Origin of the sequence: Micromonospora inositola, from assembly GCF_900090285.1 — a bacterium.
Lineage (GTDB): Bacteria > Actinomycetota > Actinomycetes > Mycobacteriales > Micromonosporaceae > Micromonospora > Micromonospora inositola.
In genome coordinates this window covers 5,103,974-5,555,257 of sequence record NZ_LT607754.1, presented here as the reverse complement: position 1 = coordinate 5,555,257, position 451,284 = coordinate 5,103,974, and the positions used below count along the sequence as shown (strand labels likewise).

Genomic DNA, 451,284 nt, shown 5'->3' with positions numbered 1-451,284 from the left:
CGCGGTCGTCCTGCGGATGTACTCGGAGACCGAGGAGAACCGCTTCCTCGAGGTCACCTACGCCAACGGCGACAAGGAAGTCCTCTACTTCAAGGACTTCAACTCCGGCGCGATGATCCAGAACATCGTCGACCGCGGCAAGAAGATGGCCATCAAGGAGTTCCTCACCTCCGGGCGCAAGGGGCTGCGGCTGCAGCACCTGCTCGACGCCTGCGTCGACGAGTTCCGGGAGAACGAGGACCTGCCCAACACCACCAACCCCGACGACTGGGCCCGCATCTCAGGCAAGAAGGGCGAGCGGATCGTCTACATCCGTACGCTCGTCTCCGGCGGCAAGGGCGCGGAGGCCGGCAGGTCGATAGAGACCGCCAGCAACACCGGCCAGTACCTGTAGGCCCGACCAGCACGACGGAGGCCCGTGGCGCGCCGCGCCGCGGGCCTCCGCGCGTCCACGACCGGCCGCCCACGCGCCGCCACACCGTACGCCGGCACCGCGCCGCGCCCCCTTACCGCATACCGGCGACTACGCTCGACGTGACGGGGGACCGGGACGGGCGAGCGGGAGCGGGCAGTCGATGAGCGTAAGACGGATCATGGGCACCGAGGTCGAGTACGGCATCTCCGTGCCCGGCCAGGCCGGGGCCAACCCGATGGTCACCTCCTCACAGGTGGTGAACGCCTACGGGGCGCGCCCGGAACTCAACCGCGGTGGCCGGGCCCGCTGGGACTACGAGGAGGAGTCGCCGCTGCGCGACGCGCGCGGCTTCACCTACTCCGGCGCGGCCTACGACCCCGCCGAGGCGCTCGCCGACGAGGACCTCGGGCTGGCCAACGTCATACTCACCAACGGTGCCCGGCTGTATGTCGACCACGCCCACCCGGAATACTCCACGCCCGAGGTGACCAACCCGCTCGACGTGGTGCGCTGGGACAAGGCCGGGGAGCGGGTGATGGCCGAGGCGGCCCGCCGCGCCGCCACCATCCCGGGCACCCAGCCCATCCACCTCTACAAGAACAACACCGACAACAAGGGCGCCAGCTACGGCTCCCACGAGAACTACCTGATGCGGCGGCAGACCCCGTTCGCCGACATCGTGGCGTACCTGACGCCGTTCTTCGTCACCCGGCAGATCGTCTGCGGCGCCGGCCGGGTCGGCATCGGCCAGGACGGCGGCCAGAACGGCTTCCAGATCTCCCAGCGTGCCGACTTCTTCGAGGTCGAGGTCGGGCTGGAGACCACCCTTAAGCGGCCGATCATCAACACCCGCGACGAGCCGCACGCCGATGCCGACAAGTACCGCAGGCTGCACGTCATCATCGGCGACGCCAACCTGTCGGAGATCTCCACCTACCTGAAGGTCGGCACCACCGCGCTGATCCTCACCATGATCGAAGAGAAGGCGCTCGGCCCGGACCTGGGCATCGCCGACCCGGTCAGCGAGCTGCGCGCGGTCAGCCACGACCCGTCGCTCAAGCACCTGATGCGGCTGCGCGACGGCCGCAAGCTGACCGCCCTGGACGTGCAGTGGGCGTACCTGGAGCGGGTCCGGTCCTTCGTGGACGATCGGTACGGCAGCGACGTCGACGAGCAGACCGCGGACGTCCTCGCGCGCTGGGAGAACGTGCTGGACCGGCTCGGCCGCGACGCCTTCCTCTGCGCCGACGAGCTGGACTGGGTGGCCAAGTTGCGGCTGCTGGAGGGGTACCGGGAGCGGGAGAAGCTCGCCTGGGGCTCGCACAAGCTCCAGCTGGTCGACCTGCAGTACTCCGACGTCCGGCCGGAGAAGGGGCTCTACCACCGGCTGGTCTCGCGCGGGTCGATGAAGACGCTGCTGACCGACGAGCAGACCCGGACCGCGATGACCCAGCCCCCGGAGGACACCCGGGCCTACTTCCGGGGCCGCTGCCTGGCCCAGTACGCCTCCGAGGTGGTCGCGGCGAGCTGGGACTCCGTCATCTTCGACGTGGGCCGGGAGTCGCTGGTCCGGGTGCCGATGATGGAGCCGGAGCGGGGCACCCGCAAGCACGTCGGCGCGCTCTTCGACCGGTGCGCCAGCGCCAAGGATCTGCTGGAGACGCTGACCGGGGGCTGACCGCCGCCGGACGCAGGCCCGTCGTACGCCGGAAGCCGGCGCGCGGCGGGCTTTTCGTCGCTCCCGCGAGGTAAGTTCATCGCAGGCGATCGTGGAGGAGGCACCTGATGGCTACGCAAGAAGGCGGCCAGACCCAGTCCGGCAAGTCGACCCAGGGCGAGGAGATCGAGGACGTCACCGCGCAGGCCAACCCCGAGGTTGCCGAGCGCCACGCCGAGATCACCGAGGACGTCGACGACCTGCTCGACGAGATCGACTCCGTCCTCGAGGAGAACGCAGAAGAATTTGTCAGGGGCTATGTCCAGAAAGGCGGGGAGTGATGTAGAATGTCCGACTTGCCCAGCGAATCGGACAAGGCTTGCCCGCAATCGGCGAGCAGAAGAAGCCGTCTGCTCCGGTACCCGACGGGCTGAAGTGGCGCCCGGACTGCGACCGGATCAAGCCGCTCGACGACTTTCCCCGTACCAGGAAGGCCAGCGGGCGGCACACTTACTGCAAGCCCTGCCACAACGCCCGCGGCAGGGAGACCGCGCAGCGGCTCTATGGCGGCACTCGTGAGTACCACCTGCGACGGCGGTTTGGGATCGGGGAGAAGGAGTTCCGGGAGCTTCTCGCCGAGCAGGGCGGGGTCTGCGCGGTGTGCGGCGACCCCGATCCGGAACATGTGGACCACGATCATCGCACCGGGTGGGTGCGCGGGATACTCTGCTTCAACTGCAACGGTGGTCTTGGCCAGTTCCGTGACAGTCCCGCGAGGCTGGCCAGGGCGATCACGTACCTGAGAGGAACCACGTGGCAGCGGGTTTTGATCCATCCGGGCGTCTTCCAGATGTGTTCACCAACGCGGGGACGTCCTCCTTCACAGCGTTCCTGAGCAAGGTGGCCCCCGAGATGCTGCCCGGCCGACGGCCGCTGCCGCCCGGCATGGCCGCCGACATGGCGCCGCACGCGACCACCATCGTGGCCATCGCGGCCGCCGGCGGCGTGGTGATGGCCGGCGACCGGCGCGCCACGATGGGCAACCTGATCGCCCAGCGGGACATCGAGAAGGTGCATCCGGCCGACGCGTACTCGCTGGTCGGCATCGCGGGCACCGCGGGCATCGGCATCGAGCTGATGCGACTGTTCCAGGTGGAGCTGGAGCACTACGAGAAGATCGAGGGCGCGATGCTCTCGCTCGACGGCAAGGCCAACCGGCTGGCCTCGATGATCCGCGGCAACCTGGGCGCGGCGATGCAGGGCCTCGCGGTGATCCCGCTCTTCGCCGGCTTCGACCTGGCGGCCAGCGATCCCACGAAGGCGGGTCGGATCTTCAGCTTCGACGTGACCGGCGGCCCGTACGAGGAGACCGGCTACGACGCGATCGGCTCCGGCTCGCTCTTCGCCAAGTCCGCCTTGAAGAAGCGCTTCCGGGCCGGCCTGTCGATCGACGTCGCGATGCGGCTGGCGGTCGAGGCGCTCTACGACGCGGCCGACGATGACACGGCGACCGGCGGTCCGGATCTGACCCGCCGGATCTACCCGGTGGTGATGACGGCGACGGCGGAGGGCACCCACCGGCTCACCGACGCCGAGACGGCGACGATCGCGGAAGGCGTCGTCTCCGGCCGGATGGAGAACCCGGGCGGCTGACCCCGCTCCCACCTGACCAGTCAGCAGTCCGCAGCACAGCGCCCGAAGGAGAACCGCCGCCGTGGCCATGCAGTTCTACGCCTCGCCCGAGCAGATCATGCGCGACCGCTCCGAGCTCGCCCGCAAGGGCATCGCCCGGGGTCGCAGCGCGCTGGTCCTGAGTTACGAGGGCGGGGTGCTCTTCGTCGCGGAGAACCTCTCCAGCACCCTGCACAAGGTCAGCGAGATCTATGACCGGATCGGCTTCGCCGCGGTGGGCCGGTACAACGAGTTCGAGAACCTGCGCCGCGCCGGCGTGCGGATGGCGGACCTGAACGGCCTGAGCTACGACCGGCGGGACGTCAACGGCCTGGCCCTGGCGAACGCGTACGCGCAGACCCTCGGTGCGATCTTCACCGAGCAGTCGAAGCCGTTCGAGGTGGAGATCTGCGTGGCCGAGGTGGGCGCGACTCCGGAGGACGACGCGCTCTACCGGCTGACCTATGACGGCTCGGTCAACGACGAGCCGGGCCGGATGGCGATGGGCGGCCAGGCCGAGTCGATCTCCGGGGTGCTCAAGTCGCAGCACCGGCCGGACATGTCGCTCAGCGAGGCGGTCCGGGTGGCCGTGCAGGCGCTGAGCAGCGTCGGCGGGGAGGGCGGGGCGTCGCGGACGATCGCCGCCAACCAGCTGGAGGTGGCGGTCCTGGACCGGCGCCGGGTGGGGCGGAGTTTCCGTCGGATCACCGGGGCGGCGCTGACCGCGCTGCTGGACGGCGACGCCGACGCGGAGAGCGCGCCCGCTCCCGGGCGGGCGAAGACGCCGACGGTGCCGACGGAGGAGGCGAACAAGCCGACCACCTCGGCGGGCTCGGCCGACCTGGAGGGCCAGCAGACCGAGACCGACCAGCCGGAGGCGTAGCCGAACCGCGGGTCGTTATCGCGTCCGCATCGCCGACCTGGCGGTATCCGACCGCGTTGGATACCGCCAGGTCGCCGAACAGCAGTGGCTCCGGCGGCCGATGCACGGCCGTCAGCGGTGCGGCTTGAGCGGCTCCCACCAGGCCCGGTTCTGCCGGTACCAGTCGACGGTGGCGGCCAGGCCCCGGTCCAGGTCGACGGTGGGGGACCAGCCCAGCTCGCGGTTGCTGGTGGTGCTGTCCAGCGAGTAGCGCCGGTCGTGGCCCTTGCGGTCGGCGACCGGCCGCACCCGCTCCCAGCCGGCGCCGCAGGCGGCCAGTAGTCGTCCGGTGAGCTCCCGGTTGGTCAGCTCGGCCGAGCCGCCGAGGTGGTGGACGCCACCGGCGCGCCCCCGGGTCTGGGCCAGTGCGATGCCGTGGCAGTGGTCGTCGACGTGCAGCCACTCCCGGACGTTGCCACCGTCGCCGTAGAGCGGCGCGTCGTGCCCGTCGAGCAGGTTGGTGACGAAGAGCGGCGCGATCTTCTCGGGGTACTGGTATGGGCCGTAGGTGTTGGCGCCCCGGGTGACGACGACGTCCAGGCCGTGGGTGCGGTGGTAGGCGAGGGCGAGCAGGTCGGCGCCGGCCTTGGAGGCCGAGTACGGCGAGCTCGGGTCCAGCGGCGCCCGCTCGGTCGACGACCCGGTGGTCACGGAGCCGTAGACCTCGTCGGTGGAGACCTGCACGAAGCGGCGTACGCCGTGCCGCAGCGCGGCGTCGAGCAGGGTCTGGGTGCCCACGACGTTGGTGGTGACGAAGGCCGCGGCGTCGGTGACGGACCGGTCCACGTGGGACTCGGCGGCGAAGTGGACGACGACGTGGTGGCCGGCGACGGTGGCGTCGACCAGCGGCGCGTCGCGGATGTCGCCGCGGACGACCCGCACCCGGGGATCGGCGCGGACGGGGTTGAGGCTGCCCTCGGTGCCGGCGTAGGTGAACGCGTCGAGCACGGTTACCGCGTCGACGTCCACGGCCGGCTCGGCGCCGCCCAGCAGCCGCCGTACGTACGCCGATCCGATGAAGCCGGCGCCGCCGGTGACGAGGATCCTCACGGCTGGGAACGTACCGGCTCGCCGGTCGGGGCGCGGCGGGACCGCCGGCGCGGCAGGGGGCGCGTGGCGGCCGCCGGTGAGACGGCTGGGTCGAGCGCTGCCCATCTGGGGCCCCGGGCGGCTAATGTCACATCATGGAGCGGCGAATCTTCGGCCTCGAGACCGAGTACGGCGTCACCTGCACCTACCGCGGGCAGCGCCGGTTGTCCCCCGACGAGGTCGCGCGGTACCTGTTCCGGCGGGTGGTGTCGTGGGGCCGGTCGAGCAACGTGTTCCTGCGCAACGGGGCCCGCCTCTACCTGGACGTGGGCTCGCACCCGGAGTACGCGACGCCGGAGTGCGATTCGGTCACCGATCTGGTCGCCCACGACCGGGCCGGTGAGCGGATCCTGGAGGGGCTGCTCGTCGACGCGGAGAAGCGGCTGCACGACGAGGGCATCGCGGGTGAGATCTACCTGTTCAAGAACAACACCGACTCGGCCGGCAACTCGTACGGCTGCCACGAGAACTACCTGGTCTCCCGGCACGGCGAGTTCGGCCGGCTCGCCGACGTGCTGATCCCGTTCCTGGTCACCCGGCAGTTGATCTGCGGGGCGGGGAAGGTGCTGCAGACCCCGCGCGGCGCGGTCTACTGCCTGTCGCAGCGGGCCGAGCACATCTGGGAGGGCGTCTCCTCGGCGACCACCCGGAGCCGGCCGATCATCAACACCCGGGACGAGCCGCACGCCGACGCGGAGCGGTACCGGCGGCTGCACGTGATCGTGGGCGACTCGAACATGAACGAGGTGACCACGCTGCTGAAGGTGGGCACCGCCGACATCGTGCTGCGGATGATCGAGGCCGGGGTGGTGATGCGGGACCTGTCGCTGGAGAACCCGATCCGGGCGATCCGCGAGGTGTCGCACGACATCACCGGCCGGCGCAAGGTGCGGCTGGCCTCCGGCAAGGAGGTCAGCGCGCTGGACATCCAGCAGGAATACCTGGCCAAGGCGACCGAGTTCGTGGAGCGGCGCGGCGGTGACCAGACCGCGAAGCGGGTGGTGGAGCTCTGGGGCCGGGTGCTGCGGGCGGTGGAGACCGGCGACCTGGACCCGGTGGCCCGGGAGATCGACTGGGTGACCAAGCTGCGGCTGATCGAGCGGTACCAGCGCAAGCACGACCTGCCGCTGTCGCACCCGCGGGTGGCGCAGATGGACCTGGCGTACCACGACCTGCGGCGCGGTCGCGGCCTGTACGGGCTGCTGGAGCGGCGCGGCGAGGTGGACCGGGTGGCCACCGACCCGGAGATCTTCGAGGCGAAGGAGACCCCGCCGCAGACCACCCGGGCCCGGCTGCGCGGCGAGTTCATCCGGCACGCGCAGGAGAAGCGGCGGGACTTCACCGTCGACTGGGTGCACCTGAAGCTCAACGACCAGGCGCAGCGGACCGTGCTCTGCAAGGACCCGTTCCGGGCGTACGACGAGCGGGTGGAGCGGCTGATCGCCAGCATGTGACGGCGGGGCGGCCGGTGCTGCGGGCGCCGGCCGCCACCCCACCGGTACGCTGGCGACGCGATGAACACTTCCGAACCCTCCGGCCGCGACAGCGGCACCGAGAAGCTGAACTGGATCGACCGGCGCCGGGAGAAGATCCGCGCCGAGATCGAGCGCAACCGCCGCGGCGAGTACAAGGTGCCGACCTGGGTGTTGGCGGCTGTGCTGGTCCTGATCGTGGGGGCCTGGCTGGCCCTGATCCTCTTCGCCGGCTGACCGTCGCCCCGCTGACCGCGGGGCCGTCCGCGCCGAGCCTCGCGCGTTTCGAGCGGGCGGGTTGCGTGGCGTCGGACCGGTCGGGGGTTGAGCCGGACGGCCGGGGGTGGGAGGGTCTGCCCTGTCGGCGGCCGCCCGCACGGTCGGGGGCCCGAACAGGGACGGTGACGCCATCGCACACATCGATCTCGGCCTCGACGAGGCACGACACCCGGGCATCCAGGGCCTGCTGCGGTTCCGCCCGGAGACCGCCGGGCCGCTCAACGCCCTGGCGGAGACGCTGCTGCGGGCGCCGCACCCGACGCTGACGCCGGGGGAGCGGGAGCTGATCGCCGCGTACGTGTCCGGCCTGAACGACTGCGGGTTCTGCCGCGCGTCCCACTCGGCGACCGCGGCGGCACAGCTGCCGGCGGGGATGTCCCTCGTCGAGCAGGTGCGCGCCGACGTGGCGGCCGCGCCGGTCGGGGAGAAGCTGCGGGCGCTGCTGCGGATCGCCGCCGCCGTCCAGCGCGGCGGCCGGGAGGTGACCGGCGAGCTGGTCGACGCCGCCCGGGCCGCGGGCGCCACCGACCTGGAGCTGCACGACACGGTGCTGATCGCGGCGGCGTTCTGCATGTACAACCGCTACGTCGACGGGCTGGCCGCGTTCACGCCGGAGGATCCGCGGGCGTACGAGATGGGGGCCCGGCACCTCGTGGCGCACGGCTACGCGGCGGGCTGACCCCGCCGGTCAGCGGGTGAGCCGGGCGGCGTGCCGCCCGGCCGCCGCGGCGGCCAGGAAGTAGGCGTGGTCGGCGTCCAGGCCGCGTCCCATGGTGGACAGCGCCACCGGCGTGGCGCGCAGCGCGGTGTCGAGGCCATCGGTGGGCACCCGGACGATCCGGTGCCGCGCCGCGAGGGGGGCGAGGGCCGCGTCCACCTGCGCGGCCAGCGGCGGCGCCAGGCTGTCGGGCACGACCAGGTCCGCCGGGGCGAGCGCGACCCGGCCGTACGCGGTGAGGCTGTGGTGGGAGACGCCGCGGTGCCGGGGGCGGGGGTCGGCGTCGGAGATCCGCAGCGAGCCGACCGGGCGGCCGCCGAGGGTGGCGACGGCGTTCACCGCCTCGCCGACGGCGACCCCGGAGAAGCCCCAGCGGGTGCCGGTGCCCAGGTTGCCGGGTCCCTGGGCGACGACGGCGACGTCGGCGCGGAGCACGTGCCGGGCGGCGAGCAGCCCGCTGTGCAGGGTGCTGGCCTCCAGGTCGCCGCCGAAGGCCTGGCCGACGCTGACCGTGCCGACGAGGCGGTCGGCGAGCCCGGCGAGGGTGCGGGAGAACCAGGCGGGCAGCGCCCCGCCGTCGGTGAGCAGGTACGCCACCCGGGCGTCCGGGGCGTCGGCGTGGACCCCGGCGAGGATCGCCGGCAGGGCGGAGTGCAGGTCGGCGCTGACCACCGGCATCCCGTCCAGGCTCTCCGCGGCGGCGAGCAGTTCGTGGTGCGGGGAGGCCTCCTCGTCCACGCCGAGCAGGATGGGTTGCAGCGGGGTGTAGCGGGCCTTCACCAGGTGGCCGGCGTCGCGGGTGTCGAGGGCCTGCGGCGGGTCCGGCGGCAGCCGGTCGGGCAGCGCGACGACCAGGGCGTACCCGCCGGTGCCGAGGCCCATCAGCAGGGCGCCGGCGTTCAGCAGCACCCGGTCACCGGGCTCCGGGTCGCCGACCAGCGCCGGGTAGGCCAGGGCGCGCATCGCGGCGCCGTCGGGCAGGTCGACGTCGAGTTCGATGGCGCCGGCCCACCGCCGCCGCACCGCCGTGACCGTTCCGGACCGCCATCGCACCATGCCCGGCACGCTATCCGCGTCCGCCGGGCCGGTCGTGCCCGGGTCAGGACTGGCGGCCGGGGCCGGCCTCCCGGTCCGGCGGACGGTCGTCCTCGTCCTGGGTCTGGCGGGCGCGGCGGCCCCCGGCGCCCGGCATCGACCGGGTCGGGTCGAGGAAGACGTACCCGATCTCCGGGAAGCGCTCGGTGAGCCGGCGCTCGGCCTCGTCCGCGGCGGCCTCGATGTCGGCGCCGGTGGCGTCGTCGTGGAAGTCGACCTTGGCGGCGACCAGGATGTCCTCCGGGCCGAGCAGCATGGTCATCAGCGTGTCGACCCGGTCCACCGTCGGCAGGCCGGCCAGCTCGCGTTCGATCTGCCGGTGCACCCGTTCCGAGACGGCGCGGCCCACCAGCAGCGAGATGTTGCTCCGGGCCAGGATGGTGGCGACCGCCAGCAGCAGCACGCCGATGAGGATCGAGGCGACGCCGTCGTAGAGCTCGTCGCCGGTGAGGTGGGAGAGCCCGAGGCCGACGCCGGCGATCAGCAGGCCGATCAGCGCGGCGCTGTCCTCCAGGAACACCGCCTTGACGGTGGTGTCGGCGGTCAGGCGGAGGTAGCGGCGCGGGCTGGCCCGCCAGCGGCGGGACTCCCGGCGGACCTGCCTGACCGCCCGGGCCAGGGAGACCGACTCGATCGCGAAGGAGAGCGCCAGCACGATGTACGAGGCCAGGTAGGCGCCGGTGTGCTCGTGCACGAGGATCGTGGTCACGCCGTGGGTGATGGCGAAGCCGGCGCCGACGACGAACGTGAACAGCGCGGCGAGGAAGGCCCAGACGTAGCTCTCCTTGCCGTACCCGAAGGGGTGGCGGGTGTCGGCGGGCCGTGCGCCCCGGCGCAGCGCCAGGTAGAGCAGCACCTCGGTGGTGGTGTCGGCGACGGAGTGGGCGGCCTCGGAGAGCATCGCGGCCGAGCCGGAGATCAGCCCGGCGACCAGCTTGGCTACGGCGATGGCGAGGTTCGCCGTGCCGGCGACGACGACCGTGCCGACGCTCTCGGTCTTGACTTCCGCTTCCGACATGCGCCAACCCTATTGCCGGTTTCGGCCGCCCGCCCGCAGAGTGGAGCCCGGCCCGGAGGGTGTGGCGTGGCTCGCCCCGGCCCCGACCATCCGCGCGCCGCGCCCGCGCGGGTGCGCGCCCACGCCGCGCGGGCTGCTAGCGTTCAGCTCGTGTCGCGGACCCGCACCGAACGCCTGGTCAACCTGGTGATCTGCCTGCTGTCCACGCGACGGTTCCTGACCGCCGCGCAGATCGCCGCGACCGTGCCCGGTTACGAGCACGATCCGGACGACGCCAAGGACCACGAGGCGTTCCAGCGCAAGTTCGAACGGGACAAGGCGGAGCTGCGCGAGCTGGGTGTCCCGCTGGAGACCGGCACGGCGAGCGTCTTCGACGCCGAGCCGGGCTACCGGATCGCCCACCGCGAGTACGCGCTGCCCGACATCCCGCTGGAGCCGGACGAGGCCGCCGCCGTGGGCATCGCGGCCCGGCTGTGGCAGCACGCCGGCCTGGCCGCGGCCGCCTCCTCCGGGCTGGCCAAGCTGCGCGCCGCCGGGGTGGACGTGGACCCGCAGGCCACCCTGGGCATGGAGCCGATGGTCACGGTCGACCCGGCGTTCGCGCCGCTGACCGCCGCCGCCCGGGACCGGCGGGAGGTCAACTTCGACTATCGGGTGCCGGACCGGGACGCGTCGAGCCGCCGTCGGTTGCAGCCGTGGGGCGTGGTCTGCTGGCGCGGTCGGTGGTACGTGGTCGGCCACGACCTGGACCGGGACGCCACCCGCTGCTTCCGCCTCTCCCGGGTGGTCGGCGCGGTCCGGGTGACCGGCCAGCCGGGGGCGTACGAGCCGCCCGCCGGGGTGGACCTGATCAGTCACGTCGCCCGCTGGTCGGGGCCGGTGGAGCGGACCGGGCGGGCCAACGTGCTGGTCGTCCCGGGCCGGGCCGCCGGGTTGCGCCGCTGGGCGGTGGAGAGCACCACCGGGCCGGACGGCGACCGGCTGGTCCTGCCGTACGCCGATCCGGATTCCCTGGCCGGCCAGCTCGTCGGGTACGGCGCGGACGTGCGGGTGCTGGACCCGCCGGAGGTGCGCGAGGCGGTCATCCAGCGGCTGAAGGAGATCGCCGCCCGGCACGACGAGCTGGCGGTGGCCGGGGGTGCCCGGTGACCCGGCCGGCGGCCCGTGCTGGCCGGGCCTCGGCGGACCGGCTGGCCCGGCTGCTCAACCTGGTGCCCTACCTGCTGGCCCGGCCCGGCATCGAGATCGCCGAGGCGGCCGGTGACCTGGGGGTGACCGAGCGGCAGCTGCGGGAGGACCTGGAGCTGCTCTGGGTGTGCGGGCTGCCCGGTTACGGCCCGGGTGACCTGATCGACATGGCGTTCGACGGTGACCGGGTGACCATCACCTACGACGCGGGGATCGACCGGCCGCTGCGGCTCACCCCGGACGAGGCTCTCGCCCTGGTGGTGGCGCTGCGGATGCTCGCGGAGACCCCGGGCGTGGCCAACCGGGAGGCCGTCGAGCGGGCCCTCGCCAAGATCGAGAACGCGGCCGGCGACCTCGTGGGCGCGCCGGTGGAGGTCCGGCTGCCCGGCGAGACCCGGCGGGTGCAGGAGCTGCGCGCGGCGGTGGAGCGCCGCCGGGCGCTGCGGATCACCTACTACACCGCCGCCCGGGACGAGAGCACCGAGCGGATCATCGATCCGTTGCGGATGCTGATGGTGGACGGCCGGGCGTACGTGGAGGCGTGGTGCCGCCGCGCCGAGGCGGTCCGGCTGTTCCGGGCCGACCGGATCGACGCGGTCACCGAGCTGGACGAGCCGGCGGTGGTGCCGCCGCAGGCCCGCCCGCACGACCTGTCCGACGGGGTGTTCCGCCCCTCGCCGGACCTGCCGCTGATCACCCTGCGGATCGGGCGGGGCGAGCGGTGGATCACCGAGTACTACCCGTGCGAGCGGGTGGCCGCCGACGGCGAGCACTGGCTGGTGTCGCTGCGGGTCACCGACCTGGGCTGGGCCCGCCGCTTCGTGCTCGGGCTGGGCCCGGACGTCACGGTGGTCGCCCCGGTGGAACTGGCCGAACAGGTCCGCGCCCAGGCGGTCGCCGCGCTCGACGGATACGCGACGCCGCCGCGGCCCGCCGATCCGGCGGGGGTCACCGTCACCCAGTAGGCTGACCGCCGTGGTGACGTGGAGCGTGCTCGCGGTCGTGCTGTTCGCGCTCGTCGTGCTGGCCCTGGCGGTGCGGCCGGTGCTGGCGCGGCTGCCCCGGCTGCGCCGGGCGGCGGTGGCGCTGCAGGGGCGCCAGGCCGAGGCGGAGGCGCTGCGGTCCGCCGCCGAGGCGCTTCAGGAGCGGGCCGAGGCGTTGCAGGCCCGGGCCGCCACAGCCCAGGAGCGGATGGCGTTGATCAAGGCCAAGCGGGGCAAGTGATCGATCGGTGTCGGTCCCGGGCGCGTTAGCTGCGCGTTCGTGTCGGGTTGCGCGCAGAAACGCGCCCCGCAGACGGTTGACGGGACACTCCGGGTTGGTCGAGACTTCACCGGCCGGGCCCGCACCGACAGGCCCGGTGGGGTGGCAACCGCTCTCGGCGCACGTACGATGGGCTGCGACCGCCCCTCAACGACACAGAGCGACTGGAGCTTCCCATGGGTGCCCTCCGACCGTGGCACATCGCCGTACTCGTGGTCGTGCTGATCCTGCTCTTCGGCGCGAAGCGGCTCCCCGACGCGGCCCGCTCGCTGGGCCGCTCGCTGCGGATCATCAAGGCCGAGACCAAGAGCCTGCAGGATGACGACCGTGACCTGGCCGAGAAGGCGGACGCGCAGGCCGGCTACCAGCCGCTCCCGCCGTACGCCGGTCAGCAGCAGCCGCAGCAGCAGTACGCCCAGCCGCAGCAGCCGCAGTACGCCCCGCAGCCGCAGCAGCCGGTCGCCCCGCCGGTTGACCCGGTGCAGCGCGTCCGCGAGAACTGACGCGAAGGGCCCATCACCGTGGCCTTCGCGCTGAAGAAGCGCGGCCCGAGCACCTTCGAGCGGGCCGCCGACGGCTCGATGACGCTCATGGAGCACGTCCGTGAGCTGCGCAACCGCCTGTTCCGCGCCTCGCTGGCGATCGTGGTCGGCTTCGGCTTCGGCCTCTGGCTCTCCGGTCCGGTGCTGCACCTGCTGCAGAAGCCGTACTGCGACCTGCCGAAGTCGAGGCTCCCCGACGGCACGTGCAACTTCGTCCAACTCGGGCCGGCCGACCTGTTCCTGCTGCAGATGAAGGTGGCCCTCTGGGTCGGGTTGATCGTCGCGGCGCCGATCTGGCTGTACCAGCTCTGGGCGTTCATCGCGCCGGGCCTGCACCGGCACGAGCGGCGGTACGCGTACTTCTTCACCGCCCTGGCGGCGCCGCTGTTCGCCGGCGGCGCGGTGCTGGCCTACTTCGTCACCTCCAAGGGGCTCGAGTTCCTGCTCAACGTCTCCGGCGGCGGCGACATCCACACGACGCTGGATATCACCCGGTACATCTCGTTCGTCACGAACCTGATCCTGCTGTTCGGGGTGGCGTTCGAGTTCCCGCTGATCGTGCTGATGCTCAACTTCGTCGGCCTGGCGAGCGCGAAGCGGCTGTTCGGCTGGTGGCGGGTGGCCATCTTCGTCTTCTTCGCCTTCTCCGCGGTGGTCACGCCGACGCCCGATCCGTTCGGCATGACCGCGTTGGCGATCTGCCTCTCCGCGCTCTACTTCGGCGCGGTCGCGGTGGCGTTCTTCAACGACAAGCGGCGTGGCCGGGGTCGGGAGATCTACGCGGACCTCAGCGACGACGAGGTGTCGCCGCTGGACCTGACGCCCGAGCCGGTCGAGGCGGGGCAGCGGGTCGACTCGGTCGCCCCGATCGGCCGTCCGGAGCCGGTCGCCGCGCCCGCGCCGATCGAGCGCCGCTACGACGACATGACCTGACCGGGTTGCCGGTCACCGACGCGAACGCCGCCCCGGTCGGGGCGGCGTTCGGCGTATGCGGGTGGACCGGTCACAGGTGCGCCAGGAGCCGGTCGAGCGCCGGCGGCACGCGGGCGGGAGGGAGCGCGTCGGAGAGCAGGTCCGCGTACTGCGCCTTCCGTCCGGACCGGGTGCCGATGAACCGGTGGAGCTGGGCTGCGAGTGGGCGCTCCCGCTGGGCGGGTTGGCGTTGGAAGCGGCGGAACGACGGCAGGTCCCCGGCCGCCTCGACGACCTGCTCGACCGCCGCCACACCGAGCGCGCGGATCAGCTCGTCCTCCAGGTCCGCCACGCACACCTGGAAGCCGAGGGCGGCCAGCTGCTCGCGGGACAGCGCCGGGCCGAGTCCGGCCCGCTCCAGGCCACGCCGGACGTACCCCTCCTCGGCGACGTCATAGAGGCCGGCGAGGCTGCGGCCAAGGCCGCGCGGGCCGAACAGGTCGAGGAAGTGCCCGATGTTCGTGATCCCGCCCATCGGCACGACCGCCACCCCGTCCAGGGATCGTCCACCTCGCCGCGCCACCGCCTCCAGCGCGCGACGGTCGCTGCCGCCCTCGACCAGCACCACCGTGCGCGCCTGCAGACCGGCCGCCCGGTGCAGGCTGGTCCGCAGATCCACGCCACACCTCCCGCCGACGCCGATACTCTGCCCGCGCCCGCCCTGACCGGCAACTGGTATCCGGCTCAGGTGCCCCGGAACGACGTGATCAGCCCCGGCATACTGGCCCGGTGATCGACAATGGATCGCCGGGCCGACCGGACCTCTCCTCCGCGCTGCGGTTCCTCAGCGAGCTGATCGCCTGGGTGGCCACGCCGTGGGCGCTCGCGCCGCACTCGGTGCCGCTGGCGGTCGGCTCGGTGATCGTTCTCGTGGGGCTGCCGACCGTCTTCGCCACCCCTGGCGACAAGAACCAGGTCCTGGTGCCCGTGCCCGGGCCGGTCACCATCGCGCTGGTGGGGCTGCAACTGGTCGCCGCGGCGGTGTCGGCCTGGCTGGCGTGGCCTCAGCCGGCCGCCCTGGCGGTTACCGCGTTGGCACTGGCCACCGTGGTCACCGAGCTGCCCCGCTGGCGTCGGCTCGCCCCGGTCGGCCGCGACGGCCGGCCGGCACGCCGACCTGCCTGACGCCATTCTCCGCGGCGACCGGGCGGCGACCCGACCGGGGACCGGGGCCCCGGCAGGCGCGCATCAGGCCACCCGGCGGATGCTTCCCGCCGGCGGGGTCGGGACGGCCTCCGGGTGCAGGATCGCCGCGATCGCCTCGACCCCGTCGACCAGCCGGGGCCCGGCCCGCACGATCAGCCCGTCCGCGTCGACGGCCCAGACCTCCGCGTCCGGGAAGTGCGGGGCCACCGCCGAGGCCTGGTTGGCCGCCCCGTCGAGGTGGAAGCCGCACGGGGCGACCAGCACGACCTCCGGCGCTGCGGCTCGCAGCGCGTCCCAGGTGGTGGACGTCGAGCTGGCGCCGGGGTGGCTGGCCACCGGTTCGCCGCCGGCGGCCCGGACCTGGTCTGGGATCCAGTGACCGGCGCCGAACGGCGGGTCCACCCACTCCACGACCGCGACCCGGCGCCGCGGCCGGTCGGCCACCGCCGCGGTGACCCCCGCAAGTCGCGCCCGGAGGCCGTCCACCAGGGCCTCGGCCCGATCTGGTACGCGGGCCGCCGCCCCCACCGCCAGGATGGAGCCGAACACCTCCTCCAGGGTGTACGGGTCCAGCGACAGCACGTCGGCCTGGCAGCCGAGGTGGTCGACGGCGTCGGCCACCCGCCCGGCGGGCAGGGCGCAGACCCGGCACAGGTCCTGGGTGAGGATCAGGTCGGGGTCCAGCCCGGCCAGCGCGCCCGCGTGCAGGGTGTAGAGGTCGGCGCCCGCGGCGAGCTGCCCCTTGACGTACGCGTCGATCTCGCCGGGGCTCATGCCCCGGGTGTCCCGGCCGCCCACGACGACGGTCCTGCCGGCCCGGTCGGCCGCCGGCAGCTCGCACTCGAAGGTCACCCCTACCAGGTCCTCCGCGAGGCCCAGGGCGTAGACGATCTCGGTGGCGGACGGCAGCAGGGAGACCAGACGCATCCCGCCATCCTGCCTGCCCCGGGCAGGGGTCCCGCAGCGCCCCCGCGGGTTGCCAGATCCGGGCTTTCGCGCCCGGTGCCGGCGATACGCTGAGCCGGGCCGGGAGCAGGCACGCGTCGGTCGTCGCCGCCGAACGGGTCGCCACGGTCCACCTCGGGGCCGCCCGCCCCGACGGCGATCTTGCGGGAGGCGGTGCGGTGTCGGATCCCATCGGAGCGTTCTTCGACCGACTCGCCGGCGGCGGGTACGAGCGTCTGCTGCGCAAGACCCGCGGTACCGTCCGGTTCGAGCTGACCGGAGACGACGGGGTCGACCTCTGGCACCTGACCATCGCCGACGGGCGGGTCGCGGTGTCCCGGGAGCCGCTTGACGCGGACGCGCTGATCTGCACCGACCGGGCCTCCTTCGCGCGGATGACCCGGGGCGAGGCAAAGCCGCTGGCGGCTTGGCTGCGCAATGACCTCACCATCGATGGGCAGTTCGGCTTCGTCGTCCTGCTGGAGCGGCTCGTCGCCGCGCCGCCGGGGGCCCGGCACCCGCGCGCCATGGCTGGCGACCGGCAGGAGTCGGCGTGAACCCGAATGTGGCCCGGGTGCTGGACGGCAACATCTTCGTGCTCAGCGGAGACAACGGCGACATCGAGGCGAACGTCGCCAACGTGTGCGGCTTCTTCGACTTCGACACCCGCTTCCTGTCGCTGTGGCGCCTCCGGCTGAACGGCGAACGGCTGAACCCGCTCTCCATCGCCGAACGGGACTACTTCGCACTGCGCTTCTTCCTGGTGCCGGGCGAGCCCACCCATTACGTGGACGCGAAGGCCTCGGTGATCCGGGAGCGGTCCATCACCGGCGGCATCTTCGAGGAGCGGCTGACCGTGCTCAATCACGACCGGGAGCCGGTGGAGTTCAACGTACGGCTGGAGGCGGCGAGCGACTTCGCCCCGATCCAAGCGGTCAGCGAGGAGCGTGAGCCGGTGGGACGGCTCTATCGGCGCGTCGAGGAGGGCTGTCTGCGGCTCGGCTACCGCCGGGAGAAGTTCCACCGGGAGACGGTGATCTCGGCCGACGAGCCGGCGGCCGTCGACGAGAACGGGCTGACGTACACCGTGTGGGTGGACGCGAACGGGGAGTGGACGACGACCCTTCGGGTCCGGGCGCTGGTGCTGCGGCCGGACGGCCGGGACGTTCGGGAGCAGCTGGACCGGCCCCCCCGGCGGACCACCGCGGAGCAGCAGGACGACCTGGCGGGCTGGCTGGCCCGGGCGCCGCAGCTGAGCTGCGACTGGGACGCCGTGACCACCACCTACCGCCGGAGCCTGGTCGACCTGGCCGCGCTGCGGTACTCCCCGCTGACCCTCCCGGACCAGGCGATGCCCGCCGCCGGCCTGCCCTGGGTCGCCACCATCACCGGGCGGGACAGTATCCTGACCAGCTTCCAGGCGCTGCCGGTCGCCCCGGAGTTGGCGGTGGCCACCCTGCGGATGCTCGGCATCGACCAGGGCTCGGTGCTCGACGACTTCCGCGACGAGGAGCCGGGCAAGATCCTGCGCGAGTTCCGCTACGGCGAGCAGGCGGCCTTCGAGGAGCGACCCGAGTCGCCGTACTACGGCAGCGCCGACGCCACCCCGCTCTACGTGGTGCTGCTCGACGAGTACGAGCGGTGGACCGGCGACGCCGCCCTGGTGCGGGACCTCGAGGACGAGGCCCGGGCGGCGCTGAACTGGATTGACGAGTACGGCGACCTCCTCGGCGACGGCTACGTCCGCTACCAGCGGCGCAACGCGCGGACCGGGCTGGAGAACCAGGGCTGGAAGGACTCGCCGGAGGCGATCTGCTACGCCGACGGCCAGCTGCCGCAACCGCCCCGGGCCACCTGCGAGCTGCAGGGGTACGCGTACGACGCGAAGCTGCGCGGGGCCCGGCTGGCCCGCGAGTTCTGGGGCGATCCGGCGTACGCGGACCGGCTGGAGCGGGAGGCGGCGGCGCTGCGGGAGCGCTTCGAGCGGGACTTCTGGATCGCCGACCGGGGTTACTACGCGCTCGCGCTGGACGCCGACGGCCGGCAGGTCGACGCGCTCGCCTCCAACATGGGGCATCTGTTGTGGAGCGGCATCGTCGAGGAGTCCCGGGCCGCGCAGGTCGCCACGCACCTGCTCGGCCCGCGGCTCTTCTCCGGCTGGGGGGTGCGGACGCTGGCCGAGGAGCAGGCGCGGTACAACCCGCTGGGCTACCACGTCGGCGCGATCTGGCCGTTCGACAACGCACTGATCGCCTGGGGGCTGCGCCGGTACGGCTTCGCGGAGGAGGCGGGACGGATCGCCGAGGGGATCATCGACGCGGCGGGCCACTTCCAGGGCCGGCTGCCCGAGGCGTTCGCCGGCTATCCCCGCGAGCTGACCCGCTACCCGGTGCGCTACCCGACGGCGAACAGCCCGTACGCGCTGGCCACCGGCGCCACGTTCCTGCTGGTGCGGGCCCTGCTCGGGCTCGAGCCGGCCGGGAAGCACCTGTTGATGGCGCCGCGGGTGCCGGCCCGGTTCGGCCGGGTGGAGTTGCTGGACATCCCCGGGCGGTGGGGCCGGATCGACGTGATCGGCAGCGGGCTGGCTCACGTGGACGCCGGCTGACCGGGGACGGGTTTGACGGTGTGTGCGGAACTGCTCTAGCTTGCACCAGCAAGGTTAGACTTACCTAACTTGCCGGTCGTCCGGTCTGCCGGATCCGTCCATCATGACCAGCCCCGCTGGGATGCCCTCCGGAGAGTCGATGAACAGCCGTACCGTCGCCGTCGCCGTCGCCGCGCTCTGCGCCACCGCCAGCCTCACCGCCTGCGGCGAGGATTCCCCCACGAAGGCCGGCGGGGTGGCGATCACCGCCACCGACAGCGGCTGCGAAGTCGCCACCACCAGCTTCGCGCCCGGCGAGGTCACCTTCACCGTCACCAACAAGGGCAAGCAGACCACCGAGGTGTACGTCTACGGTCAGCAGGGCGCCGGGTTCACCAAGGTCGTCGCCGAGGTGGAGAACATCGCTCCGGGTCTGACCCGGGACCTGAAGGCGACCCTGGGCGGCGGCGCGTACGAGATCGCCTGCAAGCCGGGTCAGAGCGGCGCCGGCATCCGTACCGCGATCACCGTCTCCGGCGGATCGGCCGCCGCCACCGCCGAGGCGGAGGCCGCGTACGACCGGGAGATCGAGCTGGAGGTCACCGCGACCGGCGTCGCCGGCGCCGACGGGCTGACTGCCAAGGTCGGTGAGAAAATCGAGTTCAAGCTGGAGAACAAGGCTGCCGCGGCCCGCGCCCTGGAGATCCTGGACCCGTCCGGGAAGGTGGTCGCAGAGATCGAGGCGGACGCCAACGGTGCCGCCGAGACGATCGTGCCGCTCACCGGCGCGGGCGCCTGGACGCTGAAGGTCGAGGGGCAGGGCATGGCCGAGGTGGAGAAGCCGCTCACCGTCGGCTGACCCGCCGCACCCGGTCCGGCCGACTCCGCGGCGGCCGGTCGGGTGCCCGCCGGCGGTGAGCCCGGCCACCCTCGGGGCACGGCGGGTGGCGGTCGTTGCCGGCCCGGTCTAGCGTTCGCCGGGCGCTCCGCCCGCGCCCGACAGCCACCACGCCCACCCGGAGGACATCCCCTCATGCGCGCCACCGTGATCCACGGCCCGAACGACATCCGGGTCGAGGAGGTGCCGGACGCCGCCGTCCGCACCCCCAGCGACGCCGTCGTACGCGTCGTGCTCGCCTGCATCTGCGGCAGCGACCTGTGGGCGTACCGGGGGGTGGCCAAGCGTCAGCCCGGGCAGCGGATCGGCCACGAGTTCCTCGGCGTGGTCGAGGCCGTCGGCGCCGAGGTGACCTCGGTCCGGGCGGGTGATCTGGTGGTGTCGCCGTTCGTCTGGTCCGACGGGGTCTGCGACTTCTGCCGGGAGGGCTTGCAGACCTCCTGTCCGCACGGCGGCTTCTGGGGCGAGCCCGGCTCCGACGGCGGTCAGGGGGAGGCCGTCCGCGTCCCGTACGCCGACGGCACCCTGGTCAAGCTCCCCGCCGAGGCGGCCGGCGACGAGCGACTGCTCACCGCGATGCTGGCCCTGTCCGACGTGATGTCCACCGGCCACCACGCCGCCCTGGCCGCCCGGGTCCGCCCCGGCGCCACCGTCGCCGTGGTCGGCGACGGCGCGGTCGGCCTGTGCGGGGTGCTCGCCGCAAGGCGGCTCGGCGCCGAGCAGATCATCGCGCTGGGCCGGCACACCGCCCGCACCGACATCGCCCGTTCCTTCGGCGCCACCGACGTGGTCGCCGAGCGGGGCGACGCCGCGATCGCCGCGGTCAAGGAGCTGACCAAGGGGCAGGGCGCGCACGCCGTGCTGGAGGCCGTCGGCACCGAGGAGTCGATGCGCACCGCGATCTCCATCGCCCGCGACGGCGGCGCGGTTGGTTATGTCGGGGTGCCGCACGGCGGCAGCGCCGGCGTGGACATCGGCCAGCTGTTCGGCCGCAACGTCGCGCTCGGCGGCGGCGTCGCGCCGGCCCGGGCGTACCTCCCGGAGCTGCTCGCCGACGTGCTGGACGGCGCCATCGACCCGTCGCCGGTCTTCGACCGGTCGGTGACCCTCGACCAGGTCCCGGACGGCTACCGGGCGATGGACGAGCGCACCGCGCTCAAGGTCCGCATCACCTTCTGACCGCGAAAGCACGCGCCGCCGCTCCGCGTCGGGACGCCGGGACCCGCCGGGCGGCCCTAGGAGCGTCTTCCCCTGGTGGACGGCGCGGGTCGTACCGTACGGTGCTCGCCGTGACCGCGCACCATCATGTTCCGCCCGGCCCCGTCGCCGTGCTCGCCAACCCCACCGCCGGCCGGGGCCGGCACCGTGGCCTGCTGCCCCGGCTGCTGGAGCGGCTGGACGCCGGCGGCCGGCCGCTGCGGCTGTTGACGGCGGGTACCCCGGCGGAGGCGGAGGCGGCGTGCCACGCCGCGGTCGCGGACGGCGCCGGCGCGTTGGTCGCGGTGGGTGGCGACGGCACGGTGCATCGGGCGTTGCAGGCGGTCGCCGGTACGGCCGTCCCGTTCGGTCCCGTCCCCGCCGGTACCGGCAACGACTTCGCGGCCGACACCGGCTTCCCGGCCGACCCGCTCGCCGCGGTCGACGTGATCGCCGCCGCGCTGCGCGACGGCCGGACCCGCCCGGTCGACCTGGCCCGAATGAGCGCCCCGGACGGCGGGCACCGCTGGTACGGGGCGGTGCTGGCCGCCGGCTTCGACGCGATCGTCAACGAGCGGGCCAACCGGATGCGCTGGCCGCGTGGCCCGCGCCGCTACGACCTGGCGATCCTGGTGGAGCTGGCCCGGCTGCGCCCGCGCCGGTACACCCTGCGCCTCGACGGCGAGGAGCTGAACCTCGACGCCGTGCTGGTGGCGGTGGGCAACTGCGCCAGCTACGGCGGGGGCATGCGGATCTGCCCGGACGCCGACCCGACCGACGGGCTGCTGGACGTGGTGGTCGGCGGGCGGTTCGACCGGCGCACCCTGATGCGGGTGAAGCCGCGCATCTACCAGGGCACGCACGTCGACCACCCGCTGGTGCGCAGCTACCGGGCGCGGACCGTGGAACTGGCCGCCGAGGGCATCACCACGTACGCCGACGGGGAGCGGGCCCTTGACCTGCCGGTGCGGATCAGCGCAGTGCCGCAGGCGGTGCGGCTGCTGCGCTGAGCCGCCCGTCGGGCGCCGCGCCGGCCTGTTCGGCGTCGGGCACGCCGACCGGCTCGGGCGCCGGGGCGCCGGCCCGGACCGCGCCGATGCTGGCGGCGATCACCAGGCCGATCGCGAGGACCTCCGTCACACGCAGCTCCTGGTCCAGGACCAGCCAGCCGGCGAGCGCGGCGATGGCCGGGCCGAGGCTCATCAGCACGGCGAAGGTCGCGGTGGGCAGCCGGCGCAGCGCCAGCAGTTCCAGGGTGTACGGCAGCACCGAAGCCAGCACGGCGAGCCCGGCGCCGAGCCCGAGCACGACCGGATGACCCAGCCGGGTGCCGGCCCCGACCAGCCCGATCGGCAGCGTGACCAGGGCGGCCACCGCGAGCGCCAGGGCCAGCCCGTCGGCCCGCGGGAACCGGCCGCCGACCCGGGCCGAGCAGACGATGTACGCGGCCCACATCGTCCCCGCGCCCAGGGCGAGCGCGGCGCCGACCGGGTTGAGCCGGTCGAAGCCGCCCTGGCCGAGCAGGGCCACCCCGGCCAGGGCCAGCCCGGCCCAGCACCAGGCGGCCCGCCGGCGGGCGGTGCAAACCGACAGCGCGAGTGGTCCGAGCACCTCCAGGGTGACCGCCGGACCGAGCGGGATCCGGTCGATGGCCTGATAGAAGATCGAGTTCATGCCGGCCAGGGCCAGCCCGAAGGCCACCACCGACGCCCAGTCGGCGCGGTCGTGGCCGCGCAGCCGCGGCCGGCACACCGCGAGCATCAGCAGCGCGCCGATGGTCAGCCGCAGGGTCACCGCCCCGGCCACCCCGGTACGCGGGAAGAGCAGGGCGGCGACCGCCGACCCGAACTGCACCGACAGCGCCCCGCCGAGCACCAGCCCGACCGCCCCGAGCTGACCGCCGCGCGGGGTGTGGTTCGTCGACGGGTGCGGCCTGGTCGTCATGCCGGTGACGCTAGACGGGCAACGGGGAACCGGCCTCGCCGGGCCGGCTGCTCCGCGGGCGGGTCACGTCGCGCCCGCCGCTCAGTCTGGCCCCACGGTCGTCGGCCCCGCACCGGCCCGGTAGTCCCGCGCCGGGATTCCGTACGCGGCGCGGAAGGCGCGGCTGAAGTGGGCGGGGTCCGGGAACCCCCATCGCGCCGCGATGACGTGGATGGGCTGGTCCCGCAACAGCGGGTCGCGCAGGTCGCGCCGGCAGCGTTCCAGGCGACGCCGGCGGATGAGCCCGGCGACCGTCTCCTCCTCGCGGGCGAAGAGCCGGTGCAGGGTGCGCAGCGAGACGTGGTGGGCCCGGGCCACGGCGCCGGGGTCGAGGTCCGGGCGGGCGAGGTGCCGCTCGATGAACTCGACGACCTGCAGTCTGGTGACCTGGTCACGCGTCTCCGGCGACAGGGACTCCTCGGTGTCCGCGTGCCGCGCCAGGGTCGCGCACACCAGGTCGAGAGCCACGCCGCCGAGCCGCGGCGCCTCGGTCGGCTCGTACTGCTCGGGGTGCGCCACCACCTGCCGGAGGAACTGCGCCAGCAGGCCGCCCGTCCCCCGCTCGGCGGGCATGGCCGCCGCGAGCAGCGGGTTCACCCGGCCGGGGGACAGCGGCAGCCGGGCGTGCGGGATGTGCACGCAGATCGTCGAGGTGTACGTCTCCTCGTCCATCCGGTGCTCCGCCTCGTACGGCCGGGAGCTGTCGAAGAAGGTGAACCCGGTCCGGTCGATGGTCGACTCGTTGCGGGCCTGGCTGATGGCGCTGAACCCGGCGATGGGCAGGGCCAGCTGGAACGTCTCCGCGTCGGCCTGCCGGATCTGCCGGGCGGTCCGCCGGGTGCGCAGGGTCGGGTAGCGGAACGAGGTCAGGTGCACGCCGTCCAGGTCGATCAGTTGCGCGAAGGCGTCGAACGGGACCGACCGGTCGGTCCAGATGCTGGCCGGCGTGGCGCCGACGACGAAGTCCGCCCAGCGGTCGAAACGATCGGCCTCCGGCACCAGCTGGGTGTCGAGCACCTGACGTGGCAGGATCGCTTCCTCCCGAGGGCAGTTGACGATCGAGGCGCCATCGTACGGCAGCTAGCGCGCGCCCACGGGGCATAGGTTGCCGAATTGTCAGGACCCCAACGCCAGGTCGAGCACCGCGCCGAGCCCGGTGGCCCGGCCGGCGTCGGCGGCCGGCAGCACCAGCACCGCGCAGCCCGCGGCCACCGCGCCCGCGTCGGCCGGCGTGTCGCCGACCATCAACGCGCGCTCCGGGTCGACGCCGAGCATCCCGCAGGCCCGCAGGAAGATCCCCGGGTCGGGCTTGCAGCGCCCCACCTCGTAGGAGAGCGCGTACGCGTCGACCAGGCCGTCGAGGCCCCAGGCGGCGAAGAGCGGCCGGATGTCGAAGCCGATGTTGCTGACCACGCCCACCTTCACCCCGGCGCGCCGCAGCTCCTTGAGGACCGCCTCGGTGTCCGGGCACGGCACCCAGCCCTCCGGGACCCGCACCCGCTCGTAGAGCGCCTCGGCGAACCCGTCGATGCCCGCGTCCACCGTCTCCGCCAGCCCGGTGTACGCGCCCCGGTGGGCGTGCTCGTACAGATCCCGATCGGCCCAGAGCTCGGCCAGCCGGGGCGGAACCCGCGCCGGCGGCGGCCCGCCGGCCCGCCCGGCGGTGAGCAGCCGGTCGGCAAGCGAGGTGGCCTTTACCCGGTCCAGCTCCACCCCGCATGCCGCGGCGGCCGCCAGCACCCACTCGCGCGGCTCCTCCACCTGGGCGAGGGTGCCGTGGAAGTCGAAGAGCACCGCCTCCACGGGCCGGCGGGACGTGCTCGGGCGGACGGTGTCGTCGGCGCCGCTCGAGGCATGGGGCGGTTCGGCATGGTCCGGCACGTCGTGCACCCTACCGACCCCCTCCGACCGTCCTGCCGGACGGCCTTGTCAGGTGGGGGTCGGTCCTACCGATTAATCTTGGAGGCATGTCGAGCCCCGCTGAGCGGTACGCCGCGGCGCGCCGCCGGGCCGCGCAGGCCTCCGCCTTCCCGGCCCTGGACGAGTTCGCCCGAGACCTCGGGTTCGACCTCGACGACTTCCAGCGGGAGGCGTGCCAGTCCCTGGAGCGGGGCAGCGGCGTGCTGGTGTGCGCTCCCACCGGCGCGGGCAAGACGGTGGTCGGCGAGTTCGCCGTACACCTGGCCCTGCGCGGCACGCCCGGGCAGCCGGCGGCGGCCGACGCGGCCGAGGGGCCGACCACCCGGCGCAAGTGCTTCTACACCACGCCGATCAAGGCGCTGTCCAACCAGAAGTACCACGACCTGGTGGACCGCTACGGCGCCGAGCAGGTCGGCCTGCTCACCGGCGACAACGCGATCAACGGCGACGCCCCGGTGGTGGTGATGACCACCGAGGTGCTGCGCAACATGCTCTACGCCGGCTCGGCCACCCTCGAGGGCCTGGCGTACGTGGTGATGGACGAGGTGCACTACCTCGCCGACCGGTTCCGGGGCGGGGTGTGGGAAGAGGTGATCATCCACCTGCCCGCCTCGGTCACCCTGGTCTCCCTGTCCGCGACGGTCTCCAACGCCGAGGAGTTCGCCGACTGGCTGGTCACCGTGCGCGGCGAGACCGCGGTGGTGGTCAGTGAGCACCGGCCGGTGCCGCTCTGGCAGCACATGCTGGTCGGCAAGCGGATGTTCGACCTGTTCCACGACGCCGACGCCGCCCGCAAGCACGACGTGCATCCGGAGCTGCTGCGCTACACCCGCGACACCGTGCGCCGCCTGGAGCTGGGCGAGGGGCGCAGCGCCGGTCCCGGCGCCGGCCGCCGTGGCCCCCGGTGGCGCGGCCCGATGCGCCCCGACATCGTCGACCGGCTCGACCGGGAGGGCCTGCTCCCGGCGATCCTGTTCATCTTCAGCCGGGCCGGTTGCGCCGCGGCCGTGCAGCAGTGCCTCGCCGCCGGGCTCCGGCTGACCTCGCCGGATGAGCGCGCCGAGATCCGCCGCGTGGTCGAGTCCCGGGTCACCGCCATCCCCGGCGAGGACCTGTCGGTGCTCGGCTACTGGGAGTGGCTCGACGGGCTGGAGCGCGGCCTGGCCGCCCACCACGCCGGCATGCTGCCGGTGTTCAAGGAGGTCGTCGAGGAGCTCTTCGTCCGCGGCCTGGTCAAGGCGGTCTTCGCCACCGAGACCCTGGCGCTGGGCATCAACATGCCCGCCCGGTGCGTCGTCCTCGAACGCCTCGTCAAGTTCAACGGCGAGGCGCACGTCGACCTCACCCCGGGGGAGTACACGCAGCTCACCGGGCGGGCCGGCCGGCGCGGGATCGACGTCGAGGGGCACGCCGTGGTGGTCTGGTCGCCGGAGACCGACCCCCGGCACGTCGCCGGGCTCGCCTCCACCCGCACCTACCCGTTGCGGTCCAGCTTCCGGCCGTCGTACAACATGGCGGTCAACCTGGTCGGCACCGTCGGCGCCGAGCCGGCCCGGGCGCTGCTGGAGTCGTCCTTCGCGCAGTTCCAGGCGGACCGCTCGGTGGTCGGCCTGGCCCGGCAGGTGCAGCGCAACACCGAGACCATCGAGGCGTACGGCGTCGAGGCGGCCTGCCACCACGGCGACTTCGACGAGTACTTCGCGCTGCGGGTGGCCATCGCCGACCGGGAACGGGCCATCGCCCGGCAGGGCCAGACCCAGCGCAAGGCGGCGGCCGTCGCGTCGCTGGAGCGGCTGCGGGTCGGTGACGTGATCCGGGTGCCGTCCGGGCGGCGGGCCGGACTGGCCGTCGTCCTCGACCCCGCCACCGGCGGCTTCGGCGAGCCGCGCCCGCTGGTGCTCACCCAGGACCGCTGGGCCGGCCGGGTCAGCCCCGGCGACTTCACCACCCCGGCCGAGGTGCTCGCCCGGATCCGGGTGCCGAAGCACTTCAACCACCGGTCCCCGGCCGCCCGGCGGGACCTGGCCGCCGAGGTCAGCGGCACCGGCCTGGACCGGCACGGCGGTCGCCGTGGCGGCCGGTCCCGGGAGGCCGCCGGCGAGGACCACCGGCTCAGCCAGCTCCGCACCGAGCTGCGTCGGCACCCCTGCCACGCCTGCCCGGAGCGGGAGGAGCACGCCCGCTGGGCCGAGCGGCGCCGCCGCCTCGAACGCGACACCGAGGAGCTGCGGCAGCGGGTCTCCGGCCGGACCGGCTCGCTGGCGCGGACCTTCGACCGGATCGTCGCGCTGCTCACCGCCCGCGGCTACCTTTCCGCCGACGGCGGGGTCACCGACGCGGGCCGGATGCTGGGCCGGATCTGGACCGAGGCCGACCTGCTGGTCGCCGAGTGCCTGCGCCGGGGCGTCTGGGACGGGCTCTCCCCGGCCGAACTCGCCGCCGCCGTCTCCGTGGTGGTCTTCGAGGCCCGCCGCGAGGTCGACGAGCGGGCCGGGCTGCCGCGTGGCCCGGTCGCCGACGCGGTCGACGAGACGCTCAAGCTGTGGAGCGACATCGAGGCGGACGAGGCCGGCCGGGGCCTCGCCGTCACCCGCGAGCCCGACCTGGGCTTCGCCTGGCCGATCTACCGCTGGGCCCGCGGTGAGGCGCTCGCCAAGGTGCTCGCCAGCGGCCACGAGATCGACGGCGAGATGCCCGCGGGCGACTTCGTGCGCTGGGCCCGGCAGGTCGTCGACCTGCTCGGCCAGCTTGCCGACTCCGGCGGTGCGTCGGCGGAGCTGCGCTCCACCGCCCGGCAGGCCATCGCGGCCGTCAACCGGGGCGTGTTGGCCTACCACACCTCCGCCTGATCTTCCGGCCACCGCTGGCCGGATATCGACGCATCGCAGCGTCACCGCGACGGGTGTCCCGGATTCGACCGGGGGTACGATTGCGCCTGCTCATCCACCTCCCCGATCATGGCTTGGGCGCCTTGCTGCGCGACGGTAATCAACGGGGGGACGACTGCGATGGCGCAGATCCATCACGTCGAGTACGGGTGGATCACGCCCGCGCTCAGTTACGCCCTGTCCGTGCTGGGCTCGGCCCTCGGGCTGGTCTGCGCCCGGCGGATCCGCACCGCGCGCAGCGCCGGCCAGCGGGCCTGGTGGGGGCTGCTCGCCGCCTTGGCCATCGGCGGCACGGCAATCTGGGCCATGCACTTCATGGCGATGCTCGGCTTCGGCGTCGAAGGGACGAGGATCCGCTACGACGTACCGATCACCGCGGCCAGCACCGTGATCGCCGTCGTGGCGGTCGGCATCGGGCTGGCCATCATCGGCACCGGCCGCCTCAACGCGCTGCGGCTCCTCGCGGGCGGCCTCTTCACGGGCCTCGGCGTGGCCGCGATGCACTACACCGGCATGGCGGCGATGCGGCTGGACGGCACCTTCAGCTACGACCGCATCCGGGTCGCCCTGTCGGTGCTCATCGCGGTGGTGGCTGCCACGGTGGCGCTCTGGCTGTCGATGACCGTCCGGCGCGGACTGGCCATCGCCGCCTCGGCGCTGGTCATGGGCATCGCCGTCAACGGGATGCACTTCACCGGGATGAGCGCGCTCTCGGTGCACCTGCACGAACGTCGGGGCGACCTGGCCGGCGCCGAGGTCAGCGGCCTGCTGGTGCCGATCGTGCTCGCGGTGATCTTCGTGGTGGTCGGGCTGGTCTACGCGCTGCTGGCCGCGCCCACCGATGACGACCGGGCGGGGTCGGCGTACCTGGACGCGCGGCGGGACGGGGTGCAGCCGGCCGCCGCGACGCCCGGGCCGGGGCCGGAGCCGGTAGGGCTGCGCGCCCGCTCCACCCTGGGCCAGCCGGGCACGCCCTTCCCGTCCCGCCGGGACACCTTGCGCCGCTGACGCGGCCCGGCCCGGGGGCCGCGGTCGGCCGACTGCGGCCCTGGGCCGTCTGATCATCCCGCTCGTCTGATCACCCGCCCCGTCTGATCACTATCGGGCGGCGAGCGCGTCCACGAGCCGCCGGCACGAGCCGGCGAGGTTCCACCGCTGCGCGAGCTCCAGCAGCCCGTCCGGGTCCGCGGGCGCCGTCGGCAGCGCGGTGGGCAGCTCCGGCAGCGGTACGTCCCGCGCCACCTCCACGACCTTCGGCGCGACCGCCAGGTAGTCCCGGGCCGCCGCCAGCTTGCTCCGCAGCCCCGGCGCGAAACCGGCGTCCCCGTCGTCCAACGCGCCGAGGATGCCCGGCAGGCCGCCGTACCGCTCGATCAGCCGGGCGGCCGTCTTCTCGCCCACGCCGGGCACCCCGGGCAGCCCGTCGCTCGGGTCACCCCGCAGCGCCGCGAAGTCCGCGTACCGGTCGGCGGGGACCCCGTACCGGGCGCGGACCGCCGCGTCGTCGCAGTCGTCCAGCTTGGCCACCCCGCGCCCGACGTAGAGCAGCCGGACCTGGCGGGCGTCGTCCACGAGCTGGAACAGGTCCCGGTCGCCGGAGACCACCTCCACCGGGCCGGGCTGGGTCACCGAGAGGGTGCCGAGCACGTCGTCGGCCTCGTAGCCGGTGGCGCCGATGTACGGAATGCCGAACGCGGCCAGCACCTCCAGGATCATCGGCACCTGCGGGGAGAGCGTGTCCGGCACCACTTCGCCGCCCTCCGGCGCCAGCCGGTGCGCCTTGTACGACGGCAGCAGCTCCACCCGCCACGCCGGCCGCCAGTCGTAGTCCAGCGCGCAGACCATCCGGTCCGGGCGGCGGGTGCGGACGAGCTGGGCGAGCATGTCGAGGAAGCCGCGCACGGCGTTGACCGGCTGGCCGTCCTCGGTCTTCGCGGCCGACTCCGGGATGCCGAAGTAGGCCCGGAAGTAGAGGCTGGGGGAGTCGATCAGCAGGATCGGGGGTCGCTGTGCCACCCGGACAGCCTGGCACAGCCGTACGACGAGGTGGGGGAGGGCCAGATCGTCCGGGGCGTCCGCGGTTGGCCGACGGGCGAGTCAGGGGCGTGTCCGGCGGGGAGACTGGCGGCATGACGTTCGTACCCGGGCTGGTGCTCGCCCGGCGGTTCCACGACGAGGTGGTGGCGCCGCTGCTGGACCGCCGGCTGCCGGGGCTGCGCTACGCCGCCGGCCTGCTCGACGGTGGGTCGGAGCTGCTCGGCCTGGACACCCTGCGCTCCACCGACCACGACTGGGGTCCGCGGGCCCAGCTCTTCGTCGCCGGCCCGGATGACGTGGAACCCGTCCGGGCGGTCCTCGACGCCGAGCTGCCGGCGGAGTTTCTCGGCTGGCCGACCCGCTTCGTCGGCGGCCCCGACGTCGGCCTCGGCGTCGTCGACGCCGACGGGGACCGGCACGGGGTGAGCGTGGACGAGCTGGGCAGCTGGCTGCTCGGCCGCCTCGGCTTCGATCCGCGGGCCGGCGTCGCCGTGGACGACTGGCTCGCCACGCCCACCCAGCGGCTGGCCGAGCTGACCGGTGGCGCGGTCTTCCACGACGGCCTCGGCGGGGCGCTCACCGCCGCCCGGGCCCGGCTGGCCTGGTATCCGGACGACGTGTGGCGGCACGTGCTGGCGGCCGCCTGGACCCGGATCGGCCATGCCGAGCACCTGGCCGGCCGCTGCGCCGAGGTCGGCGACGAACTGGGCAGCCGGGTGGTGACCGCCGGGCTGGCCCGGGACCTGATGCGGCTCGGTCTGCTGTTGCACCGCCGGTGGCCCCCGTACGCGAAGTGGCTCGGCACCGTTTTCTCCCGGCTGCCGGCGGCGGCCCCGGTGGTCGACGGGCTGACCCGCGCCCTCGGCCCCGACGGCTGGTCCGACCGGCAGGCCGGGCTGGTCGGCGCGCTGGAGACGGTGGCCGGCTGGACCAACGACCTGGGGCTGGCCGCGCCGCTCGACCCGATGGCCCGGCAGTTCCACGGGCGGCCGTTCCTGGTGCTCGACGCCGGCCGGTTCGCCGCCGCGCTGCACGCCGCGGTCGGCGACCCGGCGCTGCGCGAGCGGCCCCCGGTGGGCGCCGTCGACCAGTACCTGGACAACGTCGACGTCCTCGCCCACCCGCAGCGGCTACGCCGGGTCGCGGCGGCGGTCCCGGACTGACCGGACCGAGATCACGGACTCGCCCAGCGCGATGACCAGGATCAGGTCGTACCGCTCCGTCCAAATAGCCCTGGCGGTGTAGGTATCTTTCCTTGACCAGCCATCGGTGTGTAGCTAAGTTTCGATAAGCTGAGCTGCTTGGAGGCACGCGATGGAGCGCAGAACCTTCCTCACCGGCACCGGGGCGGTCACCGCCGGCGCCCTTGTCCCGACCTTGACCGCCTCACCCGGGAGCGCCGATCCGGGGATCCGCCGGGTCGAGACCGGCCTGGACGCGCTGGTGCGGTCCGACTTCGCCGAGCTGCGGGGGCAGCGGGTGGGAGTGATCTCCAACCCGACCGGCGTCGACTCCGCCTACCGGCACCTGGTCGATCTGATGCACGATTCAGGCCAGGTCAACGTGGTCGCGGCGTTCGGTCCCGAGCACGGCTTCCGCGGCTCGGCCCAGGCCGGCGGCAGCGAGGGCACCGGCACGGACGCGCGGACCGGCATCACCGTCTACGACGCCTACGGTGCCTCACAGGCCAAGTGGGAGGCCATGTTCACCCAGTCCGGAACGGACACCGTGGTCTTCGACATCCAGGATGTGGGGGCGCGCTTCTACACGTACATCTGGACGATGTACACCTCGATGGCCGCCGCGGCCCGGGTCGGCAAGCGGTACGTCGTGCTCGATCGGCCGAACCCGGTCGGCGGCCGGGCGTACGGCCCGATGATGACCGCCGGCTACACCTCCGGGGTGGGTCTCAAGGAGATAGTTCAGCAGCACGGCATGACCGTCGGCGAACTGGCTCGCTTCTTCAACGCGGAATTCCTGCCGGTCGAGGCGGGACGGTCGGTCGAGCTGGACGTGGTGCGGTGCCAGCACTGGAAGCGGGACAGGCTCGCCGCCGACACCGATCTGCCCTGGGTGCTGCCCAGCCCGAACATGCCCACCACGGACACCGCGCTCGTCTACCCGGGCACCTGTCTGTTCGAGGGGGTCGCGTCGATCACCGAGGGGCGGGGCACCTGCCGTCCGTTCGAGCTGATCGGTGGCCTGGCGACGGATTTCGACTACCACTGGGGTGACCGGCTCAACGCCCGGAACCTGCCGGGGGTGCAGTTCCGGGAGGCGTACTTCTCGCCGACCGCGGCCGGGCAGAAGCCGGCGCTGCTCAACAAGCCCTGCGCGGGCGTCGAAGTCAAGATCGTGGACCGGGGCGCGTACGACCCGATCCGGACCGGGGTCGCGATGCTGGTGGAGGCGCGGAAGTACCCGGCGTTCGCCTGGCGGCAGGACGCCTGGGACCAACTGCGGCCGTACTGGATCGACAAGCTCACCGGGTCGCCCCGGCTCCGCACGATGATCGACGCGGGCGCCGACGTGGCCGACGTGGTCGGCGCCTGGGCCGACGAGCTGGCCGCGTTCGACCGGCAGCGCCACCCCTACCTGCTCTACTGACCGGCAGGGCCGGGCGGCGCGACGAAGGCGCCGCCCCGCCGCGGCGCCGATCCTCGTACGGGTTCGCTGAGCTCCCCGGCCGACCCCCCTGGCCGTTGACTGCCCGTGCACAGGCCGACGGGGTCCGAGCGGCTGGGCAGCAGGCCGGGGCTTTCTTTCAGCGGCGGGTCGGCGGCGAAGCGGTGTTCCTGTTTCATGCGGTACAGGCGCTGGTCAGCCACCTGCATCAGGGTCTCGAGCGTATCGCCGTCGTGCGGAGCGGTGGCCGAGCCGATGCTGATGCTGGCATGTGGGCGCACCGCCGCGTCGATCCGGGTCAGCACCGTCCGTACGGTGACGTCGTCCGCGTCGACCAGCACGACGACGAACTCGTCACCGCCGATGCGCGCGATGGCGTCGCCGACGCGCAGCACGTCTCGAGTCGCCGCCACCGTCAGCTGCAGCAGCCGGTCGCCGGCGGAATGTCCGAGGCGGTCGTTGACCAGCTTGAAGTCGTCGAGGTCCAGGCAGAGCAGGGACGGGCCGGGGCGACAGCCGTTCCGGAACAGGTGCTTGGTGAACTCGGCCAGGCCGCGCCGGTTGAGGGCGCCGGTGAGCGGGTCGAGCTCCGCGAGAGAACGGAGCTGGGATCGCTGCCGCGCCAGTATCCGTGCCTGCGCGGAACACACCGAGATCAGCACCACCATGGCCGCGACGTAGAGGAAGACGTGACCGGGGGGCGCCGGTCGTCCGGTGGCGGCGACCGCGAGGTAGGACCCGACGGTGAGCGCCGCAAGCCCCATCATCAGCCGCAGGTGCGGGGTGTGACCGGCCACGAACACGGCCGTGGTCACGAAACCCACGGCGGCCGGCGAGGCGGCACCGCCGTCCCAGTACGCGCCGAGCGCCGCCACGACGAGCGTGATCATCAGAATCGTGAACGAGACGCGGTACACCGAGGCCTTCGTGGTCACCGTCCGCGCTGCCCACAGGCCCACGATTCCGGACGCCAATCCACAGCCGTAGCCGGCCAGCATGAGGGACCGATGTGGCTGATGCAACGTCATGAGGCAGTAGGTGACGGCGATCCCGTGCGAGACGACGTGCAACGCCGAGGTGAGCAGCATCCTTCGCCGGCGCTCGTTCACCCGACTGTCCACCGCAGCCACGGCAACCTGACGATGGCACCTGATGACGTGGCAGCGGAATCAATCGAGGTGGCCGTGGCCGTGGTCCCGGTCGAGGCCGCTCCGACGCATCCCACCACTCCGACATTGAACGATGTGCATCAGGTCACGTCAACAATTCGGCATGGACGCGTCTGCGCTGCGTACGCCCACGATGGCTCACCGCGACGTCGCGGTCCGCGCCGTGGCCGTACGCAACCGGCGAGCTACGCACCGCGGGCCCGGCCGGAGTCGTGCCCTGCGCGCTACGGAAGGCCGAGGTGCTCCGGCGACGAGGCGAGCGAACGGAACCGGTCCGCCGGATTGGCCACCAGGCGTCGCGTCTGCAGGTCCAGCATTCCGCCGACCCCGGTCAGCTGGGCGACCGCGGTGCCGTCCACCCGTACGTACTCCTGCTCGAGCCGGAATGTCTTGCCCCCGCCCCAGACGAAGCCGCAACTCACGTCGACCACGTCGCCCGCCCGCAGTTCGCGAAGGTAGCGGATGGTGCACTCGAGCTGGACCGGCCCGACGCCGGCCTCACGCAGCGCCTCCGGGTGCAGGCCTGCGGCGCGCAGGCATTCCCACCGGGCGTGCTCCGCGTACTGCAGGTAGACGGCCTGGTTGACGTGCCCCTGGACATCCAGCTCGTACCCCCGGACGGCGATGCGCACACGAAACGGCTGACTCATGAACAGATCTTGGCACGGGCGTCGCCGGGGAGCGGGTGCGTGCGGGTCAGAGGCGGCCGCCGGCAGCGGTGTCGGAGACGCGCTGGGCGAGGTAGATCGGCACGATCGAGAGCACGATCAGCACCGCCGCGACGACGTTGATGACCGGCGCCTGGTTGGGCCGGAAGAGGTTGTTGAAGATCCAGATGGGCAGGGTCTGGACGCCCGGCCCGGCCGTGAAGGTCGTCACGATGATCTCGTCGAAGGAGAGCGCGAAGGCCAGCAGCCCGCCGGCGAACAGCGCCGAGCGCAGCAGCGGGAACGTCACGTAGCGGAACGTCTGGAAGGTGTCCGCGCCGAGGTCCGCGCTCGCCTCCTCCAGGTTGCCCCCCAGCCGGCGCAGCCGGGCCAGCACGTTGTTGTAGACCACCACGACGCAGAACGTCGCGTGTCCGACGATCACCGAGAACAGCCCCTTGCCGACCCCGAGCGGCTCGATCAGCGAGCGGAAGGCGGTGTCCAGCGCGATCCCCGTGACGATGCCGGGCAGCGCGATCGGCAGCACCACGAGCAGCGAGACGGCGTCCCGCCCGAAGAACCGGTAGCGCTGCACCGCGAACGCGACCAGCGTGCCGAGCAGGAGCGCGACGGCCGTCGCGCCGAGGCCGGCCTTCACCGAGGCCCACAGCGCCTCGCGGGCCCCGGCGTTCTCCCACGCCCGCACCCACCAGTCGGTGGTCCAGCGCGGCGGCGGCCAGGCGAAGGTACGATCGGCGTTGAACGAGTTGACCAGCACGATGGCCAGCGGCACGTAGACGAAGGCCAGGCCCACCGCCATGGCCCCGCGCAGCAGCCAGCGCGCTCCGCGCGACAGCGTCACAGCTCCTCCAACGCGCCGGACCGGCGCACCGCCACCAGATACACGACCATGATGAGTACGGGGATCGTGGCGAGCGCCGCCGAGAACGGCAGGTTGTTCGCCGCGCCGATGTTGGCGTACACCAGGTTGCCGATGAGCTGCGTCTTGCCGCCCACGATCTGCACGGTGATGTAGTCGCCGAGGGACAGGGAGAACGTGAAGATCGAGCCGGCGATCACCGACGGCACGATCATCGGCAGCACCACCGCGCGGACCGTGCGCCCGCCCCGGGCACCGAGGTCCGCCGAGGCCTCCAGCAGCGAGTCCGGCAGCCGCTCCAGCCCCGCGTAGATGGGCAGGATCATGTACGGCAGCCACAGGTAGCTCAGCACGAGCACGGTCGCGAGCAGCCCGTACCCGGGGCCGTTGCCGGCGCCCCCGAAGAGCCAGTCCACCGGCCCGCCGTTGGCGAGCATCACCCGCCAGGCGTACGCCTTGACCAGGTAGCTCGCCCACAGCGGGGTGAGGATCGCGATGACCAGCAACCTGCGGCTGCGCGGGGAGGCGACCTTCGCCATGAAGAACGCCATCGGCAGCGCGATGAGCACGTCGATGACGGTGACCGCGGCCGCGACGCCGAGGCTGCGCAGGGTGACGGTGCGGTAGACCGCTTCGGTCAGGATGGTGCGGAAGTTCGCGAACGTCGGCTCCCGGACCAGGTCGCCGGTGAAGCTGTTGACCGTCCACAGTGCCGAGACGAAGAGCACGGCCAGCGAGCCGAGGTACGCCACGAGCAGCCAGAGCAGCGGCGCCGAGAGCAGCCCGGCGAGGCGTGCCCCGCGGTGTCGGTGCAGCCAGGAGGAGAACCGGCGGACCGGCCCGCGGGCGGCGATCGTGTCGTCGCCCGCCGGCCGGTCCACCGTGGAGAGAGCCGTCACGTGTCTCAGCCCTTGATCGTGGTCCAGGCCTGGGTCCAGGCCGCGTAGTCCTTGCACTTGACGTCGGTACGGCCGTCGAGGCACTGCTCCACCGGGGTGCTCCAGAACCAGACCTGGTCGAAGTACGCTTCGTCGGCGGCGTGGAACGTGGTGCAGTGGTTCTTGTCGGCGGTCTTGTCGCAGGAGAGCTTGTTCGCCGGGGCCTCGCCGAACCACTCCGCCACGGCGGCGTTCGCCACCGGGTCGATGATGTGGTTCATCCAGAGGTAGCCGCAGTTCGGGTGCTTGGCCTTGGCGGAGATCATCCAGGTGTCGGACCAGCCGGTCGCGCCCTCGGAGGGCAGGACCGCCTCGACGGGGGCGCCGTCGGCCTTGGCCAGGTTGACGATGACCTGCCACGCGGTGCCGACCACCGAGTTGCCGGACTTGAAGGCCTGCACCTCCTTGGTGTAGTCCGACCAGTACTCACCGATCTGCTCGTTCTGCTTCTTGAGCAGGTCCACGGCGGCGGCGAACTGCTTGTCGTCCAGCGCGTACGGGTTCTTGATGCCCAGCTCCGGCTGGTGCTTCATCAGGTACAGCGCCGCGTCGGCGAGGTAGATCGGCGAGTCGTACGCCGTCACCTTGCCCTTGTACGGCGAGTTGGGGTCGAACACCGCGCTCCAGGACGTCGGCGCCGGGGTCACCTTGTCGGTGCGGTACATCAGCACGTTCGCGCCGCGGCCGTGCGGGATGCCGTAGGCCACCCCGTCGACCGAGTTCCACTGCTTGAGCTTCAGGCCGTCGAAGACGTCCTTGTAGTTGGCCACCAGGTCGGTGTTGACCGGGGCGACCTCGCCGCCGTAGATCAGTCGCAGCGAGGCGTCGCCGGAGGCCGAGACCACGTCGTAGTCCCCGGTCTTCATCAGCGTCACCATCTCGTCGGAGGTGCCGGCGACCTTCACGTTGACCTTGCAGCCCGTCTCCTTCTCGAAGCCGGTGACCCAGTCGACCTTCGGGTCCGTGGAGCCGTTCTCCACGTACCCGGCCCAGGCGACGATGTTGACCTGGCCCTCGCCGGCGCCGAGCGACGCCAGCTTGTCGATCTTGGGCGGTTTGATGCCGCCGGGGCCGGGGCCGCCGGCGCTGCCGCCGCCGTCGCCGCACCCGGCGAGCGCGAGCAGGCCGGCCGCAGCGAGCGCGGTGAAGACTCGGGTGGTGCGCATCTGCGCCCTCCTTCTTGGGGGTGTCGACAGGGGTCTCAACGGGAGCTCACGGGAACCGGGACGACGTGCTCGGCCCGCCAGGTCAGCCGGATCGGCTTGCCGCGCAGGGCCGCCACGTCGGCGGGGGAGGTCTGCTGGTTCTGCTGCATTGCGACGACGCGCGCCCCGGCGTCGAGGTCGACCACGAAACGGGTCGCCGCTCCCGCGTAGATCACCTCGACGACCTGACCCGCCGCGCTGATCTCCTCGGCGGACGCGGGCGCGCCGCCGAGTCGGATCTTCTCCGGGCGTACGGAGAACACGCCGTCGCGGCCGAGCACCGTGCGGGCGGTCTCCCCCTCGAACAGGTTGGAGGTGCCCACGAAGCCGGCGACGAACGGGGTGCCCGGGCGCTCGTACACCTCGGCCGGCGTGTCGACCTGCTCGATCCGGCCCTGGTTGAACACCGCCACCCGGTCGCTCATCGTCAGCGCCTCCTGCTGGTCGTGCGTGACGAAGACGAAGGTGATGCCGACCTCGCGCTGGATCGCCTTCAGCTCGACCTGCATCTCCTCGCGCAGCTTCAGGTCCAGCGCGCCGAACGGTTCGTCGAGCAGCAACACGGCCGGGCGGTTGACCAGGGCGCGGGCCAGCGCGACGCGCTGGCGCTGCCCACCGGACAGCGCGTTGGGCCGGCGCTCGCCGTACCCGTCGAGGCGGACCGTCCGCAGCGCCGCCGCCGCCCGCTCCCGCCGCTCGGCGCGCGCCACCTTAAGCACCCGCAGGCCGTACTCCACGTTCTGCTGGACGGTCATGTGCGGGAAGAGGGCGTAGTCCTGGAAGACGGTGTTGACGTCCCGGTCGAACGGGGCGAGCCGGGTGACGTCGCGACCGGCGAGCGTGACGGTGCCGGCGGTCGGCAGCTCGAATCCGGCGATCATCCGCAGCACCGTCGTCTTGCCGGACCCGGACGGCCCGAGCATGGAGAAGAACTCGCCGTCGGCGATCTCCAGGTCGATGCCGGCGACGGCCTCCACGGCATCGAACGACTTGCGCAGCCCGGTCAGGCGGATCGCGGGTTCCGACACGGCGGCAGGCTCCAGTTCTTCCACGGATCATGGGGACCCAAGTAGCCAGTGGCTTCGGATTCTTCTGCCGGAGGATAGGACCGCAACGGATACCGTAGTCAAGGGTTGTTGCCGGATCGTTGAGTTGCCGGCCGGTTTCGGGGAGGGCAGGGACATCTGAAGCAAACCGTAAGCGCGGATCGGCAGGGTACAGGGCGTAACCAACGAGCAGACGTTCCAGGAGGAAGCCATGCGCAAGGTCATCGCCTCGACCTACATCACCCTCGACGGTGTCATCGAGAACCCGGTGTGGACCACGCCGTACTTCGACGACGAAGCCGTCGCGTACGCCGGCGCGCAGCTGCGGGCCGCGGACGCGCTGCTGATGGGGCGCCGCACCTACGACGGTTTCGCCGCGGCGTGGCCGCAGATGCCGGAGACCGAGGACAGCGGCGCCGCCGAGATGAACGGCATCCGCAAGTACGTCGCCTCGACCACCCTGACCGATCCGAAGTGGAACAACACCACGGTCCTGCAGGGCGACCTGGTCGAGGAGGTCACGAAGCTCAAGGCCCAGGACGGCAAGGACATCCTGATGTACGGCTACGGTCCGGTCGCGCACACCCTGCTCAAGGCCGGCCTGCTGGACGAGGCCCGGTTCTGGATCCACCCGGTGTTCGTCGGCGGCGGCACGGTGACCACGCCGCTGGCCGACGCGACGGCGACGCTGGAGCTGGCCGACACCACGGTGATGAAGAGCGGCGTGATCATCGCCTCGTACCGCCCGGCGCGGTAGATCCGATCAGACCAGGGCCCGGGCCTCGCCCGGGCTCAGGTCGTGCCCGGCGGCGACCAGCGTGTCGAACCGCTCCCGGCTGAGCGCGGCGACCAGGCGCCCGGTGATGCGGTCCAGTTCGTCCCGCTCAGCGGGCGCCGCGGCGAACTCGGCGGCCCGCCGGGCGGCGGCCGCGGCGCCGAGCACCCGGGCGGCGACCTCCGGCACGGACCAGGCGGCGGCCGATGCGATGCCTTCGAGGGCGCCGATCGCGTCGCGCGGGGCGCCCATCGCCCGCGCCGCGTCGAACGCCTCGACGTGCCGGGCCAACCCGGTCGCCGGGTCGCCGTCCTGCTCGGCCGCGTACCCCAGCTCGACCAGCACCATCGGCAGGAACAGCGCTGGCTGCGCGTCCCGGCGGGCCAGCTCCACCAGGTGCTCGAGGTGAGTGGTGGCGACGTCCAGTTTGCCGTCCCGGCGGGCGGCGAAGCCGAGGCTCAGCTCGGCGAACACCACGGCACCCGCCGAGTCCTGCTCGGCCGCCAGCTTGTACGCCCGCTCCGCCAGTTCCCGGGCCTGCACGTAGTCGCGGGTCTGCACGGCGAGCCAGGCCAGCCAGGACAGCTTGCTGCTCACCGCGGGCCACAGCGACAACTCCTCGGCCCAGCCCAGGCCCTCGCGGTGCAGGGCGGCGGCCCGGTCGTACTCCCCGGTCAGCTCGGCCAGGCCGGCCACCCAGTCGCTGGCCTGCAGCCGGCCCCACCGGTCACCCAGCTCGGCGAAGATCTCCGCGCAGCGGGTGCCGTCCCGCTCCAGGGCGGCCAGGTCACCGGCCGCGTGCGCGAGTTTCGCCCGGCTGCTCAGCACGGCCGCCGCCGTCCACTGGTCGCCGGATTCTCCCGCGCCGGACAGCAGCTCGGCCGCCAGGGTCAGTTCGCTGCGGTCGATCAGCGCGGCGGCCACGAACCAGGCGGCCCGACTGTCGTCGTACGTCGAGATGTCGCCGGTTTCCACCAGGTCGCCCTGCAGCAGCGCGAACCCCACCCGCCAGGCCGCGGCCCGGGCCTGCGCGGACCGGTCGCCGTCGAGGGCCAGCCCGCGGCGGGCCTCGGTGAACCGGCCGCGCAGGAACCAGTACCAGGTCAGCGCGTTGGCCAGGCGCAGCCCGCCGCCATGCGCGAGCGCCGAGCGCAGGTTGGCGTTCTCGGTGTCCAGTGTGGTCAGCCACTCGGCCTGGCCGGGGCCGCGCAGCTCGGGGTCGGCGCGCTCGGCCAGGTCGGTGAAGTACGCGGCGTGCCGGGCCCGGACCGTGGCCGCATCCCCTGGGCGGTCGGTCTCGAGGCGGTCGACGCAGAACGCGGCGACCGACTCGAGCAGCCGGTAGCGCGGGCCGGCCCAGGTGTCGTCCATGCCCACCAGGGACCGGTCGACCAGCCGGGCCAGCACATCGACATCGGCGTCGCAGACCGCCTCGGCGGCGTCCAGGGTGCAGCCGTCGCTGAACACCGCGAGCCGGGCCAGGACCTCACGGTCCGAGTCGTCGAGCAGGTCCCAGCTCCAGCCGATCACCGCGGCCAGGGTGCGCTGCCGGGCCGGCACGTCCCGCTGCTGGGTGGCGAGCAGCCTGAACCGGTCGTCGAGGCGCTCCACCACGCCGGTGACGCCGAGCGCGCGGACCCGGGTCGCGGCCAGTTCCAGGGCCAGCGGCAAGCCGTCCAGGCGGCGGCAGAGCTGCGCGACGGCCGGCGCGGTGCGGTCGTCCAGCCGGAAGCCGCGCTGTTGAGCCGCGGCGCGGGCGGCGAACAGCCGGGCTGCGGCGGATCGGCGGACCGCGTCCGGGTCGTGCTCGTCATCCGGCACGGCCAGCGGCGGCACCTCCCACACCAGTTCGCCGGTGAGGCCGAGTGGTTCCCGGCTGGTCGCCAGCACGGTGACGCCGGGGGTGTCCCGCAGCAGCCGGGCCACCAGGCCGGCGGCCGGCTCGATGACGTGTTCGCAGTTGTCCAGCACGAGCAGCAGCCGCCGCTGCCGGACCGCGGCGAGCAGCCGGTCGGTGGCCGGGACGCGGACGCCGGCCGCCTCGTGGACGTCCAGGGTGGCGAGGATCCGGTCGGCGACGCCGGAATCGCCGGGCGGGAGCGCGGCGAGTTCGACCAGGTGGACGCCGTCCGGGTACGCCTGTTCGCGGGCCGCCTCGGTGGCCAGCCGGGTCTTGCCGACGCCGCCTGGGCCGGTGAGCGTGATCAGGCGTCGCTCCGGGATCAGCGTGCGCAGTTCGGTGAGCGCCTCGGCCCGGCCGACCAGCTCGTTCAGGCGGGCCGGGATGCTGTTGCGGATCAGGGCCGCCCGGGGTGGTCCGGTCAGGTCGGGGTCCTGCGCCAGGATCCGCCGGTGCAGGGCGACCAGTTCCGGGTTGGGGTCGAGGCCGAGTTCGTCGGCGAGGCGGTCGCGCAGGTCGGCGTAACTTTCCAGGGCCTCGGTCTGGCGGCCGGCCGCGTACAGGGCGCGCAGGTGCAGGGCGCGCAGGCCCTCGCGGAGCGGGTGCCGGGCGACCAGGTCGGCCAGGTCGGCGGCGACCAGGTCGTGTTCGCCGCGGGCCAGGCGGGCGTCGGCGAGGCGTTCGAGCACGGCGAGGCGCTGCTCGGCCAGTCGGAGGGCCTCGGCGCGGACGTACTCGGAGTCGGCGAAGTCCGCGTACGGCTCCCCGCGCCACAGCCCGAGCGCCTCGGTCAGCTGGCCCACGTCCGCCGCGGCCGCCAGTTCGCCGAAGCGGTCCGCGTCGGTGGTCGCTCGCAGCAGGTAACCGGGCGGGCGGGACTCGACCAGGTCACGGGCGCCGGATTCGGCGTCGTTGAGCGCCTTGCGGAGCTGGGAGACCCGAACCTGCAGGGCGCCGGCCGCGTTCGCCGGTGAGTCGTCGCCCCAGAGGTCGTCGATCAGCCGGTCCGCCGAGACGACCTGGTTGCGGTTCGCGAGCAGGTCGGCGAGGAGCGCGCGCACCTTGACGCCGGGCACGGTTACCGGCTCGCCGGCCTCGGTGGTGACGGCGAGCGGGCCCAGGACCCCGAACCGCATGCGGGCCACCCTACAAGCCGTAAGCCGGCGGGAAGTCGACCGTAAGCGGGGCGGCGCACGGTGTGGGTGTCAGCGAGTTCGAGAAGGGATCACGGTCATGAGCTACGCACCCGTCAACGGCCTGGACATGTACTACGAGGAGCACGGCACCGGCGCCGGCCGGCCGGTCGTCCTGATCCACGGGGCGCTGTCCGGGATCGGCACGTCGTTCGGCACGATCCTGCCGTTCCTCACGAAGACGCGGCGGGTGATCGCGGTGGAGCTGCAGGCGCACGGGCACACCGCGGACATCGACCGCGATCTGACCGTGGAGGACTTCGCCGCCGACGTGGTGGCGCTGCTCGACCACCTCGGTATCGATCGGGCGGACGTGTTCGGCTGGAGCATGGGCGCGGCGACCGCGCTGCGGCTGGGCACCGACCACGCCGACCGGGTCGGCCGGCTCGTCCTGGCGTCGGTGTGCTTCACCCTGGACGGCATGTACCCGGGCCTGCTGGACGGCATCCAGGAGCTGCGGCCGGAGCACCTGCACGGCTCGGAGTTCCACGAGGAGTACCTGCGTACCGCCCCGGACCCGGCCGGTTTCGCCACCCTCGTGGCCAAGGTGAAGCGGCTCGACAGTGACCTGCCGGAGTGGTCCGCCGACCAGATCCGGGCGATCGCCGCGCCGGTGATGCTCGTGCTGGGCGACTCGGACATCATCCGGCCGGAGCACGCGGTGGAGATGTTCAAGCTGCTGGGCGGCGGGGTGCCGGGCGACCTGACCGGGCTGCCGAAGTGCAAGCTGGCGATCCTGCCGGGCACCACGCACACCTCGATCCCGCAGCGGGCCGAGTGGCTCGCCCCGATGATCGACGAGTTCCTCGACGTCTAGGGGAGACTGGCTGGCCGAGGACGGAAGCATTGAGGGCCGCGGCGGTCGGGTTCCCGTCCAGGCCGCCGTGGCCGCGCCTCGCACCTGACGCTGGCCGGGCAGCCCCGGCTCCGACAACGTCTGAGCCCCAGCTCGGAAGGAACGTCCTGAGCTGGGGCTTCTCCCTGGTGTCGCGGCAACCTAAGGCGCGGGAAATCCCGCCCGCGACGCTGCTCATGTCAGACCGGTAACCAGGGCCGCCGTGACGGGTGGATGGCTCGCCGGGCTGGTCGAGTCGGCTGCGGGTGCTGGGCGGGCGGTTGCACCGCACGGGTTGGCGGTTGGTGGATGAGGGTTGGGCGACGCAGACGAAGTGGCTCAGGGAGCGGCCGGCGGACACCGGAGCCGCTCCGGTAGTGGTAGCGGCCGGGGGCCCACACAGACGTTGACCCATGAGGGCTCGGGCGACGGCGGCGCGGTGGTCGGAGCCGGCCCGGTCGGGGGCGGTGTCGTGGTCGGGGCCGGACCGGTGGTCGGCGCAGGACCGGTGGTCGGGGCCAGCCCCGTGGTCGGGGCCGGATGGGCAGCCGGAGCCGTGGCCGCGGCCGTTGATGCGGCCGGGGTAGGCCGACTCGTCGTCGTCCGCTGGCGCACGTTCGATCTGTCTGCTGCTGGCGCGCCACCAGTGGCCGGAGTTGCGGACGCGCCGGTCAGCGACGTGGCCGTACCGATGTCCGGCGTTACCGGCTTGGCGGGGATGCTCGGGGCGATGACGCCGACGGCGTGCGACGCGTCGGTGGTGGTGGCGACGCGTCCTGCGCCTGCGTCCGCCCGGTACGGCAGGCCAGCGCGCTCCGCCGCGAACGTGTCGGCAGGCAGCGCCGCGAAGATCAACGTGACGACCGCGGCGGCTGCCGCCGCCAGGCGATCCGAAGGCAGCAGGGGCGGCGGGGCCTGGTCCGGCGTCACCTGCGGCGGTGGCAGTGGCCGGGAGTCCCGCTGGGCGCCGAGCAGGGCGTCGATCTGCGCGGCCAATGCGGCGCGTTGCCCGGTGGCGGCGGCGAAAGCGAGGGTGAGGTAGAAGCGGAAGTTCACGGTGGCGGCGGTCGGCACCTGCAGCCCGGCGAGTCGAGTCCCATCGGTGGTGTGCAGCAGGGTGAGTGGAACGTGGGGGTGGTGCGCGGGCCCCACCATGTCCGCGTATGTCCACTCCCGCCGGCCGTCGCGCCCAGCGAAGGCCACCCTGTGGTTGGTCACGACGGCCATGCCGGCGTCGACCACCCGCAGCCCTCGTGGCAGGGTGCGGCCGGGTGCGTCGACGCTGGCCGCGGCGACGGTCAGCCCCGGCGTGGGTAGTCCGGGGACGTGCCGTGCCTCGGCCTCGACCAGTTCCGCGGCCGGCAATACCCGGTAGACGACCTCGTCGTCGTCGAGGTCCACCGGCAGGCCGGTACGCGGCTGCGCGTACCCGACGAACGCGGCGGCCTCGATCTGCAGCCGGATCAGGTGGTCGTGGCGTCGGCGCCAGGCCTCGACCTCGGTGTGGTGCGCGCGGCGTCGCCGGTCGTTCTCGCGCTCCGCCCAGGTGACACGCCATCGGGGCTGCGCCGCCGACGAGATCGTGTCGATGGCGCGTAATTTCGCCGTCACATCCGGTACAACCGATCGGGGGCAAGCCGGGAAACGCACGGTGATCGATACTTCCCAATGTTTGCGATAGGAGAAGATTGAGCCCGTGCAGGGCGTCGGCCGAGACGGTGAGCGTCGCTCGTGGACTCGCCGGCATGGTCGCCGCACTGGAGGCCCTGAGAGGGACGGCCGCCCGGTGTGCGTCGGTGGCGCGCTGCGCCAGGTCATCGTGCAGATGTCGCGGCGTTCCTGTTCGTCGCCACCACCCGGACCGGGGTGATTCTCGCCGTCTGGATCAGCGGTGACGCCGGTCGGAGACATGGCGTACGAGGTGGCGTTCTTCGTGGCGCGGGCCGAACGGCACCTGCCGGTGTACCTCGAGCCGAGGCCTTGCTGCTGCTGGCGCTCGCCGGTTACCTGGCCCGGCGCCGGCGCCCCGTGGCCGGCGCCGGCGGGGTGCTACGGCGGCGGACACGGATGCGGCCGATGAGGGCGGGCGGCGCCGTGGCGTCAGCGGGCAGCCGTGACGGACTCCCGCGCGGTCGGTCCGTCGAGATCCGGGTCGTCCAGGTCGCGCAGCCGGCGGACGGGGGAGAAGAGCAGGGCCAGCGGCGCCAGGACGGCCGCCCCGGCGAAGGCGAAGAGGGTGCCCCGGGCGTCGACCAGCTCGGCGAGGGCGCCGGCGACCAGCCCGCCGACCGGGATGGCGCCCCAGGAGACGAAGCGGACGGTCGCCATCACCCGGGAGAGCAGGTCGGCCGGGCTGGCGGTCTGGCGGTACGTCCGGGTGGTCACGCTGAGCACCACCACGCCGCCGGCGAAGACGACGTTGCCCGCCGCGAACGCCAGGTAGGCCGGCCAGCCGACGCCTACCGGGACGAGGAACGCGCCGCCGACGGCGATCAGGCTGGCGACCAGGAGGGACCGGGCCGTGCCCCAGCGGCCGGTGATCCACGGGGTCAGCGTGGCGCCCACCAGTGACCCGACGCCCTCCACGGCGAGCAGCACGCCGACCAGGGCGGCCGGCGCGTGCAGCTCCCGGACCAGGTAGAGCGGGTAGACCGCGAGTTGGGCGCCGCAGACGAAGTTCACCGCGGTGGCCGTCCACATGGTCGGACCCATGACGGGGTGCCGGGTGACGTAGCGCCAGCCCTCCCCGATCATCTCGCGAACCGGGGGCCATCGGTCCGGGGCGTCGACCCGCCGGGCCGGTAGCGAGCGCAGCAGTGCCGCCGAGACCAGATAGCTGGCGGCGTCCACCAGCACCGTCGGCACCGCGCCGAGCGCCTGGACCGCGAGCCCGCCCAGGGACGGGCCGCTGAGCTGGGTGGCGGCGTGCGTGGCCGAGGTGAGGCTGTTGCGCGCGTGCAACTGCTCCCGGCCGACGATCGCCGGCAGGAAGGTGGCGTTGGCGACGTCGAAGAGCACGTTGGCGAAGCTGACGACCAGCGCCGCGACGACCAGGTGGGCGACGGTCAGCCAGCCCCACCACCAGGCGACGGGAATGGACGACACCGCCACGGCGCGGGCCAGGTCGGCACCGACCTGGGCGCCGCGCAGCGGCAGCCGCTGCACGATGACACCGGCGGGCAGCCCGACCACCAGCCAGGCGACGTAGCTCGCGGCGGCGATCAGGCCCATCTCGAACGCGGACGCGTCCAGGACGGTCAGGGCGGTCAGCGGCAGCGCCACCGCGCCGACCGCCGACCCGACGGAACTGGTCGTGCCGGCGGTCCACCAGCGCCAGAACGCTCCGGCCCCCTGCCTGACGGTCATGCCGTCAACCCCCGTTCGCGAGCCAGTGGGTTCCAATTTGAAACGGACTATAGTCGACGAGGTCGGTCGAGCGGGAGGTGGGATGTGAAGCGGACGGACGTCGGCGACGCCGACTGCGGCATCGCGCAGGCCCTCGGCGTGCTCGGCGACTGGTGGACCTTCCTGATCATCCGCGACATCGCCGGCGGCACCACCCGCTTCGACGCGTTGCAGCGCGAACTCGGGGTCAGCCGGCGGGCCCTCACCGAACGCCTCGGCGCGTTGGTCCAGCACGGGGTGCTACGCCGTCAGCAGTACTCCGCCCACCCGCCGCGCTCCGACTACCTGCTCACGTCCAAGGGGGAGGGCCTGCTGCCGGTGCTGGTCGCCCTGCAGGACTGGGGAACCCGGCACGTCATGGGCGACGGTGATCTCACCGCCACCGCCGGTGCCGGCTCCGCCGAGGCGCGCCGCGTGCACCATCTGATCGGCCGGCGGGTGCCGGGGATGACCCTGACCCGACACGACGGTGGCGAGGAAACCCCGGCCGTGCCCGGCAGTTGGACCGTGCTCTACCTCTTCCCGGGGGCCTTCGCCCCCGGCGCCCAGGGCCTGCCACCGGGCTGGGAGGCCATCCCCGGCGCCGTCGGCTGCACCCTCGAGTCCCGCACGTACGCCGACCGCCACGATCTCTTCCGCGCCACGGGCGCCGAGGTACGCGGGGTGAGCACCCAGCGCCCCGACCAGCTGCGCGCGTTCGCGGAGCACGCCCGGCTTCCGTACCCGCTGCTGTCCGACCAGGACGGCCGGCTCGCCGCCGGTCTGCTCCTGCCGACGTTCCGCGCCGGCGGGGTCGACCGGTTCAAGCGGCTCACTCTGCTGCTCGACCCGGACGCCGTGGTGCGCGCGGTGCAGTTCCCGGTCACCGACCCGGCCGGCTCGGTCGACGAGATGCTGGACCTCGTCGGGCGGCAGCGCACCCCCTGAGCGCACAGCCGAGGGGAGACCCCGGGTGCGGCCGGGTTCGGGTCGCCGCGAAATGCGCGGCGCGCCCCGGGCGCGGGTTAGCGGGCGCAATCGGTGACCGTCGCCACAAAGGTACTTGCTCGGTCAAGGAATCTGCTCCGCGTGCCCCGGGTTGCTGATGAGCGTCAGGTACGACCGGTACGAGCGAGGCAGGCGGCTGAGATGCAGTTCGGAATCTTTGGCGTGGGGGACGTGGTGCGCGACCCGGTGACCGGGCGGACGCCGTCGGAGCATGAGCGGATCAAGGCCGTGGTGGAGTACGCGACGCTGGCCGAGGAGGTCGGGCTGGACGTCTTCGCCATCGGCGAGCACCACAACCCACCGTTCTTCCCCTCCTCGCCCACCACCCTGCTCGGTCACGTCGCGGCCCGGACGGAGAAGATCATTCTGTCCACCTCCACCACGCTGATCACCACCAACGACCCGGTGAAGATCGCCGAGGACTACGCGATGCTCCAGCACCTGGCAGACGGCCGGGTCGACCTGATGATGGGGCGCGGCAACACCGGACCGGTCTACCCGTGGTTCGGCCAGGACATCCGCAACGGCATTCCGCTCGCCGTCGAGAACTACGACCTGCTGCGCCGGCTCTGGCGCGAGGACGTGGTCGACTGGCAGGGCAGGTTCCGTACCCCGCTGCAGTCGTTCACCTCGACGCCGCGGCCGCTCGACGGCGTGCCGCCGTTCGTCTGGCACGGCTCGATCCGCAGCCCCGAGATCGCCGAACAGGCCGCGTACTACGGCGACGGGTTCCTGCACAACAACCTCCTCTGGCCCAAGGAGCACGTCCAGCGGATGGTCGGCCTCTACCGCCGGCGGTTCGAGCACTACGGGCACGGCCCGGCGGACCAGGCGATCGTGGGCCTGGGCGCGCAGGTGTTCATGCGGAAGAACTCGCAGGACGCGGTCCGGGAGTTCCACCCGTACTTCGACAACTCGGCGGCGTACGGGCACGGGCCGTCCCTGGAGGAGACGATGAAGCAGACGGCCCTCCTGGTCGGCAGCCCGCAGGAGGTGATCGACCGGACCCTGGCCTTCCGGGAGTACGCCGGCGGCGACTACCAGCGCCAGCTCTTCAACGTCGACGGGATCGGGGTCCCACGGAAGACCGTGCTCGAACAGATCGAGATGCTGGGCGAAGTCGTGCAGGTACTGCGGAAGGAGTTCGCGGTGGGCCGCCCCGCCCACGTCCCGGACGCCCCGACCCACGCCTCGCTGAAGGCCGCGGCGCTGGCCGGTGCCGTGGAGGAGGTTCGATGAAGCGCACCATCGCCGTCGTGTCGGCCGGCCTGCGGCAGCCGTCGTCGACCCGGATGCTCGCCGACCGGTTGGCCGACGCGGTCCGCCGTGAGCTGGAACGGCTCGGCGCGGAGGTCGACGTCGAGCTGATCGAGCTGCGCGACCACGCGCACGACCTGGTCAACAACCTGCTGGCCGGGTACCCGTCGGAGGAGCTCGAGCGGGTGCACGACATCGTCCGGCGCGCTGACGCGCTGGTCGCGGTGACGCCGACGTTCTCCGCGTCGTACAACGGGATCTTCAAGATGTTCGTCGACGTCCTCGACGACACCGCCCTGGTCGACAAGCCGGTGCTGGTCGCCGCCACCGGAGGGACGGGGCGGCACTCGCTGGTGCTGGAGCACGCGCTGCGGCCGCTCTTCACCTACCTGCGCGCGGTCGTGGTGCCCACCGCGGTGTTCGCGGCGCCCGAGGACTGGGGAGCCGGCGACGCGGCCCAGGGTTCGCTGGCGCACCGGATCGACCGGGCGGCCGGCGAGCTGGCCCGCGAGGTGGACCGGCGTGATCCGCCCGCTCCCGCCGACGTCTTCGCCGACCCGACGCCGTTCGAGCGGTTGCTCGGCGGCCAGTGACCACGGCCTGGCTCAGTCGGCCGTCCCGATCCGCTGAAACGCGCGGGCCAACTGGACGAGATCGAGGCCCTCGAAGTGGTCCAGGAACCGCCGCCGCACGGCGGCCAGGTGGCTCGGCCAGGACTCCTCCAGGCGGGCGAAGCCGGCGTCGGTGAGGACGGCGTTCCAGCCGCGCGCGTCCTCCTCGCTCCGGACGCGCTCGACCAGGCCCTGGGACTCCAGGCGGTTGACGGTACGAGTCATCCCACTCAGTGAGAGTTGGCAGGCCCCGGCGAGTTCGCTCATCCGCATCTGCCGGCCCGGCGCCTCGGAGAGGTTCATCAGGGCGGTGTACTCGGTGAGGGGCAGCTGGTGTTCGCCGACCATGTCGGCGTCGATCGTCCGGGGCAGGACATACATCACCCGGCCCAGGGAGCGGACGAGCGCCTCCTCTTCGGGGTTGAGGGGTCGCAGGGGGGCTGCGGAGTTTCCGGACATGTCATCCATCCTAGTTGCTTGACCGAGCAATTCTTCGGCTCCGATGTGACGGCAACCATAGAGCAGGCATTTGCTTGACCAAGCAATCATTAGCTAGCGTTCACGTCGCCAGGCAAGCACTTCTGAAAGGCGCCAACCATGTCCAGGATCGGGATCATCCTCGGGAGCACCCGCCCGGGGCGTAACGGAGAAGCCGTCGCCCGCTGGGTCCTCGAGGTCGCCAAGCAGCGCTCCGACGCGGAGTTCGAGCTCATCGACCTGCTCGACTACCAGCTGCCGCACCTCGACGAGGCGTACCCGCCGTCGATGGGCCAGTACACCCAGCCGCACACGCTGCGCTGGGCCAACACCATCGCATCGTTCGACGGGTTCGTGATGGTCACCCCCGAGTACAACCACTCCACCTCGGGCGCCCTGAAGAACGCCATCGACTTCCTCTACGCCGAGTGGAACAACAAGGCCGTCGGCTTTGTCAGCTACGGCTCGGTCGGCGGCGCGCGGGCGGTGGAGCACCTGCGTCTGATCGCCGGTGAGCTCCAGATGGCCGACGTCCGGTCCCAGGTCGCGCTGTCGCTCTTCACCGACTTCGAGAACTTCAGCGTCTTCAAGCCGAACCAGTTCCAGCAGGACGCGCTCAACGTCACCCTCGACCAGGTCGTGGCCTGGAGCACCGCGCTCGCTCCGCTGCGCCAGCGCTGAACACGTTCCGAACCGGTCCGGAGACGGCCGCGGGAAGGATCCCGCGGCCGTCTCCGTGTGCTCATGGGCGTACTGAAAGGTTCACCGGCGGCGACCACCGCGCCGTCGCGCATGGCCACCAGATGGGTTGCGTAGCGGGCGGCCTGGTTGAGGTCGTGCAGCACCGCAACCAGGGTGCGGCCCTGCTCCTCGTGGAGCCGGGCACACAGGTCCAGGACCTCGACCTGGTGGGCGATGTCCAGGTACGTGACCTTCGCGGGTATCGGCGCAGGGGTCCATCCGAAGAGGACCTGCGGGCCGTCGCCGGCTGAAATGTCGACCCTTAGCTGCCGCCACCCGGCGTGCCCGGGGGACGCTCGATGGCCAGGGGGAGCAGCACGCGGAAGACCGTCATCCCCGGCGCGGACTCCACCACCGGGTTGCGACGGGCGTCCCGGCTCTGGCCCTTCGCGCACGGGCCGTGACCTGGGTCGGCCCTACGGTGGCCCAGGCGGAAAAGAGGCATAGCATCGGCAGTCGAGCCACAACAGCGCCACCCGTTGAGAGGTTACCCATGAGCACCGATGCCGGTAGCTACGAGGTGCAGCAGTACGACGACATCGAGGACGACGGCGTTCTCGACGGTTCCGACACCCTCGAGGACGGTGTCGAGGACCCGCTCGACGTCGGGATCGTGGCGACCGATCACTGGTCGGGCGCCAACCGCTTCGGGACCACCGCCGCGGAGGAGCACGCGGGCGAGTCGCTCGCGCAGCGGCTCGCCGAGGAGGAGCCCGACATCTCGTCCGCTGACGATCCCGCGCCCTACGGCGACGAGGACGAACTGACCCGCCGGGGATTCGACCGCGACCTGCGTGCGGGGCGGCTCGTCGACACCAACGACGGGTTCGGCGAGGATGTCGAGGCGGATTCCGTCGGGAGGGACGTCGGTGTCGACGGCGGTGGTGCCAGTGCCGAGGAAGCCGCGGTGCACGTGATCGATCAGCCCTATGCCGAGTCGGAGACACCGCTGTGGTGAACGACAGGTAGCCGGCCGGTCGCCGCTTCCGGCCGGTCACCCCGTCCAGGGCCCAGGGCCCGGACAGGGTGACCGACCGGTCGTCGACTCACCAGGGCGCCGGCGCCGGCGGCGGTACGACTGCCGGACGGTCGTTGCAGGTGATGGTGTTCGGCAGCAGCCACGGCGCCAGCCAGCCACCGTCGTTGCCGCCGAGGTCGGTCAGGCTGAACTCGGAGCCGGCCGGGGTGAAGTGGAACGACCCGCAGTTGTTGACCCCGACCGCCCCGACGTTGCGGGCGTCGATGTTGGCGAACGAGGCGGAGCCGGCCGTGCGGGCGCTGACCACCGAAGTGCCGGTGCCGTCGACCCGGATGTCCCGGAATGCGACGCCGGTGATCGCCACCTGGTCCTTCACCGGCCAGTCGCTGACCAGCATGATCGCGTTGTAGGTGTTGTCGAGGAACGCGTCCCCGACGACCTGGATGTCGGCGTCGATGCTGCGGTCCAGCGCGTAGAACCAGATCGCGCCGAGGCCGATGTTCCAGTTCAGTTCGTAGGTGCCCGCGCGCACGGTGGTGTTGTCGGTGATCCAGAGGTGCCCGGTGAACGCCTCGGCGCCGAACCGGGAGCCGACCTGGATGGCGCTGCCCTCGCGGACCGGATCGGCGACGAGGTTGTGCGACACGGTGTTGTCCGTGCCGCCGTAGAGCGCGATGCCGTTGGCCAGGACCGGGGACTGCACGGTGTTGTGGTCGAAGGTGTTGTGGGCGTTGCCGGTCCGCTCCGACCACATGGCCAGGCCGTCGTCGCCGGTGTTGCGGATGAAGCTGTTCGAGATCGACGATTCGGTGACGCCGGTGTGGAAGTTGAGGCCGTCGGCGATCTGGTCGGCGATGACGGTGTCGGTGACCCGCAGGTCGGTCATCGGTCCGTCGAACCACATGCCCACCTTGGTGTGGTGCAGGTACAGGCCGTCGATGGTGGAGTGGTTGAGCGCCCCGCCGATCGCGTTGACCTGGTCGGTGTCGATCCGCTCGCGGACGTCACCCTCGATGGCGAAGCCGGAGAGGTGCACGTCGCTGCTGCCGCCGACCGCCGGGTCCCGGCCGTAGAGACCGACCCCGGTGTGCACCGAGCCGTCGGGGGCCGGGGTGTCCAGGGTGACCTCGCGGCCGCGCAGGGTGGTGTACCAGCTGCCGGCGCCCTCGATGGTCACGTCGTCGACGATGACGTGCCGGTTGACCTGGTAGGTGCCCGGCGGGAGGTAGACCGTCCGGTGGGTGCGGCGGGCCAGGGAGACGGCCCGGTCCAGCGCGTCGGCCGAGTCGCGTCGGCCGGACGGGTCGGCGCCCAGCGCCACGGCGTTCACCGCGTGCGGCGCCACGTGCGGCGGGCTGACGAGCTCCGAGTCCAGCAGGTCGATGACCGTCCAGGCGGCGGCGCTGCCGGGCGGCGAGGTCAGCCGGACGACCTCGCCGGCGCGGTGGGTGCCGCCCAGCAGCAGCCGCTGCTCGTCGTAGAAGTGGTGGGGCCGGAACGGCTTGTTGATGGTCGGCGCGGGCGTGGTGGCCGCCGGGACGCACGAGCACTCGGTGATCCACCAGTCGGGGTGCAGGAGCCCGGCGTCGGGGTCGTTGCTGAACGGGTACTGGTTGTAGAGCCAGGCGTACTGGGAGGTGAGGGTCATCGTGCGGCCACGGCCGGGGCCGACGGTTACGTCGAGGGGAGCGGTGCTGCCGCCGCCGTCGGGGGAGTCCGGGATGCTGTACCGGACGGTGATCGCGTTCGCGGCAGCCGGCAGGGTGAACTCGACGTACTGCCCGGGGGTCAGCCGGACCGCCCGGCGGCCGGAGGCCTCGCTGGGCAGGGTGTACGCCGACCGGTCCGGGCCGATGACCGTGCCGTTGGTCCGGGCGTGCTCGGCCTCCTGCTCGACGAAGTCGACGGCGGCGCCGCGGCCGGCGACGAGCGACGGATCGAGCCCGGCCCGGGTGACCACCGGGGCCGGGCCGGCGGGCCGGGGCCCGGCCACGGCGGGGCCCCCGGGGAGCACGCTCAGCGCCACCGCCGCCGTGAGTGCGGCGGCCCGGGCGCGGCGGCGCCGGCGCCCCGGCGCCGCGTCCTGGTCGAAGCTTCCGTACATCGGATGACCCACTCTCTCGGGTTGGTCTGACGGATGCCGCAGCCCCGACGTCGCGGTGATGCCGAACCGCGCAGGGACGGGCGGGGGCCGCCACGGGCTGGGCGCGCTCATGTTATTGCTATCAGTTGTAAATATTCAAGCATTGCTTTGTCCATTATTTGCGAGGCAGAGCCTTCCGCTGGAGGGTCGGGGCGCGGCCGTGCGGAGCGCCCCGTCAGGAGGAATCCGGGGTCGAGGCGGCGCAGCCAGGCGAGTCCGAACCCCGGCTCGGGCCCCGGGCCTCGCGTCCGTGCGACTGAAATTGGCGGGCATCCGGCGGTTCATTTCTTGAAAGAATCCGACGTAGGATTGCGGCCGTGACGAAGCGGTTGACTGAGGTGGCCCGTAAGGCGGGCGTCAGCGAGGCCACCGTGAGCCGGGTGCTCAACGGGCGCGGCGGCGTCTCCGAGGCCACCCGGACCGCGGTGCTGACCGCCCTGGACGTGCTCGGCTACGAGCGCCCCACCAAGTTGCGTGGTGAGCGCGCCCGGCTGGTCGGGCTGGTCCTGCCCGAGCTGCAGAACCCGATCTTTCCGGCGTTGGCCGAGGTGGTGACCGGCTCGCTCGCCCAGCGGGGTTTCACCCCCGCGCTCTGCGCCCGCACCATCGGCGGGGTATCCGAGTCGGACTACGTGGAGATGCTGCTGGACCACCAGGTCTCCGGCGTCATCTTCGCCGGCGGGTCGTACGCGCTCGCCGACGCCACCCACGAGCACTACCGGCGGCTGACCGACCGGGGGCTGCCGGTGGTGCTGGTCAACGCGGGCGTGGACGAGCTGGGGTTCCCGCGGGTGTCCACCGACGACGCGGTCGCCGTGGAGCAGGCGTACGGGCACCTGCGCTCCCTCGGGCACGAGCGGATCGGCATGGTGCTCGGCCCCGAGGACCACGTCCCGTCGCGGCGCAAGCTCGCGGCGATGCAGCGGATCGCCGGCTGGAGCGACCCGGGGGAGTGTGTGGAGCGGTCGAGCTTCTCCATGGAGGGCGCCCGGGTGGCCGCCACCAAGCTGGTGAACCGGGGGATCACCGGCATCATCTGTGCCAGCGACGTGCTCGCGCTGGGGGCGATCCGCGCGGTGCGCCGGCTGGGCCGCGCGGTGCCGGCGGACGTGTCGGTGGTCGGCTTCGACGACTCGGCGTTCATGACCTGCACGGATCCGCCGCTGACCACCGTCCGTCAGCCGATCGAGACGATGGGTCAGGCGGCCGTCGACCTGCTGGTGACGCAGATCGAGGGCGCGGGCGTGCTCGCCGACGAGCTGCTCTTCGAACCGGAGCTGGTGGTTCGCGGTTCGACCGGGCCGGCGCGGCTGACGACCGGGTAGCGCTGGCGGAGCACAAAAGGACGGACCCTCCCGGGTCCGTCCTTTTTTGCGTCCGGAACGGTCCTAGTCCTTGTCTTTCATAGTCTGGTTCAGTTCTTGCGCGAGATGGTTCGACTTTGTATCGTCATCGCCACGAAAGATGCCGGGCAAGAGAGCTAGGTCAGTTGGCCCGACGCAGATCCAGGCGGCAGGCCACATGGCGGAGACAGATCAGCAGCAGGGTTTGGCCGCGGTGACGATCACCGCAGATCAGCGAAGGTCATGGAGACTCCCGTTCCCGAAGGGATGGACAGATGTCCGTACCGCAGTACCGGAAGGCTGCGGCGTTAGCGCTCGTGGCCGGCCTGGGGCTCAGCCTTGCGGCTTGCTCCACGAAGAGTGACGACGCAAAGACCGATGCAGGTGGCAAGGTCACCATCACCGTCGACTGTCAGCCGGTCGGCTCCCAGAAAGAGCTGTTGAAGAACTGGAACGACGATGTCGTCGAGTTCCAGCGGCAGAACCCAAATATCGTCATCAAGAGCGTCAGCGTCGGCGAGCAGTGCAACAACCCGCCGGACTTCACCGCTCGCCTCGCCGGCGGCACCGTGACCGACGTGTTCTACGGGTACATGACCGATCTCCAGCAGGTGCTCGACTCCGGTCAGGCGATGGACATCACCCAGTTCGCCAACAAGGACACGGTCCCGACCTGGGACAGCGTCGACCCGGCGATCAAGGAGGTCTTCACCGACGGCGGCAAGCTCTACGCCGTCCCGGTGAAGAACTACTCGATGGGCCTGGTCTACAACAAGGTCCTGTTCCAGCGGGCGGGGCTCGACGTCAACAACCCGCCCAAGACGTGGGCCGAGGTCCGGGCCGCCGCCAAGAAGATCTCCGCGCTCGGTAACGGCATCGCCGGCTACTCGGAGTACAGCGCCGGCAACACCGGAGGCTGGCACTTCACCTCCTTGCTCTACTCGCAGGGCGGCCAGGTGCTGACCCCGGACGGCAAGAAGGCCGACTTCAACAACGCCATGGGCAAGCAGGTCCTGCAGAACCTCAAGGACATGCGGTACGGCGACAACAGCATGGGCGCCCGTCAACTGCTGCAGTGGGCCGACCTGCTGACCAACGCCGGCGCGGGCAAGGTCGGCATGTTCGTCGGCGCGCCGGACGCAACCCAGGCGATCGTCAGCCAGTTCCAGGGCAAGTTCCAGGACTGGGCGATGGCCCCGCTGCCCGGCCAGGACGGTGCGGCGAAGGGGACGCTCGGTGGTGGCGAGGGTTACTTCTTCAAGAAGGGCCTCACGCCCGAGCAGGTCAAGGCCGGTCTGAAGTGGATCGCTTACCAGAAGCTGACGCCGGGCAAGGGCCAGTTCGACTACGTCCGGGCCAAGCCGCAGAACTACCCGGTAGGCCTGCCCCAGCCGCTGCTCTTCGCCAACGGCAGCGACGCGCAGAAGCAGGAACTCGAGCTGCGCAAGGCGAACGCGAACGTCGACACCGCGAACTTCGCGATCTTCGAGGCGAACCCGGTCCCGATCAAGGGTGAGCCGCGCAACGCGCAGGCGATCTACGCGGTGCTCGACGCCGCGATGTCCGGTGTGCTGACGAACCCGAACGCGAACATCGACGCGCTGCTCAAGACGGCCGAAGACAAGGTCAACCAGCTCCTGGCCGCCGAAAAGTGATCCGAAGGTGTGGGGGCTGGCCCGCCGCCGGCCCTCACACCGTCCGCGCCGCACCGTCGGTGTACTGACCCACGCAGGAGTTGCCTTGGCGATCACCACCGTCCCGGGGACCAGGAGAGAACCGGGTCGCCCCGCGTCGCCGTACCCGGCAGGGCATCAGCGTACGAGCCTCGGCCGCAAGGTACGCGACAATCTCACCGGGCACGCGTTCCTGATCGGCGCGGTGCTCTGCTTCGCGTTCTTCTCCTGGTATCCGATGATCCGCGGCGTGGTCATGAGCTTCCAGCGCACCCGGCGCGGCGTCACGACCTGGGTCGGCTGGGACAACTACCACCGCATCATCGCCGACCCCAGCTTCTGGACGGCCTGGAGGAACACGTTCTACTTTACGATTCTCGCGCTGGTACTCGGGTACGCGGTGCCGTTCTTCGTGGCGATCCTGCTCAACGAGTTTCGCCACGCGAAGGGGTACCTGCGGATCCTGGTCTACCTGCCGGTCATGCTGCCGCCGGCCTCGGCGCTCTTTCTCTTCAAGTTCTACGCGTACGACCCCAGCGACGCGGGACTCTTCAACTCGATCCTCAAGGCGCTGCACCTGCCGACATCGCAGTGGATGCAGTCCCCCGAGACGACGATGCCGGCGATGGTGATCGCGTCGACCTGGATGAACATGGGCGGCGCGGTATTGATCTATCTGGCGGCACTGCAGAACATCCCCGGCGAACTCTACGAAGCGGCCGAGCTCGACGGCGCCGGGATCTGGCGGCGGATCCGCCACGTCACAATCCCGCAGACCCGGCTGATCCTCGCGCTCCTGGCGATGCTGCAGATCGTCGCCACGATGCAGTTCTTCATCGAGCCGCTGATCCTCGCAAACGGTACGGGCGCGGAGGACTCCGCGACGTCGGTGGCGTACCTGATCTACCAGCACGGGTTCTTCCAGAACGACCTCAACGGCGCCGCGGCGCTCGGCGTGATCATGCTCGTGGTGCTGGCCGGCTTCTCCGCCGTCTACGTGCGGCTCAGCTCGAAACAGGACTAGGACGGGACGACCCATGGCACAGGACTCCGGGACCCGGACCCTCATCTCCCACGCTCAGCTTCGGCGGGGACGCGGCAGGGTCATCTACTGGACGCTGCTCGCCGTCGTCGTCGTGGGCTTCACGCTCGTCTTCCTCGGGCCGCTCTACTGGATGGTCACCGGCGCGCTGAAGTCCGGCCAGGAGATCGCGCAGACCCCGCCATCGCTGTTCCCGAAGGATCCCGAGTCGCAGAACTACGCCGATGCGTGGAACAACCTGAACCTCGCCAAGCTGCTGTTCAACACGTTCTACTATGCGGCTGGCGCGCTGCTGTTCCAGCTCGTCCTCGACACCGCCGCGGCGTACGCCTTGTCGAAGCTTCGCCCGGCGTTCGGCAACGTGATCCTCGGCCTGATGCTGGCAACGCTGATGATCCCGGCGATGGTCCTCATCGTTCCGCAGTACGTGACCGTGATCGACCTGCCGATCCTGCACCTCAACCTGCTCGATTCGCCGTTTGCGATCTGGCTGCCCGCGGTCGCGAACGCGTTCAACATCTTCCTGCTGAAACGGTTCTTCGACTCGATCCCGGAGGAGCTGATGGCGGCGGCCCTCATGGACGGGGCGACGCCGCTGCGCACGCTGTGGTCGATCATCCTGCCGATGTCGCGCCCCATCCTCGGCGTCGTCTCGATCTTCGCCGTGACGGCGGTCTGGAAGGACTTTCTCTGGCCGAAGCTGGTCATGCCGTCGCCCGAGACCCGGACGGTCAGCGTCGGCATCTACGCCTTCTCGGGTGGTACGCCCATGAACGTGGTGATCGCCGCGTCGGTCATCGCCGCGATCCCGACCGTCATTGTCTTTCTGATCTTCCAGCGGAACATCATGTCCGGTCTGACCACAGGCAGCCTCAAAGGCTGACCGCACCGGCGCACCACCAGCGCAACCTCCCGCAGCGAACAACGACCGTTCGCCCGATACACCTTCAGGTCCGGCGACCCCGCCGACGTACTGACGCAGAAAGCAGGTGCCGGTGTCCACAGCAGACAATGGTCCGTGGTGGCGTGGAGCGGTGATCTACCAGGTGTACCCACGTAGCTTCGCCGACGGCAATGGCGACGGCATCGGCGACATCGCCGGCATCCGGTCCCGGCTGAACCACCTGTCCGCGCTTGGCGTCGATGCGATCTGGTACAGCCCCTGGTACCCCTCCCCGATGGCCGACGCCGGCTACGACGTGGCCGACTACCGCGACATCGACCCGATCTTCGGCACCCTGGCCGAGGCGGAGGCGCTGATCGCGGAGGCACACGCGCTCGGCATCCGGACCATCGTCGACGTGGTGCCGAACCACTGCTCCGACGTGCACCCCTGGTTCCAGGCGGCACTCGCCGGCGGCCCGGAGGCGCCCGAGCGCGAGCTGTTCTGGTTCCGCCCGGGTCGCGGCCCGGACGGCTCGCAGAAGCCCACCGACTGGCTCTCGCCGTTCGCCGGGGACACCTGGACCAGGACCACCAACCCGGACGGCACGGCGGGCGACTGGTACCTGCACCTCTTCGCCCCGCAGCAGCCCGACTTCAACTGGGAGCACCCCCGGGTGCGCGCCGAGTTCGAGGACATCCTGCGGTTCTGGCTCGACCGGGGCGTGGACGGTATCCGGATCGACTCGGCGGCGATGCTGGCCAAGGACCCGACGCTGCCCGAAGCCACCCCGGACGGCCCGAACCCGTTCGTCGACGTGGACGCGGTGCACGAGATCTACCGCAGCTGGCGGCGGATCGCCGACAGCTATCCCGGCGAGCGGGCGCTGATCGGCGAGGTGTGGCTGCCCGACTATGAGCGGTTCGCCAACTACCTGCGCCCCGACGAGCTGCACGCGGCCTTCAACTTCGACTTTCTCGGCTGTGCCTGGGAGCCGGCCGCGCTGCGGGCCTGCATCGACGCGACGCTGGCCGCGCATGCCCCGGTCGGCGCCCCGGCCACCTGGGTGCTCTCCAACCACGACGTCACCCGGCACGTCAGCCGGTACGGCCGGGCGGACACCACCTTCAGCTTCGCCACCAGGCGCGAGGGCGTTCCCACCGACCTGGAGCTGGGCACCCGGCGGGCCCGGGCCGCCGCGCTGCTGTCCCTCTCGCTGCCCGGCGCGGCCTACGTCTACCAGGGCGAGGAGCTGGGCCTCTGGGAGGTCGAGGACATCCCCTACGAGCTGCGCCAGGACCCGATGTTCGCCCGGTCCGGCCGGGTCGACCCCGGCCGGGACGGCTGTCGGGTGCCGCTGCCGTGGACCGGCGAGGCACCACCTTTCGGGTTCAGCCCGGACGGCGCGGCGGCGGCGCCCTGGCTGCCGCAGCCGGCGGACTGGAAGGACCGCACGGTCCGCGCGCAGACCGGCGACCCGCACTCGATGCTGGAGCTGTACCGGGCCGCCATCGCCATCCGCCGGACCGATCCGGCGCTCGGTGACGGCGAGCTGACCTGGCTGCCCGCGCCCGCGGGCGTGCTCGCGTACCGCCGGGGCGGCGGCTTCTGCTGCCTGGTCAACCTCTCCGACGCGGCGGTGCCGCTGCCGCCGCACCAGCGGCTGCTGCTGGCCAGCGGGCCGCTCGACGACGACCTGCTGCCACCGGACACCGCCGTCTGGCTGCGTACGCCCTCCGAGCCCGGCGGGCCGGCTGTCCCGGCCTGACCCGCGCGCCGCGGCGCCGGCGTTCCGTCCCGACCGCCGGCGCTGCACCCCACCAGCGAAAGGAGGTACGAGGGAGCACCCGCCACGCCGCACGTACACGGCGACCTGGCCCGCCTGACGAAAGGGGAGACCCTCGCTCATGGCCCACCACCCATTCGGCGGCAATCGCGGGCGGGACGATCGCCCCGGGTGGCCCCTGCCCGTCCGGGCGGTCGCGGCCGGACTCAGCCGTTGCGTGCCCGCCACCGGCGGACCGCGTACAGGACAGCGCTGGCCAGGAAGAGCGCGGCGGTGACGAGCAACCAGCGGGCGAGGAACGGCCCCTGGTCCTGCCCGGTCGCGGCCCGGTAGGTCTCCCGGCCCTGCCGGAGGATCCCGGGCAGGTAGACCAGGAACAGCAGCGCCGCGGCCAGCGCCGGCACGCGGAGGTGGTTCAGCAGCGACGGCCCGGACGCCGGCCGGGCCCGTCGCTCGCCCACCGCCGCCCGCAGCGCCCGATCGGCCGAGGCGTAGATCGGGAACAGGACGAAATCGTGGGCGATCGCGGCGCCGACGAACCAGAGCAGCATCCGCCCGGCGGTCGCCTCCCCGGCCAGCCGCAGGGCCACCCAGCCGGCGACGGCGAAGCAGCCGACGAGCAGCAGCAGGTGCCGCCCCGGCGCCCCGTACGCCGCCCGGAAGCGCGCCGCGACGTCACGCATCGGTACGCCCCCGGAACTCGATCTCCGCCACCCACTTGGTGCAGTGCACACCGGGCAGCGCCGGGACGATGACCCGCGCCGGATAGCCGTGGTCCGGGGTGAGGTCCACCCCGTTGACCCGCAGCGCGAGCAGCGAGTCGGGGTCGAGGACCTGGTTGGTCTGCAGGGTCGCCTGGCCGAACAGCCCCGCCTTCTCCAGGGAACGGACGTGGGCGGCGCCGGGCTGACCCGCACCGACCAGCGCGGCGAGGTCGCGCAGCCGTACCCCGGTCCAGGTCTGCAGGGTCGACCAGCCCTCCACGCAGGCGATCGGCTGCCGGGCGGTGTGCTGGGGCAGGGCCAGCAGGGCGGCCCGGTCCAGGCTGGCCTGCCGCCCGGCGGCCCGCAACGTCAGCCGCCAGCCGGCCCGGGTGTCGGCGCTCCCGATGCCGGCGGCCGCGGCCGTGCGGTTCACCGGGAACCCGGTCGGGCCGGCGCCGGGCTGCCGGCCCCGGGGCAGCAGCAGCGCGGTGCGGCGCCACCGGCCGTCGAAGCTCTGCCCGACGGTCAGACCGGCCAGCAGCAGCGACAGGCCGCCGACCAGGGCGAGGGCGCCGCGCCGGCTCACCGTGGCCGGCCCGGGCCGGGCTGCCACCAGCCCGTCGGGGTCCGGTGGCTCGGGCCGGGTGGCGTCGGGCGGGACGGTCAGCTCGGCGAGCACCGGCCGGGACCGCAGCGCGGTGAGCATCCGCCGCAGCTTGAGCGCCACGTGCGTGACGAGCGCGGCGACGAACACCCACGCGCCGAAGTAGTGCGCGGTGTAGAAGTCGAACCCGAACAGGTACGCGTACTGGATGTTCAGCAGGCCGGTGGCGATCTCGAAGAGGATCCCGCCGACCAGCAGCACCAGGGAGAGCCGTTCCAGCACCTGCGCCACCGATCGGGCCGGCGGCCAGTCGAACAGCTTAGGGATGACCGACCAGAGCTTGCCCAGCACGACCGGGATCAGCGTGATCCCAAGGGCCACGTGCAGGCCCTGGGTGACCCGGAACAGCCAGGACGGGCGGGTCGGCCAGTCGAACGGCGGCAACCGCAGCCAACCGACGTCGTGCGGGAAGGCCTGACCGAACTGCGGGCCGTAGGCCAGGTAGTCGAGCAGGCCGGTGAGGAACACCAGCGGCAGGCCGATGAGCAGCACGAGGCCGTACATCGACGTGAGCCACGGTCCGCGCATTGGGCTGCGCCACCGTCCGCCGATGCTCCGGGCGCCGGGCGGGGGATGTTCCGCCAGGAACGCCCACCCCCGCCGGGGGAAGCCGTAGGCCGGGCGGCCGGGCGGCTCGGTCCGCAAAAGAGGACCCGGGTGGTCCCCGGCGGGGGACGTACGGTCGGCGCTCACCGGCCCTCCTCCTGGCTGCTCGACGTGCCGGTCCACCGGCGCTGGCGGGGAGCGGCGCCACCGGCGGCCGGCGCGGGCCTTCCCTGTCGGCAGGCTACGGGCGGTGTCGGCGGCCCGGCGGGACTTGCCCGATTACGGAAGGCTTACCGGCGCCGGTGGCGCTGCCGGTCGCCAGATGTTGTGGAATCAATACGGCTGTCGCAACGCGGCCCGCCGCGCCGGCCCGCCGACCTAGGCTGACCGGCATGCGGGTACTGGTCACCGGCGCGGCCGGCTTCATCGGATCACAGGTCGCCGACCTGCTGGTCGCCGAGGGGCACGAGGTGGTGGCGATGGACGCGCTGCTTCCCCAGGCGCACGGCGGGGAGCTGCCGGAGTGGTCGCGGCGGCACGCCCCGGTGCTTGGCGACGTCCGCGACCCCGAGCTGCTCGACCGGCTCCTGCCCGGGGTCGACGCGGTGTGCCACCAGGCCGCGATGGTCGGGCATGGGCTGGACCCGTCGGACGCGCCGGCGTACGCCAGCCACAACGACTACGGCACCGCCGTGCTGCTCGCCGCGATGCACCGGGCCGGCGTGACCCGGCTGGTGCTGGCCAGCTCGATGGTCGTGTACGGCGAGGGGCGCTACGAGTGCGCCCGGCACGGCCCCGTCCGCCCCGCCCCGCGCCGGCCGGCCGACCTGGCGGCCGGCCGGTACGACCCGACCTGCCCGCACTGCGCGTCGACGCTGGCCCCCGCCCTGGTGCCCGAGGACGCCCCGCTGGAGCCGCGCAGCACGTACGCCGCCAGCAAGGTGGCCCAGGAGCACCTGGCCGCCGCCTGGGCGCGGCAGACCGGCGGTGGGGTCTGGGCGCTGCGCTACCACAACGTCTACGGCCCCCGGATGCCCCGCGACACCCCGTACGCCGGGGTGGCCTCCATCTTCCGGTCCGCGCTGGCCGCCGGCCGGCCGCCGCGGGTGCTGGAGGACGGCCGGCAGCGGCGGGACTTTGTGCACGTCAACGACGTGGCGCGGGCGAACCTGCTGGCGCTGGCCACGCCGCCGCCGCAGCCCCTGACGCCGGTCAACGTCTGCTCCGGCGAGCCGCACACCGTTGGCGAGCTCGCCGCCACCCTGGCCACCGCCATGGCCGGGCCGGCGCCGCTGGTCGTCGGCGGCGCCCGCGCCGCCGACGTGCGGCACGTCGTCGCCGATCCGCGCCGGGCGACCGACCTGCTCGGGTTCACCGCCCGGGTCGGGTTCGCCGACGGGGTCACCGCCTTCGCCACCGACCCGCTGCGCGAGCCGGCGGCCCTGCCGGCCTGACCGGGGACCGTCCCCGCGCGTGTCCCTGTCAGGAGACGGTCCACAGCAGGTGGTTGACGGCGAGAGCGGTGCCGGCCTGCCCGAGGAGCCACCAGCGGCGCGTGGACGTCGGCAGGTGGGCGGTGGCGACCAGCAGCCACGCGGCGAACGGCAGCCAGATCCGCTCCACCTCGGCCTTGCTCAGCCCCGACAGGTCACCGGCCAGCACCGCCACCGCCGCCGCCGCCGGCAGCAGCACGGTCGGCCCGGCGGCGAGCGTCCGCCGGGCGGGACCGCGCCGGCCCTCGCGGTGCCGGCTCCCGAGCCGGAGCGTCCGGGCGCCGGCCGCCACCGCCCGGCGCAGCGCCGGGCCGAGCACAGGGCCGGTGGAGAGCAGCAGCGCCGCCAGGTTCGCCCACACCCAGTAGCCGTACGGGCGGTCGGCCGCCCAGCCCTGGTAGTAGCGTTCCACCACCAGTCGGTAGCCGTCCCACCAGTGGAAGCCGCCCGCGGTGAACGCGACCGCCACCGCCGCGACGCCGGCCGTCCCGGCGAGCAGCGCGGCGATCCGGGCCGCCGGCCGCAGCGCCAGCACCGCCAGCGCCAGCACCCCGACCAGGACGAAGCCGTACGACAGGTACAGCGCGAAGCCCAGCAACAGCCCGCCGGCGGCGGGCGCCACCCGCCCGCGTACCGCCAGCAGGGCCAGGCCCGCCGCGACCACCCCGGTGAAGAGCCCGTCGGCGGAGGCCCCAACCCAGACCGCCCCCGGCAGCAGCACCAGGAACGGCAGGACGGCGCGGGCGGCGTCGGCCGTGCCGAGCGCCCGCAACGCCACCGGTACGGAGATCGTGACGCTCGCCCCGACCAGGACGCACACCAGCGCGGCGGCGATCCCGCCGCCCAGCCCCACCCGGTCCAACCCCACGAAGACCAGCAGCGCCCCCGGCGGGTGGCCCGCGGTGTGGGTGGACCACGAGTCCGGTCCGAAGTCCAGGATCCGATCGGTGAAGCCGGCCAGCATCGCCGGAACGTCGGTGACCCGGGGCACCTCGTGCAGGTACTCCGCCTGCGGGGTGAGCCGCTCGACGAATCCGTCCGACCAGCCGTCGACCAGGGCCAGCGACAGCGTCCACGCCACGGACGCCAGGTAGGCCGCGCCGAGCAGCGCATTCCAGCCGGCGGTGCGGACCCAGCGCGTACCGGCGCCGATCACCGTGCCCGCGACCAGCACCGCGGCCGGGGTGCCCCAGCCCAGGTGTGGCCGCCAGGTCGCGTAGAGCGGGGCGGCGTCGGCGTGCAGGCCGACCCCGCGGGCGTTGAGGACCGCGCCGACCACCGCGGCGCAAGCGACCAGCGCCGCCTCGACGCCCAGCACGAGCAGGTCGGCTCGGGACCGGCGGACCGGCGCCCGGACGGCGGCGGCGGGCAGCGTGGTCGCTCTCATGTCGACCGGACGGTACGGCCCGCGCCGTGCCGGCCGCGGCCGAACGGCGCAACGTCACCGTTCCGTGGGAAGGGGCCAGGGGGTAAGCGCTGATCGGTCCCCGGTCGGGCGGATCGGGTCCTAGCGTCGGCGGTATGCCGACCCAGATCGACGTGGTGCTCCCGTGCCTGGACGAGGCCGCCGCGCTGCCCGGGGTGCTTGCCGCGTTCCCGCCCGGATACCGGGCGATCGTGGTGGACAACGGCTCCCGGGACGGCTCGCCCGAGGTCGCCGCCCGGCACGGCGCCCTGGTGGTGCACGAGCCGCGCCGGGGCTACGGCGCGGCCGTACACACCGGGCTCGAGGCCGCCGACGCGGAGCTGGTCGCGGTGCTCGACGCCGACGGCTCCTTCGACCCGACCGAGCTGCCCGCCCTGGTCGCCCCGGTGGCCGGCGGCGCCGCCGACCTGACCGTGGGGCGGCGTCGACCCGTCCGCGCCGGGGTCTGGCCGTGGCACGCCCGCGCCGGCACCGCCCTCGTCGCGGCGCTGCTGCGGCACCGGGGCGTACCGCTGCGTGACCTCAGTCCGATCCGGGTGGCCCGCCGCGATGCCCTGCTCGCCCTGGGGGTCGCCGACCGGGCCTTCGGCTACCCGCTCGAACTGCTGATCCGCGCCGCCGCCGCCGGCTGGCGGATCCGCGAGCTGGATGTCCGTTACGCCCCCCGGACCGCCGGCACCCGGTCCAAGGTCTCCGGCTCGGTCCGCGGCACCCTGCGCGCCACCCGCGACTTCGCCGGCGTCCTGCGCAGCGTCCGATGACCGTCCTGCTCGTGCTGGCCAAGGCGCCGGTGGCGGGGACCGTGAAGACCCGACTGTGCCCGCCGGCCACCCCGGTCCGGGCCGCTCGGATCGCCGCCGGGGCGCTGCGGGACACCCTCGACGCCGTGCGCGCCACGCCGGGGGTGACACCCGTGCTCGCCCTGCGGGGACGGTTCGCCGACGCGGAGGAGGGCGGGGCGCTGACAGCTGCCCTCACCGGCTGGACCGTCCTGCCGCAGCGCGGCGACGGGCTCGGCGACCGGCTGGCCAACGCCCACGCCGACGTGGCGGCGGCCTGGCCGGGCCGCCCGGTCCTGCAGATCGGCATGGACACCCCGCAGGTGACCCCGGAGCGGCTGGGCTTCGCGGTCCGGCGGCTGCTCGCGGTCGATGCCGTGCTCGGCCGAGCCCTCGACGGCGGCTGGTGGGCCCTCGGGCTGAGGGACGCCCGGCACGCCGCCGCGCTGCGCGAGGTGCCGATGTCCACCGCGCAGACCGGGCGACGCACCTTGGCGGCGCTCGGGAACCGGGGACTGCGCACCGCCTCGCTGGCCGTGCTGCGCGACGTCGACGAATGGCCCGACGCGCTGGCCGTCGCCGCCGAGGTCCCGGACAGCCGGTTCGCCCGGGCGGTGGCGCCGCTGCACCGCGCCCTCCTGCGCGGCGGCCGTCCATGACCCTCGGAACCCGAGCCGCCGGGCCGCTGCCGGCGCCCGTGGCGGGTGAGATCGAGACCCGCGAGGACGGCTTCGCCGCCGCCCTCGACCGCCGGCCGGCCCGGCACTGGCTGCTGCACAGCGACGGCCGGCGCAGTCCGCTGCCGGTCGGGCGCTGGCACGGCCCGCCCGAGCCGGCGAGCGCGGCGGTCGTCGCCCGGTGTACCGGCCCCACCCTGGACGTCGGGTGCGGTCCCGGCCGGCTCACCCTCGCGCTCACCCGGGCGGGTCACACCGCCGTCGGCGTCGACGTCTCCGCCCAGGCCGTGCGCCTCACCCGCCGCCGGGGGGCGGTCGCCATCCATCGGGACGTCTTCTCCCCGCTGCCCGGTGAGGGACGCTGGGCCCACGTCCTGCTGATGGACGGCAACATCGGCATCGGCGGCGACCCGGTCGCGCTGCTCGGCCGGTGCCGTGAGCTGATCCGTCCGGAGGGCACCGTCATCGTGGAGCTGGAGCCGCCCGGGCTCGGTCTCTGGCGCGGCCGGAGCAGGCTGGTCAGCCTCTCCGCGGACGGCGAACTACGCCGGAGTGGGACGTTCAGCTGGGCCCGACTGGACGCGGTCGCGGTGCACGACGTGGCCGCCGCTTCGGGAATGGTCGTGCCGGAGGTGTTCCGGGCTGGTCGGCGCTGGTTCGGTGCACTCGTCGTTCCTCCGGGAAGGGGGCACCAGGCCGGGAGTCGCGCTCCCTCGGCAGGCCGGTGCCATCCGGGCGTCCGGGGTGAGCCCGAAGGTATCGCCCACCGTCTGGTCGGCCCGGCACTGATCAGTTCCGGGCCGACCAGCATCGTCCTCACGGAGATCACTGACCGCAGGTCCTGAGCACGACCTTCACACAGTGTCTGTCAAGAAGGTTTCCAGTGACCTCCGTCGGCGCCGCCCCGTGACCAGCGGTCCCGCCAGGTCGGCGCACCCGAGCCGCCGGGATCGGCGGGCCCGGGCCGACGGGGCCCGCCGCGCCCCGGTCGGCTCGCCCTGCGGCGGGACCGCGACCTGTGCATACTTGCGCGGTTGATGTTGGTCCGCCGGCCCCGCCGGCCGCTGAGCACGGGTGGTTGTGGTGGGCGAGACGACGACGGCGAGGCGACGGCCCTCGGGGAGCGGCGCGGGCGCGCCCATGACCGATCCGGGCCTGCGGCAGTTGCTGGCCGGCCTGACGGCGGTGCGCGACGGCGACTTCGGCACCCGGTTGCCGGAGGACGCCGACGGGCTGCTCGGCGAGATCGCCACCGTCTTCAACGGCATGGTCGACCAGTTGTCGCTGTTCACCTCCGAGGTCACCCGGGTCGCCCGGGAGGTCGGTACGGAGGGGCAGCTCGGCGGTCAGGCCGAGGTGCCCGGGGTGTCAGGCACCTGGAAGGACCTCACCGACTCGGTGAACGCCATGGCCGGCAACCTCACCGACCAGGTCCGCGACATCGCCGAGGTGGCCACGGCGGTGGCCCGGGGCGACCTGTCGCAGAAGATCACCGTCGATGTGCGGGGCGAGATCCTCGAACTGAAGATCACCATCAACACGATGGTGGACCAGCTGTCGTCGTTCGCCGACGAGGTGACCCGGGTGGCCCGGGAGGTGGGCAGCGAGGGCCGCCTCGGCGGTCAGGCCGAGGTGCCCGGAGTCGCCGGCACCTGGCGCGACCTCACCGACTCGGTGAACTTCATGGCCGGCAACCTGACCAGCCAGGTCCGTAACATCGCCCAGGTCACCACGGCCGTGGCCCGGGGTGACCTGTCGCAGAAGATCACCGTCGACGCGCGCGGCGAGATCCTGGAGCTGAAGAGCACCATCAACACGATGGTGGACCAGCTGTCGTCGTTCGCCGACGAGGTGACCCGGGTGGCCCGGGAGGTGGGCACCGACGGGCGGCTCGGCGGTCAGGCCCAGGTCAGCGGCGTCGCCGGCACCTGGCGCGACCTCACCGACTCGGTCAACTCGATGGCCGGCAACCTCACCGACCAGGTGCGCAGCATCGCCCAGGTGGCCACCGCGGTGGCCCGGGGTGACCTCTCGCAGAAGATCACCGTCACCGCGCACGGGGAGATCCTGGAGCTGAAGAGCACCATCAACACGATGGTGGACCAGCTGTCGTCGTTCGCCGACGAGGTGACCCGGGTCGCGCGGGAGGTCGGCACCGAGGGCCGCCTCGGCGGCCAGGCCGACGTCAAGGGCGTCTCCGGCACCTGGAAGGACCTCACCGAGTCGGTGAACGTCATGGCCGACAACCTCACGGCCCAGGTGCGCAGCATCGCCGAGGTCACGACCGCGGTGGCCAAGGGCGACCTGACCCAGAAGATCCGGGTGGACGCCCGTGGCGAGATCCTGGCGCTCAAGGAGACCATCAACACGATGGTCGACCAGCTCTCCGCCTTCGCCGACGAGGTGACCCGGGTGGCGCGCGAGGTGGGCACCGAGGGCCGGCTCGGCGGCCAGGCCCGGGTGTCCAACGTGGGCGGCACCTGGAAGGACCTGACCGACAACGTCAACGAGATGGCCAACAACCTCACCAACCAGGTGCGTTCGATCGCGCTGGTGGCCACCGCCGTAGCCCAGGGTGACCTGAGCCGGCAGATCACTGTCGAGGCCAAGGGCGAGGTCGCCGTGCTCGCCCAGACCATCAACACGATGGTCGGCACGCTCGGCGCCTTCGCCGACGAGGTCACCCGGGTGGCGCGCGAGGTGGGCACCGAGGGCCGCCTCGGCGGCCAGGCCCGGGTGCCGAACGTCGCGGGCACCTGGAAGGACCTCACCGACAACGTCAACTCGATGGCGAACAACCTGACCGGCCAGGTCCGCAACATCGCCCAGGTCACCACCGCCGTGGCCCAGGGCGACCTGACCAGGAAGATCGACGTCGACGCGCGCGGCGAGATCCTCGAGCTGAAGACCACCATCAACACGATGGTGGATCAGCTCTCCAGCTTCGCCGCCGAGGTCACCCGAGTGGCCCGGGAGGTGGGCAGCGAGGGCCGCCTCGGCGGCCAGGCCGAGGTCGAGGGCGTCTCCGGTACGTGGAAGCGCCTCACCGAGAACGTCAACGAGCTGGCCGGCAACCTCACCCGGCAGGTCCGCGCCATCGCCGAGGTGACCAGCGCCGTGGCCACCGGCGACCTCACCCGCTCCATCACCGTCGACGCCCCCGGCGAGGTCGGCGAGCTGAAGGACAACATCAACTCCATGGTGGAGTCGCTGCGCGAGACCACCCGCACCAACCAGGAACAGGACTGGCTCAAGACCAACCTCGCCCGCATCTCCGGACTGATGCAGGGCCACCGCGACCTCGACATCGTCGCCGGCCTGGTGATGAACGAGCTGGCCCCGCTGGTCGCCGCGCAGCTGGGCACGTTCCTGCTCGTCGAGGAGACCCCCGATGGGACCGTTCTGCGGGTGGTCGGCGGCTACGGGCACGACGCCAGCCGCCGCCGGTACGCCCTCGGCGACTCCCTGGTCGGCCAGGCCGCGCTGAGCAAGCGGGCGATCGTGCTGGACGCCGTACCCGCCGACTACGTCACCGTCTCCTCCAGCCTCGGCGCCGCCGCGCCGCTGCACCTGGTGGTGCTGCCCGTGCTCTTCGAGGACCAGGTTCTCGGGGTCATCGAGCTGGCCAGCATGAGCCGCTTCACCGAGGTCCAGCGCGACTTCCTCGACCAGCTAACCGAGACCATCGGCGTCAACGTCAACACCATCGTCGCCAACGCCCGGACCGACGTCCTGCTCACCGAGTCCCAGCGGCTCGCCGCCGAGCTGCGGGCCCGCTCGGAGGAGCTGCAGGCCCGCTCCGAGGAGCTGCAGCGGTCCAACGCCGAGCTGGAGGACAAGGCCGCCCTGCTGGTACGGCAGAACCACGACATCGAGACGAAGAACTCCGAGATCGAGCAGGCCCGCCAGGAGCTGGAGGCCCGCGCCCAGCAGCTCGCGCTCGCCTCGAAGTACAAGTCCGAGTTCCTGGCGAACATGAGCCACGAGCTGCGTACCCCGCTGAACTCGCTGCTCATCCTGGCCCAACTGCTGGCCCAGAACCCGAACCGGAACCTGACCGGCAAGCAGGTGGAGTACGCCACCGTCATCCACTCCGCCGGCACCGACCTGCTCCAGCTCATCAACGACATCCTCGACCTGTCCAAGGTCGAGGCCGGCAAGATGGACATCAACCCGGAGACGTTCGACCTGTCGGTGCTGCGCGACTACGTCGACGCCACCTTCCGTCCGTTGACCACCCCGCGCGGGCTGGAGCTGGACATCGTCACCGGCCCGGACGTCCCCACCCAGCTGCACACCGACGAGCAGCGGCTGCGGCAGGTGCTGCGCAACCTGGTCTCCAACGCGGTCAAGTTCACCGAGCAGGGCCGGGTGCAGCTGCGCATCGAGCGGGCCCGCCCGGACGAGCTGCCCGGCGGCATCGAGCTGGAGGAGGAGCCGATCGTCGCCTTCCGGGTCATCGACACCGGCATCGGCATCGCCCAGCAGCACCTGACGGCGATCTTCGACGCCTTCCAGCAGGCCGACGGCACCACCAGCCGACGGTACGGCGGCACGGGCCTAGGGCTGTCCATCAGCCGAGAGATCGCCCAGCTGCTCGGCGGCCAGATCACCGCGCAGAGCGTCCTCGGTCAGGGCAGCACCTTCACCCTCTACCTGCCGGTCACCGCCACCGGCCCGCTCGCGCCCGACACCGCCTCCGTCGCGGTCGGCGACCACCCGGCCGGCTCACCGGAGCCGGACCCCCACCGGCGGGCGGAGTCCCGGCTGCTGGTGCTCGAGCCCCGAGACAAGGGGCTGCTCACCCTGCTGGCCCAGGGTGTCGCCGCGGAGACCGGCAGCCCGGTCGAGGTGTCCACGACGGTGGACGCCGCCTCGGCGGTGGAGGCGCTCACCGCCCACCGCCACCGCCTGCTGGTCCTCCGCCTCGACGCGTCGGACGACAGCGGCACAGCCCTGCTCAAGGCGCTGAACGACAACTCGGACCTGCGTGGCGTGCCCGTGCTGGCCTACCACGGGCATCCGCTGACGCCGGGCCAGGAGACCCTGCTGCTCGCGCTGGCCCAGGACCGGCCGATGGAGATCCTGCGCAGCCTCGACGAGCTGCGCGAGCGGATGGCGCTGCACCTGACGGCGGACACCCCGGAACGCGTCGTGCCGTTCACACCTCCGGCCGCCGACCGGCTGCCCGTCAGCGACCCGCTCGCCACGGCGCTGACCGGCCGCAAGGTCCTCGTCGTCGACGACGACGCCCGTAACGTCTTCGCCCTGACCAACATCCTGGAGTTGCACGGCATCGACGTCGTCTACGCCGAGAACGGCCGCAAGGGCATCGAGACGCTGATGCGCCACGACGACATCGACCTCGTCCTGATGGACGTGATGATGCCGGAGATGGACGGGTACGCCGCCACCGCCGCGATCCGCGCGATGCCCCGCTACGCCGACCTGCCGATCATCGCCGTCACCGCGAAGGCCATGTACGGCGACCGCGAGAAGAGCATCTCCTCCGGTGCCAGCGACTACGTCACCAAGCCGGTCGACGCCGACGATCTGCTGCACTGCATCCACCGGTGGCTCACCAACTAGAGCCGACCGCCGTCCGCCTCGGGACCGGGCGGCCCGGAGGCGGGCGGCGACGCTCACGTGGCGGTGCCGGCCCGTGGTCCGTCGGTGTGGTCAGGGTTTGCGGGCCACCGCCGCGTACATCGAGGCCTGCGCCGCGGGGGTGCGCCGCTCCGGCGGGTCGTCCGGTCGCCACTCGGTGACCGGGCTGACGCCCGGCGGGATCAGGTCGAGCCCGTCGAAGAACGACGCGAACTCGTCCCGGGTGCGGAACGCCATGTCGATCATGCTGGTGGCGGCGGACGGCGCGGCGGCGGCCGCGATGTGCCGTGGCACCAGATCCGTGGTGGCGTGGGAGACCACCAGGTAGCTGCCGGAGGGGAGGGCCTCGACCAGCCGGCGGGTCACCCCGTACGGGTCGTCGCCGTCGGGGAGGAAGTGCAGGATGGCGACCAGCATCAGCGCGACCGGACGGGTGAGGTCGAGCGTCGCCCGCAGGTCGGGATGCCGCAGGATCCGCTCGGGGTCGCGCAGGTCCGCGTCGACGTAGGCGGTGGCGCCATCGGGCGCGCTGGTCAGCAGGGCGCGGGCGTGCGCCAGCACAATGGGGTCGTTGTCGACGTAGACGACCCGCGATTCCGACCCGACGCCCTGGGCGACCTCGTGCATGTTCGGGCTGGTCGGGATGCCGGTGCCGATGTCGAGGAACTGCCGGATACCGACCTGTTCGGCGAGGTGGCGGGTGGCCCGCTGCATGAACCGCCGGTTCTCGATCACGGTGGTGCGGATCGCCGGGTAAGCGGCGGCCACCGCGTCACCCGACTCCCGGTCTGCGGCGAAGTTGTCCTTGCCGCCGAGCCAGTAGTCGTAGCGGCGGGCGGCGTGCGGCACCGTCGGGTCGATCCGCGCCGAGGGCGAGGCGTCTTCCACCAGGGGCCGCCCGCCCGATCCGGGCGACTGGGTGTCGGCCACCGCGACCTCCAAGGGCTGTGGGGAACGGCACGGCGATCGTACCGACCGGACGGCCGCCCGGTGGTCCCGCCGCATTCGTGACGGTGGATATCGGCGGGTGGAGCGCACGACCCGACCGCCAGCACCTGCTACTCGAAGTGGCTGACCCCCGACTCGCGCCGCATCTGCGTGTCGAGCGCGGCCGGCAGCCTGACCAGCAGGCTGATCAGGGCGAGCCACGTCTGGGGTCGGTTTACTCCTTCACCTCCTGACGCCGGGACGACCGCGGCTGTCGCTTCTTAGAATCGCCGCCATGCCGCAGATCGTGCAGTTGCTGGCCTCGCCCGTGCACCGTTACGTGGGCCGGCCCGCGGACGGTCCGACGCCGGCGCCGCCCGGTGAGCTGGTGGCGGAGATCCACGTCCGCGCCGGCCTCGGCATCGTCGGCGACCGGTACTTCGGCAAGCCGGCGCACCGCGAAGCGAGCGTGACCGTGATCGCGCAGGAGTCGCTGCCGCCCGACGTCGATCTGGTGCAGGTCCGACGCAACGTGCTCACCACCGGCATCGCCGTCGACGAGCTGGTCGGGTCCGTGCTGATCCTGGACTCGGGACAGGGCCCGGTCAGCCTTCGGGTCCGCCGGCCGGCAAACCCCTGCGCCTGGATGGACGCCACCATCGGCCCCGGGGCCTGGCGGGCGCTGCGCGGCCGGGGCGGGATCCGCTGCAGCCCACTGAACGACGGCACCCTGCGCGTCGGCCCGGTCGAGGTCAGGATCGTCAGCTGACCCGGCCGGAGCCGTATTCGTACGCGCCGTGAGCTGCGATGGTTGTCTTTTGGCAAAGGTCGCGAAGTTTGCGATGATGTGTAGCCTCCTAGCCGTGACCGAGGATCCCAGGGCATCCGACGTGAGCCACCCGACTCCCGGTCCAGCCACGAGCGTGGCGCTGATGTCGCAGGACTTCACCGCCTCCACCGTCACCGCCCTGCGCCACGGCCTGGCGGCCGCGGTGACCGGCGCGGGGCTGGCCGGCGACGCCGGCTACGACTTCGTCCTGGCGGTGCACGAGCTGGTCACCAACGCCGTACGCCACGGCGGCGGCCACGGCCACCTCGCCCTGCGGCGCCAGGACGACGTGCTGATCTGCGAGGTCAGCGATGGGGGCGCCACCCTGGGAAGACTGCCCGTGCGGCTGCCCGCGGTCGATGTCGCCGGCGGACGCGGGCTCTGGCTGGCAAGCCAGCTGGCCGAGGGACTCATCTTCGCCCGGGGGGTGCACGGACTCACCGCCACCGTCACCGCCTGGCTGTCCCCGGACGGCGTACCCGCCATCGCACGACACCACGACAAGCCCGACGGGTCCGTGGAGGACGACGAGCAATGACGCCTCAGCTCAGGTGGCAGCACCGGACCCGCGTGGAGCCGGACGCCACCGTCATCGACTCCACGGTCATCAGCGCGCTCATCACCGCCCGGCACACCGCCACCGGCGCCGGCAAGCGCTTCGGCATCATCAATCCCACCGGTCTCGACGGTGCCGAACTGGAACAGGGTCTGCACGATCAGCCGGCAGTTGCCGTCCGCGGTGCCGTCCAGGGTCACGGTCGGCACGGTGATGGCCGGCTGCCCGGCGAGCCGCGCCTCGATCTCTGCGCATCGCGGGTCGTCGCCGGCGAGGCCGAGCCGGTGCCGGTAGCCGTGGACGACCACGTCGACGAAGTCCGGATTGTCGAAGGCTGCGGCGGCCCGGTCCAGGGTGGCGTCGTCGAAGGGCCATTTGGGATCAGACGGTTGCCTGGACGCCGGGCGTCTCACCGCTCCCTCGCGCCGGCGAGGAGGTCCCGGACGAGCTGCGTCGCCGCGTCCGCCGCCCCGGCCGACTCCGAACGGGCGGCGCTCGCGTAGAGGCCCTCCACGATCAGCCAGACGCGGTCGGCGAGCTGGCCGGGGTCGGTGACGCCGAGGCGGGCCACCAGCCGGTCGATCTCGGCGCGGCTGTCGCGCAGGTAGTCGCGGGCCAACCGGGCGGGCTCGCTCTGGTCGTCCGGGAACTCGGTCAGGTAGATGCGGAACGCGCAACCCCGGAACTCCGGTCGGCCGACCGTGGTGACGATCTCTCCGACGAGTGCGAGCAGTTGCGCGGCCGGGTCATCGCCGGGCACCTCGCCGGCCGCCGCGGCGGCGGACCGGGCCCGTTCCCGCCGGCACTCCCGAAGGTAGGCCGCCACCAGGTCGTTCTTGCTGGGGAAGTGCGTGTAGAGCAGGTTCTTGCCGCACCCCGCGGCGTCGATGACCTGCTTCATGCCCACAGCCCGGACGCCGTACCGGTAGAACAGGCCCGCGGCCGTGTCGAGGATCCGTTCCCGGCTTCCCGGGGCCGCCGTGCGCGCCATGGTCCCCTCCCTGTCGCTCCGTTGTGTCGAGGATAACGGACCGGTCGGTCCGGAAACGGTTGACCGCCCTGTGTCGTGCGGCGCAGTATCGGGCTGTTCAGTCCCGGACCGATCGGTCCGGATCGGGTCGGCAGTCAGGAGACAGCGATGCGTGACGCGGTCATCGTCGAGGCGGTTCGGACACCGGTGGCCAGGGGCAAGCGGGGCGGTGCCTACAGCGGGGTCCATCCGGTGGACCTGCACGCGCACGCCCTGCGCAGTCTGATCGCCCGGATGCCGGGGCTCGATCCGGCGGAGATCGACGACGTGATCGGCGGCGCCGTCGCCCAGGTGGGCGAGCAGAGCACCAACACGACGCGGCTCGCCGCCCTCGCCGCCGGGCTGCCCGAGTCGGTGCCGGGTGTGACCGTCGACCGGCAGTGCGGCAGCAGCCAGCAGGCGCTGAGCTTCGCCGCCCAGGGACTCGTCGCCGGTGCCTACGACATCGTCATCGCATCGGGCGTCGAGTCGATGAGCCGGGTGCCGATCGGCAGCGCAGCGGTCGTCGACGGCGTCCGGACCGACTTCGCCGGTCCCACGGTCGCCGAGCGCTACCCGGGCGGCCTCATCCCGCAGGGCGTCAGCGCCGAGCTGATCTCCCGCAAGTGGGCGCTGTCCCGGACCCAGCTCGACGAGTTCGCCGCGACCAGCCACCGCCGCGCCGCCGAGGCGTGGCGAGAGGGCCGGTTCGTCACCCAGGTCGCGCCACTGCCCGGGGCCGAGCTCACCATCGACGAGACGATCCGTCCGGGCACGACCGTGGACCGGCTGGCCGGGCTGCCGGTGGCCTTCGCCGACCAGCGCTGGACCCGCCGGTTCGGTGCGCTCGACTGGAAGGTGACGGCGGGCAACTCCAGCCCGCTCAACGACGGTTCAGCGGCGCTCCTGCTGACCACGAGCGAGATCGCCCGGCAGCGGGGCTGGCGTCCGCGGGCCCGCGTGCACACCGCCACGGTGGTCGGTGACGACCCAATCCTCATGCTGGCCGGCATCATCCCGGCCACCGCCAGGGTGCTCGCCCGCGCCGGCCTGACCATCGCCGACATCGACGCCTTCGAGGTCAACGAGGCCTTCTCGTCGGTCGTGCTGGCATGGCTGGCCGAGACCGGCGCCGATCCGGCGAAGGTCAACGTCGACGGCGGCGCCATCGCCATCGGACACCCGCTCGGGGCCAGCGGAGCCCGACTCGCCACCACCCTCCTGCACGTGCTCGAACGCACGGGCGGCCGGTACGGCCTGCAGACGATGTGCGAGGCCGGCGGCACCGCCAACGCGACGATCATCGAACGAATCGACGCCTGAGCCGCCCGGTGCGCAGCCGACGACCTTGTCCGTGCCTGTGTGGCCCACCGATGATCCAGGTCATGTTCCTGCCGGGAGGCCGAGCGGGGACGACACCGGCGGGGGATCCCCTCCGGCCGGGCCGGCCAGCGGGACCGTAGAGTCTCGCCGTGATTGAGATCGACACCGCGGTCGACCTGACCCATCCCGCCGACCTGGTCTGGCGCGCGTTGACCGACCGGGAGTTGGTCGCCCGCTGGTTCACCGAGGTCGAGGCGGTGGCCGGGGCGCGGGGGCGGCTGCTGGTGTGCACGGCCGGGCTGGCCGGCTTCGACGCCGCCGTCGACGCGGAGGTGACCGAGCGGCGGGAGCCGGAGCTGCTCGCGCTGCGGTGCGACGAGGCGGGCCGGCGTACCCGGCTGACCTGCACCCTCACCTCCACAACCGAGGGCTGCCGGCTGGTGGTGCGCGAGGTCCTGGAACACGGCACGTGGCCGGCGGACCAGCGCGACCGCCGCGAGCAGTACTACGACCAGGCGCTGACCGGACGGCTGCCGGCCATCCTGGACTGGTTGGCGTTCCAGCAGGTCGACCTGCGGCGCGGTGATCCGGCGGTGACCGCCCAGTTGCCGGTCACCGAGCTGATCGACGACGAGCCGGCGCCGGCCGGCCGCAGCCGTGGACCGCTGCTCATCGCGGTGCTGGCCGGCGCTGTGCTGGCCGCCGGCCTGGCAGTGTGGGCCGTGCTGCCGGCCGAGCCGGACCCCGCCGCCGGCACGGACCCGGCACCGCTGCCGGCGCCGACCGCCGCGACGGCCACGACGCGCCTACCCCGGGCGGCCCTCCCCGTGCGTCCCAAGCCGAGCGCCGGCAGCGGTAGCGCCCGCCCCAGCCGGACGCCCACGGCCAAGCCGTCGGGCGCGACCGCCTCGCTCCCGCCAGCGGCCGGCGTCCTGACCGCCCGCTACGCCACCGTGTCCACCCGAATCTTCGGCTACACCGGTGAGGTGGTGGTCGACAACGCGGGTAGCGCGGCGGCGAATGACTGGAGCGTCGTCGTCACGCTGTCAGAGGGCGGCACGATCGCCGGTGCCAGCGGGGCTGACTGGCGGCAGGACGGGCAGACCGTCACCTTCACCGGAGCACCCGTACCGGCCGGAGGGTCGGAGACGTTCACCTTCGACGTCCGCGACGGCGACCCGCTCACCAAGGCGCCCGAGAGCTGCACGCTGGGCGCCGCCCCCTGCGCGGCCCCTTAGGATCACCCCGCCGGGTCGGCAGCGGTCTCCGTAGCGGCTTTGGACCGGGCGGCGCGGCGGATGTCCAGCAGGTGGTGCTCGCCCTCGTGGACGGTGTGCTGACCGAGCCAGAGCAGCGTCCGGACCTGCGGTTGTGGCCAGGGGTACGCACCGGTGCGGGCGAGCTCCGCGCGGCCGAGCACGGCGAACCGGGCGGCCAGGTGGTCGCCGGCCGCGGTCAGTTCGGCCAGCACCACCGCCGGGTCCTGCGCGTTGTACGCGTCGGCGACGGCCCGCTCGTCGCGACCCATCGGGGTGAACTCCGGTTCGTCGACGGCCAGGGCCAGCGCGAGTCGCTCGCCCTGGACGCGGAGGACGTCTCGGACGTGGCAGGTGTACTCCAGCGGCGACCACACGCCCTCGGCCGGGCGCCGGCGTAGGTCCGGCACCTCGGCCAGCGCGGCCGCGTACCGGTCACCCAGCTCGCGCAGCAGCTGCGGCAGCGCCTCCGCGGGCGCGCTGGCATAGACGAAGGCGCACTCGTCGCAACGATCCACGGGGTCAGGGTAGCGCCGCCGCCACCGGGAGTCGTCCACGCCGCAGTGGCCGCTGCGGTGGCGGGATGGCCCGCTCAGGTGCGAGCCCGAGCGCCGCCACCGTACCGACGAGCTGCGAAAGAGCCGGCGGCGGACGGCCGCCGCCGCCCTCCGCCCGGTTCCGGGCCGAGAGGTGCCAGTGGTGCGGTGCTCGTCGGCCGGCCGGCGCGGGTATGCCGGTTCGCGTGCCGGGTATGCGACACCTGCGGCGCTCGGCCGGCCGACGGTGCTGCGCCGCTGCCGGGCGAGGTTCATGCCACCGGCGACGTCGATCGGTGGGCGCCGCACACCGACGCTCGGGAAGGATGACGCGCGATGAAGGTGCGAAGCTCCCTGCGAGGACTGAAGCGGAAGGTGAACTCGATCGTGGTGCGCCGCCGCGGCAAGGTGTTCGTGATCAACAAGGCGGATCCGCGGCAGAAGGCCCGGCAGGGCTGACACCGGACACGACCGCTGGGCGCGGGCCATCACGGATGACCCGCGCCCCGGTGGGCGCCAGGGTGGGGTCAGCCACGCGCGCCGGAGCCGCTGGTCGCGTGTTCCGCGAGCTGGCGGTCGCCCCCTGCCGGGCGTCTTGCTTGCGGCGGGTGTGTCTTCGTCAGTGCGAGGTCATTGGCCCGCTGCCCGAGGACGTGGCTGTCCCCTCGGGAATCTTCTCGCTCTACGGGCCGAATGTGAAAGCGAACGCGCGGAGGCCGGGTTGGCTGGCGACCAGGGTCAGTAGGTGATCGTCCCGGGACGCGCCGTCGACCAGCCGAGTCATTGCCGCCCGGTTGAGGTGCGCCACGGCGTCCGGACCGACGTCGGCGCCGCGCTCGTCGCCGATCGGTTTCCCATCGAGCAGCACCCGGACCGCCGCCTCCCCGGACGGTCCCGGGTCCACGACGAGGTTCACCTCGCCGGCGTTGAAGGCAAGGGCGATCTCGCCGGTGCCGCCCGCGAGTTCGACGTACTCGCCGCTGCTGTGCCAGTCGCCGACCAGGTCGAAAGTGCCGGGCAGGCGTTGGTCAGTGCCGACATACGTCTCGGCTGTGACGCCGGCGTAGGAGGGTAGCCCGGTCGCGGCGAACGTCATCACCTCGGGGCTGACCGGAGGCAGCTCGGTTGCAGGCACCGCCGCGACGAGAAGCCGGCGGATCTCCGCCTCCACGCGGTCGTAGCTACCCTCCCCGACCCACCGATCGACGGGTCTTCCCTCCGCATCGAACAGATACTTCGCCGGCCAGGCGTTGTTGCCGAGGGCCCGCCAGACCACGAAGTCGTTGTCGAGCGCGATCGGGTAGGTGAGCCCGTGGTCGCGGATCCCCCGGCCGATGTTCTCGGCACGCTTGCCGAACTCGAACTCGGGCGCATGCACGCCAATGACGACCAGGCCCAGATCGGCATAGTCCCGGTGCCATGCCTTCACATAGGGCGACGTGCGGATCCAGTTGATGCAGGTGTACTCCCAGAAATCAACCAGGACCACCTTACCGTGGAGCGCATCACCGGTCAGCGGTGCAGAGTTCACCCATCGCTCAGCAGCGAGCTCAGGGATTCGAAGGGTCAACTCGTCAAGACCGGAGTCACGTCGTGAGAAGAAGAGCGGCATGTCGGCCGGTCAGCGTAGCGGCCGGAACGCCGCGCGAACCTCGCTCGCGAACAGTTCCGGCTGTTCCCAGGCCGCGAAATGACCGCCCATGTCGACCTCGTTGAAGTAGATGAGCTGCCGTCGGCGGAGTTCGACGAGATCCTCCTCCGGAATTTCGACGCGGAACGGGCGGACCCGTACTGCAGTTGCTGTCGCCATCACGGATCCTCATCCCTCCGAATGCGATGCGTGGTGCGGCCTGGCCCGGGCGGAAGTCTGGAAGGTGGCTCAGCCGGGGAAGCGTCGCACCGCCGAGCGCGGGCGGTCCCGGTCGTCGGTGGGACGCCCACCGGCTCCGACCAGGGCTTCCGCCTCGTCGGATCCAGGGTAGAGCGAACGGGATTGGGGTGTGCCGAAACCGTCCGGTTGACCTCCGTGGGCGCGTACCCCGACGAGGTGGCGGCGGGCGCGGGCTCGGCGCCGTACAAGCCGGGACGGCGAGACCGCCCCGGGTCGCGGTCGGCGATGGTATGAAGGCGGGGGAGCGCCGGGGGGAGCCGCGATGTCGAGCAGGCCGGACGCGCTGCTGCGACGCCGTGGCGAGCCCTTGCGGGCGTCGTTCCTGGAACTCTTCTTCGACCTGGCCTTCGTCCTCGCACTGCAGGAGCTGTCGCTCGTCCTGCTCGCCGACGTGAGCGTCGCCGGGGCGGCGCGTACCGCCCTGCTCCTGCTGCCGCTGTGGTGGGTCTGGGTGGTGACGGCCTGGTTCACCGACTGGTTCGACCGCGCCAACCGCTGGGTGCAGGCCCTGCTCGTCGGCGCCGCGCTCGGGATGCTCCTGATGAGCGTCGCTCTCCCGGAGGCGACCGGCGGTCGGGCCGGGCTCTTCGCCGGGGCGTACGTCGCGATCCACGTCGGCCGCACCGTCGTCACGGCGGTGGCGCTCCGGGGGCATCCGTTGCGCCGCCGTACGCTGCGGATCCTGGCCTGGTTCGGCACGACCGGCATCCTCTGGTTGGTCGGGGCGGGCTGGCCGGCGGCCCGGGTGCCGGTCTGGGTGGCGGCCCTGGTACTGGACTACACGGCGCCGCGGATGGGTTGGCGGACGCCGGGGCTGGGCCGCGCCCGGCCCGGTGAGCTGCGGCTGCGGGGCGGGCATCTCACCGAGCGGTTCCAGCAGGTCTTCATCATCGCGCTCGGCGAGCTGATCATCACCGCGGGCGTGGCGTACTCGGCGACCGGCCTGGCGGCGGCGCAGTCGGTCGCGTTCCTGTTGGCCTTCGCCACCGCGGTGCTCATCGGCCTGCTGTACGTCACGCCGGCCGGCCGGAACCTGGGCACCGCCTTCGACGAACGGGACCCGTCCCGGTTCGGCACCGTCACCGCCTACCTGCACCTGGTGCTGATCGCGGGCGTGGTGGCCACCTCGGTGGCCACCGACCTGGTGATCACGCATCCCACCGAACGGGGAACCGGCGCGGTCGTCGCCCTCACCGTCGCCGGTCCCGCGCTCTTCCTCGCCGGCCGGGTCGCCCTGTCCGCCGTCATCTTCCGCCGGTTGTCCTGGCCCCAGCTGCTCGGCCTGCCCACCCTGCTCCTCACCGCGCTCGCCGGGACCGCGTTGCCGCTGCTCGGCAGCGCGGCGGCGACGGTCGTCGTCCTCCTCGTCGTGGCGCTGCTGGACCGCCGGCTCGCGTCTACCGAGCTGGAATCCCGGCCGGGGCGGTGAGCGCGGCGGACTGCTCCCGTGCGGTGGGGAACCGCCGGACGCCGCCGGCGAAATTTCCGCCGACCGCGCGGCCCGCGAGTCGTCCACCGGCCGGGGTCCGGGCGTAAGCTGCTCGCGTGGATCAGGAAGATCGAATTGCGCTGTTCCTCGACTACGAGAACCTGGCGTTGGGGGCGCGCGACCATCGTGGCGGGATGGCCTTCGACTTCCGGCCGGTCGCCGACGCCCTTGCCGAGCGGGGGCGGGTGGTGGTGCGTCGGGCGTACGCGGACTGGTCGTACTTCGACGAGGATCGCCGGATGCTCACCCGGTCGCACGTGGAACTCATCGAGATACCCCAGCGCATGGGCGCGTCGCGGAAGAACGCCGCCGACATCAAGATGGCCGTCGACGCCGTGGAGTTGGCCTTCGAGCGTGACTACATCTCGACGTTCGTGATCTGCACCGGTGACAGCGACTTCACCCCGCTGGTGCACAAGCTCCGCGAGCTCAACAAGCGCGTCATCGGCGTCGGCGTCGAGAAGTCCACCTCGGCGCTGCTCCCGCCGGCATGCGACGAGTTCCTCTTCTACGACCGGCTCGAAGGGGTCGAGGTCCCGGAGGCCCGTGGCCGGCGCGCTCGTCCGGCCCGGGTGCCCGAGCCGCAGCCGGTGGGGCAGGAGCCCGAGCCGCAGCCAGCCGAGGAGGAGGCGCCCCGGGACGTCGACACCCTCGCGGTCCTGGTCGCCCAGACCGTCGCCGGTCTGCAGGGCAGTTCCAGCGGCGCGGTGACCGCCTCGACGTTGAAGCGCACCCTGTTGCGCAAGGACCCGACCTTCAGCGAGTCCGACTACGGCTTCCGGACCTTCGGCGAGCTCCTGCGACACCTCGCCGCGCACAACGTGATCGAGCTGGCGGAGGGCCCCGCCAAGGGCGACCCCGAGGTGTCGCTGCCCGAACACGGTGATCGGGAGGTGGCGTTCGGGCTGCTGCGCACCGTGGTCCAGGAACTGGCGGGCAGCGACGGCACGGTGGCGCTCTCCGGGCTCAAGAACCAGCTTCGCCGGGCGCGCCCGGACTTCAGCGAGAAGAAGCTCGGGTACCGCAGCTTCCTCCAGTTCTGCAAGGCGGCCGCAACCAGCGGCGTCGTCGAGCTGCGGTGGAGCCCCGAGGACGACGACTACCTCCTCACCGCGAAGGCGCCCTGACTGCGGTGAGGCCGTTTCAGTCGCCCAGTCGCTGCCGGGCGAGGAACTTCGGCACCACCATCCGCCACGCCTCCGTCACCAGCTCGGTCATCTGGGCGTGGTCGAGCCGGGACAGGTGACAGCACACCCAGTTGAACCGCAGGTCGGATGCCCGGGGGAGGAAGAACAGATCCGGCTCGGCGGCGACGAGGCCGTTCCGCTGCTCCTTCGGGTAGCCGAAACCCATGGTCTGCTCGTCTCGGGAGAACGCCACGTACACGATGGCGCCGACGCGGAACTTCACGCGGTCGTGGATGAGGTGCTCGGTGGTGCGCGGCAACGTCCGGGCCAGCGCGCGGACATCGGCGACGGTTATCACGGTAGGGACCGTACGGGCGACCCCCGACAATCCGCCGCAGGAGCGCCCGGACGCCTTCACGCGCCACGGAAGTCGGGTGCCGGCCCGGCTCAACCGGCCGGGCCGGCATTCGCGGGCAAGGACGGGACGCGGGGCTGGCCGGGCGGTCCGTCGACGGGCTGGGTTAACCACCCGCGCCGCGGTCTGCCGATCTAGAGTTGCCGCTGCTGCGGGCGTTAGCGGTGCATGTGAAGGCGGATCGTGGTGGCACCGGGCCTGGTGTGGACGCGCACGAGATCGCAGAGCTGGTTGACCAGAACGAGCCCTCGGCTGCCGGGCTGCTGCGGTGGCACCGGAATCCGGCCGGCGAGCGGATTTGTGATGTGCCCAGTGTCGGTGAGCTGGCAGATCAGCCGGGTGCGGTCCGTCCAGACCGCCAGGGTCCCGCCGGCGGCGGTGTGTCTGACCGTGTTCGCAGCCAGTTCGTTGACTGCCAGCGTCAGGTCGGAGGCCCGGTCCGGAGTCAGGCCGGCCGTGATGGCCTCGGCGGTTACCATCCGGCGGAGGGCCGGGAGGGCACGTAGGTCGATGCTCATGGTGGTCGCATTGGCGGGTGGGTCCGGCAGCGGCAGGTTGAACCCGGCGGCGACCGCGACTGGATCGGCGTAATGCGGGCTTTTCCGCACCGCGCTGCCGGTCTGCAGGATCGGATGGGTGCGGTAGGCGTCGTCGAGCCAGCTCTGGCTCAGGCGACTGGTGTCATAGGGGCAGAGGATGGTGGCCCGCCGGCCGGCGAACGCCGCGTTGATCAGGGCCTCGTGCTGCGCGCAAGCGGGGTATTCAGTAGCGGTACGGCCGGCCCAGATGGGTTCGCCGATGATGCGTACCCGCTTGCCGGGGTGGGCAGCGGCGAAGGCGAGCAGCACGCCTGGAATGATGCGCCCGGGGTTGCGCCCGGCCACGCTCATGTCGTGTAGCTGGACCCTGTCCGCGTCGCTGCCGAGCGCGGTGCGGATGTGATCGAGGTTGTCCCCGGGGACGGCGACCATGACCGGCTCATCGGCGGCAAGGCCGGCTTGCATGAACGGCACTGTCCCGGCCAGGTACTCCTCGCGATTGGCGTAGAAGAGGGCGGGGTGCACGAAACTCTCGGTACTGGTGGCGACGGAGATACTCATGCGGCGGCCTCCGAGGGCGTGGTCCGGTCGCCTCGTCGGGCCACAGCAGTGTCAGTCCGGGGACCTGATTGGCGCCGGTCAGGTGCAGTGTACGGGCGACGGCCTGGGAGCAGCCGGTCGGAGTGAACCCGACCGGCGCTGCCGCTGCGGCCTTGGCAAACGACTGCCAGTCCGGTCCGGTTCACCCCTCCTAGTGGCGGGGTGGGCACGGGCGACCTGCCAGCGCCCGGCCTAAGGGTGACTCTGGTGGGCTGCGTAAATGGCCAGTAGGGCGATGTCGTCGGTGGTCTGTTCGGCGGCGAGTGTTGTCATGATGTGGGCGCAGACCGCCTCGGCGGGACCTGGCTCGACGGCTGAGCGGAGTCGTTCGATGCCGACGTCGATGATTTCGCCGCGCCGTTCGACGAGCCCGTCGGTGTAGCAGACCATTACCGCCCCCGGAGGGAACGCGACCTCGGTCTGCCGGCGGACCGGTTGATGCATACCCGTGCCCAACGGAAGATCAACTGGAATGTTCAGGGTGTCGGCCGGCCGTCCTGGTGATGCCAGGATGGGTTGCAGGTGCCCGGCGAGGGACATCTGGATGGTGGCGCGGTCCGGAGAGATCATGGCGTAGAGGACCGTGGCGAGGTTCCCGGCCTCGAAATGGTGGATCTTGCGGTCGAGCAGGGTCAGCGCGTCGGCCGGGTCGTCGGAGACCAGGGCGTAGGCACGCAGCGCGCTGCGGATGCGTCCCATCACGACTGCGGAGCGCAGGCCGTGTCCAGACACGTCGCCGATGACCACGCCAAGCCAGCCCGAGGGGAGGGGGAACACGTCATACCAGTCGCCGCCGACGCCGGCGTCGTGGCCGGGCACGTAACGGGCGGCCATGTCCACAGCCGGCGCGTCGGGTAGGTGGGTGGGTAGCAGGCTGCGTTGCAGGGCGAGGGCGGCGGTGCGGTCGATGCTGCTGGCCCGGGTCCGGCTGGCCAGGCTTGCCCGGTCGGCGGCGAGCTGGAGTAACTGCACGTCGCCGTCGGTGAATCGGTGCGGCCGCAGGCAGCCGACGTACAATATGCCGATCACCTCGCCACCGGCGAACATGGGCACACCCAACAACGAGCGGACCCCCCTGTGGAACAGGATCGGATCGTCGGGGGCGGTGACAGAGTCCAGTCGGACGGGCTGCTTTACCCGAGCGATCCGGCCAGGGAAGCCGCGGCCGACCGGGATCCGAGAGCCGTGCCGGACCTCGTCCAGCCCCTTCGTCGCAGTGGCCACCAACTGCTGGGCGTGCACGTCCAGCAGCAGGATGGCGGCAGTGTCAACCCGCAGCACCTCTCGGACACGGTCGAGGAGCTCATCGAGAAGGTCGCTGACGTCAAGCTGGGACAGCGTCGCGTCTGTGACCGCCTCGATACGACGCAGCCGCTCGTCGCTCCCGCTGCCCTGCACGCCAATCACGGCAGAATCCTAGCCCCTCGCAGGCCCAGGGCAGCCCCTCAGGAGCGCCCTGTTCATCGCGAGGTCCGAGACGGCGGCCCTGGCTTCTCCACCGCGGACTACGGCAACCTCCAGGATCGCCCGCCGCCATCCGCGGCCGGCGGGATGGGCCTATGGATCGCGCAGCAGATGACCGACGACCTGCAGATCGAGAGCAGCCCGGGCGGCGCCGTCGTGCGGATCAGCACCACCGTGCATGATGCGGTCGGCCGTCCCCGCCGCGCGGGGCTGCGGCGTCCCCTGGCCAACGCCCTGTCCGGCTTGCGGGGCATCGTGCGGCTGGCCTGCGTCTTCCCTTCCAGCGTCAGCCTCTCCCGATGCCCCCTCGGCTCCCCGACCACCGCTGGCCGAGGCAGCCACGTGTCGACACCCCCCGCGACAGACCTAGCCCGCCGAACGGGCCACGCCCAGTGATGCCGCGGCGTCACTCTGACCGGCGGCTGCTCCGCTGACCGGCGGCGCAAGCATGCCCGCTCCGGCGACGTCGCCCTCCCCCCGAACAGGCAGCCCGCCGGCCGTGTCCTTGGCGGGGCGACGGCGCCCGGCTCGGACGACCGCTACGGCCGTCACCACCGCCGCCAGCGACATCGCCGCGGCCTGCACCAGCGGCCGCCTCCTGCTCCGTCGACGCCTCATGGCGTTGCCTCCTCACTGTCGCGTCGAAATCTCCTTGTCATGGTGGAGGCGCGACAGTGGCAGTGTGAGAAGTTTCAGCCCATTGGACACGGTCGGGTCTCATCTGCGACCACCCACGCAGCAATAGCCGCGACACACGGTGACGGGCCACGATGCCTCGCCCACCCGCTGCGAGCTGCTGTTGCAGCTCCGCCTGTCACCGCCGGCGACCGTCCTACTACACCCGCCACGACCTGGGCCGGCTGACCCGCTGGTGGATCTTGGCAGCGACCGGCCCGGCGTGCCTGGGATCGCGGCCAACGCCAGGACTGTCGGCCCGGCCGTCCTCGAACGGGTGGACGTCGCCGACTGCCGGGAGTGCTGACCGCCAGACCGCGTGGCCGGCGTCGGCTGTCCGGGACCACCAACTGGCCGCCCTGAGCAGGAACCAGTTACCGGCGCCATCCCTCGCCCGTCCGCCTGGGCGGCCGGGGCGGCTGTGTGCTCAACCGCCCCGGCCTCGGTCGCGCCGGAACCCGGGTACCGGCGGGCACCTCTGCCCAGAATGGGCCATGTCGCGGCGCCGGCCAAGCCGCGGCCGGGAACGTTGCGTGCGCCGCACCTGGAGCCGAGGACTACCGGGTCACCGGCCAGCTGGCAGCTGCCCTGGTCAGAGGTGTTGGCGGGGCACCGCGAACCCGGGAGCCGGCTGCGGGGACTCGCCGCTGACCTGTTTGATGATCTCCGCGGCCACGTCACGCAGTTTGCGGTTTCGGTGCTGCGACGCCTGCCGGAGCAGGGAGAAAGCCTCGGTGGCGGTGCACCGCTGCTGGCCCATCAGCACCCCGAGGGCCTGGTCGATGACGCTGCGGGAGGTCATCGCGTCGGTGAGTTGCTGATGCAGGAGGGCGTGGTCGGCCTGGCGGAGGATCACGGTCAGCGCTGCCGCCCCCTGGTCGGTGAACGCCACGGCGTGCCGGCGTGCCGTGTCGGTGAAGGCGGCGGGCTGGGTGGCGTAGAGGTTCAACGCGCCGACGGTCTCGCCGTCGACCGTCATCGGCAGCGACAGCGAGCTGACGACGCCGAGCCGGAGCGCGTGTTCCCGGTACCGGCACCAGCGGGTGTCCTCACGCAGGTCGACGACCTCAACGACGCGTCCACGGCGCAGGGCCTCGAGGCAGGGCCCCTCGTCGGCGCCGTACTGGATCTCGTCACCCCGGGCGGCGAGGTCGCCACTGCTGGCGACGGTGAAGGCACCGCCGTCCCGCCGCACGGTCAGTCCGCAGGCCACCGCGGGGGTGACGACCTCCGCCGCGACCCGGACGACCTGGTCGAGGAACACATCGACGTGGGGTGAGTCAGCGACCAGGGTCAACAGCCGGCCGTACGCCGAGGCCAGGTGCGACTCAGCAGCATCGGACACCACCGCTACCTCCTGAAAACATGTGCCCGTTCGGTTCGACCGCAGGTGACGCCACCGTCCTGGCTTGCTCCCGGGGGGAGCCGCCGGCCGGTGCATTTTATCGCCAACGAGCCCACGCTTCCCGGTGAGCGGGGTGCGGATCGGGCGGGACGCGGCTAGGGTCAACGTGGGTTCGGACATGAGCCCAGGACCAGTGCCGCCCGCCGACCGCGGGCCGAGCGCCGACCCGGTCCCGACATCCTCACCGAGGAGCAGCTCATGTCCGTGCATCAGGCGTCACACCGAGCGACGCCGGAAACCACCCGCCAGCCGATCCTGTCCCTCGCGGTCGCTCGGGAAGGCCCGGCGGCGGTGGTGGAGGTCCGAGGCCCGCTCGAGATGGGCACCGTCGACCTGCTCATCGACCTCGTGGACAGGGTGATGGCCGGCCAACCGCCCCCGGTGCTGGTACTCGACCTGAGCGGGGTGAATTTCTTCTGCGCCGCCGGGATCACCGCGCTGCTGGCGGTGCGCCAGCGGATCGCTTCGGGCGGCTGCGCGCTGGTGGTGCGCAAGCCGTCTCGGATCATCGTCACTGTCCTCGACATGGTCGGTCTGGGGGACGACTTCACCACCGAGTGACCTGCCTTTCCCACCATGTCGCTGGGTCGTACGCCGCTTTGTTCCGGTCCGCCACATGGGTCATGTCGGACGTCACCTGCCGACTCGGGGACTTAACCCAAAGTCGATCAACCTAAACCCGCGGAACTACCCCGCGAACCGTGGGCTCACTTGCTGGGTGGTCGCCGTGTGGGAGACGCCCCGATTGCCGACCACGGGCTCTTGGCCGATGGCCGCAGCGCGGTCCTGGTGGATCGTGGCGGCTTCGGTGGGTGGACAACGGTCTCGTACGGTGCCTCACGGTTGACCTGCCTGCGTCGGCGCGGTTGCGTGAGGGGGTGTTGCCCCGCCTCGATCTGGCCTGGATGGATGAGGTCGATTCCCGCAACCCCGTCCTGGTCACGGCGTAGGGACTGCTCGTGTACTTTCCGCCCGACGACGTGCACTGATTGCTGCGGGCCTGTGCCGAGCGGTTCCCCGCAGGCGTTGGTTCGCCTCCGGTTCGGACCGGGATCGGTAATGCGCTGATTCATTCGTTGGCGGCCCGGGCCGCCGCAACAGTGTTCGACAATGTCGACCGGGTTCGTTGACCCGCTCCCGAGGGTTTTCTACGGTTCACCCCACGGTGACGTCCGACCTCACGGCGTGACCGACCGGCCCTCGTTTTCCCCCGGACGGGAGGGCCGCCACCCCCACCCTTGGAGGCACCATGGCGCAACGGTGGAAAGTGCCCGGGCTCGTCGGCGAGTTGGCTGCCGAGTTCGCCGGCACCGCGATTCTCATCCTGTTCGGCGTGGGCGTGGTCGCCCAGGTGGTCGCGGCGGGAACCGGCGAGTTCGACAGCATCGCCTGGGCCTGGGGCCTCGGCGTCACGCTCGGCGTGTACGTGGCGGGCCGCATCAGCGGCGCGCACCTCAACCCCGCGGTCACCGTCGCACTGGCGGTCTTCAAGGGCTTCTCCTGGCGCAAGGTGCTGCCGTACGCGCTGGCCCAGACCGCCGGCGCGTTCGTCGCGGCCCTGATCATCCGCTGGAACCACAGCGAGGCGCTGTCCCGGTTCGACCCGGGCCTCACCAGCAAGAGCCAGGGCGTCTTCTCCATCCTGCCCGGCGCCGGCGTGACCGAGTGGGGCGCGCTGCGCGACCAGATCATCGGAACGGCCTTCCAGGACGCCAGTGGATACCCGTACTTCTGGGTGCCGCTCGTCGGGCCGCTCGTCGGGCCGCTCGTCGGCGGCGTCATCGGCGCGGGCCTCTACGAGCTGATCGGCGGCCGCTTCCTGCCCAGCGAGGACGAGCCGGAGCCGGGCACCCTGGCCACCGAGACCGCCCCGGCCGGGGCCGAGTTCGCCCGGGTCTGACATCCGCCGACCCGAATCCTCTCGACGAACACAAAGGAGACCCCGGATGGCTGACTTCGTCGGCGCGGTAGACCAGGGCACCACCAGCACCCGCTTCATGATCTTCGACCACGGCGGCAACGAGGTCGGCCGCCACCAGCTCGAACACGAGCAGATCCTGCCGCAGGCCGGCTGGGTGGAGCACAACCCGCTGGAGATCTGGGAGCGGACCCAGACGGTCATTCAGACCGCGATGAACGCCCGCGGCCTGACCGCCTCCGACCTGGCCGCGCTCGGCATCACCAACCAGCGCGAGACCACCGTGGTGTGGAACCGCCGGACCGGCCGGCCCTATTACAACGCCATCGTCTGGCAGGACACCCGTACCGACCGCATCGCCTCGGCGCTGGAACGCGAGGGCAAGGGCGACGTCATCCGGCGCAAGGCCGGCCTGCCGCCGGCGACGTACTTCTCCGGCGGGAAGATCCGGTGGATCCTCGAGAACGTCGACGGGGTCCGGGAGGCCGCCGAGCGCGGCGAGGCCGTCTTCGGCAACACCGACACCTGGCTGCTGTGGAACCTCACCGGCGGGGTCGAGGGCGGGGTGCACGTCACCGACCCCACCAACGCCAGCCGGACCATGCTGATGAACCTGGAGACGCTGGACTGGGACGACGAGCTGCTGTCGTTCTTCGACATCCCCCGCGCCATGCTGCCGCGGATCCGGCCGTCGTCCGACCCGCGCTCGTACGGCAGCACCGTGCAGCACGGCCCGTTCACCGGCCCGGTCCCGCTGACCGGCGACCTGGGCGACCAGCAGGCCGCCACGGTCGGCCAGGTCTGCTTCGCACCGGGCGAAGGCAAGAACACCTACGGTACGGGCAATTTCATGCTCCTCAACACCGGCACGGAGATCGTGCGGTCGAAGGCCGGGCTGCTCACCACGGTGTGCTACCAGTTCGGCGACGAGGCGGCGGTGTACGCGCTCGAAGGCTCGATCGCGGTCACCGGCTCGGCCGTGCAGTGGCTGCGCGACCAGCTCAAGATCATCACTAGCGCGGCGCAGAGCGAGATCCTGGCCAGCCAGGTGGAGGACAACGGCGGGGTGTACTTCGTGCCCGCGTTCTCCGGCCTGTTCGCCCCGTACTGGCGCTCCGACGCCCGCGGCGCGATCGTCGGCCTCTCCCGGTTCAACACCGACGCCCACATCGCCCGGGCCACCCTCGAGTCCATCTGCTACCAGAGCCGGGACGTGGCCGAGGCCATGGAGCAGGACTCCGGGGTGCACCTGGAGTGCCTCAAGGTCGACGGCGGGGTCACCGTCAACGACCTGTGCATGCAGCTGCAGGCGGACATCCTGGGCGTGCCGGTCAGCCGGCCGGTGGTGGCCGAGACCACCGCGCTCGGCGCGGCGTACGCCGCCGGCCTCGCCGTCGGCTTCTGGAAGAACACCGACGAGCTGCGCCAGAACTGGAACGAGAGCCGCCGCTGGCAGCCGGGCTGGTCGGCGGAGCAGCGCGAGAACGGCTACGCCCGGTGGAAGAAGGCGGTCCAGCGCACCCTCGACTGGGTCGACGTCGGCTGACGTCGCCTCCCACGCCCCTCAAGGGTCTGGGCGGCCGGCGTCCGTCGCCGGCCGCCCGCGAGCGGTCCCTGGCCGCCCTCGGCAGCGGCCAGGAACTGGACGTCCTGGTGATCGGCGGCGGCGTCACCGGCGCCGGCTGCGCTCTCGCGCCGTCACCCGCGGCCTGTCGGTCGGGCTCATCGAGGCCCGCGACTGGGCGAGCGGGACGTCGAGCCGGTCCAGCAAGCTCATTCACGGCGGCCTGCGGTACCTGGAGATGCTCGACTTCGGGCTGGTCCGCGAGGCCCCCCACCGGCACCTGAGCCGCCGCGGGGCGCTGCGCGCCTGCCCGTCGCTGCGGCCCGAGTCGCTGGTCGGCGCCCTGCAGTACTACGACGCCCAGGTCGACGACGCCCGGCTGGTGACCTTCCTCCTCCACACCGCCGCCGCGCACGGGGCGCACCCGCTGTCGCGGGCCCGCGTCGTGGGTTTCCTGCGGCACGGCGCCCGGATCACCGGCGCCCGGGTGCACGACCGGGAGACCGACCGGGTGTTCGAGGTGCGCGCCCGGCAGGTCATCAACGGCGCCGGAGCCGGTCGCCGAGGGGTGACAGTCGCCCGGCGGCATGCCACCATACCGACCAGTCGGTCTCCAACCGGAAGGGGCCCGCGATGCCGGGAACGACCGCGACGCGCACGGCGTACCGCACCTGTCCACTGTGCGAGGCCACCTGCGGCCTGACGCTGACCATCGCCGACGACCGGGTGACGCACGCCCGCGGCGACCGCGAGCACGTCTTCAGCCACGGCTTCGTCTGCCCGAAGGGGGCCGCGTTCCCGCAGCTCCTCGCCGACCCGGACCGCCTGCGCCGGCCGCTGCTGCGGGTCGACGGCACGCTGCGCGAGGTCGGCTGGGACGAGGCGTTCGCCGCCGTCGAGGCCGGGCTGACCGCCGCCCGGTCCGGCGGCCGCGATGCGGTCGCCGCCTACCTCGGCAATCCCAACGTGCACACGATGGCCGGCGGGCTCCACGTGGGACCCCTCGTCCGGGCGCTCGGCACCCGCAACGTCTATTCCGCCAGCACCGTCGACCAGATGCCCAAGCACGTCTCCTCGGGCTACCTGTACGGCGACCCGAACGCCATCCCGGTGCCCGACCTCGACCGCACCGACCTTCTCGTGCTGCTCGGCGCCAACCCCTGGGAGTCCAACGGCAGCCTCTGCACCGCGCCCGACTTCCCCGGTCGGCTGCGGGCGCTGCAGGCGCGCGGCGGGCGGTTCCTGGTCGTCGACCCTCGGCGCACCCGCACCGCCGCCGCCGCCGACGAGCACCTGCCCATCCGGCCCGGCGCCGACGCGCTGCTGCTCTTCGCCGTCGTGCACACTCTCTTCGACGAGGGCCTCGTACGGCTCGGCCGGCTGGCGGAGCACGTCACCGGCCTCGACGGCGTCCGGGACCTGGCCGCGGCGTTCGCCCCCGAGCGGGTGACCGACCGGTGCGCGGTGCCCGCGCCGCGCATCCGCCAGCTCGCCCGCGAGCTGGCAGCCTCCCCGACGGCCGCCGTGTACGGGCGTATCGGCACCTGTACGGTCACCTTCGGCACGCTGACGAGTTGGCTCGTCGACGTGGTCAACGTGCTGACCGGCAACCTCGACCGGCCGGGCGGGGCGATGTTCCCCCTCGCCGCCCACCAGCGGACCCGCGCCGCCGGCCCCGGCAAGGGCTTCCGCACCGGACGCTGGGCGAGCCGGGTGCGGGGCCTGCCGGAGGTCAAGGGCGAGCTGCCGGTCGCCACGCTGGCCGACGAGATCTCCACGCCGGGGGAGGGCCAGGTCCGCGCACTGATCACCATCGCCGGCAACCCCGTGCTGTCCACCGCCAACAGCGAGCGGTTGGACCGCGCGCTCGCCTCGCTCGACTTCATGGTCAGCGTCGACCCGTACCTGAACGAGACCACCCGGCACGCGGACGTGGTGCTGCCGCCGCCCGACCCCGCTCGCGCGGGACACTACGACTTCGCGTTCCTCACCCTCGCCGTGCGTAACGTGGCGAGCTACTCGCCGCCCGCCCTGCCGCCGGATCCCGACGGCCTCGACGAGTGCGACATCCTCGCCCGGCTCACCCTGATCGCCGCCGGGCAGGGCGCAGCGGCAGACCCGGCGGTGCTGCACGAGCACCTGCTCGATCAGGTGCTCGCCCAGGCGGTCGAGGGACTGGGCCGACCGGCGACCGAGCTGCGGGCGCTGATCTTCGGGGACCGGCCGGCCGAACGCCTGCTCGACGCGCGGCTGCGGCTCGGCGCGTACGGCGACCTGTTCGGACAGCGACCGGATGGCCTGTCCCTGACCCGGCTGCTCGACCATCCCCACGGCGTCGACCTGGGGCCGCTGCGACCGCGGCTGCCGGAGGTGCTGCGCACGCCGAGCGGGACGGTCGAGCTGTGCCCGCCGTCGATCGCGGCCGACGTGGCCCGGCTGCGCGAGGCCCGCGACGCGCCGCCGGACGGCTTCGTCCTCGTCGGCCGCCGGCACCTGCGGTCGAACAACAGCTGGATGCACAACGTGCCGGCGCTGGTGAAGGGCCGGGACCGCTGCACGCTGCAGGTGCATCCCGAGGACGCGGCGAAGCTCGGACTGGCCGCCGGGGACGCCGCACGCGTCTCCTCGCGGGTGGGGTCTGTCGTCGTCCCCGTGGAGCTGACCGCCGACACCATGCCGGGCGTGGTCAGCCTGCCGCACGGTTGGGGGCACGACGTGCCCGGCACCCGCCAGTCGGTGGCGCGCGCGCACGCCGGCGTCAACAGCAATGTGCTCACCGATGAGACGGCCGTCGACCCGCTCTCCGGCAACGTCGTGCTCAACGGCATCCCGGTGCGCGTCGAGCCCGCCTGACCGGCGGCGCCCCGCGTACGCTGGCGCATCGCGCCGGCGGGCGGGCCGGGAGGGGAAGGGGCACGGTGGGTCGAACGGGCGACGAGGCGCTGCCGCAGCGGCTGCTGGCGGTCGCCACCAGGCTGTTCGCGGAGAAGGGCTTCGAGAAGACCTCGGTCCAGGAGATCGTCGAGGCGGCCGGGGTCACCAAGGGCGCGATGTACCACTACTTCGCGGGCAAGGACGACCTCCTCCAGGAGATCTACGAGCGACTGCTGCGCACGCAGCGCGAGCGCCTGGAGGCCACCATGGCCGAGGCGCAGCCGGTGGCGCGGCGGCTGCACGGCGCCGCCGGCCTCTCCGAGGACTTCTCACTGGCGGGCGCCTACGCCCGCCTCCGCACCGTGCGCTTCGCCGATGGGCCCGAAGAGGTGCACAAGAACGCCCTGGCGCGCCACGAACTGCGTTGGCAGGCTTCCGCGAGGCAGGACATCCGCGCCTGACCACATCACTGTCCGTGCGGAACCGCGCCTACCTGGCGCGCTCTCGGCCGGCGGTCACTGCTCGCCTCCGACGTTCAGGTCTTCCGCGCGGTCGCCGAGCACGGCTCCATCACGGCTGCCGCCCGGACCCTGCGTTACACCCAGTCCGCGGTGTCCCGGCAGATCGCCGCGCTGGAGGCCGAGACCGGATCCCCCTGTTCGACCGGCTGCCGCGCGGCGTAGCCCTGACCGAACAGGGTCGCTGCCTGCTCGACCATGCCGTGGCGGTGCTCGACCGCCTCGACGCCGCCCGCCGGGACCTGGCCGCGCTCCGCGACCTCACCGCCGGCCGTCTGCGGGTCGGCGCCTTCCCGACGGCGGTCGCCGCGCTCGTCCCGCGCGCCCTGGCCACGTTCCGGTCCGCCCATCCCCGAGGTGGCGCTCTCCCTGGTCGAGGGGCTGACGCCCGGGCTGCTGGAACGCCTCCTCGACGGCGACGCCGACGTCGCCGTGGTGAGCGCCGCACCCGACCAGCCGCTCGACGGCCACCGCCTCGACCTGCACCACCTCCTGGACGAGGTGCTGCTGGTGGCGGCGCCCAGGACGCACCGGCTGGCCCACCGGCGGACGGTCCGGCTGCGCGAACTGGCCGATGATGCCTTCATCGCGGGCTCGGCCACCGTCGAGGAGACCCTGCTGCGGGCCACCCTGCCGGCCGGCTTCCGACCTCGGACGGACATCGTGGCCGCGGAGTGGACCGGCAAGCTGGGCTGTGTCGCGGCCGGGCTGGGCGTCGCACTGGTGCCCGCCCTGGCCGTCCGGGCCATCCCGCCCGACCTCGCCCTGCTCCGACTGCATTCCGACAACGCCTCCGGTTCTGGCTCTTCCAGGGCATCGAGACCGGCATCTTCGTCGTCCTCGTCCTGCTCCTGCTCTATCTCGCCATTCGTAGGATCCGCCGCATCGCGTAACTGGACCAGCGGTGATCGCCGGTTCCTCCGGGATCCGGCGATCACGACGCCTATGGCCGATCGCGGTCGGGCGCCGGCTGGATCGCCGCGACGGCAGCGGCCAGGACGGTGCCGAGGCTCCCCAGCTGCACCAGAGGCGCCCACACCGGCGCGCGTACCGCGAGCAAACCGCCGAGCGCCGCGCCCGCGATCAGCCCCAGCAGGGTGCGGACGCTCGGCGTGACGTCGCGCAGTCGGTGCCCGGAGGTGAGTCGCGCGATCACGGTGGTGAGCGTCCCGGTGAGGTAGGTGGTCGACAGTCCCGCCACGCCGAACCGCTGTACCGTGCTGCTCTGGATGCCGAGCGCGAGCGCGTTGAGCACCAGCAACGACAGTTGCAGCTGTCCCGACGGGTGTCCGCCGCTCAACCACCAGCCCACGGCGTAGCCGGTGAGCACCACGCCCTCGACGGCCAGCGCCCTGGTCACCGCGGGTGGCCAGACCGGGTCGTCGGGTCTGGGGGTGCCGGCGATGCGCGTGCCGAGCGAGCAGCCAAGGATGAAGCAGGCGATCGCCGCCCCGGCGTGTACGGCCAGCGCGCCGTCGGCCCCAGCAACGGCGACCCCGAGCAGGACCATGTTCCCGGTCATCACGCTGGTGAAGGCGCCGCCCAGCGCCAGGAACCCGATCGCGTCGGTGGCGCCGCTGTTCACCGCCAGCACGACGGCCATCAACTCCCGCCCCCGACGCTGCCGGTCGCTGCTGCGCGGCGGCCCTGTCGTCGTCCACCTGAATCGGCGCGGATACGCGCTGTTGATCGTCGGCATCGGCCCACGATGGCAAATTGGCCGACGGAAACGCCGTGGACTGTGTGCACAGAAGACGACGTCGAAGGATGTGCATCTTGACCGTGGGGCGCTGGTCGTCGGCTCCCTAGCGTTGGTGACACCCCAGAGACTCCCCGTGGCGCCACGCCGAGCTGCCGGGACCGCACCGACGCACTACAGAGAGAGGCGACAAGATGACCGAGCTGCTCTCCCGCGACGACTTCCGCACTGCCCTCCAGGACGCGATCAAGGGCAGGGAGGCCAAGAACGCGTCGTTCAGCCAGGCATGGGCCGACGGCAAGCTGCAGCGGCACCACTTCGCACGCTGGGCGGAGAACCACTACCACTACGTGGGCCCGTTCGCCGACTACCTGAGCTACGTCTACGCCAACACCCCGGACACCTGCACGGACGCCAAGGACTTCCTCCTGCAGAACATGTACGAGGAGGAACTGGCCGACATCCGCCACACGGACCTGCTGATCCGCTTCGCCGAGGCGTGCGGGACGACGCGCGAGCGGATCGAGGACCCGAACAACATGAACGCGGTGACCCGCGGCCTTCAGGCGTGGTGCTACGCCACGGCCATGCGCGAGCACTTCGCGGTGGCGACCGCGGCACTGGTCGTGGGCCTCGAGTCCCAGGTGCCGAGCATCTACAAGAAGCAGATCGTCCCGCTGCGCGAGGCGTACGGCTTCACCGAGGACGAGATCGAGTTCTTCGAGCTGCACATCACCTCCGACGAGGTGCACGGCGAGCGCGGCTACCAGATCGTCCTGGACCACGCCAACACGCCCGAACTGCAGCAGCGATCGCTGCAGTTCGTCCGCTGGGGCGCGGAGATGCGTTTCGCCTACACCAAGGCGCTCTACGACACCTACGTGGCGACGGACCTGGTCAGCGCCTGACCGAAGCCGCCGGACGGGTGGGTCCACTGGTTGACCCACCCTGCCGGCATCTGCGGCCGGAGTTCCGCGACCGCTTCAGATACGGAGGGAGTCGGGAGTGAGCGAGCCTAACCCCGTCGAGTGGGTGCCCGTCGCCGAGCTGTCCGAGCTCGCGCGCCGCAAGAGGAAGCAGGTGGTCGTCGGCGGCACGCCGATCGCGCTGTTCTACGTCGACGCCCAGGTCTTCGCGTTGCACGACGTATGCGTCCACAAGCAGCGCTCCCTGAGCAAGGGGACAATCCTGCACGGGCGGATCATCTGCCCCGGTCACCAGTGGTCCTTTGACCCGGCCACCGGCGAGGCGGCGGACCAGGCCGAGTGCCAGCCGACGTACGACGTCCGGGTGGCGAACGGCAAGATCTACGTCAACCCGCGACAGCGCACCGGGCGCGCGGCGAGCGATGCCGCAGCACACCCGGCCGCGGCTGCGGGGTGAGCTGCCGATGACCAGGACCATCGTCACCGTCGGCGCCGGTCAGGCCGCCGCCGTCGCCGCCCGTGCGCTGCGCCGACGCGGTTTCGACGGCCGGATCGAGCTGCTCGGTGCCGAACCGGAGGCACCGTACCAGCGGCCGCCGCTGTCGAAGGAGTACCTCGCCGGCGACGACGACTGCGGCCTGCACCTGCTGTCGGAGCACTGGTGCGCGGCGAACGACGTGCGCCTGCGGCTCGGCCAGCCGGCCGTCCGGATCCGGCCCGAGCGGGGGCTCGTCGAGTTGGCCGACGGCACGGAGGTCGCCGCGGACGCGGTTCTGCTGGCCACCGGTGGGAGCCCCCGCCGTCTGCCGAACGTCGCGGGCGAGCGTATCCACTACCTCCGCACCCGGCGGGACGCCGACCGTCTCCGCGCCCAGCTGCGTCCGGGCGTACAGGTGATCGTCATCGGCGCCGGCTTCATCGGCGCCGAGGTCGCCGCCACCAGCCGCGGCAAGGGCGCCGACGTCACGGTGGTGGAGGCGCTCGGCGTGCCGCTGCAGCGCGTACTCGGCCGCGAGATCGGGGCCACCTGCGCGGCGATCCACCGCCGGCAGGGCGTCACGCTGCGGCTGGGCGAGTCCGTCGAGTCCGTCGTCGAGACACCGACCGGCGTCGTCGTCACCACCAGCGGCTGCCGCATCGAGGGCGACCTGGTGGTGGTGGGCATCGGCATCACGCCGAACACCAGCGTGGCCGAGCGGTCCGGCCTCGCCGTCGACAACGGCATCCTCGTCGACGAGTACTGCCAGACCGGGGTGCCGAACGTGTACGCCGCCGGCGACGTGGCCAACCATTGGCATCCGCTCTTCGGGGAGCGGATCCGGGTCGAGCATTTCGACAACGCGAGCCGGCAGGCCACCGCCGCCGCCAACAACATGATCGGCCGGACCACCGTGTACGCCGAACCGCACTGGTTCTGGTCGGACCAGTACGACCACAACCTGCAGTACACCGGCCACGCGCCGGTCTGGGACGAGCTGGTCGTGCGCGGCTCGGTCGAGGAGTGCGACTTCTCGGCGTTCTACCTGCGCGACGGCCTGGTCCGGGCGGCGTTCGCCGTCGACCGCGGCGCGGACGTCCTCGTCGCCAAGGAGCTGATCGCCGGACAGGTCAGCGTCGATCCGCGGATCCTCGCCGACGAGGACGTCGACCTGACCGAACTGACGGCGTTGGAGGAGCAACCGTGAAGGGCAACTTCATCGGTGGTGCGTGGGTGGGCTCGGCCAGCGGGCGTACCCGCGAGCGGCGGAACCCCGCTGACGAGCGCGAGGTCGTCGCGGTCTTCCCGGATTCGGACGCGAAGGACGCGCACGACGCGGTGACCGCGGTCGCGGCCGGCTACCGGGACTGGGCGGAGCGCGGTCCGGAGGCGCGGGCGGCGGTCCTGCACCGCGCCGCGGACATCCTCGCCGCCCGCGCCGACCACCTCGCCCGGGACCTGGTCCGTGAGGAAGGCAAGACGCTCGCCGAGGCGCTCACCGAGACCCGCCGGACCCCGTCGAACCTCCGGTTCTACGCGGGTGAGGCGCTGCGCGTCGCCGGCAGCACGTACGCCACGGGAGACGGCAGCCTCGTCTACACCTCCCGGGAACCGGTCGGCGTCGTCGTGGCCATCACTCCGTGGAACTTCCCGCTGAACATCCCGTCGCGCAAGCTCGGTCCGGCGTTGGCGGCGGGCAACGGGGTGGTGTTCAAACCGAGCGAGGTGACCCCGCTGATGGGGCAGCGGCTGGTCGAGGCGCTGCTCGACGCGGGCGTCCCGGCCGGTGCGCTCGCCCTCGTGCAGGGTGGCGGGGAGGCCGGGGCGGCGCTGGTCGCGGATCCGCGGGTGGGTGCGGTGACCTTCACCGGCTCCTCTGACGTCGGGGCGGCCATCCACCGCGCGGTCGGACCCAGCCAGCGCTGCCAACTGGAGATGGGCGGCAAGAACCCGGTGATCGTGCTGGAGGACGCCGACCTGGACCGGGCGGCCGACATCGTGGTCCGCGGGGCGTTCGGCCTCAGCGGCCAGGCGTGCACCGGCACCAGCCGGCTGATCGTCCACGACGCGGTGCACGACGCGCTCGTCGAGCGGGTGGTCGCACTCGCCCGCGCTCGCCGGGTGGGCGACGGGCTCTCCGACGGCGTGCAGATGGGCCCCCTCGCGACCCGCGCCCAACTGGACAAGACCCGGCACTACCTCAACCTCGCGGCGGCCGCCAACGCCCGCCTCCGCGCCGGTGACGAGCCACTCGGTCCGGGCCTGGAACACGGCAACTTCGTCCGCCCGGCGGTCTTCACCGACGTCGACCCGTCGTCGCCGCTGGCGCAGGAGGAGATCTTCGGACCGGTTCTGGGCGTGCTGCGCGTCGGATCCTTCGACGACGCGATCAGCGTCGCCAACGACACGGCGTACGGTCTGTCGGCCGGGATCGTCACCCGCGACCTGGGCCGCGCGCTCGATTTCGCCCGGCGGGTCGACAGCGGCCTTGTCAAGATCAACCAGCCGACCACCGGCATGGCGATGAACGCCCCCTTCGGTGGGCTGAAGAACTCCAGCACCCAGACGTTCAAGGAACAGGCAGGGGAGACGATGATGCACTTCTACACCGTCGACAAGACCGTGTACGTGGGCTCATGAGCACGCCCGAGGCCACCGGCACCCCGCACGCGGGAGCGGAGCCGGGCGCCGCCAGATTCGTTTGCGTCGCCCGCTCCGGTCAGGTGCCCGACGGGTACGTCCGCCGGTTCTACGCCGACAGCCTGGAGCTGTGTGTTGCCCGCTTCCAGGGCAAGGCGTACGCGACGTCGAACTACTGCACGCACCTGGACTGCCTGCTCTCGTCGGGCAAGCTCGTCGACGACGGCATCGGCTGCTCCTGCCACGGCAGCGTCTTCGATCTCGAGACGGGCGAGCCGGTCTGCCCGCCCGCCACCGAACCGATCAAGACGTTCCCGGTGCGGGAGGAGGACGGGCAGATCTACGTGGGCGTGACGCCGGAGGACATCGCGACCGGTGGCCCGCGCCGACGCAAACCGGTGAGGTGACGGGAGTGAGCGTGGACTGGCCGGCACCGACCCGTAACCCGGTTCTCGCCGGCGAGCACATGGCGATCTCGAGCCACCCGGGAGTCACCGCCGTCGGCCACCGCGTGCTCGCCGACGGCGGCACCGCGATCGATGCGACGGTGGCGATGGCCGCGATGTCCTGGTTGGCGCTGCCGGGCCAGTGCGGCGTCGGCGGCGACGCCTTCGCCGTGGTCCGGGAGCCGGACGGGTCGGTGTGGACCATCAACGGCAGCGGGTACGGGCCGGACGGCGGCGACCTGGAGTTCTACCGCGCGCGGGGCCTGTCCGCGATTCCACTCACCGGGGCGCTGGCCGTGGCGGCTCCGGGTGCGGTGACCGCGATCGCCGCGCTGCACGCCCGCGGGGCGACGCGCAGCCTCCCCGAGTTGTGGGCGCCGGCGATCGCCGCCGCCCAACGTGGTCTGCCCTGCACCCGGAAGACCCGCGCGGACATCGTCGAACACGAGGCGCAGCTGCGCACCGACGACGGGGCCCGACGGACGTTCCTGCGCAACGGTCGGGCCCCGCAGGTCGGCGAACGGCTCCCACAGCCGGAACTCGCCGCCTCGCTGCGGCTGCTGGCGGCCGATCCCGGCGCCCTCTACACCGGCGAACTGGCCGATCGCGCGGTGGCCGCACTGGCGGCGGCCGGCGCTCCGTTCAACGGCGACGAGTGGGCGGCCTCCGGCGTCCCCCTCGAGGGCGAGGCGATCGCCGGCCGGTACGGCGACCTGGTCATGCACACGTCACCGCCGCCCACACCGGGCTGGATGGTCCTGCAGCAGGCGGCCGTCTGCGACGGGATGCTCTCCGGCCTGCCGTGGCTGAGCGTCGACGCGGTCGGCTGGCTCGCCGGAGCCGCCCGCCAGGGCTTCCGGGACCGTTGGGACCGGTGCGGCGCCGACACGGACGCCTGGCGGGCGCTGCTGCGGCCCGAGGCGGTCGCGGACGTGCGGGCGAAGCTGGCCGCCGGACGGCATCCACTCGCGACGGCCGGGTTGACGCCGGACGGGGACACCACGACGACAGTCGCGGTCGACGGCGACGGCCGTGCGGTCAGCTTCATCCACTCGCTCGCCTTCACCTTCGGCGCCCGGATCACCATCCCGGGCACCGGCATCATGCTCAACAATCGGCTGGGGCGCGGCGCGTACCTGGTCGAGGGACACCCGAACCAGGTGCGACCGCGGCGCCGTCCGCTGCACACCTGCCTTGCGTGGTTGGTGACCGACGCCGGTGGAGCCCTGCGGCACGTCGGCAACACGCCCGGCGGTGACGGACAGGTGCAGTGGAACATGCAGGTGCTGTCGCACCTGATCGACCACGGCCTGGATCCGCAGGAGGCGGTGTCGGCGCCGCGGTTCACGGTGTTCCCGGGCAGCGACTCGGACGTGGTGGGGGCCCCCGACGAGCTGATCTGCGAGTCGCGGCTGGGCGAGCGGACCCTCGCGGGGCTGCGCGCCGCCGGACACCCGGTCCGGGTGGTGGGGCCGTGGGACGCGGGCGGGAGTGCCCTGGTGGTCTCGGTGGACGAGCGGCTCGGCTGCCTCGCCGGTGGCGCCGACCCCCGGCAGGACGGGGTGGTGCTCGGTGGCTGAGCCGGCCGGCCGGGGACGGCTGCCGGCGCCCCCGGCCCCGCAGGGCCACTACGTGCCGGTGGTGGTGCACGAGGGTGTCGCGTACACGGCGGGGATGACCCCGCGGGTGGACGGCCGGCTCGCCGTGCGCGGCCTGGTGGGCGCGGAGCTGACCGTGGCCGAGGCGCGCGCCGCAGCCGGCATCGCGGCCAGCAACGCCGTCGCCGCGGTGGCCCAGGCGGTGGGGGGACTGGACCGGGTGCGGCGATGCCTGCGGATGACCGTGTACGTCGCCTGCCGTCCCGACTTCACGCAGCACTCTCTGGTTGCCGACGGCGCATCCGAGGTGCTGCGGGACTGGCTGGGCGACCGCGGTGCCGTCGCGCGTTCAGCCGTCGGGGTGGCGAGCCTGCCGTCCGGCGCGCCGGTCGAGGTGGAGCTCACCGCCGCCGTGACCGCCGACTGAGCCCCGGGCGGATCTCCGCCGTCCGGCTGCGCCCTCGGCGGACGGCGAGCGGCTGGAGGGAAGTCCCCGGTTCAGAGCCCGGTTGTGCGGTGCCGGCACGGCGGAGGCGGCGGGCATGGCTGCTCCGCCGCCTCCGCACTTCGTGTTGCCGACACTACGGGAAGAAGACCACCGCGAAGATGGTCCCCACGACGAGCCCGCTGACGACCGGAATGAAACACCTGCGCGCCAGGGCGATCACCGGCACCCGGGCGAAACCGGCGACGGCGATGAGTGAGGACCAGGCGACCAGGGTGCCGCCGCCGGACCAGATGTTGCCCATCTGGCCGACGGCGGCGAGCGTCCCGGCGCTGATCCCGGCGGCCGGGCCGAGACTGCCCGCCAGCGACCCGGTCAGCGGCAGTCCGGAGAAGCCCGACCCCTCCAGGCCCGCGATCATGCCGATTAGCAGGATGCCGAAGGCCGCGATGAAGCCGCTGTGGGGGATGTGGCTCTGCGCCGCCGTGACCAGGTCGTACAGGAACGCCGGCCCCTTCGCCGGATCGGCGGTGCCGAGGATCTGGCCGGAGAAGTCGCCGTTGCCGATGAAGAAGAAGCCGGCGATCGGCAGGACGACCCCCATGGCCTTGAACGCGAACACCAGTCCGTTGACCACGTGCTCGGCGGAGCTCTCCAGGAAGCTCTTGCCGTCACCGGCGAGCGCCGCCAGGAAGACGATGAGGGCCGCGATGCCGCCGACCAGGGCGGCGGCGTCGCCGCCGCGCAGGTCGGGCACGCTGTCGGAGAACTTCGCGACCACCATGTACACGATCAGCGCCAGGTAGGCCACCGGCACGAAGATGGCGAAGAAGGTCGGTACGAGGGGGTTGCCGCGGTAGCTGCCGGCTGACTCTTCGGGGCCGTCCCGCAGCTCCTCGTCGTACTCCTCCCGTAGCGCGACGCCGTGCCCGGTCGTCGGCGGTCCGCCCCGCAGGGACGGGACGTCCCCGCCACCGGCCGGCCGTTCGCCCGCGCCGACCAGCTCGCGCTCCCGCTCGGTGACCGCCAGGTCCCTCGCGCGTTCACCGCTGCCGTCTGCCGTCGACTCCCACTCGACGAGCAGGGCCGGGTCTGGTTGGCGCATCGTGCGGAACTCCATCAGGTAGGCGACCGCGAGAGCGACCCCACCGACGACGAGTGACAGCACCATGGCGCGGTCGGCGACCACGTTCGCGTCCGCTCCCGCCGCCTTCGCCGACAGCCCGGGGGCGACCCGGATGACGTAGTCGGAGGAGAGGGCCATGCCCTGGCCCGCGATCGCCACGACCAGGCCGACGGCCATCGGCCGCAGACCCGCGCGGATCGCCACCGGGATGAGCACCGCGCCGATCAGCGGCACCGCCGGGGTCGGCCAGAAGAACAGCGAGATGAAGTACGTGACGACCACCAGCGTCCAGAAGGCGAGGTGGCCGTTGCGCATCACGCCTCGGAACGGGACGACCATCTTCCGATCGGCGCCGATCGCCTGCAACGAGTGCAGCATCGCGGTCACGAGCGCGATGATCAGGAAGATGTTGAACAGGTTCGTTGCCGCCACGAGGCTGGCGTTGAACACCGCGGAGAGCCCGCGGATGACGCTGTGCGAGAAGACGAGCGCGGTCGCGAGGGTCGCGACCACGGCCGGGACTACGATGTTCTTTCTGGCGATCATCGTCGCGATGATGACGACAACGCCGGCTAGATAGACCCAGTGGGCCGCCGTTAGCTGCATCTGCTACCTCACTGCCTCTTGCAGGGAGTTGATTGCACGTCAGACTCCGCGTGTGCAAGGTCAGCGTCTATCAGCCATGTGCACAGGCCGGCGGTCAAAGATTGTGCAGGGTGCCGTAGCGTCATCCGACGGTCACGGCGCAGTCTCGAACGGTATGTGATCTGCGCAGACGACGGGAAGGACGGGACGTGCGGGACACCCGGCTGCGGGTTGGAGGCGCCCCGTCGTTGGCTACGCCGGCCCTCGAGGCTCCGCCGCAGCGAAAGCGGGCGGGACCCGCCGTACTGCTGACCCTGCTCGGTGCCACGCTGCTCGGCACCGTCATCAACAATGTGCTGAATGTGCCGTTGCGCGACATCACCGCCGATCTCGGCGTCTCGCTGTCCTCCGGCGTGCTCGTGGTGAGCAGCTTCGTCCTGGTCCTCGCCACGGGCATGGCGTTGAGCGGCTGGGTGGGCGACCGGTTCGGACGACGCCGTACCGTCATCGCGTCCCTGGCCCTCATGGCGGTCGCCATGGTGGGGGCGGCGCTGGCCCCGTCGCTGCCTGTCCTCGTCGCGATGCGCGCCCTGCAGGGCATGGCATGTGCGGCCTACCCGCCGGCGGTCATGGGCATGCTCGGCAGCATCTACGGGCCGAGCCAGCGGACCCGCACGATGAGCGCCTGGGCGGCCGCCAACGGGATCGGACAGGCCATCGGCCCGCCGCTGGGCGGTCTGCTGGCTGACCTCGCCGGCTGGCGGGCGATCTTCTGGTGCCTCGCGCCGGTGGCGGTGATCCTGCTCGTCGCCACCGTCCTGGTGGTGCCGGACGACCGCGGGCACGCCACCGCGCTGCACTGGCCCGGCGCGGTGTCGTTGACGCTCGGTGCCGCGTTGGTGATGACGGCCGCCACCGCCGTCCCGCAGCACGTGGTGCCGACCTGGCTCACCGTCACGCTCGCGGTGGCGGGCGTCGGCCTGCTGGCGATCTTCGTCATCTCCTCCGCCAACGCGGCGGCGCCCATCATCCGGCCGCGTCTCATCGTCGAGTCACGATTCCTGCGTAGCACGGTCGCCGCGGCCGCCCAGATGTTCTGCCTCGCCGCCACGCTCGTCGCGGTTCCGCTGTATGTCACCGGGACCCTCGGGTGGGCCACCGCCGTCACCGGTCTGCTGGTACTCGCCCTGCCCGCCGCCATGGCCGTGTTGGCCCCCGTCGTCGGCCTGCTCAGCGAACGCGGCCGGCCGCGCTGGATCCTGCGCACCGGTCTGGTCCTGCTCGGCACGGCGGAACTGCTGCTGGGGCTGTACGCGGGCAACGCCGGCCGGAGCACCGCGCTGCTCGTCGCGCTGCTTCTCGCGGTGGGTGTGGGGGTGGCCCTCGTCCAGACACCCTCCGCCGCCGGGGCGACCCGGTCACCCGCAGGCAGATCGGGCGCGGCCCTCGGACTGTTCAACATGATGCGCTTCGGCGGGTCGGCGCTGGGCGCGGCCTGGGTGGCGGTCGTCTACCCGCACGGCAATCTGCTGCTGCTCTTCGCCGGATGCACGGTGATCGCCGCCGTCGGGCTGGTGGTCAGCTTCGCCGGCCCTGACCCGTCCCCGCTCGACACCGACCGGACGTCGCCGGCCACTACGTCGGGCTGAGATCGCGGTCGACGGCCGTCACCGTCTCGGCGAGCAGGTTGAGCTTGTGCGCCAGCCACACCGCGAACTGGTGCTCGGCCTCCCGCAGATCCAGTTGCAGCAGCCGTGACGCGCGGTCGAGCTTGTAGAGCATCGTGTTGCGGTGGATGTGCAGTTCCCGCGCGGCGGCGTTGAGGTTGCCGCCGGATGCGACGTAGGCGATGACCGCCTGCTCCAAGCCGCTCCCGCCGGCGCGGGAGTCGCGGAGCGGGGCCAGCATGTCCCGGGCGAAGGCACGCCCCTGCGGGCTCTCCGCGAGCTCCACCAGGGCGGCGAACACCCTCAGGTCCTGGAAGCCGCAGACCTGGTCCATGCCAAGACGGTTCCGGATCCCGAGCGCGATGCGCGCCTCCCGGTAGCTGTCGAAGATGCGGCCGGCGCCGCCGACGCAGCGCCCGTGTGCCACGGCCACCGGGCGCTGGGTTCTCCGTTCCAACTCCGCCTGCAGGGTGCGGGCGAAGTCCGCCAGCGCCCGGTCCTGCGCGTCCGGCGAGTCCCGGCGGCCCGTCGGGTTGACCTGCCGGACCACCGCGAGCACGTCGCCGACGACCGTCGCCAGCGTGTGCCCGTTCGGCCGGGCGTCGAGGCGGGCCGCGTGCCGGGCCAGTTGGAACAGGGCGGTCGGGGAGTCGGGGCTGCCGACCGAGCCGAGTCCGTTCGCGACGACCACGCCGTAGGTCGCCCCGACCGGGAAGTCGTAGTGTGCCGCCCGGGCTTCCAACTCGTGCTGGTTCGAGAAACGGCCGTGCAGCAGCGCGTGGACGAAGTCGCCCCGCGCCCGCTCCTCAGCCTGCTCCACGCTGCGCAGGCGCAGCATCTCGGTGCCTACGATGGTGGCGGCCTGCTCGACGACCACGCGGTGCTGCGCGACCTCGTGCGGGCTGGGCGGGTCGGCCGACTCCACGATGACCACCCAGCCGTCGTGGCGACCGCTGAGCAGGATCGGATTGAGCACGCACGTCGCGCTGATCCCGTCGATCAGCAGCGTCCGAACCTGGGGCCCGGCGGGCGGCTGCTCGGTAGCGGCCGGCCTTGGTCCCGCCGCGGCGTCACGACCCGGTGACGCGCTGTCCGCCGTCACGCCGGACGCGTCCTCGCGCAGCGCGTCCGCGACCGCCGCCGCCTCGAACACGCGGTCGCGGCTGGGTTCGAACGCCAGGACGCGGTACTGCGGGTCGAGGATGGCCGCCGTGCACCCGGACAGCCGGGCCATCTGGTGCCCGAGCGCGGCCAACCCGGCCCCGCGGTACAGCAACTCCACCAGCGAGCGGTGCACCCTCAGGCCGTAGCGGAGGACGTGGGTGTCCCGGGCCAGGACGAGTTCCGCCACCAGCTGACTGAGCTGACGGAACCCGACGTGCGCACCGACGTGGATCACCGGCAGCCCGCAGGCCGGGTCGGGAAGATCGCCGGCGCCGCCGGCGACGACGATCGCCGCGGCGCTGCGCCGGCCGAGACCGGCAAGCAGTGCCGGTCGGACCTGCTCGGCCCGGGCATGGACGACAACTCCGGGCAGGGGGTCGACGCTGGTCTGGACCTCGTCCCACGGCAGGCACCAGGTGACGGCGGCGTCGAGCAGCTGGGCGGACGCCGTCGTACGGGCCGGGCGGAGCAACCGTTCCTGCAGCAGCCGGCCCACCGTCAGGTGCTGCGGGTCCACGTCGCCAGGCGGGCCGTGAAGTGCCTCTGCCGATGGGTCGGTCATGACAACTCCTTGGACAGGTTGCACAAGCTTCCCCCGCCGCATCGCGGCAGTCTAGCCATTGTTCGCGCCCTCCGCGTACCGGCAGGCTGGTCGCACGGACGGCCCGGTAGTGGGCAGAGGAGGCAAGGTGCACAGGATCTACCGAATCACGCTCGACGACGCGCTTCCCATGCTCGCCGCAGCGCGAGCGAAGGCGGAGGAGATCGGAGTCCGGCAGACGATCTGCGTCTGCGACGACGGCGGCCATGTGCTCGCGCTGCATCGGCTGCCCGGTGCCCGCCTCACCGGAGTCGAGATCGCGATGGCGAAGGCGTTCACCGCGGCCGGGCACGAGCGGGCGACCCACAAGTTCAACGAGCCGCCGAACGGCCCCGCGCTGCCGGGCAACGAGGCGTTCGGGATCAGCCACATGTACCCCGGGAAGTTCGCCATCTTCGTCGGCGGGTTCCCCATCGAGTACGAGGGCCAGATCGTCGGCGCCGTCGGGGTCAGCGGCGGCAACGGCGAGCAGGACAAGGCGGTCGGCGCGGCGGCGTTGGAAGCGTTCGCGAAGCACGTCGCGGAACTGGGGCTCAGCGGGTAGCCCTCGCGAACGGCCTCGTCGCTGATGTGCGTCGACCAACGGCACGTCAGCGACGATGTCGGATCGACCCGGTGCCGGCAATCACTGGTGGCGCCGGGACTCGGTGAGGGACAACGGGGCGTCGAGAACCACGACCGTCGCGGCGATCTCCGTGTTCGGGTCGTAGTCCTTGAGGACGACGCGTACCGGAAGCCCGATCCTGTCCTTGAGCTCCTGGGCCAGCCGCCGCTTGCCCTCGTCCAGCAGAGCCACGTCCACCTCGCGGGTGATGTCGCGGCGGGCGGGATCCAGCGTCGCGAGCGCCTTGACGCGCTGGTGCTGGGCGAGGATGAGGATGCGGTCATCCATGAGGTCGACCCGCTGCCGACTCACACCGACGCCCGCGATCGCCTGGTTCACGGCGTTGTAAACGCGCAGAATCTCCTGCTTGAGCTCTCCGGGCGTCCGCGGTGGTGTGCTGCCTGAGGGATCCATGGCGCGACTGTAATGAGGGTCGGACGGGTCGGTCGAGACCTTGACACCCTCCGGCGAGCGCCGTTATATATCACAAACCTCTGAGGCGCTGTTCCTGCAGGTACGGGCCGACGAGGACGTCGTGATTCAGAGCCGACGAACGGTCGAGGGAGCTTCCGTCCCGAAGAGCCCGACAGCTGTCGCCGATGGCGGTTGGCGGTCTGCGCGTGTTCGCGCATGCCGCCGAGTCCGAGCGGTGGCAGCTCTTTTTGCTTCCGCCGCACCAGGTTCAGTGCGTGTCGCACTGACGTCAATGGAAAGGCGGACGAAACGCGTGACGAACGAGGCGGTGTCGCAGACCTGTCCGACCGTGGCCGACGTGGTCGCGGCCCTCGACGGGTTGACCGGCGGCCGGGTCACGAGCTCCGAGGGGGGCCGCAACCCGTGGGTGATCAGCAAGGACTCGGGAATTCCCGGCAAGGCGGTGACCGAGCGGCCCGGCCTGGTCTGGGGGGCCTCCGACAGACCGGTGCGGCGGCTCGCGGTCGCCATGACCATCACCGAACACCACATCGAACTCGCCTACGCCAGTGGCGTGGACGCGATCGTGGCACACCACCCGATCGCGGACGCGGCGAGTTCCGGCGGGGTCGCGCTCGCCGACTACCTCTCGCTCTACGGGGTCGCGGTGCTGGAGTGCCACGAAGCCTTCCACGGACTGCACCCCGGCATGGCGCACCTGCACGGGCACCGGCCCTTCTACGTCAACCCCGCGTACGACGGCGTGCATGGGCTGGTGGTCATGGTCGGCCGGCCGCTGCCGGGAGTCACCACGGTCGGCGACGTGCTCGCCCGGCTCAACGCGGGCCTGGAGCGGTCCCTGGACCTGCGCATCCTCGCCGGTGAACGCGCCGTCCGCCAGTGCGCCGAGCTGGTGGACAGCGTCACGGCCCCGGGCATGCGGGTGCTCGCGGGCGCCCCGGACGATCCCCTCGGCGAGGTCGTCCTGCACGCCTTCCCGCACACCGGGTTCGGTGAGAAGCAGCTCGCCCAGTTGCTCGCCGAGTACCCGGCCATCTCCACGGTCATCTTCAGCATCAGCGCTGCCGCACCGGATTCGGCCGTGGTGGCGAGTGCGGCAGCGCGCGGCCTCAACGTACTGGTGGGCAGCACCCACGCCTCGGAGGTCTTCGAGAACGGACTTCCGTTGGCGTTCGGACTGTCCGCACTACTGCCGAACGTCGACGTCGTCCTGTTCCGGGACCGGGTCGTCTCGATCCCGATCAACAGCGTGGGCACGGGCCCACTGCGTGAGTACGGACGGACGATGGCGCAGGAACACCTGCTGCCACTCGCCGAGGCCGCACGCGTTCGCGCCGCTGCGACGACGGTCGCGGCCACACCCCTCAGTCACTCCGAGCAAGCAAGCTAGGAGACAACAATGGAAATGACGCCAGCGCACTGGGTGTACCTGGCAGGTCTGGCTTCACTGATCGTCGTCATGGTCGCCCGGAAGAACGTCGTCGTCCCCGCCATCGCCGCGACCTTCCTCACCGCCGTTACCTTCACCGGCAGCGTGCCCGGGGGAGTGGCGTCGGTGTTCCGCGCCAGTCTGGTGGCCGCCTCGGAGCTGTTCAACATCTTCCTCATCATCGCGCTCGTCACCGCGATGCTCGCTGCGCTGCGAGCCATCGGGGCCGAACACCGGATGGTGGCGCCGTTCCGTCGGCTGATGGTGAACGGGCCGATCGCCTACCTCGTCCTGTTCGTCGTCACCTACGTCTTCGCGCTGTTCTTCTGGCCCACGCCGACCCTCGCGTTGATCGCGGCGATCCTGCTCCCGGCCGCCATCCGAGCGGGCCTGTCCCCGATGGCCGGCGCGATCGCGATCGCCATCGCCGGACAGGGCATGGCACTGGCCTCCGACTACGTCATCGGTGTCGCGCCCGCCCTGTCGGCGAGCGGCGCCAACGTGTCGGCGGACCTGATCGCCGATCGGGCCCTGGTTCTGTCGTGGGTCGTCGGGATCGTCGCATTGGCGATGAGCTACCTGATGACGGTGCGTCGCCGCCGGCCGAGCCTGGCGGCGACCGAGCCCAGCCCCGCGATGTCGACGAGTGTGGCGCCTCGCGCCGAACTCGCCCCCGCGGCGGTGGTCGCGGGTAGCGGTTCGGGCGGGACCTCCGAGCAGCTCGGCCACGCCCTGGCGACGAAGCAGCCGCCGCGGGAGGCGCTGGAGGACGGGGAAGCGACAACCACCGACGCCGTGCTCGACGATGATCCTTCCGACCAGCGCGGACAGAACTGGCGGGCCAAGCTGTTCGCCGTCCTGGTACCCGTCTCCTTCGGCGCGCTGCTCGTGTACATGCTGCTCGGTCGATTCACCGACCTGGTGTCGGTCGACGACGGCGCCGGGGCTCCGCTGGTCGGCGGCCTGGCCGCGCTGCTGCTCCTCGCCGTGGCAGTGACCAGCGACGGAGTCCGGTCCCTGGAGAGTTGTGCCGAGCACGTCGTCGACGGCCTCTCGTTCGCGTTCAAGGCGATGGGCGTCGTCATCCCCATCGCCGGGTTCGTCTTCATCGGCATCTCGGACTTCTCAGGCCGCATCATGGGGCTGGCAGAGGGCACGACGGCGCCAGGATTCCTGTTCGACGCGATCCGCAGCGTCGAGGACCACATCCCGAACAACCCGTTCGTCATCATGCTCGCCGTCCTGCTGGCCGGCATGACGGTCGGCCTCGACGGATCAGGTTGGGCCGGGCTGCCGCTCACCGGCTCCCTTTCGGAGGCGCTCAGCCCCCACGCCGGAGTCGACACCGCCACGCTCGCCGCCATCGCGCAGAACGGCGCGTCGTGGACCGGGGGCGGCACGCTGGTCATCTGGTCGTCGCTGATCGCCGTTGCCACCTTCTGCGGGGTGTCCGTGGTCGACCTCGCCCGCAAGCTGTTCCTGCCCGTGGTCACGGGACTGGTCGTCAGTACGGTGGTCGCCGCGATCATCTGGTGAGGCATCGGGTCATCCGAGCGGAACGACGCCGGCGCTGCTGTCACGGGCGCACCGTGCGGCAGCGCCGGCATCGCGAGGAGCCCGGAGCCTCAGGGGAAACCGGGGTGCGAACAGGGGGCCGGTCGGCCCGTCCCGGTTCAGGTAGGTCGACTCGGCGAACGTCGTGCGGCACGCCCGCTCACCGGGGGTCGATGAGGCACATTCCGCCGGGAGCCGGCCGGTCCATCGCGGCCAACGCGGTGGGGACGTCGGCGAGGCCGACGGTGCGGGTGATCAGCTCGGCGGGGCGCAGTACGCCGGCGGTGACCAGCCGGAGCAGCTCCGGATAGGCGTGCGCGGCCATGCCGTGACTACCCCGCAGCTCCAGCTCGAACGCGATCACGAGCTCCATCGGCAGGGCCGGTCGGCCCTGCGTGGCGGGGAGGAGTCCGACCTGGACGTGCCGTCCACGTCGCCGCAGGCTTTCGATCGAGGCGGTGCAGGTGGCGTGACTGCCCAACGCGTCGAGCGACAGGTGGGCGCCGCCGCCGGTCGCCTCCCGGACCGCCGTGGCCACCGCGCCGGGTCCGGTCAGGGCACTGCCGTCCAGGCAGACCGTGGCCCCGCAGCTCCTGGCCAGCTCGAGCGCGCCGGGGGCGACGTCGACCGCCACCACCTGCGCGCCGCACGCAGCCGCGATCATCACCGCGGACAGCCCCACCCCGCCGCAGCCGTGCACCGCCACCCACTCGCCCGCGGCGACCCGCCCCTGGCTGACCACGGCCCGGAACGCCGTGGCGAAGCGGCAGCCGAGCGCCGCGGCGGCGGGGTAGTCCAGGTCGTCGGGGAGCCGGACCAGGTTGACGTCGGCGTTGTGCACCGCCACGTACTCGGCGAACGAGCCCCAGTGGGTGAAGCCGGGCTGCGTCTGCCGCTCGCAGACCTGCTGGTCGCCCGCGAGGCAGGCCGGGCACCGCCCACACGCGCAGACGAAGGGCGCGGTGACCCGGTCGCCGGGCCGCCAGCCGCGTACGTCAGCGCCGACCGCCGTGACGACGCCGGCGAACTCGTGGCCGGGGACGTGTGGCGGGCGGATGTCGGGATCGTGTCCCTGCCACCCGTGCCAGTCGCTGCGGCACAACCCGGTCGCCTCGACGCGGATGACCGCGCCTCCGGACGGCGGCACCGGGTCCGGGACGTCGCGGACCTCGGGTCGGGCACCGAACTCGTCGAAGATCACGGCGCGCATGCGCCGCATCCTCACATGCCACGGACCGGCCGGCGCGCCCACCCCCGCCGGTCACGGGCTGTCAAGGGTCGAGGCCGGGCCCGGCTCGACATGCCCGACGGCACCATCGCCACCGACTCCACATACGGCATCCGAGCCGGCGCTGTCCTGCGCCCGGCGGGACAGACGTGGAGCGCCCCACCGTTGGCCGGTTCCTCGCCGCGCACTTTTGCGCCGCCACGGAGCCGCCCAGATCAGGACGGCCAGTACGAGGGCAGCGCCGATGCCGAGCCCGGTGGGCAACGAGAACGATGACGACTCCCCGGCCCGACCAGGGCGCTCGCCTTTGACCGGGACTACGGGACGGTCATACTTCTTCTCTTCGGGTGTGACCAGGCGGCCGACGGACGCGTCGGGAGGAAGGGCGAAGCCCCAGTCGAGCAGGGCCGCGGCCTCTCCAAAGCTACCCAGCGGCGCGGTTTCCGCTCCCAGCAAGGTCACCGCGAGCCGACGGCCGTTGCGTTCGGCCACGCCGACGTACGTCTGCCGAGCCAGGTCGGTGAAACCCGTCTTCCCCCCCAGCGTTCCGGGGTAGCGGCCCAGCAGCGTGGCGTCGTGGGTGATCTCGAATGCCGGGTTTCCCGGCTGTGCCGGTATCTGCGCCACGGTAGTTGCCGCGTATCGCCGAAAGTCTTTGCGGGCGAAGGTGGCTCGCGCGATCAGCGCGAGGTCGTATGCGCTGGTGTATTGACCGGGGCCGTCCAGGCCCGAGGGCGTTGCGGCGTGGGTCTGGTACGCGCGCAGCCGGCGCGCTTCGTCGTTCATTGCCTGCACTCCGCCCTGCCTACCGGCGGCGCCGCCGCCCACGCGAGCCAGCACGTTGGCCGCGTCGTTCCCCGATCTGAGCAGGAGTCCCAGCCACAGGCTCTCGACCGAGTACCGGCCGCCCTCCACCACCCCCATCAGCGAACTGGCCGGATCGAGATCGCGCAGATCCGCCCGGTTCACCTCCACCATCTGGGCCGGATCGAGGCGGGGCATCAGGGTCGCGGCCAGCAGCAGCTTCTGCACGCTGGCTGGGGTTCGGTGCTCGTGGGGGCCGCACCCACCCAGGACCTCGCCACTGTTGAGGTCCGCCACGAGCCACGAGGTGGCGGTAACTGCTGGCGCCATCGGCGCACCCGCGGGAATGGCCAGTCCCGCAGTCGCCAGCGCCTGCCCCCCGACTGCCCGGTGGGTGGGGTCAACCGGTGGCGGCGACGGCGCGGTGGGCGGAGGTGCCGGCGGCTTGACGGCCGGGCATGGCACGTACGGCGCGGCTGCCGCTCGCGTTGGTGGCATGATCGCGACAGCGGGCAGACCCAGGATGGCGCTGAGCGTCGCGGCGGTAACCCGAGAGTTGGTCACGTTAACGTACGGTAGCCGTAAGCAAGGCTGGCGCGGCCCGATTGACGGAATGCACGCGTGCACGCTCCGTACCTGCTTGGAGAGGCAGGTGCCGGGCGGTGAGAATCGGTCAGCGCCAATATAATCGGGTGTCACCTGTAACGCCCGCCTGCGGGGCATCCGCGCGGGCGTAAGCCGGCGCGAAGGGGAGCGCGAGGGTGAGTCCACGTCATGGATCCGGTCTTGAGGGCATCTGGCGGATTGGACCGGTCCGCCTGCTGACGGTCGTGGGAGTCGGCTACCTGACCGTCGTGCTGACGCTGGCGGCGGTCAGTTCGGATCTCGACGGCGGGCAGCCGACCGCGGCGGGTGGCCCTCCCTCGACCGGCGCGGTGAGGGCGGACGAGGGTTACCACGCCACCACCGCCCCGACCCCGTCCACGCCTGTCGACGCCCCCGGGGATGTGCGCGTCGGATCCGCGGAGACCCGGTCCGCGGCGCCACCCGCGGCTCCGCCGCCCGCCCCACCGGCGCACACCACCCCGCCCGCACCGCTGGTCGTGACGTCGTACGAGGCCGAGTCGGCGGCGAACGGGCTGGCGAACATCCGGATCTACACCTGCCCCGGCTGCTCCGGCAACAAGAAGGTGGGCAACATCGGCCGCGGTATGGGGACGCTGCAATTCAATGGTGTGACCGCCCGGACGGGCGGCTCGGCCACCGTGACGATCGCCTACGTCAACGGTGAGTCCCCGCGAGTGGGGCAGGTCAGCGTGAACGGCGGGCCTCCGATGACGCTGACCTTCCCGGGCACGGGCGGGTGGAGCAGTGTCGGCACGATGGTCGTGACGGTGCCTCTCCGGCCCGGGCCCAACACGCTGAAGATGTTCAACCCGAACTCGGCGGCACCCGACTTCGACAAGATCAAAGTCAGCGTTCGTTGATGCCCAGGCAGCCCCAGGGCGGTTCGATCGGGCTCGTTCGGACCGGCTGGCTGATCTTCAAGAAACGATGGTCTGTTGACGGCCCGGTGTGCCCGGAAAGCGCGGCGCTTCGGCGGCGCGAGGTGCTTGCGGATGGAGGGCGAGGAGGGCGACGAGCAGCGGGATGGTGATCAGGAAGGCGGTGCGTAGGCCGACGTTGCTGCTCAGGGCCGCCAGGGCGGCAGGGGCAGTGAGGATGGCGACGCCAGAGGCGAGGGCGCCCAGGGACGCGGCGTGGTGTGGTGCCAGGTCGGGGGTGGCCACGAGGGTGGCGAGAGTGACCGGATAAAGGGTTGCGACGCCGATGCCGGCGAGGGTGAGCGCCCCCGTGACCACGGCGGCGTGGTGGGTCGCGGCGATGGCCAGGGTGCTGGCGGCGACGAGGGCGCCGCCGACCGGAATGACGGGCAGGCGGGTGAGCAGCGGGGGTCCGAGGAGGCGTCCGACGGCCATGCCGGCGGGGAAGGAGCTGCCGAGCAGGGCCGCCGTGGCGGTGGAGACTCCGGTGTCGTGCAGGCGAGCGACCGCCCAGATGGTGAAGCAGAATTCGACAGCCACGGCGAGCACCACGCTGCTCCAGTGCCGCGCGATCTGCCCCAGGGCGGGACGCGCGGTGGTCGTGGAAGTTTGCGCCTCGGTGGCGGCCGGGCGGATGGTGGCCAGCATGAGCAGGGGCGCGACGGTGGCCAGCAGCGCGAGCCGGCCGTTGGCGCCAATGATCTCGACCGCGCCGATGGCGGCGGGAGCGATGACCGCAGCGGTGCTGGAGGCGGCGTTGACGCGGGTGAGGCGCACCGCGGTGTCCGGGCCTGCCAGCAGCGCCGGGGTGACCAGCACGATGGCGGCGCCGCCGATGCCGAGCAGCAACGCGCCGCCGATGGCGATCAGCAGCGTCGGCGCGACGGCGAGCAGGGCGCTGCCGGTGGCGGTCAACAGGGCGCCGCCGCGCAGCGTGAGGTGCGGTCCGCGGCGCAGCAGGCTCGGTCCGGCCGCGGCGACGACCACCAGGCCGACGCCGAAGGTGGCGGACAGGCCCGCGACTCGCTCCGCCGGCATGTGCAAGTCGCGGGCGAGCAGGGCGATACAGGCGCCCAGGCTGGTGAGGACGAACCCCAGAGCCGCCTGCGCGGTGCCAGCCTGCAGGCCGGCGTCGCACCGCAGCGGCGTGGCCGTCTCGCTTGCCGAGGTCCGGCGTCTCATGACGCCATCGGCGGCTGCCCGGCCAGCAGCTGCGCCAGCTGCGCCAGATCATCGATACGCAGGTCCGCGTCCACGCCCTTGAGCCCGGCCGTCATCGCGCCCGCGCCGCGTCCGGCCTGCACACCCACGTCGGCGTCCTCGACGACCAGACACCGAGCCGGCGGTACGCCCACCAGTTCGGCGGCGCGCAGGTAGCCCTGCGGGTCGGGCTTTCCGGCGGTGAGGTCGTCGACGGTGACGAGCACCGGCGGGTCGATACCTGCCGCGGTCAGGCGTGCCTTGGCCAGCTGGGTGTCCGCGCTGGTCACCACCGCCCACGGCAACCGGAGCCGGGCCAGCGTCGCCAGCAGCTCGAGTGCGCCACGGGTGGCGGTCACGTCGGACAGGTCGTCGTACTGCAACGCCAACTGTCGCGCCGCCGCGGCGGCCACCGCCGCGTCGTCGGCGTGCGGCAGCAGCAGGCGTACGGTGCCATCGGCCGGGCGGCCGTGCGCGACTGCGAGCGCCGCCCCGGGGTCTGCGTCGTACTCGGCCGCCCATGCCCGCCAGGCTCGCTCGACAGCGGCGTCGGAGTCCACCAGGGTGCCGTCCATGTCCAGCAGCACCGCACCGACCGTTGACAGGTCCATGACCACGCTCCTCTAATATTCTCGTGGGACGAGGATAAGGTGGTATGGCCCTCTCATGGCAAGCTCTACTCGGCAGCGCGCCGACGCGGCCCGGTGGCACACCGCGTCGCAGGTGCTGGCCGTCGTGCGCCGTCGGCCCGGGATCACCCGAGCGGCGATGGCCCGCGAGCTGCACCTGGCCAGCGGGTTCGCCACCGAGATCACCGCCCGCATGCGCCAGCTGCGACTGCTCACCGAGGCGCCGGCCCCGATCAGTGGGCGCGGTCGGCCCACCACCGTGCTGCAACCGCACCACGACGGGCCGGTAGTGCTCGCCGTCGACCTGCGACAGGAGGACTGGCGCCACGCCGTGGCGACCGTCGACGGGATGCTGCACGAGGCGCAGCGGCACACGCACCGCCGCCGGCAGCCGACGGCGGTGCTGCGCGAGATACGGCACGCCGTTGATCGCGCCCGCGCCCGGTACGGCGAGCGGCTGCGGGCGGTTTCCCTCGCGGTCGCCGCCACACTCCACGACCAGCATCTCGTGCAGGCGTCAACTCTCGGCTGGGGGCCGGTCGACCTGAGCAGCATCACCGGTGACGCCATCGTGCCGCTGCTGGTGGGCAACGACGCCACCCTCGCCGGCGTCGCCGAAGCCCGCACCGGCGCCGCCACCACCGCCGGCACCGCCCTGCACCTGATCGTCGAAGTCGGCATCGGCGGCACCCTCACCATCGACGGACAACCCGTACTGGGGGCTCACGGCGCGGCCGGTGAATATGGCCACCTTCCGTTCGGCGACCGCCGCCTACGCTGCCCCTGTGGCGCCCGGGGATGCTGGGACCTCGACGTGGATGGCCGCGCTCTCGCCCGCCACCTCGGCGAACCGGCCCCCGCCGACCCGCGCAGCTATGCCCGCCACGTCCTTCACCGCACCGCCAACGACCCCCGCGCACGACAGGCCGTCAGCACCGTGGCGCAGTCCCTCGCCGCCGGCATCGCCGGGCTCGCCAACATCCACGACCCCGACCTGATCACCCTTGGCGGGCTCGGTCCCGCCATCCGCAACACCGCTTCCGCCGCCTTCGACGCGGCCTACACCGACGGCCTCATGACCTTCCACCGCGCCCAATCCCCACCCGTCGTCGACGCCGCACACGGAGACCAGGGGCCGCTGCACGGCGCCGCTCTCCTCGGCCTCGACCACTGCACCAGCGAAACCGCCCTCGCCGAGTGGGCCGCCCACCTGTGACACCACCAGACGTAGCCGGTCGGCCGGGCCGTCATCGCCGCCGGCCGTGGGTCGGGCCGCCCCGCGTGGCCCAAGGTCGCCCCGTTGATCGTCACGTGGCGGAGCAACATCGCGCGGCCCAGCACCGGGTCACGTAACAGCACAGGGATTCACGTCGCCTGTTCTTGACGTAGGGATGAAGGTCGGCCGCGCGGTCAACGGGCAGCTGGGCGGGCCTGCGCCGGACCGCAACGTTGCGGCGGTGGACCTGCGCGCTGACGGGCCGGTGTCCCACCAGCTCGGACTGGAGGGTGCGATAGTGACCGCCGATCTCACCGCCACCGCGCGGGAGCGGGCAATGCTGGCGACCGTCGCTGACGCGATCATCGCGGTGGCGGCCGGCAAGGGGTTGTGTGTCGCGGTGGCCTGCCCCGATTCGCAGGTCGCCTTCGTGGGCCACCTGACGCGTGCTCTGCACGCTCGGGGGCGCGCCTGCCGCTGCTTGGCCTCCAATCCGAGCCAACCGAACGCCACCCGCCTCACGTCATCCGATCACGAAGCCGGCGGTTCGACCGTCATGGTGATCACCAGCGGGACGCTCGCACCGAGCGACGAAGAGGTGTGCCAGGTCAGTATTCGCGTGACCACGGGAGGCCCGATCACCCCCGAGAGCGGGCAGACCAGCGGCGGTCATGCGGACCCGGACCACGGACCCGACATTGTTCTTGACTATCACGGCCCGAGCGGGCCGAAGATTCGGCACATCGCGCCCAAGCTGGCGCTGCCTTGACCCCCTGCGCGGAATGGTCCGCGTCGAGCCGACCGGTGGCGGCCCGTCGGTGGTGGCCACCACGAACGACGCGAAGGGCGCCGGGGTGATGTCCATGGCAGAGGGTGACACCGAAGAAGGGGATCACCCATCCGGCGGCGACGGTCATGGGCACGCCCAGCCATCCCGGCCGGGTAAAGATTGTTAGGTAGCTTGCCTTACGAAAAAATGCCGACTACGTTGACCCTAACGATGAAGGTCGATGCGCGGCTGGAAGTCGCAGTCCGCTTTCTGCGGCATCGGTAGGCTCCGGAGGCAGCCATGACCATCGGCGGCGTACGTTGTTTCCTCACCACCGTAATGCTCGTGGTCTCCACCGGCGGCGTCTGGGGGAGTCCCGCCGTTGCCACCGTCGCCCGGGCCGGGACTACGGCCGTTTCGCCGGCATCGGTCGTGCCGGCACCGGTCATCGCGACCCCGACAGGCGGTGTGACCTACCGGATCACAGCGACGACGACGATCTACACCGAGCCCGGTTCGACAGCGGCGGCGGACATCGCCGGCCAGCTCGCCGCCATCGTGCGCCGCTCGACCGGCTATCCGATGCCGGTCGTCGACGCACCGAGCGCCACCCCGACCGACGGCATCGCGCTGCTGCTGTCCGGCGCGCCGACGGCTGTCGGTGGGGAGGGCTACCAGCTGGACGTCACCGACGCGTCGATCGCCGTGCGCGCCAACGAGCCGGCCGGCCTGTTCGCCGGCGTCCAGACCCTGCGCCAATTGCTACCCGCTGCCGTGGAAAGCCCGACGGTGCAGCCCGGGCCGTGGGACGTGGCCGGCGGGCGCATCGTCGACTACCCCCGGTTCGCTCACCGGGGCGCGATGCTCGACGTCGCACGGCATTTCCTCCCGATGTCGGTGGTCAAGCGATACATCGACGAGATCGCGCTCTACAAGGTGAACCGGCTGCACCTGCATCTTTCCGACGACCAGGGGTGGCGCATCGCCGTCAACAGCTGGCCCAACCTTGCGATCTACGGTGGGAGCACCGAGGTCGGCGGTGGCACCAGCGGGTACTACACCCAGGACGAATACCGGCAGATCATCGCGTACGCCGCCGCCCGGTACATCATGATCATCCCCGAGATCGACATGCCCGGCCACACCAACGCGGCGCTCGCCTCGTACGCGGAACTCAACTGCGACGGCGTGGCGCCGAAGCTCTACACCGGCACCAAGGTCGGGTTCAGCTCGCTCTGCGTGGGCAAAGAGATCACTTACACGTTCCTCGACCAGGTGCTGGGCGAGATCGCCGCGCTCACACCCGGGCCCTACCTGCACATCGGCGGCGACGAGGCGAGCTCCACCACCGCCGCCGACTACGCCACCTTCATGAACCGCGCGCAGCAGATCGTCGCGGCGCACGGCAAGAGCGTCGTCGGCTGGCACGACATCGTCAACGCCCCGGTCCTATCGTCGACCGTCGCCCAGTTCTGGGGGACCACGACGTCCAACGCCGCGGTGGCGACGGCCGCCCAGAACGGCACCAAGGTCATCATGTCGCCGGCCAACCACGTCTACCTGGACATGAAGTACAACTCCCGCACCCGGCTCGGCCTGCGCTGGGCTGGCTACATCGACGTCCAGGACGCGTACGGCTGGGACCCGGGGGCGTATCTGGCGGGCGTCGGCGCAACGTCGGTGCTCGGGATCGAGGCGCCACTGTGGACCGAGACGATCGAGACGCTGGCCGACGTCGAATACCTGGCCTTCCCGCGCCTGCCGGCGATCGCCGAGCTGGGTTGGTCGCCGATGAGCACCCACGACTGGACCTCGTTCAACCAGCGGCTCGGCGCCCAGGGCCCGCGCTGGCGTGCCATGGGGATCAACTACTACCACTCCACGCAGGTGTCCTGGCCCACCGGCTCCTAGGCGTCGCACCGAGCGGCGCACCGCTTCCCTCCAACTGGATCGAGGAGGCCAACCATGCCACCGCCCCCTGCCATCCACCCTGTCCGGCGTAGACGTCGACTGCTCCCGACGCTGCTCGTGGCGTTGACCCTCGTGGCCGGCGTCGGCGCGGTCCACCTGCCGAGCGCGAGCGCCGCCGCCGTCGGATCGACCGAGCTGTCAGCCGGTTGGGCGTTGAGATCAGCCAACAACGTCACGGACCCGGGAACGACCATCTCCCAGGTCGGCTACAGCACCGCGGGCTGGAATCCGGTCTCGCTCCCGTCGACCGTCCTGGCCGGGCTGGTCGCGAACAACGTCTACCAGAACATCTACGTCGGTACGAACCTGCGGTCGGTGCCCGACCTGACCGGGCAGAACTGGTGGTTCCGGGGGCAGTTCACCGCCTCGGCCGCGACCGCCGACCAGGCGTACTGGCTGCGCTTCAAGGGGATCAGCTACCGGGCCCAGATCTGGCTGAACGGCACCCAGCTCGACGCCAACGCGGTCGGCACCATGGTGGTGCACGAGTACAACGTGACGAACCTGATCAGGCCCGGCGCGCTCAACGCGCTGGCGATCCTGGTGACCCCGCCCGCCCACGACTGCAAGGACCTCTCCTTCTGCACGGTGGACTGGAATCCCGAGGCCCCTGACATGAACGCGGGCCTCTGGGGCAGGACGTTGCTGGAAACGACAGGGCCCGTGGCGCTGCGGGATCCGTACGTCAAGTCGGTCCTGCCGCTCCCGGCGACGAACGCGGCGGATCTGACCGTCTACGTCGATGCCGTCAACGCGACCAACGCCCCGGTCACGACGACGGTCAGCGGGACGATCACCAAGGCGGGCTATCCGACCATCTCGGTCAGCCAGACCGTCACCCTGGCCGCCAACGAGCGCCGTGAAGTCGCCTTCGACCCGGCGAGCTATCCACAGCTGCACGTCACCAACCCTGCGCTGTGGTGGCCCTACCAGTTCGGCAGCCCGGAGCTTTACCAGCTCTCGACATCGGCCACGGCGGCCGGCGCCACCTCCGACACCAAGTCGATCAACTTTGGGGTACGCCAGTTCACCGACTACCGGAGCACCGTCAACGGCACCTCGTTCGTCGGCTACAAGGTCAACGGGCAGAACATCTTCTTCCGGGGCGGCGGCTACATGTGGGACATGCTGCAGCGTTGGGACACGAAGACCAACGCCACCCACGTCCAGTACGTCAAGGACATGGGGCTCAACACCATTCGCCTGGAAGGGACCCTGGGCAACGAGGAGCTCTACGACCTGGCCGACAAGGCCGGCGTCATGATCATGCCGGGCTTCGTCTGCTGCAGCGCCTGGGAGAACGACAACACCTGGACGGCCGAGCAGGAGCAGGTGGCCAACGCGTCGCTGGAGAGCCAGCTGCGGGCGCTGCGCGCCCACGCCAGCCCGTTCATGTGGAACTACGGCAGCGACCAGCCGCCGACTGCCACCCACTTGACCATGTACAAGAACACGGCTGCGAAGCTGCACTGGCAGAACCCGACGGTGGACAACGTGGCGACCTGGTCGAACGCCAACGCGGGCATGAAGATGGACGGTCCGTACAAGTGGGAGCCGCCGGTGCTGTGGTGGGACAGCCCCAGCCAGTCGGGCAGCGCGTTCGGCACCAATGCCGAGGAGGGCACCGAAGCGCCGCCGCCGCTGGAGAGCCTGCGGAAGTTCATCCCCGCAGCCGACCTGTGGCCCATCGGCGCCACCTGGAACTACCACGCCGGCAAGCCGCGCAGCGTGTTCGACAACATCCAGGTCTTCACCGACGGCGTGAACAAGCGGTACGGCAGCACCGCGAGCGCCGAGGACTACTCCCGCAAGTCGGAGCTGCAGAACTACGAGAACACCAAGTCGTTCTTCGAGGCCTGGAACTCGCACGAGTACACCCAGTCGTTCGGGGTCATCTTCTGGATGCTGAACAACGCCTGGCCCTCGGTGCACTGGAACCTGTACGACTACTACTTCAAGCCCGGGGGCGGATACTTCGGCAGCAAGAAGGCCAACGAGCCGGTCCATGTCGCCTACGACTACAAGACCAGGAACGTGTACGCCGTCAACTCCACCCTGAGCGGGCGAACTGGTCTGACCGCCACGGCGACGGTGTACAACATCCCGAGCCTGACCCAGGCCTACACGACCTCGGTTCCGGTCAACGCGGCGGCGAACGCCTCCACCCAGGTGCTCACGCTGCCGGCGCTGACCGGTCTGTCCGCGACGTACTTCATCCGACTGCAGCTCAAGGACGCCGCCGGCGCGGTCGTGAGCAACAACCTCTACTGGTACTCCACCCAGCCCGACGTGCTGGCGAACAAGAAGAACTGGTACATGACGGCGGTCAAGACCTACGCCAACCTCACCGGACTCAACAGCCTGCCGTCGAACCCCAACCTGGCGACCGGCGTGACCCGGACGGTCTCCGGTGGGCAGGAGACCGCCACCATCACGATGACCAACAACAGCCCGACGAACGTCGCGTTCTTCCTGCGACCGGAGATCACGGCCGGCAACGGGGGCGACGAGGTGCTGCCGGTGAGCTACACCGACAACTACGTCTCGCTGTGGCCGGGGGAGTCGGCCACCATCACGGCGACCTACCAGACCAGCGATCTGGCCGGCCAGGCTCCATACCTGCGCATGCGGGGCTACAACATTCCGACGGCATCGACCCCGGTGCCGTAACCGCGGCCGGGGGCGGCGGCGAAGCCGCCCCCGCTCCGGCTCATCCTGGCGGCAGCTTGGTGTCGGCCGGCATGTGTCGAAGCTCGATCGGCCGGCCGGCGCGCTCCGCCAGGGCCTGCGCGGCGAGCTGTACGGGAAGGATGTCGAGTACACAGCCGCCGAGGCCGGCAACGCCCGGAAGCCGGACGACCCGCAGGTTGTCATGCGTGGGCTCGCCGGCTTCGGCGTCGGTGACCAGGACGACACGCGCGCCGTATCCGGCGAGGTCGGCAGCGAGGGAGACCTCGCGGCCCGCGCCGAACAGCAGCACTGCGTGGCCCGGTCCCGCAGTCTCCAACGGCCCGTGCAGGTATTCGTGGGTGGCGAAGCTGGCGGTGGGCAGGTGGGCGGCCTCACGCAGGAGCAGGGCCGCGGCGCCCGCCGTCGCCAGCCGTACCCCGGAAGCGACGGCGTCGACGCAGCCGGCGCCGGTGAGGGCCTCCGCTAGCGGCTCGACGTCATCCTCGAGCACCTCGGCCGCCAGGTCGGGCAGCAGGTCCCAGTCCGTCTGGGGGCGACCGCTGATCCGCTCGGCGAGCAGGCCGAGCGCCTGCAGCGTGGCGGTGTAGCTCAGCGTGGACACCGGGGTGTCCAGGGCGCAGCCCAGCGTCACGACGGTGTCGGCCGCCGCGCCGAGCGGGCTGTCCGGGTGGTTGGTCAGGGCGAGCCGGGCGGCCGGTCCGGCCGGCACGCCGGCCAGTGTGTCAACTGTGTCCCGGCTGCGGCCTGACTGGCTGATGCCCAAGAATGCGGCGGCGAGTCCCGGTGGTACCCCGTCGTGCAGGTCGGCGGCGCTCGCCGAGATCGCGGGCAAGCCGCCGGCGCGCAGGACGGCGGCGAAGCCGGCGGCGGCGTGGCTGCTGGCACCCATGCCGAAGGCCAACAGGCTGCCCCATCGTGACGCCGCGGCGGCCTGGGCGCCGGCCGGCCCGGCCAGCGCCGCCCGCACCGTCTCGGCCGAGCGCCGCAAATTGTCCGGCTGCGCCCGCACCCCGGCGAGGTAAGCGACGGTCATCCCTTCACCGCCCCGGACGCGAGGCCACTGATGAGGTAGCGCTGGAACATCACCGCCAGCGCCACGGGCGGCAGCGCGGCGAGGACCCCGCCGGCGGCGATGAGGCCGAAGTCGACGGCGTTGCGCCCGGTGAACTCGGCGATCGCGACCGGAACCGTCTTGGCCTGTGCGGTGGACGTGAAGATCAGCGAGTAGAGGAACTCGTCCCAGCACAACAGGAACGCATAGAGGGCGGTGGCCAGGATGCCGGGCTTGGACAGCGGCAGCATCACTCGTACGAGGGCGCCGAGTCGGGTACATCCGTCTACTCGGGCGGCCTCCTCGAGCTCCACCGGCAGGGATGCGAAGAAGGTGCTCATGTTCCACAGGGCGAACGGCGTGGCCAGCGAGCAGTACACGATGATGAGACCGGTCCTGGTGTCGAGCAGCCCGAAGCGCGACATGAGCAGATAGAGCGGGATGATCAGGGCGATCGGTGGCAGCATGTAGGTGACCAGGAACGACAGCAGCGTCACCCGCCTGAGGGGAAACCGCAGCCGGGCCAGCGCGTAACCGCCCAGCACCCCGACGGTGAGCGCAATGATCACCGTCCCGCCCGCCACCAGGAAGCTGTTGACCATCGCGCTGCGGAACGCGGCGCCGGCGCTGGTGCCGCCGCCGGCGAAGATCTCGCGGTAACGGTCCAGCGTGACGTGCTCGGGCAGCCAGCGCATCGGCCGGGAGACGAGGTCGGTCTGCCCCACGAACGACGAGTAGAGCAGCCAGGCGAACGGCGCGAGGATCACCGCGGACGTGGCGAGCGCGGCCAGGTGGATGAAGAGGCGATAGCCCAGGCTTGCTCTCATGGCGACCTCAGCTCGCTCTGCCGCAGCAGCCGAAGGTAGATCAGGGCCAGCACGAGGATGGCGACCACCGTCAGATAGGCCAACGACGCCCCCGAGCTGAACCGTTGGGCCGAAAACGCCTGGAGGTAGGTGAAGAAGGTGACCGTCTGGGTGCCGCTCGCGGGACCACCGCCGGTCATGACGTAGACGATGTCGAACACCTTGAACGCCTCGATGGTGCGCAGCACCAGCACCAGCGCGATATTGGGCACCAGCAGTGGGAGCGTGATGCGGAAGAACGAGCGGATCGGCCCCGCCCCGTCCACCCGCGCCGCCTCGTAGAGCCCTTGCGGGATCGTCTGTAGGCCGGCCAGCAGGAAGAACGCGACCAGTGACGTGTTCTTCCAGACGTCGGCCACGATCACCATGTTCAGGGCGAGGAAGGGGTCGCTGCCCAGCCACGACCGATAGCCGCCCTGCAGGTGCAGTTCGGTGAGCAGCGCGTTGGCCACGCCGTACTGGGCGTTGAGGATCCACCGCCACATCGCTGCGTTGACGATCGTCGGCAGCGCCCACGGCAGGATCACGATCGCGCGGAAGAGCCACCGCAGCCGCAACGGCGCGGCGAGCAGTTGAGCCAGCCCCAGACCGAGGACGAGCTCGAGCGCGGTGGAGACGGCGGTGAAGTAGGCGGTGTGCCCGACCGCCGTCCACAACCGGTGGTCGGCAAGGATCTCGGTGTAGTTGCGTAGGCCGACGAGCGGGTAGCGACCGGGGAACGGGCTGTCGACGTCGTAGAACGAGATGACGAGAGCGCGCCCGGCCGGGTACAGCACCACGCCGAACACGACGATCGCCGCGGGCAGGAGCAGCAGCAGCGCCAGCCGGACCTGACCGCCCCCGGCGCGCCTGGTAAACGGCCACCGGCGCGCCGGCGGGACACGCCGAGTCGCCGGTGGCGCGGGTGCCGGGCGCGCCGGGGGCGCCGCCGTCATGACAGCAGGCTACGGGCTTGTTCGGCGGCGTCGTCCAGAGCCTTCTTCGCCGGTTTCCTGCCGAGCAACGCGTTCTGCACCTCGGCCTGCAGGATCTGGCTGATCTCGTTGTAGCGGGGCACCTGCGGCCGGGCGATGAGGTTGGCGAGCTGTTTCCGGGCCACCGGCACCACCTGCGGCAGCGCGGACACGACCGCACTGTCGTCGTACGACTTCGTCCAGCACGGCAGCGAACTCTTGGCGTACTTGTTCTGCACGTCAGCGCTGGTGATGTAGCTGACGTATGTCCAGGCGGCCTTCTGGTTCTTACTGCCGGAGCTGACCGACAGGGCCATCGAGCCGTTGACGCCCGGGGCGCTGGCCGGTCCCGCTGGCGTGGCCGCCACGCCGACCTTGCCGACGACTTTCGACTGCTGCGGGTCGTTGGCGGCGTTGAACATGTAGGTCCAGTTGAGCGCCATGGCCGCCTGGCCGTCGGAGAAGATCTTGCGAACGTCCTCTTCCAGGGACTCGACCGAGTTGGGGTTGGTGAGCTTGGTGTCGAGGGTCATCTTCATGAACTCCAGCGCCTGCAGGCCCCCGCCGGTGTTGAAGGCCACGGATCCGCCGTCGTCCGACAGGAACTTGCCGCCGAAGGCGCCCACGAGCTGCGTGTAGTCGCAGATGAGCGCCTCAGCCTGCTTCCAGCTCCAGATCAGCGGATAGTCGACGACCTTCTTCGCCTTGAGCGTCCGGGCGGCTGCGAGGACGCCCTCCCAGGTGGACAGGCTCGCCGGAGCGACGCCCGCCCTGCTCAGCATGTCCGTGTTGTAGAAGAAGTACTTCGTGTCGAGAATCCACGGGACGCCGAAGTAGCGGTCACGGTAGGCGGCGGTCGCCAGCGCCCCACCGAGCATGTCGCTCTTCCACGCCGCGGGGAACTGGTCGGTCACGTCGGTGACGATGCGTTTGCTGCCGAACTCGGCCGGCCAGATCACGTCGATCAGCACCACGTCGAAGGTGCTGGCCGGGGCCGCCGCCACGATCTTGTCGTGCAGCGCCTCGTAGGCGACGAAGGACGGCTCGATGGTGATCTTCGGATACTTCTTCTGGAACTCGTCGGTCATCGCGCGGATGTCGTCCTCGGAATAGCCGGCCTGCTTCATGAACAGCGCCTTGATCTGGCCTTCACCGGTGCCTGCCGCGCCCCGGTCACCGCTCGCGCCACTGTCGTTGCCTCCGCCGACGTCGCAGGCCGCGAGAAGGAGGCCCGCGCCACTGACAGCCGACAATTGAAGGAGTCTTCGCCTGGACAGCTCGCTCATGCTCTCCGACATGATCGCCCTCCTGGGCATTAGGTAGGCTGCTTAACAAAAACTTGTACTCGGTTCGCGATCACGGGTCAAGGCCGTCATCGCAGCCTTCCGGATCCAACAGGCGAAGGAGTGGAAGCCTTGGTCTCCGTCGACTCGTCCGGTCGGTTGGTGCTGGCCGCACTGCTCGACAGCGTGCCCATGACCCGGCCGGAGCTTGCCAACCGGACGAGTTTGTCGCGGCCCACCATCTCCGAGGTGGTACGCCGGCTCGTCGACACCGGCCTGATCGTCGACGCCGGTGTGCGACGCGGTCGTCCGGGTCGGGTGCCCACCTACTACCGGCTTGCCCCAACCGCGGGGTACGTGGTCGCGGTCGACGTCGGTGGCGACAACCTCCGGGTCGCGGCGGCGGACATGAGCGGCGCTCTCTGTTTCGAGCAGCGGCAGGCCACCAGAGCAACCGGCGCGATCCGTGTCGCCGTGCAGGTTGCCCGGATGATCACGGCCGCGACGAAGGCGGTGGGGGATCAGCTCGGGCCACTTCGTAGGGTCGGCGTGTCGGCGCCCGGTGCCGTCCATGCCGACGGTCGCACCATGTCGGTCGCCCGCAACCTCGGTGAGGAGGGCTCGTTCGACCTGATCACCCCGCTCGAGGCGCGCGTCGACGCTCCGATCGTGCTGGAGAACAACGTCAACCTCGCGGCGCTGGGCGAGCGCTGGCGGGGGCACGCCCGGGAGGTCGGGACGTTCGCGTTCCTGGCCGTCGGTGCCGGCATCGGCATGGGTCTGGTTCACGACGGCGAGCTCGTACGCGGCGCGCACGGTGCCGCCGGAGAGGTGGCCTACCTCCCGCTGCCGGGTTCGGTGCCGCCGGGACAGCGGGTCGGTCGCGGCAGGGAGCAGCTGGCCGACGAGGCCGGGGCGTACGGCGTTCTCGCGGCTCTCGACGCCCGCAGGTCCTGGCCCGGCACGCGGCCGTCTTCGGTGGAGGAGTTGTTCGCCCAGGCCGCCACGGGCGTGCCCGCCGCGCGTGATCTGGTGGAGGCGGAGGCTCGGCAACTCGGCCTCACGATCGCCAGCGCGTGTGCGATCTTCGACCCCGAGCTCGTCGTCCTCGGCGGGGGCGTCGGCCGCAACCCGCTGCTGCTGCCGACGGTCCGGGAGACCGTCAACGCGTACGCGCCGTTTCCGCCACGGATCGAGACCAGCGCGCTGGGCGAGGCGGCATCCCTCACGGGAGCATTGTTCGTCGCCCTGCAGGCCGCACGCGCTGAGCTCCTGCGAGTCGTCAGCGGCTCCGACGGCGGTTGACCGGCTTCGGCAAGGACAGCGCGAGCGGGCGGGGAGAAGGTCCGAGGTGCGCGCCCTGCCCGTCGCTGCAGGGCTCGAGGTGGACGGCAGTGACATTCTGGACCGGGCGGTACGGGGCATACTCGGGTCGACGACGGGCTGGCGCTGACCTGCCGCCGAGGGCGGTGGCTGCTAATCCGAGCGCAAGTGTCGGTGCGGGTCTTTAGTCTGCGTGTGGACCTCGCTTTCCGTACGTGACACCTCGCGCTCGACAGGCGCGGTGCCGCCCACCGTCCGGCGGCCGAACCGAACTCAGGAGACTTTTTGTGACCCAGCAATCTGTCGCGACACCGGACAAGCTCGACGCCGCGGTTCTCAAGGTGGCGGGAGTCGTCGTTCTCGGTGCGATCATGTCGATCCTCGATGTGACGGTCGTCAGCGTCGCGCTACCGACGTTCCAGAGCGAGTTCGACGCGTCCTACGCCCGAGTCGCGTGGACGATGACCGGCTACACGCTCGCGCTGGCCACGGTGATCCCGCTCAGCGGTTGGGCCGCAGACCGTTTCGGCACCAAGCGCCTCTACATGGTCGCGCTGGGGCTGTTCACGATCGGGTCCGGGCTGTGCGCCACTGCCGACACGATCGGACAGCTGATCGGCTACCGCGTCCTGCAGGGCCTCGGCGGCGGCATGCTCATGCCGCTGGGCATGACGATCATGACTCGGGCGGCCGGGCCGAACCGGATCGGTCGGTTGATGGCTGTCCTCGGCATCCCGATGCTGCTCGGGCCGATCGGCGGCCCGATCCTCGGCGGGTGGCTGATCGACACGGCGAGTTGGCGCTGGATCTTCCTGATCAACCTGCCGATCGGCGCCGTCGCGCTCGTCTACGCTCTGCTGGCGCTGCCGAAGGACAACCCCGAGCCGTCGGAGTCGTTCGACTTCCTCGGCATGCTGATGCTCTCGCCGGGGCTCGCCCTGTTTCTCTACGGCGTCTCCTCGCTGCCCGAGGCCGGCACGTTCGCCGACGCTGAGGTGTGGGTGCCCATGCTGATCGGCGCCGCGCTCGTGGTGGGGTTCGTCATGTACTCGTTCAAGCCTCGGCACCCCCTGCTCGACCTGCGGCTGTTTGCCAACCGCAACCTGACCGTCGCGGCGGCGACCCTGTTCGTGTTCATCATCGCGTTCATGGGCGCCGGGCTGCTGTTCCCGAGCTACTTCCTGCAGGTCCGCGGCGAGTCGACGCTGGCCGCCGGCCTGCTGATCGCACCACAGGGCATCGGCGCGATGATCACGATGCCGGTCGCCGGGATCTTGGCCGACCGGGTGCCCGTCGGCCGGACGGTGCCCTTCGCGCTGGGGCTCATCGTCCTCGGGTTCTTCACCTTCACCCAGGTCGACCCGCACACCTCGTACTGGCTGCTCTGCGGGTCGCTGTTCGTCATGGGCCTGGGCATGGGGGGCACCATGATGCCGATCATGACCTCGGCGCTGAAGACCCTGCACGCCCAGGAGGTGGCCCGCGGCTCCACCCTGGTCAACATCCTTCAGCAGATCGGCGGCTCGGTAGGCGCCGCGGTGATGTCGGTGATCCTCACCAACGAGCTGAACGGCTCCCGGCCGATCCCCGGCGTGACGGATCCGAGCGGCAAGCCGATCACTGAGGCCGGGCTGGCCATCGCCAGCCAGCAGCGGCCGGAGCTGACCCAGCAGTTCCCGGTCGATCCGTCGATCATCGAGCGCGGCCTCGACTTCGCGGCCAACTCCTTCGCCACCACGTTCTGGGTCGGATTCGCGCTCGTGCTGGCCACGTTCATCCCGGTCGCGTTCCTGCCCCGTCGACGCGAGCCGTCGCACCTGCTCGGCGACCAGGGGGAGCAGTCCACGACACCAGTCGCCATCCACTGAGCCACCGTTGGGCCGTCAGGCACGTCCTGGCGGCCCACCTGTGCGGTGGGCGGCCTCGGCCGCTCATCGCACCGCCGGGTCCGGTGGTCGGCCCCGGGGTGGCTCAGGGCACCGCTGGGTCCGCGGCGGCCCCGGGCCTCGGTGCTCCGCGGGCCTGGTCGTTCAGCCCTCGGGTGTGCCTCGCGATCGCCGGAATCTCCATCGCCGCAGTCGTGGCCGTCCTCGCCTTCGCGCTCCTCCTCTCGCCAGTGATGACGCGGCTGGACGCCCACCCGGCGGTGCTTCGCCCGCTGGCGTACGCGGTGCCGACGACGTATGTGGCCGACGCGTTCCGAGACATCTTCGGCTCTGGTCCGATGTATCTACCCTTCGCGGTGGACGTGGCCGTGCTGGGTGGGCTCCTCGTGGGCTGACCGTCCTGGTGCCTCGGTTGCCGGACTGGCGTCGGCGATAGGCGGCATTCCGGTCAGATCCTCTCGAACGTGACCGCGAACTGCTCAACGGTGCCGAGAGGACCTCGGCCGTTCGTTGTCCTGCATTCCGTACTCGCTCAACGGGGCACGTCTCACGCCAGGATCAGGTCGGCGGCCCGCCAGGCCAGTGCCATCACCGGGGCGTTGAGGTAGCCGGAGACCAGTACCGGCAGCACGGAGGCGTCGACGATCCGCAGGCCGTCGACGCCGCGGACCCGGAGCCGCGGGTCGACCACGAACTCGTCGTCCGGGCCCATCGCGCAGGTCCCTACCGCGTGGTACCCGCAGTAGCCGTGCGCCAGCGCCGCGTTGATGATTTCGCCGTCGTCCTGTACCGCCGGACCGGGCAGTGTCTCCGCGGAGATCCGCTTCGCGATCGGCCCGGTGGCGAACAGCTCCCGCATCCGCCGGAAGGCGCCCACCGCGACGCGACGGTCATGTGGGGTCCGGAAATAGTTGGCGACGATCCGCGGTGACACCGCCGGATCCGCCGAGGTGATTGCCAGACTGCCCTCGCTGTCCGGCCGGGTCACGGTCGCCAGGCCCATCAGCCCCGGCTCGGTCTCCAACTCCAGCGCGCGCCCCGGGCGCCGCGGCGCCGCCGAGAAGGGCGCGATCAGCAGCTGCGCGTCGGGACGGTCCGCCTCCGGGCCGGAGCGGATGTACGCCCCGACGTCGTACACCGGCAGGGCGAGCGGGCCCTGGCGGGTCAGCAGGTACCGCAGCATGGCCCGCCCCTGGCCGAGCCGGCCGCTGAGCATCGGGTTGTAGCCGCCCGCGGTGTTCAGCCGGAACTGCAACGGCATCGACCGGTGCTCCCGCATGCCGGCCCCCACCCGGGCCCGGTCGAGCAGCACGTCGACACCGGCGCGGCGCAGCGTGTCGGCCGGACCGATGCCGGAAACCTGCAACAACTGCGGGGTGGCGATGGCGCCGGCGGCGAGGATCACCTCAGCGGAGGCGGCATAGTCAATCGTCTGCGCGTGCCGGCGGGCGCGCACCCCGATCGCTCGGCCGTCCTGCACGAGGACCCGGAGCACGACCGTCCCCACCGCCACGGTCAGGTTGGGCCGGTCGCGTACCGGGTGCAGGAAAGCATCGGCGGCACTGGTCCGGCGACCGTCGCGAATGGTCGCCATGAGGTAGCCGATCCGCTCGTCGTCGTGGGCGTTCAGATCGTCCGCCCGGTGCCAGCCCAACTCCACCCCGGCGGCGATCGTCTCCTCGCAGAGCTCGTCGGTACCGGTCGCGCTGGACAGCCGCAGCGGCCCACCGGCTCCGCGTACGTCAGAGGCGCCGAACGGGTTGTCCTCCAGCCGCTTGAAAATCGGCAGCATGGTGTCCCATCCCCACCCGGGGTTACCCAGGCGTTCCAGCCCGTCGTAGTCGAGCCGGTCGCCGCGGCCGTACACCATTCCATTGATCGAGCTGGACCCGCCGATCATGCGACCGCGCTGCCAGACCTCGCGGTGCGCCGGCCCCGCCGCAGCCGGGTAGTGCCAGGCGGTGCGCCGGTCGTCCATCAGCCGGCTGAAGCCCTTGGGGATGCGGACGAACGGACTGCTATCCCAACCACCCGCCTCGATCAGCAGCACCCGGGTGCCCCGATCCTCGGTCAACCGATTGGCCAGCACGCACCCGGCCGAGCCCGCACCGACCACGACGTAGTCGAACTCCTCCACGCGGGGCACCCCCGTTCGCCGGCACTAGTGTCGCGCCTACCGTAGTTCGTTGATCACAGAACGGAAAGGGGTCGCGCGAGCGACGCCTGGTGTGGGCCTCCCCGGGCCGCGCCACGTCATCGAATGCCGGGCCGCTACCCGTTTCCCACCACACGTCACCCGCAGGTTCGGGCGTGACAAGGGTGCTCGTGCGCCGGTGACGGCGACCCCTCGCTGTCCGCTGCCGCACTGCGCCGTTTGTTGGAGGGCCGCGGGCAGCCCGAGTACGCCCGCCGGGACAGCACCGACCGCGGCCACATCCATCTGTCCGGCCCGACCGGTTTCGAGAGCAGCACCATCGGTGTCGACCATGACCCGGTTGCCAGGCTGCGGCGGGAGGCCAGGCAGCTGGCCCGTCCGGGCGACGCGGCGCGCGGATGCGCTGGTTGGGCCCTGGCGGGGCTTCCGCTAATTCAGCGAGTTGGCGATCTCAATAGCCTCCATCTTGGTGAGGTCGCCCTCAAGCCGATAGCTCACGCCAGCCTCCTGCCAGATCAGGGTCGAGGCGGCGAGCCGCGCGGTCTCCACGCGGACCGCGCCGATGCGATCGACGTAGGTCAGTGCATGTGGGCCGCCGATCCACACGGCGAAGTCGTCGTTGACCTGGACCCAGTCCGCGCCCGGCCCGCTGGCCTGTTTCTGGAAGACCGGGTCGAGACGACCGTCGAAGGCATCGATGCGCAGCGCGCCCCCGCGATAGAGCAGAGTCGCGACTCGATAGGTGCCCGTGTCATCGAGGTCGGCGACCAGTACCTGCTCGGGCGGGCCCAGCTTCGCCGGTAGGCGGATCGGGAAGCGCACCCTCCGCTGCGCCTCCGCCAAGGCGGCGGCCCGCTGCGACGGCAACGGTGACGGTGTGCCGGTGGGCATCGCCGGTGCGGGCGACGTCGCGATGCTGATCCCCGCGAAGCGCAGCAGCCCCGCCACGGCGTCGGCGAGGGCGGCCCGCCCCGGCGGCAGCAACGCGACGAGCAGGGCGACGAGCGCCGCGGCGACGTAGTAGCGCCACCGGCGTCGCCTCGGCACGGGTGCGGCGAGCTGTGCGTGCACGCGGGCGGTCACGTCGGGCGCGTCGGGTGCCTCCAGCCAGGCGGAGAGGTCGCGCAGCTCCCTTTCGAGGTCATCCACGATGGACCTCCTCAAGGTCGAGCAGGCCGCGCAGCTTCGCCAGTGCCCGAGATGTCCGCGACTTCACCGTGCCTCGGGGCCATCCCAACATCGCCACGGTCTCGTCCTCGCTGAGATCGAGGAAGAATCGGCAGACGATCACCTCACGGTCCCTCTCCGGCAGCAGGCGCAGGGCCTGTACCAGCCTGGCGCGGCGTTCCCGGGCGAGGACGGCGCCGACCGCGACATCCTCGGCGATCTCCGATTCCGGATTCGCCGCCGCGGCCCGCAGGACGAGTCCGTCCCGCCGGTTGCGCGACCGGTGCAGGTTGCGGGTCTCGTTGGCGACGATCGCCAGGAGCCATGAGCGGAAGGCCGACTCTCCCCGATAGCGGGAGAGCTTGCGATACCCCTTCACAAACGCCTCCTGGATGACGTCCTCCGCCTCCGAGCCCGCGCCGAGCAGCACCGCCGTCCGGTACGCGGACGCGGTGTGCCGAGCGACCAGGAGGTCATACGCCTCCAGGTCACCTACCCGAGCGCGGGTGACGAGTTCTTCGTCGTCCAGTGGAAACCTCCGGTTGGATCACACTCATGACACCGCCCGCGCCGTGCGGGTTCCACGCGTCGGGTGGAACCGCGGCGGGTGCGGTGGTGTCACCCGGGCATGATGGCAACGACACCGATCTCGCGTCGCACCATTCTGACGGTGCTCGCCGGTACCGGCGCCGCAGCGCTGGTCGGCTGCGATCCAGCTCGAAGCCCGAACTCGACCACCGCCGTCACGATCCCCGACGCACTGCTCGTCGAGGTCGACGACGGGCTTGGCGTACTGCGTGGTGCGGACCGGCAGACGATCCCGCATTCCCTCGCCACCGCCGACGGGCTGGCGATCTACGCGACCGCACCCGAGGGCGCCGACACCGCCTTCTGGCGGATCGACACCGCCACGGGCCGCACCTCCACTCGCCTCAAGCTGCCCGGACGCTGGGTGCCTCAGGCCGTGTCGGTCAGCGGTACGAAGGTGGCGCTCACGTCGAACGAGGTGAATGTCACCAAGGGGCGCCCGGAGGGGCGGGACGTGACCCCGGTGCTGATCGCCGACGTCACCGGGGTCCAGCACCGGCTGGAGTTGCGGGGCAACTTCGTACCGGAAACGTTCACCGAGGATCTCGCCGGACTGTTCGTCCTCGAGTGGCTCCCGGCGAAGGCGCCGGATCGCTACCGGGTCCGCGTCGTCGATCTCGCCACCAGGGCGCCCGGTCCTCTCTACACCCGCACCAAGGCGCCGATCCCGCCCGGCGCCGAGGAGGAGATGCGTGGCGACGGGCGCCAGGCCGTGCTCGCGCCGGATCGCACGACCCTCTACACGCTCTACACCCATCAGCCCGACCACCAGCACACCCGCAACCTGATCAGCGGGCGGCCGGGCAACGCGCACGCGTTCGTGCACACGCTGAACCTCGCGGCGCGATGGGCGTACTGCATTGACCTGCCGCACCCGTTCGGGGTGGCGTCCGCGAGCGGTCACGCCATGGCGATCAGCCCCGACGGAGGCCAGCTCTTCGTCGCCGACGTCACGTCGGGCAGCGTCGCGGAGATCTCCACGGAGGAGCTGACGGTACGGCGCACTGCCACGCTGGCCAAGGACACCGGCGCCGGACACGCCGCCGCCGACCCCGACCGGCTCTTCATCGGGGCCGGCACCGCGGTGCGCACGGTGGGTCTCGCGCGCCTCCGCCTCGCCGCCGATTGGCAGGTCCGCGAGCGCGTCGCCGGTCTTGTACTGAGCCCCGACAGCAAACGCCTCTACGTGGGCCAGACCGACGCCGTGAGCTGGCACGATTCCGCCACCGGCGCTGAACTCGGCCGCGTCGCCGTGCCCGGTCTGGTAGTCCTACATGGCCTGGCCGGACACGCCTGACGCAGCGATCGGATTACCTTGGTGGTCGCGAAACGGGGATGCGCCGTCGATCAGGACTCGGCACCCTCAACGGATGCAGCCGACCGATGACCTCGCCGCTCTGCGCTATGTGCGGATGCGCTGGAATACGCCGTTGTCGGAGGAGCATGCCGAGCTGCTGCTGGGGCGGCTTGATGTCCGCCCTGGCGCACGCGTGCTCGACCTCGGCTGTGGGTGGGGTGAGCTGCTGCTGAGGGCAGTTGCCGCCGGCGGCGTGGGCGGCGCGGCTGCGACGACGGGCATCGGCGTCGACACGGACGATGCTGCTCTCGCGAGGGGGCGGGCGCTGGCCGAGGGCCGGTCGTTGGACAAGCACGTCACCTTCGTGAAGGGGGAAGCGGCGGCCTGGCGGGAGCCAGCCGACCGTGTCCTGTGCGTTGGCGCCGCGCATGCCTTTGGCGGGACGGCGGTTGCCCTCAAGGCGCTCGCCGGGCTCGTCCGGCCCGGTGGTCGGCTCCTGTTCGGTGACGGGTACTGGGAGCGTCCACCGACGGCCGAGGCTGCGGAGATCTTCGGGGACGAGACCATGCCGCTCGCGGACCTCATCGAGCACGCACGTGGGCTGGGTTGGCGGGTCCTGCACCTCAGCACTGCCGACCAGCGAGAATGGGATGACTTCGAGTCCACCTGGCGCGCGGGCCGGCAGGAGTGGCTGCTGGAGCATCCGGAGGACCCCCGCGCGACAGAGGTCCGCGAGGAACTCGATGCCCGGCTGCGCGAGTACGTCGGCATCTATCGCGGCGTTCTAGGTCTTGGGTACTTCGTGCTCGGTCGCTGACGCCATGGCAGCTCACCACGGGCCCGTTGGCCTGGTAGACGGCCTGGGCTTTGACCTCGCAACGCCCCCACATCGGCAGATCGCTGTAGCTCAGCAGCCGCCGACCCGCAGCCGGGTCATCAGGTGGCGGACGGCAGCCTGGTAGTCCTCGTCAGGGTCGAACCGGTGACCCTGGATCGGTGGTGGCACGGTGTCCTCCGGCGGGGTCAGCAGGCCATGCGGGTCGCGTAGCCGCCGGTCCACCCCGGTCGTCGGATCAGCCGCACCATTCGGACCCGTGCCCTCCGCTGCCGAGCGGCCCGGGTCCGGGGAGAAGACCCACCCGCCGATCGAGTCGGTGTCCCGCCACAGATTCAGCCAGCGCCAACCCACTCGGTCGCCGACGTCGCGCAGCGTCGCGGGACCCAGATGCGCGGGAAAGACCCTGCTGTAGAGGCGGCGCACCGGATTGGCATGGGTCAGCAGCGCGACCCGGTCGAGGCAGGCGGGCGGCAGTTGTAGCACCGTCGCCGCCACCAGCACCGCGCCATGACTGTGTCCGCAAAGCACCACGGTGCCGTCGTGACTGGTCAGGTACCTGATCCGTCGGGTGAGCTCGGGCACTGCGCGTTCGGAGTAGCAGGGCGGGGCGAGCGGGTGGGCGGTGCGCGGCCAGAACGTGGCCAGATCCCACAACACCCCGACCAGGCGGATGCCCCTCGACCGGTGGGCCAGCAGGGCGGCGACCGCCATCGCGATGGCGAAGAGCCCGGTCAGGTTGGTGCCCAGGTGGCTGATGAACACCACTGACCGGGCCAGCGATTCACCGCCGATGCGCAGGCCCAGATCTCTCGGCCCGATACCGGCGAGCGACAGTCCGGCGGAGCCGAGGATCAGCACGAAGACGACGGCGTACGCGGCGGGCAACGGCCAGCTCCGGTCGGTCAGCTGCGCTCGGGCGATGGCGTCGCGCACCGAGCGGACCCGCGGCTGCGGTTCCGGCGGGGCGTCCGGGAAGTCGCGGCGCGCGATCTCCATCGCGGTCCGGCGCCGCTGCCGCAACGTCAACTGGCTGCGCAGGAGGGTGGCGAGTGCCGTCACCAGGAGGGCCACGAAGAAGCCCAGCGCGGCCCACCGGTACGCCAAAGGGGGCAGCAGTGGCGGGATCCCGGCGGGCAGCACGCGGCGTGGCCTGGGATCGAGGCTCCTGTCGAGGTAGTAGGAGGCGGCGTAGAGCAGGGCGGACGAGAACGCCACCCCGAATCCGATGGCGAAGGAGACAACGACGGGGGCGCCCAGGCCGCCGAGGATCGCGGGGCTTCTGGTCCTGCTTCGCTGCCGCACGACGATCGCGCCGAGGACCAGCATCAGCACAGCCTGACTCACGTAGAGCCAGGCAACCAGGGCGTCGTAGCCGGGCAACTCGGTCCCCGGCGCCCATTCGGAACGGGGCAGGGCGGCGTAGCCGAGCGTCAGCGCGGTGACTGCCAGCATGGCCGCCCGCACGGCGAGGATGGCTGCTGCGATCCGCCGGTCTGCGGGGTGGCCGGGGCGTGCCGGGCGGCAGAGCAGCGCCAAGGCGGCGACGATGACGGTGACGGTGAGGGCGAGCAGGCCGTAGCCGATGGTCCGGTCGTCGTGCGGGGCGACCACACTGAGCAGGACGACGTCGACGGCGCCCAGGGCGATCGCCACGTGCAGCGACCGCAGCCGGCGCAGGAAGGCTCGGTTGTCCCAGAAATCGCGGGCGTCGAGGCGGAGGGCGCCGAGGCCGCCCGGCACCGCTTCGGCCGAGGCGTCTTCGGGCAGCCGCCACGACCGCGCCCCGAGCCACCAGGCCATTCCGATGGCGGCGATCGGCACCAGGGCGGACATCGCGATGCGCTGGCCCGGCTGCACGCCGACCAGCCAGGAGATCATCGGGCGGTCCGCGCTGCAATGGTGGTAGGCGGCGCACTGCCAGGCGACGAGGTCGATCGCCACTCCGGCCACCGACAGCACGTACATCGCGGTCAGGGTCGCGGCCAGCAGGCGGCAGATCGCCCGGGCGGCCGCCGCGGACCCCGCCGGCCCCGGCGGCAGCATCCAGATCGCGATGTTGCTCAGCATGAACGGCAGCAACAGCACCAGGGACAGGGTCCGGCTGGCATGGCCGCCGGTCAGGTTGCCCCAGCGGTACGCCTCGATCAGGGCCCCACCGGGCCCTCTCGGGTCGCCCAGGGTGGCCTCCGGGCGGAAGAATCCGGCGTTCTGGTCGCCGGCCACCTTGGTCACGCTCGGCCGGTCGAGGATCCCTTCCGCACTCGCGCCGCCGACGCCCGGTACCCGCAACTCGGTCGTGTCCACCGGTACCCGCCGTTCCGTCACCTCTTCGCCGCCGCCGGTTACCCGCCGCGCCGCTTCCTACGCCCGTCGCACGTGCAGCTACGGCGGTGGCGCCCCGGCGTCAGAGGCGCAGCACCGCCTTGATCAGCCCGTGCTCGCGGCGGTCGAAGTGCCGGTACAGCGCGGGGGCGTCGGCGAGCGCGCCGTGGTGGGTGACGATGACGCCCGGCCGGGCCTGGCCGGAGACCACCAGGTCGCGGAGCAGTCGGGTGTACCGGCGGTCGTGGGTACGCCCGAACCGCACGCCGACCCCCTTGGCGAACAGCGTTCCCCACGGCGCGTTCAGGTGCCCGTCGGCGCTGCCGCCGGTGCGGGGGTCGGTGTCCTTCTCCGGGTACACGCCCGCGACGGCGACCGCACCGCCCGGGTTGACCAGCCGGGCGGCGTCCGCCAGCACCTGGTCGGGACGCTCCCGGTCGGGGTGGGCGCGGTCGTGGGCCTGGAAGCCCACCGCGTCGATGACCTTGTCCACCCCGGGCAGCTTCTCCTCGCCGATCGGCAACCCGCGGCGGGCCCGGTCCGCGTGGATCTGCGCCACCGGGTCGGCGCGGCGGAAGTCGACGGGGACCGCGCCCAGCTCGCCGGCCTTGTCCAGCCGGGCGTCCACCCCGTCCACGCAGTACACGACCCGGGCGCCGAGCAGGCGGGCGGAGTAGGCGCTGAGCAGTCCGATGGTGCCCGCGCCGAGGACCGCGACGGTGTCCCCGGCATGTACGTCGGCGAGGGTGGCCGCGGAGTGCCAGCCGGTGACGAACGCGTCGGCGAGAAGTACGAAGTCGTCCTCGTGCCCGTCGCCCGGTTCGCCCGGCAGGGGCAGGCAGTTCGCGTCGGCCCAGGGCACCCGGAGCAGCTCGGCCTGCGCGCCCCGGTAGGGACCCATCCCGGCGTAGCCGTACGCGGCGCCGGGCCCCTCCGGCCGGGCCCGCAGGCAGAGCGCGGACAAGCCCCGGGCGCACATGGCGCAGGTGCCGCAGAACAGGTGCGTGGGGACCACCACCCGGGTCCCGGGCCGGAGGGTCTGCACCGCGGAGCCCACCCGCTCGACCACGCCCAGCGGCTCGTGGCCGAACACCAGGCCGGGTTCGGCCCCGGTCCGCCCGTCGTACATGTGCAGGTCGGTGCCGCACAGCGCGGTCGAGGTGATCCGTACCAGCGCGTCGGTCTCCGCCTGCAGCGTCGCGTCGGGCACCTCCCGCACCTCGACGTTCCGCACCCCCTGGTAGACGACGGCCCTCATCACCGCGCCCTCCGGACGTCGATGCCATCCGTGTTCCGCGCCGTGCGGGCGGCCGCGACGAGGACCCCCACCGCCAGCGCCGCCGCGAGGGCCGGCGCCCATTCCGGTGCCAGGCGGAGCAGCACGGCACCGAGCACCGCGCCAGCGAGCAGCCCGGACAGCCCGGCTCAGCCCGCGGCGTCCCGGGTCACGTCGTGGCGGCCCGGACGGCACCCGCCCGGCCCGGGAGGTGCCTCATGCCGCCCCGCCCAGTCGTGACAGGGCTCGGGTGACCACCGTCAGGTCCTCGGGACCGAGCCCCTGGTTCACCACCCATTGCCACTCGGCGGCCAGGCCTTCGGCGGCCGGGAAGCGGCCGGCCTCCACCTCGCGCAGCGCCAGGTTGACGTCCTTGAGCGCCAGGGCCAGGGGATACTGGGTCGGGTAGTCGTCCCGGCCGATCCGCTCCAGCTTCTCCGCGGCCCAGGGCGACACCAGCGGGCTGCCGTGCAGGGCGCCGAGGACCGCCGCGCGGTCCAGGCCGAGCGCGTCACCGAACGCGACCGCCGTGGCGAGCCCCTCGGCGACGAAGGCGAGCAGCAGGTTGTTGACCAGCTTCAACCGGGAGCCGGCCCCGGCCGGCCCGACCCAGACCGTACGCTGCCCCACCGCGTCGAAGACCGGCGTGACTCGGTCCCGGGCCTGCTCCGGCCCGGACGCGAGGACGACGAGCCGGCCCTGCTCGGCCGGGCCCCGGCTGCCCGCCACCGGGGCGTCCACCAGGGCCACGTCGGGGCGCTCCCCGGCGATCAGCCGGGCGAGGCGTTCCGTCTCGGTCACGCCGATGGTGCTCATCTGGGCCCACACCGCGCCCTCGGCCATGGCGGCCAGCATCCCCTGGTCGGTGGCGATGGACCTGACCGCGTCCGCGTCGGTCACCATGGTGACCACCACGTCGGCGCGGCGTACCGCGTCGGCCGGGGCGGCGGCCACCTCCGCGCCCTGGTCGCCGAGCCGGCGGGCGGGCTCCGGGTGGCGGTTCCAGACGGCCGTCGGCAGACCCGCGCGGAGGATGTTCGCGGCCATCGGCGCACCCATGCCGCCGAGCCCGAGTACCGCCACGCGTGCCTGCGTCATCCGTCCCCCCGGATTCACCTACCGCGAAGCGTAGCCAGCGCGGACCGCCGGCGGACCGATCCGGCCGAAGCCGGAGCGGGGGCAGGTGCCGCGTGCCACCATCTGCGGGGCGGCCCGTCCGGCGGTCGGCGTCCCCGGCCCGCGCCGTCCTCCGCCGCGCCGGCCTCGGGGCGCTCTGCCGCGCCGCTCACTGCCGGATCGTCCCCGCCAGCAGCGCCAGCCCGGTCTCCCGGTCGATTCGCTTGGCGAGGCTCGCCCCGACCTCGGAGATGATCACCTCCAGTGTCGGCCACACCTCACCCCGCAGGAGATGACCGCCGACGGTGGTGCCGTCCCGGCGGCCGAGCACCGCGTGCACGTGCAGCGCCGGCTGCCCCTCGTGCTCGGCGATGTCGCCCAGCAGCGATAGGACCTCGACCTGTTCCCCGACCGGGATGCGCAGGTAGTCGCGCTTCTCGCGGTCGAAGTAGCCCAGCTCGGCGGAGGCGAAGCCGCCGACGGCGGTCACCCGGGCACCGCGAATGCCGTACCGCACCGCCGCCTCGTTGACGGCGGCCACCGCGTCCTCGCCCTTGTCGACCGCGACCACGACCACGCGCCGGTCACCGTCGCTCAGTTCGACATCGCTCATGATCCGCCTCATCCTCACCGGTCGCGCCGCGGCCCCTGCCCACCATCTTCGGCGCAGCGGGACGTGCGACGACGCCGAACGCGGCAGGCGACGGGAGGGAGACCGGACCACAGCTTGGTGCCGCGCCGTTCGGCCGCCCAGCCCTGCACGATGGTGCGCCGCTGCCCCGGAACGGGACAGCGGCGCCGTTCGTGGGGCGGGCCGCAGGCGATCGACGGCGGGGTTCAGCCCTTCGTGAGCTGGGCGACGTGGTCCACCAGCGCGGCCCGGAAGCCCTGATGGTCCCGAAGGTCCGCGCCGAAGATCTCGTCGACGTGCAGCAGAGCGTCGACGAGCCGCTGCGGGTCGCCGCCCGCGGCCGCCCCGGCCGTGCCAAGACGCTCCGCCATCGGGTCGTCGAGTGGGAGATCCCGCCCACGGACGTCCCGGCCCTGCGCGACGTACACCATCCAGGCCGCGACCGCGAGCGCCGCGTGCCGGGGCACCGCGCCGGCGGCCAGGCGGTCCCGGACGGTGCCGAGCAGCCGCACCGGCAGCTTCTGCGATCCGTCCATCGCCACCTGTACGGTTCGGTGCCGCAGCGCCGGGTTGGCGAAGCGGGTCAACACCTGGCCACGGTAGTGGTCGAGATCCAGCCCGTCCGGCACCCGCAGGGTGGGTGCCACGTCCTCGACCATCAGCGACTCCGCGGCCGCCGCGAGCCGGTCTTCGGTCAGCGCGGCCGCGATCGTGTCGTATCCCCGCAGGGCGCCCAGGTACGCGAGCAGCGAGTGGCTCGCGTTGAGCATTCGGAGCTTCACCGCCTCCCATGCGGCGACGTCCCTGGTCAACACCGCGCCGGCCCGCTCCCAGGCGGGCCGGCCGGCCGCGAAGTCGTCCTCGATGACCCACTGGCTGAACGGCTCGGCGACCACGACGCCCCGGTCCTCGAGGCCGAGCACCGCGAGGGCGTCGGCACGGTCCTCGGCGGTGGTGGCCGGCACGATCCGGTCGACCATGCAGGACGGGAAACGTACCGAGGTGGTGATCCAGTCGGCGAGGCCGCCGGCCTCGGACGACGGCAGCGCGTCCACGATGTCCTGCACGAGCCCGCGCAGGACATCGCCGTTCCCGACGAGGTTGTCGCAGGAGAGCAGGGTGATCGGCTCCGCGCTCTCCGCCAGGCGACGCTGCAGCCCCCGCACGAGCTGGCCGACCACGGTCCGGGGCGGTCGGCCGGCCAGGTCGGCCACCACCTCCGGGTCGGACCGGTCCAGCCGGCCGGCACCGTCGCGCCGGTAACCCTTTTCGGTGACGGTCAGCGTGACAAGGCGTACGGCCGGGTCGGCTATCCGGTCGACGACCGCCGCCGGATCGCCGGCCCCGAAGACGACGTCCCGGACGCTGCCGACCACCCGCAGCGGTGCCGCGTCAGCACCTCGTTCGAGCACCGAGTAGAGGCCGTCCTGCGGCATCAACTGGTCGCGCACGGAGGCCGACCGCTGCGTGACGCCGGTGATGCCCCAGTCCTCGCGCCCGGTCGCCGCCGCGGCCAGCTCGGTGAAGATCGCCTGGTGTGCCCGGTGGAAGGCCCCGATCCCGAGGTGCACGACCCCGACCCGTAGCGCGCGCGGATCGACCGCCGGGCCGACCCAGCCACGGCCCTGCCCGGAGAGCCGGTCCAGCGTATCGAGGCGAAGGCGCTGCGCCACCCGCACCGTGTCGTTCACAGCACCGCCCCGAGCTGCCACGGCACGATCTCCTCCCCGCCCAGGGCCAGCTCCTCGCTCGCGCTGCGCCGCCCCGATGCGACCTCGAGCAACAGGTCGTAGACCTGGCGTCCCATCTCCTCGTCGTGGCCGTGCAGCGTCACGACCGCGGTTTCGCCGGCTCCCAGAGTGATCTGGAGGTGGCCGGCGTGGATCTCGCCCACGGTGGACCGGAACCCGGGCCAGCTGCCGTCCGCGTTGACGGTTCGGCCGTCGATGGGGATGCCGGGCGCGTCGAGGTTGCGGCCCCCGTCGCTCGGATCATCCGGGGTCATCCGGTCGATCTCGTACCTGGCACCGGGTGCCGCCACGTCGACCGACACCCGCTGGTCGCCCTTGTTGACGAGGAACAGCCGTCGCTCCGACGCCGCGCCGTCGACGCGCCAGGCCTTGACCTGCCCGCCCTGCGGGGCGCTGACCGTCACGGGCACCGGTCGGAGCCCGGCCGGACGGACAGGTGACCTCACCGAGCCGCACGATCTCCGCCCCGGTCGCGCAGTCTACGGCCAACGTCGCCCGCCATCGCACGACAGAGGGAGGCGATTGTGCCGATCTTCCGGGCGCCACGAGTCCCTGCGCCTGGATGGACATCGCCGTCGGCCCCGGCGCTTGCGGTCAGCCCACCTTGGGCGCGGCGCGGGAGATGATCGTGGCGAAGTCGACACCGGTCGGCAGTGTGCCGAACGCCTGCCCGTGGTCGCCGCCGAGCCGGGAGGCGCAGAAGGCGTCGGCGATGGCGGGGTGGCCGTGCCGCACCAACAGCGAGCCCTGCAGGACCAGTGCGAGCCGTTCGACGACGCGGCGGGCCCGCAGTTCGAGGTCGGCTTGGTCGGACAGGTCGGCCTGAACCTGGCGTACCGCGACGTCGAGCCGCGCGTCGGCGCCGGCGGCGGCGGTCACCTCGGCCCGGAACGCCTCCATGACCTGGGGGTCCTTGGCGAGTGCGCGCAGCACGTCCAGCGCGGCGACGTTGCCGGAACCCTCCCAGATCGAGTTCAGTGGGGACTCGCGGAACAGCCGCGGCATGCCTGACTCCTCGACATAGCCGTTGCCGCCCAGGCATTCGAGGGCCTCGGCGGCGTGTGCCGGCCAGCGCTTGCAGACCCAGTACTTGCCGACGGCGAGGGCGAGCCGTTTGAACGCGGTCTCGCTGGCGTCGCCGCGCGCGGATCGGTCGGTCGCTCCGGCGAGCCGCATCATGAGGACGGTGGCGGCCTCGGACTCGACCGCGAGGTCGGCGAGCACGTTGCGCATCAGCGGCTGGTCGACGAGGTACCGGCCGAAGGTCCGCCGGTGGGTGGCGTGGTGGGCGGCGGTGATGACGCCTTGGCGCATCCCGGCCGCCGCGCCGATGACGCAGTCGAGGCGGGTCAGGTTGACCATGTCGATGATGGTGGGCACGCCACGGCCCTCGTCTCCGACGCGCCAGGCGACCGCGTGCTCGTACTCGACCTCCGCGGAGGCGTTGGACCGGTTGCCGAGCTTGTCCTTCAGGCGCATCAGCCGCATCGGATTGCGCGTGCCGTCCGGAAGGACGCGCGGCACGAGGAAGCAGGTGAGTCCGCCCGGTGCCTGGGCGAGGGTGAGGAAGAGGTCGCACATGGGCGCCGACGTGAACCACTTGTGCCCGAGGAGCCGGTAGGTGCCGTCCGGCTCGGGATGGGCGGTGGTGGTGTTCGCGCGCACATCCGAGCCGCCCTGCTTCTCCGTCATTGACATGCCGGCCAGCAGCCCCTGCTTGGCCAGCGGCGGACGCAGCCCGAAGTCGTACGTCGCGGCGGTGAGCAGCGGCTCGTACTGCGCGGCCAGTTCCGGGTTGTGCCGTAGCGCCGGCACGGCTGCGTAGGTCATCGAGATCGGGCAGCCGTGCCCGGCGTCGGGGCGCCATGTGTGGAACTTGGCCGCCCGGGCCACGTGTGCGCCCGGCCGGTCGTCCGCCCACGGCGTGGCGTGCAGGCCGTGCGTGACGGCGGTACGCATCAGCTCGTGCCAGGCCGGGTGGAACTCCACCTCGTCGATCCGGTGGCCGTACCGGTCGTGGGTGCGCAGGACCGGCGGGTGTTCGTTCGCCAGCCGCCCGTACTCGATCGCCTGCTCGCTACCGCCGAGCCGGCCGAGCTCGTGCAACTCTGCGGCGGCCCAGCCGGCGCCCTCCCGCTGGAGGCCGTCGAGCAGTGCCGGGTCGTCCGCCGCGTCGTAGCCGACCAGCGGGGGAACCTGGTTGAAGACCTCGTGTGTCGTCACGGCGATACTCCAAGCGCGCGGTGGATGAACGTGATCAGGCTGGGGATGGTGCTCGGGCCGGCGACCCCGGCGGCCAGCGGGCCGACCATGGCCTCGGCCAGGGCGCCGACCAGAGCGGTCGCGGTCAGCTCCGGATCCTGCGGGGGTAGTTCACCGCTCGCCACACCCGCCGCGACGTAACCGGCGATCAGTTCGGCGTACGCACGGCGGAAGACGAGCCGCTCGGCGTCGACCGCCGGGTCGACCGGCTCGGCGAGCAGGGCGTACGCCAACCGTGGGGACTGCAGCGCGCGACCGGAGAACGTCTCGATGACGGCTGACACCCGCTCGGCGATGGTGGTCTTCAGCGCTGCGGCGCGCGCGACGGCGTCCACCTCGCGCTGGGAGGCTGTGCGAAACACCTCGGCGAACAGATCGGCCTTGGTGGGGAAGTGGCGGTAGACGCTGCCGGTGGCCACGCCGGCCCGCTCGGCGACCGCGGCGACCGAGCAGCCGGCGTATCCGTGCCGGGCCATGATCTCCAGTGCGGCGGCAATGATCCGCTCCCGGGAGGCGCTCAGCCGAGCTTTCACACGCTCGGTGCTCCGGTAGGCCACACAAGGATTGAACCACCATTCAATCCTTGGTTGCAAGGTGGCGACCCCCCGGGCTGCGTCGCCTCGATGTACGGCAGCCGGGTCTTCGCCGCCCAGCCCTCCTCGTTCCGGTCGAAGCGCTCTGGACGGGGGCGCGACGGTGACGAGCCTGCGGCCGCCCGATCGCCGACGCCGGCGTCCCACCGGGGGCGCGGCCGGTCCGCCGCCGGGCCCGCCCGTCGTCCTCGGACGTAGGTTCGCTCGCGGGCGTCAGGGGCCGCTGGACAGCAGCCGGCCGATCTCCGGGGCGGCTGGATGCTCCGGGGCGACGGCCAGGAAGCGGCGCAGCGTCCGGGGTGCTTCCGACGAATGGTCGCCGAGCTGTGCCAGCCCGAGCACGAGCAGGCCGTCCGGGGAGTCCGGGGCGTGGTCGAGCACCTCCCGCGCCGCCTGCTGCGCGCCCGCGGTGTCGCCGGACCGGAGCAGGGCGAAGGCGAGCCGCAGCCGGACGGCGTCGTCCGGTCGGTCCCGTAGCGCCTCCCGGTACAGCTGCGCGGCGGCGTCGTAGCGGTCCTGCGCCTCCAGGTCGCGGCCGAGCTGCACGGCCACGGCCACCGGGTCGGCCGGTGCCGGCGGTGCCGGCGGTGCCGGCGGTGCCGGCCCGTCGAGCCGACCGCCGACGACCGCGACCGACGCCACGAGAGCTACCAGCCCGACCGAGCCGACCCACCATGCCCGGCGGGCGACCCGGCCGGCCGGTGTGGGCCGCACCGCGACGGTCGGCGGGGCCGACGGTTCGCGGGGGCGCAGCGTGCGCAGCGCGGCGTAGCCAGCGGTCAGCAGCGTGAGTGCCGGTACGGCCCACAGCAGCAGCTCCACGCCATGGGCGGGCGGATCGACCAGCACCTCCGGCCCGTATCGCTGGACGAACCAGCGACGGATCTCATCGCGGTCCCGCCCCTGGGCGAGCTGGTCCGCCACCGCCTGCCGCATCGCCGCCGCGATCGGCGACCGCGAGTCGGCCACCGACTCGCCCTGGCAGGCCGGGCAGCGCAGGCCGGCGGCCACGGCGCGTACCCGGTCCTCCCGGCCGGCGTCCCCGGTGGAGCGGAACAATCCCGCCCCGGCACCGGCGATCAGCGCGGTGAGCACGAGGACTCCCAGCGCTGCCCGCCACCTCATCCGGTCAGCAGCGGTGCGACCCGCTGCTCCAGCCACGCCCGGGTGACGACGCCGCGCTGCCGGTCGACGATCCGGCCGTCCCGGTCCACCACGAAAGTCTCTGGCACGCCTCGTACGCCCCAGTCGACCGAACGGGTGCCGTCCGGGTCCGGCAGCACGGTCAGTCTGGTCGCGCCGGTCTCGTCGAGCAGCGCCCGGACCGCCTCGGTGCCGTCCCGGACGTTCAGCCCGACCAGGCGCAGCCCGCGCGGGGACCACCGTCGTCCGGCGTCGACCAGCAGCGGCAGCTCGTCTCGGCAGGGGCCGCACCAGGAGGCGAAGACGTTCACCAGCACCACCTGGCCCCTGGCGGCGGCCAGGTCGAAGCGGCCGCCGTCCAGGGTGACGCCGGACAGTGCCGGCGCGGACGCCGGTATCACGGGGCCGTTGTCGGCGGGCCCCGGCGTGACGGGTGACCGCAGGCTGAGGGCGGTCAGCGTGCCGACGGCGAGGGTGACCGCGAGCACCACCGCCGGTCTTGCACGCAGCCAGCCCGGTCGGTGCAGGGCGGCGCGGCTCACGGGACGGCTCCCGGGCCGACGGCGACGGGCGTCGGCCGCTGGTCGTCCGGCCGCTCGGGTGACCGCCGCCGCCGGGCGGCGCCGACCGCCGCAAGGAGGCCGCCCAGGGCGGTCAGGGCGCCACCGGCCCAGAGCAGTCCGACGAGCGGGTTCACCGCGAGCCGAAGCGTGGCGCTGCCGCTGTCCGCGGCGACCGCGATCAGTGTGACGTACGTGTCCCGCGTCAGCCCGGTGTCGATCACCGGCACGGTGACCGCCGCGTCCCGTGCCGGGTGGTAGCGCAGGGCCGGCGTGACGGTCCGCTCCGCGCCGTCCGCCTCGATGAGCCGCAGCCGGGCGCGTACCGTCATCCCGTCCTGGCCGCCGGCCCGGTCCACCCCGTCCAGACGGACGGTCACGTCGGCCACCCGCAGGACCTCCTCGGTGCGGAGGGTCCCCTCGGTGTCCCGGCCGTAGGCCGAGGAACCCGCGACGCCCACCGCGACGAGGGCGATTCCCGCATGCGCGACGAGTCCGGCGAGGCCGACGGCGCCGCGACCCCGCCTCCGCACCCGGTTGGTCAGTTCTCCGGCCAGGCCGGTGAGCACGAACGCCGCCGCGCCGAACGCGGTGAGCGCGGGCAGGCCGGGCCGGGTGAGCAGGCCCACCACGGCGACGGTGGCCAGTGCCGCGCCGCCCGGCACGACGAGTCGACGTAGCGCCCCCGCCCGGTCGCGCAGCGCCGGCGTCACCCCTGCCAGCAGCAGCACCACGATCGCCAGCGGTATCGCGGTGCGCTGGTAGTAGCCCTGGCCGACGGAGGCGCGTGTCCCGCTCAGCGGCCCGGAGAGCAGCGGGAAGATCGTGCCGATCAGGACCACCGCCGCGATGGTCACCAGGAGCACGCCGTTGACCAGCACGGCCGTCGCCCGGGACAGCAGCGGGGCGTCGCGCCGGGGCGGTACGGCCGTGCGCCGTCCGGTGAGCACGGTCGACGCGACGACCGCCAGCAGGACGAAGCCGAGCAGCATCGGCCCCAGGGGTGAGTCGGTGAAGGCGTGCACGCTGGTCACCGCGCCGGATCTGGTGAGGAAGGTGCCGAGCAGTACCAGGACGAAGCTGGCGCAGGCCAGCGCGGTGCTCCAGCCGGCCCGGCCGGCGGCGCGGCCGACGGCGGTGTGCAGGAACGCGGTGGCGGTCAGCCAGGGCAGTAGGGAGGCGTTCTCCACCGGGTCCCACGCCCAGTAGCCGCCCCAGCCCAGCACGGCGTACGACCACCAGGCCCCCAGCCCGATGCCGGCGGTGAGCGCCGCCCAGGCCACCAGGGCCCAGGGGCGGGCCACCCGCAGCCAGCCCCGTCCCTCCGGCCCGGTCAGGGGCGCGGCCAGCGCGAGGGCGAACGGCACCACCAGGCCGACGTAGCCGGCGTAGAGCAGCGGCGGGTGCACGCCCATCGCCGGGTGCTGTTGGAGAAGCGGGTTCGGTCCCGGGCCGTCGGCCGGTACCGGGATCACCTCGCGGAACGGGTTCGCCGCGAAACGGGACAGCGCGAAGAAGAACATGGTGACGGTGCTGACGACCATCATCGCGTACCCGTGCAGGCGGGCCGGGTACGGCCGCCGGGCCAGCACCGCCGCGTAGCCGGCGAGGACCAGCAGCCACAGCAGGAGGGAGCCGTCGAGGCCGGACCAGAGACTGGTCACCGTGTAGTAGATCGGCACCCGGCGCCCGCCGTTCTCTGCCACGAACCGGACGCTGAAGTCGTGCCGGAGCAGGGCCGCCTCCAGCATGCCGCAGGCGATGGCGGCGGTCGCCAGGGTCGCGGCGGTGCCGAGGCGGGCCGGCCGGGCGGGCGCGGCGAACAGGGCCACCCGCAGCCAGAGCAGGGCGGTCAGGGTGGCGCAGGCCAGGCCGACCGCGAGGCTCGCGGTGCCGAGGTCACCGAGCATCGACCGGTCCCGCCGGGGCGGTGGACGGGCGGTACTCGTTGCCGTGCCGGACCATGACGTGGTCGGCGCGGAACACCCCGTCCGCCGACAGGCTGCCCTCGACGACCGCCCCCTCGCCCTCCCGGAAGGTCTCCGGCGGCACGCCGCGCTGCTCGACGGTGATCTCGTGCCCGTCCTCGGCTAGGCGGAACACCACCAGGTCGCCGCGGTGGCGCAGCGAGCCGGGCACCACGTCGCCGCCGAGGCGGACCCGCTGCCCGGTGGCGGCCGGGTCGTCGAGCACCTCGCTCGGAGTGCGGTAGTAGGTGAGGGTGTTCCGCAACGCGCCGGTGACCAGCAGTCCGCCTGCGGCGAGCAGCACGGCGACCAGCGCGGCCCGGCCCGCGCGGCGACGCGTCATCCGACCGGGACCCCGACCCGGTCGGTGGCGGGGGACGGGTCCGGGGCCAGCCGTCGTTCCAGCCGGACCACCCGGTGCAGCAGGACGGCGAGCGCGGCGAGCGTTGCGGCGGCCACGGCGAGCAGCAGCGCCGCGCCCATCCGCGGGTCGATCGGCGGGCGCTGCGGGGCGAGCACGGTCGCCTGCTGGTGCAGCGACCGCCACCAGACGACGGAGAAGTGCACCACCGGGACGAGCAGGAAGCCGGCCGCGCCAACGACCGCGGCCGGGCGGGCCACCCGGTGGTCCCCGCCGTCGCGGGCCCCGGTCCGCTCGGCCACGGCCCGGCGTAGGGCCAGGTAACCGGCGTACGCGAGCAGCAGCAGGGCGGTGCTGACCAGCCGGGGGTCCCACGCCCACCAGGTGCCCCAGACCAGGTGTCCCCAGAGCGATCCGGTGCCGATGGCGACGGCGGTGAGGACCACGCCGATCTCCGCGCAGGCCCGGGCGAACCGGTCCCAGCGCAGGTCGCCCCCGATCACGTACGCCCCGCTGGCGGTCAGCACGACGGCGAACGCGGCGTACGCCACCCAGGCCGCGGGGACGTGCACGTACATCAGGCGCTGCGCTTGGCCCTGCACCTCGTCCGGGGGCGCCAGCCATCCACCGGCCGCCCCCGCCGCCGTGCCGAGGCCACCGGCGAGCCAGGCGATCGTCCGGCGTCCGGCGGCCGCTCTGGCGGTGTCCGCGACGAGGTCCACGGTGGAGGCGCGCATGATCTCCCTGTCCACGCCCGGGGGCGCTTGCGGATGGAGTGGTCTGCGGCTCCACCATAAATGGCACTCCGACGACAGATCCCAATATTCGTCATAAACCGGCTGATAGGCACCTGAAGCTCCTAGGGTCGCTCCTGGTGGACACGACAGCGGAGACGACCTCGAGCACGGCCGGGCGGCACTGGCGGCCGCGCCCGGTGCTCACGGCGCTGTACGGCCTGCTCCTGCTCGCCGGATGCGCCGGCGACACTCCCTCGGCGCTCAATCCCGCAGGGACCGGGGCGACCCGGGTCGCCGGCCTCTGGTGGCTGTTGTTCTGGATCTCCATGGCGGTGTTCGTCGAGGTCATGGTGCTGTTGTCCTGGGCACTGGTGTTCCGGCGGGGCAACGTCCGGGTGCGCCACGGTCAGCCGCTGCGCTTCGTCACGATCGCCGGCGCCGGCCTGCCCTTCGTCATCCTCGTCGCCGTGTACGGAGTGGGCCTGCGCGACCTCGCCGCACTCGGTCACGGTCCCGGTCCGGACGCCCCGGCCGTCGAGGTGACCGGTCACAAGTGGTGGTGGGAGGTGCGCTACGCGGGGGCGTCCGGGGCCACCGCCAACGAGATCCACATCCCGGTGGGGGAGCGGGTGCGGGTGCGCCTGCGGACTGACGACGTGCTGCACAGCTTCTGGGTACCGCAGCTCATGCCGAAGACGGACCTGATCGCCGGCGAGACCCGGGAGACCTGGCTGCGGGCGGAGCGGGCCGGCAGCTACCGCGGCCAGTGCGCCGAGTACTGCGGCACCCAGCACGCCCACATGGCCTTCCTGGTCGTGGCGCAACCCCGCGCCGACTTCGACGCGTGGTTGGCCCGACTGAACGCCCCGGCCCGTCAGCCGAGGACCGACGCCGAGCGGCGGGGCCAGCAGGCGTTCGTGCAGGGCACCTGCGCGGCCTGCCACGCGGTGCGGGGCACCGACGCGCAGGGGCGGGTAGGGCCCGACCTGTCGAACATGGGCTCGCGGTGGAGCATCGGCGCCGGCGCCGTGCCCAACGACGCCGGGCACCTGGGCGGCTGGATCGCGAACTCGCAGACGGTCAAGCCCGGCAACGCCATGCCCCCTCAGCCGGTCGACGCCGCGCAGTTGCCCGATCTCATCGCGTACCTGCGGTCGCTGGAGTAGGCCGGGGAGGCGAGATGTCGACCACCATCACACCGCCGCCCGGCCCCACCCGGGAGGACCTGGCGCGGCTGACCGAGCACTGGGCCGAGCGTGCCTCGCTGCGGGCCTGGTTCAGCACCGTCGACCACAAGAGGATCGGCCGTCGCTACCTGGTCACCGCCGGGCTCTTCTTCGTCCTCGCCGGGCTCAGCGCCCTGGTGATGCGTACCCAGCTCGCCCGACCGGAGGCGGGCGTGGTGTCGCCGCAGGAGTACAACCAGCTTTTCTCCATGCACGGCACTGCGATGATCTTCCTGTTCGCCACACCGATGCTCTTCGGCTTCGGCAACTTCCTCGTCCCCCTGATGATCGGCTCCCGGGACATGGCATTCCCGAGGCTGAACGCGTTCGGCTACTGGGTCTTCCTGTTCGCCGGGCTGTTCATGTGGACGAGCCTGCCGTTCGGCGCGGCGCCGAACAACGGTTGGTTCGCCTACGTGCCGCTCAGCGGGGAGCAGCACAACCCCGGCCTGCACATGGACGTCTACGCGCTCGGGCTGCTCTTCCTCGGCATCTCCACCACCTCCGGGGCGATCAACTTCATCGTCACCGCGCTCAAGCTGCGCGCTCCCGGAATGTCGCTCAACCGGGTGCCGCTGTTCGTCTGGGCGATCGTGGCCACCGCGTTCATGGTGATCTTCGCGTTGCCGGCGCTGAACGCGGACAACGCCATGCTCTTCCTCGACCGGCGGTTCGACACCCACTTCTTCGACCCGTCCGGCGGCGGCAACGTGCTGCTCTGGCAGCACCTGTTCTGGATCTTCGGTCACCCCGACGTCTACATCATCGTGATGCCGGCGCTGGGCATCGTCTCCGCCGTGCTGCCCGCGTTCACCCGACGGGGGGTGGTCGGCTACCCGCTGATCGTGCTGTCCATCGTGGCGATCGCGATCATCTCGTTCGGCGTCTGGGTGCACCACATGTTCGCCACCGGACTGCCGCAGCTGTCCTACAGCTTCTTCAGCGCGGCCAGCACGATCATCACCATCCCGTCCGGGATCCAGATCTTCGCCTGGCTGGCCACCATGCTGCTCGGCCGGTTGGTGATCCGGGTACCGCTGCTGTTCGTCATCGGATTCGTGGTGACATTCGTGCTGGGCGGCTTCACCGGCGCGATGTTCGCGATCACCGCGTTCGACCAGCAGGTCACCGACTCCTACTTCGTGGTGGCGCACTTCCACTACGTGCTGATCGGTGGGGCGGTCTTCCCGATGCTCGCCGGCATCTACTACTGGCTGCCCAAGATCACCGGGCGGATGTACCACGAGCGGTTGGGCCGCTGGGCGTTCTGGCTGGTCTTCGCCGGCATGCACGTCACGTTCTTCCCGATGCACCTCTACGGCCTGTTCGGCATGCCACGGCGGGTCTACACCTACCGCAGCGAGCCCGGCTGGGACGGCTGGAACCTGGTCAGCACCGCCGGGTCGTACCTGCTCGCCGTCGGACTGCTGCTCGTGCTCGTCGGCGTGGTGCACGCGGTACGCCGGGGCCGGCCGGCCCCGGCCGACCCGTGGGACGGCGACAGCCTGGAGTGGTCGACCGCGTCGCCGCCCGAGCCGTACAACTTCCCGGTGGTGCCCCGGGTGCACAGCCTGCACCCGACCTGGGACGAGCGGACCGCCGAGTCGACCGGTGCCGGGGCGACGGCGGACCGTATCCTCAGCGAGGGCCGCCGGACCCTGTTCACCAGCGAGCTGGACGCCCACACCGAGCGGGCGGTGCGGATGCCCGAGCCGACGCTCAAGCCGCTCCTGCTCGCCGGCGCGCTGCTGGTCTTCTTCACCGCCATGCTCCTGGCCTGGTACCCGGTGGCGGCCGTCGCCATGGTCGTGGTGGTGGCGACGATCGCGGTCTGGCTCTGGCCGCCCCGCCACCCGGACGAGGAACTCGGGGTGGCGGCATGACGGACCGGGGCGGAGTCGTGGCGGCGGCCACCGGCGCTGAGGCGCTGAGCACCGAGCTGCCGGTCGGTCGGTCGACCGGCTGGTGGGGCATGGTCCTGCTCGTGGTCACCGAGGCCACCCTCTTCGCCTGCCTGCTCGGCAGCTACTTCTACCTCCGCTTCCAGTACGGTCCACAGTGGCCGCCGGGTGGCAACGGGAACCCCAAGCTCCTCACGCCGCTGGTGATGACCGCCGTGCTGGTTCCCAGCAGCCTTCCGGTGATCTGGGCGGAGCACGGCATCCGCCGCGGCCAGCGCTGGCGGCTGCGCTGCGGCCTGGCCGCCACGCTGGTACTCGGGGTGACCTTCCTGGTCCTGCTGGCCACCGAGTACGCCGAGAACCTGAAGCGGTTCACCATGACCACCGACGTGTACGGCTCGCTGTTCTACCTGATCACCGGCTTCCACGGGCTGCACGTCCTGGTCGGACTGACCATGATCAGCTGGCTGTTCGCCGCCTCCCTGCGCGGCGACAGCTTCGGCGCCCACCGGCACGAGCGGGTCCGCATCACCGCGATCTACTGGCACTTCGTCGACGCGGTGTGGGTCGCCATCCTGTTCACCATCTACCTCTCCCCGCGACTGTGATGACCACCCGGCCCGGCGCCCGGGCTCGCCTGGCCGGCGGGCTGCTGCTCTGGTACGGAGTGCTCGGTGGCGCCGTCGCCTGGGCGATACACCTGCTGGCCGCCTGGAGCGTCGACGAGCTCACCTGCGCCGCCGGCTCCGAGCGGGTCGCCGCCGTATCGCTCTGGCAGGCCGTCGGCCTTGCGGTGGTGATCCCGGGCCTGGTCACCGTCGGGTCGCTGCTGGTGGCCGCGCTGGTCTGGCGGCGCACCGTGCGGGCGCAGTCCGGCGGCGCCGAGGACCGGGCGTTCGGCCGGTCCCGAATGCTCGCCGTGGTGGGCGTCTGGGCCAACCTGCTGTTCCTGGCCATCATCGTGCTCGGTGGGGTCGCCGTCCTGGTGCTGCCGCCATGCCAGCGCTGAGCGTCGACCGGGCCCACGGGCCCGGCCCGAGCCCGCTGGCCGAGGGCCTGCTGACCATGCTGGCGGTCGTCACCGCCTGCCTGCTGATGGCCGGGTACGGCCGGGGCGTCCAGGAGCTGTGGACGCGCCGGGGCGCCGGCCAGGTCGTACCGGGCTGGCGGGTGGGCGCGTTCGGCGCCGGGGTGCTGGTGGTCCTCGCGGCGGACCAGGGCCCGGTGCACGAGTTCGCCGAGTCCTCCTTCACCGGACACATGGCCCAGCACATGCTGCTCCTGCTGGTGGCGGGGCCACTGCTCGCGGCCGGCGCGGCGGGGCTGCCGCTGAGCCTGGCCGCGCCGGCGCCGCTGCGTCGGCTGCTGGCCCGCTGGCGGGTGGCGCCGCCGGTACGCCGGTTGCGCCGGCCGGCCGCGTACGCCCTGCTGGCCGGCGCGGGCCAGACCGTCGTCCTGTGGTTCTGGCACCTGCCCGGGCCGTACGTCGCGGCGGTGGACCGTCCCGCGGTGCACGCCGCCGAGCATCTGTGTTTCCTGGTGACGGCCTGGCTGTTCTGGGCGCCGGTGCTCGGCTCGTCACGGCATCGGGCGCCCGCGCCGGTGACGGTGCTGCTGCTGGTCGGCACCATGCTGCCCGCGTCAGCCCTCGGCGCGGTGCTCACCTTCGCCCCGGAGCCGGTCTACCCGGCCCGGGTGTTCGACGCCGAACCGCTCACCGACCAGCAACTCGCGGGGCTGCTGATGTGGGCGCCGATGGACCTGGTCGTGCTGGTCGTGGCGCTGAGCGTGTTCCTGCGCTGGCTGCTGCGAATGGACCGCGACCGCCCCGACGGCCTGGACGGCGACCAGGCACGCCGAGCGGCCGACCCGGTGGCGGTCGAAGCCGGAACGGAAGGGATGCTGCGATGAAGCTGCCCCGTCAGCTCTGGGCGCTCGGTGCGGCCCTCGCGAGCCTGCCGGTCGCCTCGGTCACCGGCTGCGCCTCGACGCCACCACCGCCACCACCGGAGTCGCGCAACGGGCGGCCCGACCGGGGCGCGGAGCTGATAGCCCAGTACGGCTGCGGATCGTGCCACACCATCCCCGGCGTCAACCGCGCCGACGGCCTGGTCGGTCCGCCGCTGACCCGCTTCGGCGCCCGCTCCTACATCGCCGGTCAGCTGCCCAACAATGCCGACAACCTGCGGCGCTGGATCTCCGACCCGCAGGCGGTCGAGCCGGGCACGGCCATGCCGAAGCTGGGCGTCAACGCGATCGACGCGCAGGACATCGCCGCCTACCTCTACACGCTGGACTGACCGGTGCTCCGGTCACGAGCGGTGGCGAGCCCGCCCGCCCTGCACGCGCGCCGGGCCCTCGTGGTCGCGGCCGTGCTGGTGCTCGCCGCGGGCCCGGTGGTGTTGACCCCCGGGCCGGCCCCCGGGGAGCCGGCGGCGCCGGCCGCTCCCACGCCCCCGTCCGGCACCGCGGACCGGGGCGCCGAGCTCTACCTGGGGCAGTGCGCGAGCTGCCACGGCAAGCAGGGACAGGGCACGCAGCGGGGACCGTCCCTGGTCGGCGTCGGTCCCGCCTCGGTGGACTTTCAGGTCTCCACCGGTCGGATGCCGGTGTCGCAGGAGGTGCCGCAGTCCGTACGCCGCGAACCGGTCTTCTCGGCTGGCGACATCGCGGCACTGGTGGACCACGTCGGCCGCTTCGGCGGTGGCGGTCCGGGGATTCCCCAGCTGGCCCGGGGTGACCTGGTCCCCGGTCGGGAGATCTTCGCCGCGAACTGTGCACCCTGTCACGGGGCGACCGGCGGGGGCGCCGTGCTGACCAACGGCTGGGTCGCGCCCCCGCTGTACCAGTCGACGGCGACGCAGGTGGCCGAGGCGGTCCGGGTCGGCCCCGGGCTGATGCCGGTCTTCCCCAGCCAGGTCCTCGACGACCAGCAGGTCAACGACCTGACCGCCTACGTGCAGCGGCTGCACAGCGAGCGGCTGGACCGGGGCGGCAACCCGCTCGGCCGCCTCGGCCCCCTGGTCGAGGGGCTGGTCGCCTGGGTGGCCGTCCTGGGCCTGCTGGTGGCCGCCGTCCGGTGGCTGGGCCGGAGGGCTGGGGAGTGAGCGGACCACGTCCCTCGGCGACCGAGCGAGCGGTGAGCCGCCGGATCGTCGCCGCGTTCGGAGTCAGCGCCGCCGGAGGGGCGGGCTTCGCCGTCACGTACGGGCTGGGCGACGACACCCGGTGGGAGGGGGTCTGCCTCGCGGTCGCCTTCGCCGGACTGGCCGTGGGCCTCGCAGTCTGGGGCCGGCGACTGGTGCCGGTCGGCGGGTACGTCGAGGAGCACGAGGGCTTCACCCCGCCCCCGGCGGAGCAGGCGATGACCGCGGCGGTGCTCACCGCGCCGGACAGCCCGCTGCGGCGGCGGGGCCTGCTCGCTGCCCTCGGTCTGGCGCTGACCGCGCTCGGCGTCGCCGCGCTGTTTCCGCTGCGGTCCCTGCTGCCGTGGGACCGGGCCCGTCCGGTGGGGGCGCGCAAGGACACCCCGTGGGGGCCCGGCGTGCGGCTGGTGACCGCCGACGGACGGCCGGTGCGGCCGGCGGACGTACTCGCGAACACCATGGTCGCGGTGTTCCCCGAGGGTCACGTCGACGCCGGGGACGGCCCCGCCTTCGCGGTCCGCCTGGAGCCGCAGCGCTTCTCCCGACCGCCCTCCGGGGGACACCTGGACGGGCTGGTCGTCTGGTCGCTGCTCTGCACGCACGCCGGCTGCCCGGTCCGGATCTACCTCAAGGGTGCCGGACGGGTGCTCTGCCCCTGCCACCAGTCGTCGTTCGACCTGCTGGCGAACGCCCGGCCGGTGGGCGGACCGGCCGCGCGGGCGCTGCCCGGCCTGCCGATCGAGGTCGGCCCGGACAGCTTTCTGCGCGCCACCGGTGACTTCACCGCGCCACCCGGCGCCGGATTCTGGGACACGCCGTGATCACCGACCGGCTGGCCCGGGCGCTGGACGACCGGCTGCGGCTGTCCCCGATCACCCGCCGGGCGCTGGCGAAGGTCTTCCCCGACCACTGGTCGTTCATGCTCGGCGAGATCGCGCTCTACTCGTTCGTCGCGCTGATCCTCACCGGCGTCTACCTGACCTTCTTCTTCGACGCCAGCTCCGCCCACCGGGTCTACCACGGTGCCTACGCCCCGCTGGACGGTGCCACCACCTCCGCCGCGTACGCGTCGACGGTCCGGCTGAGCTGGGACGTCCGGGCCGGCCTGCTGATCCGGCAGACCCACCACTGGGCCGCGCTGGTCTTCGTTGCCGCGATCCTGCTGCACCTGACCCGGATCTTCTTCACCGGGGCGTTCCGTAAGCCGCGCGAGCTCAACTGGCTGATCGGCGTGACCATGCTGACCCTGGCCCTGGCCAACGGCTTCACCGGCTACTCCATGCCGGACGACCTGGTCTCCGGGCTGGGCCTGCGGATCATCACCTCGGTGGTCGAGTCGATCCCGCTGGTCGGCACGTGGCTGGCCTCGCTGGCCCTCGGCGGGGAGTTCCCCTCCGACACGATGATCCCCCGGCTGTTCGTCAGCCACGTCCTGCTGGTGCCGGCCGTCCTGGTCGCCCTCGTGTCCCTGCACCTGGGCATCCTGGTCCGGCAGAAGCACAGCCAGTTCCCGGGCCCGGGGCGGACCGAGCACAACGTGGTCGGGTCGCGGCTGTGGCCGAGCTATGCGCTGCGTTCGCTCGCCCTGTTCGCCTGGGTGCTGGCGGTGCTGTTCGCCCTCGGTGGCCTGGTGCAGATCAACCCCGTCTGGCTCTACGGCCCGTTCGAACCCGCCCAGTCCACCTCGCCGGCCCAGCCCGACTGGTACGTCGCCTGGGGCGACGGGGCCCTGCGGCTGTTCCCGCCGTGGGAGTTCAGCGTCGCCGGGCATCTCGTCCCCGCGCCGTTCTTCCCCGGTGTGGTGCTCGGCGGGATCACCTTCCTCGCCCTCTACGCGTGGCCGTTCGCCGAGCGGCTACGCACGAAGGACCGTCGGCCGCACCACCTCCTCGACCGGCCCCGCGACCACCCCGTCCGGCTCGGCGTCGGCATCGCCGCGCTCACCTTCTACGCGGTGCTCGTGGTCGCCGCGGGAGACGACATCATCGCCCGGCTGCTGCGGGTACCCGTCTACGACCTGCTGGCGCTGTTCCGGGTGCTGGCGCTCGTCCTGCCGCTGCTGGCCGGTGCGGTCGCATTCCTCACGGCGCGGGCGCTGCGCCGCGGCAAGTCCGGCGGGCTCGGTGAACTCACCCTTGCCGACCTTCGGCGGGCCGTGCGGCGGCCGGCGGGGGAGCCCGCCGGGGACGGCGCCGGCGCGCCGGCGACCCCGGCGCAGGACCGACCAGGCGAGCGGATCGAGTTGTGGCCGGACGGCGACGTGTGGCGTTGGCGCTACCGCGACGAGACGGCGCCCGTGGTCCTCTCGGGAAATCGGGCCGCGCGGTCGGAGGAGGAGGCGATCGAGGCTTCCCGGCTCGCGTACCCCGGGGTCGACCGGGTGGTGGTGCCCGGGCCGCCCCCGCCCTCGCCGCCCGGCCCGGTTCGCGCCGCCCTGCGCCGGTGGGGCCGCGCCGCGGCGGCGGGATCGCTGCTGGTCGCCGCCCTCGTGGACCGGCGGCGTGACCGCCGGCGCCACGAGCAGGCGGGACGCGATCCGTCGCCGTCGCAACAAGACCGAAAGCCGGCCGAAGCCGGGCCGCCGGCCGAGGCCGCGGACCAGCCGTCGGCCCCGGGTGGGCGGACATGAGACATCTGGTCGGCCAACCAACGGAGCTGGCCCGTTCCGTCCGGGCGAAGCGTCTGGCCCGACGGCGTGGCGGAGGACGAGGCGTACGAGGGGCCTTGGGATGATCTTAGGTCCGGCTGCGCGCTTGGTTAGCATGCCCGGCGATGATGATTATTTTTCGCTCTCTGCGGCTACGCCGCGCCGCCCGTCGGCACTTCGGCTGGCAGCGGCTGCGCGCCACGCAGCTGCGCGCCATGCGCGCGCTGCTGGCGGGCCGTGACGCGCTGGTCGTGCTGCCCACCGGGGGCGGGAAGTCGGCTGTGTACCAGGTTCCCGCCACGCTCCTGCGCGGCCCGACGGTGGTGATCTCACCTTTGCTGGCATTGCAGCAGGACCAGATCGGCAACCTGAACGAGCGGGGCGATCCGGCGTTACGTGCGGTTCGGATCAGTTCTGCGGAGAGTCCGAGCAAGCAGGCGGCCGCGCTGGACGAGTTGCGCTCGGGTGCCGCGACGTTCCTGTTCATCACGCCGGAGCAGCTCAGTTCGCCGGAGCGGCTGGCCGAGGTCCGCGCGCTGCGTCCGGCGCTGGTGGCGGTTGACGAGGCGCACTGCATCTCGTCGTGGGGCCACGATTTCCGCCCCGACTACCTCACGCTCGGCCACCTGATCCGCGACCTGGGACGCCCGCCGGTCGTGGCGCTGACCGCCACGGCGTCGCCGCCGGTGCGCGATGACATCATCGCGCGGCTCGGCATGCGCAAGCCGCGACTGATTCTGTCCGGATTGGACCGTCCGAACCTTTTCGTGGCGGCCACGCACTGCCCCAGCGAGGACTACCGCTGGCGCAGGCTGCTCACCCTGCTCAAGGAGGCCGACCCGCCCGGCATCGTGTATGTGCCGACCCGGCGTGCCGCCGAGGACCTCGCCGAACGGCTGTCCGATGCGGGTTTCCCCGCACAGGCCTACCACGGCGGCATGGCAGCCGGGCTACGTCGGCGCAGCCACGAAGACTTCCTCGCCGACCGGGTGCCGATCATGGTCGCCACGTCGGCGTTCGGCATGGGCATCGACAAGCAGAACATCCGCTGGGTGGCACATGTGGCGCTGCCCGATTCACCGGACAGCTACCTGCAGGAGATCGGGCGGGCGGGGCGCGACGGTGAGCCGGCCCGGGCGCTGCTGCTCTACCGAGCCGAGGACATTGCCCTGCAACGCTTCTTCAACGGCGGCGCTCCTGAGCTGGATGAGCTGCGAGCGGTCGCAGCCGTCCTGCACCGCGGCCCGGTGACGCGCACCGCGCTGGCAAAGGCCACCGGCCTGGGCCAGCGTAAGGTCGCCAGCCACATCAGCCTGCTTGAGCAGGTCGGCGCGGTGGCGACGGGACCCAGGGGTGAACTCAGCGTCGCCCGGTACGCGCCCCTGCCCGATCAGGCGGCTCGGGAGGCGCTGGCCGAGTACGCCCGCCATCAGGCAGGGCAGCGTTCCCGCACCGACATGATGCGCCGCTTCGCCGAGAGCCGGGGCTGCCGTATGCAGGCGCTGCTGGGCTACTTCGGCGAGCAGTTGAGCCGCCCCTGCGGGCACTGCGACAACTGCCACGGCGGCACCTCCGAGGTGCTCCCGGACGCCGGGCCGTACCCACTCCACAGCACGGTGCGGCACGCCAAGTGGGGATCAGGCATGGTCCTCGGGTACGAGAAGGACCAGATGACGGTGCTCTTCGACGATGTCGGCTACAAGACCCTGTCGGTCTCTATCGTGCAGGCCCAGGGGCTGCTGGCGCTCGAGACGAATCGCCGCTGAGGGCACCCCGGCCGGCGGCGGCTCTTCGGGATACGGTGACAGGCGTGGCAGAGGCGGTGTGGGTGTCGATGTGGTCCAGCTGACCTGGTACGGGCACAGCACCGTGTGGATCGAGGACTCCGGAACCCGGCTGCTGACCGACCCGCTGCTGCGTGACCGGCTCGCCCACCTGCGCCGTCGCCGCGGCGCCACCCCGCAGCTGCCGTGCGCCCCGGACGCCGTACTCGTGTCGCACCTGCACGCCGACCACCTGGACTTCGCGTCGCTGCGCCGGCTGCCCGAGCACACCGCGCTGGTGGTGCCGGCGGGTGCGGCGCGCCTGGTCCGCCAGGCGCTGGGCGCGGCGGCCGCCCGCCGTTGCACGGAGCTTGCGGTCGGCGACCGGACCACGATCGGCCGGGTCACGGTTGCTGCCGTCCCTGCGGCCCACCACGCCGGCCGCGGTCCGTGGTCCCGGCACCGGGCACCGGCCCTCGGCTACCTGGTCCACGGTCAGGCGCTTACCTGGTTCGCGGGGGACACCGGCCTCTTCGACGAGATGGCCAGGATGGGGCCGCTCGATCTGGCGTTGATCCCGGTCGGTGGCTGGGGACCCACGCTCGGCGCCGGCCACCTCGACCCGGCGGGTGCCGCCGAGGCGGTACGGCGTGCGGCGGCGGCGTGGGCCGTACCCATTCACTTCGGCACCTTCTGGCCGGTCGGCTGCGATCGGATCCGGCCGGACCGGTTCTTCCGACCGGGGGCTGACTTCGCCCGCCAGGTCGAAGCGGTCTCGCCGGGCACCCGGGTCCGCGTTCTGCGGCCGGGCGAGTCGTTCACGGTGCGCCGACCGTGACGGCGACGCTCGGCGGGCTGGGCTCGCTGATCCTGCTGGTGCTGTTCGGCTCCGTGGTCCCGGTGGTGCCGACCGGCGCGGCGGTCAGCGGTGCCGCCGCGCTCGCCGCCCACCAGCATCCGGTGACCGTGGTCCTCGTGGTGATCGCCGGCGCGATCGGGGCGTACGCGGGCGACCTGGCGACCTACGGCATGCTCGGCTGGGGTGGCGAGCGGATCGCCCGGCGGCTGCACTGGCTGCGCGGAGCACAGCGGGTCGGCCGGGTGTCGACGCGGGTGCGCGAGGGGCATGTCTCGACCCTCCTGGTGTCCCGGCTCATCCCTGGCGGCCGGGTCCCGGTGCTGCTGGCGGCGGCCGTGGCCGGGCTGGCCTGGCGGCGCTTCGCCGTTGCCAATGCGCCGGCCAGCCTGCTGTGGTCGGTGCTCTACGCCGCGATCGGCGTCCTCGGGCGAGCGATCTTTCCCGAGCCGTGGCAGAGCGTCGTTGCCGCCATACTGCTCGTCGTGCTGGTGAGCCAGGGGCTGAGCTGGCTTAGCCGGCGCCGGGCGCTGCCGGACAATCCGGCGGCGACGCCGTAGCCGGCACCGGCGTGCCTGGTCGCTCGCGCTACGCGCGCGGACAGTGGCCCGCGTCGTGGTCCAGCTTCCGGCCTGCGCGGTCCTACCGCGCGTCGGCGTGGTCGTCGGGCTGGCGAAGGCCGAGCTGGCGCATCCAGGCGAGCAACTGGCGGTGTACGGCGTCCGGGCCGACCAGCTCGCCCTGTTGCGGCCAGTCGGCGGGGTGGATGAGCAGGGCCTCCGTCTGCCAGCCGCCGAGTCCTCCGTGGCAGCCGATCAGTTCCTCGAAGGCCGCCACCTCCTCCAGGCCTGGGTCCACCGCGCTGATCACGACGAGGTCGCCCACGTGGTCCATCGCCTGGTGGCGCAGCAGGTCCTGACGCGCTCGCCGGCCGTACGGCCCCAGCGGATCGTCGCCGTCGACCTGCCCGTCCCGTAAGCGGTGGCAGCCATGCGCCCCGATCGCCAGCGGCCCGGCGGCGGAGTCGACGACAACCAGCCCGATGCCGGGGTGCGCGGCCAGGCCGTCGATCAGCCCCGGGACGACGGCGTCGATGCGCTCGCGGGTCAGGCGCCCCGGATGGCGGGGCAGGTAGATCATCGCCAGGTTGCCCGACGCCACCACCACGGTCTCCGGATCGGTACGGGTGGCCGCGTCCTCCCGTCCGGCGGGCCCCAGGGTGACCTCGCCCCCATCCGTACGCGACCGTACGGCCACCCGGGTCGCCGTGCCGGTCGCCCCGCCCCGGCCAGCCACCTCGGTGAGCAGCGTGTTGACCCGTCCCCACTCCTCGACCGGGCCGGCGGCCTCTGCGGTGGTCGCGGCCCGGACCGGGGTGGGGGGCGCCAGCCGGCCGTCGGGAGCAACCGGGCGGACCTTCGGCGCGGCAAGCCGGGCAACCACCTGTGCCAGTGACTCGCCGTACCGCTGGCGGAACGTGGCGCCCTGGCTCTGCCCATGGTCGCTCAGCACGACGAGGTGGTAGCGCCGCGGCGCCTCGGCCGCCAGACGCTGCAGGATGCCGAGGGTCTGATCGAGCGCCTCGAGGACCGCCAGCGCCTGCGGACGGGCGGGTCCGGCATGGTGGGCCACCTCGTCATAGTCGAGGAAGTCGCAGAAGATCACCGGTGTCCCGCTGGCCATCTGCTCGGCGATGAGCGACACGTTGAGGTCGCTGAGCAGGCTTGCCATTGGACGCAGCGCGAGGTAGGAGCCGCTGCGGCGCCCCCTGGGCTGCACGCCGCGCAGCCGCTGCCGCCGCGCCTCGTAGAGCTCGCGAAGCACCTGCCCGGCGCCGCGCACGACGGCTCGGGCGAAACCGTACGGGCTGGCCATGAACGCCGCGTAGCCCCGAGTGAACGGTCCGGGCAGCCCGGCGCGGCTCACCGTGAGCAGGCTGGTGGGGGCGTCGCCGGAGAAGGCGGTGCTGATGCTGACCCCGCCGTCCCGCAGCAGACCGCGCCCGGTGGACAGGCGCCGCTCGATCTCGGCGGCATCGCGGGGTCGGCTGGTCACCATGAGACGGCCGGTGGAGCGCGCGCCGTTGCCGCTCGGTGTCGCCTTCTCGTACCAACGATAGGCCGGCACCCGCCGGACCTCGCCGTGCAGCAGGCCCGCCTGTGCCGCGGGCGTGGTGGCCGGAAGGCCGGTGTGCCAGCGGGTCATCCGGTGACTGCGCGAGCGCAGCCACCGGCCGACCGTGGGGAGGTTGCCCGCCCGGATGGCCCACTGCACCAGCGGCGCGGCCACGCCGTCGAGCTGGATGATGAGCAAGGCGTCGGCCGCCTGCCGGTCGGGTGGCAGCACAGCGGCCACCGGCTGCCGCCGTCGTGGCCGCCACGCCGGGCGCCGGTGAGGCTCCGACCTGCGCCGTACCCGGGTCATCACCCACAGCATCTCGCTGACGAACGCGTCATCAGTGCCGGCGTCGGCCAGCCAGTTCACGATCGCGGCGAGCGCCACGGCGAGCCACGCAGCGGCGAAGGCATCGGCGAATCCGGCGACGTGCGCTCCCGGGTCCAGGCGCAAGGCGACGTACATGACGACGGCCTGCACGCACACGCCGATGGCGAGAGCGCCGAGCCCGCCGAGCGCGGTGGCCAGGGCGAACAGCAGCGGGCGCAGTACCGCGCCGATCACGGCGATCAGCCCGACCAGCCACAGCAGCGGGACCAACCCGCTGGCGGTGACCCCCGGTAGGAGCCACAGCGTCGTGCTGAGCACCACGAACGAGGTCACCGTGCTCCGTAGCAGCGCGCGGGCCCGCGCGACCGTGGGTCGATAGTCGCGCAGCACCCGCAGGCCGACGCGGACGGGCTCGGGCAGGGCCGGGCGCGCCTCGGCGTCTCCATCCGGCTCCATTTCAGTCACGATGCCACACCTGACCTGTCAAGATCGGCGCCGGGGGATGGGCAATCCAGGCGCGGCTTCGTCGGGTCGGTCGCCGTGGTCGCCTTCTTGGACCCGGAGTCCTACGCCGATGAGGATTGGCGAGGCGTCGGCCAGGAAGTCTCGCTCGGCCGCGGCATACGCCTCCTGCACGCACTCCTCGGCCAGGTCCAGCTCCCGCGCGACGCGCGCCGCCGCCCAGCTGGGCGGCGGGGTTGCGCCGGGCGATCTTCAGAGCGCCGTCGAGGTCGGGCGCCTCGATCACGTAGAAGCCCGCGACGACCTCCTTGGCGTCCAGGAAGGGGCCGTCGGTCACGACATCACCGCGGATGGACGTCGCCGTCGCGATCGGTTGCAGCGCGAACGCCGCGGCCATGCAGCCGGACTCCTCCAGCTCCGTGGCGGGCCGGTCGTGTACCTCAAGCTCCTCCGGCGTGCCGTCTGCGCTGTGGGCCGAGTCCGTCGCGTAGATCAGGATTGCGTAACTTAGCCATGGCGCTCTCCATTCAGGTGCCAGTCGTCGCCTTACACCCCTACGTCGAACGGCCGGCGCGGATTCGACAGCACCCGCCCAGGTTAGGTGGTCTTCGGGGGTGTGCAGGGACAGGTCTGGCCGCGGCTCACGGTCGCGATCTGAGATCGTGGTTAGTCACCCCGAGGCGGGGTACGCGGCGTTCGAGGCAGGGGTGCGGGGAACGTCGGGGGTCGAGCTGCCGATGGCGAAGGATCGCGGTGCAACGCGGAGATATCGCGCGTGCGCCCTCGAGTTTGCCTGCTGTGTGTGGTCGACCGCGCGCAGTTCAGTGCAGACGAGCGGATGATGCGCTGCGCGGAGGGGTGCCGCCGGTGCGCTGAGCCGGACGACCTGATCCGAGAGGAACGACTGTGTCACGCGAGTATCGCAAGGACCCCGAGGCGATTTCTCGGCTGTCGAAGGAGCAGTACCAGGTCACCCAGGAAGCTGGGACAGAGCCGGCCTTCAACAACGTCTACTGGGACAACGAGGAGCCGGGCATCTACGTCGACATCGTATCCGGTGAACCGCTGTTCGCGTCGGTCAACAAGTACGACAGCGGTACCGGCTGGCCGACCTTCACCAGGCCGATCGAACCGGAGAACGTCGTCGAAGTCCGAGACTCGAGCCTCGGGACGATTCGCACCGAGGTGCGGTCGGCGCGCGGGGACAGTCACCTTGGTCACGTGTTTGATGATGGTCCCGTGGACGCCGGCGGGTTGCGCTACTGCATGAATTCGGCGGCACTTCGGTTCATCCGGCGTGACGACCTTGAGCGTGAAGGTTACGGCGAGTACCGCAAGATGTTCGAGCCGCCAGGCGGGGGAGGGCAGCGATGACTGAAACGACCGAGAAGGCGATCCTGGCCGGCGGGTGCTTCTGGGGAATGCAGGACCTCATCCGCAAACGCGCCGGCGTGCTTGCCACCAGGGTCGGATACACCGGCGGGGACGTGCCGAACGCGACCTACCAGAACCATGGTTCTCACGCCGAGGCGATCGAGATCGCTTTCGATCCCAGGGAGGTGTCCTACCGAGAGCTCCTCGAGTTCTTCTTCCAGGTACACGACCCGACAACGAAGAATCGTCAGGGCAACGACGTGGGAACCAGCTACCGCTCAGCCATCTTCTACATGAACGACGAGCAGCGACACGTCGCGGAAGAGACGATTGCCGACGTCGACGCCTCTGGCCTGTGGCCAGGCAAGGTGGTCACCGAGGTCAGCCCTGCAGGGCCTTTCTGGGAGGCTGAGCCTGAACACCAGGACTACCTGGAGCGGTATCCAGCAGGCTACACGTGCCACTACATCCGGCCGAACTGGAAACTGCCACGCCGCAGCGAGAACGCCAGTTAGGACTCCAGGCAGTGCGGTGCCACAACTGGGGACGCCCTGGGTCCGTTCGAAGCCCCTCAGACGGGGTAACCGCCGACGGCTCCCGAGCCCTTCGGGACGCGGAAGGAAAGGGCGGCAATGACCAGAATCGGCATCATCATCGGCAGCACCCGTCCCGGCCGTAACGGGGAGACGGTGGCCCGCTGGGTGCACGACATCGCCACCAAGCGCGTCGACGCCGAGTACGAACTCGTCGACATCAAGGACTTCAACCTGCCGCACCTCGACGAGATGGCGCCCCCGTCGCTCGGGCAGTACACCCAGCCACACACCCTGCGATGGGCCGAAAAGATCGCCTCGTTCGACGGGTACGTCTTCGTGACGCCGGAGTACAACCACTCCACGTCCGGGGCGCTGAAGAACGCGATCGACTTCCTCTACGCCGAGTGGAACAACAAGGCGACCGGGTTCGTCAGCTACGGCAGCGTCGGCGGCACCCGCGCGGTGGAGCACCTGCGCCTGGTGGTGGCCGAGTTGCAGATGGCGGACGTACGGGCGCAGGTGGCACTCTCGCTCTTCACCGACTTCGAGAACTTCAGCGTCTTCAAGCCCGGCCCTCATCAGGTGGATGCGGTGAACACGATGCTCGACCAGTTGGTGGCCTGGAGCGGCGCGTTGGCAACCCTGCGGGCCGGCACCACGATGGCGACGTCCCAGTCCGGTACGTAGCCGGGCGCAGCGCTGCCGACGGCGGGATCGGCGCCGGACGCGGTCTGGACCCCGCCGGCCGCGTCCCGGTCCCGCTGTCGGGGCGTACCTGCGGCGGGACCGGGCCCCGTCAGCTCAGCAACTCCCGGACGCGCGGGATGACCCGGGTGCCGTAGAGCTCGATGGCGGTCATGAGGGCCTCGTGCGAGAGGCCGCCCATGCCGTACTTCATCTCGAAGCGGTTCGCGCCGAGCACGGTGAGGTTCGCGGCGATCTTCTGCGCGACGGTCTCGGGCGACCCGACGTAGAGCGCCCCGTGCGGCCCGATCTCGTTCAGGAAGGACTCCCGGGTCGGGACGGCGAACCCGCGGGTCCGGGCGACCCGGCGGATGACCTGCTGGTAGCGCGGAAAGAACTCCTGGCGGGCCTGCTCGTCGGTGGCGGCGATGTGCCCGGGCGAGTGCGCGCCGATCGGCAGGGGATCCTTGCCGAGCTGCTTCAGTGCCTGGTGGAAGAGCCGGGAGAAGGGCGCGAAGCGTGCCGATGACCCCCCGATGATCGCGAGCATCAGGGAGTAGCCGTACCGGGCGGCGCGGACGACCGACTGGGGGTTGCCGCCGACGCCGATCCACGCAGGGAAGGGTCCCGACTCGGTGTGCGGTACGACGTCCTGCTCGTGCAGCGGCGCCCGCATGGTCCCCTTCCAGGTGACCGGCCCGCCCTTGAGCAGCTCGGCGAAGAGCTGCGCCTTCTCTTCGAAGAGCTGCTCGTAGTCGCCGAGGTCGTAGCCGAACAGCGGGAACGAGTCGATGCTGGACCCGCGGCCGAGGATGACCTCGGCCCGGCCGCCGGAGACCGCGTTGAGGGTGGAGTAGCGCTGGAACACCCGCACCGGGTCGTCGGAGCTGAGCACCGTGACCGCCGACCCGAGGCGGATGCGGGTGGTGCGGGCGGCGATCGCGCCGAGCACCACGTCGGCGGCGGAGAGCGGGAAGTCGTCGGTGTGGTGTTCGCCGATGCCGAAGAAGTCCACCCCGACCTGCTCGGCGAGGACGCCCTGCTCGACGAGGTTCCGGATTGTCTGGGCGTGGGAGAGCGGGCGGTCGTCGGCGTCGTGGGTGACGTCGCCGAAGGTGTCGAGGCCGAGCACGAGGGGCAAGGTCGTCGGTTCGACGGCTCGGTCTGCGGGTGCTGTGGTCACGGTGTTCTCTCGCTCTCGGGTTGCGGGAACGGGGTCGGTCAGGCGGTCTCGGCGGCGAGTGCCGCCTCGAAGTCGGTCCGGCGCAGCGGTGCGCCGAAGACCGGGCCGCCGGGTTGAAGGAGGCGGCCGGCGCGCAGGCTGTCGAGCCGGACGGCGTCGTAGCCGATGCCCTCGATCAGGTCCGCCACGATCTTCACCGCGCCCAGGTCGTCCCCGGCGATGCCCAGCGCCCGGCGGCCCGGCGCGGCGGCCGGGCGGCGGTCGTCCTCCAACTCGTGGTAGCCGATGTGGTTCAGCGTCTTGACGACCGTCGACCGGGCGAGCCGGTGCTGGACGATCTCGCTGCTGCCGTACCGGGGATCGTCGAACATCTTCTGGACGCCGTCGACGGGCGGCCAGTAGTTCATCGTGTCGACCACGAGCCGGTTGGCGACCAGGGCGGGGTCGAGGGTCGGGAACCGGTGCAGCGGTATGGCCAGCACCACGATCTCGGCGTCCGCGACGGCGTCGGCGGCCCAGCGCGGCTCGGCGCCGGGGGCCAGGATCTCGGTGATCAGGGCGATGTTGGCGGGGTCACCGGAGGCCGCGATCGACACCGGATACCCGGCGGCCATCGCGACCCGGGCGATCACCGGACCGGTGTGCCCCGCGCCGAGCACGGCGATCCGCGGCGGCGGTGGCGGGGCGGGCAGACCGGCCGGCACGGCCGGGTCGCCGCCTGACCTGGCGAGATCGTCGTCACCCATGGCTGCCACCTCATTTCCTTGATCGGTCAACAATATCTCCTATGCTTGACCGGTCAAGGATGTCTCGATCACACCTTGGGGGTCGTGGTGACGGTGGATACACGAGGTGGGCACCCGATCGTGCTCGGGATCGACAGCTTCGGAGAGATGACGCTCGGCAGTGACGGGCGGCTGCTGGGCCAGCCACAGAACATCCGCGAGCTGGTCGCGGAGGGGGTCCTCGCGGAAGAGTCGGGGCTCGACTTCTTCGGACTGGGCGAGCACCACATCGAGGAGATACCGCTGCCCGCGCCCGACCTGGTGCTGGCCGCGGTCGCCGCGCGGACCTCCCGGATCCGGCTGGGGTCCGCGGTGACGGTGCTGAGCTCGGACGACCCGGTCCGGGTCTTCCAGCGGTACGCGACCCTGGACGCCCTCTCCGCCGGCCGGGCCGAGGTGATCCTCGGCCGTGGCTCCAGCAAAGAGTCGTTTCCGCTGTTCGGGTTCGACCTCGCCGACTACGACCGCCTGTTCGAGGAGAAGCTGGAGCTGTTCGCCCGGCTGCGCGCGGAGGAACCGGTCACCTGGTCCGGAACCACCCGGGCGGCCGTGCCGGGGTTGCAGGTCTACCCGCGTACCGCCGGCGGCGCGCTGCCGACCTGGGTGGGCGTCGGCGGGAACCCGGCGTCGGTCGTCCGTGCCGCCCGGTACGGGTTCTCGCTGATGCTCGCCATCATCGGCGGCAATCCGGCCCGCTTCGCCCGGCTCTCCACGCTCTACCGGGCAGCCACGGACCAGGCGGGCTTCGCGCCCCTGCCGATCGGGGTGCACTCGCCCGGGCACGTCGCGGCCACCGACGAGCAGGCGCGGGAGGAGTACTGGCCCACCTACGAGACGTTCATGCTGGAGGCCCGCTGGCAGCGCGGCTTCCCGGAGATCACCCGGGAGTACTTCGAGCACGAGGTCGAGTACGGCTCGCTCTACGTCGGCTCACCCGACACCGTCGCCCGGCGCATCGTCCGGACCGTGACCACGCTCGACGCCAGCCGCTTCGACCTGAAGTACGGCATGGGGCCGATGCCGCACGCCGTCCTCATGGAGAACATCCGCCTGTTCGGCACCGAGGTCGCACCGCGGGTGCGCGAGCAGCTCAAGGAGGGGTGATCAACGGGCGGCGCCGGGTCGGTCACCGCCGTCCCGCGAGGAGTACAGCGGCCTCGTCGGCGCGCAATTCGTGACGACGGAACTCCCGTTCGGCGTGACGCGGGGGATACCTCGGCGGGTTTCATGGGTGTTCTGGGGTTTTGGGCGCTGCCCGGTCCAGCGGCCGATCGGGCAGGACGGGGTGCGATCTCGGCCGCGCTGGCGCGTTCCCACGTGCCACCTCGATCATCATGAACCCGAGGCAGACTGCGGCCAGTGAGGCGAGCGAGGTCAGCGCCGGAAGCCGGGCGGTGGCCGGTACCATCGCCGTCACCACCAAGGTCTGGGCTATCCGTTGCCGGTTGGCGCGGCGGGACACCCGCCAACGGAAGCCGTGGTCGGCGAGCAGGTAGACGATAACGCCGCCGAAGAGAGCGAGGTGGGCGAGCCCGTGAACCGGCACCCGAGTTCGAACAGGCCCGGGCTGCCCAGCACCGACATCGTCTTGCCGAGTCCGAGGGAGACCAGAACGATGCCGGCGACCATCGGCAGATGCAGGAAGGTGTAGGCGTCTCGGGCGATCGCCGTACGCGTGGCTCTGCCGCTCGCTGCGAGGGCCCGCTCGCCGACGGTGGCTGCCGCACCGAAGTAGATCCACCACAGCGCGGCCAGCAGAGCCGTGCCGAGCGCGGCGGCGATGATGATCCGGGCGGAGATCGGTGTGTAAGCCACGGCCGTGCCCATCGAGATGACCGCTTGGCCGAGCGCGATGATGATGATCAAACTGTGCCGATCTGCCCAGTGCTCCGCGGACCATACCCCCCAGTGACGGAGCCCGCTCAGGGCGTTGCCGACCAGGTCCACGGCGATGGCGGCGATCCAGAGCCCCGCGCGCACCGGGGTCAACAGCCGGATGTCGCCGACGGGGTGCGGTATCAACGCGGCAGCCGACAGCATGGCGAGCGCTAGAAGGGTCGGCACCGCGCTGTGCGCCACTGCGGGCCGCTGCGTCGGGTCTTGCCGGTTGACGAGCCAGAACGCGCCGAGGTGCAGGAGCCGAATCAGCCCGTAACAGGCCACGAAGACCACTGGCCCGGAGAGACCACCGCGGGCATCGTTGAATGCCTGCGGGCTGGCCAGCGTGATCACCGCAGTCAACGCGACCACCACCACCATCACCAGACGCACCACCGGGCTCTCCGAGCGGACCGCGACGGCCAGCCAGGTGTACATGGACCAGGCGAACCAGAGCACCACGAGCACCAGCAACCCGCGCACCACGCCGTGCCAGGTGGGATCGTCGGACATCAGGGCGGCGACCTGCAGGAACGCGTACACGAAGACCAGGTCGAAGAAGAGTTCCTTCGGCGTCACCCCGGATTGCGCGGCCATCGGTTGGATCGCCGCGTGCAGCTGGCGGTGGCGGCGCCGGAAGATTGTGGCGTCGGCCAGTCCCATTGCACCCACCGCTGCGGTCAACAGCGCCAGCTGGGCCAGCACGGGCAACCGGGGCCCGATCATCGCCAGGCAGCTCACCAGGAGGATCCCGAGGAGCGGTGACCGGCCGAGCAGGCGCAGCGTCCGCACCTCGAACAGAATCAGGCCGACGAGATAGAGGATCACACCGCCGTAGAGCACCACCAGCCCTATCCAGACCGATGCGTCCGACGGAACCCGCAGCTCGGCGAGTGCGTGCTTGATGCCGAGGGCGACCAGTACGAGCCCGGCCGTCATCGGCAGGTGCAAGAAGATGTACGCATCCCGCCCCAAGAGGGCTCGGCGGGCCTCCGACTTTCGTTGCAGCGCTAGCTCCGCCGCGAACCGGGCCACGTCGAAGTAGCTCCACCACAGCGCCCCGGCAAGCACGACGCCGAGCAGCGCGCCGGCCAGCACGGTCAGGGTGAGCGGTTGGGCCACTGCGGCGCCCTGGCTCAACCCTACCGAGATGATGGCCTCACCGAAGCCGATCAGAATGATCAAGCTGTGCCGTTCGGCCCAGTACGGGATGGATCTAATTCGCCAGGCTCCGGTGCCGAGCAGCAACGTGCCGGTGTACCCGGCGACGATCGCGCAGGCCACCAGGGAAAACCTGGTCCATTCGCGGGCCACCGCGCCGTTCACGTACTCGGGGACGATGGCAGCAGCCAGCAGCGCTATCGTTCCCGCCCCCAGCGGCGGCAGGGCTCTCAAATACTGCCGCCGCGTCCCCGGCTCGGTCAGGCCGGCGGCGGAAGCGAGGACAAGAGCGCTGCCGCGGGCGATCAGGTAGCACACCGCGAATACGACCGGTCCCGATAGCCCGCCGGGACGGTCGAAGAACGCCTCGCGGACCGTCAGGCCCATCACGAGGAGCGTCGCGCTGAGTCCGAACATGAAGACCGGCATGACGCCTCGGTCGAGCCGGACCATGTTGCCGAGCCAGGCATACGGGGCCCAGCAACCCCACAGCAGGACGAGCAGCACAGACCGCGGGGAAGGCCGGCCGGATTGAGCTGCTCGGCGGTGACCCCGGTGATGTTCAGGAACGCGAACACGAAGATCAGGTCCAGGAACAGCTCTAGCCGGCTGACTCCGCCCTCCTCGCGGGCCCACGCAGTTCGACCGAAGCCCCGCACGATCTCACTCTGTCAACCAGCCAAGCCGACGACAGTTGATCGCCTCAACCCGGCCCTCAGGGAGAGGAGTGTGGTACCAACCTCGAGGCTGCCTACTTACCCGGGTCGCCTGATCGTGCGAACCCTCTGCGAGCCCGACATCGCCGTGACCGTGTACGACCACGGGTAACGGTACGGAGGGCGGCGGCCGACTTGCCCGGCCAGGGAAAGCTCCACCGTGTGGGACACGACATCCTGCGCTTTGGCCACGAATCCGAGCGCCCAGAGCCCCGCTCGGCGCAGCTCGGGCGTGTCACCGGTGGCGAGCTCGAGTGCCGTGCACCGGCCGGCCGCCCGGCCCGCGTGCAGCAGCTCGATGATCTCGCTGCGGCGAACATGCCCCGCGCGAGGTGCAGGCCGAGCACCAGGAGGGTGCTGGCGGCGAGTTGGCTTCCGACCTGCTCTTCATCTCGTACGTCGGGGGTTGAGGCGGCGTCGGCCTGGGACGGTGCCGGGCCCGCACAGTGAGACGACGCCTGCGCTCGGGCCCGGCGGGGACGGTCAGCGTAGCGCCGGCATGATCAATCGAGGCGAGCAGCGTGGACCAGAGAAGAACTGAGCCGGGCTCACGTCGAGCGGGACGCCACCCGGTCGGCACGCGACGGCACGGCGTTGTCGACGTTGAGCAGTCCGGCGTCGACCACTGCCCGGCTCATTGGCCGGGTCAGCTCGGCGAGGCGGGCGCACCCGTCGGCGCCGAGCACCGCGTACGCGGGCGTGGCGAGCCGGTCGGTGGCCGCCTCGATCCACGCGCGCTGCGCCCGTCCGCTGTCGCTCAACGCCGGCTCGTCGCCCTCGATCAACCCGCGCCCGCGCAGCCGCTCGATCGCGTCAGCCCACTGCTCGCCGTTCCAGCCGCGGGTGCGGCGCAGGAAGCGGACCGGCACCTCACCGGACGCGGCGTGCAGGACCAGTGCCTCCAACCCGGTCAGGCCGGCGAGCACCAGGGCGGCCACGTGCCCGTCGCCGCGGAACTCCCGCAGGACCGTCTGGGCCTGCCAGAGAATCAGATGCGGCTGCTCCGGCCAGGGCAGCGCGGCGTGGGCGGCGAACAGTGGCCGCCCCTCGGGGTAGGCGGTGGCGGACTCGGCGGCGCAACGGGCCAGCTCAGCGGCCTCGACCATCTCCGGGCCGTGCACCGCGTCGCCGAGCGCGCGGGACAGGGCCGCGCCGGCAGCCTGCAGCCGGGCGGCCAGCACGGCCGCCGGCGTCGCCCGCTCCCAGGCGGCCGGCAGCACCCGGGCGACCAGGTCCGGGTTGAAGTTGAAGAAGCTGGCAACGACCGGGCCGGGGCCGACCGGCCCCAGGGCAGCCGCCCGGGAGGCGAAGTAGCCGGCCGGCTCGGCGATGCCGAGGGCGGCGTACCGCTCGTGCGCCTCGGGCGCGAAGTAGATCATCCCATGCAGGGGCTCGGTCACCCGCCAGGCGTGGCGCACGACGGCCGGGTCGAGTGTTGCCGGCGTCTGCCAGCTGGGAGCCGCCACGTCCGTCATGTCGCTGCCTTCCGTCGACGACGTTACCGGCCGGTAGCTTCCCATGCCGGCGGCGGCCCTGTCACGCCCCAGTCCCTGGGGGCACCGGTGCAGCGCAATGGACGCGAGGCCACGGACGGCGACGAGATAACCCGGCTCGTCGCCGCCACGCATGCCCGCTGACGGGTCTGCCCAGCAGCGTGGCCGACCCCGGGCCGGAGGCCCATCATCCGGCACGAGGGTGATCGGTGCATCCGGCTCCGCCGGTAGGTGCCACCATTAGCCGTGTGAAGATCCTGTCCATCCAATCCTCGGTCGCCTACGGTCACGTCGGCAACTCCGCTGCCGTCTTCCCCCTGCAGCGGCTGGGCCACGAGGTCTGGCCGGTGCTTACCGTTCATTTCTCCAACCACACCGGGTACGGCGCGTGGCGCGGGCCGCTTCTGGCGCCGGCCGATGTTGCCGAGGTGATCGCGGGCATCGAGGATCGTGGGGTCCTCGGGGACGCCGACGCGGTGCTGTCTGGCTACCAGGGCGACCCGGCGATGGGCGCGGTGATCCTCGACGCGGTGGAGAAGGTGAAGGCGGCCAACCCGGATGCGGTGTACTGCTGCGACCCGGTGATGGGCGACGTCGGCCGCGGCATGTTCGTACGGCCGGGAATCCCCGAGTACATGCGGGACACGGTGGTGCCGCGCGCCGACATCGTCACTCCGAATCAGTTCGAGTTGGAGTTCCTCGCGGGTCGTGCGACGGACTCGCCGAGGGAGCTGCTGGAGGCGGTCGACGTCGTGCGCGGGATGGGGCCGCGGCACGTTCTGGTCACCAGTGTGCTGCACGGTGACGTCCCTGACGGGTCGCTGGAGATGGTGGCCGTGTCGGACGAGGGCGCTTGGGCGGTGACCACGCCGCTGCTGCCGATCAGCCCGAATGGCGCCGGCGACGTCACGGCGGCGTTGTATCTCGCGCACCTGTTGACGACCGGCTCGCCCGCCACGGCGCTGGAGCATACCGCCGCCGCTATCTTCACCGTTCTTGAGGCGACCCTCGCGGCAGGCACCCGCGAGATCCAGCTGATCGCCGCCCAGGACGCGATCGCTGACCCGCCCAAGAGGTTCGCCGCCAAGCCGTACGCCACGTAGTGGCTGCGTCGGGCGGCGTTGTCGGCCTCGGTGGTGGTAGAAGGCGATCATCGGAAGACGTCGCGGCTGGCCTTGCCTCGGATGCCCGTACCGCCGCGCGTGGTCCTCGGCCACGGCCTACCGGCCCGCCGCCGGCCGAGGAATCGGTCGGCGGCGGGCGGTGGGGTTTGCTGGGTGGGCCGGTAGGAGCGCTACGAGGGCCGCGAGGTACGGCTACGGCGTCGCAAGTCCGAGGCTGATCGTCTTGGTCAACGTGGCGTTGTCGTCGTCGCCGTCCAGCGACCAGACCATTGCTCCGGCCAGGCCGGCCCGCCGGATGTACAGCGTCTTCTGCAGCACCACCGCCGGATCATCGTATGTCCAGAACGTCGTGCCGTCGAACAACCAGGCGTGCCCGGCACGAAGGTCGCGGTGAACGGTGAAGCCATTGCCGGCCAGGGTCTTGAGCCGCCGGTAGTCCTCGTATCCGGCCTCGAAGGTGGCCGGCGCGGGCCCGGCCGCGGGCTGGAACAGGCCGTTCCCACCCCCGGTGACGTCCGTCCAGCCCCGACCGTAGTACGGGATTCCCAGGACCAGTTTCTCGCGCGGCGCACCGCGGGCGATCCAGCCGTCGATCGCCACCTCGGCGGAGAAGTCCGGGCTGTCCGGCGCTCCCGCCGGCACACGCAGCGCCGACTGCTGGTTTGTCACCGCGTCCCAGGCGCCGTGGAAGTCGTACCCCTGCACCGTTGCGAAGTCCAGGTACGGGAAGATCTCGCGCCCCTCATACCCGGCGTCCATCGTCGCCGGATTGGCCGGCAGAAAGGCGGTCAGCGGGTAGTGCTTGCGGGTTTTCCGGCCGTACGCGTCGAGTTGCCGGCGGAACTCGGCGAGCAGCTTGGTGAAGTTCTGCCGGTCCTCCGGGCGGATCACGTTGCCCGGCTCACCCGGCCAGTTCGGCCACTCCCAGTCCAGATCGATGCCGTCGAAGACGCCGGCGGCCGCGGCCGGGCCGCCACTGCCACCGTCCAGGACTGGGAGGTTGCCCTTGAGGTAGAGGTCGATGCAGGAGGCGACGAACGCCCTGCGGGAGGCGTCGGTGCGGGCGGCGTTGGAGAAGTACGTCGACCAGCTCCAGCCGCCCAGCGAGATCAGCACCTTCAGATCGGGGTGCTTGGCCTTGAGCTTGGCCAGTTGGCCGAAGTTGCCGTTGAGCGGTTCGCCCCAGGCGTCGGCAACTCCGTCGACGCTCTCCTCCGCCGGGACGGGACGCTGGTAGTCGGCCCAGGCGTCACCCTCGCCCGCCCCACCGTCCACATAGCAGCGCCCGTCCTCGCTGACGTTGCCGAAGGCGTAGTTGACGTGGGTGAGGCGGCTCGCCGCCCCGGAGGTGTCGAGCTTCTTGACTGGGAAGGCCCGGCCGTAGATGCCCCACTGGGTGAAGTAGCCGACCCGGTGGTAACCGGCCCGGCGGTTCGGGCTGTCATCCGCGCTCGCGGCGGTCGGCGGGGTGGCGGTGACCAGCACGGTCGCCAGGGCGACGAGGGCGGTGAGGTGGCGGTGGTGGAATGGTCGCATCGGCACTCCCACGGAGGGACGGAGCGAGATTAGTAAAGAGACCTTTCTTATCGAAGAAGCTAAGCCGATCACATTCGGCGGTCAAGAGCAGGTCAGGGCCGTAAGGCGTTTGCGGCTGCACTGGGCGTGAGCTCCCAGAGAAGACCGAAGTCGTCAAGCTGCCGACGTTACGGATCGAACCCGCTTCGATGGCCAGCTCGACCGTCACGGCGACCCAGCGCCGGAGCCGCCAGATTGATGCAGATCCTGGCGCAGCGGTGCGTCGTCCCCGAAGCAACCAGCTGTACGTGGGAGTGGAGCAGGTCGATCGCCGTGCGGGCACTGCTTCGGGCGGCGCCCGCGAGGTTTCCCGGGCGGCTTCTACGATCACACCTCAAGACGTGATGGGGTCGGTGCTGGTGCTGGTGCTGGTGCTGGTGCTGGTGCTGGTGGTCTTGGTCTTGGTCGACTGGTGATTGTCGCTGATCGACCGTCCCGAAGTGGCGCAGCAGCAGCTCTCATCCGGGCTCGGCGGACACGTCGGTGGCCGTGGCGCTGACGATGGCCTTGTCACCGTCGTTCTGCACGTAGCCGACCACCGAGGCTTGTCGAGGATCAAGATCTGGCGGCACGTCCAGTTCCACCCGCCCACGCTCCGCGTCCAGATCCACGGACGTGAAGGCGCGCACCACGTTGTCCTGGCGCAACGTCCGCCCGGCGTTCTCACCTCGGGCGACCTCGCTTTCCAGGCCACGTTCCACGATCGCCACGTTCAACACCGCCCGCTGCGGGGGCCGCTCAGTTTGATAGCCCACCACCACCCGACGTCCGCCGCCGGTGCTCCTGGCAGCGTCCTCGACCGACAGTGCGAGCGGCGTGGTGGCTACCGCCGTCAGGGCGGACGCGATCGCCGTCGCCGCCCGCCGACGGTCGGAACCGACGAACTCGACGGTGCCGTTGATGACCATCTGCGGCGTGTACAACTGCCCGGAGCCGAAGGCGCGCGCGTACGCCTGCTGCCGGGCGGTGTACGCCTCGTCCGCGAACCGGTCGGGCCAGCCCAGGTCGTCCCAGTAGTCGACGTGGAAGCCGAGGGCGTAGATGGGTTGTTCCCGCTTCCGGGCGTCGCGCTCGATCTCGGTCAGCACCTCCTCCGCGGGAGGACAGCTCGAGCAGCCCTGGGAGGTGAACATCTCCACGACGGCGAAGCCGCCACCGGCCCGCGCGACGTCCCGCGCCTGCAGCGGCGAATCAGGCGGGCGGGCACGATCCGACCCTGTGCGCGACGGGTCCGCCATGGGGCGTCCTCCCTTCGTCGGTCCGGCTGGTGGCTCTCCGGTTCCCGCTACGGCCGCGACCATGCCTGATCACCCTCGCCGCGCGGCGACGGGTGGGCCCGCAGTTGATCTCCCAATCCGCGAGCCGAACTGCCCGCCGGACGACTGCTGGCTGCGCTGGTTCGGCGCGCTCCTGACCAGCCACACGCTGGAAGGCGTCGGCTACATCATCGCCGGGACGTTCCTGGCCGCTGCGATCGACCAAACCGCGCCGGGCTGGGTCGGCAGGGGCGCCTGGGTCCTCGTCGGCCTCGCCGCCCTGCCATCCTCGGCGCTGTGGGCATTTCCGCAGTCCAAAGGCAGTGGATCGTCCCGCTTCACACACCTGCGCTCAACGGAGTGAACAGCCGTCAACGATGGCATCCATGGCGGTCGCTCCGTGAGCAGGGTGGGCCGGAGCTGGTGGCGGTATACCGCTTCGGTAACGGTCGCCCCAAAGGGCCGAGTGCTTCTCCCTCCTCGGCCAGGCGGGCGTCCCAGCCGGCGGCGGAGGCGATGCCGGGAACGAGGCACCCCGTAAATGCGGAAGCAGTACCGTCGTAACCGAGACCCTGCCTCACCGGCGGCCTCAGTCGGAGCGATGGCCCGCCTGATCGTCTGGGGAGTCCCGGCCGTTGGCGCAGCACGGAGGCCAGGAAACCGACGGGGGTGTCCCACTCTGGTAAGACGCCGCAGGGGAAGCGCATGATGCCCTGACTCAGCCCAGGGAGGCCGCGATGAGCACGAACGTCGACATGAAGCTCGAGGTGGTCGTCATCCCGGTCTCGGATGTCGACCGCGCGAAGGAGTTCTACGGGCGCCTCGGGTGGAGGCTGGACCAGACACCGCCTGGCGTGATCCAGTTCACGCCGCACGGCTCCGGGTGCTCAGTCCAATTCGGTACGAATCTCACGTCGGCCGCGCCCGGTTCAGCCAAGGAATACCTGATCGTGTCCGACATCGAGGCGGCCCGGAACGCGCTGGTCGCCGCCGGTATCGAGGTGAGCGAGGTTTTCCACATCGGCCCGGACGGCCCGGTCAGCGGTCTGGATCCCGAGCGCCGCAGCTACTTCTCGCGCGCCTCGTTCCGCGATCCCGATGGCAACGACTGGCTGCTGCAGGAGATCACGACCCGGCTTCCCGGGCGCATCGAGGCTGCCGCGACTTCGTTCGGCTCCGCAAGCGACCTGGCGAGCGCGCTTCGGCGTGCGGCGGCCGCCCACGGCGAGCACGAGAAGCGCATCGGCGAGGCGGACGCGAACTGGCCCGACTGGTACGCGGAGTACATGGTGAGCGAGCAGACAGGCGCCGAACTGCCCAAGTAAGTCACTACGCTGCGATCGTCATCGGCGCTGGCGCGCCGGGAGGGCACTGCGCGGGCGAGCCGGCCGGCGGCGGTCTGCTCGACGAACGGCGAGACAACATGAGAAGGTCACCGTCTTTCTCAAGCGTTGCCGATCAGATGTCGGGTGCTCGCGCCGGTCAGGGGAGATCCGCCTCGGCCCAGCAGCAGGCCGACATGCGGCCGACCCGGGCATGATCAGCTCGAGCGTCCGACATCATCGCCGGCGCGACGCCCGGGCGGGTCCACTGCGCTACAGGGCGGCCGTTGAGACGCCACGGGTGGCCGCTGACCTGGGGCCACCCTTCGGGTGAGTTCTCCCAGTTCTCTTGCCGGCCGTACACGGTGAGGTCCAGGGCGTGGTAGCTGGTCATCAACGCCTCCACGCCCCGCCCTGTGGTCCAGTAGGTCTCGTAGACCCGGTTGTCGTCGCGCAGGTAGCACGCGATGAACCCGAATCCGCGACCGTCCGCCAGAGCCGGGTCGGAGTGTTTCGCCGAGTACCAGGGGAACGTGTAGCCCATGAACTCCGCGAACGCGGCACTGTCGTCGTAGGGGCCCTGGCAGAACACGGCGTAGGTGACGTCCCGGGCATGCAGGTAGTCCAACATCTGCACGTGACACGTCGAGAAAGTGCACCCCTCACACTGATCCTCGAACGGTCTGCCGTCGTGCCACATGTGGAAGTAGGCGATGAGCATCCGGCGGCCCTCGAACACCTCCACCAACGGGGTGTCCCCGCCGGGGCCCTGCACCGTCACTGTCGGCACCAAGGTCATCGGCAGCTGACGACGAGCGGCTGCAATCGCGTCTCCTTCGCGGGTATGGTCCTTCTCCCGGACCAGCAGTTCGTTGCGCTCGCGCAGCCAGGTCTCCCGGTCGACGACCGGCGGCGTGGCGGCGCTGTACGCAGGGGTTGCCGTCATGGCTGTATCCCTTCGTGGAGTCGGGGGTCGATCACCGGTATGGACGAGCGAGTCGGCGATCGTCATCGGTCACCGATGACGGATGAGGTCGGCGGTCGTCAGTACGGTCGTGACGACGATTCAGCCCATTGGGAGATCACATGTCTGACTCGCCTGGCGAGCAGGCGGTTTGGCTGCAGCGCGCATTCGACGAGCACCGGCGTGAGCTACACGTGCACTGCTACCGCCTCGCAGGCAACGTCACCGACGCGGACGACCTGGTGCAGGAGACCTTCCTACGCGCCTGGCGCGCCCGAGGCCGCTTCGAGGGGCGGGCGTCCGCGCGCACCTGGTTCTACCGGATCGCCACGAACGTCTTCCTCGACAGCCGCAAGGCGGCTGGTCACCGGACGGTACCGTCGGGTGACCCGCTGGAGTGGTCCACCGAGCTCGGTCCCTATCCCGACGCCCTCCTGGCCGACGACCTCCAGGCCGGTCTCGCCGCCCGGGAGACCGTCGAGCTGGCCCTGATCGCAGCGCTCATGTACCTGCCTGCGCGGCAGCGGGCGGCCTTCGTGCTGCGCGACGTCTACGGCTGGACGCCGCAGGAGATCGCCGGCGCGCTCGACACCGCCGTAGCGGCCGTCAACAGCCTCCTCCAGCGGGCCCGCCACACCCTGCGGCGGCATGCTCCGGCGGACCCGCTGGACTGGCGCCGCCCGCAGCTCACCGGCGAGGACGAAGAGATCCTGCGTCGCTACGCCAACGCGAGGGACCCCGAGACGTTCCGGGCACTGCTCGCCGAGGACGTACGGATCACGATGCCGCCCGAGCCGCCGGTCGTTGGGATCGACGCGGCCGCGAGGTTCCTCGGCCGACCGCTGGACTGGCGTACGTTCCCCGCCTCGGCCAACGGGCGCCCGGCACTGATCAACTATCTCCGCCGGCCCGGCAGCCCGCACTACGAGGCGCTGGTCGTCGACGTACTCCGGATCGAGGACGGGAAGATCGTGGAGAGCAACGCCTTCGTCGGTGCCCGTCACGTCGCCGCCTTCGGCATGCCCGCCACGCTCGTGCCCTGGACGAGTAAGTCCTGAGCTCAGGCCCTGCGCTCGCTTTCAGCCCATTGGTGGATGCCTTGCGACGAGGAACCCGGGCACTGACGGTTGGAAACGAGCGGGCGCAGGCTTGAGCAGCGAGCGGATTATGCTGCTACAGCAGCGCCGTCAACGGGCTTCGTCAGGGGGTGGTCGTCGCGGCACCGGTCTGACGGGCTGGTTGGAACAGTTCGATGAGGTTGCCGGCGGGGTCGGCCAGCAGGATCTGACGCCCGCCGGGGCCGGAAACCACGTCACTGCGGAACGACAGTCCAGCGCCCCGGTGCCGGTCGATCTCGGCGTCCAGATCGTCGACGGTGAGGTGGATGCGGTTGCGGCCGGGAGTCGTGGCGTCCTTGGGCGTGGCTCGGGCGCCTGAGCTGGCGGGCCCGGACAGCAGCAGCCGCAGCGGGCCGCGGACCACGTCAGCGAAGGCGGGTCCGGCCGTGGTCCTGAGTTGGAAGCCGAGGTGAGTGGTGTAGAAGTCGACGGCTCCCTGGACGTCGTCAACCAGGTAGCGGACGCTGGCGTACTCGTCGGGTCCGGTCATGGCTCAAACCTCCTTGACTCATAGCTGGGCGGGTAGCGAGGACGGGTAGCAGATGGCGGATGCGGGTATCGATGTCGGCGGCGTTGCGGGCAAAGGCCTGGTAGCTGGCCTGGTCGCTGTCGCCGGCCAAGGCGGGGTCAGGGATGCTCCAGTGAATGCGGCGAGGGTGATCGTCGAACTCGGGGCAGACCTCGCGGGCCTTGTCGCACAGGGTGATCACGTAATCGAACCGACGGCCGGCAAGGGTGTCCAGGTGGCGGGGGCGCTGACCGGCGATGTCGATGCCGTACTGGTCGCGCAGCGCCCGCACGCTGTTGGGATGCAGTAGCGGCCGGGGGCGGCTGCCGGCGCTGTTGACCTCCACCTGTCCGGCGGTGTGGTGGCGTAGCAGGCCTTCGGCGGTCGGTGAGCGGGCGCTGTTACCCGTGCATACGAACAGCACGGCGAGGTGGGGCAACCGCCGCTGGTGGACCGGTGGGGCCACCGTGGCGCCATCCAAGCGTAGGGCCGGGTGCAGGGCGGCGCCGGTGCTGGCCAGCGCTTGGGTGCAGCGGTCCAGATCCAGGTGGTAGTAGCTGTCGCGGCCGTCGAAGCTGCTTTGCGTGGCGGTGACCAGGCCGCCGTCACGCAGCAGCCGCAGGTGGTAGGAGACCAGGTTCTGCGGCTGGCCGATCAGCGTGACCAGCTCGCGGACCCGCAGGTCGCTGTCGGCGAGTTCGGTCAGTAGCCGCCACCGCAGCGGGTGGGCGGCCAAGCGCATGAACGCTGGGGCGGCTTGACTCGACGCAGCCATGAACCAGAGGGTACATCAAACTGACTTGATTGACTGTCTTCGTGCCGCCGGCCGGGTCAGGGAGCTTTCCACCTCGTTCGCAAGGCCGGCGAATGCTTCGCCGGCCTCCTTGCGGCGTCAGCTGCACACTGCTGTTGCGGAAACCGCGTCGAGCAACATGTGTACGCCTTTGCAGCACTCGTCATCGTGCGCGGCCTCGTTGGGGCGGACCGACCAGGCCGCCCCAACCAGAGGTCCGTCAGGTGACGGTGATCGTGTAGCTGATGGTCAGTGCGTTGCCCGCGATGTCGTGTGCTGTCGTGACGAGGCTGTGCACGCCCCAGGGTAAGGGCTTGACGACGACAAGGTAGCCATCGGCGACGGCCGACTGTGCGGTTCCGGTGACACAAGGATCGATCGCGTGCATGGTTCGATCGCCGGTGAAGGTGAACAGATGCGTCGCTGTGCGGTATTCGAAGAGCCCCGTTACCTCGACACCGTCAATGGTCAGTGTCAGTTCGTCGATACCGTCAGCGGCGCGCCCACGGCCGTTTCAAGATTATGAGCTTGAGCGGGGGCCGCTCGTCGCCGAGTGGATCGCGACCTGATCAACGTCGGCGTGTCGCTCCATATAGGAGACGAAGCTCCGGGTAGCAAGGGTCTTCCTACAGATCCTCTGCGCCGGAGCTTCGTCGTGACCCACCTCGACAACCGCCCGTTCGAACCCTGCCTGTCGATGCAATACCCTGGTCAAACGCACGCCATGTTTCGATCTTCGGTATCCTGTTCTTCGCAGCTCAGAAACTAGACGGGGCACGGCGTGCCTTGTTGATCAGGGCCTCAACTCACCCACGAGAACGTCAGAAGAGCCTCTTTGGCCGGTTCTGTGCTTCCAGCACTGGATCCGCGACACCCTTTACCGCGAAGACCACTCCCGCGTCCGCACCCGCAACGGCCCCCGCGTCATGGCCTCCCTGCGCAACCTCGCTATCGGCGCGCTACGTCTGGCCGGACGCGCAGACATCACGAGGCCACCCGCTGGGCCTGCCGCAACATGACCCGACCCTTCGCCATCCTCGGGCTCACATCATGATCTTGAAACTGCCGTGGCGGCGCGCCTGGCTCCGTCGGCTCGGCGAGCCTCAAGACGCCGCTTGGTCCTTGCCAACTGGCGCCTTCGACCGCGCAACCCGCGAATACCTAAAGCGCGCCAGCGAGACTCTCAAGAGACTGGGCGTACCCCGACAAGATCCAGGAGACACACCCTAGTCGTTCGGCGGGATGCGATAGACGGACACGTGGGAACGCGATTCGGCGGTGAAGTCGCCTCCGGTCCAGTCCGCATGCCTGGTTTCCAGCTCGAACCCGGCCAATTGAGCCATGAGGTCGAGCTCGGCCGGCCAGATGTAGCGGTGCGGGCTGCGGGTCAGCCGAGCCTGTCTGCTCTCATCGAACGTGAAATGGTGCGATACAACGTGCTGGCGTAGAACATCGTAGGTGTCCAAGCCGATGTACCCGGGCTCGGAACGCCACACCATGGCCTGCTGACCAGGTGGGAGCTTGCGCAGCTCCGGCACCCAGAGCTCGATCACGAACCGGCCACCGGGCATGAGGTGGCCGGCAGCGTTGCGGAAGCACGCAACCTGCTCGGCCTGAGTGAGCAAATTGGAAATCGTGTTGTAGACGAGGTAGACGAGCGTGTACTTCCCTGGGGCGACGGCAGTCGCCATATCGCCGACGACCACGGGGATCGTCGCTTCTTCCACCTTCGTTCGCAGTTGGTCGATCATCGGATGCGACAGCTCGATGCCAGTGACCCGTACCCCTCGCTCGGCGAGCGGGACGGCCACGCGGCCGGTTCCGATGGCGAACTCGAGCGCCTTTCCACCGCCTGCAAGTTCGGCCAGGCGGTCCACGGTCGGCCCCAAGACCTCCGGGGCGAACATGCCATTGTCCGGCGTGTCATAGCGCTGGGCGGCGTCGACGTCCCAGATCTCCTCCTGTTGCATGGCGCCAACGATCGTCATGGGTTGGACGCATGTCCAATGATTTTGGGACCCCGCGGGTAGCAAACGCAGTCATGCGGCCTTGCCCGCTCTGTCGTGAACCGTGAGGGCCGCTACGCGCATCTTGAGGATCATGGCAAGCGTCTGGTGGCAGGGAGGTGTCCCTATGGCGTTGTCAACGGTTCGATGGCTTGTTCGTAGGCTGGGTCGATGGCACGTCGTGGTCCTCGGTGGCTGGTGGTTGGCTCGAAGCGGTTCGCATGGTCGGTTGGCCATGCTCATGAGGTTGAGGGCGATGAGCAGGTCGGACGGCGCTGGCTGGGCTGCCGCGAGGTCGTGAGGCTTCGTCGTGAGGGTGCGCGAGGGCAGCTCGTGGTGGTTTTCAGGGCCGGTGATGGGTCACATCGCCACGGACGGGCTGATGCACGCGGGCGCGGTGCTGCGTGCCGATAGACAAGGGTTGAACCTGAACGAGCCTGGTGTCGTCCGGGCGTTGCTTTCGTGGGTCGCGAGTCCGATCGAGCGATGCGGTTGAAGCGTAGCCGTGATCCGCAGGCCGCCGAGGATGCCTTTGTCCTGCTTCAAGAGCGCGCCGGTGAGCACGTCGACGAGCTGATCGACGAGTTCGGCCGTGAGCGCGACCATGGTGTGCGGTGTTGACTGCTGGAGCTGATCGGCGAGACTCGCGCACCTCAGGGTTTCGATACGTCTGGCTCTCGCAGATTCGTCCGCCGGATCGCCACATCATCGCTCAGGCTGCCCCCCGATCCACTGTGGGGGGTCGGAACGAAGGTCCGTTCGGGGCCACGAGGCGACCTCGACAGGCTGAGTCGGCGCGGGGCGGCGCAGCAACGGATTGCTCAGCCGCTCGGCGGTTCCGACCATCCGCGTCGGGGACCCCGACCGATGTGGTACGACTGCTTCAACACTGACGCGAAGCGGACGGAAACGGGCAAAATATGACGACCGCTCGCTGGCCTGAGCTGCTGCGGGGCCGCGAGGGGGAACTCCTCCTCGACCTGGTTTATGTCTTCGCGCTCACCCGGCTCTCGCAGCGCCTCATCGAGGACTTCACCACCGACCGGCGCATCGTCCTGCCTGAAGCCGGTCAGACGGCACTGCTGCTGCTGGCCCTGTGGTTGGTCTGGATCCACGCGGCATGGGTGACCAGCTGCTTCGATCCGCGACAACCGGCGATCCAGCTGATGGTCGTCTGGGTCATGTTCGGCAGCATGATCATGGCGGTCGCGCTGCCCCATGCGTTCGGCCCGCGGGGTTTGGTCTTCGCGGTCACCTACGTCGCCATCCAATGCGGCAAGCCCCTCTTCCTCCTGCTCGCCTCGCCCCACGAGCGGCACAACCCCGCCCGGACCCTCTCCTGGGCCGCGGTGTCCGCCGTGCCCTGGCTCGCCGGGGCCGCGCTATTCCCGCAGAGTCCCGCGCGCGGGGTGCTGTGGACGCTTGCGATAGCACTGGACTACACGGGACTCGCCCTCGGCTGGCCCATACCGGGGCTTGGTCGCACCCGGATGAAGGAGTGGATGATCGCGGGCGAGCACCTCGCTGAGCGCTACCAGCAGTTCATCATCATCACGCTCGGCGAGACAATCCTGCTCACGGGATTGACCTTCGCCACAGAGTTTACGCCCGACCGGGTGCTGCCGACCGTAGTGTCCTTCGCCAGCACGGTCCTGCTGTGGCGAATCTACTTCCACCGCGCCGGAATCGTGCTGCCCGCCGTCCTCGAGGCCGCCCCCCGCCCGGCCCGCCTCGGTCAGTCCGGGACCTACACCCACCTGGTCATGGTGACCGGCATCCTCACCACCGGCGTGGGCCACGCCCTCGTCATCGACCAGCCCCTCGAACGGGACCCGACGTGGCTCGCGGTCATCTTCGGCGGGCCTGCGCTGTTCCTGGCTGGGCGATCCCGCCTCGAGTACGACGTGTTCGCCCGGGTGTCCGCGTCCCGGGTGGTCGGACTGCTCGCGCTCGCCGCCCTGACGCCGGCGATGCTCCGCCTGCCTCCGACGATCCCCGCCAGCACCGCAGCCATCGTCCTCGCCGGGGTTGCGGTGCGGGACGCGATACGCGAGTGGAAACACCCACGGGAGGAGCCCTCGCCACCTCCCTAGAGGATTAGACCCCCTGCTCCTCCACGACTTGGCGCAGCGCATTCACTGGGCGAGGGGACATGGTGACCGGTACCCTGCCGCGACGCCCCTTCAGACCACCTCACGGCTCTGCCTACAGCCATCCGCACGGCCAAGACCGCCCTCAAACCCCCGGCGCTGCCCGACAACCGCGGACGGCGATCGGACATGCTCGCTACCACGCGGGTCGCCGCGGTTCACCTGATCGGGGTGGTTCCCGCGCGGTCAGCCAGTGCCCGACAACTCCTCGTCGGGGTGGTAACCGTAGGCCGCTTCCCGGACGCGCGGGATCCGGCGCCCACACTGACGAAGCAATTGGCGGGCGTACGGGTGCCGTGGCCGCTGGATGTTGTCAGCGGACGAGGAAGTCGAGCACGCGCTGGGTCAGCAGCTTGGCGGCGTCCGCGTCGTAGGACGGCAGGCTGGAGTCGGCGAACAGGTGCCGATCGCCGGGGTAGACGAACAGTTCGGCGTCCTCGGCCGACTCGACGAGAGCGCGGGCGGCGTCGAGGTCGCCCTCGCCGGCGAAGAACGGATCGGCGTCCATGCCGTGGATCTGTACCGGCACGCCCGCCGGCCAGGCGGTCCCGAACTCCGAGACGGGGAAGCAGGACTCGAACAGCATCGCCCCGCGCGCGCCGGCCCGGGTCTGCGCGAGCTTCTGCGCCGGCATCACGCCGAGCGAGAAGCCCGCGTAGACGAGCTCCTCGGGCAGCCCGTCCGCCGCACCCACGCCCCGATCGAGCAGGTTGTCGAAGCCCACTTCCCGGGCGTACGCCAGGCCGTCGTCCAGCGTCGCGAAGGTGCGGCCGTCGTACAGGTCCGGCGTGTGCACGGTGTGCCCGGCTCGGCGGAGCTCGTCGGCGAAGGCGAGGACGCCCGCCGTCTGACCCTGCGCGTGATGGAACAACAACACCTCAGCCATGGGGTCTCCCTGGTCTCGGTAGGATCTTGCCGCGAACACTCCAACACCTTAGATTGTTCAACAAATGTCGAGCAATACCCGAATCCCGGACTACGACCTGCCCGACGCCGTCGACGTGTCCACACCCACGCAGCTGCGCGCGATCGCCGACCCGCTTCGGGCCACGATCCTCGACCTGGTGCTCGAGCGGGCCGCCACCGTGGCCGAGCTGGCCACGGCAGTCGACCGTCCAAAGAGTTCGGTCGCCTACCACGTCAACGTGCTGCTCGAGGCCGGGATGCTGCGCGTCGTCCGCACCCGGCGTGTGCGCGCCATCGACGAGCGGTACTACGGACGCACGGGCCGCACCATCCACGTGGGCGTGGTCCGGCGCTCGGGCGACACGACGACGCCGGTGTGCATCAACGGCCTGTCCGTCGCGGCGGCGGAGTCGGTGCCGGCCCACGAGGCGGACACGCTCTACACCACGATGCGCCACGCCCGCATCCCCAAGGAGAGCGCGGCGCAGTTCTGGCGGCGCGTCGAGGCGCTCATCCGGGAGTTCACCGAGCTGCCGCGCTCCGGCGACACGGTCTACGGCTTCGTTGCCGGCCTCTACCCGACCGACCACCCTGTCCTGCCCGACCCGGACCACGCGCCCGCCGAGGACTCGGACTGAGGCCGTCCGCCGTGATCCGGCTCGTCAGCGCCATCCTGGCCGAACTGCCCGATCAACCGGACCATCACGCGCCGGCACCGCGGGCGCGACAGTAACGGTGATAGCAACCGGCGCGTACAGCAGCGGATCCACCACCGGAGGGCTGCCCGAGGCTGGGCGCCGGCACGAACACGGACAACCAGGGTGCGCAGAGCTCGCAAGCGAGATGTCAGACCGACCAACAGCCAAGGGAAGTCGGGCAGCAGCGCACCCAGGATGAAACAACTGACCATCGACACCCTCGCACCGCTTGGACCAGCAGTCGCTCGGACCGCCCGGCCCGGGTGTCCATGAGGACGACTCCGTTGCTGATCACCTCGTAATGTCCCGCGTTGGCCCGCAGGGCAAGCTCGCCGCGTTCGGTGACCCTTCGTTCGACGGTGACGGCCACGGAGTCCACCGCGCCAACCTATGTCACCGCGACCGGTCCGGTCCGCCGCTCGTCAGGCCAGGGCGGCGGGGTTCGCCGCGGTGTCTGGCCTTACGGGACTTCGACAGACCGCACTCTGAGGAGACAGTGGAGTGGCCCGGTCGCACGGTGCGGGACAGCGCGCCGGTGGTCTCCAGGATGAGCGATGCGACCAGGTCCGGGTCGTCGCTCATCGGCACATGGCCGCATCCGGGCAGCGTCACCACCCGGACTGCCGGCAGGTCGGCCCGGGCGCGCTCGGCCTGGTGGACGCGGAAGATGCGGTCGCAGTCACCCCAGCCGATGGTCACCGGCACCGTCGTCCCGGACAGTCGGGCACCATCGAAGCGGTAGTCGCGGGCGGCTCGGGCCACGCTGGTGAAGCCGAGCCCTCGACGCAGGGCGAGTGCGTCGCCGAGCGCGCGCTCGGCGTCCAGCAGCGCCGGGCGTGTCATCAACGGGGCGAAGCACATCGCCCGCAGGTACGCCGAGCGCAGCGCGACCCGCATGATCGGGGTGGGTAGGTAGGCGTTGGCCCGCAACATCCTGAGTATGGCCAGTGCTCGGCGGCGTTCGGCTGGGGTGAAGAAGCCGGCGGGGGAGAAGGCGGTGGCCGACGCGACCGTCCCGGCGGCGGCGAGCTCCAGGCTGATCGCCCCGCCGAGGCTGTAGCCGGCCACATGCGGACGCTCCAGTCGCCACTCGGTCAGGACCGGCAGGATCGCGGCGACGGTGGCGGCCATGTCGGCGGGCATGCCCGCGTCGGGCACCGGCGACTGTCCGAAACCGGGCAGGTCGAGCGCGATCACCTCGTGGTGGGCGGCGAGCCGGTCGAACACCGGATCCCACGCCTGGTGGCGGTGCCCGATGCCGTGGATGAGCACGAGCGGCTCACCGCCGCCCGCGCGACGGAAGTGGATCCCCATGACTACCCTCCCACCGAGGTCTTGCCGAAGGAGCGCCCGAGCTGGCGTACCTCGTCTTCCATCTGGTTGACCAGGGTCCGGCCGCCGAACCGGGTGACCAGCGCGTCCGAGAGCCCGCTCAACACGACCGGCCGCAGCGCCTGCACCACGGCGAGCGAGCGTGGCACGTAGACCTTGCGCTTGCGGCGTTCGATGCCACGCAGCAGGGCAGCGGCGCACTGCCCGACCGGTACGACGGTGGACAGCGGCCACGGCAACCGGCGCAGCGCGCTGCGGAACGATGCCAGGTCGTCGTGGATGTCGCGGACCAGGTCGGTGTCGATCCAGATCGGGTGGGCGGTGCCGACGGTGACGCCGCGCTGGCGGGTCTCCAGCCGCAGCACGTTGGCGAACTGCTCGACGCCCGCCTTGGACGCGCTGTAGGCAGCCATTCCGGGCATCGCCGTGAAGGCGGCGGCTGACGAGACGATCAGCACGTGGCCGCGGGCGGCGGCGACGTGGGGCAGCGCCGCGCTGACCGTGCGGATCGCACCGCAGAGGTTCACCTCGACGGTACGGATCAGCGCGTCGACCGGTCCCAGCGCGACGGTGCCGAGGTTGGCGATGCCGGCGTTGGCGACGAGCACGTCGATCCCACCGAAGCGGTCCACCGTGGATGCCACGGCGGCGTCGAGGGCTGCCTGGTCGGTGACGTCGCACTCGTACCAGTGCGCGTCGAGGTCGGTGCTGAGCTGCTTGAGCAGCTCGGGCTCCAGGCCGACGAGGGCAACCTGGGCGCCGCGTGCGACGGCCTCGCGGGCCAGTTGCGCCCCGATGCCGCGCGCCGCGCCGGTGATGAGGATGGTCTTGCCCGCCAGGTCATACCGCATCGGCGTGCTCCCGTTCCGGTTCGTTGGGGGTGCTCCCGGCGCCGACGACCTGGTGGTCGGCCGGGCGGAATCGGCGCAGCCGCAGCCGGAAGCTGCTGGCGAAGCCCGGCCAGATGGTGGCGTTACGGCCGGTGGCGTCGAGGTACCAGCTCGAACAGCCGGTCTTCCAGACGGTGCCGGTCATCTTCTGGTCGACCCGTTCCGTCCAGCGCCGTTGGGCGTCGGCGGTGGGCTCGATCGCCTGGATGCCCTTGGCCCGCATGTGTCGCAGGGCCGCGAGCACCAGCTGCAGCTGCGCCTCGATCATCAGCACGACGGAGGTGTGCCCGAGCCCGGTGTTCGGGCCGAGCAGGAAGAACAGGTTCGGGAAGCCGGCGACCATGGTGCCCCGGTACGCGTGCATGCTCGGGGTCCAGGCCTCGCCCAGGCTGCGCCCGCCACGGCCGCGGATGCGCCGCACCACGGGGGAGTCGGTGACGTGGAAGCCGGTGCCGAGGATGATGGTGTCCGCCCGGTGGTGCACCTCGTCGGCGGCGACCAGGCCGTCCGGCACGATCCGTGCGATGCCGGCGGTGACCACGTCCACGTTCGGCCGGGTGAGCGAGGGCCAGTAGTCGTTGGAGATCAACACCCGCTTGCAGCCCATCGCGTAGCGCGGGGTGAGCTTGTCCCGCAGCTGCGGGTCGGCGACCTGGCGCCGCAGCGTGCGCAGCGACAGCCGCGAGGCAAAACGGTTGACCGCCGGGTGCAGGAAGCCCACGCCCATGGTGTCGCGCGCCAGATAGAGCCCCGTCCGGACGGCCCGCTGCGCACCGGGCACGGTGCGGAACACGGCCTGCTCGACCCGGCTGATCCGGCGCGACAGCCGTGGCATGATCCACGCGGGGGTGCGCTGGAACAGCGTCAACTTGTCGACCGTCGGCTGGATCCGCGGCACGAACTGGATCGCCGAGGCACCGGTGCCGATGACCGCGACGTGCCGGCCGGTCAGGTCGTGGTCGTGCTGCCAGCGGGCGGAGTGGAAGATCGTGCCGGCGAAGTCGTCGATCCCCGGGATGTCCGGGGTGGCGGGGTCGCTGAGCGGGCCGGCCGCGCAGATCAGGACCCGGGCGGTGTGGTCGCCGCCGGAGGTACGCAGCCGCCAGCGCTGGCGCAGGTCGTCCCAGCTCGCCCCCTGCACCTCGTGGCGCAACCGCAGCCTCGGGCGTACCCCGAAGCGGTCGACGCAGTCGCGCAGGTAGTCCCAGATCTCCTGCTGTCCCGAGAAGGTGTTCGACCAGCGGGGGTTGCGGGCGAAGGAGAAGGAGTACAGGTGCGACGGGACGTCGCAGGCGCAACCGGGGTAGCTGTTGTCCCGCCAGGTGCCGCCGACGTCGTCGCCCCGGTCGAAGACGAGGTAGTCGGTGAAGCCGGCCCGCTGCAGCCGGATGGCCGCGCCCAGGCCGCCGAAGCCGGCGCCGATGATGGCGATGTCGGTGTCCATCACTCCTCCACGGGCTCGGGTGCGACAACCGGCTCGGCCGCCGGGGGCCAGGGCGGATCGCCCACGCCGGTGATCCGTACGCCGCCCCACGGGTCGACCTCGGCCAGCCGGGCCGGGCTGACCCGGTCAGCGATGCGCAGCTCGACGTCCCGCCGGCCGGACCGGAGCAGCCGGACCACCTGCGGCTCGGGCTCGATCCGCCCACCCCAGTGGTAGCGGCCGTCAACCGGCTCCCACCGCCCACTCAGGTGCACCTGGACCGCGTTGCCCGCGACGCCCGCCGGGCCGTGGTAGCTCATGGCGCGATCCGCTCGTGGGCGCGGGTGAGCTGGTGCGGCAGGTCCGCGCTGCGCCGTATCCCCTCGATCCCGCTCCACAGCAGCGTGGTCAGGTAGTCGGTGAGCGCCGCTCGGGGGATCGGCTGGCCGCGTGTGGTCCACCAGTCGCCGACCGCCTGTACGAACCCCACCAGGCCGTACGCCCACGGCTCCGCCGGACCGGCGTCGAGGCCCAGTGAGCGCAGCCGGTCACCGATCACCCGGGCCAGGCCGGCGGCCACCTGCCGGCTGGTGCCGGCGACCACCTGGTGGATTCCGGGGTGGCTGGACTGGTGCATCAGGAAGCGGTAGAGCTTCGGCTCCGACTCGATCACCCCGAGGTACGCGTCGATGGTCGCCTCGACCAGGCCGCGTTCCTCGCGGACCTGCTCGACCGCGGGTGCGACGGTGTCGATCACCCGGGCCGCCACCACCTCGCTCACGGCGAGCCAGAGCTGCGACTTGTCGGCGAAGTAGCGGTAGAGGACCGGCTTGCTGACGCCTGCCGTGGCAGCCACCTGGTCCATGTCGACCTCCGGCCCGTGCCGCAGCAACGCCTGCACGGCGGCCCCGATGAGTTCGTGCCGCCGCTGCTCACGATGGTCCGCCCAGCGGTCCTTGCGGCCGCTGGCCTTCGCGGGGGGAGTGCCGCCGGAGGCCGGGCCCGAGGGATCGGATCCATTGACATCCTTGAGGGGCGATTGCATGCTACTACTCGTAACAGTTACCGGGCGTCACGTCAATATGGAGGCGTCATGGAGACGACACCGGCCGGGCTCGAACGCGAGGCCCTCGCCACGCGGCTGCTCACGGCCTCGCTGCATACCAGTTACGAACCCACCGTGGAGATCGACTGGGACGCGCCCCACACGCCGGGCGCCTACTGGCTCCCGCCGCGCCGCAGCAGCCTCTATGGCACCCCGCTGTGGGAGCAGCTCGGCGAGGAGCGGCGCGTCGAGCTCACCAAGCACGAGGTGGCCAGCGCAGCCAGCGCCGGGCTGTGGTTCGAGACAATCCTCATGCAGATGCTGATCCGGCACTACTACGACGCCGACCCGACCAGTCGGCACGCCCAGTACGCGTTGACCGAGGTCGCCGACGAGTGTCGACACTCCATCATGTTCGGACGGCTCATCGAGGCGATGGGCTGCCCGGTCTACCGGGCGAACCGGGTGGACCACCTGCTCGGGCGGTTCCTCAAGGCGACCGCGACCGGCCCGCAGATGTTCGCCGCGATCCTCATAGCGGAGGAGGTCCTCGACGCGTTCCAACGCGAGATCATGGCCGACGAGTCGCTCCAGCCGCTCATCCGGATGGTGTCGCGCATCCATGTCGTCGAGGAGGCGCGCCACGTACGGTTCGCGCGCGAGGAACTTGCCCGCCAGGTCGAGGCCGCCGGTCCGCTGGGCTTGACGTACGCCCGGCTGCTGATCGGCCGCGCCGCCTACTCGATCGCCAACCGCCTGGTCCATCCCGACGCGTACGCCGCAGTGGGCATCCCCCCGGCGGTCGGCCGTGCCACCGCCCGCGCCAACCCGCACTGGCGCGCCACCCTGCGCTGGTCGGCCGCGCGGGTGTACGACCACCTGACGAGCCTCGATCTGGTAACCGGGCCGGGCCGCCTGCTGTGGACCCGAGCGGCTCTGGTCTGATCGGCCCAGGCATCTCGAGCGGTGGTGCGCGCCGGCCGGCGTCCACCACCGCCGCGTTGAGCCGCTGAGCAGGTGACGCGGCTCCCCTTGGCGGATTGTCGAGGGGAGCTGGTTACTCCCCGACGGGTGCCCGTTGGTCCACGAGGGTCGCCGCGGGAGTGGCTGCCGCCAGCGCAGTCCGGACAACGTCGAGCAGCGGACGATCCGGCTGGTCGAACCACTGTTGGACGGCCACCCGCACCGTGGCCAGGAACGTCGCCGCCAGGACCCGCGACCGCAGGGGCGCGTCGGCCCCGGTGAGTCGGAGCGCGATCTCCGCGGCCAGCTCGCGCTCGATCGCCACGTACGCCGCGACCTGGTGGGCCGCCAGGCCGGGGTGGCCGCGCAGCTGCCGGCGTCGGGTCAACCAGGAGGGGTCGGCGTACAGGTACGCCTCCTCGGTGAGGCGCGTCGCTGCCCGGCTCAGCACCGTCCAGGGCCGCTCGTCGCTCGGCTGCTCGCGGATCAGCTGGAGCAGCCGGCGCAGCCGCTCGGTGTCGCCGTGAAAGAGCGCCTCCTCCTTGCTGGAGAAGTAGTTGGAGAAGGTCCGTCGGGAGACGTTGGCGGCGTCGGCGATCGCCTCGACGGTCACCCGGTCCAGCCCCTGTTCGGTGGCGAGGCGCAGGGCCGCCTGGTGCAGAGCCAGGCGGGTGGCCGCCTTCTTGCGCTCCCGTAGGCCGGTGGTCTCCTCCATGACCCTCAGGGTACGTGGCGGTGATGTACTTCTCAATGAGAAAAGTTGCCTAATGGGCAAGATCCGTTGATGCTTGTATGTGGCAACCAATCCAACGCGGGGAGGAAAGGGTGGACAGCACCGTTCGTGACCTGGGTCTGCGGCTGCGCGACCTGGTCACCAGTGTCCGGCTGCTCAGGCAGCGGCGGGCCGACGAGCGGCCGACCGTGCCGTCCGGCCTGGTCGGCATCCTCATGGAGATCGACCGGCTCTCCACCGGATGCCACGCCCGGGAGCTGGCGGCCCGCACCCGGCTGGACCCGTCGACCGTCAGCCGCGCCGTCGCCGCGCTCGTCGCGCACAAGCTGGTCGAACGGCGCCCCGACCCGACCGACCGGCGGGCCAGCCTGCTGGCCGTCACGCCGGCCGGTCGAGCCGCCCTGGCCGACACCAACGACTGGTACGGCGAGGTGCTCGATCGGACGTTCGCCGACTGGACCCCCGGCGACGTGACGGCGCTGAGCGCCGCGCTCGGCCGGTTCACCCGCGACCTCGAGGTCGCCCTCGCACACCACGACAACCTGGAGGCCGCGCGATGAGCGCACCCACCACCACGACGACCGGCGCCGCGCCGATGAGCCATCGGCGGACGCTCGAGGCGCTCAGCGGCCTGCTGCTGGTGCTCTTCGTCGCGATGCTCAGCAGCACCGTCGTCTCGACGGCACTGCCGAAGATCATCGGCGCGCTGAACGGGTCGCAGACCCAGTACACCTGGGTCGTCACGGCGACCCTGTTGACGGCGACGGCGACCACGCCGATCTGGGGCAAGCTGGCCGACCTGTTCAACAAGAAGGTCCTGGTGCAGGTCGCCATCGTCGTCTTCCTGCTGGGCTCGGTGATCGCCGGCTTCGCGCACAGCGCCGGCCAGCTCATCGCCGCCCGCGCCTTCCAGGGCATCGGGGTCGGCGGCCTGCAGGCCCTCGTCCAGGTGGCGATCGCGGCGATGATCCCGCCGCGGGAGCGTGGCCGGTACAACGGCTACCTGGGCGGCGTCATGGCCCTCGCGACGGTCGGTGGCCCGCTGCTGGGTGGGCTCATCGTCGACACGTCCTGGCTCGGCTGGCGGTGGTGCTTCTTCGTGGGCGTGCCCGTCGCCGTCGTCGCGCTGATCCTGCTGCAGCTCACCCTGCACCTGCCCACGGCCCGCCGCGAGAACGTCAAGATCGACTACCTGGGCGCGACCCTGATCGCCGCCGGCGTCAGCGTGCTGCTCATCTGGATCTCGTTCGTCGACGACTCCTTCGCCTGGGCCTCCTGGCAGACCGCGGCCATGGTGGGCGGCGCTGCCGTCCTGCTCGCCCTGGCGACCTGGGTCGAGTCGCGCGCCGCCGAACCGGTCGTCCCGCTCAGCATCGTCCGCGACCACACCACCGCCCTGGCCATCCTCGGCAGCCTCGCCGTCGGCATGGCCATGTTCGGCGGGGCCGTCTTCCTCGGCCAGTACTTCCAGATCGGCCGTGGCTACAGCCCGACCGAGGCCGGCCTGCTCACCATCCCGATGATGGCCGGCGTCCTCGGGTCCTCGATCGTCGCCGGCCGGCTGATCACCCGAAGCGGCAAGGTCAAGCCGTACATCGTGGTCGGCGCGATCGTCCTGGTCGCCGGGTTCGCCCTGCTCGGCACCATCGACCACGAGACCTCGCTGGTCCTGGTCGGCGCGGCGATGTTCATCGTCGGCACGGGCGTCGGCATGACGATGCAGAACCTCGTCCTCGCGGTGCAGAACACCGTGGCGCTCAAGGACATCGGCGCGGCCAGCTCCACCGTGGCCTTCTTCCGCTCGCTCGGTGGCACCATCGGCGTCTCGGTGCTCGGCGCCGTCCTCGCCCGCCAGGTCACCGACCGGATCACCCACGACCTCGCCGCCGCGGGGATTCCCACCTCCGGCAGCGCGGGTGGGACCAGCACGCTCAACCTCACCGCACTGCCCCCGGCCGTGCAGCACATCGTCCGTGCCGCGTACGGCGACGCCACCGGACACATCTTCCTCATCTCCGCCGCGATCGCGGTGGTCGGCGTCATCGCCGCGCTCCTGCTCAAGCCGGTCACCCTGCGCACCAGCCTCGACCTGCCCGACCCCGCCAGGTCGGCGGCCGTCGCCGCGGACGCCGTCGACGGCGCTCCCGCCTTCGACCAGGTGGCCGTCGACGGTGGGCCCGACGGGGCACCCGTCCGCCGTTGACCGCCTCCACCGGAAACCGGGGCCGCCGCCGTCCGAGGATGGCGGCGGCCCCGCGTCCAGCCGTCCGGCAGGGCCGTCACCCACGACCGTGAGGCGAATCGAGGAGCTCGTGGAGACAGGGGAGGCCGCTCCGGCGGCGACGCCCGCCCGACGCACCGCTCCGGTGCGCCGGGCGCTGCGCGAGCTGGCGCTCGTCGGCGCGCTCTTCCTCGCGTACAAGCTGGGTCGCCTCGCCGTGGCCGGCCGGGTCTCCACCGCGGTGGCGAACGGGGAGGCCGTCTGGCACCTGGAGCGGCTGATCCACCTGCCCGGTGAGGCCGCCGTCCAGCACCCCCTGCTCGCCCACGACCTGCTGGTGCACCTGGCCAACAGCTACTACGCGTACGTGCACTTCCCGGCCACCGCCGTGTGCCTGGTGTGGCTGTATCTGCGACACCCGGTCCACTACCAGTGGACCCGCCGGATGCTCGCCACGCTCACCGCCGGGGCACTGGCGCTCCACTTTCTCGTCCCGCTGGCGCCGCCCCGGTTGACCGCCCTGACCGGTCTGCTGGACACCGGCAGACGCTACGGACCCGCCGTCTACGGCCCGCCCGACACCGATGCGTTGAGCAACCAGTACGCCGCGATGCCGTCCCTGCACGTCGGTTGGGCACTCGCCGTCGCCATCGCGCTCATCGCGGTGACCGGTGGACGCCTGTGGTGGCTGTGGCTGGCGCATCCCCTCATCACGCTGCTGGTGGTCGTGGGCACCGGAAACCACTACTGGCTCGACGGGGTCGTCGCGGCGGCGATGCTCATCCTGGTCCTCCTGGTGCTGCCCCGGCCCGTCACCGCCGCTCGACGGGTCGACGTACCGGGCCCGCGCCCGGCCGGTTGGCCGGATCCCGAGCCGCCGGGTCAGCAGGTGGCCCACCGGCCGGTACCGACCGTCGACGCCGGCGGCGTGCGATGAGGGCCGGATCGGACCGCTCGCTGGCCGGTGGACCGGTGCGTCGCGCGGCACGGCGTACGTAGATGCGCGGCCGCGGCGTTCGCGGCCGCGAACAGGACCATGGAACGCCCAGCAGCCGGCGGTGGGGGATCCGGTGGGTCAGCCGGGTCAGCGGCACGGACGCCAGCACGACCACGACGGCGTACCCGCTGACCAGCAGGCCCCCCCCTGCGAGCGCGAGCGGTCCAGGTCCGGTGCGATGAGGGTGAGCAGGCCGATCTACGAGGTGGAGGTCTACGGCAACTGACGTGCGCCATCCTGCTCCCCGATCCCGGTGCAGCAGAGGCCGATCCCGGACTGCCGCGCGCCGGTCGCGACGAGGTTCCGCGCGTCGCCGCGGTCGCAATGTCATTGGCGTTCCCGCCCGATCGGCCTATGGTGTGGCCATGTTCCCGGCCCGGCAGCTGGTCGCCACCGCCGTTCCCACGGCGGTGCCGGCTGCTGCCCGCGACCAGCGGTCCGCGGTCGCCGCCATCCGCCCGGTGGACGCGCGGCAGGCCGCGCCCATCCACGGCCTGCCCAGCCCGGTTCCCACCGGCCGTGGCCCTCCGGAGAAACCACCCCCCGCGAGTACGGCCACCAGGGCGAAGCCATCCGGCTTCGGCCCTTTTCTTTTCCCGGGAAGGAACCCCAGATGAGTACCGACCTTCGAGGCACCCGCGACCCGCAATGGCGCGCCCGGCTGCGCGCCACCCTGAGCACCGAGTTCGAGGCGCAGACCGTGCGGCTGACCGAACTCACCGCGGACACCGGCGACCCCGGCGAGGCGCACACCCGTGCCGCGTTGATCGCCGCCACCCGACAGAGCCTGGCGCAGATCGGTGACGCGCTACGGCGCATGGCCGACGGTGGCTACGGGACCTGTGAGCGGTGTGCGGCGCCGATCCCGGCGGAACGCCTGGAGGCGGTGCCGCACGCTCGGTTCTGCGTGCCGTGCCAGCAGAAGCACGGCTGACCCGACCTGTGGCGCCGGACCGATCCGTCGGTCCGGCGCCAGGCCGGATGAACCCGCGGTGACCATGCAGGGTCGACGGCCCTGGAGGGCCTTGACGTCGTCGCCGAAGGTCCAGCCCTTCGACCCGTCCCAGTTGATCGACCAGGTCATCAGGCCCTTCAGGCCGCCCTGGTACGTGTTCCACGCCTGCGCCACCGAGGACGGCGCCAAGTACCCGCCGCCGGCCCCGGACTGCGCCGGCAGGCCGGGGACCTGCCGGTCGTACGGGACGCGGATGGTGGTGCCCTGCACGACCAGGCCGGGGTTGAGGCAGTTGGTCTGCGCGACGAACCCCTGCACGGTGCCGGCGGCGTACGAGTCGCCGGAGCAGCCGTACATGCTGCCGTTGTAGTACTGCACGTTCAGCCACCAGAGCCGGCCGTTGTCGACGTACCGCTTGATGATTGGCAGGTAGGCGCCCCAGATGGACCCGTAGGTGACGCTGCCGCCGGTGACGTACGCGGTCTCCGGCGCCATGGTCGGCCCGAAGCCGGCGGGCATCTGGGCGAGCACCCCGTCGATGATGCGGACCAGGTTGGCCTGTGCGGTGGAGAGCCGGGTGATGTCGCCGCTGCCGGTGAGGCCGGTCCCGATGTCGATGTCGATGCCGTCGAAGTTGTACCTCTTGCGCATGGATCGCCGAATGGCTGCGCGCGAAGCGGGCCGGCGACGACGCCGCACTCCAGCGGGCCGGCGACGCGTTGCGCAGCAGCCACAAGTGGCGGGTGCTGCACCAGATGAAGGACCAAGGTGGCTGGTCGGAGGTGTTCTGGGAGATCGCCGACAAGGTCGCCGCCGGACACCCACCGGCGGGGTACGCCCAAGGGTTGGGCTGCGACTGACTTTCTTGACCATGACGCCTACCCAGGCAACGCCGGCACTCACGCAGCGTGCGTGCCGGCGTCGCCCCCCGGTCCGGCCCGGCATCGGGCCGTGATCCCAAGGTGGCGCCGGTTCTCACGAATATCCGCAAGTCACGGGGGCGCCGGCACGGCGCCCCCGCGCTGCCATCTGACGAACTCCACGGCCGCGACGCCCAGCACGACGAGCGCGGCGACGACGCTCAGGACCAGGTTCGGCAGGTGCGGGGCAGCCGGCACCAGGGCGACGGCGGCGAGGACACCGATGACGTGCGAGAGCGGGATGCGTCCGAGGACCTCGTGGTCCAGGGTGGCCCGGCCGATCAGGAACAGCGCGACGCCACCCAGGGTGAGCGCGGTCAGGGTTGCCTCCGGGCGTTCCGCGGGATGCTCGATGATCCGTTCGAAGCCCGCGGCGAGGCCGACCACGCCGACCACCATGAGCCAGTGGGCGTACGGGTTGGTCTGGACCAGTCGGGACCGATGCGGGGACCTCTCGATCGCGCTCCTCAGTCTCGCCCCGGCCCCGCGCGTGTAGCTCCACCACAGTAGAACGGCCGCGACGAACGCGACGGCGAACGCGCTGAGCCGGCCGATGTTGAACGGCATGTCGCTCAGGGTGAGGACCGTGACGAGAATGAGTTCACCCAGGGTGAGGACATAGATCTGCTGGTAGCGCTCGGCCAGGTGCTCCGGCACCACGTCGTACTGCAGCAGTCGCGGCCGGCCGGGTATCGGGAACCGGAGGCCGAAGGCGAGGTAGTCCACGGCGAGCGCGGCCAGCCACACCGCGAGACGCGTGCCGGGATCGGGGACCAGGCCGCCGACGATCCAGAGGGTGCCGGAAACGGTGTTCCACGCCAGGACGCGGAGCGGCCGCTCCCGCTCCCTCCGGCCGCGCAGCGACGCGAGGAGCACCAGGCCCCGACCCCAGTTGATTGCGGCCCAGGTGGCGCCGAAGGCCAGGCCATGGCTGCTGAACGCGGTCGGCAGGGCGGCGGACATCAGCATGCCGCCGAACATGATCCCCAGGATCACGAGCTGGACGGGTCGCTCCTGCGGGCTGTAGAGGTCCGTGAACGACGTGGTGGTGACCCAGACCGCCCACAGCGTCGAGAGCGCGAGCAGCGCCTGAGCCAGTCCCGTCCAGGTGTCCTCGTTCGCCATCTTCTGCGACGTCAGGGTCAGACTGGCGATGAGCGCAAGATCGAAGAACAGCTCCAGCAGATCCGTCGGCTGTCCACGCCTCATCGTGCGCGTTATCGGCCGACGTCCGCCATTCATCACAGCAGGCCTTCTTGGTCTCGCGGCGCCCGGTCAGCCAGCCCGGCGACCGCGTCCGGCCCTGGTCGGCTTGGCGCTGGATCTCGGCCAAAGCTAGCCGACGGCCACTCCGGTCACCGATGAATTCCGGACTCTGCCACCCGGTGGCGGTCAGGTGGCGGTCGCCGAACGGGAACGTCAGCTCGACCTCCTCGGTCGCGGTGACCGTGACGCGGGCCTGTCCCGAGGACGGATATCAGGCGGCGCAGTCGGCCGCTTCGGCGTCGGCACCGGCAGGTGCGCTTCCGTCCTACTCGAGGCCGCGGAGGATGTGCTGCTCGTCCATCGGATCGTCCTCGTCAGCGCCTGCCCGGCCGAGCTGTGCGGCACGAGCCCAGACCGACAGGGACGGCGTGGTCACCGTCGTGCCGCTGATCTGTTCGCCCTCACTGTGCCGGCCCAACTCGGTCCGGAGTTCTGTGTCGGGATCCGTCATGGTGCTGCCTCCTCGTCACGCATCCGGCCGGCCGGAACCGATCGCCTCTACGGCACCACTGGGAACCATCCACGCCACCGTGCGCCGGGATCCTCAAGTCGTCGTAGAGCGCCGGTGAAAGGCTGCCGACCCGAGCGGGACGGGATGCCGGCCAGACCCGGAATCGCTCTGCAATGACGCCATCGTCCCTCGCGCCGGTGTCCAACGCACCAGCAGGCCGGCGGTCAGTCATGGTCGATCCGACTGGAGCCCTCAACGAACGGCGAGGAGAATCTGTTCGATTCCATGCCCGACCCGCTGCCGCAACTCCGCCAGGTCGGCTACGGCGACGGGATCGCCGGCCGCGGCTGCCGGCCCGAGAACACCTGGGTCGCCCTTCGGGCCGGCCGCGTGATCGGCCGGGCGGCCTGGGTCCGTCCGCCGGGTGCCGTCGGCGCTTCCTGGCTGGGCGTGTGCTGCTGCGCGCCGCCGACGAGGCGTTCGGCGGTCCCCGGTTGTACTACGCCTCAATACCGGCGAACTGGCGGCACCGGCGGGCACAGCCGAACGTGGAGTGACAGCCGCCGGATGGTGGAAGGTCTTCGCGCGCACCGCCACCGTCCGGCCGCACCAGGGCGACCACCCACCGCTCTGGCCTCCCTCACCCCTCGCCCCTGACCCAACTGGGTGAACGGCGCCCGGGCAGCGATCCCCGACGCCATGGGCACGACATGCTACGAGCGCCGGTGCGTGCCGATGCGCGCCCGGACGCGGGTTCACCGGATGCGGGCGCAGCGGGGCGGAGAGGAATCGCACATGGCAGCGGGGGATGTGCCCGAGCGGATGCAGGCGGCGGCCTTCGACGAGTTCGGGGGCCCGGAGGTGATCACCGCGCGTATCCTGCCGGTACCGCAGATCGCCGACGACGAGATCCTGCTCAAGGTGTGGAGCGCCGGCGTGGGGGTGTGGGACGCCCTCACGCGGGAGGGCACGCTGGTGCCCGAGGGCGCCGCGTTCCCGATGGTGCCCGGCGCCGAGGCTGCGGGGACGGTCGCCGCGGTGGGACGGCGGGTGACCAACGTCGCGGTGGGCGACCTGGTCTACGTGTACGGCTACACCCGGCCGAAGGGTGGCTTCTACGCCGAGTACGCGGCGACGAAGGCGCAGTACGTCGCGAAGCTGCCGGCGGGTGTGCCGGCGGAGCACGCCGGGGCCATGCCCACCGACGCACTGACCGCGCTGTCCGGACTGGACGTCCTGGGCCTCTCGGCCGGCGCATGGGTGCTGATCTTCGGCGCGAGCGGCGGCCAGGGGCATCTGGCCGTGCAGTTGGCCAAGCGGCAGGGACTCAACGTCATCGCCGTGGCGTCCGGGGCGGAGGGCGTGGCGCTGGTGACCCGGCTCGGCGCAGACCTGTCCCTTGACGGCCACGGCGACCTCACTGAGGCGCTCGCCCGCATCCGCGACGTGGCACCGGACGGCGTCGACGGCGTCCTGGCGATGGCGGGTGGCGCAACCCTGGACCGACTCGCCGAAGCGCTCCGTGACGGTGGCATGCTCGCCTACCCCCACGGGGTGCAACAGGCGCCGCGCGAACGACCCGGCGTGACGGTTCAGGCGTACGACGGCGAGACGGGGCCCGAACGGTTGCAGCGCCTCAACGAGCTCATCGAGGCGGGACCGTTCCAGGTGCACGTCGCCGAGACGTTCCCGCTGGGGCGGGCGGCGGATGCGCACCGACGCCTGCAGACCTCCTTCCCCGGCAGGTTGCTGCTCACGGTCCGGTAGCAGACCCTGCGTCGGACCCTGTCCGGCCGCCCGAAGCGGGCCGACGAGGTCCGGGCTGCGGCGTGTCGATGTCGCGGCGATGAGGGCCCCCGGACTGGAAGCCTCGGGGCGCAGGACCTCGACGGCGGCACCGAGGCTGAGCAGGGCGGAGCACGCCCACGACTCGTTCTCGAACGGGACCGTCAGCTCGACCTCCCCGGTTGCGGTGAGCGGGACCAGGGCCTGGCCGTGGACGGGGACCAGCCGGCGCAGCCGCGGCAGGGCCCGGGCCGCGACGCGTACCGTGACCTCGACGCCGGGCTGCTCGTCCTCCAGTTCCCGGCGCGCCTCGGCCCAGCAGCGGGCCAGGTCGAACCCGGCCGGGCGCGCCACCGGCTCCTCGAGCAGCTCCACCTTGCGGACCCGGGAGGCCCGGTAGGTGCGGCGCTCGCCGTCGCGCAGGGCGACCAGATACCAGTCACCGGCAGCGAGGACGAGCCCGAGGGGGGCGATCTCCCGGGTGCTCGCCCGCCCGTCCCGGACGTACCGCAGGCGCACCCAACGATCACGCCAGACCGCGCCGGCGAGCTGGGTCAGGCACGGCACCGGCTCGGGCGTGCCGTACCAGCGGACCGGGTCCAGGTGGAACCGATCCGCGGTCCGGCCGGCGCGCTCCCGGGCCTCGCCGGTGAGGCTGGCCCAGACCTTGATCCGGGCGCCCTCCAGCATCTCGCCCAGGCCGAGCTGCTCGGCCGGGCCGGCGAGGCCGAGGAACGCCAGCGCCCCGGCCTCGTCGAGGCCGACGCCCGTCAGCCGGGTGCGGTAGCCGCGGTCCAGGCGGTATCCGCCCGCCGGCCCACGGGTCGATCGCACCGGTATCCCGGCCGCCACCAGCGCCTCGACGTCCCGCTGCACGGTCCGCTCGCTGACCTCCAGCTGCCGGGCCAGCTCGCGGGCGCTGGCCAGGCCGCGGACCTGGAGCTGGAGCAGGAGGGCCATCATCCGCGAGGCACGCACCCCCCAATCCTGACCCAGATATACGACAGAAGGTGTCGGGAACTCGGGTGACACTGGGCCGGCGGCGCCGCCCCGGCGCCCGGCGGCGAGAGGAGTGACATGGCTGAGGTGTCGACGGACCTGACCGAGCGGCTCACCCCGCGGCAGTTCCACGAGGCCGACGGGGTCGGGGACTGGCGGGTGCTGGGCGAGGGAGCGTCCGCGTACTTCCGCACCGGGTCGTTTGCGGCCGGCGCCCGGCTGGTCCAGGCGATCGGCGAGCTGGCCGGCTTGGACGACCACCACCCGGACGTCGACGTGCGGCACGCGGGCGTGACCGTACGGCTGATCACGCTCATCCCCGGCTTCTACGGGCTGACCGAGGGCGACGTGGAGCTGGCCCGGCGGATCTCGGCGGTGGCGCGCGACCTGGGCCTGCCGGCCGACCCGTCCGGCCTGCAGAACGTCCAGGTCAGCATCGACGCGCTGGTCGGTCCCGAGGTGCTGCCGTTCTGGCGGGCCGTGCTCGGCTACGTCGACCGCGGCGACGGCGACCAGGACCTGATCGATCCGCGTGGGCGCGGGCCGCTGCTCTGGTTCCAGCAGATGGACGCGCCGCGCCCGCAGCGCAACCGGATGCACCTCGACGTCTGGGTGCCGTACGACCGGGCCGAGGCGCGGGTGGCGGCGGCGGTCGCGGCCGGCGGCCGCCTGCTGACCGACGAGTACGCGCCGACGTACTGGGTGCTGGCCGACGCCGAGGGCAACGAGGCCTGCGTCGGCACGGCCGGCTGGACGGGGCCGGAGCCGGGCGCTCGGTGAGCGGTACCGTGGCCGTCCGGGTGCGCAGGGGTGGAGGGGTGCGGAGAACGGCCGGACGACCGGCATTCTTCGGTGCTTGGTTCATGGCGTTAATCTGGGTGACGCATCCCGGGTGAGCCGCCACGGGTGGTGACAGGGAAAGGTGGGCGGACATGGACGCCAGACGCACCACCGTGCGCGACATGCGCCGCGCCAACCGCTCGGTGCTGCTCACCCGGATCTGGCTCGACGGCCCGCTCAGCCGCCACGAGCTGGGGCAGAGCACCGCGCTGAGCCTGGCCAGCGTGAGCAACCTGGTCGGCGAGATGATCGGCGAAGGTATCGTCGAGGAGGCCGGCTCGGTCGAGTCCGACGGGGGCCGCCCCCGGGTGCTCCTGCGCGTCGCCCCCGGCTACGGCTACCTGGTCGGCGCCGACGTGGGCGAGACCCGGGTCCAGGTCGAGCTCTTCGACCTGGCGATGACCGCGCTGGCCAAGGCCGAGTACCCGATCGCCGCCGCCGAGCCGGATCCGCACGCCGTGGCCACCCATCTGCTGCACGGGCTGGCCGCGGTCGTCGAGCAGGCCGGCGTCGACCCCGCCGCGGTGCTCGGCTTCGGCGTGGCGGTCTCCGGAACGGTGGAGCGGACCGCCGACGCGGTGGTGCACGCGCAGACCCTCGGCTGGGACGGGGTGCCGCTCGGGGCGATGCTGCGCGCCGGCACCGACATCCCGGTGCACATCGACAACGGCGCGAAGACCCTCGGCCAGGCCGAGATGTGGTTCGGCGCCGGCCGCGGCGCCCGGCACGCCGTCATCGCCCTGGTCGGCTCCGGGATCGGGGCCAGCGTGGTGGCAGACGGGGTGGGCTACCGGGGTGCGCACAGCAGCGCCGGCGAGTGGGGCCACACCACGATCGTGTACGGCGGTCGCCGCTGCCGCTGCGGCAACCTCGGCTGCCTGGAGGCGTACGTCGGGGCGGAGGGGGTCCTCGACCGGTTCCGGCAGGCCAACCGGGGTCGCCCCGCGGCCGGCGGCGACGAGGAGAGCGCGTTCGGCGAGCTGCTGCGCTCCTCCAGCCGAACGGCCGCGAAGGTGCTCGACGAGACGGTCGGCTACCTCGGCGCGGGCGTGGCGACGCTGGTCAACCTCTTCAACCCGGAGCGGGTGGTGCTCGGTGGCTGGGCCGGCCTGGCGCTGGGGGAGCGGTACCTGCCGCAGATCCGCCAGGCGACCGCGCGGCACGCGCTGCGCCAGCCGTACGCACAGACCTCGATCGAGCTGTGCCAGCTCGGACCGGACGCGGTCGCGATGGGCGCGGCCACCCTGCCGATGGCCCGGCTGCTGCGCGAGGGCGGCGTGCCCCGCGACCCGGTCGCCCGGGTGACCACGACGCCACCGCGCCCGACCCGCCGCCCCCGCTCGCGCGCCCGCTGAGCCGCCGGGCCGACGCGGGGCGCCGGCCCGGCGTCGCTCATGCGGGCAGGTTCCACTTCTGGTTGGCGGCGCCCGTGCAGGACCAGATCTGCACCTTCGTGCCGTCGGCGGAGGTGTTGCCGGTGACGTCGAGGCACTTGTTCGCCTGCGGGTTGACCAGGTCCCGTCCGGCGGTCCACGTCCACTGCTGCGCGGCGGTGCCGTTGCAGGTCCACAGCTGCACCTTGGTGCCGTGGCCGCTCCGCTGCTGGCGGCGAAGCTGAGCGGGTTCTGCCGTTGCAGGCCCCGGGTGACGGTCCGGCCGCCGGCGTCGGAGGTGGTGGTGAGCCAGACGTCGACGCTCTCCCCGGCGGCCTGGGCCGCCGGTGGGGCGAGGGCGACGGTGCCGGCGACGAGGCAGAGCGCCAGGGCGGCGCGACGGCTCGGTGGCCGCCCGGGAGCTGTTCCGGGCGGCCACCGAGCGGCCGGTCACCGGTCCCCGCGCACCCGCCGGACGGTGTCGCGGTACCAGAGCGCGCTGCGCTTCGGGGTGCGCCGCTGGGTGTCGTAGTCGACCCGCACGATCCCGAACCGCTTGTCGTACCCGTACGCCCACTCGAAGTTGTCCAGTAGCGACCAGGCGAAGTAGCCGCGCACGTCCGCCCCGGTCAGCCGGGCCCGGGCCACCGCCCGCAGGTGCTCGGCCAGGTACGCCACCCGGTCGTCGTCGGCGACGAACCCGTCGGCGTCGGGCCGGTCGTCGAACGCCGCACCGTTCTCGGTGATCACCATCGGCACGCCCGGGTAGTCCTGGCTGAGCCGGACCAGCAGCTCGGTGAAGGACTCCGGGACGATCTCCCAGTCCATCGCGGTGCGGGGCAGGTCCCGCCGGACCACCCGCTGCACCGGCAGGCCGGCCTCGTCCCGATCCCGCCCCTGCTCGTCCACCCCGGAGAAGAGCTGCCCGAAGTAGAAGTTCACGCCCAGCACGTCGAACGGGGTGGAGATGACCGCCAGGTCCCCCTCCTCGACCGGGATGTGCACCCCCTGGCGTGCCAGGTCGGCCATCACGTCCTCCGGGTAGCGGCCGTGGACCAGCGCGTCCAGGTAGAGACGGTTGCCCAGCCCGTCGGCCGCCCGGGCGGCGTCCCGGTCCGCCGGGCTGTCGGTGGCCGGGTCGGCGGTGGCCAGGTTGACGGTAATGCCCAGGTCCACCGGCCCCTGCGCGGCCGAGCGCAGCCGCTGGACGGCCAGGCCGTGGCCGAGCAGCAGGTGGTGCGCGGCGGCGATGGCGTCGCCCAGGTCGCGGCGGCCCGGAGCGTGCGCGCCGTAGGCGTAGCCGAGCATCGCCGAGCACCACGGCTCGTTCAGGGTGGTCCAGGTCTTCACCCGGTCGCCGAGGGCGTCGAAGACCAGCTCGGCGTAGTCGGCGAAACGGTACGCGGTGTCCCGGACCGGCCAGCCGCCGGCGTCCTCCAGCTCCTGCGGCAGGTCCCAGTGGTAGAGGGTCACCCACGGGTCGACCCCGCGGCCGAGCAGCTCATCCACGAGGCGGTCGTAGAAGGCCAGCCCGGCCGGGTTGGCCGGCCCGCGCCCGCCGGGCTGCACCCGCGGCCAGGCCACCGAGAAGCGGTACGTGTCCAGGCCCAGGTCCGCGATGAGCGCGACGTCCTGCGGCATCCGGTGGTAGTGGTCGCAGGCCACGTCGCCGTTGTCGCCGTTGGCCACCGCCCCGGGCATCCGGCAGAACGTGTCCCAGATGGACGGCGCGCGCCCGTCCTCGGCGACCGCGCCCTCGATCTGGTACGACGAGGTCGCCACGCCCCAGCGAAAGGTCGGCGGGAGGGTGTCGATCGGGTCGGCCTGCCCCGTGCTGGCCGAGGCGGTGCGGTCGCTGTCCATGGTTCTCCTCGCGGTTGCAAGTGGTTCGGAACGGGCGTGGTCGGGCCGGGTCACCGGGGCAGCGCCGCGGCCGTGGGGTGCAGCCAGCAGGCGACGGCCCGCCCCGGGTCGTCATCACCGGGCGGCCCGAGCGGCGGCAGGTCGGCGTCGCAGGGGGTGAAGGCCCGGGGGCAGCGCGGGTGGAACGCGCACCCGGTCGGCATGGCCCGCAGGTCCGGTGGAGAGCCCGGGATGCCGGTCAGCTCGCGGCGCGGGCCGCGCAGCGCCGGGAAGGAGTGCAGCAGCCCGTCGGTGTACGGGTGCAGTGCCCGCCGGTACAGCTCGGCGGCGGGCGCCTCCTCGACGATCCGGCCGCCGTACATGATGGCGATCCGGTCGGAGAACTCGACCAGCAGCGACAGGTCGTGGGTGATGAACAGCACCGCGAAGCCGAGCCGCTCGCGCAGTTCGGCGAGCTGGCCGAGGATCTGCCGCTGCATCACCACGTCCAGGGCGGTGGTGGGTTCGTCCATGATGACGACCTGCGGTTCCAGCGCCAGCGCCATGGCGATCATCACCCGCTGCCGCATCCCGCCGGAGAGTTGGTGCGGGTAGCTGTCCAGCCGGTCGGCGGCGATGCCGACCAGCCGCAGCAGGTCCCGGGCCCGGGCCAGCCGGCCGGCGGCGGTGCTCCGCGGGTCGTGCGCCTTGATCACGTCGAGCAGCTGGGTGGAGACCTTGTGCACCGGGTTGAGCGAGTTCATCGCGCCCTGGAACACGATCGAGGTCTCCGCCCAGCGGAACTGCCGCAGCTGCGCCGGGCTGAGGGTCAGCACGTCCACCGGCGGGCCGCCGACCGGGTGGTAGATCACCTCGCCGCCGCTGACCACGCCGGGCGGGGGGAGCAGCCGGGTCAGTCCGTACGCCAGGGTGGACTTGCCGCTGCCGCTCTCCCCGGCCAGCCCCAGCACCTCGCCGCGGTGCAGGGTCAGGTCGACGTCGCGGACGGCGTGCACCGCGGCGTCGCCGAGTCCGTAGTCGACGCGGAGCCCGCGGATCTCCAGCACCGGCTCGCTCATGGCGCGACCTCCTTTCGGGGGGCTGGCACCGGACGGGCCGGCGCCAGCACGGGGGTGAAGCCGACCCGCATCCGCACGGTGCGGCCGTCGGCGGTGCGGATCCGGGTCTTGCCGGCGCTGCGCAGTCGGGGGCTGACGAACTCGTCGATGCCGAAGTTGATCAGGGCGAGGGCGGTGCCGAGCAGCGCGATGGCCAGCCCGGCCGGGACGAACCACCACCAGGCGCCCTGGGCCAGGGCCTGCTGGCCCTGGGCCCAGAACAGGATGGTGCCCCAGTTCCAGGACGAGATCGACGAGATGCCGATGAAGGCCAGGGTGATCTCCGACATGACCGCGAAGATGACGGTGCCGACGAAGCCGGACGCGATGATCGCGGTGAGGTTGGGCAGGATCTCGAACAGGATGATGCGCCAGGTCCGCTCGCCGGTGGCCCGCGCCGCCTCCACGTAGTCGCGGCGCCGCAGCGACAACGTCTGTGCGCGCAGCACGCGGGCGCCCCACGCCCACGAGGTGAACCCGATGATGAGCGCGACCAGCGTGTCGCTGGCCCGCTCGATCATCGACGTCACGATGATGATCAGCGGCAGTGCGGGAATGACCAGGAACACGTTGGACAGGGCCGACAGGCCCTCGTCGGCCGCCCCGCCGATGTAGCCGGCTGTCACGCCGATGAGGATGGACAGGATCGTCGCCAGCACGCCGGCGATCAGGCCCACGACCATGACGCTGCGCGCGCCGACCAGGATCTGGCTGAAGATGTCCTGACCGAGATGGGTGGTGCCGAACCAGTGCGCGGTCGACGGCGGCTGGAGGACGTCGCCGCTGCGTGCGTCCGGGTTGTACGGCGCCACCCACGGCCCGATGACCGCGAAGAGGCAGTAGAAGGCCAGGATGACCAGGCCGGTCGCGGCCTTGGCGTTGGCCACGAACCGGAACCGGCGCCGCTTTGCCCGGCCCGGCGCGGCCGACGGCTGGGCCATCGCCCCCTGGCCGGGGATGACCTGCTCGATGCTCGACGGTGAGATTGTCATCGCTCAGCTCTTTCGGGTCCGCGGGTCGAGAAGCAGGTACGCGACATCGGCGAGCAGGTTCGCCACCAGCACGGAGATCGTGATGATCAGGAAGATCCCCTGCATCAGCGGGTAGTCCTTGGCGCCGACCGCCTGGAAGAGCTGGTACCCGAGACCCGGGTAGGAGAAGACGATCTCCACCAGCAGCGTGCCGCCGACGATGAACCCGAGCGACAGGGCGAAGCCCGAGACGTTGGGCAGCAGCGCGTTGCGGGCGGCGTAGCTGAGGGCCACCCGGCGCTCCGACAGCCCCTTCGCGTGGGCGACCGTGATGTAGTCCTCCGACGAGACGGTGACCATCATGTTGCGCATGCTGAGGATCCACCCGCTCATCGAGGAGACCAGGATGGTGGCGGCGGGCAGGATGCTGTGCTGGATCGCGCTCGGGATGAAGTACTGGTCGAACGCGGGCACGAGGCCCGGCTCGTAGCCGCCGGAGGACGGGAAGAAGCTCCCGGGGCCGGCGAACAGGGCGATGGCGACGAGGCCCAACCAGAAGTACGGGATCGAGGACAGAAACGTCGTGGCCGGCAGCAGCCCGTCGACCCACGAGCCGCGCCGCCAGCCGGCGCCGACGCCGAGCGCGGTGCCGAGGAAGAAACTGATGATCGTGGTGATGCCGACCAGGCCGACCGTCCACGGCAGGCTGTCGCCGATCACCGTCGACACCGGCGCCGGGAAGAAGGTGAACGACAGCCCAAGGTCACCGTGGAGCAGCTGGTTCCAGTAGTCGACGTACTGCTCCCAGACGTTCTGGTTCTTGTCCAGCCCGAAGAGCACACGCAGCGACTCGATGGCGTCGGCGCTGATCCGGCCCTGGTTGCGGGAGATGAGGGACTGGACCGGGTCGCCCGGGACCATCCGCGGGATGAAGAAGTTGAGCGTGATCGCCGCCCACGCCGTGAACAGGTAGAAGGCCACGCGCTGCAGGAGGAATCTCATCGTGCCTCCCCCAGGGTGGCGGTGTCTTCCCGCTCGACCAGCGCCGGAGGTGGCGGTACGGCCGGGTCGGCGTCAGGGGCGGCGGAGCCGGGGGCGTCGGCGGCGACGGTGGCCGGATCGTAGAGCCAGCACGCCGTCCAGTGGCCGGGTCGGTCGCCGACGGTCAGCCGCGGCGGCAGCTCTGCGGTGCAGCGCCGCATGGCGTGCGGGCACCTGGGGTGGAACCGGCAGCCGGCGGGCGGACTGATCAGGCTCGGCGGCTCACCCTGACCGCGGTCCTTCCCGGCGGCCTCGTCGATGCCGGCACCGTCGCCGGTGATCCGCTCGGGATCCGGTGCCGACTCGGTGAGCAGCCGGGTGTACGGGTGGGCCGGGTTCTGGGTGACGGTCTCACTGTCGCCGCCCTCGACCATGCGGCCGGCGTACATCACGATCGTCTCGTCGGCGAAGTAGCGGGCCGAGGCGATGTCGTGCGTGATGTAGAGGATCGCGAGGTTGAGCCGTTCCTTGAGGTCCTGGAGCAGGTTGAGCACGCCGAGGCGGATCGAGACGTCGAGCATGGAGACCGGCTCGTCGGCGAGGAGCACCTCCGGGTCGGCGCCGAGCGCCCGGGCGATGGCGACGCGCTGCCGCTGGCCGCCGGAGAGCTCGTGCGGGAACACGTCCAGGAAGCGCTCGGGCGGGGTGAGGCGGACCCGGGTGAGCAGATCGGCGAGGGCCCGGTCCAGGTCCTCGGCGGTCCGTCCCGCGTTCCCGTGGATCCGCAGCGATCGGGTGAGGTGGTAGCGGACCGTGTGCACCGGGTTCAACGACGCGAACGGGTCCTGCAGGATCAGCTGGACCCGCCGCACGTACGCCCGGAACGCGCGGCCGCCCCGCACCCTGGTCGACCTGCCGTGCAGCCGGATGTCGCCGGCGGTGCGGGGGTAGAGCTGGGCCAGCAGCCGGGCCACGGTGGACTTGCCGGAGCCGGATTCCCCGACCAGCGCGGTCACCTGGCCGCGACGCAGCGCGAACGACACGTCGTCGACGGCGTGCACGACTGCCGGCGTCCGGGAGAAGAAGTCACGCAGCCGTTTGCGGACGGGGAAATGCTTGGTCAGGCCGGCGGCCTCCAGCACCACCTCGTTGACCGGCGCCGCCGCGCTCTCGCTCAACGTCATGCCGAGTTCCTGTCTGGGGTTGCCGTGTCACCCGAAGGCGACGGGTACCGATTTGAGGGGTGAGTTCCGCCTCCCCGGTCGGCCGCGGCCGACCGGGGAGGCGGGGCCGGGTGTCAGCTACCAGCCGGCTTCAGGTGCAGGACCACGTCCAGCGCGTTGGGCTGGGTGGGCTGCATGGCGCCGTACGGGTTCGAGTCGTCGGGCCAGCCGGTCCAGTTCTTCGTGCTGTACGCGCCACCGATGTTGTCCGCGCCGACCGGGATCATCGGCATCTGGTCGACGAAGACCTTCTGCAGCGTGTTCATCGCGGCGGTGCGGGCGGCCTCGTCGGTCGCGTTGGCGTAGGCGACCAGGGCGTCGGTCGCCTGCTTGTTGTTGAAGCGGCCGAAGTTGCCGGCGGGGGAGGCGGTGCCGATCGGCTTGAGCTGCCGGCCGTCCATCACGGTCCGGTAGATGTCGTACGGCGTGGCGCCGCCCTCGGTCCACCGGAAGGTGGCCTCGAAGTTGCCCTGCTCGACGTTGCGGAACCAGGCGTCCTGGTTGGCCTTGTCGACCGTCGCGGCGATGCCGATCTTCGACAGGTTGTCCTTCACGATCTCGAGGCTGGTCTGGTAGTCGGACCACCCGGCCGGGTCGGTCAGCTTCACCGTGACGGCCTTGCCGGTCTTGTCCTTGAGGGTGTTGCCGTCGAGCTTGTAGCCGGCGCCGGTGAGCAGCGCCTTGGCGCCCTCGACGTCGACCTTGTGCTCCTGGCCCTTGAAGTCGGGCGCGACGAACGAGTCACCGGCGGGGCTGGGCAGACCGGTCACGCTCTTCACCAGCGGGTGGAAGTACCCGGCCTCGGCGGTGGTGAAGATGTCCTCGCGGTCGATGACCATGTTCATCGCGCGGCGCAGCGTCGGGTCGTCGAACGGCTTCTTCGTGGTGTTGAGGTAGAGGCCGTGGATGCCCAGGACCGGCGGCGCCCACACCTTGTGGTGCGCCTGGTCCTTCGCGACGAAGACGGCTTGGACGTTCGGGATGAAGACGAAGCTCCACTCCGACTCCCCGTTGGCGAGGGCGGTGGTCTGCGCGCTGTTGTCCGTGTACGAGGTGAAGCGCAGCTCCTTGACCTTCGGCAGGTCCTGCCAGTAGCCCTTGTCACGGACCGTCAGGGTGGTGGTGGCTGGTGTGAACGACTTCAGCGTGTAGGGGCCGCTGCCGACCGGCTGCTTGACCGGGTCGGTCGTCGGGTCGCTGATCTTCTCCCAGAGGTGCTTGGGCACGATCGGCACCCGCCACAGCACCTTCTGCTGGTTGACGAACTGCGGGCTTTCCATCTTGATCGTGACTTCGTTGCCGCTGGCGGTCGCGTCGGTGTAGGGCACGCCCTGGTCGTTGAGCGCCGGGTACTTCTTGACCAGGTTGTAGGTGAACGCGACGTCCTCGGCCGTGACCTTCTGCCCGTCCGACCAGGTCGCGTTGTCGCGGATGGTGACCTTGACCGAGGTGTAGTCCGGCGACCACTCGGCCTTGGTCGCCAGCCACGGCTTGAACGGGTCGGCCGGCTTGACCGGATTCCACATCATCAGCGGCTCGAAGATCTGCCAGCGGTAGCCCAGTGAGGCCCCAGCGGACGTGGTGAGGAACGGGTTGTTGTTCTCGGCCTGCGGGCCGTTCGGCATGCCGACGTTCAGCACGGTGGCCGTCTGGTCGTTCTTCTTGTTGGCGTTCGGGCTGTCGCCACACGCCGCGAGCGCGGTGGCCATCGCGCCGGCCAGCGCGACGGCGAGGAACTGCCTTCTTCTCATGGAGGTCTCCCTCGGTGCTCCCGCATGTCCTCGAGCGGGATGTGGTGGATGGAGGGTGTGCGGTGTTGCCGCCGGTGGGCGCGTGCCCGCCGGTATGGGTGGTGGATACAGCGGTGGAGGGGTCAGGTGGTGCCGGTCGAGGCGCGGACGGTGAAGCTGGTGGGGATGATGGTCGGCGTGTCGGGCAGCGGCGTGCCGGCGAGGTGGGAGATGAGGGTGCGGGCGGCGGCCGCTCCCATCTCCCGCAACGGCTGGCGTACGGAGGTCAGCGGCGGGTGGGTGTGCCCGGCCAGGGGTAGGTCGTCGAAGCCGACGACCGCCACGTCGTCCGGGACGCGCAGTCCGGCGTCGCGCAGTGCCTGCAGCGCCCCGGCGGCGGAGAGGTCGTTGTGGGCGAAGACGGCGTCGAACGGCACGCCGTCGGCGAGCAGGCGTTCCACCGCGGCACGCCCGCACTCGAAGGTGAAGTCGCCCTCCACGACGAGGGCGGGCTCGATGGGCAGGCCGGCGTCGGCGTAGCCGCCCGCGAAGCCGGCGAGCCGCTCCTGGGTGCAGCCGAAGCGGCGCAGGCCGGTCACCACCAGGGGGCGGTGTCGGCCGAGCGCGAGCAGGTGCGCCGCGGCGGCGCGCGCGCCGGCCTCGTTGGTGGTGCGCACCGAGGGGAAGCGCGGTTGGTGAGCGCGGTCGTCGATGAGGATGACCGGCAGGCCCCGCTCGTGCAGGTCGCTGATGTAGTCGAAGGTGCCCTCCGGCTCGACCACCAGCAGGCCGTCGAAGGACTTCGCGGAGACCTGGGAGGCGAACCGCCGCATCGACTCGTCGCCCCGGTTGCAGGTGAAAAGCAGGAGGCCGTACCCCTCCGACTCGACCGCGTCGACCGCCCCCTGGAGCACCTCGCCCATCCAGGGCCAGGTGAGCGCCGGCACCAGCATGCCGACCACCCGGGTCCGGCCGCGGGCCAGCCCGACGGCCCGGGCGCTCGGCACGTACCCCAGGTCGGTGATGACCGCCCGCACCCGGTCCGCGGTCCGACCGTCCACTTCGCCCTTGCCGTTGAGCACCCGGGAGACGGTCGTCTTGCTCACGCCCGCCCGGGTGGCGACGTCGGCGATGGTGATCGGCACGTGACGCTCCCGGGTCGCAGGGATTGAGGACGTGTTGCGGAACCGGTTGCGGAAGCGGTTCCGTCGCAGTCAACCGAAGTGACAGTGGTCACGTCAATAACGCCGAGATAACGAAACATGCCTTACTTCAAGACTTCAAAGAAGTCGGTGGTGTGGGGCTTGCGCCACCGGTCGAAGGCGTACGGGAGACCGCGCGGACTCCGGGGCGCTGAGCAGCGTCCATCCGGCGCTGCCGAGGACCAGAATGTGGGCGGCTCGTCCTCCGCCATCGCCGCGAGGATCGCGCGGACGCCGCGGGCCGGATCCCCGGGCTGCCGGCCGTTCTGCTTCACCATCGTGGCGCGGACCGCCTCCAGCATCGGGGCGTAGTCCGCGACTGACCCCTGCACGGGCTCGTCGGCGAACCCGGCGTAGGCGCGGATGCCGAAGGCGCCCGGCTCCACTGCCGTAACCCGGATGCCGAGGGACCCCACCTCCTGCCGGAGCACCGCCGTCATGCCGTCGGTGCTCCGGCAGAAGCGGTGCTGTCACGATTCCTGTCGTCGCCTCCGGTCACAACCAGTAGGTGCCGTGCTCGACGAAGAACCGGGCGCGTTCCTCGTCGGTCAGGCCGTTTGGCGGGGCGCTCGGGGCGGACCCCGCCGAAGTTGCGCGGCCTCAGACCGGGGCGCCGAAGTCCACCGCCTTGGTCTCGACCGTCCCGGCCGTCCGCCCCGGTGCCGTCTGGTCCGTCCAGTACAGGTTCGTGTGTGCGATGACCTGGTCGGGCGGCGGGGCCCCCCACGACGTCTGGTCCTCCGTCGTGTGGGCGTCGCTGACCAGGGTCGTGTCGTACCCCCGGACGAGCGCGCCGTGCAGCGTCGAGCGGATGCAGGCGTCGGTCTGCGCGCCGACCACCATGAGGCGCCCGACGCCGAGGCCCGACAGCACGGTCTCGAGGGTGGTGTCCTCGAAGGAGTCGCCGTAGTGCTTCTCGACGATCGGCTCGCCGTCGCCGGGGGGCAGTTCGGGGACGATCTGCCACTCGTCGCTGCCCCGTACCGTCTGCTCGTCGGAGTGCTGGACCCAGACCACGGGTACCCGTTCCCGTCGGGCCTTCTCGACCAGGCTGCCGATGTTCGCGACGACGGCATCGCGCTCGTGGGCCCCCGCGACGACGCCGCTCTGCACGTCGACGATGAGAAGTGCGGTCTTCGACCGGTTCTCGAGTGTGGTCATGATCTCCCCTTGCTCGGGCTGGGCTCCACCCAAGGTAGGCCCGCCCTCCGACAATCAACCGGATCACACTGTCGGTCAAGGCCCGGGTCCGGTCTGCCCTCCCCTCGCCGCTCCGGGTTTCCCCGGCCCGGCCGGCCGGCTCACGGCGTCTCGACGACCTCCTGGCCGAGCGGCCAGAGCGCCGCGGGCACCAGCTTCAGATTCGCCACGCCGAACGGGATCCCGAGGATCGTGACGCAGAGGGCGAGGCCGGCGAGGAGGTGGGACAGCGCGAGCCACCAGCCCGCCAGCAGCAGCCACAGCACGTTGGCGATGCCGGAGGGCATCCCGGCGCCCCGCCTTGGCACGAGGGTGCGGCCGAACGGCCACAGCGAGTACGAGGCAAGGCGGAGCGAGGCCACGCCGAAGGGGATGGTGACGACCAGGGCGAAGCAGATCAGCGCCGCCACCCCGTAGCCGAGGGCGAGGACGATCCCCCCGCCGAAGACGAGCCACAACACGTTCAACACGAAGCGGATCACTACCCCATCGTGACCACCGGCCGCCAGCGTCAGCTGACGGTCGGCGTCGGTCGTCGGGTCGACCCGGCCTGGCAGACTCAGGCCCGCGGCGCGGCCGGCGCGCCGCGGTGGGGGGGAGACCGGATGGAGCAGGACCGGGACGGTGTCGTGCTGTACTGGCGGCCGATGTGCACGTACTGCCTGAAGCTCTGGGTGAAGCTGCGCTTCGCCCGGCTGCCGTACCGGGCGGTCAACATCTGGCGGCACCCGGAGGCCGCCGCGTTCGTCCGCTCGGTGGCCGACGGCAACGAGACGGTCCCGACGGTGACCGTCGCCGGGCACCCGCTGGTCAACCCGTTGCTGCGTCAACTGCGGGCGGCGGTCCGGGAGCACGCCCCGCACCTGCTGGCCTGAGATGGGCCGCCGCCCAAACGACCGTTAAGCTGGGCGGGTGGGAACCGACGAGCTGTACCCGGCCGACCGGGTGGCCGCCGCGCAGCGTGCCACCGCCGCCGCGGGGCTGGACGCGCTGCTGCTCACCCCCGGCTCGGACCTGCGCTACCTGACCGGGTACGACGCCCACGCGGGGGAGCGGCTGACCTGCCTGGTGCTGCCCGCCGAGGGTGAGCCGACGCTGATCGTGCCGGTCCTGGAACGCCCGGCCGCCGAGGCGTCCCCCGCGCCGGGCATCGGGCTGCGCATCGTCGACCACGCCGACGGCACCGACCCGTACCCGCTGGTCCGCGCGGCGCTGCCCGGCCCGGCGACGGCCGTCGGCCTGGCCGACCGGATGTGGGCCGAGCAGGTCCTCGCGCTGCAGGCCACGCTGCCCGACGCCGCCCAACGGCTCGCCGGCGAGGTGCTGCGCGAGCTGCGGATCCGCAAGTCCCCCGCCGAGGTGGCGGCCCTGGCCGAGGCCGGCGCGGCGATCGACGCGGTGCACGACCGGATGGGGGAGTGGCTGCGCCCCGGCCGGACCGAGGCCGAGGCGGCCACGGACATCGCCGCCGCGATCCGCGCGGCCGGCCACGTGACCGTCGACTTCGTCATCGTCGCCGCCGGACCGAACGGCGCCAGCCCGCACCACGGCACCTCCGACCGGCCGATCGGCGCCGGCGAGCCGGTGGTGGTCGACATCGGCGGCAAAATGCCGTCGGGCTACCGCTCCGACTGCACCCGCACCTACGTCGCCGGCGGCCCCGCCCCGGCCGAGTTCACCGACTACTACGCCGTCCTGCACGAGGCGCAGCGCGCGGCGGTCGACGCCGTCCGGCCCGGGATGACCGCCGCGGCGGTCGACGCGGTGGCCCGCGACATCATCGCCGCCGCCGGCTACGGCGACGCCTTCCTGCACCGCACCGGCCACGGCATCGGCCTGGACGGCCACGAGGAGCCGTACGTCGTGGCCGGCAATCCCCGTCCGTTGGAGGCCGGCATGGCGTTCTCCATCGAACCCGGCATCTACCTGGCCGGGCGGCACGGCGCCCGGATCGAGGACATCGTCGTCTGCACAACGGACGGCGTGCAGCGGCTCAACACCACCCCCACGGAGCTCATCGCGCTATGACTGTCGACCGGATCCTCCCCACCGACGAGGCCCACGACCTGCTGGACCTCGCCACCGAACTCGCCGACCGGGAGCTCGCGCCGAGGGCCGCCGGCTTCGAGGAGCGGGGCGAGTTCCCCCGTGAGGTGCTGCGCACGCTGGGCCGGGCCGGCCTGCTCGGCCTGCCGTACCCCGAGGAGCACGGCGGCGCCGCCCAGCCGTACGAGGTCTACCTGCAGGTGCTGGAGGTCCTGGCCAGCCGCTGGCTCGCGGTCGCGGAGGCGGTCAGCGTGCACACCCTCTCCTGCTACCCGGTGGCCCAGTTCGGCACGGACGAGCAGCGCAAGCTGCTGCCGGACATGATCGGCGGGGAGCTGCTCGGGGCGTACTGCCTCTCCGAGCCGCAGGGCGGCTCCGACGCCGCTGCCCTGACCACCAGGGCGGTCCGCGACGGCGACGCGTACGTGGTCTCCGGCACCAAGGCGTGGATCACCCACGCTCGGGTCGCCGACTTCTACAACATCTTCTGCCGCACCGGCGGCCCCGGCCCGAAGGGCATCTCCTGTCTCCTCGCGGACCGGAACACCCCGGGCATCCACCCGCAGGCCGCCGAGCGGACGATGGGGCTGCACGCCTCACCGGTCGCGCAGATCGCCTTCGACGACGCCCGGGTGCCCGCCGACCGGCTGATCGGCGGCGAGGGGATGGGGTTCACCATCGCCATGTCCGCCCTGGACTCCGGCCGCCTCGGCATCGCCGCCTGCGCGGTCGGGCTGGCCCAGGCCGCCCTCGACTACGCCGTCGGGTACGCGAAGGAACGGCAGCAGTTCGGCCGGGCGATCATCGACTTCCAGGGGCTCGGCTTCACCCTCGCCGACGCGGCCACCCAGATCTCCGCCGCCCGGGCGCTGACCCTCGCGGCCGCGCGGCTGCGCGACGCCGGGCGGCCGTACTCCATCGAGGCGGCGAAGGCGAAGCTCTTCGCCACCGACGTGGCGATGCGGGTGACCACCGACGCGGTGCAGGTGCTCGGCGGCGCCGGCTACGTCGCCGACCACCCGGTCGAGCGCTACATGCGGGAGGCCAAGGTGCTGCAGATCGTCGAGGGCACCAACCAGATCCAGCGCCTGGTCATCTCCCGCGCCCTGGCCAAGGGCCACTAACCTGTGCCGATGGCCTTCCCGCGGATCACCATCGACCCCGACGTCATGGGAGGTGCGCCCTGCGTGCGGCAGTCCCGCATCCCGGTCGCCACCCTGCTGGCGATGATGGCCGAGGGGATGTCCGTCACCGACATCCTCACCGACCTGCCGTTCCTCGACGAGGCGGACATGGCGGAGGTGCTGAACTACGCCGCGGACGCGGTACGCGACCGGACGGCGCGTTGATCGTGACGGTCGGTGGACCGGGGGAGGCGCGGGTGCCATTTTCCCGGTAGGTTGCACGCCGTGGAGGAGATCGACCGCGCAATCGTCGCCGCGCTGACCGGGGACGGTCGGCTGTCGTACACGGACCTGGCCGAGAAGGTGGGTCTGTCGGTGTCCGCGGTGCACCAGCGGGTCCGCCGGCTTGAGCAGCGCGGCGTCATCAAGGGGTACGCCGCCCGCGTCTCCTTCGAGGCGCTGGACCTGCCGCTGACCGCGTTCGTGGCGATCCGGCCGTTCGACCCGTCGCAGCCGGACGACGCGCCGGAGCGGCTGGCCCACCTGCCGGAGATCGACTCGTGCTACTCGGTGGCGGGGGAGGACTTCTACCTGCTGCTGGTGCGGGTGGCCAGCCCGACGGACCTGGAGCGGGTGCTGCAGGAGATCCGCACGGCCGCGAACGTCACCACCCGCACCACCGTGGTGCTGTCCACGCCGTACGAGAACCGGCCGCCGAAGATCAGTGCCGAGTTCCCGGGGCGGGGTCGGTCCCGGGCGGCGGCGGAGCCGGCTGGTTCCAACGCTGGATGACCTGCCGTCCGTGCTCGTGACCGAGCACGCTGACGGTGGTGGTGTCCAGCCGCAGCAGACCACCGGCGGACGGGGGCAGGCCGATCCAGCGGGCGCCGAGCACCCGCAGGCTGTGCCCGTGGCCGACCAGGGCGACGTTGCCCTGGTCGAGCAGGGGAGCGACCCGGGCGAGCACTCGGTCCAGCCGCTCGCCGACCTCCGCGGGTGACTCCCCGGCTGGGGAGCCGTCGGTCCAGAGATTCCAATCCGGATTCTCCTCGTGGACGTCGGCGGTGGTGCGTCCCTCGTACTCGCCGTAGTTCCACTCAGCCAGGTCGGGGTCGGTTGCGTCGACGTTGAGACCGGCGAGGTGGGCGGTGCACACGGCCCGCTGTCGAGGGCTGGACAGCACCCGGACGAAGCGCCGGCCGGCGAGCATCACGCCCAGCGCGCGGGCCTGTCGCTCGCCGTCGGGGGTCAGCTCCAGGTCCGTGTACGAGGTGTGCCGGTGGCTGGCGCTCCAGGTGGTTTCGCCATGCCGGATAAGCAGGATCTCTCCCATTCGTCCAGTTAACCAGCCGCAGCGTCCTCCCGTTCACCTAGTATCCTAGGACGCCTTGGCGGCGGTGCCGGCCGCCACCGGAAGAGCATGCGTTTCAGCGGGGAACACCTGGGGACGCGGTGGGGGAGCGGGCGACGGCCCGCAGCACCGCGGCAGCGGAGGAGAGCCCCATGAGCTTCACCGACAAGGCGAAGAGCAAGGCCCAGGAGATGAGCGGCCTCGCCAAGGAGCGGATCGGCGACGCCACCGACAACGAGCGGTTGCGGGCGGAGGGCGCCAGGGAGCAGAGCGCGGCCCGGGCCCAGCAGGCAGGCGAGAACGTCAAGGAGGCCGGCCGCGACGTGCGGACCTCGTTCGAGAAGTGACCCGTACGGGCGGCGGGCTTCCGGTCTCCGGGGGCCCGCCATCGCGTGTCCATACTGGCGTTCTGAGACTCGGCACCGCCACGTTCCGGGCTTGCGTTCGGTACCCGGGTACGGGATTACCGTCGAGGCATGAGCCGCGATGACGAGGGTTGGGTGCCCGAGGCGTGCACCCTGCCGACGGTGCGACGGCCACTGCGGGTGGCCGAATTCGACGAGCTGTTCCGCACGGCGCTGCGCGGCCAGCGGCGGTTGTCCCCTTGGGAACTGGCGGGAGGCGCCGAGGCTGCGACGCGGGACCTGACTGCGCGGGAATCCGCGTGCTGCTCGTTCTTCAGCTTCACAGTCGCCCATGCGGCAGGCGGAGTCCGGGTGGACGTGCGGGTGCCGCCGGCGTACGTTGCGGTGCTGGACGCACTGGCCGATCGGGCGGCGGCTGCGAGGAGCGCGTCGTGACCGGGTTGCGCAGCGGTGAGGTGGCCGCGGCGGCGGGGTTCAACCCGCAGACTTTGCGCTACTACGAGCGCCGGGGGCTGCTGGCCGTGCCGAGCCGCAGCCCGGGCGGGCACCGCGTCTACCCGCCGGAGACGGTCGCCCTGTTGCGCGTGGTGAAGGCGGCGCAGCGGTTGGGTTTCACCTTGGACGAGGTGGCCGGGCTGCTCGAGGTGGGCGGCGGCGTGGGGCGCCCGACGTGCGGTCCCGGGCGGAGGCGAAGCTGGCCGAGGTGGACGCGCGGATCGCCGATCTGCGGGTGGTTGCCGGGACGTTGCGGGCGGCCGTCGAGGACGGTTGCGCGGATCTGGTGGAGTGCGCGGGCACGCCGCGCTGCCCGCTCCCGTTCGATGTGCCGGGGGAGCGGCGCGTCGGGGGTCGGCGAGGCGTGCCGGCCGGGTGTGGGCCCAGCGCTGGGTAGGGTCACGGCGTGATGGTCGCCCGGTCCCTGCTGCTGTTCGTGCTGGCCGCGTTGGCGGAGATCGGGGGAGCCTGGCTGGTCTGGCAGGGCTGGCGGGAGCACCGGGGGCTGTGGTGGGTCGCGGCGGGCGTGCTGGCGCTGGGGGCGTACGGCTTCGTTGCGACGTTCCAGCCGGACCCGAACTTCGGTCGCATCCTGGCCGCGTACGGGGGTGTGTTCGTGGCCGGGTCGCTGGCGTGGGGAGTGGTGGTGGACGGGTTCCGCCCGGACCGCTGGGACGTTGTCGGCGCGGCGATCTGCCTGCTCGGCGTGGCGGTCATCATGTACGCGCCGAGGGAGAGCTGAACGCCCGTCCCCGCGCAAGCGACGGGCGGCGAGAGTCGGGCCGGGCGACTGACCTCTACGCCACGGCCGCTGTGCCCGGTGCGCGCCGTCGGGCGTCGGCCAGCAGCATGGCGGTGAGCATGACGGTGGTGTCGCGGTGGGGAAGACGCGTCACCCGGCACCTCAGGGGTGCCGGGCGACGGTGGGTCGGGTCAGTCGTCGCGGTGCTCGGCCCACCACTGCTGGCCAGCCTCCGGCAGGGTGTCGATCGGGTCGTAGTAGGCGTAGCGCTTGTTGAGCGCCTCCAGGTCGGCGGACTCGATCGAGGTGCGGTAGTTCTTGGTCCAGTAGGAGATGCCGCGTTCGCGGTCGTACTCGGTGAGCATGTGCACCCAGCGCTTGCCGACGAAGGGGACGTCGCAGACGATGCGCGGGGTGGCGTAGCCGGGCAGGTAGCCCATGATGTCGTGCTGGAGCTGCTGGGCGTGCCAGACCGGGACCCGCCAGTGTTCGGCGTTGGGGATCATGTCGCACATGTAGAAGTAGTACGGCAGGATGCCGGCTTCGCCTTGGAGGGCGAAGCAGAGGTCGAGCAGGTCCGGGGTGGTGGCGTTGACGCCGCGCATGAGCACGCCCTGGTTGCGGACGTCGCGGACGCCGACGTCGAGGGCGGTCTGGGCGGCCTTGGCGACCAGCGGGGTGAGCGACTGGGCGTGGTTGACGTGGGTGTGGATGGCGAGGTTGACGCCGCGGCGGGCGGCGGTGCGGGCGACCCGTTCCAGGCCCTCGACGACGTCGGGCTGGAGCCAGTGCTGGGGCAGGCCCATGAGGGCCTTGGTGGCGAGCCGGATGTCGCGGACGGTTTCCAGTTCCAGTAGCCGCATCAGGTACGACTCGAGGTTGCGCCACGGCACGTTGGCCACGTCACCGCCGGAGACGACGACGTCGCGGACGCCGGGGTGGGCCTTGAGGTAGGCGATGTGGGCGTCGTAGCGGTCGACGGGCTTGAGGGTGAGCTTGAGCTTGTCGACGGCGGGGGTGGAGTTGCCGACGAGGTCCATCCGGGTGCAGTGCCCGCAGTACTGCGGGCAGGTGGAGAGCAGCTCGGCGAGGACCTTGGTGGGGTAGCGGTGGGTGAGGCCCTCGGCGACCCACATGTCGTGTTCGTGCAGCGAGTCGCGGCTGGCGTAGGGGTGGGACGGCCAGTCGGTGCGCCGGTCGGAGGCGACGGGGATCATGTAGCGCCGGATGGGGTCGGCGAGGAACGCCTCGGTGGTCATCGGCGCGAACGGCACCATCGTGTTGATCATCTGCGGCGGCACCAGCATCGACATGGTGGCCAGGGCCTTCTGGTCGGCCTCGAGGTCGTCGTAGAACGACTCGTCGACGAGGTCGCCGAGGACGGTGCGCAGCTGCTTGATGTTCTTGACGCAGTTGACCCGCTGCCACTGGGCGTTCTCCCACTGCTCGCGGGTGACGTGGCGCCAGCCGGGGAAGCGGGTCCAGTCGGGTTCGACCAAGGGGCTGCGGCGGTATTCGTACGGCTGCCCGGCGGTCGGTACGGCGACCGGGGCGTGACGGGGTTGAGGGATGGTCTCAACCGGTTGGGTCTGGGTCACGGCCCCTCCTCGGTGCGTGGCGCGGGTTGATCAGCGGTCCCGAAGGCTACTGGAAAATATCCGGTGAAGAAACTATTCTGCCGGAAGTTTTCCCGCGACGCGAGTCCTGGCCAGGGCTTCGGGCGGGCTGGACGGAGGAGGGTCGGCGTGACGTCACCGGTGGGTCTGCACCGCGTCGTGGAACCGGCGGGGGTGCTGCCGCAGGCGGCCTGGCGGCTGGACGCCGACCCGCGGATCGCGTCGAACGAGGTCCGCATCCGGGTGGAGCGGCTGAACCTGGACGCGGCGAGCTTCCGGCAACTGTCGGAGAAGCACGGCGGCGACGGGGAGAAGGTCCGCGCCGAGGTGCTGGAGATCATCTCCAGCCGGGGGAAGATGCAGAACCCGGTGACCGGGTCGGGCGGCATGCTGATCGGCACGGTCGAGGAGGCCGGGCGGCGGTCCCCGCTGGGACTGACCGCGGGCGACCGGGTGGCGACCCTGGTGTCGCTGACGCTGACCCCGCTGATGATCCTCGACGGTCTGGCCCGCTGGGACGGGCGCAGCGAGCAGGTGCCCTGCGACGGGTACGCGATCCTGTTCGCCCGGTCGATCGCGGCGGTGCTGCCGGCCGACCTGCACCCGGAGCTGTCCCTGGCGGTCCTCGACGTGTGCGGGGCGCCGGCGCTGACCGCCCGGGTGGTGGCCGAGCACGTGGCGCGTCGGCAGCGTGAGGGTGACCCGCGGCCGGTGAGCGTGGCGGTGATCGGCGGCGCCGGCAAGAGCGGGTCGCTGTCCCTCGCCGCGGCGCGGCGGGCGGGCGCGGCTCGTACCGTCGGGGTGGTGCCGGTGGCGGCGGAGCGGGACGCGCTGACGGCGGCCGGGCTGGCAGACAGCGTCGCGTTGGCCGACGCCCGCGACCCGGTGGGCCTGTCCACGGCGGTGACCACCGCGCTGGGCGCGCCCGCGGACGTGACGGTGGTCTGCGTGGATGTGCCGGGCTGCGAGCACGGGGCGGTCCTGGCCACCGAGGACGGCGGCACGGTGATCTTCTTCTCGATGGCGACGAGTTTCGCGGCGGCGGCGCTGGGCGCGGAGGGCCTGGCGGCCGACGTGACGATGCTGGTGGGCAACGGGTACGTGCCGGGTCACGCGGAGGTGGCGCTGGAGCTGCTGCGCTCCGAGCCGGGGGTGCGTCGTCTCTTCGAGTCCCGGTTGGCGGCAGACTGAACCCCATGACGAACCCCTCGACCTTGTACCGCGGCGGCGTGCTGCACTGCCCTGCCGAGCCGAGCGCGACCGCGCTGCTGGTGCGTGACGGCAGGATCGCCTGGCTGGGCGCGGCCGCGGACGCGCCGGCCGCCGACCGGGTGGTGGACCTCGACGGCGCGCTGGTGACACCGGCGTTCGTGGACGCCCACGTGCACGCCACCGACACCGGGCTGGCCATGTCGGGCCTGGACCTGTCGGCGGTGCGCTCGGCCGGTGAGCTGCTGGACGCGGTGTCGGCGTTCGCGGCGGGCCTGCCGGGCGACGCGGTGGTGCTGGGGCACGGCTGGGACGAGTCGAACTGGCCGGAGAAGACCCTGCCGGACGCGGCGACGCTGGACCGGGCGGCCGGCGGCCGGCGGGTGTACCTGTCGCAGGCGTCGATCCACTCGGCGCTGGTGTCCGCGGCGCTGCTGGCGGCCTGCCCGGAGGCGGCGGCCGCGCCCGGCTACGACCCGTCGGGCTGGCTGCGGCGCGACGCCCACCACGTGGTGCGGGCGGCGGCGCTGGGCTCGGTGTCGGCGGCGCAGCGGGTGGCGGTGCAGGGGACCGCGCTGCGGCACGCGGCGTCGCTGGGCATCGCCGCGGTGCACGAGTGCGGCGGGCCGGGCACGTCGGACGAGTCGGACTTCACTGGCCTGTTGGCGATCTCCGGCGACCGCGTGCCGGAGGTGTACGGGTACTGGGGTGAGTTGCTCGGCGCGGCGAAGGCCCGGGAACTGGGCGCGGTCGGGGCGGGCGGTGACTTGTACGCTGACGGCGCGTTGGGGTCGCGCACGGCGCACGTGTCGGCGGCGTACCTCGACGGTGAGCCGGGCGGCTGCGGGCACGGTTACGTCACCGCCGAGCAGGTGCGTGACCATCTGCTGGACTGCACGGCGCACGGGCTGCAGGGCGGGTTCCACGCGATCGGCGACGCGGCGATCTCCACGGTTCTGGAGGGGTTCGCGGCGGCGGCGCAGAAGGTGGGCACCGACCGGCTGCGGGCGGCCCGGCACCGGGTCGAGCACGCGGAGATCATGAACAAGCGGCTGATCGCCGGGTTCGTGGAATACGGGATCGTCGCGAGCATGCAGCCGGCGTTCGACCGGCTGTGGGGCGGCGCGGGTCGGATGTACGAGTCGCGGCTGGGCCTTTCCCGGTCGTTGGAGTCGAACCCGGTGGGGGCGATGCACTCCGTCGGCGTGGCGTTGGCGTTCGGGTCGGACTCGCCGGTGACGCCGCTGGACCCGTGGGGTTCGGTGCGGGCCGCGGCGGCGCACCACAACCCGGCGCAGCGGATGAGCGTGCGGGCGGCGTTCGCCGCGCACACCCGCGGCGGGTGGCGGGCGGTGCACCTGGACAACGAGGGTGTGCTCGCGTTGGGCGCGCCGGCGACGTTCGCGGTGTGGTCCACCCCGGCCGGGGTGGACCGGGGACTGCCGGTGCTGCTGGCCGAGGACCCGGAGCTGCGGGGTCCGGAGGACCCGACGCCGCTGCCGGCGTGCCGGGCCACGGTGCTGCGGGGTGACGTGATCTATGAGGAAGGGCTTTCGTGAGGGGCAAGCTTGAGCTGGATCCGGCGCTGGTGGCGCGGGCGCGGGAGTTGGCGCGCCGCGCCGGGCAGCCGGTGGTGGATCTGGCGCGCAGCCACACCACCGTGTCGGTGGAGCGGGCGGTGCTGCGGCTGGCCGGGGTGACCGGCGCCGACCCGGACGGCATCCCGTGGGTGAACCGCCTGGTCGACGCGGTGGTCGCCGACACGGGTCTGGGGCACGGGGTGGCGGCGTCGGTGTTCGACGCCCTGGCCCGGGAGGACATCACCGACGTGACGCTGCTGGCGCAGAAGGCCGCCGCCGGGTCAGTGCGGTTCCAGCAGCCCACCGGCAAGGCCGCCACCGCGGCGCGCAAGGCCGCCCGCAGGGCGGTCGCCGCCGGGATCCGGCAGATCGATCGGCGCCGGGCCGAGCGGGACCGCCTGGTGAAGCGGTACGGGGATCCGAAGCAGCGGCCGTGGATCTACCTGATCGTGGCCACCGGCGACATCTACGAGGACATTCCCCAGGCGCAGGCCGCCGCCCGCGCTGGCGCGGACATCATCGCCGTGATCCGGTCAACGGGGCAGTCGCTGCTGGACTACGTGCCGGAGGGGGCGACCCGGGAGGGTTTCGCCGGCACCTACGCCACGCAGGAGAACTTCCGGCTGATGCGGGCGGCACTCGACGAGTCGTCGAAGGAGCTGGGCCGGTACGTGCGGCTGACGAACTACGCGTCGGGGCTGTGCATGCCGGAGATGGCGACGTTGGCCGGCCTGGAGCGGCTGGACATGATGCTCAACGACTCGATGTACGGGATCCTGTTCCGCGACATCAATCCGATCCGCACGTTCGTCGACCAGCGGTTCTCCCGGCAGGTCCACGCCCGGGCCGGGATCATCATCAACACCGGTGAGGACAACTACCTCACCACCGCCGACGCCGTCGACGAGGCGCACACGGTGACCGTGTCGCAGCTGCTCAACGAGTACTTCGCGCACGAGGCTGGGCTGGCCGACTGGCAGTTGGGGCTGGGGCACGCGTTCGAGATCAACCCGGATGTGCCGGAGTCGTTCCGCCTGGAGCTGGCGCACGCGCTGCTGGCCCGGGAGCTGTTCCCCGACGCGCCGCTGAAGTGGATGCCGCCGACGAAGCACATGACCGGCGACGTGTTCCGCGGCAACCTGCTCGACGGGTTCTTCAACCTGGTCGGCACCATGACCGGGCAGGGCATCCTGCTGGTCGGCATGATGACCGAGGCGGTGGTGACGCCGTGGCTGTCCGACCGGGACATCGCCCTGCAGAACGTCCGGTACGTGCTCGGCGCGGCCGGTGGGCTGCACGAGGACTTCGTGCCCGCGCCGGGCGGGTTCATCCAGCAGCGCGCCCACCGGGTGCTGGGCGAGGCCGTCGATCTGCTGGAGCGCATCGGCGAGCAGTCGCTGCTGACCGCGATCGCCGAGGGCACCTTCGGGATCATGAAGCGGCCCGCGGACCGGGGCAAGGGCCTCGACGGCGTCGCCAGGCACGAAGCCGACTACTTCAACCCGGCCACCGAGATCCTGGAAGGGGACGCCACGTGAGCGCCGTGCAGGCCGACCCGGCGGCGCCGGGCGGCGCCGAGAAGAAGATCGTCCGGCCGTACGGGGACACCACCGGCGACGGCATGGTGCAGGTGTCGTTCACCCTGCCGGTGCCGCACGACAAGCGGGCCGAGGGCGCGGCCGTCCAGCTCGCGAACAGGATGGGCATCGACCCGGCGATGCTGGTGCACGCCAAGCCCATCGGCGACGGGTTCACCTTCTTCGTCGTGTACGGGCGGGTGAACCACCTGGTGGACCTGGCCACGGTGCAGGTGGTCGAGCGGGACTTCCCGCTGCTGTCGGCCAAGGAGGTCAACGCGGTGGTGAAGCAGAGGTTGCGGCGCAAGCTGTCCGTGGTCGGGGCGTGCATCGGCACCGACGCGCACACCGTGGGCATCGACGCGATCCTCAACGTCAAAGGCATCGCCGGCGAGAAGGGCCTGGAGTACTACCGGGAGTTGAAGGTCACCAACCTGGGCGCGCAGGTCAGCGTGCCGGAGCTGGTGGAGGCCGCCCGGGCCGAGAAGGCCGACGCCGTGCTGGTGTCGCAGGTCGTCACCCAGCGCGACGCGCACCTGCACAACACCCGGGAGATGTCCGCGGCGTTCCGCGAGGCGATGCCGGCCGGGAAGCGGCCGCTGCTGATCGTCGGCGGCCCCCGGTTCGACGAGACGATGACCGACGAGCTGGGCGTGGACCGGATCTTCGGCCGGGGCACCACCCCCGGCGAGGTCGCCAGCTACCTGGTGCACGCGCTGATCACGAACAAGAAGGCGAAGGCATGAGCGACGCACGGCTGGGCTTGACGGTGACGCACCGGCGGTACGTGCCGTACTCGCACGCCCACTACGCGGGGAACCTGGTCGACGGGGCGTATGCGCTGGGGCTGTTCGGGGACGTCGCCACCGAGGTGTGCATCCGCACCGACGGCGACGAGGGGCTGTTCGCCTCCTACTCCGACGTCCAGTTCCGGGCGCCGATGAAGGCCGGGGACGTCCTCGAGGTGACCGCGACGGTGACCCGGGTGGGCACCCGCAGCCGCACCATCGACTTCGCGGCCCGCGTGGTGTGCCGGGGCCGCCCCGACAAGGGCGAGTCGGCCGCCGAGGTCCTCGCCGCGCCGATCGTGGCGGTCACCGCGACCGGCACGGTGGTCGTACCCCCGGCGGCGTGAACGTCGCCGTCTGCGCCGACGTCGGGTCCACGTACACCAAGGCGGCGGTGGTCGACCTCGACGGCGGCGCGCTGGTCGCGGCCGCGTCGGCGCCCACCACCGTCGGCACGGACGTGCTGCACGGCCTGGACGCCGCCGTCGGCGCGGCCACCGCCCGGCTCGGCGTGGCCGACCTGCCCTGGTACGTCTGCTCGTCCGCCGGCGGCGGCCTGCGGCTCGCGGTCATCGGCTACGAGCCCCTGGTGACCGCGCAGGCCGGCCGGCGGGTCGGCCTGTCCGCCGGGGCGAACGTGGTGCACGTGGCCGCCGGCAGGCTCGGCGCCGCCGAGCTGACCGCGCTGCGCGCCGCCCGCCCCGACGTGGTGCTGCTGGTCGGCGGCACCGACGGCGGCGACGCCGACACGCTCACCCACAACGCCACGCGGCTGGCCAGGGCCCGCTGGCGGGTGCCCGTGGTGCTCGCCGGCAACGTCGACGTCCGCGACGACGTGCACGACCTGCTCGCCGCCGCGAAGGTGCCGGTGACCGTCGCCGACAACGTGCTGCCCCGCATCGGCGTGCTCGCCCCCGCGTCGGCGCGGGCGGCGATCCGCGAGGTGTTCCTGCGCCACGTCATCGGCGGCAAACGGCTCTCCCGCGGCACCCGCTTCGCCCGGCTGGTGCGGGCCGCCACCCCCGACGCGGTGCTCACCGGGGTGGAACTGCTCGCCGACGCCCTCGGCGGGGACCTCGCCGTCGTCGACGTCGGCGGCGCCACCACCGACGTGTACTCGGCGCTCACCCCCGACGAGCGCGACAGCGGGCCCGGGCGGGAGGTTGCCGGCACCCTGTGGCGGGCCCGTACCGTCGAGGGGGACCTGGGCATGCGGTGGAGCGCCCCCGGCGTGGTGCGCGCGGCCGCCGAGGAACGTCTGCTCACCCCGGCCGAGCAGGACGACCTGGCCGCCGCGGCGGCGGTGCGGGCCGGCGAACCCGGCTTCCTGCCCGCCGACGACACCGACCGGGCGGTGGACGCCCGGATCGCCGCCCTCGCGGCCACCGTGGCGCTGCGCCGGCACGCCCGTGGCGCGGCGACCGGGGAACGGGCCGGCCGGGACCTGCGCGACGTGCGGCTGCTCGTCGGCTCCGGCGGGGTACTGCGCCACGCGACGCCCACCGACGCCGCCGGCGTACTCGGCGCGGTGCTGACCGATTACGCCGGCGGCTGGCCGCTGCCCCGCGCGGCCCGGCCGGTCGTCGACGTCGACTACGTCCTCGCCGCCGGCGGGCTGCTCGCCGAGGAACATCCCCGGGCGGCGCGGGCGCTGCTGCGCCGCCACCTCGACCGGTGACCCGCCGCCGTCCCCGCGTCGACGCGAACGCCGAGGTGGGGACGGGTGAAGGCCGAAGCAGCGGCGACCGCGCACGGCGGAGACTCCCCACCGTCGATCGAGACTCGCCGACGCGACACGCCGTGGCGCAACACACGACAGGCCCGGACGGGTTGACAGCGGGCGGGGTCCAGCACGTACCGTCTTTGAGTCCTACCACGGGAAGCGGCTGTTGTTCGCTTCGTCCCTTCGTCCGCTGGCCGAGTGACCCACAGGTCGCGGCGGCCAGGTCCAGCGGACGGGGGTCGGCGGGGCGGCGCGAACCGGCCGCGGTTACCGGTGTACGGGCAGGGTGAAAGGCACGGCCAGTAGACAACGGCCAGGCGGGGGCAGCCAGTCCACGTCCGGTCGGTCCGAAGGTCGGCGCCGTTCATCCTCGCCCCACCGGCCGGGAAGGGCCTGGGAGCATCGGGGCGCGGCGCGAGCCGCGCCCCGATTTCGTTCCCGCCTCAGACCTCCCGCCGGTACGTCTCCAAGCGGTCGGCGAGCAGCACCGGTTGGCTCAGCGCCAGCAGGTGCCCGCCGGGCAGTTCGTCGGGCTGCACGCCCAGCCGCTCACGCGCCAGCCGGCGCTGGAAGTCGACCGGGAAGAACCGGTCGTCGCGGCCGGACACCACCCGGGTCGGCACGTCGGGCCAGCGGCGCAGCGGATTCGGTCGGGTGAACACCGCCGGCGACTCCTGCGGCCCGCCCGCGGACATCATCCGCGCGGTCACCTCGTCGGGCACGTCATGGAAGAAGTCCGTCGCCAGGTCCACGCCGGCGTCCGGGTCGCGGCCCTGCGCGGCGGCGTACGCGGCGCGGGCGGCCGGGTGACCCGTCGCCGCCCACCAGTCGCCCGCGGTCTCCCCGGGCGCCGGGATCATCGGGTTCACCAGCACCAGCAGCCGCACCGCCGGATGGTCGGCGACCAGCGGGGCGATGAACGCCCCCAACGACTGGGCCACCAGTACCACGTCGGGGCGGTCGGGCACCGCGGCGCGGACGACGGCGGCGTACTCGGTCAGGGCGGCGTGCTCGTCGGCGGCCGGCAGGTCCACTGCGATCGCCTCCCGACCCCGGCGGCGCAGCTCGCCGCCGAGCAGCCGCCAGTAGTCGGCGCTGCCGCCGGCGCCCGGGATGAGCACGTACGTCATCGTCGCCCCCCGCAGCTGCCCCGTGGTCGCATGGCGCACAGGATGCCAGGCGGGTCCGACAGGTGCGTGTCGGAACACCCCAGGGTCAACGGGCGGTGGGGCGGGCGCGGACGTGCAGCCGCTCACCCTGCGGGCCGAAGAGGGTGAGCAGCTCCGCCGGCTGCGGGTCGGGGTTGGCGACCGCGTGCGGTACGCGAGTGTCGAACTCGGCGACCTCGCCCGGGGTGAGCAGGAGGTCGTGCTCGGCCAGCAGCAGGCGGACCCGACCCGACAGCACGTACAACCACTCGAAGCCCTCGTGGACCTGCTGTTCCGGCTCGGCGGGGGTGTGCGGCGGGAGGATCTGCTTGAACGCCTGCAGGCCACCCGGGCGGCGGGTCAGCGGCAGGAAGGTGATGCCGTGGCGGACGATCGGGCGCGGGTGCACCCGCGGGTCGCCGGTGGCGGGCGCGCCGACCAGCTCATCGAGGGGCACCTGGTGGGCCCGCGCGAGGGGCAGCAGCAGCTCCAGGGTGGGCCGGCGGCCACCGGACTCCAGGCGGGACAGGGTGCTGACTGAGACGCCGGTGGTCTCGGCGAGCTGGGCGAGGGTGACGCCGCGCCGGGTGCGCAGGGCCCGCAGCCGGGGACCCACCGCGGCCAGCACCGCCGCCTCCTCGTTTGCCATACCGGCAACGGTACTTGTCGGCGACCGCGGGCCGGCGAGCGCCGTTCCCGATCCTGACCGGGGAGCGGCGGTACGGGGACGGAGACCTGCCCGTCATCCGGATGCCCGACTCAGGCGGGCCGGGACACCGACGTCGGCATGTCCTTCGGCAGACGGCTCACCGATCGACCGTCCAGCTGAGGGAACCGCCAGCTGATTCGTTTGCCATACCGGCAACAATCCTTGCGATCGGTCGCGGTCCGGCGGAGCGTGGCACCGACGACCCGCGACGAAGGGATTCCCCGTGGACGACAGGTACGACGTGGTGGTGATCGGTGGGGGTGCGGCCGGGCTCAGCGGGGCGCTGACCCTGGCGCGGGCCCGACGGTCCGTGCTGGTGGTGGACGCGGAGCAGCCCCGCAACGCGCCCGCCGGGCAGGTGCACAACTACCTGGGCCGCGACGGCACGCCGCCGGCCGACCTGCTCGCCGCCGGCCGCGGCGAGGTCACCGGGTACGGCGGCGAGATCGTCGCCGCGACGGCCGAGGACGTGCGCAGGGACGGCGGCGACTTCCTGGTCCGGCTGGGCGACGGGCGCGGGGTGCGGGCCCGGCGGCTGCTGGTGACCACCGGCCTGGTCGACGAACTGCCCGACGTGCCCGGGCTGGCCGGGCGGTGGGGACACGACGTGCTGCACTGCCCGTACTGCCACGGCTGGGAGGTCCGCGACCGGCGGATCGGCGTACTGGCCACCGGGCCGCTCGCCGCGCACCAGGCGCAGCTGTGGCGGCAGTGGAGCCCGCACGTGACGCTGCTGCTGCACGACGCCCCGAAGCTGGACGGGGAGGAGGCCGAGCGGCTGGCCGCGCGCGGCATCACCGTCGTCGACGGCCCGGTCGCCGGGCTGGAGGTGACCGCGGACGCGCTCACCGGGGTACGGCTGGCCTCCGGCGAGGTCATCGCGCTCGACGCGGTGGTCGTGGGCGCCCGGATGACCGCCCGGGCGGGCCTCCTGCGGTCGTTGGGGCTGACGCCGGTCGACGTGGAGATGGGCGGGCATGTCGTCGGCGCGCAGATCCCCGCCGACCCGACCGGGGCCACCACCGTGCCCGGGGTGTGGGTGGCGGGCAACGTCGCCGACCTGCGCGCGCAGGTGATCACGTCCGCGGCGGCCGGCCTGAACGCCGCCGCCGCGATCAACGCCGACCTGGTCGCCGAGGACACCGCGGACGCGGTCGACCGGTACCGGCACGACCTGCGCACCATGTTCGAACGGTCCGGGTGGGAGGAGCGCTACCAGGCCCGGCCGCAGTGTGGAGCGGACGGCCGAATCCGCAGCTGGTGGCCGAGGCCGCCGAGCTGGCGCCGGGCCGGGCGCTGGACGTCGGCTGCGGCGAGGGCGCGGACGCCGTCTGGCTCGCCCAGCGGGGCTGGCAGGTGACGGCGGTCGACATCGCCGACACCGCGCTGCGGCGGGCCGCCGGCCACGCCGCGGAGGCCGGCGCGGACGTCGCCGACCGGATCACCTGGACGCGGGCGGACCTGCGCGAGCAGCCGCCCGCCGAAGGCCGGTACGACCTGGTGTCCGCGCAGTTCATGCACCTGCCGGGCGACACGCGGCGGCCGTTGTTCGCCCGGTTGGCCGCCGCGGTGACTCCCGGCGGCACCCTGCTGATCGTCGGGCACCATCCGTCCGACCTGCGCACCAGCGCGCACCGGATGCACTTCCCGGACATGATGTTCACCGCCGAGGAGGTGGCGTCCTCGCTCGACCCGGGGCAGTGGCAGGTGTGCGCGGCCGAGTCCCGGCCCCGGGCCGCGGTGGACCCGGACGGGCGGGAGATCACCATCCACGACGCCGTCCTGGTGGCCCGCCGCCGCTGAGGGCCGGCCATTGGGGGAACTCCCATGCCCCGGTAGGGGCACGGGCGGGGCCGCCGGCGCCCTGGCGGCCCCGCCCGTGCCGGGCCGGCGCGGGCGCCGCCGGGTAGCCTTCGGCGCGTGATCGTGGTGAGGTGCCGGTGACGACGCTCGACCGGGAAGAGACGCGTGCCACCAACGGGGCACGCGAGGGCGGGAGCGGGCGTCCGCTGCCGCTGAAGGTGGCCGTGCCGCTGGCGATCGCGGCCGGGCTGGCGCTGCTGGCCGCGTTCCCCCCGTACGGGGTGTGGCCGCTGGCGCCGGTCGGCGTGGCGATGCTGGCCGCGGCCGCGCACCGGCGGCGGCTGCGCGCCGGCGCCGGACTGGGCTTCCTGACCGGGGTGGCCCTGTTCGCGCCGCTGCTGGAATGGACGAACCTGCACACCGGCTACCTGCCGTGGGTGCTGCTGTCCCTGCTGCAGGCCGGCTACCTGGCGCTGCTCGGCGCGGCCACCGCGTGGGTGACCCCGCTGGTCGACCGGTGGCGCTGGGCGTGGCCGGCGCTGACCGGGCTGCTGTGGGTGGGGCAGGAGGCGCTGCGGGACCGCACCCCCTTCGGCGGGTTCCCGTGGGGGCGGCTGGCGTTCAGCCAGGACTCCTCCCCGCTGCTGCCGCTGGCCGCGCTCGGCGGGGCGCCGCTGGTCACCTTCGCGGCCGCGCTGGCCGGTGGGCTGCTGGTCGCCCTCGCCTGGCGCAACTGGCGCCACCAGGCCGGGCAGTGGCGGCCGGTGGCCGGGCTGCTCGCCGCACTGGCCGTCGTCCTCGGCGCCGGGTCGGCGGTGCCCGTCGGCGTACGCGGCGGGGGAGAGAGCCTGACCGTGGCCATCGTGCAGGGCAACGTGCCCCGGCTCGGGCTGGACTTCAACGCCCAACGCCAGGCCGTGCTCAACAACCATGTCGACGCCACGCTGACCCTCGCCGCGCAGGTCGCCGCCGGGGCACAGCGCCGTCCCGACCTGGTGGTCTGGCCGGAGAACTCCAGCGATATCGACCCGCTGCGCAACCCCGGCGCCGGGGACCGGATCTCCCAGGCCGCCGACGCGATCGGGGCGCCGATCCTGGTCGGGGCGGTGTTGCTCGGCCCGGGCGCCGGGCAGGTCCGCAACGCCGGCCTGCTGTGGCGCCCCGGCAGCGGGGCGGACCTCGGGCAGCTCTACACCAAGCGGCACCCGGTGCCGTTCGCCGAGTACGTGCCGCTGCGCTCCATCGCCCGCAAGGTCAGCTCCGAGGTCGACCGGGTCCGCTCCGACTTCGTCGCCGGCACCAACCCCGGCGTGCTCGACGCCGGGCCGGCGGTGCTCGGGGACGTGATCTGCTTCGAGATCGCCTACGACGGCATCGTCCGGGACACCGTCACCGGCGGCGCGCAGCTGCTGGTCGTGCAGACCAACAACGCCACCTTCGATGTGGCCGAGGCCCGCCAGCAGCTGGCGATGGTGCGGCTGCGGGCGGTCGAGCACGGCCGTGCCGCGCTGATGGCCTCCACGGTCGGAGTGTCCGGGTTCGTTACCCCGGACGGGCGGGTAGACGGTGCCACCGGATTCAACACTGCGGCGGTGGTGGTCCGGCAGATGCAGCTCGGGGACGGTCGCACGCCGGCAACCCGGGCGGGGGTGTGGCCCGAGGTGGCCCTCGCGGCGCTCGCCGTCGCGGCCCTGGCCGGCGCCGCGGTGCTGCGCCGCCGCCGGGAGGTCGCCCCCGGGTAGGACGACGGGTGCCGGTACGCCGGCGGAAGGCGGTAACGCGGTGGTCGAGGCAGTCGACAGACGGACGGTCGGCCATCCGGGGGTGGGACGGGTCCTCGTGGTGATCCCCACCTACAACGAGGCCGACAACGTCACCCGGATCGTCGCCCGGGTGCGGGAGGCCGCCCCCGCGGTGGAGATCCTCGTCGCCGACGACAACAGCCCCGACGGCACCGGCGCGATCGCCGACGCCCTCGCCCGTACCGACCCGCACGTGCACGTGCTGCACCGGGAGGGCAAGAAAGGGCTCGGCGCGGCCTACCTGGCCGGGTTCGCCTGGGCCCGCGACCGCGGGTACGACGCGGTGGTGGAGATGGACGCCGACGGCTCGCACGCCCCGGAGGACCTGCCGGCGCTGCTGGACGCCGCCCGCGACGCCGACCTGGTGATCGGCTCCCGGTGGACGCGCGGGGCGCAGGTGGTGAACTGGCCGCTGCGGCGGCTGCTGCTGTCGCGCTGCGGCAACATGTACGCGCGCCTGGCGCTGGGCATGCCGGTGGCCGATGCCACCGGCGGCTACCGGGTTTACCGGTCGACGGCGCTGGCGGCGATCGACCTGGAGTCGGTCCGCTCCCAGGGGTACGCGTTCCAGGTGGAGCTGTCCCGGCTGGCGCACCGCGCCGGGGTGCGGATCGTGGAGGTGCCGATCACCTTCGCCGAGCGGGAGCACGGTGACAGCAAGATGAGCCCGCTGATCGTGGCCGAGGCGCTGTGGCGGATCACCGGGTGGGCGGTGCAGGACCGGCGCACGGCGGTGCGGCGGGGCGTGCACCGCACCCCCGACGGTCAGGTCCGGTGGCCCTGAGCGGCGCCGTGTCATGCTGGAGAGGGCGGATGTCCGGCCGCCCCAGGCAAGATGAGGTGACATGCGCCGAGGACTGAGGTTCGTACCGCCGGCCCTGCTGCTGATCGCGGTGCTGGAGCTGACGGTGTTCGTCCTGGTGGGCCGGGGGATCGGGTTCGGTTCCGCGGTGCTGCTGGTATTCGTGGCGTCCCTGCTCGGGCTGGTGCTGCTGCGCCGGGAGGGGATGCGCGCGTGGCGGGGCTTCCGGAGCGCCGTCGAGTCCCGTCAGCCTCCGGGACCGCAGGTGACCGACGGGCTGGTGGGGCTGCTGGGGGCGTTGCTGTTGGCGACGCCCGGGCTGGTCAGCGGCGTGGTCGGGCTGTTGCTGCTGGTGCCGCCGGTGCGTCGGCTCGCCCAGGTCGGCGTGCAACGTGCCGCCGAGCGCCGGGTGTCGTCGATGGTCGCCGGTGACCTGTTCGGCCCGCGCCGGGTCCGGGTGCGTCCCGGCGCCCCGCAGCCGCAGCCGGAGCCGGCGCCTGCACCCCAGCAGCCGATCACCGACCCGGGGCGGGCCATCGAGGGCGAGATCATCGAGCCCGGCCGGCCCTGAGCGACACACGACACGAAGCGCCCCCGGGAAGAACCTTCCCGGGGGCGCTTCGGTCGTTCGTGGTGCGCTCAGGCGCGGCCGCGGCGGGTGCGGACCTCCTGGAGCCGCTCGGCCAGGATGTCCTCCAGCTCGGCGATGGAGCGGCGCTCCAGCAGCATGTCCCAGTGGGTACGCGGCGGCTTGGCCTTCTTCTGCTCCGGCTCGCTGCCGTCGACCAGCCGGGCGACGCTGCCGTCGAACTTGCACTCCCAGGTCGCCGGGACCTCGGCGTCGACGGCGAACGGCACCTCGAACTGGTGGCCCTTGGCGCAGAGGTACTCGCGGGTCTGACGCGGCGCGAGCTCGGTGTTGCGGTCGGATTCATAGCTCACCGCGCCCAGGCGGCTTCCGCGCAGCATACGCTCGCCCATGATCGACTTCCCCTCGTTGGTGGTGCTGGTCTGTTCGGTGTAACGGTCCGTCGCCGCCGGGGCATTCCCGCCCGGGTGGGTGATCCGGCCCCGCGACCCCCGCAAGGGTAACCGGCCATGACCTGAACCCGGCGGGGTCGTCCCCGGCCGGGTCGAAACGGTGGAGTGTTTTCGGTGTCACCGGGGATGTTAGCCGCCCCAGGTGTGCGGGAGGTGACGATGACCAGTGACGCGCCGGTCGACGCCCGACCGCCCGGCGGGAAGACCTTCTTCGGTCACCCGCGGGCGCTGTCGACCCTGTTCCTCACCGAGATGTGGGAGCGGTTCAGCTTCTACGGCATGCGCGCGATCCTGGTGCTCTACCTGACCGCCACGGTCGCCGACGACGGGCTGGCGATCCGGGAGTCCACCGCCAACGCCGTCTACGGCACCTACAACGCCATGGTCTACCTGATGGCGCTGCCCGGCGGCTGGGTCGCCGACCGCCTCATCGGGGCCCGGCGCAGCGTGCTGTGGGGCGGCGTGGTCATCGCGGCCGGCCACTACGTGATGGCGATCCCCGCCCGGTGGAGCGTGTTCGCCGGCATGAGCCTGATCGTGCTCGGCACCGGACTGCTCAAGCCCAACATCTCGACCATGGTCGGCGACCTGTACGACCGGGACTCCCCGCGCCGCGACGCCGGGTTCTCCATCTTCTACATGGGCATCAACCTGGGCGCGTTCATCGCACCACTGATCACCGGCTTCCTCGGCGAGAAGATCAACTGGCACCTGGGCTTCGGTGCCGCCGCGATCGGCATGACCTTCGGCGTGCTGCAGTACGTGCTGGGCCGGCGCAACCTCGGCGAGGCCGGCGCCCGGCCCGCCGACCCGCTGCTGGGCGCCGACCGCCGCCGGGCGCTGACCCGCATCGGCCTCGTCACCCTGGCGGTGCTGCTGGTGCTCGCCGTCCTCGCCCTGGCCGGGCTCTTCACCGTCAACACCGTGGTGAACCTGCTCACCATCGTCACCGTGCTCGTGACCGTCGGCTACTTCGCCCGGATCCTCACCGACCGGGAGATCAGCGGGACCGAACGCAGCCGGATGAAGGCGTACCTGTGGCTGTTCGTCTTCGCCGCGGCGTTCTGGCTGATCTACGACCAGGCCGGGTCGGTGCTGAACATCTTCGCCGCCGACAAGACCGACCGGGACGTGCTCGGGTTCACCTTTCCCGCCTCCTGGCTCCAGTCGGTCAACCCGATCCTGATCATCATCGGCGCGCCGCTGGCCGCCTGGCTGTGGCTGCGCCTGGGGCACCGAGTCGCCACGCCGATGAAGTTCGCCGTCGGTCTGGTCCTCAACGGCCTGTCGTTCGTGCTGATGGCCGCGGCCGCCAAGGCCGCCGTCGGCGGCGACCTGGTCTCCCCGTGGTGGCTGGTGGCCGTGTACGCCATCCAGGTCGCCGGTGAGCTGGCGCTGAGCCCGGTGGGTCTGTCGGCCACCACCAAGCTCGCCCCGGTGAAGTACGCCAGCCAGATGATGGGCCTGTGGTTCCTCGCCACCGCCGTCGGCGACGCGATCGGTGGCCAGGTGGCCCGGCTGGCCGAGACGTGGCCGGAGCCGACGTACTTCCTCACCTTCGGGCTGGCGTCGGTGGTGCTGGGGCTCGGCGCGGTGATGTTCGCCCGGCACATCCGGCAGCTGATGGCCGGCATCCACTGACCGGCCCGGCGGTCACACCGTCGGGGTCGGCGGCAGCGGCAGCGGTAGGCCGGGCAGCCCGTCGATGCTGGTGGCGACGTGCTCCTTCGTGGCGAAGTACGCGCTCAGCGAGGCGTCGTCCTCGCGGGCGAAGCGCTTGCCGTGCAGGTCCCGGTCGGCGTCGTAGGTCATCAGCGGCACCGCGTAGCCGCAGGTGTCGCGGATCAGCTCGGCACGTACCAGGATGATCGCGCGCAGGCCGTGCGCGCCGGCGTCGATGTCGGGGAAGAGCCGGACCAGGGCGGCCCAGCGGGGATCGTCGCGGAACACCGGCTCGCCGCGGCCGTGCACCCGCACGATGTTCGGCGGGCCGGAGAACGCGCACCACATCAGCGTGATCCGGCCGTTCTCCCGCAGGTGGGCGATCGTCTCGGCGTTGGAGCCGGCGAAGTCCAGGTAGGCGACCGTCCGGTCGTCGACGACCGCGAAGGAGCCGCGCAACCCCTTGGGGGAGAGGTTGACCGTGCCGTCGCCGGACAGCGGCGCGGTGGCGGTGAAGAACATCGGCTGCTCCTCGATGAAGGTGCGCAGCCGGCCGTCGATGCGTTCGTACGTCTTTCCCACCTGGGCATCATCGCCGCCGACGGGCGCTGCCCGCTGTCCCGTCCCGGCCCTCGGCGATGTGCGGGCGCTCACTCAGGCGGGCAGTGCGAGCTGTTCACGCAGCCAGTCGGCCACGGTCGCCAGCGCCGGGGCGGCGATGCCGTGCCCGACCGGGTCGCGGCGGGCGACCGTTCCGGCGCCAGAGTCGTCGAGCAGGTAGGTCCAGGTGCGGTCCAGCAGCTCGCGGGGAATGACGGTGTCGTGGTCGCCCTGCGCCACGACGACGGACGCGCCGGTCAGCCGGCCGGGCGTGGTGGGGACGCCGGCGTCGAACGGCAGGGTCCCGTACAGGATCGCGGCACCGGCGTACCGGTGCGGGTCGTCGAGGAGGAGCCCGCCGGCGAACGCGGCACCGCCGCTGAACCCGATCAGCACCACCGGGCGGCCTGCGGGAGCCACCGCGTCGAGCCACCCGCGGAACCAGTCCATCGTCGCGCGCAGCGACTCGGCCACCGGGCGGCCGATGCCGCGGTTGGCGAACCAGGCATACCCGCCGCCCTCGGCGATCGGCGCGCGCACCGCCGCGTACGTGGGGCCGGCCGGCAGGTGGTCGGCGAGGGCGAGGATCTCCCGCTCGTGCGAGCCGCGGCCGTGCAGCAGCACCACCAGCGGTGCGGCCGGGTCGGCGCTGCCCGCGGTGACCACGACGGCCGGCGGGAAGGTCTGCGCGGTGGTCACTGCCCTGCCCGCTTCGCGCGGAGGATCGCGATACGCATGCGGCGTCCCAATCTCAGATAGTTGCTTACTCAACAAAACTAGGTCGCAAAAGTTGAGCAGTCAACATCCCCGGGTCAGGCGCTCTCGGGGCGGCGGGAGCTGAGCCGGGCCAGGGCGCCTGCCAGGTCGCTGACCTGGTCGGCGAGCTGCGCCGCCCGCCGCTGGGCCAGGTCCCGGTCGGCCTCGGCAGCCCGCAGCCGTACCGTCAGCTCCGCCAGCCGGGCCTCGACGGACGCGGCGGCGGCGCGGGCGGCGCCCAGGTCGGCCGCCACGCTGTCCCGCTCGTCGGCCCGGGCCGCCAGCTCCTGGCGCGCCGCCACCGCCGCCACCACCGCCTCCTGCCGCGCGGCCTCGGCCCGGCCCCGCGCGTCGGACGCCTGCTGACGGGCCCGGTCGGCCTCGGCGGCGGCCGCCCCCGCCCGGGCCGCCTCGGCGCGCGCGGCCTCAGCCTCCGTGCGGGCCTGCGCGGTCTCGACGCGCAGCCGCTCGGCCCGCTCCACGGCCTCAGTGGCCGAGCGGGTGGCCCGCTCGGCGTCGCCGCGCGCGGCGTCCCGCTCAGCGGTGAGGTCGGTGGTACGTCGCCGCTCGCCCTCCAGCTCCGACCGCAGGGTACGCAGCTCGGCGCGGGCGTCGTCCCGGTCCCGCTCGGCCTGCACCCGCAGCGCCTGCGCCGCGCTGGCCTCCCGCCGCGCCTCGTCCCGGGCCGTCTCGGCCTGCTCCGCCCGCCCGACGGCGCGGCCGGACTCCTCGACGGCCCGGTCCGCCCGCTCGCGGGCCGCGTCCCGATCGGCGACCGCCGCGCGGGCCTCCTGGCGGTCGCGGACGGCGGTCGCGGCCGCGTCCTCGGCATCGCGGCGGGCCTCGTCCCGCTCGGTGTGCGCGGCGGCCACCTGAGCGGCCGCCTCGGCGCGCAGCAGCGCGAGCTGCCGCTCCACCCCGGCGGGGGAGAGCTCCGCGTGCAGCGCCTCGGTGAGGGTCTCCACGATCTGGTCCAACCGGTCCACCGCCTCCCAGGTGCGGGCGACCTGGCCGGGCAGGCCGGGGGCGGTGCGGTGGCGCATCCGGGAGTTGCGCGACGCCCGCTGGCAGGCGCCGTCGTTGTCCCGGCAGTACCGGAACGGCCGGCCCGCGCCGGCGCGCTGCGGCACCTCCCGTCCACAGTGGGCACAGGGGCGGGTGTCGGCGGCGGGGGTGGTGGCGGGCTGGGCGTCCATCGAGCGCGAAGTCTAGTGGCTCCGGCGCGGAGAGCCGGTCGGCGTCGCCACTAGGGTGAGCGGATGCCCGTCTCCCCGTACATCACGACGATGCGCAAACACATCGGTAACGATCTGCTCCTGCTGCCGGGGGTCAGCGCCGTGGTGCGCGACGCCGCCGGGCGGGTGCTGCTGGCCCGGCGCGGCGACAACGGCCGCTGGTCGTTGCCGGCCGGCATGATCGACCCGGGTGAACAGCCGGCGGACGCGGTGCTGCGGGAGGTCCTCGAGGAGACCGGGGTACGCGTCGAGATCGAGCGGGTCGGCGGCGTCGCCACCCACCCGGTCGTCTACCCCAACGGCGACGCCTGCGAATACCTCAACGTGTGGTTCCGCTGCCGCCCGGTCGGCGGTACGCCCACGGCGGACGGCGACGAGTCCACCGAGGTCGGCTGGTTCGACCCCGACGAGCTGCCCGAGCTGGACGACTGGTCACGGCTGCGGATCGAGACCACCGTGAGTGAGGACGCCCCCACCTGGCACGCCCGGCCCGGCCAGCGGCACCCGGCGCTGGGCCAACCGGACGCGCTCTGACCAGCCGGCGCGGCCAACGGTCAGGAGGTGACCAGCGCCGCCCGGGACCGGTCGGCGGCGATCCGTACGGCCAGCCCGGCCAGCACGGTGCCCATCACCCAGCGCTGCACCCGCAGCCAGAACGGCCGCCGGGCGAAGAACGCCGCGATGCCGCCGGCGGTGAGCACGATCAGCGCGTTGACGGTCAGCGCGATCACGATCTGGGTGAGCCCGAGCAGCAGGCTCTGCGCGGCGACGTGGCCGCCCGCCGGGTCGATGAACTGCGGCAGCAGCGACACGTACAGGATCGCGATCTTCGGGTTGAGCAGGTTGGTGACCAGGCCCATGGTGAACAGTCGCCGCGGCCGGTCCGCCGGCAGCGGCTCCGGCGCGAACGCCGACCGGCCGCCCGGGCGCAGCGTCCGCCAGGCCAGCCACAGCAGGTACGCCGCGCCGGCCAGCTTCACCGCCGTGTACAGCGGGGGCACCAGCACGAAGACGGTGGCGATGCCGGCCACCGCGGCGGCCAGGTAGACCAGGAAGCCGACGGCCACGCCGAGCAGCGAGATCAGCCCCGCCCGCCGGCCCTGGGTGACCGACCGGGACACCAGATAGACCATGTTCGGGCCGGGAGTGAGCACCAGACCCAGCGCCACCAGACCGATCCCCACCAGCGCCCCGACCGTGACCATGTGGCCCCTCCCACCGCGTCGATCCCTTGATCACCCTACGCGTCGTCGACGTCCCCGCCGAGGCGGTACGCGTCCCGGACGGCCTGGCGCAGCCGCTGCTCGTGCCGGGGCGCCACGTCCGGGGCCCCGGCGCCGCGCAGCACGATCAGCTCGGCGGAGAACGGGCCGAGCGGATCCGGTGGCTGATCACCGGCGAGAACGGCCCGCGTGGCGTCAGCGTGAAGGTCATCGGTGTCGAGGTCATCGCTGAGGGTCTACCAGCGAGGATCGACATCCCGGCGGCGGAGGGTCTCGCCTGCGCCGCGACGGCGGGCGACACTACCGGGATGTCGATCGAGCTGCGCGCCGCGCCCACCTCCACCGCGCCCGGTCTGCTGCTGCGCCCGTGGCGGGGCGACGATGCCGACGACCTGCTGGCGGCGTACCGGGACCCGGTGCTGCGCAGCTGGACCCGGTACCCGGTCAGCACTCCCGCCGACGCCCGGGCGTTCCTGCGGCGCAGCCGGCAGGGCTGGGCGGCCGACCGCCGGTTCAGCTTCGCCGTGCTCGAGCTGTCGCCGGACGGGCAGCGGTTGGTGGCCAACGTGGTGCTCAAGGACGTCACGCCCGGGCGGCCGTACGCGGAGGTGGGTTACTGGACCGCGGCTCCGGCCCGCGGGCGTGGAGTGGCGCCGCGCGCGGTCACCGCCGTCACGGAGTGGGCGTTCGCCCGGTTCGCCGCGGGCGGGCTGACTCGGCTGGAGCTGCTGCACCAGGTGGACAACCCCGCCTCCTGCCGGGTGGCGGAGAAGAGCGGGTACGCCTTCCAGGAGGTGCTGCCGGCCCGGCCACCGTTCCCCCGCGACGGGCACCGGCACGTGCGCTGGCGGGCCTGACCGCGACCGCCCGTCACTCGTCGCCGACGGTCTCCGTCTCGTCGTCGTGGGTGAACTGGACGGCGAGGTGCTCGTCCGGCTGCGGGGCCTGGTCAATGTCGTGGTGGGGATCTCCGTCGCGTGAGAAGAGCACGTCGTCGGTCTTGTGGGTCTTCTCGCGGTTCTCGTCCGGATCTGTCACGTCCACTCCTCCCGGATGCCGCACCGACCGTGAACCGTCCCGCCTGCTCAGGCCAGCTTCCTGCCACCCACCCTAGGCCGACCGGGCGGCCGCGGCAGGGGTTCGGCGACGCGGTCGCCAGCCGGCGAGGAAGAGCACCTCCGCAGCAGCGCGGATCCGAGCCCCGACGCCCCACCGAACGCCACGAAGGTGCGTTCGGTGGGGCGGGACGGTCGCCGTCCGACGCGGCGCCATGCCACCAGGCCGAGCAGGAACACCCCGAGCAGCCGCTTCAGCGCTGCGACAGGGGCCTGGCGCGAGCAGCAGGGCCAGCAGGAACGCCGCAGGCGGGGCGGCCAGCAGCCTGCCCACCGGCCACTCAGGGGTCGACCGGCGCTGCGCCGGCCGGTCCCCTGCCCGGCCCGTCGGTTTGTCCGCCGGCCGGTCCCCTGCCCGGCCCGTCGGTTTGTCCGCCAGCCGGCCCGTCGGCCGGCGGGCCGAGCAGGCGCAGCAGCAGCCGCGGCTCACCGGGCCAGGCGTCGAGCAACACTTGCCGGGGCACCTGCCGGCCGGCGTACCGCAGGGCGAGGGCGACCACGACGATGTCGTCGAGCGGGCCGATGACCGGCAGGAACTCGGGGATGAGATCGATCGGGCTGGCCAGCCAGAGGCCCGCGACGACGATGGCGATCCTGGCGCGGCGGGGCACCCGCGGGTCCTTGCGTAGCCGGCGCACCGTGGTCAGACAGTCGGGGATGAACGCGGCCAGGTCGCGCAGGATGCCCGGCGGTAGTCTCCGGGCGAGCAGCACCAGCAGCGCCCAGCTCGCGAGCAGACAGGCCAGCGCCACGCCGAGCCCGATCAGCCAGTCGCGCACGCGGGGTCCTTTCGCAGGGTACGGGCCACCGAGGAATCTACGCCGGACCGCCCGGGCCCGCCCGGCACGCGGCACGGCGGGGAATGCTTGGCCGGCCGCACGCGCTGAAACCGACCGCGGACAGCGGATACGGTGGGTGCGGGAGGTGGCGGCGGTGACGATTGGCTGGGAGGCGGCGGTCGAGGCGCAGATCCGCACGGCCCAGGAGCGCGGCGAGTTCGACAACCTGCCCGGGGCGGGCAAGCCGATCCCCGGCCGGGGCCTGCCCTACGACGAGTCGTGGTGGATCAAGAGCTTCCTGGAGCGCGAGGCGCTTCCCACCGACCTGCTGCTGCCGACGCCGTTGCAGCTGCGCCGCCGGGTCGAGCAGCTTCCCGACGAGGTGCGGGACCTGCCCACCGAGGAGTCCGTGCGCGCCTTCGTCGCCGATTTGAACGCACAGATCGTGGCGTGGCTGCGTACGCCCACCGGCCCCCGGGTGGTGGTGCGCCCGGTCAACGCCGATGACACCGTACGCCGGTGGCGGGCCGACCGGGAGCGGACGGCGGCCGAGCGGCTGACCGCGGCGGCGGTGGAGCCGTCGGCCGCCCCGCCGACGACCCGGCGCCGCTGGCGCCTGCCCTGGCGGCGCCGCGGCTGAACGGCCGTCCCGGCCTCCACTCGGGGGCGGGCAGGGCGGCGCCCGCCGGCCCGCTCAGGACACTGCCGCCCGCCAGGACCACGACGTGCGGCGGGGACGGTCGCCGAGTGCCGCGCGGCCGGTCAGCCAGAGCAGCACGTCCGGCGGCTCTCCGGCCGGCACGTCGGGGAACAGCCGGCGCACCACCTTGGCGCAGAGGTCAGCGGGCATCGGCCAGTCGACGTCGAGGCCGCGGGTGACGTCGTGGGTGTGCAGCAGGATCTCGGCGACGCCCATCGCGGCGAAGCCCTCCGGGTCGGTCGGCCCCCAGTGCCAGGCCCGTACGGCGGGGTCGGCGCCGTCGATGACGCCGGCCAGCAGCCGCGCGCACGCGTCGACGACCCGCAACACCTCCGCCGGCGCCGCGTCCGAACGCACCCGCAGGTCGTACGGGAGGTAACCGTCGCTGGGCTGCCCGGCGACCTGGCCGGCGTAGGCGAGCAGGTCGTGTGCGACGTGCGCCGCGGTGGTCCAGCAGGACCACTCCAGGTATCCCGCGGGAGCGGCCCAGTCCCGACCGGTCAGCGGGACCAGAACCGCGGCCATCGCCGTCGCCGCCGCCCGGACGTCCGCTCCCGTCAGTGCCGTCATGCCGTCGACTCTGCCGGCAGCCGGCGGCGTCCGCCACCGGGGCGCGAGCGGGGAAAAGCGTTGGTGGTACGGACGTCCGGCTTCCTAGGATCACGGCCATGGATGCGACGGCGGGGTGGACGCGCGGCGTCACCCGGGTGGCGATGCTGACCGGGGCGGGGATCTCCACCGACTCGGGCGTGCCGGACTACCGGGGCCCGAACGGGGTGTGGACTCGCGACCCCGCCGCGGCGGAAGCCTTCACCTACGACCGGTTCATGGCCGATCCGGCGGCACGTGCCCGGTTCTGGCGCACCTACGCCGATCACCCCGCCTGGCACGCCGTGCCGAACGCCGCCCACCGTGCCGTGGTCGAGCTGGAGCGGTCCGGTGCGGCGGTCCGGGTCCTCACGCAGAACGTCGACGGTCTGCACCAGCGCGCCGGCCTGGCAGCCCGCAGGGTTCTCGAGCTGCACGGCACGATCCACGAGGTGCAGTGCACGGGATGCGGTGCCCGGACGCCGACCGCGCGGACGCTGACCCGGGTCCGCGCGGGGGAGACCGATCCGAGGTGTCACGACTGCGGCGCGGTCCTGAAGCTCGCCGTGGTGCTCTTCGGCGAGTACCTGGACGACCGCGTGCTGTCCCAGGCGCGGCAGATCGCCGCCGCGTCGCAGCTCCTGCTCGCCGTGGGCAGCTCCCTGCTGGTGGAACCCGCCGCGTCGCTCTGCGCGGTGGCGGTCGACGCCGGCGCCCGCCTCGTGATCGTCAACCGGGACCAGACGCCGTACGACCACCTCGCCGACGAGGTGCTGCGGGAGCCGATCGGCGAGGTCCTGCCCCGCATCGTCGCCGCCCTGGGCGCCAACCGGAGCCCCGCGCCGATCCCGTAGCCGGGAGAATCATGTGGTCAGGGGCGGTCCGGGGACCAGTCGGTGTTCGCGCCGCAGATGACCACGCAGGGGAGCTGCCCGGGGACTCGGCCGGCCAGCCAGGCCGCGAACGGAACCGCCACGGCGGGTTCGGCCGCCACTCGGAACTGTTCCCACAGCAGGTCATGGGCGGCCAGTAGCTCGGCGTCGCTGACCAGCACCGACCGCACGGGGTGGCGCTGGAGTAACGCGAACGGCAGGTCGCCGACCCGGGCTGCGTCGAGTGCCGAGGCGGCGACCGAGCGCACCCGAGTGTCGACCGGTCGGCCGGCAGCCAGCGCGTCGGCCAGAGACCGGCAGCGGCGCGGCTCTACCGCGACCGTGGTGCGCTGGCCGATGGCCGCCCAGCGACGCGCATGAGCGACGCCGTAACGACGAAAACCACCGCCCCCGGGGCGGCAGGAAGCTTGTTACCGGATTACCGGTAACAACAACACCTCAATGAGAACGGACAAAACGTCCATAGCGCGACTACACCATAATGACAGTTCTTGGGCGTAAGGAATCAAGATGGTGCATCGGGCCCGACCAGTGGCATCGGCATCCATGAGACCGCAACACCTCCCGCACTTCGGCCGTCTTGAGGGTTGTCCTGATGGCGACCACCCGATCGCAGAGTGCGCCGTCCTGGCCGCATTCGGTGTGGCCAGCGTCAGCAACAACCAGCGCCGAGATTGCAGGCGCGGCGTCGCTGGCCGGGATGGACATGCAGCACTCGCCCTCATACACCCCCTCGAGCAGTCCCCAGCACCCTGCTGTCACGGCAAGAGCCGCGAGCGCCATCACCGGATTCCACCGCCAGGAGCGAGAAATCATCATTGCGAGAGCGCAAATGACGATGGAGACAGTGGCGGAGGGCAGGACCCAGTCGATGGGTGGGGCTGCCGGGCCATGACTGAGGTGTCACCGGTTGGGCGTCAGTGCCGCGGTGGCAGCAGCTCCAGCAGCAGTGAGGTCAGATCGTCGGCGTCGAGGTCCGGCAGCCGGTCGAATGCGCCAGAGGCCCGGGCGGTGAGGACGCCGATGAACGCGGCGGTGAGTACCTCCGCCTTCTCCTGCGGCCGGTCCACCCCATCGGCGGCCAGCCGGGCGACCAGCGGGCCGACGATCCGCCTGTGCAGCTCCGCCCGCGACGCGGCCTGCGCCCGCGGATCGTCGTGCGGCCGGATTGTGACCCGGTAGATCGGGCTGGGTCCACGGCGGATGGCACGGTCTACGAGGTGCCGCATGCGGGCCGGGTCGAGGATGTCCACGGGGATGTCGTCGCCCATCTCCTCGCGCAGCACGGCGATGTACAGCTGCGCCTTGCCGCCGAAGTAGCGGGCGATCATGGCGGCGTCCACGCCGGCCCGCTCTCCGATGTCCCTGATGGTGGCGTGGTCGTAGCCCCGCTCGGCGAACAGTTCGGCTCCGGCCTTCAGTAGCGCGGCCCGGGTGCTGTCCGCGTCCCGGCGCCGCCGCGTGGAGGCCGCGCCGCCGCGCGAGTCACTCATGCCGACTCCTCGCCGCGCTCGGCTTCGTCATGAGGCACCGGCGCGCTCAGCTCATTGATTCGCTCGCTGCGATCGCGCATGGGGGTCATCTTGGCAGCGCGGCGGTCCGGTCGGCGTTCCTTTCGTCGTCGGGGAGCGCGTCGGCGATGCGCTCGTCCGCGAGGAGCTGCTCGTCCACCGTCTGACCCGCCGGCTGGCGGTGCCGGGTGGGGAGCAGTACGCCGGCGGCCAGACTCATCAGCCACAGGGCCACCCCGAGGAAGGCGGCGACGGTGTAGCCGGAGGCGGACGGGTACCGGTGCCCGTCCGCGGTGTGCGCGGCCAGCATCGCGGCGCTCAGCGCGCTGCCGGTGGAGTACCCGACGTAGCGCAGCACCTGGTTGAAGCTCATCGCGCTGCCGGTCTCCTGAGCCGGTACGGCCCGAGTGATCATGCCGGGCATGACCGCGAACACCGTACCCACCGCCAGCCCGACCACGGCCATCACGACCACCAGTTCCCCGATGTTGTGCCGGAGGAGCCCGAACAGCATCGTGCCCGCGAGCGCGAGCGCGGACGCGGCCGGGATCAGCAGCCGCCCGCCACCGCGGGATACCAGCGCCGGCGTGATCCGGCTCGCCGCGAAGCTGCCGGCGGAGAACGGGAGCAGCACGAGACCGGCGACGACGACCGAGCCGCCGAGCCCACCGGCCGTACCGACAGGGGTCTGCACGAACTGCACCACAAGGGAGATCAGCAGGTACATGCCGAGCCCGGCGAGCACCGCGGTGACGTCCGCCGCCAGTACCCCGCGATGGCGCAGCAGCCGCAAATCCACCAGCGGCCGCTGGTGGCGCACCTCGTACCCGGCCCAGGCCGCCGTCGCCACGACCGCGACGACGATCGCCACCACCGAGCGCGGCGAGAACCAGCCCCAGGCGTCGCCCTCGCTGATCCACAGGATCAGGGCCGCCAGTCCGGCACCGAGGAGCACCGCACCGGGTACGTCGAGCCTGGCTCTGGGCAGGTGACACGAGGACGGCACGATCCACCCCGCGGTGAGCAGCGCCACCAGGCTGACCAGCGCCCCGAACCAGTACGCCAGGTGCAGCCCGCCGTACTCGGCGATCAGTCCGGTGACCGGGTACCCGAGGCCGACCCCGGCCACCGTGGTGATGGAGAGCATGGCCATGGTTGGTCGCGCCCGGTGCGGCGGCAGCGAGTCCCGGGCCGTCGCGATCGTCAGCGGTGTGAGGCCCAGACCGGCGCCCTGCAACCCCCGGCCGACGAGCAGGGTGGCGAACCCGGTCGGCAGCGCGGCCAGCGCGCTACCCGCCGTGACCAGTACCAGCCCCGCGAGCATCACCGTGCGCCGCGCCGGGCCGTCGCCGAGCCGGCCCATGATGGGCGTCGCGACCGCGCCGACCAGCAGCGTGATCGTCAGAGCCCACTGGGCGTCGGTCACCGAGACGCCGTCGGCCGTGGCGATCTTCGGGATGAGCGGCGCACCGAGGCTGCTCACCACCGCGACCACGATGCCCATGAAGATCAGTGTGGGTACCAGCCCGCGTGTCGAGCGCCCCTGAGACGTGGGCAGCTCCTCCCGTACCGCCGTCATGCCCGCCCTGCTCCTCACCGCCGGGTATGGCCACCCGCGTCCGACGCATAAGTCATCAACCGATGTCATCTACTGATGACTACGGTAGGCGCCGAGTGGGCGGCGGGCGGCCGGCGGTGGTCAAGGTCACCCTCCGGGCCGCCGGGCCTGTGCCGCGGCCGTGTCCGAACCATCTGCATCCAGTGCGTAGACGTCGCAGCGGCAGACGACGCTGGGCTCACCATGCGTGACCGAGGATCAAAGTACTGACACACCATGTCGTTTCCACTGACACTTTCGTGTCACTCAACACTTCGGGTCAAACCTGGTCCTGATCGCTAGCGGCCGAACGTGGCCCGCGCCCGAGCCACCTCGGCGGACTGCCGGTCGCGCCACCGCCGCTGCGCCTCGCGGTTACAGGCGCGGCACACCCGGCGATACTTCCCGGTTGCCTCGTCGATCTCCCGGTCGTGCCCATTGCGGCACTTGTCGTTGCGCCGTCGGTCGCGGCAGTTCTCCGCCCGGCTCACCTGCCGCAGGTGGCTGGGCTCGATGCAGTCCGGCACGCCGCAGCGCTGGTCGACGTCCAGGTCGGGGTCGTAGCCGCCGATGAACACCGCAAAGGCTGCGATGTGCGCCCACGCCCGTCCGGCGACCTTCTGGTGGACGTCGCGCCGCGAGCCGTACCCGCGCACGATCAGGCAGCCGTCGGCGCGGCGTGCCGAGCGGTCGAGCAGGTAGGAGCGCAGGCTCTCCTCGGTGAAGTGTCGGGACAGCCCCTTCACCCTGGACAGCATCGCGTCACTGTATGCGGCCCGACTCCCGCCACCGCGTTCACCTGCTGACGGGACGTTGGCGGAGCGGGGCCGGTCGAGTCGCGTACGACCAGGGTGTGGCCGGTGGGACGACGGCGGGGGCGCGTCGCGCGGGGCTTGAGTGCGAGGGTGAGCGCCATCCGGCCCATGTCGGTCATCGGCAGCCGTAGCGTCGTGAGGCTCGGCGCGAGGTCGTCCCGGGCTCGGCGTGGACGTCGACGAGTCGGTGGTGCGGGAGCTCGCCGTAAACGTGCTGGACCGGTAGGCGGCTGCCGGTTCAGGCCCGCGCGCCGCCGAGACCGAGCAGGACCGCGAGGCCGAGGGCGCTGCGCGGGGCGTACGGCACCCGCCACAGCCCGCCGTGCGCCGCGGCGTACGCCTCGTCCTGCCACGGGTGCGCGTGGGCCGGACCGCCGCCGGTGCGCAGGTCGTGCACCAGCAGCGCGGCCATCAGGGTGTTGCTGGTGGCGGGTTCGAACACCTCGATGCCGAACCGGTGCGCGCCCGCGTACGCGGCGGCGAGCGCCCGGTTGCGCAGCACCGACCGGGTACGCGTCGGCGGTGCCACCTTGAACGACACGCTCGTCCCGGCGTCCCGCGCCACCGTCGCCCGCCACCGCTGCAACCGCTTCGCCAAGGCGTAGTTCGGGCCCTGCTGCGGCACCAGGCTGTCGTTGATCCCGGGGTCGGCGCCCGGCGGGTAGTTGCGGTGCAGCAGCCGACCGCCGGAGAGCAGCCGCAGGGACCGGCGGGCGACGCCGCGGGCGGCGTAGCCCCGTTCGGCGTGGCGGACCGCCTCGGTGGGGACGGCGAACACGTCGGTGGGGGTGGCGAGGAACGCCAGCGCCACGTCGTCGCGGTGCTGCTGGAGGCGCCGGGTGAGCGCGTCGACGGCCATGGCGACCCGCACGTTGGTCGCCCCGTCGGCGTAGACGTAGTTGCCGAGGACGAGCCGGCCGTCGAGCCCGAGCAGCCACTCGGCGGCTTGGGGGAGGCGGTGCAGCAGGTCCGCGCCGGCGCCGGCGGCGAGGGCCTCGTCGTCGTCGGCGGTGCCGGGTCGGACCGGCAGGTGCAGGCGTCCGGCATACCGGTGAGCGGTGCGCAGCAGCCGCCGCCAGATCTCCGGACGCGGCAGGTCCACCGCGACGACGTCACCACCCCAGCGCAGCACCGACGGCAGCGGGCCCATCTCCGCGCCCGCCCCGAGCACCACGATGCGTTGGTCGCGCAGGTCGAGCCAGTCCGGGTTGTCCATGACCGCGCGTACCGCCTCGGCGCAGGACGGTTCGACGACGCCGGCGGTGACCCAGGCGTCGAGCCGGCGGCGCAGGTCGTCGCCGCGCAGCCGCTGCCCCCGGTACGGCAGGGACAACTCCCGCTCCACCTCGCCCGTGCCGGCGACGGTGGCCGTGCGCAACGGCTGCCCGGTGGAGGTGCTGAAGACCTCTTCCAGCGCGGCCTCCGGGCCGTCGTCCGGGACCACCCGCATCCGGGCGTGCAGGGAGGCGAGCCCGTCGCGGGCGACGGTCACCGCCGCCTCCCGGGATAGCAGTCCCGCCTCGACCAGGCGGCGGAAATGCCCGAGATAGCCGTGCCGCCAGTTCGTCTCGTGCTCGGCCGAGCGCGCGCCGACCGGGTCGACGGCGCGCAGGGCGTCGGCGACGACCGCGCGGCCGAGCGCGCTCGTGCTGCGCGTGCCGTCGGCCGCGGGAAACACCACCCCAGTCGTCCGTTCCACGGCCACTGCCCTCCTCATCCCGGCCGTTCCCGGCCACGAATGCCACTCTGCCGCATCCGGAGCAGGGTGGCTCGATCGGGCACCCTCTCCATCGAGACCGATCGCCCTTGCGCGGCGTCCGGAGCAGACCATTCCGGCCCGTCGCCGGCTGGCTGGCTCAGGTCACGTCTTGCGCACGAAGCGGTTACGACGTTCACGCTTGCGTATCGGCTCGGCCACGACGGGATCCGCCTCGCTGCTGGTCTGCGTCAATGACCGGAACAGATCCGGCACGCTGTGGCCGGGTCGCCTGCCCCCAGCCCGCCCGGGAGGATCCGATGGCCCACATGCGACGGTCGCCGCTGCTGCTCGCAGTGCTGGCGATCACGATGACGATCACGGCTTGCACTGCCGGAGGGCAGGACGCACGGCAGAGCGGCGCGGCCCCGGGATCCGTCCGGCACCACGACGGCACGCCGTGGTCCGGTGGTGACGAGACCGCAACGGAGGACGACCCGCGCTCCACCTTCGGCGTCGACGTCGACACGGCGTCGTACGGCTACGCCCGCCGGCTCATCATGGACGGACGGTTGCCCGAGCGGACCGCGGTGCGGCCCGAGGAGTTCGTGAACTCCTTCCGGCAGGACTACGCCGAGCCGGCCGGCGACGGGTTCGCCGTACACGTTGACGGCGCCCGCCTTCCCGACACCCACGAGGTGTCCGGGGAGGTCCGGTTGATGCGGGTCGGATTGCAGACCCGGTCGGAGGACGAGGAGAGCCGTCCGGACGCAGCCCTCACCTTCGTCGTCGATGTCTCCGGATCGATGGGCGAGCCCGGACGGCTCGACCTCGTGCAGGACGCGCTGCACACGCTCGTGGACCAGTTGCGCCCGACCGACTCCATCGCCGTCGTCGAGTTCAGCGGCGAGGCCCGGGTGGTTCGGGAGATGACCCGCATCTCCGACGCCGACCAGCTGCACGACGCCATCGATTCCCTTCGTACGCGGGACAGCACGAACCTCGAAGCCGGCCTGGTGCTCGGCTACCGGGTGGCCCGCGAGGGGTTCCGCCCCGGCCGGACGAACCGCGTGATCGTGCTCTCCGACGGGCTCGCCAACGCCGGCAGGACCGACGCGGAGCCGATCCTGCGCCGGGTGCGCGACGAGGCGGAGAAGGAGATCGCCCTGCTCGGCGTGGGGGTCGGCAGCGAGTACGGCGACGAGTTGATGGAGCAACTGGCCGATCGGGGCGACGGCTTCGTGGTGTACGTCGGCGAGCGTGCCCAGGCCCGGAAGGTGTTCGTACGACAGTTGCCCGCGACGCTGAGTGTCCGGGCGCTCGACGCCAAGGTGCAGGTGAGCTTCGAACCGACATCCGTGCGGTCCTACCGCCTGATCGGGTACGACAACCGGGCACTCAACGATGAGGACTTCCGCGACGACCGCGTCGACGGCGGCGAGGTCGGACCGGGGCACAGCGTCACGGCGCTCTATGCCGTCCGACTCGCCGACGGGGCGCCCCCGTCGGCCCGGATCGCCCGCGTGCAGGTGCACTGGACCGATCCGACGAAGCGTGAGGCCGCCGAGACGTACGAGTCGGTGACGGTCGCCGGCGTGAACCGGAAGTTCGGGGAGGCGTCCCCGCGGTTGCGGACCTGCTACGCGGCTGGCTACTTTGCCCAGGCGCTGCAGGGTGGCCCGGACGGCCGGGAGGTGCGCCTGGACGATCTGGCGGCGATCGCGGAGCGGGCGGCCGCCGCCACCGACGACGCGGAGGTGCAGGACCTCGCGAGCGTGATCCACGCGGCCGGCCAACTCCGCTGATTCCCCGGCCTGCTCGCTTCGCGATGACCTTCGGCGCGGAGTGCGGCAGCGCGGCCGGGAGCCGCCCGCCGGTTGACCGGTCACCCGGCGGGCGCGGTCACGTCGACCGCCTTGATCGCCTCAGTCGCGGCGTCGCTGTCGAGGTGGGCATGCAGGTGCATGTCGTGCCAACCGTCCGCGTGGTGGCCCTCGCCGCCCTTCGTGCCTTCCGCGGCGAAGCCGGCGCGCTGCGCTACCCGGTACGAGGCGGGTTCGGCGAGCAGGGGCACGGGCCGACTTCAGGCCGCGGCAGTCACCGGCTCCCGGGTGCCGTCACCACCCGCCACCCGACCACGTGATCAGCCTCTGGTCACGCGTCGTCAAGCGGGATGTAGTGCACCAACTCGGGGGCGATGACCGCCGGGACCAGGTGCGGCTCACTGGTCAAATAGTAGGCGTCGTGCGCGAGCGCGGCCCAGACGCAGTGCGCGCGGGCGAGGTCACCCTTGACCAGGCGGACCGTGGCGGCGACCGCCGCGGCGTCGGCGGCCGTCAGGGGGAGCACCGCGACGCCGGGCAGGGTGGCCAGCACTCCCAGCCGGGCACTGGCCGGCTGGTCGGTCCTAATCTGCGCGTACGCGTCCAGCAGCGCCACCGTCGGCAGCCCCACGTATGCGCCCTCGTCGGCGATGTCGACCAGCAGCTCACCGACGTGGACGTGCGCCCGGGAGTAGGACAGTATCGCGGAGCTGTCCAGGACGGCCCGGATCTCGATGTCGTCGTCGCGCATCAGGCGGCGGTGACGGAGCCGTCAGCGGGCCAGGTCCCGGCCCGGAGCATGTCCCGGCGCCGGGCGTTCTCCGCCCGCTGCTCGGCGGTCGGGCGGGGCAGCGTGCCACGCACCCGTTCGCGGCCGACCTCGGTCACGTCGATGCCGACCGCCCGCAGCATGGCGGCGGTGGCGGCGGCGCGGTCCATGCGGGCACGCAGCGCGTCGGTGACGGCCGCCGAAGCGTTCTCCTCACCGTCGAGGTACGCCGCCACGTCATCGGGCAGGCTCACGGTCACACGCTTCGTCATACTCGGATCATACTGCCCGGCGCGCGCCTCAACCTACGCCGACACGACCGCCCGCTGCCCGAACCGCGGGCGGTCGGCCCTCGATCAGCGGCGCCCGGCTGGGGCCTGGGCGGCCGGACGGGTGCGGTCGGCGTCGACGCCGACCAGCTCGGCGAGCCGGGGGTCGACCGCCAGCAGCGGGCGCGGTCCGAACAGCGCCATCGCCGTCAGCAGCTCGTCCGTGCCGCGCTCGCTCCACGCCGGCCGGCGCTCCGGCGCCAGCTCGGCGTGCGCGCGGCGCTGCCGGCGCAGCAGCCGGCGGGCGACCACCCCGATCTCCGGCACCTCGCACAGCCACCAGCCGGCCAGTGCGGTGGCCAGGCAGCACAGCAGGAGGCCGGCAACGGACGCGGGCCCGCCGGCGGTACGCCCCTCGACCGCGCTGTCGACCAGCCGGGTCACCCCGACGGCGGCCACGCCGAACAGCGGCAGCGTGCCGACGGCCATCCGGCGGCGCTGCGCCGGGGTGAGCAGCCAGCCGTCGCGGACCAGCCGGCCGACCATCCGCCGCAGGGCCCGGGCCACCGCGGGGTCGGCGAGCGCGGCCGCCCAGGTCTGCGGCCGGCGCAGCGCGGCGTGCAGGGCCCGGACCAGCGGGGCCGAGCCGGGCGGCGGCGGCCCGTCGACCGACAGGGTCGACAGCTCACCGCGGCGTACCGCGCCGACCCGGTGCAGCGCCGCCAGGCCGACCTGGCAGGCCAGGCCGGCCCGGTCGTTGAGGTACGCCAGCTCAACGGTGCTCGGCGGTTCACCCCGGGTACGCCAGCCGGTCAGCGACCTGATCGCCAGCGCGACGACCAGCGCACCGGCGACCGCCGCCAGGTAGTCGAGGAGGAAGAGTGGACCGCTGACGCCCCAGAGCATGGCGACAAGTATGGGTCGCCGCCGGCCCGAGACCACGTCAGTGTGACCTGAACCTGTTCACCCTGGCCTTGGCTGCGCCGATCGCCTGCCGAGCGGCCCGGTGCGGGAGCGTCGGAAGTGCAGGCTGCGCAGGAAGTTCTTGGTGTTGGCGATCTCAAGGTTCGGCAGCAGCCCGTCCTCGATCAGCGCGTCCACGACAGTGGCCTGGTCCTCGTGTCGCTCAGCCCCGGGTCCCCTTCAACATCGTCATGATCTCCGCCACCACGATCTCAGGCTCCTCGTGGTGGACGCCGTGGCGGCTGCGGGCGGCGATCCGGTGCCGGGCACCGTGGCGGCGGGCGAGGTCGTGTTGCATCCGCTGACCCACCCGCAGGATGTCCGGCGTCGGCCAGTCCGGCCCGGCCGCGTCCGGCCTGCCCCGGGTGATGACGCTGAGCAGCACCCCGTCGGGGAGCGGACGCGCGGCGACCTGCCGGTAGCTGGTGGGCTTGTCGATCCGTTCGGCGTTGCGCGCCGGGTCGGTCAGGTAGGCGCGGTTGGCGGCGTGCAGGTGGGCGGGGAGCACCGCCTCGTACGCCGTCTCCCGGTGCTCGACCACGGCGTCCACCAGCACCAGCCCGGCGATGTCGTGCGGGTGCCGGCAGGTGAGCAGCCGCGCGATCAGGCCGCCGAAGGAGTGCCTGACCAGCAGCCAGGGGCCAGTTCCGCGAGCAGCCCGGCCAGCTCGTCGGCCCGGTCCGCGCAGGTCCGCACGCCGGTCATGGCCGGGCTCCGGCCGACTCCCGCCCGGTCGTACGACAGGGTCGACGCCCACGGCGACACCCGCCCCCGGACGGGGCGTCCCAGGTGTCGCCCGTGTCCCCGAGGCCGGCGACGCGGGCAGCATGGACCAGCACCTGCCTGGCTGGCGGTCGTCACTTGGCGCCTCGCTCTTGTCGCCATCCGTGGGCGCAAGGGCGTGGTACGACTTCCTTAATGCTGGCGCAGAGCCGACAGAACGGGCGAGCGGATGGCGAGTGAGGCGGGCGAGCTCCTGCGGAGACCGGAGGAGCCACAGCGGGCGACGTTCCTGGAACTGTTCTTCGACCTGGCGTTCGTCGTCGTGTTCGCCCAGCTCTCGCAGGGGCTGGTCGATGATCTCAGCTGGCGCGGCGCCTTCCAGACGCTGGTGCTGCTGCTGGCCATGTGGTGGGTCTGGTTCATCACGGCGGCGGTAACCGACCGGTACGACCCGCAGCGGCCAGCGATACAGCTGGTGGTCATCGCGACCTTGGTCGGCACTCTGGTGCTGGCTGTCGCGGCGCCCGAGGCGTTTGCCGAGGGAGGCCTGATCTTCGCAGGCGTTTACGTCGCCATCCAGCTCGGCCGCGGCCTCTTCCTCGTGCTCGCCCTGCAGGGCCGCGAACTGAAGCGCAGAATCGTACGGTCGCTGTTCTGGTTCGGTGTGTCCGCGGTGCCATGGATCGCGGGGGCCATGGTGCACGGCACGGCGCGCGGGGTGCTGTGGGCGCTGGCGGTGGCCGTGGACTACGCGGGATTCGCGCTCGGCTGGCCCACGCCGGGGCTGGGCCGCCCGCCCAGGTCGGAGTGGTCTGTCGTGGCCGAGCACCTGGCCGAGCGCTACCGCCAGTTCTTCATCATCGCGCTCGGCGAGTTGATCCTGGTCACTACCTTGACCATCAACCGCAGCGGCTTCGCGGCTGACCGGACCGCGGCGTTCCTGGTGTCGGTCGCCACCACCGTGCTGATCTGGCGGATCTACATCTACCGGGCCGGCGAGCTACTGGCCGCGGCCATCGAAGCATCCCCCGAGCCGTTCCGCCCTACCCTCTTGGCGAAGTACTCTCACATAGTCATGGTGGCCGGCGTCGTCGTCACCGCCGTCGGCGACGAACTCGTCATCACCCATCCACTCGGACACACCCCACCGGGCTGGATCGCCGTCATCCTCGGTGGACCCGCGCTGTTCCTGGCCGGACGTGCCCACTTCGAGTACGCCGTGTTCGGCCGGGTGTCCCGGGATCGGCCGATCGGACTGCTCGTGCTGGCCGCCATAGCCCCGGTGATGCTCCTCGTACCGCCGCTGATGGCCGCCCTCGCCACAACCGCAGTCCTCACCGCAATCGCGGTCGCCGACACGACCCGCGCCCGCGGGCGCCCACCCGAGATGCCGTCACCACCCCGCTAGCCGGAAGTGTCACCCTTGAGACTGTTTGTTCATGCGGAGGGCCTTGATCCATCGCGCCTTCTGCGCCCGACGGGCAGGGGATTGCGGAAGTCCGGCAGACGGCTGCTCAACGCCCAGATAATGCGGGAGTCAACCTGGGATCCAGCTCTGCCTGGGGCGCCGCGCGGGGCTGACCTGGATGCGGTCGGGAAGGAGACGTCGTCGGATGAGCACGATGTACGCCGTGAGAGCGCACACCAGGGGCGGCCCGGAACAGCTCGTGTACGAGCAGGCGCCGCGGCCCGAGCCGGGGCCTGGTGACGTGTTGGTGGCCGTGAAGGCTGCTTCCATGACCCCCCACGAGCTCACCTGGCCGGCAACCTGGACGCACAGCTCGGACGGGACAGGACCCGACCGCACCCCGATCATCCCGTCGCACGAGTTCTCCGGAGTCGTCGCGGCGTCCGGGGCGGGGGTGGAGAGCCCCACCGAAGGGGAGGCCGTCTACGGGTTGATCCCCTTCACCCGCGATGGCGCGGCCGCCGAGTACGTCGCCCTGCCCGCGGCCGTCGTGGCGGGCAAACCCGCCACCGTTGACCATGACCACGCCGCAGCGCTCCCACTGGCTGCGCTGAGCGCCTGGCAGGCACTGGTGGACCACGCCGACCTGCAGGCCGGCCAGCACGTGTTGGTGCAGGGCGGCGCCGGCGGCGTGGGGAGCTACGTGGTGCAGCTCGCGGCCGGTCTCGGTGCTCGCGTGAGCGCCACGGCGGCGGCGGCCGACCTGGAATTCGTCAAGGGTCTGGGTGCCGAGCAGGCCATCGACTATGCGCACGACCGCTTCGAGGATCACGTCAGCGACGTGGATGTCGTCGTTGATCTTGTCGGGGGAGCGACGCAGTCGCGGTCCTGGTCGGTTCTGAAGCCGGGCGGCATTCTGGTCACCCTCTCCGCGCCTCCCGACCAGCAGGAGGCAGCCCGGCACGACGCCCGCGGGGTGTACTTCATCGTCGAGCCCGACCAGAACGCGTTGCGTTCCATCGCCGAACTCGTCGACAACGGCCGGTTGAGGCCGGTGCTGGACCGCGTGCTGCCCCTCACTGAGACACGCTCAGGTTACGAGGCGCTCGAGACTGGCAAACGCCGCGGGAAGATCGTCATCCACGTCGCCGACTAGCGCGGTTCATCACCCTGTTCGGCCGGGTCTCCACGTCGCAGTGCGGGGCCGGACCCAAGGGCGAAATCACGTTCCGGTCCGCCGGTCGCCGGGCCGGTGCGAGACTGGGCGCGTGCCAGCCCCGCCGGCGCCCCGGCACCGGTCGACCCGACCTGGCAGGTGGAGAACATGTCCAACGACGACGAAATCCGTCCCTTCCGGCTCGACACGCCGGAAGAAGCGATCGCCGACATGCGTCGCCGGATCGCGGCCACGCGCTGGCCCACCCGAGAGCTGGTCACCGATCGCTCCCAGGGCGTGCAGCTGGCGACGGTCCAGGAGCTGGCCCGCTACTGGACGACCGATCACGACTGGCGCGCGTTCGAGGCGAAGCTGAACGCCCTGCCGCAGTACACGACGGACATCGACGGCGTCGAGATCCACTTCATCCACGTGCGGTCGCAGCACGAGAAGGCCCTGCCGCTGATCATGACGCACGGCTGGCCGGGCTCGGTCGCCGAGCTGCTCGGGGTCATTGGCCCGCTCACCGACCCGACCGCGCACGGCGGACGGGCCGAGGACGCCTTCCACCTGGTGCTGCCGTCCTTGCCTGGCTACGGCTTCTCGGGCGAGCCGACCGAACTCGGCTGGGAGAACGGCCGCATCGCACGCGCGTGGGCGGAGCTGATGAACCGCCTCGGCTACCCGCGCTACGTCGCCCAGGGCGGCGACGTGGGCGCCGCCGTCACGGACGCGATGGGCCGCCAAGGACCCGAAGGGTTGCTCGGCATCCACGTCAACTTGCTCGCCGGGGCGATCGGTATCAAGGACCAACTGCCGGCCGAGTCCGAGCAGGAACGCGCGGCGCACGACGCGCTCAACACGTTCACGACGGACGGCTTCGGCTACTTCCTGGAGCAGACCACCCGGCCGCAGACGATCGGCTACTCCCTGCTGGATTCGCCGGTCGGGCTGGCGGCCTGGATGCTCGACCACGACACGGACAGCTACTACAAGATCTCCCGCGCGTTCGTTGACGGCGAGCCCGTGGGCGGCCTTACCCGGGACAGCATCGTCGACAACGTCACGCTGTACTGGCTGACGGGCACCGGCGCCTCGGCCGCCCGGTGGTACTGGGAATTCGGACGGTTCCTGGCCGCGGCCAGTGCGGCCGGCCAGGCTCCTCCGGCGGTCTCGGTCCCGGTCGGCTTCACGACGTTCCCCGGCGAGATCTGGGCTGCCCCGCGTAGCTGGGTCGAGACGGTCTACCCCGACCTCGCGTACTTCAACGAGGTCGACAGCGGTGGCCACTTCGCCGCGTGGGAGGAGCCCGACCTCTTCGCGACCGAGGTGCGGGCCGCGTTCCGGCCGCTGCAGAAATCCTGAGCCCCCTCCGGTTCGCGGTGACACCATGCCGGCGCCGCAGCACGATGCCCTGCGGACGGCGTTCGGCCTCGCCGGCGGCCCGCCGCCCGACCGGTTCCTGGTGGGTCTGGCCGTGCTCGGCCTGCTGTCGGAGGTGGCCGAGGAACGCCCGCTGGTCTGCGTGGTCGACGACGCGCAGTGGCTCGATCGGGCGTCGGCGCAGGCGCTGGAGGCCGCGGCCCGGCGGCTGGCCGTCGAGCCGGTCGGTCTGGTGGCGGTACGTGGTCGCTGGTGGAACGGGAGCTGGGGCAGCATGGCCCGGCGGGACATCTGGCTGCTCTCGGAGGGTCGACTCTGGCGGGTGGGTGGCCGCCATGGTGGCGACGTTCAGGCTCAGGCCCGGGTGGTTGTTGGGCGTCGGCGCGGGTAGACATCGGCGCCAGCCGGGTAGCGACCACTGCGATCATGGTCGCGGCTCACCACAGGCTGCTGGCCGCGGTTGGAGGGTCGCTGGCTGATGCGCGAAGAGTCACCGTCATCCGGGCAAGGGCGGTTGTCAGGGGAAATCGTGGAGCTGAGGGTCCATGGGGTGGCGGGCGCCGGGGCCGGTCAGGTGCTCGGCTGCCGGGACGTTCGCCAGGTGGCCGGTGACCGCCGGGCCGGCTTCTACCGCCCCCGAACGCAATCCCGGCACACCAGGGGTGCAGGTGGGACGGTGCTGGAGGCGTACCAGTGGAGCGACCTGGCCTCGGGCACCGCGGCGCGGACGCTGTCCCTGGTGTTTCTGCTGCCGTTCATGCTGAGCAACGTGACGTTCTGGATGCGCCCGGCGGGAGGGGGCTTGCAGTCCGGCGTCACGGTGCTGTGCCGGCTCGTCGCGCTCACGCTGACACTGGTCTACGCGCTGACGGCGGCTGGGGTCGCCCTCGACCTCCTGGCATGGAAGTGCATGGGCTCGTCCCGCTGTCTCGCCGGCCGTGGCTGGCTGTCCTGGCTGGGCGCCCGACCGGTCGGTCTGCGCCTGGCGCTGCTGGCCCTGGTGCCGTTCGCCGCGGTGGCACTGGTGTGGTTTCTCAACGCACGACAGACTCGCTCGTACGGAGCCTTCCGGCTGCCGACCGCAAAGCCGCAGGGTGAACACCTCACGGCGCTGGACCGGTGGGACGTCTCGCCGAGGGCGAAACGTCTTCACGCGATCCACGTCGCCGCTGCTTTCGTCACGCTGGACGTCGTGCTGCTCGCCGCACGCGCCGCCGCCGGGGCTTCCGTGACGGTGGTCGTGCTGTCCGCGCTCGCTGGAGCGCTGCTGGCCACGTGTGTGGTGCTGCTCTGCGTCCCGGGCCTACTGGACTCGGCTCCGATCGCCAGCACCACGGATCGGATGCCTCTGGTGCTGCGCGCCGTAGCCGGCGGCCTGACGGTCGCGACGCTCGGGTCCGTCGCCGTGGAACCGGTCCGCTGGCCGCGGTCGAACGGACTGCCCGGGTACGACGACATCGTCGCCATTGTGTTCGTCACCCAAACGGCGCTGCTCGTCGCGCTCGCCGTACTGGTGCTGTGGCGTCCTGGCGGCCGGGACCGCCGGCCGGCGCTTCTGCGCGGGTTGGGCGCCGCCGTCGTCGCCGCAGTCGCGACGGGCCTGGCGGGGGCCCTTTCGGGCGAGCTGGTCTACCGTGCGGCGTCTCTGCTCAGCAGGCAGCCGCTCATGCTGCGGCCGAGGGACCTGGCGGTGCCGGTGCCGGCATACCGGTGGGCGATCCTGGCCTTCTTCCTGACCACGATCGCCGCCGTGACGGCGTGCGCCATCATCATCCTGTCGACCCGCACGGACCGTCGGCGAACCGCAGCAGCCATCGCGGCCCGGGATTACCCGGCTCCCCCGCCGGAGGCGAACGCCCAGGTCCGGCGAGTGGAGAGAGCGGTCATCCGGGCATCCTTCACCGAGCAGCTGGGCTCACTGGCCATAACCTACGCGTGCCTGACCGTGATCGGGCTCGCGGCCAGCGTGCTGGCTCTTGTGGGCTTGGAGCCCAACCCGCTGGCGCGGAGCCTCCTCGGCGTGCCCAGCAATGTGCTGAGCGTAGTGATGGCCATCGGCAACTATCTGATCCTCGCAGTCGTCGTCGGGCTCCTGGTGGGCGGGCTGTTCGCCTCACGGACGGCAGGATTTCGCCGCTACGTCGGAGTGCTGTGGGACCTCGGCACCTTCTGGCCCCGCGCGGCCCACCCGTTCGCGCCGCCCTGCTATACCGAGCGGGCGGTGCCCGAGCTGACGGATCGGATCTGCCAGCTGGCGCGACGCTACGACGGGGTGGTGCTCAGCGGACACAGCCAGGGGTCGGTCATTTTGGCCGCAACCGTGCTGCGACTGCCGCCAGAGGTGCGGCGACGAGTCGCGCTGCTCACCTATGCCTCCCCCCTCAAGCGACTCTGCGCCCAGCTCTACCCGGCGTACCTCGGCGGGCCGGTGCTGCACGAAATCGGCGACCAGATCGGGTGGCGCTGGCTGAACCTGTGGAGCAACACCGACCCCATCGGCGGCTGGATCTTCTCCACACAGCGGCCCGGGGACCCGCGCGCGTGCCCTCCGCCCGCTGTGTTGGTGGACCGCCGCCTACGCGACCCCGAAGACGTGCTGGCACCACCTGGGGACAGCACCCCGCCGCCGATATGGGGGCACACACCATATGAATCGGACGATCGCTACGCCGCGGCAGTCCGCGAGCTGGCAGACCGGCTGCGAGCAGATCGGGCGCAGCGCCCGTGACTCCCGGGCGGGGGTCACGGTTCGGGCACGCGACCGGAAACCGGATCGCCGGCGATCAGGCGTCCGACTAGCGTGCCGCGGATGCGGATCCGAGAGTTCATCGAGGCCGACTGGGAGCAGGTCTGGCCGATCGTCCAGGACGTCATCACCGCCCAGGAGACCTTCCCGTACGACCCAGGCTGGACCGCCGAGATATGCCACGACGTGTGGGTGGAGCGGACGCCCGGCCACACGGTGGTGGCGGAGCAGGACGGGAAGATCCTCGGCACCGCCAAGATGGGGCCGAACAAGCCCGGCCCCGGTTCGCACGTCGCCACCGCCAGTTTCATGGTGCCCGCCGCCGCCCGCGGCCGCGGCGTCGGCCGGGCCCTGTGCGAGTACGCGCTGGACTGGGCCCGCCGGCAGGGGTACGCGGCGATGCAGTTCAACGCGGTGGTGGAGGTCAACGAGGCGGCGGTGCGGCTGTATCGGCAGCTCGGGTTCACGGTGATCGGCACGGTGCCCGAGGCCTTCGCGCATCCCACCCTGGGGCGGGTGGGCCTGCACGTGATGCACCGTCCCCTGTGAACGGCGCCGGTGGGCGACGATGACGGCATGAGAGATGAGCCGATCGAGCTGACCGCCGCCCTCGCGGGCTTCGACCAGCTGTGGAGCCCACGCATCGTCACGAGGGTCAACGACTACGACGTCCGGCTCGTCAAGGTGGCCGGTGACCACGTCTGGCACACCCACGACCACACCGACGAGTTCTTCCTGGTGCTCGACGGGGAGCTGCGCATCGCGCTGCGCGACGGAGCGGACGAGCGGGAGGTGGTGCTGCCGCGCGGCGCGGTGTTCGTGGTGCCGCGCGGGGTCGAGCACCGGCCGTCCAGCGCCGAGGGCGCGTCGATCCTGATGTTCGAGCCGTCCGGCACGTCCAGTGTCGGGGACCGGCACGAGACCGTCCCCGACCACGTGGACGCCACCACCGGGCACGCCCTCTGACTTCTCAGCGCCCCGCCGGGACCTGCTCGGCGGGAGCCGGCGGGGCGCTGACCGGCCAGCCCAGCCGGCGTACCGCGGGGACGGCGGCGGTGCCGGCGCAGGCGAGGGCGACCAGCGCCCCGGCGACGGCGAGGGGCACCGGCGGGCCCCAGGCCCGGGACGCCAGCGGGGCGAGGGCGTAGCCGAGCGGCATGGCGCCCAGCGACACCAGCCAGTCGTACGAGGTGACCCGGGCGAGCACCTGCGGCGGGAACTGGCCCTGCACCACGGTCTCCCAGACCGGGTTGAGGAAGCCCAGCGCGGTCAGCGCGAGGCAGTAGGCGGCGATGACCGCGCCGGCGGGCGCGGCGACGGCGAGCAGGAGCAGCGGCGCCGCGTACGTGGCGAGGCCGAGGTTGGCCACCAGCACCGGCCGGCGGGGTCGGGCCCGGGCGGCCAGCAGCGACCCGGCGAGCATGCCGACGGCGCCGCCCTGCTGCAACAGCACCCAGACGCCCTCCCCGCCCAGGCGGTCCACTGCGACCAGCGGCCCGAGGGTGAGCAGCACCGCGGCGGCGCCGTTCCAGACGCCGTGGGCGAGCAGGCTGCTCCAGAACCAGTCGCGGGAGCGGACCTCCCGCCAGCCGAGCGCCAGGTCGGTCCGGATGGACCGGCGGGGCACGGGGACGTGGCGGACCCGGATGACCGACAGCAGCAGCGCGCTGAGGGCGAACGACAGCGCGTCGAGGACGAACGCCCAGCCGGGGCCGGCGGTCCAGATCAGCAGCCCGGCCAGGGCGGGGCCGAGCAGCCGGCTGGCGTTGGCGGTGACGCCCATCAGCGCGTTGGCGCGCTGCCGGGCGGCGGGCTCGACGGTGCCGGCGACCAGCGGTGAGGCGGTGGGCATGGCGAACGCGGAGGCCACGCCGCCGAGCGCGGCGGCCACCGCGATGTGGGTGAGCGACGGGGTGCCGCCGAGCAGTTCGGCGCCGACGACCAGTTGGGCGACGCAGCGCGCCAGGTCGGTGCCGATTGCGACGCGGCGGGCGTCGAACCGGTCGGCCACCACGCCGCCGAGGGGCAGCAGGAGCAGCCGGGGGAGCATCGCGCAGCCGAGGACGAGGGCCAGCGCGGCGGTGGAGCCGGTGGCGCGGAGCACGGCGAGGGCCAGCGCGGTGGGCACCACGGCGTCGCCGACGGCGGAGACGGTGCGGCCGAGGAAGAGCAGCCGGAAGGAGCGGAGCCGGAGCGGATGGGTCACCACGACAAGGTAGTTCGGCGTCGAATATTTCGTCAACGAATATTTCGGCGCCGACGTAGGCTGGTACCCGTGACCGACCGCGTAGATCTGCACGTGCAGCGCTGGCTGCCCGTGCTGCCCGACCTGGACCCGGACGTCGAGGGCGCGGTCACCCGGATGCAGTTCCTCACCCGGCACCTGCGCGCGGTCAAGGAACAGGCGATGGCGGACCTGGACCTGCAGACGCACGAGTTCGACACCCTGCACGCCCTGGCCGGGCGAGGCGGTCGGGGCGCGCCGTCGGAGATCGCCGGCGACCTCGGCATGGCCCCGGCCTCGATCACCGCCCGGGTGGACGGGCTGCTGCGGCGGGACTTCGTCCGCCGGATCCCCTCCACCGTCGACCGGCGCCGGGTCGACGTGGAGCTGACCGACGCCGGCCGGGCCGCCTGGCTGCGCGCGATGGACGTGGTGGGCGGCGAGGAGCACCGCCTGCTGGGCGCCCTGGCGCCGGACGAGCGCCGCCTGCTGTCGGACCTGCTGCGCCGCGTCGTCCTGGTCGCCGAGGGACCCGCCGGCTGAGCGGCGGCCCGGGAAAACGCCTCGCCGCGACGGCGGTCCCGCTGCCAGGCTGGCCGGCATGAGCACACACGCCCTGGCAGGAGCACTCGCCGACGACCGACGCCGACTGGTGTTCGCCGCGATCACCCTCGGCGACGGTGACGTCCCCGGCGTCGCCGCTCGCACCGGGCTGTCCGCCCGGGACGTCGCCACCGCCGTACGCCGGCGCGGCTCGCCGAGCGGTTCTTCGGCAGCACCGCCCGGCCGGCGGTCAGGCACCTCGACGCCTACCGCGACGGCGACTGGTCCTACGCCGCCTTCGACCTGCCCGGCGTGGACCCGGACCAGCCGCGACGGATCAGCATCACCGCGCCGGCGAACGGCAACGACCGCAGGCAGATCAACGCCTGAACACCGGGTCGGCGGGCCGCGGATACAGCCCGGCGAGCGCGTGCGCGGTGGCGGTGAACCGCTCCCGCAGCTCCGCCGGGGCGAGCACCTCCACCTCGGCGCCCAGCTTGAGCAGCTCCACGTGCCCGTGCTTGACCGACTCGATCGGCACGGTCGTCTCCAACCAGCCGGACCCGTCGGGCTCACCGGCCGCGGCCCGGGCCGCCCGGCTCATCGCCGGCGGGAAGACGTACGCCATGAACTCCAGCGCGGCCACCGTCACCCGCACCCGGGCCTCGTCGCGGTAGACGCCGCGCTCGTACCGGTCGGTCCACTCCTGCCAGAAGCCGGCCAGGTCGAAGTCGGCCGGCCGGTCGAACCGCTCGTCCAGCACCACCAGGTCGAGGATCGCGCCGACCCGGTAGGTGCGCACCTGCTCGCCGGAACGGGCCACCAGATACCAGCGGCCGGCCTTGAGCACCACGCCCAGCGGGGCGAGCAGCCGGGTCACCTCCCGCGGTGTCTTCCACCGGCGATAGCGGACCTCGACCAGCCGGTCCTCCCACACCGCGCGGGCCAGCGCGGTCAGGTGCGGGGTGGGCTCCGGGTCCCGGAACCAACCGGGCGCGTCCAGGTGGAACCGCTGCCGGGCCCGGCCGCCCCGGTCGGCCAGTTCGTCGGGGAGCGCGGCGAGCAGCTTCAGCTCCGCCGCCGCGAGCACCGGGCCGAGGCCGAGGTCGGCCGCCGGGCCGGGCATGCCGGCCAGGAAGAGCGCCTCGGCTTCCGGCGCGGTCAACCCGGTCAACCGGGTGCGGTACCCGTCCAGCAGCCGGTACCCGCCGGCCGGACCACGGTCGGCGTACACCGGCACCCCGGCGGCGCCGAGCGACTCGACGTCGCGGTAGACGGTCCGCACCGACACCTCCAGGGCGTCGGCGAGCTCCTGGGCGGTCATCCGCCCCCGGGTCTGCAGGAGCAGCAGCAGGGAGACCAGCCGGCTGGCACGCACCGGGCGACCGTAACGCCGGCCCCGAGCGGCGCCGTCGCCGGGAGGGACATCGTTCGCCGGGTCACCGGGTCACCCTGGAGGTGGTGGAGGCGGCGTTGCGCGAGTTCCGGGGCACGGTGATCATGGTCCGCCATGACGCGTATCTCGCCGGGGCGGTGGGCTTTGACCGGCGGTGACGGGTCGCCGACGGTCGGCTGACGGAGAAGGCGGTGTGACGTATGTCGGGTTCCCGTCGGGCGCGCCTCGTCGCCATTCGCCGTGAAGGCTGAGAGCCTTTCTCACATGCTGCGTCCCGACGTCCCGGTGCTGCCCCGCCCGTCGGCCCGGCCCGCCCTGACGGGCGGGCCGACTGACTTCACCGAGGCCTGGCTGCGCAACCGTCGGTTGTCGGAGCACACCCGGGACGCGTACCGGCGGGACATCGCCGGCTGGCTGGTCTGGTGCGCCGGCCGGGGTCTCGACCCGCTGCGGGCGAGCTTCCTCGACGTCAACGACTACGGCCGGGAGCTGGAGTCGACGCTCGGCGCCCGCAGTGGCCAGCCGCTCACCCCGGCCACCGTGGCGCGCCGGCTGTCCGCCCTGTCCAGCTGGTACGACTTCCTGGTCAAGCTGCGCGCCGTGGACGCCAACCCGGTCTCGGGGGCGGACCGTCCGCGGATCGACCGGGACCACTCCGCCACGGTCGGCCTCACGCCCGAGGAGGTCGACGCCCTGCTCGCGGCCGCCGAGACGGACACCGGCCCGACCGCCGCCCGCAACCGCGCCACCATCGCCCTCCTGGCCGACCTGGGGCTGCGGGTCGGCGAGCTGATCTCGCTCGACCTGACCGACCTGGGCGCCGAGCGGGGTCACCGCAGCGTGCGCTTCGTGGGCAAGGGCGGCAAGGTCCGCCGCCGCGCGCTGACCCCCGGCACCGCGTACGCGGTGGACGCCTACCTGGCCGCGCGGGCCACCGCGCAGGGGGTGACGGTGCCCGAGCTGACCGGTCCGCTGCTGGTCACCGCGACCGGCGCCCGGCTCGACCGGCACTCGGTGTTCCGGCTGGTGCGCCGGCTCGCCCAGACGGCGGGGATACCGGCCTGGGCGAAGCTGTCGCCGCATTCGCTGCGGCACGCGTTCGCCACCACTGCCCGCGCGGAGGGGGTGCCGCTGGAGGACGTCCAGGACGCCATGGGTCACGCCGACCCCCGCACCACCCGCCGGTACGACCGGGACCGGCACAACCTCGACCGCGACCCGGCGTACGTCCTCTGGGCGGCCCGGGCCCGCCGGCTAGGTTGAGGCTCCGGCACGCACCGGTGACGGAGTGAGGCGAGCCGGCCGGTAGGCCGCTCGTAAGAGTCGGCCGTCCGCCCGCGCCAGCGCCCGGGACGTCGATCGAGGCCGTCCGGGAGGTCCCCGCTGCGGGAGCGGAAAGCGTCGCCCTGCGGACGGGCGAAGCTGGCGCTCTTGGCCGAGTACGAAGGCAGCCCGGTCAGCCTGTTCCTCTACCTGGCCGGGTGTCTGCACGACGCCATCGGCGAGCTGCACAGGCTCAACCCCGGCATGACGGGAAGCGCCGCCGACATGTTCGACCGGTTCCTCGGCTGGCCGGCCCGTCACATCCGCTCCTACCGGGTGACGACGACCGGCTCCCCGCAAGCAGAGGAGGTGGAAACGTGAGCGGCATCGGTGTCAGCTGACCGGCCTCGACTCGAAGGGCTGGTCGTCAGCCGTCGGCGAGGAACAGCAGTCACGTCAGGTGATGTTCCGGCTCAAGCGTCGTACGGCGGTCGTACGGTCGGGCGATGCGACACGGACTGGAGATCTCCTGCGGTGGCCCGTCCATGACCGCGTCCCTCCTGGTCGAGTTGGGGGAGCTGGCCGAGCGCGCCGGCTGGGACGGGGTGTTCTTCGAGGGACTTGACGTGCTGGTCGGGCTGCTCGGCGGCGACCGGGTGCAGCATCGGGGCGTCCACTACCGGGCCGACGGAGTGGCCCTTCGCCCGGCGCCGGTGCAGACGCCCCGGGTGCCGGTGTGGGTGGGCGGCAGCACCCAGGCGGAGGCGGTGCTGCGCCGCGCCGCCCGCGCCGACGGCATCGTGCCGTACAAACTCACCGATACCGACGGCTGGTCCGACTTCACCCCCGAGGAGGTGCACGACCTGGTGGCCGCGCTGCCGGCGACCCGCGCCGACGGTCAGCCGTTCGACGTAGCCGTCGGCGGCCGGCGGCGCCGCCCCGACGAGCGCGCCGAGCGGGCGTACGTGGCGGAGTTGGCGGCGGCCGGCGCCACCTGGTGGCTGGAGTTCATCAAGGCCGGTGACCCGCGGACCGCTGCGCTGACCGGTCAGGCTCGCCGGCTGCCGGGCCGCTCCCGGGCGTCGTAGGCCAGCCGAGCCCGGTCGACCTTGTCGAGGTTGGCGGAGGACCACTCCGCGAGGGTGGCGAACAGCGGCGCGAGGCTGCGCCCCAGGTCGCTGATCTCGTATTCCACCCGGGGCGGAACCTCGGGGTGGTAGGTGCGCACGACGAGGCCGTCGCGTTCCAGTTGCCGCAGCCGTTGGGTGAGCACCTTCGGGGTGATGGTGACGAGGCGGCGTTCCAGCTCGACGAACCGCTGCCGGCCGTACTCGTGCAGCGCCCAGAGGATCGGCGTGGTCCAGCGGCTGAACACGATGTCGACCACCGGGGCGATCGGGCAGGCCTGCTCCGGGTCGACGTCCACTCGGGACGCCGGGGCGGTGGTGTCGGTCACAATCACTCCCTCGGGCCATTACTTTCCTCTAGGTACCTACTATACACAGGAAGGTAGCGTCCTCTCAGTCCACAAACGAACTGGGAGGAATTGCCATGATCGTGGTGACGGGAGCGACGGGGAACGTGGGGCGGCCGCTGGTGCGGGCGCTGGCGGCGGCCGGCGAGCAGGTGACGGCCGTGTCCCGGCAGGTGTCGGCGGCGGACGTACCATCGCGGGTGCGTCCGGTGGTGGCCGACCTGTCCGACCCGGCAGGCCTGAAGGTGGCGCTCGACGGCGCGGAGGCGCTGTTCCTGCTGCTGACCGGTGACCTGCTGGCCGGCGATGCCGACCCGAGCGGCATCCTCGACGCCGCGCGGGACGCCGGCGTACGGCGGGTGGTCTTCCTGTCCTCGCAGGGCGTCGCGACCGGGCGGCATCCGGCACAGCTGGAGGAGGCCGTGACGGGGTCCGGTCTGGACTGGACGGTGCTGCGCCCCGGCGGCTTCCACTCCAACGCCTTGCAGTGGGCCGGGACGGTACGGGAGCATCGGCTGGTCGCGGCGCCGTTCGGCGACGTCGCGTTGCCGACCGTCGACCCGGCCGACATCGCGGCGGTCGCCGCCGTCGCGCTGCGGGAGCCCGGCCATGCCGGTGCGACGTACGAGCTGACCGGGCCGGAGCCGATCTCGCCGCGGCAGCAGGCGGCGGCGATCGGGCGGGCGCTGGGCGAGCCGGTGCGCTTCGTCGAGCAGAGCGCCGCCCAGGCCCGGGCGCAGCTGCTGCGCTTCATGCCCGAGCCCGTCGTGGCGGCCACCCTCGGCATCCTGGGCACACCCTCGCCGGCCGAGCAGCGGGTGCGCCCCGACGTCGAGCGGGTCCTCGGCAGCCCGCCGCGCCCGTTCGCCGAGTGGGCGCTGGGCAGCATCGACGCCTTCCGCTGACGGGCCGACTCACCGGCTCGCCGGGCGGCTCACGACCGCCCGGCGAGCGGGACTCAGTCCTGCCGGCGGGGGCAGATGCAGAATGGCTGGCCGATCGGGTCGATCAGCACCACCCAGCGCTCGCCGCCGGGCTGGAACTCCGGCTTCGCCGCGCCGGCCGCCACGAACTCCTTCTCCGCGACGGTGAGGTCGTCGACGTAGAGGTCGAGGTGGTAGCGCTTGCCGGCGGTCTCGTCGGGCCAGGCGGGCGGCGTGTAGCCGGGCACCAGCCCGAACCCGACGGAGATCCCCTCTTTGCTGATCATGGCGTACTCGGCCTGGCTGTGGGTGATCTCCCAGCCCAGCACGCGGGAGTAGAACCCGGCGTGGGCGACCGGGTCGGAGCTGTCGAGGTTGACCATGGCGAGGTCGGCGGTCACTGTCATGCCGGCCAGTCTCGCTGCCGTACCTGACACCTTATGGCAGGTACGGCAGGCGGTTTCAGCGGAGCACCTCGAGCTGCAGACGATGCCGCCGCCAACGCGGCAGGGGGCGATGTGCCTGCGCGGGGACGTATCGGGCGCTTACGGTCGATGCTGATGGGCGGTGAGCGGGCGTGGAGCAGGCCGGCCCGGCGGCGCCGGCCGGTGCGCACCGGCCTGCTGCTGGGCGGCTTCGGGTTGGGCCTGTGCCTGATCGGGGTGGCCGGTCTCGCCGTCTGGAACGTGCAGGTGTTGATGCAGGCCAACGGGCCGGTGCGGGACACCGCCGACGGGTTCTTCCGGGACGTGTCCGCCGGGGACACCGACCAGGCGTACGAGTGGTTGTGCTCAGACACCCGCAAGAGGTGGAGCGCGATCGGCTTCGGCAGCTGGTTGCGGACCCCGCCGCAGGTCACCGGCTACGAGATCACCGACGTGTCGATCTCCACCCTGCGCGGCCGGCCGCGCGCCACGGTGACCGTGCGGGTGACCCGCGACGGCGGGGCCAGCGAGGAGCGCGAACTCCCCGTGATCCAGGAGAACGGAAAGTGGCGGGTCTGCGGGGACCCGTTCTGACGCCTCAGCCGCGCGGGCCGAGGTCGCCGGAGCGGTAGTGGCGACGGCAGAGCACCTGGTAGCGCACGTCGGCGCTGTCCATGGTGTCGCCGATGACGACCTGCTCGCCTTCGCGGACCACCCGCCCGTCGACCACCCGGGCGTTGAGCAGCCCTTCCCGGCCGCACCAGCAGAGCACCTCGACCTGGATGCGGGCCACCTCGTCGGCGAGCTCGAACAGCCGCTGCGCGGCCGGGAACAGGCAGGAGCGGAAGTCGGTGGCCAGGCCGAAGGCATACACGTCGACGTCGAAGTTGTCGACCAGGTCGGCCATCTGCTCGACGTGCGCCAGGTCGTAGAAGGAGGCTTCGTCGCAGATGAGGTAGTCCACGCGTACCCCCTCGGCCCAGGCGTCGCGGACCAGGTCGCGCAGGTCGAGGGCGTCGGTGACCTCGATGGCGGAGTGGGCCAGGCCGATGCGGGTGGTGACCTGCGGGCCGAGCGAGCGGTCGATGCGGGTGGTGACCAGGCCGCGGCGGCCCTGGCGGGCGTGGTTGTAGTTCATCTGCAGGGCCATGGTGGACTTGCCGCAGTCCATCGGGCCCCAGAAGAACTTCAGCGCGGCGGCGTGCAGTGGACGCCCGTTGACGCCGCGGGCGGCGGCGCAGCCGCCGGCGCGGGTGTCATCCGGTCCCGGGAGGGGCCGGGCCAGGCAGATCGGGGCGGCAGCGGCGTCGTCGGTCACGTCGGGGCAGCCTAGTCCATCGATCGGCCCGGATCCGGCCCGTGGCGTCCGGGGCTACAGCACCCGGGGCGGGGTGTTGCCCGCGGCGACGATGGCCCGCCGGATCGGCACGGCGGCCAGCAGCGCGAACCCGACCACGAAGAAGATCAGCAGTGAGACCAGGCCCACCCGGTAGGAGGCGGTGAGCTGGAACACCAGGCCGAAGGCGAGCGGCCCGAGCCAGCTGGTGCCCTTGTCGCTGATCTCGTAGAAGCCGTAGTACTCGCCCTCCTTGCCGGCGGGGATGAGCTGGCTGAACAGCGACCGGCTCAGTGCCTGGCTGCCGCCGAGGACCAGGCCGATCGCCCCGCCGAGGACCATGAACGGCAGTGGCGCCTCGGCGGGCAGCCGGAACGCGGCGATGATCACACCGGTCCAGAGCACCAGGCTGATCAGCACGGTCTTCCACGCGCCGATGCGCCCGGCGAGCGCGCCGAGCGCCAGCGCACCGCCGAAGGCGAGGAACTGCACCAGCAGGATCGTCACGATCAGGGTGCTCTGCTCCAGCCGCAGCTCCTTGGTGCCGTACTGGCTGGCCAGGGTGATGACGGTCTGGATGCCGTCGTTGTAGACCAGGAAGGCGAGCAGGAAGAACAGCGTCAGCGGGTACGCCTTGATATTCCGCAGGGTGTGGCCGAGCTGCCGGAACCCGTCGGTGAGCACGTTGCCGCCGCCGACCCGGGCTGCCGCGGCGGCGGCGGGGTGTTCGCGCAGCCAACGCAGCGGCAGCAGGGTGAACGCCGCCCACCACACGCCCGCGGACACGATCGACCAGCGGGCCAGGTCGAGCGTGCGCTGCGGGTTGCCATCCTCGCTGAGCACGGTGACCGCGACCAGATTCAGCGCGAGCAGCAGACCGCCGCCGAGGTAGCCGATGGCCCAGCCGCGGCTGGAGATGCCGTCACGCTCGTCGGGGCCGCCGAGCTGCGGCAGGAACGAGTTGTAGACCACCACGGCCGCGCCGAAGGAGATGTTCGCGATCAGGAACAGCGCCCCGCCGAGCAGGTAGCGCTCGCCGGTGACGAAGGCGAAGGCGATGGTGGCGCCGGCGCCGGTGAACGCGGCGGCGGCCAGCAGCCGCTTCTTGTGCATCGACCGGTCGGCGATCGCGCCCATCACCGGCAGCACGAAGACGGTGAGGAAGACCGACAGCGAGATCAGGTACGGGTAGTAGGAGCCGGCGGCGACCCGGATGCCGAGCGGGTGCACGTACCCCTCGCAGCTGTCCGCGCCCAGTTCGCAGCCGGCCGCCAGTTCGGTGACCGTGGTCAGGAACGGGCCGAGGAAGACCGTGATGACGGTCGTCTGGAAGGCCGAGTTGGCCCAGTCGTAGAGGTACCAGCCGCGCCGCTCGCGGCGGGTGCTCGACGGTGGCTCGTGCAGGATCGGACTGACCGTCTCGGCCATCGGTTCCTCCGCCAGGAGTTCAGGCGGCCCAGTGGCCGCGGCTGCGGTAGACGTCGCGCAGCACGCCGACGTGATCGGTCATGATGCCATCCACGCCGAGATCAAGTAAGTCGTGCATCTCGGCAGGTTCGTCGATCGTCCAGACGTGCACCTGCAACCCGATCCGGTGGCAGTACGCCAGGAACCGTCGGTCGACCACGGGGATGCGTCCGTAGCGGACCGGGACCTGGGCGGCGACCACGGACGGCGGCAGCCGCAGCGACCGCCCGTGCAGGGAGGCCATCCGCAGTCGGGCCACCCCGCGCATGCCGAGGCTGGTGGCGACCTTCGGCCCGGCCAGGGCGCGCAGCCGGGTCAGCCGGGCGTCGCTGAAGGAGGCGAGCAGCACCCGCTCGCCGGCGCCGGTCCGGGTGACGGTGGCGACGGTGGGTTCGACGCCGCCGTCGGCCTTGACGTCAATGTTGAAGCGGACCTCCGGCCAGGCGGCGAGGACCTCGTCGAGGCGGGGCACCACGGCGGCGCCGCCGACGCGTACCGAGGCCAGGTCGGCCCAGCGCAGGTCGGCGATGCGCCCCGGCTCGCCGGTCACCCGGCGCAGGGTGGCGTCGTGGAAGACCACCGCCACCCCGTCGGCGGTGGCGTGCACATCGGTCTCGACATACCGGTAGCCCAGGGCGATGGCGCGGGCGAACGCGGCGGCGGTGTTCTCGTCGCCGTCGGCCGCGCCGCCACGGTGGGCGAAGGCGATCGGCGCGGGGGCGTCGAGGTAGCCGGAGCGGGGCTGCACGCCCGGCAGTATGCCCGCGCCCCGTGGCCTACGGGTGACCGGCCGGCGATCACCAGACGCCGGATCCGCCACGTTCTGGATGGCGTGCTTCCCTATCGTTACCTATCCCGCCTAGCATGGGCCCCGATGAGTGAAGATATGTATTCGGTCGAGCAGGTCGCCGGCCGGCTCGGCCTGCACCCGCGCACCGTGCGCGGCTACATCCGCGCCGGCCGCCTGAAGGCGGTGCGGATCGGCAAGCAGTACCGGATCGCCCGCGCCGACCTCGACGCGCTGACCGGCCGGGCGGCGTCGGCCCGGCCGGCCGCGGCCCCCGCGGTGGAGGTGTCGAGCATCGTGCAGGTCGACGGCGTCGACCGGGCCGCGGCCGACCGGCTGGGCACCCTCGTCCTGGCCGGGGCGAACACCGTCCACGATCCCGCGCAACCGCTGCGCGTCCAGACCGTCCACGACGAGGAGCGCCAGCGCATGAAGATCGTCATCCTGGGTGGCGCCGCGGCCACCGCCGACGTGCTGCACCTGCTCGACGCCGTCCTCGACGGCGGCAACGGCCTGCTCGCCGGGGAGGCCGACGATGCCTGACGTGGTGCAGCAGCGGATGGGCGTGCCGGTGCTGGTGTGCGACCCGGCCGGCCCGCCGGTGGCCACCGAGCGCGACGCGCTGGACCTGATCAGCGCGGCGTTCCTCGGCGCCGAGGTGGTGGCCGTGCCCGCGAGCCGGCTCGGCGACGACTTCTTCTCCCTGGGCACCCGCTTCGCCGGCGAGATCATGCAGAAGTTCGTCAACTACCGGCTGCGCCTGGCCGTGGTGGGTGACATCTCCCGGCACCTCGCCGCCAGCGCGGCCCTGCGCGCCCTGGTCCACGAGTCGAACCGGGCCGAGCACGTGTGGTTCGTCCCCGACCTCGACGCGCTCGACGCCCGGCTGGCCGGAGCGCAGCCACACCGTTGATCAGGCCAGCCAGCCGGCGGTGATCGTGGCGACCGCGAGGCCGTCGAGGTCGGCGAGTTTCGCCCCGACGAACTGGCGGGCGGTGGTCGAGGTCTGCACGCGCGGCGCCGGCTCCGGGTCGGTCAGGGTCGCGACCACCGCCGCGGCGGCGTCCGCCGGGGACTGCGCGGCCGCGAACGCGCCGGCGGTGCGGTCCAGGTACGCCCGCAGCGCCGGCGCGTACACCCCGGCCTGCGCGACGGCGGCGTCCCGGTCGACGCCGGCGTTGGCGACGAACTCGCTGGCCACCGCGCCGGGCTCGACCACGGTGACGGTGACCCCGACGGTCGCGGCGACCGGGGCGAGGGACTCCATGAAGCCCTCGACCGCGAACTTCGCCGCGCAGTACGCCTCGTTGAACGGCTGCCCGACCACCCCGCCGACGCTGGTGACCGTGACCAGCCGCCCCAGGCTGGCGCGCAGATGCGGCAGCGCGGCCCGGCTGACGTGCAGGACGCCGAAGAAGTTGACCTCCATGACGGCCCGTACGTCGTCGACGGTCTCCTGCTCCAGGGTGCCCACGTGCCCGGCCCCGGCGTTGTTGACCACCGCGTCGAGGCGCCCGTGGTCGGCGATCACGTCGGCCACGCAGGCGCCCACCGAGGCCTCGTCGACCACGTCGAGCCGGCGTACCTCGACCAGGTCGGCGACCCCGGCGGCAGCGGCGGCGCGGCGCAGCGCGTCGGCGCGCGACACGTCGCGCATGGTGGCCACGGCCCGCCAGCCGGCGCGGGCCGCTCCGACGGCGATCTCCAGGCCGATGCCGGTGGACGTGCCGGTGACCAGCACAGTCGGTCCGCCCATGGCCGCCCTCCTCCGCGGGACGCGGTGCCCCGGCCCGAAGAGTCTCACCGTTCGGGTGCGCTCGAAGGCAAATCAGCCCGACGGGCGCCGCCGGTATGACCGCGTGGTCTCGCTGGGGCGGCCGGGGTCGACGTGCCGGGGGCGGTCCGGCTCGTCGGGGCGCAGCGGCGCCAGGTCGTGGGTGATCGCGTCGATGATCCGGTCGGTGGCCCGCCGGGCCGCCCCGGGGGCGCCGGGGTCCAGGTCGCGCAGCGCCACCGGGGCGCCGAAGTGCACCCGGATCGTCGGCCGGCGTACCAGCGCCCGGGCCAGGCCGCGCAGCATCCCCTTGGGCGCGCGGTACGGCAGCACCTCGTGGGAGCCCCACTGGGCGACCGGGATGACGGGGGCGCGGCTGGCGAGGGCGAGCCGGGCGGCGCCGGTCTTGCCGCGCTCGGGCCACATGCCGGGGTCCAGCCCGATCCGTCCCTCGGGGTAGAGCAGGATCACCGAGCCGCCGGCGACGGCCGACGCGGCGGTGTCCAGGGCCTGGTGGACCGAGGTGGTGCCGCGGTCGACGCGGATGTGTCCGGCCCGGCGCATCAGCGACCCGATGACGGGGGTGCGGAACAACCCCGCGGTGGCCATGATCCGCGGAGCGACGCCCCGGGCGCGGCAGGCGGCGGCGAGGACCACCGGGTCGAACGGGCTGATGTGGTTGGCGGCCAGGATCAGCGGCCCTCGGCGCAGCTCGGCCGGCACGTCGCCGGTGACCTCGAGGTGGCCGAGCGCGCCGACGACGGCGCGGGCGAGCAGTTGGGCGGCGCGCCAGAGCAGCGGCGGTCGCCACCCGGTCGGGGTGCTGTTCATCAGTGCTGGATGGTCGCACGCGCCGGGGTGAGCGGGGGACCCGGTCCCGGGCCGGGTGGCAGAGGTGATCAGGGTCATTGGTCCCGGATGGGGTCGGGACCACCGCCCCTGCCGATTTCTCTACGACGCCCGGTAGTATTTACTACGTCTCGTAGTATGCACAGCTGGGGGTTTCAGGTGGACGCGTTGGACGTCGCCCGCTGGCAGTTCGGTGTCACCACCGTCTACCACTTTCTCTTCGTGCCGTTGACCATCGGGCTGTCGGTCCTGGTGGCCATCCTGCAGACCATGTGGCACCGCACCGGCAACGAGCGGTACCTCAAGCTCACCAAGTTCTACGGCAAGCTCTTCCTGATCAACTTCGCGATGGGCGTGGTCACCGGCATCGTGCAGGAGTTCCAGTTCGGCATGAACTGGAGCGACTACTCCCGCTTCGTCGGCGACATCTTCGGCGCCCCCCTCGCGATCGAGGCCCTGGTCGCGTTCTTCCTCGAATCCACCTTCATCGGCCTGTGGATCTTCGGCTGGGACCGGCTGCCCAAGCGGGCGCACCTGGCCACCATCTGGGCCGCCGCGATCGGCACCAACCTCAGCGCGTACTTCATCCTCGCCGCGAACTCGTTCATGCAGAACCCGGTCGGCTACCGGGTCAACCCGACCACCGGTCGGGCCGAGCTGACCGACTTCGTCGCCGTGCTCACCAACAAGGTCGCCCTGATCACCTTCCCGCACACCCTGTCCGGGTCGTTCCTGGTCGCCGGGTCGCTGATCGTCGCCGTCGGCCTGTTCCACGTCATCCGCAACCGCGACAGCGCCGACACCGCCGCCTACCGCTTCGCCACCAAGTTCGGCTCCTGGGTGGTGCTGGTCGCCTCGGCGCTGGTGCTGTTCACCGGCGACCTCCAGGGCAAGGTCATGACCGACGTGCAGCCGATGAAGATGGCCGCCGCCGAGGGCCTCTACACCACCGAGAGCCCCGCCTCGTTCTCCGTGCTCACCGTCGGCAGCCTCGACGGCAGCCGCGAGGTCTTCGCCCTCAAGATCCCGTACCTGCTGTCGTTCCTGGGCACCGGCGACCCGCACGGCACCGTGCAGGGCATCAACGACCTGCAGGCCCAGTACGCCAGCCAGTACGGCGCCGGCAGCTACACCCCGATCATCCCGGTCACCTACTGGAGCTTCCGCTTCATGATCGCCTTCGGGATGGCCGCCGCCACGATCGCCCTGCTGGTGCTCTGGAGCCAGCGCAAGGGCCGCACCCCCACCAGCAAGTGGCTGCTGCGCGCCGGCCTGGTGATGCCCGTGCTGCCGCTGCTGGCCAACTCCTTCGGCTGGATCTTCACCGAGATGGGCCGCCAACCGTGGATCGTCTTCGGCGAGATGCTCACCCGCAACGGCGTGTCCCGCAGCGTCTCGCTGACCGAGGTGCTCACCTCGTTCACCGCCTTCACCCTGATCTACGCCACCCTCGCCGTCATCGAGTTCAAGCTGCTGGTCCGCTACGCAAAGGCCGGCGTCCCCGATCTCACCCCGGCCCCCGAGCCCGACGACACCGACGACGCCGAGCGCCCGCTCGCCTTCGCCTACTGATCCCCGGAGCCCATCGTGGAACTGACGACCGTCTGGTTTCTCCTCGTCGCCGTGCTGTTCACCGGCTACTTCATCCTCGAAGGCTTCGACTTCGGCGTCGGCATGCTGCTGCCGGTGCTGGGCCGCGACGACCGGGAACGCCGCGTCCTGATCAACACCATCGGCCCGGTCTGGGACGGCAACGAGGTCTGGCTGATCACCGCCGGCGGGGCAATGTTCGCCGCCTTCCCCGAGTGGTACGCCACCCTCTTCTCCGGCTTCTACCTGCCGCTGCTGCTGATCCTGCTGGCACTGATCGCCCGCGGCGTCGCCTTCGAGTACCGGCACAAGCGTCCCGAGGCCTCCTGGAAGCGCCGCTGGGATCGGGCGATCTTCTTCGGCTCGCTGCTGCCGGCGGTCCTGTGGGGCGTCGCCTTCGCCAACATCCTGCGCGGGGTGCCGCTGGACGCCGACCACGAGTACGTCGGCGGCCTGCTCGACCTGCTCAACCCGTACGCCCTGCTCGGCGGCCTGACCACCCTGGCCCTGTTCCTCACTCACGGCGCGGTGTTCATCGCCCTGAAGACCACCGGCGAGATCCGCGAGCGGGCCGGCGCCCTGGCCGTGAAGCTCGGCGTCGGCGCCGCCGTGGTCGCGGTGGCGTTCCTGGCCTGGACGCTGACCATCCGCTCCAGCACGGCCGCCGTCGTGCTCGCCGTCGGCGCCGCCCTCGCCCTGGTCGGTGGTCTCGCCGCAGCGAGGGTACGCCGGGAGGGCTGGGCGTTCACCGGCACCGCGGTGGCGATCGCCCTGGCGGTGGCGACCCTGTTCGCGGCGCTGTTCCCGAACGTCATGCCGTCGACCCTGGACGCCGCCGGGACGCTCACCGCGACGAACGCCTCCTCCACCCCCTACACCCTGAAGGTCATGACCTGGGTGGCGGTGGTGTTCACCCCGATCGTGCTGGCCTACCAGGGGTGGACGTACTGGGTGTTCCGCAAGCGGATCGGGGTAGTGCACATTCCGCAACACTGACGAGGCTGCGGACGCGGGACGCGGGGCCGGTGCGAGGGGGTCGCACCGGCCCCGCGGCGCGTCCCGGCCACCACCGGCCCGGCTCCCGCCCGCCGCTCGACCACCGCGGAAACCCCGTGCACCGCCAAGATCTCCGCCGCTACGGTGGGCCGGTGACCGTCACCGTCCGCGAACTCACCCCCGACGAACTGGCCGACGCCTGGCAGCTCGGCCGGCTCGCCTTCGGCTCCGAACCGCAGCCGGCGCCGCACGCCACCGCACCCGTGCCCGGCCTGACCCGCTACGGCGCCTTCGACGAGCGCGGCCTGCTCGTCGGCAAGGCCGCGGACCTGCACCACGACCAGTGGTGGGACGACCGTACGGTGCGCGCCGCCGGCGTCGGCGGGGTCGCCGTCGCTCCCGAGGCGCGCGGCCGGGGCGTCGCCCGAGCCCTGCTCGGCGGGCTGCTCCGGGGCGCCCACGAGCGCGGCGCTGCGGTAAGCGCCCTGTTCCCCACGGTCACCGCCCCCTACCGGGCCTGCGGCTGCCCCGGCACCGGCCCGCACCACACCTGACGCTGCGCGCCGGCCAGGCCGCCGACCTGCCCGCCGTGACCGCCCTCTACGAGCGGGTGGCCCGCCACCGCCGCGGCCTGCTCACCCGCCGGGGCGAGCTGTTCACCCCACCCGCCGGCAACCTGCCGTACGACGGCCTCACCCTCGTCGAACACGACGGCGACCTGGTCGGCTACGCCGGCTGGAACCGCGGCCGCGGCTACCGCCACGACGCCGTCCTCACCGTCGAAGACATCGCCGCCAGCACCGGCGACGCCGCCCGCGCGCTCATCGGCACGCTCGCCAGCTGGCAGAGCGTCACCCCCACCCTGCGGATCTGCCCGCTGCCCGGCGACGCCGTCGGCGCCCACCTGCCGCTGGAGGCCGCCCGGGAACACGAACGGGACCTGTGGATGCACCGGCCCGTCGACGTGGCCCGCGCCGTCGCCGACCGCGGCTGGCCCGCGCACCTGCGCGGCAGCGTCGACGACGACCTCGCCGACTGGAACACCGGCACCTGGCGCCTCGAGGTCGCCGACGGGGATGCCCGGCTCACCCGGGTCGCCACCGACGCCGACCTGCGGCTGACCGTCCGCGGCTTCGCCCTGCTCTACTGCGGCGCCACCGACGCGCCGGCCGTCGCCGAGGCAGGCCTGCTCCACCTCGCCGTCGGCGCGGACCCCCGCCCGCTGAACCTGCTCGCCGCCGGGGAGCAGCCCACCTGCACGACTACTTCTGAGCCGCAGCGGGCCCGGTGGAAGAGCGGATCCTCGGCCAGCCCGCGTGCTCGGCCACCGACAGCCGCGACAGACCGACGGCTGACCCCACCGGCGGCCCGTGCGGCGGCCCCGACGGGCCGCCGCACCGGGCCTCCGTCAGCGGGCGTCGCGCAGCTCCGCCAGCCGCGCCTCGATCTCCGCCAGCTCGGCGCGCAGCTTCTCCGCCTGCTGCTCCGCCTCCGCCCGCTCCGCGGCGAGGATCTGCTCCACCGCCTCCTGCACCCCCGGCACGTCCACCAGCGCCACCATCCGCAGCGCCTCCGCCGGCTTCACCACGTACGGCTTCGCGAGGGCCTTCGCGCCCTGCTGCGCCGCCACCGTCCACTCACCCTCGGCGTACGCCAACGTCACCGTCAGCCCCGCCGGGCCCTTCGGCTTCGCCGCCTTCACCGGCCGACGCGCCGGCGCCTTCGCCTCCACCTGCTGCTCCACCTTCGGCTCCTCCCGACGCGGCGCCGGCACCCGCGGCGTGTCCAACACGAACTCCGGCTCCGCCGGCGTGGCCGGCTCCTCGACCTCCGGCTTCGGCTCCGCCGGCGCCTTGCGCCCCGCTCCCCGCGGCGCGACCGCCACGTCGGCGGGGGAGAAGGGCAACTCGTCCCGGCCGAACCGCACCACCACGAACTCGTCCGACGCCGCCGGATCAGTCAGCTCCACCACCTGGCCGAGCTGACCCGCCACCTGACCCGCCGCCGTCGTGAACACCACCTTCGGCTTCCGGCCCGCGGCCAACGCCTCCCGGATGCCTTGCACCTCATCAGTGGACAAACCCTGGCCCGCCATCACAGCCCTCTTCCGTACACATGTTTGATTGCAGCCTTGATACCAGCCGGCTGCGACACGGCGAAGATCAGGCCCCCAGCGCGCGCAGCGCCGCGTCGGCGTGCTCGTTCATGCTCAACTCGCTGTGCACCACCGCCAGCACCCGGCGGTCCTGACCGATCACGAACGTCATCCGCCGCGTGCTCAACGCCCCCAGCGGCAGCCGCCGCCGCACCCCGAAGGCGTCCGCCACCGCGCCGTCGACATCCGACAGCAGCGGATAGTCGAACCCGTGCCGCCGGGAGAACTCCGCCTGCTTCTCGACCGCATCCCGGCTGATCCCCACCCGCTGGGCGCCCACCGCCGCGAACTCCGCCGCCAGGTCCCGGAAATGGCAGCTTTCCGCGGTGCACCCGCGCGTCATCGCCGCCGGGTAGAAGAACAACACCACCGGCCCCGCCGTCAGGAACTCCGACAGCCGCCGAACTGTCCCCGTCTCGTCCGGCAGCGCGAAATCCGCCACCAGGTCACCGACACCCACACCCACCGCGCACCTCCGCTGATCGACCCCGAGCGCGCTGAGCGTAAGCGATCAGCCCCAGACCCGGGCCACCTCGTCGGACACCGCCGCCGCCTGCGCCCGGCCCGCCCGCGCCGCACCCGCCCGCCGCGCCGGATCCAGCACGTTGCGCCCGATCGCCCGCCGGGCCGCCGCGTCCGGCGCCACCACCGTCACCCGCGCCGAGCGCCGCAGCGCCGCCACCTGCGCCGACAGCCGTGGCATCGGCCCGAACGCCGACGACACCGGCGCCACCACCACCACCGCCTCCGCACCCTCGGCCAGGTCCGCGTTCACCGCCGAGCGCATCCCACCGTCGACGTACCGGCGATCGCCGATCGTCACCGGCGGCCACACCCCCGGCACCGCGCAGCTGGCCCCCACCGCGTCCACCAGCGACACCCCGCTGGCCGCGTCGAACACCACGAACTCACCCGAGCCCGCGTCCACCGCCGTCACCAGCAGCCGCCGCGCCGGCCACTCCCGCGACGGCAGGCGCCCCTCGATCACCGCCCGCCGCGACGCCTCCGACGCCGTCCGTGCGGCGAGGGCCATCGCCCCGATCCGGGCCCGCGACCGCACCTCGTCCCGGGTACGCCCACCCGCCCACAGCAGCCGGGCCACCGCACCCACCCCGAACCGAGCGGCCAGCTCGCCGGTGGCCGGGCGCAACTGCGCCGCGTACAACTGCTCCACCGGCACCCCGGAACACACCTGCGCCCCCACCACCGACCCTGCGGACGTGCCCACCACCAGGTCCGCCCCGGCCAGCTCCACGCCCCGCTCCGCCAACCCGGCCAGCAGCCCCAGCTCCCAGGCCACCCCGGTCACCCCGCCACCACCCAGCACCAACGCCCGCGTCATGTGTGATCGTCCTCTCCACCACCGGACCGTGCCGGTCACGGTAACGTCACCCGCACCACCAGGGCAGGGGAGCGGGCATTGACCTCCGTCACCATCGTCACCGGCGGTAGCCGCGGCATCGGCGCCGCCACCGCGCGCCGCCTCGCCGCGGCCGGCCACCACATCGCCATCGGCTACCGCCGCGACCACACCGCCGCGAAGGCAGTCCTCGACGACATCCACGCCACCGGCCGCCGCGGCCTCGCCGTCCCCGCCGACACGACCGACCCCGACCAGGTGCAGCGCCTCTTCGACACCGCCGCCGACCTCGGACCCGTCACCGGCATGGTCAACAACGCCGGCATCACCAGCCCGATCGGCCCGTTCACCGAGCTGCGCCCCGACGACCTGCGCCAGGTCGTCGACGTCAACCTCATCGGGTACGTCCTCTGCGCCCAACAGGCCGCCCGCCGGATGACCCACGGCGGCGCCATCGTCAACGTCTCCTCCGCCGCCGCCACCCTCGGCAGCCCCGGCGAATACGTCCACTACGCCGCCGTCAAGGCCGCCACCGACACCCTCACCCTCGGCCTGGCCAAGGAACTCGCCCCGCACGGCATCCGCGTCAACGCCGTCGCCCCCGGCATCATCCGCACCGACATCCATGCGCTGTCCGGCGTACCCGACCGGGCGGACAGCGCGGCCGGACGCATCCCGCTGGGCCGCGCCGGCGAACCCGACGAGGTCGCCGCCGCCATCGCCTGGCTCCTCGGCCCCGATGCCTCCTACACCACCGGCGCCGTGCTCCGCGTCGCCGGCGGCCTGTGACGACGACGGCCCGGGGCGATACCCGCCCCGGGCCGTTCCCACCCACCCCTAATGGGTGAACAACTTCGCGGCCGTGATCAGCGTCTGCACCACCCCGTAACCCAGCAGCACCGACACCACCAGCCACGAGATCCACAACCGGGCCTGCTGCCCGCGCGGGCCTGCCTCGTTCATCGCGTGCCGCTCCTCTCCGCCGTCACCGGCTCCGTACCCTCATCGACGCCACCGCCCGCCGACGGCTCGTGGAACCGCTCCGGCACCGGCCGGATCAACAGGTTGGCGATGAACCCCACCGCCAGCACCCCGACCATCGTGAACAACGCCGGCCGGTACGCCGCCGCCGTCAACGTCCCCGGCTTGCCCTGGGCGTCCAGGAACCCGTTGACGATCAGCGGACCGGCGATCCCCGCCGCCGACCACGCCGTCAACAGCCGCCCGTGGATCGCCCCCACCTGGAACGTGCCGAACAGGTCCCGCAGGTACGCCGGCACCGTGGCGAACCCGCCGCCGTAGAACGACAGGATCACGCACGCCAGCAGCACGAACAACGCCGTGGCCGTCTGCCCGACCAACGCCAGCAGCGCGTACAGCACCATGCCGACGCCGAGGTACATCAGGTAGATCGGCTTGCGGCCGATCAGGTCCGACGTCGACGACCACGCGAACCGGCCCGCCATGTTGAACAGCGACAGCAACCCCACGAAGCCACCCGCCGCCGCCACCGACACCGCTGACGTCCCGTTGTCCCGGAAGAAGTCCTGGATCATCGGGCTGGCCTGCTCCAGGATCCCGATACCCGCGGTCACGTTGCAGAACAGCACCACCCACAGCAGCCAGAACGACCGCGTCCTCACCGCGTTCGCCGCCGACACGTTCGCCGTGGTCACCATCGGCTTCGCCGCCACCCGCGCCGGGTCGAAGCCCGCCGGCCGCCAGTCCGCCGCCGGTACCCGCACGTTGAACACCCCGAACATCATGATCAGGAAGTATCCGACGCCCAACGTCACGAACAGCCACACCAACGCACCGCCCGACGCCGTCGAACCCGCGTTCGCCGGGTCGTACCCCGGATCGTAGAACGACAGCAACTGCCGAGACAGGGGAGAGGCCACCATCGCCCCACCCCCGAACCCCATGATCGCCAGACCGGTCGCCAGACCCGGCCGGTCCGGGAACCACTTGATCAACGTGGAGACGGGGGAGATGTAGCCGATTCCCAGACCGATCCCGCCCAGCAACCCGTAGCCGAGATACAGCAGCCACAACTGCCGGGTCGCGATGCCCAGCGCACCCACCAGGAACCCGGCCGCCCAGAAGCACGCCGAGACGAACATCGCCTTACGCGGCCCGTTCGCCTCCACCCACGTGCCCGCCACCGCCGCCGACAACCCCAGCATCACGATCGCGATGCTGAAGATGATCCCGATCGCCGTCTGGCTGGCGTCGAAGTGGGCGATCAAGGAGTTCTTGTACACGCTGGTCGCGTAGACCTGCCCGATGCAGAGATGGATCGCCAACGCCGCCGGCGGAATCAGCCAGCGGCTGTACCCGGGCGGCGCGACGGTATGCCCACGATCGAGTGCGGAAAGCATGCTTGTGCTTCCTCTCCGAAGGGAAACCTTGCCTGCTTTCATGCCCGCAACGCCCACCGCGGCGAAACCCTCGGCGCGCCGGACGGTCGCTCCGGTGAGCCGAACGGTCACCACCGGGTCCTACGGAAGGTGTGGCTCGTCCTCCGCCAAATGCCGACTCCCACACGGGTACCCAGGCGGGCTGCGCGCAAGGGGGAGAGAGCGTCAGGCCGGCCAGGGAGAGCAGTACACCTCGTCCAGCCCGTCCTCACCCTCTGCGTCCAGCTGCGGGGCACGGCGCAGACCCACCCGGCGCGCCACCCGGGCCGAGGCGACGTTGGCCGCGCGTACCCGGGCCACCACCGGACGGCCCGGCGCCCGCGCCGCCGCCCAGCCGACCACCGCGGCGGCGGCCTCCGAGGCGACGCCGCCGCCCCAGACCGCCGGGTCGAGGCGGTAGAACAGGTTCAGCACCTCGCCACCGTGCAGCCGCATCACCTTCAGCCCGCAGAACCCGATCGGGGCATCGCCGGGATCGGCATCGCCCCACCGCACCGACCAGTATCCGAATCCGTGTCGCCGCCAGTGCCCGTCCCAGCCGCGCTGACGCTCGGCGGCCTCGTCGGGGTCGGCCAGCATGTCGGACGGGTTGTGTGCGCAGGCCAAGGGGTCCCGATGCAGGGCGAGGATCGTCGGGACGTCGGCCGCGCTCGGCCGTACCAACCGCAGCCGTACGGTGAGCAACTCCTCGTCGCCGGACCCGCCCTCGCACACGACCGCACTGTAGCGGGTGACTCTGAAGCGGTTCGCATGCCGGCTCGACGCCCGAACGTCAGTTGCCGGTACCCCTTGACCTCGGTGGGGATCAGAGTCGGCGAGCGGTGCGCCACCGATCCGGCCAGTAGCCGGTACCGTCCAGGATGGGTACGCCGGAGAGGTCGCCCATGGTGGGACCGTCCGTCTGGGACCGGCTGGAAATGAACCGGTGGTGCCCGCCGTCGTCGAGGCCGAGGTAAATGCCCGAGTGATCGATTTGGCCGCTGGGGATCGGCTGGGCGTTGAAGAACACCAGGTCCCCGGGGAGTAGGCGGTCCATCCCCCGGGCCCGCTGGCCGGAGTTGGGCATCAACTGGACGCCTGGGCCCACTGCGGCCATCGCGGTTGCACGGCGTGGAAGACCCTCGCCCGGGGTGTTCGATCCGCGCAACGGATACCCGAGCCGGTGACCGTAGACCATCCGCAGGAAGCCGGAGCAGTCCAGGGACAGCTTGCGCTCCGGGTCAGGCATGCCAAGCTTGCCGTCCAGGAACGTCCACGGCATCTCCAGGTAGTCGTAGAAGTCGGAGCGCTCCGCGCGGCCGTCGGGATCCAGGGGGTCCGGTGGCCCGAACGAGGCGTCACCCGAATACTGCTGTCCCTGGTTGTCCTTCTTGACGGGGGCTCCGTCGACGTATTCAAAGGCGATCGCCAACACGTCCGGCGAGCGGTCCTGGCGGGCCGCGACGAGCCAGTCGGTGAACCATTTCTCCTGTTCAGCGCCGGCATGCCACGCCTGCGGCGCGAGCCGGACCCAGACGTTCGTGTCGATTTTCGCATCGGTGAAGCGCGGCTCCTCGAACGTCCGGGACGGACCGTTCAGCTGCACCGTCCGCGCACCGTCGGTCATGGTCGCAACGGGTTGCCCGGAGGAGTCGATGATCTCCGTACGGTCCGGTCCGGTCGACCGGTGGTAGGTGTAGCCCGAAGCACCTAGTGCCGAACCTTCGGCCGCCTTCGCCCCGCCCAGAGTCAGCACCGGTTGGTCCGAGGGCGACGGTCGTGCCACGACATAGATGATGGCGCTTGCGACGATCAGCAGGGCAAACCCGGCGACGGTCAGCAGGACTGTCGGCCTGCGGAGGTACGTCCGGTAGTCCATGCCCGCTTCTCCTTTCGCGACGTCGTCGTTCGGGCGATCGGTCACGTCACCGGAACGAAGCCGGCGACGATGCCGCTGTACGCCAGGCCGAAGGTGATCCCGGTCACGATGATGGTCGCCAGGATGGTCGCCTTGGGCGGCTGACGCACGAGCTGGTACGCGATCAGTCCGGGGATGACGAAGCCGAGCGTCTGGTGGGCGAACAGTAGCGGCAGGTCCTGCTGGACGATGACGAACAGGGTCAGCTGCAGGAGGACGCTGAGCAGCACGATCGCCGCGAACAGTCGCTTGCCGTAGAGGATGACGACCCGTTGCAGCAGTAGGGTGAGGAGATAGGTGAGAACGGTCATCCCGACGATGATCAGGGCCTGCAGCTTATCCTCGATGAGCGTCAACGCGATCCAGCCAGGGGTGATCATGCCGCCCGGCGAGAGGTTGGTGGTCAGGTAGCAAAGGAGCGCGAACACCAGTCCGATGCCGAGGCTCGCGGTAGCCATCTGGGCACTGAGTTCTCCGCCGAACGTCATCGTTGGATCCTTTCTCCAGTTGGCGTACGAAGCGTGGAGGCGGATGGTGAACCGTCCTCGCAGGTCCAGCCCGGCAGCTCCGCCAGCTGATGGACCAACACCTCACCCTGCCCGTGGATGTTCCCCACCGCGACGATCGAGGAGTCGTTCGGCGCTGCGGCCGCCACGTCTCTCAGCAGTTGGTCCGGAGCGAGCTTGCCACCGAGATCGACGATCCGATCCTGAAGGTCCGGCGGAATGGTCGTCCGGGCGCTCTTGGTCACCTCACCGATCAGGACGATGTTGTCCGGTCGCACCCGGCCGCTCAGCTCTCCCATCTGACCGTTGCGTTCGATCCGGTCCGGCCGGCAATTGATCACCATGGTCAGCGGTCGGGTGATGAGCTGCTGGTTCTCCAGCTGCTGGATATTCATGTAGGTGGACTCGGGGTCGTTCGCGGCGAAGATGTTGGCGAACCGGATCCGCTTGTCGCCGTGCAGCACGCGCGACACGGAAAGGACACCCGGATCGGACGGCGCCTCCCACATGCCCTTGAGCGCGCTGTGCCGGTCGACACCCAGTTGCTCGGCGACGGCCAGCGCGATGGCGACGTTCTCCTTGAAGGTGATCCAGCCGAATCCGTCCATCTCACGGTCCGTCACCGACTCGGGATCGACCGCGATGAGACGGCAGTCGCGCCGTTCCGCTTCCTCCTGCAGGATCGCCAGCCGGTCCCGCTCGGCGGTGATGCAGACACCTCCCCGCGGCATCGACCGGCTCAGGGACCGGGCGACGTCGTCCAACGTGGGGCCCATCTCGGTGAGATGGTCCTCGCGTACGTTGCACAGCACCCCGATGTTCGACCGGATCAGCTTGCTCTGATTGACCTCCTGCAGCGCCGGCATCACCGCCATGCACTCCATGACCAGGACGTCCGGGTGGTACACGGCGGCCCGTCGCACAATGCCGATCTGCTCGACCACATTCGCGATGCCGAACTTGCGGTGCACCGGCTCTTCACTGGCGTCCGGGAAGATGAACCGGGCGGCGGTGCCGGTGGTCTTGGCCACCACCACTCGGCCGCCGCCGCGCAAGGCGCCTGCGCAGAGGCGGGTGATCGAACTCTTGCCGCGGATGCCGTTGACCAACACACGGTTCGAGATCTTCTCCAGATTGCGGTAGTGATTGCGCTGCTCGATGACCCCGGCGACGAGCAGGGCCAGGCAGCAGAGGACGAAAAGGATGTAGAGGTATGCCATCTCAACCCCTGTCGTCTCGATCGTCGGGGTGATCCGCTGGATCGCCAGGTGACGGCGCGGCCGGATCAGCCTCAGGCCGCGGCGGAACCTCGGGGAGCACGGCGGTGGGGTCGTTCTCCGTGCCGCGCAACCGGGTCGCACCGCCCAGTCGGCTGGAGCCGGTGTGCCGGACCTGACGACAGATCTCCAGGCAGATGGCCAACGCGCCGATATCGTCGTGCCGTTGCGGCGGGATGGGGGCCTCGACGGACCCGTCGCTGATCCTGTCGGCCTCAGCGGCGAGCCGCCGCAGCGGCCGCGCGAATACGTAGTACTGCCACACCTGGGCGAGCACCACGACGCCTGTCGCAGCGCCGGCGACCAGTAGCGTCCAACGCCGCCCGTCGCTTGCCGGCAACCGCAGACCGGCCAGGTCCTGCTCCACCACCAGCGACCACTTCAACGGAGTAACCGTATTGGGCTTGGTCAGACCGGCGGCAGCGATCAGAGTTGGCTTCCCGTCGGGCGTCTCCGCCTGCCCGACGGTGCCGCCCTTCAGCGCCTCCGCCGCGGCGCCACGTGCGCTACCCTCCAACGCCTGGAAGGCGCGGAAGCCCTTTGAATCGAAGATCGTTCGCAGATCCTGGTCGACGATCCGGGCCTGTCCGTCCACCGCGCGCAGCATGTCCAGCAGGTAGTCGATGTTGAACTCGCCGACGACCCCGACGCCGTTGGCGCCGACCCGGAAGGCATAAACCACCGGGACGCGGGCGGTCCTGCCGTCCAGATCGATACCGGCCTCGCCGCGCAGCGGCTCCTTCCGGAGCGGCTCGCGTCCGGCGGAGCTCACCGTCGACCCGTTCGGGTCGATCAGGTAGAGGCTGCGGAAGCGCTGGTGGTTGTCCAACTCCTGCTTCAGCAACGGGGTCATCTGGGTCGGGTCCCCGGCTTCAGCCGCCTGGGAGATGCGGATAACGCTCTGCAGACCATTGTTCAGCGCCTTACCCATGAGCGTGCTCGCCGCCTCGGCCCGGGTCTCCTCGTCCCTGACAAGCTGGTCGGGTATCGACGGCTCAGGTGCGCGGAGCGTGGCGGCCATGGCCGCCATCGGCCAGAGCAGAGCGACCACGGTGGCCAAGGCCAGAGCCTGGTTGGCGGTCGGCCGCCACCGCCACCGGTTGCGCGGCGCCGTGGAAGGCGAGGGGTCGCCGGACGTCAGTGCCAGCGCCCGGGCGATGCGGTGCCCCTCGGCGACCAGCAGCAGGCGTCGCTTGGGGGGTACGTCGCCGCAGGCGTGAGCCTTGGCCTGCTTGAGCAGCGACCGTACGGGGCCGACCAGCGCCAGCCGCATCAGCAGAAAGCTCGGCACCGCCATGGCCAGCAGGGTCAGGCCGGTCAGAACGCCCTGAATGGTAGAGGTGCCACCCGCCTCGTCCGCGACAATCAAGGTGGCCAGTGTCACTCCGGTCTCTCCCACCGGAGCGGAGGCGAGGACCAGCTGCTTGTCCGGCCACTCGGTCACCCTGATCGGGAGGCCTTCGCTGGACTTGGACTGTGCCAGCCCGCGGAAGACCACCGGCAGGTGCACTTTGTCGACGGCGCTGACCCCCTGCATCAGGGTGCTCTTGCCATCCGGGGTGATCACGAAGACGCCCTGTCGGGCAGTCGGGCTGAGCCGCAGCTCGTCCACGTCGAGCGGTTGGGCCGCCAGCAGGGTCCGCACCGGGTCCAGCGCGACGCTGCGGATCAGCGCCGGGCCATCCGCGGTGGTGACCGGGTACGTGGTGTTGGCAGTCAGCGTTGGCGGCAGGAGGTCGACGGGCAACCCGGGGCCGAGGGTCGCCAGCGGGCGCCGGGAGGCCGTCTCGACGATCGCGGCTCCGTTCCAGGTCGCGCCGTCCCCGACGACCTGTTTGAGCAGCTCCGCATCGGGCGTCGTCGGGGACCGGGCCGCAATCCGCTGGTCGAGGTCCTCGATGGAGTGCTGAATCGTCAGGCTCGTGCTGGTCGCGACCTTCAACACGTTGTCCCGCTGCGAGTCGACCACGGCCGGGGGCACGCCCCGTTGGCTGTTGACCGCGAACCCCAGCACGATTGCCGCCGCCAGGACCATCGTCGCCCAGAGGTAGACCAGCGACGGCCTGCCGGAGCCCGCGGGAAACCGGGCGGCAGGTAGCTGCTGGTCAAGCGCCCGTCGCCGCCAGGTCGCCGCCTGCTCCGGCGGCGGCGGGTCGGTCGGCGCCGCGGCAACCGGAGCGCGGCCACGAAACCGCTGCTGATCAGTCCGCCGGTCGGGCGCAGGCTGGTCCCCGCTGCCTTTTCCCCTCATGGCGACCCCTTCCTTCCGTGAACTCGGAAGTTGCACGGTCAAACTCGATCATCGAACTCGCCAGGGTGACGCTGCCTCACCCTGGCGGTATGAACCCGCAGCGTGCGGCGGCCCTCCCGCCAGAGCCGCGTCGAGTGCAGGGGGCGCGGAATGACTCGAGCATCGAACGTGGCGGGGTGAGTTGACTTCACCCTGCCGAGATGAACGGAAGCGCCTGCCGCTGTCTCTGCCGGGCCAGGTCGGCGACTGGGTCAGGCAGGCGGCAGTTCACCGGGTCACATGCAGCCCGGCGGCGATCGCGCCACGGCTGTCGAGGTAGCCCGTGATCTGATCCTCAGCGGCGGTGTAGGGGCCGCGGCGGCGGTCGCCGGCGGGCATGTGCTGGAGGGTGCGGGCCAGGTCGAGGACGCGGATGGTCGGTTTGAGGGAGAGCCAGATGGGGATGGCCTCGGCGTGCGTGACGACCCACCGCTGGTTGGGCTGCTCCGTGAACGTGAACTTGGCCAGGACCCCCTCCCGGTTGGCGTCCTTGGGGAAATCGTGGCGGGCGAGGGTGTTTCCGACGCCGTAGGCGATCCATTTGTCGCCGACCCGCTCGAAGGGCTGCACGACGTGGGCATGGTGGCCGATGATCAGGTCGATGTTCGGGTCAGCGATGAGCTGTCTGGCCCAGGACAGTTGCTGGGCGTCCGGTGTGTGACTCATTTCTGTGCCCCAGTGGGCGGAGAGCACGACGATCTGCGCGCCCGCCTTGCGGGTAGCGGCGGCGGCGGTGCGGATCGCGGCGACGTCGATGCGATTGGCCAGCCACGCCTTCCCGGCTGGCGGTGCTAGGCCGTCGTTGAAGTGCATCGCCCAGGACAGATGACCGATCTTGACGCCGTTGACCTCGTATATCGTTGGCGTGGCCTGCTCGGCAGCGCTGCGGAAGGTGCCGGTGTGGCGCAGACCGGCCTTGTCGAGGGCGTCGAGGTTGTCGTACACGCCTTGCTCGCCCTGATCCAGCGAGTGGTTGCTGGCGGTGGAGCAGGTGTCATAGCCGGCAGTCTTGACCGCGGCGGCCAGGTCGGTGGGGGCCTTGAAGCGTGGAAAGTCCTTGGGCTCGCCGGGCCCCATCGGGGCCTCCAGGTGGCAGATGGCCAGGTCCGCCGATTCGACGCCGGGACGGATCGAGGCGAAGATCGGGTCGAAGTCGTAGCCGGCGTGGCCGGCCGCCTTGGCGTCGGCCCGCGCCTGCTGCCAGGTCGGCGGATGCACCAGGATGTCCCCGGAGCCCAGGATGCTGACCTGGCGTGGCGTGCCCGCCGCCCGTTGCGCGCCAGCCGCGGTGGGCTGCGGAGACAAGCGCTCGCGAACGACGTCGCCGCCCTGCGCCCGTACGCCGGCCGGAGTCATGACCAGCGCGGTGACGAGCACGACGCGGACGACGAATGCATTCATCGGAGGTGGCCCCTTCCTGGCGGCGGATGACGCGGCGCAGCCGCTCACCGCACTGACCGGAATCGAAACCCGATGTCTATATCGGACGGCGCTAACGCCCGGCCGCGGCGCCATCCCTGCGCTGGTCGGCCGCGCCGAGAAGCTGCTTCCCTCGGACCTCGATGGCGGTGAGGCCACTGTCCAATGGCATGACTCTGGGGCAGGGGTGCTTGCGCACCACCAGGTCGGGCAGGTTCACTGCGATCCGCCTGCCTGATTCAAGCTCGGAGGGCGCATCCCTCGCCCCCCCGCACTTGCGCGTGATGTCCTGCCCGCTGTAATGACCCTGATTGAGCGCCTCCGACGGGCTCATACCGTCGACGATCACTCCCACCAGCGCCTGGGTGACGTAGTCGGGAATGTGTGAGCCGCCGGCAGCGCCGACAACAAGCCTCAACTTCTTTCCCTCGCCGTCAAGCACGATCGTCGGTGCCTGCGAGGCAGTGGGTCGCTTCTTCGGTTCCTGGACGTTCACGGGCTTGCCCGGTGAGACCGACGACGTGTCCGTGAAGTTGTTCAACGCATTGTTGAGCATCATCCCCCGTGCCTCCAGGTGCGACCCGAAGTGGGTGTTGTTGGTCGTGGTCATGGACACGGCGTTGCCGTCGGCGTCGATGATGCTTGCGTTGCTCGTCGGATCACCGACATCCGTCGTGGCGGGCTGATCGCTGATGGACGGTCCGGGTGGAGCCACTCCCGGGGGGCTGCCTGGTTCAACCGGGTGGATTGCCTTGTCCGGGGAGTAGAGGGCGAAGCGATTGTCGAGATACTTGCCGTCGAGTAGCCCACCAACGGGCACGGCCTGGAAATCCGGGTCCCCCACGTACGCGCGGCGGTCGAAGTTTGCCAGCCGACTAGCCTCGATCGAGAGGTGGATGCGGTCCGCCGAGCCGGGCTTGGTCTTGCCCACCTGGCCGCGTTCGAGCAAGCCAAGCATCTGCAGGGTCGCCACCCCGCCGAACGCCGGCGGCGCCGAGGTGCACACCGACAAGCCGAACGCCTTCCTGCACACCTCGGGCCGCTCCACCATTGTGTAGTCTGCGAAATCCTGCGCCGTCATGAGACTGGGGATGACTACGGGGCTCGCTGTGTCCCCTTTGAGCTTGATCGGGCCCTTGGCCGCATGTTGCGCAATTGCCGGGGCGATCTTGCCGTTCGGATCGTAGAACGCATCTGCGCCGCCGTCCCGAACCTCCCGCAGCACCTCCGCGATCTCAGGGTTGTAGAGCGTCGCCCCCACCGGCTTCGGTTCGTCGCCATTGCAGTACCGAGGGCGCAGGTCAGGATAGTTGCAGCGCTTCCGCCCGTTGAAGCGCTGCTTGAAACCGCCATGCAGACTGGCGGACATGGGGAAACCGCGCGTGGCCAGCCGGATGGCGTCGTCGAAGAGTTGATCCCACGGGAGGGCACCGTACTGGCTGTGCACTGTCGAGAGCACTCGCAGGGTGCCCGGAACACCGAACGCCCGTCCGGTTGCCGAGGCCGCGTTCGGGAATTGGTCGGTCCCGAGTGCCTTGCGCTCCTGCTCGGTGGGCGTCCTGACATTCTCGGTCACGTTCTGCGGGGCTCTGGCCAGGCCGTCGAAGAACCGGACCTTGTTCTTGTCGGGATCCCAGTAGTTGATGAGTGTGCCGCCAGCCAGCCCGGAGGCGTGTGGCTCCACAACAGCGAGAACGGCCTGAACGGCTACAGCCGCGTCCGCAGCCGTGCCGCCCTTGTCGAGGATCCTGCAACCTGCCTCGACGGCGAGGGGATTGGCGGCCGCCACCATGAACTTCGTACCGACCGCATCTGCCTGTCGACCACTCGTAGGATTCGCGCAGGTATCGGAAGGCGCGGCAACCGTATTGGCGTCGTGGAGTCCTGTCACGGATGTCAGACCGAGCACCAGCGCCAACGTGGCAGTGACATACAGCTTGCGCGCCGACATATATAGAAACCTTTCAAGATTTCCGCAGGAACGAATGCGTCACGCCGAACGCCAGAAGCCCTGCGGCAATAATGTGTCCACCTGTTCGGCGATTTGTCCAAATCGTGGGCTACAGACGGCAAGCAGGAGGCAACACAGGCATCATCGTCGGCGGTTGGGCGACGGCGCAGGGCATCGCGAGAAGTTGGGGCCTCAGGGGTGAGAGTGCCGCAGGTGGAAACGCGGGAGCCCAGCCCGACACGTCCTCGAATTCGACCGATTATCCGACCAATGTTCAAGGACGAGGTATTGGCACGGCAGCGCCCGGACGCCGGACCAGGACCATGCCACACCAGCTTTCGACTCCGAGGTCTACAAGCGGCACCACGCCGTGGAGTGCGACGGCCCGGCACTTCGCCGGCTTTGACACCCCGATGTTCGGCCGGAAAGGGCGACAGCTGGCCGGCTCCAAACAGGAGGCCGCTGGCCGGGCCCCGTCGTCAGGAGGCCCGGCCAGCGGTCGGGTCGCGCGTCAGCTGGAGTAGCCGCGCTCGGCGACCCAGTCGGCGACCTTCTCGTCATTCATCCAGTAGCGCGAGTCGGAGTCGTACGGGTCGGCGATCTTCACCGTGTCACCACCGTCGCGATAGCCGACGATGCTCAGGTAGTGCCCGGTCGGATACGAGTGCGCGTTACCGTCGGTGTCGACCGCGATACCCGTGATGTTAGCTACCACTCCTCTCTTGGCGTCGACCGCCTGAACCACGTCGACGCGCAACTTGTCGACCTGCTCAGGTGTCGCCTTGGGCCCGCCGATGTCGGTGGTCTGGTAGCCACCGCCGGTCACCTCGTTGAGCACTCGGGTGGTGTCGTCGGCCGAGTTGGTGCCGGCCTTGGTGGTGCCCAGCTTCTTGGCAACCTCGCTCTGGCTCAGAACCTTGCCCTGAGTGGACAGGGCAATCCGGGTGGCGGCCGGAGCGCAGTAGTAGCTGTTCGGTTGCCGCTGGTAGTCGTACTCCAGCACCCGCTTGCCCTGGGCCGGTGGCGCGCCCGGCAGCACGGCCGCCGGCTCGCTCGCGGCCGAGGCGGCCGGGGCGGCGATCGCCGGACCAGCGATGGCGCCACCGGTGACCATCAGACCAGCGACGGACAGTGCGCTCCTGCGGAAGATCGAGTTCATGGTGAAGCTCCCATCGGTTGATGCCTGCATGGGAACCGGAGGCGCAAACACGGCGGGGAACACCCCCGGTGCGTCGGAGCGTCGATGCCCCCGTACGCCTCCGGGCTTCCCGGGCTCGATCGGCTTCCCGGGCTCTCGACCGACGGTTACCCCGCCCACGTGCGCGAAAACGCGCAGGAGCATAGCCGAGAAGCGGCGGAACAGGTGCCAGATTCACGTAGCCACGCACCTTGGATCGCTGTGCGTCTAGCATGCCAGGCGCAACGCCGCAATTCGCCGGCCGCGGCCCGTCGGCCCGACAGGCGCCTAGGGCGTACGGAGGACGAATTAGCCTCAGCCGGGACGAATTCCGCCGCGACAGGAATAACTTCCCTCGCAGCCCGTTCCGACCCGTCCGGCACGAATTGCGCTATTGCTGACGCGTTATTGGTCGCCGCACCGATCGCCCGCACGGGCGGCGGCTTCGGGGGATGGTCGTGCATTATTCGGCTCCACAATCAGTGATGTGCCCCGCACGTTGAGTCCGGCTCGTGTTAGCGTCGGATAAGGCGGGGTCGTGTAATGCGCGGCTCACGAGGGATAACCATCATCGCTCGTTCGGTGCCCGCCGGTACCAGGTGACCAGGCCCGGTGCGGGCCTCACGTCCGCCCGGCCAATTCGCGCGACATCCACCCCAGAGGAGGAATCGTGCAGGATCGGTTCGACAACCCGGGTCGTACCCGGTGGCGGCGGTTCGCCGCGATGATGGTCCCGGCCGCAGCCGTCGCCAGCGCGATCGTGTTCGGCATGGCCAATGGCGCGGTCGCGGCCTCGTTCGCGGTCTCCGGCCAGACATTCAAGACCTCCGCCTCCGAATTACGCGGCGAGGGCTATGTCCAGTTTGGCGGAGTCGCCGAAGAAATCGACGGCACGAAGCACCCCGTGGCCGTAACCGGCATCCGCAAGGCGGAGCTCTTCGACCTCTGCCAGTCGGTGAAAACGCCCGGTGCACCCGTGGTAATCACCACCACTGCCGGCGGCGGTGGCAGGCCCGCCACCGCGAGCGACCTGCTGATCGATGTGGAGTCGCTTGAGGGTGACGTGGTGTTCAAAAACATCAACATCGGACAGGACGCGTCGAGCCTCAAGGGCGGTCCCCCCGGCGCGACGGGCGACCGGAAGGAATTCGGCCAGCAGGCCGACAGCGTGAACATCAAGAATCTCCGCCAGGTGGCTCGCTCCACCCATGCTGGGACGTTCAACCTGACCGGACTGAAGTTGAAGGTAAACGTCGGCGCCGCCGCCAAGGAATGCTTCTGAGCTGACCACCGGGGCCTCGCGAAGGGCGCGCTCCACGGGCCCTTCCTGCCCTCGACCCCTCATCGGCAGGAGGCGTACATGACAACGGCCGAACCACCACAGTCCCGGCCGAACCTGGGCCGCGGCGCGTGGCGCGGCTTTCGCCGCTGGCGTCGGACCCGGCCGTTCTGGGGCGGCCTGCTCACCGCACTGGCCGGTCTGGAGATATTCGGCACCACCCAGAAGTCGGCCAGGGGTCTCACCTTCCAGATGGGACCGACCGGCTTCCTCTCCTGGCTGATCCCCACCATCCTGGTGACCTGCGCGCTGCTGATGTGGCTCAGGCCGCAGCAGCGGATCTTCTACGCCGTGGTCGCTGCGGTGACCGTGCTCTTCTCCCTGATCGGGGTGAACCTCGGCGGCTTCTTCCTCGGCCTGCTGCTCGGCACAGTGGGCAGCGCCCTCGGCTTCGCCTGGGTGCCGGGCCCCCCGACCGAACGGCCCGACGGCGGGCCGGCCGACGACGGGACGATCCGCGACGAATCGCCTGACGACGCGACAGAGCACGACCGATCGGCCGATGATGAAACGGTGCGTCGCGAGCAGAAGGCCGATGGTAGCCGTGACCTGCCGGCCAAAGACCCTGCTCCCAAGGGGCCGATCGCGAACAGCCGGCCCTCGTCGACGAGCTGATGTCGGGCGGGAACGGCATCGGGCCGCAGGTGACCCAACCGCCGCTCGCCGCGTGCGAGGAGACCGATGAACCCGGATGGTTGCGGCGAGCCGCGGAGCCGGAGGAGGCGCCGTCGATGTCCGGGAACCGCGATCCGCGGTTCTTTGCGGTGCTGCTCGGGCTGCTCGGCCTCTCTGCCGCCGCGGCGCTGGCCGCGCCCGACTCGGCGCGGGCGTGCGCCCCGGCCCCGCCGCTGGCCGGGGCGGCGCTGTCTCAGGCGGTGCTGGTCGGGGCGGCCACCCCCGCGCCGACGGCTCCCGCTGCCGACTGCGGCACCCCGAGGCTTACGCCGAGCCCCACCCGCAGCGTCGGGGTGGGGAGATGGCTGCCGCTGATCGCCGCCGAACCGGGTCAGCCGATGGTGGCGACGACCTCGTCGAAGCTGACCGGGTCGAAGGTGACGATGACGGGGCTGCGGTTCGAGGGCATCGTCGACCTGCCCACCGCCGAGGGCACCCTGAAGGTGTTGAAGTTCAGCACGGACCAGGCGGTCACGGACGACTTCCTGCTCCGCGCGCCCGGACCGGCGGGCCGGACGCTGCGCTACGCGGCACGCCGGTTGACCGTGGAGGGCGACGTCGCCTTCTACGTCACCCGTTTCGTCGGCCGGCTGCTCGGTATCGAGATCACGCTGGCGCCGAACCTGCCGCTGCCCGAATCCATCCCGATCACGTCGTCCAGCTCGATCACCTTCGCCGACCCCGCCATCGACCTGGCCTTCGTCACCAGCGACGTGCTGACCGCCCGGCCGAAGCTCACCCTCGACTGACCCCCCTCAACCACCCCAGCTGGGTGGGACCGGCGTTCCACGCGCCCGCACCACGGCCGGCAGTACAGGACCGGCGAGCTGTGCAAGCTCGTCGACGCGGCAGCGCAGCGGGCAGGTCCAGGCCCGAAGCCGCCACCAACCGGCCACGATCGCGTCTGCGCCGGCAGGGGAGTAGCCGCCGACCCGCCGCGTCCCGTGAGCAGCGCCCCGCGCACCTCGTCGGCCGTGGGGGAGAGCCCCCGGCTGACCCACCCGGCCGCGTCACCAGACCACCGCCGCGTACCGGGGCGTGCAACCCCGCACGCCCGCACGCGCACGAGCGGGATTTGCGCTCGCCGGCGCGGCACTTCTGGTCACCGCTGTCCTGACATGACGGTCACTCGACCATGAACATGGGCCGATCGGCCGGCCAGGCTGGTGGCTCGGGGACCAGAAGGCCTCGGTAGCTTCCCTGTCATGAGTGAGAGCACCTTCCGCTCGGTGGAGATCGAGCGCACCAGCGTCGGGCAGTACGTCGTGCGGAACGTCCGCGGCGGATCGATGTCGATGGGCACGGGCCAGGATGCCAGCTTCACGCCGGTGGAACTGCTTCTGGCGGCCATCGGCGGCTGCACCGCGATAGACGTGGACCACATCACCAGCCGCCGCGCCGAGCCGACTCAGTTCTCCGTCGAAGTCACTGGCGAAAAAATCCGGGACGAGGCCGGAGGAAATCGGATGCAGAACCTCATGGTCGAGTTCACCGTGACGTTCCCGGTGGGCGCGGACGGCGACAAGGCGCGCGAGGCGCTGCCTCGGTCGCTGCAGCAGTCGCACGACCGGCTCTGCACCGTCTCCCGTACGGTTGAACTCGGCACTCCCGTCTCGATCGTCGAGGCTGCCGGTTCCACCGGGAACTGAGGTCTCCGGGCGTCACCCGGGTGGTGTACGGGCGGCGAGGCGTTCGATCATGTCCCTTCTCATTCATCCTGAGCCACCTGAACCGCCCCTGACCTGCAGTGGCTCAAGATAGTGAGAACTGCCCAGCCGAAGCTCTTCTCATTATCTTGAGCCAAGTCCACGTCTTGCCGTCCGTCCGAGCTCGAGACGCTGGCCTCTATCGGCAATGGGACACGCTGTGGCAGTTACTATGCGTCACCTCCGCCAGGCGGTGGAAGGGTGCTGCTGGCGGCGTACGGCCAGCTGCACACGGTGGCCGCCGAGTACGTCAACCACCTCGCCGAGGAAGGCAAGGCCCCCAGCACCATCGACCGGGCGGTGGCGGCCATCGCGGTCGCCCATCGCTCCGCCGGCGCCGGACGGCTTGCCACCGACGCGGCCCGGGCCGTGCGGTGATGTCCAGGCCGGCCCACGTGGGCCGGCCTGGACATCACCGCGGTCCGTCAGCGTCATGTTGGCGGCGGGCCGCCTCAGCGGGCGCAGCTGACGCAGGTACGCGCGGACGGGCGTACCGCAAGCCGTTCCGTCGGGATCGGTGAGCCGCATCGCTCACACCTGCCGTACGTGCCCCCGTCCAGTCGTTCCTCGGCGGCATCCAACTCGGCGAGGCGTCGACGCGCGGCGGACAGCAGCGCGGCCACCTGCGCCCGCTCGAACGCGATGGTCGCGCCTTCAGGATCGTGTTCGTCGTCGGCGTTGGAGGAGCGGGAGGCGTCGATGACCCCGGTCAGGTCGCGGGTCAGTGCCGCAATCTGCAGCTCGGTCTCGTGCCGTGCGCGTTGCAACGCCTCCCGAGCGAGGGGCTGCGCCGTTCGACGAGTACGAATCCGGTCAGCACCAGGGCGGCGAGTGGAAGTGCAACGAGGGCCTGCGGGCTGGTCCAGCCCTGCTGGCCGCCCTCGATCACGCCGTAGATCAGCGCGAAGATGCCGGGGACGTCCAGGCGGCGGTCGGCGAAGCCGGGATGGGTGCGCTGCAGGAAGTGGCTGCTCTCGGCCCCGTCCAGAACCAGGTCCCGGTAGGTGTCGCGGCAGGACACCACGAGCGCGACGTGCGGATACTGGGCGACCGCCGACCGCAGGGCGGGCAGGTGAACGCGCCAGAAGTCGGCCGGCACGGTCTCGTTCAGCGCGTCGAGGACGATCAGAAATCGGCTGCCGGCGGTCGTTGCGGCCTCACCGGCGGCGTCCATCGCTAGCAGCAGAACGTCGGCACCGACGGCCGGCAGCCCCAGCTGGTCGGCGATACTCGCCCACAGGTTGCCCTGCCCGAGCTGCGCACCGGCAAGGAACACCGCGGGCCGACCACTGTCGAGCGCGCGGCCGGTGGCGTCGAGCAGCAGGTGCGTCTTGCCGGAGCCGGCCTGTCCGGTCAGGAAGTACGCCCGCCGCCGCAGTGCCCGGCCCGGCGACGACGCCAGCCACGGTCGTCGGCCGGAAGCTCACGGCGCGAGGCCTCGGCGGCGCGCTCGTAGTCGACCACCGCGTCCACCGCGTCGGCCTGTGATCGTGCACGAACAACCAAATACGCACATACACCGACAGTTGGGTGCGGCGGATGAGCCGACCCCGAGGAAGCCCTTCATCGACGCTGGCCTCGCGATGCACGATGGAGCCGCACAGTAGTGCGCGGGCCTCCGGCCCGTAGGCATGAAGCGAGGCTGACCGCAGGGATGTGAGGAGACTGCGACGTGGTTCGTGATCCGAATCAGGCTGTCACCGCACTGACTGGCGCCGCACATGGCTAGTGCGGTCGACATCGGCCTCGCCGCGGACGTGCGGCGGGAGGGCCGGACGCCCGAATTCCTTCGCGTGAGCCTGCTCGTTCCCGACGATCAGGACGTCGTGACCGTGCCGACCGGCACACCCATCGGCTCGGCCATCGACCTGATGCGCCGGCACGATTTCGACCAGCTGCCCGTGATGACAGTGAACAGCCACGTCGTGGGCACTTTCACATACCGGTCGTTCAGTCAAGGCCTGCGGCATCTTCGTGCGCAGGACGATCCGCTGAGCATGCCGGTCGAGGACCTGGTCGAGGATCTGAGATTCGTACGAGCGGCAGATGAGGTGAGCGCCGTCCTGGGATACATCGAGACCGACCGGGCCGTCCTGGTCGGCGACGAGGACCGGCTCCTGGCGGTAGTGACGGCCGCAGACGTGAGCGCGTTCCTGTGGCGCAGGACTCGTCCGTTCGTGCTCCTGCAGGACATCGAGCTGGCCGTGCGAGACCTGATGCGATCGTCCTGTACCGACGAGGATCTGGCGAGTGTCGTTTCGGCGGCACTGCCCGGCGGGAACGATGAGCGAGCCGCACGGCTGGAGGACTTGACCCTGAGCGAGCTGTTCACGGTGCTGCTGCATGGCACGAGCTTCGGCAGGTTCTTCAGGACCCGGTTCGGCAACAACCGGCATCTGGTCCGCGCTACCCTCGAACCGGTTCGGGAGATCAGGAACAAGGTGTTCCATTTTCGCGACGAGCTGTCGGCTGAGGAGCTCCAGCGTCTCCTCGATGTGGCGTCCTGGCTCAGACGCAAGATTCTGATCAGAGGCGGTGCCCGATGAAGCCGTTGTGGGGCTATCAACAGGAGCTGCTGGACCGCCTCAAGAATCCCCTGCGGCCGCGACATGCAGTGGTCACCGCGCACCCCGGAACCGGAATCCGCAAGGCCATCGAAGCGTACCTCGGCGAATTGCCCTCCGGCTCTGTCGCCCTGGTCCTGTGCCCTTACGCGGCCACGGTCGAGCAGTGGGCCGATCGTTTGCGAGCGAAGGATATCGCCGTCACCGTCCTGGATTCCGCGACGGTGGCGCTCCGGCTGCTCGAGGGAGAGCCCGAGCGCGGCGGCCGAGTGCTGGTGGCGACCTACGCGAGGGCCACCCACGGACCCACCAGCCTCGTCCTGTCGGAGGTGACCTTCGAGCTGATCGTGCACGACCAGCCGATGCCGGGCGTTACAAAGCAGGTCGATCGACTGCATTCCCGCGCGCGCTATGTCGTCGCGCTCGTCGATCCGCAGTCCACAGGCTTCTGGTCGGGTTGGCCATTGCTTGCCGACATCACGTTCGAAGACGCCAACCGTGAGGTGGGCCACCCGCTCTTCGTGAACGTTCCGTACGAGCTGAGCACCGAGGAGCGCCGACTGCGCCGTGAGGCAGTCGGTTTGTTGTCGGAGTACGCCGCACTCCGCAAGACCCCGCCCTTGGTGCCCAGCGACAGTCGGGCGGAGCTTCACGCCCGACTGTTGACCGTTGCCTCCGGCGCGACGCCCGACGTCGGCGCGGCTGGAGACAAGCGTTCACCACGGGATGACGATCTCTCCGACAGGGCGTGGAGGCTCCTGGATCAGATCGAGGGTTCGCAGGACGTGGACCCCCGCCTGGACGCGCTCGACACCATCCTCGACCGACACCTTAGGGTCGGCGTCTCCTGCTTCATCCTCTCGTCCACTCCGATGGACGCCAGGTACATCGCCGACCACCTCGCCGGTGCGGGACGCAAGCCGCGCGCCGTGCTCACCGCGGAGGATCCGCTGGCCGAGCGGCGGTCCAGCCTCCAATCGACCGGCCCGGGAGACATCGTCGTGGCAACCCACGGGGCCTGCGCGTTCTTCGAAGGATGGCCAACCGGCTCCATCGTGATCTCGTGGTCCTCCAGGAACCACCGGGAACTCCGCGACGTGCTGACCACCTTGGACGAGGCGTCCGGAGTCGCGGTCTTCCGGCTCACGGCGCAGAACCCGTCGGCTGACACCCCTCGCCCTCCCGGTCGGTCTTCGGGGTGAACGCCGTGTGGGCGAGGACCCGATCCGGTCCGGTCGGCGACGACGGACACGTCCGCGAAGTGCGGGTCTCGTTCGATGCTGACGCGGATCAACGGGCCGCATCCTCCACAGTGGCCGCCACTGAGTAAGCCTTCCCGGCTGGACCGACCGCCGCGGGCGAGCAGATCTGGCTGAGGCGACGTCCCAGGTCGACCGCAAGCTGTCGTGGACGAAGCTGCGCGTCGACCGGCCCGGACCAGGCTCCCGCTCCGGAAAGCGCCCACTGGACTTGACAGGTTCCGGGATCTCAACGAGACCATGTCTGCGTACCACCCATCCTGTCGCGCGCTACACCCTGCCTGCGGAGGGGCACCCATGTACGGACATGACTCTGCTGTCCATCCTGATGTCCGTATTGCGCTTCCCGATCACCGGTGCATCGGCGCCGGAATCTGCCTGGTTTGCAAGACCGTTAAGGAGTGGCAGCGTGCCGAAGGCGGCAGGACCTGGACCCTCTCACGTGAGGACCGGGCCCGTCTCGCCGTTGCGATCATGAAAGCCGCGGAGGATGCCGGCAACCCGATCACGCAGGTCCATGTCGCGCGGATGCTCAACGTGCACAAGTCACAGATTTCGCGCGACATCCGGGACCTCATCCCGGACAGCGAGGGCCGGAATGCGTTCGACCGCCGGCGCATCGAGGGAGCCAGCCACGGCGGTGCGCGTCAGAAGCGCAAAGATGTCGAGCGCGTCGCCATGATGCGCCAGGATCTCGGAACGATCCTCGCCCAGCGACTCACTTCGACGGATGACGAGATGCGCCTCATCCTGTCAGACGCGATGGTGGAAGAGATCCGCGCGTTGCGGGACCTCTGCAACACGGCGCTTGTCGGCGCCGGCATGCTCAGCTAACACGACCAACGATGGCACGCGCCACATCGGCGCGCCGCAAGGGCGAGGCCGCGGACGCCTGGACATCTGCGGCCAGGGGTATCGGTAACAACGGGCGTCGGGTCACCATGGGCTAGGCGAGGAGCGAGGTTGATCGTCTGCGGGATCGTGAGCTTGGAGCACGCCTGGTCGGCTCAGGTAGAGGCGGCGGAGGAACTTCTCGCTGTATGGATCGTCAGGTAACGGAGGGTGGCGTTGGTCGTCGATCCACGTTCGCAGCCGTCGGTTACCTCGCGCTATTCCGCTGGGTTTTGTCTTCCGGTCGATTTCGTCGTGGAAGCGCTCGCGGTCTTCGATCTGTCTGGACAACGCCATCCGGCGCCAGAACGGTGAGGAGATTACGGTGAGGATGTTGACTACCTCGGGGTACTGGGCAGCGTATACGTAGGACAACGGTAAGGACTCTGCTTGCTCCCGTGCGAACAGGCGCTTCATGCGATCGTTGTGAGGTGACAGCGCCAATGGGTCCCGAGAAACCCAATGTTCGACCTCGCAGGCGTCCAAGTAGTAGAAGCTGACTCGTGCATGACCGAGCCGGCGGATGCGCCGCCGGAGCCGGACCTGCGCCCGGGTGATCTCGGGAAAGTCGGAGACGTCGAGCTGGTCGTGGGGATGCCAAACGCCCCGCCCGACCCATAGCTGATGGCGGATGCAGACGCTGTAATCGCACCTGGCCCAGATAGTGACCTGGCCGATGATGCCCTTGGCGGCCGCGCAGAGTCGGCACCATGGGCGTTGTCGGTTGGGTTGGCCGGCTACGGTCTGTCCGATGAATGGCCGCGCTTCTCGCTCCGGGAGCCGCAGCCTCATCTCCGGCAGCGCATGGGCTAAGCTCGCCGCGGCGAACCCGCTCACTGACGCCTGGGAGTCAAGTGAGACGAGCTGATTACGCCGCCTGTCGTGGCGCTTGGTCGTGGTCAGGTAGTCGACGAGGTGATCCCGGGACAGGTGGTTGTTGGCTGCGAGCCGGCCGATGTACGACTCGAGCGTCTCGTCGTGCACGGGAGGGACGCGGCGCGGCAGTCGTCGAAGTCTTCCCCTAAGCCAGCTGTCGGTAGCCTGAGTCATCGACGTGAACTCGTGCGGCGGGCTGACGAGTCGGCGGCGTGATCGATCCGAACCTTGTCCATCGCAGCCTCGGTGATGGCTTCGGTTCCGCTGAGGATGGCGCGGATCGCTGCGGCGCGGATGAGGTGGGACAGGCTGCCGATCATGCCGCCGGTGCGGTGGTGGAGGTATTTGGCCAGCATGGTCAGCGAGCCGGGCTCGTGGTGGTGCAACCGCAGGGCGCTCTCCATGCCGGCAACCAACTGCTTCCACTCGTCGTGGTAGGGGAATGGCCCAGTGTTGACAAGGACGCAGCGTCCGGCGAGCTGTTTGCCGCGAACCCCGGTGAACATGCCGGACCGTTCGATATCGATGCCGGCATAGATGAATGTGGCGGGCAAATGCTCGGTGAAGTACTTCATGTGGTCCGAGTAGTCCTCGCCAACCGTGGTCGCCATGTTGATGTTGTGCAGCTCATCAACAATGACGATGTCGCAGTGGACGTCGATCAGGATTTGACAGACGGCATCAGCGATGTCAGTCGCGTTGGCGCGGGAGGTAATCGCGGGCAGGCCGAGGAACCGCGCAAACTCCATTGCCAGTTTGCGTGGTGAGCCTTTCGGTGGAGCGGTCACGTAGACCACCGGAATCCGCTCAGAGCCGGGGAACCGGGCTCGGACGCGCAGCTCGTGGAGCCGGCCCAGCTGTTTGATCGCTGTTGTCTTGCCGGTGGCGGCCGCACCGGAAACGATCAGCCCGCGGCGAGCGCCGTTTTCTCTCTGGTTCAGCAGCGTCAGTAACCGGCCCTCGTTGGTGATCTCCTGAATCGCGGACGTCGTGACCACGACGAGTTCAGCGTGGTGCGCGATCCTCGCCTCGTCATATACGGTGCGCTCATGCTCGGTCAGCGCTGACCAGTCGCTGTCCGGCAGCAGTTCGAAGTCGGTCGAATCGACCTCCACGAAACGCCGCCAGCCTTCCACAGTGGTGGTGGGTTGCCGGCGATCCTCTAGTTGGTTGACCGCGGTCAGAACCGCCACTTTCGGGCCTCCTTGCGTGCGTCGAACACGGGCAGCGGGATGACCTTTGCCAGCGGTTCGTCGGGGCTGTTTCCGGCCGCAGCTACATCCGGCGCCTCACCGACGTCCTCGTCCTTCGGCGCTGGTTCCGGTCGTGGACCTGAGGGCGAGTTGGTTGCGCGAGTTCTTCCGGCGACTCGCCGATCCCTCTTGGCGGTCCTGGGCGGCTGCTCAGGACCTTGCTCCGCCCGGTCCAGCAACTGTGCCGCGGCCTGAGCGATCTCCGCCTCTGTCGCCTTGTCCTGGCCTCGTTGTCGCAGGATGCTGCGGGCGTGCTGCCAGGCCAACTCCCCAAACGGCGCGGGAGAACTCCGTAGATGTTTCCAGGGAACGGTGATCCAGCCACCGTGATGGTGGTTCCGGACCCAGATGCGGGTGACGTCGTAGGGATCGTAGTGGACCTCCCACAGCCCCTTCTTCGCCGTGACGCCGGAGTGCGCGCGGCGGTAGTCGTTGAGCGCACCTTTCTTGTCGTCGTAGGTGCGCCGGTTGAGTTTGATTCCGGAGGGGGTGATGGCGCGCCAGGCGACGGGAAGTAGCTCCACGTAGTCATCTGCGCTCAAGGGAACAGGTACATACCCGGCGACCTCGACGAGCGCGGCATACTGCTCGTTCGGCGTCAGGGCCTTGTCCGGGGTAAGTGGATGCCGGAGCCCGTCATGTGGCCTGTTGTGCCAGACCGTCACGATCCACTCGTCCAGCAGCGCCTGCAGCTCAACGATCGACCACACCGCGTCCTGGTCGGCATTCTCACCGCGATGCTCGACGCTGCGCCCGACGTAGCCGGCGACGTACTGAGCGAACAGGGTGCCCAGTGAATCGAAGCTGCGTTCGACGACACCCTTCTCCCACGGCGAGCCCTCATGGGTGGGCTGGAAGTTGATCCCCATCGCCCTGCAGGCAGTTCGGAACGTCTGCGAAATGTACGCCTTTCCGTTATCGCAGACGATGTTCTCAGGAACGATCACCGGCCGGCAGGCCGCATGCTCCAGCCGCTCGTCGAGCGCGGTAAGGCGGCGATGCGGCAGCACCGAGCGTGACAGCCGCACCGCGTCGGCCCAGCCCGGCCGCATGGGCTCCGGAGTCAGTGCTCGAGCCAGCAGGACCGCCGCGTCGGCGGCTTTGGTCGTGGGTCGCAGCACCGCCGCCGGAATGCCTCGGGTGCCAAGGTCCGCCATCCACGTCAGCTCCGCACGGTCGACCATACCGTTGTCCAGGACCACCCGGACATCGATCGGAGTGGAGTCGATCTGCACCCACTCGCCGGGTCTGACGGCCGACACCGAGCCAAACGGGCCCTGCGGGGCCTTTGCCTGCGATCGGCGGGTCTTCGCCGAGCCGAACGTGTGCTTACCCCGCGAGAGCCGGGTGACCAGGCGGTAGAAGGTCGCAGGCGATGGCAGATCGGGGGCGGACGTACCGTGCTGGGCGGCGAGGATCTGTGTCACCCGGCGGCGCAGCCTGGTCACCGTTCCTGTCGAGCGGTTGGTTTCCTCGGCGATCGCCTGCACGGTCGCGGCGACAATCCGTTCGTCGACCCTACCGGTGGGGCCGGCTGGTCGAGCCAGGCGCCGGTCGACCAGCCCCCACAGCCCCTGCTTTTCGTAGGCCGATCGCAGCCGTTTGATCGTAGGGAAGCTGACGCTGTGCCCCGCTGCCTGCAACTCGGTCAGCTTGGCTAGCTCACGCTGACGCAGCGAGTGCCGGCGCGGATCGTACTCGGGCTTGGGCGCCGATTCAGGCGGCGTATCCGGCGCAACGCCGGTCAGTAGTTCTATGAGGTGCTGCTCCCACCACAGTGCTTGCTTCACCGCGGACTCGGGCAGCCCGTCCAGAAGACCCGCGGGTGGTAGCGGAGCGGGACCGCGTGGCGAGGACACCCACTCCAGGTCGCGGCCGGTAAGCACCTCGGTGAGCGGCATGGTGGTTTCCATACCGACGATGTCCGCCAGCCGTACTCCGGTACCGGTTACGGACGTCACCGTGTACAGGGAGCCCCTCAACCGAATCTCGTCCCCGGTGCGCAGCATTCGGGGTCGAGACACGGTCATGGCTGCTCACCGCCACCGCGGACCAGCGATCCTTCCCACAAGGGCGTAGTGGCCAGGTCGGTCCGAAGCACCTGCCGCCAGAGCAGATGAAACAGCGTGGGAAGCACGGCAATCGGATCCCCGACGTGACGGGCGCCTTCCATCAGCGCCGCGCCGTCAGCAAACACCCGCCTCAGGTCGGCCGCCCGGCCCGGGTCTAGGCAGCGAGGATGCCGGTACCCAGACAGCCATCGTAGGTTCGCCGTCAGCACGCCATCCATCTCGCCGACCCGCCGGAATTCCCAGCCGACGGCGTCGCATGCCTGTGTGATCGCATCCCAGGCCGTCAGATCGTCCAACTCGACCTGATCGCCCGGCAGCACGTCGATCAGCACTGCCGTCCCGTCATCCAGCCGTGCGAAAAGGTCCGGCGTATGGGTACGGGTCTTGCCATCGTGCCGCCATGCAAGCCGAAACGGTCGCGAGGCCAGCCCTATCACAGCCGGGTCAAAGTCCAACGCCATGACGTGATCCCGCTCCAGCCACGACTCGTAGCTGACGTGATCAGATGTGGTCGCCAACCACCACAACCCAGAGAAGCTCTTCTTCCCGCGATAGGAAGCCAAACTGCGGATCGGAAGGGCAGCCTCAAAGGGCTGATTCCAGCACTGGATTAATGGCTCCTGGAATTCTCGGCCTTCAGAGTCGATGAAATTGACGTCGAAACGTTCGGGCCCGTAAAGGCGCTTGTCAGAGGTGGCGGCAGTCGCTGGCCCATGCCCCGACCTCCTTCCTCTCAAGCGCCTCGGCGGACCGGCAATGCCAGACTTCGTGGACCCTCGGTCGGTGCTCATCCTCGTGAGACCGGCCGCAGACGATGACGGGCTCGCTGCAACCGAGCTCTGTAATGCTCGGCCTGCCGCCTCAAGTCGAAATCTTCCTGGTCAGATGGTTGGGTAATCAGGAGCCCCGCAACAAACCTGCGCTTTGAGGGGTGGGTCTCAGGGTTGCGGACGCATGGGCTGCACGTTGGCCCAAGTCCAAAGTCGAACCCTCCGCCGCCAAGCCACCGTACGGGACGATGACGCCCTGCGTTGTCCAACTCAACGGCCACGTTGAAGGCATTGCGACACCGGCAGTGCGATGCCCCGACAAGGTCTCTGGGGTGCAAGCGCAACGCTCCTGGCGCCCAGGTGATGCGAGCTAGAACGCGATAGATTCGCTCAGCGCCCTGCCTAGATCCAGGTAACGTCGGCCGATTGAAGGCCATGACGCGATTATTGCTGCTCCCCTCGTTGAGAGCAACGCCAGCGACGGAACTCGCCGCACCTTTCCAAGTCGAGCATATGAATGGTATCAATTGGTAGGGGTATCATTTGGGTGCGACACCCGGCGTCATGCCTGGGGCCGCCGCCCGCCAAACGCCTGCGCTGGAGCGTCGCTTCCCGACTAACTGATCAAGTTCGGGCCGAGCCCGTCCCTATGTACCGGATCAGGGCCTGAAGCCTGCAGCCCACGTTCCGTGACAGAGCAGGTGGGGCCCGTTTCTGTGGTCGCGCGAAGCGCACCAGGACCTCGCTGGCACCAGCCGGCGGCCGACGCCCTAGCCGAGCTGTTCTCGTTGCAGGACGAGTTCACTGCCCGGCTCGCCGCGGAACCGGACACCACGGCGATGCACATCCCGGTCGTGTGACGCGGCCAGCGTCAGCACCCACAGCTTGATCCCAACAATGCACTCTCAGCAACGATTGACACTCATCGGGAGCGCCCGGACGCCCTGCCGCAGCGACGAACCACTGAGAGCCCCGCCCGGCCGGCGGCAGATGCGGATGTCCAGACCTGAGTTCGTAGGCCCCGGGCCTAGGCTGGGCCGCCATGAGTGAAGGACTGCTCAACCAAGTCGTGTACACCGACTACGGCCGGCTGACGTTGGAGTGGGGCGAAGAGATCTGGGACGGCGACGCTGACCGATTCTTCAAGGACCAACAGAACGGGCTCGTCGGCGCGGCGGTCCCCGACAACGTCGTGATCATGCTTGCCCGTCGGTCAGGCGGTTCCGTCGTACGCATCGTGCTGGAGGCCACCGAGCCAAGAGTAAGTGCCGACTGGGAAGACGTCGTCGAGGCATCGTTCGACTTGCCCCCAGGTCGCGTGATGCGATGGTCGACCTGGGCGGGCGAGTCCGGCGGGCCGCTTGCCGTGCCGCCAGGGCAATACCGTCTGAGAGTGTCGGCCACGGGTCGGGACGCCGGCGCGCAGGGCGAGTTTGCCGATGAAGTGGTCGATAGGTATCTCATCGAAGTCTGGCCTGCGCCGGCGACGCCAGATGCTGTACTTCGCGTGGGCAGCGACGACGCCGGCTACTGGCATCAGACATGGGGAAGTCGCCGCTGAGCCGCCTCACCAGTCTTCTGGACGGGCCGGCCAGGGGCTCTCGGGGGCAGGGCTCCAGAGAACGGTGTCTGCTCGAAGACTCCAGGATGGTGGTCCGCTGCTCCGGCGGGCCGCGGCCACGGCCTGGGCAAGGTTCTTGACTGCCCTCACGACCCATCCGCTTCTTGGCTACGTCCGGATGCGTGCACCCGTGAGCTGGTTACCTTGCGTGACGAGCGCTTCGCGGCAGATCCGGATGCCGGTCATCGGCTGGGCGGCTCGAACCGGAGGTCGTTCACCGCAGCACCATCGAATCACCGCAGCATGATAATGATCGATTCGTTGTCAGCGGACATGCCCGCAGCGCGATGGTGAAAAACGACTTGACAGCGGAGATATTCTGATCCTCCGTACTTTCGGCGGACCGTGAGTCGCGAGGGGGCCCTGCCCTCTCGACACTCAGGAGCCGCAATGCGCCGGGCGCCCGCCCTCTCCTTTCTCCTCGTCACCGTCTTCCTCGACATGCTCGGGCTCGGCCTGATCGTGCCGATCGTGCCGGCCCTGATGACGGCCGTCACCGAGGACGCCACCGCCGCTGTCCGCTGGTCCGGCCTGCTCGGCTCGATCTACGGGCTGCTGCAGTTCGTCGTCTCGCCGCTGCTCGGACGGCTCTCCGACCGGTACGGCCGGCGTCCCGTCCTGCTCGCGTCGCTGACCTGCCTCGGCGTCGACTGGCTGGCCCACGCGATCTCACCCAGCCCTTGGACACTCTTGCTGTTCCACGCCCTCGCCGGTGCGTGCGCGGGTACGAACACCGTGGTTAACGCGTACATCGCGGACGTCACGGAACCCGAGTCGCGGGCCCGCGCGTACGGGCTGATCGGCGCAGCGTTCGGGCTCGGCTTCGTCGCCGGCCCGACCATCGGCGGCCTGCTCGGCGCCGTCGACGTACGCCTGCCATTCTTCGCCGCGGCCGCGCTGTCCTTCGCCAACGTCGCCTACGGCTGGTTCGTCCTGCCCGAGTCGCGGCCCGGAGAGCGGACGACCCCGCTGACCCTGCGGATGGCGAACCCGGTCGGCTCCCTCGCCGTCGTCCTGCGCCGACCGGTGCTGGGGCGGCTCGCGTACGCCCGCTTCTGCGCCGACGTCGCCCGCATGACCCACCAGTCGATCTGGACGTTCTTCCTCACGTACCAGTTCGCCTGGAACACCGCGCACATCGGCGTCGTGATGGCGGCGGGCGCGCTCGCCGGCGCGGTCTTTCAGGCCTGGGCCGTCGGCCCGGTCGTCCGCCTGCTCGGCGACAAGCGTGCCGCGGTGGCCGGCAGCCTGCTCGGCGTCGCGTCGCTGGTAGGTACGGCGTCCGTGTCCGTGCCGTGGATGCTCTACCTCCTGCAGGCGGTCGGCGTGCTCGGCTCGGTCGGCGGTGCGGCCGCGCAGTCGTGGATCTCTCGCAGCGTCCGGGCCGACGAGCAGGGAACCGTGCAGGGCGCGCTGACCGGAATCGGTGCCGTTGCGGAGACCGTGGTGCCGCTTGCGGCCGGCGCGGCGTTCGGGTGGTCGCTCGCGTACGCCTCACCGGGTTTGGTCTACGTCGGAGCGGCCGCTTTCGCGGCCGTGTCGGCGCTCCTGCTGGCCGCAACGCCCGATGTCCGGACAGTACCGCTCAGATAAACCGTCGCGGTCAATGCGCTCGTCTCGGGATGCACAGGATCCCGAGACGAGCGCCCGATGACCGCAACGCATGCCACTCGACGCACTCAACTCGGCATGTGCGTATGCCGGCCGAGTCGGCACTTCGTGACGCCGCGTAGCGCGCGGATCGCGGCATGACAGTGCGTTCGCCCGTGAAAGAGTTGCTGTCATGGCAGCTGCAGCGACTCCGGGCCGCGAGGTGGTACTCGAGACGGGTCGCCTGTTGCTCAGACCTTGGCGGGTAGCCGAGGCTGTCGTCCAGCGTGAGCTGTGGTCCGAACGTGATCCACGAGTGCCGCCGCACCGCCGAATCGACGCGGATGGACACCCCACGGTCGCGGAGCTCGAGGATTGGATCCGCACCAACCAGCCATCGTCGATCGGGTTGCTGGCGGTCGAGCGGAAGGCCGCTCGTGACGTCATCGGCTACTGCGGGCTGATCGACGGCGGACGAGGATCGGAAGGGGAACCGGAACTGGCGTTCGAGCTGCTACGCCGAGTCTGGGGTCAGGGATACGCGACCGAGGCCTCGTTGGCGGTTCTGGACTGGGCGAGATCATCCGGCTACGAACGTCTGTGGGCCACGGTCTGGGACTGGAACACCGCTTCTCGCCGTGTGCTGGCCAAGGTCGGGTTCACCGAGACCGAGCGGAAGGAAGTCGACGCGGTCTACGGGACCACCCTGTTCGCCACGAGACGGCTCTGACACACCCGATGTTTGGCCTTGAGGACGGCTCCGACCAGCGACGGCAGGCGTCAGCTGTCCCGTTCCGAATTCGTGCTGCCGTAGTGGTGCCCGTGATCACTCAAAGTCGAAGTGAGAGACATCCAGTATTCGGCAGATCCGCTTGTCGTAGTCGCTAGGTTCCGGAGGCCATGTAGGCGGCGAGGATGTAGTTGGGGTGCCGGTCGAGGTTCTTGCGGGCGCGGTCGTAGCGCATAGTGGTGCGAGGGTCGGCATGACGGGCGGCGATCTGTACGTCGCGCAGGCTCACGCCGGCGTCGAGCATGGTGGTGACGAAGGTGTGGCGCAGCATGTGCGGGTGCATCCTCGGCATCCGGATCCCGGCGCTGGCCGAGAGGTGCTTGAGCCGGCGGGTTGCCGCGTGCCGGTCATCCGCGCCCCGAGGGTGTTGCGCAGGATCGGGCCATCGAGGCGGCCGTCGACCGCCCGGTCGACGGCCCTGGCCACGGCGGGCGGAAGCGGGATGAGGACGATTTTGCCGCCCTTGCCGTGCACCCGCAGGACGCGGTGGCCGTGTTCCTCGCCGATGTCGCCTATGTTGGCGGCGCAGGCTTCGAATATGCGCAGCCCGAGCAGGCCGAGCATGGCGATCAGCGCGAAGTCGTTCGGGTTGGCTGACTGCCGTGCGGTGGTGATCAGGGCTTCGAACTGTAGGTGGCCCACCCCGAGAGTGGGTGATTCGGGTGGCACGACCGGTCGGCGGACGTCGGCTGGTGAGTGCGGCAGGATGCCGTCGATGACGCAGACGCGGTAGAAACCGACCACCACCGACAGCCGGCGGGAAACGGTCGAGGGCTGGAAGCGGCGTGCGTCCTGCAGCCAGCGCACGTACCGCTCGATCTCCACGCGAGCAACCGGCAGCGGGTCCAGGTCCTGGTTGGCGCACCAGGCCAGGAAGACGCGCAGGTCGGACTCGGTGTGCAGCCGCGAGTCACCCCGGTACCGACCGAGGTAGGCAGAAACCGCCGCACGGAGAACAACACCATCAGGAGAGACGACACCGGGACCGGAAGCGGGAGAGGTAGTCATACATCACGGTGCGTTACCGCTCGCAGTCAGTGTCAACGCCCTCTGCGCGGCAGTTGAGGATGCTCGTCGTGACGGGGGTCCCGGCCCCAGTTGCTTAGCTGTCGAACCAAACAACCAGCCGTACGTTGTCGTCGCCATTCTGCTCGGCAAGATCGCGCATGGTGTCCAACAGCGCGCGCAGCTGCGGGTCGGTACGCAGCACGTCGCCGTGGGAAAGGCGCTCCACCCGCCACATTCGGTCGGCGGCACGCCATTCGGTTCCCTCCGGGTAGCTGCTGCCCCGGGGATCGGCGTGCTCGCCGGCCACCGCGCGCCAGGCTCGCCCGTGGTGGCCGGCCTTGCCGTTGAAGAGCGGCCCTTCGCTTGTCAGCTTGTACTCATGGATCCGGTCGTCCACGCGGGGCGCTCGCGCCCTCCAATCGATGCAGGCCAGCTGCGTCCATGCCACCCAGGTGTGACCGTGTTCGCTGTCTGCAAGCTGGAGACCAAGCAGGTCGGCACTGGCGTTTTCCGGCAGGCCACGGCCGGGCGCGACGGGTTCGAACCCGGCGTAGTTCCGTACGCCGAACAGCAGCCCGAGGGCGTCGTAGTGGCGAGGTAGGGCATCCAAACTGACGTCGGCCAGCATCCAGGGTGAACCCGGACCGTGCGGCCGGATCTCCACCCCGCCAGCGATATCGGTACCCACGTCAGCTCGCCTTTCGTCCGCGGTGGCCAGAACCGTGCCCAGCGCAGAGGGATCCCACAGTCGGCCACGCGAGGACGATACGCAAAGCCCCGGCGATCGCGCTCTTCTCGGCAGGCTTGCGCATCAAGTGCCACCGCACGTTCCCTCACGTACCGTGACAACCCGGTCGGCGGCAGATGTGCGCAGTCGCTGGTCAGTTGACGGTCACGACGACCTTGCCGAGGGCGCGTCCGTTACCCACGTGGGCCAACGCCTCGGGCACCTCGTCGAGCGTGAAGGTGCGGTCGATGTGGATGGCGAGGTCGCCCGTGGCGCAGAGGTCGGCCACCGGTTCGAAGTGCGTCGGCCCTTCCTTGACGGCGAGCACGCCCAGGCGGCGGTGCGTGAGCCGGCCGGCCACCGCGCCGATCGTCAGTACGCGCAGCAGCGCCGGGACCGATCCGCCGACGCACCGGTAACGGCCGCCGGGGGCCAGTGCCCGGCGGTAGGCGAGCACCGACCGGTGCGCGACCAGATCGAGGATGAGGTCGTATGGGCCGCTGCGGGTGAAGTCCTGGCTGCGGTAGTCGATCACCTCGTCGGCGCCGACCGACCGCATGAAGTCGAGCTTGCCCGCGTTGTCGACGCCGGTCACCTGGGCGCCGAGTCGCTTGGCGAGCTGGATTGCGAATGAGCCCGACCCTCCGCCAGCACCGTTGATCAGGACCCGCTTCCCGGCTGCGGCGCCCTCAGTTCCCTGCCACGCGATCACGCCCGCCTGCGGAATCGCCGACGCCTCGGCAAAGGTCTGTGCCGCGGGTTTGCGGGCCAGCACCGACTCGGGAGCGATCGTGTACTCGGCGAAACCGCCCTTGAGCATGAGGTTGTCGCCGTACACCTCGTCACCGGGTCGGAACCGGGTGACGGCCGGGCCCACCGCATCGACCCATCCGGCGATGTCCGAGCCGAGGGTTCGGCGTGCCGGGGAGCGCAGCCCACCAATGCGCGAATACAGTGGCGAGCCTTGGAGGGTCTCCCAATCGCTCAGGTTGACCGAGGTCGCCGCAATCTTGACGAGCACCTGCCGGGCAGCGGGACGGGGCTTGGGGACGTTCTCGATCCGCAACACGTCAGGAGGCCCGTACCGGTCGTACACGACCGCTCTCATCCGCGTACCCCTAGCCCTTGGTGGAAGTAGGCCAGCCGCAGTACCCGAGGCGTCCAGGGCCAGCAGGCTACGCCTTTGGTAGCACACAGAGACGAACGGCTGACCCACAAGGAGGCTGCCGGCGACGGCGGAGTAGGTGCCCGGGGGCTCGGGTGGTGGCCGGTCGAGGACGAGCGATGAGTTCCGGTGCCGAGTCGTGTCTACTCCAGTGTTGAGCGGAGGGAGAACGTGATGAGCGAAGCTGAAGTTCTGATGGAAGGCATCGTTTTCGGCGAGTCACCGCGCTGGCACGACGGGCGAGTCTGGTTCTCCGACTGGGGCGCCAACCAGGTGATCGCGCTTGACGCCGACGGCAGCCAGGAGGTGGTGGCAACCGTCGCGTCGTTTCCGATGTGCATCGATTTCCTGCCTGACGGGCGGCTGCTCGTCGTGGACTCGGCACAGCGTCGGTTGCTGCGCCGTGAGCCGGACGGGTCGCTGGTCGAGCATGCTGACCTGTCCGCGGTCTCGGACAAGCCGTGGAACGACATCGTGGTCGACGACCGGGGCAACGCCTATGTCAACAGCATCGGTTTCGACTTTCCCGGGGGCGAGTTCGTACCGGGGCTGGTCGTGCTTGTCACCCCCGAGGGTGACGTCGAGCAGGTAGCCGACGACCTCGCGTTCCCCAACGGCATGGCGATCAGCCCGGACGGCGCGACCCTGGTCGTTGCCGAGTCGTACGCAAACCGGCTTACTGCCTACGACATCGGCGGCGAGGGGGTCCTCAGCAATCGACACGTGTGGGCAGAGACTCCCGCCGACCACCCCGACGGAATCTGCATGGACGCCGAGGGCGCCGTCTGGTACGCCGACGTCGGCAACCAGCGCTGTGTTCGGATACGCGAGGGCGGCGAGGTGCTGGCCACCGTCGGCTTTGATCGCGGCGCCTTCGCCTGCGCGCTCGGCCGCGGGCGGGACCCGCGGTTGTTCGTCGTCGGCCAGACGTGGGGTGGATCGGAACCGTCGCAACCTAGCGGGAGGCTGGTGGCGTTCCCGGCGCCCGCACCGGGAGCCGGGAGACCTTGACCCGGCCAGGTCCGGCGCAGGTCCGGCATGGCGCTGCCACCCTTGGGCCCATGTTGAGCCAGCCCTTTCGCTGACACGCCCGAGCCGCCGTACGTTGCGGTGACCTTCACTTCCACTCGCTCGGATGGCGACCACGGGATATGCGGCGATGGTCGCGTCCATGGAGGCCCTCGCCACGGAACAACCCGGGTTCTTGGGCATCGAGTCTGCGAGGGGACGGCCTAGGGATCACAGTGTCCTACTGGACGGATCAAGTGGCGGCGCGCGGCTGGAAGCAGGTGGCCGCGCATTTGGTCGCTCAGCGACGAGGCGGCGAAGTTTGGTACGAGGACTACCGCGTACGAGTGGCTACGGTTGAGCGCGAGTACAACATGGGATCATCGTCGACCGATAGTGACCCTCTGATTGCGGTAGAAGCTGGTCCCGCTTGTTCTGGGTGCTATCCGAGCGGTGCAACGCGGAGATCACGGGTCCCTCGGTGCTGGTCACGGCGCCTGGCTGTCGTGGATCGCCGAGGGTGGCACCGGCTCCTTCTACGAGCCCCTGCGCTGGCCCGGCTGGCGAAAGAAGCGGGTCTACCCGTTTCTGTGGTCACACGAAGCGCACCAGGACCTCGCTGGCACCAGCCGGCGGCCGACGCCCTAGCCGAGCTGTTCTCGTTGCAGGACGAGTTCACTGCCCGGCTCGCCGCGGAACCGGACACCACGGCGATGCACATCCCGGTCGTGTGACGCGGCCAGCGTCAGCACCCACAGCTTGATCCCAACAATGCACTCTCAGCAACGATTGACACTCATCGGGAGCGCCCGGACGCTCTGCCGCAGCGATGAACTACTGAGAGCCACGCCCGCTCGGCGGCAGATCCGGATGTTCGTCGGACGCTTCGCTACCGCATCCCCCGTGGCCAGCGCATCTTCTACGTCGGTCCGATGGGGCACCGCGCCGGGCCATCTGGCGTGATGAGGGCGCACCACCAGCGGTATGAGCGTGCGATGTGGGCGCGGCAAGGGGGCATGGCCATCGCCGGAGCGGGGAACTCCGTCGATGGCTGTGGTATGCGAGCGATCAGCCGGTCACCGGTCGCGGTGCCCGTCTGGCACGCCTCTGCCGTAGTCGCGCACGCCACCACCATGGTTCCAGCGGGAGCATGCCGAGCATGAAGGCGCCCAAGAACGCGGCGAGGAATCCGGCAGGGGTCTTCCACCCTTGGGTGTCGGTCTCCTGATAGATCTGGGCGAGGCTTCCGGTGTCGCGTGCTCGTACCGTGTCACCGATCGTGCCCCCGGGTGGCAAGCCTCCGTCAAGTTCCATGTGCCGCCGAACCACCGTGCCGTCGTCGCTGACGAAGTCACCGAACCAGCCGCATCGGTGCCGTGGTGGCGGATTGTGGTCGCAGGACATGGGTTCCGTGAGGGTGAATGTGCCGGTGTGGCCGCTGCCGTGCGCTGCTTGCCATGCTGATATGAGCATCACCGTTGACCCGCAGGCACCGCAGCCGCCGATGACCACCCATGCGATCGCAATGACGATCAGCAGCGGGGGGCTCGGAGGGGGCGGCTTACTCATGTGCGCACCGTAGGCGCTCGTCACCTGTGCCAGCAGTCACCACGGCGACTAATCCTGGGGTACCGGCCCCGTGCCGATCCCCTACTGCCGTCGACCGAACATCCTCAACTCGGCACGTCCGGACGGCATCCAGGCCAGCTCGGCGTGACGCTGCATAGGGCGCGGATTGCGGCAGATCCGGATGCCCTATCATGATCGGTGTTGTGCGTTATGGGCAGCGCGATTGTGGATAGTCATCCTGCAAGACCGATGGTTCCTAATGATCACTCCGTGTGCGGGTTGCGAACCGTTGGCGGGGTGTCAGCGACGCATGTTGACCCGGATGCCACCGAACACCGCTCGACCGAACGAACTGACCCGGCCGCGGCGCTTTAGTTCATTGAGCAGCTCTTCGGTCCCGTCCCGTTCCTTCAACTTCGGACGGTGGCCACCGACCCTGGTGAGCGGTTCGTACTCGTCGCCGAGCGCCAGAAGAATCTGGTCCAACACCGGCAGCTCGATGTCAGGGAGGTGGGGTTCCAGCAGACTCAGGATGTGCTCGGCGGGCGCTCCGGCTTCGCTGAGCTTCACCAGCAGCTCCACCGAGACGGTATTGCCCTTGGCCGCCCACTCGCAGATCGCGATCGCGCCCTGCCTGGACAACCGGCCGTGTACGTACTCCGCGTCGTCGGCGATTGCCCGCTTGACGGCCGGTGCCACATGTCGACTCCGCATGATCTTGGGCAGGTCGTCGCTCGATAGCGGTAGCTCGCACACGTAGGACGCCAGGCATTTCGACACCGCGAAGTACTCCTCGCGGAACGCGAACGGGCTACCGCCCACGCGCGCATAAGTCTCGGCAGCATCGGGCACCAGTTCGGCGGCCAGCAGCGCCGGGAGCAGCTTGAGCCCGGCGCCGGTCAGGCGTTCGCGATCTAGACCGCCGGGAAGCTTGAGCTGCTCCACCAGCCCCACCCTCACCGCCGGGTCTAGGTCCTCGGCATGAGCCAGCGCATACCCGAGGTCGTACCTGGATTCCTCCTCCACCTCATCGACCTCGGTAAGGTCGAGGCTGTTCAGGATCTTCATCAGTTCCTCGCTGACGCCGAACTTTGCTACGAACTGGCTCACGTTCCAGACGGTCGGCGCGAACCGGCTCGCCGATACCACCGCGGTCCATGCCGTACTGTCGAGTTCCTCCAGGTCGGCCACCTCGCACGCCTCCGACGCACCCTTCGCGACCGGCAGCAGCGCCGATTCGGCAGCGCCGGCGACGTCATTTAGCACCGCGACGAACTCCTCCGAGGCATCGACGGTCACTTCGTCGTCCTCGCGGGCATGGAGGTAGCCGTCCAGGTTGTCGAGGATGTGCTGGTAGACGGTCGCGTTGGTTGCCTTCACCACGTCAAGGGCCAGCGGGGTGCCTTCACCGAGTGCCGCGGACAGGTTCGCCCGTGTGACCGGGTACAGGCTATCCGTGACCACCGCCTTGCGCTGTGCGTCTCCCAGCACCGCGAGGTCGCTGACCTGGGCGCCGAGACGACGAACCAGGACCGCCACGTCAGCGGCCTGTGATGTCTCCACGGCCCCGACAAACGCCTGCATCTGGGCGTAATGCTCCGAGAGGAACTCCGCGACCCGGTCCGAGGAGTCGTAGTCGACGCCTGGATCAGCGCTGCGGACAGCGGCATCGACGAGCGCGACGGCCGCCGAGAGGTCGATCGGTGCTTTCTCGACCAGATGGACGAACGCGCCCTTCCAGCGAGGAGCCATTTGGCTTACGAAGCGTTCCCTGGACGCGCCGTCCGTAAGGTACGCGTCGATGAAGGAGGAGTCGGTCCCGGCGCGCATGACGAGCGTGTCGAGTGCCTTGTCGAGCCGCTCGGGGCGCGTGGGCAGGTAGTGGTCGAAGACCTGGAGGTTGAAGACGCTCTCGCCGTCGAGGAAGCGGGCACCCATCTCCTTCTCGACCGCGTCGACGGAGGCAGCCTCGTCGAACCGGAAGCGGTGGTCTGCGCGGTCGGCCTGGACGCAGTGGAGGATGAAGTTCATCGCGCTGACGCTGATGGCGATGCCGTGGTAGTCCGAGCAGTACAGGGTGAAGTTCTCGTCGATCTATCCCTTGGCCAGGAGGTCGTGGGCCAAGGGCGACACGAGGTCGGCGACGATGGCTTCCAGGTTGCGTTCGACGCCGCCGTCGGTGAGCATGACCAGGTCCGTCCTGGCCATGAGCTGCGCCATCGTGGCTTTCGCGACGAAGTCCTTGGTCTTCAGCGCGGCCCGGGAGGCGCGCTGGAGACGTGCGACATCGGCTTCGACGGCGTCATCCAGCGCAGCGGCTCCATCCCCGACCAGCGCGATCACGTCATCGAAAGACAGGTTTACGCCATGGTATCCGGGTTGGGCGAACTGCATCCCTTTGCGAGTCTCGTGCAGCAACCTCCAAAAGTCGCCGGACGTAAGGTCCGAGAGCGCGTAGTGCTTCGACTGGTACTGAAGGACCGGCTGGCCACCGCGCTGCGACGCCCGGTAAACAATCGGCAGCACCTCCTGGAGCCGTTTGCCGGCGGCCTTCGCGTGCTTGTCCCACAGGGCGTTCGACGCGATCCGGTCTAGTGCCTCCTTTCTGACCGCTGCCTGGTGGCCCGTCTGATACGTGACCATGTCGCGGAAAGCGCGGTGGGCCTCGTCGATCTTGCTCGTGCCAAGTCGGATGGCCTCGAAGTCCTCCAGGTGGAGGTTCTTGTAGACCATCATCGCGAACAGTCGGTCCGGGGTGAGGCCCTTGAGGCCCTTCTCTCCCAGGACCGAGGCACGGTAGATCTCGAACTCATTCCGGATGTTGCGAATCAGGCGCATGTCGGTCAGATGCGCGCCGACCAGATTCACTAGCGCAGTCGAAGGCTGCTCATCCGATTCGGCGAACTCCGCCGCCAACAGGTCCCGCGCCGAACGGTGCGTGATGAACGGAACCATTGGGACGACCAGGTCGAAGAACTTCGTCCTGTTCGCCGACGGGGCGGACTCCAGAGCGGACGCACGAAGCGCTGTCGCATCGGTATCGGCGTCCGCGTCGCCGTCCGGGGCGGCATCGACTTTAAGTTGCTCGAAGATGCTGTCGCGGACCGCATACACGAACCGAACCGGCCGCGACTTGATCTGCTCGGAGTTGTTCAAGACGGTGTTCAGCTCGCGTAGCGTCTCGAAGATGTGAGGGTCCCTGAACCGGTCCAGGTCCTCAAAGATTGCGACCTGGGTCTTCGTCTTCTGGAAGAAGTAGACGATCTCGTCGAGGAATTCATCGAAGTACGAGTTCTCCTTCGCGCTGAGCTTGACGGCCGCACCGCCCGCGGAGACGCTCTCCACCCGCACCCGGCTCCGCAGAGCACGCAAACCCAGAAACCAGATCACACCTAGGAACACGCCGAGCCCACCGACGATGGCCCACGGCACCCAGTCACGACTGGCGACCAGGGCCTGGGGCCCCATCTTCTCCACGCGATTCACCAGCCCGAACAGGACCGCGATCACGAAGAACACCACCGCGACCGCGGCGCCCCCGAACGCAGCCGGCCAGGGCCTGAACGAGTCGATGCGGAAGTACCTCGACCCCGGCATGTCCGCGGGGGCCTTCCGGTAGAGCAGCTGCTTGACGATCTCCTTCTGAATGAGGTTCGTCAGTGGCGGCAGCGTCCCGTCCGGCTGGATGCGCGCCCGCTTCGTGTCGTCGATGCCCAGGCTCGACAGCGACAGATTGACCCAGTTGATCTTCCGCTCGTCCAGACCCGCCTGGACGCCGCGGATGACACTGCTCTTTCCGCTGCCGTAGTGCCCCGCGAGCGCGATGTTCGTCGCGGCGCTCGCGGACCTGTCGTCCAGGACCTTGAGGAGGACCGCTGCGTGCCGCCCATGCAGGTTCTCCTCATACGTGGGTCCGAGACTCCGAAGGACCGGCACGTCGGGCCGTGGTGCGGACCGTCGGGCCCGGCCTACTCGTGGCATAGACGAGATCTTACGAACGGGGTCTGACTTGTTCGCGGGAGAAGCGGATACCTTCGCCGATTTCAGATCTTGCGATCGGCTTCTGCGCTCCCACGCCGCCGACAGGCAGGCCTCAGCCTCGAAACCGAGGATCCGGTAGGACGCCCCAAAAGGTCGCAGGTCGATGCGATTCCCAGTGGGTCTCCGCCAACATGCCGGTCAGCTCCACTCCCGAACTCCTGTGCGCTCGAATCAGCGCCTTCCACGCTTTGGTATACACATGCGACGCTCCGTGGAAGGGAACCGCCGTGGGTTACGAGACCACGTTCACCGGCCAGGTGACGATCACTCCTCCGCTGAACCAGCACGAGATCGACTACCTGCTGGCGTTCGCCGAGACCAGGCACGAACCCCGGTCCGCCGGCCCCTACGCCCTCGGCTACGGCGACGAGATCGAGGACGCCAGGGATCCAGACCCCAGCAAGCCCGGGTACTGGTGCAAGTGGGCGCCGACCGCCGACGGCACCGCGATCGCCTGGAACGAGCACGAGAAGTTCTACGATGCCGAATTCTGGATGGGGTACCTGGTGCACACGTTCCTGAAGCAGGACGCCACCGTCGCGCGCGAGCGGGTCGACCCGGTGCCCGGCCGGGTGTATCCGCCCGCGCTGGACAGGTTCACCTTCGACCACGTCGTCGACGGCGTCATCGAGGCCGAGGGCGAGTGGCCCGACGACCGCTGGCGTATCGAGGTGCGCGCCAACGCCGTCTACGTGGTCCGGCTGCTGACCGAACCGGATCACGCCGAGTACCCCCGCACCCACCGCGACGACTGGACCGACGAGCAGCGGGCCGACTTCGCCGCGCGGACCCGGCACAATTTCGTGTACCTGGTGCGGGAGGGGCGGTTGCACGAGGTGGGCCCGGCGGACGGAACGTCGTTCGACCCGATTCCGGCCGACGTGGACTGAGCGCGGGCCCGGGGTGTCCGCGTGGACAGGGCAGGGTTGCGTCGGCTGGTCAACGATGAACAGCTCGCCATGCTGCGGGTTCCGCAAGACCGCCGCCCGTTGCTCGGTGAGGACCGCACTCGGATGACTCCCAGCCCGCACGGTCGGCGGCATGAGCGTGCGTTCGAATCTGGTACGCACACCGCACGATGGCAGCGGCCACGGCGTCGGGGACTCGTTGGCAATCGGCTCCGGGGCGATTCGACGTGGCGATGAGCAGGTAGCCTGCCGGCTTATGGCACGCAGATTCGAGGCGATCGTATGCACGGACGTGACGTTGCAGACGGCGGCGGAGGTCGGCGAGCGGCTGCGAGAGTGGCTGTTGCGACAAGAGATTCTGTTGCCGGAGCTCAATGCGGAGCAGGCGCATCCGGCCGGATCGCAGGCCGCGCAGACCACCTCTTGCTCTTGTTGGCAGGCGGGGGTCGACGGGGATCTTCTCGGCACAGCGAAGCTCATCATCGGCCGCAACATCTACTGGTCTGAATGGGGTCACAACCTGCACTGTCCGGTCTGCCAACACACGGTCGAGCCAGAGGATGACGAGGCCTTGGAGGCTATGGCGCAGTGGGAGCGCGGCGAGCCGGCGGGCGAGGTTGGTTGTCCAGACTGTGGGCTGCGTAGGCCGCTGGCCGACTGGGACAGCGACTGGGGCTACGGCAATCTCGGGATTGAGTTCTGGGACTGGCAGCCTTTGGCGTATTCGTTCGTGCACCGAGTGGGGAGGATCACCGACTCTCGGGTCACCGTCGCCCACGGTGGTCGCGGCTGACACACCTTGAAGCAGGTTTCCATCCGCTATTCGGCACGTCCGGATGCAGGCACCCGCGATCCGGTTACCTACCATGACGAGCGCTTCGCGGCATGTGCGGATGTGTGGCTGACCCACGAGCTGTATGTACGGGCGGTGACTGATTGCGAGCGGGTGCCACAATCGCGCCATGGCCGATGCCAAAGAGCCGCGTCCTGAGTTCCCCCCGCTTTGATGGAGCGGTGGTTACCTGCTGCCGGCTGGTGCAGGGGTAGCGATGGTTGGCTCAGCTGGGTTGTGCTGGCGGGTGTGCCAGGCGGTTTCGTACTCGTCGGGGCTGAGGTAGCCCAGTTCCTTCTGGATGCGGCGGGTGTTGTACCAGCCGTCGATGTAGGCGAATATCGCGTTCTCGGCCTCGTCGCGGGTGCGCCAGCTCGTGCGGTAGACGAGTTCGATCTTCAGCGTCGACCAGAAGTTCTCCATGAGCGCGTTGTCGTACGAGTCGCCGACGGAGCCCATCGAGGGCAGGATCCCGTTGTCCTGTAAGCGTTCGGCGAAGCGGAAGGACGTGTAGTTCGACCCGCGGTCGCTGTGGTGGATCAACTGGCCGTCGCGGACGTCGCGGGACCAGATGCCGTATTCGAGTGCGGCGAGGATCAGGTCGGTGTCGCAGCGGTCGGAGGTCTTCCATCCGACGATCCGGCGGGAGAAGGCGTCACGGACCGCGGCCAGCCAGAACACGCCTTCGCCGCAGGGGATGCGGGTGGCGTCGGCGACCCAGAGCCGGTTCGGCCCGGCGGCGGTGAACTGCCGGTTGACCAGATCCGGCGCCGGCGTCGCCCGCGGGTCCTGCCGGGTCGACCCGCCGCGCCAGCCTCGGCGCAGGAACGCGCCCTGCCAGCCCTGCTGCGCCATCAGCCGCTCCACCCGCTTGCGGCCCACGCGGATACCGTCACGGCGTAGCTGCCGGTGCACCCGGTCCGCGCCGTAGGTGTGCCCGGACGCCTCCCAGATCTCGTGGATGTTGGAGACCAGACCCAGGTCGACCACGTCGCGGTCGCAGGGCTGTTCGACCTGCTTGACCCACGCGTAGTACGTCGACGCGCCGATGCCGAGGACCCGTAGCAGGAGCGCGACCGCGAACTGGTCACGGTGTTCATAAATGAACGTCATGACCGCCGCCGGGTCGGGTCGAGCTCCGCCGCGAAATACGCGCTCGCCGCTTTCAGGATCTCGTTCGCCCGCCGCAGCTCCGCGACTTCCTTGCGCAGCCGCCGGTTCTCCTCGGCCATCTCGCTGGTGGGCCGATCGGTGCGCTCACCCGCATCGGCCTCGGCCTGCCTGATCCAGTTCCGCAACGCCTCGTGATGCACGCCGAGCTGCTCGGCCAGGCGCCGGATCACGGGCTTCGGGTCCGACTCGCGATACAAGCGCACAGCGCGCTGGCGAAGCTCATCGGGGTACTTCTTCGGTGCTGCCACGGACGACTTCCTCCCCATGGCCATCAGACCATGATCAAGAAGCTCCATGAAAGCGGGGGTGGCTCATCCCTGGCCTCGGATCAGGGCGGCGGCACCGCGCGACGACTTCCCGGACACTGTGCCTGTGGTGGATCCTCGAACGCGTGGCGCAGCAGAAGTCGGGGGGGCGGACAGTGCTCTTGGAGCCAACAGACGCGGACGAGTCCGGGTGCGGTCGGCGATTGATGGTGGGTGGAAGGGCCACCGCATGGCCCAAGCCGGCCTTGTTCTTGCCGCAATCCTGGCCGGGTTGGCGTGGCTGTCGGTGGCAGGTCTTGTCTTCCTTTCTGTGGCTGCTCGAGATGATCCGGAAGGGATGGCCAGCGTTTTCGCGGTCTCGCTGACGCCATATGCGCTTGTGCCCGCGCTCGGCCTTACCGCTGGCGCGGCGTTGCTGTATCGCAAGATTCGGGGTGGCCGAGTCCCGTTGCTGATCGCTGTGGTGACCACGTTGGCGGCGCTTGTGGTCTGCTGCTCCTGGTGGGAGCTCGTACCGATCCTGCCCTGTGGCCCCCTGCGTCCCTGTTTCCCCTGATGTCCACGGGGACCGCTCAGTAGCGTGCGCCGCCCACTGGCTCGCCGCCTAGGTTTGGCGCTTGTCGCACGTGACCTGGCGGACACGTGTCGCGGATCTGTCGTCGGATCACACGCCGGCAGCCGGCTGTCCGGTCTCAGGACCTGCATGACGATCGGTATCAGCCGGCCGTCCTGTCACGGGACATGCTTGAACCCCGCGTCCCACCTGCTGTCCGACATGATCCTCAAAGGGCGTCGCGGAGGCCCTCACGGTGCGCGACATGGGCGCGCATCGCGGCAGATCCGGATACGTGACCTTGGCAAATCCGCACGGCGGCGGTGGTAACAGCCGTGACGGTGACAATCGGATCGTGGATCAGGCCGGTCAGGCGGCCGGTTCGCTAGTGGGCGACCGGTGGCCTCCGTGGCACGCGACCAACGCGTCTGCCACGATTTCAGCGTCAGCTTCTGCGACGTCCGCCGGGTACTCCGGTAGCAGGTCGTCCCAGACGACCAGCCACGACCCGTACAATTGGGCCTGCCCCTCGGGCCGAGCGAAGAACCAGACGTGCAGGTGGGCGCCACCATCTCCGATGCGGTAGACGTGGGCCCGCGAGATGTGCGGCAGTGCCTGCATGTGGCGGACGATGCGAGTGCTCAATAGCCCCAGTTCGGCGACCAGTTCGTCAGGTAGATCCGCCATGTCGTAGTGATCGCGCGGATACAGCATGAGCACCAGCGGGACGCCCACTCCCGGAATCCGGACCAGGCGCCAGTGATCGTTGAACCAGATCCCTTCGTCCCGGTCGCGGCAGGCGTTGCAGTCCGACGGATCCTCGCCGTGCCGCGCGGGCTCCGGGAGCACCGGCGGGCGCAACGGCGCTACGCGCAGTCCGTCCGGCTCGAACGGGCTGATCTCCCATCCCGTCATGCGCGCCAACGGGAGCCGGCGTTCGCTGTCCGCGACGGCGACTGCGTGGTCATAGAACTCGTCCGGTCGCAAGGCCATGCGGCGAAGACTAGTACGACAAGATTCCAAGTGATCGACAGCCCCGTTGTGGCTGCCAGGCACCGCCCGATGGTCTCGTACTCGATGGTCCGGATGAACTCGAAGCATCCGCTCGTCGGCACGACAGCGCACTGCGCCGGGCGGGGCCAACGCGCGGACAGCGGCAGATCCGCGCACCGCTGCAAGCTCGGTCTCAGGCACGGTAAGGCCCATCAGCGCAGCCGTTCGTTGCTCGCCGACGTCGCGCGATGACCGTACGATGCACCTCATGTTGAGCAAGATCATCGGACATCGGTGGATGTTCCTCGTAAGCGTGCTGTGCACCGCCGTTGCCCTTGGATCGCTCCTGCAAGCGCAGATCCCGATCGTCTCCGTTGTCTGCGCAGCGCTGCTCGCCCTTCTCACGATGTCGCTCGCCGTCGCCGGCATCGTCGCGTCATCCGCGCGCCGGCCCGCGACCTTCCTGCCACACCCAGGCGCCTTCGCCGCGCCGCCGCACGGTGGCACTCTCCTGTCGACCGGCATGCTGACCGTCATCACCGTGCAATCGTGGGTGTGGGCCGCCGAGCGCGCCCACCGCGGCCTCGGACCCGACCGGCTGCAGATCGCCGTCGCGGCACTGCTGCTTCTCCTGCTGCCTTTGGCGTGGTACGGCGCACTCGGAAGGTTCGGTATGATCCTCCGCCCCGACGGCATACTCGACCGACAACCCCTCGGCTCAATTTTCGTACCGTGGGAGGCAGCCCCCACCGCTCGGCCCGCCCGTCACGGCGTCAAACTGGGCCTCGCCCACCCCGAACTGCTCGTACGACGCGGAATCCGGCCCGGAACAATGATCGCGACCGGAGCCGACCCTGCCTTCACCGCCCGAGCGATCAACATGTACACCGCGCGGCCCGACTACCGCCCGACGATCGGCACCCACGACGGGCTACGGCACCTACCCGATCACTGACCGCAGCTGCCAACATGATCGGCAGCGCGCTCATCGACAGTTCAGGATGCCCGCTCGACTCAGAGGCTAGCTACCGAGCGTGATCGCCTCGGTCGGCGAGCACGCGCGAGTCGCGGCATGTCAGTGCGTTCAGCCGAGGGTGGGTCGCCCCTCGGCGATCTGTTCTTCCACCGGCCGACCGGACCAGGCCAGCCATGGATCCGCGCCGGACTTGGGCACGACCACAGGTCCGTTGCCTACCAACGAATCGTGTATGTCGCCTGACTCGATGAAGGCGCGGGACTGGTAGCCCACGGACCATGCGGTCTCGTGCTCCCACGCACCGATGATCACCCATTCACCGGTGCGAACCTTGTCAATGCGGTCAGCGAGGAAGGCAAATGCGACCTCGCGAGCCTCTTCATCGGTCATGCTCGTGTCCCTTAAGCCTTGATTGGTGCGGCCGACCTGGCGGCCTGCTCGATCTTCGCGCAGTAGGCTGCACGGGCTTCCTCGTCGATCTGCTTCTCGTGTTCGGCGCGCAACCCGGTCCGGCCGTCGAGGCCCTCGCGCAGGATATCGGCGTGCCCGGCATGCCGGATGGACTCGCCGAGGACATGGACCATGATGGCGAACAGGTTCGTGTCGGCATAAGGCTCCGGCCACCACGGCACGTGGCCGGGGGCGTCGAGGGGAAGCTCGTTGATCGTCGCGTCCGAGTGTTCCCACGTGCGCCGGTAGAACCCGATGATCTGATCGCGGGTCTCGTCCTCAGTCGCCCACAGATCGCTGCCGTTGGAGTCCTGCCACCGGGGCAGCGGTTCCGGGGAAGGGCGGTCGAAGACCTCGCCGAAGTACCTGGCCTCGACGGTGGCCACGTGTTTGACCAGGCCGAGGAGGTTGGTCCCGGTCGCCGTCAAAGGTCGGCGGGCGTCGTATTCGGACAAGCCGTCGAGTTTCCAGAGCAGCGCCTTGCGGTCCCGCCGCAGTCTCCCGTGCAGGTTGTCTTTCGCGAATTCGTCGATCATGCGGCATGAGCCTGCCATGGGCTGCTCGTGGTCTCAAGATCCCGTACGTGGTCCGCAACGACTGGCAGAGCCGAGGCCTGGCCATGGCCGCCGCCCTGACCTGCTACAAGAAGCTCGCGAAACTTGCCACGTGAGACAACCTCTAACGCTGAGACGACATGCAGGACCGAGCCAACGCGCTGCCATCGGCACGTCCGGACGGCAACCAGGCCAGCTCGGCGTGACGCCCCGTAGCGCTCGGATCGCGGCAGATCCGCGCATCGAGGGCCGCCCGACGCGGGTCAGCCATCCGTTCACTGCCGGGTGGCGAGCCATGGCTGGCACAGGTGTGGGAGGACGGGGGCGACCTAATCACGCCGCGCGTCATCGTCGTCGAAGACGGGGCGATGGTGGTCCGGTCCAGCGGTTGAGGGCGAGGGCGTACCCGGTCTGGAACGGCCGCCACCACGACGGCGGTGTCGCCTGCTTCATCGCCGACATGCGGCCGTTCAGCAAGGTGAAGACGACGCTGACCAGGGCGAGGGCTGCTGATGTTGGCCGGTGCGGCTAGAACGGCCGCGGGATGTAGGCGGCGTCCATGCCGATCAGGCACACGGCGATGGTGAAGACGTAGGCTGCGGCGATCTGCCAGCGGACCGACGTCTCGATGCTGAGGTACTCGTTGGCCCGTCCCGATCTGCGCTCGCGCCAACGGTGCCACGTCTCCACGCCCCCGAGGATCAGGATGAAGAAGAAGACGGGCGACGGGTGCCAGATGATCAGCCCAACCGCGGCAGCCATACCGCCTAGCCAGACCACCGGGTGCAGCGCACCCGCGACCCGTCCGCCGTCCAGCGGCAGCACGGGGAAGAGGTTGAAGAGGTTGAGGAAGAAGGCGGTGTAGGCCAGCGCCCGCAGGAAGTCCGAGTTCATCGACTCGGCGACGCCGAGCACGGCACCCGCACCGAGCAGGCCCGCGAACGGTCCGGCCAGCGCGGAGACAGCCTCCTGCGAGACGGACCGCTGTTCGCCCTCGATGTTGACGAACGCCCCGATGAAGGGGATGAACATCGGCGCGCTTGCCTTGATCCCCTGTAGCCGGAGCGCAAAGACGTGCCCGAGCTCGTGCACGAACATCAGCAGGACGAACCCGACGGCGAACTTCCAGCCCCAGAAGGTCGCGTAGGCGGCGATCGAGATCAGCATGCTAAGGAACGTCTTGAGCTTCAGAAGCGTGAACAGCCCGAACTTGCCGATCAACACAATCTTGCCGAGCACCTTGAGGGTCGCACCGCCGACGACTGCGGTGCCGCCGCCGACTTTCCCTACCTTGGCCCGCCAGGTCCTACGCCCGCCCATTACGGCGTTATGCATGTCGGCGACCGTCTGGTCAGTCACGGGCGCGGCTGGCTGCGGCCGTACGTCGGGGCGCAACTGGCGGTCCAACGACGGGTCGCTCATGACCGGCGACGGTAGCAGGCCTGCGCTAGCGCCGGGGGCCTCGCAGCTGGCCGTCCCTTCGTGCGTGACGGGGTGGATCAACGCCCTGAACGCGGCAGAAGAGGGCACAGCGCGGTTGTACATGGTGACGTGTCTCGACGACACTGGCTCTATGCCAGTGCCGTACGAGGAGCTGTCGAACCCGGCGCGCACCGTCTTTCTCGTCAGTGTCGGCGCTTTCTTGGCAGGCGAACTCGTGCAGGCGTTCCGGTCACGTCGCGGCGCGACGCGCGTCGATGTGCGGGCAGAGGCATTGTTCAGGGTGATGTTCTTCGCCGGGATCTTGATGTTGCCCCTCGGCCGGGCTGTCGCCCCAAGCGCGGTCATCGGCGGTGGCGTGTTCTTGTTCGCGCTTGGGGTGGTGCTTGGATGGCTGGGACTGCTGCTGCGCTGGTGGTCATTCGTGAGCCTGGGGAAGTACTTCACCGTCGTGGTCAAGACCAGCGAAGACCAGCCCGTCGTGGAACGCGGCCCCTATCGCATCCTGCGCCACCCGAGCTACACCGGCCTGGTCCTCGCTTTCGCCGGCGCGGGCTTGATGGTGGGGAATTGGCTCAGCGCCGTTGGCGCGGTCTTCCTGGTACTGACCGCTCTGATCCACCGTCTGCGCTTCGAGGAACGCGCCCTGACCGCCGCACTGGGCAACCGCTACCGTGAGTTCGCAGCAAGCCGCGCTCGGCTTATCCCCTACATTTGGTAGTTCCTGTTACAGAGTCGAATGCTTCCTCCGGCGGGCAGTCGCTCGCGCGGCAGCAGCGCGCTCATCTCGGCAAATCCGTGCGTTGAGGGCGACGTGGCCGTGTTTGCGGTGGCCGACCAGGTCGCTGGCTGTTCAACTTACCGCTTGTCGGCGTACTCGTTGATGTGGCTGGCTGAATGGAACGGTGATCCGGAACTGTTCCGTTGAGGATCATCTTAGGTTCATGATCGACGGGGGGGGGGTGGGATCAGCGGGTGAGGCCTCGGAGCTTGTCCGGGTTGCCCTGCATGCGTACGCCGGTGATCCGCTCGCCGTCGAAGTCGAGGCAGATCGCCCCGGCCGGTTGCCCGTCGGCCAGGCCGAGGATGCCCGGCCCGCCGTTGATCTCGGTGATCACGAGCCGTGTGTTCTGCGTCTCCGGCTTGGCGAAGACCCCGAGCAGCCAGCGGGCGACGTTGTCGGCGCCTTCCAGCGGCCGGCGGGCCGCGGTCACCTTGCCACCGCCGTCCGACCAGCAGATCACCTCGGGCGCCAGGAGTTCCATCATCGCGTTCAGGTCGCCTCCGGCACAGGCCTTGCGGAACCGGTCCACTGCTTCTCGGCGTACGCCTTGGTCGACGTCGAAGCGAGGCCGGCGGGCCGCGACGTGCGCCCGCGCCCGGACCGCGGTCTGCCGCACCGCGACCTCGGACCTGTCCAGAATGGATGCGACCTCGGCGTGGTTGTAGCCGAAAACGTCGTGGAGCAGGAAGATCGCGCGTTCGGCGGGGGTGAGCGTCTCCAGGACGACGAGCATCGCCATCGAGATCGACTCGGCCATCTCGGCCTCCTGGCCCGCGTCGGGCGCGGTGAGCACCGGCTCGGGCAGCCACGGCCCGACATACGTCTCGCGGCGGGCGCGGGCCGAGGTGAGTTGGTTGAGCGAGAGGTTGGTGACGGTCTTGACCAGGTACGCCCGGGGGTTCGCGAGCTGGCCGCCGTCGACGTCGCGGCACCGCAGCCAGGCCTCCTGCAGGATGTCCTCGGCATCGGCGACGCTCCCCGTCATCCGGTACGCGACGTCGAAGAGCAGCCGCCGATGCTGAGCGAAGACCTGGCTATCGATCATGGGAACAGGCTAGACGTGACCGAGCGCCTGCGCCCGCAGCCCGTCCAGCACCGTCGCGTACGCGGGCTGCCACCCGAGCTCGCGGCGGGCCTTCTCGCTCGAGACCCGCATGGTGACGCCGAGCATCAGGTGCATGTAGGGCGCGACCGCCATCATCCACGTGGGCACGGTGAACGGCTTGGGTGTGCCGAAGGTCTCGGCGATCGCCCGGATCATCTCCCCGAAGCCCATGTGGTCATCGACGACGTTGTACGCCTCACCGGGCCGGCCGCGATCGATCGCCGCGACGACGGCGGCGGCCGCGTCGGCCAGGTGCGTCCACGGCGAGATGTGGCCGTGGTCGTTGAACGCCGGCAGTTGTCGCTTCCGCAGCATGTGCACCATCGTCTCGGTGCCCCCCGGCCCGTAGAAGAAGCCGAATCGCAGTGAGATCGCCTCCAGCCCCGACTCCCGGGGCAAGCGCTCCTTCTCCCGCATGCCCTCCAGGTGCCGGTTGATGTTCGGGTCCGTCACGGACGCCCCGAACTCGTCGGCCTCGGTCAGAACGCGGTCGCCGAAGTCGCGGTAGCCGTAGCCGACGGCGACGTTCTCGCCGATGAAGCGGCGTACGCCCGCAAGTTTGGCCGCCTCGATCAGGTTTGCGGTCCCGGTGACCCGCAGGTCGTCGGTGCCGAACATGCCCTTGTGCGTCATCGGCGGCTTGCGCAACGCGGTCGCGGCGTGCACCACGACGTCGGCCTTGATCCCCTCGAACGCCCGCAGCAGTCCGTCGCGGTCGAGCAGGTCGGCGCGGATCTCGTTGCCCTCGCCGCGGCCCACGCCTAGCACGGTGTGCCCGGCGTCGGTCAGCGCCTCGCGGATGTGCCGGCCGAAAACACCACTGGCTCCGGCCACGATCACACTCTGGTTCTTCATCTCCGTCATGGCCATGGGACAAGGCGGCCTTCCGATCCGTGACATACCCGGGCGTGACCCCGGTCACTCGAGTCCTCCACTCCGGGCCTTGAATTCCAACAGTGAGAGGATCTTGTGGCAGCTCGATAGTCGTCTCGGTGCCGAGTTGGCGATGCAGGCTTGAAAACGCCCACGGGAAAGGTGTGGCGACGCCTCAGTCGGTGCACCTCTCATCGGCATGATCGAGTGCACTGTCATCGGCACGACCGGACGCCGACCCGACCGAGCATCGTGACGTTGCGTAGCGCGCGACTCGGGGAGTGGGCGTCAAAACATCGCGACGCCAGCGGGCGCCAGTGGCATGCTCTTCCCGGTGTTGAGGCAGTTGAATGACGGCGTCGAAATCACCGCCGAGGCGGGGCTTGGGTCCGTCCGTCTTCATAGCGCCGAGCGGCCGTGGAACGACGAGGTACTCGACCTGCGGTGCGAGCTGGCGATGACGGCGTCCGTGCTGTGACCTCGGTCCGGACGCTCAATGTCGACAGGATCGTGTCGTGGGCAGCCGACCTCGCCGAGTCCTATGAGGGATGGGACGGCCTGCGCGCCTGGGAGTCACTAGAACACGACCTCCGCATCGACGCGACGCATGACCGACGAGGTCACGTCAATCTCCGTTTCGTCATCCGGGGCCCTCGGGGCTACGACCCGAGTGCGTGGGAGGCATCCGTCATGGTGACCCTTGACGCCGGCGAGGACATGCGACGTCTCGTCGCCGAACTCGGCGACCTGGTCTCGTAGCGCGGCTCCAAGTCGGAGGCGCGCGATCGGCGGCATGTGAGCGCGGTGGATCTGTGCGGCATGCCGCAGGCCCTTGTCTGATGGCTCTATCGTGACCCTCGCCGGTCGATGTGGCCGGGCACTGTTTGGGGAGTGTGCGGTGGGTCGGCGGTCGGTCGAGTGGCACGACAACGGCGCGCTGGTGTGGACCTGGCGCCTGACGCTGATCGTGTCGGGTGTTGGGCTCGCGCTGTTGGGTGTTGCGGTGGTGTTGTGGGCGACCCGCACCCCGGCCGAGGCGGCCCGTGGGGACGCGGGATACGGGCTCCCAGCAACGTTCGGCGCGGTCGCCCTCATCGTGGCGGTTGCCGGGCGGATCAGCTCAGCAAGTGCGTTGCGCTACCGCAACGCGTCTCTTCCACCGGTACCAGCACCGTCCGCGGTGGTACACCACGTCGAGGCGCGGTCATGCTCGGTGCACCGCCGCAGCGGCATCGCCTATCTGATGATGGCTATCACTGGTGGTGGGCTCGTCTTGGCCGCTCTCGTTAACTGGGACACCCAGCCCCGCCTGGGCAGCCTGCTCGAACTGGTGCTGGCGGCCGCCTGTGCCGCTGGCTGCTACCTGGCCGGGCCGGCGGCCCGGTTCGTCATGACACCCCGGCACCTGCACATCGACACAGCGCTGCACCGGATCAGCGTGCCCCGTCACCTGCTCGGTCAGTTCTCCCGCCGCGGTGTCGAGGTCCGTCTCGACCTGACCAATGGCGACCACGTGTACTTCCGGGTCGACTCACCGCTGTGGGACCTGCGTGGGGGTCAGTACCGTACCAATGGCCGCTGCCAGGTGCGCACGGTCGAACGGATCGTCGCGATGCTGGGCGAGGTACCGCCCGCCACTCACACCGATGACGCGGTTGTCACCACCACCCGGGTCGGCATGATCGCTCTCGCGGTCGGGGCCGGAATACTGCCGGCCGCAGCTATCGTCCTGATCGCGATCACAGCGCGATTAGGACATTGAGCGTGTCCAAGCAACCAGCCACACGCCGAAGTCATTCGGCCTCGGCTCGACGCACTCTCATCGGCATGTCCGGACACTCCGAGGGCTGCTGCTGGGTGGTCACGCTCCGCAGCGCGCGGATCGCGGCAGATGCGGATGGCGGACGGGCGGAGGTTCGGCTCTGTTAGTGGCTCACCGCGAGTCCCACCACCGGGCATCATCATTCGCGGAGCATCATGACACCGTCTTGCCGCGTCTCTGCGGGCGACCGCGCGCCGCGTACTTCCTTGAGCGCTAGTGGAGCCGCAAGCCTGCGATGACGAGTCCGACCATGAGGCGCGCGTCGTAGCTAGGGCTGTCGGCGCCGATGCAGAGATTGCCGATGCCGTGCATCAGGACGAGGGCGTCCATGTCGGGGATGATCTCGCCCGCCGTGGCTGCGGCGTCGAGCAGCTGGGCGCAGACGGGGACGAGGCGGTCGAGGAAGTAGGCGTGCAGCGTCTGGAAGGCGGCATCGTCGGACCGCATCGCCTCAGCCAGGCCGTGCTTGGTGACCAGGAAGTCGACGAAGAGGTCGATCCAGCTTGCCAGGGCGGCGTGCGGTGTGGCGCTCTCCGCCAGCAGCGCCGGGCCGGCCTCGGCGCACGCCTCGACCTGGTGCCGGTACACCGCGACGATGAGATCGGCCCGCGTGGGGAAGTGGCGGTAGATCGTGCCGACGCCGACGCCGGCCTTGGCGGCGATCTCACGCACAGGCGCATCGACTCCGGAGGTGACGAACGCCGCGGCGGCCGCCTCCAGTAGCGCCGCCTCGTTGCGCCGGGAATCAGCCCGCTGCTTTCGCGCAGCACCCGATCCGCTGCCCGTGCCGGCCACCGTTACCCCCGTCACATCCCTTGAAAAGCGGAACCATGTTCCGTATGTTTTAACGGAACCGAGTTCCGCATTCACAGCATGCCAGAACGGCAGGCCAAATGCCAAGTCACGAAGGAACGACCATGCACGCAATGCCAGAGCCCACGCCGGTCATCTCGGTGCACCCCATCACGCTGCAGGCCCCGGATCGCGGCGACGATCTGCAGGTACGGGTCTCCGCACCCACGGCCGGCCACGAACTGCCCGTCATCGTCTTCTCGCACGGCTTCGGCCAGTCGGCGACCAACTACGACCCTCTGGCCGACTTCTGGGCCTCCCACGGCTTCGTCGTCATCCAGCCCACCCACCTCGACTCGCGGACACTGAACCTCCCGCCCGACGACCCCCGCACACCGCTGATCTGGCGAATCCGTGTCGACGACCTGAAGCGCACCCTCGATCAGCTCGACCTGCTGGAGTCGTCCGTCCCCGGCCTTGCTGGACGCCTCGACCGCACCCGCATCGCCGTGGCCGGGCACTCCTGGGGCGCCCAGACGGCGAGCACGCTGCTGGGGGCGCGAGTCCTCGACGCCAACGGCAACCCAGGAGAGGACATGTCCGACCCACGGATCAAGGCGGGCGTCCTGCTGGCCGTAACCGGCCGGGGCGGAGCCGACCTTTCCCCGTTCGCGGCCGAGCACTTCCCCTTCATGAGCCCGAGCTTCGTGGACATGACCACCCCGGCCCTCGTCGTCGCCGGCGACCAGGACGACTCCCCGCTGTCAGTCCGCGGGCCGGACTGGTTCACCGATGCGTATCACCTGAGCCCGGGCAGCGAGAACCTGCTCACCCTGTTCGGAGCAGAGCACTCGCTCGGCGGCATCTCCGACTACGAAGCCAAAGCGACGACGGACGAGAGCCCCGAGCGGGTTGCCCTGATCCAGCGGCTCACGTGGGCCTACCTTCGCGACGCCCTCGGCCTCAAGGACTCCATCTGGCCGGCACCGGTCGAGAGCACCCTGGGCCGCCTCGAATCCAAGTAAAGACAAGCGGACTCCACGCGTACCCGAATGGGTGAACTCACATTCTATCGATAGTTACGATCAGGATGGGAATGTTCACCTTTCCGTGGTCCGGGCGCGGCGACAAGGCATTCAATGCCTTGTCGCCGCGCCCGGAAAGGGCACACGGGAAGACGCTCCGCCCGCAGGCAGCCCAGGGGAGGGCCCACTCGGTGAGGCCCGCCGTCGATACCGTCCGGACGGCACTCGCATGGCTACGACGCCGGGAAGAAGATCACGGACGGAAACGAAAGGACTGACGGCCCTATGCCGCAAACACCCCGGCCCCGCTTCGGGATCATGACCGCACCCTCACAGGTCGACTACCACGACGTCCTGCGGGTCTGGCGCGAGGCAGACACCATCCCGGAGATCGAGCACGCGTGGCTGTTCGATCACCTCATGCCGATCGGCGGCGACCCGAACGGGCCGACCTACGAAGGCTGGACCCTGCTCTCGGCCCTCGCCGCACAGACCCGACGACTGCGCCTCGGCCTGCTCGTGACCAGCAACCGCATCCGCCCGCCCGCGATGCTGGCCAAGATCGCCGCGACCGTCGACATCGTCTCCGGCGGACGGCTCGACTTCGGTATCGGTGCGGGTTCACGACCCAGCCACCCCCTGGCCCGGCGCGAGTATGAAGCACACGGCCTGCCCTTCCACGACACGGCATACGCCGTGGGAAGCCTCGCCGAGGCGTGCACCGTCATCCGGCGTTTGTGGACCGAGGCCGACCCGTTCGACTTCCACGGGACCTACCACCGTCTCACCGGAGCGTTCTGCAACCCCAAACCCATCCAGCGCCCCCACCCGCCGATCCTCGTCGGCGGACGCTCGGCCGCCGTGCTGCGCGTGGCCGCCGAGCACGCCGACCTGTGGAACATCCCCGGCGGCGACATCGACGACGCCGTCAGCCGCAGCGCACTGCTGGACCGCTACTGCACCGAGATCGGGCGCGACCCCGCCTCGATCACCCGATCCATCGTCCTGCAGGTCTCCTACGACCAGCCCAGCATCACCCAGGACGCGATCGGCAAAGCGATCGACGCCGGCTTCCAGCACATCGTCCTCGGACTGCCCGCGCCCTACCCCGCCAACGTCGCACAGTGGGTCACCGACGAGCTCATCACCACGCCGGCCCAGTAACCCAGCCGCCGAGGGAACCTTCGCATCGCGTTTCCGCGGCCGTTGCCGAGCGCGGGAGAGTTCGAGAGATCGGCACATGCTCAATTCGACAGATCCGGATGCCGCCGGCGGTCCCGCTCAGTGGCGGTAGCGGAGGTCTGCTCGTTCAGAACGGAATCTCCGTAGCGATGCACGGGTCGTCTGCTATCACCTCCACCGCCAGCTCGACTTTGGCGGTCGATCTGTCGGCGAACACCAGTCGGACTTGGTAACCCCTCCCGTGGCCGTCTGTCACCGATGACCAATCCCATGTGTTGACGATGGTGAAGGACTCCACGAGGGGGAGGTGCCAATCTGGTTGGTTCATGCCGGGCAGTTCGACGGCGCTCGTGTCGTCGTCTCCGCTGCAGAGCATCCCGTCAGCGCCCGGGCGATCGCGTCCTTGTACGAGGGTCAGGTATCGGTCGACCTCTTTGTCCGCTTCGCGCGATTCGTTGCGGTCGGAGTACCGAGCGAACCCAAGTGGCAGCCCGCAGAAGAGGAGCAGGGCAGTCACAACCGCCAGCGTCCAACTGAGCCGGCGAGCCCTGCTCTTCTGCACGGACTGCGACGGCGGATCGGACATGGTGGACGATCATATCGAGGCGGCCGTGCGAAGGATCACGACAGTGCCGGATTGGGTGGATCGCTACCTATCAGCGTAGTGAGCGGACAGCGCACTGTCATCGGCAGATCCGCTTGTTGTGGTCGCTACGTTCCGGAGGCCATGTAGGCGGCGAGGATGTAGTTGGGGTGGCGGTCGAGGTTCTTGCGGGCGCGGTCGTAGCGCATGGTGGTGCGGGGGTCGGCGTGACGAGCGGCGATCTGCACGTCGCGCAGGTTCACGCCGGCGTCGAGCATGGTGGTGACGAAGGTGTGACGCAGCATGTGCGGGTGCATCCTCGGCATCCGGATCCCGGCGCTGCACGCCAGGTGCTTGAGCCGGCGGGTCGCCGCATGCCGGTCCATCCGCGCCCCGATGGCGTTGCGCAGAATCGGACCGTCGATGCGGCCGTCCACCGCACGGTCCACAGCCCTAGCCACCGCAGGCGGCAGCGGAACGAGGACGACTTTGCCGCCCTTGCCGCGGACGCGAAGGACGCGATGGCCGTGTTCCTCACCGATATCGCTGATGTTGGCGCCGCAGGCTTCGAAGATCCGCAGCCCGAGGAGTCCGAGCATGGCGATCAGGGAGAAGTCGTTCGGGTTGGCCGACCGCCGCGCGGTGGTGATCAGGGCCTCGAACTGGAGGTGGCCCAGCCCGAGGGTAGGTGATTCGAGGGGCACCACCGGCCTGCGGACGTAGTCGGCTGGTGAGTGCGGCAGGATGCCATCGATGACGCAGACGCGGTAGAACCCGATCGCCACCGACAGGCGGCGGGAGACTGTCGAGGGCTGGAAGCGACGTACGTCCTGGAGCCAGCGCACGTACCGCTCGATGTCCACACGTACTGCCGACAGCGGGTCCAGATCCTGGTCGGTGCACCAGGTCAGGAAGACGCGCAGGTCGGAATCGGTGTGCAGCCGCGAGTCACCCCGGTACCGACCGAGGTAGGCAGACACCGCTGCGCGGAGAACAACGCGATCGGGAGAGACGACACCGGGACCGGGACCGGAAGCGGGAGAGATAGTCATACCTCACGCTGCGTCATCAGTCACAGTCAGTGCCAGCGCCCTCCTTGCGGCAAATCCGGTAAACGGGCTGCGCGTCGTCGCGGCGGAAACACGCACGTTCGCGGACGGGGAGACGAGACCCTCACATGGCCGCCAGCGGCTGCGAGGGCCGACTAGCGGTCGGCGTGTTGCCTTCACGCGTGAACCGCGAGCGTTCGTCGTGACACCTACGAACATCGTGTCGGCCGGGAGCTAGGCTGCGTCGAGTGCCGGATCAAGCGCCTGACGCCTACGCCGCAGCGTTCGATGCGCGGTGTGCCGCCGCTGAGGGCCCCGGAACACGGCGCGTGGACGGGTTCGGCATCCAAGGACTGGTTCCGGTCGACGGGGAGTCACCCACTCAGCTCTTGGTCCTGGATGACCGAGCCTTCGACGTGCTCTCGGCCGTGCTGCCGCTCGCCTCGGCCGGCACGGTCAGGGTCCACGAGGCGGCCGGGCGGTGCGCCGAGCTTATCCGCCGGGACCGGACGTGGACGCCGAAGGCGGTCACGGCGATGGTGTGCCGCGACCTTCGTACCGTGCCGGAGCCCTTGCTGCCTACTGGCCTGACTCTGCGCCCGGTATGCCGCGTCCCTGAGGACCCACCGGACGGGGTGTCGTTGACGGATGCAGTTGCGGCCGCCGGACGGGCGATGCCAGCGGGTGAGGTGTCGACCGCGGCACTCGTCACGTACCTGAGGTCGCTGCCGGAAGGGCCCCGGCTCTTCGCGGCGGTCGACGACGACGGCGTGGTGCGCGGCACGAGCGGATCGCGGACCTTCTTTTCGGACGCGTACGTGTTCTTCGTCAACACCGATCCCGGCTGGCGCCGCGGCGGCGTGGGGCTGTCGATGACAGCGGCCGCGCTGCGCTCCGCGGTGAAGTCGGGAGCGACACGGGCCAGCCTCGACGCCAGCGGGCCAGGCATCCCCCTCTACCGGCGGCTGGGCTTCACTGCTGTCGCCCAGATCACCCAGTTCTCCCGTTCCGGCTGATCAATGTGCCTCCGCTCCTTACGCAGGAGCGCGAACGTCCGCACTTCGGCAGATCAGGATGCCTGCTCGGCTCAAAGGCCAGCTACCGAGCGTGACCACTCTGGGATCAGTGTGCGCGCACGGACGGCGGCAGATCCGCGCGCCGGGCGGATCCGACATCAGCGAGTCGGTGATCCATCAACCATTGTCAGGGCGCACGGCTCCCTATTCGTCGACTGCTTTGTCCCCGGGGCTCAGCCGGTGAATTCGTTGACGCCGAGGGCGAAGTCCCAGTGGCCGACCCCGTTGCGGGCGAGGCCCACCGTGACCACGCCCGCTCCTTCCAGCCAGTGCGCCATTTTCAGGCCGCCGACGTCCAGCGGGTGCAGCCCGAGGCTCTCGACGAAGGCCGCCACGCCCGCCTTGGCCTGCGCATCGTCGCCAGCCATGAAGACGTCGGGCCGGCCGTTCTCCAGGACATTACGGAAGATGGTGTTGAAGGCCTTCACCACGCCGGCACCGGCCGGGGCCACCTTGGCGACTTCCTGCGCGATCGAGGTCTCCTCGCTGTGGGCCAGTCCGTCGAACGTGGCGTTGAAGGGGTTGCTGATGTCGACGATGACCTTGCCCGCCAGGGCGTCTCCGTACTCGGTGACGACCGGAACGACAGCGGCGTACAACAGGGCCGTGATGACGATGTCCCCGGCCGGGACGGCGCCCCACTCGCCCGTCGTCGTGCCACCGCCCAGAGCCTTGGCCAGGTCATCGGCCTTGGACTGATCGCGTCCCATGACCTCGACGGTGTTGCCGCCCGCCACCGCGAGCGTGCCGATGGTGCGGGCCATGTTCCCTGTACCGATGAAGGTAATGCTGCTCACGAGGTGTGCTCTCTTCCTGATTCCGGGTGTGTGTTTCAGAGGGCGGTGGTGCCGCCGTCGGCGACCAGTTCCAGGCCGTTGACGTAGCTGGAGTCATCGGAGGCGAGGAACAGGGCGACGGTGGCGATCTCCTCGGGGCGGCCCATCTGCCCGCGGGGGATGAGGGACTCGAAGGCGGCCCTGGTCGCCTCGTCGAACAGTTCTTCCTGTTTGGCGGTGCCGACCTGGCCGGGGGTCAGGACGTTGACCCGGATCTTGCGGTCGCGCAGTTCGTTGAGCCAGACGCGGGCCCAGGCCTGCTGGACGGCTTTGCTTCCCGCGTAGAGGCTCCAGCCGGGGAAGGCGCCGAGGGAGGCGTTGGATCCGGTCATGAAGATTGAACCGTTGTCGTTGATCAGCGGGAGTGCCTTCTGCACGGTGAACAGGGTGCCGCGCGCGTTGAGCGAGAAGGCGCGGTGGAACTGTTCCTCGGTGATCTCGCCGAGGACGGCGGGTTCGCCCATCCCAGCGCTGGCCCACAGCACGTCGATCGAGCCCTTTTCCCGCTTGACGGTGTCGTACAAGCGGTCCAGGTCGTCCAGCACGGCAGCGTCACCCTGCACGGCGGTGACGTTGCGGCCGATCAGCTTGACCGCGTCGTCCAGTGCTTCCTGCCGCCGGGCCTGGATGAAGACGTGCGCGCCTTCCTCGACGAACAGTTTGGCGCCGGCCAGTGCCATGCCGGTGGATCCGCCGGTGATCACCGCAACCTTGCCATCGAGCTTTCCCATGATCACTCCGTTGATTTGATGGTTATCCGAAACAGTGCAGTTCGTATGTAAACCATTCTGTGTACCTAACGTAGCCGACGGCTGGCCGTCGCGCAAGCTACGTACACCGATCGGTACCAACTGGGTCTATGCTGGGGGCATGACGGAGTTGGAGAAGGGCCCGCTGGGCCAGCGCCGCGGCAGGGGCGCACGCGAGCGCATCCTCAGCGCGTCACAACAGCTGTTCCGCGATCAGGGCATCAACCGCACCGGCATGGACCAGCTCTGCGCCTCGGCTCAGGTGTCCAAGCGCACGGCCTACCAGCACTTCCCCAGCAAGGACGAGCTGGTCGCCGAGTACCTGCGCCGATTCGATCCTGACGTCATGCCCGACGTGTTCGACCGCACCGACCTCACACCCCGCGAACGGCTCCTCGCCGCCTTCGAGATGCCCGCGTCCACGCCCCTGTGCCCGTACATCGCGGCGGCCGTCGAACTGCACGACCCGCAACACCCCGCATCCGAGTACGCACGGGAGTACAAGACCGCCATCGCCGCGCGGCTCACCGAGACCGCCCGCGAAGCCGGCGCCACCAACCCCGAACAACTCGGCGAACAACTCGCGCTGCTCATCGACGGCGCCTCGGCCCGCACCCGAGTCCTCGACAGCGATTCCTTCCCCATCGCCGCCGCCATCGCCGCCGTCCTTATCGACAACGCCATCCCCGCGTCATCTCCTCGGCAGCCCAGCGATGACCGCGGAACTACCAGGCCTGCGCCCGTTCCGGTGGGAGGCCAATGACGGCCCGATCACGCCTCATCGGCCGGACGGCGACGTGGAGATCCGTACGGTCATCTGCTCCACGAACGCGATCGAATCGGTCAACGCCCGCATCCGTAGGGCCGTGCGAGCCCTGGGTCACTTCCCGAACGAGCAGGCCGCCCTGAAGTGCGTCTGCATGGCTTTGGTGAGCCTAGGTCCAACCGGAGCGGGCCGTCGGAGGTGGACGATGCGCTGGAAAGCGCCGCTGAACGCGTTCCAGATCGCCTTCGAAGGCCGGCTCATCCCGGCCACCCACTGATCAACCTCAACAACCAAGCTCAGCCGTCAATTTGGCAGACCCGCTCAGCGTGACACTGGGCCGACCCCCACCATCCCACCGGGCACAACCGTCGCGATTCTCCCGCATCCACTGCCGGTCTGTCCTCGATCGAGTATCCGCTCCTCGGCAGATCCGGATGCCGGCGCTAGCCCGTTTCGGCTACGGTCTGTGATGCGCTCCGGCAGCGGACGGCCCGCCAAAGAAGAACTCGCTCAGAACGAAAACGCGCTCCTGCCAGTCGGGCGGGCCACAAAGAAACTGGTAGCCTGAGGCCGCAGGACGCCCCTCGGGGCTCCCGCGCCCGCCTTAGGGCCCGCTAACGCGGGCCCTTCGTGCATCCAGGTCAGCCCCGACTGGCCATCGGATCCCAGCACCACGAGTGGTAACAGCGAGGCTCGACCAGCGCCCACAACTGCTCGTTCACCGCGGTGACCCGCGCCTGCGTGCCAGGCAACTCAAGCCGCTGGAATGGGAACGTCACCAGGGTCAACCGCCTGCACCAACCTGCTCGCATGCGACGACGCGAAATGCAGTGGGACACGCCGGTGGGCGACATGGAAGGGTCCTGCGTTCGAGCCGTGGAACTACCGTGGTGGTTGTCGAGCCGCACGAGGTCCTGCAGGTGCTGTGGTCGCGGCGGGATATGCCCCTCGCGGCCAGCGGCGGTGTTTCATTGCGGTGATGGGACGCACCTAGGCCGGGCGGCCCTTGGTCGTTGCCGTCTTAAGGTCGACGACTTCGGCCAGCAGATCATCAGGGCCCGGGAGATGGCCCCGGCTGAGTTGAAGCGCTACGAGGCGTGGGAGGCCAGCGGGTGATGAGCGAGGACGTGGTCCGGGCGGCTGAGTTGAAGCGCTACGAGGCGTGGGAGGCCAGCGGGTGATGAGCGAGGACGTGGTCCGGGCGGCTGAGGCGTTCGCCCGCGGCGAGGTGGAGTACGACGAGACCGCCCAGATAGAGCTGCCGCCGACGGCGGACACCGAGCCGATGGTGATGCGCTTGGTGCGTCTGCCCGTTGACTTGGACCAGCGGGTACGCGCCGCCGCAGATATGGCCGGCGTCAAGCCATCCACCCTCATCCGCGAGTGGATCGAGCTCGGCCTGACCGAACTAGAGAACGACCGGTCCGTTTCGCTGTCCGCGCTTCGCCGGGCGATCGCCCACGCCACCCAGTCCGTCCAATGAGAAGCTGGCCAGACCCCGGGGCCAGGGCAACTGAGAAGCGGCCACTTCGCCTGAGAACTGACACGAGCCAGGTGGGTGGACCTCACGAGCGCCTCGACCTGACCGGGCGGCTGCTCCGGCGGACTTTAGGCAGTCACCGCGCTGGACGGCATGCCGTCAGGCGGCGCGCCGGTACGCCTCGCCCAGGAGGTCTCGCATCAGCTCGATCGGGTTCATTCCCCGCCGGCCCGCTTCGGCCTCCAGCCACTGGTGCAGCTTGTCGTCGGAGTCGAAGCTCAGCGTGTAGGCCACCCGTGTCCGCCGGTCCGTGGTGTCCACGTGGGCGGCACTCCAGTCGATGGGCTCGTCTGCCTGCTGCGCAACCTCGTACCGCCTCATCGGCGTCCCCCTCCTGTCCATCTGCTTGTTTGGGACGGAACTCAACAGCCGGAACTCACTGCAGGTTGCGGCCTAATTCGATACAAGGGAATGCGTCCGCCACGAGCTTGATCAGTTAGCTGGGTGGCGACACCCCACCGCAGGATCTTTGCAACTGTCTCGTCGGCGATGTCGATGCCGAGCCTGTCGCTCGCCGCGTCAGCAAGCTCTGCTACGTCGCCGACGAAGACGCCCTCTGAGTCGGCCGCCGCGAGGATCGCCTGCCACACAGCCCGCCAGGTGCGGCGTTTTTGCGGGCTCCATGCTTTGGCACGGATGTCGAAGGCCTGGAGCCGGTGATCTTGCGCGGGTCGCTGCGGTCGGGTCGACCCCCTTGGCGTTCGGATGCAGAGTTGGTAGGTGTTGCAGCGCTGGCCGTTGCCGTGGTCGACGACCTTCAGCAATCCAGCCCCCTGTAGCCATCTCAAGGATGCCTGGACGTTGGCCCTGTTCGCCGGACGTCGTCCAGACGCTGTTGCGATCGCCGCTGAGAGTTGGGTCGGTGACAGCGCGACGTGCATGGCCTCGTCGGCGCCGTCGACGAGTGCCCGCCAAACCGCACGACGGAGGCTCGCCACCTTGCCAGCGATGGTGTGCGCGCTGACCCACGGGGCCGACGGATGGCGGTCGTCGAAGGCTCGGTAGGCCCGCTCACGGTCGATCATCGCATCGCCGTCCTGCAGGCACGGGCGCCAGTGGCCCAACTCGTTCGCGACCACCCCAATCCTGCGATCCGGGCTTGGTCGCCGGACGGAGCTGCAGTGAGGCGACGGGCGACGGCCACATGCCCACCAATTTAGGGCATTATCCTGCACTGACAAGAGTTCTGGCAGCGACTTGCCTGAATTCTTGTGATCGAGCCGCCGCCGCCCGTGGACCTTGCGGCGCTCGGCCATGCGGTCGCGAAGGCCAGACACGCGGCCAATCTCACCCTCGACGGCCTCGCCGAGCGCAGCGGCATCTCACGGCGGATGCTGGTTGAGGTCGAGGGAGGCCGCATCAACTGCACGATCGGCGTCCTGCACGGCATCGCGCATGCCGTCGGCGTGCCATTGGGCGACCTAGCCCAGACGGCCTGCACAGACAGCCGTACCAACTAGCTGGCATCGCAGCAGCCGAGGACGGCGCCGACGCCGTAAGCAGACGTCGGCCGGACGCTAGACGCGCCGAAGCACACAGACGACCTTGCCCAGGATGACCGCGTGTTCGGCGGAGATCACCTCGTAGAGCGGATTTCGCGGTACCAGCTCGACGCGACCGCCGCGGCTCCGGTAGACCTTGACCGTCGCCTCGCCCTCGATCATCGCGGCGACGATGTCGCCGTTCTCAGCGACCGCCTGCTGGCGCACGACGACCACATCTCCCTCGCAGATCGCCGCCTCGATCATGGAATCGCCCTTAACCATCAGAGCGAACAACATGCCGTGCCCGACTAGGTTGCGAGGCAGCGTCAGCTCGTCCTCCACGTGTTCCTCGGCGAGGATCGGGGCACCGGCAGCGATAGTGCCAAGCACCGGAACTTTGACACTTGGCTCGTCTGCTCCGTTCGATGCCGTACCAACCCGCGCCCTGCGGATGTCGACCGCCCTGGACGCGTTTGCCTCACGACGCAGGAGGCCACGCCGTTCCAGCATGTTCAAGTGGTACGCCACGGACGAGGGAGAGCCAAGCCCGACCGCTGCGCCGATCTCGCGCACCGTGGGTGGGTAGCCGTGCTGCTGGATCCAATCGTGAATCACCGTCAGGACGCGCTGCTGCTTGGCGCTGACGTGGGGCGGCTCGGCCTCGGCCCCATCGGAGGTTGTCATCCATGGACAATACAACAGATTTTAGAACGCGCGTACTAACGCGCTCGGTGCGGGTTCGGGTATCCGAACTCCTCGAGCTCCCCGGGGAAACGGCGAAGCCGTATCCGGACGTGCGTTTCGAGGCAGACGTGGGTGTAGTCGACGTTGTCGCCGATCGCCGTCAGCCACGACCGCGTTCCCGGCTGTGGCAGGTTCGTCTCCACGAACAACCGCCGCTGCACATCCGATCTGGCCTCGTTCGGGAGATGGAGGCTCGAAGCTAACCGCCACCGGCAGCTGGGTGAATCTCCTTCCGGTCGTCGTACGGCCGATCGATGTCCGGTTGAAGTCATGTCGGACCCCGGCGTGGCCCGCTGAATGTCTTCCGCCTTCGGCCATGCGACCGCTACCATCATCGTCGATCAATTTGAGAGGGCGGTGCGATGGCGAAGCCACCAGCGGCTGCGGGTCGGGGGGTGGCACCTATCTGCGCCGCGGCATCCGCCTCTGCCCGCCCAACCGCGACTACCGACGGCACCGATTCGTGGCGACACCGGCCAAGCCGGAACTAGGCGAGATGCAGCTGGCAAGGCCTTCCACTCGCCGTCTTCGATGCAAACGAGGAGGCCACGCAATGGCAGTAAACGCTGAGGCGCACGGCGACGGCCTGCCGAATGAGCGGCCCGACCCGATCACAACCTTGCGCGGCTGGCGCCGTTTTGTGGAGGCGGTCCCGCCCCACTTCGAGTTGCTCCCCGAGGCCGAGTGGGCCGCGCTGTCCGAGGCCGTACGCCCGGCCTACAACAAGGCCCGGTTCGACTACCACTGCGGAAGGGTGGTCTTGGCGACCCCCACTATTCAGGAGATCGAAGAGCAGGTTGGGCTGAGCCAGCTCAACCATCACGACTCCATCGCTCGCCGTGGCCTGGTCGTGTCGGGACCCCCGTTCACGGGCAAGAGCACCGGCCTCACGCAGCTCGGGCGCGCCTACGAGCTGTGGGTTCGCCAGCGCTATCCCAGCCAAGACCGCATCCCCGTGGTCTACGTGAGCACCCCGCCGCAATGGTCTCCCCGCAACCTTGCTGCGGAGGTCGCCCGGTTTCTCGGCCTGTCACCGATCAACCCGCGGGCCAGCTTCACCAACTTCGTCGACGCGGTCGGCCAAGCGCTCACTGAAGCCCGATGTGACCTGGTGCTGGTTGACGAGATCCACAACCTGTACCTGCCTACCGCCGCCGGTGAGTACCCTTCCGATCAGCTCAAATACTTGACCGAGCGCCTGCCGGCGACGTTCGTCTACGCAGGGATCAACCTCGAACAATCCGGGCTGTTCACCGGGGTTCGTGGCACGCAGACCGCTGGCCGGTTCGTGTTCGTCAATACGGGGCCGATTCCCTATGGGCCTGAGTGGGAGGGCCTGGTGGCCACGCTGGAAGCCGGACTGCGGCTGCACTGCCACGAGGGCGGCACTCTTACAGGCCTGGACCGGTACCTGCATGAACGCACGCACGGGATGATCGGCAACCTGTCCCACCTGATCCTCGCGGGGGCATTAGCCGCGATCGACGACGGCAGCGAAGCGATCACCCGCCAGCTTCTAGAGACCATCCCACTCAACTAGCCCATGTACCCACCGCGATCTCCCACCGGTGGGCGAACTCACCCGAGTGGTGAAGGAAATCGTGGCCTTCGTCGGCGGGCAGAAGACAACCGGCGGCGAGGCAGCGTGATATTGAGCCTGGCCCACCGCTGGGCGTCAACGGCCGCGGCAACGAAGGCTCGGCCAGCCAGGGCGGCTGCGCTCGTTGCCGAACCGATTCGGACTGGCGGTGTGAGGCGGTCGAACCGTCCGGTGCCGACGCCCGGCGGGCGCCGGCTCGAAGGGGTGCAGGTTCGAGACGCGGCGTGCGGGGGCTTCAGCAGCCGCAGGAAACCCGACACACGAGGTCGTGCTCGAGAGTCAGGTGCACCGGCCCCTCCGAGGGGTCGCGGTCGAGAAGCAGCTCCACCGCCCGCGACGCGAGATCGGCAACGGGGCGACGCAGCGCGGTGAGAGGTGGGACCGTGACCTCACAGTCCTGAGTGCCGTCGCCACCCATGACGGCGAGGTCGTCAGGGACTGCCAGACCTGCCTCCCAGGCTGCATTCAGGACACCGAATGCCTGCTCGTCGGTCGCGCAGTACACGGACCTCGGCCGATTTTGAGAGCCGAGCCACGTCCTGAGCAGGTCCCGTGCGGCGTACCTGGAGACGGGCGTGGCCCGGTGCTCGATCCGGGTGTGCGGCGCGTGCGCGACAGCCTGTCTGACGCCGATGAGGTGCTCGTCCGTGCCTGGTGAGCCGATGGGACCGGTAAGCACGCCGATGCTTTCGTAGCCGTGCTCGACCAGGTGCTGAGCGGCCTCGCGGGCGGCATCCACGGACGAGATCGACAGGCTCGACGCGGAGGAGCCGGGCGGCATCTGGTGCAGCGCGACCACGGGAACGCCGCCGGTGTCGAGGCTGATGAGGGCCTGCTGGTCCCGCACCGAGACGAGGATGAGACCGTCGACCTTGCGACCGATGAACGAGCTGATGTGAGCGCGTTCCTGGTCGGCGTCACCGCCGGCGTCGCCGATGAGGAGGAGGTGGTCCCTCTGGCGCGTCGCCGCTTCTAGCTGCTCGGCGAGGGCCGCGAAGTAGGGGTTACGGATGTGCGGCACGACGAGCCCGATGGAAAGGGTGCGGCCGGCGCTGAGGGCGCGGGCGAGCACATTCGGCCGGTACTGCAGCTCCTCGGCGGCTTGCAGGACCCGCTCACGCGTCGCGGCGGCCACCGGCCTCGGCCCGTTGTTGAACACGTAGCTCACGACGGCGGTGGAGGTTCCCGCTCGCTCTGCGACGTCACGCGCTGTGGGCATGGGGCGCGCCTGACTGGGGGGCTGCTCGGCCGGCACGTTCGATGGCCGAGATGATCTCCTCGGCGGCGGACTCGGCGTCGACGCTGAGGGAGATCCGGGTTGTGCCGTTGACATCGGACACGAATCTACTCGTCCCCTCGTCGGCTCTGGAGGTGCTCACCTCAACCCGGCCGGGGCCGGAGAAGGTGAACAGCTCGGGGTGGGTGAGCGTGAGCACCGTGACCGGGTCGTGGGGCACGTTCCACTCCTTCTGCCAGAACTCCCACCACTGGGTCATGTCCGCGCGGAGGGCCTGGCCCAGCGGTCCGGCGGCGCCGACTCGCTCGAGGCCGTCGCTACGGATCTGCAGCTGCCTGGTGACGTCGAGGCCGGTGATGGTGGTGGGGATCCCCGCCGTCAGCACCAACTGGGTGGAGCGGCTGTCGCTGAGGAAGTTGTGCTCGGCCTCGCCGGGGTCGCCGAAGTCGCCTCCCATGATCCACAGGTGGTGGATCCACTGGGCGATGCGGGGTTCGCGCTCGAGGGCCGCCGCGATGTTGGCCAGCGGCCCGATGGCGATGACGTCGAACTGGCCCGGGGCCTGACCCAGCCGCGCGATGAGGTGGTCGACGGCATCGGTTGGCTCCACCCGGGCGTCGGCCAGGTCGTCGTGGAGGCTTCCCTCGTGGCCGGGCCAGTAGACCTCGCGCCCGGTGCGGGGCGTGGTCCGCCCGGCGTGGACGCGCAACTCGCGTCCTGCGAGGGTGCCGTAGCGGTGGGCGATCTGGGCTCGGAGCGTGGTGTCGCCGTAGACGGTGGTGACCGAGTCCAGGTAGATCTCGGGGCTGCCGAGGATCTGCGCCAGGGCCATGGCGTCGTCGACATCGGTCCCGATGTCCGTGTCGAGAATGACGGTGTGAACGGGGTTCTGCACGGTCGTTGGCTTCCTTGGGGTCACTTGAGGCCGCTGCTGGAGACGGACTGGATGAAGTAGCGCTGGAACATGACGATCACGACCAGCGGGATCAGGGTGAGGACGACGGCGCCGGCGAAGACGAGGCCGTAGTCGACGACGTTCTGGCCTTGCATGCTGGCGAGGGCGACGGGACCGAGGATGTGCTCACGGTCGGTCCCGATGAGCAGGGGCCAGACGTAGGACTGCCACTGGAAGAGGAACAGGGTCAGGCCGGCGCCGATGAGTGCTGGGCGCGATAGCGGCAGGTAGATAAGCGTGAAGATGCCGAGCCAGCCGAGGCCGTCAAGCCGTCCGGCCTCGACCAGCTCGCGGGGGATGGCCAGGAAGAACTGCCGCAGCAGGAAGATGGCCATGCCGTTGCCGATGCCGGGCAGGACTAGCCCGACGAACGTGTTCGTGAGGTTCCAGTCGCGGAATATGTCCGCCAGCGGGATCGCAATGGCGTCGAAGGGGATCAGGAAACTGAGGACGACGACGGCGAACACGAGGGTCTGCCCCCGGAACTGGAACGCGGACAGGGCGAACGCCGCCATCGCGCACACGAGCAGGCCCACGGCGACCGTGACGGCGCTGACGAGTATCGAGTTGAGGGTGGCCCGGCCCAGGTCGCCGTCCAGCAGGTTGAGGTAGTTCTGGAACGTCGGGGTCAGGGTGACGAACGAATCCCAGGAAATGGGGCTCAGCCGGGAAAAGGTCTCCGACCCCGGACGCACCGACGCGGCGACGACCCACAGCAGGGGCAGGAAGAAGGCCAGTCCGACGAGAGCGACCGCGACGGTGCGCACCCAGTAGGCCGGAGTGCGAGCTGTGGTGTTCATCAGTCGTCACCTCGCAGGAGGCGGAACTGGGCGGCGACGACGACCAGGGTCACGGCCACGAGGAGGATGACCTCGGCCTGCCCGGTGTGGATGTCACCGATCGCGTAGGCGCGGTTGTAGATGTCGTACATCATCAGGTTGGTGCTTCCGTTGGGCCCGCCCTTGGTGAGGATCTGGACCGGGGCGAAGACGAGCAGGTTGGAGACCGTGTCGGCGACGAGCACGAAGGCCAGCGGGCGCCGCACGAGCGGCAGGGTGATGTGCCAGAGGCGACGCCACCAGCCGGCGCCGTCGAGGCTCGCGGCCTCGTTCACCTGGGCCGGGATGTCGTTGATCCCCGCGATGAGGAAAAGCATCCAGTAGCCGACGCCGATCCACGAGAGCAGGATGATGATCGCCGGGAGCGCCTGCACCGGCGACGTCAGGAACGGTTGCGGCGGCAGGCGCAGCATCTCGAGGAACCCGTTTGCCAGGCCGTCGGGCCGGTAGATGACGCTCCAGATCACCGCCGACACGGCCGGCGGCGTGGCGATCGGGAGGATGACCAGCGAGCGCCACCAGTGCGACCCCGCCGCCCGCTGGGTGAAGAGAATGGCAAGGAGGAGTGCGACCGCGACCTGGAGCGGGTTGACAATGAGGGTGAACAGCAGCGTGACCCCAACGGACTGCCGGAAGTCGGGGTTGGAGATCAGGTCGACGTAGTTGTGCAACCCGACGAACGAGCGCCCTCCCCGCAGCAGGCTCTCGCGGAAGAAGCCGTCGACGAGCGCGACTCCTGCGGGGAACAGGCGCAGGATCCCCAACGAGATCAGCGCCGGGAGCAGAAAGAGGAACGCGACCCTGCCCTGGCCGGGCCGACCCGTGCGCTGCGCCGCCCGGGTGCGGCGCCCACCCGAGAGGGTGGGCGCCGCGGCCTTGACGTCGGTCACTTGATCGACTTCCAGGCGTCGTTGAGCTGGGCGGTGGCCTCCTCGAGGCGCTGGGGGGCGTCGGCGCCGTTGCGGATGTCGGCGAAGGCCTTGCCGAGGACCTCCTCGAACTGGATGTAGCCGACCGAGACCGGGCGCGGCAGGGCGGACTTCGCCGACTCGTACTTCACGAGGTCCGCCACCCCAGCGCTACGCTCCCCGGCGAGCTTCTCCAGGCCCGGGAGGTACTCGGCCTCAGCCTGGGTGTTGGCCGGGATGATGGTCAGTGCGTCGGTGGTCGCCTTGTTGCCGGCCGGGTCGAGAGTGGCGAACTCGATGAACTTGCGGGCCATCCCCTGCTGCTTGCTGGCCGGGTTGATCCCGAGCGACCACGAGCCCGTCGGGCTGTACGGCTTGCCACCCTCGAAGTACGGCATCGGCGCGACCCCCCAGTCCACCTTGGAACCGGCGAAGATGCCGATGTCCCACGGGCCACCGACGAAGAAGGCCACGTTGCCGTCGGAGAAGACCGGCCCGGTCTGGAAGCCGCCGATGCCCCGCGGGGAGAGCCCGGAGGAGAAGGTCTCGCCGTACCAGGTCAGCGCCTTCTTCCAGCCGTCCGTGGTGATCGCGGGGGTGAGCATGTCGTCGCCGGTGATGCCGCTGCCACCGCCGACGGATTCCATCAGTGGCTGCAGCTGGTAGTAGGCCTCGGGCTGCTCGAGGAAGAGGCCGTACTTGATCCCCGCGTCCTGGGCCTTCCTGCCCGCCGCGGCCACCTGCTCCCACGTCCAACGCTGCTGCGGGTCCGCGGTCGGCGGCGTGACGCCCGCCTTCTTGAGTGCGGCCTTGTTGTAGAAAAGGAACTGCGTGGAGTTCCACATGGGCAGCGACCACAGCTTGCCCTTGAAATGGTTGGCGTCGTAGGACCCGCTCGACGTGACCTCCTTGAGCTTGCCGTCGAGGTCGCCAAGGTCGACGAGGAAGCCCTTGGCCGCGAGCTGGGCCACGCGGGGCTGGTCGACGGTGTAGACGTCGATCGTCGAGTCCTTCCCGCTCAGACGCTGCTGGAGGGTGGCGTTGAACTGGTCGAACGGGACCTGACTGTAGTTGACCTTGATGCCCGGGTTCGCGGCCTCGAACGCCTTGATGACCGGGGCGTAGGCCTTCGCGTCATCCGACCCGACGACGTTGACCGTACCCGTCGCGGGACCTTGGTCGGCCGTCGATGCTGCTGGTGACGACGAGCCGGAGCAGGCCGTGGACAGGGCGAGAACGGAGGCGACGGCGACCCCGCCGACCAGCGTGCGGATTGATGTGCTCATGGCTGGCTCCTCAGGGATCCTCATCTCAAGGGAGCCGAGCCGACGCTGGCTCCGCATCTAAGCGGTTAGTCTAATCGCTTAGATGGGAAAGTTAGCAGTCTCAGCCAACGAGGGGAAGAGGCAGATGCTGACTTCCGGGACCGAGCGGTTCGACTGGCGGCCGAGGCGCGCCCGAGCGTCCCGCTCCTAGGGGCGTGTCTCCTGGATCTTGGGAGCCACTACGCCAGACAAGCCCTCACCGAACCCTGATCACGATCACCGGCTGGAGTACTAGCGACCAGAGATCGCTAGTCCGCTGAGCGGACCAGCGGGGCGGGTCACGGCGACGTGGCTCGTCTCTTGCGTGTGTCGCAGTCCGCGCCGAGCGGCGGCTCGACTTGCGCGTCGGGGCACATGCGGCAGCGAATGACCAGGTGCCCGCCGCAGCGGCACGGCCACCAGCCCCGCATCGGCGTGGTCACCGAGCCGCCTACGTAGCCGTGCCCGTTGTGGCACTCGTCCGGCTCGTCGCCGACCAGCTCGCGTACCCGTCGGTAGGGGTAGGCGACCACGTGCGGGTCGGCGCGGGCGGCCTGGACCAGGTGCCGCAGCTCGGCGGGGGAGTCCACGGCGTGCTCGACGACGGTCACGCCGGCGGGCGAGTTGTCGGCCCGGTCCCAGCGGATCGTGATGTGCCAGCGTGTTCGCCACTCCACGAGGGCAGGCTATCGAACAGGCGTTCGATCAGGTGGCAACTGGGGGGATCCTTGGTCCTCCACGTAGAGACGCTGGAGCTTGGCCGGCAGGTTTTGCTCCAGCTTCTCCGCACCAACGGCGGCGGCCTGGAAGCGAGGTGTACACGAAGACCAGACAGCAGCCGCGCGAGGTGCACTCCCGGATCCGGTCCGCGTACGGGCCGGCGAACAGATCCACTGCGTCGATGGGTGCGCCGCCGTGTGGGCGGCGCACCCTCGCTGGTACCGCAGGTCGGTGCCGTGGTCGTGTCGTCAGGTACCGAGGTCCCGGAGGAAAACATCGGCCGCACCGTTGGTGTCGTTGGGCACCAGGTTGGTCGCCACTCCGCTGAAGAAGATGAGTCGGCCGTTGGCGCTGATCGACGGGCCGCCGGTCTGGCTGTCGCCCTGGGTTCCGGCGGTGGAGACGCTGATTCGGGTGGTGGTGCCGGCCACGCGGTCCCGGAGGTAGACGTCCCACAGGTAACCGTTCGTATCGCCGGCTACCAGGTTCGTTGCTCCCGAGTCGAAGACGACGTAGCGGCCGTCGGCGCTGATCGCCGAGGTGTAGCTGTCCATGTTTGCTTGGGCGCCGCCGGTCGCGACGCTGATCCTCGTCGTGGTGGCGGTGACGCGGTCCCGGAGGAAGATGTCATAGCGGCCGTTGGTGTCGCCGGCCACCAGGTTGGTGGCGTACGAGTAGTAGGAGACGTAGCGGCCGTCGGCGCTGATCGCGGGGCGGTAGCTGTCGCTGTTCGCTTCGGCGCCGTTGGTGGCGTAGCTCATTGCGCTGGTGGTGGCGGTGGCGAGGTCGCGGACGAAGATCTCGTCATAGTTGTTGGTGGGCGGCGTCGTCATGTTGGGCGCCGTCGAGGTGAACGCCACGTAGCGTCCGTCGGGGGTGATGGCGGGCTGGCGGCTCTCCCCATAGGTGTCGCCGCCTGTGGTGGAGACGCTGATCCTGGTCGTGGTGGCGGCGATACGGTCCCACAGCATGATGTCCGAGTACCAGTTCTCGTCGCCCGGTACCAGGTTCGTCGCCCACGAGGTGTAGGCGATGTAGCGCCCGTCGGCGCTGATCGTCGGCTCGTAGCTGGGGTAGTCGCCCTCGGCGCCGGCGGTGGAGACGCTGATCCGGGTGGTGGTGCCGGCGGTGCGGTCGCGGAGGAAGACGTCGTCGGTGAAGTTGGTGTCGCCCGGCACGAGGTTGGCGGCGTCCGAGACGAAAGCGACGTAGCGGCCGTCGGCGCTGATGACCGGGTCGGTGCTGTTGACGGTGAATTGGGCGCCGGTCGACTGGGCGCCGCCGGTCGCGACGCTGACCCGTTCCGTGGTGCCGGTGGCCCGGTCACGGACGAAGATGTCCGAGCGGCCGTTGGTGTCGCCGGGGACCAGGTTGGTGGCCTCCGATGCGAAGGCCACCCAGCGCCCGTCGGGGCTGATCCCGCGGCCTCCGCTGTGGTTGTTGGCCTGCGTCCCGCTGCTGGAGACGCTGACCCGGGTGGTGGTGGGCGCCGTGGCGGCCGCGGGGACGGCGTGGATTCCCACGAGCGTCACGGTGGTGGTCGTCAGGATGGTGAGCCCGATGCGTAGATTCCTCATGTCGGCTCCAAGGAACAAATTTCCGATGTTCAGACGAGCCTGATCTCGCCCTCTTCGTCGACCACGAAGCTGCTGATCGTCCGTGGCCTTGCGCTTGAGCCTCTGCGTCGACATCTGGCGCAGGATTTTGGCCTGCGTTCACAGATGGTTGAGTGTTCAGCGCACGCGTAGTAGCGATTGTCGGTGGCGTGGTTGCCGTCCAACCGCTATTCTTTGCGGGCCTCTTGCGCCCGGACGCAGGTCAGGGTGGTCCTGCTGTCGGCGCAGGTCAAGGCCTATCCACAACAAAATATGGGGAGCGGCAGCCGGAATCAGCATCTGACACAACGCCGTTTTCAGTCACGTGGCAGGGAGCGCCCGGAAACCCCTTGTCCCGCAAGGGGTTCGCCAGATTTCCCGTCGCCATCACCGCTGTTCCAGCAACTCGATCAGGTCGCTTTCGAACACCAATGCGGATTAACGGACCTGTTGCGGCTGGAGGGCGAAGCGACCGATCCTCATATAGCCTGACTTGCCTTAAGACATCATCATGTCGCGCCACAAGGCAATAATTTGTGGTGCGCAACTGTTCAGGCGCACTGGTCATCCGCAGCGGGCCGCACGGCATGCCACCGTCACCCTCCACCTCTCCGTCCCGCAGGCGAGCGCGAACCGCCGCAGGTCTCATGCATTCGTTGCTTCTGATCTGCGCCCGGGGCCCGATCCCGCTGCCCGACGATGACGGGGGAAGGGATGCGTATGAGTGGCGCCCGCGGTGTGGGTGGACGGGGCTGGAGGGGGTGAGCCCGGCCTGGCGGTGGGAGACGTCGCCAGGTGGGCTGGTGCTGCGCCGGCCTGTCGCCCCGATGCTGGCCGCGCCGGTCGACTCGGTGCCCGAGGGTCCGAACTTGACCTATGAACCGAAGTGGGATGGGTGGCGAGCGCTGGCCTTCCTGGGAGCCTCGGACGTCTACTTGCAGTCGCGGGCCGGCAGAAACCTGACGCCGTACTTCCCGGACATCACCCGGGCGGTGCGGGCCTTCGTACCACCCGGTGTGGTGCTCGACGGGGAACTGGTGGTCTGGGAGCGGGGACGGACGAACTTCGCCTTGCTGCAGCGGCGGGTCACCGCTGGCCGAGGGCTGCTGCGCGAAGCCCGTGAGCACCCGGCCTACTACGTCACCTTCGACCTTCTCGTCGACGCCGGCGGGGAGCCGGTGCTCGACGCTCCGCTTGTCGAGCGTCGGGCTCGGCTGCTGCGGTTGCTCGCTGGCGCCCCGCCGCAGCTGGCGGTCACGCCGCAAAGCGCCGACGTCTCCGAGGTCAGCGAATGGCTCACCAACTGGACCGCGGCCGGCGTTGAGGGTGTGGTGATCAAACGGCTCGACAGCCGGTATGAGCCTGGCCGGCGAGGGTGGGCGAAGTTCCGGGCACGTGCCACCACAGAGGCGATCATCGGAGGCGTCACCGGCAGCATCCGCAATCCCGAGACTGCTCTCCTCGGCCGCTTCGACCGGCGCGGTCGACTCCGATACACCGGCCGCACACACCCGCTGGCCACGCCGCAGCGTCTGGAGCTGGCTTCGCTGCTGTCGCCGCCACGTCCGACCGAGCGCCGTGTCGTCATCCACCCCTGGACCGATCCGCTGCCCGCCACATGGTCCGGCCAGTTCGAGCGACCCGAGCCGCTGCGCTACGCCCAGGTCGAGCCGACCGTCGTGGCTGAAATTCAGGTGGACACCGCCTACGAGCACCACCGGTGGCGTCACCGCGTCCGGTACGCGCGGCCCAGGCCGGACCTGTCGGTGTACGACGTGCCGCTGATACTCGGCGAAGGCGAGGACCCCTTCTCCGACTACGCACGCAGCGCCTGATTACTGAGGGAAGGGCACCATGGTTGTTGTGAACTCGCACGGGAGGGTGCCTTCCAGCCCAGGGTGAGCGCCAGGCCGGAACGGGCGAAACTGCCTGGTCATCAGGACAGCCGTCCGATGATCGGGGCATGTGGGAGAAGGTCGACGTGCCGTGCGTTGGAGGCCCGGTCAACGGCCGGTCCTTGCTGGTGCCCGTCGACGAGGACGGCGTTCCGCCCGACGTGATCGACCAGAACTGGCTGTGGGTGGAGTTCGGTGGCGAGTTGCTCGACGCCGACATGGCCGGCGTCTACGAGCTTGAGCCCCTCGCCGGCGTTGGCCCGCCGTGGATCTATGTCTGGGCGCCGGCGAGCGGCCTTTCGCCGTCGGCCCGCGCCTGGTCAACCGGCCCCGGCACGATGAAAAGGGGCCGCTGAGCACGGCTGCCGATACAGGACAGGCGGCGCAACCAACCGGGGCAAGCAGCGAGAACCGGCCGGCGCGGCGCCCTTCGGATGCCGTCAGAATGCGCGGACGACGGTGAGGCTGACGTTGGGTCAGGAGTTCACCCAGCCGGCCATTGGTCAGGACCGCAATCGGCGGATCAGGACTCGAAGGGCCACCGTGAGCGCAGCGCCCACAATGGTGAGGACGACTCCGATCACGCTAAAACCGACCGCCCAATATCCGTAGTACGACTCGCCGCAGTTCCAGCAGGGGAGGCCCCAGTACACGCCTACCGTCGTCGCGAGCCCCCACGGGATCCCCAGCCATCCGGCTGACATGGCGCTCCAACCAGGGACCCGCCACGCGAACCCCGCCCCCAATACGACGGCCGCTAGCAGCAGCGGCCAAGCCGGAGCCGTCGCGCCGAACATGGCATCCCAGAAGTCACCCAGTCGCGCTCCGCAGAACCCGCAGACCGCCGCGAGCAGGGCCGCCCACAACAGTCGCGGCCTGGGGACGACGAACGTCAACGCCGCGGACCCGACGGCCACCAGCAACAGAAGAGAACCTTGCAGACCCAACGACGTGTCCATAGGGCCTCCGAGCGGTGATCCTTTCGGGTCACCAGCGTGACGCACACCTTCAGCACGGACCATGTCACGCTACGCGTGCTCGCGACCGCAGCCAAGCGGGCCGACGGCGACGGGGGAGAGCGACACGGGTCGACTCGCGGCGGCCAGGGCGAGCGACCATCGCCGCCACCAGCCGGGCGGCTCCGTGGTGGCGGTCGCACGTGTTCCAGGTGGGGACCTGGTGCTGCGCGTGGCCGCCACGTCAACTGCCGGAGTCGGTGCGACACTGACCGCATGAACCGCGAGCCACCGAGCGAAGCCGAGCATGAGCATGGTTGGTACGGCTACGAGCTGGGATCGTGTCAGCGGGCGTCGTTCCTGCAACGAGTGCAGCTGCGCTGGTGGCGCGTCCGGTACTGGCGCAAGTACCGACGCGCCCACCAGGCCGCACTGGAACGGTTTGCCGCCCGGCAACGCGAGCGGGGACAGCTGAGCTGAGCAGGGCCGGCGGACTACTCCGTACCTCCGCGGACCGTTTGAGCAGGCCAGGGCGAGATTGACTGGGGCGGCCCGCTCCTGGGCAGTGTGGGGGTACGGGGGCAGGCAAGAGGCCCCCGGCGAACCGGGGGCCCCAGCGGTGTTTCCTCAAGTGTCAGCAAGGGGAACGCAACAGGGTTCTACGACTGGCGCCACCGACCGCCATCGGTTCGCCAGGTAGCCGATGCCGACCTGAGCGAGAAGAGAAGGCGATCCACGCGATTCCGCGGCAGGCCGTTCAGGCCGGACCCATCCCGCCAGCGACCGGGGGCATACAGGGCTGGCTGGACCGTGGCACCAACACAAGACCTTTTCCGGTAGCGGCCGTGGTTTCGGGGTCGGCGCTGGAGTCCAACCGGGTGCTCCAGCGCTGAGCGCCAGTCGCCGCCTCAAACACCGACAGCTGAGTGCCCTGCCGTACGACCACTGCATCCTCGCCGACCATCAGGCGGGGCACGAAGAGGTCCTTTCCAGTGCGGTACGACGCCGTCCAACGTTCGGCACCGGAGCGTGCGTCGAGGGCGACGAGGCGGCCAGAGGCGGACGCATAGAACACTCGGCCGCCGTCTGCGGCGATCCCGGTCTGCGGCAGATCGTCTTCGTTTGGCGGTAGATCTTCTGTCGCCCACAGCGGCTTTCCGCTCCGGAGGTCCCGCCCGACCAGACGTGTTGCCTGGCCATGTGGGCTGTCCATTGGTCCGCCCTGCAGCGCGGCGAGTGTGTCCACACCGTCGGTGAAATAGCGCCGCGCGGTCGAATCCACCGATCCGACCGCATCGCGCCACAGCTCCCGCCCACTGCCGGCATCCAGCGCCGCGACGCTGAAGCCGCCCGCGGTCGCAAGCTCGACAACAAACGTTGATCCCGCGCCGAGGACGAACGCCCGCCCGCCCGGCCGCCAATCACCCCAGGCCGCCTCTGGGACCGACTGGGTCCACCGCTGCGCGCCGGTCGCCAGATCCAGGCCGGCATAGGCGGTTTGCGTCCCGACGAGCACCACACCGTCGGCGATGGCGGCCGGCGCCCCAGCCACCCGTGTACGCCACCGCTCGCTGCCGTCACGTGCGTTTATCCCTTGGATGTAGCCATCTGGGGCCGGCACGACGACCACTCCGTCAGCGATCATCGGTGGGTCGCCCAAGGCGTCCGCGCCGCCGCAGGTCCCACCCTCGGTCGCCACGTACCACAATTGCCGGCCGCTGCGGGGGTCAAGGGCCACCAACCTCCCCGCCGGAGACTCATACGACCGACCGGTCTGAACGAGAACCAGATCAGCTCCGAAAGCTGGTGTGCTCGCCCCGTTCGCGGCCTCCAACTCGGCGACCCACACTGGCCTGCCGGTCTCTACATCAAAGGCCGCCACCGTCGCCGGGCCGTCACCGGATCGAGAATCGGACGTGGCCGAGCATCCGGTTCCGCTGGTTAACAGCGCCGCAACCACGAGTAAGCCAAGTACGGACCCGCGCCGACGCGGATTCCTACCCCGCCGCCTCAGGGTGAGAAGCCCAACGAACAGCGTGAAGACCAGCGGCCCGAAGGCCACCCAGGGCATCTGGCCCTCAAACCCCTGCTCCACAGCGTCGAGCCAGTCAGTACCAAGCAGAGCCCCAAAACGCGATCCGGGCCAGGCCAGGCAGCCTCCGACGCATGCCACAAGGAGGCTCCCGACCAGCCACCAGTGCTCCGCGCACCGCGCGGGCGACCGTTGCTCCTGCCTATCCGGATGGGCCATTACCCCTCCTACCAGCAGCCCAGGTCAGTGGTGACCCCGTGTACAACCTCTCGCTGACGATCACCGTGGCCGCTATCGGAACTCGACTCAGTCAAGGACCCCAGTCTCAGCCTCAGGACCTGGCGACTAGTCCAGTACATCGCGACGGACACCCGCATGACATCGGTTGAGCGTTCAGAGCCCGGGACCAGGCGAGCGCAGCCAATCAGCCTGTTCAGGCCGATCCGAACCTGCGGCACACGGCCCTGAGGTCTTCGCCGCCGACGCCTTGAGATCGTCACCTGAACTGAACACCGATCGCCGCCCGGCGAGGGGGCCCGCTCCTGGCAGCGTGGGGTACGGGGCATGCGTGAGGCCCCCGGCGAACCGGGGGCCTCAGCGGTGTTTCCTCAAGTGTCAGCAAGGGGAACGCAAAAAGGGAAAGGCCTTCAGCCACCGCACGGCGCACGATACCAGCCAAGATCAAGCCAGGCAGTGACGCCCTGACCGATCTTGTCGGTTCTCATCGGAGACTGCAGCGTGCCAAGATTCTTTTCAGCGAAAGTTTCAGCGATGACATCGACCTTTCAGCGGGTCCTCCTCCTGCCTTCTCGTTCTGGACCCTGATGAGGGGTCAGACACCAATGCGACCGCGCCGGATAGCCCACGCCGGCGCCCAACACGAGGGGCGGTCCCCGTGGATAGAGCTGTCCCGCTCAGGTCCTGGACGCCGTCCCTGTCCTCGTCAGCGGTGGACCATGGTCGGCGGCCGTCTGCGACGCGGCGATGGGAGGCCTCGGCCGCCTGTGCGGCGCCGAGGTCCTGACTTAGCGCGTGATCTCGACTGAGGTACGCCCTCCAAGAGCCCAGCAGCGGATTCCGTTTGCCCTACTTACGTGTGTTTGGGAGGCACGGTGACCGCAGGGCCGTGTTTGGCCTCGCATCTTCCGCGCGAGCTGTCCGGCTCCAAGGGCCAGCGGCGCGTCGCCCGGAGTGGGGATGGCTGACTCCGCTGCAGCGCTAGTTGTTGTCGCGTGGGGGCCACGCAGGACCGATCGGAGGCCGACGTCGAGAAGTATCAGTCGGCGTTTCATAGCTACCGGGAAGCCTTCTCGTTTCGCCCCGACCCGGGCTTGGGGAAGAAGATCGGAGCCCCCAATCAACCCTCGATCGAGAGCCAGATCCGATCGGAGATCGCCGCTGGCAACCTACGAGGACGTCACGGTCTGCCTACGCACCGCCATGTCGTTGCTGGCCCTGCTCGGCCTGCGCCACCCACTGCGACTCCTGCCCGTGCTGCTGTTCGAGACGACCGGGAAGCTCCTCTGGCTCGCGATCGCGGCTCAGCCTCAAGCCGTCGACGGGACGCTCGACGACAAGACGACCGACGTTGTGTTCAGCTGCTCGCTCGTCGTTGTGATCATCGCCGTCACACCACGGGCACACGTCTGGCGTTCCCACATCGCTCGGCCGAGCCTCGCCTGATCAGCTAGCGGTTCGGCACCTGGCGTCGCGTGAGCCACCGTCCACACCTCACGGGACCGAACGCCCTGGCCGCCAGGTTAGGGCGTTCGCTGTGTGTCGGCCCGACAGCGGCACGGTCGGCCGGCGAACCGTCAGCGGCACATCCGTGCGGCGGTGGGGCAGTCGGCCCGACCGCTGGCGCCGGCGGTCCGAGCGTGGGTCACTCCTCGGGGAGCAGGTGGCGAGGCCCTGATCGGTGGTGTGGCGCTACAGGCAGGAGCACATGTGACTGGCAGGTAAACAGTCCTAGACACGACCGAACCAATAAGATATATCTGATCTCGGTGGGCCGATGGCGGGTGCTCCGGCAGAGAGAGAGACAGTCGTGTCGAGGTTCAAGAGGTTGGTCGCAGTTCTTGGTACCGCCGCGTTGGCGTCCGCCGCGCTCGCCGCGTGTGACTCGTCTAGCGGCTCGAGCGGGGAGACCGGGTCAGGAGGTCTCCCGAAGACGATCAACGTGGCGTTCGTCGGCGAACTCACGGGTCCCGTTGGCTTTGCCGGCCAAGCCCAGGAGCAGGCCCTCAAATGGGCGATCGACAAGGCCAATGCGTCCGGTGAGCTCAAGGGATCGAAGATCGTCCTCGACGTGAAGGACACAGGCTCCGACCCCAAGCGGGCGGCTTCACTGATGTCCTCGGCCGCTGAGTCGGATGCTGTCGCCGTGTTCGGTCCGCTGTCGAGTTCGGGCGCCATGGCTGCAGCGCCCTTCGCTCAGCGCGCGAAGCTGCCGTACATCGCGACGTCATCTGTCCTTCCGGCGCTCCTCGACGTAGGTGACTACATCTACAGGACTCAGCCTTCTGAGATATACGTGGTGAACCTCATCGGCGGTGAGGCGGCGAAGCGCGGCATCAAGTCGGTCTCGATGGTCTACCTCTCTGACAACCCCACGATCGTCGAGGAGGCCACCGAGTATCTACCCGAAAAGTTCGAGAAGGTGGGCATTGACGTACTCGACTCGGTGGATGTGCCGACGGCCACGACTGACTTCGGCGCCGTGACCTCGAAGCTGATGAGGGGCAATCCAGACGCAATCGGCGTCATGACGATCGGCCCGGCCACAGCCACGATTATCACGGGTCTGCGAACGGCTGGGTACGAAGGACAGATCTTCGTCCATGCGTCGGCAACCGCTGACATCTTGAAGGGCGCTGGGGATGCTGCGAACGGTGCCTTCACGGCCGTGGGCTTCGACCAATCCGCGCCGAACCCGGCGGTCCAGCAGTTCGTCCAGGAGTACAAGGCCGACAACCCGGACGTCACGACCGTCAACGGATGGCATGCCGCAGGAGCTGACGCCGCGTCCTTCCTGGTGGAGGCCGTCGTGGCCGGGAACGGAGCGTCGCGGGAGGACATCCACAGCGGCATGCAGAAGGTCGCCGAGGCCGGCTTCGACGGAGTGTATGGGCCCATCCAGTTCATCGACGGTCGCGACGCGACCGCGCCTGGCATGGTTGTCGAGTACGACGGCGGCGCGATGAAGGTCATCGCCCAAGGCGACCCGAACAAGCCCATCCAGCCCTAACGTCCTGCCGACACCCTAGGAGCAGCCTCTATGGCTCAACAGATTCTGAACGCGGTGGTCGGGGGCTCCGTGCTGACGCTGTTCTCGCTGGGGCTGGCCCTGTCATGGGGCACCCTGGGAGTCCTCAACCTCGCGCACGGAGCGCTGTTCGTCTTCGCCGGCTACTTGGCCGCGACATTGTCGGACAGCACGGAACTCCCCTTCGTGGTGCTCCTGCTCATCGGGATCGTAGGCGCAGGCTGCGCAGCCCTGGTCCTCGAAGCCGTCGCATTCGGCCGAGTTCGCCAGCGATTCGGGCGACACCAAGCGGAGCTCGCGATGCTCGTGGCGAGCGTCGGTGGATCGATCGTGGTCAACAAGATTGTGTCTCAAGGGAGTGGCTACACCGTCTTCTCGGTATCGCCTGACACGTACCGGACCGCGGGTGTGGAGTTGGCCGGCCTCCACCTGCTCAACATCGAGATCTACATCATCGTCCTGACCCTGGTCGTCGTGTTCCTTGTCGACCGATGGGTCCGCAGGTCACGAGGTGGCCGTGCCGTGCGCTCAGTTGCGTACGACCCCGTGACATCGGGATTGTTGGGCGTCGACGTCCGGCGGCTGGCAGCGGGAACGATGTTCGTGAGCGGCGCCCTCGCGGGTCTCGCCGGGGTCCTGGTGACGGTCCGGAACTCGGGCCAGGACGTGCCGGTAGGTGAGACGTACCTGTTGACGGCGTTCGCAATCCTGATCTTGGGCGGTGTGGGAAACCTGCGTGGCACCGTGGTCGCGGCCTACGTCATTGCGCTAGCACAGACCATGGTGGTCGCGTACGGACCGTCGAACTACCGAGACATGATCGCGTTCGCGGTGATCTTGCTGGTGCTCCTCTTCCGCCCGCAAGGTCTGTTCGCCCAGCAACGCTTCGAAAGGTCGTGACCCGATGACCGAACCTCTGATGGTGTTCGACTCGTGGTTCGCGACCAACGAGACGACAGTGCAGAACGTTCTCATCGCTGCGTTGCTGGCGTTCAGCGTGCAGGTCGCTCTACGCGCAGGAATCTTCTCGCTCGCGGGGATCGGCTTCTACGCCATCGGGAGCTACAGCGCCGGGCTGCTCTCTCGCGACGGGCACAGCACGCCCGTGGCGGTGGCGGCGGCCATGGCCATAGCGGCTGTCGTGAGCCTTGTCCTTGCGTTCATGCTCGTGCGGTTGCGCAGTCTCTACCTCGCGATGGCAACTGTTTCGTTCGACCTCATCGTCGTGGTGGTTGCCACGAACTGGCACGTCACCGGCGCGGCGCTCGGGATCTATGGCATTCCCCTGGCGATCACGACCGCGCAGATGGGAGTGACCGTCGCCGTTGCGGCGGCGGGTCTGATGCTCCTCGAACGCGGAACGATCGGGCGTACCTATGACGCGATCCGGGAAGACGAGGAGCTCGCCCAGAGCTTTGCGGTCAACGTCCAGAGCTATCGACGGTTGGCGTTCGTCGTATCTGGCGTCCTGGGAGCCCTCGCTGGGTCCTTCCACGCACTCTCGTACGGCTCGGTCCTGCCTGGCGACGCCGGCTTCTCGAGCGTGGTGCTTGCGCTCACCATGGTGATCATCGGCGGTTCGGCGTCGTGGTTCGGTGCTCTCCTCGGCGCTGTCGTACTCACGTGGGTGCCCTTGGTGCTGACCTTCATCGGCGATTGGTGGGACGCGGTCTACGGCGGGCTGCTCGTCCTCGTCGCATGCTACTTGCCCAATGGCCTGCTCGGCGCCGTTCGACACCTTCGTAGACTCCGCCTGCCCGCTCGTCGACAGGTGGCCTCCGAACACACCACGCTGGAGCGCGCATGACGGCATTGCTGGAAGTCGAAGATGTCCACGTGCACTTCGGAGGAGTCCGAGCCCTCGACGGGGTTTCCATGCAGGTCGAAGAGGGTGAGCTCCTCGGAATCATCGGCCCCAACGGATCTGGGAAGAGCACACTCGTCGGAGTCATCACGCGGCTGACCGACCCCACGAGTGGCGAACTGCGCTTTCGCGGCCGTAGCTACGCATCAACGCCCGCGCATCGAGTGAACTCGCTCGGAATAGCCCGCACGTACCAGAGCGTGAGACTCCTACCCGACCTCACAGTCGTTGAGAACGTGCTCATCGGCGCTGCAGTCACGGCTGTGTCCCGGCCGGCAGTGGTCAACTGGCTGCGCCTGCGCAGCAGGGGGGAGCAGGGTCGCCTGCGTGCCGTTGCCGAGGAGGTGCTCGAGCGGGTTGGCATGACATCTTCCAGCAAGGCGTACCCGGGAGAGCTTCCCTACGGTCTTCAACGGCGCGTCGAGATCGCACGGGCCCTGGCCAGCAAGCCGGCGCTTCTGCTGCTCGACGAGCCGACCGCGGGAATGAACCAGGCCGAGCGCCGAGAGATCGGCGACCTCCTGCTCGAACTGAAGGCGGATGGCTTGACGCAGATCCTCATCGAGCACGACCTCGCCATGAAACACCGGATCTGCAGCAGCGCCATCGCACTCGACTTCGGACATCTGATTGCGAGTGGCACTCCGCGCGAGGTCGTCGAAGATCCGCGCGTGCGAGAGGCCTACCTAGGCAAGCAGGCCGCGCAGAACTATTCGCCAGTCTTGGAGGCCATAGATTCATGAGCGAACCCGACCTGGTCGTCGAAGACCTCACTGTGAGGTACGGACCCGTCGAGGCGGTCCGCGGCGTGAGCCTGCAGGTCGACCGAGCCGCGATCGTGGCGATCGTCGGGGCAAACGGAGCAGGCAAGAGTTCCGCGCTGACTGCACTCGCGGGGATATGTGCCGGGTCGGTATCCGCCAGCGTCCGCCTAGTGGGGGAGCAGCTGCGCATCAAGCGGCCACACCGGATCGTTGAACGCGGCATGGTCCTGGTGCCTGAAGGCCGCCGCATGATCTCGCCGCTCTCGGTCCAGGACAACTTGTTGCTCGGCGGCTACCGTCACCGGTCCGGTCGGCGACTTCGGGCGCTCCTTACAGACGTCTACGACCTGTTCCCCATCCTGTCCGAGCGTCGGGATGTGCCGAGCGGCCTGTTGAGCGGCGGCGAACAGCAGATGCTGGCGTTCGGACGCGCGATGATGGCCGACCCTCGCCTCATGTTGATGGACGAGCCGACGATGGGTCTGTCCCCTTCCATGACCGATCGGGTCATGGAAGCCATATCTGCCATCAACGAGCGGGGAGTCTCGGTGCTGCTGGTGGAGCAGAATGCCGCCGCAGCTCTGCCGATCGCCTCTTTCGCCTACGTCCTCGACCGCGGGGAAGTGGTGCACGCCGGACCGGCGCGCGAGGTCAGTTCAGATCCGATCCTCGCGCAGACCTTTCTCGGTCTGCGCCCGACGGCTCAGCCTTGATCCGTCGGGCGATCCTGACCTGAGTGCGTGTTTAAGGCGGTCCGATGTAGACGATGTGGCGACATAACATCAGCGTTGGAGACGGGCAGGGTGGCGCGGTGTCTGCCCGTCGTGGTTACACCCCTCGGACCTGACCGACGCCCTGTGGGCGCTGATCGAGTCGCTGCTCCCAGAGCCGAACGCCGACGGCCGGCGGGAGAAGCACCCGCGACGGGAGATCGTCAACGCCACCCTGTATGTCGTTCTGTCGGGCTGCCCGCGCGGCGGTACCTGCCGGCGGATCTGCCGCCGTGGCATACGGTGTACTGCGCCATTTTCATCGTGGCGGAGTGGGCTTGGGGCCTGGTCGGGCGGCGTGCCGGTGCTCCAGATAGGACGAGGCTCCCGGTAGGACAGCGGTCGACCAAGAACGACAGCCCTGTCCGGGAGTCTCGTTGCTCACCTATGTTGCCAGCATCCCTCTGTCCACCCGCAGCCTGACCCGCCTCAGTGAGCTGATCCGGGGCCGACGAGCCGTGCTGCGCGGTCGGTGGCGGCTGCCGGCCCACGAGCAGGCGTTGATGACGTTGGCGCACCTGCGCAACGGCGACACCCTCACCCGGTTGGCGGCAGGGTTCGCGGTGTCGGTCAGCACCGTCTGGAGGTATCTGCGCGAGGCGATCGACCTGCTCGCCGGGCACGCGTGGGACCTGGCCCGGGGCGGCGGCTCGGGCCGCCCGGCTGGCCTGCGTGAAGGGCGCCGACACCGTCGGTCGGGACAGCCGGGGCTACGACGCCGGGAAGAAGATCAACGACCGGAAGCGGTTCATTATCACCGACACGGCTGGCCTGCTGGTCACCGTGGCCGTCCTGGCCGCGAGTTGGCAGGACCGCAACGGCGCCAATGCCATTCTGCTCGGCGCCTACATGGCCACCCCTGATCCGGCACGTCTTCGCCGACCAGGGCTTCGCCGGCCGCCTGGTCGGTTGGGCCCGCGACATCCTGCGCACCACGGTCGAGATCGTCCGCAAGCCCGCAGGCCAGCAGGGGTTCAGCGTGATCTCCGGCCGGTGGGTGGTCGAGCGGACCCTGTCCTGGTTCACCCTCTGCCGCCGCCTCGCCCGTGACTACGAACGCCACCCCGAGGTCTCCGAAGCCATTATCCGCTGGGCCGCTATCGCCGGGATGGCCCGGCGAATCACCCGCGGCCAACCCGCCCGCCGACAGGCCCGCCGCACGTTCAACTACAGTTGATCAACGCATCTCAAACACGCTCTGAGGCGCCGCACGGCGCGAGACCGGCTTGCGGCGCCGACAAGCCAAACTCGCTGCGCCATCGTGCACGGTGGCGATCAGTCGGTGCTCTTTCTCGACTGGTCAGCTGCCCGGTGCGTCGGTCACACTTGCCGGGCGAAGCGCGCCGCCGTCGAAGAATGCGCCTTGGCTATAGACAAGAGGTGCTGCCTCACTGTGATCAGCGAACATCACCTTGCCGATGAAGATGGTGTGCGTCGAGGCGTGCAGAGTGTCCTGGAGTTCGACCTCCATCCGCGCACAAGCGCCGTTCAGCAGCGGGGACCCGTGTGGACCGCGGCGCCAACCAACGTGCGCGAACTTGTCGGGCCGCTTGGTGGCGAAGACGTTCGCCACCTCCATTTGGCCCGCGGACAGGATGCTGACCCCGAAGTGAGAGGCAGCGAGGAGGTGGGAGTAGGTCGAGGAGTTCTTCTGCACGCAGATCAGGATGAGCGGTGGTTCCAGTGACACGCTCGAAAAGGCGTTCACGGCCAGGCCCCGCGGCTCCCCGCTGGCGTCAGTGGTGACGACCGTGACGCCAGTCACCAGCTTGCGGTGCAGGGCGCGGAGCGTCTCGGGTTCGACGCCGATGCGGTCGGCGGTGCCGCGCGAGCGGGTGGAAGCGGTGACAGTACCGAGGGGCACGCCGAGAGAGACGTAGCCGCCGCGGCGGTCGTAGACCACCCATTCCGACTCGATCTGCTCACCCCGCAGCTTGGAGAACGTGGCACCCGAAACCGAGAACTGGCGACCCGTCGGGGGAAGCCCGAGGTAGGTGTCCATCAGAGTGCCGGTGCTGCGCCAGCTGATCGCGAGCTCGTCACCCAGCTCGACAGCCCGATCCACTGCCATGGTCAGGTCGGGGAAGGCTCGGCGCATGTCGAGGATCGACGCCTTGAGATCAGTGCGCGACATCTGCGAGCTGCGCCCCGACCTGACGAAGTCCTCGGTGAGCAGCTCGTCGAGCAGGTCGACCCGCCCCTCGCCCCACGCTCGCTGAACGAGCTGCACGATGCGCCGTGCGCGCGGCGAGAGGTCGTGCCCGGCCGGCAGGGCCGTCGCAATCATCGCTTCCGACTCCGCGCCGGTCATGAGGTCTGCTCGGAGACTTCGCGGTCCGAGGGCTGCGGCCCGATGTAGTGGACGGCACTGCTCGGTGCATGCCGCCACGTGTTGCCCTGATGGAGCTCCTCGACGACGTGAGCGATCATGCCCAGGCAGCGCGCCGAGAGCACGACGCCCCGGACCGCCTGCCACGGGAACGCGAGGTCCATCAGGACGCCGGCGATGGCCCCGGTGATGTTGGGGTGGCGTAGGGTCTCCCGACCCGAGGAGTCCGCGAGGGCCGCACCCATGGCGGCGAGAGCCTGACAGTGCTCGCGCGCAACCCCGTGTTCGCGGGCGATGGACAAGATCGCGACGGCGCGCGGGTCTCCGTCCGCGTGCTGAGGGTGCCCGAACCCGGGGACCGGCTCCTTCCGTCGCCGCCGATCCGCGACGAACGCGTCGCACCGTTCGCGCAGGTCCGCGTCGGAAGAACTCACGACGAGGTCGACCAGGATGCGGGCGACCTCCTCGCCAGACCCGCCGTGATGGTCGCCGATGCTGAGCAGGGCTCCCGACATGGCGGTCTGGACGGGTACGCCGCACGAGGCGAGGGTTCGCCCGATGATCGTCGAGGGTGAGATTCCGTGATCCGCCAGGCTCACGAGGATCGCCTCGAGCGTGAGGCGCTCCTTGTCACTCGGGAGTGACCCCCGAATCAGCAGGAACGCCATGTCTGCGTAGGTCACCGTACCGACGAGGTCACTCAGGCGGTGCCCACGGATGATGACGTCGTCTGAGAGCACCTCGGCGATGCCCGTCTCCCATGTGAGATCAGCCACTCGTCCTCCTCCGCTAGATAATATACTCTATACAGAGAGCACGTCTTCAACGCAAGGGCGGGTGATAGTCATGCGTAGCCCACGGAGTTTCTTCGAGCCTCTCGCAATCGGAGCACCGCAACCGTTGCGAGCGATCCCGCCCGTGCCCTCCCGCATGATCCATTTCTTCGACCCCGGCAACCCGAAAATGGTCACCAAGCTGCCGTCGCTCGCGACCAGCGTGGACGTCCTGCTGGGCAACCTGGAGGACGCCATTGAGTCCTCCAGGAAGGATCAGGCGCGGGCAGCGTTGGTGGACGTCGCCTGTACGACCGATCTGGGCACGACCAGCCTCTGGGCACGTGTGAACGCACTCAACTCCCCATGGTTCATCGAAGACATCACGCGACTCGTCTCGGAGGCAGGAGAGCAGATCGACGTGCTCATGGTTCCCAAGGTCGAGGGGCCCGAGGACATCGAGTTCGTCGACCGCCTAGTCGCGCTGCTCGAGGCGCGTGCAGGAATATCGCGTCCACTCCAACTGCATGCGATCCTCGAGACCTCGCGCGGGGTCGCCAACGTCGAGGCGATCTGCATGGCCAGTCCGCGCATGCAAGGGGTCTCGCTCGGGCCGGCCGATCTTGCTGCGGACCGCCAGATGAAGACGACCGCAGTCGGCGGCGGGCACCCCGGGTATCTCGTCAGGGAGGACCCGCCGGGTGGCGACGTCCACGCGGTTCGGACCACAGCCCAGCAGGATCTGTGGCACTACACACTCGCGCGAATGGTCGATGCCTGTCGCCTCGCCGGCATTCAGCCCTACTACGGGCCGTTCGGTGACATCCGGGACGTCGTCGCGTGCGAGGACCAGTTCCGCAACGCCTATGTGATGGGGTGTGTGGGCGCCTGGAGCCTGCACCCGGTCCAGATCGACATCGCCCGACGGGTCTTCACGCCCGATGAGGGCCAGGTCGCGTGGGCCCGACAGGTCCTGGCTGCGCTCGCCGACGGGTCAGGCGCGGTCATGATCGACGGCAAGATGCAGGACGACGCCACATTCAAGCAGTGCGCGAATGTCGTTGCTCTGGCCGACCTCATCTCCGAACGCGACCGATTGCTCGAGTCGCGCAGTGACGGCCGGTCCACGTGAGGCCGGAGAGCAAGTGGCAACTTTCCCCAACCCGCAAGTTTGGATCTGAACCAGGAGTCGGCCATGTCTCATGAGCAGCCCCTCGAGGTCTACAGCTACCTGAGCCCCACCGAGCATGGAGGTACCTACGACCACCTCCGGCGCAGCGTCGACGGTGTCGCTGGGCTTGACAGAGTCCTCATCGGCTACCACAGCTTCGGCCCGGACGGACTGCTGCTCGGCACGGCCAGCCTGGCCCACGACCCGGACCTCAACGTGCTGATCGCCCACAGGCCCGGCGTCGTGCAGCCGACGGTGGCGGCCCGTATGGTCGCGACCATGAGCAGCCTATCGGGTGGGCGTAACGACCTGCACATCGTGACTGGGGGTGCGCCCGGCGACCAGTACCGAGAGGGTGACTTCCTAGGCCACGACGACCGCTATCGACGCGCAGGTGAGTACGTCGACGTGCTTCGCGCCTGCTGGGACGCAGCCGAGCCGTTCTCGCACGACGGGGAGTTCTACAAGGTCGAGGACGTGCGTCCCAACGAGATGCAGTTGGCCAAGCCTACCCGTATCCACATGGGAGGCGCGAGCCCGGCGGCGCTTGAGTTCGGGGCTTCGAAGGCCGATGTGTACATGCTGTGGGGCGAGCCGCTCGATGAGGTGCGAGGCCGAATCGAGCAGATCGAGAAGACGGCCGATAAGTACGGCCGGCCGCGGCCGAGGATCAGCCTCAGCCTCCGGCTCTACATCGGAGCAACCGACGAAGAAGCGTGGGACGTTGCCTACCAGGACCCGGCGTACCAGAAGTGGCTGGCCAAGGGGGCCGAGGTCAGCGACCGCAAGCACAACGAGGACGCTGGCCGCAACCGTCAACTCGAAGTCGCCCGCCGCGGTGAGCGTCACGACGACTGCCTGTGGATGGGCATCGTGGCCGCCCTGAACGGACTCGGGAACGCCGCCGCACTCGTGGGCGCGGAGGACCGGGTCATGGAGACGCTGCGTCGCTACCGCGAACTGGGTGTCGACACGTTCCTGGTCTCCGGCGAGCTCGGGCACTGGCGACCCTCGCTCACCCCGACCGTGCACCGGATGAAGCGGGAGCTCTGAGTGCCGGCCGCCGACGCCGGTCCGGTCGGCAACGTGACCTTGATCCCGGGAGAGCTGCCTCGCATCCGACTGGACCGCCCCGCCAAGCGCAACGCAGTGAACGGGCCGATGGCTGAAAGGTTCACTGAGCTGGCGCAAAAGGTGGTCGACCAGGGTGCCGTGGCCGCGGTGCTGGAAGCGAGCGGCCCCGTCTTCACGGCGGGCGCCGACCTGGTCGACCTGGACGACGGAGCGCGGGCGGTCGAGCGGATGATCGACTGCCTTCTCACGCTCCCTGTCCATTGGGTGGCGGTAGTGCGCCAGCCGGTGCTCGGGGCCGGCATGGCGTTCCTGGCCGCTGTTCCGCTGGTCATCGCGACGCCCGCGGCGTCGTTCGCGCTACCCGAGTTGGCTCGTGGATTCTTCCCCGCTTCGATGATGACGGGGCAGGCCCAGTCGCTCGGTCTACGGGCGGCCTACGACCTCGCGTTCTCCGCACGCCCGGTCGGCGCCGAGCGCGCGCACGCACTGGGCCTGGTGAACGCCGTCATTGCCGACGAGCACGTCGAGTCCCACGTAGCGGGGAGGGTCGCGCTCCTGCACCAGTGCCCGCGCGCCGAGGTGCTGCTGGGGGTGACGTCGTGGCAGGCCGCTGTACGCCCTGCCCTACAGCGAGCGCATCACCCGCCGGCGACTCCTGCCCATTCGACATCCCCCACACCGGCCCGGCTCGAAGGCCCGTGACCCGACCCGGCACCAGGCGAAAAGAGGACCATGTCCAGCATCGCTCTCGCGCCCACGCTCGCCGGCAATCCCTCCCGCGTTCGTGATGTCGCGCTCGTCCTCGGCGGCGTCGTACTGGTGGCCGCGGCGGCCCAGGTGGTGCCACTCCCGTTCACGCCGGTCCCGATCACTGGCTAGACCTTCGGCGCGCTGCTGGTCGGAGGTGCATTCGGGGCTCGGCGAGGACTGCTCTCCGGGATGGCCTACGTTCTCGTCGGAGTCGCCGGAGCTCCGGTCTTCGCCGGAGGCGCGAGCGGCCCAGGTGCGGTGTGGTCGGCCTCGGGCGGCTACCGGATCGGGATGGTCGCTGCGGCCTGCGTGTTGGGGGTCGCCGCAGACCGCGGCTGGGACCGCCGACTCCTCTCCTCGGTCCTGGCGATGCTTGTCGGTAGCGCGACGATCTATCTGGTGGGTGCGTCGTGGCTGGCCGTCGAGCTCGGGCTCGATCCGCGCCGAGCCGACCTCGGGGTCGCGCCGTTCGTGGCTGGTGACGCGCTCAAGTTGTGTCTTGCCGGGTTCGCCCTCCCCGGGGCCTGGCGACTGGTCTCCCTGCTCAGCGCCGACGCAGGCTGATCCGTGGGGTCCGGACCTGCACCGCCTGCAGGAGGGTGCGTCAACGGGCGGTCGCTGGTGTGACCGGGCCGGACGTCGGGTCGGACGTCGGGTCCGACGCCCAGAACCCCCGAGCCTGCAGCAACTCCACGGCCCGCTCACCTCCGCGAACGAGGTGCTCCCGCATAGCGTCCTCGGCCGCGACGGGGTCGCGGTCGCGGATGGCTGACGCGATCCGGACATGGTCGTCGTGCGAGTCGGCGTCCCAGCCGTCGACCATCTCGAAGAAGTCGGCAGGGACCGCCTGCGACAGCAGTCGCAGCATGGAGCGCAGCCGCCGTGAGGAGGTCGCGGAGTTGATGACCCAGTGGAAGTCCCAGTTGAGCTTCTCCAGCACGGCCTGCGATTTGCCGGAGGACGGGTCCATGTTCCCGACCAGCGCCTGCAGCCGCGTCACCGACTCCTCGTCCAGTTGCTCTGCTGCCCGCCGCGCCACGAGGCCTTCGAGGAAGCCCATCATGCGGTAGTGGTCGCGGATGTCATCGGGCGTGATCTCGGAGACGAACCAGCCGCGCCGAGCCTCGTTGACGACGAGCCCCTCGGACTCGAGACCGATCAGCGACTCACGGATGGGGATCTTCGACACGCCCAAGTCGGCCGAGAGTTGGTCCTGGTCCACCCGCGAGCCCGGACTGATCTGCCCGGTGAAGACCATCTGACGTATGTGGCGCGAGATCTCGTCCTTGAGGTTCTCTGGACGCAGTCCGCCGGTACTCATTGTTGGTCTCCCAAGGCTCATCAACGACCCGTTGTCGCCCGGATCCGCTGCCTTCCAAGATACAAGATACGAGATACGAGAGCCGGCGGGCCTGCAGGAGATTAGGCGCGCGGGCCGCCGATTGCCCTTCGAGATAGAATATATTAGAGTGCAGGAGTGGTGGCGAGACTTGTGGTGGCGAGACTTAGGGAAGTACGTCCGATCGGCTCGGTGGTGGACGTCGGCGGGCCCCAGTTCCGCCAGAACCGAGCCGACATGCTCGAGCAGATCGCGGAGCTCGACTCCCTACTGGACGAGGGGGCGGCCGGTGGGGGTACTGCCGCGACGGAGCGGCTGCGGGGGCGAGGCAAGCTGCCCGTCCGCGAGCGCATCGCGATGGTGCTCGACGAGGACAGCCCCTTCCTCGAGATCAGCCCGCTGGCTGGGTACGGCTCTGACTACGCGCTGGGCGGCGGGATCGTCTGCGGCATCGGCATCGTCTCGGGCACCGACTGCGTGATCGTCGCCAACGATCCGACCGTGCTGGGGGGCGCGATCACGCCGTACGGCCGCAAGAAGTGGATGCGTGGAATCCAGATCGCGCGCGAGAACGGCATCCCCTACCTCTCGTTCGTCGAGTCCGCGGGCGCCGACCTGCGACGTGACGGCTCCGACCGCTCCGGCCAGACCTCGCACTTCGCCGAGACCGGACGGGCGTTCTACGAGATGATCCAGCTGTCCAAGCTCGCCATCCCCACCGTCTGTGTAGTGTTCGGTTCGGCGACTGCCGGCGGCGCCTATCAACCGGGACTCTCGGACTACGTGATCGTCGTCGAGCAACAGGCGCAGGTGTTCCTGGCTGGCCCGCCGCTCGTGAAGATGGCCACGGGCGAGATTACCGAGGCGGAGGCGCTCGGCGGGGCCCGTATGCACGCCGAAGTCTCAGGGCTCGCCGACTACTTCGCGGTCGACGAGCTCGACGCGATCCGGATGTGTCGCGAGGTCGTGGCCCACCTGCCCGAGCCGAGCCGGATGCGCCAGCCGGCCGCAGAGATCGAACCGCCGCGCTACCCGGCCGAGGAACTGCTCGGTCTCGTCTCACGTGATCTGGCCATGCCGCTCGACGTGCGACAGGTCATCGCCCGCATCGCCGACGGCTCGCGGTTCGAGGAGTTCAAGGCGACCTACGGGCGCACCATGATCTGCGGGTGGGCGACAATCCACGGCCAGAGAGTGGGGGTAATCGGCAACAACGGGGCCATCTTCCCCGATGCGTCGCAGAAGGCAGCCCACTTCATCCAACTCTGCAACCAGGTGCGGATCCCGCTGGTCTTCCTGCACAACGTGCCGGGATTCATGGTCGGCCGTGAGTTCGAGGAGGCCGGGATCGTGAAGAAGGGGTCGCAGTTGGTCAACGCCGTATCCAACTCGACGGTCCCCCACTTGACCGTCGTCCTCGCGGCCTCCTACGGCGCGGGGACCTACGGCATGTCGGGTCGCGCTTTCGGGAACCGGTTCACCTTCCTCTGGCCTACCGCCAAGCTTGCGGTGATGGGCCCTCGGCAGATCGCGGGGGTCATGTCCCAGGTGCGTCGCGCCCGTGCAGAGCGAATGGGTCAGCCCTTCGACGAGGACGAAGACGCACGCCTCGTCGCCCGGACCGAGCAGGCACACGAGGCCGAGTCGCGAGGCTTGGTCGCAACCGGGGCGGTCACCGACGACGGAATAATCGACCCCCGCGACACCCGCGACGTCCTCGGCTACTGCCTGCAGTTGACGTCCGCGCCGCTGTTCGGTGCCCAACCTGACCAGTCACCCAGCTACGGAGTGTTCCGCCTGTGAGCGCGACCATGCACGCCGTCCTCGTGGCCAACCGCGGAGAGATCGCCCGCCGCGTCCAGCGCTCCGTGCGTGAGATGGGGCTGCGCGCGCTCGCGGTGTACGTCGAGGAGGACCGCGACGCCTTGTTCGCCGTCGAGGCCGATGAAGCCGTCCTCGTCGACTCCTACCTCGACGCCGACGCCATCATCGCCGCTGCTCTCGAGCTCGGCGCGGATGCAGTTCACCCGGGCTACGGGTTCATGGCCGAGAATGCATCCTTCGCCGCGGCCGTGGAGCGCGCGGGCCTGATCTGGATCGGACCAGAGCCCGGAGCGATCGAGGGCATGGGTGACAAGCTCGCCGCCAAGCGAGTAGCGGAGGCGGCCGCCGTTCCTACGCTCCCGACCACGACCGACCTCACCGTCGCCGGCGCTCGAGCCATCGGCTTCCCGGTCATGGTGAAGGCCGCGGCCGGCGGCGGCGGCAAGGGGATGCGGGTGGTCACCGAGGAAGCACAGCTCGCGGACGCCGTCACACTGGCCGCCCGCGAGGCGGAGGCAAGCTTCGGCGACGGACGGCTCTTCCTGGAGCGGTACGTCGCCCGCGGTCGCCACGTCGAGGTCCAACTCCTAGGCGACGGACGCGGCGGGCTCGTGCACCTGGGCGAGCGCGAGTGCTCGCTCCAGCGCCGCCACCAGAAGATCATCGAGGAGACCCCCTCACCGGTGCTGACGCCGCACGACCGCGAGGAGATCTGTGCAGCTGCGCTGCGGCTGGGAGCCGAGCTAGACTACCGGTCCGCTGGCACCGTCGAGTTCCTCTACGACGAGGACGCCCGCGAGTTCTACTTCCTCGAGGTCAACACCCGGCTGCAGGTGGAGCACCCGGTCACGGAGGCCGTCACGGGCGTCGATCTGGTCCGCGAACAGCTGCGGGTGGCCGCAGGCGAGGACCTGGGATACGGCCAGGACGACATCACCCACACCGGCCACGCGATCGAGGCGCGCCTGTGCGCCGAGGACGTCGCCACCGGCTTCCTGCCGGCGACGGGGACCCTCGAGGCGTTCGCGGCGCCGGACGTCCCCGGCGTACGTTGGGACAGCGGCGTCGGCCCCGGCAGCCGGATCGGCACCAGCTTCGACTCCATGCTGGCCAAGGTCATCGCGTACGGGTCCTCCCGTGAGGAGGCGGCCCGACGCCTTGCGCGAGCATTGCGCGGCCTGCACACGGGCGGTGTTACCACCAACCGCGACCTGCTGGTCGTCCTGCTCGAGCACCCCGACTTCGTAGCAGGTCTGACCAACGCCGAGCTCGTCGAGGCTGCTGTCGCAGACCTCGAGAAGATGGTGGAACAGGGCGAGGAGGAGCGTGCCGCGGTCCTCGCGAGCCTGTGGCTCTACAAGCGCCGCGAGCGAACCGTGCTGGCCGGCGTCGCGCTCCGTCCGGCGTGGCGCAACGGCCGGCTGCCAGCGCAGGTCGTCCGGTTGGCGGTCGGCGAGAGAGTGCACGAAATCGCGTACACCCGGCGGCGTGACCACGGGTTCGACCTCGGCCCGCTCGGCACCGCGCGGATCGTCGACTGGTCGCCCGACTCGGTTGCCGTGGAACTCGGCCGGCGTCGCCTCCGGGCACAGGTGACCGCCACGGGTGACCGCGTGCACGTGCAGACCCAGCGCGGGACCGTGACCTTCGTCGTCCGACCGCGCTTCCCCGACGCCGCCCAAGCGAGCGACCCGGGCGACGTTCGCGCCCCGATGGCCGGGATCGTGAGCGAGGTGCGCTGCACGCCCGGCCATGGAGCATCCGAAGGCGACACTCTCGTGGTGATCGAGGCGATGAAGATGGAGCTGCAGGTGCGCGCGCACCTGGACGGGCAAATCGACGAGCTGTGCGTCGGGGTCGGACAGCGCGTGGACGTCGGCGACGTGTTGCTGCGACTCCGGGGCGAGGGGTGACGCCGACCGTGACCGACACGAGAAGGACGGGCGAGCAGCGACGGGTGATCCGCATCGCCAACTGCTCCGGCTACTTCGGCGACCGACCGACGGCCGCGCTCGAGATGGTCGAGGGCGGCCACATCGACGTGCTGACAGGTGACTGGCTCGCCGAGCTGACGATGTACATCCTGTCCAAGACGCGCGCCAAGAACCCGTCCGCCGGCTACGCGCGAACCTTCGTCCGGCAGGTCGAGCAGGTGATGGCGGCGTGCCTCGACCGGGGCATCAAGATCGTCGCCAACGCCGGCGGGCTGGACCCAGCTGGCTGCGCCTCTGCGGTCCGGGACGTCGCTGACCTGCTGGGGCTCAGCCCCCGCATCGCCTACGTCGAAGGTGACGACGTATCGAGCCGCATCGCCGCCCTGAGCGCCGCCGGGGCGCTGACCGAGCTCGTCACGGGTGCCCCAGCCGCCGAGCTGAACGACTGCGTCGTCGCGAACGCGTACCTCGGAGGCTGGGGAATCACCAGCGCACTGAAGGAGGGCGCCGACATCGTCGTCACCGGCCGCGTCGTCGACGCAGCCCTCGTCACCGGGCCGGCTGCCTGGTTCCACGAGTGGGAGCCCGACGACTGGGACGCGCTGGCGGGCGCTACCGCCGCCGGTCATGTCATCGAATGCGGCACCCAGGCCACTGGGGGCAACTACTCCTTCTTCGACGAGGACCTGCTCGCTGGGCCCGTCGGCTTTCCGTGGGCGGAGGTGGCCGCGGACGGGACGAGCGTCATCGGCAAGCATGACGGGACCTGGGGACAGGTGAACGTCGAGACGGTGACCTCACAGCTGCTCTACGAAGTCGGCTCACCCCGCTACCTCAGCCCGGACGTCGTCACGCGGCTCGACTCCTTGGTCCTGCGCCAGCTCGACGATGGCCGCGTCGAGATCTCAGGAGCACGAGGCGAGCCCGCTCCGACCACTCTCAAGGTCGGGGTCGTGCAGGACGGCGGCTACCGCCAGGACGTCACGATCGCCCTCACTGGCCTTGACATCGAGGCCAAGGCCAGAGTCGTCGAGCGCGCGTTCTGGAACGCATGCGTCCACGACCGGGGCGACTTCGACAGCGTCGAGGTGAAGCTGCACCGGACCGACAAGGTCGACCCGTCCTCCAACGAAGAAGCGGTGGCCACGTGGCAGATGACCATCCGTCACCGCGACGACGCCAAGCTGGGGCGTTCCATCTTCGACGCGCGGGCCCAGCTGGGACTCGCCACGATTCCCGGCTTCTTCAGTCTCGGCGGGGAGCGTTCGGTCACGCGCGTGGGCGTCTTCCGTCCGCTGCTCCTCGAGGCGACCCACGTCGCGACGACCGTGACGGAAGTGGGCGGCGCGACCTGGTCCGTTCCCGACCTGGTGACCCGGCACCGCGTGCCCGTCGAGCAGGACCACGCGAACGGGATGGACACCGTCCCGTCGCCAGTGAGCGGCGAGTGCGAGACCGCACCACTCGGCCGGCTCGTCGGGGCTCGCTCTGGCGACAAGGGCGGCGACGCCAACCTGGGCGTATACGCGCGCAGCGATGTGGCCTACGAATGGCTCGTGCACTTCCTGACCGTCGACCGGCTGCGCGAGTTGCTTCCCGAGGCGAAGGAGCTGGCGATCGAGCGGTACCGGATGCCCAACCTACGGGCCCTCAACTTCGTCCTCCGCGGGCTCCTTGGTGAGGGCGTGGCCGCCTCGAGCCGCCAGGACCCGCAGGCCAAGAGTCTCGCTGAGTGGCTGCGCAGCCGCCTCGTCGATGTGCCGGCGCACTTGCTGGCCGACGCGCACACCCGACCCGCCGTCACAACCTCCGACCACTCCTAGGAGCTCCACCTTGTCGCTGATCACGACGGATCGCGCCGGCAACATCGCTCGGGTCACCCTCGCCGATCCCGAGCGGCGTAACGCCCTCAGCGTCGAGATGATGACCGAGTTGGTCGCCGCGGTTGATGAGCTCGAGACGGACCCCGGGATCCGGGCGGTCGTGCTCACGAACCAGGGGACCACCTTCTGTGCGGGCGGGGATGTCGCCAGCCGGGCGCGTGAGGGCCAGGCGATCGGCAACCGCGCGCCGTCCGCCGTGGCGCTCTTCCAGCGATTCGCCGCCTCTTCCAAGCCCTACATCGGACGGCTCAACGGGCACTGCATGGGTGGCGGGATGGGGCTCGCTGCGGCCATGGACATCTCGATCACGGTCGAGGAGGCGCGGTTCGGCTTCCCCGAGGTGCGGCTGGGGGTCGCTCCAGCCATCGTCTCGGTCCTGTGCCTACCGAAGATGCGGCTATCAGACGCCCGCGACGCCTTCATCCGAGGACGCAAGTTCAGCGCTGCGGAGGCGGTCTCCATGGGGTTGGTCAACCGGGTCGTACCGGCCGACCTGCTCGACTCCGCGATCGACGAGGTGATCGCCGACATCCTGGCTGCCTCTCCAGCGGCCATCGCCGCGACCAAGCGGGTGCTGGCCGAGGTCCCGAAGATGTCAGCGCCTGACGCCGTGGCGTGGACTGCCGAACTGTCGGCCGAGCTGTTCCGCGGCGACGAGGCCCAGGCCGGGATCGCGGCCTTCCGTGGGCGGAAGCCGGCGCCATGGCACGAGTCCTGGCCGGCAACGGCGGACGCTGGTTCGCGATGAGCTCCTCCGACTCGCGCGTGCTCCACGTGCGGCAGGGACAGGTGGCCGTCCTCACCATCAACCGGCCGGAAGCAGCCAATGCGGTCGACGACGCGATGGCCGAGGCGATCGGCACCGCTCTCGAGGACGCGAACCTCGACCCGGGCGTCGGCGCGGTGGTGATCACTGGCGCGGGCTCCAGGTCGTTCTCGGCCGGCACGGACCTGCGCGCGTTGCCGACGACCGAGGCGGGATCGAGCGCGACGGGCAACCGAGGGCCCTGGGACTTCGCCGGTCTGGTGCGGCACCCGATCGACAAGCCCGTGGTTGCAGCAGTCAACGGAGCCGCTGTCGGGGGAGGAGCCGAGATCGTGTTGGCGTGCGACCTCGCCGTCGCGGGCGACGCGGCGTACCTGCAGTTCCCGGAGGCGCGAATCGGCCTGTACGCCGGGGCCGGCGGCGCCTTCCGGCTGCCGACGGAGATCGGCAGCAAGCGCGCGATGGCTGCACTCCTGCTGGGCGAGCCGATCACGGCGACCGAGGCGGCCGAGTGGGGTCTGGTCAACGCCGTCGTGCCTCACGGCACGGCACTTGAGGAGGCGGTCGGAGTCGCCGAGCGGCTCGCCCAGCTGCCCCGCGCCAGCGTGCGCGCGACCCTGCGGATCGCCCGCGCTGCGCGCCTCGCGCAAGAGGACTTCGGGTGGGCGGCCAGCGTCGCCGAACTCCACCATGTCGAGGTCGGCAGAGCGCGAGGGAGTTCACCGTCCGAGGAGCGGTCCCGGCAGGCGGATCGGTCGTGACGGTGCTGGAGACAGGCGCGTCCTCACCGTCGCCGATGCTGGCCGGGAAGATCGCGGTCGTGACCGGCGGCACACGCGGCATCGGAGCCGCCATCGTCGAGGTCTACGCCGAGGCGGGCGCAACGGTGGTCTATACCGGCCGTCAGGTGCCCCGACCGGAGCCGACCGGCCACCCCACGCCCCAGCCCATCGCCCACCCGTGTGACCTCGCGGACGAGGGCAGCATCTCCGCCCTGTTCGACTTCGTGCACGAGCGGTTCGGCGGCGCCGACGTGCTGGTGAACAACGCCGCCATCCATGACAACGCCGCCGCGCACAAGATGAGCAGCGAGCAGTTCCGGCGGGTGGTGGACACGGACCTCGTCGGTACGTTCCTGTGCTCGAAGTTGGCGGCTCTGCAGATGCGGGAGCACGGGCGCGGCGGTGCCATCGTCAACATCACCTCGATCGCTTCGGTCACCGCCAACGCCGGACAGGTCAACTACGTGGCCGCGAAGGCAGGGGTCGAGGCCATGACCAAGGTGATGGCGCGCGAGAACGCCCGGCGCGGGATCCGCGTCAACGCGATTCGACCCGGACTCATCCACACCGACATGACCGCCGACATGCCCGAGCAGCTGTGGGCACAGAAGGTGGCGACCACCCCAATGGGGCGCCCCGGCGACGCGCACGAGGTCGCGCGCGCCGCCTTGTTCCTCGCCAGCCCGCACGCGAGCTACGTCACCGGTGTCGTCCTTGACGTCAGCGGCGGTCGCGGCATGTAGCCCGCCGAATGTGGCGGGGCTGTGGACGCACCGCCCGATTGACAATATGATATATCTGCCCGACTGAGCACCTCAGTCGACATCCGCCCGTGGAAGTACGAGGAGAGAGATGTCGCTCGATGCGTTCGCGATGAACCTGATTCAGCGTGTCAACGTCGCAGACATCCTGCGTCGGAGCGCCAGGCAGCACCGGCACAAGCCGGCGCTCGTCTCGGGCCAGGAGTCTGTGACGTACGCGCAGCTCGACGCCGACGTCGACCGGGTGGCCCGGGCGCTCCAGGCTCGGGGAGTGGGCCGGGGTGACCATGTCGCGCTGATGTTCCGCAACTCGGTCGACTTCTTCCGCGTCTACTTCGCCAACGCGCGGATCGGTGCGGTCTCGGTCCCGTTGAACCCGAGCCTGACGCTGGCCGAGTACACCCACATCCTCACCAAGACCCGCCCCCGCCTGCTGCTGGCCCACGGCGGACTCGCGGAGGTCGCCGGGCGGATCACCGGCGCGCACCCGGGCCTGCCGGTGGTCCTGGTTCCGGGAGGCGGCGGCGAGGACGCTGAGGCGCTCCAGGCCGAGTCGTGGGCGGGCTTCCTCGACGCGGGCGCTGCCGACGACGGCGTTGCTGGCTCGGTCGACGCCTTCGTGGAGGACCGCGACCCAGTCCAGGTCATCTTCACCTCCGGCACGACCTCGGCCGCCAAGGGTGCCGTGGCCAGCCACCTCGCGGCTGTCTTCGCAGCCACGTCGGTGGTGGCCCACCAGCGGCTGACCGAGCACGACGTGTGCCTGGCTATTTTTCCGAACCATCACGTCGCGGGGCTCAACAACTCGGTCGTCCCCTACCTCATGGTGGGGGCGACGACCGTGCTGCGTGACGGGTGGAACGCCGCAGCGGTGGCCGAGGCGATCGAGCGGCATTCGGTCACGATGATGATCAGCACTGGACCGATGCTGCTCGAGCTGGTCGACCGGCACGGTGGCCAGTTCGACTGGTCGACGCTGCGGCTGGTGATCCTGGGCATGGCCTCGGTCCCGGCAGACCGCGCCGCCGTGGTCCGGAAGCTGTGCCCGGACGTTGAGCTCCTGCTGGCCTCGGGACAGACCGAGTTCACCGGGTACGAGGAGGCGATGCGTCGCGAGGACCAGGCCACCAAGGCCGACTCGTGGGGAAACCCGACGCTCTTCACCGACGTCGGCATAATGGACGACTCGGGTCGACTGCTCCCGCCGCGTGAGGTGGGCGAGATCGTCTACCGGGGTCCCCAGTCGATGAACGCCTACCTCGACGAGCCCGAGCAGACGGCCGCCTCGTTCGAGCACGGATGGTTCCACAGTGGTGACCTCGGCTACCTCGACGAGGAGAACACCGTCTACTTCGTCGACCGCAAGAAGGACATGATCAAGACGGGCGGGGAGAACGTCGCCTCAGTCGAGGTGGCCCAGGCGATCCTCAAGCTGGACGCGGTCGCCGAGTGCACCGTGGTCGGGCTCCCGCACGAGAGGTGGACCGAAGCTGTCACGGCTTTCGTGAAGCTGCGTGAGGGTCCGACCCTCGAGGAGGGCGACGTCATCGCCCACTGCCGCAGCGAGCTGGCTCCGTTCAAGGTGCCCAAGCGGGTGCTGTTCGTCGAGGAGTTCCCCCGGACCGCGACGCACAAGATCCGCAACGTCGAGCTCCGGAAGGCCTACGCCGACTTGTACCTCGCTGCCAACGGTCAGCAGTCGACATGAGGGCCCCGGCCCCGCTCGCCATGCAGATGCGTCAGCAAGCATTCGTCACCCGGCTCGGGACGTTCGGTTCCACACTCGACTTTTGGGCCTCGGCGTACGGCGCCGGTCCGTTCTACGTAGGTGACGTCGAGCCCCAGAACGTCCGCTTCAGAGGGGTGGCCACGACCGCCCGGCTGCGCATCGCCCTGACCTTTCTCGGACCGGTCCAGATCGAGGTCATCGCGCCGCTCGACGACGCACCGCACGTCTGGAACGAGCCGCTCGACGGCGTGGCCGAGCTCCCCGCGGCCGGCCTCTTCCACCACGTACTCATGGAGACCGACGACTACGACGTGGCCCGCGCCCAGCTTCTGGCAGCAGGGCTCACCGACGGTCTCACCGCGGACTTCTCCGGGCGCCGGCTGTCCTACTTGGACGGGAGAGACTGGACTGGCCACTACGTCGAGCTGATTGAAAAGACCGGGTGGAACGACACGCTCCTGGACCTGATGAGGCAGGCGTGCGCCGAGTTCGACGGCCAGTTTCCACGCCGTGACTATCTCGAACTGGTGGGAGAGGCGCGAGCCCGGTGCGCTGGGGCCGCGGGCCGGTGAGGACCGAACGGGTCACTCGGACCCGGAGGTCGGGACCGGTCCGAACTGGCCGGGACGGCGTCCGGCACCAGAATCGCCGGCGAAGCACTGCGCAACGCCAGCCCACCTCCGTGCCTCCTCACCAGACACCTGCAGGCCCGTGTCGTCGAGGTGGCGACGGCGGGTGATCAGGAGGCAGAAGTCGAGGGCCGTGCCGCGGATCGTCTGGTCCGAATCAGGCTCACCCCAGGTCCAGAGTTCGCCGTCGGGAGCAGTCAGCTCGAGGCGAAGCGGCCGGGTCAGGGGAGGCAGCCCGTGCAGCTGGACCGCGTAGTGACGGGTCTGGTAGCCCAGGTGCGCCACATGCCGCAGCCGCGAGGACGCCGACGGCGGCACACCCAGGCCGTCGCGGATGTCCTGACCGTGTGCCCAGTACTCCATCAGCCGGGCCGAGGCCAGCGATGCGACGCTCATGGAGGGCCCGAACCAGGGCGCTCGAGCCCTGAGGTCGGCGGCCCTCAGCGCCGCCTGGAGTCCGGCCGCGTTCTCCCGCCAGGACGAGAGAAGCTCGCCAGGGGTGCTGCTGGTCGCGGCTGCGACGTTGATCTGCCTGTACTCCGCCGGCGAGCGGTCGCGGATCGCCTTTTGCCGGGCGAAGCCGTCGTGGTCGGCGATCGCCATCCTCGCGATCTCATCGAAGTAGGACAGATGAGCGACCTGGTGGCGCACCAGCCAGCTGGGGGCGGGAGTCGGGCAGTCCCAGAGGTCGGCGGAGAGGTCGGCCAGCACCTGCTCGAGCAGCAGCTGCTCGTTGGTGAGGTCATGCACCAGCTTCGCCAGCCCCGCTTGATGTGTGTCCGACGGCATACCCATCTCCTCGTCTCGATGCTAGCCTCAAAATATATTCTATTTGAGCGGAGGGCCGGATGGACTTGACCCTGTCTGACGAGCAGCGGGAACTCGTCCGCTGGGCGAGCGAGTTCGCCGAGAGCAAACTCGCGGCGGAGGCGATGCTGCGCCAGGACCGTGACAGCCCGGCAGAGTGGCAGAATCACTCCTCGTTCCTCGCCCAGCAGGGACTTCTGGGGCTCTCTCTCCCCGAGCAGTACGGCGGTGGGGGGCTGAAACGCCTCGACGCGCTGCTCGTGGTCGAGGCCGTCTCGCGAGTGTGCCCGTACTCGGGCGCGATCGTGAGGTGGACCGTCGGCGGCCCCTCGGCGTTCATCGCCGAGCTCGCGAACCCCGAGCTCAAGGCGGCATACCTGCCCGACATCGCGCGCGGCGCGGCCGCCATCTCGGTGGCCATGACCGAGCCCGACGCCGGCACCGCATCCAGCGACCTCACGTCCCGCGCGGTGCACACCAACGGCCAGTACACGATCACGGGGAGCAAGATCTTCATCACCCTGGCCGATCGCGCGACCGCGTTCGTCGTGTACTGCCGGTTCGTCGAAGCAGGCGGCGACGCAGGCGTCGGTGCGATCATCGTGAACCGGGACGCGCCTGGGCTACGAGTGGGTGAGCGGATCGAGTGGATGGGCGGCAACGTCTACCCGCTGTACCTCGATGACGTCGTGGTCGACGAGGCGCAGGTCCTCATTTCGCCGCAGGGAAGCAAGGATTCCTACAAGCGGCTCATGCAGACCTACAACGTCGAGCGCCTCGGAGGGCTCTTCGAGCTTCTCGGGATCGCGCAGCTCGCACTCGACAAGAGCGTGACGTACGCGCGGGAGCGGCACCAGTTCGGGAAGCCGATCGCCAGTTTCCAGGCCGTCCAGCTGCGCCTCGCTGACATGGCGATGCGGCTGGCGGCCGCCCGCCTCCTGACCTACAAGGCGGCGTCCAGCGCTGACAACGGGACGGTATCGCGGCTGGACGTGTCGATGGCTCGCGTGACCACGACGGAGATGGTCCAGCAGGTGACGAGCGACGCGATGCACATACATGGCGGCTACGGCCTCACCAAGGAGTTTGGGCTCGAGTGGTTGTACAGGTTCACGCGTCACCACACCATCGCCGGTGGTACGTCGGACATCCATCGCAGCATGATCGCCTCCGACCTGACCGGCCTCCACTTCGACCACCGCGAGTAGTTGATGGCACCAGAGAGCCCGGGACGCCCCGGACCGAGCCCCCTCCCGCACCACCGCGACAGCACGGAAGGCAGACCATGACTTCGGAGCAGGAGTCCCAGCTCTGGGCGGCGCTGCAGGAAGCGAACATCCCAGTCCTCCTGCTCGTGCTGCACCACTTGACGGGTGACGAACGCTGGCTGGCCGAGCCGTACGCACCCACACCCACCGTGGCCAGCGACGACAACGACACAGGCGGGCACCCCGCCGAACTGCAGGCCGAGATCCGGGCGGCAGCCTTCGAGGTGATCCGCGGTCAACTGGGGTCTCCCGAGCCCGTGACGCCCCTCTCCGAGGCCGAGACCTTGCGAGCCCTGTCGGTGTCCCTCGGGGAGACCGTCCTCCCGGAATACGCCGGCTCGATGCTCGAAGAGTCGGGCCTCAGGCCGCGGCTCGACCGGATCGCCTGGACGAGCGACCGCCCGTCCAGGGCCGACGACTTCCCGGTGATCGTCATCGGGGCAGGCATGGCCGGAATCGCCACTGGCGTCTACCTGGACCGGCTCGGGCTCGAGTACCAGATCCTTGAGCGTGGTGACGACGTCGGCGGCGTGTGGCGCGAGAACGCCTACCCCGGCGCAGGCGTGGACACGCCCTGTCACCTGTACTCGTACTCCTTCGCCCAGCGTCCCTCGTGGAGCCGGTACTACGCTAAGCAGGAGGAAATCCTCAACTACTTCCGCGACGTCGCCGAGAGGTTCGGCGTGGTCGAGAGGGTCCGGTTCGGCCACCGGGTCGCCACGCTCACGTGGGACGAGGGGAGCGGCCGCTGGACGGTGTGCGCGACCGACGCCGACGGACGCGAGCACCGGTTCGTCGCTGCGGTCGTGATCAGCTGCGTCGGTCTCCTGAACGAACCGCAGGTCGCTGCGGTGCCGGGCGCGGACGACTTCGAAGGGCCGGCTTTCCACAGCGCCGAATGGCCGCAGGACCTGGACCTCACCGACCGGCGCGTCGCCGTGATCGGCACCGGCGCCAGTGCCGTCCAGATCGTGCCCGCGATCGCCGACGTCGCCAAGGACGTCACGGTCTTCCAGCGATCGCCGCAATGGCTGCTTCCCAACCCCAACTACCTTCGTGAGACCAGTCGGGCCACGCAGTGGCTGATGGAGCACGTGCCCACGTACATGGCGTACTACCGGATGCGCCTGATCTGGATGTGGCAGGACAAGCTGCTGGCTTCACTGCACCGAGACCCGGACTGGGCGCACCCCGAACGCTCGGTCAATGCGGTTAACGAGCGCCACCGCGCCTTCATCGAGCGGTACGTCCGGGCACAGCTCGGCGACCGCGACGACCTGTGGGACCAGGTGGTTCCGGACTACCCGCCGTACGGCAAGCGGGTGCTCATGGACAACCGCTGGTTCGAGGCGATCCAGCGCGACGACGTCACGCTCGTGCCACATGGTGCGCAGCGTCTGGAGAAAGGCGCCGTGGTGAGCGAGGACGGGGTCGTCCACCCCGCCGACGTGGTCGTGTGGGCGACCGGGTTCAAGGCCACGGAGATGCTGCGCTCCCTCGAGGTCGTCGGTCGAGGGGGCATGTCCCTCCATGAGGTGTGGGGCGTCGACAACCCCTTTGCCTACCTCGGTCTCACGGTGCCCGGGTTCCCAAACTTCTTCGTCGTCGGAGGGCCCAACACCTTCCTCGGACACGGTGGCAGTGCCATCTTCACCACCGAGTGCGGCATCACCTACATCATGCGGACCTTGGTCGAGATGCTCGAGCACGACGTGGCCAGCATCGACGTGCTCCCCGAGGTGGCCGACGCCTACGCGCGCAACGTCGACGAGCTCCACGAGGGACTCATCTGGACGCACCCCGGCATGACGACGTGGTGGCGCAACAGTCGCGGCAGGGTCGTCGTCGCCTCGCCGTGGCGAGGCGTCGACTACTGGGCGATGACGTGGGAGGCCGACTTGTCGGTGTACCGGTGCACTCCCCTCGCAGATGTCGAGGATGTTTGGCGGGAGGCCGCGCATGCCTGAAGCTGTCATCGTCGCGACCGCCCGCTCCCCGATCGGCCGGGCCAACAAGGGTTCGCTCAAGGACTTCCGACCCGACGACCTGGCCGCGCGCATGGTCGGCGCCGCCTTGGACCAGGTGCCGGAACTCGAGCGCTCTGACGTGGACGACCTTATGCTCGGCTGCGCGCAGCCAGCCGGCGAGGCCGGCTACAACATGGCGCGGGTCGTGGCCGTGCTCTCGGGTCTCGACACGGTTCCCGGTGTCACGGTGAACCGCTACTGCAGCTCCAGCCTCCAGACGACCCGGATGGCCCTCCACGCCATCCGGGCGGGCGAGGGGGACGTGTTCATCTCCGCCGGGGTCGAGACGGTCAGCCGCTATGGTCACGGTCGAGCTGACGGCATGCCCGGCAGCCGCAATCCGGTGTTCGAGGCTGCCAGCGACAGGTCAGTGCGTCGCGCGGCTGGGGAGGGCGGTGAGTGGATTGACCCGCGAGACGCCGGGACCCTGCCCGACATCTACATCACGATGGGCAACACCGCAGAGAACGTCGCGCAACGCCTCGGCATGAGCCGCGAGGAGCAGGATCAGTTCGCGGTTCGGAGCCAGAACCTGGCCGAGCACGCGATCACTGAGGGTTTCTGGGCCAAGGACATCACGCCCGTCCAGCTCGCCGACGGGTCGTGGGTGTCCGCGGACGACGGCCCGCGGGCCGGCACAACCCTGGAGGTGGTCTCGGCCCTCCCGCCTGCCTTCCAGGAGAACGGGACGGTCACAGCTGGGAACTCGTGCCCTCTCAACGACGGTGCCGCCGCCGTGGTGGTCATGAGCGAGCAGAAGGCTGCTGATCTCGGCATCGCGCCGTTGGCCCGGATCCTGTCGACGGCCGTCACGGCCCTTTCACCCGAAATTATGGGACTCGGGCCGGTGGAGGCGGTGCCGGCAGCACTCAGGCCACTCGGGATGACGATCGACGATGTGGACCTCTTCGAGATCAACGAGGCGTTCGCTGTTCAGGCGTGGGGCTCGGCCCGAGAGCTCGGCATCCCGATCGAGAGGCTCAACGTCAACGGCGGCGCGATCGCCGTCGGGCATCCCTTCGGCATGACCGGTGCGCGCATCACCAGCACCTTGGTGAACGGGCTGCGCCACCACGACAAGGAGGTCGGCGTGGAGACGATGTGCGTTGGCGGAGGCCAGGGCATGGCTATGGTCGTCCAGCGCTTGGCGTGACGAGCGCTGGACCTCGTGGCGTTCTCCTCCAGTATGCATGTCAGCCAGCGGCCCGGACGGGAGGGTGTGGTGCAAGGGGACTCGATGTGGGCAGCTCTCCTGGTGGACCGGGACGGCCAGAGCCGCGCGGTGGTTGAGCGCGTTCCAGTCCCGGTCCCGAGTGAGGGAGAGGTCCTCGTGAGGATGTCGCGTGCCGGGATATGTGGCAGCGACGTCTCGTTCGCACTGACCGGGAAGGCGTCCACATCTCGGTCACCCCTCGTGCTGGGACATGAGGCGGTGGGTGTCGTCGTGGCGGCCGGCCCGGGAGATCCCGATGACCTCGTCGGCGTCAGGGTCAGCCTGTTGCCACGGGTCGTGTGTGCACGCTGCCCCGGGTGCCAGCGTGGGCACACGGTCCAGTGCCGCGAGCAGACCTGTCTGGGAGTGGATCGCGATGGAGCGTTCGCCGAGTACGTGGTCCTGCCTGCGGCCAACTGTCTGCCCGTGCCGGACGGCTTGTCGGATGAGCTCGCAGCGGTCGCTGCCGACGCCGTCGCGACCGCCTACCACGCGGTGGTGGGTCGCGGACGCCTGCGCAGCGGCGACCGCGTGGCCATCTGGGGTGTCGGAGGTCTGGGTCTCAGTGCTGTGGGCCTGGCCAAGACGCTGGGGGCGTCGCGGATCGTGGCGGTGGACCCCAGGCCTCAGGCCCGGGCGTGGGCGCTGGCGACCGGTGCCGACGAGGTGCTGGGCCCTGCTGACGCCGCAGCGTTCCTGGCCGACCGGGGAGGGGTGGACATCGCCCTCGAGTTCGCGGGTCGCCCGGAGACCGCTGAGGCTGCGGTCCGTGCCCTCGACCACGGAGGCCGCGCGGTACTGGTAGGCGTCGGTCCCGGGTCTGTCGGCGCAGGACGCCTCATGAGCTTGGTGCTGCGCGAGCGCGCGGTCCTCGGCTCGTACGGCTCCGAACCCTTCGAGGCGCGAGCCGTGCTCGAGCTGCTCGCATCGGGACGGTTGGAGCTGCCCCACCTCGTGGGGGACACGATCGGATTGGCCGATGTGCCGCGGGGGCTCGAGCGAGTCCGGGACGGCGACCTCTCCGGCTCGCGGCTCGTCGTGGCCATCTCCTAGGGCATCGACGCATCAGCGAGGAACACTTTCACCGTTTGGAGGAAGACGTGACGGAAACAGATGCAGTTCACGGTCTGAGGATCGATCTCTCGGACCGGCTCGTGGTCGTGACCGGGGCAGCGCATGGACAGGGCCGCGCCGAGGCCGAGCTGGCGGTGGCGTGTGGTGCGCGGGTGCTTGCGCTCGACGTCATGCCGGCCGACCAGGTCGGACTCCCGACGCCGGGCCTGGAGTACGTCGAAATGGACGTCTCGGACGCGTCGGCCTGGGAGCGGCTCGGCGATCTCATCGACCGCGACCACGGTGGAGCCGTACACGGCCTGATCAACAACGCTGCGGTGACCAACCGCGAGAGCCTGCTCACCACGCCGCCGCAGCTGATGCAGGACGTCTACGCGGTCAACCTCATCGGGCCGATGCTGGGAATTCAGGCCTTGGCGCCGCGCATGGGTAGGAATGGGTCGATCATCAACATCGGGTCGGTCGCGGCACACATGGGCTACTTCGCCGCGCCTTACGCCACCAGCAAGTGGGCGTTGCGAGGGTTGACTCGAACGGCGGCTCTCGAACTGGGTGACCGTGGCATTCGGGTCAACGCGATCCACCCCGGCTTCATCCAGACCGAGATGTCGGCAACGCTGCCGCAAGTCTTCGTCGACGTGCTGCAAAGTCAGTCGCCGCTGGCGCGGCTCGGTGCTCCGATCGACGTCGCCAACGTGGCGCTGTTCTTGCTCTCCGACCTGGCCAGCTTCGTGACGGGGGTCGACATCGCTGTCGACGGCGGACTCCTCTCCCACCGGGGCGGAAAGCCGCTTCGCGACGCGTTCTTGTCAGTCAGCGGTCGCTGACCACCGCGACAAGGAGCTGGAAGACGTGCTTTCGGGCCGGGGACGAGCAGTGCAGATCGAACTGTGTGATCTCGGCCGAGGCGGCCCACCTGACGAGGTGTCGAATCGACGGTCGACCGGCCGACGTGTTCGCGATCGACCGCCCTCGTGACCTCGACTTCACCCGGCTGCCCGCTGAGCTCACCTCTACCTTGGCTGGCCAGTCCTGACGAGCGGCCCATCTGTGGGCCGAGAAGGAGCAGACCCAGACATGAACAGCGAACGGATCGTCCCGGTCGACGGGGCGCGGACGCCCGTGGGCACCTTTGGGGGTGTCTATAAGGACGTGCCAGCCCACGAACTGGGCGCCCGAGCCACCTCCGAAGCGCTGCGGCGCGCCGGCGTAGCCGCCGACGACGTGCGTGAAGTTGTCATGGGCTGCATCGGCCAGGTGGGCCCGGACACCTACAACGCACGCCGCGTGGCGGTCGCGGCCGGCTTGGCGGTGAGCACGCCAGCGTTCACGGTCAATCGGCTGTGCGGCTCCGGGCTGCAGGCCATCTGGTCGGCCGAAATGGAGATGCAGTGGAACGATCTGGACATCGCGTTGGCTGGGTGCGACGAGTCGATGAGTCGGATGCCGTTCTAGGGTCGTCGAGAACCCGCAAGGCGCTGCTCACCGAATGGCCGTCGACCTGGCCTCAGGGCCGCGCTGGGGCAGACCAAGCGCCTGCTGCGCTCGGCTGCGACACGAGACCGCGCAAGCGCCGGCGCAGACGAGACGCGCACGATCGCGGCGGCGGCCGCCACCGACTTCGCAGAGGCCGCGCTGCTCAAGTTCAATTACGTCAGCGAGACGAGGAGTTGATGGACCGACACGAGACGACGCCCATCGTCACACGAGGCGCGTCCGGGCTGGGCGCCGCGAACGTCGGGTTGATGACGGGACGCGCACCCGACAGTTTCTCAGGCGACCGGGGCGCACGAGGATATTGCTGCGGTATCGGAAGAGGGACCATAGCGCGGCCGCTCGTTGGCCGTTCCCCCCATCCCCAGTTCGCCGATGTGACATGACGCAGGGACCAGCGAGGGTGACGTCGACCGTCCGCACTGAGTCGCCCGACTCCGGTCAGTCGTGGATCGCAGAAGGTGCCTGGCCGGTGGCGTCAGGGGTTCACCGCATACCGCTGCCGCTGCCGAATGACGGCCTCAGAGCCGTCAATGTCTATGCGATCGAGACCGGCGGGGGGCTAGTGCTCGTAGATGGTGGTTGGGCGCTGCCGAACGTACCGGAGCTGCTCGATCGCTCCCTTAGGACGATCGGGTCCGGGCTGGGTGACGTCACGACATTCCTCGTGACTCACGCCCACCGCGACCACTACACCCTCGCGCGAGTCCTAGGCGATCGGCTTGGTGCACAGGTGGTCCTCGGTGCCGGCGAGCGCCCAGCGCTCGACGTGCTTCGGCGTCCAGATTGGACCTACGACCCCTTGGTCGACCTGCTGCGCCATGCGGGAGCACACGAGCTCGCTGAGCGGGTGCTCGCCGTCCCTTTCGACCCACCCAATCCAGTCTTCTGGGCTGCCCCTGACCGATGGCTCGATAGCGAGACGTCGTTGGAGCTCGGCGAGCGGCGGGTCGATGCGATCCCAACCCCTGGGCACACGCCCGGTCACTTCGTCTTCGTCGAGACTGCCCAGCGCCTGCTGTTCGCCGGCGACCACGTGCTCCCAACGATCACGCCTTCGATCGGCTTCGCGGCACCCCGACCGGTGGGTGCGTTGGCGGACTACCTCCGGTCGCTGACGAAAATCCTCCAGTTGCCGGACCTCCACGTCCTTCCCGCCCACGGCCCGACGGGCACATGGTCCCACGCCCGGGCTCGGCAACTGCTGGAGCACCACGACGTTCGGCTCGAAGCCACGCTTGACACGATCAGAGACTGCTGGCGTGGCGTCGTAGACGTCGCATCCCGGATGGCCTGGACCCGACGAGAGCTCGCCCTTGATCAGCTCGACGTGTTCAACCAGGCGGTTGCGGTCCTCGAGACCGAAGTGCATCTGGAGTTGCTTGCGGCAGATGGACGTGCCCACGGCGCAGATGGTGGCCGTGGTCGCGAGTATCGGGCTACGAGGGCTGGTTGATTTGGACAGAAATAGAAGCACGACGGCCGTGAGGAGTTTGTCGCCCGCCCAATGGGGTTCGTCAGGCGTGCTGCCGTCCACCTCGAGGTCTCTCCGTTGCCCGGGTGGGTGCCGGTACCGGTGAGGTGTGCGGCGATGTGGCGCAGGTCGTCAACGGTTCCGGTGAAGCTGGGTGCCATTCTGGTGGCGGTCTGGCGCACGGCCTCGGTTTGTTTGCGGGTGTCGATGACCAGGTGGCGAGGTGGAATCGGCGGCGGGCTTCGGCGAGATCCTTCTGCTTGCGCTCGACCGCTCTTACGTATCAGGAGTGCTATGAGTCAGCCGAATTCCTCCGCCCAGTCCCCGCTGCACGTCCCGGTGCATCCGGTGCGTTTCGTGACCGCCGCCAGTCTCTTCGACGGGCACGACGCCGCGATCACGATCATGCGGCGGTTGCTGCAGAGCCAGGGCGCCGAAGTCGTGCACCTCGGTCATGACCGCAGCGTCGAGGAGGTGGTGACGGCGGCGGTGCAGGAGGACGTGCAGGGAGTCGCCGTCTCCTCCTACCAGGGTGGGCACGTGGAGTACTTCAGCTACCTGGTCGAACGTCTTGCCGAGCGCGGCGCGGGACACGTGCGCGTGTTCGGCGGCGGCGGCGGGACGATCGTGCCTGAGGAGATCGCCCTCCTAGCCGAGCGGGGCGTGCGTATTTTCAGCCCGCAGGACGGTCAGCGCCTGGGCCTGCCCGGCATGATCAACGAGTTGGTCCGGGACTGCGACGTTGACCTGTCGGCTCAGGGGCCGGTCGTCGACGCAGTGCTGACCGGTAATGACGCCGCGCTGGCCCGTGCAATCACGGTGCTGGAAGCTGGCGCCGACGCCGCGCTGGCCGACGCGATCCGGGCCGCAGCAGGCTCGCGTACCGCCCCGGTGCTCGGCATCACCGGTACGGGCGGCTCCGGAAAGTCGTCGTTGACCGATGAACTGGTACGCCGGCTGTGCCGCGACAGCGAGGACAAGGTCCGGGTGGCGGTGCTGGCGGTCGACCCCACCCGCCGCCGTGGTGGTGCACTGCTGGGTGACCGGATCCGGATGAACAGCATCGCCCCGGGTACGGCCTTCTTCCGTTCGCTGGCGACCCGGACCCCAGGTGCCCAGGTGCCCGAGCATCTGGACGACATCGTGTCCGCCTGCAATGCCGCCGGCTACGACCTGGTCATCATCGAGACGCCTGGCATCGGCCAGGGCGACGCCGCGATCGTGCCGTACGCCGACGTATCGCTGTACGTGATGACGCCGGAGTACGGCGCACCCAGCCAGCTCGAAAAGATCGACATGCTCGATCTGGCCGATGTGGTGGCCATCAATAAGTTCGAGCGCCGCGGCGCGGAGGACGCGCTGCGGGACGTCGCACGGCAGATGGTGCGCAACCGCGAGCAGTTCGGCACCCCGTGGCAGGAGATGCCGGTCTTCGGCACCAGCGCGGCCCGTTTCGACGACGACGGCGTGACGGCGCTATACCACTACCTCAAGCAGCTACTTGGCCAGCACGGCCTCTCGACCTTCCCCGGCGTGCTGCCGGCCGCGTCGGGCCGCACCTCCACCGGCCTGCGGTCGGTGCTGCCAGCGGGCCGGGAGCGCTACCTGGCCGAGATCGCACAGACGGTGCGCCGCTACCACGCCACCACCGCGGAGCAGGTGGAGCTCGTACGACGCCGACAGTACCTGGCCGCCGCCCGTGACCTGCTCACGGGCGAAGATGAGCAAGCCGCGGCGTCGGTGGCCGCGCTGCTGGAACGCGTCGAGCATCGCTTGCATGGCGACGTGCGCCAACTGCTGGAGCAGTGGCCGACGGTACGCGCCCGCTACGACGGCGACGAGCAGGTGTACACCGTCCGGGGCAAGGAGATCCGGACCGCGCTGACCCGCACCACCCTGTCGGGTACGACACTGCCGCGGGTGGCCCTGCCGCGCGAGGGCGACGACGGGGAGCTGCTGCGGTTCCTGCGCACCGAGAACCTTCCTGGTTACTTCCCGTTCACCGCCGGGGTGTTCCCCTTCAAGCGGACCGAGGAGGCGCCGGCCCGCATGTTCGCCGGCGAGGGCGACGCCTTCCGCACCAACCGGCGCTTCCACCTGCTCAGCGCCGGCCAGCCAGCGACCCGCCTGTCGACGGCGTTCGATTCGGTCACCCTGTATGGCCGCAACCCCCACCAACGTCCCGACATCTACGGCAAGATCGGCACCTCGGGCGTGTCGATCGCCACGTTTGACGACATGCGCGAGTTGTACGCCGGGTTCGACCTGTGCTCGCCCACTACCTCGGTGTCGATGACCATCAACGGACCGGCACCGGCGATCCTGGCGATGTTTCTGACCGCGACCGTCGACCAGCAACTGGACCGGTTCCGGGAGGCCGAGGGCCGCGAGCCTACCGCCGCCGAGGCCGCGGAGGTTCGGGCGCGGACGCTGTCGACGGTGCGCGGCACGGTGCAGGCCGACATTCTCAAGGAGGACCAGGGGCAGAACACCTGCATCTTCTCCACCGAGTTCGCCCTGCGCTGCATGGCGGACATGCAGGAATGGTTCATCGCCCACCAGGTGCGCAACTTCTACTCGGTGAGCATCAGCGGCTACCACATCGCCGAGGCCGGGGCGAACCCGATCAGTCAGTTGGCGTTCACCCTCGCCAACGGCTTCACCTATGTCGAGGCGTACCTGGCCCGGGGGATGGCCATCGATGACTTCGCGCCAAACCTGTCGTTCTTCTTCTCCAACGGTATGGACGCCGAGTACACAGTCATCGGTCGGGTGGCCCGGCGGATCTGGGCCATCGCCATGCGTGATCGGTATGGCGCCGGTGAGCGAGCGCAGAAGCTGAAGTACCACGTGCAGACCTCCGGTCGGTCGCTGCACGCGCAGGAGATGGACTTCAACGACATCCGCACCACGCTGCAGGCCCTGTGCGCCATCTACGACAACGCCAACAGCCTCCACACCAACGCCTACGACGAGGCGGTCACCACACCGACTGCGCAGTCGGTGCGCCGAGCCCTGGCCATCCAGATGATCATCGACGCCGAGTGGGGGCTCGCGCACAGCGAGAACGTCCTGCAGGGCTCCTACATCGTCGACCAGCTCACCGATCTGGTCGAGGAGGCGGTGCTCGCCGAGTTCGACTGCCTCGCCGACCGCGGTGGCGTGCTCGGCGCGATGGAGACTGGCTACCAGCGCGGCCGCATCCAGGACGAGTCGATGCTTTACGAGCACCGGAAGCACGACGGCTCGCTGCCCATCATCGGCGTCAACACCTTCCTCGGCGAGAACTCCGACAAGCCACCCCAGGCCATTGAACTGGCGCGGGGCACCGACGAGGAGAAGCAGTCACAACTCGAGCGGCTCGCCGACTTCCACGTCCGGCATGCAGCGGAGGCCCCCGCCGCGCTGGAGCGGCTCAAGACCGCCGCAACCAGCGGCGGCAACATTTTCGAGGCACTGATGGACGCCGTCCAGTACTGCTCTCTCGGGCAGATCAGCGACGCGTTCTTCGAAGTTGGCGGCCAGTACCGCCGCAACGCGTGAGGGCTTCGACGGGTGCGGCGTTTGGCCGTAGGCGCGCGGTGCCGCGGAGGCGGCCCGGCTATCTGGAGGTGGAAGGGTGAGCTCGGAGAAAGTTCTCCTCGTTGAAGGTGCCCGGACCCCGGTGGGCAGTTTCGGTGGCGTGTTCAAGGACGTGCCGGCGCATGAACTCGGGGCTACCGCGGTCAGGGAGGCACTGTCTCGGGCGGGCGTGCCGTCGGCGGCAGTTGACGAGGTCGTTATGGGTTGCATCGGCCAGGTGGGGCCAGACGCCTACAACGGACGCCGGGTGGCGTTGGCCGCGGGACTGCCGGTCGCCACCCCCGCGTACACAGTGAACCGGTTGTGCGGCAGCGGGTTGCAGGCGGTCTGGTCGGCGGCAGCGCAGCTGCGGTGGGGTGGCGCAGACACGATTGTGGCCGGTGGGGACGAGAACATGACGCGGATGCCGTTCTACGACTTCGGCGCCCGGTCGGGTTACAAGCTCGGTAACCGGACCCTCGTCGACGGCACGGTTATGATGCTGACCGACCCGCTCCACGGCATCCACATGGGCGTCACCGCGGAAAAGGTGGCCCGGAAGTACGGCGTCTCCAGGCAGGACCAGGACGAGTTCGCGGTGGAGTCACAGCGGCGAGCGGCGTCGGACGCGGCCCGGGTGGCCTTCGGTGAAGAGATCGTGCCTGTCGAGGCCGGTGGGCGCAGGCCAGTGACGGTCGAGCGGGACGAGCACCCAAGGCCGGACACGACGCTGGAGGTACTGGCCGGGCTGCGGCCCGCATTCGAAACGGGCGGCACCGTCACGGCGGGCAACGCGTCGGGGATCAACGACGGCGCCGCCGCGGTAGTGCTTGCCCGGGAGTCCGTCGCCGCACAGCGGGGGCTGACCGCGCTGGTGAGCCTGGAGGCGGTGGCTACCGCCGCGATGGAGCCGGAGCTGATGGGCTACGCCCCGGTGCTGGCGCTGCGCCAGCTGTTCGACCAGACGGGCACGAGTGTCCGCGACATCGACGTGGTAGAGCTCAACGAGGCGTTCGCGGCCCAGGCGGTGGCAGTGATCCGGGACGCGGGACTGGACGTGGAGCGGACCAACCCGTACGGCGGGGCCATCGCGCTCGGCCATCCCGTGGGAGCCACCGGTGCGATCCTCGCCCTGCGGGTGGCCAAGCACCTGGCCCGCACTGACGGGGAACTCGGAATCGTCACCATGTGCATCGGCGGGGGACAGGCCATGGCCGCGCTCTTCCGGCGCGTTTGAGAAAGGACCGGTCCATGACCGAGCCAGTGCTGTACGTCGTCGACGGCGGCATCGCCCGAATCACCCTCAACCGCCCGGACGTGTCCAACGCGGCCGACCTGCCGACTGCATACGCGTTCGAGGCGGCGGTGACGCGTGCCGGTGCGGATGATGAGGTGCGAGCCATCCTGCTCACCGGGGCCGGCCCGCGCTTCTGCGCCGGCGGTGACCTCGCATCGATGGCGGCCGCCGACGATCCCGGCGGCTACGTGTGTGAACTGGCCGTGGTCTTCGACCGAGCCCTGCGATGCCTGGCCGCGCTGCCCAAACCGGTCGTCGCCGCCGTACACGGGGCGGTCGCCGGCGCGGGCCTGGGTGTCCTTCTCAGCGCGGACCTGGCGGTGGCCGCCCGCTCGACGAAGTTCGCCTTCGCATATACAGCGGTGGGACTTACCCCTGACTGCGGAGTGTCCGTACTTCTGCCTCGGGCAATCGGGCAGCAGCGCGCCCTGCAGATGGCGCTCACGCCACGCCCACTCGGCGCCGAGCAGGCACGAGATTGGGGATTGATCGCCGAGGTTGTGGAGGATGAGTCGGTGATGGCGAGGGCGACGGCGATCGCCGAACAGCTCGCGAAGGGCACGAGCGGGGCTTACGGCGAGGCCAAACGCCTGCTGCGCTCTGGTTGGGAAGCGTCGCCTGTAGACGCCTCGCGCGATGAGGCCGACACCATCGCTCGCCTCGTCGCTGGCAAGGAAGCCGCCGCCCTCATCGCCACGTTCCTTGGCCGAGGCTGACCGCGGCGTGCGAGGCGCCGGACGGGACCGGGAAACGTTAGGGGAATCATGCGCATTGAGAACACCGCCGCCATCGTGACCGGAGGTGCCTCCGGTCTGGGAGCGGCCACAACCCAGGCACTCACCAAGCGCGGTGCGAAGGTCTTCGCCTTCGATCTGCCCGCTGCGGTCGAGCGGGCCCAAGGCGGCGACAGCATCGAGTACATCGCGGTCGACGTCACCGACCCGGCACAGGTCAGGTCCGCCGTGAGTGAGGCCGCCGGCTCGGGTCTGCCGCTGCGGACCGTCGTCAACTGTGCCGGGATCGGCCCGTCGATGCGCATCCTGGGCAAGAAGGGCGTCCACGACCTGGCCCTGTACGCCAAGGTCGTGCAGGTCAACCTCGTCGGGTCCTTCAACGTCCTCGCCCTGGCCAGTGAACGCATCGCCGAGGCCAAGGCTGACGAGTACGGGCAGCGCGGCGTCATCATCAACACCGCGTCCGTAGCCGCCTACGAAGGCCAGGTCGGCCAGGCCGCCTACTCGTCGTCCAAGGGCGGGATCCTCGGCCTGACCCTTCCCGCGGCCCGGGATCTGGCCCAGTACGGCATCAGGGTGTGCACGGTCGCCCCGGGCATCGTCGACACTCCGATGCTCGCCACCGTCTCCGAGGACTTCCGCGCAGGCCTCGCCGACGGCGTGCCGTTTCCCAAGCGCCTGGCCCGCCCCGACGAGTACGCCCAACTAGCCCTGGCGATCATCGAACACGACTACCTCAACGGCGAGACCATCCGAATGGATGGCGCCCTACGGATGACCGCGCGTTAAGTACTCCTGAATTGGTGCGCCGCGCCAGGTCGAGCAAGAGTTGGCGGCGTGGACCGCTGCTCTCGCCGAGGGAGCCCGCCGGGCCGGACACTCTGCATTTGCAGGGAACCTGGAGTCTGGCGCGGTGGCTACCCGGTGGTTGTCCCGGTCTGCGCGGACTGCCAGCAGCGCCGCAGCGCGCTGCCGTGTCAGGTCGAAGGCGGCCGGATCTGCCAGGGCTGCGCCTCCCGACGCCGTGCGCGGCCCTGCATCCGCTGCGGCAACATCGCCGTCACGGCCACGATCGTGCCAGCCGGACCCATCTGCGGCTCGTGCTTCGCCCGCGACCCGCAGCGCCACGAGCCGTGCTCCCGCTGCGCGCGCCGACGGAAGGTCAACCAGCGTCTGGCCGGCGGAGAGCCGCCGCCCAGCACGACGGCTGCGACTTCGACACCGGCGACTTCAACCATCCGCTCCCGCTAACGCGACTGGGCCGGCCGGCCCCACCCGGTCAGGGCTGCTCGTTCGACTCCTGAATAGCGCGGAGAACCGAGGTCATCAGCATGACGGCGACGATGCTGTTGCCTGCCGTGTAGTGGCTGAGGTCGGCCTGGTGAACGGTGACGTGGCGGCTGAGTTCCGTAGGTGCCGGCGTGTCCTGGTTGGGGAACCATGTGGCGTAGAACGGTCCGATGGCGGCAAGGGCGGTCTTGAGCCGCAGCTCAGTCACCGACAGCTCGCCCCAGTCGTCGATCTTCACGATCTTCTTGACCGTCGCGTACTTCTTGTCGATCGTCCGTGACACGACCGTTTCGGTGATCAACACGGCGAGCGCATGAGCGGCCTCGTCGTGCCCGTCCGCGAAGGCGTCGACGACGCGGGTTGCGAGCGGGAGCTGGTTAGCGAGGTCAGCATCGCTGATCGTGGCAAGGATGTCCCGACAGTCCTGGATGATGTCGTCGCGGTTCGCCAGCAGCACCTTGATCCGCTCCTCTCGGTCGGCTGCCTGAAGGACCTGCCTGACGATCTCCTTCCGCGGCACCCAGACCAACGGAATCCCCTCGTCTTGGACGACGGAGGACACGTTCTCAAGGAGTTCCGGGTCGTCCAACGGCCAGTTCGGCGGCAACTTGGCCCGGAGCCTGTCGATGGCTTCCCCAACCCCTGTCAGATCAGGCATGGTGAACTTCGGAAGGTTCGCGAGGCTCGCCTGCAGGTTGACCAGGAAGGGCTCCATGACCTTGCTGACGTCGGCCAATTGCGCTTGAATTCGGCCCAGGCCGTCGATCAATGCAGGAGAAACGATCTTGCTGAAATCGGGCAGCTTCCCGATGGCCGTGGCCATGGCGTCGATGAACTCCGGGGTCATGTCCTCCGGGCCCGGGCCTCGGGAGGACCCAGGCCCGCCCCAGTCCCACGACCGGCGAGAAGTCGGCTCCTCCTGCGGGTCGGGCGTCTCGTCGTCAGGCCGGTCGGTCATCGGCGCGCATTCCTTCGTTCTTCTTGATCGTGGCGGCCGTGCAGGTCCGGCCCGCGACGGGGCGGTGGTCCGGCATACCCGGGTGGGTGGTTCGGTGGTGGCCGCGAGCTGCTGCATGGCGGCGAGCTTCTGCTCGGCGGCAGCGCGGCTCACTTGCAGCCCGGCGATCTCGCCGAGCCACCCATGTTCGCGTACCTCGGCGATCCGGGCATCTAAATTTCGGAGTAGCGCCTCAAGCCTGGGCGCTTGTGCGGGATCGGGGCGAAGGGCTGGGCAGAAGGGTCGAACGCGTACGCGCGGACCGTGTTCGGTGATCTGCGCTGGTCAGCCAGATGAGAGAGGAGACGCCGCTGCCGCGTTGGCCGGCCGACCCGGGGCGTGATCGAGATCGCTAGCGTGGTCCTCAAGCCCGCGAGGAGGCCACGATCGGCAGCTGACGACCCCACCCTGCGCGCGGCGCTGGTCGACCACCCGTCGGCCAGCGCCGCCCGCGCCAGCGTCACAGCTTCGCGGGATCCAGCCCGAGCACCATCGGCACCTCGTACGGCCAGGTCGGTGCCGGCTGCCCTACGTACGCCGCGGCAGCGTCGGCGGTCACCTTGACCACTGCGCGGAAGAACCTCATGCAGTCGATCGCGTCGCTCAGCCGCACATTCGGCCTCGGCTGACCTGTCGCCGAGGAGGGCCTGTCGCGCACCGCTTGGAGGACAGCGACCGCAGGCAGCACCGCGTGGCCGTGAGCAACGCCGTGCCGGACATCCAGCCATTGACGCATCGCCGTGTCCACCTGGTTCGGCGTGACGCGCACCTTCTTCCCTCGCGCTCGCTGCTGCCATGTCCAGGTCGGCTTCGGGTCGAACCCGACTCGCCGTAGCAGTGTCTGCGTCTGGCCAGGGCCGGGCGTCGAGAACTTCTCCAGCGACGAGTTGAAATCGGTCTCCCACTGCCTCATCGCGCCGGTCAGCAGTGGAGGGGCGGTGGCCGCCTGCAACTGCACCAGTGTGGCGTCCCTGAGCGCCATTGCCAGGTCCTGGACGAACGCCTGCCAGGTTGCCGCAGCGAACACCACCACGCCACGGTTCAGCGACGTCTCCTCGACCCGGCGGCCGCGGCCGCCGTCACCGACGGCGCGATGAACGACGACCATGTTCTGACAGTGCTCGAGCGCCTTGACGAAGTTGCGCACCGTGTCCTGGACGTTCACACGACCCCCTGTCCGATCTGCGAGAAGCCCTCGGGCTGGATGGATTCTCGCGCCAACTGCAGCGCCCGGCGGACCCGCTCCTGAAGGGACACGTCGGCACCAAGTCACCGAGCTTGCCGCCGCCCCATTGGCACGGGAGACCCCCGCGTGGGGGGACGACTCCCTGACGTCCGGGGCGACCGGCGGAGCGGGAAGACCCCGCGCGTGCGGGGACGATGTCAGGCCCGGGTCGACGCACGCCACACCCGCCCGAAGACCCCGCGCGTGCGGGGACGACACGCGGAGCCCGATCCGCATCTCCCACTGCGACGGGAGACTCCCGCGCGTGCGGGGACGACAGGGCTAGGGCGTCGAGGAGGTCCTCGAATCCCGGGAGACCCCCGCGCGTGCGGGGACGACTCCATCGCGACGAAGGTGACGGTCCGCTTGTGCGGAAGACCCCCGCCCGTGCGGGGACGACTACGGCGTCTACCCCGAGTCGTTCTGCCAGGACGGAAGACCCCCGCGCGTGCGGGGACGACCTCCTTGATCGTTCCTTGGGTGCAGAACACTGCGGAAGACCCAGGCGCGTGCGGGGACGACAGTTCGGGGCAGGTTAGCGGGCCGAGCTGGGATGGAAGACCCCGCGCGTGCGGGACGACGGCGCTCGGCCTGGTCAAATCCGCCTTCCTGCTGGAAGACCCCCGCGCGTGCGGGACGACCATGCCTGCCTGTCCGGGACCGCGTTCATCGCGGGAAGACCCCGCGCGTGCGGGGACGACTGGTGGGCCGGCGGTGTGACGACGTCCCACTGCGGGAGACCCCCGCGCGTGCGGGGACGACGCCTCGGTGCCGAGGTCGATCTCGTTGGTGCCCGGAAGATCCCCGCGCGTGCGGGGACGACTACAGCGACCCGACCCGGTCGTCCTGCACAACGGAAGACCCCGCGCGTGCGGGGAGGACGGACTCCCCCCGGGGCTCCCGGAGGACCACGGCGGAGGACCCCCGCCCGTGCGGGGACGACGTGTCGTCCAGGACGAGGTGCCACTGCCGCCGGGAAGACCCCGCGTGTGCGGGGACGATCGGCCGATGCCCGTACCCGGCAGCATGACCTCGGGAGGACCCCCGCGCGTGCGGGGACGACCGCCAGGAGACGATGACCTTCACTCTTCATCAGGGAAGACCCCCGCACGTGCGGGAACGACCGGGCCCGGGCCGGTGGTTGTGGCTGCCGCAGCGTAAGACCCCCGCGCTTGTGGGGACGACTGGGCGGTGCCCGTGCCGGTGGTGAAGTGCTGGGGAAGACCCCCGCGCGTGCGGGGACGACGCCAGCACCCGCCTGGCCTCGACCCAGCTCGGCGGGAGACCCCGGCGCGTGCTGGGACGTCGGTGCGGTCGGCGCGCTGTGCGGCCCGCAAAGGGGGCGGCGCCGGCTCTGCACGAGCCTGCTGGCGACCTCGGGCCGCCTTGACCGGCCCGGCCCGCCATGCTGGAAGGATCAGGATTCGAAGATCTTGGGCCCCGCCCGCACCCGGGCCCCTCACAGATGCCGCCGCGGCTCCGACGGGCACCACACCTCGGCAGGCAGCTCGCCAAACTGCTGTGTGATCAACGGCTCCTGCACCTCTCGGACCACCGACGTCGCGAGCATCGTCGCGATCAGCGCGTTCACGGGCGTGTACTGGACGCGGGCCACGGTGTGGGCCGTGGCATGCCGGTTTGCCAGGGACGGAACCGGGTCACCCTTGTCGGGATGGAATGTGTCGAAGACCCGCAGCAGCGGCCACAGTGCGGCCGACTGGCGGAAGTCTGCCATCACACAGTCGCGGGACGCCTCGATCTGGGTCACCATCGGCTTGTAGAAGCGGTTCTGCGGCACGCTCGCGAACAACGTTCCGCGCAGGGTCGAGTCCACCACGTTCATCGCGAACGCCTGTGCCGGCTCGTCGTGGCCGTCCCGCAACGCTGCGACGACCTTCCGGGCCGCGGTGGCATAATCGCTCAGCTCGGGTGCGGTCACCGCGTTCAGTGCCTGGTCGCAGTCGTCCAGCACCTCAGCGCGATGCTTAAGGAGGATGTTCCGCCGGCGACCCGGCTCTGCCTTGCGGAGCACATCAATCACCTCGGCACGCGGCACCCAGCACAGCGGGATGCCCTCGTCGTCGGCCAACTCCTTGACCTCGCGGATGAAGATGTCGTCGGGCCAGTTCGGCGGATAGCCCAGAAGGCCGACCGCCTCCGCCCAAGCGGTGAGTCTCGGGATGGACAGCTCGCTGACCAGCTGGCGAAGACTGCTACTCGCCTTATCCCACTCGGCCGCGGCCGAGGCGAGGGTCGAGAATTTCTGCAGGGGGTATCCGGCGGCAATACGGTCTACCTGTTCGATGTTCGCCCGCATCTGCTGAATCCAGGTCGGGTTTGTTGCCCGCCGAGAGTCGGCCGCCCGCCACACGGCCGCCGTCAAATCGGGACTGTTGAGCGTGTTCTGCATGCGCTGCACGTTCTGGGCGAAGAGGGTTGCTCCCAGCCTAGACCCCCGACGCGGCGCCTCTTCGCGCCCTGGCTGCTCGTCCTCGTTCTGGGGGCTATCGTCCGTGGGCACGTCGGGCATGTCTGTCCTCTACTTCTCGGCTCGACGTCCATGATCCCAGTGCTGGTCCACCTGCGGCCACCGTTGCCGTAGGCAGCGCTGCCGTCACCACCAGCAGCAGCCCCACATCCGTTCCTCGCCAGCCGGCAAGCCGGGGGGCCACCCCGGCCGCGACTACCCACCTGCTGCTTGCCGTGTTCAGGGCCAACCCGCGACTACCTGGTGCGCGCCGCGTGGCGGATCGCCACCGGTACCCCGCTGCCCCTCCCGGTGCGGGCAAGCCGGCTCCGACATCCACTTCGCCACCGTCGACCATCGCGGCCGTCACCCGCGCGACCGGCACCGCGATGAGGACGCCGGCTGTGCGCCTCCCGCTATCGTTAACCACCCTCCTCACTGGGCGGCCAACCACGTTTCGAGCGAAAGGACTCCCGATGAGCAGAGCGGGCCGGAACAGGCCCAAGGCCCGCGGCATCCGCGCCTTGAGTCGCGAGCAGAGGACGACCGTGCTCAAGCGTGCCGCCCGGCTCGTCAACGAGATCAACGAGGCGAAACCCCAGTGCATCGAGGGGGTCGCGACGCTTGACCGCGTAGCGGAACTCGTGCAGATCAAGGCCCAGCCAGTACCGGTCGCGGTCGCCGCGCAGGGGCCGGCTGGAGCCTGCCTGCTGGGTGAAGCGGTGAAGGGTGTCATCCCGCTCAAGGCTGGCGGGACGGTGAGGCGCTCGCCGGCGTTCAACGCCGACATCTGGAAGGGCGCCGGCCACCTCGTCCTGTTCGCACCGCAGGAGGGCATTCTCTTCGACCCCACCTGGGACCAGGTGAGCCGCGCAACCGGGCTTCCACGTGGCGCGCTGATCATGCCGGTTACCGCCGACCAGCTGTACACCGACGACGTGCCCTTCCAAGTCGACGGCGGCCAGGTCCTGTACCGGACCGTCCAGAGCGACTCGGCCTGGAGGACCTCGTACAACTCCCAGTACGCACGTCTCGGGCGGTTCGCACGGGAGGCCGCGCGACGGGCGCTGGAACTGGAAGGGTTCGACGAGGACTTGGTGGCGGGGTGAGCGTCGACCAGGCCAAGGCGGCTCGGGTGGAGGAGCTCGCCGCGTACGGCCTCCGGCGGGTCGAGCGGGCGGACGCTGCGAGTGACCCGTGCCCTCCAGCGGGTGGGCGTCGGCGAGGAAGAAGCCGCCGGCTGGGCGCTGGTCCGCACACGGCGGGCCGACTCCGAGTCGACGCGCCGGCTGCCGGCGCAGGTTCGCAGAGCCCCGACCGCAGCTAATGCCCGCGCTCGGTTCGGCGTGGCGGCTCTGTCGCCCGACCGCCGGGCAAGGGGACACGGGCTGCTTCGGTTCGGCGTCCACCAAGGATCCTCCCGAGTTCAGCCGGCGCGCCGTCGCCGAGCAGGGACGGATTCTCCTCGAGCAGCGCCGTGATGGCTGCCCGGAGCTGGTCGGCGGTGAGCGCCTCCACCATGCTGTCCAGTGCCAAGAGGCCGTTTACGTCCTCGATCCGGGCTTCCCGGAGAATTCTGAGCTGCTCTTCGCTGTACAGCCGGGTCACGAGGGCCGCCAGGAAACGGTTCCGCGCTTCCTCGGTGCTCATGCTGGCCCGGTACGCCTCGAGTGCGGCGACCACTTCCTGCGTCTCGGTCGGGTGTGCAGCCGCTGCCGCCGCGGCATGCTCCGCACGGATGGCCGGGCCGCCGGTCTCACGGGATCTGAACCGATTCCACGTCGACCTCACGACCGGCACCGCCTGCTCCAGCCATCTCGTCACATGTGGTTTGGCTTTGTCCGCAACGATGGTGGCGCCGAGGATGAGCAGGTCGCGGAGCATCTCCTTCTCCCGCTCCGACAACAACGACTCCGCCGGTGCCGGCGGTCTGTCGGGCTCGCTCGGATCCGGGACGTAGACGTACGGATCTTCTTCGTCGTCCTCGTCGATGTCGCTCAGCGTGACGTGACCGAGCTTGTTGGTGCCGTCTTCACGAGTCAGGGGGCTGTACTCGCCGGGTTTCTTCTGCGACTGCGACAGATGCGATCCGTCGTCGTACTCAACCCACATCTTCTTTTTAGGCATTCGCCGCCCCCTCCCCAGGCCAGATTCAAAGTCGCAAGCCTATTGCCCCGGAACCACTGCTGTCTTGTGGCGATGGCCTTTTTGGCAGGGCGGGGTCCGTGGCGACGTCAGTCGGGAGCGCCTCCCGCGCGTACGGACAGGGCTTCGATGCTCGACGCTGATGCTCGACCAGTCGGGTGCTGTTCATCCTGCTCGGCGCAGCCATCCTGGTCTTCGTCGCCCGCCGACTCCGCAAGCCTGAGGGGGGCACCACCGGCTAACGGCGCCGGATGGTGCCGCAGGCCGCGCTCGACGCCGTCACCTTTGACTTCCCTGGTCGCCACGCCCATGAAGGCGTCTTCCTGCTTGCGACAGACCGAAAGGACTACTTCCGGCTGACCCGGACGGTCGGGCGGGCCACCGAGCTACTACACCAGTTCCGGCTCATCGACCGGCCCCGGACCCTCGGCGCAAACCGCCGCACTGGGAACGTCGAGGCTCGGGGCGTCCGGTGGGCGATTCGGCAGGCGATGCCCGCGTTGTTCACGACAACGACGCGGCGTTGCAACGGCCTGCGCTGGACTCGAGCCACCAAGTGGACCAGCCAGAAGCCGCTCCACTACCGATCGAGGTCTCGGAGAGCAATCTGCATCATCCCGCCTCTTGCCCTAGGCGAACGTTTGTGCAAGGGTCCTCAATCAGTTGAGCAATCGTTTGTGCAGAGGTGGGGCGTGTGCGGATTGCGGTGCTGGCGACCGGCGGGACAATCGCCTCGCGGCTGGACGCCGACGGGGATCTAGCGGTGACCGACACGGTGGCCGAGCTGCTGGCCGGTCTGCCGCTGCCAGCCGGCGTTGAGGTAGTGGGCTTTGACCTGTCCCACCAGCCGAGCTTCACCCTGACCCTCGACGACATGCTCGCCACGGTTCGGCAGGTCCGCGCGAAGCTCGCCGAGGGCTTTAGCGGCGTGGTGGTCACGCACGGTACGGACACCCTGGAGGAGACCGCGTACCTCACCGGGCAGCTCACCCGCCGGGACGCCCGGATCGTGCTGACCGGGGCGCAGCGCGGCGCGGACGAGCCCGACTCCGACGCCCGGCGCAACCTCACCGATGCGCTGCAGGTGGTCGCCACGTCCGAGCCGGTCGGCGTGGCGATCGTCTTGGGCGGCCTGGCCTGCGCCGCCGTTGAGGGCCGCAAGGTGCATACCTCGGCGATCTCGGCGTTCTCTGGTGGTTCCGCCGGCACGCTGGCCTTAGTGGACCCGGAGGGGGTGCTGCGGCTGTCGACGGCAGTGCGAGGCGGGTATTACGCGACTCTTCCCTTGCCCGACCGGCTGCCTCGGGTCGACTTGGTCAAGCTCGTCGCCGGGGCGGACGGGACCCACCTGCGCGCGTCACTGGATGCCGGCGCCGCTGGCATCGTCGTCGAGGCGTTTGGGATAGGCAACGCTCCGCCGGCCGTGGCCGACGCGGTCCGCGAGGCCCAGAAGCAGGGTGTTCCGGTCGCCATCACTAGCCGGACTGGCGCCGGCCGGGTTCGGCCTATTTACGCCGGGGGCGGAGCGGACCTCGCCCGGGCCGGCGCGATCTTCGCCGGTGACCTGACCGGCCCCCAGGCCCGAGTGGCGCTGGCCCTGACTCTGGCCCACGAACCACCCGGCTGTGTGCCGGAGGCCCTGCGGGGCATGGCGGAAGGACGTCACGCGTGAAGACCGAAGCCGTGGTGATCGAACGGTACGGCGGCCCAGAGGTGCTGACCCGTACCAAGGTGGAAGTGCCACCGCCCGGACCGGACGAAGTGCTGCTGCGGGTGCTGGCGGTGGCCGTCAACCACCTCGACGCCGACCTGCGCGCCGGGGTGTCTCGGATGCCGCTGCGCCTGCCCCACGTGCTCGGCCGGGAGGTCGTCGGGGTGGTGGAGGAGATCGGCTCTCGGGTGGCCGACCGCAGCCCTGGCGACCGAGTAGTCGTCCTGCCGAACACACCATGCGGCACATGCCCCCGCTGCCTCGGCGGGCGGGCCAACCTCTGTCCACTGGCGGACATGCCTGGGATCACCCGGTGGGGCGGCTACGCGTGCCACACCCTCGCGCCGGCCCGAGGGCTACTCGACCTCGGCGACCTCGACCCGGTGCTGGCGGCGGCGACGCCGATCTCGTTCGGCACCGCGTGGCGCACGCTGTACTCGATCGGACGGCTCGCGCCTGGCGAGTGGGTGCTCGCGCCAGGGGCGGCCGGTGGGCTCGGCCACGCTGTGGTGCAGCTAGCCCGGCTCGGCGGCGCGCGCGTGGTCGGGCTGGTCGGCGACCCGGCGAAGGCCGAGTTTGTCCGCTCGCTCGGCGCGGAAGCGGTGTTGAGTACCCGGGACAGGGACTGGCCGGTGCAGGCCCGCGAGATCACCGGGGGCGCGGGCTTCGACGTGATCGTCGAGCACATCGGCGGGGACGTGTTCGAGGCCGCGCTCGGCACGCTTGCCTCCACCGGCCGGCTTGTCGTCGCCGGCGGACACGCCGGTGAGCACCCCCACCTGGACGTCATCGACACCTTCCGCAACGAGTACGAGCTGCGGGGCTCGCGCAGCCAGCGCCCTGACGAGATTGCCCGGGTGCTGGGGCTGGTGGCGACCGGGCAAGTCAGCCCGCGGGTCGACAGCGTTCTGCCGCTGGCCGACGCGGCAGGGGCGCACTGGGCGATGGCCGACCGGCGCGTGCTCGGCAAGATGGTGATTACGCCGTGAGCGCCCCCGTCTCGCCGGCCGCTCCGACCGCCGACATGTTGCCCGCGCTGGTGGCCGCCGGAGTGGACGCCGCCGATGCGCTGCTCGCCACCGCCGACGGCCAGGTCCGAGTACGCCGGGTCGCGGCCCGGTTGACCGCCAACGCGCTCGCCGCCACCGGTCACCTGCCGGCCGGCCTCGCCGACATCGGCACCCCGGACGGTCGCTGCACCCTGCTGGCCGGGCCCGGTGGCACCGACGACCCGGCCCGGGCGGCTGCCGTCACCGCGGCGGCGATCACCACCAGCCAATGCGACGAGGGACTGCGGGAGGCCCGGGGGCATCCTGGACTGCACGCGTACGCCGCCGGCCTGGCGGGCACCGAGGCCAGCGACGGGACGCTGCGGGTGTTCTTGCGAGCGTTGGCAGTCGGGTGGGAGGTGGGCGCCCGGCTCGGACTGCTGTTCGGCGCGCCCCGGCCCGGGGTGCACCCGCACGGAGGCTGGGGCACTGCCGCGGCGGCCGCCGCGGGCGGGGTCGCCGTCGGGCTGGACACCGCCGGGCTGACCGACACGGTGAACCTTGCGCTGACCGTGGCACTGAGCGGACCCGATGCGACCACCCGCAGCGGGCGCGCGGCGCACCACCTGCTGCCCGCGTTCGGGACGGCGAACGGGCTGCGGACGGCGTACCTGGTGCGCGACGGGTTCCCGGCGACCGACCCAGCTGCGGGCCACGTCATTCAGACCATCCACCAGGGTGCTCCCACCCCGGCGGCGGTCAACGCCGCGCTCGACCCCCGGCCGTTGCTGCCGGCTGCCTACTTCAAGCCGGTAGGAGTGTGCGCGCACACGTTGACCAGTTGGACGGCAGTACGCGCGCTGGGCGTCCCCGCCTCCGAGGTAGCCGGGGTGACCGTGCACACCTACGCGGCGGCGGCCCTGCTCGCGCACCGGCGACCCGCCAACCGACTGGCTCGGCAGTTCAGCATCCCTTGGGTGGTGGCATGCGGCCTGGTCGGCGTGGACCCGGGCGCGGCGGCCGACGACAACCGGCACGCGACCGTCGCGCGGCTCGCGGAACGGGTCACCGTCCGCCACGATCCGCGCCTGGACGGCGGGTACCCCGCCGGCCGACCCACGGTGGTTGAAGTGGACTCCCGGTCGGGTCGGCGGTTCACCGGTGAGGCCCGCTTCCACCCCGGCGATCGGGAAACACCGCTGAGCCCGGACGAGCTGGCGACGATCGACGTCGAACTGATCGCTACGCCTGGGGCGCCCGAGGGCTCCGGCGAACTGCTGGCCCGGCTCGCCAGCTCCCCCGATGTGATGCCACTACGTGGGCTCACCCGGCTGGTCCGCACCGACCAAGCCGACTCCACCGCGCCACCCATCACCTCTCATGCGCCGAAAAGGATGTGACGTCATGACCAGAGTTGAACCCGGCAGCGAACGGGACTTCGTCGGCTACGGCGAGCAGCTGCCCTCGGTCAAGTGGCCAGATGGGGCACGGGTCGCGGTCAGCCTCTGCCTGAACTACGAGGAGGGCGCAGAGCACAGCCTGCTGGACGGCGACCCGGTCAACGAGTGGGTGGGCGAGATCTCGTACACCCCGACCAGCGCCGAGCACCGCGACCTGTCGCAGGAGTCGGTCTACGAGTACGGCAGCCGGGCTGGAGCTTGGCGACTGCTGCGCCTGTTCGAGCGGACGAACACCCCAGTGACCGTGTACGCCTGCGCCGAGGCGCTGGCCCGCAACCGGCCACTGGCCCGGGCGTTCGTCGAGGCTGGGCACGAGATCTGCTCCCACGGGCTGCGCTGGCGGGAACCGTCGGGGATGACCGAGGAGCAGGAGCGGGAGGAAATCCGGCGGGCGGTCGAGCTGATCGGCGAGCTGTGCGGCGAACGGCCGGTCGGCTGGTACTCCCGGTATGCGCCGTCGGAACGTACCCGGCGGCTGCTGGTCGAGGAGGGCGGCTTCCGATACGACTCCAACGCCTACAACGACGACCTTCCGTACTGGATGGAGGTCGCCGGGCGACGGCATCTGGTGGTGCCGTACACCCACACCTATAACGACGGGCGGTTCGCCTTCAGCCCCGGATACGCCAACCCCACCGACTTCTTCGAAACCTGCCGCCGGGGCATCGAGTACCTGTGGGAGGAAGGCGAGACCTCCCCGAAAATGATCTCCATCGGCCTGCACGCCCGACTGGTCGGGCAGGCAGGTCGCGCCTCCGCGCTGCGCGACCTCATCACCTGGGCACAGGAGCTGCCCGGGGTCTGGTTCACCCGCCGCCGGGACATCGCCGACTGGTGGCACCAGCACTACTCGGACCTGCCCGCGCACGGAAGGCAGTGACTATGCGTATCGAGATCGACAACGTGGTCAAGGGCTACCCCCGGGCCGACGGCAGCCGCCTGTCGGTGGTCGGGAACCTCAGCACCACTATCGAGGCGCAGGAGTTCGTCTGCGTCATCGGGCCGAGCGGCTGCGGCAAATCAACCCTGCTGGGCCTGCTCGGCGGCCTGCGCCGGCCAGACGGCGGGGAGATCCGGTTCGTCGGCGAGCGAAGCGCCAGCGGGCCGCTCACCTCGATCGTCTGGCAGGACTACGCGCTGATTCCCTGGCGCTCCATCGTAGACAACGTGGCGTTCGGCTTGGAGCTGCGCCGGGTGCCGACGAAGCGTCGCCGTGAGATCGCCCGGGAGCACCTGGCGATGATGGGGATCGAAACGTTCGCCGACGCCAAGCCGCACGAGCTGTCCGGTGGCATGCGGCAGAGGGCCGGAATCGCCCGTGCATTGGCGAGCGATCCCGAGGTGCTCCTGATGGACGAGCCGTTCGCGGCGGTGGACGCCCAGACCCGGACCCTGCTGCAGGACGAGTTGCTCCAAGTCTGGTCCCAGCACCGCAAGACGGTCCTGTTCATCACGCACAGCATCGAGGAGGCGGTGCTGTTGGCCGACCGGATCGTCGTGCTCGGGCCGCGGCCCACGCGAATCGTCGAGGAGATCCGGGTGCCGTTCCCCCGGCCCCGGAGCCGGGAGATCGAACTCGACCCTCGGTTCACCGAACTGAAACACCATCTCTGGGCGCAACTGCGGGACGCCACCCTGGCGGCCGAGTGGGCAGAAGCCAAGGGGGAACGATGAACGAAAGCACCGTACCAACCCGCGACCGCACAACCGGGCGACCCGACCAGCCGGTGGTCCGCTACGCCATGGACCCGAAGGCAGAGCGTCCGCCAGGCCGGCTGTTCCGACTGCTCAGCAGCGGAGCGGGCAGTGTCGTGCCGGTGGTGCTCGTGCTGCTGCTCTGGCAGCTGGGCAGCATGGCCGGTCTGATCGACCGGACCTTCTTCCCCGCACCGTCGGAGTGTCTGCAAGCGCTGGTCCGACTGGTCTCCACAGGTGAGCTGCTGCCCAACGTCGGCATCACCCTGCGCCGGATCCTGCTCGGTTTCCTGCTCGGCGTGATCCCGGCGACGCTATTGGGCATCGCGATGGGCCGGGTGCCGTGGATCCGGGTGGTGATCGACCCCTTGATCGCCATCACCTACCCAATCCCGGTGGTCGCGATCCTGCCGCTGCTGCTGGTCATCTTCGGTACCGGCGGGCAGCCGATCATCGTGCTCGCCGGCATCATCTCGTTCTTTCCGGCCGTGGTGAACGCCATGTCCGGGGTGCTCCAGGTCGACGAGCGGCTCGTGCTGATGGCCCGCAATATGGGGGCGACCCAGCGCCAGATCCTCTGGAAGATCGTGCTTCCCGGTGCCCTGCCGGCAATTTTCGCCGGCATCCGGCTTGCCGCCGGGCTGGCGCTGCTCGGCACGATCGCTGGCGAGTTCCTCGCTGCCAGTGACGGCATCGGCTCGATGACCTGGCGCTACTGGCAGATCTACCAGATCGACAACATGTACGCCACGCTCGCGGTGATCGCGACGCTGGGCTTTTTCCTCACCACAGTGACGTTGCGGGTGCAGCGGCGCTTCTTCGGCTGGACGGAGGGCCAATCATGAGAATGACGAGGACACGCGTGGTCGCCGCGTTGCTGGGCGTCTCGCTGCTGGTCGGCACTGCCGGGTGCGGTGGCGACTCGACGGAGTCGACGACCGCCGACGGGGTCGACAAGGTCACGGTGAACTCGCTGGAGATCCTGTCGCTGGCACCGATGATGGTGGCCGACGCGAAGGGGTTCTTCGGCAAACACAAGGTCCAGGTCGAGTTCAGCAACGCCGACATCTACTCCCGGCTTGCAGTGCAGGGGCAAGGCAAGCTCGACGTGAACATCCCCGGAGTCGGGGGCGCGCTGTTCAACGCAATCAACCAGGGCATGCGGGTCCGGGCGGTGGCCGACCGGCAGCAGTACCGGTGCGCGTCGGACAACCTGCTGCTCGCCCGGACCGAGGCGTTCGACGGCGGACTGAAGAGCGTCGCCGACCTCAAGGGCAAGAAGGTCGCCATCCTGGCCAAGGGCTCGACCACGGAGTACTGGCTGGACCGAGCGTTGAGCAGCGTCGGGCTCAAGCAGTCCGACCTCGGGCAGATCGTTACGTTGAGCTACCCAGACACCGTCAACGCGCTGAAGAGCGGAGCGGTCGACGCCGGCTTCCTCGTTCAGCCGCTGGCATACCAGCTCATCTCCGACGGGCAGGCCAAGCGGATCACCGCGATGAACGAGGTAGCCCCGAATGAGGAGCAGGGCCTCATCACCATGTCACAGGAGTTCATCGAGAAGCGGCCGGAGGCGGCGGCCCGGTGGATGGCCGGCTGGCTAGAGGGCGTCCGTTACTACCAGGACCCCGCCAACAAGGACGAGGTGATCCGGATCATCGCCGAGCGGACCAAGGTGCCGGCGGAGACGATCAGCAAGCTGTACGGCACCGACCAGTGGCCGTACATGGACCCCAACGGTCGCGTGGACACCGCGACCGTGATGGCCGAGGACGGCAAGTGGCTTATCGACAACAAGGTCGTCGAGAAGCTCCCCGAGGTCTCTAACTGGTACGACGGGTCGGTCGTTGACGCCGCCCTGAAGATCGTTGGCGAGGTGCCAGCCAACCGGGACTGCGCCTCCGTGCAGAAGCTGGAGTCGTGATGTACCCGCGTCCGAGCCGGCTGGCCGGCGTCCTACGCGACGGCGGGGTCGCCCTGGGCAGCCTCACCCTGCTCCAGGAGCCGGCGCTCGGGGAGATCCTCGGTTGCCTCGGCTACGACTTCCTGATCATCGATACCGAGCACGCCGCCGCCGATGAGCAGAGCGTGCTGCAAATGGTCCGGGGGGCCGGATCGGCGGGGGCGACCCCGCTGGTCCGGCTACGACGGATCGAGGAGAAGGACCTGCTCTGGGCGTTGGACAGCGGAGCGGGTGGGGTGGTGCTGCCGCTGGTGGAGACCGGCGCGCAGGCCGCCGAGGCGGTCCGGTTGACCCGCTACCCGCCGTACGGCGACCGGACGCTGTGCTCGGCGGCGCGGGCCGCCGGGCACGGCACCGCCCGGGGCGATTTCGACCGGTACCTGGCCTGGGCAGCAGAAAACACCACCACGGTGGCGCTGGTGGAGACCCCGGCCGGGCTGGCCAACCTGGACGAAATCCTCGCCACCGACCTCGACGTGCTGATGCTCGGCCGGGCCGACCTGTCGGTCAAGCTCGGCCTGGGCTACCAGCCCACTCACCCCGACGTGGAGGCGCACGCGGTCGCGTTCGTCGAGCGGGTGGTCGCCGCCGGCCGGGTCGCCGGCATGCTGGCCTACTCGCCTGAGGAGGCGCGCCGGTGGATCGATCGGGGCGTCCGCTTCGTCGTCTACTCCCAGCCGGAGATGCTGCTGTCCACCGCCTACCGGCAGGCCCGCGAGCAGATCCTAGGAGAATCGGCGTGAGCCTGCTTGTCACCGGCGGAGCCAGTGGCATCGGCGCGGCCGTGGTCGAGGCGGCCCGTCGTAGCGGCGAGACGGTGCACGTCATCGACGTCGCCACCGGCGTGGACGCCGCCGACCCGGTCGCGGTGGCCGAGTTCGTCGACCAAGTGGGCACCCCGGACCGGGTGGCCCACTTGGCCGGGGTGGTCAGCGCCGGGGGCATCGAGGAGACCACGCTCGCCGAATGGGAGCGCACCATTCGCAGCAACCTCACCTCGGCGTTCGTGGTCTGCCAGGCGGTGGTGCCCCGGATGGCCGCCCGTGGCGGCGGTTCGGTGGTGTTGATGAGCAGCCTCAACGCCCGCGACGGCGGGACCCGACTCTCCGGCACCGCGTACGCGGCGGCAAAGGCCGGAGTGCTCGGCCTGATGCGGCACTTGGCGGTGGACTACGGCCCGTGCGGGATCCGAGTGAACGCGGTCGCTCCCGGCCCTGTGGACACCCCGATGCATGCCCGGCTCAGTGAGGAGCAGAAGGCGACGCTCCGCCGCCGGATGCCGTTGGGACGGGTAGCCAGCGCGACGGAGATAGCGGACATTATGCTCTTCCTCCTCTCTGACTCCTGCGCCACGGTCACTGGTATGACCTTCGATGTGAACGGGGGTAGTCATCTCAGCTAGGTTGCCCCGGACGGCTCGGAGCGGCGCGGGAGGCCCAGTGAACAAGCGAGTGACATTGCGGGATGTCGCCAAGTTCACCGGCGTGCACGTCTCCACCGTCTCCCGGGTGCTACGCGGCGACGACGAGCGGGTCAGCCAGGAGACCGCCGCCCGGATCGTCGCCGCCGCCAAGGAACTCGGCTTCCACCGGGACCGCTGGGCGGCCAGTCTGCGCAGCGGCAAGACGGGCGTGATCGGTGTGCTGGTCCCCCGGATCACCGACATCGTGCTGGCCACCGTCTTCGAGGGCATCGACGCAGCTGCCTCCGCCGCCGGCTACCAGGCGGTCGTCAGCAGCACGTGGGACGACGACGAGGCCCGCGCGGTCCGGATCCGCCGGTTCATCGCTGAACGGGTGGACGGACTGATCATCGCCGACGCTCGGCGCACCGACCCCGCGCTGGCCCGACTCGCCGCCGAGCAGGTGCCGTTCATCCTGGTCAGCCGGGCCTCGCGGGGGTTCCCCTCCGTCACCGGCCGGGACCGCTTCGGGGGTCGGCTCGCCGCCGACCACCTGATCGACATCGGGTGCCGTCGGCTGGCCGTCGTCGCCGGCCCCGGACATGCCAGCACGTCCGCCGACCGGGTCGCCGGGTTCCTCGCCGCGGCGAAGACGCGCGGGGTGGAGGTAGACCCTCGGCTGGTAGTGCCGTCGACTTTCGACGTGCCCGGGGGCGCGTCCGCGATGGCCCGGGTGCTGGCGGCCGGCCGCCCCGACGGGGTGTTCGCGGTCAACGACTTCGCCGCAATTGGCGCGATGGGCACGCTGCGCGACCACGGCCTGCGGGTAGGCCGCGAGGTCGCGGTCGTCGGCTACAACGACATCGACGTGGACGCCCAACTGTTGGTGCCGCTCACGTCCATCCGCACCCCACTTGGCGAGATGGGTTCCCGGGCCCTGCACGGGATGCTGACCTTGCTGGCCTCCGGCAATGCCGAGTCGGTACGGCTGACACCAGAACTGGTGGTGCGGTCCACCACCGGCAACTTCTCGCCCGCTGCGGTTACCACCATCGGATGACCGTCCTAGGCGCCGGTCCGATTGGTGCTAGAGGACAACGGGGGGTAGGTGCCGCAAGGACCTAGATCGATCCTGGGGCTCGGAGACAACGAGTGGTGCGAGGGGCGGCGAGGCCGAGTGTGCGGTTTGCCGCCCCTTCACCAAGTCGGTTGATCAGCTGCGCAGGGATGTCCCCAACGGCTTCGCGGTCACCTGCGCCGGGTCGAACCCGGCCGGCCGCAGTTACTGCTCGCGGCTATCGGATACGGCCGTGGCCGGGGCGAGGACGGCCAAGTTCTATCAGGATGTCAGGAGCTGCAGGCGTTCAGCATGCTCTGCAGGGCGGACTTCTCCGCCGTTTGTAGGGTCAGGCCCCAGGTGTACTTCACGGTGATCCACATCTTGCTGTAGGTGCACCGGTACGACGACAGCGGCGGCTGCCAGGTGGACGGGTCCTGGTCGCCCTTGGACTGGTTGACGTTGTCGGTGACGGCAATCAGCTGCGGGTGTCTCAGGTCGTTGGCGAAGCTCTGCCGCCGGCTGGTGGTCCAGCCGCTGGCACCGGACCGCCACGCCTCCGCGAGGGGCACCACGTGGTCGATGTCGACGTCGGAGGCGGCGGTCCAGGTGGCGCCGTCGTACGGGCTGTACCAGCGGCCGGAGGTGGCCGCGCAGCTACTGTTGACGACAACGGAGGTGCCGTCACGCTTGAGGACGGTCTCCCGGGTGTCACAGGCGCCGCTGATCGTGATCCAGTGCGGGAACAGGGTGCGGGAGTACCCGCTGGTCGAGCCCTCAGCCTTCACCGTGAGGGCGTTGAGCTGTGACTGGGCGGTTGCCTTGGACGGTATGCCGGGCGGGGTGGCGATGGCCGGCTGGGCACTCACCGCCGCCAGGCCAACGCCGGCTGTCACAACCGCGGCTATCGCGGCAAGCCGTCGCCGCCAAGCTGAGGATCGGGTGGAAATTCGGGCTACTCGCATGGGGGCCTCCCAGGTGACCGTCATGGATAGTGACGATCTCTACCGATCATGTCCATCGAAGGTCGGCTCTGTGAAGAGGGAGAGAGGCATCTGCGAATACTGGCCCCGCCGCGCGAACAGTAGGGGAGTCGCCCGGGTTGTGTCTCGCCGGCGGCCGGCGGCCGGCGGCCGACCACCACCGCTCCATGGTCGAGGTCGGCCGCGTCGCCGCCGGCGACTTAGCGAAGTCGGTGAAGTGCAAGACCAGCGCAACGAGGAGCCGGGTACCGCCGGGGGGCGGTGTCGCTCGTGCCGCCAACCGGTTGGCCGGCGTTGCCGTTGGTTCCGGGCTGGAAACCAGTAGCGGCCCTCTAGCATCAGCGCGGCGCTGCCGCCGCAGCGGGTTGCGAGGTGGCCGGCGTGGTGAGGTCCAGGTACTCCTCGACGCCGCGCAGGACCGAGGCGAGGAGCATGATCGCGACGGTGGCGTTGCCGTGGGTGTAGTGGGCGGGGTCGGCCTGGTGGACGGTGACGTGCCGGCTCAGGTGCTCGGGCATTGGGTCGCCGGAGCTGGGCCGCCAAGCGAGGTAGAAGGGGCCGATCGGTGCCAGCGCCGCTCGGAAGCGCAGCTCCGCTATGTCCAGATCTCTGGGTTCGTCGATCTTCGCGAACGTCTTGGCCTGCCGGTAACTGCCGATCGTGCGGGTAACGACGGTTTCCACGACGACGACGGACAGCGCTTGGGCGGGAGCGTGGTGGCCGTCCACATACGCGTCGAGGGCGCTGACCGCCATGGGCAACAGGTGGACCAGATCGGGGCGCGCGATTTGGTCGAGCACCTCCCGACAGTCCTGCGCCACATCGGAAGACCGGGCCGTCAGGACCTTGATCCGCGTGTCGCGGTCGGGAGCGGTCAGCAGGTCCGCCACGATGTCGGCGCGAGGCACCCAGACCAGCGGGATCCCTTCGTCCTGGATCACCTGGAACACGAGGTCGAAGTCCGTGGGCCTGGGCCAGTTCGGCGGCATCTTCTCGGTGAGCAGCTCACCGAGGCCCACGAGGTTCGGCGCAATACATGACAGGTTCGACAGCAGGGGCTGCGTGAGTTGGTTGAGGTCGATCAACGTGGCAGCCATGTTCGAGAGCGCGTTGCGGACCTGATCCTCGAACCTCTTGAGACCGAGCAGGTGCGGCTGGATCGCGTTGGCGAACCGCTCCATCTGCTCCGGGGACCAGGCCGGCTCCCACGGGCCGCCCGTCACCTCTACGTCGGCATCCTGTTCGGCGGTGGCGTCAGCGTCCGGCTGTTCGCCCTCGATGCGGGCCTCGTCGTCGCGTGGCTGCTCGCCGGTGCCCTCGTCACGCGGTTTGGCGGTCATCGGGTGTTCTCTCCGCTTCCCAGTGGTCGGCGCGCTTGTGCCGAGGTCAACGAGGATGGTACTGGCGGATCGGCGCCCTGCAGCGGTGGAGCACCTACCAGGTGCGCCAGTGCAGATCGATCTACGCAATCCGGCGGACCGCGGAGGTACTAGCCGTAACGAACGGTAACCATACGGGCGGACTCAAGCCGAATACGTGGCAGTTGAATAGGCGGTCTCACCAGCCGACTGACCCTCACGGACCTGGTCGCTCCAGGTAGGCGAGGAACCTGCTATCGATGCCTGCACGGCGGCCGCCTGGTGGGCTCAGGGAGCGGCTGGCGGCGGGCTGGGGGCGACCGGGGGCTGCACCCGTGCCAGGCGGGAGGTGATCGCGCCGTGGTTACGGCCGAACTCCTCCATCAACTCGGAGATGCTCGCGCCTTCTGCGGCGCGTCGGGCGAGCCGTTTGTCGTCCTCGGGCTCCCACGGCCTGTGCGAGTTCGGGTGGACCTGGCGCAGGTCTTCCATCGTGTACGCCGGCGTTCGCGGGGGTGCCGGTGGCCGGCTGGTGTTCGGCCCGGGAAACTGGGCCAGGCCCAGGCCGTGCAGCTTGTACCGGATGCTGTTGGTGGTCCGCCCCAGCTCTACGGCGATCGCCTCGGCATCGGCGCCGTCGCGGTGCCGGCTGGCCACGTACGCGGTCTCCTGCTCCGACCAGGATCGGGGATGGCGGGCCGCCGGAACGCGTGTCGACGCGCCGGGGTTCGCCGCGGCGGCGAGGAACACCCGCGCCACCAGGGCCAGATCGCCGCCCGGCAGGTGCCCGGCGAGCTGGGCGATGAGCTGGCCCTCGTTGTCGGCGCCGGTCACTTCGACGGTCGGGCCGTCCACGCCCGTGGTGAGGGCCAGCGTGTAGTGCCGCCCGGCGTCGCTGACCTCCCACGACAACACCGGCGGCGCCGCCGGTGTTGTCGTGGGAGCGGCCGGCACCGGATCGTGCACGACCGGTGGCCAGGAGCTGATGGGCAGTCGGTGCACGTCGATGCCGAACAGCAGCTCGTCGACCTCGTCGGTGGCGTAGTGCACCGTACCGTTGTCGAGCCGGTACGCGATCTCGCCGGCCACCTGCTCGTCAATGCTGGCCACCGCGACGCGCAACGTCTGCCCGGCGAAGCTGCTGTCGGCACCCGGGTCCGCGGGACCAGGGCGGAACGTCAACGTCGCGTATGTCGCCCGGCCCATCCCTCGAAAGGTCCTGCCAGGGTTGCCGTGCCAACCGCCGTCCTCGTCTTCAAACGCATAGATCAGCGCCACGAGCGCACCCTACGATCGGCCACCGACAATTTCGACACCGTCACCTTCGGCCTAGTAGTTTCCGGCCCGGAACCAACGGCAACGCCGGTCAGCCGGTGGCGGCACGAGCGACACCACCGCCCGGCGGTACCCGGCTCTGACCAGCGCTGTCGTTGATTTTTCGCTGATTACTAGCAGGAGGCCTCCGGGTGAGGACCCTGCGCGTGCGGGGACGACGGCCCCCCGAACGGCAAGGCCGGCTGGTTCGCGAGAGGACCCCCGCGCGTGCGGGGACGACCCCGATTAGGCCGACGCACCGCGCCGGAAGTACGGAGGACTCCCGCGCCTGCGGGGACGACGTCTTCGGTCAGCCAGTCGTAGATCGGGTACGCCCGCCACCGGCTTGGGTTACCGCGAGCCGACTCGGGGCGCCATGGTCCAGGTCCGGCCCCGAACCACCCCGTGACGTTCCGACCAGACGTGCTCGCCGTTGAACGCGATCGTCAGCCCATGGGTCCATCGCAACACCAGTTCGCCGACCCCGAGCTGCCCGCTCAGTCGTCGCGCCAAGCTCACGGTCGAATCCGCCTGCGAGTATTGCTGGATCCGGTCGAGCCACAGGGCCGGCCCTGGGCACGTCAGGATTCTCAGCCTCCCCAAGCCCTTCCAGTCGACGTGCGTGTAGTCGACCGCCTGCGCGAGCCAGCCGGTGTAGGCGTGAATTCCGGCCTCCGCAGGCGGAAGCTTGAACTCCACGCCGAAGGTGACCACGTCGTCGCGCCACGGAGCGAGATCCCTTGGACGGATGACCGCGTCAATGCGTGCGGGCCGTCCCGAGCAGTGCCGTCCAGGCCATTCGCGACGGATGTGGAACGCCGGCCGAAGGCGGTCGAGCACCGCCTTGGCCAACTCCCCCTCGGAGGTGAAGTCGTTGAGTGGCACTTCGTATGGATGCCCTGCGGATGACACCAGGGGCCCGGCCGGGTCCGGCTCACCCGCCAGAGGGCGAAACTCTGCCGACAAGACACCTCCCGTGGACGGGACAACCAATCGTGATCTGGGTCAAGAGCGGCCCAGCCTCAGGGACATGTCAGGGCTGCTGGTGGGCCAAGGCATTCCGAGCGCCCGCAATCCCGGGGATCACCTGTCGGCCGCCGCCGCATCGGCAGCGTGAGCCGGGGCGCCGAAGGTGTCGTCGAACCAGCGGATGAAACCCAGGGTGTCGCCCCACTGGGCGGCGATGCGGGCGTGGATGGCCCGCTGGTCATGGCCCGGCAGGAACAGCCGCGCGCCCGCAACCGCCGCGCCACAGCCACAGGCACAGGTGCGCTGGTGGTCGACCGAGTGGTCGGGGTAGGTCATCGGGTTGCGGTAGTTGTCGAGGGCCGGCTGGTCGATCAGCGCGTCGTGCACCGGATGGCCGGGCTCGAGCACCCGACCGACCACAGCGCGCTTGCCGCCACCGACGTCCTCGATGCCGGTGTTCTCGATGATGGCCACGTTCATGCCGGTGATGAGGGAGGAGAAGACGGTGTACCGCTGGCGTTCGGCCCGGGTGCCGAGCGACCAGATGCCGCGGTTGCGGTCGTAGATCTGCTGCGGGGTCTGCGCGGGGGTCCAGCCGACCCAGTCGCGGCCCATCGGGTCATTGTGGTCGGCGGGGCGGGGCGCGCCGATCTTCAGGTGGATCATGCAGCTCCTAACCGATAACGCACTTCGCTTGCCGTATCAGAGTACGTCCAAAGCGGATACCCGACAACTCTTAGGTATGCGCTTTGCGTCCATCCTCGAGAATCGAATCGGGGTCGGCCAGTTCACAGCATGTGGCGGGCCGCCAGAGCGTCGAAAATCTACTGCAGCCGCCTACCGTTGGCAGGCTCGTCGCGCAGCTTGTCTGCCGACAGAGACAACCCCTCCGGAATCCGGCCGTCGAAGACCCACGCGGGCTGCAGTCGCACGGTCGCCAGCCCGGCCCGAGGGGCGTCCGGCTCGACGCCGGTGCACTCCACCGCGATGCCGTCCGACTCCTGCAGGATGTCGAAGCTGGCCCCGGCCGTCGAGACCTCCAAGACCCGCCGCTGCCAGACCGCCGCCCGGCTCGGGTCGGGCCGCAGCGGGTTGCCGATCAGGTCGAGCCGGCTCGGGTCGGGCCCGCGCATCGAGATCGAGCACGGACCGGGGGCCGGCGGCTCGGTGGCGGAACGGCTCAGGGCCAGCACCGAGGGGTCGGCCGCCGTGTTGCCGAGAATCAGGTACTGCCGGTTGCCCTGGCGCAGCCAGTCGCCCCGGAACGCGTCGGCCGGCGGGATGCCGAGCGGTACGGTCACCCGGTACGCGGCGGGGTCGTCGGTGGCGACCGCCGCGATGCCGGCGAGCACGGTGCTGTGCGGCCGATCGTTCCAGTAGACCCGGAAGCCGACCGTGTCCGGCGCCTGGACCCGGCACCGGTCCGGCCACGACCAGCGCAGCAGAGCCGCCCGGTCCACGCCGGCGGCGTCCAGCTCGGCGCGGTCGTCGGCGGCCAGATCCGGTTCCGAGCGGTCAATCCACCGGCCGGTCACCCCGTCCGGCCGCGGCGGCGGCACCCGGTCGGCCACGTCGACGGCGGCCGGCGGCGACCAGTCGCTCACCCGGCCGAACAGATCGCGGGCCCGGCAGCGGTAGCCGTAGGAGCGGACGTCCGGATCGAGCCGGTCGTCCACGAAATCGCCGGGCTCGTCCGGCCACCCCGGCGGCGCGGTGAAGGCCGCGGGCCGGGCCGTGGAGCGGAACACCGGCCGGGTCCGGCCGGTAGCCGGGCCGCCCCAGGCGCGCAGCTCCGAGCCGGGCGGCGTCACCAGGTCCTCCCAGGTGCCGCTCTCGGCGCGCCGCTGCACCTCGTACGAGACCGGATCGGTCAGTGCCCGAGCGACCGGCAGCAGGCCGCCACCGGGAACGGCGGCCGGCGCCGGATCGAGGCGCAGGCCGACGACCTGCTCGGCGGTGAACCGCCGCGCGAAACCCGGCATCGGCGTCGCCTCCGGGGCGGCCGGCGCCCGCAGCGGCGCCACCGGCCCGCGGGTCACCCCGAAGCAGATCCACCGGTGCGTCAGGATGTCCTGCACCGGTTCGAGGTGGCACACCTGGGTCACGACCGGGCCGTCGCCATCGACCACGACCGTGTCGATGCCGGACCCCTCCACCGTGACAGCGCTCGTCGGCCCAGCCGGGAGGCGCCGCACGGTCTCGCGGCCGTTGCCCGCCGACGCCCGCACAGTGAACGGTCCCGTCGACCGGACAGTCACCCGGACGGCGTCGCTCGGGACGGGCAGATCGACGCGGACCGGCCCGGGGGTCACCGGCACGTCCCCGCAAACCCACTCCCACCGGATCGGCCCGGGCCAGTAGCCGACGACCTGGTAGTCGTAGCGAACACCGGGGACGGCGGTGCGGTCGACCAGGGCGAGCCCCGCCATCCGCGCGACGTCGGGGCCGAGCGCGCCGAACTGCACGAGGCGCACGGCGTCGACCTCCACGGTCGGCGTTCCGGCGCCGCTGCCGCTCTGGGTCAGCTGCCGGCCGGCCAGTGCCGCGCGGAAGATCTCCCGGCTCCGTCCGAACTCGGGCGGCCCGAACTGCTGCACCGCCGGGGCGGGCAGGCCGGACGCCAACCCGGTCGGGCTCAGCCGGTCAGCCGCCTCGAGCCAGTCCAGCGCGCCGGTGCCCGGATCGGCGCCGTGCCCGTGCGGCACCAGATATCCCGGCACCGTTACCGGAAAGCCGATCCGCCGCGGGTTGAGCGGCGGGTCCCACCCGTCGTCGGCCTCGTCGGCCACGGTCACCCAGCGCACCGCGACGATGGCGTAGTAGTGCGCGAGCTGGCGCCGGCCCTGGATCTGGAATCCGTCGAGGGCGTCGGCGGCCACGCTCACCCGCAGCCGCGTGAACCGGCTCTGCTCGGTAAGCCGCACCGATCCCGAGCAGACCCGCTTGCCTCCGGCCAGGCCCCAGACGACGAAGTCGGCCGGCAGCAGACGCGCCGCCTGGGGAACGGTGTGCACGATGTCGATGTCGATCCGCCGGGCTGGGCCGGCCGCGGCGGTCAGCTCGCCGGTGATCGCCCCCTCGAAGGCGGGCCGCAACACCGGCACCTGCGCGGCGTCGACGAGCTCGGTGACTACCTCGGAGGGCGCGCCGGTGTTGGCCGACCCCAGGACCAGCGGCCCGAGCGGGAGCGCCGTCGGCACCGAGCCGACCGGCATCGAGGCGAAGTCCACCCACGATGCGGTCCCGGCCCGCGCGGGCCGGCGCTGAACGTCGAACCCGAGCGGGGGGAACCCGATCGCCGGGTCGACGAACCACCGCAGGTGCACGCCGGGCCACAGGACCGGATCGTCCTGGACACCCAGCGTCACCATCGTCAGTGCACCGGTCTGCAGGGTCATGTGCCCCTCGCTGGTCCCGCGCCGCCACCGCCTCACGGTCAGTTTCTGAGCCTTCCGCCCGGTGTCAACGGTGTGTTCGCATATCCGACGCTTGCGGCTCGATCAGGCCTGCGTCGTGGGTGGCGGTCCAGGGCGCCGGCAGCTCGGAGCGCGACGACTGCAGGGTCAGCGTCGAGGAGGCCGTGCCGAAGTCGTCGTCACTCCCGGTAGCTGACCCCGGTCCCCAGCGCGTCACGATCACCTCGGTGGTGACGGACCACGAGGTTCCGTGGCCGTCGTGACGCGGATGAGGCCCCTGGAGTCCCGGGCTCTCCTTGTTGCTACGAGTGCACTGTGGTCGGTCAGTCGCTGGAGCCTCGGGGTCGGCCTGATGCCGTGCCCCACCGCCATCCGGTCACCATGGAGGCGATGGGGCCCTTCTTCGTGGCACCGTCTAAGGGCGCGTCTCATTTGGATGGTCGTTGGCCTGGGGCATGATCTGCTTCCGTGGACGAGGCCATGATCCGTACCTGGGCGCCGGATGATCTCTGGGAGATAGCGGTGCCGTTGATCCCGCCCGCGCCGGTTCGTCGGCAGGGTGGTGGTCGCCGGCGGGTGGACGACCGGGCGGTGCTGGCCGCGATCGTGTACGTGACCCAGGCGGGTTGTTCCTGGTGGAAGCTGCCTGAGGCGTCGTTCGGTGTCACCAGGGCCACCGCGCACCGCAGGTTCACCGAGTGGACCGCGGCCGGGTTCTGGCTCCGGCTGCACGAGGCGACCCTGGACCGGCTCGGCGCCGACCGGCGGATCGACTGGTCGAGGGCGGTGGTCGACTCGATCAGTGTGCGGGCGGAAAAAGGGGCGATCTGACTGGCCCAAACCCGGTCGACCGCGGCAAACCAGGCAGCAAACTCCACGTCATCTGCGACCGGAAGGGGCTGCCCCTGGCTGTGCTGGTCACCGCCGCGAACGTCCACGACAGCCAACTGCTGCTGCCCATGCTCGACAGCGTCCCGGCGATCCGCACACCCAACGGGCGCCGCCGGTGGCGGCCAGACAAGTTGCACGCCGACAAGGCGTACGACGCCCGCGAGCTGCGCCGCGAGGTCCGGCGACGGGGGATCAAGGTACGCATCGCCCGTAAGGGCATCGAGTCCTCCACGCGTCTGGGCCGGCACCGCTGGGTCGTTGAAGCCTGCATGTCCTGGCTGATGCGCTACCGGCGCCTCGTTCGCCGCTATGACCGCAAGGGCGATCACTTCGAAGCCTTCGCCACCATCGCCAGCACCCTGATCTGCTACCGCCGCCTCACCAAATGAGACGCGCCCTAAGTGTCCGTGCCGGCACGGACGGATTGCGGCCGCCCGCACCGAACCCGAGTTCCCGGACTCAGTCGAGGACTCGGTGGGCGGCGACGAGCACCGCAGCCCCGACGGTGATGGCCGCGATCGGGCCGCCCGCGAGGTGGGCAACTGTGGCTGCGGCGGCCGTGACCATCGCGATGATGGCCCAGCGCTGGGGGAGCCGCTGCGGCCCGCTGGACTGCGGCGCCGGGCGGGGTTGCCAGTAGGGTCGACGTACTCTGGGCACGCGGAACTCCTTGCTCGAAGTCACGGGTTGGTCCGCACCGCGGCCTCCGGGGGCTCAGCCCGGGGGCCGTCCGCGGTACCGGCGGGCGGTTGTCGCGGTGCGGCGTGGCGGCGAGGGTGGTCCAGCTGGCTGCGGGGCCTTGCCGCGGCCGGAGCGGTCATCGCCCGGCTGATGTCCATCGAAGCGTCGGAGCCGCCGTCCGCCAAGTGGATCAGGTAGCATGGTCAACACGTTCTGGTCCGTCTGAACGTTAAACACTGATCCGAAGACGCGGAGATGACGCTTCAGACGGATCAAAACGTTCAGAACATAACCGCCGTACGCCAAGCCAGTGACCTTGTGATGGGCAGGATGACCGTGGCCGAGAAGATCGTCTTCGACTTGACCGCGCCACCGTCGAAAGCGGAACGCGAACACCTGGACGTCCGCGTGCGCCGCCTGTACGACGCGGAGGACTCCTACAAGAAGGCCACCGCGAACCTCGCCGCGCTCGCCAAGAGCAGCACCGCCGGCAGCCCGGTCGCCAACGGACTAGTGTGGGTCCGCGACGCGTTCGTCTTCCGCTCCCAGCCGGCCCCGGGTGACTGGTCGGACCGGAAACTTCCCCCAAAAGAGTTCTGCCCGCCGGCAGGCCGGCTGGTGACCCCGCGCGGCGCGGCACTGCGGCTGATGCTCATCGCGCTGTTCGAGGCGCAGACACGTACGAAGCCCGGCAGGCGGCCGGACAACCCACGCCCGTTGCAGGCTGCGGGTGACCAGATCGCATGGGCGGACCTGCTGGCCACCGACGCGAAGCCGTCCGGGGAGGGCCGCACGTACATGAGCATCTCCGACAAGAAGCGTCGGCACCTGTTCAGCGCACTCGATCTGATGAGCGAGGAGGATCTGGTGTCGCTGCCCAACGGCAAGGATCGCAAGAACAAGCACAACGGCTTCTTGCTCAACCACGAGAGCGGCAAGCGGATCAGCGGCCCCAACGAGCCCTACGCGGTGCCGCTCAAGCGGGAGAACAACTACTTCGGGCTCCCGCTCGGCTTGTTCACCCAGGGCTGGATTCACGTCCTGGAGGACCGCGATCTGCGCTACCTGCTCATGTTGAGCTACTTCCATCACGGGATGCCGGACGGGTTCCAGGTGATGCCGAAGACCCGGCTGCTGCACATGGGCCTCGGGCCGGACACCTATGAGAAGCACATCTGGTTCACCCGGTTCGGCCTCAACGAGGTGACGATGGACAAGGCACGGCATTTCAACGGCACGGTCGACGACTACGGCAAGGGCGGTAGGGCGATCCCGCACACGCTGCGGCTGCTGCCGGACGGGTTCGAACAGGACGCGTTGAAGGTCGTCTCGACAGCGATCGAGGATCAGTTGGCCCGGTAGTCCACCTCACCGCGCCGGGCGATCAAGGCCAGGCCGCCCGCCGGACCGCAGTCGCGCCACCTCGTCGCTGGCCATCCACTCCCGCCACTCCCGCAGGCGACCAGCAAGGACGGGTCGCAGTCCAGGGGCGGCGGCGGAGGTGCCGCCCGGGGCCCACCCGAAGCGTCACTCCGTGGCTTCCTCGTCGGCTACATCGTCGGTGTCGAGGTCCGGTGCGGCCGTCAGCTGCCGGAGGTGGCGGCGGCGACCAGGATCGACGGGTCGGGGTCGAGGTTGTCCCGGTCGCGGTCGTACCGCTGGGTGGTTCGAGGGTCCTTGTGGCCCAGGGCGTGCTGCCGGTCCTTGAGGTCGGAGCCCTTCTTGCGGGCGATGGTGTTCCACGCGTGCCGGAACGAGTGCGGGCTGATCTGCTGCCAGTTCGGCATACCGGCCGCCTTGGCGAGGCGCTTCACGAACCGGTACACCTCGTGCCGTGGTGGTCGTCGCGTTGGCCGATGTGCTCGGCGTCGAGGGAGCAGAGCTCTGACACCCGGAGGCCGAGATCGACGAGCATCGCGGCCATCGGCGGCGCGGCCTCACCCAGCCACTTGTCGCCTGTGGCGGCTGCGGCGAGCATGGCGGTGGCCTCGGCCGCGGTGAATCCGACAGTGGGGGAGTAGTCCCGGTCGACGGCCGACGGCGATGACGTCGCCGGGGCTGCGGACGTGGGCGCGAGGGTGGCGCTGGCCGTAACGGGCTTCTCGGGCCCACCGCTGCACCCGGCGAGCACGGTGACCAAGGCGAAAGCAGCGGCGTAGTGGGCGCGAGTCATGGCGGCGACCGAACCAGACAAAAGCTGATGGGCCAGGACGGTCGGATGAGGCAAGCACCCGAGGGCCAGAGCGGCTGGACGCGCGGCTCGGCCACAGGGTCGTCGCCGGTTCCCCGACGCCCTCAACTGAGTGGTGGTTCTCGGCCAGCGCCGCGTACGCTCGCGGCCGGTCTGCCGAGCAGGTTGAACAGCGTGGTGGGTGGCGCCCACGTCAGGCCGAGGGCGATGCGAGGAGGTACCGGCCATGGAGAGCGGGATGACGCCCGTCGACGAGCTGACCGGCATGATCGAGCAGAGTGCCGCCGTTGACGTCCGGCTTGCCCTGTGCCGCGGCGAGGACGGCTGGAAGATCAGCTACGGCGAGGTGCTGATCGACGCCGACAGACCCAGCCCCGATCGCACCTGGCTCTACAGCGATGACGCCTTTGTTCAGCGCCGCCTGCCGGGATCCCTGGTCGCCGACCTATTGCGGGAGAAGCCGCATCAAGTCGCCGGGCTGACGGTGTCCGCACCTGCTGCGCAGTCGAGCGGCAACTTCCAGCGGCTCGCTGGTCAGGTGCGCTGGAACAACACGGCGCTGCCGTGGCCGCGCACCGAATGGCAGCTCAGCCCGGCGAAGCAGGCGTCGACACGGCAGCGGACGGTGCTGGTCGGCGACGGGCCGAGCTTTCTGCACGCCGCGGCGGCATTCAACGCCTTTTTCTACGAGGCCGCTGTCGAGACCGGTCCCCGCCCTTCGCACATGCTGTGGCGCATCGTCCGGCTGGACCGCCGCGGTCGGATCCACCGGGTCACCATCGCCCCGGACACGCTGACGGTAGTTGTGAATGGTGCCGAGCTGGCCGGAGCGCAGGTGGAGCTGACCGCCCCAGACGGTCGGCAGCTCCGCCCGCTCGGCGCTACTGGACGAGTCCGGTTGCGGTTGCCGCAGGGCCTGGCTCCAGCCACCCTGTTGATGCTGCGATCCGGCGACGACTGGCTGGACTTCCGCTACTTCCCGCTACCAGGGCCTGGCGGCGACGGCGACCGCTCGGTGATCTGGGACCTTCCGGGCGCCGAAGCGAGCGTGCTGGTCGCTGGCGGCGAGACCGAGTACGTGGAGTTCAAGGAGCAACTTCCCGTCAACGAACACCGGAAGAAGATGCTTAAGACGGTGGCCGCGTTCGCCTCCGGCGAGGGCGGGACCGTGCTGATTGGGGTGACCGACGACGGGCAAATCGCTGGCGTCGACGCGACGAAGCTCGACGAGCTAGTGCTCACGTTGCGCAGCATGATCCGTAGCAACATCGATCCGGACCCGGCGGTGGCCGTGCGTCCAGTGCCGTTGGACGGTAAGACGGTCCTGTTGGTGGAGGTCGCCCCTGGTGGCCGCTGGCACGCGTACAACCGGGAAAAGCCGGAGTTCTATCTGCGCCGCGGCGCCAGTACGGTCCCGGCACGGCTGCGCGAAATCGCCGTCAGGTTCGGCCAGGCGTCGACATAACCGTGCTAAGGCCGCTCGTAGCTTTCAGCGAAACCTCGCTTTGCAATTGATCTATGCGGGGAGAGCCAGTTCAGCACCGGGCCGCTCCCCACCGCCAGCGGGTCCGTCAAACGAACGGCACATCTCTGTGTCATCGATGAAGGAGCGGGGCCGGTCAAGGCTGGGGTTTTGACCCGGTGACATTGTTTTGCCCGTCTTCCGGCAGGCGTGTGTACGGCGTCGGGGCCAAGGCTGGGCCGTGGGCCCCACCCGGTAGGGCTTGGCCTTGACGCCGGCGCCGTGGACGCCAAGCTGTGATGCCGGAAGCGGCGTTGTGGGCGTGGTCGCGTCGCCAGGGTGCGAGCGCTGTCGGAGGGGGCAGGCCGGGGTTCGGCTACCGGTCATCCATTCGCCCCGCGGGCGCGGATGTGCCCGTCGCGCAGGCCGGCCTCGCGCCGGACTGAACCTAGCCATTCAAGATCTGTAGCCGTCCGGCAGAATCATGCAGTGCCGATTGACGTCGACTTTGTCGCCATCCGCCCCTGGGGGCGCGGGCAGGACACCGGGTTCGAGGAGTTGTGCTGCCAGATTGCGCGGGCAGATGCGCTCCATAAAGGGCAAACCTTCGTGCGCCTGGGTACCCCGGACGGTGGCGTCGAGGGCTACTCGATCGACGCCAGCGGCGTCGAGCACGGACTGCAGGCCAAGTTCTTCCTGGGCAGTCCCAGCATCGACCAGTGGTCGAAGATCACAGGCAGTGTGAAAACGGCGATCGAGAAGCACCCGAATCTGACCGCCATGACCATCGCCCTGCCCAGCGACCGTGCCGATCCCAGGAAGCCAGACGAGCAGTGGTTCATGGATAAGTGGAACCACTACGTCGAGCAGTGGAAGAAGCACGTCAAGGCCCTGGGGCGGACCGTCGAGTTCCACTACATGGGCAAGTCCGAGATCCTCGAAGCCTTGTCGCGCGAGGAACACGCCGGCCGGTTCCGCTGGTGGTTCGAGCGACCTCTGCTGAGTCGTACGTGGCTGGCCGAACGCCTGGACGAGGTCGTCGAGCAGGTCGGGCCCCGCTACAACCGCAACCTGACGGTCGGCGTGCCAGCCGGCCGCAAGATCGCCAACTTCGCCCGGCTTCCGCAGCTGCTCGTTGACCTTGAGCAGCACGCCGCGTCAGCTGTCGGCCACATCGAGCGACTCGATCCGGCCATCGACCCCGCCGCGAGCGCCCAACTGCACCAACTCGCCGCAGCGCTGCCGATGCCGCTGACCGCCGACGAGACGCCGGCACCCGACAAGCAGCTGGCGATCGGCCCTTGGCGGCAGGCTTGGCAGGACCTGCAGGCCGCGGTGGGGACGCTGACGCCGCATCCGGACGCCGAACAGGCCGGCGAGGCCGGCCGGATGCACCGAACGTTCAACGAGCTCGCCGACGTGAGCGCCAAGGTCATCGCGGCGTTCGACGAGGACTGGCCGGCCTACACAGCACCGGCCATGCTGCTGTGGGGTAACGCCGGCAGCGGAAAGACCCACCTGCTGTGCGACACCGCACGGCTCGCCCTCGAACGCGGCCAGCCGGCGGTGGTGGTCCTCGGCCAGCAGCTTGGCGTCGGCAATCCCTGGTCCGAAGTCATGAAAGCACTGCGGTTCGACGGCGAGGCCGAGACCTTCCTGCAGGCGCTCAGCGCCCGCGCCGAGGCCAGCCAGCAACGCGCGCTGCTGATCATCGACGCAATCAACGAGAACAACGGCCTTCAGCTGTGGCCCAACCACCTCGCCGCCTTCCTCACAGTGGCCCGACGGTACCCGTGGATCGGCGTCATCTTGAGCGTCCGCACGGTCGCCAAGGACATGATCCTTCCCGACCACCTCGACGAAACGCGGCTGATCCAGGTGGAGCACAAGGGATTCGCGGAGGCACCCATAGCGGCGGTCCAGGCATTCTTCGAGTACTACCGGCTCCCGCTGCCGGCAGCGCCGCCCTCGTTGTTCCGCGAGCTGTCCAACCCGCTGATGCTGCGACTGTTCTGCCAGGCCGCCCGACACAATGCCGGGCTGCTCGCGCGGCCGATCCCGGGGCTGTCGCGGATCATCGAAGCGATCTTCCAAGACGTTGACGCGCGCGCCCGGCACCAGCTGGGGACCGGCCCCTATCAGGCGATCGCACGGCCGTGCTGTGAATCGGTGGCCGCAGCGATGTCCAAGCGCCCGCGCCCGGCGCTGCCGTACACGGAGGCGGTCGCGGCGCTTCACGCCGTTGTGTCCACGGCACCCGGCACGCCCTACGACAAGACACCGCTCGGCGTTTTGGTCAGCGAAGGACTGCTCGCCGAAGACTTCGTCCTAGAGGGGGCCGGCCGATCGCCGTCGCGGGTGGTTCGCTTCGCCTTCGAGCGCATCAGCGATCATCTCGCCGCAGAAGTGTTGCTGACCGACGGCTCCGACACGGCCGGCCGGTCCACGGCCGACAACGCCGACGAGATCGCCCGGCGGCTGCCAGCCGCTGATCCCGCCAAACGGTCACCGGAGGCCTACCGGCTGCGAACGCTTCTGGAAGCCTTGGCCGTTGCCGCGCCAGAGCACGTAGGCGTCGAGCTGCCGGAGATCGCCGAGGCCATGAAGCGGGCCGGTGTCACGTTTGAAGGCCGATCAGTCGAATGGATCATTACCGAACCCTGGCTACGAGGTCTGCTACAGCGTGAGTCGTCCAGCTTCACCGACCGCACCCGCCAACACCTCGCGGACCTGATCCTCGGCCCGGACCCCGATGCTCCGGCCGCTCTGCCGGATCCGCTGCGCCGCGAGGCGATTAGCCGAGCACTACTCCTCACCATCCATCCCGACCGGCCGCTTGGTCGCGGCTGGCTGCACGATCTGCTCGCTCCGATGGCGATAGGGGAACGGGATCGGCGATGGACTGCTCAGGTCCGCGGGCGCCACAACACGAGGCGGCGGCCGAGCCCGTACCAACCCCTGCTGGATTGGGCGAGGTCTGCGCCAGCGGACGTTCTGAACGCCAGCGTCGACGGCACGACCACGGTGGCCGGGCTCACCGCGGAGGCCCTGCTGTGGGCCTTGCCCTCCCCGGACCGGTTCCTGCGCGACGCCGCAACCCGGGCCTTGGTGGCGATAACGCCCCACGACCCGCAGATCATCCCCGCGTTGTTGCAGCTGGCTGCTGGAGTCGACGACGGGTTCGTCACCGAGCGGGTGCTCGCGGTCGCGTACGCAGCGATCACTATGCAAGCGGTCGAACCCGAACCTGCAGCGGCGGCCCTACGCGCGTTCGTTGAGCAGGCGGGCGTTCCCGTCCATGTGCTCGCGCGAGACTACCTTGCGTCAGCAGTCAGTCACCTCACCGAGGCGCTTGCCGGAAACGCTGACGTCGCGTACCTTCGCGAGACCTCAATGCCGCCTTACCCGACCAACTGGCCGGGCCACTTGGGACTACCGGACTTCGAGCAGCTAAAGGCGGAGTACCCGCGCTTCCGGCCAGATGCGGACACAACTTCGGCGGGGTCCGGTCTCGATGAGGAGCGGAGGAAGGAGGCGATCACCACCGGATGGGGGCAGGTGATCGGATCACTCGACAACCTGGGGGACTTCCACTCGTACGTCTTGCACGTCGACCGCCCATACTGGTACAGGCTCGCCGCCCAGCGCATCGACGACACCACAGACACACCGCTAACCGGATTCGACCCCAGCGTACTGCCAGGATGGATATTCGCTCGGGTCCTGGAACTCGGCTGGACACCGCAAGCCTTCGGCGAGGTCGACGCCGACATCAGCTACTCCGATCGCGGGCGAACATCCCACAAGGAGGAGCGATTCGGCAAGAAGTACCAGTGGCTTGCCTGGCATGAAGCACTGGCGCGGTTGTCCGGCACCCACAAGCTACGCGACCGCGACCACGGCGATCGCGAAGCACCATACGAAGGCGCCTGGCAGCTCGACGCCCGCGACTTCGACCCGACCCACCTTCTCGACCGTCCGCGGCCCATTGACGTCCGCTGGTGGCAGGAACTCTGGCAGATCCCTCCACTGACTGCCGAAGCCACCGTCACCCCAGACAATGCGGCGGACGACGGGCCTGTCTCGGTCACTGCGGCAGAACCGGCGACCGAGCAGCGCGTGTGGTGGCTGCCGATACCTCAGGTCGCCCACCCTGCTATGCCGCTGAACCAGGATTCCGTCGTCCACCTGTCCCTCTGGGCCACCGACCCGGAAGACCTGCCCGACCTGAGCAACTTCCTCGTGGTCGACGCCGATCTCACCCACTGGCCCACCACCCATAGCGCCCCGCGACGGCCCGGCCGCCGCTACCGCATCCTCAACGCGTACCGACACCTCATCCCGCAGCGAACTGAACGCAACACCGCGCACGCCGACTTGACGGCCAGCATCAACGGCGCCCTCGTCCGTCGCGAGGACCTACCCGCGCTGCAAGCCTGGACCGGCGAGGAGGATCTGGACACCTTCTCCCTCGACGTCAGCTTCACCGACGAGCTGTACCTCGGCGAGTGGCCGACCGGAGCGGTCTACCGCGCCAACACGGTCGCCGACTTCCGCCCAGAACGCTGGACGGACGCGATCGGCACCGACTCGCTCGGGCTCGGGGTGCCCGCGATCGTCATGACTGAACGCTACTGCTGGGAAGGCAGCATCCTCGACTGCTCGCTACCCGCCACCCTCAACGTCCGCATCCTCACCTCCGCACCCGCCGCTCTGTTCCCAGGACTGCACCACCGCAACGGCGCCGGCATCACCGTCGACGGGCAGCTGCTGCACCTCGATCCCGAGCCCTGGCCCGGTAGCGACGGGGGATTGCTCATCGACGAAGCATTCCTCGCCAGCCCGCTCGAACGCGAGGGACTCGTCCTGCTCCAGATCATCCGGCAGTCCAAACACGTCAACACACCCGACGGCGACCACCGCTTCGCGGGCCTCGTGACCCAAACCCGGCTCATTGGCTCTGTCGGCACGGATCAGCTATGCGACGTCACCCGGACCCATCTTCACCCGCCCCGGCTCGACGACTAGCCCCTTGCCAGCCGCCCCCTCCAACAGCCGGCGAGCCGGCCTTGGGGGCGGGACTGTAAGACGAACGGTGTAACTCCTGATCAAGGAGAAGCACCTGATGTCCGAAGGATCGACAGCCGCCGTGGATACTGCAGCGGTGGCGAAGAACGGGCCGGGACAGCCGCGGACGGTGTCGACGCAGACCTCGTCGTTATCGCACGGGGCGCACGGTTGCAGCTGCGATACTGTGGGCCGCGCTTGACGAAGGTGCGCCCGCGCGGAACCTGATCGGCTGCGGCGACACGCCGGACATTGGCAACCTTAGGCCGTCCCTCATTCACGATAAGGTTGCTTCTCGTGAATGAAGTAGCTGCGCGGGGGAGTGCCCAGCAGGCCGACGTGGTCGATCCGAATGAACAGCTCTCGGAGTCGGCGCGCCGGCGTATCCGCGAATCCGTACCGGCATCTACGCGACGAGCGTACGGCGGTGACTGGCGTCGGTTCACTGCCTGGTGCATCGAGAACCAGCGATCCCGTCTTCCAGCCTCCGCAGCGACCCTGGCCGAGTATGTCTCGCATCTGGCTGACGAGGGCAAGGCATCGTCGACGATCGAACGCGCCATGGCGGCCGTCACGGTCGCCCACGTCAGCGCCGACACCGAGCCGCCCAACACCAGACCAGCCCGCGCCGTGCTTCGTCGGCATCGCTCCGAACTCGCCGAGGGCGGCCGAGGAGTGCGTAAAGCCAAGGCACTGACCATCACCGCGCTGCGCGCGATGGTCGAAGCCCTCGACACCTCCACCGTGGCGGGGTTGCGCGACCGGGCCCTCATCGTGGTCGGCTTCGCATTGGGTGCTCGCCGCAGCGAACTCGCCGCTTTGAACATCGCCGATCTCACCTTCACTGACGACGGTCTGCAGGTCGCCATCCGGCGGTCGAAGACCGACAAGGAATCCGTGGGCCGCCACACTGCTCTTCCCTACACGTCGCGACCGGCCACCTGCCCCGTGCGCACGATGAAGGCATGGCTTGACGCCCTCGCCAAGCGGGGGGAGACGTCGGGGCCAGTCTTCCGTCGCATCGACCGGTACGGCAACCTCGGCCGGGCTCCCCACGGGCGCGGCGAGGCGAGCGGTCGCATCACGGGCCAGGCGGTAGCCATCATCGTCCGGCGCACCGCACTCCGCGCCGGCCTGGACGCCGCCTCTGCTTTCTCCGGCCATTCCCTACGCCGCGGGTTCGCCACCGAAACCCACCGGCAGGGCAAGAACCCTTTGAGGATCGCTCGGCACGGCGGGTGGAAGGACGGCTCCACCACCCTGGCCGGCTACATCGAGGATGCCAACCAGTGGGAGGACAACGCCCTCACCGACGTCGGTCTGTGAACGTCCCGCTGCTCCTAACGACCGTCATATCCCAAGCCGAGACCTAGCCGAGCGGTCGAGCAGTCGCGGTTGCGGTCGTAACGGGGCCCGGTGTGCGCGTGGGCGTGACCGAGGAAGTTTCCACACCTCGTGCAGGGGAGCCCAGTGGTGAGGAGGGCAGTGGCAGCACCGAGCCGCGGGCTGTGCAGGGACACCTGCTCGACAGCACTGAGACCGGTGGCGCGGGCAAGGGGCCGGACGGTGACGAATGCCATGGACTGGGTGAGTAGCGCTGGTGGTAGTCAGCGGAATGACCGCGAGCTTCCCGATCGGCGCTCTCGGCGTCCCGCCCCCGTCCATCAAAATAGGCGTCGAGGTGCGGGGTAAGCGGCGCGGGCCGCGGCAGTTGGCGGCGACGACCGCCTTTGCTGTGGATGACGACGTGCGCGTCGGCGGCGTCGACAAGCAGCCGTTCCGCCTGGACCATCCCGGGGAGCCTCGTGCCACCTTCCGGCTGCAGCTGTTTTAGGCCGACGGGCACCGGCCGGTCGTGCTCGTGCCGCCCGGAAGGTTTGTGAGGTTCGATGTGGCGTAGTCATTAACTTGACACCCGGAAGTGTCGCTACAAGCATCCGGCTGTTGACTGAGGGTGATCGACTGAGCAAAATTTGGAGGTGCTCGGTGCTGCTCTCACCCGGGGTGACGACGAGACGGGGGAATCCTGATGGCCCACGTACGACACACGTTGTCACAGACCAGCGGGTGACCGGCGATGACCGCGCCGGGCGATCGATTCGCCGCCGGAGCAGCCTCGGACGGTGATCAGGACCCCACCGCGAGCCCGGCGGGCAGCGGTGCGGGTCAACGCTCGGCGGGTCCCCAGCCGCCGGTCATCTCACTGCCCAAGGGCGGCGGCGCCATCCGGGGGATCGGCGAGAAGTTCGCAGCCAACCCGGTGACCGGCACCGGCAGCCTGACGGTCCCGCTCGCCACCAGCCCGGGCCGGGCCGGATTCGGCCCGTCGCTGCAGCTCACCTACGACTCCGGGGCGGGTAACGGGGCGTTCGGCTTCGGCTTCGGGCTTTCGCTGCCGGCGGTTACCCGCAAGACCGACAAGGGCCTGCCGCGCTACCTCGAGGATCCGGCGGACACCTTCCTGCTCTCCGGCAGCGAGGATCTCGTGCCGGTTCCCGGTGAGCCCGGGCGGCGGCGTCGCGATGGCCGCGACTACCTGGTGCGGGCGTACCGGCCGCGCATCGAGGGCCTGTTTGCGCGGATCGAGCGGTGGACCGATCTGGACAGTGCCGAGACCCAGTGGCGGTCGGTCACCACCGACAACGTCACCAGCGTCTACGGTGGCAGCGCCGCGAGCCGGATCGTCGACCCCGACGATCCGGTAAGGGTGTTCAGCTGGTTGATCTGCGAGACCTACGACGACACCGGCAACGCGATGGTGTACGAGTACAAGGCCGAGAACGAAGAGTCCGTCGACGTCGGATCCAGCCACGAGGCGCACCGGTCCACCGCCACCCGGTCCGCCAACCGCTACCTCAAACGGATCAGGTACGGCAACCGGACGTCGCGACTCATCGAGCCCGACCTGGTGCGCAGCGGGTGGCTGTTCCAGGTGGTCTTCGACTACGGCGAGCACGATCCGGACGCCCCGTCGCCTGTGGAGGTCCGGCCGTAGGCCTGCCGCCCCGACCCGTTCTCGTCGTACCGGGCGGGTTTCGAGGTGCGGACGTACCGCCGGTGCCTGCGGACCCTGATGTTCCACGACTTCCCCGACGAGGACGGCGTCGGGCCGGACTGCCTGGTCCGCTCCACCGACCTGCAGCACCAGCCTGCCGAGTTCGGCTGACTGCTCGTACGGCTCCTTCCTGCACATCGTTTCCTGACTTGTCGGGAGCTCAAGGCACGAATCACCAGTCGGTCGATGTGTTGATCCTCTGGGACTGACGCATTGTGGGTTGTGTCCTACCGGGATGGCACTATGCACCCGTGCAGGAGTCGACGCCCTTCACGGGCCCGAAAGTAGATGCGGCGCTGGACGCTCAGACAGCTGCGAGAGCGCTGCTCGCGGTGCTCGACCATCCCGACGTCGCTACAGACGCCGACGAGCGGTTATTCGAAGCTCTTCTGCTGTATGGGCTGCGCTGCATCCCCAAGCTGGGTGACCACTTGTTCTCGTGTGGCTCCGACGTCGACTTCCGCTTTGGCGCGAGAGGCCAAGCCGACATCGTCGGGTGGCGGGGTGAGACGGTCCTGGTCGAATGTGAAGTCAAGATCCGCGCCCAGTTCAACGGGCAGAAGGACGGCGTGAACCAGCTTGACCGCTACGCAGCTAACGTTCCCAGTGATGCCAGTCTGTTCCTGCTTACCCCCGAGACCTACTATCCGACCCTTGCGCTCTACGAGGTGCACACCTGGGAACGGTGGACGCCGATCTGGCTGACGAGCCTTCGCACCGCCGTCCTGGCGACCGCCGGTCAGTCGCCAGCTGGGGACGGATCAGCGGAACGGCTGGCGCGCGCCCTCGCACGGCTCTTCTGAGCATTGTCGGCTTAGTCGCTCCGGCCGGCTGCTGGCGGGCTTGCGCGACCGGGCCCTCATCGTGGTCGGCTTCGCATTGGGTGCTCGCCGCAGCGAACTCGCCGCTTTGTAGCCACCAGAGCACGGCTATGCCGGGGCCGTGGTGTTGGAAACTGAACCGGCCGCCAGATGCACGAAGGGCCCGCGTGAGCGGGCCCCAAGGCGGGCGCGGGAACCCCTTGGGGCCTCCTGCGGCTTTGAGGCTAGTACGCCAACGTCACTTGCCTTCGGCGTTGGGCGTGGCGCAGGCATGAAGACGGCCACCGCGTGATCATCGATGGTTTGTGAGGACAACCGAAGATCGTGCAGTGGCCGCGGGCCACAGCGTAAACCCTGCCCGGTGGCGGGTCATCCTCGACGAGGCGGTGGCGCGTGTCGCTGACCGGTTCGCCCGCGCGGAGCCACGTCGTACGGCGGCAGCGTTCGTGGAGGGGCTGCTGTCGAGCGTGGAGCGTAAGACGTGCTGGTCGCTTGCGGAACGGGCCGGACACGGGGATCCGCAGGCGATGCAGCGGCTGCTGCGCACGGCGTTGTGGGACGCCGACGCCGTCCGAGACGATGTTCGTGCCTGGCTGGTGGAGCAGCTTGGCCACCCCGAGGGGGTGCTGATCACCGATGAGACCGGGTTCCTGAAGAAGGGCCTGGGTTCGGTGGGGGTGCAGCGGCAGTACACCGGCACCGCCGGTCGTGTCGAGAACGCCCAGGTCGGGGTGTTCCTGGCCTACGTCTCACCCCTGGGCCGGGCGTTGATCGACCGCCGGCTCTACCTACCCGAGACGACCTGGTGCGAACGGCACGACCGCCGTGCGGCCGCCGGTGTCCCTGATCAAGTCGGGTTCGCCACGAAACCGGCCCTGGCCCGGCAGATGATCGCAGCGGCGTTGGATGATGGTGTTCCCGTCGGCTGGGCCACCGGCGACGAGGTCTACGGCGCCGACCCGGGCCTGCGCGCAGACCTGGAGCAGCGCGGCGTCGGCTATGTCCTCGCGGTCGGCTGCGACCGACGCGTCACCGTCAACGACGGACGCACCCTCGTCCGCGTCGACGAGCTCGCCGACCGGATACCCACCGCCGAGTGGCAACGGCACAGCTGCGGACCCGGCGCGAAAGGACCCCGCGACTACCTGTGGGCCTGGATCACCACCAGCCTGCATGGCGAGCACCGCTGGCTGCTCATCCGCCGCAACCACAGCACCGGCGAGCTGGCCTTCTACCTGTGCTGGTCACCGAAGCCAGTGCCGCTGCACACCCTCGTGACCGTCGCCGGCTCCCGCTGGAGCATCGAAGAGCTGTTCCAAACCGGCAAAGGCCAAGTCGGCCTGGACCACTACCAGGTCCGCGGCTGGACCGGCTGGCACCGGTTCATCACCCTGGCCATGCTCGCCCTGGCCGTGCTGACCGTCCTCGCCGCCGCCTCCGCTGAGCAAGCCGACTCCGACCCGGAGATCATCGCGTTGACCGTGGCGGAGATCCGCCGACTCCTCAACGCCTTCGTCCTCGCCCTACCACTACCACCAGCACACACCCTGCACTGGTCAACCTGGCGACGAACATCCCAAGCCCGAGCCCGCCGATCCCACTACCAGCGCAGACTCAGCCACCACGCCAGCCGACAGGTCAAGTGACGTTGGAGTACTAGCAGCAGTTGTTTCGCTGTGTGAGCCCTTCAGGCTCGCTCGGCCAACGTCCGCCGGAGCCCGCCATCCTGCATCGTCCGCGCGTCCGCAGCCTTGGGCGCGGCCGTGTACGGCCGCCTGTAGGCGACGGTCAGATTCCGGTTCGTCAGCGCGCTGGCCGGGTTCGCGGCGAGGCTGAAACGCCGGGAGGGATCCACGTCGCCGCGCTGGGCTTCAGGGAGAGCATCACCGGCCTTGAGGGGAGGGGGGACACGTCGGTTATGGCCAGCGCCGGCAGTTGAGCGGTGGGCAGCACGCCGGCGATCACGGACCCGTAATGCGGGTAGACGTCGACATCTTTGGCCTTGCCGGTGAGACATCGGCGTCTTTCGCCAAGATCGGGTACCGGCCGTCGTAGAAATGCCGGACCGAGACGCGTCGACGAGGGCCCGCCATTGTTGGCCGTCCGCGGTCAGGCACCTGACCGAGGATGAACGACTACCTGGTTACCGAGCGTAGTAGGGGACCAAGATCGCGAGCTGCCGCCTGGTGGCAACGGTGGCTCAACTTAGTGAGAAGGGTCAGGGCATGGCTCAACTTACTGAGAATGGCTCAAGATGAATGAGAAAGAACAGATCACCACGCGGGGGTCCGCGTCCCACCGCAGATTCGATAATGCACATTATGTCAAGTAGGTCGTTTCGCGGGCCTCCTCCATGGCCTCGGGCGACCCGGCCAGTCGTCAGCGGAGCCGTGGTGGCGACGTTCCGATCGACGGCCTTCACGAGCGCATTGGCACGCGGCCCGAGTCCGGCGCATTGTCCCCAGGCGCCGAGGGCCGCGAGGAAAGCCGACCAGATCACGGTGCACGTCCACCAGCAGCGCAGGCAGCACCGCGCGGCAGGTCGATACGCCGGCAAGGCGGCCGTGGTCACCAGCCCATGCAAGCGGGTCCGGCCCGCCGCTCCCCCTCTCCCACCCTGGCCGGGAATCCGAAAAACATGCATAATATCCCTTATGCATGACAAACGGGACGAATCGGTAGGAGTTCTGATCGAGGAGTTCCTGACCGCCCGGGCCACCCGGAAGCCTTCCCCGCACACCCTGGCCGCGTACCGGCGGGACCTGAACAGCGTCGCCGCGCTGGTGGGCGAGGATTCGACCCCTCCCCTCCCCCTCGACCAGCTGATGATCAGCGCCCTCTCCCCCCGGGTCATGCGGGCCGCATTCGCCCGGTACGCCGCTCCCCGCGCCGCCGCCTCGGTACACCGCGCCTGGTCCACCTGGAACAACTTCTTCACGTTCCTGGTCGCCGAGGGGGTCGTACCGGGAAATCCGATGCCGGCGGTGGGGCGGCCCCGCGCCCCGCTCCCCCAGCCCAAGCCGCTGCGTGGCGAGGGCACCCCGGAAGAGTTGCTCGCCGCGGTGGCCCGGGAGGACGGCCGGCAGCGCGACCCGTGGCCGGAACGGGACCTGGCGGTGCTGGCCCTGGCGCTCTGCGCCGGGCTGCGCCTGTCCGAGCTGCTGGCGCTGCGGGTGGCGTCGCTGGCCGGTCGGAGCGGGGAACGGCGGGTCGATGTGGCGGGCAAGGGCGGTCGTCCCCGGGTGGTGCCTATCGAGGACGACCTGGACCGGGTGCTGGCGGACTATCTGGAGAGTCGGGCCCACCGGTTCGGGGCGCGCAGCGTGCGGCCGGATTCTGCGCTGCTGGTGGACCGGCGGGGTGAGCCGTTGCGCCGGGGTGGGCTGCAGTACCTGGTGGAGTCCTGTTACCGGCGGGCCGGTATCGGCGACCGGGTGCCGCGCGGGGCGCGGCTGCACGCGCTGCGGCACACCTTCGCGACCCGGTTGGCCGAGGACGGCGCGAGCGCGGCGGAGATCATGCGGTTGTTGGGGCACGCGTCGTTGGCGTCCTCACAGACGTACATCGAGGTGACGGCAGGTCAGCAGCGGGCGGCGGTGCGGTCGAACCGGACGAATCGCGCGCTGGCCGAGTTGCCGGGTCGGAATGCTGTCGGTCGGCGGGGCTAGCCTCGGCGCATGGTGGCGCACCGGCTTGATCGTGTGGAGGCTCGGCGGATCGCGGTCCGCGCCCAGTTGCTCGACGCGGGCCGGCCTTCCGATCTGCTGGCGGTGGTGGACCGGTTGACGTTCCTGCAGCTGGATCCGACGGCCGCGGTGGCGCCGAGCGCTGACCTGGTGGCGTGGACGCGGCTGGGGGGCGCGTACGAGCCGGAGCACCTGCTGTCGGCGGTGGAGCGGGACCGGACGCTGTTCGAGCATCGGGCGATGGTGCGGCCGATGACGGACCTGGGGCTGTACCGGGCGGAGATGGCGGCATGGCCGCAGGACGCGCGGCGGCGGGACT

The 451,284-nt window shown here is 70.7% G+C and carries 432 protein-coding genes and 15 pseudogenes (2 of these 447 only partly in view); 246 read left to right on the top strand and 201 right to left on the bottom strand.

The genetic code is table 11. From position 1 onward, the window contains the following. The 6 genes from arc to prcA form a co-directional block, all read left to right on the top strand. Positions 1 to 394, top strand: the 3' end of a protein-coding gene (arc, locus tag GA0070613_RS26515) for a proteasome ATPase (RefSeq protein WP_089014760.1). It extends 1,388 nt beyond the left edge of the window; only the last 394 of its 1,782 coding nucleotides appear in the window; its start codon lies beyond the left edge, outside the window; it ends in the stop codon at positions 392 to 394. Between the two features lie 181 nt (positions 395 to 575). Next, positions 576 to 2,093 (top strand): depupylase/deamidase Dop, encoded by a 1,518-nt coding sequence (dop, locus tag GA0070613_RS26510; protein WP_089014759.1) that lies wholly within the window; start codon positions 576 to 578, stop codon positions 2,091 to 2,093. Positions 2,094 to 2,200: 107 nt separating this feature from the next. Further along, positions 2,201 to 2,413 carry a ubiquitin-like protein Pup gene (locus GA0070613_RS26505; RefSeq protein ID WP_089014758.1) on the top strand — a complete coding sequence of 71 codons (213 nt, stop codon included), beginning with the start codon at positions 2,201 to 2,203 and terminating at the stop codon, positions 2,411 to 2,413. 38 nt (positions 2,414 to 2,451) lie between these two features. Beyond that, positions 2,452 to 2,967, top strand: coding sequence for an endonuclease VII domain-containing protein (locus tag GA0070613_RS26500; RefSeq protein WP_231929491.1), 516 nt, complete (start codon positions 2,452 to 2,454; stop codon positions 2,965 to 2,967). Beyond that, positions 2,886 to 3,725, top strand: coding sequence for a proteasome subunit beta (prcB, locus tag GA0070613_RS26495; protein WP_172875903.1), 840 nt, complete (start codon positions 2,886 to 2,888; stop codon positions 3,723 to 3,725). Before GA0070613_RS26500 ends, prcB begins: the two co-directional genes overlap by 82 nt. A gap of 61 nt (positions 3,726 to 3,786) precedes the next feature. Beyond that, positions 3,787 to 4,626 carry a proteasome subunit alpha gene (prcA, locus tag GA0070613_RS26490; RefSeq protein ID WP_089014756.1) on the top strand — a complete coding sequence of 280 codons (840 nt, stop codon included), beginning with the start codon at positions 3,787 to 3,789 and terminating at the stop codon, positions 4,624 to 4,626. A gap of 111 nt (positions 4,627 to 4,737) precedes the next feature. Here the strand turns inward: prcA and rfbB are convergent, their stop codons facing one another. Then, positions 4,738 to 5,715, bottom strand: coding sequence for a dTDP-glucose 4,6-dehydratase (gene rfbB / locus GA0070613_RS26485; protein WP_089014755.1), 978 nt, complete (start codon positions 5,713 to 5,715; stop codon positions 4,738 to 4,740). 134 nt (positions 5,716 to 5,849) lie between these two features. On the opposite strand from rfbB, the gene pafA reads away from it, so the two are divergent. The 3 genes from pafA (at position 5,850) to GA0070613_RS26470 (ending at position 8,184) form a co-directional block, all read left to right on the top strand. After that, positions 5,850 to 7,208, top strand: coding sequence for a Pup--protein ligase (gene pafA, locus GA0070613_RS26480; protein ID WP_089014754.1), 1,359 nt, complete (start codon positions 5,850 to 5,852; stop codon positions 7,206 to 7,208). 60 nt (positions 7,209 to 7,268) lie between these two features. Next, entirely contained in the window at positions 7,269 to 7,463 is a 195-nt protein-coding gene (locus GA0070613_RS26475; protein WP_089014753.1) for a hypothetical protein, read from the top strand. A 172-nt stretch (positions 7,464 to 7,635) separates the two neighbouring features. Beyond that, positions 7,636 to 8,184, top strand: a complete 549-nt coding sequence (locus GA0070613_RS26470; protein WP_089016216.1) for a carboxymuconolactone decarboxylase family protein — start codon at positions 7,636 to 7,638, stop codon at positions 8,182 to 8,184. Positions 8,185 to 8,193: 9 nt separating this feature from the next. On the opposite strand, the gene GA0070613_RS26465 is transcribed toward GA0070613_RS26470, so the two are convergent. Both GA0070613_RS26465 and GA0070613_RS26460 read right to left on the bottom strand, forming a co-directional pair. After that, positions 8,194 to 9,279 (bottom strand): DUF3866 family protein, encoded by a 1,086-nt coding sequence (locus GA0070613_RS26465; RefSeq protein WP_089014752.1) that lies wholly within the window; start codon positions 9,277 to 9,279, stop codon positions 8,194 to 8,196. A 43-nt stretch (positions 9,280 to 9,322) separates the two neighbouring features. Next, positions 9,323 to 10,336, bottom strand: a complete 1,014-nt coding sequence (locus tag GA0070613_RS26460) for a cation diffusion facilitator family transporter (protein WP_089014751.1) — start codon at positions 10,334 to 10,336, stop codon at positions 9,323 to 9,325. 150 nt (positions 10,337 to 10,486) lie between these two features. Here GA0070613_RS26460 and GA0070613_RS26455 point away from each other — a divergent pair, with 150 nt between their 5' ends. From GA0070613_RS26455 to tatC, 5 genes are all read left to right on the top strand, one after another. Beyond that, positions 10,487 to 11,485, top strand: coding sequence for a helix-turn-helix transcriptional regulator (locus GA0070613_RS26455; protein WP_089014750.1), 999 nt, complete (start codon positions 10,487 to 10,489; stop codon positions 11,483 to 11,485). Then, positions 11,482 to 12,489: a helix-turn-helix transcriptional regulator gene (locus GA0070613_RS26450; protein ID WP_089014749.1), complete on the top strand. Its 1,008-nt coding sequence runs from the start codon at positions 11,482 to 11,484 to the stop codon at positions 12,487 to 12,489. The genes GA0070613_RS26455 and GA0070613_RS26450 overlap by 4 nt, the downstream gene beginning before the upstream one ends. 10 nt (positions 12,490 to 12,499) lie before the next feature. Then, a complete protein-coding gene (locus GA0070613_RS26445; RefSeq protein ID WP_089014748.1) occupies positions 12,500 to 12,748 on the top strand; it encodes a hypothetical protein in 249 nt (82 codons plus the stop codon). A 215-nt stretch (positions 12,749 to 12,963) separates the two neighbouring features. Then, positions 12,964 to 13,290: a Sec-independent protein translocase subunit TatA gene (gene tatA / locus GA0070613_RS26440; RefSeq protein WP_089014747.1), complete on the top strand. Its 327-nt coding sequence runs from the start codon at positions 12,964 to 12,966 to the stop codon at positions 13,288 to 13,290. Positions 13,291 to 13,308: 18 nt separating this feature from the next. Beyond that, on the top strand, positions 13,309 to 14,262 hold the full coding sequence (tatC, locus tag GA0070613_RS26435; RefSeq protein ID WP_089014746.1) for a twin-arginine translocase subunit TatC: 954 nt from the start codon (positions 13,309 to 13,311) through the stop codon (positions 14,260 to 14,262). 70 nt (positions 14,263 to 14,332) lie between these two features. Here the strand turns inward: tatC and GA0070613_RS26430 are convergent, their stop codons facing one another. Further along, entirely contained in the window at positions 14,333 to 14,920 is a 588-nt protein-coding gene (locus tag GA0070613_RS26430; protein WP_231929488.1) for an ATP-dependent endonuclease, read from the bottom strand. 110 nt (positions 14,921 to 15,030) lie between these two features. Between GA0070613_RS26430 and GA0070613_RS26425 the strand changes: the two genes are divergently transcribed. Then, positions 15,031 to 15,426, top strand: coding sequence for a hypothetical protein (locus GA0070613_RS26425; RefSeq protein WP_089014745.1), 396 nt, complete (start codon positions 15,031 to 15,033; stop codon positions 15,424 to 15,426). Positions 15,427 to 15,489: 63 nt separating this feature from the next. Here GA0070613_RS26425 and GA0070613_RS26420 read toward each other — a convergent pair whose 3' ends face one another. Next, positions 15,490 to 16,374: an ABC transporter substrate-binding protein gene (locus tag GA0070613_RS26420; RefSeq protein ID WP_089014744.1), complete on the bottom strand. Its 885-nt coding sequence runs from the start codon at positions 16,372 to 16,374 to the stop codon at positions 15,490 to 15,492. 197 nt (positions 16,375 to 16,571) lie between these two features. On the opposite strand from GA0070613_RS26420, the gene GA0070613_RS26415 reads away from it, so the two are divergent. The 5 genes from GA0070613_RS26415 (at position 16,572) to GA0070613_RS26395 (ending at position 22,084) form a co-directional block, all read left to right on the top strand. Beyond that, positions 16,572 to 16,949: an SCP2 sterol-binding domain-containing protein gene (locus tag GA0070613_RS26415; protein ID WP_157746546.1), complete on the top strand. Its 378-nt coding sequence runs from the start codon at positions 16,572 to 16,574 to the stop codon at positions 16,947 to 16,949. Next, entirely contained in the window at positions 16,946 to 19,000 is a 2,055-nt protein-coding gene (locus GA0070613_RS26410) for an amylo-alpha-1,6-glucosidase (protein ID WP_089014742.1), read from the top strand. Before GA0070613_RS26415 ends, GA0070613_RS26410 begins: the two co-directional genes overlap by 4 nt. A 139-nt stretch (positions 19,001 to 19,139) precedes the next feature. Beyond that, on the top strand, positions 19,140 to 19,838 hold the full coding sequence (locus tag GA0070613_RS26405) for a cupredoxin domain-containing protein (RefSeq protein WP_089014741.1): 699 nt from the start codon (positions 19,140 to 19,142) through the stop codon (positions 19,836 to 19,838). A 174-nt stretch (positions 19,839 to 20,012) separates the two neighbouring features. Next, complete coding sequence (locus GA0070613_RS26400) at positions 20,013 to 21,056, top strand: zinc-dependent alcohol dehydrogenase family protein (protein WP_089014740.1); 1,044 nt, start codon at positions 20,013 to 20,015, stop codon at positions 21,054 to 21,056. A gap of 101 nt (positions 21,057 to 21,157) precedes the next feature. After that, on the top strand, positions 21,158 to 22,084 hold the full coding sequence (locus GA0070613_RS26395) for a diacylglycerol kinase (RefSeq protein WP_089014739.1): 927 nt from the start codon (positions 21,158 to 21,160) through the stop codon (positions 22,082 to 22,084). Here GA0070613_RS26395 and GA0070613_RS26390 read toward each other — a convergent pair. The 3 genes from GA0070613_RS26390 to GA0070613_RS26380 form a co-directional block, all read right to left on the bottom strand. Beyond that, positions 22,047 to 23,018 (bottom strand): EamA family transporter, encoded by a 972-nt coding sequence (locus GA0070613_RS26390; RefSeq protein WP_089014738.1) that lies wholly within the window; start codon positions 23,016 to 23,018, stop codon positions 22,047 to 22,049. The genes GA0070613_RS26395 and GA0070613_RS26390 overlap by 38 nt on opposite strands. Before the next feature lie 81 nt (positions 23,019 to 23,099). Further along, positions 23,100 to 24,074, bottom strand: coding sequence for an AraC-like ligand-binding domain-containing protein (locus GA0070613_RS26385; RefSeq protein ID WP_089014737.1), 975 nt, complete (start codon positions 24,072 to 24,074; stop codon positions 23,100 to 23,102). 99 nt (positions 24,075 to 24,173) lie between these two features. Continuing rightward, the gene (locus GA0070613_RS26380; protein WP_089016214.1) at positions 24,174 to 24,938 is read right to left on the bottom strand and encodes an HAD family hydrolase; all 765 of its coding nucleotides are present in this window, start codon (positions 24,936 to 24,938) and stop codon (positions 24,174 to 24,176) included. An 86-nt stretch (positions 24,939 to 25,024) separates the two neighbouring features. On the opposite strand from GA0070613_RS26380, the gene GA0070613_RS26375 reads away from it, so the two are divergent. Then, on the top strand, positions 25,025 to 27,826 hold the full coding sequence (locus GA0070613_RS26375; RefSeq protein WP_089014736.1) for a DEAD/DEAH box helicase: 2,802 nt from the start codon (positions 25,025 to 25,027) through the stop codon (positions 27,824 to 27,826). A gap of 159 nt (positions 27,827 to 27,985) precedes the next feature. Continuing rightward, a complete protein-coding gene (locus GA0070613_RS26370) occupies positions 27,986 to 28,873 on the top strand; it encodes an MHYT domain-containing protein (protein WP_089014735.1) in 888 nt (295 codons plus the stop codon). Positions 28,874 to 28,963: 90 nt separating this feature from the next. Here the strand turns inward: GA0070613_RS26370 and GA0070613_RS26365 are convergent, their stop codons facing one another. Further along, positions 28,964 to 29,881, bottom strand: a complete 918-nt coding sequence (locus GA0070613_RS26365) for a 5'-3' exonuclease (protein ID WP_089014734.1) — start codon at positions 29,879 to 29,881, stop codon at positions 28,964 to 28,966. Between the two features lie 113 nt (positions 29,882 to 29,994). Between GA0070613_RS26365 and GA0070613_RS26360 the strand changes: the two genes are divergently transcribed. Continuing rightward, positions 29,995 to 31,065 (top strand): DUF4037 domain-containing protein, encoded by a 1,071-nt coding sequence (locus GA0070613_RS26360; RefSeq protein ID WP_089014733.1) that lies wholly within the window; start codon positions 29,995 to 29,997, stop codon positions 31,063 to 31,065. 151 nt (positions 31,066 to 31,216) lie between these two features. Continuing rightward, positions 31,217 to 32,509 (top strand): exo-beta-N-acetylmuramidase NamZ family protein, encoded by a 1,293-nt coding sequence (locus GA0070613_RS26355; protein ID WP_089014732.1) that lies wholly within the window; start codon positions 31,217 to 31,219, stop codon positions 32,507 to 32,509. On the opposite strand, the gene GA0070613_RS26350 is transcribed toward GA0070613_RS26355, so the two are convergent. The 6 genes from GA0070613_RS26350 to GA0070613_RS26325 all read right to left on the bottom strand — a co-directional run bounded on the left by GA0070613_RS26350 (position 32,503) and on the right by GA0070613_RS26325 (position 38,394). Then, positions 32,503 to 33,615 carry a GGDEF domain-containing protein gene (locus tag GA0070613_RS26350; protein WP_089014731.1) on the bottom strand — a complete coding sequence of 371 codons (1,113 nt, stop codon included), beginning with the start codon at positions 33,613 to 33,615 and terminating at the stop codon, positions 32,503 to 32,505. The two genes, GA0070613_RS26355 and GA0070613_RS26350, sit on opposite strands and share 7 nt — an antisense overlap. 305 nt (positions 33,616 to 33,920) lie before the next feature. Next, positions 33,921 to 34,346 carry an acyl-CoA thioesterase gene (locus GA0070613_RS26345; RefSeq protein WP_089014730.1) on the bottom strand — a complete coding sequence of 142 codons (426 nt, stop codon included), beginning with the start codon at positions 34,344 to 34,346 and terminating at the stop codon, positions 33,921 to 33,923. A 46-nt stretch (positions 34,347 to 34,392) separates the two neighbouring features. Continuing rightward, positions 34,393 to 35,205 (bottom strand): ABC transporter permease, encoded by an 813-nt coding sequence (locus tag GA0070613_RS26340; RefSeq protein WP_089014729.1) that lies wholly within the window; start codon positions 35,203 to 35,205, stop codon positions 34,393 to 34,395. Beyond that, positions 35,202 to 36,122, bottom strand: a complete 921-nt coding sequence (locus GA0070613_RS26335) for an ABC transporter permease (RefSeq protein WP_231929486.1) — start codon at positions 36,120 to 36,122, stop codon at positions 35,202 to 35,204. The genes GA0070613_RS26340 and GA0070613_RS26335 overlap by 4 nt, the downstream gene beginning before the upstream one ends. 5 nt (positions 36,123 to 36,127) lie before the next feature. After that, positions 36,128 to 37,327 carry an ABC transporter substrate-binding protein gene (locus tag GA0070613_RS26330; RefSeq protein WP_089014728.1) on the bottom strand — a complete coding sequence of 400 codons (1,200 nt, stop codon included), beginning with the start codon at positions 37,325 to 37,327 and terminating at the stop codon, positions 36,128 to 36,130. 35 nt (positions 37,328 to 37,362) lie between these two features. Beyond that, positions 37,363 to 38,394 (bottom strand): ABC transporter ATP-binding protein, encoded by a 1,032-nt coding sequence (locus GA0070613_RS26325; RefSeq protein ID WP_089014727.1) that lies wholly within the window; start codon positions 38,392 to 38,394, stop codon positions 37,363 to 37,365. 229 nt (positions 38,395 to 38,623) lie between these two features. Here GA0070613_RS26325 and GA0070613_RS26320 point away from each other — a divergent pair, with 229 nt between their 5' ends. Beyond that, positions 38,624 to 39,169, top strand: coding sequence for a dihydrofolate reductase family protein (locus GA0070613_RS26320; protein ID WP_089014726.1), 546 nt, complete (start codon positions 38,624 to 38,626; stop codon positions 39,167 to 39,169). Positions 39,170 to 39,175: 6 nt separating this feature from the next. Here the strand turns inward: GA0070613_RS26320 and GA0070613_RS26315 are convergent, their stop codons facing one another. Beyond that, positions 39,176 to 42,223, bottom strand: coding sequence for a BTAD domain-containing putative transcriptional regulator (locus GA0070613_RS26315; RefSeq protein ID WP_089014725.1), 3,048 nt, complete (start codon positions 42,221 to 42,223; stop codon positions 39,176 to 39,178). 97 nt (positions 42,224 to 42,320) lie between these two features. Here GA0070613_RS26315 and GA0070613_RS26310 point away from each other — a divergent pair, with 97 nt between their 5' ends. Continuing rightward, positions 42,321 to 43,097, top strand: a complete 777-nt coding sequence (locus GA0070613_RS26310) for an alpha/beta fold hydrolase (protein ID WP_172875902.1) — start codon at positions 42,321 to 42,323, stop codon at positions 43,095 to 43,097. Between the two features lie 357 nt (positions 43,098 to 43,454). On the opposite strand, the gene GA0070613_RS26305 is transcribed toward GA0070613_RS26310, so the two are convergent. Next, a complete protein-coding gene (locus tag GA0070613_RS26305) occupies positions 43,455 to 44,726 on the bottom strand; it encodes a hypothetical protein (RefSeq protein ID WP_089014724.1) in 1,272 nt (423 codons plus the stop codon). 489 nt (positions 44,727 to 45,215) lie between these two features. Next, positions 45,216 to 46,481: an MFS transporter gene (locus tag GA0070613_RS26300; RefSeq protein WP_089014723.1), complete on the bottom strand. Its 1,266-nt coding sequence runs from the start codon at positions 46,479 to 46,481 to the stop codon at positions 45,216 to 45,218. An 84-nt stretch (positions 46,482 to 46,565) separates the two neighbouring features. Between GA0070613_RS26300 and GA0070613_RS26295 the strand changes: the two genes are divergently transcribed. The 3 genes from GA0070613_RS26295 to GA0070613_RS26285 all read left to right on the top strand — a co-directional run bounded on the left by GA0070613_RS26295 (position 46,566) and on the right by GA0070613_RS26285 (position 49,357). Beyond that, positions 46,566 to 47,447: a winged helix-turn-helix transcriptional regulator gene (locus tag GA0070613_RS26295; RefSeq protein WP_089014722.1), complete on the top strand. Its 882-nt coding sequence runs from the start codon at positions 46,566 to 46,568 to the stop codon at positions 47,445 to 47,447. 201 nt (positions 47,448 to 47,648) lie between these two features. Continuing rightward, positions 47,649 to 48,746, top strand: coding sequence for an LLM class flavin-dependent oxidoreductase (locus GA0070613_RS26290; RefSeq protein WP_089014721.1), 1,098 nt, complete (start codon positions 47,649 to 47,651; stop codon positions 48,744 to 48,746). After that, entirely contained in the window at positions 48,743 to 49,357 is a 615-nt protein-coding gene (locus GA0070613_RS26285; RefSeq protein ID WP_089014720.1) for an FMN reductase, read from the top strand. The genes GA0070613_RS26290 and GA0070613_RS26285 overlap by 4 nt, the downstream gene beginning before the upstream one ends. A gap of 12 nt (positions 49,358 to 49,369) precedes the next feature. Here the strand turns inward: GA0070613_RS26285 and GA0070613_RS26280 are convergent, their stop codons facing one another. Next, positions 49,370 to 49,834 carry a MarR family winged helix-turn-helix transcriptional regulator gene (locus GA0070613_RS26280; RefSeq protein ID WP_089016211.1) on the bottom strand — a complete coding sequence of 155 codons (465 nt, stop codon included), beginning with the start codon at positions 49,832 to 49,834 and terminating at the stop codon, positions 49,370 to 49,372. A 138-nt stretch (positions 49,835 to 49,972) separates the two neighbouring features. Here GA0070613_RS26280 and GA0070613_RS26275 point away from each other — a divergent pair, with 138 nt between their 5' ends. Further along, complete coding sequence (locus tag GA0070613_RS26275) at positions 49,973 to 50,533, top strand: NADPH-dependent FMN reductase (protein WP_089014719.1); 561 nt, start codon at positions 49,973 to 49,975, stop codon at positions 50,531 to 50,533. Between the two features lie 77 nt (positions 50,534 to 50,610). On the opposite strand, the pseudogene fecE reads toward GA0070613_RS26275, so the two are convergent. Then, a pseudogene (gene fecE / locus GA0070613_RS26270) lies at positions 50,611 to 50,781 on the bottom strand (Fe(3+) dicitrate ABC transporter ATP-binding protein FecE); the annotation flags it as partial. Positions 50,782 to 51,086: 305 nt separating this feature from the next. Here fecE and GA0070613_RS26265 point away from each other — a divergent pair. Then, entirely contained in the window at positions 51,087 to 51,551 is a 465-nt protein-coding gene (locus GA0070613_RS26265; RefSeq protein ID WP_089014718.1) for a DUF5709 domain-containing protein, read from the top strand. A gap of 88 nt (positions 51,552 to 51,639) precedes the next feature. On the opposite strand, the gene GA0070613_RS26260 is transcribed toward GA0070613_RS26265, so the two are convergent. Then, on the bottom strand, positions 51,640 to 53,676 hold the full coding sequence (locus GA0070613_RS26260) for a glycosyl hydrolase family 28-related protein (RefSeq protein WP_089014717.1): 2,037 nt from the start codon (positions 53,674 to 53,676) through the stop codon (positions 51,640 to 51,642). A gap of 356 nt (positions 53,677 to 54,032) precedes the next feature. Between GA0070613_RS26260 and GA0070613_RS26255 the strand changes: the two genes are divergently transcribed. The 5 genes from GA0070613_RS26255 to GA0070613_RS26235 all read left to right on the top strand — a co-directional run bounded on the left by GA0070613_RS26255 (position 54,033) and on the right by GA0070613_RS26235 (position 60,424). Further along, positions 54,033 to 55,040 carry a LacI family DNA-binding transcriptional regulator gene (locus GA0070613_RS26255; protein WP_231929484.1) on the top strand — a complete coding sequence of 336 codons (1,008 nt, stop codon included), beginning with the start codon at positions 54,033 to 54,035 and terminating at the stop codon, positions 55,038 to 55,040. 293 nt (positions 55,041 to 55,333) lie between these two features. Continuing rightward, a complete protein-coding gene (locus GA0070613_RS26250; RefSeq protein WP_089014715.1) occupies positions 55,334 to 56,713 on the top strand; it encodes an ABC transporter substrate-binding protein in 1,380 nt (459 codons plus the stop codon). Positions 56,714 to 56,798: 85 nt separating this feature from the next. Continuing rightward, complete coding sequence (locus GA0070613_RS26245) at positions 56,799 to 57,755, top strand: carbohydrate ABC transporter permease (RefSeq protein WP_089014714.1); 957 nt, start codon at positions 56,799 to 56,801, stop codon at positions 57,753 to 57,755. A gap of 13 nt (positions 57,756 to 57,768) precedes the next feature. After that, positions 57,769 to 58,656, top strand: a complete 888-nt coding sequence (locus tag GA0070613_RS26240; RefSeq protein ID WP_089014713.1) for a carbohydrate ABC transporter permease — start codon at positions 57,769 to 57,771, stop codon at positions 58,654 to 58,656. Positions 58,657 to 58,807: 151 nt separating this feature from the next. Beyond that, positions 58,808 to 60,424 carry a glycoside hydrolase family 13 protein gene (locus tag GA0070613_RS26235; RefSeq protein WP_172875901.1) on the top strand — a complete coding sequence of 539 codons (1,617 nt, stop codon included), beginning with the start codon at positions 58,808 to 58,810 and terminating at the stop codon, positions 60,422 to 60,424. 224 nt (positions 60,425 to 60,648) lie between these two features. Here the strand turns inward: GA0070613_RS26235 and GA0070613_RS26230 are convergent, their stop codons facing one another. Both GA0070613_RS26230 and GA0070613_RS26225 read right to left on the bottom strand, forming a co-directional pair. Then, the gene (locus GA0070613_RS26230; protein WP_089014712.1) at positions 60,649 to 61,125 is read right to left on the bottom strand and encodes a hypothetical protein; all 477 of its coding nucleotides are present in this window, start codon (positions 61,123 to 61,125) and stop codon (positions 60,649 to 60,651) included. Beyond that, positions 61,118 to 62,455, bottom strand: a complete 1,338-nt coding sequence (locus GA0070613_RS26225; protein ID WP_231929881.1) for a molybdopterin-dependent oxidoreductase — start codon at positions 62,453 to 62,455, stop codon at positions 61,118 to 61,120. Before GA0070613_RS26225 ends, GA0070613_RS26230 begins: the two co-directional genes overlap by 8 nt. A 293-nt stretch (positions 62,456 to 62,748) precedes the next feature. Here GA0070613_RS26225 and GA0070613_RS26220 point away from each other — a divergent pair, with 293 nt between their 5' ends. Next, positions 62,749 to 63,810 carry an NAD-dependent epimerase/dehydratase family protein gene (locus tag GA0070613_RS26220; RefSeq protein WP_089014710.1) on the top strand — a complete coding sequence of 354 codons (1,062 nt, stop codon included), beginning with the start codon at positions 62,749 to 62,751 and terminating at the stop codon, positions 63,808 to 63,810. A gap of 28 nt (positions 63,811 to 63,838) precedes the next feature. Here GA0070613_RS26220 and GA0070613_RS26215 read toward each other — a convergent pair whose 3' ends face one another. Continuing rightward, the gene (locus GA0070613_RS26215; protein ID WP_089014709.1) at positions 63,839 to 65,236 is read right to left on the bottom strand and encodes a hypothetical protein; all 1,398 of its coding nucleotides are present in this window, start codon (positions 65,234 to 65,236) and stop codon (positions 63,839 to 63,841) included. Between the two features lie 134 nt (positions 65,237 to 65,370). Between GA0070613_RS26215 and GA0070613_RS26210 the strand changes: the two genes are divergently transcribed. From GA0070613_RS26210 to GA0070613_RS26195, 4 genes are all read left to right on the top strand, one after another. Continuing rightward, on the top strand, positions 65,371 to 66,036 hold the full coding sequence (locus GA0070613_RS26210) for a glycosyltransferase family 2 protein (RefSeq protein ID WP_089014708.1): 666 nt from the start codon (positions 65,371 to 65,373) through the stop codon (positions 66,034 to 66,036). Then, entirely contained in the window at positions 66,033 to 66,713 is a 681-nt protein-coding gene (locus tag GA0070613_RS26205) for a TIGR04282 family arsenosugar biosynthesis glycosyltransferase (RefSeq protein ID WP_089014707.1), read from the top strand. The genes GA0070613_RS26210 and GA0070613_RS26205 overlap by 4 nt, the downstream gene beginning before the upstream one ends. Continuing rightward, positions 66,710 to 67,576 carry a class I SAM-dependent methyltransferase gene (locus GA0070613_RS34555; protein ID WP_089014706.1) on the top strand — a complete coding sequence of 289 codons (867 nt, stop codon included), beginning with the start codon at positions 66,710 to 66,712 and terminating at the stop codon, positions 67,574 to 67,576. Before GA0070613_RS26205 ends, GA0070613_RS34555 begins: the two co-directional genes overlap by 4 nt. Positions 67,577 to 67,871: 295 nt before the next feature. Then, positions 67,872 to 72,320 (top strand): HAMP domain-containing protein, encoded by a 4,449-nt coding sequence (locus GA0070613_RS26195; RefSeq protein ID WP_089014705.1) that lies wholly within the window; start codon positions 67,872 to 67,874, stop codon positions 72,318 to 72,320. A gap of 90 nt (positions 72,321 to 72,410) precedes the next feature. Here GA0070613_RS26195 and GA0070613_RS26190 read toward each other — a convergent pair whose 3' ends face one another. After that, positions 72,411 to 73,268, bottom strand: a complete 858-nt coding sequence (locus GA0070613_RS26190) for an SAM-dependent methyltransferase (RefSeq protein WP_231929482.1) — start codon at positions 73,266 to 73,268, stop codon at positions 72,411 to 72,413. Between the two features lie 292 nt (positions 73,269 to 73,560). On the opposite strand from GA0070613_RS26190, the gene GA0070613_RS26185 reads away from it, so the two are divergent. From GA0070613_RS26185 to GA0070613_RS32415, 3 genes are all read left to right on the top strand, one after another. Beyond that, the gene (locus tag GA0070613_RS26185; protein ID WP_089014703.1) at positions 73,561 to 74,034 is read left to right on the top strand and encodes a molybdenum cofactor biosysynthesis protein; all 474 of its coding nucleotides are present in this window, start codon (positions 73,561 to 73,563) and stop codon (positions 74,032 to 74,034) included. Between the two features lie 94 nt (positions 74,035 to 74,128). Beyond that, positions 74,129 to 74,632: an ATP-binding protein gene (locus GA0070613_RS26180; RefSeq protein WP_157746545.1), complete on the top strand. Its 504-nt coding sequence runs from the start codon at positions 74,129 to 74,131 to the stop codon at positions 74,630 to 74,632. Between the two features lie 32 nt (positions 74,633 to 74,664). Next, positions 74,665 to 75,153: a hypothetical protein gene (locus GA0070613_RS32415; protein WP_157746544.1), complete on the top strand. Its 489-nt coding sequence runs from the start codon at positions 74,665 to 74,667 to the stop codon at positions 75,151 to 75,153. Here GA0070613_RS32415 and GA0070613_RS26170 read toward each other — a convergent pair. Beyond that, positions 75,060 to 75,641, bottom strand: a complete 582-nt coding sequence (locus GA0070613_RS26170) for a TetR/AcrR family transcriptional regulator (protein ID WP_089014701.1) — start codon at positions 75,639 to 75,641, stop codon at positions 75,060 to 75,062. The genes GA0070613_RS32415 and GA0070613_RS26170 overlap by 94 nt on opposite strands. Before the next feature lie 147 nt (positions 75,642 to 75,788). Between GA0070613_RS26170 and GA0070613_RS26165 the strand changes: the two genes are divergently transcribed. Both GA0070613_RS26165 and GA0070613_RS26160 read left to right on the top strand, forming a co-directional pair. Next, the gene (locus GA0070613_RS26165; protein ID WP_089014700.1) at positions 75,789 to 76,982 is read left to right on the top strand and encodes a thiolase family protein; all 1,194 of its coding nucleotides are present in this window, start codon (positions 75,789 to 75,791) and stop codon (positions 76,980 to 76,982) included. 149 nt (positions 76,983 to 77,131) lie between these two features. After that, positions 77,132 to 78,220: an SRPBCC domain-containing protein gene (locus GA0070613_RS26160; RefSeq protein ID WP_089014699.1), complete on the top strand. Its 1,089-nt coding sequence runs from the start codon at positions 77,132 to 77,134 to the stop codon at positions 78,218 to 78,220. Positions 78,221 to 78,222: 2 nt separating this feature from the next. Here the strand turns inward: GA0070613_RS26160 and GA0070613_RS32410 are convergent, their stop codons facing one another. Beyond that, complete coding sequence (locus GA0070613_RS32410; RefSeq protein WP_157746543.1) at positions 78,223 to 78,756, bottom strand: DinB family protein; 534 nt, start codon at positions 78,754 to 78,756, stop codon at positions 78,223 to 78,225. A gap of 354 nt (positions 78,757 to 79,110) precedes the next feature. Here GA0070613_RS32410 and GA0070613_RS26150 point away from each other — a divergent pair, with 354 nt between their 5' ends. Beyond that, positions 79,111 to 79,233 carry a 50S ribosomal protein L36 gene (locus GA0070613_RS26150; protein ID WP_089014697.1) on the top strand — a complete coding sequence of 41 codons (123 nt, stop codon included), beginning with the start codon at positions 79,111 to 79,113 and terminating at the stop codon, positions 79,231 to 79,233. Positions 79,234 to 79,456: 223 nt separating this feature from the next. Here the strand turns inward: GA0070613_RS26150 and GA0070613_RS26145 are convergent, their stop codons facing one another. Both GA0070613_RS26145 and GA0070613_RS26140 read right to left on the bottom strand, forming a co-directional pair. Further along, positions 79,457 to 80,386 (bottom strand): thioredoxin family protein, encoded by a 930-nt coding sequence (locus GA0070613_RS26145; protein WP_089014696.1) that lies wholly within the window; start codon positions 80,384 to 80,386, stop codon positions 79,457 to 79,459. 9 nt (positions 80,387 to 80,395) lie between these two features. Next, the gene (locus GA0070613_RS26140) at positions 80,396 to 80,584 is read right to left on the bottom strand and encodes a hypothetical protein (RefSeq protein WP_089014695.1); all 189 of its coding nucleotides are present in this window, start codon (positions 80,582 to 80,584) and stop codon (positions 80,396 to 80,398) included. Positions 80,585 to 80,927: 343 nt separating this feature from the next. On the opposite strand from GA0070613_RS26140, the gene GA0070613_RS26135 reads away from it, so the two are divergent. Next, positions 80,928 to 82,094: a low temperature requirement protein A gene (locus GA0070613_RS26135; RefSeq protein WP_089014694.1), complete on the top strand. Its 1,167-nt coding sequence runs from the start codon at positions 80,928 to 80,930 to the stop codon at positions 82,092 to 82,094. Between the two features lie 116 nt (positions 82,095 to 82,210). Next, positions 82,211 to 83,281, top strand: coding sequence for a PIN domain-containing protein (locus GA0070613_RS26130; protein WP_089014693.1), 1,071 nt, complete (start codon positions 82,211 to 82,213; stop codon positions 83,279 to 83,281). Positions 83,282 to 83,297: 16 nt separating this feature from the next. Here the strand turns inward: GA0070613_RS26130 and GA0070613_RS26125 are convergent, their stop codons facing one another. The 3 genes from GA0070613_RS26125 to GA0070613_RS26115 form a co-directional block, all read right to left on the bottom strand. Then, positions 83,298 to 83,639 carry an MmcQ/YjbR family DNA-binding protein gene (locus GA0070613_RS26125; RefSeq protein ID WP_089014692.1) on the bottom strand — a complete coding sequence of 114 codons (342 nt, stop codon included), beginning with the start codon at positions 83,637 to 83,639 and terminating at the stop codon, positions 83,298 to 83,300. Between the two features lie 215 nt (positions 83,640 to 83,854). Beyond that, complete coding sequence (locus GA0070613_RS26120; RefSeq protein WP_089014691.1) at positions 83,855 to 84,796, bottom strand: sensor histidine kinase; 942 nt, start codon at positions 84,794 to 84,796, stop codon at positions 83,855 to 83,857. A 231-nt stretch (positions 84,797 to 85,027) separates the two neighbouring features. Continuing rightward, complete coding sequence (locus GA0070613_RS26115; RefSeq protein WP_231929480.1) at positions 85,028 to 86,242, bottom strand: PP2C family protein-serine/threonine phosphatase; 1,215 nt, start codon at positions 86,240 to 86,242, stop codon at positions 85,028 to 85,030. Here GA0070613_RS26115 and GA0070613_RS34550 point away from each other — a divergent pair. Next, complete coding sequence (locus GA0070613_RS34550; protein ID WP_408631015.1) at positions 86,141 to 86,695, top strand: ATP-binding protein; 555 nt, start codon at positions 86,141 to 86,143, stop codon at positions 86,693 to 86,695. The two genes, GA0070613_RS26115 and GA0070613_RS34550, sit on opposite strands and share 102 nt — an antisense overlap. Before the next feature lie 871 nt (positions 86,696 to 87,566). Here GA0070613_RS34550 and GA0070613_RS26105 read toward each other — a convergent pair. Next, the gene (locus GA0070613_RS26105; protein ID WP_172875900.1) at positions 87,567 to 88,319 is read right to left on the bottom strand and encodes a GAF and ANTAR domain-containing protein; all 753 of its coding nucleotides are present in this window, start codon (positions 88,317 to 88,319) and stop codon (positions 87,567 to 87,569) included. A 258-nt stretch (positions 88,320 to 88,577) separates the two neighbouring features. Between GA0070613_RS26105 and GA0070613_RS26100 the strand changes: the two genes are divergently transcribed. From GA0070613_RS26100 to GA0070613_RS34545, 7 genes and pseudogenes are all read left to right on the top strand, one after another. Further along, positions 88,578 to 88,940 (top strand): STAS domain-containing protein, encoded by a 363-nt coding sequence (locus tag GA0070613_RS26100; protein ID WP_089014688.1) that lies wholly within the window; start codon positions 88,578 to 88,580, stop codon positions 88,938 to 88,940. A gap of 688 nt (positions 88,941 to 89,628) precedes the next feature. Then, positions 89,629 to 90,279 carry an MIP/aquaporin family protein gene (locus GA0070613_RS26095; RefSeq protein WP_089014687.1) on the top strand — a complete coding sequence of 217 codons (651 nt, stop codon included), beginning with the start codon at positions 89,629 to 89,631 and terminating at the stop codon, positions 90,277 to 90,279. Between the two features lie 46 nt (positions 90,280 to 90,325). Continuing rightward, positions 90,326 to 91,843: a glycerol kinase GlpK gene (gene glpK, locus GA0070613_RS26090; protein ID WP_089014686.1), complete on the top strand. Its 1,518-nt coding sequence runs from the start codon at positions 90,326 to 90,328 to the stop codon at positions 91,841 to 91,843. A gap of 26 nt (positions 91,844 to 91,869) precedes the next feature. Then, positions 91,870 to 92,483 (top strand): annotated as a pseudogene (locus tag GA0070613_RS26085) (FAD-dependent oxidoreductase); the annotation flags it as partial. A gap of 11 nt (positions 92,484 to 92,494) precedes the next feature. Further along, complete coding sequence (locus tag GA0070613_RS26080) at positions 92,495 to 94,714, top strand: molybdopterin-dependent oxidoreductase (protein WP_089014685.1); 2,220 nt, start codon at positions 92,495 to 92,497, stop codon at positions 94,712 to 94,714. A 65-nt stretch (positions 94,715 to 94,779) separates the two neighbouring features. Beyond that, positions 94,780 to 95,196 (top strand): TetR/AcrR family transcriptional regulator, encoded by a 417-nt coding sequence (locus GA0070613_RS33130; RefSeq protein ID WP_231929479.1) that lies wholly within the window; start codon positions 94,780 to 94,782, stop codon positions 95,194 to 95,196. Positions 95,197 to 95,253: 57 nt separating this feature from the next. Beyond that, positions 95,254 to 95,331 (top strand): annotated as a pseudogene (locus GA0070613_RS34545) (helix-turn-helix domain-containing protein); the annotation flags it as partial. On the opposite strand, the gene GA0070613_RS33780 reads toward GA0070613_RS34545, so the two are convergent. Then, positions 95,331 to 95,603 carry a hypothetical protein gene (locus GA0070613_RS33780; RefSeq protein WP_231929478.1) on the bottom strand — a complete coding sequence of 91 codons (273 nt, stop codon included), beginning with the start codon at positions 95,601 to 95,603 and terminating at the stop codon, positions 95,331 to 95,333. The pseudogene GA0070613_RS34545 and the gene GA0070613_RS33780 sit on opposite strands and share 1 nt — an antisense overlap. Before the next feature lie 7 nt (positions 95,604 to 95,610). Here GA0070613_RS33780 and GA0070613_RS33775 point away from each other — a divergent pair. Next, positions 95,611 to 95,952, top strand: a pseudogene (locus GA0070613_RS33775) (LysR substrate-binding domain-containing protein); the annotation flags it as partial. Positions 95,953 to 96,196: 244 nt separating this feature from the next. Here the strand turns inward: GA0070613_RS33775 and GA0070613_RS26065 are convergent. Continuing rightward, positions 96,197 to 96,952, bottom strand: coding sequence for a YoaK family protein (locus tag GA0070613_RS26065; protein WP_089014683.1), 756 nt, complete (start codon positions 96,950 to 96,952; stop codon positions 96,197 to 96,199). A 194-nt stretch (positions 96,953 to 97,146) separates the two neighbouring features. Between GA0070613_RS26065 and GA0070613_RS26060 the strand changes: the two genes are divergently transcribed. The 7 genes from GA0070613_RS26060 (at position 97,147) to GA0070613_RS26030 (ending at position 103,467) form a co-directional block, all read left to right on the top strand. After that, a complete protein-coding gene (locus tag GA0070613_RS26060) occupies positions 97,147 to 97,860 on the top strand; it encodes a TenA family transcriptional regulator (RefSeq protein WP_089014682.1) in 714 nt (237 codons plus the stop codon). A 97-nt stretch (positions 97,861 to 97,957) separates the two neighbouring features. Beyond that, positions 97,958 to 98,335 carry a Rieske (2Fe-2S) protein gene (locus GA0070613_RS26055; RefSeq protein ID WP_172875899.1) on the top strand — a complete coding sequence of 126 codons (378 nt, stop codon included), beginning with the start codon at positions 97,958 to 97,960 and terminating at the stop codon, positions 98,333 to 98,335. A gap of 7 nt (positions 98,336 to 98,342) precedes the next feature. Further along, entirely contained in the window at positions 98,343 to 99,563 is a 1,221-nt protein-coding gene (locus tag GA0070613_RS26050; protein WP_089014681.1) for an NAD(P)/FAD-dependent oxidoreductase, read from the top strand. After that, complete coding sequence (locus GA0070613_RS26045; protein ID WP_089014680.1) at positions 99,560 to 100,996, top strand: aldehyde dehydrogenase family protein; 1,437 nt, start codon at positions 99,560 to 99,562, stop codon at positions 100,994 to 100,996. The genes GA0070613_RS26050 and GA0070613_RS26045 overlap by 4 nt, the downstream gene beginning before the upstream one ends. Next, positions 100,993 to 101,403 carry a Rieske (2Fe-2S) protein gene (locus GA0070613_RS26040; protein WP_089014679.1) on the top strand — a complete coding sequence of 137 codons (411 nt, stop codon included), beginning with the start codon at positions 100,993 to 100,995 and terminating at the stop codon, positions 101,401 to 101,403. Before GA0070613_RS26045 ends, GA0070613_RS26040 begins: the two co-directional genes overlap by 4 nt. 5 nt (positions 101,404 to 101,408) lie before the next feature. Then, positions 101,409 to 103,022: a gamma-glutamyltransferase family protein gene (locus GA0070613_RS26035; protein WP_197698996.1), complete on the top strand. Its 1,614-nt coding sequence runs from the start codon at positions 101,409 to 101,411 to the stop codon at positions 103,020 to 103,022. Next, positions 103,015 to 103,467, top strand: coding sequence for a RidA family protein (locus GA0070613_RS26030; RefSeq protein WP_172875898.1), 453 nt, complete (start codon positions 103,015 to 103,017; stop codon positions 103,465 to 103,467). Before GA0070613_RS26035 ends, GA0070613_RS26030 begins: the two co-directional genes overlap by 8 nt. Positions 103,468 to 103,621: 154 nt before the next feature. Here GA0070613_RS26030 and GA0070613_RS26025 read toward each other — a convergent pair whose 3' ends face one another. Beyond that, positions 103,622 to 105,157: a hypothetical protein gene (locus GA0070613_RS26025; protein WP_231929477.1), complete on the bottom strand. Its 1,536-nt coding sequence runs from the start codon at positions 105,155 to 105,157 to the stop codon at positions 103,622 to 103,624. 248 nt (positions 105,158 to 105,405) lie between these two features. On the opposite strand from GA0070613_RS26025, the gene GA0070613_RS26020 reads away from it, so the two are divergent. After that, the gene (locus GA0070613_RS26020) at positions 105,406 to 106,845 is read left to right on the top strand and encodes an MFS transporter (protein WP_089014677.1); all 1,440 of its coding nucleotides are present in this window, start codon (positions 105,406 to 105,408) and stop codon (positions 106,843 to 106,845) included. On the opposite strand, the gene GA0070613_RS26015 is transcribed toward GA0070613_RS26020, so the two are convergent. Then, entirely contained in the window at positions 106,832 to 108,589 is a 1,758-nt protein-coding gene (locus GA0070613_RS26015) for a PucR family transcriptional regulator (RefSeq protein ID WP_157746542.1), read from the bottom strand. The genes GA0070613_RS26020 and GA0070613_RS26015 overlap by 14 nt on opposite strands. 127 nt (positions 108,590 to 108,716) lie before the next feature. Here GA0070613_RS26015 and GA0070613_RS26010 point away from each other — a divergent pair, with 127 nt between their 5' ends. Beyond that, on the top strand, positions 108,717 to 109,172 hold the full coding sequence (locus GA0070613_RS26010) for a GlcG/HbpS family heme-binding protein (RefSeq protein ID WP_089014675.1): 456 nt from the start codon (positions 108,717 to 108,719) through the stop codon (positions 109,170 to 109,172). An 81-nt stretch (positions 109,173 to 109,253) separates the two neighbouring features. Here GA0070613_RS26010 and GA0070613_RS26005 read toward each other — a convergent pair whose 3' ends face one another. Continuing rightward, complete coding sequence (locus GA0070613_RS26005) at positions 109,254 to 109,646, bottom strand: Na-translocating system protein MpsC family protein (protein WP_089014674.1); 393 nt, start codon at positions 109,644 to 109,646, stop codon at positions 109,254 to 109,256. A gap of 313 nt (positions 109,647 to 109,959) precedes the next feature. On the opposite strand from GA0070613_RS26005, the gene GA0070613_RS26000 reads away from it, so the two are divergent. Continuing rightward, positions 109,960 to 111,057 (top strand): Nif3-like dinuclear metal center hexameric protein, encoded by a 1,098-nt coding sequence (locus tag GA0070613_RS26000; protein ID WP_197698995.1) that lies wholly within the window; start codon positions 109,960 to 109,962, stop codon positions 111,055 to 111,057. 9 nt (positions 111,058 to 111,066) lie between these two features. Then, a complete protein-coding gene (locus GA0070613_RS25995; protein WP_197698994.1) occupies positions 111,067 to 112,632 on the top strand; it encodes a hypothetical protein in 1,566 nt (521 codons plus the stop codon). A 178-nt stretch (positions 112,633 to 112,810) separates the two neighbouring features. Here the strand turns inward: GA0070613_RS25995 and GA0070613_RS25990 are convergent, their stop codons facing one another. Beyond that, on the bottom strand, positions 112,811 to 113,860 hold the full coding sequence (locus tag GA0070613_RS25990) for a zinc-dependent alcohol dehydrogenase family protein (protein WP_089014672.1): 1,050 nt from the start codon (positions 113,858 to 113,860) through the stop codon (positions 112,811 to 112,813). A 186-nt stretch (positions 113,861 to 114,046) separates the two neighbouring features. Further along, positions 114,047 to 115,246, bottom strand: a pseudogene (locus tag GA0070613_RS25985) (D-alanyl-D-alanine carboxypeptidase family protein); the annotation flags it as partial. A 539-nt stretch (positions 115,247 to 115,785) separates the two neighbouring features. On the opposite strand from GA0070613_RS25985, the gene GA0070613_RS32405 reads away from it, so the two are divergent. Continuing rightward, positions 115,786 to 116,169, top strand: coding sequence for a carbohydrate-binding protein (locus GA0070613_RS32405; protein ID WP_157746540.1), 384 nt, complete (start codon positions 115,786 to 115,788; stop codon positions 116,167 to 116,169). Positions 116,170 to 116,226: 57 nt separating this feature from the next. On the opposite strand, the gene GA0070613_RS25975 is transcribed toward GA0070613_RS32405, so the two are convergent. After that, complete coding sequence (locus tag GA0070613_RS25975) at positions 116,227 to 117,408, bottom strand: MFS transporter (RefSeq protein WP_089014670.1); 1,182 nt, start codon at positions 117,406 to 117,408, stop codon at positions 116,227 to 116,229. Continuing rightward, complete coding sequence (locus GA0070613_RS25970; RefSeq protein ID WP_089014669.1) at positions 117,405 to 118,037, bottom strand: HAD-IA family hydrolase; 633 nt, start codon at positions 118,035 to 118,037, stop codon at positions 117,405 to 117,407. The genes GA0070613_RS25975 and GA0070613_RS25970 overlap by 4 nt, the downstream gene beginning before the upstream one ends. Before the next feature lie 55 nt (positions 118,038 to 118,092). On the opposite strand from GA0070613_RS25970, the gene GA0070613_RS25965 reads away from it, so the two are divergent. From GA0070613_RS25965 to GA0070613_RS25950, 4 genes are all read left to right on the top strand, one after another. Further along, complete coding sequence (locus GA0070613_RS25965) at positions 118,093 to 119,271, top strand: ROK family protein (RefSeq protein ID WP_089014668.1); 1,179 nt, start codon at positions 118,093 to 118,095, stop codon at positions 119,269 to 119,271. 298 nt (positions 119,272 to 119,569) lie between these two features. Continuing rightward, on the top strand, positions 119,570 to 120,040 hold the full coding sequence (locus GA0070613_RS25960) for a hypothetical protein (RefSeq protein ID WP_157746539.1): 471 nt from the start codon (positions 119,570 to 119,572) through the stop codon (positions 120,038 to 120,040). Between the two features lie 432 nt (positions 120,041 to 120,472). Continuing rightward, positions 120,473 to 121,951 (top strand): beta-N-acetylhexosaminidase, encoded by a 1,479-nt coding sequence (locus GA0070613_RS25955; RefSeq protein WP_231929476.1) that lies wholly within the window; start codon positions 120,473 to 120,475, stop codon positions 121,949 to 121,951. 54 nt (positions 121,952 to 122,005) lie between these two features. Further along, a complete protein-coding gene (locus GA0070613_RS25950) occupies positions 122,006 to 124,681 on the top strand; it encodes a glycoside hydrolase family 2 protein (RefSeq protein WP_089014665.1) in 2,676 nt (891 codons plus the stop codon). 40 nt (positions 124,682 to 124,721) lie between these two features. On the opposite strand, the gene GA0070613_RS25945 is transcribed toward GA0070613_RS25950, so the two are convergent. Genes GA0070613_RS25945 through GA0070613_RS25930 form a run of 4 tightly spaced genes read right to left on the bottom strand, consistent with a single transcriptional unit; the run spans position 124,722 to position 128,870 of the window. Continuing rightward, positions 124,722 to 125,735, bottom strand: a complete 1,014-nt coding sequence (locus GA0070613_RS25945) for an SIS domain-containing protein (protein WP_089014664.1) — start codon at positions 125,733 to 125,735, stop codon at positions 124,722 to 124,724. After that, a complete protein-coding gene (locus tag GA0070613_RS25940) occupies positions 125,732 to 126,580 on the bottom strand; it encodes a carbohydrate ABC transporter permease (RefSeq protein ID WP_089014663.1) in 849 nt (282 codons plus the stop codon). Before GA0070613_RS25940 ends, GA0070613_RS25945 begins: the two co-directional genes overlap by 4 nt. After that, a complete protein-coding gene (locus tag GA0070613_RS25935) occupies positions 126,577 to 127,554 on the bottom strand; it encodes a carbohydrate ABC transporter permease (RefSeq protein WP_089014662.1) in 978 nt (325 codons plus the stop codon). The genes GA0070613_RS25940 and GA0070613_RS25935 overlap by 4 nt, the downstream gene beginning before the upstream one ends. Beyond that, positions 127,551 to 128,870 carry an extracellular solute-binding protein gene (locus tag GA0070613_RS25930; RefSeq protein ID WP_197698993.1) on the bottom strand — a complete coding sequence of 440 codons (1,320 nt, stop codon included), beginning with the start codon at positions 128,868 to 128,870 and terminating at the stop codon, positions 127,551 to 127,553. Before GA0070613_RS25930 ends, GA0070613_RS25935 begins: the two co-directional genes overlap by 4 nt. Positions 128,871 to 128,987: 117 nt before the next feature. Here GA0070613_RS25930 and GA0070613_RS25925 point away from each other — a divergent pair, with 117 nt between their 5' ends. From GA0070613_RS25925 to GA0070613_RS25915, 3 genes are all read left to right on the top strand, one after another. Beyond that, positions 128,988 to 130,160, top strand: coding sequence for an ROK family transcriptional regulator (locus GA0070613_RS25925; protein WP_089014661.1), 1,173 nt, complete (start codon positions 128,988 to 128,990; stop codon positions 130,158 to 130,160). A gap of 305 nt (positions 130,161 to 130,465) precedes the next feature. After that, a complete protein-coding gene (locus GA0070613_RS25920; RefSeq protein ID WP_089014660.1) occupies positions 130,466 to 132,046 on the top strand; it encodes a DHA2 family efflux MFS transporter permease subunit in 1,581 nt (526 codons plus the stop codon). Positions 132,047 to 132,219: 173 nt separating this feature from the next. Further along, positions 132,220 to 132,459: a hypothetical protein gene (locus GA0070613_RS25915; RefSeq protein ID WP_089014659.1), complete on the top strand. Its 240-nt coding sequence runs from the start codon at positions 132,220 to 132,222 to the stop codon at positions 132,457 to 132,459. A 152-nt stretch (positions 132,460 to 132,611) separates the two neighbouring features. Here GA0070613_RS25915 and GA0070613_RS25910 read toward each other — a convergent pair whose 3' ends face one another. The 3 genes from GA0070613_RS25910 to GA0070613_RS25900 all read right to left on the bottom strand — a co-directional run bounded on the left by GA0070613_RS25910 (position 132,612) and on the right by GA0070613_RS25900 (position 135,816). Beyond that, positions 132,612 to 134,201 (bottom strand): GMC family oxidoreductase, encoded by a 1,590-nt coding sequence (locus GA0070613_RS25910; protein ID WP_089014658.1) that lies wholly within the window; start codon positions 134,199 to 134,201, stop codon positions 132,612 to 132,614. Positions 134,202 to 134,648: 447 nt separating this feature from the next. Continuing rightward, positions 134,649 to 135,368, bottom strand: a complete 720-nt coding sequence (locus tag GA0070613_RS25905) for a hypothetical protein (protein ID WP_089014657.1) — start codon at positions 135,366 to 135,368, stop codon at positions 134,649 to 134,651. Then, the gene (locus tag GA0070613_RS25900) at positions 135,361 to 135,816 is read right to left on the bottom strand and encodes an RNA polymerase sigma factor (RefSeq protein WP_231929475.1); all 456 of its coding nucleotides are present in this window, start codon (positions 135,814 to 135,816) and stop codon (positions 135,361 to 135,363) included. Before GA0070613_RS25900 ends, GA0070613_RS25905 begins: the two co-directional genes overlap by 8 nt. 240 nt (positions 135,817 to 136,056) lie before the next feature. On the opposite strand from GA0070613_RS25900, the gene GA0070613_RS25895 reads away from it, so the two are divergent. Both GA0070613_RS25895 and GA0070613_RS25890 read left to right on the top strand, forming a co-directional pair. Continuing rightward, positions 136,057 to 137,271 carry a YncE family protein gene (locus GA0070613_RS25895; RefSeq protein ID WP_231929474.1) on the top strand — a complete coding sequence of 405 codons (1,215 nt, stop codon included), beginning with the start codon at positions 136,057 to 136,059 and terminating at the stop codon, positions 137,269 to 137,271. 73 nt (positions 137,272 to 137,344) lie between these two features. Beyond that, positions 137,345 to 138,088 carry a class I SAM-dependent methyltransferase gene (locus tag GA0070613_RS25890; RefSeq protein WP_089014655.1) on the top strand — a complete coding sequence of 248 codons (744 nt, stop codon included), beginning with the start codon at positions 137,345 to 137,347 and terminating at the stop codon, positions 138,086 to 138,088. Between the two features lie 90 nt (positions 138,089 to 138,178). Here GA0070613_RS25890 and GA0070613_RS25885 read toward each other — a convergent pair whose 3' ends face one another. The 13 genes from GA0070613_RS25885 to ccsA form a co-directional block, all read right to left on the bottom strand. Next, positions 138,179 to 140,413 carry a hypothetical protein gene (locus GA0070613_RS25885; RefSeq protein ID WP_157746538.1) on the bottom strand — a complete coding sequence of 745 codons (2,235 nt, stop codon included), beginning with the start codon at positions 140,411 to 140,413 and terminating at the stop codon, positions 138,179 to 138,181. Between the two features lie 100 nt (positions 140,414 to 140,513). Then, the gene (locus tag GA0070613_RS25880) at positions 140,514 to 141,689 is read right to left on the bottom strand and encodes a glutathione-independent formaldehyde dehydrogenase (protein ID WP_089014653.1); all 1,176 of its coding nucleotides are present in this window, start codon (positions 141,687 to 141,689) and stop codon (positions 140,514 to 140,516) included. 234 nt (positions 141,690 to 141,923) lie between these two features. After that, positions 141,924 to 142,805, bottom strand: a complete 882-nt coding sequence (locus GA0070613_RS25870) for an NAD(P)-dependent oxidoreductase (RefSeq protein WP_089014652.1) — start codon at positions 142,803 to 142,805, stop codon at positions 141,924 to 141,926. A 187-nt stretch (positions 142,806 to 142,992) separates the two neighbouring features. Next, positions 142,993 to 143,436, bottom strand: coding sequence for a PPC domain-containing DNA-binding protein (locus tag GA0070613_RS25865; RefSeq protein WP_089014651.1), 444 nt, complete (start codon positions 143,434 to 143,436; stop codon positions 142,993 to 142,995). Between the two features lie 224 nt (positions 143,437 to 143,660). Further along, positions 143,661 to 145,145, bottom strand: coding sequence for a mannitol dehydrogenase family protein (locus GA0070613_RS25860; RefSeq protein WP_197698992.1), 1,485 nt, complete (start codon positions 145,143 to 145,145; stop codon positions 143,661 to 143,663). Then, positions 145,142 to 145,615, bottom strand: a complete 474-nt coding sequence (locus GA0070613_RS33125; protein ID WP_197698991.1) for a UxaA family hydrolase — start codon at positions 145,613 to 145,615, stop codon at positions 145,142 to 145,144. Before GA0070613_RS33125 ends, GA0070613_RS25860 begins: the two co-directional genes overlap by 4 nt. Positions 145,616 to 145,799: 184 nt before the next feature. Further along, positions 145,800 to 147,428 carry an isovaleryl-CoA dehydrogenase gene (locus tag GA0070613_RS25850; protein ID WP_089014649.1) on the bottom strand — a complete coding sequence of 543 codons (1,629 nt, stop codon included), beginning with the start codon at positions 147,426 to 147,428 and terminating at the stop codon, positions 145,800 to 145,802. Next, positions 147,425 to 148,000 carry a TetR/AcrR family transcriptional regulator gene (locus tag GA0070613_RS25845; protein WP_231929473.1) on the bottom strand — a complete coding sequence of 192 codons (576 nt, stop codon included), beginning with the start codon at positions 147,998 to 148,000 and terminating at the stop codon, positions 147,425 to 147,427. The genes GA0070613_RS25850 and GA0070613_RS25845 overlap by 4 nt, the downstream gene beginning before the upstream one ends. A gap of 273 nt (positions 148,001 to 148,273) precedes the next feature. Further along, positions 148,274 to 149,155: a cytochrome c-type biogenesis protein CcmH gene (locus GA0070613_RS25840; RefSeq protein ID WP_172875897.1), complete on the bottom strand. Its 882-nt coding sequence runs from the start codon at positions 149,153 to 149,155 to the stop codon at positions 148,274 to 148,276. 26 nt (positions 149,156 to 149,181) lie between these two features. Continuing rightward, entirely contained in the window at positions 149,182 to 149,745 is a 564-nt protein-coding gene (locus GA0070613_RS25835) for a TlpA family protein disulfide reductase (RefSeq protein WP_157746537.1), read from the bottom strand. Next, positions 149,742 to 151,673, bottom strand: coding sequence for a heme lyase CcmF/NrfE family subunit (locus tag GA0070613_RS25830; protein WP_089014646.1), 1,932 nt, complete (start codon positions 151,671 to 151,673; stop codon positions 149,742 to 149,744). The genes GA0070613_RS25835 and GA0070613_RS25830 overlap by 4 nt, the downstream gene beginning before the upstream one ends. Then, entirely contained in the window at positions 151,663 to 152,073 is a 411-nt protein-coding gene (locus GA0070613_RS25825; RefSeq protein ID WP_089014645.1) for a cytochrome c maturation protein CcmE, read from the bottom strand. The genes GA0070613_RS25830 and GA0070613_RS25825 overlap by 11 nt, the downstream gene beginning before the upstream one ends. Beyond that, entirely contained in the window at positions 152,070 to 152,828 is a 759-nt protein-coding gene (ccsA, locus tag GA0070613_RS25820; protein WP_089016202.1) for a cytochrome c biogenesis protein CcsA, read from the bottom strand. Before ccsA ends, GA0070613_RS25825 begins: the two co-directional genes overlap by 4 nt. A gap of 137 nt (positions 152,829 to 152,965) precedes the next feature. On the opposite strand from ccsA, the gene GA0070613_RS25815 reads away from it, so the two are divergent. From GA0070613_RS25815 to GA0070613_RS25760, 12 genes are all read left to right on the top strand, one after another. Continuing rightward, the gene (locus GA0070613_RS25815; protein WP_089014644.1) at positions 152,966 to 153,994 is read left to right on the top strand and encodes a cytochrome c oxidase subunit II; all 1,029 of its coding nucleotides are present in this window, start codon (positions 152,966 to 152,968) and stop codon (positions 153,992 to 153,994) included. 14 nt (positions 153,995 to 154,008) lie between these two features. Beyond that, a complete protein-coding gene (ctaD, locus tag GA0070613_RS25810) occupies positions 154,009 to 155,937 on the top strand; it encodes a cytochrome c oxidase subunit I (protein ID WP_089014643.1) in 1,929 nt (642 codons plus the stop codon). Then, positions 155,934 to 156,563, top strand: coding sequence for a cytochrome c oxidase subunit 3 (locus GA0070613_RS25805; RefSeq protein ID WP_089014642.1), 630 nt, complete (start codon positions 155,934 to 155,936; stop codon positions 156,561 to 156,563). Before ctaD ends, GA0070613_RS25805 begins: the two co-directional genes overlap by 4 nt. After that, complete coding sequence (locus GA0070613_RS25800; RefSeq protein WP_089014641.1) at positions 156,563 to 156,964, top strand: hypothetical protein; 402 nt, start codon at positions 156,563 to 156,565, stop codon at positions 156,962 to 156,964. Before GA0070613_RS25805 ends, GA0070613_RS25800 begins: the two co-directional genes overlap by 1 nt. Continuing rightward, positions 156,952 to 157,866 (top strand): cytochrome c oxidase assembly protein, encoded by a 915-nt coding sequence (locus GA0070613_RS25795; RefSeq protein WP_089014640.1) that lies wholly within the window; start codon positions 156,952 to 156,954, stop codon positions 157,864 to 157,866. The genes GA0070613_RS25800 and GA0070613_RS25795 overlap by 13 nt, the downstream gene beginning before the upstream one ends. Next, complete coding sequence (locus GA0070613_RS25790) at positions 157,863 to 158,255, top strand: c-type cytochrome (protein ID WP_089014639.1); 393 nt, start codon at positions 157,863 to 157,865, stop codon at positions 158,253 to 158,255. Before GA0070613_RS25795 ends, GA0070613_RS25790 begins: the two co-directional genes overlap by 4 nt. Before the next feature lie 3 nt (positions 158,256 to 158,258). Next, positions 158,259 to 159,062: a cytochrome bc1 complex diheme cytochrome c subunit gene (gene qcrC, locus GA0070613_RS25785; RefSeq protein WP_089014638.1), complete on the top strand. Its 804-nt coding sequence runs from the start codon at positions 158,259 to 158,261 to the stop codon at positions 159,060 to 159,062. After that, positions 159,059 to 159,922: a QcrA and Rieske domain-containing protein gene (locus GA0070613_RS25780; RefSeq protein ID WP_157746536.1), complete on the top strand. Its 864-nt coding sequence runs from the start codon at positions 159,059 to 159,061 to the stop codon at positions 159,920 to 159,922. Before qcrC ends, GA0070613_RS25780 begins: the two co-directional genes overlap by 4 nt. Beyond that, positions 159,919 to 161,730 carry a cytochrome bc1 complex cytochrome b subunit gene (gene qcrB, locus GA0070613_RS25775; protein WP_089014636.1) on the top strand — a complete coding sequence of 604 codons (1,812 nt, stop codon included), beginning with the start codon at positions 159,919 to 159,921 and terminating at the stop codon, positions 161,728 to 161,730. Before GA0070613_RS25780 ends, qcrB begins: the two co-directional genes overlap by 4 nt. A gap of 143 nt (positions 161,731 to 161,873) precedes the next feature. Beyond that, entirely contained in the window at positions 161,874 to 163,514 is a 1,641-nt protein-coding gene (locus tag GA0070613_RS25770) for a RecQ family ATP-dependent DNA helicase (RefSeq protein ID WP_089014635.1), read from the top strand. 58 nt (positions 163,515 to 163,572) lie between these two features. Continuing rightward, complete coding sequence (locus tag GA0070613_RS25765; RefSeq protein WP_231929469.1) at positions 163,573 to 164,349, top strand: MBL fold metallo-hydrolase; 777 nt, start codon at positions 163,573 to 163,575, stop codon at positions 164,347 to 164,349. Beyond that, positions 164,346 to 164,927 carry a DedA family protein gene (locus tag GA0070613_RS25760; protein WP_089014633.1) on the top strand — a complete coding sequence of 194 codons (582 nt, stop codon included), beginning with the start codon at positions 164,346 to 164,348 and terminating at the stop codon, positions 164,925 to 164,927. The genes GA0070613_RS25765 and GA0070613_RS25760 overlap by 4 nt, the downstream gene beginning before the upstream one ends. An 82-nt stretch (positions 164,928 to 165,009) precedes the next feature. Here GA0070613_RS25760 and GA0070613_RS25755 read toward each other — a convergent pair whose 3' ends face one another. Beyond that, positions 165,010 to 167,268 (bottom strand): phage holin family protein, encoded by a 2,259-nt coding sequence (locus tag GA0070613_RS25755; RefSeq protein ID WP_089014632.1) that lies wholly within the window; start codon positions 167,266 to 167,268, stop codon positions 165,010 to 165,012. A 1-nt stretch (position 167,269) separates the two neighbouring features. After that, positions 167,270 to 167,767 carry a YciI family protein gene (locus GA0070613_RS25750; protein ID WP_231929880.1) on the bottom strand — a complete coding sequence of 166 codons (498 nt, stop codon included), beginning with the start codon at positions 167,765 to 167,767 and terminating at the stop codon, positions 167,270 to 167,272. Positions 167,768 to 168,180: 413 nt separating this feature from the next. Here GA0070613_RS25750 and msrB point away from each other — a divergent pair, with 413 nt between their 5' ends. The 3 genes from msrB to GA0070613_RS25735 all read left to right on the top strand — a co-directional run bounded on the left by msrB (position 168,181) and on the right by GA0070613_RS25735 (position 169,871). After that, on the top strand, positions 168,181 to 168,648 hold the full coding sequence (gene msrB / locus GA0070613_RS25745; RefSeq protein ID WP_089014630.1) for a peptide-methionine (R)-S-oxide reductase MsrB: 468 nt from the start codon (positions 168,181 to 168,183) through the stop codon (positions 168,646 to 168,648). Continuing rightward, positions 168,645 to 169,163, top strand: coding sequence for a peptide-methionine (S)-S-oxide reductase MsrA (gene msrA / locus GA0070613_RS25740; protein ID WP_089014629.1), 519 nt, complete (start codon positions 168,645 to 168,647; stop codon positions 169,161 to 169,163). The genes msrB and msrA overlap by 4 nt, the downstream gene beginning before the upstream one ends. 117 nt (positions 169,164 to 169,280) lie before the next feature. After that, the gene (locus tag GA0070613_RS25735; RefSeq protein ID WP_089014628.1) at positions 169,281 to 169,871 is read left to right on the top strand and encodes an NADPH-dependent FMN reductase; all 591 of its coding nucleotides are present in this window, start codon (positions 169,281 to 169,283) and stop codon (positions 169,869 to 169,871) included. A 109-nt stretch (positions 169,872 to 169,980) separates the two neighbouring features. Here GA0070613_RS25735 and GA0070613_RS25730 read toward each other — a convergent pair whose 3' ends face one another. Further along, positions 169,981 to 171,000 carry an LLM class flavin-dependent oxidoreductase gene (locus tag GA0070613_RS25730; RefSeq protein ID WP_231929468.1) on the bottom strand — a complete coding sequence of 340 codons (1,020 nt, stop codon included), beginning with the start codon at positions 170,998 to 171,000 and terminating at the stop codon, positions 169,981 to 169,983. Between the two features lie 89 nt (positions 171,001 to 171,089). Then, positions 171,090 to 171,797 carry an NADPH-dependent F420 reductase gene (locus GA0070613_RS25725; RefSeq protein WP_089014626.1) on the bottom strand — a complete coding sequence of 236 codons (708 nt, stop codon included), beginning with the start codon at positions 171,795 to 171,797 and terminating at the stop codon, positions 171,090 to 171,092. A gap of 147 nt (positions 171,798 to 171,944) precedes the next feature. Here GA0070613_RS25725 and GA0070613_RS25720 point away from each other — a divergent pair, with 147 nt between their 5' ends. Then, on the top strand, positions 171,945 to 172,940 hold the full coding sequence (locus GA0070613_RS25720) for an LLM class flavin-dependent oxidoreductase (protein ID WP_089016201.1): 996 nt from the start codon (positions 171,945 to 171,947) through the stop codon (positions 172,938 to 172,940). Between the two features lie 327 nt (positions 172,941 to 173,267). On the opposite strand, the gene GA0070613_RS25715 is transcribed toward GA0070613_RS25720, so the two are convergent. Continuing rightward, positions 173,268 to 175,382 (bottom strand): low temperature requirement protein A, encoded by a 2,115-nt coding sequence (locus GA0070613_RS25715; protein ID WP_172875896.1) that lies wholly within the window; start codon positions 175,380 to 175,382, stop codon positions 173,268 to 173,270. Between the two features lie 757 nt (positions 175,383 to 176,139). Further along, positions 176,140 to 177,066 (bottom strand): SCO6745 family protein, encoded by a 927-nt coding sequence (locus GA0070613_RS25710; protein ID WP_089014624.1) that lies wholly within the window; start codon positions 177,064 to 177,066, stop codon positions 176,140 to 176,142. A 266-nt stretch (positions 177,067 to 177,332) separates the two neighbouring features. Between GA0070613_RS25710 and pdxY the strand changes: the two genes are divergently transcribed. Beyond that, positions 177,333 to 178,187 (top strand): pyridoxal kinase PdxY, encoded by an 855-nt coding sequence (gene pdxY / locus GA0070613_RS25705; RefSeq protein ID WP_089014623.1) that lies wholly within the window; start codon positions 177,333 to 177,335, stop codon positions 178,185 to 178,187. A 213-nt stretch (positions 178,188 to 178,400) separates the two neighbouring features. Here pdxY and GA0070613_RS25700 read toward each other — a convergent pair whose 3' ends face one another. Continuing rightward, positions 178,401 to 179,744, bottom strand: a complete 1,344-nt coding sequence (locus GA0070613_RS25700; RefSeq protein ID WP_089016200.1) for a glycoside hydrolase family 18 protein — start codon at positions 179,742 to 179,744, stop codon at positions 178,401 to 178,403. Between the two features lie 188 nt (positions 179,745 to 179,932). On the opposite strand from GA0070613_RS25700, the gene GA0070613_RS25695 reads away from it, so the two are divergent. Beyond that, a complete protein-coding gene (locus GA0070613_RS25695; RefSeq protein ID WP_089014622.1) occupies positions 179,933 to 180,199 on the top strand; it encodes a hypothetical protein in 267 nt (88 codons plus the stop codon). Between the two features lie 42 nt (positions 180,200 to 180,241). Here the strand turns inward: GA0070613_RS25695 and GA0070613_RS25690 are convergent, their stop codons facing one another. Then, positions 180,242 to 181,021: a DUF1223 domain-containing protein gene (locus GA0070613_RS25690; RefSeq protein ID WP_157746535.1), complete on the bottom strand. Its 780-nt coding sequence runs from the start codon at positions 181,019 to 181,021 to the stop codon at positions 180,242 to 180,244. A 61-nt stretch (positions 181,022 to 181,082) separates the two neighbouring features. Here GA0070613_RS25690 and GA0070613_RS33120 point away from each other — a divergent pair, with 61 nt between their 5' ends. Both GA0070613_RS33120 and GA0070613_RS25680 read left to right on the top strand, forming a co-directional pair. Next, a complete protein-coding gene (locus GA0070613_RS33120) occupies positions 181,083 to 181,403 on the top strand; it encodes a YbfB/YjiJ family MFS transporter (protein WP_089014620.1) in 321 nt (106 codons plus the stop codon). A 373-nt stretch (positions 181,404 to 181,776) separates the two neighbouring features. Beyond that, entirely contained in the window at positions 181,777 to 182,364 is a 588-nt protein-coding gene (locus tag GA0070613_RS25680; protein WP_089014619.1) for a VOC family protein, read from the top strand. A 157-nt stretch (positions 182,365 to 182,521) separates the two neighbouring features. Here the strand turns inward: GA0070613_RS25680 and GA0070613_RS25675 are convergent, their stop codons facing one another. Beyond that, entirely contained in the window at positions 182,522 to 183,307 is a 786-nt protein-coding gene (locus GA0070613_RS25675) for a DUF899 family protein (protein ID WP_089014618.1), read from the bottom strand. A gap of 140 nt (positions 183,308 to 183,447) precedes the next feature. On the opposite strand from GA0070613_RS25675, the gene GA0070613_RS25670 reads away from it, so the two are divergent. Continuing rightward, the gene (locus GA0070613_RS25670) at positions 183,448 to 184,383 is read left to right on the top strand and encodes an RNA polymerase subunit sigma-70 (protein ID WP_089014617.1); all 936 of its coding nucleotides are present in this window, start codon (positions 183,448 to 183,450) and stop codon (positions 184,381 to 184,383) included. A 142-nt stretch (positions 184,384 to 184,525) separates the two neighbouring features. Here the strand turns inward: GA0070613_RS25670 and GA0070613_RS25665 are convergent, their stop codons facing one another. The 3 genes from GA0070613_RS25665 to GA0070613_RS32395 form a co-directional block, all read right to left on the bottom strand. Further along, entirely contained in the window at positions 184,526 to 184,933 is a 408-nt protein-coding gene (locus tag GA0070613_RS25665; RefSeq protein WP_089014616.1) for a VOC family protein, read from the bottom strand. Further along, complete coding sequence (locus GA0070613_RS25660) at positions 184,890 to 185,726, bottom strand: arsenate reductase/protein-tyrosine-phosphatase family protein (RefSeq protein ID WP_089014615.1); 837 nt, start codon at positions 185,724 to 185,726, stop codon at positions 184,890 to 184,892. Before GA0070613_RS25660 ends, GA0070613_RS25665 begins: the two co-directional genes overlap by 44 nt. Positions 185,727 to 185,964: 238 nt before the next feature. After that, positions 185,965 to 186,132, bottom strand: a complete 168-nt coding sequence (locus tag GA0070613_RS32395) for a hypothetical protein (RefSeq protein WP_157746534.1) — start codon at positions 186,130 to 186,132, stop codon at positions 185,965 to 185,967. On the opposite strand from GA0070613_RS32395, the gene GA0070613_RS32835 reads away from it, so the two are divergent. Further along, on the top strand, positions 186,127 to 186,270 hold the full coding sequence (locus tag GA0070613_RS32835; protein WP_172875895.1) for a hypothetical protein: 144 nt from the start codon (positions 186,127 to 186,129) through the stop codon (positions 186,268 to 186,270). The two genes, GA0070613_RS32395 and GA0070613_RS32835, sit on opposite strands and share 6 nt — an antisense overlap. A gap of 700 nt (positions 186,271 to 186,970) precedes the next feature. Here GA0070613_RS32835 and GA0070613_RS25655 read toward each other — a convergent pair. Continuing rightward, a complete protein-coding gene (locus tag GA0070613_RS25655) occupies positions 186,971 to 187,714 on the bottom strand; it encodes a class I SAM-dependent methyltransferase (protein WP_089014614.1) in 744 nt (247 codons plus the stop codon). A gap of 396 nt (positions 187,715 to 188,110) precedes the next feature. After that, positions 188,111 to 188,356, bottom strand: a complete 246-nt coding sequence (locus GA0070613_RS25650) for a hypothetical protein (RefSeq protein ID WP_089014613.1) — start codon at positions 188,354 to 188,356, stop codon at positions 188,111 to 188,113. Positions 188,357 to 188,670: 314 nt separating this feature from the next. Between GA0070613_RS25650 and GA0070613_RS25645 the strand changes: the two genes are divergently transcribed. Further along, positions 188,671 to 189,843: a low temperature requirement protein A gene (locus GA0070613_RS25645; RefSeq protein WP_089014612.1), complete on the top strand. Its 1,173-nt coding sequence runs from the start codon at positions 188,671 to 188,673 to the stop codon at positions 189,841 to 189,843. Positions 189,844 to 190,213: 370 nt separating this feature from the next. On the opposite strand, the gene GA0070613_RS25640 is transcribed toward GA0070613_RS25645, so the two are convergent. After that, a complete protein-coding gene (locus tag GA0070613_RS25640; protein ID WP_269459012.1) occupies positions 190,214 to 190,825 on the bottom strand; it encodes a dienelactone hydrolase family protein in 612 nt (203 codons plus the stop codon). A 25-nt stretch (positions 190,826 to 190,850) separates the two neighbouring features. Between GA0070613_RS25640 and GA0070613_RS25635 the strand changes: the two genes are divergently transcribed. Beyond that, positions 190,851 to 191,444: an ArsR/SmtB family transcription factor gene (locus GA0070613_RS25635; RefSeq protein ID WP_089014610.1), complete on the top strand. Its 594-nt coding sequence runs from the start codon at positions 190,851 to 190,853 to the stop codon at positions 191,442 to 191,444. Positions 191,445 to 191,730: 286 nt separating this feature from the next. On the opposite strand, the pseudogene GA0070613_RS34540 reads toward GA0070613_RS25635, so the two are convergent. The 6 genes and pseudogenes from GA0070613_RS34540 to GA0070613_RS25610 form a co-directional block, all read right to left on the bottom strand. Then, positions 191,731 to 191,883: pseudogene (locus tag GA0070613_RS34540) on the bottom strand (spermidine synthase); the annotation flags it as partial. A gap of 14 nt (positions 191,884 to 191,897) precedes the next feature. Further along, complete coding sequence (locus GA0070613_RS25630) at positions 191,898 to 192,818, bottom strand: alpha/beta fold hydrolase (protein WP_089014609.1); 921 nt, start codon at positions 192,816 to 192,818, stop codon at positions 191,898 to 191,900. A 2-nt stretch (positions 192,819 to 192,820) separates the two neighbouring features. Then, the gene (locus GA0070613_RS25625; protein WP_089014608.1) at positions 192,821 to 193,687 is read right to left on the bottom strand and encodes an SDR family oxidoreductase; all 867 of its coding nucleotides are present in this window, start codon (positions 193,685 to 193,687) and stop codon (positions 192,821 to 192,823) included. After that, on the bottom strand, positions 193,677 to 195,170 hold the full coding sequence (locus GA0070613_RS25620; protein ID WP_089014607.1) for a flavin-containing monooxygenase: 1,494 nt from the start codon (positions 195,168 to 195,170) through the stop codon (positions 193,677 to 193,679). Before GA0070613_RS25620 ends, GA0070613_RS25625 begins: the two co-directional genes overlap by 11 nt. Continuing rightward, positions 195,170 to 195,469, bottom strand: coding sequence for a DUF4873 domain-containing protein (locus GA0070613_RS25615; RefSeq protein ID WP_089014606.1), 300 nt, complete (start codon positions 195,467 to 195,469; stop codon positions 195,170 to 195,172). Before GA0070613_RS25615 ends, GA0070613_RS25620 begins: the two co-directional genes overlap by 1 nt. Further along, complete coding sequence (locus GA0070613_RS25610) at positions 195,466 to 196,194, bottom strand: TetR family transcriptional regulator (protein ID WP_089014605.1); 729 nt, start codon at positions 196,192 to 196,194, stop codon at positions 195,466 to 195,468. Before GA0070613_RS25610 ends, GA0070613_RS25615 begins: the two co-directional genes overlap by 4 nt. 48 nt (positions 196,195 to 196,242) lie before the next feature. On the opposite strand from GA0070613_RS25610, the gene GA0070613_RS25605 reads away from it, so the two are divergent. Next, the gene (locus GA0070613_RS25605; RefSeq protein ID WP_089014604.1) at positions 196,243 to 197,139 is read left to right on the top strand and encodes an AurF N-oxygenase family protein; all 897 of its coding nucleotides are present in this window, start codon (positions 196,243 to 196,245) and stop codon (positions 197,137 to 197,139) included. A 112-nt stretch (positions 197,140 to 197,251) separates the two neighbouring features. Here the strand turns inward: GA0070613_RS25605 and GA0070613_RS25600 are convergent, their stop codons facing one another. Continuing rightward, complete coding sequence (locus GA0070613_RS25600; RefSeq protein ID WP_089014603.1) at positions 197,252 to 197,872, bottom strand: TetR/AcrR family transcriptional regulator; 621 nt, start codon at positions 197,870 to 197,872, stop codon at positions 197,252 to 197,254. A gap of 110 nt (positions 197,873 to 197,982) precedes the next feature. Here GA0070613_RS25600 and GA0070613_RS25595 point away from each other — a divergent pair, with 110 nt between their 5' ends. From GA0070613_RS25595 to GA0070613_RS34205, 4 genes are all read left to right on the top strand, one after another. After that, on the top strand, positions 197,983 to 198,450 hold the full coding sequence (locus tag GA0070613_RS25595; protein ID WP_197698990.1) for a MarR family winged helix-turn-helix transcriptional regulator: 468 nt from the start codon (positions 197,983 to 197,985) through the stop codon (positions 198,448 to 198,450). Next, the gene (locus GA0070613_RS25590) at positions 198,447 to 200,093 is read left to right on the top strand and encodes an MDR family MFS transporter (protein ID WP_089014601.1); all 1,647 of its coding nucleotides are present in this window, start codon (positions 198,447 to 198,449) and stop codon (positions 200,091 to 200,093) included. Before GA0070613_RS25595 ends, GA0070613_RS25590 begins: the two co-directional genes overlap by 4 nt. Positions 200,094 to 200,202: 109 nt before the next feature. Then, positions 200,203 to 201,048, top strand: coding sequence for a phosphatase PAP2 family protein (locus tag GA0070613_RS25585; protein ID WP_197698989.1), 846 nt, complete (start codon positions 200,203 to 200,205; stop codon positions 201,046 to 201,048). Between the two features lie 673 nt (positions 201,049 to 201,721). Continuing rightward, entirely contained in the window at positions 201,722 to 202,042 is a 321-nt protein-coding gene (locus GA0070613_RS34205; RefSeq protein WP_089014600.1) for a TraR/DksA family transcriptional regulator, read from the top strand. Between the two features lie 75 nt (positions 202,043 to 202,117). On the opposite strand, the pseudogene GA0070613_RS34200 reads toward GA0070613_RS34205, so the two are convergent. After that, a pseudogene (locus GA0070613_RS34200) lies at positions 202,118 to 202,708 on the bottom strand (glycoside hydrolase family 18); the annotation flags it as partial. Positions 202,709 to 202,782: 74 nt separating this feature from the next. On the opposite strand from GA0070613_RS34200, the gene GA0070613_RS32390 reads away from it, so the two are divergent. Next, complete coding sequence (locus tag GA0070613_RS32390; RefSeq protein ID WP_157746533.1) at positions 202,783 to 202,923, top strand: hypothetical protein; 141 nt, start codon at positions 202,783 to 202,785, stop codon at positions 202,921 to 202,923. Between the two features lie 132 nt (positions 202,924 to 203,055). Here the strand turns inward: GA0070613_RS32390 and GA0070613_RS25570 are convergent, their stop codons facing one another. Continuing rightward, the gene (locus tag GA0070613_RS25570) at positions 203,056 to 204,192 is read right to left on the bottom strand and encodes a low temperature requirement protein A (protein WP_157746532.1); all 1,137 of its coding nucleotides are present in this window, start codon (positions 204,190 to 204,192) and stop codon (positions 203,056 to 203,058) included. Between the two features lie 322 nt (positions 204,193 to 204,514). After that, positions 204,515 to 204,700 carry a hypothetical protein gene (locus GA0070613_RS25565; protein ID WP_089014598.1) on the bottom strand — a complete coding sequence of 62 codons (186 nt, stop codon included), beginning with the start codon at positions 204,698 to 204,700 and terminating at the stop codon, positions 204,515 to 204,517. A 795-nt stretch (positions 204,701 to 205,495) separates the two neighbouring features. Here GA0070613_RS25565 and GA0070613_RS25555 point away from each other — a divergent pair. Continuing rightward, positions 205,496 to 206,467: a quinone oxidoreductase family protein gene (locus tag GA0070613_RS25555; protein WP_197698988.1), complete on the top strand. Its 972-nt coding sequence runs from the start codon at positions 205,496 to 205,498 to the stop codon at positions 206,465 to 206,467. Between the two features lie 162 nt (positions 206,468 to 206,629). Here the strand turns inward: GA0070613_RS25555 and GA0070613_RS34535 are convergent. Further along, a pseudogene (locus tag GA0070613_RS34535) lies at positions 206,630 to 207,445 on the bottom strand (helix-turn-helix transcriptional regulator); the annotation flags it as partial. A gap of 117 nt (positions 207,446 to 207,562) precedes the next feature. Between GA0070613_RS34535 and GA0070613_RS25540 the strand changes: the two are divergent. Continuing rightward, positions 207,563 to 208,264: a VOC family protein gene (locus GA0070613_RS25540; protein ID WP_089014596.1), complete on the top strand. Its 702-nt coding sequence runs from the start codon at positions 207,563 to 207,565 to the stop codon at positions 208,262 to 208,264. 152 nt (positions 208,265 to 208,416) lie between these two features. Beyond that, complete coding sequence (locus tag GA0070613_RS25535; RefSeq protein ID WP_089014595.1) at positions 208,417 to 209,679, top strand: ROK family protein; 1,263 nt, start codon at positions 208,417 to 208,419, stop codon at positions 209,677 to 209,679. 37 nt (positions 209,680 to 209,716) lie between these two features. Here the strand turns inward: GA0070613_RS25535 and GA0070613_RS34530 are convergent, their stop codons facing one another. The 11 genes from GA0070613_RS34530 to GA0070613_RS25480 form a co-directional block, all read right to left on the bottom strand. Then, complete coding sequence (locus GA0070613_RS34530) at positions 209,717 to 210,136, bottom strand: RICIN domain-containing protein (protein ID WP_408631014.1); 420 nt, start codon at positions 210,134 to 210,136, stop codon at positions 209,717 to 209,719. Between the two features lie 11 nt (positions 210,137 to 210,147). After that, a complete protein-coding gene (locus GA0070613_RS25525) occupies positions 210,148 to 211,560 on the bottom strand; it encodes a GH1 family beta-glucosidase (protein ID WP_089014594.1) in 1,413 nt (470 codons plus the stop codon). A gap of 50 nt (positions 211,561 to 211,610) precedes the next feature. Then, positions 211,611 to 212,618, bottom strand: a complete 1,008-nt coding sequence (locus GA0070613_RS25520) for an ABC transporter ATP-binding protein (protein ID WP_089014593.1) — start codon at positions 212,616 to 212,618, stop codon at positions 211,611 to 211,613. Then, positions 212,615 to 213,649 (bottom strand): ABC transporter permease, encoded by a 1,035-nt coding sequence (locus GA0070613_RS25515; RefSeq protein ID WP_172875894.1) that lies wholly within the window; start codon positions 213,647 to 213,649, stop codon positions 212,615 to 212,617. Before GA0070613_RS25515 ends, GA0070613_RS25520 begins: the two co-directional genes overlap by 4 nt. A gap of 3 nt (positions 213,650 to 213,652) precedes the next feature. Beyond that, positions 213,653 to 214,630 carry an ABC transporter permease gene (locus GA0070613_RS25510; protein WP_089014592.1) on the bottom strand — a complete coding sequence of 326 codons (978 nt, stop codon included), beginning with the start codon at positions 214,628 to 214,630 and terminating at the stop codon, positions 213,653 to 213,655. Continuing rightward, positions 214,627 to 215,793 carry an ABC transporter ATP-binding protein gene (locus GA0070613_RS34525; protein WP_089014591.1) on the bottom strand — a complete coding sequence of 389 codons (1,167 nt, stop codon included), beginning with the start codon at positions 215,791 to 215,793 and terminating at the stop codon, positions 214,627 to 214,629. Before GA0070613_RS34525 ends, GA0070613_RS25510 begins: the two co-directional genes overlap by 4 nt. 113 nt (positions 215,794 to 215,906) lie before the next feature. Continuing rightward, positions 215,907 to 217,583 (bottom strand): ABC transporter substrate-binding protein, encoded by a 1,677-nt coding sequence (locus tag GA0070613_RS25500; RefSeq protein WP_089014590.1) that lies wholly within the window; start codon positions 217,581 to 217,583, stop codon positions 215,907 to 215,909. Between the two features lie 122 nt (positions 217,584 to 217,705). Next, a complete protein-coding gene (locus tag GA0070613_RS25495; RefSeq protein ID WP_089014589.1) occupies positions 217,706 to 218,707 on the bottom strand; it encodes a LacI family DNA-binding transcriptional regulator in 1,002 nt (333 codons plus the stop codon). A 122-nt stretch (positions 218,708 to 218,829) separates the two neighbouring features. After that, complete coding sequence (locus GA0070613_RS25490; protein WP_089014588.1) at positions 218,830 to 219,204, bottom strand: Rossmann-fold NAD(P)-binding domain-containing protein; 375 nt, start codon at positions 219,202 to 219,204, stop codon at positions 218,830 to 218,832. Positions 219,205 to 219,364: 160 nt separating this feature from the next. Then, entirely contained in the window at positions 219,365 to 219,925 is a 561-nt protein-coding gene (locus tag GA0070613_RS25485; RefSeq protein ID WP_089014587.1) for an isochorismatase family protein, read from the bottom strand. Between the two features lie 140 nt (positions 219,926 to 220,065). Further along, positions 220,066 to 220,446: a YccF domain-containing protein gene (locus GA0070613_RS25480; protein ID WP_089014586.1), complete on the bottom strand. Its 381-nt coding sequence runs from the start codon at positions 220,444 to 220,446 to the stop codon at positions 220,066 to 220,068. Between the two features lie 9 nt (positions 220,447 to 220,455). Here GA0070613_RS25480 and GA0070613_RS25475 point away from each other — a divergent pair, with 9 nt between their 5' ends. The 5 genes from GA0070613_RS25475 to GA0070613_RS25455 are packed head-to-tail and all read left to right on the top strand — an operon-like array spanning position 220,456 to position 223,926. Next, positions 220,456 to 220,839, top strand: a complete 384-nt coding sequence (locus GA0070613_RS25475) for a glutaredoxin domain-containing protein (protein WP_231929465.1) — start codon at positions 220,456 to 220,458, stop codon at positions 220,837 to 220,839. Between the two features lie 37 nt (positions 220,840 to 220,876). Continuing rightward, positions 220,877 to 221,992, top strand: coding sequence for a M24 family metallopeptidase (locus GA0070613_RS25470; protein WP_089014585.1), 1,116 nt, complete (start codon positions 220,877 to 220,879; stop codon positions 221,990 to 221,992). Continuing rightward, positions 221,989 to 223,134 (top strand): acyl-CoA dehydrogenase family protein, encoded by a 1,146-nt coding sequence (locus tag GA0070613_RS25465; RefSeq protein WP_089014584.1) that lies wholly within the window; start codon positions 221,989 to 221,991, stop codon positions 223,132 to 223,134. The genes GA0070613_RS25470 and GA0070613_RS25465 overlap by 4 nt, the downstream gene beginning before the upstream one ends. Positions 223,135 to 223,143: 9 nt before the next feature. Further along, a complete protein-coding gene (locus GA0070613_RS25460; RefSeq protein WP_089016195.1) occupies positions 223,144 to 223,359 on the top strand; it encodes a DUF433 domain-containing protein in 216 nt (71 codons plus the stop codon). Between the two features lie 60 nt (positions 223,360 to 223,419). Then, positions 223,420 to 223,926 carry an Lrp/AsnC family transcriptional regulator gene (locus GA0070613_RS25455; protein WP_089014583.1) on the top strand — a complete coding sequence of 169 codons (507 nt, stop codon included), beginning with the start codon at positions 223,420 to 223,422 and terminating at the stop codon, positions 223,924 to 223,926. Here GA0070613_RS25455 and GA0070613_RS25450 read toward each other — a convergent pair. Continuing rightward, complete coding sequence (locus GA0070613_RS25450) at positions 223,856 to 224,467, bottom strand: histidine phosphatase family protein (protein WP_089014582.1); 612 nt, start codon at positions 224,465 to 224,467, stop codon at positions 223,856 to 223,858. The genes GA0070613_RS25455 and GA0070613_RS25450 overlap by 71 nt on opposite strands. Positions 224,468 to 224,637: 170 nt before the next feature. Here GA0070613_RS25450 and GA0070613_RS25445 point away from each other — a divergent pair, with 170 nt between their 5' ends. From GA0070613_RS25445 to GA0070613_RS25430, 4 genes are all read left to right on the top strand, one after another. After that, entirely contained in the window at positions 224,638 to 224,832 is a 195-nt protein-coding gene (locus GA0070613_RS25445) for a CsbD family protein (RefSeq protein ID WP_089014581.1), read from the top strand. 129 nt (positions 224,833 to 224,961) lie between these two features. Then, positions 224,962 to 225,285 carry a hypothetical protein gene (locus tag GA0070613_RS25440; protein ID WP_089014580.1) on the top strand — a complete coding sequence of 108 codons (324 nt, stop codon included), beginning with the start codon at positions 224,962 to 224,964 and terminating at the stop codon, positions 225,283 to 225,285. Then, on the top strand, positions 225,282 to 225,755 hold the full coding sequence (locus tag GA0070613_RS25435; protein ID WP_331716701.1) for a MerR family transcriptional regulator: 474 nt from the start codon (positions 225,282 to 225,284) through the stop codon (positions 225,753 to 225,755). The genes GA0070613_RS25440 and GA0070613_RS25435 overlap by 4 nt, the downstream gene beginning before the upstream one ends. Next, entirely contained in the window at positions 225,752 to 226,087 is a 336-nt protein-coding gene (locus GA0070613_RS25430) for a YnfA family protein (protein WP_089014579.1), read from the top strand. The genes GA0070613_RS25435 and GA0070613_RS25430 overlap by 4 nt, the downstream gene beginning before the upstream one ends. A 191-nt stretch (positions 226,088 to 226,278) precedes the next feature. On the opposite strand, the gene GA0070613_RS25425 is transcribed toward GA0070613_RS25430, so the two are convergent. Further along, positions 226,279 to 227,685, bottom strand: coding sequence for a KamA family radical SAM protein (locus GA0070613_RS25425; RefSeq protein ID WP_089014578.1), 1,407 nt, complete (start codon positions 227,683 to 227,685; stop codon positions 226,279 to 226,281). Positions 227,686 to 227,832: 147 nt separating this feature from the next. Between GA0070613_RS25425 and kdd the strand changes: the two genes are divergently transcribed. From kdd to GA0070613_RS25395, 6 genes are read left to right on the top strand one after another with little or no spacing between them, the layout of a single operon-like run. After that, entirely contained in the window at positions 227,833 to 228,894 is a 1,062-nt protein-coding gene (gene kdd, locus GA0070613_RS25420) for an L-erythro-3,5-diaminohexanoate dehydrogenase (protein WP_089014577.1), read from the top strand. Between the two features lie 5 nt (positions 228,895 to 228,899). Further along, positions 228,900 to 230,471 (top strand): amidohydrolase, encoded by a 1,572-nt coding sequence (locus GA0070613_RS25415; protein ID WP_089014576.1) that lies wholly within the window; start codon positions 228,900 to 228,902, stop codon positions 230,469 to 230,471. After that, complete coding sequence (kamD, locus tag GA0070613_RS25410; protein WP_089014575.1) at positions 230,468 to 232,030, top strand: lysine 5,6-aminomutase subunit alpha; 1,563 nt, start codon at positions 230,468 to 230,470, stop codon at positions 232,028 to 232,030. The genes GA0070613_RS25415 and kamD overlap by 4 nt, the downstream gene beginning before the upstream one ends. Before the next feature lie 5 nt (positions 232,031 to 232,035). Next, on the top strand, positions 232,036 to 232,815 hold the full coding sequence (gene kamE / locus GA0070613_RS25405; RefSeq protein WP_089016194.1) for a lysine 5,6-aminomutase subunit beta: 780 nt from the start codon (positions 232,036 to 232,038) through the stop codon (positions 232,813 to 232,815). Continuing rightward, positions 232,812 to 233,204 (top strand): 3-aminobutyryl-CoA ammonia lyase, encoded by a 393-nt coding sequence (kal, locus tag GA0070613_RS25400; protein WP_089014574.1) that lies wholly within the window; start codon positions 232,812 to 232,814, stop codon positions 233,202 to 233,204. Before kamE ends, kal begins: the two co-directional genes overlap by 4 nt. After that, positions 233,201 to 234,535 (top strand): glutamate mutase L, encoded by a 1,335-nt coding sequence (locus tag GA0070613_RS25395; RefSeq protein ID WP_089014573.1) that lies wholly within the window; start codon positions 233,201 to 233,203, stop codon positions 234,533 to 234,535. The genes kal and GA0070613_RS25395 overlap by 4 nt, the downstream gene beginning before the upstream one ends. A gap of 488 nt (positions 234,536 to 235,023) precedes the next feature. On the opposite strand, the gene GA0070613_RS25390 is transcribed toward GA0070613_RS25395, so the two are convergent. After that, positions 235,024 to 235,710: an alpha/beta fold hydrolase gene (locus tag GA0070613_RS25390; protein WP_089014572.1), complete on the bottom strand. Its 687-nt coding sequence runs from the start codon at positions 235,708 to 235,710 to the stop codon at positions 235,024 to 235,026. Between the two features lie 85 nt (positions 235,711 to 235,795). Then, positions 235,796 to 236,377 (bottom strand): helix-turn-helix domain-containing protein, encoded by a 582-nt coding sequence (locus GA0070613_RS25385; RefSeq protein ID WP_089014571.1) that lies wholly within the window; start codon positions 236,375 to 236,377, stop codon positions 235,796 to 235,798. Between the two features lie 283 nt (positions 236,378 to 236,660). On the opposite strand from GA0070613_RS25385, the gene GA0070613_RS25380 reads away from it, so the two are divergent. The 5 genes from GA0070613_RS25380 to GA0070613_RS25360 all read left to right on the top strand — a co-directional run bounded on the left by GA0070613_RS25380 (position 236,661) and on the right by GA0070613_RS25360 (position 241,415). Continuing rightward, on the top strand, positions 236,661 to 237,797 hold the full coding sequence (locus tag GA0070613_RS25380; RefSeq protein ID WP_089014570.1) for an NAD(P)/FAD-dependent oxidoreductase: 1,137 nt from the start codon (positions 236,661 to 236,663) through the stop codon (positions 237,795 to 237,797). After that, a complete protein-coding gene (locus tag GA0070613_RS33115; RefSeq protein ID WP_157746531.1) occupies positions 237,698 to 238,240 on the top strand; it encodes an SAM-dependent methyltransferase in 543 nt (180 codons plus the stop codon). Before GA0070613_RS25380 ends, GA0070613_RS33115 begins: the two co-directional genes overlap by 100 nt. Positions 238,241 to 238,377: 137 nt before the next feature. After that, on the top strand, positions 238,378 to 239,982 hold the full coding sequence (gene lnt / locus GA0070613_RS25370; protein ID WP_089016193.1) for an apolipoprotein N-acyltransferase: 1,605 nt from the start codon (positions 238,378 to 238,380) through the stop codon (positions 239,980 to 239,982). Between the two features lie 40 nt (positions 239,983 to 240,022). Then, complete coding sequence (locus tag GA0070613_RS25365) at positions 240,023 to 240,826, top strand: polyprenol monophosphomannose synthase (protein ID WP_089014568.1); 804 nt, start codon at positions 240,023 to 240,025, stop codon at positions 240,824 to 240,826. A gap of 61 nt (positions 240,827 to 240,887) precedes the next feature. Then, positions 240,888 to 241,415, top strand: coding sequence for an FxsA family protein (locus tag GA0070613_RS25360; protein WP_089014567.1), 528 nt, complete (start codon positions 240,888 to 240,890; stop codon positions 241,413 to 241,415). A 68-nt stretch (positions 241,416 to 241,483) separates the two neighbouring features. Here the strand turns inward: GA0070613_RS25360 and GA0070613_RS25355 are convergent, their stop codons facing one another. Then, complete coding sequence (locus tag GA0070613_RS25355) at positions 241,484 to 241,825, bottom strand: RNA polymerase-binding protein RbpA (RefSeq protein WP_089016192.1); 342 nt, start codon at positions 241,823 to 241,825, stop codon at positions 241,484 to 241,486. 219 nt (positions 241,826 to 242,044) lie between these two features. Between GA0070613_RS25355 and GA0070613_RS25350 the strand changes: the two genes are divergently transcribed. Continuing rightward, positions 242,045 to 243,526 carry a peptide MFS transporter gene (locus GA0070613_RS25350; protein WP_089016191.1) on the top strand — a complete coding sequence of 494 codons (1,482 nt, stop codon included), beginning with the start codon at positions 242,045 to 242,047 and terminating at the stop codon, positions 243,524 to 243,526. A gap of 12 nt (positions 243,527 to 243,538) precedes the next feature. On the opposite strand, the gene GA0070613_RS25345 is transcribed toward GA0070613_RS25350, so the two are convergent. The 3 genes from GA0070613_RS25345 to GA0070613_RS25335 form a co-directional block, all read right to left on the bottom strand. Continuing rightward, complete coding sequence (locus GA0070613_RS25345) at positions 243,539 to 244,129, bottom strand: pyridoxamine 5'-phosphate oxidase family protein (protein WP_089014566.1); 591 nt, start codon at positions 244,127 to 244,129, stop codon at positions 243,539 to 243,541. 72 nt (positions 244,130 to 244,201) lie between these two features. Next, on the bottom strand, positions 244,202 to 244,846 hold the full coding sequence (locus GA0070613_RS25340) for an alpha/beta hydrolase (protein ID WP_089014565.1): 645 nt from the start codon (positions 244,844 to 244,846) through the stop codon (positions 244,202 to 244,204). A 113-nt stretch (positions 244,847 to 244,959) separates the two neighbouring features. Further along, positions 244,960 to 246,099: a coiled-coil domain-containing protein gene (locus tag GA0070613_RS25335; RefSeq protein WP_089014564.1), complete on the bottom strand. Its 1,140-nt coding sequence runs from the start codon at positions 246,097 to 246,099 to the stop codon at positions 244,960 to 244,962. A gap of 63 nt (positions 246,100 to 246,162) precedes the next feature. On the opposite strand from GA0070613_RS25335, the gene GA0070613_RS25330 reads away from it, so the two are divergent. Beyond that, the gene (locus tag GA0070613_RS25330; protein ID WP_089014563.1) at positions 246,163 to 246,672 is read left to right on the top strand and encodes an NUDIX hydrolase; all 510 of its coding nucleotides are present in this window, start codon (positions 246,163 to 246,165) and stop codon (positions 246,670 to 246,672) included. 20 nt (positions 246,673 to 246,692) lie between these two features. Here the strand turns inward: GA0070613_RS25330 and GA0070613_RS25325 are convergent, their stop codons facing one another. After that, positions 246,693 to 247,343 (bottom strand): LysE family translocator, encoded by a 651-nt coding sequence (locus GA0070613_RS25325; protein WP_089014562.1) that lies wholly within the window; start codon positions 247,341 to 247,343, stop codon positions 246,693 to 246,695. A gap of 26 nt (positions 247,344 to 247,369) precedes the next feature. On the opposite strand from GA0070613_RS25325, the gene GA0070613_RS33745 reads away from it, so the two are divergent. After that, positions 247,370 to 248,218 (top strand): GNAT family N-acetyltransferase, encoded by an 849-nt coding sequence (locus GA0070613_RS33745; protein ID WP_231929464.1) that lies wholly within the window; start codon positions 247,370 to 247,372, stop codon positions 248,216 to 248,218. A 13-nt stretch (positions 248,219 to 248,231) separates the two neighbouring features. Here GA0070613_RS33745 and GA0070613_RS32830 read toward each other — a convergent pair whose 3' ends face one another. Together GA0070613_RS32830 and GA0070613_RS25315 are read right to left on the bottom strand one after the other, a co-directional pair. Then, positions 248,232 to 248,399 (bottom strand): hypothetical protein, encoded by a 168-nt coding sequence (locus GA0070613_RS32830; protein WP_172875892.1) that lies wholly within the window; start codon positions 248,397 to 248,399, stop codon positions 248,232 to 248,234. Positions 248,400 to 248,757: 358 nt separating this feature from the next. After that, entirely contained in the window at positions 248,758 to 249,255 is a 498-nt protein-coding gene (locus GA0070613_RS25315; protein ID WP_089014561.1) for a YkvA family protein, read from the bottom strand. Between the two features lie 154 nt (positions 249,256 to 249,409). Between GA0070613_RS25315 and GA0070613_RS25310 the strand changes: the two genes are divergently transcribed. Beyond that, positions 249,410 to 249,895: a DnaJ family domain-containing protein gene (locus tag GA0070613_RS25310; RefSeq protein ID WP_089016189.1), complete on the top strand. Its 486-nt coding sequence runs from the start codon at positions 249,410 to 249,412 to the stop codon at positions 249,893 to 249,895. Between the two features lie 54 nt (positions 249,896 to 249,949). Here GA0070613_RS25310 and GA0070613_RS25305 read toward each other — a convergent pair whose 3' ends face one another. Next, on the bottom strand, positions 249,950 to 250,516 hold the full coding sequence (locus tag GA0070613_RS25305; RefSeq protein ID WP_089016188.1) for a maleylpyruvate isomerase N-terminal domain-containing protein: 567 nt from the start codon (positions 250,514 to 250,516) through the stop codon (positions 249,950 to 249,952). 107 nt (positions 250,517 to 250,623) lie between these two features. On the opposite strand from GA0070613_RS25305, the gene GA0070613_RS25300 reads away from it, so the two are divergent. Next, positions 250,624 to 251,397, top strand: coding sequence for an SIR2 family NAD-dependent protein deacylase (locus GA0070613_RS25300; protein ID WP_089014560.1), 774 nt, complete (start codon positions 250,624 to 250,626; stop codon positions 251,395 to 251,397). A gap of 17 nt (positions 251,398 to 251,414) precedes the next feature. On the opposite strand, the pseudogene GA0070613_RS25295 reads toward GA0070613_RS25300, so the two are convergent. The 5 genes and pseudogenes from GA0070613_RS25295 to GA0070613_RS25270 form a co-directional block, all read right to left on the bottom strand. After that, positions 251,415 to 251,819 (bottom strand): annotated as a pseudogene (locus GA0070613_RS25295) (pyridoxal-phosphate dependent enzyme); the annotation flags it as partial. Between the two features lie 534 nt (positions 251,820 to 252,353). Beyond that, positions 252,354 to 252,929: a TetR/AcrR family transcriptional regulator gene (locus tag GA0070613_RS25290; RefSeq protein ID WP_089014559.1), complete on the bottom strand. Its 576-nt coding sequence runs from the start codon at positions 252,927 to 252,929 to the stop codon at positions 252,354 to 252,356. Between the two features lie 85 nt (positions 252,930 to 253,014). Then, positions 253,015 to 254,451: an MFS transporter gene (locus tag GA0070613_RS25285; protein ID WP_231929462.1), complete on the bottom strand. Its 1,437-nt coding sequence runs from the start codon at positions 254,449 to 254,451 to the stop codon at positions 253,015 to 253,017. 392 nt (positions 254,452 to 254,843) lie between these two features. Further along, positions 254,844 to 255,302 (bottom strand): HNH endonuclease, encoded by a 459-nt coding sequence (locus GA0070613_RS25280; protein WP_089014557.1) that lies wholly within the window; start codon positions 255,300 to 255,302, stop codon positions 254,844 to 254,846. 295 nt (positions 255,303 to 255,597) lie between these two features. Continuing rightward, positions 255,598 to 257,058, bottom strand: a complete 1,461-nt coding sequence (locus GA0070613_RS25270; protein WP_231929461.1) for a hypothetical protein — start codon at positions 257,056 to 257,058, stop codon at positions 255,598 to 255,600. Between the two features lie 317 nt (positions 257,059 to 257,375). On the opposite strand from GA0070613_RS25270, the gene GA0070613_RS25265 reads away from it, so the two are divergent. After that, a complete protein-coding gene (locus GA0070613_RS25265) occupies positions 257,376 to 258,860 on the top strand; it encodes a vWA domain-containing protein (protein WP_089014554.1) in 1,485 nt (494 codons plus the stop codon). 80 nt (positions 258,861 to 258,940) lie between these two features. On the opposite strand, the gene GA0070613_RS25260 is transcribed toward GA0070613_RS25265, so the two are convergent. From GA0070613_RS25260 to GA0070613_RS25240, 6 genes are all read right to left on the bottom strand, one after another. Beyond that, the gene (locus GA0070613_RS25260) at positions 258,941 to 259,129 is read right to left on the bottom strand and encodes a GNAT family N-acetyltransferase (RefSeq protein WP_089014553.1); all 189 of its coding nucleotides are present in this window, start codon (positions 259,127 to 259,129) and stop codon (positions 258,941 to 258,943) included. An 80-nt stretch (positions 259,130 to 259,209) separates the two neighbouring features. Then, positions 259,210 to 259,629: a hypothetical protein gene (locus tag GA0070613_RS25255; protein ID WP_089014552.1), complete on the bottom strand. Its 420-nt coding sequence runs from the start codon at positions 259,627 to 259,629 to the stop codon at positions 259,210 to 259,212. Further along, complete coding sequence (locus GA0070613_RS25250; protein WP_157746530.1) at positions 259,629 to 259,919, bottom strand: hypothetical protein; 291 nt, start codon at positions 259,917 to 259,919, stop codon at positions 259,629 to 259,631. Before GA0070613_RS25250 ends, GA0070613_RS25255 begins: the two co-directional genes overlap by 1 nt. A gap of 84 nt (positions 259,920 to 260,003) precedes the next feature. Further along, the gene (locus tag GA0070613_RS25245; RefSeq protein ID WP_089014550.1) at positions 260,004 to 260,822 is read right to left on the bottom strand and encodes a TIGR04222 domain-containing membrane protein; all 819 of its coding nucleotides are present in this window, start codon (positions 260,820 to 260,822) and stop codon (positions 260,004 to 260,006) included. 57 nt (positions 260,823 to 260,879) lie between these two features. After that, a complete protein-coding gene (locus tag GA0070613_RS32385; protein ID WP_157746529.1) occupies positions 260,880 to 261,017 on the bottom strand; it encodes a hypothetical protein in 138 nt (45 codons plus the stop codon). A 25-nt stretch (positions 261,018 to 261,042) separates the two neighbouring features. Next, a complete protein-coding gene (locus tag GA0070613_RS25240) occupies positions 261,043 to 261,636 on the bottom strand; it encodes an alpha/beta fold hydrolase (RefSeq protein WP_197698986.1) in 594 nt (197 codons plus the stop codon). Positions 261,637 to 261,831: 195 nt separating this feature from the next. On the opposite strand from GA0070613_RS25240, the gene GA0070613_RS25235 reads away from it, so the two are divergent. The 7 genes from GA0070613_RS25235 (at position 261,832) to GA0070613_RS25205 (ending at position 269,261) form a co-directional block, all read left to right on the top strand. Next, positions 261,832 to 263,010, top strand: a complete 1,179-nt coding sequence (locus tag GA0070613_RS25235; RefSeq protein WP_089014549.1) for a low temperature requirement protein A — start codon at positions 261,832 to 261,834, stop codon at positions 263,008 to 263,010. A gap of 205 nt (positions 263,011 to 263,215) precedes the next feature. Beyond that, complete coding sequence (locus GA0070613_RS25230) at positions 263,216 to 264,166, top strand: NADP-dependent oxidoreductase (RefSeq protein WP_197698985.1); 951 nt, start codon at positions 263,216 to 263,218, stop codon at positions 264,164 to 264,166. Between the two features lie 168 nt (positions 264,167 to 264,334). Further along, positions 264,335 to 265,531, top strand: a complete 1,197-nt coding sequence (locus GA0070613_RS25225) for an epoxide hydrolase family protein (RefSeq protein ID WP_089016186.1) — start codon at positions 264,335 to 264,337, stop codon at positions 265,529 to 265,531. A 25-nt stretch (positions 265,532 to 265,556) separates the two neighbouring features. Further along, on the top strand, positions 265,557 to 265,940 hold the full coding sequence (locus GA0070613_RS33110) for a hypothetical protein (RefSeq protein WP_197698984.1): 384 nt from the start codon (positions 265,557 to 265,559) through the stop codon (positions 265,938 to 265,940). A gap of 285 nt (positions 265,941 to 266,225) precedes the next feature. Beyond that, complete coding sequence (locus tag GA0070613_RS25215) at positions 266,226 to 268,277, top strand: hypothetical protein (RefSeq protein WP_231929459.1); 2,052 nt, start codon at positions 266,226 to 266,228, stop codon at positions 268,275 to 268,277. An 81-nt stretch (positions 268,278 to 268,358) separates the two neighbouring features. Further along, positions 268,359 to 268,844: a GNAT family N-acetyltransferase gene (locus GA0070613_RS25210; RefSeq protein WP_089016185.1), complete on the top strand. Its 486-nt coding sequence runs from the start codon at positions 268,359 to 268,361 to the stop codon at positions 268,842 to 268,844. 27 nt (positions 268,845 to 268,871) lie between these two features. Continuing rightward, positions 268,872 to 269,261, top strand: coding sequence for a cupin domain-containing protein (locus GA0070613_RS25205; protein ID WP_089014547.1), 390 nt, complete (start codon positions 268,872 to 268,874; stop codon positions 269,259 to 269,261). A gap of 4 nt (positions 269,262 to 269,265) precedes the next feature. Here GA0070613_RS25205 and GA0070613_RS25200 read toward each other — a convergent pair whose 3' ends face one another. Next, on the bottom strand, positions 269,266 to 270,501 hold the full coding sequence (locus GA0070613_RS25200) for an MFS transporter (protein ID WP_089016184.1): 1,236 nt from the start codon (positions 270,499 to 270,501) through the stop codon (positions 269,266 to 269,268). A gap of 69 nt (positions 270,502 to 270,570) precedes the next feature. On the opposite strand from GA0070613_RS25200, the gene GA0070613_RS25195 reads away from it, so the two are divergent. Then, on the top strand, positions 270,571 to 271,062 hold the full coding sequence (locus tag GA0070613_RS25195; protein ID WP_197698983.1) for a MarR family winged helix-turn-helix transcriptional regulator: 492 nt from the start codon (positions 270,571 to 270,573) through the stop codon (positions 271,060 to 271,062). Positions 271,063 to 271,441: 379 nt separating this feature from the next. On the opposite strand, the gene GA0070613_RS25185 is transcribed toward GA0070613_RS25195, so the two are convergent. Beyond that, positions 271,442 to 272,440, bottom strand: a complete 999-nt coding sequence (locus GA0070613_RS25185) for a helix-turn-helix transcriptional regulator (protein ID WP_089014545.1) — start codon at positions 272,438 to 272,440, stop codon at positions 271,442 to 271,444. A 282-nt stretch (positions 272,441 to 272,722) separates the two neighbouring features. Between GA0070613_RS25185 and GA0070613_RS25180 the strand changes: the two genes are divergently transcribed. The 3 genes from GA0070613_RS25180 to GA0070613_RS25170 all read left to right on the top strand — a co-directional run bounded on the left by GA0070613_RS25180 (position 272,723) and on the right by GA0070613_RS25170 (position 274,809). Beyond that, on the top strand, positions 272,723 to 273,721 hold the full coding sequence (locus GA0070613_RS25180; RefSeq protein ID WP_089014544.1) for a tyrosine-type recombinase/integrase: 999 nt from the start codon (positions 272,723 to 272,725) through the stop codon (positions 273,719 to 273,721). Positions 273,722 to 273,841: 120 nt separating this feature from the next. Beyond that, positions 273,842 to 274,102: a hypothetical protein gene (locus GA0070613_RS25175; RefSeq protein ID WP_089014543.1), complete on the top strand. Its 261-nt coding sequence runs from the start codon at positions 273,842 to 273,844 to the stop codon at positions 274,100 to 274,102. Between the two features lie 125 nt (positions 274,103 to 274,227). Continuing rightward, positions 274,228 to 274,809, top strand: coding sequence for an LLM class flavin-dependent oxidoreductase (locus GA0070613_RS25170; protein ID WP_089014542.1), 582 nt, complete (start codon positions 274,228 to 274,230; stop codon positions 274,807 to 274,809). Here GA0070613_RS25170 and GA0070613_RS25165 read toward each other — a convergent pair. Then, complete coding sequence (locus GA0070613_RS25165; RefSeq protein WP_231929458.1) at positions 274,770 to 275,177, bottom strand: winged helix-turn-helix transcriptional regulator; 408 nt, start codon at positions 275,175 to 275,177, stop codon at positions 274,770 to 274,772. The two genes, GA0070613_RS25170 and GA0070613_RS25165, sit on opposite strands and share 40 nt — an antisense overlap. Before the next feature lie 95 nt (positions 275,178 to 275,272). Here GA0070613_RS25165 and GA0070613_RS25160 point away from each other — a divergent pair, with 95 nt between their 5' ends. Next, on the top strand, positions 275,273 to 276,100 hold the full coding sequence (locus tag GA0070613_RS25160; protein WP_089014541.1) for an SDR family oxidoreductase: 828 nt from the start codon (positions 275,273 to 275,275) through the stop codon (positions 276,098 to 276,100). Positions 276,101 to 276,153: 53 nt separating this feature from the next. Here GA0070613_RS25160 and GA0070613_RS25155 read toward each other — a convergent pair whose 3' ends face one another. After that, positions 276,154 to 276,525, bottom strand: coding sequence for a VOC family protein (locus GA0070613_RS25155; protein ID WP_089014540.1), 372 nt, complete (start codon positions 276,523 to 276,525; stop codon positions 276,154 to 276,156). A 153-nt stretch (positions 276,526 to 276,678) separates the two neighbouring features. Between GA0070613_RS25155 and GA0070613_RS25150 the strand changes: the two genes are divergently transcribed. Next, positions 276,679 to 277,137 (top strand): Rv0361 family membrane protein, encoded by a 459-nt coding sequence (locus GA0070613_RS25150; protein ID WP_089016182.1) that lies wholly within the window; start codon positions 276,679 to 276,681, stop codon positions 277,135 to 277,137. 4 nt (positions 277,138 to 277,141) lie between these two features. Here the strand turns inward: GA0070613_RS25150 and GA0070613_RS25145 are convergent, their stop codons facing one another. From GA0070613_RS25145 to GA0070613_RS25135, 3 genes are read right to left on the bottom strand one after another with little or no spacing between them, the layout of a single operon-like run. Then, positions 277,142 to 277,861, bottom strand: coding sequence for a thymidine kinase (locus tag GA0070613_RS25145; protein WP_089014539.1), 720 nt, complete (start codon positions 277,859 to 277,861; stop codon positions 277,142 to 277,144). A 54-nt stretch (positions 277,862 to 277,915) separates the two neighbouring features. Further along, positions 277,916 to 279,307, bottom strand: coding sequence for an MFS transporter (locus tag GA0070613_RS25140; protein WP_089014538.1), 1,392 nt, complete (start codon positions 279,305 to 279,307; stop codon positions 277,916 to 277,918). Positions 279,308 to 279,326: 19 nt separating this feature from the next. Continuing rightward, complete coding sequence (locus tag GA0070613_RS25135; RefSeq protein ID WP_089014537.1) at positions 279,327 to 280,094, bottom strand: glycerophosphodiester phosphodiesterase; 768 nt, start codon at positions 280,092 to 280,094, stop codon at positions 279,327 to 279,329. 126 nt (positions 280,095 to 280,220) lie between these two features. Here GA0070613_RS25135 and GA0070613_RS25130 point away from each other — a divergent pair, with 126 nt between their 5' ends. After that, positions 280,221 to 280,676, top strand: coding sequence for a helix-turn-helix domain-containing protein (locus GA0070613_RS25130; RefSeq protein ID WP_231929457.1), 456 nt, complete (start codon positions 280,221 to 280,223; stop codon positions 280,674 to 280,676). Beyond that, positions 280,669 to 281,046, top strand: a complete 378-nt coding sequence (locus GA0070613_RS25125) for a DUF4180 domain-containing protein (protein WP_089014535.1) — start codon at positions 280,669 to 280,671, stop codon at positions 281,044 to 281,046. Before GA0070613_RS25130 ends, GA0070613_RS25125 begins: the two co-directional genes overlap by 8 nt. Here GA0070613_RS25125 and GA0070613_RS25120 read toward each other — a convergent pair whose 3' ends face one another. Together GA0070613_RS25120 and GA0070613_RS25115 are read right to left on the bottom strand one after the other, a co-directional pair. Further along, entirely contained in the window at positions 281,047 to 281,889 is an 843-nt protein-coding gene (locus tag GA0070613_RS25120) for an SDR family NAD(P)-dependent oxidoreductase (protein ID WP_089014534.1), read from the bottom strand. Positions 281,890 to 281,961: 72 nt separating this feature from the next. Further along, entirely contained in the window at positions 281,962 to 282,738 is a 777-nt protein-coding gene (locus GA0070613_RS25115) for a lysophospholipid acyltransferase family protein (protein ID WP_089014533.1), read from the bottom strand. Between the two features lie 177 nt (positions 282,739 to 282,915). On the opposite strand from GA0070613_RS25115, the gene GA0070613_RS25110 reads away from it, so the two are divergent. The 4 genes and pseudogenes from GA0070613_RS25110 to GA0070613_RS33735 all read left to right on the top strand — a co-directional run. After that, positions 282,916 to 284,328, top strand: a complete 1,413-nt coding sequence (locus tag GA0070613_RS25110; RefSeq protein WP_197698982.1) for a cytochrome ubiquinol oxidase subunit I — start codon at positions 282,916 to 282,918, stop codon at positions 284,326 to 284,328. Positions 284,329 to 284,343: 15 nt separating this feature from the next. Next, positions 284,344 to 285,342, top strand: a complete 999-nt coding sequence (gene cydB, locus GA0070613_RS25105; protein WP_089014531.1) for a cytochrome d ubiquinol oxidase subunit II — start codon at positions 284,344 to 284,346, stop codon at positions 285,340 to 285,342. A 152-nt stretch (positions 285,343 to 285,494) separates the two neighbouring features. Further along, positions 285,495 to 285,896: a GNAT family N-acetyltransferase gene (locus GA0070613_RS33740; RefSeq protein ID WP_231929456.1), complete on the top strand. Its 402-nt coding sequence runs from the start codon at positions 285,495 to 285,497 to the stop codon at positions 285,894 to 285,896. A 392-nt stretch (positions 285,897 to 286,288) separates the two neighbouring features. After that, positions 286,289 to 286,540: pseudogene (locus GA0070613_RS33735) on the top strand (sterol carrier protein domain-containing protein); the annotation flags it as partial. 210 nt (positions 286,541 to 286,750) lie between these two features. Here GA0070613_RS33735 and GA0070613_RS25095 read toward each other — a convergent pair. The 3 genes from GA0070613_RS25095 to GA0070613_RS25085 all read right to left on the bottom strand — a co-directional run bounded on the left by GA0070613_RS25095 (position 286,751) and on the right by GA0070613_RS25085 (position 288,839). Continuing rightward, positions 286,751 to 287,437: a hypothetical protein gene (locus GA0070613_RS25095; RefSeq protein ID WP_089014530.1), complete on the bottom strand. Its 687-nt coding sequence runs from the start codon at positions 287,435 to 287,437 to the stop codon at positions 286,751 to 286,753. Positions 287,438 to 287,504: 67 nt separating this feature from the next. Further along, on the bottom strand, positions 287,505 to 287,963 hold the full coding sequence (locus GA0070613_RS25090) for a peroxiredoxin (protein WP_089014529.1): 459 nt from the start codon (positions 287,961 to 287,963) through the stop codon (positions 287,505 to 287,507). A 45-nt stretch (positions 287,964 to 288,008) separates the two neighbouring features. Further along, positions 288,009 to 288,839 carry a patatin-like phospholipase family protein gene (locus GA0070613_RS25085; RefSeq protein ID WP_089014528.1) on the bottom strand — a complete coding sequence of 277 codons (831 nt, stop codon included), beginning with the start codon at positions 288,837 to 288,839 and terminating at the stop codon, positions 288,009 to 288,011. A gap of 78 nt (positions 288,840 to 288,917) precedes the next feature. Between GA0070613_RS25085 and GA0070613_RS25080 the strand changes: the two genes are divergently transcribed. After that, positions 288,918 to 289,646: an SDR family oxidoreductase gene (locus GA0070613_RS25080; protein ID WP_089014527.1), complete on the top strand. Its 729-nt coding sequence runs from the start codon at positions 288,918 to 288,920 to the stop codon at positions 289,644 to 289,646. A gap of 48 nt (positions 289,647 to 289,694) precedes the next feature. Here the strand turns inward: GA0070613_RS25080 and GA0070613_RS34070 are convergent, their stop codons facing one another. From GA0070613_RS34070 to GA0070613_RS25035, 10 genes are all read right to left on the bottom strand, one after another. Continuing rightward, the gene (locus GA0070613_RS34070; RefSeq protein WP_267909654.1) at positions 289,695 to 289,820 is read right to left on the bottom strand and encodes an MFS transporter small subunit; all 126 of its coding nucleotides are present in this window, start codon (positions 289,818 to 289,820) and stop codon (positions 289,695 to 289,697) included. Next, a complete protein-coding gene (locus tag GA0070613_RS25075; protein ID WP_089014526.1) occupies positions 289,817 to 291,238 on the bottom strand; it encodes an OFA family MFS transporter in 1,422 nt (473 codons plus the stop codon). Before GA0070613_RS25075 ends, GA0070613_RS34070 begins: the two co-directional genes overlap by 4 nt. Positions 291,239 to 291,442: 204 nt before the next feature. Continuing rightward, positions 291,443 to 291,991, bottom strand: a complete 549-nt coding sequence (locus GA0070613_RS25070; protein ID WP_231929455.1) for a GNAT family N-acetyltransferase — start codon at positions 291,989 to 291,991, stop codon at positions 291,443 to 291,445. A 91-nt stretch (positions 291,992 to 292,082) separates the two neighbouring features. Beyond that, positions 292,083 to 293,135, bottom strand: a complete 1,053-nt coding sequence (locus GA0070613_RS25065; RefSeq protein WP_089014525.1) for a C40 family peptidase — start codon at positions 293,133 to 293,135, stop codon at positions 292,083 to 292,085. A 41-nt stretch (positions 293,136 to 293,176) separates the two neighbouring features. Then, entirely contained in the window at positions 293,177 to 293,662 is a 486-nt protein-coding gene (locus GA0070613_RS25060; protein WP_089014524.1) for a poly-gamma-glutamate biosynthesis protein PgsC/CapC, read from the bottom strand. Beyond that, positions 293,659 to 294,900, bottom strand: a complete 1,242-nt coding sequence (gene pgsB / locus GA0070613_RS25055; protein ID WP_089014523.1) for a poly-gamma-glutamate synthase PgsB — start codon at positions 294,898 to 294,900, stop codon at positions 293,659 to 293,661. Before pgsB ends, GA0070613_RS25060 begins: the two co-directional genes overlap by 4 nt. A gap of 1 nt (position 294,901) precedes the next feature. Next, positions 294,902 to 296,902 carry a HAMP domain-containing protein gene (locus tag GA0070613_RS25050; RefSeq protein WP_408631013.1) on the bottom strand — a complete coding sequence of 667 codons (2,001 nt, stop codon included), beginning with the start codon at positions 296,900 to 296,902 and terminating at the stop codon, positions 294,902 to 294,904. A 573-nt stretch (positions 296,903 to 297,475) separates the two neighbouring features. After that, positions 297,476 to 298,624: a CapA family protein gene (locus GA0070613_RS25045; RefSeq protein WP_231929454.1), complete on the bottom strand. Its 1,149-nt coding sequence runs from the start codon at positions 298,622 to 298,624 to the stop codon at positions 297,476 to 297,478. Between the two features lie 115 nt (positions 298,625 to 298,739). Further along, positions 298,740 to 300,617 carry a gamma-glutamyltransferase family protein gene (locus tag GA0070613_RS25040; RefSeq protein WP_089014521.1) on the bottom strand — a complete coding sequence of 626 codons (1,878 nt, stop codon included), beginning with the start codon at positions 300,615 to 300,617 and terminating at the stop codon, positions 298,740 to 298,742. 511 nt (positions 300,618 to 301,128) lie between these two features. After that, positions 301,129 to 301,776: a C39 family peptidase gene (locus tag GA0070613_RS25035; protein WP_089014520.1), complete on the bottom strand. Its 648-nt coding sequence runs from the start codon at positions 301,774 to 301,776 to the stop codon at positions 301,129 to 301,131. Positions 301,777 to 302,464: 688 nt separating this feature from the next. Between GA0070613_RS25035 and GA0070613_RS25030 the strand changes: the two genes are divergently transcribed. The 4 genes and pseudogenes from GA0070613_RS25030 (at position 302,465) to GA0070613_RS32380 (ending at position 305,892) form a co-directional block, all read left to right on the top strand. Then, on the top strand, positions 302,465 to 303,076 hold the full coding sequence (locus GA0070613_RS25030; protein ID WP_089014519.1) for a DUF6230 family protein: 612 nt from the start codon (positions 302,465 to 302,467) through the stop codon (positions 303,074 to 303,076). 78 nt (positions 303,077 to 303,154) lie between these two features. Then, a pseudogene (locus GA0070613_RS34520) lies at positions 303,155 to 304,557 on the top strand (DUF6114 domain-containing protein). Positions 304,558 to 305,013: 456 nt separating this feature from the next. Beyond that, a complete protein-coding gene (locus GA0070613_RS25020; RefSeq protein WP_089014518.1) occupies positions 305,014 to 305,457 on the top strand; it encodes an OsmC family protein in 444 nt (147 codons plus the stop codon). 258 nt (positions 305,458 to 305,715) lie between these two features. Then, positions 305,716 to 305,892, top strand: a complete 177-nt coding sequence (locus GA0070613_RS32380; RefSeq protein WP_157746527.1) for a PIN domain-containing protein — start codon at positions 305,716 to 305,718, stop codon at positions 305,890 to 305,892. A 74-nt stretch (positions 305,893 to 305,966) separates the two neighbouring features. Here GA0070613_RS32380 and GA0070613_RS25015 read toward each other — a convergent pair whose 3' ends face one another. Beyond that, positions 305,967 to 306,281, bottom strand: coding sequence for a TraR/DksA family transcriptional regulator (locus GA0070613_RS25015; RefSeq protein WP_089014517.1), 315 nt, complete (start codon positions 306,279 to 306,281; stop codon positions 305,967 to 305,969). Continuing rightward, positions 306,236 to 306,790 carry a hypothetical protein gene (locus GA0070613_RS25010; protein WP_089014516.1) on the bottom strand — a complete coding sequence of 185 codons (555 nt, stop codon included), beginning with the start codon at positions 306,788 to 306,790 and terminating at the stop codon, positions 306,236 to 306,238. The genes GA0070613_RS25015 and GA0070613_RS25010 overlap by 46 nt, the downstream gene beginning before the upstream one ends. Before the next feature lie 445 nt (positions 306,791 to 307,235). Between GA0070613_RS25010 and GA0070613_RS25005 the strand changes: the two genes are divergently transcribed. The 3 genes from GA0070613_RS25005 (at position 307,236) to GA0070613_RS24995 (ending at position 310,171) form a co-directional block, all read left to right on the top strand. Next, positions 307,236 to 308,060: a CBS domain-containing protein gene (locus GA0070613_RS25005; protein WP_089014515.1), complete on the top strand. Its 825-nt coding sequence runs from the start codon at positions 307,236 to 307,238 to the stop codon at positions 308,058 to 308,060. Beyond that, positions 308,057 to 309,280 carry a DEAD/DEAH box helicase gene (locus tag GA0070613_RS25000; protein ID WP_157746526.1) on the top strand — a complete coding sequence of 408 codons (1,224 nt, stop codon included), beginning with the start codon at positions 308,057 to 308,059 and terminating at the stop codon, positions 309,278 to 309,280. Before GA0070613_RS25005 ends, GA0070613_RS25000 begins: the two co-directional genes overlap by 4 nt. Before the next feature lie 354 nt (positions 309,281 to 309,634). Then, positions 309,635 to 310,171: a hypothetical protein gene (locus GA0070613_RS24995; protein WP_157746525.1), complete on the top strand. Its 537-nt coding sequence runs from the start codon at positions 309,635 to 309,637 to the stop codon at positions 310,169 to 310,171. 102 nt (positions 310,172 to 310,273) lie between these two features. Here the strand turns inward: GA0070613_RS24995 and GA0070613_RS24990 are convergent, their stop codons facing one another. The 4 genes from GA0070613_RS24990 to GA0070613_RS24975 all read right to left on the bottom strand — a co-directional run bounded on the left by GA0070613_RS24990 (position 310,274) and on the right by GA0070613_RS24975 (position 315,220). After that, a complete protein-coding gene (locus tag GA0070613_RS24990) occupies positions 310,274 to 311,278 on the bottom strand; it encodes a TniQ family protein (RefSeq protein ID WP_089014512.1) in 1,005 nt (334 codons plus the stop codon). Further along, entirely contained in the window at positions 311,275 to 312,297 is a 1,023-nt protein-coding gene (locus GA0070613_RS24985) for a TniB family NTP-binding protein (RefSeq protein ID WP_089014511.1), read from the bottom strand. Before GA0070613_RS24985 ends, GA0070613_RS24990 begins: the two co-directional genes overlap by 4 nt. Then, positions 312,285 to 314,270 carry an integrase gene (locus tag GA0070613_RS24980; RefSeq protein WP_231929451.1) on the bottom strand — a complete coding sequence of 662 codons (1,986 nt, stop codon included), beginning with the start codon at positions 314,268 to 314,270 and terminating at the stop codon, positions 312,285 to 312,287. Before GA0070613_RS24980 ends, GA0070613_RS24985 begins: the two co-directional genes overlap by 13 nt. A gap of 113 nt (positions 314,271 to 314,383) precedes the next feature. After that, a complete protein-coding gene (locus GA0070613_RS24975; protein WP_197698981.1) occupies positions 314,384 to 315,220 on the bottom strand; it encodes a TnsA-like heteromeric transposase endonuclease subunit in 837 nt (278 codons plus the stop codon). Positions 315,221 to 316,241: 1,021 nt separating this feature from the next. Between GA0070613_RS24975 and GA0070613_RS24970 the strand changes: the two genes are divergently transcribed. The 3 genes from GA0070613_RS24970 to GA0070613_RS24960 all read left to right on the top strand — a co-directional run bounded on the left by GA0070613_RS24970 (position 316,242) and on the right by GA0070613_RS24960 (position 319,140). Next, positions 316,242 to 316,760, top strand: coding sequence for a hypothetical protein (locus GA0070613_RS24970; protein WP_157746523.1), 519 nt, complete (start codon positions 316,242 to 316,244; stop codon positions 316,758 to 316,760). Between the two features lie 450 nt (positions 316,761 to 317,210). After that, positions 317,211 to 318,413 (top strand): MFS transporter, encoded by a 1,203-nt coding sequence (locus GA0070613_RS24965; RefSeq protein WP_089014508.1) that lies wholly within the window; start codon positions 317,211 to 317,213, stop codon positions 318,411 to 318,413. A 190-nt stretch (positions 318,414 to 318,603) separates the two neighbouring features. Then, positions 318,604 to 319,140 (top strand): GNAT family N-acetyltransferase, encoded by a 537-nt coding sequence (locus GA0070613_RS24960; RefSeq protein ID WP_089014507.1) that lies wholly within the window; start codon positions 318,604 to 318,606, stop codon positions 319,138 to 319,140. Positions 319,141 to 319,294: 154 nt separating this feature from the next. Here GA0070613_RS24960 and GA0070613_RS33720 read toward each other — a convergent pair whose 3' ends face one another. The 4 genes from GA0070613_RS33720 to GA0070613_RS24945 all read right to left on the bottom strand — a co-directional run bounded on the left by GA0070613_RS33720 (position 319,295) and on the right by GA0070613_RS24945 (position 322,043). Then, positions 319,295 to 319,492, bottom strand: a complete 198-nt coding sequence (locus tag GA0070613_RS33720) for a tyrosine-type recombinase/integrase (RefSeq protein ID WP_231929449.1) — start codon at positions 319,490 to 319,492, stop codon at positions 319,295 to 319,297. Continuing rightward, on the bottom strand, positions 319,426 to 320,025 hold the full coding sequence (locus GA0070613_RS24955) for a tyrosine-type recombinase/integrase (protein WP_231929447.1): 600 nt from the start codon (positions 320,023 to 320,025) through the stop codon (positions 319,426 to 319,428). Before GA0070613_RS24955 ends, GA0070613_RS33720 begins: the two co-directional genes overlap by 67 nt. Before the next feature lie 277 nt (positions 320,026 to 320,302). Then, entirely contained in the window at positions 320,303 to 320,896 is a 594-nt protein-coding gene (locus GA0070613_RS24950; protein WP_157746522.1) for a hypothetical protein, read from the bottom strand. A gap of 193 nt (positions 320,897 to 321,089) precedes the next feature. Beyond that, positions 321,090 to 322,043 (bottom strand): NAD(P)-dependent alcohol dehydrogenase, encoded by a 954-nt coding sequence (locus GA0070613_RS24945; RefSeq protein WP_089014505.1) that lies wholly within the window; start codon positions 322,041 to 322,043, stop codon positions 321,090 to 321,092. Positions 322,044 to 322,274: 231 nt separating this feature from the next. On the opposite strand from GA0070613_RS24945, the gene GA0070613_RS24940 reads away from it, so the two are divergent. Both GA0070613_RS24940 and GA0070613_RS34515 read left to right on the top strand, forming a co-directional pair. Beyond that, positions 322,275 to 323,111 carry an SMP-30/gluconolactonase/LRE family protein gene (locus GA0070613_RS24940; protein ID WP_089016178.1) on the top strand — a complete coding sequence of 279 codons (837 nt, stop codon included), beginning with the start codon at positions 322,275 to 322,277 and terminating at the stop codon, positions 323,109 to 323,111. Between the two features lie 450 nt (positions 323,112 to 323,561). Continuing rightward, entirely contained in the window at positions 323,562 to 323,756 is a 195-nt protein-coding gene (locus GA0070613_RS34515; protein WP_197698979.1) for a DUF2625 family protein, read from the top strand. Positions 323,757 to 324,176: 420 nt separating this feature from the next. On the opposite strand, the gene GA0070613_RS32375 is transcribed toward GA0070613_RS34515, so the two are convergent. The 3 genes from GA0070613_RS32375 to GA0070613_RS24920 form a co-directional block, all read right to left on the bottom strand. Further along, complete coding sequence (locus GA0070613_RS32375; protein ID WP_157746521.1) at positions 324,177 to 324,677, bottom strand: hypothetical protein; 501 nt, start codon at positions 324,675 to 324,677, stop codon at positions 324,177 to 324,179. Positions 324,678 to 324,977: 300 nt separating this feature from the next. Beyond that, a complete protein-coding gene (locus GA0070613_RS24925) occupies positions 324,978 to 326,708 on the bottom strand; it encodes a hypothetical protein (protein WP_089014503.1) in 1,731 nt (576 codons plus the stop codon). A 63-nt stretch (positions 326,709 to 326,771) separates the two neighbouring features. After that, positions 326,772 to 328,613: a YobI family P-loop NTPase gene (locus GA0070613_RS24920; RefSeq protein WP_089014502.1), complete on the bottom strand. Its 1,842-nt coding sequence runs from the start codon at positions 328,611 to 328,613 to the stop codon at positions 326,772 to 326,774. A 332-nt stretch (positions 328,614 to 328,945) separates the two neighbouring features. Here GA0070613_RS24920 and GA0070613_RS24915 point away from each other — a divergent pair, with 332 nt between their 5' ends. Both GA0070613_RS24915 and GA0070613_RS24910 read left to right on the top strand, forming a co-directional pair. Further along, positions 328,946 to 329,608, top strand: coding sequence for a hypothetical protein (locus tag GA0070613_RS24915; protein WP_197698978.1), 663 nt, complete (start codon positions 328,946 to 328,948; stop codon positions 329,606 to 329,608). Between the two features lie 151 nt (positions 329,609 to 329,759). After that, on the top strand, positions 329,760 to 330,419 hold the full coding sequence (locus tag GA0070613_RS24910) for a hypothetical protein (protein WP_157746520.1): 660 nt from the start codon (positions 329,760 to 329,762) through the stop codon (positions 330,417 to 330,419). A gap of 225 nt (positions 330,420 to 330,644) precedes the next feature. On the opposite strand, the gene GA0070613_RS24905 is transcribed toward GA0070613_RS24910, so the two are convergent. Together GA0070613_RS24905 and GA0070613_RS24900 are read right to left on the bottom strand one after the other, a co-directional pair. Continuing rightward, positions 330,645 to 331,571: an IS3 family transposase gene (locus GA0070613_RS24905; RefSeq protein WP_089014500.1), complete on the bottom strand. Its 927-nt coding sequence runs from the start codon at positions 331,569 to 331,571 to the stop codon at positions 330,645 to 330,647. Next, positions 331,568 to 331,879: a transposase gene (locus GA0070613_RS24900; RefSeq protein WP_157746519.1), complete on the bottom strand. Its 312-nt coding sequence runs from the start codon at positions 331,877 to 331,879 to the stop codon at positions 331,568 to 331,570. Before GA0070613_RS24900 ends, GA0070613_RS24905 begins: the two co-directional genes overlap by 4 nt. A gap of 208 nt (positions 331,880 to 332,087) precedes the next feature. Between GA0070613_RS24900 and GA0070613_RS32370 the strand changes: the two genes are divergently transcribed. After that, complete coding sequence (locus tag GA0070613_RS32370) at positions 332,088 to 332,453, top strand: hypothetical protein (protein WP_157746518.1); 366 nt, start codon at positions 332,088 to 332,090, stop codon at positions 332,451 to 332,453. A 366-nt stretch (positions 332,454 to 332,819) separates the two neighbouring features. Here GA0070613_RS32370 and GA0070613_RS24890 read toward each other — a convergent pair whose 3' ends face one another. Further along, entirely contained in the window at positions 332,820 to 333,443 is a 624-nt protein-coding gene (locus GA0070613_RS24890) for a hypothetical protein (RefSeq protein ID WP_089014497.1), read from the bottom strand. A gap of 268 nt (positions 333,444 to 333,711) precedes the next feature. Between GA0070613_RS24890 and GA0070613_RS24885 the strand changes: the two genes are divergently transcribed. Next, positions 333,712 to 334,398 (top strand): hypothetical protein, encoded by a 687-nt coding sequence (locus GA0070613_RS24885; protein ID WP_157746517.1) that lies wholly within the window; start codon positions 333,712 to 333,714, stop codon positions 334,396 to 334,398. Between the two features lie 129 nt (positions 334,399 to 334,527). Here GA0070613_RS24885 and GA0070613_RS24880 read toward each other — a convergent pair whose 3' ends face one another. Together GA0070613_RS24880 and GA0070613_RS24875 are read right to left on the bottom strand one after the other, a co-directional pair. After that, a complete protein-coding gene (locus tag GA0070613_RS24880) occupies positions 334,528 to 334,809 on the bottom strand; it encodes a YrhB domain-containing protein (RefSeq protein WP_089014495.1) in 282 nt (93 codons plus the stop codon). A gap of 11 nt (positions 334,810 to 334,820) precedes the next feature. Further along, the gene (locus GA0070613_RS24875; protein WP_089014494.1) at positions 334,821 to 335,405 is read right to left on the bottom strand and encodes a DinB family protein; all 585 of its coding nucleotides are present in this window, start codon (positions 335,403 to 335,405) and stop codon (positions 334,821 to 334,823) included. Positions 335,406 to 335,410: 5 nt separating this feature from the next. On the opposite strand from GA0070613_RS24875, the gene GA0070613_RS34065 reads away from it, so the two are divergent. After that, positions 335,411 to 335,539 (top strand): hypothetical protein, encoded by a 129-nt coding sequence (locus tag GA0070613_RS34065; RefSeq protein WP_257548903.1) that lies wholly within the window; start codon positions 335,411 to 335,413, stop codon positions 335,537 to 335,539. A 412-nt stretch (positions 335,540 to 335,951) separates the two neighbouring features. On the opposite strand, the gene GA0070613_RS24870 is transcribed toward GA0070613_RS34065, so the two are convergent. Further along, entirely contained in the window at positions 335,952 to 336,845 is an 894-nt protein-coding gene (locus GA0070613_RS24870) for a site-2 protease family protein (RefSeq protein ID WP_157746516.1), read from the bottom strand. Positions 336,846 to 336,909: 64 nt separating this feature from the next. On the opposite strand from GA0070613_RS24870, the gene GA0070613_RS24865 reads away from it, so the two are divergent. Continuing rightward, positions 336,910 to 337,584 carry a methyltransferase family protein gene (locus tag GA0070613_RS24865; protein ID WP_197698977.1) on the top strand — a complete coding sequence of 225 codons (675 nt, stop codon included), beginning with the start codon at positions 336,910 to 336,912 and terminating at the stop codon, positions 337,582 to 337,584. Between the two features lie 247 nt (positions 337,585 to 337,831). Here GA0070613_RS24865 and GA0070613_RS24860 read toward each other — a convergent pair whose 3' ends face one another. Together GA0070613_RS24860 and GA0070613_RS24855 are read right to left on the bottom strand one after the other, a co-directional pair. Then, entirely contained in the window at positions 337,832 to 338,692 is an 861-nt protein-coding gene (locus GA0070613_RS24860) for an RNA polymerase sigma-70 factor (protein WP_074318720.1), read from the bottom strand. A 9-nt stretch (positions 338,693 to 338,701) separates the two neighbouring features. Further along, positions 338,702 to 339,607, bottom strand: coding sequence for an NAD-dependent epimerase/dehydratase family protein (locus GA0070613_RS24855; RefSeq protein ID WP_197698976.1), 906 nt, complete (start codon positions 339,605 to 339,607; stop codon positions 338,702 to 338,704). 340 nt (positions 339,608 to 339,947) lie between these two features. Here GA0070613_RS24855 and GA0070613_RS32365 point away from each other — a divergent pair, with 340 nt between their 5' ends. The 3 genes from GA0070613_RS32365 (at position 339,948) to GA0070613_RS24845 (ending at position 341,387) form a co-directional block, all read left to right on the top strand. Beyond that, positions 339,948 to 340,103: a hypothetical protein gene (locus tag GA0070613_RS32365; RefSeq protein WP_157746515.1), complete on the top strand. Its 156-nt coding sequence runs from the start codon at positions 339,948 to 339,950 to the stop codon at positions 340,101 to 340,103. Continuing rightward, entirely contained in the window at positions 340,100 to 340,384 is a 285-nt protein-coding gene (locus GA0070613_RS24850) for a DUF6228 family protein (RefSeq protein ID WP_089014492.1), read from the top strand. Before GA0070613_RS32365 ends, GA0070613_RS24850 begins: the two co-directional genes overlap by 4 nt. Before the next feature lie 139 nt (positions 340,385 to 340,523). Continuing rightward, positions 340,524 to 341,387 (top strand): hypothetical protein, encoded by an 864-nt coding sequence (locus GA0070613_RS24845; RefSeq protein ID WP_089014491.1) that lies wholly within the window; start codon positions 340,524 to 340,526, stop codon positions 341,385 to 341,387. Between the two features lie 273 nt (positions 341,388 to 341,660). On the opposite strand, the gene GA0070613_RS24840 is transcribed toward GA0070613_RS24845, so the two are convergent. Further along, positions 341,661 to 342,242, bottom strand: a complete 582-nt coding sequence (locus GA0070613_RS24840) for a TetR/AcrR family transcriptional regulator (RefSeq protein WP_089014490.1) — start codon at positions 342,240 to 342,242, stop codon at positions 341,661 to 341,663. A gap of 131 nt (positions 342,243 to 342,373) precedes the next feature. Here GA0070613_RS24840 and GA0070613_RS24835 point away from each other — a divergent pair, with 131 nt between their 5' ends. Together GA0070613_RS24835 and GA0070613_RS24830 are read left to right on the top strand one after the other, a co-directional pair. Beyond that, the gene (locus GA0070613_RS24835; protein ID WP_456299192.1) at positions 342,374 to 343,264 is read left to right on the top strand and encodes an alpha/beta hydrolase family protein; all 891 of its coding nucleotides are present in this window, start codon (positions 342,374 to 342,376) and stop codon (positions 343,262 to 343,264) included. Between the two features lie 318 nt (positions 343,265 to 343,582). Further along, positions 343,583 to 344,428 (top strand): LLM class flavin-dependent oxidoreductase, encoded by an 846-nt coding sequence (locus tag GA0070613_RS24830; RefSeq protein WP_231929446.1) that lies wholly within the window; start codon positions 343,583 to 343,585, stop codon positions 344,426 to 344,428. Positions 344,429 to 344,573: 145 nt separating this feature from the next. On the opposite strand, the gene GA0070613_RS24825 is transcribed toward GA0070613_RS24830, so the two are convergent. Together GA0070613_RS24825 and GA0070613_RS24820 are read right to left on the bottom strand one after the other, a co-directional pair. Next, entirely contained in the window at positions 344,574 to 345,032 is a 459-nt protein-coding gene (locus GA0070613_RS24825; RefSeq protein WP_089014487.1) for a hypothetical protein, read from the bottom strand. Between the two features lie 125 nt (positions 345,033 to 345,157). Beyond that, entirely contained in the window at positions 345,158 to 346,009 is an 852-nt protein-coding gene (locus GA0070613_RS24820) for a tyrosine-type recombinase/integrase (RefSeq protein ID WP_197698975.1), read from the bottom strand. 317 nt (positions 346,010 to 346,326) lie between these two features. Here GA0070613_RS24820 and GA0070613_RS24815 point away from each other — a divergent pair, with 317 nt between their 5' ends. Next, entirely contained in the window at positions 346,327 to 347,094 is a 768-nt protein-coding gene (locus tag GA0070613_RS24815) for a GNAT family N-acetyltransferase (RefSeq protein ID WP_157746514.1), read from the top strand. Between the two features lie 233 nt (positions 347,095 to 347,327). On the opposite strand, the gene GA0070613_RS24810 is transcribed toward GA0070613_RS24815, so the two are convergent. Both GA0070613_RS24810 and GA0070613_RS24805 read right to left on the bottom strand, forming a co-directional pair. After that, positions 347,328 to 347,951, bottom strand: a complete 624-nt coding sequence (locus tag GA0070613_RS24810) for an NADPH-dependent F420 reductase (protein WP_089014484.1) — start codon at positions 347,949 to 347,951, stop codon at positions 347,328 to 347,330. Positions 347,952 to 347,986: 35 nt separating this feature from the next. Then, on the bottom strand, positions 347,987 to 348,721 hold the full coding sequence (locus GA0070613_RS24805) for an SDR family NAD(P)-dependent oxidoreductase (RefSeq protein WP_089016175.1): 735 nt from the start codon (positions 348,719 to 348,721) through the stop codon (positions 347,987 to 347,989). Between the two features lie 139 nt (positions 348,722 to 348,860). On the opposite strand from GA0070613_RS24805, the gene GA0070613_RS24800 reads away from it, so the two are divergent. The 3 genes and pseudogenes from GA0070613_RS24800 to GA0070613_RS24785 all read left to right on the top strand — a co-directional run bounded on the left by GA0070613_RS24800 (position 348,861) and on the right by GA0070613_RS24785 (position 350,988). Further along, positions 348,861 to 349,502, top strand: coding sequence for a TetR/AcrR family transcriptional regulator (locus GA0070613_RS24800; protein WP_089014483.1), 642 nt, complete (start codon positions 348,861 to 348,863; stop codon positions 349,500 to 349,502). Positions 349,503 to 349,527: 25 nt separating this feature from the next. Next, positions 349,528 to 349,782, top strand: a pseudogene (locus GA0070613_RS24795) (transposase); the annotation flags it as partial. 903 nt (positions 349,783 to 350,685) lie between these two features. Then, positions 350,686 to 350,988 (top strand): hypothetical protein, encoded by a 303-nt coding sequence (locus GA0070613_RS24785; protein ID WP_089016174.1) that lies wholly within the window; start codon positions 350,686 to 350,688, stop codon positions 350,986 to 350,988. Positions 350,989 to 351,144: 156 nt separating this feature from the next. Here GA0070613_RS24785 and GA0070613_RS24780 read toward each other — a convergent pair whose 3' ends face one another. After that, positions 351,145 to 351,366 carry a hypothetical protein gene (locus GA0070613_RS24780; protein ID WP_157746513.1) on the bottom strand — a complete coding sequence of 74 codons (222 nt, stop codon included), beginning with the start codon at positions 351,364 to 351,366 and terminating at the stop codon, positions 351,145 to 351,147. A gap of 41 nt (positions 351,367 to 351,407) precedes the next feature. Next, entirely contained in the window at positions 351,408 to 352,124 is a 717-nt protein-coding gene (locus GA0070613_RS32360; protein WP_157746512.1) for a hypothetical protein, read from the bottom strand. 132 nt (positions 352,125 to 352,256) lie between these two features. On the opposite strand from GA0070613_RS32360, the gene GA0070613_RS24775 reads away from it, so the two are divergent. Continuing rightward, positions 352,257 to 352,505, top strand: coding sequence for a helix-turn-helix domain-containing protein (locus GA0070613_RS24775; protein ID WP_157746511.1), 249 nt, complete (start codon positions 352,257 to 352,259; stop codon positions 352,503 to 352,505). Between the two features lie 57 nt (positions 352,506 to 352,562). On the opposite strand, the gene lexA is transcribed toward GA0070613_RS24775, so the two are convergent. Next, positions 352,563 to 353,213 (bottom strand): transcriptional repressor LexA, encoded by a 651-nt coding sequence (gene lexA / locus GA0070613_RS24770; RefSeq protein WP_089014480.1) that lies wholly within the window; start codon positions 353,211 to 353,213, stop codon positions 352,563 to 352,565. 613 nt (positions 353,214 to 353,826) lie between these two features. Between lexA and GA0070613_RS24760 the strand changes: the two genes are divergently transcribed. Further along, positions 353,827 to 354,813, top strand: a complete 987-nt coding sequence (locus GA0070613_RS24760; RefSeq protein ID WP_089014478.1) for an ATP-binding protein — start codon at positions 353,827 to 353,829, stop codon at positions 354,811 to 354,813. Positions 354,814 to 355,108: 295 nt separating this feature from the next. Here the strand turns inward: GA0070613_RS24760 and GA0070613_RS24755 are convergent, their stop codons facing one another. The 8 genes from GA0070613_RS24755 to GA0070613_RS24720 form a co-directional block, all read right to left on the bottom strand. After that, complete coding sequence (locus GA0070613_RS24755) at positions 355,109 to 356,041, bottom strand: LacI family DNA-binding transcriptional regulator (RefSeq protein WP_172876024.1); 933 nt, start codon at positions 356,039 to 356,041, stop codon at positions 355,109 to 355,111. Positions 356,042 to 356,075: 34 nt separating this feature from the next. Further along, positions 356,076 to 357,005, bottom strand: a complete 930-nt coding sequence (locus tag GA0070613_RS24750) for a nucleoside hydrolase (RefSeq protein ID WP_089014476.1) — start codon at positions 357,003 to 357,005, stop codon at positions 356,076 to 356,078. Positions 357,006 to 357,025: 20 nt separating this feature from the next. After that, positions 357,026 to 357,865: a carbohydrate ABC transporter permease gene (locus tag GA0070613_RS24745; RefSeq protein WP_089014475.1), complete on the bottom strand. Its 840-nt coding sequence runs from the start codon at positions 357,863 to 357,865 to the stop codon at positions 357,026 to 357,028. Beyond that, positions 357,865 to 358,794, bottom strand: coding sequence for a carbohydrate ABC transporter permease (locus GA0070613_RS24740; protein WP_089014474.1), 930 nt, complete (start codon positions 358,792 to 358,794; stop codon positions 357,865 to 357,867). The genes GA0070613_RS24745 and GA0070613_RS24740 overlap by 1 nt, the downstream gene beginning before the upstream one ends. After that, entirely contained in the window at positions 358,791 to 360,098 is a 1,308-nt protein-coding gene (locus tag GA0070613_RS24735) for an ABC transporter substrate-binding protein (protein ID WP_157746510.1), read from the bottom strand. The genes GA0070613_RS24740 and GA0070613_RS24735 overlap by 4 nt, the downstream gene beginning before the upstream one ends. A gap of 317 nt (positions 360,099 to 360,415) precedes the next feature. Continuing rightward, positions 360,416 to 360,793 (bottom strand): hypothetical protein, encoded by a 378-nt coding sequence (locus tag GA0070613_RS24730; protein ID WP_089014472.1) that lies wholly within the window; start codon positions 360,791 to 360,793, stop codon positions 360,416 to 360,418. Between the two features lie 28 nt (positions 360,794 to 360,821). Then, positions 360,822 to 361,010 (bottom strand): CGNR zinc finger domain-containing protein, encoded by a 189-nt coding sequence (locus GA0070613_RS33715; RefSeq protein WP_231929444.1) that lies wholly within the window; start codon positions 361,008 to 361,010, stop codon positions 360,822 to 360,824. Between the two features lie 74 nt (positions 361,011 to 361,084). Then, positions 361,085 to 362,527: a TolB family protein gene (locus GA0070613_RS24720; protein WP_089014471.1), complete on the bottom strand. Its 1,443-nt coding sequence runs from the start codon at positions 362,525 to 362,527 to the stop codon at positions 361,085 to 361,087. 132 nt (positions 362,528 to 362,659) lie between these two features. Between GA0070613_RS24720 and GA0070613_RS32350 the strand changes: the two genes are divergently transcribed. From GA0070613_RS32350 to GA0070613_RS24710, 3 genes are all read left to right on the top strand, one after another. Further along, on the top strand, positions 362,660 to 362,923 hold the full coding sequence (locus GA0070613_RS32350) for a hypothetical protein (protein WP_157746509.1): 264 nt from the start codon (positions 362,660 to 362,662) through the stop codon (positions 362,921 to 362,923). 335 nt (positions 362,924 to 363,258) lie between these two features. Then, positions 363,259 to 364,266, top strand: a complete 1,008-nt coding sequence (locus GA0070613_RS24715) for an ATP-dependent DNA ligase (RefSeq protein WP_089016173.1) — start codon at positions 363,259 to 363,261, stop codon at positions 364,264 to 364,266. Between the two features lie 128 nt (positions 364,267 to 364,394). Beyond that, entirely contained in the window at positions 364,395 to 364,682 is a 288-nt protein-coding gene (locus tag GA0070613_RS24710; protein WP_089014470.1) for a hypothetical protein, read from the top strand. Positions 364,683 to 364,829: 147 nt separating this feature from the next. On the opposite strand, the gene GA0070613_RS24705 is transcribed toward GA0070613_RS24710, so the two are convergent. Beyond that, positions 364,830 to 365,285 (bottom strand): hypothetical protein, encoded by a 456-nt coding sequence (locus GA0070613_RS24705; protein ID WP_089014469.1) that lies wholly within the window; start codon positions 365,283 to 365,285, stop codon positions 364,830 to 364,832. A 273-nt stretch (positions 365,286 to 365,558) separates the two neighbouring features. Here GA0070613_RS24705 and GA0070613_RS32345 point away from each other — a divergent pair, with 273 nt between their 5' ends. Then, positions 365,559 to 365,762, top strand: a complete 204-nt coding sequence (locus tag GA0070613_RS32345; protein WP_157746508.1) for a hypothetical protein — start codon at positions 365,559 to 365,561, stop codon at positions 365,760 to 365,762. A 277-nt stretch (positions 365,763 to 366,039) separates the two neighbouring features. Here GA0070613_RS32345 and GA0070613_RS24700 read toward each other — a convergent pair whose 3' ends face one another. After that, positions 366,040 to 367,353: an outer membrane protein assembly factor BamB family protein gene (locus GA0070613_RS24700; protein ID WP_331716741.1), complete on the bottom strand. Its 1,314-nt coding sequence runs from the start codon at positions 367,351 to 367,353 to the stop codon at positions 366,040 to 366,042. A gap of 1,407 nt (positions 367,354 to 368,760) precedes the next feature. Here GA0070613_RS24700 and GA0070613_RS24695 point away from each other — a divergent pair. The 9 genes and pseudogenes from GA0070613_RS24695 (at position 368,761) to GA0070613_RS24655 (ending at position 375,154) form a co-directional block, all read left to right on the top strand. Beyond that, positions 368,761 to 368,997: a hypothetical protein gene (locus tag GA0070613_RS24695; RefSeq protein ID WP_157746505.1), complete on the top strand. Its 237-nt coding sequence runs from the start codon at positions 368,761 to 368,763 to the stop codon at positions 368,995 to 368,997. 364 nt (positions 368,998 to 369,361) lie between these two features. Then, positions 369,362 to 370,561 (top strand): ABC transporter substrate-binding protein, encoded by a 1,200-nt coding sequence (locus GA0070613_RS24690; RefSeq protein WP_157746503.1) that lies wholly within the window; start codon positions 369,362 to 369,364, stop codon positions 370,559 to 370,561. Between the two features lie 30 nt (positions 370,562 to 370,591). Next, positions 370,592 to 371,479 carry a branched-chain amino acid ABC transporter permease gene (locus GA0070613_RS24685; RefSeq protein WP_089014465.1) on the top strand — a complete coding sequence of 296 codons (888 nt, stop codon included), beginning with the start codon at positions 370,592 to 370,594 and terminating at the stop codon, positions 371,477 to 371,479. A 4-nt stretch (positions 371,480 to 371,483) separates the two neighbouring features. Further along, the gene (locus tag GA0070613_RS24680; RefSeq protein WP_089014464.1) at positions 371,484 to 372,386 is read left to right on the top strand and encodes a branched-chain amino acid ABC transporter permease; all 903 of its coding nucleotides are present in this window, start codon (positions 371,484 to 371,486) and stop codon (positions 372,384 to 372,386) included. Beyond that, entirely contained in the window at positions 372,383 to 373,186 is an 804-nt protein-coding gene (locus tag GA0070613_RS24675; RefSeq protein ID WP_089014463.1) for an ABC transporter ATP-binding protein, read from the top strand. The genes GA0070613_RS24680 and GA0070613_RS24675 overlap by 4 nt, the downstream gene beginning before the upstream one ends. Next, positions 373,183 to 373,920 carry an ABC transporter ATP-binding protein gene (locus GA0070613_RS24670; protein ID WP_089014462.1) on the top strand — a complete coding sequence of 246 codons (738 nt, stop codon included), beginning with the start codon at positions 373,183 to 373,185 and terminating at the stop codon, positions 373,918 to 373,920. Before GA0070613_RS24675 ends, GA0070613_RS24670 begins: the two co-directional genes overlap by 4 nt. A 118-nt stretch (positions 373,921 to 374,038) precedes the next feature. Continuing rightward, positions 374,039 to 374,226, top strand: a pseudogene (locus GA0070613_RS24665) (transposase); the annotation flags it as partial. Positions 374,227 to 374,354: 128 nt separating this feature from the next. Beyond that, positions 374,355 to 374,612, top strand: a pseudogene (locus tag GA0070613_RS24660) (helix-turn-helix domain-containing protein); the annotation flags it as partial. A gap of 191 nt (positions 374,613 to 374,803) precedes the next feature. Continuing rightward, positions 374,804 to 375,154, top strand: a complete 351-nt coding sequence (locus GA0070613_RS24655; RefSeq protein ID WP_089014461.1) for a transposase — start codon at positions 374,804 to 374,806, stop codon at positions 375,152 to 375,154. 123 nt (positions 375,155 to 375,277) lie between these two features. On the opposite strand, the gene GA0070613_RS24650 is transcribed toward GA0070613_RS24655, so the two are convergent. Together GA0070613_RS24650 and GA0070613_RS24645 are read right to left on the bottom strand one after the other, a co-directional pair. Then, entirely contained in the window at positions 375,278 to 376,288 is a 1,011-nt protein-coding gene (locus GA0070613_RS24650; protein WP_089014460.1) for a flavin reductase, read from the bottom strand. Continuing rightward, positions 376,285 to 377,082: a citryl-CoA lyase gene (locus GA0070613_RS24645; protein WP_089014459.1), complete on the bottom strand. Its 798-nt coding sequence runs from the start codon at positions 377,080 to 377,082 to the stop codon at positions 376,285 to 376,287. Before GA0070613_RS24645 ends, GA0070613_RS24650 begins: the two co-directional genes overlap by 4 nt. Before the next feature lie 154 nt (positions 377,083 to 377,236). On the opposite strand from GA0070613_RS24645, the gene GA0070613_RS24640 reads away from it, so the two are divergent. The 5 genes from GA0070613_RS24640 to GA0070613_RS33705 all read left to right on the top strand — a co-directional run bounded on the left by GA0070613_RS24640 (position 377,237) and on the right by GA0070613_RS33705 (position 380,638). Then, positions 377,237 to 378,211, top strand: a complete 975-nt coding sequence (locus GA0070613_RS24640) for an HpcH/HpaI aldolase/citrate lyase family protein (RefSeq protein ID WP_231929441.1) — start codon at positions 377,237 to 377,239, stop codon at positions 378,209 to 378,211. Positions 378,212 to 378,274: 63 nt separating this feature from the next. Then, positions 378,275 to 379,303 carry an LLM class flavin-dependent oxidoreductase gene (locus GA0070613_RS24635; protein ID WP_089014458.1) on the top strand — a complete coding sequence of 343 codons (1,029 nt, stop codon included), beginning with the start codon at positions 378,275 to 378,277 and terminating at the stop codon, positions 379,301 to 379,303. Next, entirely contained in the window at positions 379,304 to 380,026 is a 723-nt protein-coding gene (locus GA0070613_RS24630; RefSeq protein ID WP_089014457.1) for an enoyl-CoA hydratase/isomerase family protein, read from the top strand. A 30-nt stretch (positions 380,027 to 380,056) separates the two neighbouring features. Then, a complete protein-coding gene (locus GA0070613_RS33710) occupies positions 380,057 to 380,203 on the top strand; it encodes a hypothetical protein (protein ID WP_231929440.1) in 147 nt (48 codons plus the stop codon). Between the two features lie 12 nt (positions 380,204 to 380,215). After that, positions 380,216 to 380,638, top strand: coding sequence for a biotin transporter BioY (locus GA0070613_RS33705; RefSeq protein WP_331716740.1), 423 nt, complete (start codon positions 380,216 to 380,218; stop codon positions 380,636 to 380,638). A gap of 40 nt (positions 380,639 to 380,678) precedes the next feature. Here GA0070613_RS33705 and GA0070613_RS24620 read toward each other — a convergent pair whose 3' ends face one another. Then, a complete protein-coding gene (locus GA0070613_RS24620) occupies positions 380,679 to 381,395 on the bottom strand; it encodes a GntR family transcriptional regulator (RefSeq protein WP_172875889.1) in 717 nt (238 codons plus the stop codon). Positions 381,396 to 381,650: 255 nt separating this feature from the next. Here GA0070613_RS24620 and GA0070613_RS24615 point away from each other — a divergent pair, with 255 nt between their 5' ends. The 8 genes from GA0070613_RS24615 (at position 381,651) to GA0070613_RS24580 (ending at position 391,664) form a co-directional block, all read left to right on the top strand. Next, positions 381,651 to 383,216: an acyl-CoA carboxylase subunit beta gene (locus tag GA0070613_RS24615; protein WP_089016170.1), complete on the top strand. Its 1,566-nt coding sequence runs from the start codon at positions 381,651 to 381,653 to the stop codon at positions 383,214 to 383,216. Continuing rightward, positions 383,213 to 385,150: an acetyl/propionyl/methylcrotonyl-CoA carboxylase subunit alpha gene (locus GA0070613_RS24610; protein ID WP_331716700.1), complete on the top strand. Its 1,938-nt coding sequence runs from the start codon at positions 383,213 to 383,215 to the stop codon at positions 385,148 to 385,150. The genes GA0070613_RS24615 and GA0070613_RS24610 overlap by 4 nt, the downstream gene beginning before the upstream one ends. A 44-nt stretch (positions 385,151 to 385,194) precedes the next feature. Next, positions 385,195 to 386,994, top strand: coding sequence for an acyclic terpene utilization AtuA family protein (locus GA0070613_RS24605; protein ID WP_089014455.1), 1,800 nt, complete (start codon positions 385,195 to 385,197; stop codon positions 386,992 to 386,994). Positions 386,995 to 387,004: 10 nt separating this feature from the next. Next, complete coding sequence (locus GA0070613_RS24600; RefSeq protein ID WP_157746501.1) at positions 387,005 to 387,802, top strand: enoyl-CoA hydratase/isomerase family protein; 798 nt, start codon at positions 387,005 to 387,007, stop codon at positions 387,800 to 387,802. Continuing rightward, positions 387,799 to 388,581, top strand: a complete 783-nt coding sequence (locus GA0070613_RS24595; RefSeq protein ID WP_172875888.1) for an enoyl-CoA hydratase/isomerase family protein — start codon at positions 387,799 to 387,801, stop codon at positions 388,579 to 388,581. Before GA0070613_RS24600 ends, GA0070613_RS24595 begins: the two co-directional genes overlap by 4 nt. After that, a complete protein-coding gene (locus tag GA0070613_RS24590) occupies positions 388,578 to 389,345 on the top strand; it encodes an SDR family NAD(P)-dependent oxidoreductase (protein ID WP_089014452.1) in 768 nt (255 codons plus the stop codon). The genes GA0070613_RS24595 and GA0070613_RS24590 overlap by 4 nt, the downstream gene beginning before the upstream one ends. Positions 389,346 to 389,454: 109 nt before the next feature. After that, complete coding sequence (locus GA0070613_RS24585; RefSeq protein ID WP_089014451.1) at positions 389,455 to 391,071, top strand: AMP-binding protein; 1,617 nt, start codon at positions 389,455 to 389,457, stop codon at positions 391,069 to 391,071. Continuing rightward, positions 391,068 to 391,664, top strand: a complete 597-nt coding sequence (locus tag GA0070613_RS24580) for a VOC family protein (protein WP_089014450.1) — start codon at positions 391,068 to 391,070, stop codon at positions 391,662 to 391,664. Before GA0070613_RS24585 ends, GA0070613_RS24580 begins: the two co-directional genes overlap by 4 nt. Before the next feature lie 12 nt (positions 391,665 to 391,676). Here GA0070613_RS24580 and GA0070613_RS24575 read toward each other — a convergent pair whose 3' ends face one another. Continuing rightward, on the bottom strand, positions 391,677 to 392,516 hold the full coding sequence (locus tag GA0070613_RS24575; RefSeq protein ID WP_089014449.1) for a TIGR03084 family metal-binding protein: 840 nt from the start codon (positions 392,514 to 392,516) through the stop codon (positions 391,677 to 391,679). 53 nt (positions 392,517 to 392,569) lie between these two features. Here GA0070613_RS24575 and GA0070613_RS24570 point away from each other — a divergent pair, with 53 nt between their 5' ends. From GA0070613_RS24570 to GA0070613_RS24520, 11 genes are all read left to right on the top strand, one after another. Next, entirely contained in the window at positions 392,570 to 393,736 is a 1,167-nt protein-coding gene (locus GA0070613_RS24570; RefSeq protein ID WP_089014448.1) for an acyl-CoA dehydrogenase family protein, read from the top strand. A 77-nt stretch (positions 393,737 to 393,813) separates the two neighbouring features. Beyond that, complete coding sequence (locus tag GA0070613_RS24565) at positions 393,814 to 395,763, top strand: flavin-containing monooxygenase (RefSeq protein ID WP_089014447.1); 1,950 nt, start codon at positions 393,814 to 393,816, stop codon at positions 395,761 to 395,763. Beyond that, positions 395,756 to 396,976, top strand: a complete 1,221-nt coding sequence (locus GA0070613_RS24560; protein ID WP_089014446.1) for an acetyl-CoA C-acetyltransferase — start codon at positions 395,756 to 395,758, stop codon at positions 396,974 to 396,976. Before GA0070613_RS24565 ends, GA0070613_RS24560 begins: the two co-directional genes overlap by 8 nt. A 33-nt stretch (positions 396,977 to 397,009) precedes the next feature. Beyond that, on the top strand, positions 397,010 to 398,089 hold the full coding sequence (locus GA0070613_RS24555; RefSeq protein ID WP_331716739.1) for a zinc-dependent alcohol dehydrogenase: 1,080 nt from the start codon (positions 397,010 to 397,012) through the stop codon (positions 398,087 to 398,089). Positions 398,090 to 398,124: 35 nt separating this feature from the next. Next, complete coding sequence (locus GA0070613_RS24550) at positions 398,125 to 398,937, top strand: SDR family NAD(P)-dependent oxidoreductase (RefSeq protein ID WP_197698974.1); 813 nt, start codon at positions 398,125 to 398,127, stop codon at positions 398,935 to 398,937. 250 nt (positions 398,938 to 399,187) lie between these two features. Further along, positions 399,188 to 399,565: a thiolase family protein gene (locus GA0070613_RS24545; protein ID WP_089014444.1), complete on the top strand. Its 378-nt coding sequence runs from the start codon at positions 399,188 to 399,190 to the stop codon at positions 399,563 to 399,565. Positions 399,566 to 399,599: 34 nt separating this feature from the next. Then, positions 399,600 to 401,060: an MBL fold metallo-hydrolase gene (locus GA0070613_RS34510; protein WP_408630965.1), complete on the top strand. Its 1,461-nt coding sequence runs from the start codon at positions 399,600 to 399,602 to the stop codon at positions 401,058 to 401,060. A 162-nt stretch (positions 401,061 to 401,222) separates the two neighbouring features. Beyond that, a complete protein-coding gene (gene icmF / locus GA0070613_RS24535) occupies positions 401,223 to 404,621 on the top strand; it encodes a fused isobutyryl-CoA mutase/GTPase IcmF (RefSeq protein WP_231929437.1) in 3,399 nt (1,132 codons plus the stop codon). 76 nt (positions 404,622 to 404,697) lie between these two features. Further along, positions 404,698 to 405,876, top strand: coding sequence for a thiolase family protein (locus GA0070613_RS24530; protein ID WP_089014441.1), 1,179 nt, complete (start codon positions 404,698 to 404,700; stop codon positions 405,874 to 405,876). Positions 405,877 to 405,890: 14 nt separating this feature from the next. Next, positions 405,891 to 406,652 (top strand): enoyl-CoA hydratase/isomerase family protein, encoded by a 762-nt coding sequence (locus GA0070613_RS24525; protein WP_089014440.1) that lies wholly within the window; start codon positions 405,891 to 405,893, stop codon positions 406,650 to 406,652. A gap of 48 nt (positions 406,653 to 406,700) precedes the next feature. Next, a complete protein-coding gene (locus GA0070613_RS24520) occupies positions 406,701 to 407,459 on the top strand; it encodes an SDR family NAD(P)-dependent oxidoreductase (RefSeq protein ID WP_089014439.1) in 759 nt (252 codons plus the stop codon). Positions 407,460 to 407,647: 188 nt separating this feature from the next. Here the strand turns inward: GA0070613_RS24520 and GA0070613_RS24515 are convergent, their stop codons facing one another. The 4 genes from GA0070613_RS24515 to GA0070613_RS24500 all read right to left on the bottom strand — a co-directional run bounded on the left by GA0070613_RS24515 (position 407,648) and on the right by GA0070613_RS24500 (position 412,592). Then, positions 407,648 to 407,908: a hypothetical protein gene (locus tag GA0070613_RS24515; protein ID WP_089014438.1), complete on the bottom strand. Its 261-nt coding sequence runs from the start codon at positions 407,906 to 407,908 to the stop codon at positions 407,648 to 407,650. Between the two features lie 41 nt (positions 407,909 to 407,949). Then, a complete protein-coding gene (locus GA0070613_RS33695) occupies positions 407,950 to 409,035 on the bottom strand; it encodes a hypothetical protein (protein WP_231929436.1) in 1,086 nt (361 codons plus the stop codon). A 382-nt stretch (positions 409,036 to 409,417) separates the two neighbouring features. Next, positions 409,418 to 410,122, bottom strand: a complete 705-nt coding sequence (locus GA0070613_RS24505) for a hypothetical protein (protein WP_089014437.1) — start codon at positions 410,120 to 410,122, stop codon at positions 409,418 to 409,420. 1,519 nt (positions 410,123 to 411,641) lie between these two features. After that, positions 411,642 to 412,592: a hypothetical protein gene (locus GA0070613_RS24500; RefSeq protein ID WP_157746499.1), complete on the bottom strand. Its 951-nt coding sequence runs from the start codon at positions 412,590 to 412,592 to the stop codon at positions 411,642 to 411,644. A 533-nt stretch (positions 412,593 to 413,125) separates the two neighbouring features. Between GA0070613_RS24500 and GA0070613_RS24495 the strand changes: the two genes are divergently transcribed. After that, on the top strand, positions 413,126 to 413,758 hold the full coding sequence (locus tag GA0070613_RS24495; protein ID WP_089014435.1) for a hypothetical protein: 633 nt from the start codon (positions 413,126 to 413,128) through the stop codon (positions 413,756 to 413,758). Positions 413,759 to 413,972: 214 nt separating this feature from the next. On the opposite strand, the gene GA0070613_RS24490 is transcribed toward GA0070613_RS24495, so the two are convergent. Then, complete coding sequence (locus GA0070613_RS24490; protein ID WP_089014434.1) at positions 413,973 to 414,776, bottom strand: hypothetical protein; 804 nt, start codon at positions 414,774 to 414,776, stop codon at positions 413,973 to 413,975. Between the two features lie 712 nt (positions 414,777 to 415,488). On the opposite strand from GA0070613_RS24490, the gene GA0070613_RS24485 reads away from it, so the two are divergent. The 10 genes from GA0070613_RS24485 to GA0070613_RS24440 are packed head-to-tail and all read left to right on the top strand — an operon-like array spanning position 415,489 to position 425,074. Next, a complete protein-coding gene (locus GA0070613_RS24485) occupies positions 415,489 to 416,466 on the top strand; it encodes an asparaginase (protein ID WP_089014433.1) in 978 nt (325 codons plus the stop codon). After that, the gene (locus GA0070613_RS24480) at positions 416,463 to 417,494 is read left to right on the top strand and encodes a quinone oxidoreductase family protein (RefSeq protein ID WP_089014432.1); all 1,032 of its coding nucleotides are present in this window, start codon (positions 416,463 to 416,465) and stop codon (positions 417,492 to 417,494) included. Before GA0070613_RS24485 ends, GA0070613_RS24480 begins: the two co-directional genes overlap by 4 nt. After that, entirely contained in the window at positions 417,491 to 418,894 is a 1,404-nt protein-coding gene (locus GA0070613_RS24475) for an MmgE/PrpD family protein (protein ID WP_089014431.1), read from the top strand. Before GA0070613_RS24480 ends, GA0070613_RS24475 begins: the two co-directional genes overlap by 4 nt. Positions 418,895 to 418,898: 4 nt before the next feature. Next, positions 418,899 to 419,834, top strand: a complete 936-nt coding sequence (locus GA0070613_RS24470) for a polysaccharide deacetylase family protein (protein ID WP_089014430.1) — start codon at positions 418,899 to 418,901, stop codon at positions 419,832 to 419,834. 2 nt (positions 419,835 to 419,836) lie between these two features. Next, positions 419,837 to 420,628: an ABC transporter ATP-binding protein gene (locus GA0070613_RS24465; RefSeq protein ID WP_231929434.1), complete on the top strand. Its 792-nt coding sequence runs from the start codon at positions 419,837 to 419,839 to the stop codon at positions 420,626 to 420,628. Then, the gene (locus tag GA0070613_RS24460) at positions 420,625 to 421,494 is read left to right on the top strand and encodes an ABC transporter permease (RefSeq protein WP_089014428.1); all 870 of its coding nucleotides are present in this window, start codon (positions 420,625 to 420,627) and stop codon (positions 421,492 to 421,494) included. The genes GA0070613_RS24465 and GA0070613_RS24460 overlap by 4 nt, the downstream gene beginning before the upstream one ends. A 2-nt stretch (positions 421,495 to 421,496) precedes the next feature. Continuing rightward, positions 421,497 to 422,573: an ABC transporter substrate-binding protein gene (locus tag GA0070613_RS24455; protein ID WP_157746497.1), complete on the top strand. Its 1,077-nt coding sequence runs from the start codon at positions 421,497 to 421,499 to the stop codon at positions 422,571 to 422,573. Next, a complete protein-coding gene (locus GA0070613_RS24450) occupies positions 422,573 to 423,355 on the top strand; it encodes an HpcH/HpaI aldolase family protein (protein WP_089014426.1) in 783 nt (260 codons plus the stop codon). Before GA0070613_RS24455 ends, GA0070613_RS24450 begins: the two co-directional genes overlap by 1 nt. Further along, positions 423,352 to 424,014 carry an SDR family NAD(P)-dependent oxidoreductase gene (locus GA0070613_RS24445; protein ID WP_157746494.1) on the top strand — a complete coding sequence of 221 codons (663 nt, stop codon included), beginning with the start codon at positions 423,352 to 423,354 and terminating at the stop codon, positions 424,012 to 424,014. Before GA0070613_RS24450 ends, GA0070613_RS24445 begins: the two co-directional genes overlap by 4 nt. A 37-nt stretch (positions 424,015 to 424,051) precedes the next feature. Continuing rightward, the gene (locus GA0070613_RS24440; protein ID WP_157746493.1) at positions 424,052 to 425,074 is read left to right on the top strand and encodes a LacI family DNA-binding transcriptional regulator; all 1,023 of its coding nucleotides are present in this window, start codon (positions 424,052 to 424,054) and stop codon (positions 425,072 to 425,074) included. A gap of 287 nt (positions 425,075 to 425,361) precedes the next feature. Here GA0070613_RS24440 and GA0070613_RS24435 read toward each other — a convergent pair whose 3' ends face one another. From GA0070613_RS24435 to GA0070613_RS24410, 6 genes are all read right to left on the bottom strand, one after another. After that, complete coding sequence (locus tag GA0070613_RS24435) at positions 425,362 to 426,036, bottom strand: HNH endonuclease family protein (RefSeq protein WP_089016166.1); 675 nt, start codon at positions 426,034 to 426,036, stop codon at positions 425,362 to 425,364. Between the two features lie 356 nt (positions 426,037 to 426,392). Beyond that, positions 426,393 to 427,394, bottom strand: coding sequence for a hypothetical protein (locus GA0070613_RS33105; protein ID WP_197698972.1), 1,002 nt, complete (start codon positions 427,392 to 427,394; stop codon positions 426,393 to 426,395). A gap of 306 nt (positions 427,395 to 427,700) precedes the next feature. After that, on the bottom strand, positions 427,701 to 428,618 hold the full coding sequence (locus tag GA0070613_RS24425; protein ID WP_089014423.1) for a hypothetical protein: 918 nt from the start codon (positions 428,616 to 428,618) through the stop codon (positions 427,701 to 427,703). A 459-nt stretch (positions 428,619 to 429,077) separates the two neighbouring features. Continuing rightward, complete coding sequence (locus tag GA0070613_RS24420) at positions 429,078 to 429,611, bottom strand: hypothetical protein (RefSeq protein WP_157746491.1); 534 nt, start codon at positions 429,609 to 429,611, stop codon at positions 429,078 to 429,080. Between the two features lie 198 nt (positions 429,612 to 429,809). Further along, positions 429,810 to 430,361: a hypothetical protein gene (locus GA0070613_RS24415; protein ID WP_089014421.1), complete on the bottom strand. Its 552-nt coding sequence runs from the start codon at positions 430,359 to 430,361 to the stop codon at positions 429,810 to 429,812. Between the two features lie 158 nt (positions 430,362 to 430,519). Next, positions 430,520 to 433,093, bottom strand: coding sequence for a hypothetical protein (locus GA0070613_RS24410; protein ID WP_089014420.1), 2,574 nt, complete (start codon positions 433,091 to 433,093; stop codon positions 430,520 to 430,522). A gap of 498 nt (positions 433,094 to 433,591) precedes the next feature. Between GA0070613_RS24410 and GA0070613_RS24405 the strand changes: the two genes are divergently transcribed. Continuing rightward, a protein-coding gene (locus tag GA0070613_RS24405; protein ID WP_172876023.1) for an IS5 family transposase occupies positions 433,592 to 434,391 on the top strand; the annotation gives its coding sequence in 2 pieces (ribosomal slippage) (positions 433,592 to 433,937 and positions 433,937 to 434,391; 801 coding nt in all). Positions 434,392 to 434,461: 70 nt separating this feature from the next. Here the strand turns inward: GA0070613_RS24405 and GA0070613_RS24400 are convergent. Next, a complete protein-coding gene (locus GA0070613_RS24400; protein WP_157746490.1) occupies positions 434,462 to 434,662 on the bottom strand; it encodes a hypothetical protein in 201 nt (66 codons plus the stop codon). 351 nt (positions 434,663 to 435,013) lie between these two features. Here GA0070613_RS24400 and GA0070613_RS24395 point away from each other — a divergent pair, with 351 nt between their 5' ends. Then, positions 435,014 to 436,045, top strand: coding sequence for a hypothetical protein (locus GA0070613_RS24395; protein ID WP_089014418.1), 1,032 nt, complete (start codon positions 435,014 to 435,016; stop codon positions 436,043 to 436,045). A 221-nt stretch (positions 436,046 to 436,266) separates the two neighbouring features. Here GA0070613_RS24395 and GA0070613_RS24390 read toward each other — a convergent pair whose 3' ends face one another. After that, a complete protein-coding gene (locus GA0070613_RS24390) occupies positions 436,267 to 436,497 on the bottom strand; it encodes a tyrosine-type recombinase/integrase (protein ID WP_157746489.1) in 231 nt (76 codons plus the stop codon). Continuing rightward, entirely contained in the window at positions 436,494 to 436,856 is a 363-nt protein-coding gene (locus GA0070613_RS24385; protein ID WP_089014416.1) for a hypothetical protein, read from the bottom strand. The genes GA0070613_RS24390 and GA0070613_RS24385 overlap by 4 nt, the downstream gene beginning before the upstream one ends. Positions 436,857 to 437,112: 256 nt before the next feature. Here GA0070613_RS24385 and GA0070613_RS24380 point away from each other — a divergent pair, with 256 nt between their 5' ends. The 9 genes and pseudogenes from GA0070613_RS24380 to GA0070613_RS24340 form a co-directional block, all read left to right on the top strand. Continuing rightward, the gene (locus GA0070613_RS24380) at positions 437,113 to 438,339 is read left to right on the top strand and encodes an AlbA family DNA-binding domain-containing protein (protein ID WP_157746488.1); all 1,227 of its coding nucleotides are present in this window, start codon (positions 437,113 to 437,115) and stop codon (positions 438,337 to 438,339) included. Positions 438,340 to 438,825: 486 nt separating this feature from the next. Next, positions 438,826 to 443,364 carry an NACHT domain-containing protein gene (locus GA0070613_RS24375; protein ID WP_089014414.1) on the top strand — a complete coding sequence of 1,513 codons (4,539 nt, stop codon included), beginning with the start codon at positions 438,826 to 438,828 and terminating at the stop codon, positions 443,362 to 443,364. Positions 443,365 to 443,700: 336 nt separating this feature from the next. Next, positions 443,701 to 444,729 (top strand): tyrosine-type recombinase/integrase, encoded by a 1,029-nt coding sequence (locus GA0070613_RS24370; protein ID WP_157746487.1) that lies wholly within the window; start codon positions 443,701 to 443,703, stop codon positions 444,727 to 444,729. A 289-nt stretch (positions 444,730 to 445,018) separates the two neighbouring features. Next, positions 445,019 to 445,237, top strand: coding sequence for a hypothetical protein (locus GA0070613_RS24365; RefSeq protein ID WP_089014412.1), 219 nt, complete (start codon positions 445,019 to 445,021; stop codon positions 445,235 to 445,237). Positions 445,238 to 445,480: 243 nt separating this feature from the next. After that, positions 445,481 to 446,569: pseudogene (locus GA0070613_RS24360) on the top strand (SpvB/TcaC N-terminal domain-containing protein). A gap of 140 nt (positions 446,570 to 446,709) precedes the next feature. Further along, entirely contained in the window at positions 446,710 to 447,261 is a 552-nt protein-coding gene (locus GA0070613_RS24355; protein WP_089014411.1) for a hypothetical protein, read from the top strand. Between the two features lie 404 nt (positions 447,262 to 447,665). Further along, positions 447,666 to 448,925 (top strand): IS701 family transposase, encoded by a 1,260-nt coding sequence (locus GA0070613_RS24350; protein ID WP_157746486.1) that lies wholly within the window; start codon positions 447,666 to 447,668, stop codon positions 448,923 to 448,925. Between the two features lie 1,008 nt (positions 448,926 to 449,933). Then, positions 449,934 to 450,947 (top strand): tyrosine-type recombinase/integrase, encoded by a 1,014-nt coding sequence (locus GA0070613_RS24345; protein WP_089014409.1) that lies wholly within the window; start codon positions 449,934 to 449,936, stop codon positions 450,945 to 450,947. A 9-nt stretch (positions 450,948 to 450,956) separates the two neighbouring features. Then, on the top strand, positions 450,957 to 451,284 hold the start of the coding sequence (locus GA0070613_RS24340; protein ID WP_172875886.1) for a DNA glycosylase AlkZ-like family protein. It continues 740 nt past the right edge of the window; only the first 328 of its 1,068 coding nucleotides appear in the window; its start codon is at positions 450,957 to 450,959; the stop codon falls past the right edge of the window.

Bases quoted from the DNA above. Each gene is read 5' to 3' on its own strand.
- GA0070613_RS25300 (WP_089014560.1), top strand. From the start codon at position 250,624: ATGGATGCGACGGCGGGGTGGACGCGCGGCGTCACCCGGGTGGCGATG.
- GA0070613_RS25355 (WP_089016192.1), bottom strand. From the start codon at position 241,825: ATGGGCGAGCGTATGCTGCGCGGAAGCCGCCTGGGCGCGGTGAGCTAT.
- GA0070613_RS25485 (WP_089014587.1), bottom strand. From the start codon at position 219,925: ATGACCACACTCGAGAACCGGTCGAAGACCGCACTTCTCATCGTCGAC.
- GA0070613_RS25330 (WP_089014563.1), top strand. From the start codon at position 246,163: ATGCCCGTCTCCCCGTACATCACGACGATGCGCAAACACATCGGTAAC.
- GA0070613_RS25680 (WP_089014619.1), top strand. From the start codon at position 181,777: ATGAGCACGAACGTCGACATGAAGCTCGAGGTGGTCGTCATCCCGGTC.
- GA0070613_RS24460 (WP_089014428.1), top strand. From the start codon at position 420,625: ATGAACGAAAGCACCGTACCAACCCGCGACCGCACAACCGGGCGACCC.
- GA0070613_RS25600 (WP_089014603.1), bottom strand. From the start codon at position 197,872: ATGGAGGAGACCACCGGCCTACGGGAGCGCAAGAAGGCGGCCACCCGC.
- GA0070613_RS25040 (WP_089014521.1), bottom strand. From the start codon at position 300,617: ATGTCGGCGCGCAAGCTGTATGTCACTGCCACGTTGGCGCTGGTGCTC.
- GA0070613_RS26250 (WP_089014715.1), top strand. From the start codon at position 55,334: ATGTCCGTACCGCAGTACCGGAAGGCTGCGGCGTTAGCGCTCGTGGCC.
- GA0070613_RS26210 (WP_089014708.1), top strand. From the start codon at position 65,371: ATGCCGACCCAGATCGACGTGGTGCTCCCGTGCCTGGACGAGGCCGCC.
- GA0070613_RS24470 (WP_089014430.1), top strand. From the start codon at position 418,899: ATGACCAGAGTTGAACCCGGCAGCGAACGGGACTTCGTCGGCTACGGC.
- GA0070613_RS25865 (WP_089014651.1), bottom strand. From the start codon at position 143,436: ATGAGCGATGTCGAACTGAGCGACGGTGACCGGCGCGTGGTCGTGGTC.
- GA0070613_RS26150 (WP_089014697.1), top strand. From the start codon at position 79,111: ATGAAGGTGCGAAGCTCCCTGCGAGGACTGAAGCGGAAGGTGAACTCG.
- GA0070613_RS26060 (WP_089014682.1), top strand. From the start codon at position 97,147: ATGACCGAGCTGCTCTCCCGCGACGACTTCCGCACTGCCCTCCAGGAC.
- GA0070613_RS26050 (WP_089014681.1), top strand. From the start codon at position 98,343: ATGACCAGGACCATCGTCACCGTCGGCGCCGGTCAGGCCGCCGCCGTC.
- GA0070613_RS26375 (WP_089014736.1), top strand. From the start codon at position 25,025: ATGTCGAGCCCCGCTGAGCGGTACGCCGCGGCGCGCCGCCGGGCCGCG.
- GA0070613_RS24855 (WP_197698976.1), bottom strand. From the start codon at position 339,607: ATGAAGAACCAGAGTGTGATCGTGGCCGGAGCCAGTGGTGTTTTCGGC.
- GA0070613_RS24685 (WP_089014465.1), top strand. From the start codon at position 370,592: ATGGCTCAACAGATTCTGAACGCGGTGGTCGGGGGCTCCGTGCTGACG.
- GA0070613_RS24980 (WP_231929451.1), bottom strand. From the start codon at position 314,270: ATGGAAACCACCATGCCGCTCACCGAGGTGCTTACCGGCCGCGACCTG.
- GA0070613_RS33105 (WP_197698972.1), bottom strand. From the start codon at position 427,394: ATGACCGCCAAACCGCGTGACGAGGGCACCGGCGAGCAGCCACGCGAC.
- GA0070613_RS24570 (WP_089014448.1), top strand. From the start codon at position 392,570: ATGGACTTGACCCTGTCTGACGAGCAGCGGGAACTCGTCCGCTGGGCG.
- GA0070613_RS25880 (WP_089014653.1), bottom strand. From the start codon at position 141,689: ATGAGGGCCGTCGTCTACCAGGGGGTGCGGAACGTCGAGGTGCGGGAG.
- GA0070613_RS25725 (WP_089014626.1), bottom strand. From the start codon at position 171,797: ATGGGTGACGACGATCTCGCCAGGTCAGGCGGCGACCCGGCCGTGCCG.
- GA0070613_RS24975 (WP_197698981.1), bottom strand. From the start codon at position 315,220: ATGAGCACCGACCGAGGGTCCACGAAGTCTGGCATTGCCGGTCCGCCG.
- GA0070613_RS25720 (WP_089016201.1), top strand. From the start codon at position 171,945: ATGACGCTCGGCAGTGACGGGCGGCTGCTGGGCCAGCCACAGAACATC.
- GA0070613_RS34065 (WP_257548903.1), top strand. From the start codon at position 335,411: ATGAGCCTGCCATGGGCTGCTCGTGGTCTCAAGATCCCGTACGTGGTC.
- GA0070613_RS25825 (WP_089014645.1), bottom strand. From the start codon at position 152,073: ATGACGCGTCGCCGCGCGGGCCGGGCCGCGCTGGTCGCCGTGCTGCTC.
- GA0070613_RS26290 (WP_089014721.1), top strand. From the start codon at position 47,649: ATGCAGTTCGGAATCTTTGGCGTGGGGGACGTGGTGCGCGACCCGGTG.
- GA0070613_RS24760 (WP_089014478.1), top strand. From the start codon at position 353,827: ATGGCAGTAAACGCTGAGGCGCACGGCGACGGCCTGCCGAATGAGCGG.
- GA0070613_RS34070 (WP_267909654.1), bottom strand. From the start codon at position 289,820: ATGAACGAGGCAGGCCCGCGCGGGCAGCAGGCCCGGTTGTGGATCTCG.
- GA0070613_RS25615 (WP_089014606.1), bottom strand. From the start codon at position 195,469: ATGAGCTACCACGGCCCGGCGGGCGTCGCGGGCAACGCGGTCCAGGTG.
- GA0070613_RS24995 (WP_157746525.1), top strand. From the start codon at position 309,635: ATGTACGGACATGACTCTGCTGTCCATCCTGATGTCCGTATTGCGCTT.
- GA0070613_RS26165 (WP_089014700.1), top strand. From the start codon at position 75,789: ATGCGTGACGCGGTCATCGTCGAGGCGGTTCGGACACCGGTGGCCAGG.
- GA0070613_RS24620 (WP_172875889.1), bottom strand. From the start codon at position 381,395: ATGAGTACCGGCGGACTGCGTCCAGAGAACCTCAAGGACGAGATCTCG.
- dop (WP_089014759.1), top strand. From the start codon at position 576: ATGAGCGTAAGACGGATCATGGGCACCGAGGTCGAGTACGGCATCTCC.
- GA0070613_RS25570 (WP_157746532.1), bottom strand. From the start codon at position 204,192: ATGAGGCGTGGACAGCCGACGGATCTGCTGGAGCTGTTCTTCGATCTT.
- GA0070613_RS34555 (WP_089014706.1), top strand. From the start codon at position 66,710: ATGACCCTCGGAACCCGAGCCGCCGGGCCGCTGCCGGCGCCCGTGGCG.
- GA0070613_RS25945 (WP_089014664.1), bottom strand. From the start codon at position 125,735: ATGACCGTCGCTTACCTCGCCGGGGTGCGGGCGCAGCCGGACAATTTG.
- GA0070613_RS25290 (WP_089014559.1), bottom strand. From the start codon at position 252,929: ATGAGTGACTCGCGCGGCGGCGCGGCCTCCACGCGGCGGCGCCGGGAC.
- GA0070613_RS24905 (WP_089014500.1), bottom strand. From the start codon at position 331,571: ATGACGTTCATTTATGAACACCGTGACCAGTTCGCGGTCGCGCTCCTG.
- GA0070613_RS26320 (WP_089014726.1), top strand. From the start codon at position 38,624: ATGCGCAAGGTCATCGCCTCGACCTACATCACCCTCGACGGTGTCATC.
- GA0070613_RS25790 (WP_089014639.1), top strand. From the start codon at position 157,863: ATGAAGCTGCCCCGTCAGCTCTGGGCGCTCGGTGCGGCCCTCGCGAGC.
- GA0070613_RS25965 (WP_089014668.1), top strand. From the start codon at position 118,093: ATGGCAAGCTCTACTCGGCAGCGCGCCGACGCGGCCCGGTGGCACACC.
- GA0070613_RS26505 (WP_089014758.1), top strand. From the start codon at position 2,201: ATGGCTACGCAAGAAGGCGGCCAGACCCAGTCCGGCAAGTCGACCCAG.
- GA0070613_RS25350 (WP_089016191.1), top strand. From the start codon at position 242,045: ATGACCAGTGACGCGCCGGTCGACGCCCGACCGCCCGGCGGGAAGACC.
- GA0070613_RS25935 (WP_089014662.1), bottom strand. From the start codon at position 127,554: ATGACGGCGGCGCCCCCGGCGCGCCCGGCACCCGCGCCACCGGCGACT.
- GA0070613_RS24365 (WP_089014412.1), top strand. From the start codon at position 445,019: ATGACCGCGAGCTTCCCGATCGGCGCTCTCGGCGTCCCGCCCCCGTCC.
- GA0070613_RS24380 (WP_157746488.1), top strand. From the start codon at position 437,113: ATGACGCCCGTCGACGAGCTGACCGGCATGATCGAGCAGAGTGCCGCC.
- GA0070613_RS24830 (WP_231929446.1), top strand. From the start codon at position 343,583: ATGACCGCACCCTCACAGGTCGACTACCACGACGTCCTGCGGGTCTGG.
- GA0070613_RS25795 (WP_089014640.1), top strand. From the start codon at position 156,952: ATGCCAGCGCTGAGCGTCGACCGGGCCCACGGGCCCGGCCCGAGCCCG.
- GA0070613_RS26390 (WP_089014738.1), bottom strand. From the start codon at position 23,018: ATGACGACCAGGCCGCACCCGTCGACGAACCACACCCCGCGCGGCGGT.
- GA0070613_RS25675 (WP_089014618.1), bottom strand. From the start codon at position 183,307: ATGACGGCAACCCCTGCGTACAGCGCCGCCACGCCGCCGGTCGTCGAC.
- GA0070613_RS26120 (WP_089014691.1), bottom strand. From the start codon at position 84,796: ATGAGTATCTCCGTCGCCACCAGTACCGAGAGTTTCGTGCACCCCGCC.
- msrA (WP_089014629.1), top strand. From the start codon at position 168,645: ATGACTGAAACGACCGAGAAGGCGATCCTGGCCGGCGGGTGCTTCTGG.
- GA0070613_RS24780 (WP_157746513.1), bottom strand. From the start codon at position 351,366: ATGAGGCGGTACGAGGTTGCGCAGCAGGCAGACGAGCCCATCGACTGG.
- GA0070613_RS24860 (WP_074318720.1), bottom strand. From the start codon at position 338,692: ATGATCGATAGCCAGGTCTTCGCTCAGCATCGGCGGCTGCTCTTCGAC.
- GA0070613_RS26345 (WP_089014730.1), bottom strand. From the start codon at position 34,346: ATGAGTCAGCCGTTTCGTGTGCGCATCGCCGTCCGGGGGTACGAGCTG.
- GA0070613_RS24890 (WP_089014497.1), bottom strand. From the start codon at position 333,443: ATGGCCTTGCGACCGGACGAGTTCTATGACCACGCAGTCGCCGTCGCG.
- GA0070613_RS25660 (WP_089014615.1), bottom strand. From the start codon at position 185,726: ATGGCTGCGTCGAGTCAAGCCGCCCCAGCGTTCATGCGCTTGGCCGCC.
- GA0070613_RS25150 (WP_089016182.1), top strand. From the start codon at position 276,679: ATGGGCGGTGAGCGGGCGTGGAGCAGGCCGGCCCGGCGGCGCCGGCCG.
- GA0070613_RS24500 (WP_157746499.1), bottom strand. From the start codon at position 412,592: ATGCAGAACACGCTCAACAGTCCCGATTTGACGGCGGCCGTGTGGCGG.
- GA0070613_RS25665 (WP_089014616.1), bottom strand. From the start codon at position 184,933: ATGACCGGACCCGACGAGTACGCCAGCGTCCGCTACCTGGTTGACGAC.
- GA0070613_RS24885 (WP_157746517.1), top strand. From the start codon at position 333,712: ATGTTGAGCAAGATCATCGGACATCGGTGGATGTTCCTCGTAAGCGTG.
- GA0070613_RS25950 (WP_089014665.1), top strand. From the start codon at position 122,006: ATGCCACCGCCCCCTGCCATCCACCCTGTCCGGCGTAGACGTCGACTG.
- GA0070613_RS24385 (WP_089014416.1), bottom strand. From the start codon at position 436,856: ATGACTCGCGCCCACTACGCCGCTGCTTTCGCCTTGGTCACCGTGCTC.
- GA0070613_RS25390 (WP_089014572.1), bottom strand. From the start codon at position 235,710: ATGACGTACGTGCTCATCCCGGGCGCCGGCGGCAGCGCCGACTACTGG.
- GA0070613_RS25155 (WP_089014540.1), bottom strand. From the start codon at position 276,525: ATGACAGTGACCGCCGACCTCGCCATGGTCAACCTCGACAGCTCCGAC.
- GA0070613_RS24800 (WP_089014483.1), top strand. From the start codon at position 348,861: ATGACGGAGTTGGAGAAGGGCCCGCTGGGCCAGCGCCGCGGCAGGGGC.
- GA0070613_RS33710 (WP_231929440.1), top strand. From the start codon at position 380,057: ATGTCCAGCATCGCTCTCGCGCCCACGCTCGCCGGCAATCCCTCCCGC.
- GA0070613_RS26405 (WP_089014741.1), top strand. From the start codon at position 19,140: ATGAACAGCCGTACCGTCGCCGTCGCCGTCGCCGCGCTCTGCGCCACC.
- GA0070613_RS32395 (WP_157746534.1), bottom strand. From the start codon at position 186,132: ATGCACGCGATCGATCCTTGTGTCACCGGAACCGCACAGTCGGCCGTC.
- GA0070613_RS24525 (WP_089014440.1), top strand. From the start codon at position 405,891: ATGACCGAGCCAGTGCTGTACGTCGTCGACGGCGGCATCGCCCGAATC.
- GA0070613_RS24655 (WP_089014461.1), top strand. From the start codon at position 374,804: ATGCCATTCTGCTCGGCGCCTACATGGCCACCCCTGATCCGGCACGTC.
- GA0070613_RS25515 (WP_172875894.1), bottom strand. From the start codon at position 213,649: ATGACAATCTCACCGTCGAGCATCGAGCAGGTCATCCCCGGCCAGGGG.
- GA0070613_RS24465 (WP_231929434.1), top strand. From the start codon at position 419,837: ATGCGTATCGAGATCGACAACGTGGTCAAGGGCTACCCCCGGGCCGAC.
- GA0070613_RS25450 (WP_089014582.1), bottom strand. From the start codon at position 224,467: ATGGGAGAGATCCTGCTTATCCGGCATGGCGAAACCACCTGGAGCGCC.
- GA0070613_RS24710 (WP_089014470.1), top strand. From the start codon at position 364,395: ATGTGGGAGAAGGTCGACGTGCCGTGCGTTGGAGGCCCGGTCAACGGC.
- GA0070613_RS26025 (WP_231929477.1), bottom strand. From the start codon at position 105,157: ATGATCGCCAGAAAGAACATCGTAGTCCCGGCCGTGGTCGCGACCCTC.
- GA0070613_RS25670 (WP_089014617.1), top strand. From the start codon at position 183,448: ATGTCTGACTCGCCTGGCGAGCAGGCGGTTTGGCTGCAGCGCGCATTC.
- GA0070613_RS25180 (WP_089014544.1), top strand. From the start codon at position 272,723: ATGCTGCGTCCCGACGTCCCGGTGCTGCCCCGCCCGTCGGCCCGGCCC.
- GA0070613_RS25065 (WP_089014525.1), bottom strand. From the start codon at position 293,135: ATGGACTACCGGACGTACCTCCGCAGGCCGACAGTCCTGCTGACCGTC.
- GA0070613_RS25245 (WP_089014550.1), bottom strand. From the start codon at position 260,822: ATGCTCTGGGGCGTCAGCGGTCCACTCTTCCTCCTCGACTACCTGGCG.
- ctaD (WP_089014643.1), top strand. From the start codon at position 154,009: ATGTCGACCACCATCACACCGCCGCCCGGCCCCACCCGGGAGGACCTG.
- GA0070613_RS26275 (WP_089014719.1), top strand. From the start codon at position 49,973: ATGTCCAGGATCGGGATCATCCTCGGGAGCACCCGCCCGGGGCGTAAC.
- GA0070613_RS24615 (WP_089016170.1), top strand. From the start codon at position 381,651: ATGCTCGAGCAGATCGCGGAGCTCGACTCCCTACTGGACGAGGGGGCG.
- GA0070613_RS24580 (WP_089014450.1), top strand. From the start codon at position 391,068: ATGAGGGCCCCGGCCCCGCTCGCCATGCAGATGCGTCAGCAAGCATTC.
- GA0070613_RS25605 (WP_089014604.1), top strand. From the start codon at position 196,243: ATGGAGACGACACCGGCCGGGCTCGAACGCGAGGCCCTCGCCACGCGG.
- GA0070613_RS24455 (WP_157746497.1), top strand. From the start codon at position 421,497: ATGACGAGGACACGCGTGGTCGCCGCGTTGCTGGGCGTCTCGCTGCTG.
- GA0070613_RS26265 (WP_089014718.1), top strand. From the start codon at position 51,087: ATGAGCACCGATGCCGGTAGCTACGAGGTGCAGCAGTACGACGACATC.
- GA0070613_RS25590 (WP_089014601.1), top strand. From the start codon at position 198,447: ATGAGCGCACCCACCACCACGACGACCGGCGCCGCGCCGATGAGCCAT.
- GA0070613_RS24555 (WP_331716739.1), top strand. From the start codon at position 397,010: ATGCATGTCAGCCAGCGGCCCGGACGGGAGGGTGTGGTGCAAGGGGAC.
- GA0070613_RS25995 (WP_197698994.1), top strand. From the start codon at position 111,067: ATGGAAATGACGCCAGCGCACTGGGTGTACCTGGCAGGTCTGGCTTCA.
- GA0070613_RS24410 (WP_089014420.1), bottom strand. From the start codon at position 433,093: ATGACCCTGCAGACCGGTGCACTGACGATGGTGACGCTGGGTGTCCAG.
- GA0070613_RS26350 (WP_089014731.1), bottom strand. From the start codon at position 33,615: ATGCTGCTCACCTCGGCGTTGCACGTCGTCTCGCACGGGATCGCCGTC.
- GA0070613_RS25610 (WP_089014605.1), bottom strand. From the start codon at position 196,194: ATGCAATCGCCCCTCAAGGATGTCAATGGATCCGATCCCTCGGGCCCG.
- GA0070613_RS25125 (WP_089014535.1), top strand. From the start codon at position 280,669: ATGCCTGACGTGGTGCAGCAGCGGATGGGCGTGCCGGTGCTGGTGTGC.
- GA0070613_RS26300 (WP_089014723.1), bottom strand. From the start codon at position 46,481: ATGACCGTCAGGCAGGGGGCCGGAGCGTTCTGGCGCTGGTGGACCGCC.
- GA0070613_RS26360 (WP_089014733.1), top strand. From the start codon at position 29,995: ATGACGTTCGTACCCGGGCTGGTGCTCGCCCGGCGGTTCCACGACGAG.
- GA0070613_RS25085 (WP_089014528.1), bottom strand. From the start codon at position 288,839: ATGACGCGGGCGTTGGTGCTGGGTGGTGGCGGGGTGACCGGGGTGGCC.
- GA0070613_RS26420 (WP_089014744.1), bottom strand. From the start codon at position 16,374: ATGCGTCTGGTCTCCCTGCTGCCGTCCGCCACCGAGATCGTCTACGCC.
- GA0070613_RS25690 (WP_157746535.1), bottom strand. From the start codon at position 181,021: ATGGCGGACCCGTCGCGCACAGGGTCGGATCGTGCCCGCCCGCCTGAT.
- GA0070613_RS26460 (WP_089014751.1), bottom strand. From the start codon at position 10,336: ATGTCGGAAGCGGAAGTCAAGACCGAGAGCGTCGGCACGGTCGTCGTC.
- GA0070613_RS24345 (WP_089014409.1), top strand. From the start codon at position 449,934: ATGCATGACAAACGGGACGAATCGGTAGGAGTTCTGATCGAGGAGTTC.
- GA0070613_RS24880 (WP_089014495.1), bottom strand. From the start codon at position 334,809: ATGACCGATGAAGAGGCTCGCGAGGTCGCATTTGCCTTCCTCGCTGAC.
- GA0070613_RS25650 (WP_089014613.1), bottom strand. From the start codon at position 188,356: ATGGTCGCGCTCACGGCCGAACTCGTCGATCAGCTCGTCGACGTGCTC.
- GA0070613_RS24425 (WP_089014423.1), bottom strand. From the start codon at position 428,618: ATGGGCCGGGCGACATACGCGACGTTGACGTTCCGCCCTGGTCCCGCG.
- GA0070613_RS26310 (WP_172875902.1), top strand. From the start codon at position 42,321: ATGAGCTACGCACCCGTCAACGGCCTGGACATGTACTACGAGGAGCAC.
- GA0070613_RS25005 (WP_089014515.1), top strand. From the start codon at position 307,236: ATGGCTAGTGCGGTCGACATCGGCCTCGCCGCGGACGTGCGGCGGGAG.
- GA0070613_RS25520 (WP_089014593.1), bottom strand. From the start codon at position 212,618: ATGAGCGAGCCGGTGCTGGAGATCCGCGGGCTCCGCGTCGACTACGGA.
- GA0070613_RS24435 (WP_089016166.1), bottom strand. From the start codon at position 426,036: ATGCGAGTAGCCCGAATTTCCACCCGATCCTCAGCTTGGCGGCGACGG.
- GA0070613_RS25655 (WP_089014614.1), bottom strand. From the start codon at position 187,714: ATGCAACAGGAGGAGATCTGGGACGTCGACGCCGCCCAGCGCTATGAC.
- GA0070613_RS25115 (WP_089014533.1), bottom strand. From the start codon at position 282,738: ATGAACAGCACCCCGACCGGGTGGCGACCGCCGCTGCTCTGGCGCGCC.
- GA0070613_RS25335 (WP_089014564.1), bottom strand. From the start codon at position 246,099: ATGGACGCCCAGCCCGCCACCACCCCCGCCGCCGACACCCGCCCCTGT.
- GA0070613_RS25970 (WP_089014669.1), bottom strand. From the start codon at position 118,037: ATGGACCTGTCAACGGTCGGTGCGGTGCTGCTGGACATGGACGGCACC.
- GA0070613_RS25645 (WP_089014612.1), top strand. From the start codon at position 188,671: ATGACGACCGCTCGCTGGCCTGAGCTGCTGCGGGGCCGCGAGGGGGAA.
- GA0070613_RS25250 (WP_157746530.1), bottom strand. From the start codon at position 259,919: ATGACGAAGCGTGTGACCGTGAGCCTGCCCGATGACGTGGCGGCGTAC.
- GA0070613_RS25385 (WP_089014571.1), bottom strand. From the start codon at position 236,377: ATGGCAAACGAGGAGGCGGCGGTGCTGGCCGCGGTGGGTCCCCGGCTG.
- lexA (WP_089014480.1), bottom strand. From the start codon at position 353,213: ATGACAACCTCCGATGGGGCCGAGGCCGAGCCGCCCCACGTCAGCGCC.
- GA0070613_RS24395 (WP_089014418.1), top strand. From the start codon at position 435,014: ATGACCGTGGCCGAGAAGATCGTCTTCGACTTGACCGCGCCACCGTCG.
- GA0070613_RS24945 (WP_089014505.1), bottom strand. From the start codon at position 322,043: ATGAGAGCGGTCGTGTACGACCGGTACGGGCCTCCTGACGTGTTGCGG.
- GA0070613_RS24675 (WP_089014463.1), top strand. From the start codon at position 372,383: ATGACGGCATTGCTGGAAGTCGAAGATGTCCACGTGCACTTCGGAGGA.
- GA0070613_RS32345 (WP_157746508.1), top strand. From the start codon at position 365,559: ATGAACCGCGAGCCACCGAGCGAAGCCGAGCATGAGCATGGTTGGTAC.
- kal (WP_089014574.1), top strand. From the start codon at position 232,812: ATGAGCGACGCACGGCTGGGCTTGACGGTGACGCACCGGCGGTACGTG.
- GA0070613_RS25525 (WP_089014594.1), bottom strand. From the start codon at position 211,560: ATGGACAGCGACCGCACCGCCTCGGCCAGCACGGGGCAGGCCGACCCG.
- GA0070613_RS25535 (WP_089014595.1), top strand. From the start codon at position 208,417: ATGGACGCCAGACGCACCACCGTGCGCGACATGCGCCGCGCCAACCGC.
- GA0070613_RS25325 (WP_089014562.1), bottom strand. From the start codon at position 247,343: ATGGTCACGGTCGGGGCGCTGGTGGGGATCGGTCTGGTGGCGCTGGGT.
- GA0070613_RS25225 (WP_089016186.1), top strand. From the start codon at position 264,335: ATGTCCAACGACGACGAAATCCGTCCCTTCCGGCTCGACACGCCGGAA.
- GA0070613_RS26005 (WP_089014674.1), bottom strand. From the start codon at position 109,646: ATGGATCCCTCAGGCAGCACACCACCGCGGACGCCCGGAGAGCTCAAG.
- GA0070613_RS25285 (WP_231929462.1), bottom strand. From the start codon at position 254,451: ATGGGCATCGTGGTCGCGGTGGTGAGCAGCCTCGGTGCGCCGCTCATC.
- GA0070613_RS33695 (WP_231929436.1), bottom strand. From the start codon at position 409,035: ATGCAGCAGCTCGCGGCCACCACCGAACCACCCACCCGGGTATGCCGG.
- GA0070613_RS26230 (WP_089014712.1), bottom strand. From the start codon at position 61,125: ATGCGTGACGTCGCGGCGCGCTTCCGGGCGGCGTACGGGGCGCCGGGG.
- pafA (WP_089014754.1), top strand. From the start codon at position 5,850: ATGGAGCGGCGAATCTTCGGCCTCGAGACCGAGTACGGCGTCACCTGC.
- GA0070613_RS24990 (WP_089014512.1), bottom strand. From the start codon at position 311,278: ATGACTCAGGCTACCGACAGCTGGCTTAGGGGAAGACTTCGACGACTG.
- GA0070613_RS24585 (WP_089014451.1), top strand. From the start codon at position 389,455: ATGTCGCTCGATGCGTTCGCGATGAACCTGATTCAGCGTGTCAACGTC.
- GA0070613_RS25940 (WP_089014663.1), bottom strand. From the start codon at position 126,580: ATGAGAGCAAGCCTGGGCTATCGCCTCTTCATCCACCTGGCCGCGCTC.
- GA0070613_RS25460 (WP_089016195.1), top strand. From the start codon at position 223,144: ATGGCCTTCCCGCGGATCACCATCGACCCCGACGTCATGGGAGGTGCG.
- GA0070613_RS26040 (WP_089014679.1), top strand. From the start codon at position 100,993: ATGAGCACGCCCGAGGCCACCGGCACCCCGCACGCGGGAGCGGAGCCG.
- GA0070613_RS25205 (WP_089014547.1), top strand. From the start codon at position 268,872: ATGAGAGATGAGCCGATCGAGCTGACCGCCGCCCTCGCGGGCTTCGAC.
- GA0070613_RS25060 (WP_089014524.1), bottom strand. From the start codon at position 293,662: ATGACGTTCGGCGGAGAACTCAGTGCCCAGATGGCTACCGCGAGCCTC.
- GA0070613_RS24650 (WP_089014460.1), bottom strand. From the start codon at position 376,288: ATGACCGGCGCGGAGTCGGAAGCGATGATTGCGACGGCCCTGCCGGCC.
- GA0070613_RS25255 (WP_089014552.1), bottom strand. From the start codon at position 259,629: ATGCGCGACGACGACATCGAGATCCGGGCCGTCCTGGACAGCTCCGCG.
- GA0070613_RS24745 (WP_089014475.1), bottom strand. From the start codon at position 357,865: ATGAACACCACAGCTCGCACTCCGGCCTACTGGGTGCGCACCGTCGCG.
- GA0070613_RS25830 (WP_089014646.1), bottom strand. From the start codon at position 151,673: ATGCTCGGTGACCTCGGCACCGCGAGCCTCGCGGTCGGCCTGGCCTGC.
- GA0070613_RS26100 (WP_089014688.1), top strand. From the start codon at position 88,578: ATGTCCGTGCATCAGGCGTCACACCGAGCGACGCCGGAAACCACCCGC.
- GA0070613_RS24575 (WP_089014449.1), bottom strand. From the start codon at position 392,516: ATGGGTATGCCGTCGGACACACATCAAGCGGGGCTGGCGAAGCTGGTG.
- GA0070613_RS26095 (WP_089014687.1), top strand. From the start codon at position 89,629: ATGGCGCAACGGTGGAAAGTGCCCGGGCTCGTCGGCGAGTTGGCTGCC.
- GA0070613_RS25710 (WP_089014624.1), bottom strand. From the start codon at position 177,066: ATGACGGACGTGGCGGCTCCCAGCTGGCAGACGCCGGCAACACTCGAC.
- GA0070613_RS26215 (WP_089014709.1), bottom strand. From the start codon at position 65,236: ATGAGAGCGACCACGCTGCCCGCCGCCGCCGTCCGGGCGCCGGTCCGC.
- GA0070613_RS25170 (WP_089014542.1), top strand. From the start codon at position 274,228: ATGCGACACGGACTGGAGATCTCCTGCGGTGGCCCGTCCATGACCGCG.
- GA0070613_RS24835 (WP_456299192.1), top strand. From the start codon at position 342,374: ATGCCAGAGCCCACGCCGGTCATCTCGGTGCACCCCATCACGCTGCAG.
- GA0070613_RS33780 (WP_231929478.1), bottom strand. From the start codon at position 95,603: ATGGGCGGACCGGAACGTGGCCAGGGCGCGCGGGACGAGCGCGGCGAC.
- GA0070613_RS33110 (WP_197698984.1), top strand. From the start codon at position 265,557: ATGCCGGCGCCGCAGCACGATGCCCTGCGGACGGCGTTCGGCCTCGCC.
- GA0070613_RS25210 (WP_089016185.1), top strand. From the start codon at position 268,359: ATGCGGATCCGAGAGTTCATCGAGGCCGACTGGGAGCAGGTCTGGCCG.
- GA0070613_RS32375 (WP_157746521.1), bottom strand. From the start codon at position 324,677: ATGAGTAAGCCGCCCCCTCCGAGCCCCCCGCTGCTGATCGTCATTGCG.
- GA0070613_RS25265 (WP_089014554.1), top strand. From the start codon at position 257,376: ATGGCCCACATGCGACGGTCGCCGCTGCTGCTCGCAGTGCTGGCGATC.
- GA0070613_RS26220 (WP_089014710.1), top strand. From the start codon at position 62,749: ATGCGGGTACTGGTCACCGGCGCGGCCGGCTTCATCGGATCACAGGTC.
- GA0070613_RS26145 (WP_089014696.1), bottom strand. From the start codon at position 80,386: ATGCCGCTCTTCTTCTCACGACGTGACTCCGGTCTTGACGAGTTGACC.
- GA0070613_RS25510 (WP_089014592.1), bottom strand. From the start codon at position 214,630: ATGAGATTCCTCCTGCAGCGCGTGGCCTTCTACCTGTTCACGGCGTGG.
- GA0070613_RS25075 (WP_089014526.1), bottom strand. From the start codon at position 291,238: ATGCTTTCCGCACTCGATCGTGGGCATACCGTCGCGCCGCCCGGGTAC.
- GA0070613_RS25465 (WP_089014584.1), top strand. From the start codon at position 221,989: ATGACTGTCGACCGGATCCTCCCCACCGACGAGGCCCACGACCTGCTG.
- GA0070613_RS24960 (WP_089014507.1), top strand. From the start codon at position 318,604: ATGGCAGCTGCAGCGACTCCGGGCCGCGAGGTGGTACTCGAGACGGGT.
- GA0070613_RS25500 (WP_089014590.1), bottom strand. From the start codon at position 217,583: ATGAGAAGAAGGCAGTTCCTCGCCGTCGCGCTGGCCGGCGCGATGGCC.
- GA0070613_RS25695 (WP_089014622.1), top strand. From the start codon at position 179,933: ATGGCCAGCTCGACCGTCACGGCGACCCAGCGCCGGAGCCGCCAGATT.
- GA0070613_RS25235 (WP_089014549.1), top strand. From the start codon at position 261,832: ATGGCGAGTGAGGCGGGCGAGCTCCTGCGGAGACCGGAGGAGCCACAG.
- GA0070613_RS25140 (WP_089014538.1), bottom strand. From the start codon at position 279,307: ATGGCCGAGACGGTCAGTCCGATCCTGCACGAGCCACCGTCGAGCACC.
- GA0070613_RS25035 (WP_089014520.1), bottom strand. From the start codon at position 301,776: ATGAACTCGATCTTCCGCAGGAGCGCACTGTCCGTCGCTGGTCTGATG.
- GA0070613_RS26355 (WP_089014732.1), top strand. From the start codon at position 31,217: ATGGAGCGCAGAACCTTCCTCACCGGCACCGGGGCGGTCACCGCCGGC.
- GA0070613_RS24875 (WP_089014494.1), bottom strand. From the start codon at position 335,405: ATGATCGACGAATTCGCGAAAGACAACCTGCACGGGAGACTGCGGCGG.
- tatA (WP_089014747.1), top strand. From the start codon at position 12,964: ATGGGTGCCCTCCGACCGTGGCACATCGCCGTACTCGTGGTCGTGCTG.
- GA0070613_RS25755 (WP_089014632.1), bottom strand. From the start codon at position 167,268: ATGGAGCCGGATGGAGACGCCGAGGCGCGCCCGGCCCTGCCCGAGCCC.
- GA0070613_RS25230 (WP_197698985.1), top strand. From the start codon at position 263,216: ATGAGCACGATGTACGCCGTGAGAGCGCACACCAGGGGCGGCCCGGAA.
- GA0070613_RS26465 (WP_089014752.1), bottom strand. From the start codon at position 9,279: ATGGTGCGATGGCGGTCCGGAACGGTCACGGCGGTGCGGCGGCGGTGG.
- GA0070613_RS26330 (WP_089014728.1), bottom strand. From the start codon at position 37,327: ATGCGCACCACCCGAGTCTTCACCGCGCTCGCTGCGGCCGGCCTGCTC.
- GA0070613_RS24640 (WP_231929441.1), top strand. From the start codon at position 377,237: ATGATCCATTTCTTCGACCCCGGCAACCCGAAAATGGTCACCAAGCTG.
- GA0070613_RS25440 (WP_089014580.1), top strand. From the start codon at position 224,962: ATGAGCCGCGATGACGAGGGTTGGGTGCCCGAGGCGTGCACCCTGCCG.
- GA0070613_RS24940 (WP_089016178.1), top strand. From the start codon at position 322,275: ATGAGCGAAGCTGAAGTTCTGATGGAAGGCATCGTTTTCGGCGAGTCA.
- GA0070613_RS25120 (WP_089014534.1), bottom strand. From the start codon at position 281,889: ATGGGCGGACCGACTGTGCTGGTCACCGGCACGTCCACCGGCATCGGC.
- GA0070613_RS25160 (WP_089014541.1), top strand. From the start codon at position 275,273: ATGATCGTGGTGACGGGAGCGACGGGGAACGTGGGGCGGCCGCTGGTG.
- GA0070613_RS26260 (WP_089014717.1), bottom strand. From the start codon at position 53,676: ATGTACGGAAGCTTCGACCAGGACGCGGCGCCGGGGCGCCGGCGCCGC.
- GA0070613_RS25870 (WP_089014652.1), bottom strand. From the start codon at position 142,805: ATGACGCAGGCACGCGTGGCGGTACTCGGGCTCGGCGGCATGGGTGCG.
- GA0070613_RS26170 (WP_089014701.1), bottom strand. From the start codon at position 75,641: ATGGCGCGCACGGCGGCCCCGGGAAGCCGGGAACGGATCCTCGACACG.
- GA0070613_RS25490 (WP_089014588.1), bottom strand. From the start codon at position 219,204: ATGACGGCGGTGCTCCGGCAGGAGGTGGGGTCCCTCGGCATCCGGGTT.
- GA0070613_RS26240 (WP_089014713.1), top strand. From the start codon at position 57,769: ATGGCACAGGACTCCGGGACCCGGACCCTCATCTCCCACGCTCAGCTT.
- GA0070613_RS34510 (WP_408630965.1), top strand. From the start codon at position 399,600: ATGGCCGTCGACCTGGCCTCAGGGCCGCGCTGGGGCAGACCAAGCGCC.
- GA0070613_RS24670 (WP_089014462.1), top strand. From the start codon at position 373,183: ATGAGCGAACCCGACCTGGTCGTCGAAGACCTCACTGTGAGGTACGGA.
- GA0070613_RS26015 (WP_157746542.1), bottom strand. From the start codon at position 108,589: ATGACCGACCCATCGGCAGAGGCACTTCACGGCCCGCCTGGCGACGTG.
- GA0070613_RS24870 (WP_157746516.1), bottom strand. From the start codon at position 336,845: ATGAGCGACCCGTCGTTGGACCGCCAGTTGCGCCCCGACGTACGGCCG.
- GA0070613_RS24925 (WP_089014503.1), bottom strand. From the start codon at position 326,708: ATGAACTTCATCCTCCACTGCGTCCAGGCCGACCGCGCAGACCACCGC.
- GA0070613_RS25930 (WP_197698993.1), bottom strand. From the start codon at position 128,870: ATGTCGGAGAGCATGAGCGAGCTGTCCAGGCGAAGACTCCTTCAATTG.
- GA0070613_RS24735 (WP_157746510.1), bottom strand. From the start codon at position 360,098: ATGAGCACATCAATCCGCACGCTGGTCGGCGGGGTCGCCGTCGCCTCC.
- GA0070613_RS24910 (WP_157746520.1), top strand. From the start codon at position 329,760: ATGAGCGTGCGTTCGAATCTGGTACGCACACCGCACGATGGCAGCGGC.
- GA0070613_RS24805 (WP_089016175.1), bottom strand. From the start codon at position 348,721: ATGGGAAAGCTCGATGGCAAGGTTGCGGTGATCACCGGCGGATCCACC.
- GA0070613_RS25020 (WP_089014518.1), top strand. From the start codon at position 305,014: ATGAGTGAGAGCACCTTCCGCTCGGTGGAGATCGAGCGCACCAGCGTC.
- GA0070613_RS25990 (WP_089014672.1), bottom strand. From the start codon at position 113,860: ATGCGCGCCGTGATCTTCGACGAGTTCGGTGCCCGACCCGAGGTCCGC.
- GA0070613_RS24720 (WP_089014471.1), bottom strand. From the start codon at position 362,527: ATGTCGACGCAGAGGCTCAAGCGCAAGGCCACGGACGATCAGCAGCTT.
- GA0070613_RS24490 (WP_089014434.1), bottom strand. From the start codon at position 414,776: ATGCCTAAAAAGAAGATGTGGGTTGAGTACGACGACGGATCGCATCTG.
- GA0070613_RS25095 (WP_089014530.1), bottom strand. From the start codon at position 287,437: ATGGCGGGCCAGGGTTTGTCCACTGATGAGGTGCAAGGCATCCGGGAG.
- GA0070613_RS26185 (WP_089014703.1), top strand. From the start codon at position 73,561: ATGCCGCAGATCGTGCAGTTGCTGGCCTCGCCCGTGCACCGTTACGTG.
- GA0070613_RS33120 (WP_089014620.1), top strand. From the start codon at position 181,083: ATGCCTGATCACCCTCGCCGCGCGGCGACGGGTGGGCCCGCAGTTGAT.
- GA0070613_RS26080 (WP_089014685.1), top strand. From the start codon at position 92,495: ATGCCGGGAACGACCGCGACGCGCACGGCGTACCGCACCTGTCCACTG.
- GA0070613_RS25890 (WP_089014655.1), top strand. From the start codon at position 137,345: ATGCAGCCGACCGATGACCTCGCCGCTCTGCGCTATGTGCGGATGCGC.
- GA0070613_RS25805 (WP_089014642.1), top strand. From the start codon at position 155,934: ATGACGGACCGGGGCGGAGTCGTGGCGGCGGCCACCGGCGCTGAGGCG.
- GA0070613_RS25360 (WP_089014567.1), top strand. From the start codon at position 240,888: ATGCGCCGAGGACTGAGGTTCGTACCGCCGGCCCTGCTGCTGATCGCG.
- GA0070613_RS24560 (WP_089014446.1), top strand. From the start codon at position 395,756: ATGCCTGAAGCTGTCATCGTCGCGACCGCCCGCTCCCCGATCGGCCGG.
- GA0070613_RS25975 (WP_089014670.1), bottom strand. From the start codon at position 117,408: ATGAGACGCCGGACCTCGGCAAGCGAGACGGCCACGCCGCTGCGGTGC.
- GA0070613_RS24970 (WP_157746523.1), top strand. From the start codon at position 316,242: ATGAGTGAAGGACTGCTCAACCAAGTCGTGTACACCGACTACGGCCGG.
- glpK (WP_089014686.1), top strand. From the start codon at position 90,326: ATGGCTGACTTCGTCGGCGCGGTAGACCAGGGCACCACCAGCACCCGC.
- GA0070613_RS25735 (WP_089014628.1), top strand. From the start codon at position 169,281: ATGACCAGAATCGGCATCATCATCGGCAGCACCCGTCCCGGCCGTAAC.
- GA0070613_RS24415 (WP_089014421.1), bottom strand. From the start codon at position 430,361: ATGATCCACCTGAAGATCGGCGCGCCCCGCCCCGCCGACCACAATGAC.
- GA0070613_RS25625 (WP_089014608.1), bottom strand. From the start codon at position 193,687: ATGCGGTATGACCTGGCGGGCAAGACCATCCTCATCACCGGCGCGGCG.
- GA0070613_RS24825 (WP_089014487.1), bottom strand. From the start codon at position 345,032: ATGTCCGATCCGCCGTCGCAGTCCGTGCAGAAGAGCAGGGCTCGCCGG.
- GA0070613_RS25130 (WP_231929457.1), top strand. From the start codon at position 280,221: ATGAGTGAAGATATGTATTCGGTCGAGCAGGTCGCCGGCCGGCTCGGC.
- GA0070613_RS25620 (WP_089014607.1), bottom strand. From the start codon at position 195,170: ATGGACACCGACATCGCCATCATCGGCGCCGGCTTCGGCGGCCTGGGC.
- GA0070613_RS24520 (WP_089014439.1), top strand. From the start codon at position 406,701: ATGCGCATTGAGAACACCGCCGCCATCGTGACCGGAGGTGCCTCCGGT.
- GA0070613_RS25445 (WP_089014581.1), top strand. From the start codon at position 224,638: ATGAGCTTCACCGACAAGGCGAAGAGCAAGGCCCAGGAGATGAGCGGC.
- pgsB (WP_089014523.1), bottom strand. From the start codon at position 294,900: ATGGCATACCTCTACATCCTTTTCGTCCTCTGCTGCCTGGCCCTGCTC.
- GA0070613_RS24595 (WP_172875888.1), top strand. From the start codon at position 387,799: ATGAGCTCCTCCGACTCGCGCGTGCTCCACGTGCGGCAGGGACAGGTG.
- GA0070613_RS25800 (WP_089014641.1), top strand. From the start codon at position 156,563: ATGACCACCCGGCCCGGCGCCCGGGCTCGCCTGGCCGGCGGGCTGCTG.
- GA0070613_RS25770 (WP_089014635.1), top strand. From the start codon at position 161,874: ATGATGATTATTTTTCGCTCTCTGCGGCTACGCCGCGCCGCCCGTCGG.
- GA0070613_RS24565 (WP_089014447.1), top strand. From the start codon at position 393,814: ATGACTTCGGAGCAGGAGTCCCAGCTCTGGGCGGCGCTGCAGGAAGCG.
- GA0070613_RS25415 (WP_089014576.1), top strand. From the start codon at position 228,900: ATGACGAACCCCTCGACCTTGTACCGCGGCGGCGTGCTGCACTGCCCT.
- GA0070613_RS25635 (WP_089014610.1), top strand. From the start codon at position 190,851: ATGTCGAGCAATACCCGAATCCCGGACTACGACCTGCCCGACGCCGTC.
- GA0070613_RS24680 (WP_089014464.1), top strand. From the start codon at position 371,484: ATGACCGAACCTCTGATGGTGTTCGACTCGTGGTTCGCGACCAACGAG.
- GA0070613_RS26205 (WP_089014707.1), top strand. From the start codon at position 66,033: ATGACCGTCCTGCTCGTGCTGGCCAAGGCGCCGGTGGCGGGGACCGTG.
- GA0070613_RS25565 (WP_089014598.1), bottom strand. From the start codon at position 204,700: ATGACGGATCCCGACACAGAACTCCGGACCGAGTTGGGCCGGCACAGT.
- GA0070613_RS24545 (WP_089014444.1), top strand. From the start codon at position 399,188: ATGAACAGCGAACGGATCGTCCCGGTCGACGGGGCGCGGACGCCCGTG.
- GA0070613_RS26370 (WP_089014735.1), top strand. From the start codon at position 27,986: ATGGCGCAGATCCATCACGTCGAGTACGGGTGGATCACGCCCGCGCTC.
- GA0070613_RS24700 (WP_331716741.1), bottom strand. From the start codon at position 367,353: ATGCCCTGGGTGGCCTTCGGGCCGCTGGTCTTCACGCTGTTCGTTGGG.
- GA0070613_RS26135 (WP_089014694.1), top strand. From the start codon at position 80,928: ATGTCGAGCAGGCCGGACGCGCTGCTGCGACGCCGTGGCGAGCCCTTG.
- ccsA (WP_089016202.1), bottom strand. From the start codon at position 152,828: ATGCGCGCCTCCACCGTGGACCTCGTCGCGGACACCGCCAGAGCGGCC.
- GA0070613_RS26285 (WP_089014720.1), top strand. From the start codon at position 48,743: ATGAAGCGCACCATCGCCGTCGTGTCGGCCGGCCTGCGGCAGCCGTCG.
- GA0070613_RS24495 (WP_089014435.1), top strand. From the start codon at position 413,126: ATGAGCAGAGCGGGCCGGAACAGGCCCAAGGCCCGCGGCATCCGCGCC.
- GA0070613_RS24965 (WP_089014508.1), top strand. From the start codon at position 317,211: ATGCGCCGGGCGCCCGCCCTCTCCTTTCTCCTCGTCACCGTCTTCCTC.
- GA0070613_RS26400 (WP_089014740.1), top strand. From the start codon at position 20,013: ATGCGCGCCACCGTGATCCACGGCCCGAACGACATCCGGGTCGAGGAG.
- GA0070613_RS25280 (WP_089014557.1), bottom strand. From the start codon at position 255,302: ATGCTGTCCAGGGTGAAGGGGCTGTCCCGACACTTCACCGAGGAGAGC.
- GA0070613_RS25000 (WP_157746526.1), top strand. From the start codon at position 308,057: ATGAAGCCGTTGTGGGGCTATCAACAGGAGCTGCTGGACCGCCTCAAG.
- GA0070613_RS26280 (WP_089016211.1), bottom strand. From the start codon at position 49,834: ATGTCCGGAAACTCCGCAGCCCCCCTGCGACCCCTCAACCCCGAAGAG.
- GA0070613_RS24785 (WP_089016174.1), top strand. From the start codon at position 350,686: ATGAGCGAGGACGTGGTCCGGGCGGCTGAGGCGTTCGCCCGCGGCGAG.
- GA0070613_RS25700 (WP_089016200.1), bottom strand. From the start codon at position 179,744: ATGCGACCATTCCACCACCGCCACCTCACCGCCCTCGTCGCCCTGGCG.
- GA0070613_RS24635 (WP_089014458.1), top strand. From the start codon at position 378,275: ATGTCTCATGAGCAGCCCCTCGAGGTCTACAGCTACCTGAGCCCCACC.
- GA0070613_RS26140 (WP_089014695.1), bottom strand. From the start codon at position 80,584: ATGGCGACAGCAACTGCAGTACGGGTCCGCCCGTTCCGCGTCGAAATT.
- GA0070613_RS26315 (WP_089014725.1), bottom strand. From the start codon at position 42,223: ATGCGGTTCGGGGTCCTGGGCCCGCTCGCCGTCACCACCGAGGCCGGC.
- GA0070613_RS32365 (WP_157746515.1), top strand. From the start codon at position 339,948: ATGCTCTTCCCGGTGTTGAGGCAGTTGAATGACGGCGTCGAAATCACC.
- GA0070613_RS34205 (WP_089014600.1), top strand. From the start codon at position 201,722: ATGAGTACCGACCTTCGAGGCACCCGCGACCCGCAATGGCGCGCCCGG.
- GA0070613_RS33720 (WP_231929449.1), bottom strand. From the start codon at position 319,492: ATGCCGAGGATGCACCCGCACATGCTGCGCCACACCTTCGTCACCACC.
- GA0070613_RS34525 (WP_089014591.1), bottom strand. From the start codon at position 215,793: ATGACGTTGAGCGAGAGCGCGGCGGCGCCGGTCAACGAGGTGGTGCTG.
- GA0070613_RS24515 (WP_089014438.1), bottom strand. From the start codon at position 407,908: ATGGTTGAAGTCGCCGGTGTCGAAGTCGCAGCCGTCGTGCTGGGCGGC.
- GA0070613_RS24450 (WP_089014426.1), top strand. From the start codon at position 422,573: ATGTACCCGCGTCCGAGCCGGCTGGCCGGCGTCCTACGCGACGGCGGG.
- GA0070613_RS26065 (WP_089014683.1), bottom strand. From the start codon at position 96,952: ATGCCGACGATCAACAGCGCGTATCCGCGCCGATTCAGGTGGACGACG.
- GA0070613_RS24715 (WP_089016173.1), top strand. From the start codon at position 363,259: ATGCTGGCCGCGCCGGTCGACTCGGTGCCCGAGGGTCCGAACTTGACC.
- GA0070613_RS24705 (WP_089014469.1), bottom strand. From the start codon at position 365,285: ATGGACACGTCGTTGGGTCTGCAAGGTTCTCTTCTGTTGCTGGTGGCC.
- GA0070613_RS25540 (WP_089014596.1), top strand. From the start codon at position 207,563: ATGGCTGAGGTGTCGACGGACCTGACCGAGCGGCTCACCCCGCGGCAG.
- GA0070613_RS26195 (WP_089014705.1), top strand. From the start codon at position 67,872: ATGACCGATCCGGGCCTGCGGCAGTTGCTGGCCGGCCTGACGGCGGTG.
- GA0070613_RS25630 (WP_089014609.1), bottom strand. From the start codon at position 192,818: ATGGGGATCCACTTCCGTCGCGCGGGCGGCGGTGAGCCGCTCGTGCTC.
- GA0070613_RS26475 (WP_089014753.1), top strand. From the start codon at position 7,269: ATGAACACTTCCGAACCCTCCGGCCGCGACAGCGGCACCGAGAAGCTG.
- GA0070613_RS25555 (WP_197698988.1), top strand. From the start codon at position 205,496: ATGGCAGCGGGGGATGTGCCCGAGCGGATGCAGGCGGCGGCCTTCGAC.